Origin of the sequence: Pseudomonas sp. RC4D1 (genome assembly GCF_018390395.1) — a bacterium.
GTDB lineage: Bacteria > Pseudomonadota > Gammaproteobacteria > Pseudomonadales > Pseudomonadaceae > Aquipseudomonas > Aquipseudomonas danubii.
This window is the reverse complement of record NZ_JAHBAW010000001.1, coordinates 357,501-818,873: the sequence shown is the minus strand read 5'-3', so window position 1 is coordinate 818,873 and position 461,373 is coordinate 357,501. Positions and strand designations below refer to the sequence as shown.

The window sequence follows — 461,373 nt, the reverse complement described above, 5'->3', positions numbered from 1 at the left end:
CCGGCTGCAGTGGCGCCGACTGCCCACTGGTCAACCTTGACACCGTGCACTTTCCCGCCGAGCCGCAACTGGACGCCATCGTCGAAAAACGCTTGCTGCAAATGACCCGCACCAGCCCCGACGCACCACTGCCGGCCAGCCTCAGCGCCTACCGCGAACAGTTCCTGCGCAGCGCAGCAGACCGCCACGGCATGTACCTGCAATCCAAGGTACGCGAGCAGCATGACGGACTGGTGATCATCGAACTGGCCAGCTACCTGGACACCGGCGCCGCCAATGGCACCCCGGGACGGGGCTTCGTCAACTACTCGCGCCAGCAACACAAGGCCCTGAACCTGGCAGACATGCTCCTGCCCGGCCAGGAGGACATGTTCTGGAAGGCTGCGCGGGTTGCCCACAACAACTGGCTGATCAGCACCCACCTGGATCGCGAAGCCGAATTCGTCAAGACCTGGCCGTTCCAGAAAACCCCGAACGTGGCCCTGACCCAGAAAGCCGTGACCCTCAAGTACGACGTCACCACCATCGCGCCCTCGGTCCTGGGTCATATCGAATTGCAGATTCCCTACGACCGCCTCAAGGGCGTGCTCAAGCCCGAGCTGTTTCCCGGGAACTGAACGCCCGCACCAGCAGCCACTGCAACAGCCCTGCCAGTACCAGTGACGGCAGGGTTGCACCGACACCGGATACAGATTGGCCAGCAGGTGATAGGTGCTCACCCCACCCAACCGGGCCGGCAGCGCCGTCCAGCGCAGGGCTGAGTGCGGGATCTGCCCGCTGCGGCGACGCAGGATGAAGTGATCCACCTGCACCACGCCAAACAACCGCGCAAATGCCGAGCCGATCGACAGCAGGAAGTTCTGGTACTGGGCCAATGGCGCCAAACACGCGCTGGTCGGCCGGCACCGCGAGATCGGGAGAGTAGGTACTTGCCCTGCGCAAGGGATCTATCTCAGAAAGAACAGGAGCAAGCTGCAAGCCTCAAGCGTCAAGAAAAAGCACTTCGGCCTTTGCTTTCCGCTTGCAGCCTGCAGCCTGCAGCTTGCAGCTTGCAGCTCGTGGCTTAGACCTTCTTGTACAGCTGGCTGCCTTCCTGCTTGAAGCGCGCGGCCTGCTCGGCCAGTCCCTTGGCGACATCCACATCCACCGCTTCGATGCGCTGGTTGGCCGCGTATTCGCGCACTTCCTGGGTGATCTTCATCGAGCAGAACTTCGGCCCGCACATGGAACAGAAATGCGCCACCTTGGCCGAATCCTTAGGCAGGGTTTCGTCGTGGTAGGAGCGTGCGGTGTCCGGGTCCAGGCCCAGGTTGAACTGGTCTTCCCAGCGGAACTCGAAACGCGCCTTGGACAGGGCGTTGTCGCGGATCTGCGCGCCAGGGTGACCTTTGGCCAGGTCGGCAGCATGGGCCGCGATCTTGTAGGTGATGATCCCGGTCTTCACGTCATCCTTGTTCGGCAGGCCCAGGTGCTCCTTGGGCGTGACATAGCAAAGCATGGCGCAACCGAACCAGCCGATCATCGCCGCGCCGATACCGGAAGTGATGTGGTCGTAGCCCGGAGCGATGTCGGTGGTCAGCGGGCCCAGGGTGTAGAACGGCGCCTCGTCGCAGCACTCCAGCTGCTTGTCCATGTTCTCCTTGATCAACTGCATCGGCACGTGGCCCGGGCCTTCGATCATGCACTGCACATCGTGCTTCCAGGCGATCTTGGTCAGCTCGCCGAGGGTTTCCAGCTCACCGAACTGGGCTTCGTCGTTGGCGTCGGCAATCGACCCCGGACGCAGGCCATCTCCCAGGGAGAAGCTGACGTCGTAGGCCTTCATGATTTCGCAGATTTCGTCGAAATGGGTGTAGAGGAAGTTCTCTTTATGGTGCGCCAGGCACCACTTGGCCATGATCGAACCGCCCCGGGAGACGATGCCGGTGACGCGCTTGGCGGTCAGCGGTACATAGCGCAGCAACACGCCGGCGTGGATGGTGAAGTAGTCCACGCCCTGCTCGGCCTGTTCGATCAGGGTGTCGCGGAACAGCTCCCAGGTCAGGTCCTCGGCCACGCCGTTGACCTTTTCCAGGGCCTGGTAGATCGGCACGGTACCGATCGGCACCGGCGAGTTGCGGATGATCCACTCGCGGGTTTCATGGATGTGCTTGCCGGTGGACAGGTCCATCACCGTGTCCGAACCCCAGCGGATGCCCCAGGTCAGTTTCGCCACTTCTTCCTCGATGGAAGAACCCAGGGCGCTGTTGCCGATATTGCCGTTGATCTTCACCAGGAAGTTGCGGCCGATGATCATCGGCTCCAGCTCAACGTGGTTGATGTTGGCCGGGATGATGGCGCGGCCGCGGGCGATTTCCTCGCGGACGAACTCTGGGGTGATTTCTTTCGGGATGCTGGCGCCGAAGCTGTGACCGGCGTGTTGCTGCTTCAGCAGGCCGGCGGCGCGGGCCTCCTGCAGCTTCATGTTTTCGCGGATGGCGACGTATTCCATCTCGGCGGTGATGATGCCTTTGCGCGCGTAGTGCATCTGGCTGACGTTGGCCCCGGCCTTGGCTCGGCGCGGGTTGTTGACGTGGGCAAAACGCAGCTTGGTCAGTTCCGGGTCCGCCAGACGCTGCTGACCGAAGTTGGAGCTCAGGCCCGCCAGGCGCTCGGTGTCGCCACGGTCTTCGATCCACGCCGAACGTACATCGCCCAGGCCCTTGCGCACATCGATCACCACGTTCGGATCGGTGTAGGGACCGGAGGTGTCGTACACAGTGACCGGCGCGTTGATCTCGCCGCCGAAATCGGTGGGGGTCACGTCCAGGGTAATTTCGCGCATGGGCACGCGGATGTCCGGGCGGGAACCCTGGACATAGACTTTTTGCGAGCGGGTAAAGGGCTGCACCGATTGTTGGTCGACTTGGGCCGACTCACTGAGGTTGCTAGCGTTTTTTAGTTTTGTCGTCATCACGGGCTCTCCAGACAGCATCCAGGCAGTGGGATTTTGTCGGAGCGAACCTGTAACGGACGGACGCACCCTGTCTAAGCAACTAGTGAGTGCAGTGCTTGGTACTCGAGGGGTGTTCGATTGTCGAACAACATCCCGGACGAAGCACAAGAGGACTCGCCGGGTGACGAGAAATCTTGTTCCCTACGCAGGCGCTAACCTGATCAGGTTCAACGGGATCCGGATTATCCGATCTCAGCCTCATAGCAAGGCACCCCGACAAGAACCGGGCCAGTCTAGACAAAGCCGGGACAGAACGCCAACCCCCGTGCAATAAGCAGGATGAATGGCGTAATTAGCGGATTGTTGCGACCTGCCAGCGGCTCTACACTCCTTGCCCTGTGTCGAACCTTGACGCTCTATGGGTCGCGCCTTAGCCTTGGCGCCTGGATTATCTCCGTAATATCAACTCTAGGGATCGCCGAATGCTGCGCAAACTCTCACTGGCTGTTGCCGTGTCTTGTGCGTCCAATGGAATGGCCTGGGCAGCAGAAGCGCCTTTGACCACCAAGACCGACCTGGTCAGCGTCTATCAGGAAGCGGTGGACAACAATGCCGATCTGGCCGCTGCACGCGCCCAGTACGGCGCCCAGAAGGAAGTGGTGCCCCAGGCTCGCGCCGGGCTTCTGCCCAACCTCTCGGCCGGCGCGGACATGAGCAATACCCGCACCAGGTTCGATGAGCCTTCCATGACCTCGACCCGCAGCGGCAACGTCTACCAGGCCACCCTGGCCCAGCCGCTGTTCCGTGCCGATCGCTGGTTCCAGTTGCAAGCCGCCAAGGACATCAACGAGCAAGCCTCCCTGCAGCTCTCGGCCACCGAGCAGAACCTGATCCTGCAAAGCGCGGAGAACTACTTCGCGGTGCTGCGCGCCCAGGACAACCTGGCCTCGACCAAGGCCGAGGAAGCCGCGTTCAAACGCCAGCTGGATCAGTCCAACGAGCGCTTCGATGTGGGCCTGTCGGACAAGACCGACGTACTACAGTCCCAGGCCAGTTACGACACCGCCCGGGCCAACCGCATCCTTGCCCAGCGCCAGGTGGACGACGCCTTCGAGGCCCTGATCACCCTGACCAACCGCGAGTACAACGCGATCCAGGGCATCGTCCATACCCTGCCGGTGCTGGCGCCGACCCCCAACGATGCCAAGGCCTGGGTCGACACCGCCGCCAAGCAGAACCTCAACCTGCTGGCCAGCAACTACGCGGTCAGCGCCGCCGAGGAAACCCTCAAGCAGCGCAAGGCCGGGCACGCCCCGACCCTGGACGCCGTGGCGCAGTACAAGAAAGGCGACAACGACGCCCTGGGCTTCAGCAACCCCAATCCGTTGACGCGCTACGGCAGCGATGTCGAACAGCGCTCCATCGGCCTGCAGTTGAACATCCCGATCTACAGCGGCGGGCTGACCAGCTCCCAGGTTCGCGAGTCCTATTCGCGCCTGAGCCAGACCGAACAGCAGCGTGAATCCCTGCGCCGCCAGGTGGTGGAGAACACCCGCAACCTGCACCGCGCAGTGAACACCGATGTCGAGCAGGTCCAGGCCCGACGCCAGTCGATCATCTCCAACCAGAGTGCGGTGGAAGCCACGGAAATCGGCTATCAGGTGGGGACGCGCAATATCGTCGACGTGCTCGATGCCCAGCGCCAGCTGTACACCTCGGTGCGCAACTACAACAACAGCCGCTACGACTACATCCTCGACAACCTGCGCCTGAAGCAGGCCGCCGGCACCCTCAACCCCGGTGATCTGCAAGACCTGTCGCGCTACCTCAAGGCCGACTACAACCCGGACCGCGACTTCCTGCCGCCGGACCTGGCCAAGGCCGCACAAGAGCAACTCAAGGCTCGCCCCTGAAGGCCGCAGCCATAAAAAAGGCCACCCCTGCGGGTGGCCTTTTTGCATGCCGGCAAAGCGCTTTCGGAGCTACGACTCAGCGCTCCTTGAGCAAACGGTCGAGCCCATCGAGCAAACGCTGCAAAGCGCCCTGATTGGCCTTGAGCACCTTGAGCCCGGCCTCGGCCATCTTCTGTGCATCCCGGGGCAACTCGAACAGGCGCTGCACCGCCACCGCCAGTCCCTCAGCGTCATCCACCTCCTGCAAGGCACCGGCCTCGCGCAGCATCGCGGCGATTTCCAGGAAGTTGAACAGGTGCGGCCCGCTGATCACCGGCTTGGCCAGGGCCGCCGGCTCCAGCAGGTTGTGCCCGCCATTGGCGACTAGACTGCCGCCGACAAAAGCGCTGTCGGCCAGGGCGTAGAGGAACAGCAACTCGCCCATGGTGTCCCCCAGCAACACCGAGGTGGTGGCGCCCACCGGTTCCCCGGCGGAGCGGCGAACCGTCGCGAATCCCTGTTGCTGGCACAGCTCGAACACCGAGTTGAAGCGCTCCGGGTGCCGTGGCACCAGGATCAGCAAGGCATTCGGGTAACTGGCCAGCAGTTGCCGATGGGCGTCGAGCACCACGGCGTCTTCACCTTCGTGGGTACTGGCGGCGATCCATACAGGACGCTCCATGGCCTGCCATTGCTGGCGCAGATCCCGGGCACGCTCCAGCAGTTGCGGGTCAATGCTCAGGTCGAACTTGATCGAGCCTGTAACTTCCACCGTCTCGGGACGTGCACCCAGTTGACGGAAACGCTCGGCTTCGGCTTCGGTCTGCACCGCGAACAGGCTCATTTGCCCCAGCATGGGCGCGGTCAGGCGGGCAAAACGTCCATAGCCCTTGGCCGAACGCTCGGACAGCCGGGCATTGGCCAGGGCCACCGGAATCCCGCGCCGGGCGCACTGGTCAATGTGGTTGGGCCACAGCTCGGTCTCCATGATCACCGCCAGCTTGGGCTGCACCCGATCCAGAAACCGCGCCGCGGCGCAGGGCAGATCGTAAGGCAGGTAGCAATGCTGGATTCGCGGCTCATTGGCGAACAGCGCCTGGATACGCTCGGAGCCGGTGGGCGTCATGCAGGTCACGGTGATCGGCAACTGGGGATAACGGGCCAACAGGGCACGAATCATTGGCGCGGCGGCGATGCTCTCGCCCACAGACACCGCATGCACCCAAATGCCGCCAGTCTGCATGGCCGGCAAGCCAAGGGAGAAACGCTCGCCAATGCGCTTGGCATAAGCCGGAGCCTTGCGCGAACGCAGCCACAGGCGAATCGCTACCAATGGCAGCCCCAGGTAAAACAGTGCGGTATAGAGAGTTCTATTCATGGCGGCGGAGTTTATCGGTTTTTTAGCCGATCGCCTTCAGGTGCACGGCAAAACGTTCCGCCAGCCAACGCGCCGCCGGCCCCAGAGGTTCGTCGCGGCGCCAGGCCAACTCCACCACCAGCGCCGGCGGGGTCCATTCGCTGACCAATTCGACCATCTGGTGCTGGTAAGCCGGGTACTGCACCACATGCCGCGGCAGCCAGGCCCAGCCCAGGCCGCGCATCAGCCATTCAGCCATGACATAGAAGCTGTCAGCCCGCCAGACCTGGGGGCTGACCTGCTCGCCACCGGGATAACCGCTGAGTTGAGGAGCGATCAACAACTGCCGGTGCCGGGCCAGCAGTTGGCGATTGACCCGTTTCTCATGGGCCAGCGGATGCCCCACGGCGCAGACGGTGACCATCTCGACGCTGCCCAGGGCTTGGCGCTCCAGGGTTTCCGGCATCTGCTCATGGTGAAACAGCAGCCCCAAGTCGGCACGACGCTCCACCAGTTTGCGCGCCACGTCCCCCTGAGCACCGCTGGCCAGTTGCACTTCCAGACTGGGAAAGCGCTCGGCCAGTGCCTCCAGGCTGTCGAGCACCGGCTGATAGGGCATCGCCTCATCCTGGGCCAGGCGCAACCGCGCCTCCTGGCCCCGCATCAAGGCCAGCGCCCGGCCATTGAGGCGATCACACTGGCGGAGGATTTCCCGGGCCTCCTGCAACAAGGCACTGCCGGCTTCGGTGAGCTTTGGCTGACGGCCGCTGCTGCGCTCGAACAGGCTCACTCCCAGGTCCTCTTCCAGCAGGGCAATGGCACTGCTGATGGCGGACTGAGCCTTGCGTTGCTGGCGGGCTACTGCAGAAAACGAGCGCAGCTCGGCAACACTGACAAACAGCCGCAACTGCTCCAGGTTCCATTGCATGTTCATAGGACAACCTATCTTCATAACAGATAGGTAATGACTTTACCCCATCTGAACAGTCTCTAGAATGCCGACCTCAGAAAAGCAGTCCCAGACACGAGGAACCCTCCCATGAACGCTTACTACTACCTGGCCATCGCCATCTGCGCGGAAGTAATTGCCACTGTTTCAATGAAAGCGGTCAAGGGCTTGAGCACACCGCTGCCCCTGGCGCTGATCATCGTCGGCTACGGCGTGGCGTTCTGGATGCTGACCCTGGTAGTGCGCACCGTCCCGGTAGGCGTGGCCTATGCAGTGTGGGCAGGCATGGGCATCGTCATGGTCAGCATCGCCGCCCTGTTTCTCTACGGCCAGAAGTTGGATATCCCGGCCATGCTGGGCATGGCGCTGATCGTCCTCGGCGTGGTGGTGATCCAGCTGTTCTCTAAAACCGCCGGGCACTGACCCTCTGCTCATGCAGGAGCCGGCTTGCCGGCGAGCAGCCCACCGCGTGACAACCTGTCACGGGGTTCGCCTGGGCGCTCCTACAGATTCACGAGCCTGTATACTGCGCCTCTCGTTTTGAACACTGAGGTCGCTGCATGCCATCCGCTATTTCTACCGATGTGCTGATTGTCGGCGCAGGCGTCGCCGGTCTCTGGCTGAACGCCCGCCTGCGGCGCCAGGGCTTTTCCACTGTACTGGTGGAAAGCGCCAGCCTCGGTGGCGGACAGAGCGTGAAATCCCAGGGGATCATCCACGGCGGCGCCAAATACGCCCTGCACGGCGCCCTCACCGGTGCCTCGGAAGCCATCGCCGACATGCCGCGGCGCTGGCGCGAAGCCTTGGCCGGCACCGGCGAGCTGGACCTGTCCGGCGTGCGCCTGCTGTCCGACGCCCATTACCTCTGGTCTCCCGGCACCCTGGCCGGCAACCTCACCAGCTTCTTTGCCAGTAAGGCCGTGCGCGGCCGGGTCGATCAGGTCAAGGGCGAACAATTGCCCCCGGCCCTGCAAGACAAACGCTTCAAAGGCAAGGTCTATCGCCTGGCCGAGCTGGTGGTGGATGTGCCTAGCGTCATCCAGCGTCTGGCAGACCTCGGCGGCGATAGCCTGCTGGCCGGACAGAAGATCGAGCCCCTACTGGAGAATGATCATCTGGTGGGCCTGCGGATCGATGAACGCGAGATCCGCGCGCAACGCATCGTCCTCAGCGCCGGTGCCGGCAATGCCGACCTGCTCAAGGCTATCGGCCTGAGTCAGCCGGCCATGCAGCAACGTCCGCTGCACATGGTGCTGGTCAAGGGGCCAACCCTTAAACCCCTGTACGCCCATTGCCTGGGCGGCGGCCCCAAACCCCGGATCACCGTCACCACTCACCCGGCTGCCGACGGCCAATGGGTCTGGTACCTGGGAGGCGATCTCGCCGAAGCCGAAGGCGTGGCCCGGGAACCGGCGGCGCAGATCGCTGCTGCCCAAAAGGAACTGGGACAGTTGCTGCCTTGGGTCGACCTGAGCCAGGCGCAGTGGGCCACCTTGCGAGTGGATCGGGCCGAGCCGGCGCAATCGGGCCTGACCCGGCCGGATAACGCCTTCCTCGCCGAGCAGGATCGCCTGCTGGTGGGTTGGCCGACCAAACTGGCCCTGGCGCCGGACTTCGCCGACCGCGTTCTCGCGGCTCTGGAGCGCGACGGCATTCGTCCAGGCCACAGTGATCCACTTCCCGCCCTGCCCAAGCCGCCCCTGGCACAACCGGCCTGGGAGCAACTGCTGCCATGAGCCAGCCGACCCTGCATAACCTGCATCGCCCCATCGGCAGCACCGGCCTGATGGTTTCGCCTCTGGGCCTGGGCACGGTCAAGCTGGGCCGTGATCAAGGGGTGAAGTACCCCAGCGGCTTCCAGATCCCGGATGACCAGGAAGCCCGCATGCTGCTCAAGCTGACCCGCGATCTGGGCATCAACCTGATCGACACCGCCCCCGCCTACGGCCGCAGCGAAGATCGCTTGGGCCCCCTGCTACGCGGCCAGCGCCAGGAATGGGTGATCGTCAGCAAGGTCGGTGAAGAGTTTGCCGACGGCGTGTCCCGCCACGACTTCAGTGCCGCTCACACGCGACTGTCCGTGGAGCGCAGCCTGCAACGCCTGGAAACCGACTTCATCGACCTGGTGCTGGTGCATTCCGACGGCAACGACCTGGCCATTCTCGACCAGAGCGAGGTCTACCAGACCCTGGCGCAGCTCAAGCAGGAGGGCAAGATCCGTGGCTTCGGCTTCTCCGGCAAGACCGTCGACGGCGGTCTGAAGGCTCTGGAACAAGGCGATTGCGCCATGGTTACCTACAATCTGAACGAACAGGCCGAGCGGGCGGTCATTGACTATGCCGCCGACCACCACAAGGGCATCCTGGTGAAAAAGGCCCTGGCCAGCGGCCATGTCTGCCTGAGTCCGGGCATCGACCCGGTGCGGGCCAGCTTCGAACTGCTGTTTGAGCGGCCCGGCGTTGCCAGTGCTATCGTCGGGACCATCAACCCGTTGCACCTGGCCCATAACGTGGCGACCGTGGCACAGGTTTTAGGCAAAAACTGATGCCGCCGACGCGGCCGACCCCGACGCAAGAAGGAGCCGAGATGTCGCGACCGCTCATTAGAAAGAATCCCAGCAACTTCAAGACCCTGCCGCTGTTCGTCGAAGCGACTCCCGAAGGCCTCTGCTACCAGAGCGTCGGGAGGCCGCTGAACTTCGCTCAGACCCTGCAGCGCCGGCGCGCGGTGACGGTGGCAGACCACGAAAGGTTTGCATTGGAACTGGCCAACCTCGGGGTTTCTGTACGCCTGACCCTGCACTGGCAGAACCGTGACTACTGGGTGCTGGTGCGCCAGCGACGCCAGGACCGCGGCGACGTGGTGCTCAAGCTGATCTCCGGCTACGTACCCGCCCATGAACTGAACCTGCCGCTGCACACGGCCATCCAGGAAATCGCCGAGGAATGCCTGCTGGAAACCCCGGAAGGCTGGCTCGGCGGACGCTTCAACGACACTTGGCTACCTGCCCCTTACGCCGGGGCCCTGCATTATCGCGAGGCCCTGCCCTTTCGCCTGACTCCACTGTCCGGAGCCGCGCGACCGGTACGCTGCGCCAACCTGCAATTGCTGGAGCGACCCCGGGCCTACGTGCACCTGCCCACCGCCTCGTTGCAACTGATCTACGACCTGCGCCTGGACGTCCCCAAGGAAGCCAAGTCGCTGAGCCTGTTCCACGTCGACGAGCGCCTGGAAGGTGACCAGTTGGTGGCGCGCCTGGACCGCAAGCGGCCGGATCTGTACCTGATGCCCCTGGACAATGGCCAGCCCTGTGCCGAGCTTTACACCTTGAAGAAGGATCAACTGCACCCGGCCAGCACCCGCGGCCTGTACCTGGCGGAAAGCTTCGCCCAGCAGGAAGGCTGGGTGGTGCGTGAGGAGCGGATTCGCTGGAAGGACTGGCTCAGGCAACGAGGCCTGAGCGAACCGGAAAAGGACTCGAAGCTTTCGCGCCTGACCGGCAAGGCCCGGCAGATCCTGCGCAAGATGGTTCCCGCCAAGGCCAGGCGCCAAGGCTGAGGCAAAAAAAACGGCGCCTGAAGCAGGCGCCGTTTTTTCAGACTGCAACCGTTACTGGGCCTTGTCGGTCTTGCGGATCTTCTCGACGATGGCGGTGGTCGAGCTGTTCTCCACCAATCCCAGCACCTTCACCGTGCCGCCATACGCCGTAACGATATCGGCGCCTACCACCTGATCGATGCCGTAGTCGCCACCCTTGACCAGCACGTCCGGGCGGACCTGGGACAGCAGGTTTTCCGGAGTGCCTTCAGAAAAGCTGATCACCCAGTCCACAGCCCCCAGCCCCGCCAGCACCGCCATGCGCCGGTCGACACTGTTGATCGGACGTCCAGGCCCCTTGAGGCGGCTGACCGAAGCATCGTCGTTGATCGCCACGATCAATCGGTCCCCTTGAGCCCGGGCCTGTTCAAGGTAGGTCACATGCCCAGCGTGAAGGATGTCGAAGCAGCCATTGGTGAACACGATCTTCTCGTTGTGCGCCCGGGCATCATCGATGGCCAGCAACAGCTGATCGAGACTCAGAACACCGCGCTCGGAACCTTCCTCGCGCTGGATCGCCCGACGCAGCTCCGGTGCACTGATGGCCGCCGTCCCCAGCTTGCCGACCACAATGCCCGCGGCCAGATTGGCCAGGCCCACCGCGTGGGGCAGCTCTTCACCGGCGGCAATCGCTGCCGCCAAGGTCGAAATCACGGTATCACCGGCCCCAGTGACGTCGAACACTTCACGGGCACGGGCCGGCAGATGCAGGGCCGGATGATCCGGACGCAACAGGGTCATGCCGTGCTCACCACGGGTCACCAGCAGCGCCCCCAGCTCCAGATCGTGCATGAGCTTGGCGCCCTTGCTCACCAGTTCGTGCTCGTCGGCGCAGCCGCCGACGATGGTTTCGAACTCGCTGAGGTTCGGCGTGATCAGGCTGGCACCACGGTAGATGGAGAAATCCTTGCCCTTGGGGTCCGCCAGCACCGGAATGCCACGGGCCCGCGCGGCCGCGATCAGCACCTGATGGTTACGCAGAGCGCCTTTGCCATAGTCGGACAGCACCAGCACCTTGATGCCGTCGAGCAAAGCGTCGACCTCGGCGGCCAGGGCCAGGGCGTCGGTGGCAAAGGGTTCTTCAAAGTCGATGCGCAGCAGCTGTTGGTGACGGCTCATGACCCGCAGCTTGACGATGGTCGGCTGGTGGGCAATGCGCTGGAACAGTGCACGTACGCCCGCACCTTGCAGGCTGTTGGCCAGGCTGTCGGCAGCCTCATCGTCACCGGTCACCCCGACCAGGGAGGCGGGCGCACCGAGGGCGGCGATGTTCAGGGCAACGTTGGCGGCACCACCCGGGCGGTCCTCGATCTGCTCGACCTTGACCACCGGCACCGGCGCCTCAGGGGAAATCCGTGAGGTACCACCATGCCAGTAACGGTCGAGCATGACATCGCCGACCACCAAGACAGGGGCTTGATCGAATCGCGGCATGGACAACTTCATGGAGCATCCCACATACAAAATGAACAGGGGCGCGATATTAACACAGGGTTGGCGCCGCCTAGTTCTATGCCTTGAGTGAGGCCAGCGAAGATTTTCTACGATTCATTTACACGGCAGCAGTTGCAGCAGCTGGCGGATCGCCTCCGGCAACTCCACGCAGGACGTATCGATCTCGCAATCGGCTTGCAGCGGCGCTTCGTAAGGACTGTCGAGCCCGGTGAAATCCTTGATACGGCCCTCCAGGGCCGCCTGATACAGGCCCTTGGGGTCACGCCGGGCACAGGCCTGGAACGGCGTGCTGATGTACACCTCGATAAACTGTCCAGCCCCGAACAGCGCCCGGGCAGCATCACGATCGGCGCGAAACGGTGAAATCGCCGACACGATCACCAACAGCCCAGCCTCCACCATCAGCCGCGCCACCTCGGCCATGCGGCGGACATTTTCCTTGCGTGCCTCGGCCCCCATTCCCAGGTCACGGCACAGCCCACTGCGCACATTGTCACCATCGAGGACGAAGGTATGCATGCCCAACTCGTTGAGGCGCAGTTCCAGCAGGTTGGCCAGGGTCGACTTGCCGGCCCCCGACAGGCCCGTCAGCCATAGACAACAGGGCTTCTGCTGCTTGAGGGCGGCCCGGGCCTCGATGGACAGCGACAGGCTGTAGGGGCGGATCTGCAGTTGCTCCAAAGGCGCACAAGCGAGCTTATTCATAACCCAGCATCTCGTAGTCGCGTTGATAGACACGGCGCACCAGGCGACGGGTGCGTACCGAGCAGAATTCCCTGACAGGGGTAGTGCGGCGTTGAGCAGTGCCGTTGACATGGGGCAGTTGGGCATCGACCCCCAACTGCTGGCACAACAGCTGGAAGTCACGTTGCAGGTATTCCTGATAGCCGATGAAGTCCAGGGCCAGGCGCCCCAGGGAGTCGGTGAGGAAGTCGCTCTGGGGCGCGAAATGCATCTGCCTGTGGATATTCTCCGAGTGCAGCCAGCGGCCGACGAAGTCGTCGAAGTCCCGGTAGTGCGTCACCAGGCTCTGGGCCGCCTGATCCCGTCGCCCCAGGCGGTTGCCCCGCAGAAAGGCATAGGCCGAATAGGCGCGTTCCAGGGGATCGCGGACGAAGGCGAACTTGAAGCTGCTGGAAAACGCCCGGGGGAACTGTTGCTCATACCAGTACAACGGCAGATGCCCCGGCATCCACCCGTCGAACAGGGCCGAACAGACGCTGCTGCCGGCACACTTGGGAACATGGATAAACAGACAGGAATGACGGGCAAAAGCATCGGGGAACCGCACATTGGCGGACATGGACTTGTTCACCACCTGACGATCCACCACCGACAGGCGACCCAACAGGAAATGACGCTGGGTCTTGGGTAATAACTTCCACACAAAACGTTGCAGCATTGCGGTACCCACGCGAGAAGGATGGCCCTCTCGATCCATTCGAAGATTCAGGCGGGAACCATAACAAGCGTGAAACGCAGAATTATTTAGCCTTGGTCAAGACTGTAAGACGGGCCATACAAATGATGCCAAGGTGCCTTGCACACCCTGGAGGCTCCGGGGAACGAGCGGGCTCGCTCCCCGGAAAGACTCAGGCGATCCCGGTGGGTGCGGGCTCTTCCAGACCCATGGCGTGCAACCGCGAGTAGTAGCCATTCTGGGCCAGCAACTGGGCGTGAGTGCCGCGCTCGACAATCCGTCCCTGATCCATGACCAGGATCATGTCCGCCTTCTCGATAGTGGACAGACGGTGCGCAATCACCAGGGTGGTACGTCCCTTCATGACCTTGTCCAGGGCAGCCTGGATATGCCGCTCGGACTCGGTGTCCAGGGCTGAGGTGGCCTCGTCGAGAATCAGCAGCGGAGCGTTCTTCAGCAAGGCCCTGGCAATCGCCAGGCGCTGACGCTGGCCACCCGAAAGCAGCACGCCGTTCTCCCCCACCTGAGTGTCGAGGCCTTCTGGCAACTGAGCGATGAAGTCCATGGCGTAGGCGTCGGCCGCGGCCTTTTCGATGTCCGCCCGCGGTGCCCCGGCCAGGTCGCCATAGGCAATGTTGTTGGCCACGGTGTCGCTGAACAGGGTGACGTGCTGGGTAACCTGGGCGATATGCCGACGCAGGTTCAGCAGGCGGTAATCCTCGACCTCGGTGCCGTCCAGAAGGATCTGGCCCTTGTCATGGTGATAGAAGCGCGGGATCAGGTTGGCCAGGGTCGACTTGCCGCTGCCGGAACGCCCCACCAGGGCGACCATTTTTCCGGGCTCGACGCTGAAGCTGATGTCGTCCAGCACCTGACGCTCGGTACCTGGATAGGTGAAGCTCAGGTTACGCACTTCCAGGTGTCCGCTGATGCTGGCGTGTTCCACCGTGCCACGATCGACCTCGGGCTCGACGTCCAACTGTTCGAAAATGCTTTCCGCGCCGGCCACGCCTTTCTGGATGGTGGAGCTGACTTCCGACAGCTGACGAATGGGCTTGGGCAGCAACCCGGCCATGGTGATGTAGGCCACCATTTCCCCCGCCGACGCATCGCCACGCAGATACAGGACCAGGAACATCAGCACCGCCATGGCGCTGTAGATCACCAGTTGCAGCAGCGGCGTGTAGATCGCGCCGGTGCGGGTCATGCGCAGTTGCTTGTCGGTGTTGCCCTGGCTGGCCGCCAGAAAGCGCTGCTGCTCATAGGTCTCGCCGCCAAAGCTGCGTACCACGCGATAGCCCTGGATGGTTTCCGAGGCAACGTGAGTCACGTCGCCCATGGCCACCTGGATCTTCTTGCTTTGCTTGCGGAATTTCTTGCTGGCGGTACGCACCATGATCGCAATCAGCGGCAGGATGGCAATCATCACCAGGGTCAGGCGCCAGTTCATCCACAACAGCGAGGCAAACAGGAAGATCACCGTCATGCCTTCGCGGATCACCACCTTGATCGCATCGGTCGCGGCCCCCGTAACCATGGTCACGTTGAACGTGATGCGCGAGATCAGGTGTCCCGAGTTGTGCTTGTCGAAGTAGCGGTTGGGCAGGGTCAACAGGTTGTTGAACAACTGCACCCGCAGGTCATGCACCAAGCCCAGGGAAACCTTGGCCAGGAAGTAGTTGCCCAAGTAGGAACCCAGGCCCTGCCAGGCAGCGATCAGCACGATCAACAGTGGCACCGCCTGCAGCAGCCGCATGTCTCGCAGGTAGGGCACAGTGGGAAACAGCGCAGCCTCGGGATTGGACAGGCCATCGACGAAATACTTGAGGATGTAGCCGAGCATGGGCTGGGTCGAAGCGAAGATCAGGAACCCGACGATGCTGATGAGAAACAGACCAATATAGGGCCGCACATAGCCAAGCAGACGGAAGTAGATTTTCAAGCTCGAAGGGCTTGCGCTGGGACTGGAGTCGGTCATATCACGGGAATGTCGTCAAAAAGGAGGCTGACTTTAGCACAGCTTGTTCGAGGTACCGGCACTCCCAAGGGACCGAGATTGTTCAGCTGACCAACGACACCACCTGGTATTAATCGCTATGATTGCCGGCTTAACTTCCGGGATGAACGTCTAAGCATGCAACCCAACGCTCTTCGCAACACGTCGAATCGAGTATTCGATTTCATTTGCCTGTGGATTCTGCCGCTAGGGTATCTATTGCTGCTCTGCGCGCTGTTTTTCCTCCCCGGCCGCAGTCAGTTGCACAAGCTGTACTACGGCCTGTTCAGCATCCCGACGCTGATTGCCCTGTGTACACGCCCCAGCGAACTGAAAGGACTGCTGCGCGAGCCTATCTTCATCGCCATGCTGCTGTTCTGTACCTGGGCCATCGTCAGCCTGGCCTGGAGCCCGCCGGTCGACAGCGTGCTAGGAGAGATCAAGACCCCTTTGCATACGCTGATGCTGTTCGCCGGCTGTACCCTGCTGGTGCGCTATCGCAATGACATAGTGCAGCCACTGATCTTCTGCGCGGCGATCGTTGCCCTGCTCGCCTCGATCTTCAACCTGTACGTCTTCGTTCGCTACCACACCCCCGATCTGCGCATGGTGGGTGCCGGAGCCTTTGACAATCCGCTGCTGAGCTCCCACGTCTTCGGGTTCTTCTGCGTCTACTGGCTGAGCCTGAGCATGACCTGTCGCCGCTACCAGATGCTCTGGCTGAGCATTCCGGCAATGGCCATCATGTTTGCCGCACTGATTGCCACCGGCTCCAGGACGCCCTTGGTGGCGCTGACCCTGGCCGCTCTCTGGCTGAGCTTCATCAGCTGGAACCGCCGCTCGTTGATGCTGCTTGCGGGCATGGCAGTAGGCGGCGCGGCGGTCCTGCTCCTGTTCTCGCAGATGCTTCTGGAGCGTGGCAGCTCTTCGCGCTTCGACCTCTGGCGCCTGGCGCTGGAGCAGATCGTCAATCATCCCTGGATCGGTCATGGCTATAACGCCAGCCTGTCCCTGGACCCGGGTATCGGCTTCCTCCTGGAAGAGCCACACAACTTCGCCCTGGGGGTTCTCTACTATGTGGGCATCTTCGGCCTGCTGCCGTGGCTGTTCATGCAGGCCTGGGCCCTGCTCAAGAGCTGGCAGCTTCGCGCCACACCCTTGCTGATCCTGGCTTCCAGCTGGTTGGTCTTTGGCATTGGCGCCGGCCTGACAGAAGGCGGCGGGATTCTTTCGCGTCCAAAGGAGCACTGGTTCCTGCTGTGGATCCCCCTGGCCATGATCGCCGCCCTGTGCATTCACCAGCGCGCCAAACGTTCGCCGCCTATGCAGGTAGCCTCGCTGAGCCCGGCCGCAGCCGAACAACTGCTCGCCAATGCCCAGGTCATCGAAGCCGATGGCCTGGGGCCCAAGGTCCTGCGTCTGGAGGATGGCAGTTTCTTCAAGCTGTTCCGCCCTCGTCGCTGGTACACCTCGGGAGGGTTCAACCCCTACTCCGAGCGCTTTGCCGCAAACAGCGAGCAACTGCGTGATCTGGGCATTACCACCCCGGTCATCCTGGGCCTGTACCGACTTGCCGACGGCAGCAACGCCGTGCGCTACCAGCCACTGCCTGGGCAAACCCTACGCCAGCGCCTGCAATTGGCAGGCTCGGCAGAAGAGCGCGCGCAGTTGATCAAGGACTTCGGTACGTTCATGGCTCGCCTGCATGAACAAGGGGTGTACTTTCGCTCGCTTCACCTGGCCAATGTGCTGGTCCTGGAGAACGGCGAATTCGGCCTGATCGATCTTGCCGATCTACGGGTTTACCCCTCCTCGCTGAGAACTTCACTGCGCCAGCGCAATCTGCGGCACATGCAGCGCTATAGCGAAGACAGTAACTGGCTGTTCCAGGAGCACCTGAATGCACTACAGGCGGGGTATGCGCTGCCTACCTCGATGTCCCGTGCAACCGGCCTGCTGAAGCAACTGCCTGCGAGCGACGAGCGCCAAGGCGCTCACTGAAACCCTGCACCCACATCTGCACCCTGACAGTCGCACAAGGCTGTCAGGGAATCAGGTCACAGGGGATTGAGCCGCTGAACGTCAGGCCTGACGCTGCCGGGCATAGGCCAGGAAGCCTTCGATATCATCACTGCACAGCTTGTCGGCAAGCCCGTGCAACTCGGCTTCCGGCCAGTCCCACCAGGCACTCTGCAACAACTGCTGGCGCTGTTCTTCGGGGAAGCGCCACCGCAGGAAGCGCGCCGGATTGCCACCGACCACCGCATAGGGCTCCACATCCTTGGTGACCAGAGCCCCCGCTGCGACAATCGCGCCATGGCCAATGGTCACACCGGACAACAGTGTGCTGTTGGAGCACAGCCATACATCACTGCCCACCCGCACATCGCCATTGGTGCCGGCGTAACCGCTGATATGCGCGGCCTGGGGCAGCATTGCGGGAAAGGGGTAGGTGCTGACCCAATCCGCACGGTGGTGACCACCAAGAAAAATCTGCACGCCTTCGGCGATCGAGCAGTAAGCACCGATGCTCAGGGTCGAACCTTCCTGCCAGTCATGCACCTCAGGCAAGCCATAACTGCCGCGGCCAATGCTGTAACCCGGATAACGCTGCTGGAAGCGCACCACGCCGCGTTCGATTTTCGGCAGTTTGCGGATCGCACGCTTGGCGCGCTTTTCAAGAAAGCGTTGAATCCAGCCCATGCTCCGGCGCCCCTTCAGTCTTTTTCCAGCGGCGAAAAATACAAGCGGCCCAGCCCACGCCAGGTTTTCTTGTTCCAGGCCTTGAACGGAATCTGCGCCAACAATTCGCGAGCCAGTTTCCGATCGCGATTGGACACCTTGAGGAACATCGAACTGAGGAACTTGTAGCGAACCTCCTCGTACAGCGGATGCTCACTGAACAGAGCGTAGGTGCGCAGGATGTTGTCGATCATGAAGCGGTGGTTCTTGTAGGAATTGGTGGCGTGCTTGCGATAACGCGCCATCACTACGTTCAAGCCGTCGATAAAGTAGCCCGCATGGGTGATCTTCAGCTCGATCAGCAAGTCCTCAAGGCGGATATTCGGGTCGAACCCACCGACCTTCTCCAGTGCCTCACGGCGAATCATCAACGTCGGCGCAGGCGGGTAAGGCTTGCGCTCAAGGAACATGTCATCGAAATCCAGACGCCGGAACGGTACATCACGGCGCTGGCGCTTTTCGGGAAACAGGTTGCCATCGCTGTCGATCAACTCGATATTGCCGGCGCAGATCCCGACCTCCGGCTTGCCGTCCAGGTATGCCACCTGAGTCGCGATACGCTCGGGCAGCATAATGTCGTCGGAGCCGAAGGGCACGATCAGGCTGCCCTTGGCCCGAGCGATGGCGCCATTGAGGGTATTGGTCAGTCCCTGATTCTGCTGAACGCGGAAGTCGAAACCATGCAACGCCTGCAGCCGCCGGATACGCTCGACGCTGTCATCGCTGGAACCGTCATCCACCACCAGCAGTTCGATGTTCGAATAGGTCTGGTTGAGCACGCTGAGAATGCTCTGCTCGATATAGGGTGCGTGGTTGTAGGAGGCGATGATTACCGTCACCACAGGTTGCTGGTCTGTCATTGCTGCCTCTTGCCCGCCTGACTCAATCCCGAGTCGATCAATTGCCGGTATTCCTCGCGGAACACCTCGATATCATGTTCTTTCTGCAGATAGCGGTACGCTTGCTGGCCCTTATCGGCCAACGCCTCATCGGAGAGCCCCAGGTAATTGTCCAATGCCGCCGTCAGCGCCGGCACATTGGCCGGCTCAACCGCCAGGCCACCGGCCCCTTCAATCAGCGGCAGCATGGCCGGTACATTGGAAGCGATCACCGGTAACTGCCCGCTCATGCCTTCCAGCAACGCCAGGCCCAAGCCTTCGGCCAATGACGGCATGGTCCAGATATCGAAGGCACGCACATACTGCAGTGCGTTCTCCTTGAAGCCCAGCAGGTGGGCCCGACCCTGCAGGCCCAGACGCTCGATCTCGGCGCGCAGATTGGCCTCTTCGCGCCCGGCGCCAATGATCGCCAACTGAGTCTGCGGGTACTTGTCCTTGAGCTGAGCAAATGCCTGCAGCAGGTAAGTGTGGCCCTTGACCGGCACCAGGCGCCCCAGCGCACCGATCAGGCGCACGGAAGGGTCCAGCCCCAACAACTCACGAGAGCGCTCGCGGGAGTGCTGCAAGGCTTCGGCCTGTTCGATATCGATGGCGTTGGTGATCGCCCAGGTGTTCTGGTCGGTGAAACCGCACTGGCAATCCAGCAGGTACTGCTTGACCGCGGGCGATACACCGACAAAACGCCAGTGCCGGTCGATCAGGCGCTGGGTCTGGCGCCGCCGGTAAAGCCGGTCGTACTCACCGAAACCATGGGAGATGCCAATGCACAGTGGGACCTTCAACCAACGGTTGAGGGTCAGCATCATGTTCACCGGCTTGAAGCGATTGCAGATCACCACATCGAACTTTTCCTTGCGGCAGAACTGATACAACCGCCACATGGCCCGCAGACGCATGCCTTTGAGGGCCTTGTCGGAAAACTCGAAATACACCGAATGATCGGCCCGGCTGACCGGATCAGCCAGCCCGGGTCGCCCGCGCAGGAAGGCCGCCGTCATCTCGTACCGGTCAGTCGGCAAGGCCTTGACGATCTGCTCCGCCAGGTCGGCGAAATCGTGGGATTTGACGTTGTAGTCCGGCTGCAATTGCAGGACCTTGAAGCGCTGACTCATAACTCTCCCCGGTGGAAACCTGTGGCATCGATGACCCAGGAAGACTCGCCGGCCAGGGCCTGGACCACCTTGGCATCCTGCTCAGGCAAATCCGACCACTCATTGCGCTTCCAACACACAAAGTGGAAATACGGAAAACTGCGGTCGCCGTCGCGGTCATTGGTCAGATGCCCATCCTTCCAGTACCAGCGCGTTGGAAAATCACGACTGCCGTCATGCCAGTCGATCACTCCGCCCGGCGTGCTGAACGCCTCAGTGAACTCACTGCGACGACGCCATGGATTGAACTTGCCCACCAGCTTGAACAGCGGCTTCGGGAAGTTCTTGCGCCAGAGAAAAATCCGACTGAACGCCCCTTCATCCAGTGCATGATGCTGCTGGTCGGTAAAGCGCGTCTGCCAATCCTTGATCTGCCTGAACAATTCAAGCTGGCGGGCGCTGTTGCGTATCAGGCACAAGTGCCCAGCGACGCGACGCTCGTGGGTGGAGAACAGGTCATACTTCGCCAGACGATCTGCGGTGAAGTAGGCCCGCAGGTCACCGTAGACCAGATCGATATCGCCGAAAGCCCAAAAGTCGTAGCCCTGCAGCCGATCAATATGGATATAACCCATTGCAGGCCTGATATCACAGAGCTTGTAAGCCGCATTGGGCGCAAAATCGATGTTCAGGCGCTGGGACACCAAGGCGCAATAATCAGCAAAGCTGATGCTTTCAAACTGGACGTTCGGCGGCAGATTATCCGGAATCCCACAATCGCTGAAAAACAACCAGTCAATATCCGGATTGCGTCGGCAGCTTTCGAGAAAAAACGGCAGCCAGAATGGCCAACGCCCGAAATAGGGCATGAGAAACAGGATTCGCGGGCGTGGATTGATCACAAAAGACTCGCTGTCAGGTTAGGGGCACAACAGATTCCTGTGTTTATGCCGGTTTTATCGCTGCCGCAACAGCCAGAACAGTTCGTGCCGCCGCACTGCCTTGCGAAAGAACTCATTCTCTCCCAGGGCCGAAGGCACTCTACTAGCCAGAAGCAATTGTATCGACCTGCGCAGGCGCCGCTTGAACGGCATTCTCGGCTGCAGGTCATGCATCATGCCCAAGGCCATGGCCTTGTCATATTGCTCAACCTGGGACAGTGGCAAACACCAGGGACGCAACACTGTCGTCGAATCGAACACCGGCGGCAAAGCAATGCCCGCACCCGAATCACCCATTGGCCAGCGGTCGTTGTCATGCAGGTGATTGGCATAGCCAAGCACGGTGGTCGGCTGCCAATCCAACCCCTCCAGCGCCTGCATTACCGCTGCCTGGGCACAGATATGGTCAGGATGAGGGTCCAGTGACGGATGGGGCAGCACCAGCACTTCGGGCCGCGCCTTGAGCAGCAGCTCGCGCAGATCAGCCAACAGGTTGTCCCAGGTCGGCAGCCCATCCCGATCGGCTGGTAGCGGGAACGGATTGAACTGGCGGAACAGGCGGATATCGCTCAACTGCGCCTCACGCGAGGCCACCGGCTGTTGCGGCGCGGCCTGCATGGCAGGCAGTTGCAGACAGAAGTACCCCAGCTGTACGCAGTGCGCTTCAGGCACTCCAGCCCAACGCGGCACCGCGATACTGTCCCAGGCTCGCAAACGGCCCTTGATTCGCGCTGCCTCGGCAGCGTTCATACCCATGGCCTGATAATGCTCGGCCTCGATTTCACCCGCTGTCAGGGTCACGATCCAGGCTTCGTCGGCCTGGCTGTACAAGCCAAAGGCTGCCAGTTCAGCATCGTCGGCATGGGGAGCAATCACCATCACTCGCTGGCGTCGGTAGTCGGGGTCGCGCCAGGCCATCAACTGCGGCTGGACCTGAATCCGACAGAATCGCCCACGCAATTGCAGCTCGCCGCCGAGCAGCGGGCCAGCCAGGCCGCTAAGGTTGAGATAACGCAGGCCATCGACGCCTCGCTCGAACGCCTGGCGATCGAGCGTCGGGCCGCCCAGCACTTCAATGGCCGGATCGAGAAAACGTCCGATCCAGGAACTCTTGACCTGCACCCCAAGAATCAGTGTCTCGTCCGCCGCCAGTTCCTGTACCGAGTCCAGCAGCAGGCGCCCCGCCTCCAGGCGCACTGCGAGCTGCCGAGCATCGCTGCCAAAGTCATAGCAGTAATCGTCCTTGGGCGAGTAGAACAGGTGATCGGCAAACCAGGCCTCATGGGCCAGCCAGCCAAGAACGGCCAGCAGCAGCGGCAACCACCAGGCCACCAGCACGCCAATCAACAGCAACAGCACCAGGCCCACCAACAGGGCGATTCGTTTATTGCGCCGGTGGCGCTTGAGCAGTTGCTGTTTGCGACTCATGAACGGCCTCACACCTGAAAAACCGGCACCGGATTGCACCAACGGTCCTTGTACTCACGGTCGGCGCGGCCAAAGGAGAAACGCAGCGGTTTATCCAGGGCCCGAGCCTGTTCCCAGGCACTCTGGGTGTTGAGGAAGCTCAGCACGCTCCCTGGACTGAACTCACGCGTCTGTGGGTCAACACCACCGTTGACATACTCCACGCTGATCCACTGCGGCGCTTCGACCCGGTAGATCAACTGCACGGCAATCGGCGCATCGTTGAGGAAAATCACCGAGCCGATCAGCAACTCGCGCAAGCGTTCCAACACCTCGGCCATGCGCTCGGCGCCAGTGGCCGCAAAGCCCCAGCGGCGCTGGAACAGGTCACAGTAGATGGCCGCCAGCTCAGCACTGGTGAAATCACTGACCGCACGCACCACCCCGCCCGCTTCTTCCAACAGACGCAGTTCGCGGCGCTGGTTGTAGCGAAACTTCTTCGACAGCTCTTCGGGGGTACGGGCCATGGCCAATTGTTCGACCTGAGGCTTGAGGGTGCTGAAGCGCCCTTCGTTAAGCGCAGACAGGTAACGCCCACGATGACGCAGTGGCACCTGAGCATTGGCCGCTGCCGGAAGGATCAACTCGGCATTGCCGATGTCGAACAGGCCCTTCTTGCCGGCTCGCTTGAGCACGTCCTTGGACAGCGCCAGGTCCCGCCCCCAGGTGGCAATGGCCGCCTGCAGATGGCCGTCCTGTTCCCAGGCCAGATAACGCACGGGAATCTGCGCCAGGTCCGCCAGTTGCTCCACCACCAACGGATGGGTCGCCACGCTGCCACCAAAGCGCTGCCAGGCATCGGCATAGGTCGACGCGTCAATGACTGACCAGCCACGTTCGCGCCAGCCTTGAAATCGATTGAGCATCAGCCCCTCGCGGTCAGATCGGTGACTTGCGGCAAACGCCAGAATACGTCCCGTACAGCACGGTCGGAGAAACGCTCGCGCAGGCGATCAAGCATCAACTCGGCACAGACCCGGCGCTGATGGTCATCCATCGCGGCCAGGTGCTGCAGCCCTTGAGCCATGTGCTCGGCGTCTCCCAGGGGGAACAGAATGCCCACACCCTCTACCACTTCCTTTGCACCGCCGCAGGCGGTGGCCAGCAAGGGCACACCGGCCGCCATGGCTTCCAGCAGGACCATGCCAAAGGGTTCGTGATCGGAGCTCAAGGCAAATACGTCGAACGCACGGAAATAGCGCCGAGCGTCCGGCACCTGCCCGAGGAACAGCACACGATCAGCCACGCCCAGTTCACGGGCCAGGGATTTCAAATCTTTCTCCAGGCGTCCGGTCCCCAGGATGGCCAGCTGACTCTGCTGCGGCAATTGCGGCACGGCGGCGGCAAAGCCCCGCAGCAAAGTGGCCTGATCCTTGTCCGGGTGCAGGCGTCCGACGTTGCCGACAATCCAGGCATCCGCGGACAGGCCCAGCTCGCTGCGGGCCTGGGCTGCGTCCAGCTGGCTGGCCTGCAAGGCTTCCAGGTCGATGCGGTTGTACAGGGTCTGGATGCGCGCCCCAGGCCATTTGGGCAGGCAGGCACGCATGTCGTCACGCACCGCATCAGAGACCCCCAACAGGCTCAGGCGCTTGCGAAACAGTCCAGCGAAGATCTGCCGGCTACGGCGCTTGTAGTCGGAAAAGGCGTGATGGACCCCCACTACCGGCAAGCGGGTGCCCAACAAAGCGATGTAGATCGGCTTGAAGCGGTGAGCGATGCAAAAGCTGAAATTGCGCGAGGCGGCAATCTTGCGCAGGTCACGAATGGCACCCAGCTTGAGGCCACGAATGGCCTTGGAGCTGTATTCCATGAACAGCACTTCATCGGACGCACAGCCGGCAGCCACTTCGGCATCGGCGGCCCCGGTGAGAAACACCGTGGTCACCCGATAGCCGCTGCCCGCGAACAAGTTGGCGTATTGCCGGGCGCAGTCCAGGAACGGCCCGTCATAGCCGTGGCAAAACTGCAGCACATGGCGTTCAGCCGAGCGTGTCATAAGGGTCCACGCCGTCTTTGACCACCAGAATGTCTTCCATGATCAGGTACTGCAGATCGGAACCGTAGAACATGTTCAGGGCATCGGTCGGCGAGCAGATCATTGGTTCGCCACGGCGGTTCAACGAGGTGTTCAGCGACACGCCGTTACCGGTCAGGACTTCCAACGCCTTCATCATGTCGTAGTAGCGCGGGTTGTATTCGCGCTTGAGCACCTGGGCCCGGGACGTGCCGTCTTCGTGAACCACTTCCGGCACCCGGGTCTTCCACTCTTCAGCCACTTCGAAGGTGAAGGTCATGAATGGCGCCGGATGGTCGACCTTGATCATCTGCGGACCGACGGTGTCGAGCATCGACGGGCAGAAAGGCCTCCAGCGCTCGCGGAACTTGATCTGCTCGTTGATCCGGTCGGCAACGCCCACGGCGCTCGGGCAACCAATGATCGAACGACCGCCCAAGGCCCGTGGACCAAACTCCATGCGGCCCTGGAACCAGGCCACCGGGTTGCCATCGACCATGATCTTGGCGATGCGTTCCGGGGTGTTGTCGATCTGCCGCCAAGCCGGTTTGTTCGGGTGACGGGCACAGGCTGCGATCACGTCTTCGTTGCTGTAGGACGGGCCGAGATAGACGTGTTCCATCTTCTCTACCGGCACCCCACGGGCATGGGAAACGTACGCAGCAGCGCCCACGGCGGTGCCGGCGTCGCCGGAAGCCGGCTGCACGAACAGCTCTTTGACTTCAGGACGGGCAATGATCTTCTGGTTCAGCTTGACGTTCAGCGCGCAGCCGCCGGCGAAAGCCAGCTTGCCGGTTTCCTTGAGGACGTCGCCCAGGTAGTGGTCGATCATCTGCAGGGCCAGTTTTTCGAACAGCGCCTGCATGCTCGCGGCGTAGTGGATGTAAGGCTCGTCGGCGATGTCGCCTTCGCGCTTGGGACCCAGCCACTCGATGAGTTTTGGCGAGAAGTAGAAACCCTTGCCCTTCTCTTTGTAGCGACGCAGGCCAATGACGTTGGCGTAGTCGGTGTTGATCACCAGTTCGCCGTTTTCAAAGCTGGCCAGACGCGAGAAATCGTACTTGCTGGCGTCGCCATAAGGCGCCATGCCCATGACCTTGAACTCGCCGTCGAGCATTTCGAAGCCGAGAAACTCGGTGATCGCGCCATAGAGGCCGCCCAGGGAGTCCGGATCGAAGAACTCCTTGATCTTGTGGATCTTGCCGTTTTCGCCGTAGCCGAAGAAGGTAGTGGCGTATTCGCCCTTGCCGTCGATGCCGAGAATCGCGGTCTTCTCCTTGAAGCCCGAGCAGTGGTAGGCACTGGAGGCGTGGGCCAGGTGGTGCTCCACCGGCTCGATCTTGACCTTTTTCGGGTCAAAACCCAGTTGCTCCAGGCACCAGACGATCTTCTTGCGATAGCGCTTGTAGCGACGGTTGCCCATCAGGATCGCGTCCAGGGCGCGGTCCGGGGCGTACCAGTAGCGCTTGGCGTAATGCCAGCGAGCCTTGCCGAACAGGCTGATCGGGGCAAACGGAATCGCTACCACGTCAACGTCGGAAGGCTTGATCCCGGCCTGTTCCAGGCAGAACTTCGCCGACTCGTAGGGCATGCGGTTCTTTGCATGCTTGTCGCGCACGAAACGCTCTTCTTCAGCGGCGGCAATCAGTTTGCCGTCGATGTACAGGGCTGCTGAAGGATCATGGCTAAGGGCGCCGGACAGGCCAAGAATCGTCAATGCCACAGGGGTCTAGCCTCGTTTAGTCTGCATGCGGGCGCAGTGCGCCTTGAAAATAAAGTGTGCTCGCAAAGGGGCGAGAAACAACGAAAGGGCGGGATTATAACGTAAAAGCAGGGGCAAGCCTCTAGCGGCAAGCGCCAAGCCCGGGCGCCGCATACGCCACGGCCCGCAGCCGCTGCCTGCAGCAGCGGCTATAGGTCGCAGGTCAGGCCTCGGCGCTCTGGACGGTCTTGGGCAGCCGCCGATCAATCACTTGATACAAATTGCTGCTTTCGGGCCAGTTGCGCATGAAACGTGCGCGATCTCGGGCAAATGCCGGAGCAAAGCTGCTCAGACTGGAGTGCTGGCACATGGAATCCAGATCGATCAGGGCCCAGCGATCGTCCTGCCAGAACAGATTGTGGCCCTTTAAGTCACCGTGACTGATGCGCTCCCTGATCAACTGGGCAAACAGCCGATCCAGCGCCAGCAACTCCGATTCAGGCGCCTCGCCACTGTCCACGAACGGTGCAAAACGCTCAATGATGTCAGGCCCCGGCAAGTACTCGGTCACCAGGTAGGCCCGACGGCGCAACCAGAGAAAACGCTGCTCCAGTACCGCCAGGGGCCTGGGCGTGGCAATCCCCAGGAATTCCAGGCGATTGCCTTCACGCCAGGAGTGCCAGGCCCGGCTCGGGCGCCAGAAACGCTTGAGCCAATGAGCCAAGCCCTTGATGTTGTAGCGCTTGACCACCAGGGTCCGCCCAGCGGCCTCAACCCGGCCGACACTGGCGGCGCCACCGGTCTTGTACAGATGTCCCTGATCCAACAGGGCATCGGCCTGCGCCAACACTGGCAGCATCGCGGCCTCTTCCTCACGGCGAATCGCACGCAAGGCGAAAGGTCCACGCTGCACGCTGAACAGCGTGCACTCACGGCCAACCTTGTTGAGAAAGTCCCGCAGGCGCCAGCCACGCACCTTGTTCACCTGCTTCTCCAGGGCCTCCAGGGGCAAGGCGTGCTCGGCATTGCTCAGCAGGTAATGCACCAGCAACTCTTCAGTGAAGGGTTCCAGGCTCTTGGGTAGCTGGGCGAAGAACACGCCCAGGTTTTCCAGGACCTTTTGCCGGGACAGGGGCTTGCCAGCCTCTTCGACACAGATCCCCGCGCCATCGATCAGGTGCAGCTTGCCGTCATGGCGCAACAGGTTGTCCAGGTGCAGGTCTTCCTGCCACAGGCCCTTGGCGTGCAACTGGGCAATAGCCCCGAGGGCCTCAGCCAACACCGCGGTCTGCTCATCGGCCAGCACCGGCAGCTTTTCCACCTGCTTCCAGGCGTCGCCGAGGCTTTGCGCCCCTTCCAGGAACTCGAAGAGCAACCAGCCGCCCTCGCCTTCCTGCAAGCCGTCCGCCAGCAGCAACGGCGTGGTCAGCCCCTGCTCCGCCAGCAGGCGCACACCCTGCAATTCCCGCTGAAAATGCCGCGCGGCCTTGGCCCCCACCAGCAACTTGGCCAGCACCGGACGCCCACGCCAGACACCGGCACCGACATAGCGCTGCCCCGGCAGCACGCGCAACAGGGTCAGCAACTGCAACTGCGCCGGGCCGGCAGCGTCCGCCAACTCCAGGCTCAGGGGCAGGGTCGGGCTGCGCCCGCTGTTTTTCAGCTCGGACAAACGCATCAGCGAGATTCCTTATGACTGCTGCGAGCACTGAGACGAGCGGCCCAGGCACCCACCAGGGAACTGTCCAGAGGCTGCTCCAGATAGGCCGCCAACAGGCCGCGCACTTCGTCGGCATTCCACACCGAAGCACGGCGCAGTAAAGGTTCCAGATCTTTGACCCGGTCGCGCTGACCGAACAGCAAGGGCCGAGTTTTCTCCAGGTCGATCAACTGCGCCCGGTAACCCTCGCCATGGCCTTGGAGGAAAATATGCTTGGGATAAAAGCAGCCATGGACCTGACGCAAGCTGTGCAGTTGCCGGGCCAATTGCCCGCAGGCCTTGAGTACCGCCTGGCGCTGGAGTTCACTGAGTTCATCCCAACGCGACAGCAGCGCATCCAGATCGTCCCAACCATCCAGGGCCCGGGTCAGGAGTATGGCTCGAGACTCGCCATTGACCTTGCGCATGCCAAAGAACACCGCCTGCAGCGCGGGAATGCCCAACTGCTGATAACGCCGGATATTGCGAAACTCCCGGGCGAAACTCGGTTCGCCGAAAGGCCGATGCAGGGTCCGGGTCTGGTAGTTGGTCTGCCGCTTGAGATAGAACCCCTGCCCTTCCACATCCAGGCGAAAGACGCTGCTGCTGCCGCCGCGACTGGTATTGGGCTCATCCACCGCATCCAATTGCGTAGCCCACAACTGGTCAAAAGTGCCGAGACCGTTACGCTCCAGTAGCGCACGTTCCTCGGACGCCAGGAAATCAGTCATTCGCGCCCCTCGAAAAATCTCACCACGTGGCGAATACGCGCCTTGTCGGCGGCACTCAAGCGATCGCGCTGGCGATACTGCAGATAGAAACGCAGGCGCTGAGTGGCCGACAGATGATATTTGGCCACCTTGTCCAGGCAGGCCAGGTCCTTGGTGATCCGGTACTTGAGCCAGAAACCACGCCAGAAATCGCCGTTCGGACAGTCGATCAGGTACAACCGGTCCTGATCGTCGATCAGCAGGTTGCGCCACTTCAAATCATTGTGGGTAAAGCGATGGTCATGCATGACCCGGGTATAAGCGGCCAACTGACGACTCACCCCATCGACCCAGCGCCGATCCTTGAGCCGCGGATCGTTGCGCTCGGCCAGCACCGACAGGTCCTCGGTCCGCGGCAGCTCGCGAGTGATCATCGCGCCCCGGGAGTAGGCCAGGCAGCGACGTTCCAGGCCCCAGGCCACCACATCGGCAGTGGGAATGCCCCACTTGGCGAAGCGCTTGAGGTTCTGCCATTCGAACTTGACCCGGGGCTTGCCCAGGTAGCGCCGCAGGTTCTTGCCGGCGCCGGTATAGCGCTTGACGTAGTAATTGACGCCGCCGCGCTCGACCCGAATAACCTCCGACAGAGGGTCCCGGGTCAGATGCTCGCCCTGCAGGGCAAATACCGCGTCCAGACTGCCGAAATCTTGCGTCAACTCCTGATAAGCGGGGTCCAGGTTCCAACTCGCCATCAGAGTGCGTCTCCGTACCGCTGCTTACGTGCGTAGAGTTTTTCCGCCTTGCCTTCAAGCCAGGACAGCAGCGCCGCTTCTTCGGCCAGGATCTGCCGCAACGGCTGCTGGAAATAGCCCTTGAGGAAGCGCAACTTGTCGCGGCGCGTCAGGCCGATATCCAGGGCGGAGAAATACAGGGCGGCCAGGTCCTTGTTGCGCCAGCGCAGGGTGATCCTCGGCCGGGTCTGGGCACGATGCAGGTCGATCACCGAGAGTTTCAGCTCCGCAGGCGTGATGGGACGATCGGTGTGCAACAGGAAATGGCAGATGTAGCAGTCGCGGTGGTTGACCCCGGCGCGGTGCATCATGCCGGTCATGCGCGCCACTTCGGCGATCAGCGCGCGCTTGAGCGCAGGCGCAGGCGGCTGCTTGACCCAGTCGATGCTGAAGTCTTCAAGGCTGACGGTGGGCGCCAGCTCCTCGGTGACGATGAACGAGTGCTGGTCCGCCGGGTTGCTGCCGCGCTCGCCGTAGGCCACGGCAGTCATGGTCGGCACGCCTACCTGATGCAGACGCTCCAGCGCCCGCCATTCCTGACCGGCGCCAAGCACCGGCAGCTTGGCGGTGATCAGGTTCTTGACGATCTCGCCCCAGCCAATGCCGCGATGGATCTTCACGAAATAACCGCGACCGTCGACTTCCGTACGCAAGGTACGGCGCGCTTCCAGCTCACGGTAGACCTGGCCCTTCAGGCCCTCGACAGCGTCGAACGCATCGCGTCCGGCCCAGAGGCTCTTGAAGGGTTCGGCAAGCATCAACTTCATCGGTGTTGCTCCGCCAGAATCACATCCGCAGCGTGCTGCGGCATGCTGTAAAGGTCGGCCGTCTCGGCGAACGCCAGGCCATTACGGCTCCAGGTCGCGCGTGCAGCGTCGTCGGTCAACAGGGTGGTGAGGTATTGATTGAGCTGCGCCTGCTCGAACGGCTCATCCAGCACCAGGCCGCATTCGGCCTCGGCGATGTAATGGGCGTAGCCGCAGACCGCGCTCACCAGCACCGGCAGCCCAGCCACCAGGGCTTCGAGCAGCACGGTGCCGGTATTTTCGTTGTAGGCCGGATGAATCAGCAGGTCGGCTCCCAGCAGGAAACGCGGAATATCACTGCGCCCCTTCATGAACTGCACCTGGTCGCTGACCCCCAATGCGGCACTTTGTACCTGGAATACCTTGGGGTCGTCCTGGCCGATTACAAACAGTCGGGTGCGTTTTTTCAGCGCCGAAGGCAGGGCCGCCAGCGCCTTGAGGCTGCGGTCCACGCCCTTGGTCTTGAACCCGGAGCCAATCTGCACCAGCAGCAGCTCGTCGTCCTTCAAGGCGAACTCACGACGGAAATCGGCGCGGATCTCGGCCGCGTTGGACGGTGCGCGGCGATCCTGGGCAATGCCCGGCGGCAGCAGGTGAAAGCGCTCCAGCGGGGTGTCGTAATGCTTGATGAACAGCGGCTGCTGAACCTCGGAGATCATCAGGATCTCGGTCTTGGCATCCTTGGCGAACACCGCCCGCTCGTACTCGGCGAAATGCCGGTAGCGACCCCAGCGACGGTACAGGGAGTGCCGCAGATTCTGCGCCTTGTCCTCGAAGCAGCCGTCGGCAGCGTAGTACACGTCCAGCCCCGGCATCTTGTTGAAACCGATCAGCCGATCCACCGGACGCTTGGCCAGGTCGGCCGCCATCCAGGCGCTGAGCTTTTCGTTGCGACGATGATTGAACAGCGCCTTGACCGGCGCTACCAGCACTTCAAAGCCAGGAGGCACGTCACCTTCCCAGATCAGGGTGTAGACGCGGATCTGGTGCCCGCGGCGCTGACACTCCAGGGCAATGCGCATGAAGTCGCGCTGCAGGCCGCCAAAGGGAAAATACTTATAAAGGACAAAAGCCAATTGCATCAGCGCGGCTCCTCAGCCAGTAACAAGGTGCTCAGTCGGCTGGCGACACGCTCGGGGTTAAGGCGCGTGAAGCACAATGGCCACTCGCGCTTGATGTCATAGCGTTGCTGATCCACAGCAGTGGGCTGGTAGGTGCATTTTTTCTGCAGGCACGGCGCACAGGGGAAGTTGCTCCCCAGATGAATCTGCACCTTGCCATAGGCGCCGGTCAGACCCGGATTGGTCGGGCCAAACAAGGAGATGGTCGGCACATCCAGGGCCGCGGCTAGGTGGCCCAACCCGGTGTCCACGGCCACACAGGCCTGGGCATCGGCCAGCACCTTGGCGACCCCGGCCAGGTTCAGCTTGGGCAGAACCGTGGCGTTTTTCAGGCCACTGGCAATACGCTCCGCCCGGGCCTTCTCGACAGCATTGCCCCAGGGCAGCTTGACCTCGACCCCGAGCATGCCCATGCGCTCGGTCAGCTCGCGCCAATAGGCCTCAGGCCAGTGCTTGGTGTCCCAGGTGGTGCCGTGCAGGAACAGCACGAAGGGATTCTTGCGCGGCAGTTCCACCAGTTTTTCGACATTCAGGCCGTAGTCGCCCAGGCCCTGTGGCAGGTCGTAGCCCAGGGCCACGGCGAACAGCTGGCGCACCCGCTCCACGGCGTGCTGCCCGCGGGCCACCGCCAGGCGTCGCGAGTAGAAACGCGAAGCCAGGGGCTCACGGGCCGAGTGTTTGTCCAGCCCCGCCACCGGGGCGCGCACGTAACGGGTCAGCCAGGCGCTTTTCAGCAGGCCCTGGGCATCGATCACCAGGTCGTACTTGGTCGAACGCACGCTCTGCTTGAAGCGGCGCCACTCGCCGCTCTTGATGGTCTGCCAGATATTCTTGCGCCAGCGGCGGATCGCCACCGGAATCACCTTGCCTACCGCCGGATGCCAGGAAGGAATCTCGGCGAAGCCTTCTTCCACCACCCAGTCGAACGTGATCCCCGGGATCGCTCGCGCGGCATCGGTCAGCGCCGGCAATGCATGAATCACATCACCCAGGGATGAGGTCTTGATCAACAGTACCCGCAACTTATTGAACCTCGACCGGGGAGCCCTGCAAGCGCTGCAAGGCTTCATTCACCGGCTGCGGCAACAACTGGCGCAGGCAGTTGTAATGACCGAAGCGACAAGTGCGATCGAAACACGGACTGCACTCGATCCCCAGGCGCACTACTTCGACCTGATCCGCCAGGGGCGGGGTGAAGCCCGGGGAGGTGGAGCCGTACACCGCCACCAGCGGACGATTCAGCGCGGCCGCCACGTGCATCAGCCCGGAGTCGTTGGACACTACCGAATCGGCGCAGGACAGCAGGTCGATGGCCTCGGCCAGGGAGGTTTCGCCGCTGAGATTGGTCGATTCCTCGCGCAAGCCGGGAATCAGTCGCCCGCGAATCTCTTCACCCACAGCATGATCGTTCTTCGAACCGAACAGCCAGACCTGCCAGCCCTCGCGGATCTTCGCCTCAGCCACTTGTGCGTAATGCTCGGACGGCCAGCGCTTGGCCTCGCCGAACTCTGCTCCCGGGCACAGCGCCAGCACCGGGCGATCCAGGCTCAGGCCAAACTTGGCCAGGGCCGCCTCGCGGCTTTGCGGATCGATCTGCAGGCTCGGGCGCGGGTACGGCTGGGGCAATTCGGCGCCCGGCTCATAGGCCAGAGCCATGAAGCGCTCGATCATCAGCGGGTAACGCTCTTTGTCGAGCTTGCGCACGTCATTGAGCAAGCCGTAGCGGAACTCGCCGCGCCAGCCGGTGCGCTTGGGGATGCCTGCGAAGAACGGCACCAGGGCCGACTTCAGCGAATTGGGCAGCAGGATCGCCTGATCGTACTGGCCGGCCAGGGACTTGCCGATCCGCCGGCGGGTCGCCAGTTCCAGAACACCGTGGCCAAGAGGAAAGCTCAAGGCCCGACGCACCTGGGGCATGCGCTCCAGGATCGGCCGGCTCCACTCGGGGGCCAGCACGTCGATCTCGCATTGTGGATGACGCTGTTTCAGGCACTCCAAGAGTGTCTGCGCCATCACCATGTCACCGACCCAACTGGGCCCAACGATCAGAATATTCATGTGGTTTCCATAAACGAGCCGGGGAGGCATACGCCCCCCCGCCTCGAGAATCCAGCACCGCGGCCTTCACCGTCGGTTCAGTTGGGGCGAGCCTCGCAGCTCGCCGAATACAATTGCGGCTGCATTATGCCGACTAGCTTAGCCCCAGCTCGCGCCAAATTCGTAACACTTCCCGTCGTTCGGTCACGAATTGATCACCGTTAATGATTCCGGCCTCATTCTGCAACGCCTGCCGGTGAGCCGCGGAACGGTAGGCCTTGTAGACCTCGCGCAGCAGGCTGGCATCGCTCGCCGGCATCAGCCCAACCTGCTCCAGCCCTTCCAGAATGCGGATGTTATCGGTGTAGCGCAGCAATGACGGGTGCTCTTCGGACCACGCCAGGGCCGCGTATTGCACCATAAATTCGATATCGACGATACCTCCGGCGTCCTGCTTGAGGTCGAACGGCGCCGTGGCTTCAAAGGCGTTGGCCGCGGTTCCGGCGGCGGTCAGGCGGCTGCCCAGGTTGTCACGCATCTTGGCCCGCATTTCACTGACTTCCTGGCGCAACTTGGGCAGGTCGCGGGTTTTACCCAGCACGGCGGCCCGGACCTTTTCAAAGGCCTGGCCCACATCCTGGCTGCCCACCAGCACCCGGGCCCGGACCAGCGCCTGATGCTCCCAGGTCCAGGCTTCGTTTTCCTGATAGCGGGCAAAAGCCCCCAGGGAACTCACCAGCAGCCCCGAAGCACCGGACGGCCGTAGGCGCATATCCACTTCATACAACTGGCCGGAGTTGGTCTGAGTGGTCAGCAGATGGATGATGCGCTGCCCCAGCCGGGTGAAGAACTGTGCACCGTCTATGGGTTTGGGCCCATCGGTTTCCGCTTGCGGATCGCCATCATGGATAAAGACCAGATCCAGGTCGGAACCGTGGCCCAGCTCGATGCCGCCGACCTTGCCGTAGCCGACGATGATGAATCCCGGGTCACACAAGGTGCCGTCAGTGCGCTGTGGCGCCCCGTACTTGGCCACGGTCTGGCGCCAGGCCAGGGCCAGCACCTGCTCCAGAATCGCCTCGGCGAGCCAGGTCAGGTAATCGCTGACCTTCATTAAAGGCAGGCTGCCAGCGATCTCCGAGGCGGCCACCCGCAAACGGTGGGCCAGTTTGAAGTGGCGCAGGGCCTCCATCTGCTGTTCCAGGTCGTCCTCGGGAATCCGCGTCAGGCGCTCGCGCAGCTCCGCCGCCAGCTCCGGCGCCAGGGGCGGCTTGAACAGGCGTCCTTCGTTGAGCAATTCGTCCAGCAACAGAGGGAAGCGGGTGATTTGTTCGGCAATCCACGGACTGGCCGCGCACAGGGTCAGCAAGCGGCGCAAGGCGCCCGGGTTTTCGGTGAGCAACACCAGATAGGCCGAACGCCGCGCCACCGCCTCGACCAGCGGCAAGACCCGCTCCAGGACCAGATCCGGATTGGCGTGTTCGACGGCCTGAGCCAGCAGGCGTGGAATAAAGGCATCCAGACGCTCACGCCCCAGACGCTGCATGGCCCGCAATTGCGGACTACCGCGCAGGCTGGCGAGTGCCCGCAGGGCCTTGGGCGCATCGACGAAACCACCCTCCTGCAACTGCCGGCAGGCGGCCTCCTCGTCCTGGGCTTCCTCCCATAACGGCAGCCACTCGCCCCCCACCACCACTTCGCTTTCAGCGCCTTCGTCTTCATCAGGATCGGCAATCACCTGGCGGAAGTGCCACTCCACCCGCCCACGCCAGTACATCAGTTGCTCATGGAAGGCGCTCCAGTCGGCAAAGCCGAGCATGAAGGCGATCCGCGCCTGGTCCTGGGGATTGTCCGGCAACATCTGCGTCTGCCGGTCGGCAATGGCCTGGATCGCGTGCTCGGTGTAGCGCAGGAACTCGTAGCCCTCACGCAACTCGCTGATCACCGCGGCCGGCAAATAGCCCTGCCCCTCCAGAGTACCCAGCACCTTTAATAAAGGACGCTGCTGCAGGCTCAGGTCGCGACCACCGTGAATCAGCTGGAAGGCCTGGGCGATGAACTCCACCTCGCGAATGCCCCCCGAGCCCAGCTTGATATTGTCGGCCATGCCCTTGCGCCGGACTTCCTGCTGGATCAGTTGCTTCATGGTGCGCAGCGCCTCGATGGCGGAGAAGTCCAGGTACCGGCGGTAGACGAAGGGCCGCAGCATCTCCAGCAATTGCGCCCCGGCCACCTGATCCCCGGCCACCACCCGGGCCTTGATCATGGCGTAGCGTTCCCAGTCGCGCCCCTGGTCCTGGTAGTACTGTTCCAGAGCATTGAAACTCAGCACCAGGGCACCGGCTGAGCCGTACGGCCGCAGGCGCATGTCGACCCGGAATACGAAACCGTCGACGGTCATGGGGTCCAGGGCCTTGATCAGACGCTGCCCCAGACGGATGAAGAACTCCTGGTTATCCAGGGCACGCTTGACCCCCACCGTCTCGCCGCCTTCGGGATAGGCAAAGATCAGGTCGATGTCCGACGACAGGTTGAGTTCCACTGCTCCCAGCTTGCCCATGCCGAGGATGACCATCTGCTGCGGCTCGCCGCTGCGGCCGCCGGTGGGCACGCCAAATTGCTGGGTATGACGCAGATACAGCCATTGATAGGCCTGGTCGATGCAGGCGTCGGCCAGGTCGGAAAGGTCACGGCAGGTTTGCACCAGATTCGCCTGGCGGTTCAGGTCGCGCCAGATGATCCGCACCTGCTGGCGAGTGCGCTGGCGGCGCAGTACGCGGCCCAATTGATCATCGGTCTCGGCCGCTTGCACCGCCGCCGCAATCTGCGCGCACAACTCACCCGGTGCAAAAGCCCGGTCCAGCTCACCGGAGTGCACCAGCTCCAGCAACATCAAAGGGTCACGCAGACTCTGTTCAATGACGAAGTCACTGGCGGCACTGACCCGGGCAAACTCGGCCCAGCGCTCGGCGCTCCAATCCGCAACATCGGGACCGCCTTCAAGGGCCGCCACCGCAGCGCGGAACGACTGCTCTGCACGGCTGACCAATGGCAGGAGAATCGCGGGGACTGGGGCAAGCGCGGGCAGACTCATGGGCTATCCTTGATCGGCGTGGAAAAGGCAGGCGGAGAGGAATATCGAGGGCGAGCAGCCTGATGGACTGTCGAACAAAAGTTAGAAATAGCTGAAAATAGGTTTTTTTTAGCAGCCGGCATTAATTTATTACCTATTCCCGTTAGTCAGCGACCAACAGTAACGATTATTCTCACAACGCAGCAGGAGGCCATAAGCCGCTCTTCTGTAGTTTTACTACTCGTATATACATTCGAAAGGCTGAAATGGCCGACGATTTGTAGTAAAACTACACGCCGCCGGATCAACCTCCGGCAATCCAAGAATTTATAATCGTCTGCCCACAAGGCCAGTCGCAAACTCAGGCAACCGATTCTGGAAGCCTTTCCGCCCTGGAGCAAGCCATGCAAGACCTCGATCCCGTCGAAACCCAGGAATGGCTGGACGCCCTGGAATCGGTTCTCGACAAAGAAGGCGAAGACCGTGCTCACTATCTGATGACCCGTATGGGCGAACTCGCGACCCGCAGCGGCTCGCAACTGCCCTACGCCATCACCACGCCATACCGCAACACGATTCCCGTCACCCACGAAGCACGCATGCCTGGCGACCTGTTCATGGAACGCCGCATTCGCTCGCTGGTACGTTGGAACGCGTTGGCCATGGTCATGCGTACGAACCTGAAAGATTCTGACCTGGGCGGTCACATCTCCAGCTTCGCCTCCAGCGCCACCCTGTATGACATCGGCTTCAACTACTTCTTCCAGGCCCCGACCGACGAACACGGCGGCGACCTGATCTACTTCCAGGGTCACGCATCGCCAGGCGTCTACGCCCGTGCGTTCATGGAAGGCCGCATCACCGAAGACCAGATGAACAACTTCCGCCAGGAAGTGGATGGCAACGGTCTGTCGTCCTATCCACACCCTTGGCTGATGCCTGATTTCTGGCAGTTCCCCACCGTTTCCATGGGTCTGGGCCCGATCCAGGCGATCTACCAGGCACGCTTCATGAAGTACCTGGAAGCCCGCGGCTTCATCCCGGCCGGCAAGCAGAAAGTCTGGTGCTTCATGGGCGACGGCGAGTGCGACGAGCCGGAATCCCTGGGCGCGATCTCCCTGGCCGGCCGCGAGAAGCTGGACAACCTGATCTTCGTCATCAACTGCAACCTGCAGCGCCTCGACGGCCCGGTTCGCGGCAACGGCAAGATCATCCAGGAACTCGAAGGCGTGTTCCGTGGTGCCCAGTGGAACGTCAACAAGGTGGTCTGGGGCCGTTTCTGGGACCCACTGCTGGCCAAGGACGTCGACGGCATCCTGCAACGCCGCATGGACGAAGTCATCGACGGCGAGTACCAGAACTACAAGGCCAAGGACGGTGCGTTCGTCCGTGAGCACTTCTTCAATACCCCTGAACTCAAGGCGATGGTTGCCGATCTGTCCGACGACGAGATCTGGAAACTCAACCGTGGCGGCCACGACCCGTACAAGGTCTATGCGGCCTACCACGAGGCGGTCAACCACAAAGAGCAGCCGACCGTCATCCTGGCCAAGACCATCAAGGGTTATGGCACCGGCGCCGGCGAAGCGAAGAACACCGCGCACAACACCAAGAAAGTCGACGTCGAAAGCCTGAAGCTGTTCCGCGATCGTTTCGACATTCCGGTGAAAGACGACGACATCGAAAACCTGCCGTTCTTCAAGCCTGAAGAAGGCAGCGCCGAAGCCCGTTACCTGAGCGAGCGTCGTGCCGCACTGGGCGGTTTCGTGCCTCAGCGTCGCGCCAAGAGCTTCAGCATCCCGACTCCGCCACTGGATACCCTCAAGGCCATCCTCGACGGTTCCGGCGATCGCGAAATCTCCACCACCATGGCCTTCGTGCGGATCCTCGCGCAGTTGGTCAAGGACAAGGAAATCGGCCAGCGCATCGTGCCGATCATTCCGGACGAAGCCCGTACCTTCGGTATGGAAGGCATGTTCCGTCAGTTGGGCATCTACTCCTCCGTCGGCCAGCTCTACGAGCCAGTCGATAAAGACCAGGTGATGTTCTACCGCGAAGACAAGAAGGGCCAGATCCTCGAAGAAGGCATCAACGAAGCGGGCGCCATGAGCTCCTTCATCGCTGCCGGTACTTCGTACTCCAGCCACAACCAGCCGATGCTGCCGTTCTACATCTTCTACTCGATGTTCGGCTTCCAGCGTATCGGCGACCTGGCCTGGGCCGCTGGTGACAGCCGTACCCGCGGTTTCCTGATCGGCGGTACCGCCGGCCGTACCACCCTCAACGGTGAAGGCCTGCAGCACGAAGACGGCCACAGCCACATGCTGGCCGGGACCATCCCGAACTGCCGCACCTTTGATCCAACCTACGGCTACGAGCTGGCGGTGATCATCCAGGACGGCATGAAGAAGATGACCGAAGAGCAACAGGACGTCTTCTACTACATCACCGTGATGAACGAGTCCTACCAGCAGCCAGCCATGCCGGCCGGTGTCGAGGAAGGCATCATCAAGGGCATGTACCTGCTGGAAGAGGACACCCGCGAAGCCGCGCACCACGTGCAACTGATGGGCTCCGGCACCATCCTGCGCGAAGTCCGCGAAGCGGCGAAGATCCTGCGTGACGAGTTCAACGTCGCCGCTGACGTCTGGAGCGTGACCAGCTTCAACGAACTGCGTCGCGACGGCCTGGCCGTAGAGCGCAGCAACCGCCTGCACCCTGGCCAGAAGCCGAAGCTGAGCTACGTCGAAGAGTGCCTGAGCGGCCGTAAGGGTCCGGTCATCGCCTCTACCGACTACATGAAGCTGTTTGCCGAACAGATTCGCCAGTGGGTGCCGTCCAAGGAATTCAAAGTCCTGGGCACCGACGGTTTCGGCCGCAGCGACAGCCGCAAGAAACTGCGTCACTTCTTCGAAGTAGACCGTCACTTCGTGGTGTTGGCAGCCCTGGAAGCCTTGGCTGACCGTGGCGACATCGAACCCAAGGTCGTGGCTGAAGCCATCACCAAGTTCGGTATCGACCCGGAAAAACGCAACCCACTGGACTGCTGAGGAGACTTTCTGTGAGCGAACTCATTCGCGTACCTGACATCGGCAGCGGTGAAGGTGAAGTAATCGAACTGATGGTCAAGGTCGGCGATCGCATCGAAGCCGACCAGAGCATCCTGACCCTCGAGTCGGACAAGGCCAGCATGGAAATCCCTGCGCCGAAGTCCGGCGTGGTCAAAAGCCTGAAAGTGAAGCTGGGCGACCGCCTGAAAGAAGGCGACGAACTGCTGGAACTGGAAGTCGAGGGCGCCGCTGCTGCGGCCCCTGCGCCGGCAGCCGCTGCACCTGCACAGCCGGCCGCAGCGCCAGCTGCTGCCGCTCCAACTGCCGCTCCTGCCGCTGCCTCGGTACAGCAGGTGCACGTGCCGGATATCGGCTCGTCGGGCAAGGCCCAGATCATCGAGATCCAGGTCAAGGTCGGCGACACCGTCGAGGCTGATCAGTCGCTGATCACCCTCGAATCCGACAAGGCCAGCATGGAAATCCCGTCGCCGGCTGCCGGCGTGGTCGAGAGCATCAGCGTCAAGCTCAACGATGAAGTGGGCACTGGCGACCTGATCCTGGCCCTGAAAGTGGCCGGTGCTGCGGCTCCTGCCACTGCCGCACCAGCCCAGGCCGCCGCTCCGGCTGCCGCCGCGCCTGCGCCAGCCGCTGCTGCAGCTGCGCCAGTTGCCGACAGCGTCCAGGACATTCACGTTCCGGACATCGGCTCGGCCGGCAAGGCCAAGATCATCGAAGTGCTGGTCAAGGCCGGCGACAGCGTGGTTGCCGACCAGTCGCTGATCACCCTCGAATCCGACAAGGCCAGCATGGAAATCCCATCGCCAGCCGCCGGCATCGTGGAAAGCGTGTCGATCAAGCTGGACGACGAAGTCGGTACCGGCGACCTGATCCTCAAGCTCAAGGTCAAGGGCGCCGCCCCGGCAGCCGCTCCGGCACCTGCCGCGGCCCCTGCCCCGGCGAAAGCTGAAGCTGCTCCTGTCGCCGCCGCGCCTGCCGCTGCCGCTCCAGTTGCCGCACCGGCCAAACCAGGCGCGAAAGTTCACGCCGGCCCGGCTGTGCGCCAACTGGCCCGCGAATTCGGTGTCGAGCTGAACGCCGTGAGCGCCAGCGGCCCGCACGGCCGCATCCTCAAGGAAGACGTTCAGGTCTACGTCAAGGCGATGATGCAGAAGGCCAAGGAAGCACCGGCTGCCGGCGCAACCGGTGGCGCGGGCATCCCGCCGATCCCGGTCGTGGACTTCAGCCGCTTCGGTGAAATCGAAGAAGTGCCGATGACCCGTCTGATGCAGGCCGGCGCCGCCAACCTGCACCGCAGCTGGCTGAACGTGCCGCACGTGACGCAGTTCGACTCGGCCGATATCACCGAGCTGGAAGCATTCCGTGTTGCACAGAAAGCCGTGGCCGAGAAGGCCGGCGTCAAGCTGACCATCCTGCCGCTGCTGCTCAAGTCCTGTGCGCACCTGCTCAAGGAACTGCCGGACTTCAACAGTTCCCTGGCACCCAGCGGCAAGGCGATCATCCGCAAGAAGTACGTGAACATCGGCTTCGCCGTGGACACCCCGGATGGCCTGCTGGTACCGGTGATCAAGAACGTCGACCAGAAGAGCCTGCTGCAACTGGCGGCCGAGGCGGCTTCCCTGGCGGAAAAAGCCCGGACCAAGAAGCTCTCTGCGGACGAGATGCAAGGCGCCTGCTTCACCATCTCCAGCCTCGGGCACATTGGCGGCACCGGCTTCACGCCGATCGTCAACGCGCCGGAAGTGGCGATCCTCGGTGTTTCCAAGGCCACCATCCAGCCCGTCTGGGACGGCAAGGCCTTCCAGCCGAAGCTGATGCTGCCACTGTCCCTGTCCTACGATCACCGTGTGATCAACGGCGCGGCCGCCGCACGCTTCACCAAGCGTCTGAGCGACCTGCTGGCCGACATCCGCACCATCCTGCTGTAACTCGCGAACCGGCCTTCCCGTCATGGGTGGGCCGGTACCGCACGTTTTCCGAGCGCCACGCTCGTACCTCAACCCCGTCAATTTGGCGGGGCTTTTTTTTGCCGGAAAAACGTCGCCAATTGCCCGTCATTGCTCGAGCCCAAACAGCAAAAAAGTTACTTTGCAGAAATCCTTCTGCCTGCCGATACAGGTTTATAGCACTTAGCCTTCATCTTACTTGTCAGTCGGTGCCGCATGATGCAACCTTGCCGCAGGCAACAGTAAAGAGGGCGCGAGCCCGGCGCGATCAGCAATTTCGAAGCGAGTTTCCCCATGAAAAGCCAACCCGATGCCGCCAGCCGTATGGCGGCCGAGGTAGTGACGCAGTTGCCTGTGCCCTCGCGGCTCGGCATGTTGCGTTTCGAACGGCTGAATGAAGCGAGCTGGGCGCTGCTGTTTCTCGATCCCAACTGCGAACGTCAGTTCGGCCTGCCCGCCGTCGAACTCTGCGCTCTGGTCGGCTCCCCCTATGCCAGCCTGATGGAGCCTGAGGCGCGTTATCAGTTGCACGACGCCATCCAGCAGCAACTGAGTACCAGCCCCCATTACCTGATCCGCTACACCTTGCACACCGGCCAAGGCCCCTTGAGCATCCTGGAACTGGGGGAAGCCTACAAACAACACAACCGGCACTTGCTGCGCGGCTACCTGCTGGTGGTCGAAGGCCTGTTCAGCGATGCCTCGCCAATGCCCACCGTGGATCTGGAAACCCAGAACACCCGCCTGCAGATCGCCCTGGAACTCAACCAGCGGGCCCAGCAGGAACAGCTGCAGCATCTGGAACGGGTACGTGCGCAGCAGGACCTGATCCTGCTCCTGACCCGCCAGCGCTACAGCACCAGCAACTCCCTGAAGGAAGCTGCCGAGCTGATCACCCGCAGTGCCTGCGACATCTACCAGATCGACTGCGCCAGCATCTGGAACCTGGAAGACCAGCTACTGGTGCCGATTGCCGCCTACCACCGCGGCCCCCAGGAATACCGCATGCCGGAGTCCATCGACGCCAGCAGCTTTCCCGATTACCTGGAAGCCCTGCACAGCTGCCGCGCCATCGACGCCCAGAACGCCATGCGCGACCCGCGCACCCGAGAGATGGCCGAAAGCCTGCGGCCACGGGATGTGAATGCCATGCTCGACGCCAGTATCCGCATCGACGGCCAGGTAGTCGGCGTGCTGTGCCTGGAACAGACCGGCATGACCCGGGCCTGGCAGTCCGACGAGATTGCCTTTGCTGGCGAGCTGGCAGACCAGTTCGCCCAAGTCATCAACAATCACAACCGACGCGCCGCCACCAGCGCCCTGCACCTGTTCCAGCGCGCCGTGGAACAGAGCGCCAACGCTTTCCTGCTGGTCAACTGCGACGGCGTGGTGGAGTACGTCAACCCAAGCTTTACCGCGATCACCCAATACAGCACCGAAGAGGTGCACGGCCACCGCCTGTCCGAACTGCCAGCCCTGGAAAACCTCAGCGAACTGTTGTTCGACGCCCCTTCCAGCTTGGCCAAGAGCAACAGCTGGCAAGGCGAGTTCAAGAGCCGACGCAAGAACCTCGAGCCCTACTGGGGCCAGCTGTCGATCTCCAAGGTCTACGGCGACAATCGTGAGCTGACCCACTACATCGGCATCTACGAAGACATCACCCAGACCAAGCTCGCCCAGCAACGCATCGAGCGCCTGGCCTACACCGACAACCTGACCAACCTGGGCAACCGCCCCGCGTTCATCCGCAACCTGGATGAACGCTTCGCCCGAGACAGCGATACCCCGATCAGCCTGCTGCTGGTAGACATCGACAACTTCAAGCGGATCAACGACAGCCTCGGCCACCAGACCGGCGACAAGCTGCTGATCAGCCTGGCCCGACGCCTGCGCAACAGCCTGAGCCCCAGCGGCAGCCTGGCGCGCTTTGCCAGTAACGAATTCGCCGTACTGCTGGACAACACCGACCTGGAAACCGGGCAACAGATCGCCAGCCAACTGCTGATGACCCTGGACAAGCCGATGTTCGTCGACAACCAGCTGATCAGCGTCACCGGCTCCGTGGGGCTGGCCAGCGCGCCACTGCATGGCCGCGACCCGCAGACCCTGATGCGCAACGCCGGCCTGGCGCTGCACAAGGCCAAGGCCAACGGCAAGCACCAGGTGCAGGTCTTCACCGAAGCCCTCAACGCCGAAGCCAGCTACAAGCTGTTCGTCGAAAACAACCTGCGCCGGGCCCTGACCCAGAACGAGCTGGACGTGTTCTATCAGCCCAAGCTGTGCCTGCGCAGCGGCCGCCTGCTGGGCATGGAAGCGCTGCTGCGCTGGAACCACCCGGAAAAGGGCATGATCCGCCCGGACCAGTTCATCAGCGTGGCGGAAGAAACCGGCCTGATCATCCCCATCGGCAAGTGGATCGCCCGCCAGGCCTGCCGCATGAGCAAGCAACTGACCGCCGCCGGCCTGGGCAACCTGCATGTGGCCATCAACCTGTCGCCCAAGCAGTTCTCCGACCCGGACCTGGTTGCATCCATCGCCAGCATCCTCAAGGAAGAGCAACTGCCCTCCTCGCTGCTGGAGCTTGAATTAACAGAGGGCTTGCTGCTGGAAGCCACCGACGACACTCACCAACAGCTAGAACAGCTGAAAAAACTTGGCCTGACCCTGGCCATGGACGACTTCGGCACCGGCTATTCGTCCCTGAGCTACCTGAAGAAATTCCCCATCGATATCATCAAGATCGATCGCAGCTTCATCCACGAGATCCCCGACAACCAGGACGACATGGAAATCACCTCGGCCGTGATCGCCATGGCTCACAACCTGAAGATCAAGGTGGTCGCCGAAGGCATCGAGACCGCCGAGCAACTGGCATTCCTGCGCCGTCATCGCTGCGACGTCGGCCAGGGCTACCTGTTCGACCGGCCGATTCCCGGCACCGAGCTGATTGCCAAGCTCAAGCGCTATCCTCGCGGCCCAATTGCCTGACAGCGCTGTAACACTCGGGCAAACTGCGTGTCTATCGACTGAACGACTCCCCAACCTGACTGGAGGACCGACACATGGTCTTGCGCTCGGAAATACTGGTGAACAAAAACGTGCTTCCAACCAAAGAACAAGCTCTGCCCGGCCGCGAAACACCCATGACCGTGCCTGAAGAACACTACGTCAACGGCAACCCACTGCTGGGCCCGTTTCCGGGCAATGTGGATTTCGCCATCTTCGGCCTGGGCTGTTTCTGGGGCGCCGAGCGGCGCTTCTGGCAGCGCGAAGGCGTGTTCAGCACCTGCGTGGGTTATGCCGGCGGTTTCACCCCGAACCCGACCTACGAAGAAGTCTGCTCAGGCCTGACCGGCCATACCGAAGTGGTGCTGGTGGTGTATGAGCCCGAGAAAGTCAGCTACAAAGAGCTGCTGGCGATGTTCTGGGAACTGCACAACCCGACCCAGGGCATGCGCCAGGGCAATGACGTTGGCACCCAGTACCGCTCGGTGATCTACACCACCAACCCGACCCAGCTGGAGCAGGCGCTGCACAGCAGGGACGTGTTCCAGGCGGAACTGACCAAGGCCGGCCTGGGCGAAATCACCACTGAAATTGGAGAAGCCCCGACCGTCTATTTCGCCGAGGCGTACCACCAGCAGTACCTGGCGAAGAATCCCGAAGGCTATTGCGGGATCGGCGGCACTGGCGTGACCTGCCCGATCTGAACCCGCCGCAAGCGACAAGCCTCAAGCTCCAGACGCTGTGTTTTCAGCTTGAGGCTTGAGGCTTGAGGCTTGAAATGTAGCGCTGTTACTCGGCGATCAACCAGTCCATCTGCCAGCCGCCCTGGGTCTGGCCGAGTTTCTTCGACAGCCACGGCAGCAGCTCGCGCAACTCCTCCTCCAGCCCCCAAGGCGGATTGGCAATCGCCAGGCCCGAACCGTTGAGGCTGTTGGGCGTATCCAGCGGATGCACCAGCAACTCCACCCGCAGCAACTTCGGCGCGCCGGTACCGGCCAGGTCCTGGTAGAAGCGCCGCAGGGCCCGCTGATCCTTCACCGGGTACCAGATGGCCGCCACGGTCTGACGCATGCGGCCAATGGCCTCCTTCAACGACGCAGCACAGCGCTGCATCTCGTCGAGCTGCTCGAAAGGCGGGTCGATCAGCATCACCGCACGTTTTTCAGCCACCGGCAGCAACGCCCGAGCCACGTGCCAGCCTTCCCCCAGGTGCACCGCCACCCGACGATCACCCTTCATGTTGTCCTTGAGCAGCAGGCCGTCTTCCGGGTGTTTTTCGTTGAGCAGCACCCGGTCCTGGGAGCGGGTCAAGCGTCGCGCCAATTCCGGTGACCCCGGGTAGTAACGCAACTCGCCATCGGGGTTCATCTTGTGCAGCACCTGCATGTAGTCGGCGGTCAGCGCCGGAAGATCCTGTTCGCCCCACAAGCGGGCGATGCCTTCCAAATACTCGCCGGTACGGTTTGCCTGGTCGCCCTTGAGGTCATACAGACCGATGCCGGCGTGGCTGTCGAGGTAGGCGAACGGCTGCTCCTTGCGCGACATCAGGGCAATGAGGCGGGTCAAGGTCAGGTGTTTGAAGACGTCGGCGTGATTGCCGGCGTGGAAGGCGTGACGATAGTTCATGGTTGCTCCTGCGCAGGCGGGCAAGTTTACCTTGTGCGCAGGCTGTCGTCAGTTCGAACGGCGGCCGTACCCGGCGCAGGCGACGATGGGTACGGCCCGGGACTCAGGCAAATTCGTGGCAGACCTCGGACCACAGGCTGACCCGCCGCCCGGACGATTCGAAGACCTCGATCTCGCGCTTGATCCCGCCGCTGTCCCTCCAGCCTGGCAGGTCGAGCACGATCAACTCTTCCATCATCGCCATGTACAACGCATCCACCGGTGCCCAGAGCTTGCCGATGGCAGCGTTGTCCTTGCCGGCCAGGCACAGGTTGATCGGATGGGACATGCTCACCTGGCTGAACACTGCGTGCCCGGCCTCGAGTATCTGCGCCGCAACGCGATTGCACTGAAGAAAACGCTCATTGATGACCTCAGCGTCGGAGTGGCTGTAGGGGCAGGCCAGGAAAATCTTGCGCATCGTTACCTCGACTTCAGGGATAGGTGGAGCGGACCCTCAGGTCCGCGCAGGTTGCAGGGCAAAGGCCGCGGCCTGTTCCTGCTCTTGCAGCTCATAACGCTGGGCGGCCGGCACCGAGATACGGATGGCAATCGCCACCGCCAGCAAGCCGCCGAACAGTTTGCCGATGAGCACAGGCAGGATCAGGCTCGGCTGGAAGTTCGCGGTAAACGCCAGGTGATCGCCGATCAGCGCCTGGGCACAGACCCCCAGGGCCACGCACAGCACTTTGTCGCGAGCGGTCATGTGCTTGAACAAGTGGTAGGTGGCGATGATGTTGGCGAACACCATGACAAAGCCCGCAGCACCGGTGCTGGACAGGTTCAACTGGCGTCCCAGCAGCTCCATGGGCTTTTTGCAGTAGCGCTGGAACAGGTAGCAGATGGGGAAGGTGCCGGCGAGCATGATGCCGATGTAACCGGCGATCTCGATGGCCCGGAACAGCTCCTTTTCATCGGCGAACATCGGGTCGAAGCCCCAGCCGCCGAAGTTGATGCTGAAGAACTTGGTGAAGTGCTCGACGATGCTCAGGGCCAGGATCAGCTTGATCGCCGCGTCCATGATCTTGCCGAACACCAGGAAGCCGCCAACCATCATGCGCGGCCTGTAACGCAGTCCCGCCGCCAGCAGGAAGCAGAACACGAACAGCGGCGCCAGCAGCTTGAGCATGTCGACAAACCCCAGGGACAGGTAGTACAGCGCCTCGGAGTTGGTGGAGACGATATCGCGCACCGGCAACTGGGTAGCGGTGATGATCAGCAACGACATCAGCACGGCGAAGGGAATGCTGATCAGCCCGGCCATGGCGCCCAGGGCCAGGTACTTGTGGTCCTTGCGCTCAAGCATGGTCAGGCCCACCGGGATCAGGTAGACGATGGTCGCCCCCGAGGTGTAGCCCACCAGCATCGCGGTGATCCACAGGTCGCGATTGGCGGTCAGGGCATTGGCCAGCTGATAGCCGCCCATGTCCACGGCGATGATCGACAACGCCGCGATCGACACATCCGAACCCAGGGCATTGAAGAACGGCCCCAGCGCATGGGAGATGCCCTGGGACAGGTAGGGAATCGCCACCATGATCCCGGCCTGGGCCAGAAAGACCGGACCAATGGAGTGGATACCGTTGACGAACTCCTTACCCAGGCCACTGTCGGGCTTGATGATGGATGACAGGGCGCCAACCACGGCGCCGAGCATGATCAGGTAAATGACGTAGTTTCCAAATTCAGCCATGTGGGTTCATCTCTCTGCGCGTCATTTATAGGTTTCCCCCACCAGGGAGGTTCTTGTTGAGGCCAGCGCTGGTCATCTCTTCGCCAAGGCGGGCGATGACCCGGTATGCAAACACAGGGCATTTCCTATGCCATAATGTGTATTAGTTGTTGTTTTTACCTGCAAACACTCAATTATCGGTCACAATATCTGTCGCCAGAGTCTTCACAAGCTGATCTGGCCTAGCTAAGCGGGTGACCGGTCACGATTGTGAAACCTGCAGTTAAATGCTTAACTTCGCCATCGAACCTGACCGAATCTGCATGCAAATGTGCAAAATGTGTGCGTAAGTAACAAAAACTGCCCATTTGTGTGGCGAAGTACCACTAACGGAAAACCCCATGCGCCCCAACGAACGACGACAGCAGATTCTCGAACTCCTGCGCCAGCGGGAGCGAATTTCCGTGGAGGAACTGGCCCGCATTACCGCCACCTCCCAGGAAACCATTCGCCGCGACCTCAGCGAACTGGCGGAAAACGGCCTGGTTACCAAGTTCCATGGCGGCGCGGCCCTACCGCCTACCGGTGAACACGAAAACACCTTCCAGACCCGCATGAACGAACACGCCCAGGAGAAGCGCGCCATTGCCCGCTACGCCGCCGGCCTGTTCTGCGCCGGGGACAGCATCTTTATCGATACCGGGACCACCACCCTGTTCTTCGCCCGGGAACTGGCCCAGCTCACGCGCCTGACGGTCATCACCAACTCCCTGCCAATCGCCGGCTGCCTGGGCGAATCCGGTAACCGGGTGTTCATGATCGGCGGCGAATACCGCCCCGACTCGACGCAGAACGTCGGCACCCTGGCCCTGGAGCAGATCACCCGCTTCAACGCCGAACACGCGGTGATCACCATCGGTGCGCTGAATGAAGACGGCGCCATGGACTTCTCCATCGAAGAGGCCGAAGTCGCTCGCGCCATGATTGCCCAGGCCCGCCAGCTGACCGTAATCGCCGACTCCTCGAAGCTGGAGCGCCGTGGCCTGTTCAAGGTATTTCCACTGGAGCGCATCGACCGCCTGGTGATTGATCGCCAGCCCGGCCCGGCACTGCAGGCGGCGTTGGAAAAAGCCGGCGTGGAAGTGCATCTGGTGGCCCAGGCCTGAACCCGCCCCGGTGTGGCAGGCGGTCGCCCATCGCCTTAAATCCACAAATAACTGACCGATATATGACCGAATAAGAAATAAAAACAACAATCATGGCCCGCAATATGCTTTTATTCCTGCACAAGACCTTGGTGTTACCGCAGGAAACAGGCATTTATATGACCGAACTTTATCCGAACAGTGTGACTTTCGATGTGGCCATCGTCGGTGGCGGGGTCGTCGGTTGCGCCATGGCCAGGCGCTTTGCCCTGGAGGGTGCACGGGTGGTGCTGCTGGAAAAGGGCAGCGACATTCTTTCCGGCGCCAGCAAGGCCAACAGCGCCATCCTGCACACCGGCTTCGATGCCCCTAGCGGCAGCCTGGAGCTGCAGTGCATGCAGGCCGGGTACCAGGAATACCTGGAGATTCACTCGGCCATGAACTTGCCGCTGCTCAAGAGTGGCGCCCTGGTGGTGGCCTGGAACGCCGAGGACCAGGCCCGCCTGCCGGGGATTCTCGACCAGGCCCAGGCCAATGGGGTCAATAACGTGCGCCTGCTGGAACGCAGCGAGATCCTCGCCCTGGAACCCCATCTGGCCAATCACGCGGTGGGCGCGGTGCTGGTGCCCGACGAACACCTGATCGACCCCTGGTCAGCGCCCCTGGGCTACCTGCAGCAGGCCATGGCCCACGGCGCCCGGGTGCAGTTGCGGTGCGAGGTGCAGCAAGGCCAATTCGATGGTGATGCCTGGACCCTGCATACCAACCAGGGCACCTTGCGCAGCGCCCAGGTGATCAACTGCGCGGGGCTGTTCGGTGACACCCTGGAGCACAACCTGCTGGGCCACAGCGAATTTCGCATCATGCCGCGCAAGGGCCAGTTCGTGGTCTTCGATAAGGCCGCGGCCAAACTGCTGGAGCGCATCGTCCTGCCGGTGCCCAACGAACGCACCAAAGGCATCGTCCTGACCCGCACCGTCTACGGCAACCTGCTGGTGGGCCCCACCGCCGAAGAACAGGAGGACCGGGTGCATGCCGGGCTCGACGGCCCGACCCTGCAAAGCCTGATCGACGCTGCCGTGGAGCGGATTCCCGGCCTCGCCGGAATGCCGGTCACCGCTACCTACGCAGGGCTGCGCCCGGCCAGCGAAAAGAAGGAGTACCGGATCCAGGCCGATCACTCCCGGCACTGGATCACCGTCGGCGGCATCCGCTCCACCGGGCTCACTGCCGCCCTGGGCATTGCCCGGCACGTCTACAGCCTGTACAGCCAGCGTCGCCAGCATCACCCGGTGCGCGAGCCGGTCTGGCCGCAGATGCCCAACCTCGCGGAGCACTTGCCCCGGGACTGGCAACGCCCCGGCTATGGCGAAATCGTCTGCCATTGCGAACTGGTGACCCGTCGCGAAATCGAGACCGCCCTGCACAGCCCCCTGCCCCCAGGCGATCTGGGTGGGCTCAAGCGCCGCACCCGTGCCTGCATGGGGCGCTGCCAGGGTTTCTATTGCTCGGCCCAGGTCGCCGAACTCAGTGCCAGCCAACTAGCCGTCCCACTTGCCACAGGTCGTTGCCATGAACAGCACTGAACTCCTTCAGGCCGAAGCGGCCATTATCGGCAGCGGCCCGGCGGGCCTCGCGGCCGCCATTGAACTGCGGCGCCAGGGCATCGGCCCGGTGATTGTCATCGAGCGTGAAAGCGAAGCTGGCGGCATTCCCCGGCACTGCGCTCACCCGCCCTTCGGCATGCGCGAGTATCAGCGCATTCTCAGCGGCCCGGCCTATGCCCGGCGCAATGTCGAAGCCGCGCTGAAAGCCGGCGTGATCCTGCTGCTGCGCCACACGGTAGTCAGCCTGGAACCCGGCGGCCTGCTGCGCCTGGCGAGCACCGACGGGCCGCGGCAGATCCAGGCGAAAAAGGTCCTGATCGCCACCGGCGCCCGGGAAACCCCGCGCTCGGCACGCCTGCTGTCCGGCGACCGCCCGGTGGGCGTGATCAACACCGGAGCGTTGCAGAACTTCCTCTATATGCAGCACCTCAAGCCCTTTGAACGACCGCTGATCGTCGGCACCGAGCTGGTCAGCCTGTCCGCCGTACTCAGTTGCCGGCGCGCAGGAATCCGCCCGGTAGCGGTGCTCGAAGCCAACAACCGGGCAACCGCACGCTGGCCGCTGTCGCTGTTTCCACGCTTACTGGGCATTCCCATGCATTTCGGCGCGCAATTGCTGGCGATCAACGGCACCGGCCGGGTGGAATCGGCCCAGGTGCGCCTGGCCGACGGTCAGGTGCGCGAGATTGCCTGCGACGGCGTGCTGCTCACGGGCCAGTTCACCCCTGAGTCGAGCCTGGTGCGCCAGAGCCACCTGCAGCTGGACAGCGGTAGCGACGGGCCGAAGATCGATCAATACGGGCGCTGCTCGGACCCGGCCTACTTCGCCGCCGGCAACCTGCTGCGACCGATCGAGACCGCCGGCTGGTCCTACCGTGAAGGGCGGCGTATCGGCAGCCTGATGGCACTGGCCCTGTGCAACCAGCTACCCGCTCCCCATGACGCGCTGACCCTGAAATACGCAGCCCCGATCAAGCTCGGCGTACCGGGCCGGCTGGTGCGCGGCGAGCTGGCGGGCCTGCAGCACATCCAACTGCGGGTCAGCCGGGCGGTCAGCGGCACCTTGCGGGTTCGCGCCCAGGGCCTGGACCTCTGGAGCCGCCCGGTCTCGGCACTGCCGGAACGGCGCCTGCTGATTCCCCTCAAGGAACTGCAACTGCCGGAACACCTTGACCAACTGGACATCTGCATCGACTAGGCCCGTCCCACAACAAGAGAAAAGACCATGCGAATAGCCGCACTTGACCAGGGCACCACCAGCACCCGCGTACTGGTTGTGGACATGCAAGGCCGTGCCGACATCCAACTGGCGCTGCGCCACCAACAGCATCACCCTCGTCCGGGCTGGGTCGAGCACGACCCGCTGGAACTGCTGGCCAACCTGCAACGCTGCCTGGAAGCCACCGGCCGGGTCGACGCCATTGGGTTGGCCAATCAGGGCGAAAGCTGCCTGGCCTGGGACGCCATCAGTGGCGCACCGCTGTCTCCGGTGATCGTCTGGCAGGACAACCGCAGCGCCGCACGCATCGAGGAACTGCGAGCCAACGGAGCCGAAGCCCTGACCCTGGAGCGGGCCGGATTGCCTCTGGACGCCTATTTTTCCGCCAGCAAGCTGGCCTGGATCGTGGAGAACCTGCCGGCGGCACAAGCAGCCCTGAGTGCCGGCCGCCTGCGCCTGGGCACCACCGATGCCTACTTCCTCGACCGCCTGGCCGGGGTCTATGCCACCGACATCACCACCGCCTCGCGCACCTCGCTGATGAACCTCGCCACCGGCCAGTGGGACCCGCAGTTGTGTGCACTGTTCGGCGTCCCGCTAGAGGCCCTGCCACCGATCCGCGCCACGGTCGGCGACTTCGGGCGCATCGGCCAGACGCCCATCAGCGCCTCGGTGGTGGACCAGCAAGCCTCGCTCTACGGCCACGGCTGCCGGCAGCCGGGGGACGCCAAGATCACCTTCGGCACCGGCGCCTTCGCCCTGACCGTCACCGGCGATCAGATCATCCGCGCACCGGAGAAAGGCCTGCTGGCCACCATTGCCTGGCAAGTCGATGGCAAGCCGGTGTATGCCATGGACGGTGGCGTGTACGACGCCAGCGCCGCGGTGGAGTGGGCCGGGCGGCTGGGCCTGTTCAGCGACTTCTCGGAGCTGGCGGCCTTCGATCAGCCACCGGCCATTTCCCGCGAACTGGCCTTTGTCCCGGCGTTGTCGGGGCTGGCCTGCCCGCACTGGGACCGCAGCGCCGGGGCGGTGTGGATCGGCATGAACGCCGCCACCAGCCGCCAGGACCTGTGCCAGGCGGTGCTGGAAGGCGTGGCCCTGCGCAGCGCCGAAGTGATCACTGCGATGGACGATCACCTGCGTGTCACCGACCAGCTGTCGATCGACGGCGGGCTGGCCCGCAGCCCGTATTTCGCCCAGTTCCTTGCCGATATCCTGCAACGCACCATCGTCACCCAGCGTTTCGACGAACTCACTGCCCTGGGCTGCGCCGCCCTGGCTGCCCGTGGCCTGGGCCTGGAGCTGCCGGAGTTGGACAACACCCGCACCCACTATCAGCCCCGTGTCGACCGGACCACGGCCGACGTCTGGCGCCGCACCTTCAGCGCCGCCGTCAGCCGCTCCCAGGGCTGGTCCCAGCCGCGCTGAAACCGCCATTGGCCAAGGACGGCCGCCCCGTTCCCGGCAAGCCAGCGCCCCCTTGCCCATCCGCCGCGCCTATTGGACACTGACGCGCCCGCTCGCGGCCAAGCGGCGGGCACATCAAGCGGTTGCTGGCGACTCAGACACACGGGACCACTGACTGCTGCGCGGGCACACGACCTGCCTGGCTGTGCTCATAAAACGGATTGCTACTGAGTCGAGGATTTATGAAAGACGCAACGATTGCGCTGCACCATGGATTCAAGTCGGACCCGACCACCAAGGCCGTGGCCGTGCCCATCTACCAGAACGTCGCCTTCGAGTTCGACAACGCCCAGCACGGGGCGGACCTGTTCAACCTGGATGTGCCCGGCAACATCTACACCCGCATCATGAACCCCACCAACGATGTGCTGGAACAGCGCATGGCCGCCCTGGAAGGCGGGATCGCCGGGCTGGCGGTGGCGGCTGGCAGCGCGGCGATCCACTACGCGATCCAGACCCTGACCCAGGCCGGGGACAACATTGTCTCCACGCCCCAGCTGTACGGCGGTACCTACACCCTGTTCGCCCACCTGCTGCCCAGCTTCGGGGTCGAAGTGCGCTTCGCCCGGGACGATTCGCCAGAGGCCATCGCCGAGCTGATCGACGACAAGACCAAGCTGGTGTACTGCGAAAGCATCGGCAACCCGGCGGGCAACATCGTCGACATCGAGGGCCTGGCCCAGGCCGCCCACGCCCGCAACGTACCGCTGATGGTGGACAACACCGTGGCCACGCCGATCCTGTGCAAGCCGATCCAGTTCGGCGCCGACATCGTGGTGCACTCGGTGACCAAGTACGTCGGTGGCCACGGCAACTCCCTGGGCGGGGTGATCGTCGACAGCGGCAACTTCCCCTGGGCCGAGCATCCGCAGAAGTTCGCCAGCCTCAACACCCCGGAGCCGGCCTACCACGGCGTGGTCTACACCGAGAAGTTCGGCCCGGCTGCCTTTATCGCCCGGGCCCGCACCGTGCCACTGCGCAACACCGGCGCGGCGCTGGCACCGATGAACGCCTTCCTCCTGCTACAAGGCCTGGAAACCCTGGCCCTGCGCATGGAACGCCACACCGACAACGCCATCCGGGTCGCGCAGTTCCTCAAGGACCACCCGCTGGTGGCCTGGGTCAGCTACGCCGGCCTGGCCGATCACCCGCACCATGAACTGGCGCGCAAGTACATGCAGGGCAAGCCGTCGGCGATCCTGTCCTTCGGCCTAAAAGGCGGCTATGCCGCAGGCGTGCGTTTCTACGACGCCCTGCAGATCTTCAAGCGCCTGGTCAACATCGGCGACGCCAAGTCCCTGGCCTGCCACCCGGCGTCCACCACTCACCGGCAGATGAACGAACAAGAGCAGGCCAAGGCCGGCGTCAAGCCGGAGATGATCCGCCTTTCGGTCGGCATCGAGGCCATCGAGGACCTGCTCGAGGACCTTGACCAGGCGCTGAAACAAGCCTGATTCATCGGCCCTGGCAGCAGACGCCAGGGCCATCCCCCCAAATCCCCCCAGCGCGTTGGCACCGACGCATCCAACCCTAACCAGCCCCCAGGATCATTACTCACCCGCAAAGGAACCCAACATGATTGTGCGTTACGTAAAAATCACCATGACCCTGGCAGTGGCGGCGTTCGCCTTGCTGGTGGCTTACAACAACATCAGCGACTACGACTCCAACTTCGCCTTTGTCCAGCACGTACTGAGCATGGACAGCGTCTTCCCCGGCAACACCGCCACCGACCGCGCCCTGACCCTGCCCCTGCTGTGGAATGTCGGCTACTGGCTGATCATTACCGGCGAGGCCCTGACCGGGGTATTGCTGGTCGTTGGCGCCTTGCACCTGTGGCTGGCGCGACACGGTGTCGCCAGCTACTTCAACCGGCGCAAAGGCTGGGCCATTGCCGGCTTCTGCCTGGGCTTCTGCGTCTGGTTCTTCGGCTTCATGGTGGTGGGTGGCGAGTGGTTCATGATGTGGCAATCCCAGACCTGGAATGGCCAGGACGCGGCCTTCAAGTTCTACATGGCGATCCTTGGCGTGTTGATCTTCCTCAACCAGCCGGACGCTGAACTGCACTAAAAAAAACGGCCCGCTGCGGTGACGCAGCGGGCCGTTTTCATTGCCCCGAACGATCAGGGCAGGATTTGCGCACTCAGTGGTTGAGCTTGAAATCCTTCTCGGCCGCTTCAAAACGCTGAACCATGCCAGCGCTTGGTGCACCCATCTTGCTCACCAGCACGATTGCCAGGCTGGCGAAGATGAAGCCCGGGATGATTTCGTACAGACCCAGCAGAGCGAAGTGTTTCCACAGGATCACGGTGACGGCACCGACGATGATCCCGGCCAGCGCGCCGTCGCGGGTCATGCCCTTCCAGAGCACCGAGATCAGCACCACAGGACCGAACGCCGCACCGAAGCCGGCCCAGGCGTAGCTCACCAGGCCCAGCACGCGGTTTTCCGGGTTGGCGGCCATGGCGATGGCGATCAGCGCCACCACCAGCACCATGGCGCGACCGACCCATACCAGCTCAACTTGGGAGGCGTGCTTGCGCAGGAAGGCTTTATAGAAGTCTTCGGTCAGGGCACTGGAGCACACCAGCAACTGGCAGCTCAGGGTACTCATCACCGCCGCCAGAATGGCCGACAGCAACACACCGGCTACCCACGGGTTGAACAGCAGCTTGGCCAGTTCGATGAACACACGCTCAGGGTTCTCGGTCACGGGACCGGCCACTTCAGGATGCGCCGAGAAGTAGGCGATACCGAAGAAGCCCACGGCCACGGTGCCGCCCAGGCACAGGATCATCCAGGTCATGGAGATGCGACGGGCGTTGGCGATCGACTTCACCGAATCCGCCGCCATGAAACGCGCCAGGATGTGCGGCTGACCAAAGTAGCCCAGGCCCCAGCCCATCAGCGAGATCACGCCGATAAAGGTGGTGTTCTTGAGCATGTCGAAGCTGGTCGGGTCCTTGGCTTCGATCGCCAGGAAGGTGGTATCGACGCCACCGGTGGCCAACAGCACGATGATCGGGGTCAGGATCAACGCGAAGATCATCAGCGTAGCCTGCACGGTATCGGTCCAGCTCACCGCCAGGAAGCCACCGACAAAGGTGTAAGCAATGGTCGCCGCCGCGCCAGCCCACAGCGCCGTCTCGTAAGGCATGCCGAAGGTGCTTTCGAACAGACGGGCACCGGCCACGATGCCGGAGGCACAGTAGATGGTGAAGAACACCAGGATCACCACCGCGGAGATGATGCGCAGCAAGCCGCTTTTATCTTCGAAACGGCTGGAGAAGTAGTCCGGCAAGGTCAGAGCATCACCGTTGTGCTCGGTCTGCACCCGCAGACGACCGGCAACGAACAGCCAGTTCAGGTAGGCACCGACGATCAGTCCGATGGCGATCCAGCTCTCCGACAGACCCGACATGTAGATAGCGCCCGGAAGGCCCATCAGCAGCCAGCCACTCATGTCGGAAGCACCAGCGGAAAGCGCGGTCACCACGCTGCCCAGGCTGCGGCCGCCAAGAATGTAGTCGGAAAGGTTGTTGGTGGAGCGATAGGCCATGAAGCCGATCAGCACCATTGCTGCGATGTAGATCACGAACGTGATCAAGGTTGGATTGCTTGCACTCATTTGAGTTACGCCCTGGCTTTGTTTTTATGTAGCGGCGGTCAGCAGTACCGTCACCCAGCTTTTACAGTTTGGAAGACGATCGGCTATCGCGCACGTTTTATGACCAATGTTTCCCCAGGAAAGCCATTGGCCGATGAACCGAGTCGCAAAAGACAGGTTGCACCTTGGGCGCGAATCCTATTCAACAAATTAAACAAGGTGCAACCAGTTTCATCCAATTAAGTTGCACCTTGTCGCATTTACCGACGACGACAACTTTTTTGCTCCTTTTTGGAGCAAGAAATCCACCCGCCAGAATTAAATGCACCAAGGCAATACGGGAGCCAGGAGGCAATATTGATTTCCTGACGAGCTGCTATTTATTCCGGCGAAAAAAGGGTTGCACCCGGTTGCACCTATTTCGGCGCACGGATAATCTTGCCGCCAGCTGATGCCACACGTGCGTGGCAAACATGAGGATAAAAATATGGCTACCACCACCCTCGGGGTCAAACTCGACGACCCAACCCGCGAGCGCCTCAAGGCTGCTGCGACCTCGATCGATCGTACGCCGCACTGGCTGATCAAGCAGGCGATTTTCAATTACCTGGAAAAACTCGAGGGTGGTGCAACCCTGACCGAGCTGAGCAGTGTCACCACCAAGGACGGCGACGACGCCGGCGACGTGCTGACCGATCACGCTCACCAATGCTTCCTCGAATTTGCCGAGAGCATCCTCCCGCAATCGGTGCTGCGCGCCTCGATCACCGCTGCCTACCGCCGCCCGGAACCGGAAGTGGTGCCGATGCTGCTGGAGCAGGCGCGTCTGCCGGCCGCCACCGCCGAAGCCGCCAACAAGCTGGCCGCCTCGATCGCCGAGAAGCTGCGTAACCAGAAGAGCGCCGGCGGCCGTGCCGGTATCGTCCAGGGCCTGCTGCAGGAGTTCTCCCTGTCGTCCCAGGAAGGCGTGGCACTGATGTGCCTGGCCGAGGCCCTGCTGCGCATCCCCGACAAGGGCACCCGTGACGCACTGATCCGCGACAAGATCAGCACCGGCAACTGGCAGCCGCACCTGGGCAACAGCCCGTCGCTGTTCGTCAACGCCGCCACTTGGGGCCTGTTGCTCACCGGCAAGCTGGTGTCGACCCACAACGAGGCCGGCCTGACCTCCTCCCTGAGCCGCATCATCGGCAAGAGCGGCGAGCCGATGATCCGCAAGGGCGTGGACATGGCCATGCGTTTGATGGGCGAGCAGTTCGTCACCGGCGAAACCATCGCCGAAGCCCTGGCCAATGCCAGCAAGTTCGAAGCCAAGGGCTTCCGCTACTCCTACGACATGCTCGGCGAAGCGGCACTGACCGAGCACGACGCGCAGAAATACCTGGCGTCCTACGAGCAGGCCATCCACTCCATCGGCAAGGCCTCCCACGGTCGCGGCATCTATGAAGGCCCGGGCATCTCCATCAAGCTCTCGGCGCTGCACCCGCGTTACAGCCGCGCCCAGTACGAACGCGTGATGGAAGAGCTGTACCCGCGCCTGCTGTCGCTGACCCTGCTGGCCAAGCAATACGACATCGGCCTGAACATCGACGCCGAGGAAGCGGACCGCCTGGAGCTGTCCCTGGACCTGCTGGAGCGCCTGTGCTTCGAGCCGCAACTGACCGGTTGGAACGGCATCGGCTTCGTGATCCAGGCTTACCAGAAGCGCTGCCCGTACGTCATCGACTACGTCATCGATCTGGCCCGCCGCAGCCGTCACCGCCTGATGATCCGCCTGGTGAAAGGCGCCTACTGGGACAGCGAGATCAAGCGCGCCCAGGTCGAAGGCCTGGAAGGCTATCCGGTCTACACCCGCAAGGTGTACACCGACGTTTCCTACATCGCCTGCGCACGCAAGCTGCTGTCGGTGCCGGAAGTCATCTACCCGCAGTTCGCCACCCACAACGCCCACACCCTGTCGGCGATCTACCACATTGCCGGTCAGAACTATTACCCCGGCCAGTACGAGTTCCAGTGCCTGCACGGCATGGGTGAACCGCTGTACGAGCAAGTGGTGGGCAAGGTCGCCGATGGCAAGCTGAACCGTCCGTGCCGCGTGTACGCACCGGTCGGCACCCACGAAACCCTGCTGGCCTACCTGGTCCGCCGCCTGCTGGAAAACGGCGCCAACACCTCCTTCGTCAACCGCATTGCCGACCAGTCGATCTCGATTCAAGAGCTGGTGGCCGACCCGGTGGCGCAGATCGAGCAGATGGCCACCCTGGAAGGCGGTTTCGGCCTGCCGCACCCACGCATTCCGCTGCCGCGTGACCTGTATGGCAGCGAGCGCGCCAACTCCGCCGGCATCGACATGGCCAACGAACACCGCCTGGCGTCGTTGTCCTGCGCCCTGCTGGCCAGCGCCCACAACAACTGGAAAGCCGCGCCAATGCTCGGTTGCGCCGCCAGCAGCGAAACCCCGGCGCCGGTCCTCAACCCGTCGGATCATCGCGATGTGGTCGGTCACGTCCAGGAAGCCACGATCGAAGACGTCGACAACGCCATCCAGTGCGCGCTGAACGCCGCGCCGATCTGGCAGGCCACGCCGCCGGCCGAACGCGCCGCGATCCTGGAACGCGCCGCCGACCTGATGGAAGCCGAGATCCAGCCACTGATGGGCCTGTTGGCCCGCGAGGCCGGCAAGACCTTCGCCAACGCCATCGCCGAAGTGCGTGAAGCCGTGGACTTCCTGCGTTATTACGCGGTGCAGGCCCGCAATGACTTCAGCAACGACGCCCACCGTCCGCTGGGTCCTGTGGTGTGCATCAGCCCGTGGAACTTCCCGCTGGCGATCTTCAGCGGCCAGGTCGCCGCCGCCCTCGCCGCCGGCAACCCGGTACTGGCCAAGCCGGCCGAACAGACCCCGCTGGTGGCAGCCCAGGCCGTGCGCCTGCTGCTCGAAGCCGGGATTCCCGAAGGCGTGCTGCAACTGCTGCCGGGCCAGGGCGAAAGCGTCGGTGCCCGCCTGGTCGGTGACGAGCGCGTCAAGGGCGTGATGTTCACCGGTTCCACCGAAGTCGCGCGCCTGCTGCAACGCAACATCGCCGGGCGCCTGGACAACCAGGGTCGGCCGATCCCGCTGATCGCCGAAACCGGTGGCCAGAACGCCATGATCGTCGACTCCTCGGCCCTGACCGAACAAGTGGTCATCGATGTGGTGTCCTCGGCCTTCGACAGTGCCGGCCAGCGTTGCTCGGCCCTGCGCGTGCTGTGCCTGCAGGAAGATTCCGCCGACCGCGTGATCGAAATGCTCAAGGGCGCCATGGCTGAAAACCGCCTGGGCAACCCGGAGCGCCTGTCGGTGGACATCGGCCCGGTAATCGACGCCGAAGCCAAGGCCGGCATCGAGAAGCACATCCAGGCCATGCGCGACAAAGGTCGCAGCGTGTACCAGATGGCCATCGCCGACAGCGAAGAATGCAAGCGTGGCACCTTTGTCATGCCGACCCTGATCGAACTGGAAAGCTTCGATGAACTGCAGCGCGAGATCTTCGGTCCGGTGTTGCACGTGGTGCGCTACAAGCGCAAGGACATCGACCAACTGATCGCCCAGATCAATGCTTCCGGCTACGGCCTGACCCTGGGTGTGCACACCCGGATCGACGAAACCATTGCCAAGGTGGTGGACAACGTCAACGCCGGTAACGTCTACGTCAACCGCAACATCGTCGGTGCCGTGGTCGGCGTGCAGCCGTTCGGCGGCGAAGGCCTGTCGGGCACCGGCCCGAAAGCCGGCGGTCCGCTGTACCTGTACCGCCTGCTGTCGACCCGTCCGGTGGATGCCATCGAGCAATCCTTCGTTCGCGCCGATGCCGCCAACGCCCCGGACCTGCGCCTGCGCGAAGCCCTCGGCAAGCCGCTCAACGCCCTGCAAGCCTGGGCCGAGAGCAGCAAACTGGTGGAACTGGCGACCCTGTGCAAACAGTTCGCCAGCCAGTCGCAAAGCGGTATCACCCGCCAGCTGAACGGCCCGACCGGCGAGCGCAACAGCTACGCCATCCTGCCCCGCGAGCACGTCCTGTGCCTGGCGGAGGTCGAGGGCGACCTGCTGACCCAACTGGCGGCCGTACTGGCAGTCGGCGGTTCGGCAGTCTGGCCGGAAAGCGACCTCAGCAAGGCGCTGTTCGCCCGTCTGCCCAAGGACGTGCAAGCACGCATCCAGCGGGTGGCGGATTGGACCAAGGACGACGTGGTATTCGACGCGGTCCTGCATCACGGCGACTCTGACCAACTGCGCGGCGTTTGCCAGCAAGTGGCCCAGCGTGCCGGAGCCATCGTCGGCGTCCAGGGCCTGTCCCAGGGCGAGACCGCGATTGCCCTGGAGCGCCTGGTGATCGAGCGCGCCCTGAGCGTCAACACCGCAGCGGCCGGCGGCAACGCCAGCCTGATGACCATCGGCTGAAGCCGATAGTCAGCAGCATGGAAAAGAGCGCCCTCAGCGGCGCTCTTTTTTTGCCCGATGCAATGTCCTGCAGCCGCTGCCGCAGGCTGCGATCGGCCGCAACGGCCGTAGCAATTTCATTGCCGCCAAAGTCCCTGCGGGACTTATCGCAGCCTTCGGCAGCGGCGACAGGGGCTGTGCCTGTTTGGCATCTTTATCACCCAGATCAATCTTGCTATTCAGCCTTTATTCACGCGCCTAGACTCAGCCCATTCCCTAGCCAACAGGTATGCCGCCATGTCCGAGACGCTGCTCAGTTCCCGCAATCTGGCTTTCGAACTGTATGAGGTGCTCGACGCCGAGGGCCTGACCCAGCGCGAGCGGTTTGCCGAGCACAATCGCGAAACCTTCGATGCCGCCCTGGGCACCGCGCGCAACATCGCCGAGAAGTACTTCGCCCCGCACAACCGCAAGGGCGATGAACACGAGCCGCGCTACGAAGACGGCCAGGCGGTGCTGATCCCTGAAGTGAAACCGGCGGTGGACGCCTTCCTCGAAGCCGGCTTTCTCAATGCCGCACGCAGTTTCGACGCGGGCGGTATGCAGTTGCCGACCCTGTTGTCCCAGGCCTGCTTCGCCCACTTCCAGGCCGCCAACGCGGCCACGACTTCCTACCCGTTCCTGACCATGGGCGCGGCCAACCTGATCGAGAGCTTCGGCACCGACGAACAGAAACAGCGCTTCCTGCAGCCCATGATCGATGGCCGCTTCTTCGGCACCATGGCCCTGACCGAGCCCCATGCCGGCTCGTCGCTGTCGGATATCCGCACCCGCGCCGAACCGGCTGCCGACGGCAGCTACCGGCTCAAGGGCAACAAGATCTTCATCTCCGGCGGCGACCACCCGCTGTCGGAAAACATCGTGCACATGGTCCTGGCCAAGCTGCCGGACGCGCCGCCCGGGGTGAAGGGCATTTCCCTGTTTATCGTGCCCAAGTTCCTGGTCAACGATGACGGCAGCCTGGGGCCGCGCAACGATGTGCTGCTGGCCGGGCTGTTCCACAAGATGGGCTGGCGCGGCACCACTTCCACCGCGCTGAACTTCGGCGATAACGGTAATTGCGTGGGCTATCTGGTGGGCAAGCCCCATCACGGCCTGAGCTACATGTTCCAGATGATGAACGAAGCACGGATCGGCGTCGGCATGGGCGCGGTGATGCTGGGTTATGCCGGCTATCTGTATTCATTGGAATACGCTCGCGAGCGTCCGCAAGGTCGCCTGCCGGACAGCAAGGACCCGACCACCGCACCGGTTGCGATCATCCAGCACGCCGATGTGCGCCGCATGCTGCTGACCCAGAAGGCCTACGTTGAAGGCGCCTTCGACCTGGGGCTGTATGCGGCGCGGCTGTTCGATGACACCACCACCCTGGCCAGCGAGGCCGAGCGCCAGCAGGCCCATGAACTGCTGGACCTGCTGACGCCCATCGTAAAGTCCTGGCCTTCGGAGTTCTGCCTCAAGGCCAACGAGCTGGCGATCCAGATCCTCGGTGGCCACGGCTACACCCGGGAATACCCGGTGGAGCAGTACTACCGCGACAATCGCCTGAATCCGATCCATGAAGGCACCCACGGCATCCAGTCCCTGGACCTGCTGGGGCGCAAGCTGGCGCAGAACGGCGGCGCCGGGCTCAAGCGCCTGATCCGCCTGATCGCCGAGGCGGGCGAGCGGGCCCGCGCCCATGCGTCGCTGGATGCCCTGCGCCTGCCTCTGGAGCAACTGGTGACGCGCCTGCAGAGCGTGACCCTGGGTCTGCTGGGCGACTTGGCCAGCGGCAAGGTCACGGCGACCCTGGCCAACTCGGCGCTGTATCTGAAGGCCTTCGGCCACGCGGTGATCGGCTGGCGCTGGCTGGAACAGGCCATCAGGGCCGAGGAAGGACTGGCGCGAGGCCATGCCGGGGACCGGGATTTCTATCACGGCAAACTGCAGGCCGCGCGCTACTTCCTGACCTGGGAAGTGCCGGGCTGCCAGCATGAACTGACCCTGCTGGAAGCACGGGACGCCACCTGCCTGGAGATGCAGGACGCCTGGTTCTGAGGCCGAGGCGGCCTGTCACACCGCAGCGCTGTTCGCTGGCAAGCCAGCGCCTACCAGAAGGCTCACTCCACACCTGTGGGAGCCGGATTGCCGGCGAAAGCGTCAGGCCTGGCACTGCGCGGCCCGAGGTTCGCTGGCAAGCCAGCTCCTGCAGGCTGGTCAGTGCAGCTTGAAACCACCCACCTGGCGCGCCAGGTCTTCGGCCAGGCGCTGCAGGGTCTGGCAATCCTCACGACAGGTGTGCACTTCAGCCGCGGTGGCCCGGGCCAGTTCGGAAATGCCCTGAACATTGCGGTTGATCTCTTCGGTCACCGCCGACTGTTCTTCCGTGGCAGTGGCGACCTGCTGATTCATGTCGCTGATACGCTCCACCTGCCCGGTGATCGCCGTCAGTGAGGCCCCGGTCTGCTGGCTGGACTGAACCCCGGTGCCGGTGGCCGATTGCCCCGCATGCATCGAGGACACGGCGTTCTCCGCCCCCTGCTTGAGGCCCTGGATCATCTGCTGGATCTCATCGGTGGAGGTCTGGGTACGCTGGGCCAGGGTCCGGACTTCATCGGCCACCACCGCAAAGCCACGGCCCATTTCCCCGGCCCGAGCCGCCTCGATGGCAGCGTTGAGGGCCAGCAGGTTGGTCTGTTCGGAAACCCCGCGGATCACCGCCAGCACCTGATCGATAGAGGCCACCTGTTCCGCCAGTTCGCCCACGGCACCGGCGGCCAGAGCGATTTCACCGGACATGCTCTCGATATGCCGAATCGAACCGCCCACCACGTCCTGGGCCTGCTGGGCTTCATCCCGGGCCGCCTGGGAAGCGTCCGCCGCCTGCCCGGCATTGCGCGCAATGTCCTGCACGGTAAGCCCCATCTCATGTACCGCAGTGGCCACCATGTCGGTCATTTCCTGCTGCCGGCCGGAGCGCTCGGCGGTGTTCTCCACCACCGCCGCCACCTGGCTCACCGAGGAACGCAGGCGTTCGGTGGTGGCCAACACCTCACCGATCATGCCGCGCTGGCTGTCGAGAAAACGGTTGAAACCCCGGGCCAGATCCCCCAGCTCGTCGGCACGGCTGGCATCCAGGCGCAGGGTCAGGTCGCCACCGCCGCTGCCGATGGCCACCAGCCCTTCGGTCACCTGTCGCACCGGGCGTACCAGGCCACGGGCCAGCAGTACAACCAGCAATAGGCAGACGCCGGCGATGCCCAGGCCGATCAGACTGGTGAGCCAGATCGCCCGGTGCGCCTCGGCGTAAATCTGCGCCTGCGGCACCTCGGCCACCAGGCTCCAGCCAAAGCCGCGCAGTGGCAGGCTCAGGGCCAGGTAGTCTTCGCCGTCACGCTCGAAATGACTGCTGGTCAGTCCCTCGTGCCCCATCAGCGCCTCGGCGGCGGTCGCGCCGATCTGCTCGGACAACTGTCGCTTGCCACTGAATTCAGCGTCTGGATGCACCTGGATCAAACCATCGTTGCGCACCAGAAACACCCGGCCACGCTCACCAAAGCTGTAGTCGTGAATCAGCTGCGACAGCTCGGTCATGCGCAAGCCCAGGCCGGTGACCCCCACCAGCTCACCGTCTTTCTCGACCCGGTAGTTGATGAACAGCGCCAGCTCGCCACTGGCAACATCGACATCGATGTTCAGCACCCGCGGCTTGCCGCTGTCGATAAAGCGATAGAACCAGACATCCTTCGGATTATCCCGACTCAGGGTCCGGTCCAGGCCTTTCTGGTTGTAATAGTGATGGCTGAGCGGGCTGGCCATCATGGTGGTGAAGGCCTGGTTCTCGGCGCGGATGTCTTCCAGATAGCTGATGAAGCTCTGCGCCCGGGCCGGGTCTTCGCCTGCCGCCAGCCAGTCGCGCAGCATGCCGTTGCCGGCCAGGTCACGGGCGGCGGTCAGAGGCTGGGTCAGAATGCGTTCGATATCGTTGCGCATGGCTTCGATGCTCGAAGGCAGCGCCCTGTCCACCAGGTAGCTCTGGGTCAGGTGATTGATCAGCACCGTGTAGATCGCTACGACCACCAGCAGACTGACCAGCAGGGCCGAACCCATGCTGAGGATCAGTTGCCATTGAATACTGCGTCGCCAGAATTGCATGGAACACCTCTTTCTTATGGTTATAAGAGGCTGAGATACCGCGCCAGCCGCGGGAAGTTGTATACAAACAATGCTTCTGCTTGTCCAACTCATTACCCGCCAGCTGTGTGCACTTCCATCAATTCTGTTGAATGGTCTTGGCGATCACCTCGACGGTGGCGCTCACCTGCTCCTGATAACGCTCAAGCGCCTGGGCGTGCTGCTTTTTCATTTCTATCTGCTGCGAACACAGGTTCATCGCTGCCAGCACCAGCAGGCGCTCGCCAATCAGCGTCGGGTATTTTTTCTTGGTGTCGGCCAGGGCCGCCTTGAGCATCAGCGCGGCGTCCATGAGGGTCTGTTCCTCACCGGCCGGCGCCTTGATCGAGTAATCCTCGCCCAGGATCGAGACCACCTTCACCCCATCGATGTGATGTCTCATGGGTTGGCCGGGCTCGCACTGACGCGCTCAACCAGAGCCTGGATGCGGGCGGCGGTAGCGCCTTGTTTTTCTTCCTGCTCCATGAGGCTCAACTGCAGGCTTTCGTTTTCATCCTTGGCCTGGGCCAGTTGCTCCTTGAGGGTTTCGTTCGTGCCGAGCAGCTCCTGGTTCTGTACCACCAGGTCACTGACCAACTGTTCCAATTGGCTGAGGGATGCTTCCAACATTTTGATCTTCCGGGCTGTTTGCAAAGGGCGCGTACGATAAAGAAAAGTCACCTTGGATACCAGGGATATCCAGGCGCAAGGCCTTGATTTTACTGGCGATGACCCTCACGCGAGAGCTGTTAGAGACTGTCATTCGCGCCTCGGGTTCCTGACGTTCGGTCGGATGCTTCGGAGTTTTACGAATTATCCCAACAGGTGGTCAGACTTTTCTGAAAGCGCTCCTGGCGATTCAAGAAGCGTTTTTTCAACGCGATAGCACAGGTACTTCCCTGACCCAAACGCGCAAGCCGCGCACATCCGAGGTAGGTTCAATGTCCCTGCGCACCCTGAATATCGCTCCGAGAGCATTCCTCGGCTTTGCCGTGATCGGTTGTTTGATGCTGTTTCTCGGGATCTTCGCTCTGAGTCAAATGAGCAAGATCCGCGCAGCGACCGAACGCATCACCCAGGACACCATTCCCAGCATCAAGAGCGTCGACGACTTCACCCAACTGAGCCTGCGCCTGCGGGTCCAGGCCTACCGGCTACTGCTCAACCGCGACCCCGAGGAACAGCAAAAGACCCTGGACTCCATCAGCCAGCGCAACCAGAAAATCGATGAAACCCGGGCCCGCTACCAGGAGCTCATCAGCAGCCCGGAAGAGCACGCCGCTTACGATCAGTACATGGAACTGCTGACCCACCACCGCCAACTGGAAGGCCAGTTGATCGAGCTGTCGCACAACAACCAGCTCGAAAGCATGCAGCAGCTGCTGAACACCGAGCTGATGGCCAGCGCCGAAAAGATCAACGCCCTTCTCAATCAACTGGTGGACATCAACACCCAGTACTCCAGCGCCGCCGATCAAGACGCGGCCGAGCAATACGCCACCGCCTTCAACCTGGTGGTGACGCTGCTGGTCATGGCCACCGCCCTGACCCTGGTATTTGCCTGGCGGCTGATTCGCAGCATTACCCTGCCGATCGACAACGCCCTGCATGCGGCCGAAGCGATCGCCGAAGGCAACCTGACCCAGCCGATCACCGTGGATGGCCGCGACGAAGCCGGCCGCCTGCTGCAGGCCATGTTGACCATGCAGGAAAAACTGCGGGACACCCTGCAGCGCATTTCCGGTTCCGCCGGCCAACTGGCCTCGGCCGCCGAGGAGCTCAACAGCGTCACCGACGAAAGTGCTCGTGGCCTGACTCGACAGGACAATGAAATCGAGCAGGCGGCTACCGCGGTCAATGAAATGACCAGCGCCGTGGAAGAAGTCGCGCGCAATGCAGTGAGCACTTCCGAAGCTTCGCAAAACGCCACCCAATCCGCCGGGGACGGACGGGACAAGGTGCAAGAAACCGTCTCGGCCATCGAACGCATGACCGGTGACGTGCAAGACACTGCCAGCCTGATCGGCGAGCTGGCCAACGAGTCCCGGGACATCGGCAAGGTACTGGACGTGATTCGCGGCCTGGCCGACCAGACCAACCTGCTGGCCCTCAACGCCGCCATCGAAGCCGCCCGTGCCGGCGAGGCCGGCCGCGGCTTTGCCGTGGTTGCCGACGAAGTCCGCGCCCTGGCGCACCGCACCCAACAGTCCACCAGTGAAATCGAACGCATGATCGGCAGCATCCAGAGCGGCACCGAGCAGGCGGTGGAGTCGATGCGCAACAGCACCGAACGCGCCGACTCGACCCTGAACATCGCCCGCAGCGCCGGCCAGTCCCTGGACACCATCAACAGCGCCATCAACGAAATCAACGAGCGCAACCTGGTCATTGCCAGCGCCGCCGAAGAACAGGCCCAGGTGGCTCGGGAAGTGGATCGCAATCTGGTGAACATCCGCGACCTGTCGGTGCAGTCCACCACCGGTGCCAACCAGACCCGCTCCGCCAGCAGTGAACTGTCGATCCTGGCCGCTGACCTGAACAATCTGGTGACCCGCTTCCAGCTGTAAACCCCCTTCTCCCGGCTCCAGGGCTCTATTACGGGCCTGGGGCCGATGCAGTCGGCCGTTGACACTCCCGGCCCGGTGCGTAGCCAAAAGGCTAAATCCACGGCGCGACTCAAGACTTTAGTCGTACGACCGATAAGTCACGGTAGATCAGTCTCAAGCCCCCGCACGGATGCGCCCTTTTTGGTACTCACCATGTCCCTACGCAATATGAATATCGCTCCGCGGGCCTTCCTCGGCTTTGCCATGATCGGCGGCTTGATGCTGATCCTGGGGGTGTTCGCCCTGAACCAGATGAGCAAGATCCGCGGCGCCGCCGAGGACATCACCCTGAGCAGCGTGCCGAGCATCAAGAGCCTCGACGAGTTCACCCAGCTGACCCTGCGTCTGCGGGTGCTGTCCTATCGTTTACTGGTCAACCGTGAACCCGATGTCCAGCAAAAGACCATCGAACTGCTGGACATGCGCAACCAGCAGATCCGCGCCGCCCAGGTCACCTACGAGAAGTTCATCAGCAGCCCCGAGGAAAAGACCGCCTACGAGCAGTACGTCCAGTTGCTGACACAGTACCGGCAGATCGAAGAGCGGATGAGGTCCCTGTCCCGCGGCAATCAGGTGGAAGAGCTGCGCAACCTGCTCAACACCGACCTGCTGAACAACTCGGAAGCCATGAACACCGTGCTCAACCGCCTGATGGAGATCAACACCCAGCAGACCCTCGACACCAACCAGCAGGCCGCCGAACAGTACTCCTCGGCCTTCAACCTGGTGGTGGCCCTGCTGGTGCTGGCCACCGGCCTGACCCTGCTGTTTGCCTGGCTGCTGACCCGCAGCATCACCGTACCGATCGCCAACGCCCTGAGCGCCGCCGAAGAAATCGCCGAAGGCAACCTGACCCGGCCGATCCAGGTCGACGGCAATGACGAAGCCGGACGCCTGCTGCGCGCCATGGCCAAGATGCAGGAAAAACTGCGAGACACCCTGCAGCGCATTTCCGGCTCCGCCACCCAACTGGCGTCGGCAGCCGAAGAGCTCAATTGCGTCACCGAGGAAAGTGCCCGTGGCCTGACCCAGCAGAACAACGAAATCGAGCAAGCCGCCACCGCAGTCAATGAAATGACCAGCGCCGTGGAAGAAGTGGCACGCAACGCCGTGAGCACCTCGGAAGCCTCGAAGAACGCCACCGCCTCCGCCGGCGACGGTCGCGATCTGGTGCAGGAAACCGTGTCCGCCATCGAGCGCATGAGTTCCGACGTGCAAGGCACCGCCAGCCTGATCGGCGACCTGGCCAACGAGTCGCGGGACATCGGCAAGGTACTGGACGTGATTCGCGGCCTGGCCGACCAGACCAACCTGCTGGCCCTCAACGCCGCCATCGAAGCCGCCCGTGCCGGCGAGGCCGGTCGTGGCTTTGCCGTGGTCGCCGACGAAGTGCGGGCCCTGGCGCACCGTACCCAGCAGTCCACCAGCGAAATCGAACGCATGATCGGCAGCATCCAGAGCGGCACCGAGCACGCGGTGGACTCCATGCGCAACAGCACCGAGCGCGCCGAGTCGACCCTGAACATCGCCCGCGGCGCCGGCCTGTCGCTGGACACCATCAACAGCGCGATCATCGAGATCAACGAACGCAACCTGGTGATCGCCAGCGCCGCCGAAGAACAGGCCCAAGTGGCCCGGGAAGTGGACCGCAACCTGGTGAACATCCGCGACTTGTCGGTGCAGTCGGCCACCGGCGCCAACCAGACCAGTGCAGCCAGCAACGAGCTGTCGCGACTGGCCGTGGACCTCAACAGCATGGTCGCGCGCTTCAGCCTCTGAAGCCGCTCGCCAGCCCCGCAACATGCCGGTAAATCGGCGCCGGAATTCACGCCAAAAAAATCCGCCACTGTCATCAAAAGCTTTTTGACAGTGGCGCATTTCAACAGGTTAGAATCGCTGGCACGCAGACTGCATGGTCAGTTTGCGCCCGCCTTTTTCGCTCTGGAGTACTGCCTTTGAATGCGACGACCATCAACAGCCTGTTCTTGATCGGCGCGTTGCTGGTAGGTGCGAGCATTCTGGTGAGCTCACTTTCATCCCGTCTCGGCATCCCGATCCTGGTGATCATCCTCGCCGTGGGCATGAGCGCCGGAGTCGACGGCGGCGGCATCATCTTCAACAACTACCCGACCGCCTACCTGGTGGGCAACCTGGCCCTGGCCGTGATCCTGCTGGACGGCGGCCTGCGCACCCGGGTCGCGAGTTTCCGCGTGGCCCTGTGGCCGGCGCTGTCCCTGGCCACGGTGGGGGTGTTGATCACCACTGGGCTGACCGGCATGGCTGCCGCCTGGCTGTTCGACCTGAACCTGATCCAGGGGCTGCTGATCGGTGCCATCGTCGGCTCCACCGACGCCGCGGCGGTGTTCTCCCTGCTGGGGGGCAAGGGCCTCAACGAGCGGGTCACCGCCACCCTGGAGATTGAGTCCGGCAGTAACGACCCGATGGCGGTGTTTCTCACCGTGACCCTGATCGACATGCTCGCCAAGGGCCACACCGGCTTGCACTGGAGCCTGCTGGGGGACCTGATCCGCGAATTCGGTATCGGCGCGTTAATCGGCCTGGGGGGCGGCTGGCTGATGCTGCAACTGGTCAATCGCATTCATCTGGCCAACGGCCTGTACCCGATCCTGGTGGTGGCCGGCGGTCTGGTGGTGTTCGCCCTGACCAACGCCCTGCACGGTAGCGGTTTCCTCGCCGTGTACCTGTGCGGCCTGGTGATCGGCAACCGCCCGGTGCGCAGCCGCCACGGCATCCTGCACATGCTCGACGGCATGGCCTGGCTGGCACAGATCGGCATGTTCCTGGTGCTGGGGCTGCTGGTCACGCCCCACGACCTGCTGCCCATCGCCCTGCCGGCCCTGGGCCTGGCGCTGTGGATGATCCTGTTCGCCCGGCCGCTGTCGGTGCTGGTGGGCCTGGCGCCGTTCAAGGCCTTCCACGGCCGGGAAAAGGCCTTTATCTCCTGGGTCGGCCTGCGCGGCGCGGTGCCGATCATTCTCGCGGTGTTCCCGTTGATGGCCGGGCTGCCCAACGCCCAGCTGTACTTCAACCTGGCGTTCTTTATCGTGCTGATCTCGCTGCTGGTCCAGGGCACCAGCCTGCCGTGGGTGGCCAAGTGGCTCAAGGTCACGGTGCCGCCGGAGCCGGCACCGATTTCCCGGGCGGCCCTGGAGGTTCACGTCACCAGCGAGTGGGAACTGTTCGTCTACCGCCTGGGGGCGGAAAAATGGTGCATCGGCGCCGCCCTGCGGGAGCTGAAAATGCCCGAAGGCACACGGATCGCGGCCCTGTTTCGCGGCCAGCAACTGCTCCATCCGTCGGGTAGTACCGTGCTTGAGGCCGATGACCTGCTGTGCGTGATCGGCCATGAACACAACCTTCCAGCCCTGGGCAAACTCTTCAGCCAGGCTCCGGAGCGCGGGCTGGACCTGCGCTTCTTCGGCGACTTCGTTCTTGAAGGCGACGCCCAGCTGGGCGCGGTGTCGGCGCTCTACGGGCTCAAGCTCGACGGCCAGGACGCGGACATGCCCCTGGGCGCGTTCATCGCCCAGAAGGTCGGCGGTGCACCGGTGGTCGGCGACCAGGTGGAGTGGAACAACACCATCTGGACCGTGGCGGTGATGGACGGGAACAAGATCGGCAAAGTGGGCGTCAGATTCCCCGAAGGAAGTCGCCCCGGCCCCGGCCTCTTCCTCTAAACTGCGGAGCGCGTCAGACCTGGTCGCGACGCGTCTCCCCCCATTCCTATTTGCTTGACCGACTTCTATGCCTAACTTGCGTAAATTTTTCGCTGTTGCCCTGCTGGGTCTGAGTCTCTCTGTCGGCGCCGCACAGGGCGGCGATCCGCCCAGTGCCGAGTCGGTCCAGCAAAGCCTGGACAAGATCGCCGAACGCAAATTGCCGGAAGCCGATCAGAAGGCCCTGCAGACCCTGCTGCAAAACACCCTGAATCACCTGAACAACAAGCAGGACTACGAGCGACGCCTCAACGACCTGCGCCAGCAATTGAGCAACGCGCCGCGCCAGACCACGGAAAACCAGCGCGAGCTGGCACGCCTGAAGGCCAGTAAAGTCGCACCGGTGGCCCAGCGCTATGGCTCGCTGGCGGTGTCGCAACTGGAGCAACTGCTGAGCGAACGCACCACCTTGCAAGGCGAGCTGCAAAAGGCCCTGGCCGACGCCAACACCCTGACCATCACCGCCCAGACCCGTCCCGAACGGGCCCAGGCGGAAATCAGCAACAGCCAGACCCGCATCCTGCAGATCAACGCCGCACTCAAGTCCGGCAAGGACGGCGGCAAGCTGCTCGGCGCCGATCAACGCAATCTGCTGAATGCCGAACTGGCGGCGATCAACGCCCTGATTCCCCTGCGCCGCCAGGAACTGGCGGGCAACAGCCAGTTGCAGGACCTGGGCAGCAGCCAGCATGACCTGCTGATGGAAAAGACCGCGCGCCTGGAGCAGGAAATCCAGGACCTGCAAACCCTGATCAACCAGAAGCGCCTGGCCCAGTCCCAGGAAACCGTGACCCAGCAGTCCATCGAGGCGCAGAAGGCCGGCAGCAGCAGCCTGCTGACCACCGAAAGCGCCACCAACCTCAAGCTCTCCGACTACCTGCTCAAGAGCACCGACCGCCTCAACGAACTGACCCAGCAGAACCTGCAGACCCGACAGCAACTGGACAGCGTGACCCAAAGCGACGCGGCCCTGGACGAGCAGATCAACGTGCTCAAGGGCAGCCTGCTGCTGTCGAAGATTCTCTACAAGCAGAAACAGGCCTTGCCACGCCTGAAGCTGGATCGCGACCTGGCGGACGAAATCGCCGATATCCGCCTTTATCAATTCGAGGTCAACCAGCAGCGCGAATTGCTGGGTAGCCCCAGCACCTACGTCGACAACCTGCTCAAGAGCCAGCCGCCGGAGCAGGTCACGCCGCAACTGCGCCGGACCCTGATCGAGCTGGCCATGACCCGCGTCGATCTGCTGGAGCGCCTGAACCGCGAGCTCAGCGCCCTGCTCAATGAATCCATCACCCTGCAACTGAACCAGAAACAACTGTTGAGCACGTCCCAGAGCCTGCGGGCGACCCTCGACGAGCAGATGTTCTGGATTCCCAGCAACAAGCCTCTGGACGCCGAGTGGCTACAGGACGTCCCTCAGCGCCTGGAGAAACAGATCACCACCCTGCCCTGGGCCTCCAGCCTCAGTGAGCTGACCGACGGTCTGGCGCAGCGGCCGCTGCTGTTCCTGCCCCTGGCGCTGCTGATCGGCGCCCTGCTGTGGCGGCGCAAGAACCTCTATGCGCGCCTGAACAAGGTGCACAAGGATATCGGCCACTTCAAACGCGACAGCCAGTGGCACACGCCCCTGGCGATCCTGGTGAACATTCTTCTGGCGATGCCGGTCACCCTGGCCCTGGCGCTGTGCGGCTATGCCCTGCAGATCGATGCCCGGGGGCAGAACGCCAACCTCGGTGCGGCGCTGCTGCAGATCGCCCAAGCCTGGCTGGTGTTCTACACCGCCTATCGGATACTCGCCCCCGGCGGCGTGGCCGAACTGCATTTCCGCTGGGAAAAACCCCAGGTGGAATTCCTCCAGGGCTGGGTCCGGCGCCTGGGGCTGGTGGTCCTGGCGCTGGTGGCCGTGGTGGCGGTGGCCGAGCACCAGCCCGCGGCCCTGGCCGATGACGTGCTCGGCATCGCCGTGGTACTGACCTGCTACGGGCTGATGGCCTGGCTGCTGAGCCGCCTGTTGCTGAGCAGCCCGGCCCACGAGAATGCCTCGCTGTTCCGCAAGGCGTTGGGCCTGCTATTCACCCTGCTGCCAATCGCCTTGTTCATCGCCGTGTGCTTCGGCTACTACTACACCGCGCTGAAGCTCAGCGACCGCCTGATCAACACCCTGTACCTGCTGATGTTCTGGCTGGTGATCGAGGCTACCTTCGTCCGCGGACTCGGTGTTGCAGCACGGCGCCTGGCCTACCAGCGGGCCCTGAGCAAACGCCAGGCAGCCAAGGAAGCCGGGGAAAGCGGCGACGCGGTGGTCGAAGAGCCGACCATGGACATCGAGAAGGTCAACGAACAGTCCCTGCGCCTGATCCGCCTGGCCCTGCTGGGCGGCTTCATCGCCGCGCTGTACTGGGTCTGGTCGGACCTGATCACGGTGTTCTCCTACCTGGACAACATCACCCTCTACGAATACACCAGCGGCACCGGCGCCAACATGAGCATGGTGCCCATCAGCATCGGCGACGTGATCGGTGCGCTGATCATTGTCGGCATCACCTTAGCCCTGGCGCGCAACCTGCCAGGCCTCTTGGAAGTGCTGGTGCTGTCCAAGCTGAATCTGGCCCAGGGCAGCGCCTACGCCACCACCACCCTGCTGTCCTACGCCATTGCCGGAATAGGTTTCGTCTCGACCCTGGCCACCCTCGGCGTCAGTTGGGACAAGCTGCAGTGGCTGGTGGCGGCCTTGTCGGTGGGTTTGGGTTTCGGCATGCAGGCGATCTTCGCCAACTTCATCTCCGGCATCATCATCCTGTTCGAGCGGCCGGTGCGCATCGGCGACACCATCACCATCGGCAACCTGTCGGGCACGGTGAGCAAGATCCGCATCCGTGCCACCACCATCACCGACTTCGACCGCAAGGACATCATCGTCCCCAACCAGACCTTCATCACCGGGCAACTGATCAACTGGTCGCTGACCGACACCGTGACCCGGGTGACCCTCAAGCTCGGCGTCGACTACGGCTCGGACCTGGACCTGGTCAAGGAGCTGCTGCTCAAGGCCGCCCGGGACAACCCGCGGGTGCTCAAGGAACCGGAGCCTCAGGTGTACTTCCTCAACTTCGGTGAAAGCACCCTGGACCACGAACTGCGCATGCACGTGCGCGAGCTGGGGGACCGCAACCCGGTGGTGGACGAGGTCAACCGCTTCATCAACCGCGAGTTCAAGAAGCAGCACATCAACATCTCGTTCCGGCAGATGGAGGTCTACCTGAAAAACCTCCACGGCCAGGAATACAAGATGGTGCCCATCGAGCCGGAGGCCAAGACCATCGTCCCGATGCCCGGGGGCAAGCCGCTGCAGGAACCACCGCCGAGCAAACTCGACTAAGGCCCCTATCCCTAGCAGAATGCTCGGACATTCTGCTGGGAGATGGCCGTTGAAAGCCCTCGACGAACTGACCTTCGACAACCGCTTCGCCCGCCTGGGCGACGCCTTCTCGACCCACGTACTGCCCGAACCCCTCGACAACCCCAGGCTGGTGGCCGCCAGCCCGGCGGCCATGGCGCTGCTGGACCTGGACCCGGCCGTGGCCGAAAGCCCGGTGTTCGCCGAACTGTTCGGCGGGCACAAGCTGTGGGCCGAGGCCGAACCCCGGGCAATGGTCTATTCCGGGCATCAGTTCGGTTCCTACAACCCGCAACTGGGGGACGGTCGCGGGCTGTTGCTGGGCGAGGTCTACAACCAGGCGGGAGAACACTGGGACCTGCACCTGAAGGGCGCCGGGCAGACGCCGTATTCGCGCATGGGCGATGGTCGTGCCGTATTGCGCTCGTCGATCCGTGAATTCCTCGCCTCCGAGGCCCTGCATGCCCTGGGCATCCCCAGCAGCCGCGCCCTGTGCGTGATCGGCTCGGACACCCCGGTATGGCGCGAGAAACAGGAACGCGGGGCGATGGTCCTGCGCCTGGCGCAGAGCCATATCCGCTTCGGGCATTTCGAATATTTCTACTACACGAAGAAACCCGAGCTGCATAAACAGCTGGGGGAGCATGTGCTGGCCCTGCATTTCCCCGAGTGCCTGGAGCAGCCTGAACCCTATCTGGCGATGTTCCGCGAGATCGTCGAACGCAACGCCGAACTGATCGCCAAATGGCAGGCCTACGGTTTCTGCCACGGGGTGATGAACACCGACAACATGTCGATCCTGGGCATCACCTTCGACTTCGGCCCGTTCGCCTTTCTCGATGATTTCGACGCCCACTTCATCTGCAACCACTCCGATGACCAGGGCCGCTACTCCTTCAGCAACCAGGTGCCCGTCGGCCAGTGGAACCTCAGCGCCCTGGCCCAGGCCCTGACGCCATTCATCAGCGTCGAGGCGCTGCGTGAAGCCCTGGGCCTGTTCCTGCCGTTGTACCAGGCCCATTACCTGGACCTGATGCGTCGGCGCCTGGGCTTCACCCAGGCCGAGGACGACGACCAGAAGCTGGTGGAACGCCTGCTGCAACTGATGCAGAACAGCGGCGTCGACTACAGCCTGTTCTTCCGCCGCCTGGGGGAGCAAGCGCCGGACCAGGCGCTGGCCCGGCTGCGGGACGATTTCGTCGACCGCAACGGCTTCGATGCCTGGGCCGAGCAATATCGGCAACGGGTCGCCCGCGATCCGCTCCAGGGCCAGGACCTGCGCCGGGAGCGCATGCACGCGGTCAACCCGCTGTACATCCTGCGCAACTATCTGGCGCAGAAGGCCATCGACGCCGCCGAGTCAGGCGATTACTCAGAAGTGCGTCGCCTGCATCAGGTGCTGAGCCGGCCTTTTGAGGAGCAAGAGGGCATGCAAGGCTATGCCGAACGTCCGCCAGAGTGGGGCAAGCACCTGGAAATCAGCTGCTCGTCCTGACTCAGGCGAAGGTCTCCATCGACACCTTGAAGCGCTCGGCCAGCCAGCGGATCTGCCGCAGGTTGAGCTGGCGCTTGCCGCTGAGCACTTCCGACACCACCGACTGCGCGCCCACCCCGGGCAGGTCGCTTTGAGTCAGGCCATGTTCACGCATCAACGAACGTAGAACCTCCACTGCGCTGACCGCCGGCATCGGATGGTGCTCTTCGTCGTAGGCCTCGATCCAGTCACCAATGATGTCCACCAGCGAAGCCAGTGGGTGCGATTCGTCTTCGCCCATGATGTCCAACAGCTCATCGAGTGCCAGGGCCAGCGCGTCGTAATCGGCCTCGCTCTTGGGCTTGCGCAATATGGGCGCAACGAACTGCCAGTGCTCCGCCGCTTGCTTAACCTGAAGACTCATTGTGATTCCTCCTTCCACAGCCCCTTGTCGTATTCGCCGTGATCCAGCACATGCCTGATATAGAGGCGCTGCCCCCCATAGCGCACGATTGCGATCAGCCTCAGTTTGTTGCCGCCAATGTCGAAAACATGAAAGCGCCCGACCTTGTCTAGCGCCGGGAACAAGGCCTTCATGTCGGCGAAATCAGCCGGCCTGGCGCCTTTGGCCTTGCGGTACCAGGTATCCAGCGCCCGCGCGACTTGCGGCCATTGCTCCTTGGCCTGCCGGATACGTTTTGCGGTGATGATGTGCATGCAATGTCCCTATCGCATAATGCTATTAACGTTAGATGCGAGCATTAGATATCTCAAGATGCTATATCCGCGGCCAGACCAGCGGTGCTCGCGTGCTTCAAGCCTAGACAGCCAACGAACGGGCTTGCCGAGCAGTGTGTGAGCGATTGCGACGGACTCATGAGCTTCGATCAACGCCTCAGCCGTCGTGCACAAAAGCGCCAAACACAAGATTGCGCATGGACCCGTCGACAGCGGATACGGATAATGCGCAACCCTGATTTTCAGTACCTGCAAGGATGCGCATGAACCTGTTCCTCACCCTGGTCGCCGGAGTCTTCACCGTCATTGGCCTGGTGTCGGCGATCATCTACCTGAGCCGCCGCGCCAAGTACCGCATGAACCTGCAGGACCTGCGCCTGCACGGCAAACCGCACCGCACCATCACCCAGGTAGAACTGGACGAACTGGCCAAGCAGACCGCCAGCCTGCAGCGAATCCAGGGCCGCGGCGGCATGTCTTACCAGCCGGTCAGCGACAACGTCTACCTGATTGGCGGCGGCGCCGGGAGCGACAGCATCGAGCTGCAGTCCCAGACGCTGAAGCACATGTCGATCGGAGGCATCCCCGTGGAATTCCCCTACCCGATGGAAAATTTCCTGACCACCAAGAACCAGGCCGAAGTGGTGATCGCCAAGAAGTTCGCCGTGGTCATCGCCCTCAACGGGCATCGCCTGGCCCAGTGACACACTGAAAGCCTGGCTGCCACTTTCACCGCTCGCCCATGCCACTACCCCCGTCGATGCCCTGCAAGAGTCCACCATGAAAACTCGCTACCTGCTGCTGTTACCCCTGCTGCTCTGGCTGACCGGGTGCAAGGAAGACTTCGCCACCCTGCACTTCCAGGACTCGGTGCGTTCCGATCCCAAGGCCGGCCCGCAATTCTCCGACCAGTTGGTGCACGAGGCGTACAAGCAGAGTATTTACACGGCGCTCAGCGCCCAGGGCCTGGACCCGGATGCCATCGCCCTGGAGCGCGACAAGGAGGATGACAAAGTGATCCACCTGCGCCTGGTGGACTACTCCCTGAGCCCGGAACAACGGGGCCGCCTCAAGGCCGTCTTCGAGCAGGTTACCGACGCGCGCAAGGCCAGTTCGATGAACCTGCACCTGGAACTGGACAACGCTCGGGCCAGCGTCAATCCGTCCGGCCCCAGCGGCCTGCCAGACAGCATCGACGCCACCCTCAAGTTCGACCCGGCGTTCGAGATGCTGCTGGACCGCAGCTACGACGACAGCCTGCGTGCCATCGTCAACCGCAGCGAAATCGAAGGCCCGGTCAGTTGCAAGATCACCGCACACCTGACAATGCCCACGCGCTTGAAACTGATCGGCTACGAAGCCCTTGAACAGGACAACAGCGAGCGCGGCCTGATCTCCTTGCTGACCCGCAGCGGCAGCATTGCCAAGGTACCGCTCAAGGTGCATTTCGATGACCCGGACCTGAACCGGCACATGCAGCAGAAAACCATCCAGGCCTGGCCTTCCAGCTCGAAAAGCACTCAGCCCGCGCCGGTGCCCCTTGACGAATTCGCCATCGTCATCGGCTCCATCGGTGTCCAGACCCTGACCTCAGCCCTGCCCTTCGACACCCGAAAGGACGAGCTGCAAGCGCTGTGCGAGCAAAAGATGCAGACCCTGGGTCGGCCATTCACCTTTCAAATAGGCCGGACCCTGGATCGCTTGACCCGCGTCGACTACCGCTAAGCGCCATGGCGCAACAAGGACCTCCATTGAACCGACGCCTCTACACGGCAGCCCTGCTGCTGATGCTGCTGACCGGCTGCAAGCAGACCTACCTCACCCTGCACTTCCAGGACACCGTGGGTAACCCCAAGCAGGCCCAGATCGTGCCGTACTTCGCCGAGACCATCACTCAGATGGCCGCCGGGATCGGCATCGAGCCTGACCACATCGGCCTGGAGATGGACCGCAAGGACGACAAGACCCTGCATATCAGCCTGGACAGCGCCGTGCCCGAAACCCAGCGCCAACGCCTGCGGGAGCTGTTCAGCGAGATTGTCGAGGCGCGCGCAGCCGGCACCTTCGAAGCCGTTCTGGAGATCGCCCCGGAAACCGGGAAATACACCAACCCCGAGTACCGCAAAAGAGCCATGGCCTTGCCGCGGCGCTTCTCGCTGGCGCTGGAGCCGGTGAAATACGCCGATGTGCTGTTTCATTACTCGATGGAGGAATTGATCAGCGGCAAGCTGTCGGCCACCGGCACGCCCAACGAGGCGTTTTGCCAATACCAGGCCACTCTCCAGGCACCGGGCATGCCGTTCAGCCAGATGGGCAGCAAGGCCGGGAGCGGACCAGGGGATTACAACGTGTATCTGGAGTGGAAAGACAACAAGCGCGAACCGGCGCAGTTCTTGTTCGGCAACATCAGGTTCGCCAACCCCACGCTCAACCAGATGCTGTTCGACAACCGCATCCAACTGTCCGCGATCAAGACCTCCTGGGGCACGCGCGAGGATCGCCGCGCCGACCGCGTCGGCTTCAGTGTCGGTTCCCTGGGCTTGCAGTACCACGAGGATGGAGAGATTTCTCCGTTGCAACACATAGGCTTCATGGGCAAGTGCGAGGGCATGGCCATGGACCTGGGCAGGCCCTTTACCTTTTACATCGGCCGCTCCATGGACCGTCTGGTCAGCGTCGAACTCGCCCCGCCCAGCACGTGAGGCCATGGCGGCGCCAACTTGATATTCACCCCGGGCGCCGCCATTTAAGGCGCTCTACCCTGTTTGCGGAGCCCAACCATGTCCGAGCCACTGCTGATCCCCTGCCCTCACTGCAACGGCCTCAACCGCATTCCCGCCGATCGCCTGGGCGATCAGCCCAAGTGCGGGCGCTGCAAGGCCGAGGTGTTGCTGAGCAAACCCTTTGACTTGCAACAGGGCGACTACGCCAGCCAGATCAAGGGCGACCTGCCGTTGCTGGTGGATGTGTGGGCAGACTGGTGCGGGCCGTGCAAATCCTTTGCGCCGATCTTCCAGCAGGCCGCCGCGCAGCTCAGTGGCAAGTGCCGGCTGGCCAAGCTGGACAGTGAAGCCAACCCGCAGCTCTCGGGGCAATTGGGCATTCGCTCGATTCCCAGCCTGATCCTGTTCAAGAACGGCCGGGAAGTGGCCCGCCAGAGCGGCGCCCTGCCCTTGCCGCAACTCTTGGGCTGGTTGCGCAGCCAGGGCATCTGAACACGCCCTGACAGGAGACTTGCACTCCTGCCACCGCGGCGCCGAGTTCAGGCGTTTTCCAGCAGGTTGTGCAGGTCAACGAATTGCTGGGTCAGCTTGTGTCGCGGATCGAGATAGATCAGCGGCAGGCTGGCCTGGTGGGATTCACGCATGCGCACCGAGCTGGCCAGGTACACCGGCAGCACCGGCAACCCCTCGCTGATCAGTTCGTCGAGCATCTGTTGCGGCAGGCTGGCCCGAGCCTGGAACTGATTGACCACGATCCCCTCGACTTGCAGGTCCTCGTTGTGGTCTTCCTTCAACTCTTCGATCTCCGCCAGCAGGCCGTACAGCGCCTGACGGGAGAAGCTGTCGCAGTCGAAAGGAATTAATACCCGATCAGCGGCGATCAACGCCGAAACCGCATAGAAATTCAGGGCCGGCGGGGTGTCGAGATAGATCCGGTCATAGTCCTCGGCCAATTCGTCCAGCAACTTACGCAGCTTGTTGATCTTGTGCTTGGCCTCAAGCTTGGGCTGCAGATCCGCCAACTCGGCGGTGGCGGTCACCACATGCAGGTTGTCGAACGGCGTCTCGTAGATATCCACCTGGTTCTTTTTCGAGAAGGGCCCGGAAGACAGGGTCTGCTTGAAGAAATCGGCAATGCCCATGGGAATGTCATCGCCGGTCAGGCCGGTGAGGTACTGGGTCGAGTTGGCCTGGGCATCCAGATCCACCAGCAAGGTGCGATACCCCTCGCTGGCGCTGACCGCCGCCAGATTGCAGGCAATACTGGACTTGCCCACGCCACCTTTCTGATTGAACACCACTCGCCGCATGTCTAAACCTCCGTGTATCAAAGATCACCGAGTGTAGTAGTCCTCCGCGCCCGTTAGCTACCTCGGCAACACAAGAGTTTCCCAACCTCCGCCCCCCCTGGAACAGGCGATGCAAAGCCTCGGCGGCGAGGGATCGGGGCGCAAAGGAAACTCGATAGTGGCAAATAGACACCCATGATCGTGGCAGATTCGACGCTTTTGCGACCAACAGCCCAAGCAGCATTTGCTACAAGCCAGTCGCACCGGGATAATGCGCGCCACTGACGCCTTCGCGTCATCCAGGTCAATCGCCAATCGAAGCGATACACCGCGTCAAGGAAGCCCGCAGGGGCGGGATGAAATCAAGTGATCAAGTTCAACATCGCTCAATGGCGTGCATGGGCCCCTGGGCTCGAAAGCGTGGACGCCTGGCAGGCCTGGAGCCGTCAGCCGAGCCTGCCTGAGAGCAGCGATGCCGCTCCCGATGTGTCTTTTCTGCCTGCCATGCAGCGCCGCCGTCTCAGTCGCCTGGCGCGCATGGCTTTCAGCGTTGGCTGGCCCCTGGCCGAAGGCCTGGAGCAATTGCCGCTGGTGTTCATTTCCCGGCACGGCGAAACCCCGCGAACCTTCGAGATCCTCAGCGACCTGGCCGCCGAGCAGCCGCTATCGCCCACCCAGTTCAGCCTCTCGGTGCACAACGCGGTGATCGGCCTGTGGTCGATCATGCGCGGCGAAACCAGTGAAATGACCGCCCTGGCCGCCGCCGGCGACGGCCTGGAACACGGCCTGCTGGAAGCCACCACCCTGCTGGCGGACGGCGCTCCCCATGTACTGCTGGTGATCACCGAGGAACAGCCGCCCGAGGCCTACGCCAGCTGGATCGACGACGTGCCATTTCCCTATGCCCTGGGTCTGTTGCTGACCCCAGGCGACGACTGGCAACTGTCCCTGGACAGCCACGACGGTCAAATCCCCAAGACCCAGTGGCCCCATGCCCTGAACCTGCTGCGAACCCTGCTCGGCTCGCAGACCTTTTGCCAACATGCCTGGATGAATCGTGTATGGACCTGGCAACGCAACCACTGAGCGCCAAGGGCCGCAATGCCTACTACTGGCGCCTGCTGGCCACCGGTCTGAGCTTTGCACTGTTCGGAATAGGTGGTTTGTGCCTGCGCCTGGTGATTTTCCCGCTCCTGGCCTGCCTGCCCGGCGACGCCGCGAGCCATAGCCGGCGCGCACGCCGGACCGTCAGTCGGCTGTTCTGGCTGTTCATCCGCTTCATGGCCAAGAGCGGCGTGCTCACCTACGAAGTCCAGGGCGCCCACCTGCTCGGCCGTCCGGGGCAGATGATCATCGCCAATCACCCGTCGCTGATCGACGTGGTGTTCCTGATCGGTCTGGTGCGCGATGCCAACTGCGTGGTGAAGCAAAGCCTCTGGGACAACCCCTTCACCCGCAGCCCGGTGCGCGCCACCCAGTACATCAGCAACGACGGCAGCATGGACATGCTCGACAGCGCCTCCGGGGCGTTGCAAGCAGGCCAGACCCTGATCGTCTTTCCCGAAGGCACCCGTACCCAGCCGGGCGCCGCTCCCGCCTTTCATCGGGGGGCCGCGGCGATTGCCCTGCGGGGTGCGAAAATCATTACCCCGGTGGTGATCAAGGTCAGCCCCACCACCCTGACCAAGGCCGAGCCCTGGTATCGCATTCCGCAACGCCGTGTGCACTTCAGTTTTCACGTCGGTGCCGATATAGACCCACAGACCTTTGCCGCCCAAGGCCCCGCGCCTCAGGCGTCGCGCAAGCTCAATGAGCACTTGCACCACTATTTCATCAAGGAGCTCGCCAGAGATGAGCGATACACACCCGGATCTGATGCTTGAAATCAAACTGCTGATCATCGACGCCCTGGGCCTCGAAGACATCAGTGCCCAGGACATCGGCAACGATCAGACCCTGTTCGGCGAAGGCCTCGGCCTGGACTCGGTGGACGCCCTGGAACTGGGGCTGGCGATCCAGAAAAAGTACGGCATCAAGATCGATGCCGACGCCAAGGACACCCGCAACCACTTCAGTAACGTGGCGAGCCTTGCGGCGTTCGTCACTGCAAAACAGGCAGCTTGAGAACCGACCATGCAAACCCGTGACGACATCTTCAACACCCTGCGCGATGCCCTGGTCGAACTCTTCGAGCTTGAGCCCGACAGCATCAGCCTGGATTCCAACCTGTACCAGGACTTGGAAATCGACAGCATCGACGCCGTCGACCTGATCGACCACATCAAGCGTCAGACCGGCAAGAAAATCGCCGCCGAGGAATTCAAGTCGGTGCGTACCGTCAATGACGTGGTCGAGGCGGTCTACCGTCTGGTCCAGCCGGCCGCATGAGCCGGCTGATCGGCCTGGGCTTGTTGCTGGCCGGCCTGCTTTACCCCTTTGCGGTGTATTTCGGTATGGAGCACTTCGCTCCATGGCAATTCGGCCTGCTGCTGGGCGGCCTGTGGCTGGCCCGGGCGCTGACCGGCGAACGTCGTCCCGGCAGCCTGTGGATGGCAGGCGCGGCGATCGTCTTCTGCCTGCTGCTGGCGTGGTTCGACCACCCGGCGCTGCTGCGCTGGTACCCAGTGCTGATCAGCAGCTTCATGCTCGGCCTGTTCGGCCTGAGCCTGAAGTACGGCCCGCCGGTGGCGGAGCGCCTGGCGCGCCTTGGCGAGCCGGACCTGCCGGAAAAAGCCATACGTTATACCCGCCAGGTGACCATCGCCTGGAGTGTGTTTTTCCTTTGTAACGGAGTAATCGCCGCGGCCCTGACCCTCTGGGCGCCGCTGAGCTGGTGGACGTTGTACAACGGCCTGATCGCCTATGGGCTGATGGGTTTGCTGTTTGCCATTGAGTGGCTTTTACGACAACGGGTACGAGGCCGTAGATGAACTGGATTGCCCTTGAGCGGCTATTGCTCAGGACCCAAGCACCGCGGGTGGTCAGCGCCCACCCCGATATCGACCTGGAAGGCTTGCAGACCCGGGCCCTGGGCCTGGCCGCGGCCTTGCAAGCGCGCGGCGTGCGACGCCTAGCGCTGCATCTGGAAGATGCCGTCGACCTGGCCGTAGCCCTGCTGGGTGCCTGGCGCGCCGGGGTCAGTGTGTTGCTGCCCGCCGACCTGCAGGCCCAGACCCGCCAGCGCTGGGCGGCGGACGTCGACCTGTGGCTGACCGACCAGGACCCGCCCTTGCAGCCACTGCAGGCTGCGCCGCTGGAACCGGCGGAGCTGGACCTGGACGCCTGCCAACTGAGCCTGTGCACCTCAGGCTCCAGCGGCGAACCCAAGCGCATCGAGAAAAACCTGCGCCAGCTGGCCAACGAGGTCCAGGCCCTGGAGCACCTGTGGGGCGCCGACCTGGGCCCGGCCTGGATCATCGGCAGCGTCGCCACCCAGCACATCTATGGCCTGCTGTTCCGCGTGCTCTGGCCGCTGTGCGCCGGGCGTCCCTTCGTGCGCCGTCAATTGCCGTTCCCCGAAGACCTGCAACGGGCCAGCCGCGAATGCCCGGCATTCGCCTGGGTGGCCAGCCCGGCGCTGCTCAAGCGCATGGGCGACAACCTCGACTGGCCGGCCCTGAGCCCGGTGCGCCGGGTGTTCTCCTCCGGCGGCGCCTTGCCTGCCGAGGCCGCCAGCGGGCTGCAACAGCGCCTGCAGCAATGGCCGACGGAGATCCTCGGCAGTTCGGAAACCGGTGGTATCGCCTGGCGCCAAGGGCCAGAGCTGTGGCAGCCCTTTGCCGAGGTGCACCTGAGCCAGGACAGCGACGGCGCACTGCTGATTGCCTCGCCCTACCTGCCGCCCGGGCATGTCGAACACACGGCCGATGCCGCGCGCATCGCCGCCGACGGCCGTTTCGAGCTGCTGGGCCGCCTGGACCGCATCGTCAAGCTGGAAGAAAAACGCATCTCCCTGCCCATGCTCGAACAGGCCCTGGAGCAGCACGACTGGGTCGCGGAAGCGCGCCTGGGGGTGATCGAAGACAACCGCGCCTACCTTGGCGCCCTGCTGGTACTCAGTGAGTCCGGCCTGCATGCCCTGCGCAACCAGGGTCGACGCCACCTGACCCAAGCCCTGCGCCAGCACCTGGCCGGGCATTGCGAAGCCCTGGCCCTGCCCCGGCGCTGGCGCCTGCTGCGGCAAATGCCCCTGAACAACCAGGGCAAGCTGCCCCAGGCCGAGGTCCAGGCCCTGCTGTTGGCGCCGCGTCCGCAAGCGCCGGAGGTACTGGAGCAGGTGCAGCACGCCGACGAATGGCAACTGCAACTGGCAATTCCGCCAGACCTGGCCTATTTCAGCGGGCACTTCCCCCAGACTCCGGTGCTACCGGGGGTGGTGCAAGTGGACTGGGCCCTGGCTCTGGGTCAGCAGTTGCTCGATCTGCCGGGCCGCTTCGCCGGCATGGAAGTGCTGAAGTTCCAGCAACTGGTGCGCCCCGGCGACCGCATCCAGCTCAACCTGCGCTTCGACGTCCAGCGCCAGAAACTGTATTTCGCCTTCCTGAATGACGGCGCCCCCTGCTCCAGCGGGCGGATCATCCTGGAGGTCAGCTGTGGATAACTCCTCCCACTTCGCGGTTGCAGGCGCTGGCTTGCCAGCCAAGGGTCCAGCGCCGACCCACAAGCCCTGCGCCGTCATTCCGGTCTACAACCATGAAACCGCCGTGCCCGCCGTGGTCGACGCGCTCCTGGCCCGGGGCCTGCCCTGCGTATTGGTGGACGACGCCAGCAGCCCGGCCTGTGCGGCGGTGCTGGAACAACTGGCCGAGCGCGAGCAGGTGTTCCTGATTCGCCTGGCCATCAACCAGGGCAAGGGCGGCGCAGTCATGGCCGGCCTGCGCGAAGCCGCTCAGTTGGGCTTCAGCCACGCCTTGCAGGTGGACGCCGACGGCCAGCACGACCTGGCGGATGTGGATCACTTCATCCAACGCTCACAGGCCCATCCCGAGGCGCTGATCTGCGGTTATCCACAGTACGACGCCAGCGTGCCCAAGGGGCGCCTGTACGCCCGCTACCTGACTCACGTCTGGGTCTGGATCAACAGCCTGTCGCTGCAGATCCCGGACTCCATGTGTGGCTTTCGGGTCTATCCCCTGCCCGCCACGTTGGCCCTGCTGGACTCGGTGCAACTGGGGCGGCGCATGGACTTCGACCCGGAGATCCTGGTGCGCCTGTCCTGGCGCAACCAGCCCATGCACTGGCTGCCGACCCGGGTGCACTACCCCCAGGACGGCCTCTCGCACTTTCGCCTGTTCCACGACAACGCGCTGATTTCCAAGATGCACGCCAAGCTGTTCTTCGGCATGTTGCTGCGCCTGCCGCTGATCCTCTGGCGCCGGTGGCGTTCATGAGCCTGGAGCAACCCAAGGAGCCCGGCAGCGAACACTGGGCCGGCCATCAGGAGCGCGGCAGTTTCTGGCTGATGAAGCTCACCGCCTTCGGTGTACGGGTGCTGGGGCGCCGGGTGCTGAGCCCGGTGCTGTACGCCATAGTCTTCTACTTCTTCCTGTTCGGCCGCCGCGCCCGCCGCAGCATCTGGCAGTACCAGCAGCGCCTGGCCCAATGGAGCGGGCGCGACGAATTGCGCCCCAGCCACTGGCGGGTGTTCGGCCAGTTCATGGCCTTTGCCGATGCCCTGCTGGACAAGCTCGATGTGTGGAACGGCAAGTTGCGCATCGAACAGATCGAAATCGTCGACCCGGCGCAGCTGCGCCATCAGCTGCGCGGGGAACGCGGACAGCTGCTGGTGGGCGCGCACCTGGGCAACCTGGAAGTCTGCCGGGCCCTGGCCGAGCTGGGCGAGCAAGTGACCATGAACGTGCTGGTGCACACCAAGCACGCCGAACGCTTCAACCGCCTGCTGGGCGAGGCCGGGGCCAGCAACCTGCGACTGATCCAGGTCAGCGAGCTGGACCCGGCGATCATGCTGCAACTGAGCCAGCGCCTGGATCGCGGCGAGTGGCTGGCGATTGCCGGCGACCGCGTACCGCTGCACGGCGGGCGCAATGTGCGGGTGGATTTCCTCGGCCATCAGGCCGCTTTTCCCCAGGGCCCCTGGCTGCTGGCCGGGTTGCTCAAATGCCCGGTCAACCTGCTGCTGTGCCTGAAACAGCAGGGCCGCTACCAAGTGATCCTCGAACCCTTCGCCGAGGCCGTGCAGTGGAAGCGCAATGACCGCCAGCAGGTGATCGCCCAGTGGACCGCCCGCTACGCCGAGCGCCTGGGCCAGTACTGCCTGCAGGCACCGCAACAATGGTTCAACTTTTACCCATTCTGGAAGACCGATGACGACCTCGACCCATGAGCCGGTAACCTTCGGCGAACACCCCCTGCGCGTCGAAGACGTGCTGGCCCTGGCCAACCGCCAGGTGCCGACGCGCCTGCAAAGCGACGCCGCCTGGCGCCAGCGGATTGCCAAGGGTGCACAGTTCCTCGACTCCCTGCTGGACAAGGAAGGGGTGATCTACGGCGTGACCACCGGCTACGGCGACTCCTGCGTGGTGGCGGTGCCGCTGCAGCATGTCGAGGCCCTGCCCCGTCATCTGTACACCTTCCACGGCTGCGGCCTGGGCAAGCTGCTGGACGCCCAAGCCACCCGCGCTGTATTGGCCGCACGCCTGCAGTCGCTGTGCCACGGGGTTTCCGGGGTCCGGGTGGAACTGCTGGAGCGCCTGCAGGCCTTCCTCGATCAGGACATCCTGCCGCTGATCCCGGAAGAGGGCTCGGTGGGCGCCAGCGGCGACCTGACGCCGCTGTCCTACGTGGCGGCCACCCTGTCCGGCGAACGCGAGGTGCTGTTCCGCGGCGAGCGTCGTGAGTCCGCCGACGTGCACCGCGAGCTGGGCTGGGAGCCCCTGGTGCTGCGGCCCAAGGAAGCCCTGGCGCTGATGAACGGCACCGCAGTGATGACCGGGCTGGCCTGCCTGGCCTTTGCCCGGGCCGATTACCTGCTGCACCTGGCCACACGCATCACTGCCCTCAACGTGGTGGCCCTGCAAGGCAACCCGGAGCACTTCGACGAACGCCTGTTCGCCGCCAAGCCGCACCCGGGGCAGATGCAAGTGGCCGCGTGGCTGCGCCAGGACCTGGCCATCGACGCGCCGACCGCGCCCCTGCACCGCCTGCAGGACCGTTACTCGCTGCGCTGCGCGCCCCATGTTCTCGGCGTGCTGGCCGACAGCCTGAACTGGCTGCGGGGCTTTATCGAAACTGAACTCAACAGCGCCAACGACAACCCGATCATCGACGCCGAGGCCGAACGCGTGCTGCACGGTGGGCACTTTTATGGCGGGCATATCGCCTTCGCCATGGACAGTCTGAAGAACCTGGTGGCCAACGTCGCCGACCTGCTGGACCGGCAGTTGGCGCTGCTGGTGGACGTGCGCTACAACCACGGCCTGCCGAGCAACCTGTCCGGCGCCAGTGCCGAACGCGCCATGCTCAATCACGGCTTCAAGGCGGTGCAGATCGGCGCCAGCGCCTGGACTGCCGAAGCCCTGAAAAACACCATGCCGGCCAGCGTGTTCTCCCGTTCCACCGAGTGCCACAACCAGGACAAGGTGAGCATGGGCACCATTGCCGCCCGCGACGCGATCCGCGTACTGGAGCTCACCGAGCAAGTGGCCGCGGCCACCTTGCTCGCAGCCAACCAGGGCGTCTGGCTGCGCCGCCAGGAAGCCGATGCCCGGCCGTTGCCGCCGGCCCTGGAGGCCATGCACCAGCAACTGGCCGCAGACTTCCCACCGGTGATCGAGGACCGCGCCCTGGAGCGCGAGCTGCGCCTGTGCCTGCAACGTATCGCCGAACAACACTGGAGGCTGCATGCGCAGTAAGGGAGTGATCCACGCCGACACCCAGGTCCAGGTGCCGTTCTTCGACGTCGACACCATGCATGTCGTCTGGCACGGGCATTACGTCAAGTACCTGGAAGTCGCCCGCTGCGCCCTGCTGGACAAGCTCGGCCACAACTACAACCAGATGCTCGAATCCGGCTACGCCTGGCCGGTGATCGACCTGCAACTGCGCTACGTGCGCGGCGCGGTGTTCGGCCAGACCCTGAACGTGCGCGCCAGCCTGGTGGAGTGGGAGAACCGCCTGAAGATCAACTACCTGATCACCGACCTGGCCAGTGGCGAGCGCCTGACCCGCGCCAGCTCGGTGCAGGTGGCCGTGGAGATCGCCAGCCGGGAGATGCAGCTGGCCTCGCCCAAGGTGTTCACCGACGCCGTTGCCAGGGCCCTGCCATGAGGGTAGGAGCGAGCTTGCTCGCGAAGATCGTTGGTCTGTCGGCCAATTGCATGATGCCAGGCACCCTGGTGCGACGGCTCGCGAGCAAGCTCGCTCCTGCGCTACTGGTATTGCTGGTGATGCCGGGGTTGGCCCAGGCCTTCGATCTGCAACAGCTGAGCGACCAGCTGTCGCGGCCGGAGGTGATCCACGGTCGCTTCATCCAGGAAAAACACCTGCGCGCCCTGCCCCAGCCATTGACCAGCAAGGGCCACTTCGTCCTGGCGAAAAACCATGGCCTGCTGTGGCTGCTGCAGACCCCGTTGCAGCAGGACTACCGCATCACCGCCGCCGGCATTGCCCGGCGCGATGCCGGCGGCTGGCAGATGCTTCCGGGCAAGAGTGCCGGTGCCGAACAGAACCGCCTGTTCCTCGCCGTGCTGCAAGGCGACAGCAGTGGCCTGCAGCGGGACTTCGAACTCAAGCTGCAAGGCAGCGCCGATGACTGGCAATTGCAATTGATCCCCCGCTCCCTGCTGCTGAAACAGATCTTCAACCAGATCAACATCGACGGCGGCGCACTGGTGCAACGCATCGAACTGCTGGAAGCCCAGGGCGACCGTACCTTGCTGATCATGCAGGACAGCAGCAGTGCCCAACCCTTGAGTGAAGCGGAGCAACATGACTTTGCCGAGTGAACGCTGGCTGCCGCGATCCTTCCTGATCCTGCTGGCCCTGGTGCTGGCCTTGGGCGCCTGGCAATGGCGCCACGGCGCGCCCCTGTCCGCCAACCTGATGGAACTGGTGCCCGGCACCGCACCGGACGCCCTGGAGCTGCAGGCCGAACAACGCATGCAGGAACCGCTGAACCGGGAAATCCTGGTGCTGGTGGGGCATGCCGAGCGCGAAAAAGCCGTGGCCATGGCCCGGCAACTGGCCGAGCAATGGCAGGCCAGCGGGCTGTTCGAGAAGGTCCAGTGGAACCTGCAGGCCGACCTGCCGGCCTTGCGCAAGCAACTGCTGCAAGGCCGCCTGGCCATGCTCTCAGCCCATGATCGCGAGCAGTTGATCAGCCAGCCCCAGGCGTTCATCGAGCAGCGCGTGCAAAGCCTCTTCGACCCCTTTGCCGGCTTCTCCCTGGTGCCGAGCCAGGATGACTGGCTGGGCCTGACCGGACGTATTCAGAACAGCCAGCCGCAACACGGCGCGGTGCAATTGGACATCGGCAGCGGCGCCCTGGTGGCCGACGCCGATGGCAAACAATGGGTACTCCTGCGGGCCCGCACCAACGGCAATGCCTTCGACATGCAATTGCCCTTGCAGGTGGCCGAACTGCTGGACCACAGCCGCGAACAGGCCGGCCACAGCGATGTACAACTGCTGGCGGCCAGCGGCTTGCTGTACGCCGCCAACGGCCAGCAACAGGCCAGCCGGGAAATCACCTGGGTTGGCGGAGGCGCCACCCTGGGCATCCTCTTGCTGCTGCTCCTGGCCTTCCGCCGCTGGCGCGCCTTGCTGGCCTTCGTCCCGGTGCTGGTGGGCATGCTGTTCGGCACCGTGGCCTGCGTCGCGCTGTTCGGGCGCATGCACGTCATGACCCTGGTGCTGGGCTCAAGCCTGATCGGCGTGGCCGTCGACTACCCCCTGCATTACCTGTCCAAGAGCTGGAGCCTGAAACCCTGGCGCAGCTGGCCGGCCCTGCGCCTGACCCTGCCCGGGCTGAGCCTGAGCCTGATCACCAGTTGCATCGGCTACCTGGCCCTGGCCTGGACCCCATTCCCGGCGCTGACCCAGATCGCCGTGTTCTCCGCCGCCGGCCTGCTGGGGGCCTACCTGTCGGCGGTGTGCCTGCTGCCGGCCCTGCTCAAGGGCGTCGAACTGCGTCCGGCGCAATGGCCGCTGCGGGTCGCCGAGGCCTTGCTCGGGGTGCGTGCCGCGCTGCTCAAGCGTGTGCCGAGCCCGGCGTTGCTGGCCCTGTTGGCGCTGTTCTGCGCCGCTGGTTTGTGGCAGCTCGAGAGCAAGAACGACATTCGCCAATGGGTCGGTGCACCGCCGCAACTGATGCAAGAGGCCCAGGCCATTGCCCGGATCACCGGTTATCAACCCACCAGCCAGTTCTTCCTGGTGCGCGCGACCGATCAGCAGCAATTGCTGGAACGCCTGCGCGCCCTGGACCTGCGCCTGCAACAACTGGTGAGCCTGGGCAAGCTCAAGGGCTACCTGTCCCTGGACCAACTGGTGAGCCAACCCGCCGAGCAGCAGCAAGTACGCGAGGCCCTCAAGCAACTGCCGGGCGTCTGGCAGCCGCTGCTGGCGCTGGGGGTGCCCCTGCCGGCCCTGCAAGCGGAGTTGAAACAACTGCAGGACCTGCCCGTGGCCGACATCGATACCGCGCTCATCGGTCCCCTGGCCGAGCCTTATCGCCCGCTGTGGCTGGGCAGCAACGCCAGCGGCGTAGCGGCCATGGTCAGCCTGCAAGGCCTGAACGACGCTGCCCTGCTGCGGGTCCAGGCCGATGACCTGCCAGGGGTGCAACTGGTGGATCGCCTGGGCGAGCTGAACCGAGTGTTCGCCGCAACCCAGGTCAGCGCCGCCGAACTCAAGCTGGCGTCCTGCGTGCTGATCGTGCTGCTGCTGATCCTGCCCTTCGGTTTCGGTGGCGCCTTGCGCCTGGTGGCCCTGCCGCTGCTGGCAGCCTTGTGCAGCCTGGCCAGCCTCGGCTGGCTGGGCCAGCCGCTGACCCTGTTCAGCCTGTTCGGCCTGCTGCTGGTGACCGCCATCAGCGTCGACTACGCGATCCTCATGCGCGAGCAGATCGGTGGCGCCGCCGTGAGCCTGCTGGGCACCTTGCTGGCGGCCCTGACCACCTGGCTGTCGTTCGGTCTGCTGGCGGTGTCCAGCACCCCGGCGGTGAGCAACTTCGGTCTGGCGGTGAGCCTGGGGCTGACCTTCAGCTTTATCCTCGCGCCCTGGGCCGGCCACACGCCGCATCCGACGCCGGCCGCGGAGAACCCGCCATGCTGATCCTGCTGTTCTGGATGCTGGCCCTGGCCCTGTTCGCCCTGGCCACCTACATCGGGCGCCACCTGGGCCTGATTCCGATTGTCAGCCAACTGCTGCTGGCGACCTTCGGCCTGCCGTTGCTGATGCTGCTGTGGATCGAACCCCACTGGCAGCTCAGCGGCGCGCAGCTGGTCTCCCCGCAATGGCTCAAGTTCCTCTACGGCCTGAGCTTCGCCCTGCTGCTGGGGCACATCCTCAGTGATGTGATCGACCTGCGCCTGGACCGTCAGAGCCTGAAGATCGCCGTGCCGAGCTTCTGCATACCCTTTGCCTGTGGCCTGGCCACGGCCTTCTGGCTGCTGCCGGCGCAACCCTGGATCAGCTCCCTGGCGGTGGGCCTGCTGTTCGCCATTACCGCAATCCCGGTGCTCTACCTGTACCTGCAACACATCCAGTACCCGCCCGCCGCCACCCGGCGCCTGGTGCAGACCGCGATCCTCATCGACCTGACCTGCTGGACCCTGTTCGCCCTGGCCCAGGGCAGCCTGCAGATAAGCAGCCTGCTGCTGCCCCTGGCGGGCGCCTGCCTGCCACTGGTGCTGCGGGTCCTCGGCCTGCGCCAGCCCCTGCTGCACAGCCTGGGGTTCTTCGGCCTGCTGGTGCTGGCCGAGCACTACAAGCTCAATGCGCTGATCTTCGGCATCGGCTACCTGTTGTGCATGGCCGCCCTCAAGCTGCCGCTGGTGCTGCCGTTAAAGGCTGCCTGGATGAACCGCTTGCAGACCTTGGTCGCCATCCCGCTGATCCTGACGTTCGGCATCGTGCAGATCAACGTGCACAGCGCCATGGACAGCCTCGGCTGGGTGCAACTGGCGGCGCTGCTGTTGCTGCCGATTGCCAGCAAGCTGCTGGGCAACTGGCTGGGCCTGAGCTGGGCCGGCGCCTCCTTCGAGGGCGCCAGCCGCTGGCGGGAAAGCCTGCTGCTGAACATTCGCGGCTTGAGTGAGATCGTCTTTCTCAACCTGCTGCTGCAACAACAGTTGATCAGCCCGGCGCTGTACTTCGCGCTGATGCTCATGGGCCTGATCGCCACCCTGCTGCCGGCCCTGGCCGGGATGCACCGAACGCCTGCGGCCGCGGTAAACGCGGCCCCCTTGAACCTGAACATCGCCGAACCGGCAAGGAGCCCCAGTGCCAACAGTTGAAATGCAACGTCGCCAGGTCGTGGTGATTGGTGCCGGCCCCTCGGGGGCCATCGCGGCCGCGCTGCTCAAGCGCCAGGGCCACGACGTGCTGATCGTCGAGCGGCAACATTTCCCGCGTTTCTCCATCGGTGAAAGCCTGCTGTCCCACTGCCTGGATTTCGTCGAGGAAGCCGGCATGCTGGAGGCGGTGCAAGCCGCCGGTTTCCAGCTCAAGAACGGCGCAGCCTTCGCCTGGGGCGAGCACTACAGCGCCTTCGATTTTGGTGACACCTTCAGTAACGGCAAGCCCACCACCTTCCAGGTGCAGCGCGCCGATTTCGACAAGCTGCTGGCCGACCAGGCCGCCCTGCAAGGGGTCGAGATCCGCTACGGCGAAGAGATTGTCGCCGTAGACGTGGAACGGCCGTTGCCGCAGCTCGACTGCCGCCGTGAAGACGGCAGCCAGTACCGCATCGAAGCCGATTTCATCCTCGACGCCAGCGGCTACGGCCGGGTCCTGCCACGCCTGCTGGAACTGGAAGCACCGTCGAACTTTCCGGTACGCCGGGCGGTGTTCACCCATGTCGAGGATCGCATCGACTGCGAGCATTTCGACCGCAACAAGATCCTTATCACCACCCACCCGGAACACCGCGACATCTGGTTCTGGAGCATCCCCTTCAGCAACGGCCGCTGCTCGGTGGGCGTGGTGGCCGCCGACGAACACTTCGCCGGGCGCGATGGCGACCTGGACGCCTGCTTGCGCGGCTTCATCAACGAAACCCCGAGCCTGGCCCGGGTCCTGAAAAACGCCGAGTGGGACACCCCGGCGCGGACCATCGGCGGCTACTCGGCCAACGTCACCACCCTGCACGGCCCGGGCTTCGCCCTGCTGGGCAATGCCGCGGAATTCCTCGATCCGGTGTTCTCCTCCGGGGTGACCATCGCCATGCGTTCATCGAGCATGGCCGCCGCGGTGCTGCACCGTCAGCTACAAGGCCAGAGCGTCGATTGGCAGAGCGAGTTCGCCGAACCGCTCAAGCGCGGCGTCGACACCTTCCGCTGCTACGTCGAAGGCTGGTACGCCGGCACCTTCCAGGACGTGATCTATCACCCGGGCAGTTCGCCGGAAATCCGCCGCATGATCAGCTCGATCCTCGCCGGCTACGCCTGGGATGAGCGCAACCCCTTCGTCAGCGAGCCCAAGCGCCGGCTCAAGGCCCTGTCGCAAGTCTGTGCGAGGGACGTGGCATGAGCGAACCATCCAGCCAGTACCTGAGCGCCAGCTACGTCGAGGAAACCCGCTTCGGCTTCTGGTTCCTGCGCAGCCACACCTGGCAGCACCATGTGCTGCGGGTGGCGATCAATGACCTGCGTTCGCTGTTCGATGGCGAGCTGCCGGCCCACCCGGTGCTGCTGGATGCTGGCTGCGGCCAGGGCAAGTCGTTCCAGTACCTGCGCCAGGTGTTCGCTCCGCAGCGCCTGATCGGCCTCGACGCCGACCCCCACAGCCTCAAGCTCAGCGCCGAGGAAGCCCGGCGCCAGCAACTGCAGGTGGAACTGATCGGCAGCGACTGCGCGACCCTGGAGCTGGCGGACGCCAGCGTCGACCTGTTGTTCTGCCACCAGACCTTCCATCACCTGGTGGAGCAGGAAAAGGCCCTGGCCGAGTTCTATCGCGTGCTCAAGCCGGGAGGCTACCTGCTGTTCGCCGAATCCACCGAGGCCTACATCGATACCTGGGTGATCCGCTGGCTGTTCCGCCATCCGATGCATGTACAGAAAAGCGCCGCCGAGTATCTAGAGATGATTCGTCGGCAGGGCTTTGAGTTCGGCCCGCAGAACGTGTCTTATCCTTACCTGTGGTGGAGCCGCGCCAAAGACTTCGGCCTGTTGGAGCGCTTCGGCCTGCGCCAGCCGCCGCCGGTGGGCCAGCGCGAGGAAACCCTGGTCAATGTGGTGGCCCGCAAGCCCCTGAATCCCCCGGTCGCCGAGGAAGGTCTGCCCGCATGATCCGCGCTCTGCTGCTTGGTTGTGTCCTGTTGCTGAGCGCTTGCGTCAGTCAGGCTCCGCTGCCCGAGCGCATGCCTACCCTGGTGTTGCCGTTGCAGTTGCATGTGCAGCGCCAAGCGGATGGCCAACGCCAGGACTGGCTGCTGGTGATCCAGGCTGAAGGCGCGGACCTGCGCTGGTCACTGATGGACCCATTGGGCATTCCCCAGGCCCGTCAGCGCCTGGTGGCAGGCCGGTGGCAGGCCGATGGCCTGCTGCCCCCCAACCCGGAGGCCCGGGAGCTGTTCGCAGCGCTGCTGTTCGCCCTCACACCCGAGGCGGAACTGGCCGCCAACTACCCGGGCGCCCGTCAGCAAGGCACCCAACGTACCCTCGGCCCACGCTGGCGGATTGACTATCAACAACTTCTGGATTTCGAGTTGAACCTGCCTCAAGGCCCGCACTACCACATCACTGCACTGAGTACCGAGGCCACCCCATGACGGCCTACCTCAATGCCCTCGGGGTGATTTGCGCCCTGGGCCGCAATCGCCAGGAAGTCGCCCGCAGCCTGTTTGCCGGCGACTGTTCAGGCATGCGCGACGAAAGCCACTGGGTGCCCGAGCGCACCTTGCCGGTGGCGGCGGTACGCGGTCCACTGGCCCCCATGCCCAGTGGCTTCCAGGCGCAAAACAGCCGCAACAACCAATTGCTGCTGGAGGCCACGCTGCAGATCGAGGACGACATCCGCCAGGCGATCCAACGCTATGGCCGTGGCCGCATCGGTATCGTCCTGGGCACCAGCACCTCGGGCATCGACGAAGCCAGTCGCGGCATTGCCCGTTATCTGCAGGACCGGCAATTCCCGGCGGATTACGACTACCGCCAGCAGGAACTCAGCGCGCCGGCAAACTTCCTCGCCGACTGGCTGCAACTGTGCGGCCCGGCCTATGTGATTTCCACCGCCTGCACCTCCAGCGCCCGGGCCCTGATCAGCGCCCGGCGCCTGCTGGACCTGGGCCTGTGCGACGCGGTGCTGTGCGGCGGGGTCGACAGCCTGTGCCAGCTCACCCTGAACGGCTTCACCGCCCTGGAGGCGGTGTCCGCCCAGCGCTGCAATCCGTTTTCCCGCCACCGCGACGGCATCAACATCGGTGAAGCGGCGGTGCTGTTCCTGATGAGCAAGGAACCGGGACGTGACTCGCCCATTGCCCTGCTAGGCGGCGGTGCCAGTTCCGATGCCTACCATATTTCCGCCCCGGCCCCGGACGGTCGAGGAGCCTTGCAGGCCATGAAACTGGCCCTGCACAGTGCCGGCTTGCAGCCACAACAGATCGGCTACCTGAACCTGCACGGCACCGCCACCCAGCACAACGACGCCATGGAGAGCCTGGCGGTGGCGCAGCTGTTCCCCGAAGGCGTGCCCTGCTCATCGACCAAGCCCATGAGCGGCCATACCCTGGGGGCCGCTGGTGCCCTGGAGGCCGCGTTCTGCTGGCTCAGCCTGAGCGCCGAGAACGCCGCCCAGGCACTGCCGCCGCACCTCTGGGACGCCCAGGCCGACCCGGCCCTGCCGGCACTGCGCTGGGTCACCCCGGCCGACCGCCTGGACCCGCACGCCCCGCGCCGCCTGATGAGCAATTCCTTCGCCTTCGGCGGCAACAACGTCAGCCTGATTATCGGAGACGCCCCATGATTGACTGGCCGCTCGCCGAGTTGCTGCCCCATGCCGGGGACATGATCCTCATCGATCAGGTCCTGGCCTTTGATGAAGAACAGATCCGCACTCGCCTCCAAGTTCGCCCCGGCGGCCTGTTCAACCGCGCCGATGGCAGCCTGCCGGCCTGGGTCGGCATCGAACTGATGGCCCAGAGCGTCGCCGCCTACGCCGGTTGCCGCGCCCGCCAGCAGGGCTTGCCGGTGGAGCTGGGTTTTCTTCTGGGCACCCGTAAATTCGAGTGCAACGTTGAACATTTCCCCGTCGGCAGCACCCTGGAAATCCACGCCCTGCGCTCCCTCGAAGACGACAACGGCATGGGCGTGTTCGAGTGCCACCTCAGCGGCCCCGGCATTGCCGCCAGCGCGCGCCTGAATGTGTTCCGTCCGCCCCAGGCCGCCGACTATCTGCATGAAACACCTGCCTCTTCTACAGGAACCCCGTCATGACTGACTCCGTACTGGTCACCGGCTCCAGCCGTGGCATCGGCCGTGCCATCGCCCTGCGTCTGGCCCAGGCTGGCTATGACCTGGTGCTGCATTGCCGCAGCGGCCGCAGCGAAGCCGAAGCCGTCAAGGGCGAAGTCGAGGCCCTGGGCCGCAGCGCCCGCATCCTGCAATTCGACGTGTCGGACCGAGCGGCCTGCAAGGCCGCGCTGGAAGCCGACGTTGAGACTCATGGCGCCTATTACGGCGTGGTGCTCAATGCCGGACTGACCCGCGACGGCGCCTTCCCGGCCCTCAGCGAAGAAGACTGGGATCAGGTGCTGCGCACCAACCTCGACGGTTTCTACAACGTCCTGCACCCGGTGATGATGCCGATGATCCGCCGCCGCGCCGCCGGGCGCATTGTCTGCATCACCTCGGTGTCGGGGCTGATCGGCAACCGTGGCCAGGTCAACTACAGCGCTTCCAAGGCCGGGTTGATCGGCGCCGCCAAAGCCCTGGCCATCGAGCTGGGCAAGCGCAAGATCACCGTCAACTGCGTGGCCCCGGGCCTGATCGACACCGCCATGCTCGACGAGAACGTGCCGGTGGACGAACTGATGAAGATGATTCCCGCCCAGCGCATGGGCACCCCGGAAGAAGTCGCCGGCGCGGTGAACTTCCTGATGTCCGCCGAGGCCGCCTACATCACCCGCCAGGTGCTGGCGGTGAACGGGGGCCTGTGCTGATGAAACGCGTGGTCGTCACCGGCATGGCCGGCATCACCTCCCTGGGCAGCGACTGGGCCCGCATCGCCGAGCGCTTCGCCGCCAACCGCAGCGGCATCCGGCGCATGGACGAGTGGGACAGGTTCAGCGAGCTCAATACCCGCCTGGCCGGCCCCATCGATGACTTCCAGGTGCCCGGCCACTGGACCCGCAAGCAACTGCGCAGCATGGGCCGGGTTTCGCGCCTGGCCGTGGGCGCCGCCGAGCAGGCCCTGGCCGACGCCGGGCTGCTGGGCGACCCGTCGATCAAGGACGGGCGCATGGGCGTGGCCTGCGGTTCTTCCACCGGCAGCACCGACGAGATCAAGGCCTTCGGCAACATGCTGCTGAACTCGGTGGCCGAAGGGCTCAACGCCAACTCCTACGTGCGCATGATGCCCCACACCACCGCGGCCAATATCAGCATCTTCTTCGGCCTCACCGGGCGCCTGATTCCCACCTCCAGCGCCTGCACCAGTGGCAGCCAGGGCATCGGCTACGCCTATGAAGCGATCAAGTTCGGCCGTCTGCCGCTGATGCTTGCTGGCGGCGCCGAAGAGCTGTGCCCCACCGAGGCCATGGTGTTCGACGCGCTGTATGCCACCAGCCTGAAAAACGATGCGCCACACACCAGCCCGCGGCCCTACGACACCGACCGCGACGGTCTGGTGATTGGTGAGGGCGGCGGCATGCTGGTGCTCGAAGAACTGGAACACGCCCTGGCCCGCGGCGCCCGCATTCACGCGGAAATCGTCGGCTTCGGCAGCAACGCCGACGGCCAGCACACCACCCGTCCCGAGCAGAGCACCATGCGCCGGGCCATGGAGCTGGCGCTGGAGGATGCGGCCCTGTTCCCGGCGGCCATCGGCTACGTCAACGGCCATGGCACGGCCACCGAACAGGGCGATATCGCCGAGACCCAGGCCACCAGCAGCCTGTTCGGCAGTCGCATGCCCATCAGCTCGCAGAAGAGCTTTCTCGGCCACACCCTGGGCGCCTGCGGCGCGCTGGAATCCTGGTTCAGCATCGAGATGCTCAACCGCGACCTGTACGTGCACACCTGCAACCTGGACCAGGTCGACCCGCGCTGCGGCGAGCTGGACTACCTGCAGGGCGGTTTCCGGGCCATGAGCCACGAATACGTGATGAACAACAACTTTGCCTTTGGCGGCGTCAACACCTCGTTGATCTTCCGCCGCTGGCGCTAATGCCTCACCTCACTGGAGAAATGGAATGTCCTCCCTGTTTCGCGCCACCCTCATCGTCCTCGCCCTGCTGAGCGTCACCGCCTGTACCAGCAAGCGCATGTACACCCCCAACCGAGTGATCCCGGCCACCATCCAGGCCGACCAGGAGCAGGTCAAACAGGCGATCCTGAAGAACCTGGTGGCCCGCAAGTGGACCGTGCAGCGCATCAGCCCGGAGCTGATCCAGGCCGAGATCACCGTGCGTGAGCAGTTCCACGCCGAGATCGATATCCAGTACTCCGCCAGCTACTACAAGATCGTCTACCGCGACAGCCGCGACCTGGATTACAAGGACGGCAAGATCCACAAGAACTACATCCGCTGGGTACGCCTGCTGGACAAGGGCATCCTGCGCGAGCTGCGGGACAACCAGAACGAGCGGACCGCGCAACAGCTGTCCGACGCCGCGGCCAAGAGCTTCCCGGCCGCGCAATGAGCCCTTCCCTGTGACCCCGGTCACAGGGCTGCTTCACCCCCTTTAATGTCATGGAGAATGCGATGCGTTTGAAGACACTGGCGGCCACCGCCACCCTGCTGCTGTGCACCCTGCCCGGCATCAGCCAGGCCCGCGATACCACCCTGTTCCTGCCCTTCGACAAGGTGGTGGCCGAGGCCATCAGCACCGGCAAGATCGATGGCAGCGTGAAGTTCTACCTGGCGGGCAACAAGCCGGCCGGCAAGGTCAGTGTGCTGAGCCCGGGCGCCGTGACCAACAAGAAGACCAATGCCTTCGGCAAGGCCGACCAGGTGGCCTGCGAGTGGGCCTTGCAGTCGGCGCTGATCACCCTGCATGAAGCGGCGAAGAAAGTCGGCGCCAATGCCGTGACCGACATCGCCAGCTTCTACAAGAGCCGTGAGCGCAAGGACGCCACCACCTATGAGTGCCATGCTGGCGCCATCATGGCTGGTGTCGCGCTGCGCGGGGATCTGTCCAAGGTCCAGTGAGCTGCGGCTGACAATGAAAAGGGCGCCCCACACAGCCTGGTGGGGCGCCCTTTTTGTTTCCGGGATTTTTTCGGGAGCCCGGCCAGCGCCGTCTACACTCGCAACAGCAGGCCGGGCCACCGTCGCCTGCGGGAGCCAAGCGCTGCGACTGGACCTGGGCCGGCGCGACGCTGGCTCTTCTTTCACGTCCGTCAAGGAGCTGACCATGCAAGTGAAAGCGCTGATTGCCCTGGCCCTGCTAGCCGTCCTGAGCCCCACCAGCCAGGCCACCAACCTGATGTACATGCCCTTCGAAAAAGTCGTGGCCGACGCCGAGCGCGCCGGGCGCCTGGATGGCAGCGTGAGCTTCCACCTGGCCGGCAACCCGCTGCCACCGGTGCTCCAGGTGCGGCTCACTGAAGTGACCACCCACAAGAAGACCAATGCCTCCAACAAGAGCGATATCGCTGCCTGCGAGTGGGCGTTGCAGTCGGCGCTGATCACCCTGCAAGCCGCAGCCAAGCGGGTCGGCGCCAACGCGGTGACCAACATCGTCAGCTACTACAAGCGCCGCGTACGCAAGGACCTCAACACCTACGAATGCCGCGCCGGGGTGCTGATGGCGGGCGTCGCCCTGCGCGGCGACCTGGTCATCCTGCAGCCCCCGGTGCGCCCCAACAGCCCCTCAGGACGCGGCCCCGGTCTTGCGCGTCAGTAGCTCGACAAAGGCCTTGGCCATGGGCGAGGCCTGGTCCTTGCGCTGTACCAGCCACACCGCCGACATGGCCTCCGGGTCCAGCAGCCGCCGATAGACCACGCCGTCGATGCGCATGCGCTGGTAGGACGCCGGCAGTACCGAGACGCCCAGCCCCGCTGCGACCAGGCCGATGATGGTCATGGCTTCACCCGCCTCCTGGGCGAAATGCGGGGTAAACCCGGCCTCCCGGGATAGGCTCAGCAACTGGGCATACAGGCCGCTGCCATAGCTGCGGGGGAAGAACACAAAAGGCTCCTGGGCCAGCGCCGCCAGGTATAGGCCCTCTTCACTGCCGCTGGCCAGCGGATGCTTGGCGCTGAGCACCGCCACCAGCGGCTCGCGCAGCAGCTCCACCACCGACAAGGAGTCCGGCAAGGGCAAGGGCCGCATGATGCCCACCTGGATCGTCTGGTCCACCAAGGCTTCGGCCACCTGGGTGCTGCTCATTTCCTTGAGCTTGAGGTGCACCGCGGGAAAGCGCTGGCGAAAGGCAAAGATCGCCTGGGGAATGGTCGAGTTGAAGGGGGCTGACGAGGTGAAGCCGATCTTCAGCTCGCCCAGTTCGCCCAACTGCGCGCGCCGGGCCACGTCTGCCGCCTTGTCCACCTGAGCCAGCACCAGGCGCGCCTCTTCGAGGAACAGGCGCCCGGCCTCGCTAAGCTCGACCCGACGATTGGTACGCTCGAACAGCCGGGCGCCCACCTCCTGCTCCAGGGCCTGGATCTGTTGGCTCAGCGGTGGCTGGGAAATACCCAGCACCTGGGCCGCGCGGCCGAAGTGCAGCTCTTCGGCGACGGCAATGAAGTAGCGCAAGTGACGCAATTCCATGGGCAATTCCATTGAGTCGTTAAAACTATCAAACAGGTCGAACAATATATTGGAAATGATCATTAGCCAGCTATATGCTTTTTTCCATTGCCTGACCGGCTGCGTCTCCCCGAGGTCCCTGTGAAAACCGCTGTTGCCCCCCTTGCCCACACCCTCGCCGCTACGCCCCTGGACGAGGTGGTCGCCCAACTCAACGAGGTCTACATCGAGAAAAGCACACCGCTGTTCATGCGCACGGTGCTGGCGCTTTTCTCCGGGGGCTTTGCCACCTTCGCCCTGCTGTACTGCGTGCAACCGATGATGCCGCTGCTGTCCCGGGAGTTTTCCATCAATGCGGCCCAGAGCAGCCTGATTCTCTCGGTGTCGACGGGCATGCTGGCCATCGGTCTGCTGATCACCGGGCCCATTTCCGACCGCATCGGCCGCAAGCCGGTGATGGTGGCGGCCTTGCTCGCCGCCGCCCTGTGCACCATCGCCAGCGCACTGATGCCCAGCTGGCACGGAGTGCTGGTGATGCGGGCGCTGGTGGGGCTGTCCCTGAGCGGGCTGGCGGCGGTGGCCATGACCTACCTCAGCGAAGAGATTCACCCCCAGCACATCGGCCTGGCCATGGGCCTGTACATCGGCGGCAATGCCATTGGCGGCATGAGCGGGCGACTGATCACCGGGGTGCTGATCGACTTCGTCAGCTGGCACACAGCGATGCTGGTGATCGGCGGCCTGGCATTGATCGCCGCCGCGGTGTTCTGGCGCATCCTTCCCGAGTCGCGCAACTTCCGCCCCCGCTCGCTGCACCCACGCAGCCTGCTGGACGGCTTTACCATGCACTTTCGCGACGCCGGCCTGCCCTGGCTGTTTCTTGAAGGATTCCTGCTGATGGGGGCCTTCGTCACCCTGTTCAACTACATCGGCTACCGCCTGCTGGCCGATCCCTATCAGCTGAGCCAGGCCTGGGTCGGGATGCTGTCGGTGGTCTACCTCTCGGGGATCTACAGCTCGGCGAAGATCGGCGCCCTGGCGGACCAACTGGGCCGACGCCGAGTGCTCTGGGCCACCATCGTGCTGATGCTGGCGGGGATCGCCCTGACCCTGCTGACGCCGCTGTCCCTGGTGCTGATCGGCATGCTGCTGTTCACCTTCGGCTTCTTCGGTGCCCACTCGGTGGCCAGCAGCTGGATCGGCCGCCGTGCCACCAAGGCCAAGGGCCAGGCCTCCTCGCTGTACCTGTTCAGCTACTACGCCGGTTCGAGCATTGCCGGCACCGCTGGCGGGGTGTTCTGGCACCTGGCGGGGTGGAACGGCATCGGCCTGTTCATCAGTGCGCTGTTGCTAGGCGCGTTACTGGTCGCCATGAAGCTCGCAAAACTTCCCCCTCTGACCCGCAGCGAAGCGGCCTGAGCGCGCGCCAAACCTTCAGCAACGAAAACGCCCGGCATTGGCCGGGCGTTTTTGATGGGGTGGTGCTTATACGTGGTATTGCGCCGACAACTCGTGCACCGCTTCCAGGAAAGCACCGGCATGCTCCGGCTTCACTTCCGGGGTGATGCCGTGACCCAGGTTGAACACGTGGCCGCTGCCGGTGCCGTAGCTGGCGAGGATGCGCGCGACTTCGCTGCGGATCGCCTGCGGATTGGCGTAGAGCACGGTAGGGTCCATGTTGCCTTGCAGGGAAACCTTGCTGCCGACACGCCGACGGGCTTCGCCAATGTCGCAGGTCCAGTCCAGGCCCAGGGCATCGGCGCCAGCATCGGCAATGCTCTCCAGCCACAGGCCGCCGCCCTTGGTGAACAGGATCACCGGCACCTTGCGCCCCTCGTGCTCGCGGATCAGGCCGCTGACGATCTTGCGCATGTAGGCCAGGGAGAATTCCTGATAGGCCGCCGACGAAAGGCTGCCGCCCCAGCTATCGAAAATCTGCACCGCCTGGGCACCGGCCAGGATCTGCCCGTTGAGGTAGGAAGTGACCGACTGCGCCAGCTTGTCCAGCAGCAGGTGCATGGCTTGCGGGTTGTCGTAGAGCATGGCCTTGGACTTGCGGAAGTCTTTCGACGAACCGCCTTCGACCATGTAGGTGGCCAGGGTCCAGGGGCTGCCGGCAAAACCGATCAGCGGCACACGGCCATTGAGTTCGCGACGAATGGTGCTGACCGCGTCCATCACGTAGCCCAAGTCCTTTTGCGGATCGGGGATCGGCAGGGCTTCGATGTCGGCCAGGGTACTGACCACTTTCTTGAAGCGCGGGCCTTCACCGGTCTCGAAGTACAGGCCTTGGCCCATGGCGTCGGGGATGGTGAGAATGTCGGAGAAGAGGATCGCCGCATCCAGCTGTGGATAGCGGTCCAGAGGCTGCAGAGTGACTTCGCAGGCGAACGCCGGGTTCATGCACAGGCTCATGAAGTCACCGGCATTGGCACGGCTGGCGCGGTATTCAGGCAGGTAGCGCCCGGCTTGCCGCATCATCCACACCGGGGTGACGTCTACGGGTTGCTTGAGCAGGGCACGAAGGAAACGGTCGTTCTTCAGGGCAGTCATGTCGGCATCCGGAAAAAAAGTGGGGGCATTTTCTCAGAGCGCGACACAAAAGGCACGGCAAGAGCCGTTTCTTTATGTCTATGGGGTCAATTTGTCACGGGGACGGGCACAGATCCCGTAGGAGCCCGCTTGCTGGCGAAACGATCGACGCGGTGCATCAACAGCACCGCGTTATCGTTGTTCGCCGGCAAGCCGGCTCCTACAGGAGCGATCAGACGCCCAGGTAGTCGAGGATGCCTTCGGCAGCGTTACGCCCTTCGAAGATCGCCGTCACCACGAGATCAGAACCGCGCACCATGTCGCCACCGGCAAAGATCTTCGGGTTGCTGGTCTGGTGCTTGTACTGGCCTTGCTCCGGTGCCACGACGCGGCCCTGGCTGTCGGTCTGGATGCTGAACTGCTCGAACCACGGCGCCGGGCTCGGGCGGAAGCCGAAGGCGATGACCACGGCGTCGGCCGGGATGATCTCTTCGGAACCGGGGATCGGCTCGGGGCTGCGGCGGCCACGGGCGTCCGGCGCACCGAGACGGGTCTCGACCACCTTCACGCCTTCGACCTTGTCTTCACCGACGATGGCGATCGGCTGGCGGTTGTAGAGGAACTTCACGCCTTCTTCCTTGGCGTTCTTCACCTCTTTGCGCGAGCCGGGCATGTTGGCTTCGTCACGACGATAGGCGCAGGTCACCGACTTGGCGCCCTGGCGGATCGAGGTACGGTTGCAGTCCATCGCGGTGTCGCCACCGCCCAGTACCACGACCTTCTTGCCCTTCATGTCGACGAAGTCTTCCGGCGACTTTTCAAAGCCCAGGTTGCGGTTGACGTTGGCGATCAGGAAATCCAGGGCGTCGTACACGCCCGGCAGGTCCTCACCGGCAAAGCCGCCCTTCATGTAGGTGTAGGTGCCCATGCCCATGAACACGGCATCGTATTCGGCGAGCAGTTGCTCCATGGTCACGTCCTTGCCCACCTCGGTGTTGAGGCGGAACTCGATGCCCATGCCGCTGAAGACTTCGCGACGATTGCTCAGCACGGTCTTTTCCAGCTTGAACTCGGGGATGCCGAAGGTCAGCAGACCGCCGATCTCCGGGTTCTTGTCGAACACCACCGGGGTCACGCCGCCACGCACCAGCACGTCGGCACAGCCCAGGCCCGCCGGGCCCGCACCGATGATCGCCACGCGCTTGCCAGTGGGCTTGACCTTGGACATGTCCGGCCGCCAGCCCATGGCGAAGGCGGTGTCGGTGATGTACTTCTCCACCGAGCCGATGGTCACCGCGCCAAAGCCGTCGTTGAGGGTGCAGGCACCCTCGCACAGCCGGTCCTGGGGGCAGACCCGGCCGCAGACTTCCGGCAGGGTGTTGGTCTGGTGCGACAGCTCGGCGGCAGCGAGGATGTTGCCCTCGGCCACCAGCTTGAGCCAGTTGGGAATGAAGTTGTGCACCGGGCACTTCCATTCGCAGTACGGGTTGCCGCAACCCAGGCAGCGGTGGGCCTGGTCGGCCGACTGCTGGGGTTTGAAGGGTTCGTAGATCTCCACGAACTCTTTCTTGCGTTGACGCAACAGTTTCTTCTTCGGGTCTTTGCGCCCGACCTCGATGAACTGGAAGTCGTTATTGAGACGTTCGGCCATGTTCAGGAACCTCTTTACGACAGCCTCAAGCGACGAGCTTCAAGCTGCAAGACAATCACATTAAGTCGGCACACCGCGCACGAGCTTCAAGCTTGCCGCTTGAGGCTCGTAGTCTGCAGCTGCGTTACTGCGGATTCGCACGAGTACTGGAGAGCAGGGACTTCAAGCTCGCCGCCTTGGGCTTGACCAGCCAGAAGCGACGCAAGTAGTCGTCGAGGTTCTCAGCGAGGTTACGACCCCATTCGCTGTCGGTTTCCTCGACATACTCGTTCAGCACACGCTGCAGGTGGCTGCGATAGGCTTCCATCGCTTCGCCGCTGATCCGCTGGATTTCCACCAGTTCGTGGTTGACCCGGTCAACGAAGGTGTTGTCCTGGTCGAGCACGTAGGCGAAACCGCCGGTCATGCCTGAGCCGAAGTTGTAACCGGTCTTGCCCAGGACGCAGACAAAACCACCGGTCATGTACTCGCAGCAGTGATCGCCAGTGCCTTCCACCACCGTGTGGGCACCGGAGTTACGCACGGCAAAACGCTCGCCCGCGGTGCCGGCGGCGAACAGCTTGCCGCCAGTGGCGCCGTACAGGCAGGTGTTGCCGATAATGGCGCTGTCCTGAGTCTTGTAGACGCTGCCCTTGGGCGGAACGATGACCAGCTTGCCGCCGGTCATGCCCTTGCCCACGTAGTCGTTGGCATCGCCTTCCAGGTAGAGGTTCAGGCCACCGGCGTTCCACACGCCGAAGCTCTGCCCCGCAGTGCCCTTGAAGCGGAACGTGATCGGTGCCTGGGCCATGCCCTGGTTGCCGTGCAGCTTGGCGATTTCACCGGAGATCCGCGCACCGATGGAACGGTCGCAGTTGCAGATATCCAGGGCGAAGTCGGCACCGCTCTTGTCGTTGATCGCCGAACGCGCCATCTCGACCATTTTCTCGGCCAGCAGACCCTTGTCGAAGGGTGGGTTGCGGTCCACCTGGCAGAACTGCGGTTTGTCCGCCGGGATATGGTCGCTGCCCAGCAACGGGGTCAGGTCCAGGTGGTGCTGCTTGGCGGTCTGGCCTTCGAGGATTTCCAACAGATCGGTACGACCGATCAGTTCTTCCAGGGAGCGCACGCCGAGCTTGGCCAGCCACTCGCGGGTTTCCTCGGCGACGTAGGTGAAGAAGTTCACCACCATGTCGACGGTGCCGATGTAGTGATCCTTGCGCAGCTTCTCGTTCTGAGTGGCGACGCCAGTGGCGCAGTTGTTCAGGTGGCAGATGCGCAGGTACTTGCAGCCCAGGGCGATCATCGGCGCGGTGCCGAAGCCGAAGCTTTCGGCGCCGAGGATAGCCGCCTTGATCACGTCGAGACCGGTTTTCAGGCCGCCGTCGGTCTGCACCCGGACCTTGCCGCGCAGGTCGTTGCCGCGCAGGGTCTGGTGGGTTTCCGCCAGGCCCAGTTCCCACGGTGCACCGGCGTACTTGATCGAGGTCAGCGGCGAAGCGCCGGTGCCACCGTCGTAGCCGGAGATGGTGATCAGGTCGGCATAGGCCTTGGCCACGCCGGCGGCGATGGTGCCGACGCCGGCTTCCGCCACCAGCTTGACCGAGACCAGGGCCTGAGGATTGACCTGCTTGAGGTCAAAGATCAGCTGCGACAAGTCTTCGATGGAGTAGATGTCGTGGTGCGGCGGTGGCGAGATCAGGGTCACGCCAGGCACGGCGTAACGCAGCTTGGCGATCAGGCCGTTGACCTTGCCGCCAGGCAGCTGGCCGCCTTCGCCGGGCTTGGCGCCTTGAGCCACCTTGATCTGCAGCACTTCGGCGTTGACCAGGTATTCCGGGGTCACACCGAAACGGCCAGTGGCCACTTGCTTGATCTTCGAGCTCTTGATGGTGCCGTAGCGCGCCGGGTCTTCGCCGCCTTCACCGGAGTTGGAACGCGCACCGAGGCGGTTCATGGCTTCGGCCAGGGCTTCGTGGGCCTCGGGCGACAGGGCGCCCAGGGAGATGCCGGCGGAGTCGAAGCGCTTGAGGATCGATTCCAGGGGCTCGACTTCGCTGATGTCCATCGGCGTGTCCAGGGTCTTCACCTGGAACAGGTCACGGATCATCGACACCGGGCGGTTATCCACCAGCGCGGTGTATTCCTTGAACTTGGCGTAGTCGCCCTGCTGCACGGCGGCTTGCAGGGTGTTGACCACGTCCGGGTTGTAGGCGTGGTATTCGCCACCGTGGACGAACTTCAGCAGGCCGCCTTGCTGGATCGGCTTACGCGGGCTCCAGGCTTCGGTCGCCAGGGCTTTCTGTTCGGCTTCGATGTCGACGAAACGTGCGCCCTTGATCCGGCTCGGCACGCCACGGAAGCTCAGGTTGCAAACTTCCTCGGACAGGCCGATGGCTTCGAACAGCTGCGCGCCACGGTAGGAGGCGATGGTGGAGATGCCCATCTTCGACAGGATCTTCAACAGGCCCTTGGTGATGCCCTTGCGGTAGTTCTTGAACACCTCGTAGAGGTCGCCCAGCACTTCACCGGTACGGATCAGGTCACCCAGCACTTCATAGGCCAGGAACGGATAGACCGCCGAAGCACCAAAACCGATCAGCACCGCAAAGTGATGCGGATCGCGGGCAGTGGCGGTTTCCACCAGGATGTTGGAGTCGCAACGCAGGCCTTTTTCGGTCAGGCGATGGTGCACCGCGCCCGTGGCCAGGGAGGCGTGGATCGGCAACTTGCCCGGCGCGATATGTCGGTCGCTGAGGACAATCTGGGTGCGGCCGGCGCGCGCGGCTTCTTCCGCCTGGTCGGCGACGTTACGGATCGCCGCTTCCAGACCGACGCTCTCGTCGTAGTTGAGGTCGATGACCTGGCGCTCGAAGCCCGGGCGATCGAGGTTCATCAGCGAACGCCACTTGGCCGGGGAGATCACTGGCGAGCTGAGGATCACCCGCGAAGCATGCTCAGGCGACTCCTGGAAGATGTTGCGCTCGGCACCGAGGCAGATCTCCAGGGACATGACGATGGCTTCGCGCAGCGGGTCGATCGGCGGGTTGGTGACCTGGGCGAACTGCTGGCGGAAGTAGTCGTAAGGGGTACGCACGCGCTGGGACAACACCGCCATCGGCGTGTCATCGCCCATGGAGCCCACCGCCTCGTAGCCCTGTTCGCCCAGCGGACGCAGCACCTGGTCACGCTCTTCGAAGGTGACCTGGTACATCTTCATGTACTGCTTGAGCTGGTCGACATCGTAGAAGGCCGAACCGTGGTCGTTGTCTTCCATGGTGGCCTGGATGCGCAGAGCGTTCTTGCGCAGCCATTGCTTGTATGGATGACGGGATTTCAAGCGGTTGTCGATGGCGTCAGTGTCGAGGATCTGCCCGGTTTCGGTGTCCACGGCAAAGATCTGCCCTGGCCCCACACGGCCCTTGGCGATCACGTCCTCGGGCTGGTAGTTCCACACGCCGATTTCCGAAGCCAGGGTGATGAAGCCGTTCTTGGTGGTGACCCAACGCGCCGGGCGCAGGCCATTGCGGTCCAGCAGGCAGACGGCGTAGCGACCGTCGGTCATGACCACGCCGGCCGGGCCGTCCCACGGCTCCATGTGCATGGAGTTGTATTCGTAGAACGCGCGCAGGTCGGCGTCCATGGTCTCGACGTTCTGCCACGCTGGCGGAATGATCATGCGCACGCCGCGGAACAGGTCGATGCCACCGGTGACCATCAGCTCCAGCATGTTGTCCATGCTCGAGGAGTCGGAACCCACACGGTTGACCAGCGGGCCGAGCTCTTCCAGGTCAGGGATCAGGTCGTTGGCGAACTTGGTGCGCCGGGCCACGGCCCAGTTGCGGTTGCCGGTGATGGTGTTGATCTCGCCGTTGTGGGCGAGGAAGCGGAATGGCTGGGCCAGCGGCCATTTCGGCAGGGTGTTGGTGGAGAAACGCTGGTGGAACACGCAGATCGCGGTTTGCAGGCGCGGATCGCCCAGGTCCGGATAGAAGGCGGCGAGGTCCGCCGGCATCATCAGGCCTTTATAGATGATGGTCTTGTGGGAAAAGCTGCAGATGTAGTGATCGGTGTCGGCGGCGTTGGCCACCGAGGAGCGACGACGGGAACTGAACAGCTTGATGGCGAAGTCCTGGTCGCTCAGACCCTGGCCGCCGATGAACACTTGTTCGATCTGTGGCAGGCGCTCCAGGGCCAGACACCCGAGCACACTGGTATCGATCGGTACTTTGCGCCAGCCCACCAGCTGCAGGCCGGCGGCCAGGATCTCGCGGTTCATGTTTTCGCGAGCGGCTTCGGCTTTCACCGGGTCCTGGTTGAAGAACACCATGCCCACTGCATATTGCTTGGGCAGTTCGACGCCGAAATGCTCCGTGGCGACGGCGCGCAGGAACAGGTCGGGCTTTTGCATCAGCAGACCGCAACCGTCGCCGGTCTTGCCGTCCGCGTTGATCCCACCGCGGTGGGTCATGCAGGTCAGGGCCTCAATGGCCGTTTTCAACAGGGTATGACTGGGTTCGCCCTGCATATGGGCTATCAGGCCGAAACCACAGTTATCCTTAAACTCATCTGGTTGGTACAGACCTGCTTTCATAGACACTTTCTCACCAGGCTGCCTCTTATCGAGACAAATTTCTTTTCAATTCAACCACTTACCGTCCACGCCGAACGTACGCCAGCTTTGCGGGGGCAAAAGGGAGGTCATTGTACACACCGACACAAAGCCCCACAAATTTGACGACGATCTGTCGCAAATTCATGTCGCATTTATGAACGTTTTAAAGCGATATGCTGTGCTAGTCAAAAAGTTTTGTTTTTGACTGCCGCGACTCAAAAACTACTGTGACGCAGACACCACAAGGCACGCGGCCTGTAAGGCAGCATGCCGATGCGGAAATTTGAGGTTGCCGGGAGAGGCGGCCTGGGTAAGGCCGCCGAATCTTCAGCGAGTTGTTGCCAGTTCTTGTTGAACGCTAGCGACAGTGCGAGGCCAAGGTTTACCAGCCTGAACCTTCGCTGGCAAGGATTTGATGGCGCTGACCGCTGCATCGCGGCTTGCGAAGTTGCCGTAGGTGATCACATACAGCGGCTTGCCGTTGAGGACTTTCTTGAAGTAGCGGTATTCGCCGCCCTGTTCCTTAACAAAATTCTGCGCGGCGGCTTCCGAGCTGGTGCCGAGAATCTGCACCACATAGTTGCCTGGCGCTTGTCCGGCGTACCAACTGCCACCGGCAGCCTTGGCTACAGTGACCGGCTTTTCCGCCGGCTTGGCGGCCGGAGCCGGCTTGGCAGCAACCGGTTTCTCTACCGGCTTGGGCGCAGGGGTCGGCTTGGCGGTGGCGACCTGGGTCGGGGCCGGAGTCGGAATCGGTGCAGGGCTGGCCACTGCACCAGCAGGTGGCGCGGTGGTGGTCACGGTTGGCGGAACGGCGCTGGAGCCTTCCACAGGAACCCCATCGTCGCCCTCGGTGATACCGCCTGCGGCTTCAGCCAGAGGACCGCGCATGACCGGTTGCGACTGGCCGACCAACGGCAGCGGCATCGGCTGAGACGAGCCGGCAAATTCCACCGATGGACTGCCATTGGCATTCGGTGTCGGTGTCTGCCCGAGGGGCAGTTGCGCTTGCTCGCTGGCCGGAGCCCCGGTGGTTGGCGCCTTACTGCGACCCGGCATCAACCAGGCTGCAGCCAGGGCCACAACCACTACAGCGGAAATGGCCAATACGTGTTTCTTCGGCATGTTGAACCCCATACTTGGACGCTTGACCGCGGAGCGGCTGGCGATCATGGCTTCGATCATTGCATCCCTGGCGACCTGGTTGATGTTGCCCGGCCAGCCATCGGAGCTTTCGTGAATATCACTGATCTGATCTGCGGAGAAAAGTTCGATGCCCTGACCCGCGCCTTCGAGGCGCTGAGCCAGATATTCACGGGTTTCCTCTTCGGTGTATGGCTGCAATTCGATGACGTGGAAGCGCTCTTCCTCGGCGCTCAACTGATCCAGGGACGCGATCAGCGACGACTCGCCGAACAGGAATACATGAGGGCGACCTTCCGGAGCGCCCGCCGCCAGGGCCAGCAGGGCCTCAAGTGCAGACTCGTCAAGCTGCTCGGCATCATCCACCAGCAGGTAGACTTCCTGACCGGTCAGGGCCAGTTGCACCACTTGGGCGAGGATTGCGCCGATCTCGGCCTGGGCCACGTTCAAGGCCTGGGCTACCTGGTGCAACACTCCGGCAGCATCGCTGGCGCCGCGGGCGGAAACCACCACGCTTTGCACCGATTGCTTGTTGGTACTGGCGACCAGAGCCTGACGCAACAGCGTCTTGCCACTGCCCTGAGGGCCGGTAACCACCAGCAGCAGCTGACTGTAACGTGCCAGGTGATGCAACTGCCCCAGCACAGGCTTGCGTTGGGCAGGAAAGAATTTGAAGCCAGGGACCCGGGGAGCGAAAGGATCATGGCTCAACTGGTAATGGCCGAGGAAAGCCTCGTCGGCGTGCAAACTAGTCATCGGGATCTTATTAACCTTTAAGCTGAGCCAGGGCGCGGTAATCCGCTCCCAGCGTGGCCTGTAAAATCTCTTTCGGATAATCGTCGGTCACTACGGCTTCGCCCATGCGGCGCAACAGCACCAGACGCAAACGACCGTCGATCACTTTCTTGTCAATTGCCATATGTTCGAGGAAGTCCGCTTCGGTCATCTCTTCAGGCGGGATGACCGGCAAGCCCGCGCGCTGGAACAGACGAATACCGCGGTCACGCTCCTGGCTGGTGATCCAGCCCAGGCGCGCGGACATTTCCAAGGCCATTACGGTGCCAGCAGCCACCGCCTCACCATGCAGCCAGACACCGTAGCCCATATGAGTCTCGATCGCATGGCCGAAGGTATGGCCCAGGTTGAGGGTGGCACGCACCCCCGATTCACGCTCGTCGGCACCGACCACCGCAGCCTTGGCCGCGCAAGAGCGTTCGATGGCGTAGGTCAGCGCCTGCTGGTCCAGGGACCGCAGGCGATCGACATTCTCTTCCAGCCAGGTCAGGAACGGCTCGTCGCAGATCAGGCCGTACTTGATCACTTCCGCCAGGCCCGCCGACAGTTCACGGTTCGGCAGGGTATTGAGGCTGGTGGTATCGATCAGCACCACGTTCGGCTGATAGAAAGCGCCAACCATGTTCTTGCCCAGGGGGTGGTTGATGCCCGTCTTGCCCCCCACCGAGGAATCCACCTGGGACAACAGGGTGGTAGGAATCTGGATAAAGTCCACGCCGCGCTGATAGCAGGCGGCGGCGAAGCCGGCCATGTCGCCGATCACTCCGCCGCCGAGGGCAATGATGGTGGTCCGACGGTCGTGGCGCGCAGTGAGCAGGCCGTCGAAGATCAGTTGCAGGGTTTCCCAGTTCTTGTAGGCCTCGCCATCGGGCAGGACCACCGAAATCACCGAAAACTGCGCCAGACTGCGGGTCAAACGCTCAAGGTACAGCGGCGCAACGGTCGCATTGGAAATGATCGCCACTTGCCGCCCGGCGATATGGGGCACCAGCAGCTCGGGCCGGTCCAACAGTCCTTCACCAATGTGAATCGGGTAGCTGCGCTCGCCTAGATCGACCTTAAGTGTCTGCATGTGTCCCCACAGTGAAGATGGAAGCAGGCGTTGTGCCTTGTATTGACGATGGGCCTCGTCTGGTCTTCTGACGCTGCCCGATAGCTCTGCGCCACACCTTGGCGGTCATGGCGCGACGCCGAGAATAGCGCATTTCGCTCGACGCATTAACGGGGTGGCAGCTGCTGCAGGCGCTCGAGTATGTCCAGCACCACCATTCGTGGCGGCCGCTCATCGGTTTCCACCACCAGGTCGGCGATTTCCCGATAAAGCGGATCACGGATTTCCAACAGGTCGCGCAGGGTCTTGGCCGGATCGGCGGTGCGCAGCAAGGGACGATTGCGGTCCCGGGCGGTGCGCCCTACCTGCTGTTCCACCGAAGCGTGCAGATAGACCACGCGTCCACCGGCATGCAGCGCCCGACGATTGGCTTCGCGCATCACCGCACCACCGCCGGTAGCCAGGACCACGCCGTCGGTGCCACAGAGCTCGGCGATCATTGCCTGCTCACGATCGCGAAAGCCCGGCTCGCCTTCTTTATCGAAGATCCACGGAATATTCGCGCCTGTACGCAGTTCAATTTCCTTATCGGAATCTTTGAATGGCAGGCGCAGCTCTTTGGCCAGTAAGCGGCCTATGGTGCTTTTTCCAGCCCCCATCGGCCCAACAAGAATCAAATTTCGCACAGAATCAACGACTCACAGCAATCGCCTGGTTGTTCATGATACGCGGAGTGAGAAATACCAGCAGCTCGGATTTTTTCTCCGACACCACGTCACGCCGGAAAAGGCGGCCAAGATACGGCACATCGCCAAGAAATGGCACTTTATCTACAACCTTGCTTTGGGTATTGGAGAAAACCCCACCGATGACGATGGTCTCGCCATCAGTGACCAGGACCTTGGCATTGACCTCGTTCTTCTTGATCGGCGGCACATCCTGAACCTTGTTCAGGTAGTCCGGCTCATCCTTGGTGACCTTGACGTCCATGATGATGCGATTGTCCGGGGTGATCTGCGGCGTCACCTCAAGAGACAGCGAGGCTTCCTTGAACGACACCGAAGTGGCGCCACTGGAACTGGCTTCCTGGTAGGGAATTTCGGTGCCCTTGAGAATCCTCGCGGTTTCCTTGTCGGAGGTGACCACCTTGGGCTGGGACACGATTTCACCGTTGCCGGTCTTCTCCATGGCGGTCAGCTCCAGGTCCAGCAGCACGCTGTCAGTGATGTAGGCAATGCCGATGCCCGAGGTGTTGGCCGTGACACCCAGATCGACGAAGGGCGAATTGCTGCCACTGCTGCCCGGGGTGCCGATGGTCGAAGAGCCTTTGGCGCCGCTCTGCACCCCGGAAGCATTCCAGTTGCCCCTGTTTTGCACCGAGCCACCCCAGCGCACGCCCAGGCTCTTGTCGTAGTCGATGTTGGCCTCGACGATTCGCGCCTCGATCATCACCTGACGCACCGGGACGTCCAGCTGAATGACCATGCGCCGCAGCTCATCGAGGCGCTCCTGGGTCTGATAGGCAATGATGTTATTGGTGCGTTCATCCACGGTGATGGAGCCACGTTCGCCAGCCTTCTCCTCGGTGCCGGTCACGGACTGGAACAGCCTGGCGATATCCGCAGCCCTGGCGTAATTGACCTGCAGCAGATCCCGGCGCAAGGGCGCCAGGTTTTCCAACTGCTTCTGCAACTCCAGCTCCTGGCGCTCGCGGGCCGCGATCTCATCCGCCGGAGCCACCAGCAAAACGTTACCGACCTTGCGCTTATCCAGCCCCTTGGTCTTGAGTACCAGATCCAGAGCCTGGTCCCAAGGCACGCTCTGCAAGCGCAAGGTGATATTGCCTTGCACGGTGTCACTGGCCACCAGATTGAGCCCGGTGAAATCGGCGATCAGTTGCAGCACCGCGCGCACCTCGATGTCCTGGAAATTCAGCGAAAGCTTTTCACCGGGCAGACGCGTTGCGCCCTCACCTGAAACGCCAATGTTTTCCGGCTCAAGCGGGGGGCTGCTGGCAAATCGATTGTGCTCTGCAGAGGCGAAGGCCCTGAGCGCGGTGGCGCCAACCAGCGATGCCAGCAGCACTATCCATAGCGCCACACCGAAGGCTGAAACAGTCCTGTTCATTTTGCAGATTCCACTTAAGAGTGTTTTTTCAGAGACAGTGTTCGCGGCCGCTCCTGCCAGGCTCCCGCTCCATCGGCGACAATTTCCACCACGTCCACCCGGGACTCGCTGATGGCCACGATCCGGCCCTCGTTTCGCCCCAGGTAATCACCGACCTGCAAGAGAAAGACACCGCCTGCGCTGCGCAACAGCGCAAAGCGGCCGGAGGCACGGGACAGAGTCCCGACCATTTGCAACTGCTCGATATCGAAGCCCTCAAGATGTTGCCGGACCCGCCGCGAATTGGGCCGGACAGCACTAGCGCCCTGTCGAGCAGTGATCTGCTCGACTCTTTGGGGTGGCTGAAATGGGCTGCGCAGCGCGCTGGCGCCATAGGTGACCGAGGGGTAGGAGCGCATGACCGGAGGCGGATCAATCGCCCCCGGTGATTGCAGGTGCACCTCACTCATGTAGGCATCCAGGTCGGCAAAGTCAGCGCCACCTTCACATCCCAGCAGTGCCACACAGAAACAACCGAATACCCAGCAACGCGAACCGATCATGAGTGAGGCTCCCGACTGTCATACCTGTAGGTCCGCGCCTCGATGCTCATGCGCAGTTGTGTGGAATTGCCCCTGTCCACGGGCTTGATCTGAAAATCATGCAAGGTGACGACTCTCGGCAGACCGGCGACGCCACTGACGAAAGTCGCCAGGTCGTGATAGGCACCAGTGACCGCGATCTGAATTGGCAGCTCGACATAAAACTCCCGGACCACCTCCGGTTGCAGCTTGATCTCCTCGAACGCCAGGCTGCTGTCCTGCCCCATGCGACTGATGTCTTCCAGCAGTCCTGGGACCTCGGTCTCGCTGGGCAACTGGCGCACCACCAGAGAGAAGCTGTCCTGCAGGGCCCCAAGCTGCTCACGGTAGCGTTCAAGATTGGCGACCTTTCCAGCTTTGTCAGCGAACTGCAGCTTGAATCGATGCTCCTCCCGGCGCAGTTGCCCCAGCGTCTCCAGATGCGGATTCAGGTAAAAGCTATAGCCCGCCACCTGGGGCAGTAGCAGAAGCAAGACCGCCAGCAGCGCCTTGATCGGCCCGGGCCAGCAACCGAGGTTGCTCAGTTCCAGCTCACGTAGATCGGTACTACGCAACTGCGCCAACCAATGTCCCAGGCTCATCGCGGGGCCTCCTGCGGCAGCAAGGGCATCCACCCAACGTTGAGCCGAAACAGATTGCCCAACCCCTGATCCGCCGCCACAACATGCTTTACCTCGGTCAGACTGGGTGCGGCAAACCCCTCGGCGGACTGCAGATTGCGCATCAACTCGGACACCCGCTGATTGGACTCCGCGGCCCCACTAATGCTCAGGCTCTGCCCTAGCAGACCCACCTCGGTAAAGTACAAGCCAGCGGGCAGGCTGCGGGCCAATTGCTGGAAAATCCGCACACTGGCCGAGCGACTGCCTTGCAGGTCCTCAATGATCCCCATGCGCTCCACCAGTTGCTGACGCTGGACCTTGAGTTGGTGAATGGTGGCAATTTGGTTATCCAGGCCAGTCGTCGCCTGCCTCAGATACTGGTTGCGAGCCTGTTGCCGACCGATCAGCCGGTCGATGCAGGCATCGGCCAGGAGCACAAGCCCTACGCCCAGCACCAGCATTGCCGCCAATGCCTGGAGGAAACGTCGGCGGCGCAACGCTCGTGCGGCCTCGCGCCAGGGAAGAAGGTTGATGCCGGCCATCAATCAAACCCTCGCAGGGCCAGACCGCAGGCACGCAGCAGGTACGGCGCCTGTTCAGCAAGCGCTCGGGCATCCACATGGGGAGCAATGGACATGCTGACGAACGGATCGGCGATGACTGTGACGATTCCCACTTGTTCTGCTAGCCGACCATCAAGACCGGTCAAGCGGCTGCCGTCACCGGCCAGCAGCAACCGCTCAACAGGCAGTTGTTGCGGCGATTCGGCAAACAGTTGCAAGGAACGATGCGCCTGCTGCAACAACGCTTGCTCGAACGGCCGCAGCGTGTCCTCGGCACAACCTTGGGGCAAACAGCCCTGGCGCTCGGCCAGCAACGCCTGATCCAGGGTCAGCGCGTAGCGGTGCTCCAACGCCTGGGTCAGCTGTCGACTGCCAAACAACTGCTCCCGGCTATAGATGATTCGCTGGCCGTGCATCACGCAGAACGTGGTCATATCCGCACCTATGTCCAGTAGCGCCACGGCCAAGGGCGATGCAGACGGCAACGACTCTGTCAGCATTGCCAGACAACGCTGCAGGGCCAGGGGCGCGGTATCCACCACCCTTGGCGTCAGGCCTGCCAGGGTCATTGGCGCTTCCAGGGCTTCGACATCCTCGTTGCGACAGGCCACCAGCAGCACCTGAACCCGCTGGGGATCACCGGGCACGGCGCCCTGGACCTCGAAATCAATGGCCACGTCCTCCAGGGGATACGGAATGTACTGGGCCGCCTCCAGCTGGAGCTGATGTTCCAGCTCATCGTCGCCGAGCCCGGCCGGCATCTCGATCAGCTTGCTGATCACTGCCTCGCCCGACACCGCCACAGCCACATCCCGGCGACGGCTGCCGCTCTTGAGCCAGGCCCGGGACAACACCCTGGCCAGCGCCTCGGGATCGGCCCCGAACGGGTCCGAAGCCAGGTCTTCCCTGGCATAGGCCTCGACTCGATAGCTGCGCCCCTGGTGACTTAGAGCCAGAAGCGTGACCGATGTCGCACTGATGTCGATCCCCAGCAGGGAACCCGACTTTTTGCTGAAGAGTCCAAGCACGATCATTTCCCTATGACTATCCGTAACTTACGAACTTCCTGAGCTCAATTGCACTCGTTCGCCACGTCTTGACAGACGGGCAAATGACGCTCTCGGCGGAAAATGCTTATAATGCGCAGCGTTTTTTTCCGCTTTCCTGCTGCGTAGGTCGGTCCCTGAATACCTTGAATGCCCTGACGCCTAATTCATTCCTTTCTCTGGAAATCCAAAAGCCTTGATTCGTCTGCTGAAGTTTTTCGGGTGGTCCATCGTCGCTGTGTTCTGCGGGCTGCTTCTCGCCCTCTCCGGTGCGTTTCTCTATCTTAGTCCCGGCCTTCCCTCGGTTGAGGCCTTGAGAAGTATCCAGTTGCAGATTCCTCTGCGGGTGTACAGCAGCGACGGCAAGTTGATCGCAGAATTTGGCGAAATGCGCCGTACCCCTATACGTTTCGCCGAAATTCCCCCCAACTTCATCAATGCGTTACTAAGTGCTGAAGACGACAACTTCGCTAACCATTACGGAGTTGACCCCAGCAGCCTGATGCGCGCTGCGACCCAATTGGTCAAGAGCGGACACATCCAGTCCGGCGGCAGCACCATCACCATGCAGGTGGCAAAAAACTTCTTCCTCAGCAGCGAGCGCAGCTTCTCGCGCAAGACCACCGAAATCCTCCTGGCCCTGCAGATCGAGCGGCAGTTGACCAAGGACGAGATCCTCGAGCTGTACGTCAACAAGATCTATCTGGGCAACCGCGCCTATGGCATCGAGGCTGCGGCCCAGGTGTATTACGGCAAGTCCATTCGCGACGTGAGCCTGGCGCAGATGGCGATGATCGCCGGCCTGCCCAAGGCCCCATCGCGCTTCAACCCCCTGGCCAACCCGGCGCGCAGCAAGGAGCGTCGTGACTGGATCCTGGGGCGCATGTACAAGCTCGGCAAGATCACCGAAGCGGCCTACACCGAAGCCATCAACGAGCCGCTGAACGCCAGCTATCACGTGCCGACACCGGAAGTGAGCGCGCCGTACATCGCCGAGATGGCCCGTGCCGAAATGGTTGGCCGCTATGGCAGCGACGCTTATACCGAGGGTTTCCGAGTCACCACCACGGTGCCCAGCGATCTGCAGGAAATGGCCAACACCGCGGTCCATGAAGGCTTGATGACCTACGACCAGCGCCACGGCTATCGTGGGCCTGAGTCCCGCCTGCCAGGCAAGACTCAGGCGGCCTGGGCCACCGAACTGACCAAGCAGCGGACCATCAGCGGCCTGGAACCGGCGATCGTCACCCAGATCGAGAAGAACGGCGTACAAGTGCTGACTCGCAACGGCGAGGAGCACGTGGCCTGGGACACCATGAAATGGGCCCGGCCGTTCCTCAACACCAACAGCATGGGCGCCGTCCCTCGCCAGCCGGCGGACGTGGCTCAGGTCGGCGACCTGATTCGCGTACAGCGTCAGGCGGACAATTCGCTGAAGTTCAGCCAGATTCCGGTCGCCCAAGGCGCCTTGGTGACCCTGGACCCGAAAAACGGCGCGATCCGTGCGCTGGTGGGGGGCTTTGCCTTCGAGCAGAGCAACTACAACCGTGCAATGCAGGCCAAGCGCCAACCCGGCTCGAGCTTCAAGCCGTTCGTCTATAGCGCAGCCCTGGACAATGGCTACACCGCGGCCAGCCTGGTCAATGACGCCCCGATCGTGTTTGTCGATGAGTACCTGGACAAGGTCTGGCGTCCGAAGAACGACACCAACACCTTCCTCGGCCCGATCCGCATGCGTGAAGCGTTGTACAAGTCGCGCAACCTGGTATCGATCCGCCTGCTACAGAGCATGGGTGTGGACCACACCATCGACTACATCAGCAAGTTCGGCTTCAACAAGCAGGACCTGCCGCGCAACCTGTCCCTGGCACTGGGCACCGCGACCCTGACGCCCATGGAGATCGCCACTGGCTGGAGCACCTTTGCCAACGGCGGCTACAAGATCACCCCATACATCATCGACAAGATCGAAAGCCGCAACGGCGAGATGCTGTTCAGCGCCAACCCGCCCAGCGTCCCCACCGGGGATACCACCAGCAGCGGCATTGCGGCGCCGGAACACAGCTTCACGGTCAATACCGTGGCGGGCGAAAATCCGATCCAGGCCCCCGTGCAGACCCCCGCGGTCGCCGAGCGGATCATCGACGGGCGCACCACCTACATCCTCAACAGCATGCTCCAGGACGTGATCAAGCTGGGCACCGGACGCCGGGCCCTGTCCCTGGGCCGTACGGACCTGGCCGGCAAGACCGGTACTACCAACGAATCCAAGGACGCTTGGTTCTCCGGCTACAACGCTGACTACGTGACCACCGTGTGGACCGGCTTTGACCAGCCGGAAAGCCTGGGACGCCGTGAGTACGGCGGCACTGTGGCTCTGCCGATCTGGATTAACTTCATGGGCGCCGCCCTCAAGGACAAGCCGGCGCACACCCAGGCGGAGCCGGAAGGCATCCTCAGCCTGCGGGTCGACCCGGTCAGCGGCCGCGCGGCCACCCCAGGCACGCCGAATGCCTATTTCGAGCTGTTCAAGAGCGAAGACACTCCGCCCTCAGTCAACGAGCTGGGCAATGGGGTCGCTCCGGGCAGCCCGTTGCCGGCGGACGAGGCGGCACCGATCGATCTGTTCTAGGCCTGCAGGAGCCAGCTGGCCAGCGCAGGTCGATGGGTGTCTTACCTGGTTTATCGGCCTCTTCGCGGGCGAGCCCGCCCCTACGGCAAGGCCATGACAGGGCGCAAAGCGCCCACAAAAAAGCCCCGGCTCGCGAGAGCCGGGGCTTTTTGCATGACGCTACAACAGCTTAGCCGTTGAACACATCATCCACACTTTTGAGCGGGTAGTTCTTCGGATACGGCAGGGTCGCAACGCCGGTCTCGATGGCAGCCTTGGCCACGGCATCGGAGATCACGGTGATCAGGCGGGCATCCATTGGCTTCGGAATGATGTACTCACGACCGAATTCCAGCTTGATGCCGCCGTAGGCGTCGCACACTTCCTGAGGCACTGGCAGCTTGGCCAGTTCACGCAGGGCGTTGGCTGCAGCGATCTTCATTTCTTCGTTGATGCGCTTGGCGCGAACGTCCAGGGCGCCACGGAAGATGAACGGGAAGCCCAGAACGTTGTTCACCTGGTTCGGGTAGTCCGAACGGCCAGTGGCCATGATCACGTCATCACGGGTGGCGTGAGCCAGCTCTGGAGCGATTTCCGGATCAGGGTTCGAGCAGGCGAACACGATCGGGTTCGGCGCCATGGACTTCAGGCCTTCAGCGCTCAGCAGGTTCGGACCGGACAGACCCACGAACACGTCGGCGCCTTGCAGGGCATCGGCCAGGGTGCGCTTGTCGGTAGCGTGGGCAAACACGGCCTTGTACTGATTCAGGTCGTCACGGCCCGAGTGGATCACACCGGTACGGTCAACCATGAAGATGTTCTCGATCTGCGCACCCATGCTCACCAGCAGTTTCATGCAGGAGATGGCGGCAGCACCGGCACCCAGGCAGACGATCTTGGCGTCGGACAGGGTTTTGCCAGCGATTTCCAGGGCGTTGATCATGCCGGCTGCGGTCACGATCGCGGTGCCGTGCTGGTCATCGTGGAAGACCGGAATGTCGCACTGCTCGATCAGAGCGCGCTCGATCTCAAAGCACTCTGGGGCCTTGATGTCTTCCAGGTTGATGCCACCGAAGGTGATGGAGATGCGCTTGACGGTGTCGATGAAGGCTTGCGGGCTTTCGGAGTCGACTTCGATGTCGAATACATCGATGCCGGCGAAACGCTTGAACAGTACGCCCTTGCCTTCCATCACAGGCTTGGAGGCCAGTGGGCCGAGGTTACCCAGGCCGAGAATCGCGGTGCCATCGGAAATGACGGCAACCAGGTTGCCTTTGCCGGTGTACTTGTAGGCCAGTTCCGGATCGCGAGCGATTTCGCGTACCGGTTCGGCTACGCCGGGGCTGTAGGCCAGCGCCAGATCACGAGCGGTAGCAGTGGCCTTGGTGAGCTCGACACTCAGCTTTCCTGGACGAGGATTGGCATGATATTCGAGAGCGGCAGTTTTCAAATCAGACATGTGGGCATTCCGCTTTTTACTGTTGGACAGACGGACCGCCGAGGATACGCGTGTCGCATAGTCCCTACAAGACTGCCCAGTCACCCCTGTCAAGGCCTGTAGCGTACGACTTTGGGCCAAGAGCCACGGTGCACAAGGCTTTCAACTGTTCACAATCCAATTAAAAAATGTCTACAATTTTTCTTTATCAGAGACGTCTGACCATAGAAGTGTCGGTCACTGACAACATCCAGCGCGCCCCACCCGATGTGGAACCCTCTCGACGCGAGCGCTCCACCACCCAGCCGCGAGCCTCGATTCGCTGCCCCGAAAGCCCCTTGAGCCAGCGACGATCAAAACGCTCCAGGACATTGGGTGCAATGCGCAATACAACCGCGCCCCGCAATGTGATCCAAACACCCCCGCGATTGCGCTGCACCTTGCTCACACGCCCTTCAAGCACAACAAAACCCGAACCGCGAATCTGCTCCGCTTTCAGTACAGGTGAACGCCGCCAGAGCCCCAGCCCGGCTCGGCGCGCATGTTTTTCAGCGGCTTGCTGACAAGCCACCAGGGCGACGTTCGGCGCCAGTGCAATCTGGTAGGCCAGCCCTTCAGCGATCAAGCGCGCCTCAAAGTTGATGCCATTGGCACCATAGACATGAGCCAGCGTCCGGCCATAGCGATCACGCCGCTCACGCCCGGGCAACAAACCGACTCGACCACCACTCTGCGTCACCAATTGCTGCAAGCGTTGCCGCGCCGCCACCGCGAAAGGCTCGGCCGACCGCCCTTTAGCGGCCAGCTCCGGCGCATTGAGGCCGATCATGCGTACGCTGCGGCCATCCTTGAGGCGCAGCGTGTCGCCATCCACCACCCGCTGCACGGTTGCAGGAATCAGTCCCTTCGGTACCGGGCAAAACGCCTCGGCGGTGGTCAGCCAAATCGCAGACACAAAAAAGGCGCCCACTAGGGACGCCTTTTTCATCAGCGAGGAAAGTCGGTAACGGCTTTCCAGAACGATCAGCCTCAGGCCTTTTTCGTTGCGCCGAAAGCACCGAAGCGCGACTTGAACTTGTCGACACGACCGCCAACGTCCAGAGTCTTTTGCTTACCGGTGTAGAACGGGTGGCACTCGTTGCACACGTCCAGGCTCAGAGGCTTGGCCAGGGTGGAGCGAGTTTCGATGACGTTACCGCAGCTGCAAGTGGCGGTAATGGCTTCGTATACTGGATGGATATCGGCTTTCATGGTGTATTCCTCAGGCTAGCGTGCCGCCACCCAACACTATTGTTGAATACCGCACGAATTAGGGCGCGAATTCTACCAGACCCCGTCAATCGCGCAAGAGATCCTGACTGCACTCCATCAGAAAAACCCCGAGCAGCCTTGACAGCACCCGGTTTGCCGTTCCGTAAGCGACGACGGCCGTCCCGGCACAGCTCAAAGGTCGCAGGAACCGGAGCCGTACACGCTTGTGCAGGACACTCCAGAGCGCCTCTGTTAGGCTCCGGGGCTTATTTACTGTCCGCTCAACGAGATTTTCCCGCGTGCCCGACGCCATTCTGCGCCTCGCCCTGCCTTCGCCCCTGCGCCGCTTGTTCGACTACCGTGCACCCGCCGGCGTGCTGCGCGCCCAGCTGCATCCGGGCATGCGCCTGCGGGTGCCGTTCGGCCGTCGGGAAATGATCGGCATTCTGGTGGAAGTGGCGGATCACAGCGAAGTCCCGGCCGAGAAACTCAAGCCGGCGCTGGCCTTGCTGGACCCCACCCCGCCACTGCCACCCGCCCTGTTCAAGCTGTGCCTGTGGACCGCCCAGTATTATCAGCACAGCCTGGGCGACACCCTGAGCTGGGCGCTGCCGGTGCTACTGCGCCAGGGAGAGCTGGCCGAGGCCCGCCAGGAGCGTTTCTGGTCGATTGCCCCTGGCGCCCGCCTTGATGACCCACGCATCGCCCGTGCCCCGCGCCAGCGTGAAGCCCTGGCAACCCTGGCCCAGCATCCCCATGGCGTGCCCCATGCATTGCTGAGCAAGCTGATGCTGAGCAAGGACAGCCTGGATCTGCTTCTGGCCAAGGACCTGGTGCAGGTGGAAGTACGCAAGCACGCTCCGGGCGTGCGCCACGAACACTGGCTGGCCCAGCCCGAGTTGCCGCTCAACAGCGAGCAGCGAGCCGCCTACGAGGCTATCCGCGCCGGGTTCGACAGTTATCACGCCTTTCTCCTGGCTGGCGTCACCGGCAGCGGCAAGACCGAGGTCTACCTGCAACTGATCCGCGAGACCCTGGAAGCCGGCAAGCAGGCGCTGGTGCTGATCCCGGAGATCAACCTGGGGCCGCAAACCCTGGCGCGCTTCGAGCAACGTTTTAACGCACGCATCGCCCTGCTGCACTCGGCGGTCAATGATCGGGAACGCTTGGACGCCTGGCTCGCGGCCCGGGATGGCGAAGCCGATATCATCATCGGCACCCGCTCGGCCCTGTTCACCCCGATGAAGAATCCCGGGTTGATCATCATCGACGAGGAGCACGATGGCTCCTATAAACAGCAGGAAGGCCTGCGCTACCACGCCCGGGACCTGGCGCTGGTGCGGGCACGCCAGGAAAACATCCCGATTGTCCTGGGCTCGGCCACCCCATCCCTGGAAAGCCTGCACAACGCCTACACCGGTCGCTATGGCCTGCTGCGCCTGAACGAGCGGGCCGGTGGCGCCAAACAGCCACGCTTCCTGCGCCTGGATGTGAAGAGTCGCCCCTTGGACAGCGGTATTTCAGGCCCCATGCAACAAGCCATCGGTCAGACCCTGGCCGCCGGGCAGCAAGTGCTGGTGTTTCTCAACCGCCGGGGCTTCGCTCCGACCCTGCTCTGCCATGACTGCGGCTGGATGTCTGAATGTCAGCGCTGCGATGCCCGGATGACCGTGCACCAGCGCTCAGGCGAGTTGCGCTGCCACCATTGTGGCCACGTCGAGCGCGTGCCCCGGCACTGTCCGCAATGCGGCAAGGTCGACCTGCGCCCCGTGGGTGCCGGGACCGAGCGGGCGGAAGAACGCCTGGGAATACTCTTCCCCGACTACCCGGTACTACGGGTGGACCGCGACAGCACCTCACGCAAGGATGCGATGAACCAACTGTTCGCCACCATCCAGAAAGGTCATCCGTGCATCCTGGTGGGCACCCAGATGCTGGCCAAGGGGCACCACTTCCCCCGGGTCACCCTGGTATCGATCCTCGATGCCGACGGCGGCCTGTTCTCCGGCGACTTCCGTGCCAGCGAGCGCATGGCGCAACTGATCGTCCAGGTGGCCGGGCGCGCGGGACGCGCCGAAGAACCGGGCAAGGTGATCATCCAGACTCACCTCGCCGACCACCCGCTACTGGTGCAACTGACCGAACAGGGCTACTTCGCCTTTGCCGAGCAGGCCCTGAGCGAGCGCCGCGCCGCCGGCCTGCCACCCTTCGCCCATCTGGCGCTGCTGCGGGCCGAAGCCCACAAGCCAGGCCAGGCCGAAGGTTTTCTGGACGAAGCCTGCGGCGAAGCCGAGCGCTTGCTGACGGAACAGAACCTGGGCGGCATCGAACTGTTGGGCCCGGTGCCGGCGCCGATGGAGCGGCGCGCCGGACGTTACCGTGCACAATTGCTGCTGCAGGCCAACGCCCGGGCACCGCTGCACCGGCTACTCAGCAGCTGGCTGCTGGTGCTGGAGCAAATGCCCAGCGGGCGCCAGGTGCGCTGGTCGCTGGATGTGGACCCGGTGGATTTGTATTGATCAACATCGCGCCTTTGCGAGCAGGCCGGCTCCCACGATAGATGGCAGCCAACCCACAAGAGCAGGCTCGCCCGCGGACGGGACCCAGTAGCCACCACCGATCCCTCAGCAGCCCTCTATAGTTGGCAAGCCCGCTTCAGCAACGGATAATGCCCAGTTTTTCCACCCGCGCACCGAAGCGCCGCCGCGCCAGCGGTCGAACGAGAAGACCATGAAAGACACCATTCGCCAGCTCATCCAGCAAGCCATCACCCAACTCGTCACCGAAGGTGTGTTGCCAGAAGGCCTGACGCCGGCGATCCAGGTCGAAAACACTCGCGACAAGACCCACGGTGACTTCGCCAGCAATATCGCCATGATGCTGGCTAAGCCCGCCGGCATGAAGCCTCGCGACCTGGCGGAAAAAATCATTGCCGCATTGCCGGCCCATGAAGACCTGAGCAAGGCAGAAATCGCCGGCCCGGGCTTCATCAACTTCTTCCAGAACACCCAAGCCCTGGCTGCGCGCCTGGACGCCGCCCTCGGCGACGAACACCTGGGCGTGCGCAAGACCGGCCCGGCACAACGCACCGTGGTCGACATGTCGGCGCCAAACCTGGCCAAAGAGATGCACGTCGGCCATCTGCGCTCCACCATCATCGGCGACGGCGTGGCACGGGTCCTGGAGTTCCTCGGCGACACAGTGATCCGCCAGAACCACGTCGGCGACTGGGGCACCCAGTTCGGCATGCTGATGGCCTACCTGGAAGAGAACCCGATCACCAGCGACGAGCTGTCCGACCTGGAGAACTTCTACCGCGCCGCCAAGCAACGCTTTGACGAATCCGAAGCCTTTGCCGATCGTGCCCGCAGCCTGGTGGTCAAGCTGCAAGCCGGCGATCCGGACTGCCTTGAGCTGTGGACCAAGTTCAAGGACATCTCCCTGTCCCACTGCCAGAAGATCTATGAGCTGCTGAACGTCAAGCTGACCATGGCCGACGTCATGGGCGAAAGCGCCTATAACGACGACCTGATCAATGTGGTCAACGACCTCAAGGCCAAGGGCATGCTGGTGGAGAGCAACGGCGCCCAGTGCGTGTTCCTCGACGAGTTCAAGAACGCCGAAGGCGAACCGCTGCCAGTGATCATCGTCAAGGCCGACGGCGGCTACCTGTACGCCACCACCGACCTGGCCGCCGTGCGCTACCGCAGCGGCAAGCTCAAGGCCGATCGCGCCCTGTACTTCGTCGACCAGCGCCAGGCCCTGCACTTCCAGCAAGTGTTCGCCGTCGCCCGCAAGGCCGGCTTCGTGACCCATCCGATGGAGATGGAACACATGGGCTTCGGCACCATGAACGGCGCTGACGGCCGTCCGTTCAAGACCCGCGACGGCGGCACCGTAAAACTCATCGACCTGCTGACCGAAGCCGAAGAACGCGCCTACGCCCTGGTCAAAGAGAAAAACCCGCAACTGCCGGAAGCCGACCTGCGCAGCATCGCCAAGGTAGTGGGCATCGACTCGGTGAAATACGCCGACCTGTCCAAGCACCGCACCAGCGACTACAGCTTCAACTTCGACCTGATGCTCAACTTCGAAGGCAACACCGCCCCTTACCTGTTGTACGCCTACACCCGCGCCGCCGGTGTGTTCCGCAAGCTGGGCAAGGACTTCAGCGAAGTCGGTGGCCAGATCGAACTGCACGCGGCCCAGGAACTGGAGCTGGCGGCCAAGCTGGCGCAGTTCGGCGAGATCCTCAACAACGTCGCCGACAAGGGCACGCCGCACATCCTCTGCACCTACCTGTACGACGTGGCCGGGCTGTTCTCCAGCTTCTACGAGAACTGCCCGATCCTGGCGGCCGAGACGCCGACGCAGATGCACAGCCGCCTGCGCCTCACCGAACTGACCCGTCGCACCCTCAAGCAAGGTCTGGAACTGCTGGGCCTCAAAGTCCTGGAGCAAATGTAAGTTGGCTGCCAAGAAAAAACCTGCACCCAAGCGTGGCGCCAGCCGTTACCAGGCCCCGGCCAAGAAGCCGATTCCGGGCTGGTTGTGGCTGGCCATCGGCCTGACCATTGGCGCCTTCATCGTATTCCTGATGAAGCTCGAACCAGGCAAGGGCGGCGACAGCGTCAAGCGCGAGAAGATCGAACAGCAGAAAGCCAGCAAGATCGCCGAGGCCAACAAGACCCCGCCGAGCCCGCAGCAACCGGTGAAGCCCAAGTACGACTTCTATACCCTGCTGCCGGAATCGGAAGTGATAGTGCCGCCCGAGGCCGTGCCGGAGAAAACCCTGCCGACGCCGCAAGTGCCACCGGTGCCCACCACCCCGGTGACCCCGGCGGAAGCGGCGAAGATCGACACCGCCCGGGCCCAGGCGGCCCTGGCCGGCATCACCCCACCGCCAGCGCCACCGGTGGCCAAGGCGGCGCCGGTGACCAAGTTCTTCCTCCAGGCCGGCTCGTTCCGCAAGCAGGCCGATGCCGACAAGGTACGGGCGCAGATCATCCTGCTGGGCCAATCGGTGGCGGTGGAATCCGGCACGGTGAAGGACGAAACCTGGTACCGGGTATTGGTGGGGCCGTTCAGCAACCGTGAACAACTGACCGTGGCCCAGAAACAACTGGCCGGTGCCGGCTTCAGCAACCTGTTGTTACAACAGCGCCAGAGCCGCTAAGCCGACGGCTACACGATTGATCGCGAACAAGCCCACTCCTGCACAACGCGCCGTAGGAGCGGGCTTGCCCGCGAAGCGCTTGCAGCTTGCAACAAAGACCGCCGGTCCCCCGCTACAGCCTCCAGTTGAAAAACGCTCAGCCACCCCCATATGAGTTTCCATCAGGGCACTTTCGCCCCGCTGTGTGGAGACTTCCCCTTGACCACCATCGTTTCAGTCCGCCGCCACGGCAAAGTCGTCATGGGCGGCGACGGCCAGGTATCTCTCGGCAACACCGTGATGAAAGGCAACGCGAAAAAAGTCCGTCGCCTGTACCACGGCCAGGTGATCGCCGGTTTTGCCGGGGCCACCGCTGACGCCTTCACCCTGTTCGAACGTTTCGAAGGCCAGCTGGAGAAACATCAGGGTCACTTGGTGCGAGCCGCTGTTGAACTGGCCAAGGAATGGCGCACCGATCGCTCCCTGAGCCGCCTGGAAGCCATGCTGGCTGTCGCCAACAAGGACGCTTCCTTGATCATCACCGGCAACGGCGACGTGGTTGAGCCCGAAGACGGCCTGATCGCCATGGGTTCCGGCGGCGCCTACGCCCAGGCCGCAGCCAGCGCCTTGCTGAAGAAGACCGACCTGTCGGCCCGTGAAATCGTCGAGACCGCCCTGGGTATCGCCGGCGACATCTGTGTATTCACCAACCACACTCAAACCATCGAGGAGCAGGATCTCGCGGAATAAGCCTGTTACGGCGCTCGCGCCACGGCATTCATTCTTGCTTGAGGACCGCCAATTACTATGTCCATGACACCCCGCGAAATCGTCCACGAACTCAACCGCCATATCATCGGCCAGGACGATGCCAAGCGCGCCGTCGCTATCGCTCTGCGTAACCGCTGGCGCCGCATGCAGCTACCGGCCGAGCTGCGCGTTGAAGTAACCCCCAAGAACATCCTGATGATCGGCCCGACCGGTGTCGGCAAGACCGAAATCGCCCGGCGCCTGGCCAAACTGGCCAATGCCCCCTTTATCAAGGTCGAAGCCACTAAATTCACCGAGGTCGGCTATGTCGGCCGCGACGTTGAATCGATCATTCGTGACCTGGCCGACGCGGCGATCAAGATGTTCCGCGAACAGGAGATGATCCGGGTTCGCCACCGCGCCGAAGACGCCGCCGAAGAACGCATCCTCGATGCCCTGCTGCCACCGGCACGCACGGGTTTTGGCGGCGATGAAGCGCCAGCCCAGGACTCCAACACCCGCCAGCTGTTCCGCAAGCGCCTGCGCGAAGGCCAACTGGACGACAAGGAAATCGAGATCGAAGTAGCGGAAATCAGTGGTGTCGACATCTCTGCGCCACCAGGCATGGAAGAAATGACCAACCAGCTGCAAAGCCTGTTCGCCAACATGGGCAAGGGCAAGCGCAAGAGCCGCAAGCTCAAGGTCAAGGAAGCGCTGAAGCTGGTGCGCGACGAAGAAGCCAGCCGCCTGGTCAACGATGAGGAACTCAAAGCCAAGGCCCTGGAGGCCGTCGAGCAACATGGCATCGTGTTCATCGACGAGATCGACAAGGTGGCCAAGCGCGGCAATTCCGGCGGCGTCGACGTGTCCCGCGAAGGCGTACAGCGCGACCTGCTGCCGCTGATCGAGGGCTGCACCGTCAACACCAAGCTGGGCATGGTCAAGACCGACCACATCCTGTTCATTGCCTCCGGCGCCTTCCACCTGAGCAAGCCCAGCGATCTGGTGCCAGAGCTGCAAGGCCGCCTGCCGATCCGTGTGGAGCTCAAGGCACTGTCGCCGGAAGACTTCGAGCGCATCCTCAGCGAGCCCCATGCTTCGCTGACCGAGCAGTACCGGGAGCTGTTGAAGACCGAGGGCCTGAATATCGAGTTCCTGCCCGACGGCATCAAGCGTCTGGCGGAGATTGCCTGGCAGGTCAACGAGAAGACCGAGAACATCGGTGCCCGTCGCCTGCACACCCTGCTCGAGCGCCTGCTGGAAGAGGTATCGTTCAGCGCCGGTGACCTGGCCAGCGCCCATAACGAAGAGCCGATCCGTATCGATGCTGCCTACGTCAACAGCCACCTGGGCGAATTGGCGCAGAACGAAGACCTGTCCCGTTATATCCTGTAAGCCTTCACTACCCACGTAGGAGCCGGCCTGTCGGCGATAGGGCCAAACCCGATCGCCGACAGGCCGGCTCCTACCGGAAGGACTACAGGTCATGAGCAAACTCCCCACCGGCATCAACCTGCATAAAGCCTCGAAAACCCTGACCCTGACCTATGGGCCAGACGAGGTCTATCAGCTGCCTGCAGAATTCCTGCGGGTGCACTCCCCCTCCGCCGAGGTCCAGGGCCACGGCAAACCCATCCTCCAGTTCGGCAAGCTAGGCGTGGGCCTGAGCAAGGTTGAACCGGCTGGCCAGTACGCACTGAAATTGGCCTTCGATGATGGCCATGACAGCGGATTGTTCACCTGGGAATACCTGTATCAGTTGGCGCTGCGCCAGGACGATCTGTGGAACGATTATCTGGCGGAGCTCAAAGCCGCCGGAAAAACCCGCGATCCGAATCAGTCCGTCATCAAGCTGATGCTCTAACTCAAGCCTCCGACTGTTTAGAGGGCATTTTCTAATTCCATCTGTTTGAATGCTGGGCTGTATGGCCAATGAATGGCCTGCTTGCGAAAAAAATTAAACTCGGGTAACCAATGGAGCTGGCAAGTTCCCTGCAGAGTTTTGCGAGCCTGTAAGGCAGCGGTGCGCAATTAACGGTCACCCGAGCAGTAGTACCTGGCATCGTGCTGTGTGACTGCACAGCAGGTCCGGTACTCGTCTCAGGACAATGGAGCGTCGTAGATGAGTAACAAGAATAACGATGACCTGAAACGCCAAGCCTCGGAAAACACCCTGGGGCTCAATCCGGTCATCGGCTTGCGTAGAAAGGATCTGCTTACCTCTGCTCGAATGGTGCTTGCCCAGGCCATCAAACAACCCATCCACAGCGTCAAGCACGTTGCGCATTTCGGCCTCGAACTGAAGAACGTGATGTTCGGCAAGTCGACGCTGCAACCGGAGAGCGACGACCGTCGCTTCAACGATCCGGCCTGGAGCCAGAACCCGCTGTACAAACGCTACCTGCAAACCTATCTGGCATGGCGCAAAGAGCTCCATGACTGGATCGGCGACAGCAGCCTGTCGGAACAGGACATCAGCCGCGGCCACTTCGTGATCAACCTGATGACCGAGGCCATGGCCCCGACCAACAGCGCGGCCAACCCTGCCGCAGTCAAACGCTTCTTCGAAACCGGCGGCAAGAGCCTGCTCGACGGCCTGTCCCACCTGGCCAAGGACCTGGTGCACAACGGCGGCATGCCCAGCCAGGTGAATATGGACGCCTTCGAAGTCGGCAAGAACCTGGGCACCAGCGAAGGGGCTGTGGTGTTTCGCAACGATGTCCTGGAACTGATCCAGTACCGGCCGATCACCGAGCAGGTGCATGAACGCCCACTGCTGGTGGTGCCGCCGCAGATCAACAAGTTCTATGTCTTCGACCTCAGCCCGGACAAGAGCCTGGCGCGGTTCTGCCTGCGCAACAATGTGCAGACCTTCATCGTCAGCTGGCGCAACCCCACCAAGGCACAGCGGGAATGGGGCCTGTCCACCTATATCGAGGCCCTGAAAGAGGCCGTCGACGTGGTGACCGCGATCACCGGCAGCAAAGACGTGAACATGCTCGGTGCCTGCTCCGGCGGCATCACCTGCACGGCCTTGCTGGGCCACTATGCAGCGCTGGGGGAGAAGAAGGTCAATGCCCTGACCCTGCTGGTCAGCGTGCTCGATACCACCCTGGATACCCAGGTAGCCCTGTTCGTCGACGAGCAGACTCTGGAAGCGGCCAAGCGCCACTCCTATCAGGCCGGCGTCCTCGAAGGCCGGGACATGGCCAAAGTGTTCGCCTGGATGCGCCCCAACGATCTGATCTGGAACTACTGGGTCAACAACTACCTGCTGGGCAATGAGCCGCCGGTGTTCGACATCCTGTTCTGGAACAACGACACCACCCGCCTGCCTGCCGCGTTCCACGGCGACCTGATCGAGATGTTCAAGAACAATCCGCTGATCCGCCCCAATGCACTGGAAGTGTGCGGGACGCCGATCGACCTGAAGCAGGTCACGGCCGACATTTTCTCCCTGGCCGGCACCAACGATCACATCACCCCGTGGAAGTCCTGCTACAAGTCGGCGCAACTGTTCGGCGGCAATGTGGAGTTCGTGCTGTCCAGCAGCGGTCATATCCAGAGCATCCTCAATCCGCCAGGCAACCCGAAAGCGCGTTACATGACCAGCAGCGATATCCCTGCCTGTCCCGATCAGTGGCAGGAAAACTCGGTCAAGCACACCGACTCCTGGTGGTTGCACTGGCAAGCCTGGCAAGCCGAGCGCTCGGGCGAACTGAAAGCGGCACCCAGTGTTCTGGGCAACAAGAAATACCCAGCCGCCGAGGCTGCACCGGGGACCTACGTCCACGAACGTTGAGCCCAGGTAGTAAACGACGCGGCGCCAGGAGGTGCCGCCAAGCCCTATTCTTGGTACGAGGCCTGGCCTCAGGAAATCCGGAGGACGCCCGGGAAGGCTCCTCCAATGGTTCAATTCACAGGGCTACGGCATGCCACACTCTTTCATCTTCCGTACCGTTGATCTGGACGGCCAGACCATCCGCACTGCGGTACGCCCCGGCAAGCCTCACTTGACGCCGCTGCTGATCTTCAACGGTATCGGCGCCAACCTGGAGCTGGTGTTCCCCTTCGTCCAAGCCCTGGACCCGGACCTGGAGGTCATTGCCTTCGACGTCCCGGGGGTTGGCGGCTCCTCGACCCCAAGCCGGCCTTATCGTTTCCCGGGCCTGGCCAAGCTGACCGCACGCATGCTCGATTACCTGGACTATGGCCAGGTCAACGCGGTGGGCGTTTCATGGGGCGGGGCCCTGGCCCAGCAATTCGCCTACGACTACCCGGAGCGCTGCAAGAAGCTGGTGCTGGCAGCCACCGCCGCCGGCGCTTTCATGGTCCCCGGCAAGCCCAAAGTGCTGTGGATGATGGCCAGCCCGCGGCGCTACGTGCAGCCCTCCCACGTAATGCGCATCGCCCCGCTGATCTACGGCGGCTCCTTCCGCCGCGACCCGAACCTGGCCGCTGAACACGCGGCCAAGGTGCGCTCGGCCGGCAAGCTGGGCTATTACTGGCAGCTGTTCGCCGGCCTGGGCTGGACCAGCATTCACTGGCTGCACAAGATCCGCCAGCCGACCCTGGTGCTGGCCGGTGATGACGATCCGCTGATCCCCTTGGTCAACATGCGTATGCTGGCCTGGCGAATTCCCAACGCCCAGCTGCACATCATCGATGACGGCCACCTGTTCCTGATCACCCGGGCCGAGGCCGTTGCCCCCATCATCATGAAGTTCCTCCAGGAGGAACGACAAAGGGCAGTGATGCATCCGCATCCCCAACCTTTGCGTCCCGTGAAGTAAAAGATACCTGTCGACAGGATCGTCGCGCGCAAGAAGGGCCAGGACCGACTATGTTGTCTGTCTTGGATTGGTCTGCTTGTTAGTGGTTTGACGAAGGAGTGTTGACTCATGCAAGACAAACCTGCGCAGGGCTCGCTGCCCTCCCCCGCAGCCTATATCAACGCACAGAGTGCGATCACCGGTCTGCGCGGCCGGGATCTGCTTTCCACGTTGCGCAGCCTCGCGGCCCACAGTCTACGTAATCCGTTGCACAGCGCCCGTCATACCTTAGCGCTGGGCGGCCAGCTGGGACGCGTGCTGCTGGGGGAAACCCTGCACAAACCCAACCCCAAGGACAACCGTTTCGCCGACCCGGCCTGGACCCTCAACCCTTTTTACAAACGGGGTCTGCAGGCTTACCTGAGCTGGCAGAAGCAAGTCCGGAACTGGATCGACGAGAGCACAATGAGCGAGGACGACCGGGCCCGGGCACACTTTGCCTTTTCCCTGCTCAATGATGCCGTGGCGCCCTCCAACACCCTGCTCAACCCGTTGGCCCTCAAGGAGATTTTCAACACCGGTGGCAACAGCGTAGTGCGCGGCATCAGCAACCTGGTGGATGACCTGCTGCACAACAACGGATTGCCCAGCCAGGTGACCAAACACGCCTTCGAAGTCGGCCGGAACCTGGCCGTAACCCCGGGTTCGGTGGTGTTTCGCAATGAATTGCTGGAACTGATCCAGTACAGCCCCATGAGCGAAAAACAGTACGCCAAGCCAGTGCTGATCGTGCCGCCACAGATCAACAAGTACTACATTTTCGACCTCAGCCCGGCCAACAGCTTCGTTCAGTACGCGCTGAAGAACGGCCTGCAGGTGTTCATGATCAGCTGGCGCAACCCGGACGTGCGCCATCGCGAATGGGGCCTGTCGAGCTATGTGGAAGCGGCCGAAGAGGCACTGAATGTCGCTCGCGCCATTACCGGCAGTCGGGAAGTCAATCTGGTGGGCGCCTGCGCCGGCGGCCTGACCATCGCCGCCCTGCAAGGCCACCTGCAGGCCAAGCGGCAACTGCGCCGGGTCGCCAGCGCCACCTACCTGGTGAGTCTGCTGGACAGCCAGCTGGACAGCCCGGCCACCTTGTTTGCCGATGAGAAAACCCTGGAGGCAGCCAAGCGTCGCTCCTACCAGCAAGGGGTGCTGGACGGCCGCGACATGGCCAAGGTGTTTGCCTGGATGCGCCCCAACGACCTGATCTGGAACTACTGGGTCAACAACTACCTGCTGGGCAAGGAGCCGCCGGTCTTCGACATCCTGTACTGGAACAACGACAGCACCCGCTTGCCCGCCGCCTTGCACGGCGATCTGCTGGACTTCTTCAAGCACAACCCGCTGAGCCACGAGGGTGGACTGGAAGTCTGCGGCACACCGATCGACTTGCAGAAGGTCACGGTGGACAGCTTCAGCGTGGCCGGGATCAACGACCACATCACGCCCTGGGACGCGGTGTACCGCTCGACCCTGCTGCTGGGAGGCGAGAAACGCTTTGTACTGTCCAACAGCGGGCACGTGCAGAGCATCCTCAACCCACCAAGCAACCCCAAGGCCAACTACGTGGAGAACCACAAGCTCAGCAGCGACCCTCGAGCCTGGTACTACGACGCCAAACACGTCGACGGTAGTTGGTGGAGCCAATGGTTGACCTGGGTTCAGGAACACTCCGGAGCGCAGCGGGAAACCCTGACCACCCTGGGCAACCAGAACTACCCACCGATGGAGGCTGCTCCAGGCACCTACGTGCGCGTGCGCTGAAGACACTTTGCACCACGACTCCGCCGCTGGAGTCGTACCCCTCAATGGACCGACAAGAAGTCAGGATGAAGACCCGCGACCGGATACTCGAATGTGCCCTGCAACTGTTCAACCAGAAGGGCGAGCCCAATGTCTCCACCATGGAGGTGGCCAATGAAATGGGGATCAGTCCCGGCAACCTCTACTACCACTTCCATGGCAAGGAACCTCTGGTGCTCGGCTTGTTCGAGCGTTTCCAGAACGAGCTGACACCGCTGCTGGACCCTCCGTCCGATGCCCAACTGGCGCCGGAAGACTATTGGTTGTTCCTACACTTGATTGTCGAGCGCCTGGCCCACTATCGCTTTCTGTTCCAGGACCTCTCCAACCTTGCGGGACGCCTGCCGAAACTGGCCAAAGGCATTCGCAATCTGCTCAACGCCCTCAAGCGCACCCTGGCTTCCCTGCTGGCTCGGCTCAAGGCCCTAGGCCAACTGGTCAGCGGCACCCAAGCCCTGGGCCAGCTGGTGGAACAGATCACCATGACCTTGCTGTTCTCACTGGATTACCAACGGATTCTCGATCGCGAAGGCGAAGTACGCCTGGTGGTCTACCAGATCATGATGCTGGTGGCGCCGCACCTGCTGCCACCGGCAAAACTGGCCACGGAACAGATGGCCCTGCGTTACCTGGATGAACAGGGGTAGCCGATGGCTCCCCAATAAAAAACGCCCGACCTTCGCAGGCCGGGCGTTTTTTGTGTGCCTGATGTAATCAGGACTGGCTGCTTGGCGTCACTGGAGTTGGCGCTGCAGTCGGAGTTACAGCCGGGGCAGGTGCTGCGGCGGAATTCGCCGAGTTGGCCGAGGCCACTGGTGCCGCAGTTGCAGGCTTGGCTGCTGCAGCGGGCTTGGCTGCTACAGGCTTCTTGGCTACAGGCTTTTTCGCCACGGCCGGCTTCGCAGCGGGTTTGGCGGCGGCTTTCACCGCTGGCTTGGCAGCGGGTTTGGCCGCTGGCTTGGCGGCAACGGGCTTGGCGGCGGGTTTGGTTGCCGGTTTGGCGGCCGCTGTTTTCGCTGCTGGCTTGGCGGCAGGTTTTGCGGCGGCCTTGACTGCCGGTTTGGCGGCAGGCTTGGCCAGTGGTTTGGCAGCAGGTTTTGCCGCCGGTTTGGCGGCAGCGGTTTTGGCCGCAACCGGCGCGACCTTGGCACCTGTGAGTTTCTCGATCTGCTTGGTCAGGGTATCGACCTTGTCGTGCAGCGCCTTGACCTCATTGCGGCTCGGTACGCCCAGACGCGAGATGGCACTGTTCAAACGCTTGTCGAAAGCGCCTTCCAGTTCATCCCACTTGCCCAGGGCGCGGTCCTTGACGTCGCTGATGCGCGACTTGGCGGAACTTGCGGAGTCTTTGGCAGCATCCACTTTCTTGCCAACTACGCTCTTGGTCAGTTTCTCGGCTTTCTCACCGTCCTTGACCAGTGTCTCGAAAAGCTTGCTGCCGTCAGAGTCGATTTTCGAGTACACGCCTAAACCAGCAAGCCAAATTTTACGGGAGTACTCTTCGACTTTCCCGATCCACGAGCTGCCTTCTTTTTCAGTATTCTTTTTACCAGCCATCCCGTTCTCCTTAATGTTTACGCGCGACACGTTCGAGCAACGCCGTCAGCTCATCGAGCTTAGCAGAGAGTGTCTCAACGTCATGTTTAGACGGAATGCCGATACGATTCAAGGCACTGGCGACGCGCGTGTCAAAAGCCTTCTCGACTTTATCCAGTTGCACTTCGACTTTGCCTTTAAGAGTGCTGACATCCCCTTTAACGCTATCAATCTGACTGTTGGCAGCTTCAAGTTGTTCAGTGACAACTTTTTTGCCTTTCTTTTCAACGGATTGACCAGCCTTGATCAACTCCTGGAAGTAGTCGCTGCCCTCCTGGCCAACTTTGGCGTAGGCACCCAGGCCTGCCAGCCAGATCTTGCGGGCATAGGTTTTGACTTCGCTCAGAGCTGTTGATTGAACATCAACTTTTTTCTTCAGAATTACTTTGGCCATGGTGCACCTCACGCGCAGAAGGTTTGAGGAACTGCCCTCGGAAAGAGGACCTGAGGCACAACCTAAAGAGAAAAATTAGAATCGGCACCCTAACGAATGTCATCAAATCATGTAGGAGCCTGCTGGCCGGCGATGCGCTTTGCCTGGCACCGTTGCAGTGCCTGCGATGCGCCGACAAGCCGGCTCCTGCGGGTGGACTCAGGTCAGGGCCTTGTCCAGGGCCTTTTCGATTTCCGACTTGATGGTGCCGCTCATGGCGGACATCAACAGCCCCAGTTCCACATCGATACGGATCGATTCTTCGCCCACATGCACCGCGCCTTTGACGCCTGAGCGCTTGAGATTCAGGGTATCCCCTGCCCATTGCGGCTCCAGGCCATACTGATCGGCGAGTTTCTGCGCCAGTTTGTCGGCCTTTTCACGGGCCACCTGCTTACCCAGGCCATGGGCACGTTCAACACTAATACGGGCCATTGAAGGACTCCTGCTGTTTCGGGACTTGCCTGAAGCATCTTGACCCTGAGTGCGTCAAAACGTCCCGGCGGATCGCTATCTTACATTCAGCCTTGCCAAGACAAAGACCGCCACCGGCATTAGAATGTCGCGCATTCTCTTTTGGTGACAGCGATATGACTGATCAGCGCAAAGGCAGCGATGCCGAACCCACCACGCACTTCGGCTTCAAGAACGTTCCTGAAAGCCAGAAGGCGGAAAAAGTCGCAGAAGTGTTCCACTCGGTAGCGGCCAAGTACGACCTGATGAATGACGTACTGTCCGGCGGCATGCACCGTTTGTGGAAACGCTTCACCATCGAGCTGTCGGGCGTACGCGCCGGCAATCGCGTACTGGACATCGCTGGCGGCACTGGCGACCTGACCAAGCGCTTCTCCCACCTGGTAGGCCCTACTGGCCAAGTGGTATTGGCCGACATCAACGAGTCCATGCTCAAGGTCGGTCGCGACCGCCTGCTGGACCTGGGTGTGGCCGGCAACGTCGAATTCGTCCAGGCCGATGCGGAAAAACTGCCCTTCCCGGACAATCATTTCGACTGCGTGACCATCGCCTTCGGCCTGCGCAACGTCACCCATAAAGAAGACGCCCTGCGCTCCATGCTGCGAGTGCTCAAGCCCGGCGGCCGACTGTTGGTTCTGGAGTTCTCCAAGCCGACCAACGCGCTGATGTCCAAAGTCTACGACGCCTATTCGTTCGCCTTCATGCCCCTGGCCGGCAAGCTGATCACCAACGACTCGGAGAGCTATCGCTACCTGGCCGAATCGATCCGCATGCACCCCAACCAAGAAACCCTGAAGTCGATGATGGTCGAGGCCGGTTTCGACCGCGTGACCTATCACAACATGACCGCAGGCATCGTCGCCCTGCACCGCGGCATCAAGCCCTGATGTTGCTCAGCGGCCTGCTCGCCAGCGTCGAGACCGGCATCAATCGGGTGTTGCGTCTGGACAGTACGGCCCTGCCGCGCCTGCAGCACCTCAATGGCAAGGTGATCGCAGTGGATTGCCGCAACCCGGCATTGCAGCTGTTCATCCTGCCTAGCGACGAAGGCCTGATGCTGGCCTCCCAGTGGGCTGCGGACCCTGACTGCACCCTCCGCGCACCGGCTTCAAGCCTGATGCGCCTGGCACTGAGCAAGGACAAGACCGCGATCCTGCACAGCCCCGAAGTAGAGCTGGAAGGCGACAGCGGCGTGCTGCTGGACCTGGCGGCCATCCTCCAGGACCTGGAGCTGGACTGGGAATACGAACTGTCCCGGTGGCTGGGCCCCGTGGCCACCCAACTGTTCAGTGGCCATGTGCGCAGCCGCGCCCGCTGGTATCAGCAAGGATTTGCCAGCCTGAATCAGAACCTCGCCGAATTCCTCGCCGAAGAATCGCGCACCCTGGTGGGTCAGCGCGAAGCCGAAGCACGCTTTCGTGAGCTGGATCAGGCCAAACTCGACCTGGAACGTCTTGAGGCGCGCTTCGAGCGCCTTTCCCGCTCCCTTGACCCAAGCGATAACGCATGAAGCTGCTTGCCGTCCGCCGTCTGTTGCGCATCCAGCGCGTCGTGATCCGTTACCGCCTCGATGACCTGCTGTTTGCCCTGCCCCTGCCCTGGTTTCTCCTGGCCCTGCGCTTCGCCCTGCCCTGGCGCTGGTTCCCGCGCAAGCCGCTGGAACTGAGCCGCGGTGCCCGGCTGCGCCTGGCGCTGCAGGACCTGGGGCCGATCTTCATCAAGTTCGGGCAGATCCTCTCCACCCGCCGCGACCTGCTGCCGGAAGACATCGCCGACGAACTGATGCTGCTGCAGGACCGGGTGCCTCCGTTCGATTCGCAGAAATCCGTGGCCCTGATCGAAGAGCAACTGGGCAAGAAGATCAGCGACGTGTTCAGCCGCTTCGATATCGAGCCGCTGGCCTCGGCCTCGGTGGCCCAGGTCCACGCCGCCAAGCTCAAGACCGGTGAAGAAGTGGTGGTCAAGGTGATCCGCCCCGGGCTCAAGCCAATCATCGCCCAAGACCTGGCGTGGCTATTCATTCTCGCCCGCGCCGCGGAAAAGCTTTCGGCCGACGCGCGCCTGCTGCACCCGGTGGACGTGGTCAGCGACTACGAGAAAACCATCTACGACGAGCTCGACCTGCTGCGCGAGGCGGCCAACGCCAGCCAGCTCAAGCGCAACTTCGAAGGCTCGCCGCTGCTGTATGTGCCCCAGGTCTACTGGGACTGGTGCCGGCCGAAAGTGCTGGTGATGGAGCGCATCTACGGCATTCAGGTGACCGATCTGGCAACCCTGGCCGACCAGCGCACCGACATGAAAATGCTCGCCGAGCGTGGTGTGGAGATCTTCTTCACCCAGGTGTTCCGCGACAGTTTCTTCCACGCCGACATGCACCCGGGCAACATCTTCGTCAGCACCGTGCAGCCCTGGAGCCCGCAGTACATCGCCATCGACTGCGGCATCGTTGGCAGCCTGACCCCGGAAGACCAGGACTACCTGGCGCGCAACCTGTTCGCCTTCTTCAAGCGCGACTACCGCCGCGTGGCCCAGTTGCATATTGATTCCGGCTGGGTCCCGGCGGAAACCAAGCTCAACGAATTCGAGGCGGCGATTCGCACCGTGTGCGAGCCGATCTTCGAAAAGCCGTTGAAGGACATTTCCTTTGGCCAGGTACTGATGCGCCTGTTCCAGACCGCCCGGCGCTTCAACATGGAAGTGCAGCCGCAGCTGGTGCTGCTGCAGAAGACCCTGCTCAACATTGAAGGCCTGGGCCGCCAGCTGTACCCGGACCTGGACCTGTGGAACACCGCGCAACCTTTCCTCGAACGCTGGATGCGCGAACGGGTCAGCCCGAAAGCCGTGTTCGGCAATATCCACAACCAGATCGAACAGCTCCCCCACCTGGCCAACATGACCCGCGACCTGCTGGAACGCATGTCGCAGCCCCACGCCGCCAACCCTCCGGCGCCCTGGCACAAGCGCAAGGACGACTGGTTCCTGCGCCTGCTGGGCACCGCCCATCTGGGTGGCGGCGCCGTTCTGGCCGCCGGCGGTCCGCTGCAGGAGCTGGGCCACTGGCCTGCCGGCATCATGATTGCGGTGGGTTTGTATCTGATCGTTCGCCGATAGCCAGTGGCGCGACCTGCTGGCAAACTGTCGAAATCGCCGAGGCGTCACCAGCGGGTTGAGCCCGGTTGTCGGAGTCGAAAATGAAAGATTGGCTGGACCAGATCAAGTGGGATGCGGACGGCCTGGTGCCGGCCATCGCCCAGGATCACAAGACCGGGCGCGTGCTGATGATGGCCTGGATGAACCGCGAGGCCCTGAGCCTGACCGCTGCCGAGAACCGCGCCATCTATTGGTCACGTTCCCGTGGCAAGCTATGGCGCAAGGGCGAAGAGTCCGGGCACGTGCAGAAGCTGCATGAAATGCGCCTGGACTGCGACGCTGACGTGATCATCCTGATGGTCGAGCAGATCGGCGACATTGCCTGTCACACCGGCCGCCACAGCTGTTTCTACCGCGTCTACGAAGACGGCGAGTGGAAAACCGTCGAACCGGTCCTCAAGGACCCGCACGCGATTTATTCTGCAGGACACTGACATGAGCGATACCCTCACCCGTCTGGCCCAAGTGCTGGAAGAGCGTAAAGACGCCGCAGCCGACAGCTCCTATGTGGCCAGCCTGTATCACAAGGGGCTGAACAAGATTCTGGAAAAAGTCGGTGAAGAATCGGTGGAAACCATCATCGCCGCCAAGGACGCCGCCATCAGCGGTGACTGCAGCGATGTGATCTATGAAACCGCGGACCTGTGGTTCCACACACTGGTCATGCTGGCGCAGCTGGGGCAGCATCCCCAGGCCGTGCTCGATGAGCTGGACCGCCGCTTCGGTCTGTCCGGACACGCCGAGAAAGCCTCGCGCCCGTCCGCCTGAACAACTTTCTAAGAGGAAACGCAGCATGGGCATTTTTGACTGGAAACACTGGATCGTCATCCTGGTGGTCGTGGTACTGGTATTCGGTACCAAGAAGCTCAAGAACCTGGGCACCGACGTCGGCGAATCGATCAAGGGCTTCCGCAAGGCCATGAACGACGACGAAAAGCCCGCCGAGCCCGTAGTACCGCCAGCGGCACAGCCCGTGCCACCGGTTCAGCCACAGCAAAGCGCGCCGCTGAACCAGCCACACACCATCGACGTGCAGGCCCAGAAAGTCGAAGAGCCGACCCGCAAAGACTCGTGAGCACTGACTAATGTTTGGTATCAGCTTCTCTGAACTGCTGCTGGTGGGCCTGGTGGCCCTGCTGGTGCTCGGCCCCGAGCGCCTGCCTGGCGCGGCGCGTACCGCCGGCCTGTGGGTCGGGCGCCTGAAGCGCAGCTTCAACGCGATAAAACAGGAAGTTGAACGTGAAATCGGGGCCGACGAAATCCGCCGGCAACTGCACAACGAGCATATTCTGTCCCTAGAGCAGGAAGCGCGGAAGATCCTCGCCCCGACCCAGCAGCAACCGACTCCGGTCGAACCGATTGCCGAGCAGACGATTCACTCGCCAAGCTCCACGCCGGTAGCTGAAACGGCCCCTGTGACCGAAGCGCCGCTGCCAACGACTCCGATTGCCGAGCCTGCGGCCCCGGTGGCGACACCCGCCACCACGGCCCCCCACGACCCCACTTTGCCGCCGCGAGCCCCATGAGCGATATCCCAGAGAACGACCAACACATGCCGCTGGTGTCGCACCTCACCGAGCTGCGTACCCGCCTGCTGCGCTGCGTAGCGGCGATCTTCATCATCTTCGCCGGGTTGTTCGCCTTCACCCAGCAGATCTACACCATCGTCTCCACGCCACTGCGCCAGTACCTGCCGGTGGGTGCGACGATGATCGCCACCGATGTCGCCTCGCCGTTTCTCACCCCGCTGAAACTGACCATGATGGTCTCGCTGTTCCTGGCGATCCCGGTGATCCTGCATCAGATCTGGGGCTTTATCGCACCCGGGCTGTACAAGCATGAGAAGCGCATCGCCGTACCGCTGTTGGTGTCGAGCATCCTGCTGTTCTACATCGGCATGGCCTTCGCCTACTTCCTGGTGTTTCCGCTGATCTTCAAGTTCTTCGCTGCTGCCACTCCGGCCGGCGTGGAGATGATGACCGACATCACCAGCTACCTCGATTTCGTCATGACCCTGTTCTTCGCCTTCGGCGTGGCTTTCGAAATCCCGGTAGCGGTGGTGCTGCTGGTGTGGATCGGCGTGGTCAACGTGGCCTACCTGAGGAAGATCCGGCCTTACGTGATCATTGGCTGCTTTGTGGTGGGCATGATTCTCACCCCGCCGGATATCTTCTCCCAGACCCTGCTGGCCGTGCCCATGTGGCTGCTGTTCGAAGTTGGCGTGCTGTTTGGCGGGCTGATCAGCAAGCGCGGCGACCACCCGGACGATGCCCCGGCTGACGATCACAACGACCAGCCGCCAGCGACCCAAGCGTGAACCTGCTGCTTCTGGAAGAGGCCGACTTCATCGCGGCCGACCTGGTGGTGCTGCGCGACCGGCGCCTGACCCATATGCAGGAAGTGCATCGGGTAACGGTGGGCGACAGCCTGCGGGTCGGGCGTATCGGCGGGCTGATGGGTTCAGCCCAGGTGCTGCGCCTGGAAGCCACCGAAGCCGAGCTGCAAATCACCCTGGACCAGCCCCCCCCGGCCAAGCTGCCGCTGACCATGGTGCTGGCCCTGCCACGCCCGAAGATGCTTCGTCGAGTGCTGCAGACCGTCGCCGCCATGGGCGTGCCACGGCTGGTGCTGGTCAACAGCTACCGGGTGGAAAAGAGCTTCTGGCAAACCCCATTCCTGGAACCCGGTGCCATTCGTGAACAGCTGATTCTCGGCCTGGAGCAGGCTCGCGACAGCGTGCTACCTGAAGTGGTCATCGAAAAACGCTTCAAGCCTTTCGTTGAGGATCGCCTGCCGGCCCTCAGCGCAGGCACCCTGGGCCTGGTGGGACACCCCGGCCAGTACCCGCCCTGCCCCCGCGGCCTGGATGAACCGGTCACCCTGGCCATCGGCCCCGAAGGTGGCTGGATCCCCTACGAGATCGATCTGTTGGCCAAGGCCGGCCTGCAACCGGTGCAACTGGGTGAACGCATCCTGCGGGTCGAAACCGCCGTCACAGCACTCCTCTCACGCCTGTTTTGAGCAAAGGCTCCGTGCCAGCCGGAGCTTTCACCCGCAATATCAATTAGCCATCTACCTACAGAATCCACCGCTCCCGCCGATAGCCTATGGTTAAGCCCATCTTGCTAAAAGGGAGTTCGCAGCATGTACCGTTGGCTAGCCAGGAACCTGGGAAATGTAAGCGTCAGCCGCAAACTCGGTATCGGCTTCGGCCTGGTACTGCTTCTGACCCTGTTGATCACCGCCACTGGCTGGACCGGCCTGGGCCGAGTGATCGACCGTGGCGACAAACTGGGCAACATCTCCACGCTCTATGGCATGACCAAAGACCTGCGCATCGCCCGTCTCAACTACGAGATGCACCATGGCGACCAAGGCCCGGCCGCCGTCAACGACATACTCAAACAACTCGACGAAGGTCTGCGGGCTGCCCGTGAGCAACTGCAGCAACCTGAAAGCATTGCCATGCTGGACCAGCAACTGAGCGCCGTGGCCGAGTACCAGAAAGCCTTTGCCGACATGACCCGCGCCACTACCAGCCGCGAGGCCGCCCGGGCCCAGCTCGGCGCCAGTGCCGACAATGCCGTGGCCCGTGTGACCGAGGTCGAGAAGTCGCTGCTGCAAGGCGACAGCGTGGCTCAGTTCAACAGCGTCATCGACCTCTCCAAACTGATCCAGCAGGCACGCTTCCAGGTGCGTGGCTACACCTATAGCGCCAAGCCGGCAGCCAAACAGCCGGCTCTGGATGCCATCGATAACGCGCTGAACAACCTCACCAGCCTGCCGACCCGCCTGCCGGAGCAGCACATTGCCAACCTGCAGCAGGCCAGTGACTCGCTTAAAGCCTACCGAGCGGCCGTCAGCAACTTCAGCGACGCCGAAGAGGCCAGTGCCGCGGCCCTCCTGCGCATGGCTGCCCAGGGCGACCGGCTGATGACACTGAGCAACCAACTGACCAGCGTACAGACCGCCAAGCGTGACAGCGATGCCAGCCAGGCCAAGAGCACCCTGCTGATTGCCACGGTACTGGCGTTGGTGTTTGGCCTGATTGCCTCGTGGGCCATCACTCGACAGATCATCCAGCCGCTGCAACAGACCCTCAAGGCCGCCGAACGTGTGGCGGCCGGCGATCTCAGCCAGAACCTGGCAGTGGATCGCCACGATGAACTTGGCCAACTGCAGAAAGCCATGCAACGCATGACCCTCGGCTTGCGGGAACTGATCGGAGGCATCAGCGACGGCGTGACCCAGATCGCCAGCGCCGCCGAACAGTTATCGGCCGTCACCGAGCAGACCAGCGCCGGGGTCAACAGCCAGAAGGTGGAAACCGATCAGGTGGCCACGGCCATGAACGAAATGGCCGCCACGGTGCAGGAAGTCGCGCGCAATGCCGAAGAAGCCTCAGAGGCCGCTGTAGCCGCCGATCAGCAGGCCCGCGAGGGTGATCGCGTGGTGAACGAGGCCATAGCCCAGATCGAGCGCCTGGCCAGCGAGGTAGGCCACTCCACCGAAGCCATGGGCCACCTCAAGCAGGAAAGTGACAAGATCGGCAGCGTACTGGATGTCATCAAGTCGGTGGCCCAGCAGACCAACCTGCTGGCCCTCAACGCCGCCATCGAAGCGGCCCGGGCCGGTGAAGCCGGACGTGGTTTCGCCGTGGTTGCCGACGAAGTACGCAGTCTTGCCCAGCGCACCCAGCAATCCACCGAAGAGATTGCCGAGCTGATCGTCGGCCTGCAAAGCGGCACCCAGCAAGTGGCCAGCACCCTGGACACCAGCCGCAGTCTCACCGACAGCAGCGTTGAACTGACCCGCCGGGCCGGGGGGTCGCTGGAGAACATCACCCGCACCGTGTCGGCCATCCAGGCGATGAACCAGCAGATCGCCGCGGCAGCCGAGCAGCAGAGCGCGGTAGCGGAAGAGATCAACCGCAGCGTGTTGAATGTGCGTGATGTGTCTGAACAGACTTCATCGGCCAGCGAAGAAACCGCGGCCTCCAGCGCCGAGCTGGCGCGGTTGGGAATTCACCTGCAAAGCCTGGTGGGGCGCTTCCGGGTCTGACCCGCTTCGCCGGCAAAGTGGCTCCTACATCCCCCGTAGGAACCACCTTGCCAGCGAAAGCCTCACAGCACCTGACGCAGGAAAGCCTGGGCCCGAGGGTCTTTCGGCGCAGCGAAGAACACCTCCGGCGCCGCATCTTCCAGCAGCTTGCCGTGATCGAAAAACAGCACCCGATCCGCCACTTCCCGGGCAAAACCCATCTCGTGAGTGACGCAAACCATGGTCATGCCTTCCAGGGCCAGGGTTTTCATCACATCCAACACCTCGCCGACCATTTCCGGGTCCAGGGCCGAGGTCGGCTCATCGAACAGCATGACCTTGGGCTCCATCGCCAGGGCCCGGGCAATCGCCACCCGCTGCTGCTGGCCGCCGGAAAGCCGCGAAGGAAACTCGTGGGCCTTCTGTGCGATACCGACTTTCTCCAGCAACGCCAGGGCCTTGGCCTCGCGCTCCTGCTTGCCCCGCTTGCGCACCACCTTCTGCGCCAGGCAGAGGTTTTCCAGCACGGTCATGTGGGGGAACAGGTTGAAATGCTGGAACACCATGCCGACTTCCCGGCGATAGGCGTTCACATCGGTCTTGGGATCGGCCAGTTGCAGGCCGTCGATGCTCACCGAACCCGAGTCGAACTCTTCCAGGCCATTGAGGCAACGCAGGAAGGTCGACTTGCCGGAACCGGACGGACCGATCACCACCAGCACTTCGCCCTTGGCCACCTGGGTGGTGACGTTATCCACCGCACGCACCACCTGGCCGCGGGTGTCGAAGACTTTTACCAGATCGCGGACTTCAATCACTTTGCGCGAGCCTCCGCTCAAGCCGACTGGCCATCTTCGACAGCGGCAGGTTGATCAACAAATACAGGCCCGCCACACAGAACAGGATCTCGAACGGCGAGAACGAGGTGGTAATGACTTCCCGGCCGCTCTTGAGCAGCTCGGTAATGGCGATCACCGACACCAGCGAAGTGTCCTTGACCAGGCTGATGAACTGCCCGGCCAGGGGCGGCAGCACTCGCTTGAACGCCTGAGGCAGTACCACGTGACGCATCGACTGGCCGGCGCTGAGCCCCAGGGAGCGGGCCGCTTCGTTCTGCCCGCGGGTGATGGACTGCACCCCGGCACGGACGATTTCCGCCACATAAGCCCCGGTAAACAGCGACAGCGCGGCGATCCCGGCGAACTCTCGGGACAGGTTGAGCACCGTGCCGATGAAGAAATAGAAAATGAAGATCTGCACCAGCAGCGGCGTCCCCCGCACCAGCTCGACATAAATCGTCGACAGGTCGCGCAGGGTCGGGTTGCTGGACAGCCGGCACAGGCCGGTGCCAAGGCCGATGAGCAGGCCCAATACGCCAGACACCACCGACAGCCACAAGGTGGTCCACAAGCCCCACAACAGGGGGCCCGCCGCCCAATGCCGGGTCACGCCAATCACGTCGCCTTCGGCCACGTCATCGCCGCTAGCCACCTGCAGGCTGCCTTCGTCGACACTCAGATGCTGCTCGGCACCCGAGTCACCGCGCAGGGTGACTTGAGCCTTGCCGCCCTGGCGCACAACCTCAGCGACGGTGGAGATCTCCGCCGCCCGCTGGGATTCTTCGGCCTGGTAAACGAAGTATTGGGGGACACGATTCCAGCGCCATTCGTAGGACATCAGCGAGGTGGCGTAGTAGAGGGCGCCGGCCAGGCCGATCAGCACCAGCACGGTCAATACGTGCCAGGGCCATTGGGCTTTTTTCTGTTTCATTGCTGTGCAGGTTCCGGAGTGGGTATTGCGAAATCAGACGCTTTCGCCGGCCAGCCGGCGCCTACACATGCCCCCGTAGGAGCCGGCTGGCCGGCGAAGGAGAACGGTGCGCGGTCACTGAAACGACCCGCACCGCCCAAGCAGCGTTACTCCATGTCCTTGAGCCACTCGGTGCTCTTGAACCACTTGTCATGGATGCGATCGTAGGTGCCGTCTTCGCGGATCTGGTGCAGGAAGTTGTTGATAAAGTTGATGCTGTCGTAGTCACCCTTCTTCAGGCCAAAGGCCAGAGGCTCGTAGGTGAACGGCTTGTCGAGGAACGTCAGCTTGCCGTTGCCCACCTTGTTCACCGCCACCACGTTGTACGGGGCGTCGTAGATAAAGGCGTCGGCCTTGCCGTTGACCACGTCCAGCACCGCTTCCTGCTCGTTGTCGTAGCCGTGGTACTTGGCCTTGGCGATCAGCTTCTTGGCGACCATTTCCCCAGTGGTGCCCAGCTTGGAGGTGATGCGGTAGTCGGCGCTGTTCAGATCCTTGTAGGACTTGATGGTGCCTTCCAGGTCTTTGCGAATCAGCAGGGTCTGACCGACCACGATGAAGGGCTCGCTGAAGTTCAGGCGCAGGTTGCGTTCCTGGGTCAGGGTCATGCCGCTGCCGATCATGTCGAACTTGTCGGTGAGCAGGGCCGGGATAATGCCGTCGTAGCCAGTGGAAACCAACTCCAGCTTGACTCCCATGGACTTGGCCATGGCCTTGAGCAGGTCGACTTCGAAGCCGATGATTTCGCCACGCTTGTTGGTCATCTCGAACGGCATGTAGGTCGGGTCCATGCCGACCTTCAGCGTACCGCTCTTGACCGCGTCATCGATGGCGCCGGCCTGGGCGGTAGTGACCGCCAGCATGGCGGCGGCGCCTGCCAGCAGCAGCGAAAGATACTTCTTCATCTCAAGTCCCCTGAAGCCATTTTATTGTGGTGTCTGCACGCGGCGGGCCTGGAATGAAAATCTTCGGATATCAAGCCATTGTCGATCACGCACAGAAATTTGCGGGAGCGATGCTAACGCACTCGGCCGTTTGCACAAGGATTTTTGTTGTTACAAAGGGGGGATACGGGGCTATTGGCCGCGCAAAGCAAAACGCCCTTGAGTGGAGGCTCAAGGGCGTTGGCTTCAGGCCGGTTGCGGCGCCGCCATCAGCGGCTGCAACGGCAGCAGCGGCGCATGGGGATCAGCATCAACCGACTGGCGCCAGGCATCCAGCCAATCGCTGTGGTCCTCGCTCCAGACTTGCTGGTGCAAGCGTCCCAGGGCCACCGGATCGCTCAACAGCGCCAGGCGCTCGCTGTTGTTCAAGGCCGCCGGGCCGACTTTCAGGGCATGGCGCACCCGCTCCTGGCGCAGCCACTCGATCGGCTCGGCCTGGGTGTGACGGGAGGTGGCCAGAGCACAGGCCAGAGCGTTCTGCTGCGGGTCGACAACGGCGCGGATAAAGCCGTCGTTGAGCGCATGCCAGCGGTTCTCGTGGGTGTACTGGTCAGTGGCCAGCAGCGCCTGGGGCGGAGCGTATTCCTCGGGAATCAGGAACAGGCTCTCGTCACGGGACTTCAGGCCCAGACCGACACGACTGGAGATCACCGACACCGGGATCGACAGCATCAGCGAACCGACAATCGGCACCAGCCACCAGAGGAAGCTGGGGTTCAGCCAGATCACCAGCAAGGCCCAGCAGAAGCCCAGCAGGGTCTGCGGACCGTGGCGGCGCACGGCTTCGCTCCATGGCGTGGAGTCGTCGTCACGTTGTGGCGAGTTCCAGGTCGCGGCCCAACCGAGGAACGCGGCCAGGACGAAACGGGTGTGGAAAATCATCCGCACCGGCGCCAGCAGCATGGAGAACAGCATCTCCAGAAGCATCGACAGGGTCACCTTGAACTTGCCGCCGAACTCTTTCGCACCCTTGGCCCAGATCAGGATGATGCTCAACAGCTTGGGCAAGAACAGCAGCACGATAGTCGTGGAGAACAGCGCGATGGCTTTGTCCGGGTGCCACTGCGGCCACAGCGGATACAGCTGCCGCGGTTCAAGGAAGTACTGCGGCTCCATCAGGGTATTGACCGCCAGCAGAGCCGTGGACAGCACCAGGAAGAAGAACCACAACGGCGCCGACAGGTAGGACATCACCCCGGTGAGGAACACCGCGCGGTGCACCGGGTGCATGCCCTTGACCAGGAACAGGCGGAAGTTCATCAGGTTGCCGTGGCACCAGCGCCGGTCACGCTTGAGTTCGTCCAGCAGGTTAGGCGGCAGCTCTTCGTAACTGCCAGGCAGATCGTAGGCAATCCACACGCCCCAGCCGGCACGGCGCATCAGCGCGGCTTCAACGAAGTCGTGGGACAGGATCGCACCGGCGAAGGCACCTTTACCGGGCAATGGCGCCAGGGCGCAGTGCTCGATGAACGGCTTCATGCGGATGATCGCGTTGTGGCCCCAGTAGTGCGACTCGCCCAACTGCCAGAAGTGCAGGCCGGCAGTGAACAGCGGACCATAGACCCGGGTGGCGAACTGCTGCATGCGCGCATACAGCGTGTCCATGCCCGAGGCCCGTGGCGCGGTCTGGATGATCCCCGCGTCCGGCGTGGCTTCCATCAGGCGCACCAGGCTGGTCAGGCATTCGCCGCTCATCACGCTGTCGGCGTCGAGCACCACCATGTACTTGTAGTCGCCGCCCCAGCGACGGCAGAAGTCGTCGAGGTTGCCGCTCTTGCGCTTCACGCGACGACGGCGGCGGCGATAGAAGATCTTGCCGAAGCCCTTGGCTTCCCGGCAGACATCCAGCCAGGCCTGCTGCTCGGCGACGCAGATATCACTGTCGTTGCTGTCGCTCAAGACGAAGAAGTCGAAGCGATCCAGATCGCCAGTAGCCGCCACCGACTCGAAGGTGGCGCGCAGGCCGGCAAACACCCGCGGCACGTCTTCGTTGCAGATCGGCATCACCAGTGCGGTACGCGCGTCCTTGGGAATCGGCTCGTTGCCGGCGCTGGCCCCGGAAATGCGGTACTTGTCGTGACCGGTCAACAGCTCCAGGAAGCCCATCAACGCAGTCCAGAAACCCGCCGACACCCAGCAGAACAGGATGCCGAAGAGGATCAGGATGCTGGTCTGCAGAGCATAGGGCAGCACTTGCTGCGCGGTCTGCATCAGCGGCTGGTGCATCACCTCTTCCAGGTCGACGAAGGACCAGCCCTGATACGGCATGATGCCTTTCATGTACCAGCCGGCGACGATGGTCTGGCCGAGCATCAGCACCAGCAGGATGTAGCGGCGGATCGAACCCACGGTGCGCCAGCGGGCAGCCGGCAGCACACGCTCATCCTTCTTCGGCGCCGGCGGGTTGGTGCGCCCGGTCAGGCGCCGCCAGCCGCGCACCAGAATATTGGTGCGCCACGGCTCCGGTACCACCTTGGTGCGGCGGATCGGCGGCGTGGCCTTGAGGCAGACCCGACCTTCGGCGTCGACCGCAAGCATCTCCGCTTCTTCGAGTTCCGCGGCGGTGCTCAGGGACAGACGCTGGCCCACCGATACCTGGGCGGCATCGGTTGGAGCGTCGAAGGTCGTTGACGACAGACGTTGGTGCAGTTCGCTGAAGGACTGGCAGCCCGCGAGCTCCGCGCGCTGCGCATCCGACATCGGCAAGTGCGCCAGGTACTCGGCAAGAGTCTCTGGCTGTAGTTGAGAGTTACTCATCGGCAGGCAACTGATAGCTCCAGGTCTCGGTCAGGACTTGTTCAGTTTTAACCGGTTCCGGTGTGGCTGGGGCCGCCTCGGCAGCAGGCTGCTTGGCGTCTTTGTGGTCCTTGGCGTTCTTGGCGTCTTTGGCCGGCTTGGCGTCAGCCTGCTTGGCCGCTGCCGCAGCGGCTTCCTTCTCCTTCTTCTCCTGTTGCTTGGCGGCGATCTTGTCGGCCTTGGCAACGGAGGAGTTGGAGTTTGGCGTCGAGGCCTTGGCCGGCTCGGCTACCGGGATGTTGCGCACCAGCGCGGCCCGCATCTCGGTGGCCTTGCTCGCATCCTTGATCTTCATCCGCAGAGTCAGGCGCCAGCCTTTGGTTTCCGGGTTGTAGCGAACGCTGTTTTCCACCAGCTCGGCGTTGTCGCCAACACTGACCTGGCTGCGCACTTCGGCGTTTTCCGGCAATGCCGCCAGGGATGGGCCCTGGAAGTCCACCAGGTAGGCAACGCTGCCATCGGGTTGACGAATCAGGTTGGATTGCTTGACGTCACCGGTGGAGCGCAGGGTCTGCTGCACCCAGGCGCTGTCAGGCGAATGCAGGGCGGCTTCGTCGATGGTCCAGTGCATACGGTAGGCGAAGTCCAGCGGCTGGCCCGGTTCAGGCTGCTTTTCCGGGCTCCAGAAGGCCACGATGTTGTCGTTGGTTTCGTCCGCAGTCGGGATCTCTACCAGGTCGACGGTGCCTTTGCCCCAGTCGCCCTTGGGCTCGATCCAGGCGCTTGGGCGCTTGTCGTAGCGGTCGTCGAGGTCTTCATAGTGGCTGAAGTCGCGGCCACGCTGCAGCAGGCCGAAACCACGCGGGTTCTCTACCGAGAAGTTGCTCACGGCCAAGTGTTTCGGGTTGTTCAGAGGACGCCAGATCCACTCGCCGTTGCCGGCATGGATCGACAGGCCGCTGGAATCGTGCAGCTCGCGGCGGTAGTTGAGGACTTTCGACGGCTGGTTGGCGCCGAACAGGTACATGCTGGTCAGCGGGGCCAGGCCCAGCTTGCCCACCTTGTCACGCAGGAACACCCGAGCCTTGACGTCGACGACGGTGTCGGCGCCCGGACGCAGGGTCAGGCGGTAGGCGCCAGTGGCCCGTGGCGAGTCCAGCAGGGCGTAGATCACCAGGTGCTTGTCGGTTGGCTTGGGCTGCTGGATCCAGAACTCGCTGAAACGCGGAAACTCTTCGCCGGACGGCAGGGCGGTGTCGATCGCCAGACCACGAGCGGACAGGCCATAAGTGTGGCCTTTGCCAATGACGCGGAAGTAGCTCGCGCCCAGCATGGTCATGATTTCGTCTTGCTTGTCAGCCTTGTTGATCGGGTACAGCACACGGAAACCGGCATAGCCGAGCTTTTCGGTGGCCTTGGGATCAAACTTGACGTCGCCGAAATCGAAGCGACTCGGGTCGTACTTGATCTCGGAAACAGTGTTGGCGCTGATCTCGTTGATCTTCACCGGCGTGTCGAAGTGCATGCCCTGGTGATAGAACGACAGCTTGAACGGGGTCTTCTGATTGGCCCATTCGGCTTTTTCGCTGAGGAAGCGGATTTTCTGGTAGTCCGCGAACTTCATCTCACGGAACTCGTTCGGCAGGTTACTGCGCGGGGCCTCATACTTCTGCCCGGCCAAGTCTTTGGCCTTGGCCGACACATCATCCAGGTTGAATGCCATGAGTTGACCGGCGCCGAACAGGCAGACCAGCGCAGAGCCCGTCACCAGTGCGTTTCGTAACCGTTTGGCAAACAAGTTTGGTGCATTACAGGGACTAACAATCACGAGCAACCCTCGCCGAAAACAGATCAAAGAACCAACGGCCAGCTATCTATATGCCAGGTTGGCGAGCATTGTTCCGACTCCGATGGGGCTAAATGATTCCCCAAACGGCCGTGGACAAGTCTCTACTAAAGTCAAAATGGACCAACGAACGCTGATCCCCGTAGCGCGCGATTATCTAGTAGCCCGCGTTACAACGCATCAGGGGTAACAAAGTATTTATCGTGAAAAACAGCAGTTTCCGGCTCAAATCGGCGGAAAAAGCTGTTTCAGGCGTTTTCAGGTCTGTAACAGGAAGGTTACCGGGCCATCGTTGACCAGATGCACCTGCATGTCCGCGCCAAAACACCCTGATGCCACTTTGCCATGCAACTGTTGCGCCTTCGCTATCAGGTAATCAAAAAGCTCTTCGCCAAGGGCCGGTGGTGCAGCCGTGGAAAAGCTTGGGCGCAACCCGCTCTTGGTGTCTGCCGCCAAGGTGAACTGCGACACCAGCAGCAGCCCGCCCTGCACATCCGCCAGGGACAGGTTCATCTTGCCCTCAGCATCGCTGAACACCCGATAGTTAAGCAGCTTGTGCAGGAGTTTGTCGGCGCTGGCCCGAGTGTCCTCGGGCTCTACCGCCACCAGCACCAGCAAGCCCTGGTCCACCGCACCGACTATTTCCCCGGCCACTTCCACCCGCGCGCCGCGCACGCGCTGCAACAGGCCCTTCATGCTTCTTCGGGCGGCAGGTCAAGCAGGCGGCGCGCCATCTGATCAGTGGCGCGTACCAGAGCGTCGGTAATGCCCGGTTCCGAGGCGGCGTGACCGGCGTCGCGTATCACCTGCAGCTCGCTGTTGGGCCAGGCCTGATGCAGCTCCCAGGCGTTGTCCAGGGGGCAGATCACGTCGTAGCGACCGTGGATGATGACCCCGGGCAGATGGGCAATCTTGCCCATGTCGCGGATCAACTGGTCCGGTTCGAGGAACGCGTTGTTGATGAAGTAATGGCATTCGATCCGGGCAATCGACAGCGCCCGCTGTGGCTCGGAGAAGCGATCCACCACCAGCGGGTTCGGACGCAGGGTCGCGGTGCGCCCTTCCCAACCCGACCAGGCCTTGGCGGCATGCATCTGGGCGATCTGGTCATTGCCGGTCAGGCGCTTGTGGAAGGCGCTGACCAGGTCATGACGCTCCTCCAGGGGAATCGGTGCCACGTAGTCCTGCCAGTAATCTGGAAACAGGCGGCTGGCGCCACACTGGTAGTACCACTGGATTTCCTGGGGACGGGCCAGGAAGACGCCCCGCACGATCAGGCCCAGCACCCGATCCGGGTGGGCCTGGGCATAGGCCAGGGCCAGGGTCGACCCCCAGGAGCCACCGAACAGCACCCATTTGTCGATGCCCAGGTGCTGGCGAATCCGCTCCAGGTCCGCCACCAGGTCCCAGGTGGTGTTGTTCTCCAGGCTCGCGTGGGGGGTGGAACGCCCGCAACCGCGCTGGTCGAAGGTGACGATGCGGTACAGGTTCGGGTCGAAATAGCAGCGACTCGCCCCATCACAGCCCGCCCCCGGGCCACCGTGAATGAACACCACCGGCAAACCTTCCGGTGAACCACTTTCGTCGACATACAGCACATGGGGCTTGTCGACGGCCAGATCGTGCCGGGCATAGGGTTTGATCTGCGGGTACAAAGTCTGCATTACGCGCTCCGTGGAGGTCGGGTTCATCCCTGCTGGGGACTTCATTTATGCTGCCGTTTGGCATCATAAACCCGAATTACGCAATCAGCATGTCCTTGAAGAAAACAGGGTTGTTCAAGGGATTGCAACGAGTTGCGCAGCGCGCTTGGCGAGCAAGCTCGCCCCTACATAAAGGCGTGCATCCGCGATAGGAGCCAGCTTGCAGGCGCAAGCAATGTCAGCGGTAACGCTCCTGCCCCCAGGCCAGCAGCCCCTGCAGCAATGCCTTGAGCACCACCTGGGTCGGGGCCGCCAGGTCCTCGCGATAGCGGAATGGCTCGAACTCCTCCATATAGGCGCTCTGCGCCAGTTCCAGTTGCACCGCATGAATGTGCTCGGCCGGGTTGCCGTAATGCCGGGTGATATGACCGCCCTTGAAACGACCATTGAGCACATGAGTGTAATCGCCGTGGGCGGCGCAGATGCTCTCCAGACGGCCGGCCAGTTGCGGATCGCAGCTGGCGCCGTTGAAGGTGCCGAGGTTGAAGTCCGGCAGCTTGCCCTCGAACAGATGAGGGATCAGCGAACGAATGGAGTGGGCATCGAACAGCAAGGCATAGCCGAACTCGGCCTTGAGCCGCGCCAGCTCCTCCTGCAGGGTGCGGTGATAGGGCCCCCAGACCTGCTCCAGGTACTGTTGCCGCTCTTCTTTGGACGGCGCCTGCCCTTCAACGAACAACGGCTCGCCATCGAACAGCGTCGCCGGGTACAAGCCGGTGGTAGCACCGACGTACAGCGGCTTGTCGTCAGACGGCCGGTTCAGGTCGATGACGAAACGCGAGTATTCGGCCGCCAGGGTGCTGGCTCCCAGCTCCTCGGCGAACTGATACAGCCGCGGAATATGCCAGTCGGTGTCCGGCAGGCTTTGCGCCTGTGGAACCAGCCCGGCCATCACTGCCGGGGTCAAGCGCGTACCGGCGTGGGGCATGCTGATCAGCAGGGGCACCCGGCCTTGTTTGAATGTCAGAACCTTATCCACAACCTGTCTCCTAAACAGTCACTTCAACGCCGTGTCGCACGACGCGTTTTTCCAGGTCGCCGCCCAGCCAGTAGGCCAGGTCGGCGGGACGATCGATCTGCCAGGCGACAAAGTCCGCCACCTTACCCACCTCCAGTGAACCATGGGTCTGCTCCATGCCCAGGGCCTGGGCCGCGTGCAGGGTGACCCCGGCCAACGCCTCTTCCGGCGTCAACCGCAAACAGGTGCAGGCCATGTTCAGCATCAGGCGCAGCGACAACGCCGGCGAAGTCCCGGGATTGAGGTCGCTGGCCACGGCAATCTTCACCCCGTGCTTGCGCAGGGCTTCCATCGGCGGCAACTGGGTTTCCCGGAGGAAATAGAAAGCCCCCGGCAACAGCACCGCCACGGTTCCCGAAGCCGCCATGGCCATGGCATCGTCCTCGGTCATGAACTCCAGGTGATCGGCAGACAGCGCCCGGTAGCGCGCTGCCAGGCTCGAGCCATGCAGGGACGACAATTGTTCGGCATGCAGTTTCACCGGTAGGCCGAGCTTCTGCGCGGCAATGAATACCCGCTCCACCTGCGCCGGGGAGAACGCCAGGTACTCACAGAAGGCATCCACCGCATCCACCAGCCCTTCGGCCGCCAGGGCCGGGAGCATCTCGCTGCAGATATGCTCGATGTAGTCGTCGCTGCGCTCGGCATATTCCGGCGGCAGAGCGTGAGCCGCCAGGCAGGTGCTGCGCACACTGACCGGCAACTCCTCGCCAAGACGGCGGATCACCCGCAGCATCTTGCGCTCGCTGGCCAGGTCCAGGCCGTAGCCGGACTTGATTTCGACGCTGGTGACACCGTCGCGCAACAGGCTCAGCAGACGCTTGCGGGCGCTGACGAACAGCTCCTCTTCAGTGGCCGCGCGGGTCGCCCGCACGGTGCTGGCGATACCGCCACCGGCTGCGGCGATCTCGGCATAGCTCACGCCCTGCAGGCGCTGCTCGAACTCGCCACTGCGGTTGCCGCCGAACACCGTATGGGTGTGGCAATCGATCAGGCCCGGAGTCACCCAGGCGCCCGCCAAGTCCTGGACCTGGTGGTCATCGGCGACCGGCGCCTGCTGGCGCCGGCCGATCCACTCGATGTGCGCCCCTGACGTCACGATGGCCGCGTCCTCGATGATCGAGTAGGTGCCTTGGGCCATGCTGGCGACGTTGCAGTGTTGCCAAAGAGTTTTCATCCAGGGCCTCCGTTAATGATCAGTAGGTAAAGAAGAGTCGACGCGGATCTGCTGAGCCTGCCCCGCCGCCGGCTTGACCCACAGCATATAGGCCACCACCAGCAGAATGATCCACACCACGCCCACCATCAGCGCCGCTTGAGTTTTCGGGAAATAGCCCAACACGCCGAAGATGAACAGCATGAAGGCAATCGCCGCTGCCGGCGCCCAAGGCCAGAACGGCACCTTGAACTGCAACCGGGCCACTTGCTCGGCGGTCATGGAGCGGCGCATGGCCACATGGGTCAACAGAATCATCAGCCACACCCAAACCGTGGCGAAGGTGGCCAGGGAAGCGATCAGCAGGAAGATGTTTTCCGGGATCAGGTAGTTCAGCACCACCCCACCCAACAGCGTCACGGCCATCACCACCACGGTCATCCACGGCACGCCGGCCTTGGAAATCTGGGCAAAGCCCTTGGGCGCCTGCCCTTGCTGGGCCAGGCCGTACATCATGCGCCCAGCACCAAAGATATCGCTGTTGATCGCCGACACCGCCGCCGAAATCACCACGATATTAAGGATGGTGGCCGCCGAGCTGATGCCCAGGCTGTCGAAGATCTGCACGAAGGGGCTGCCCTGGGTGCCAATCTGCGGCCAGGGGAAAATCGACATCAGCACGAACAGGGTCAGCACATAGAACAGCAGGATGCGCAGCGGCACCGCGTTGATCGCCTTGGGGATGACCCGCTGCGGGTCCTTGGCCTCGCCGGCGGTGACACCGATGATCTCGATGCCGCCAAAGGCGAACATCACCACCGCAAAGGAAGCGATCACCCCGCTGATGCCATTGGGCATGAAACCGCCATGGGCCCAGAGGTTGCTGGCGCCAGTGGCCTGCTCGGTGGCCGCGCTGCCGATACCGAACAGCATGATGCCGAAACCACCGAGGATCATGGCGATAATCGCCCCGACCTTGAGCAGCGACAGCCAGAACTCCATCTCGCCGAAAACCTTGACGCTGCACAGGTTCAACCCGCCGATGAGCAGGACGATGCCCAGCACCCAGATCCAGCGCGCCACCTCGGGAAACCAGAAGCCCATATAGATGCCAAAGGCGGTGACGTCCGCCAGACAGACAATCAGCATCTCGAACGCGTAGGTCCAGCCCAGGATAAAGCCCGGCAAGGGCCCCAGGTACTGGCTGGCGTACTGCCCGAAGGAGCCGGACACCGGGTTGTGTACGGCCATCTCCCCCAGGGCGCGCATCACCATGAACACCGCTGCACCACCAATCAAGTAGGCCAGCAGCACCGCCGGGCCGGCCATCTGGATGGCGGAGGCCGAGCCATAGAACAATCCGGTGCCAATGGCCGACCCCAGGGCCATGAAGCGAATGTGGCGGGCCGTCAGCCCCCGACGTAATCCTGTTTCTTGCGATTGCATGTCATCGTCCCTTTTATTGTTATCGGACAAGTGCGCCCCGCGCCGGAGCGCGGGGCGGCAGAAGCGGACGCTCCGCGCCCGTCTTGCAGGTGAAGCGAACCCAATCGGGCCACCGCTCTCGGCCGAGCGCGGAGTGATCTGGCGGCCCGGCGTGCATTACAGGCTCGGCAACAACTGGGCTGGCAGCAGCCCATTCAGGCACCGCGAAGCCAACAACTCGCTGGCCGCGTTGATATCCGGTGCAAAGAAACGGTCCTTCTCGTAGTACGCCACCTTCTCGCGCAGGGTGGCGCGGGCTTTTTCCAGGGTCGGCGAGGTTTTCAGGCCTTCGCGCAAGTCCAGGCCCTGACAGGCCGCCAGCCATTCCACGGCCAGCACACCGCGGGTGTTCTCGGCCATTTCCCACAGGCGCTTGCCGGCGGCCGGCGCCATGGAAACGTGGTCTTCCTGGTTGGCGGAAGTGGGAATGCTGTCCACCGAGTGCGGGTGGGCCAGGGCCTTGTTCTCGCTGGCCAGGGCCGCAGCGGTCACCTGGGCGATCATGAAGCCGGAGTTGACCCCACCATTGGCCACCAGGAACGGCGGCAGCTGGGACATGTGCTTGTCCATCATCAGCGAGATACGGCGCTCGCTCAGGGACGCGATCTCGGCGATGGCCAGGGCCATGTTGTCGGCCGCCATGGCCACGGGTTCGGCGTGGAAGTTGCCACCGGAAATCACATCGCCTTCGGCAGCGAACACCAGTGGGTTATCGGACACCGCGTTGGCTTCGACCACCAGCACTTCGGCCGCCTGGCGGAACTGAGTCAAGCAGGCGCCCATCACTTGCGGCTGGCAACGCAGGGAGTACGGGTCCTGGACCTTGTCGCAGTTCTGGTGCGAGGCGGACACCTCGGTGCTGTCCCCCAGCAAGGCGCGATAAGCGGCAGCGGTGTCAATCTGCCCGCGCTGACCGCGAGCGGCGTGAATCCGTGGGTCGAACGGCGAGCGCGAACCCAGCACCGCTTCCACCGTCAGGCCGCCGCACACCAGAGCACCGGCAAACAGGTCTTCACCTTCGAACAGCCCGCGCAAGGCGAACGCGGTGGACACCTGGGTGCCGTTGAGCAGCGCCAGGCCTTCCTTCGCGGCCAGGGTCAGCGGCTTGAGGCCGGCAACTTCCAGGGCCGCGGTCGCTTCCAGCCACTGGCCCTTGTAGCGCGCCTTGCCCTCACCCAACAGCACCAGGGACATGTGGGCCAAAGGCGCCAGGTCGCCGGAAGCGCCCACCGAGCCCTTGAGCGGGATATGCGGATAGACCTCGGCGTTGATCAGGGCGATCAGGGCATCGATCACCTGACGGCGGATGCCGGAGAAACCGCGGCTCAGGCTGTTGACCTTGAGCACCATGATCAGGCGCACCAGATCGTCGCTGATGGGCTCGCCCACGCCAGCGGCATGGGACAGCACCAGGGAGCGCTGGAGGTTTTCCAGGTCGGCGCTGGCGATGCGGGTCGAAGCCAGCAGGCCAAAACCGGTGTTGATCCCGTAGGCGGTGCGGTTCTCGGCGAGAATCTGCTCGACACAAGCGACGCTGGCGTCGATCTGCGCCGAGGCGCTGTCGTCCAGGGTCAGGGTCAGCGGCTGCTGATAGATGGCCCGCAGTTGGGCCAGGGTCAGTTGGCCGGGAATCAGGTTTAGCGCAGTCACATTCATGCTCCTTTTGAGAGTTTTGTAATAACTACCAGTCGCTCCGGAAGCTTCCGTTATCCGTCGTCATTCGCGGTTTTGCGCGAGTGACGCCTTGGCACGCTGGTGATGGAAAAAACGGTTCATTGCACCTTGGAAAAGCGTTTGTGCAGCAGCTCCGGGTCCTTGAGCAGGGCCGCAGCGCTGGCAATGTCCGGCGCCAGCCAGCGGTCCTGGTCATAGGCCGGGACCCGCTCGCGCAGCAGGCACCAGGCGATACCGGTGCCGGTGCCGAAACGCTGCTCCTTGAGAAACTCGAAGGCCTGGGCCGCCAGCAGGTATTCGATGGCCAGGATCTGGGTGCAGTTCTCCAGCACCTGATGCAGCTTCAGGGCGGCATTGGTGCCCAGGCTCAGGTGGTCCTCCTGCAGGCCCGAAGTCACGTAGTTGTCCAGCACCGCCGGCTGGGCCAATTGACGGTTCTGCGCACACAGCGAAGCCGCTACGTATTGCACGATCATCATTCCGGAGTTGACCCCGGGCTCGCTCACCAGGAACGCCGGCAAGCCGCTGACATGGGGGTTGATCAAGCGGTCCAGGCGACGTTCGGCAATGGAGCCGATCTCGGCCATGGCGATGGCCAGCAGATCCGCCGCCAGGGCCACCGACTGGCCATGGGGATTGGCCTGGGACACCACCCGGTAGTGGTCCGGGGTGCCCAGCAGCAACGGATTGTCGGTCGCGCCATTGAGCTCGGTTTCCACCTGTTTGACCGCATGGGCCAGTTGATCCCGGGCTGCACCATGTACCTGGGGAATGGAGCGGATACTCAAGGCGTCCTGGGTGCGGATGCCGCGGCTAGCGGCGATGACTTCACTGCCATCGAGCAAGGCCCGCAGGTTGCTGCCCACCACCTGCATGCCGGGGTGCGCCTTGAGGGCAATGATCTGGGCATCGAAGGCGTCGATCTGGCCCCGCTGGGCTTCGAAGCTCATGGCGCCGATCACGTCGGCCCACTGCAACAGGCGACTGGCATCGGCCAGGGCCAGGCAACTCAGGCCCGTCATGCACGGCGTGCCGTTGACCAGGCACAGGCCATCCTTGGCCCCCAGTTGCACCGGCTGCAGCCCCTCTTCGGCCAGGGCCTGTTCGGCGCTGACAACACGACCGCGATAGCTGACCTGACCGACGCCAAGCAAGGCGATGCCAATGTGGGCCATATGGGTCAGATAACCCACCGACCCCTGGGACGGCACCTGTGGAGTGATGCCGCGATTGAGCAGGGTCAGCAGCGCCTCGACCACTTGCCGGTGGATGCCGGATTTACCATGGCTGTAGTTGATGATGGCGGCACAAAGGATCGCCCGGGTCTGCTCATCGGCCAGCGCCGGCCCGACACCGCAGGCATGGCTGAGCAAGGTGTTGCGCGACAGCTGGCTGAGTTGCTCACCGGCCAGCACCACGTTGCACAAGGCGCCAAGGCCCGTGCTGATGCCATAGGCCCGTTCGCCACTGTCCACCACCTGGCGGACGATGGCCTGGGCATTGTCGATACGCGCCCAGGCCTGGGCCGAAAGCGCCAGCTGCGCGCCATGACGGGCGACAGCGACAACATCCTGCCAAGCCATAGGGGCGTCGGCGATAACGATTTTTTCAGCCTGGGACATCGGGGACCTCTTCTTGCAAACCTTGGGTTGTCTGCCGCTTTGCCGGACCTTTGGCCGGCAAGCCGGCTCCTACACGGTGGCGGCACGGCGCTGGACGAAACGATCGACGTACTCATCCGCCGGCGAATGCAGGATCTCCTTCGGCGTACCCACCTGGATCAGGCGGCCGTCCTTGAGGATCGCGATGCGGTTGCCGATGCGTACCGCCTCGTCCAGGTCGTGGGTGATAAAGACGATGGTCTTGTGCAGGGTCTTCTGCAGCTCCAGCAGCTGGTCCTGCATCTCGGCGCGGATCAACGGGTCCAGGGCGCTGAAGGCTTCATCCATGAGGATGATGTCGGTGTCCGCGGCCAGGGCCCGGGCCAGGCCGACCCGTTGGCGCATGCCGCCGGACAGCTGGTGCGGGTACTTCTTCTCGTAACCCTTGAGGCCCACGGTGTTGATCCAGTGCAGGGCCCGCTCGGCGCACAGCGACTTGCTCTCGCCACGCACCTTGAGGCCGTAGGCGACGTTGTCCTGAACATTGCGGTGGGGCAGCAGGCCGAAGCTCTGGAACACCATGCTGATCTTGTGCCGGCGAAATTGGCGCAGGGCTTCCATGTCGTATTGCAGGATGTCTTCGCCATCCACCAGGATCGCCCCGCTGGTGGGATCGATCAGACGGTTGAAGTGGCGCACCAGGGTCGACTTGCCGGAACCGGACAGGCCCATGATGACGAAGATCTCACCGGTGCCGATGCTCAGGGACAGATCATTGACCCCCACCACGCAGCCGGTCTGGGCCAGTACCTGATCCTTGCTCTGGCCCTGGCGGATCATCGCCAGGGCATCAGAGGGGCGGTTGCCGAATATCTTGAAGACGTTCCTGACTTCGATCTTGCTCACGGCAGCACTGCTCATTTGCTCACCTCATGACGTGGACGACCGTAGGCCTGGGTAATGCGGTCGATCACCACCGCCAGAATCACGATCGCCAACCCCGCTTCCAGGCCGCGCCCGACGTTGAGGGTCTGGATTCCCACCAGCACATCCTCGCCCAGGCCGCGGGCCCCGATCATCGAGGCGATCACCACCATCGACAGGGCCATCATGGTGGTCTGGTTGATCCCCGCCATGATGCTTGGCAGGGCCAGAGGCAGTTGCACGCCGAACAGCTGTTGCCAGCGGTTGGCGCCGAAGGCGTTGATCGCCTCCATCACTTCACCGTCCACCTGGCGGATGCCCAGGTCGGTGAGACGAATCAGCGGCGGTGCGGCATAGATCACCGTGGCGAAAATCGCCGGCACCTTGCCCAGGCCGAACAGCATCAGCACCGGGATCAGGTACACGAAGCTGGGCATGGTCTGCATGATGTCCAGCAGCGGCATCAATACCGAACGCAAGCGGTTGCTGCGAGCCGAGAGAATCCCCAGGGGAATGCCGATCAGCACCGAGATCACGGTCGCCACCAGCATCAGCGCCAGGGTCTGCATCAGCTTGTCCCACAGGCCGACGGCGCCCACCAGGAACAGCAGGCCGACAATCACCGCCGTGGTCAGCAGCTTGCGGGTGGAGTGCCAGGCAATGCCGCCGACAATCGCCAGCATCAGCCACCAGGGCGCCATGCGCAGCAGGCCTTCAAGGTTGACGATGGCCCACAACAAGGTGTCGGAAATGTGCCGGAACACATCACCGTAATTGGTCACCAGGGAGTCGACCCAGCCGTTGACCCAGTCGGCGATGGAAAAGGTGAAACTTTCTGGAAACATAAGAAACTCTCGATCAAAGGAGGTTGTGGTCCAGCCTCCGACGGCTCTTGTGAACCCTCGGAAAAGCCCGACCTACAAGGCCGCGTCGATTTTCCTGGCAGCGTCGTCGCTGACCCATGGGTGCCAGACTTCAGGATGTTCCTTGAGGAAGAGTTTCGCCAGTTTCGGCGACTCGATGCGTTCGCGAGTCATGCGCGCCAGATTCTGGTTAAGCAGATCGATGGGCAGGTTGGCCTTGGCCAGTACCGCCACCAGTTCAGGAGCTTCGTCATGGAAGGTCTTGGACAGGCCGACCTTGATGCTCACGCTCTTGTCGACGCCGGGTTTCTCCTCCAGCTTGACCAGATCCACCTGGCCCATGAGCGGGGTCGGCGACCAGTAGTAGAAGAGAATCGGTTCGCCACGCTTGTAGCTCGACAACACCGCCGCATCCAGGGCCGGGCCGGTACCCGGGCGGAAGTTGGTGTAGCTGCTTTCCAGGCCGTAGCTCTTGAGCATCTCGCTGTTGTCCAGCTCACAGGTCCAACCGGCCGGGCAGTTGTAGAAGCGGCCCTTGCTCGGTTCTTCCGGGTCTTTGAACACGCTGGCGTACTGGCCCAGGTCGGCGATGTTTTTCAGGTTTGGCGCCTTGGCTTCGAGCTTGCGCTTGGCGTCGCCCTCGATCACATAGCGCGGCACGTACCAACCTTCGACGGCTCCCACCACCGGCGCGCCGACGCCCACCACCTTGCCGGCCTTCTCGGCCTTGTTCCACACCTCGCTGCGGCCCACCCACTCTTCGGCGAAGACCTGGATGTCATTGCTGCCCAGGGCGTTCTCCATGGTGATGGAGTTGCCCGGCAGGCTATCGGTCTTGCAGTCATAGCCCTTCTCCAGGACGAACTGCAGGACGTCAGTCAGCAACATGCCGCTTTCCCAATTCAGGCCGGCGAACTTCACCGGTTTGCCCGACTCGCACCAGCCGGCCGCCTGGGCGCCGGAAGCGGCCAGCAAGCCCATGGACAGCAACGTGGTCAGCAGGGTCTTATGCATTTTCATTGTGTGACGCTCCTAATCATGAGTTGGCTTACGGCAGTTAAGAGGCATCCAGCCCTGTCCACGTCCCGTCAAGACTCACACCGCAGCAGCGCGACGGGCCTGACTCAGCTTTTGTTCGTTGGGCGCGTCCTGCTCTACCGGCAGGATCAGGTGCTCGGGCACCGCGCCATGCCACTTCTTCGCGCAGACGTAGTACAACGCCGCGGGCACCACCAGGCCGATGATCCAGGAGATATCGGTATCGCCCAGACTCGCCACCAGGGGGCCGGTATAGAAGTGGGTGGAAATGAACGGCATCTGGATCAGCACGCCGAACACATAAATAGTGATGCCCATGGCATTCCAGCGCCCGTAGCGGCCGTCCGGGTTGGACAGCGCCGGGATGTCATAGCGCTCTTTGGTGATGCAGTAGAAATCCACCAGGTTGATCGCGCTCCAGGGCGTGAAGAACGCCAGCAGGAACAGGATGAAAGACTTGAATGCGCCGAGGAACGAGTGCTGGCCCAGCAGCGCGATCAGGGTCGCGGCACCGACGATCAGCAACACGAAGATCAACCGCTGCAAGCGCGTCACTTTCAGCTCGCCGCGAAAGCCGCTGATGATGGTGGCGATGCACATGAAGCTGCCGTAGGAGTTCAGCGTCGAGATGGTCACCTTGCCGAAGGCAATGCTGAAATAGAGCAACGCCGCTATGGCGCCAGTGCCGCCCAAGCCGACAATGTAGGCCACCTCACGACCGGCGAACTGGCCCTTGGACAGGGCCGCGGCGAACACCCCGAGCACCATCGCCACCTGGGCACCGATCACCGAACCGGCACCGGCGGCGAGGAAGGTTTTCAATGGCGACGTCTTGCTCGGCAGGTAGCGCGAATAGTCGGCGACATAAGGCCCGAAAGCGATCTGCCAGGATGCGGCCAACGACACCGCCAGGAGGAAGCTGCTCCAGCTGAAGTGCCGAATCGCCAGCAAGGCGCTGACGTCGGTCTGGCTCAGCAGCCGGCTGAACAGGTAGAAAAAGGCGATCACGCCGATCACGCTGGCAACCCGGCCGATGTAGTGAATCACCCGATAGCCAAGCACCGTGACCAGCACAATGACGCTGGCGAAAATCAGGATGCCGATGCTGTCACTGACACCGAACATCTGGCCCAGCGCCTGCCCGGAAAGCACCGTGCCGGTTGCGGTGAAACCCAGGTACATCAGGCACACCAGCACCATCGGGATGGCCGCGCCATAGACCCCGAACTGCACCCGGCTGGAAATCATCTGCGGCAGGCCGAGCTTCGGTCCTTGCGCCGCATGCAGCGCCATCACTGCGCCGCCCAGCAGTTGCCCGATCAACAGCCCGATCAACGACCAGAACACATCACCGCCCAACACCACCGCCAGAGCGCCGGTGACGATGGCCGTGATCTGCAGGTTGGCACCCAGCCACAGAGTGAACTGGCTCAAGAGACGACCGTGTCTTTCCGCTTCCGGGATGTAGTCGATCGAACGCCTTTCGATCAACGGCTTGCTGCTTGCACGATCATTCGCTAAGGCCATGGACGTCAAACCTCTATGGGCACTGCAGACGATTTCCACTGTAGGAGCGAGCTTGCTCGCGAGGCGGTGCAGCTGATGCACCGTGGTGCTTGCTTCGCCAGCAAGCTGGCTCCTACAGGGAGAGTGGGGTGAGCCGATGCTGCGGTTACTTACCGGTGATCATCGGCAGGTTCAGGCCCTGTTCCTTGGCGCAGTCGATGGCGATCTGGTAGCCGGCGTCGGCGTGACGCATGACCCCGGTGGCCGGATCGTTGTGCAGCACCCGGGCAATCCGCTCGGCCGCTTCATCGGTGCCGTCGCAGACGATGACCATCCCCGAATGCTGGGAGAAGCCCATGCCGACACCGCCACCGTGGTGCAGGGAAACCCAGGTCGCACCACTGGCAGTGTTCAACAGGGCGTTGAGCAGCGGCCAGTCGGACACGGCGTCGGAGCCGTCCTGCATGGATTCGGTTTCACGGTTCGGGCTGGCCACCGAGCCGGAATCCAGGTGGTCGCGACCGATGACGATCGGCGCCGACAGCTCGCCGCTGCGCACCATCTCGTTGAACGCCAGGCCGAGCTTGGCACGCTGGCCCAGGCCGACCCAGCAGATCCGCGCCGGCAGGCCCTGGAAGCTGATGCGCTCGCGCGCCATGTCCAGCCAGTTGTGCAGGTGGGCATCGTCAGGGATCAGTTCCTTGACCTTGGCGTCGGTCTTGTAGATGTCCTGCGGATCACCGGACAGCGCCGCCCAACGGAATGGACCGACACCACGGCAGAACAGCGGACGGATGTAGGCCGGGACGAAACCTGGGAAGTCGAACGCATTTTCCACGCCCTCTTCCTGGGCCATCTGGCGGATGTTGTTGCCGTAGTCGAAGGTCGGGACACCCATCTTCTGGAAGGCCAGCATGGCTTTGACGTGCTCGGCCATGGACTGCTTGGCGGCCTTGATCACGGCAGCCGGCTCGGTCTTGGCGCGGTCGCGGTACTGCTCCCAGGTCCAGCCTTTAGGCAGGTAGCCGTTGAGCGGGTCGTGGGCGCTGGTCTGGTCGGTGACCATGTCCGGACGCACGCCACGGCGCACCAGCTCCGGCAGGATTTCTGCAGCGTTGCCACACAGGGCGATGGAGATCGCGCGGCCTTCGGCGGTGTACTTCTTGATGCGTGCCAGGGCGTCGTCCAGGTCGGTGGCCTGCTCGTCGACGTAGCGGGTCTTGAGGCGGAAGTCGATGCTGGTCTGCTGGCACTCGATGTTCAGCGAGCACGCCCCGGCCAGGGTCGCGGCCAGCGGTTGCGCGCCGCCCATGCCACCCAGACCGGCGGTCAGGACCCAGCGACCCTTGAGGTTGGAGTCGTAATGCTGGCGACCGGCTTCAACGAAGGTTTCATAAGTGCCCTGGACGATGCCCTGGCTACCGATGTAGATCCAGCTGCCGGCGGTCATCTGGCCGTACATGGCCAGGCCCTTGGCGTCCAGTTCATTGAAGTGCTCCCAACTGGCCCAGTGCGGCACCAGGTTGGAGTTGGCGATCAGCACCCGCGGCGCGTTGCTGTGGGTCTTGAACACGCCCACCGGTTTGCCGGACTGCACCAGCAAGGTCTCGTCGTCATTCAGCTGGGTCAGGGCTTCGACGATCTTGTCGTAACACTCCCAGTTGCGCGCGGCGCGGCCAATGCCACCGTAGACCACCAGTTCCTTGGGATTCTCTGCAACTTCCGGGTCGAGGTTGTTCATCAGCATGCGCAGCGGCGCTTCGGTCAGCCAGCTCTTGGCGGTCAGCTTGTTGCCACGTGCAGCGCGGATTTCGACGTTGCGGAATTGGGTGGGTTTGCTGTCAGTCACGGAAAAACTCCTCGGCGATGAGTCCAAGGTGCGAAGAGGATTCCATCGACTCTTACGCACACATATTTACTTGTACATACAAGCATATGCAATCAAGCGGCCAACTCGCTTGAGACGTACCTGAAAAACCTTGAGAGCAAACCGCAAGCCTTGCTGGACAAGGCTTTCAACAGGGCGAGAATTTTCCAGAAGAGTTTTTTGGCCGCAGCGAAGCTGTTACCAAAACCCGGTTTTGCGCTGTGCTGGGGCGTTCGGTAACAAACTGGTGCGCGAGAGAAACAGCAATTGCAGGGAGATGTGTGCCCGTTCTGCACGGCAGGTGCGGGCTGGGGTTCCGGCGCAGCGAGGGAACGAATAGAAGCCGGTAGCAGGCCGTATCCCGGCCTGCACCCAGCCACAATGATCAGATGGCGGTGAGTTCGATGACGCAGCAGCGTCCATCGGTGGCGATTTCCATAACCCCGGCATTGTCATCCAGGCGCAGGCAGTCATAACGCCCCAATGCCTGCACCGGGATGCTGCCCGTGTCCACCCAGGTCTGCTCGGCGACACTGAACACCAGCACGGTGTGCGCCTGGGTGAAGAAGCGTTGCTGACCATCGAACCACTGCAAGCGGGCGACGTAACGCTCAGGGCAATAGATCAGGTTGAAATCGCGGATCGCGCCCTCCAGCAGGGTGCAATTCACCTGGCTGGCACCGCTGAAGGCAAAGGGGTCCAGGGGCAGCAAGGGCCGTACCTCTTCGCCATCGACCGTCAGTTGCATGCCCGCACCCTGCAGCACGGTGATGATTCGCTGATAACCGGCAAAGCTGGAAAAGCCGCCGGATTCGCCGATATCGGCAATCGACAGGCGCCAGCCAAAACCTTCCAGGCCAGTGCCGGCGTCACGAGTGATTTCTTCGGTGCTGCCGCCGCCGTTTTTCCATGGCATGCGCGGGTAGTCGGCGGCACGTAACAGAGTGGACTGGATCATTTATGAAAGCGCCCTTCCAGACGATGACGGGAACCGGGGTGGATCAACCGGGCGGCGGTCACCGGCTGGCGCCCGGACCAGGTGCGACGCCGAATCAACAGGCACGGCTCGCCACGCTCGATCTGCAGCAGCTCGCACTCTTCGGGCTCGGCGAGAATCGCCTCCACCACATGCTCGCCCTCGGTCAGGGGGGCGACCTGGGACAGATAGGCGTAAGGGGTTTGCAGGGTGAAGTCCTGCTTGAGGTACTCCGGCGCCACCAGGGCGTTGACGAAGCGATCCTCGATCTGCACCGGGATGTCGTTCTCAAAATGCACGATCAGCGAGTGGAAGACTCGCTGCCCTTCGCGCATGTCCAGGGCCAGGGCGCGCTCGGAACCGGCAGCCTCTTCGCCCAGGGTGACGACCCTGCAGGTGTGGCGATGACCGCGGGAGGCGATCTCGTCGGCAATGTTGTGCACTTCGAACAAGGCCGATTGGCTCTTGGGTTCGGCGACGAAGGTCCCCACGCCCTGCATGCGCACCAGCATGCCCTCAGCGGTCATTTCCCGCAGTGCGCGGTTGATGGTCATGCGGCTGAAGCCCAGCTGATTGACCAGCTCGCTTTCCGAGGGAACGCGGTAATGCGGCGGCCAGTTTCCGCTCTCGATCTGCTGGGTGATCATCTGTTTGACGCGGGCATACAAGGGCGCCGGACTATCGCCCAGATGGGCAGCCAGCGGCGATTTGGCAGGCGGAGTCGGCACGGGAAATCCTTGTTGAGCAAAAAAGGTGACTAGCTTGCCGGAGTTTACCGAGCAGGCAAACGTCTGTATATGTATATACAAATAACACACGATGGGGTGCTTGAACCATGTCCGCCTTCTTCGCCGAACGCGCGCTGCTGCATGATGGATGGGCCAACCATGTACGTCTTGAAGTCAGTGCCGACGGCCTGCTGACTCACATCCAGGCCAACGCCAGTGCAGAAGGTGCAGAACAGCTCAAGGGCCCGCTGCTACCCGGCATGCCCAACCTGCATTCCCACGCGTTCCAGCGAGCCATGGCCGGGCTGGCGGAAGTGGCCGGCAACCCCAACGACAGCTTCTGGACCTGGCGCGACCTGATGTACCGCCTGGTGGGCAAGATCAGTCCTGAACAGTTGGAGATCATCGCCCGCCAGCTGTACATCGAGATGCTCAAGGCCGGCTACACCTCAGTGGCGGAATTCCACTATGTGCATCACGACACCGACGGCCAGCCCTACGCCGACCCTGCCGAGCTGTCCCGACGCATCAGCCAGGCGGCCGCCAGCAGCGGCATCGGCCTGACCTTGCTGCCCGTGCTGTACAGCCATTCGGGATTCGGCGGCCAGGCCCCCAATGACGGCCAACGCCGCTTTATCAACAGCACGGAAAACTACCTCCAACTGCAACAGCACTTGCAGCCCCTGCTGGCGCAACAGGCCAACCAGCAGTTGGGCCTGTGCTTTCACTCGTTGCGCGCGGTCACGCCACAGCAGATCAGCGAAGTCCTGGCCGCCAGCGACCGCCAATGTCCCGTACACATCCACATCGCCGAACAGCAGAAGGAAGTCGACGACTGCCTGGCCTGGAGCGGACGCCGCCCACTGCAATGGTTGTATGAAAACGTCGCGGTGGATCAACGCTGGTGCCTGGTCCACGCCACTCACGCCAATCCGGAAGAAGTCAGCCTCATGGCCGAAAGCCGGGCCATTGCCGGCCTGTGCCTGACCACCGAGGCCAACCTGGGCGACGGTATCTTCCCGGCGGTGGACTTCCTCGCCCAGGGCGGACGCCTGGGCATCGGCTCCGACAGCCACGTGTCTTTGAGCGTGGTAGAAGAACTGCGCTGGCTGGAGTACGGCCAACGCCTGCGGGACCAGCGTCGCAACCGCCTGTACCGCGCGGACCAGCCCATGGTCGGCCGCACTTTGTACGATGCCGCGCTCGCTGGCGGCGCTCAGGCGCTGGGGCAACCCATAGGTGCATTGGCCGTGGGCAAGCGCGCCGACTGGCTGGTGCTGGATGGCAACGATCCTTACCTGGCCACCGCGGATGGCGACGGGATTCTCAACCGTTGGCTGTTTGCCGGCGGCGACCGCCAGGTCCGGGATGTGATGGTGGGTGGTCAGTGGGTGGTGCGTAACGGACGTCACGCCGCCGAAGAAGACAGTAGCCGGGCCTTCACCCAAGTCCTGCGCGAGCTGCTCAACTGACCCCAAGTTCGTAGGAGCCGACGTGCTGGCGAAAGCATTCTCACGAACGCCTTCGCCGGCCAGCCGGCTGCTACAGGGGATGAATCTATTTCGAGGTCTTGGCCATGGCCGAGTCTGACACCCGCCAGATCAACCGCGTGGTGTCGTAGCCCTGCTGACGCGCCTTGCTCAGCAACTCTTCACGCACCGTCTCATTGACCTCCTTGGTCCGCGACAGCAACCACAGGTAACGGCGGTTGGGATTGCCGACAATCGCGGTCTTGTAGTCATCGCTGACATACAGCACCCAGTAGTCGCCCTTGGTCGCCCCCGGCAGCAGCCGCGAGAACCAGTTATCGAACTCGACCCACAGCTTGTCGGTCTTGCCCGGCACCTGAGGCGTTGCCGTGCCACGAGCCTCCTCCCACTTCCACTCCGGGGTCAGGCAGCGGTTGAGCACCGCCACGTTACCCTCCGGCAACAGGGTGTAGCGGGCCTCGGATTGCGCACAGTTACGCTGGAAATACATCGGCAACCGCGCCAGCTCGTACCAGGTCCCCTGGTAACGCTTGAGATCGACGTGGTTGACGGTCTTGGGCGCCAGCGAATCGTCCCGGGACGTGGCGCAGCCGGCCAAGAGCAGGCCGACCAGAAGAGTGAAAACAAAACGCATCATTATTTTTCTCCCGTGGGCCCGAAGCCCCGGTTTTTTACTTCAGGCCTTGCCCGGAAAACATCAGAACCTTGTCACCGGCATACTGCACGCTGATAAAGCTGTTCTTGTCGCCCCAGGTGCAGCTGGACATGCCCAGCGCGCCCGAACAGTCAGTCGGCTTGCCCAGGAGTTGTTCAACCTCGGCCTTGGGCATGCCCGCCGAGAGCTTGGAATAGTTTTCCTGATTGACCTTGCTGCACGCAGCCAGCAGCACGCAGAACGACAACAGAGCGAGAGAACGCAGGGACATGGTGAACTCCTGGACGAAAGGGGGAAGGCCTGTCAGCCAACCAGAAGCTTAGAAGAGAAAACCCCCTTCTGGTTCCCCGCTCGGCCGGGTATTTCTTGCCCGGTGCTCCGGGCATTTTCCCGGTAAATCAAACACCTTTTCGCCTTGCCCTGCTGTTCGTCGGTTTTTCTCCACGAGGCCTCATCTTCAGTAATAGCCAGTCGACATAACTGCAGCGCAAAGCCCTCCACTGTGGCAAATTGACGCCCCTCGTTGACCAGCCCATCGCGGTAGTTCACTTAATGACCAGCAATATGAAATTCAGCCACAAGATCCTGCTTGCCGCCGCCCTTGTGGTGGCCGTCGCGTTCGCCTGTTTTATTCTGTTCAATGACTACCGACAGCGTGAGGCCCTGCGCAGCAGCACCGAGTCCACCATGCAGGAACTGGGCAGCCTGACCACCAGCAATATCCAGACCTGGCTGGAAAGCCGCATCCAGCTCCTGCAGTCTCTGGCCCAGCAGATCGCCGTGGATGGCAACGGCGCCGAGAGCCTGAAACGCAGCGTCGGCCTGCCCGCCTATACCAGCAACTTCCAGCTCAGCTACTTCGGCGGCCAGGACGGCGTGATGTTTTCGGTGCCGGCCGGCAATCGCGCCGCCGACTACGACCCCCGCGCCCGCGGCTGGTACAAGGCGGCCACCGGCGCGCAACGGACCATCGTCACCGAACCCTACATCGCCGCTTCATCCGGCAAACTGGTGATCACCGTGGCCACCCCGGTGCAGCATCAGAACCAGATGATCGGCGTGGCCGGCGCCGATATTGACCTGTCGAGCATCAGCGCCATCATCAACTCGCTGAACTTCGGCGGTCATGGCCAGGCCTTCATCGTCAGCGCCGACGGCAAGATCCTCATCCACCCCGACAGCAAACTGGTGCTCAAGAGCCTCGCCGAAGCCTATCCCGCGGGTGCCCCGAGCATCAGCCCCGGCCTGAAAGAAGTGCAGCTGAACGGCAAGACCCAGTTCATCTCCTTCACCCACGTCAACGGCGTGCCCTCGGCCGACTGGTACGTGGCCCTGGTCCTGGACAAGGACACCGCCTTTGCCGTGCTCAGTGAATTTCGCACCTCGGCGATCATCGCCATGCTGATCGCGGTGGTGATCATCATCAGCCTGCTGGGCATGCTGATCCGCATCCTGATGCAACCGCTGCACGTGATGGGCCGGGCCATGCACGACATCGCCGAAGGCGAAGGCGACCTGACCAAACGCCTGGTGATCCATGGCCACGACGAATTCGGCACCCTGGGGGTGTCGTTCAACCGTTTCGTCGAACGCATCCACAGTTCGATCCGCGAAGTGTCCTCGGCCACCGGCCAGGTCAACGAAGTGGCCCTGCGCGTAGTCGCCGCCTCCAACTCGTCGATGTTCAACTCCGACCAACAGGCTTCGCGCACCAGCAGCGTGGCCGCGGCCATCAACCAACTGGGCGCCGCCGCCCAGGAAATCGCCCAGAACGCCGCCCTCGCCTCGCAGCACTCCAGCGAGGCCCGCAGCCTGGCGCAAGACGGCCAGCAAGTGGTGGATCAGACCATCGCCGCCATGCATCAGCTGTCGGCAAAGATCAGCAGCTCCTGCGACAACATCGAGACCCTCAACAGCAACACGGTGAACATCGGGCAGATCCTCGAAGTCATCACCAGCATTTCTCAGCAGACCAACCTGCTGGCCCTCAACGCCGCCATCGAAGCGGCTCGCGCCGGTGAGGCCGGACGCGGTTTCGCGGTGGTAGCGGACGAGGTGCGTAACCTCGCCCACCGCACCCAGGATTCGGCGCAGCAAGTGCAGAAAATGATCGAGGAGCTGCAAGTGGGCGCCCGTGAAGCGGTGGGCACCATGACCGAGAGTCAGCGTGAGAGCGAAAGCAGCGTCGGCATCGCCAACCAGGCCGGCGAACGCCTGGGCAGCGTGACCCAGCGCATCGGCGAAATCGACGGCATGAACCAGTCGGTGGCCACCGCCACCGAGGAGCAGACCGCGGTGGTGGAATCGATCAACGTCGACATCACCGAAATCAACACCCTGAATCAGGAAGGGGTGGAAAACCTGCAAGCCACCCTGCGCGCCTGCGCCGACCTGGAACAACAGGCCAAGCGCCTGCAGCACCTGGTGGGCAGCTTCCGTATCTGAGGAGCAGCTTCGCCGGCAAGCCGCCTCCTACCAGTATTCGTAGGAACCGGCTTGCCGGTGAAATCATTCGATTGCGGACATTCGGCAATACAGTCGCTGGTCTGCACGCCCCCAACAGAACTGGATTAAGACTAAACTCAGGCCTGCCTTTACAGTCGAGCCCGCCCCATGAAGCTTTCATCCCAGATCAAGCCCATCAGTTACCTGAAAAGCCACACCGCCGAGATCGTCAAGCAACTGACGGAAAGCCGCGAGCCTCTGGTTATTACCCAGAATGGCGAAGCCAAGCTGGTGGTTATGGATGTACAGAGCTTTGAGGAACAGGAAGCGACCCTGGCCATGTTGAAACTTCTGGCCTTGGGCAACCGGGAGATTGAAGCCGGTCAGTTCCGTGATGCAGAGCAGGTGTTTGCCGACCTGGAGCGGGACGACCTGCAATGAGATTCAAGGTGGTCATTCTGCATTCGGCAGAACGCGACCTGAAAGAGCTCAGACAATACCTGATCAGTCGATTCTCTCCCCAAGCCTGGCACAGCACCTTCCAGCACTTGAAATCCACCGTGGCTCAACTGGCGACCTCGCCCTACGCTGGCGTGGTACCTGACGAAATTCAGCAGCTCAATCTGCGCCACTATCGTCAGGTACTTTGCGGTATGAACCGGGTGATCTACGAAGTGCGGGAGAACACCGTCTTTATCCACATCATTGCCGATACACGCAAAGACCTGCCGTCATTGCTGATGAAGCGCCTATTGCGAGCGGGCAAGTAATGCTTGCCGGCCGTCAGAAACGCGAACCAGGCTCGCGCAGGAAAGCCAGCTCCTCGGCAGTGGACTCACGACCGAGGATGGCGTTGCGATGGGGAAAGCGCCCGAAGCGGGCAATGATTTTCTGGTGCCGTTCGGCGTAGTCCAGCTGATCAGCAAACACCGGGCGATCTTCCTCCGGTTGTTCGTCGTGCAGGGCAGCAAAGCGGGAAACCCCTTCGTTCTGCACCGCCAGGTGCTCGCAATGCTCGAACACCAGGTAGATGAAGCTGCGTTGCATGGCCGGCAAGCGCCGGTCGAGGTCCGCGGCAATGCCTTGCGCCACCAGTGCCTGGGCACGGGTATCGCCGGAGAACGCCTTGGGCGTATCGCGATAGATCATCCGCGGCAACTGATCGAGCAACAGCACCAGGGCCAGCCAACCTTGGGGACTTTGCGTCCACTCGGTCAATCCGCCAGCCAGAGCCTGCTCCACCAGACCACCAAAGCGCTGGCACGCTTCGAGGTCCTGGCTGTCGCGTTTGCCAAACCACAGCCTGCCCTTGGCAGCGACCACCTCTGCCGGCTTTTCGGCTGAACCGAACCACCAATCAAGCAGAGGCTGCCAGGACTGGGCCATGTCTTATTCCTTGTGGTAGCCCGTCACACGAGCCACTTCTTCCTTGGAACCAAGGAATACGGCAACACGCTGGTGCAGGCCTTCAGGCTGAATGTCGAGGATGCGCTGGCGACCGTCGGTAGAAGAACCGCCAGCCTGTTCGATGAGGAAGGACATCGGATTGGCTTCGTACATCAGCCGCAGTTTGCCCGGCTTCTCCGGCTCGCGGCTGTCGCGTGGGTACATGAACAAGCCGCCACGGGTCAGGATACGGTGCACGTCGGCGACCATGGCCGCGACCCAGCGCATGTTGTAGTTCTTTTTCAGTGGCCCGGTGTCGCCGGCCAGCAGCTCACTCACGTAGCGCTTGACCGGGGCTTCCCAATGACGCTCGTTGGACATGTTGATGGCGAATTCCTGGGTGGATTCCGGGATCTTGATGTCTTCGTGGGTCAGCACGAAGCTGCCCATTTCACGGTCCAGGGTGAAGCCCTTGACGCCATGACCCAGGGTCAGGATCAGCATGGTCTGCGGGCCGTAGATGGCGTAACCGGCAGCAACCTGCTGGGTGCCCGGCTGCAGGAAGGCCTTTTCGTTCAAGGCTTCGTTCTGGCTCAGGTACTCATTCGGGCAACGCAGCACCGAGAAGATGGTGCCAACAGGCGCGTTGATATCGATGTTCGACGAACCGTCCAGCGGGTCGAATACCAGCAGGTAGGCGCCTTTCGGGTATTTGCCCGGGATCTGGTAGGCATTGTCCATTTCCTCGGACGCCATGCCGGCCAGGTGACCGCCCCATTCGTTGGCTTCCAGGAGGATCTCGTTGGAGATCACGTCGAGCTTCTTCTGCACTTCGCCCTGCACGTTTTCCGTGCCCATGCTGCCCAGAACACCACCCAGGGCGCCTTTGGACACAGCGTGGCTGATCTCCTTGCAAGCACGCGCCACCACTTCGATCAGGAAGCGCAGATCGGCAGGAGTGTTGTTGCTGCGGGTCTGCTCAATCAAATAGCGACTCAGGGTAACGCGGGACATGGAAGGCTCCGGAGGAATGGGGGGACTAAAAACCCGCGCAGTTTAACGCGAGTCGGGGCGCATTTCCTCCTCTCAGACAGGGAACCGGCAGATAGAGTTCAGGCACCGGTTTCAGCGTAGCCACAAAACCCCAGGCATGACTGGCCACAGCGCCCTCTGCCATCCCCGCAACCGCTCAGGATTTGACCGCCGGCTTGCGCAGCAGACTGAAGGCCATGCCGGCCAATGCCAGTACCCCCAGGAGCAGCACCGCCCACAGGCCGATTTTTTTCCAGTCAGGCCCGCTGGCCACGGCGACGTCCGGCGACGTCGCAGTGGACGTCGTCAGTTGCGCCGCGCCCTCGACCTTGGCCTGGCCCAGTTCCTTGAGACGCTGCGGACTGTAGTCAGGAATCAGGGTGGCCAACGGCAGGTTGGCCGCTGTTGCGGTCGGGTTGCCCAGTGCCAGGGTATAGGGCCCGGCGCCACGAGCCAGGAACACCAGTTGCGTGCCGCGCACGGCAAATTGCAGGGTCGGCGCCTCGGCGCCCAGGCCGCCGCCACGCTCATCCACTGTCAATTTGAGCTGCTGCACGGTCTGCCCCGGCAATTGCAGTTCGTTCTGCTGCACGTCCTGGCCGTTCTGGGTCAGGCGGTACAGCAGGCCATTGCTCAGGGGCTGCCAGGGCAGGCTGCTCTCACGGCGTCCGTACAATGTTGCGGGCGCCAGGCTATTGGCCTGTTTGAGCTCGACCCGCACGCGCTCGACATTCAGCCCCTTGGGCAACTGCCAACTGTACTCACCGGCCTTGGCGGCCGTGCCGCCCAGCGGTTGCGACCACAGCAGCGGCGACGGCAGGCTGCTGGTGGTGCTGCTCTGCAACTGCGCGGAAGTGAGCACCGGCGCCGCCTGCGGGGTGTTCCACAGCAAGCGCAGGTAACGTGCCGACTGCCCGGGCAAAGCCACCTCATGCTGCTCGACCCGCTCGTCGGCAAACGACAGCCGTGCCACCTGGCCTTCTCCCCAGGATTGCCAGTGCTGCAGATCGTCACTGGCCTCGATGCTGAAACGCTGGAAACCGTCGCGCTCACTGGTCCAGTCCAGCACCAGTTGTTGCAGCGGCGCCTTGATGGCGCTGGCATCCAGCAACCAGCCTCGCAGGACTTCTTCACCCGCCTCCAACTCAGTGGCCGGCTGCACTTCCACCAGCGTGCCATTGGCGTTGGACTGCACCCGCACACTGGGGATGCTGTCGCCAGCTTGCGCCGAGTTGTACAGCGGGAACCACTTCACATCAGCAAGGCTGCGCTGCTCGCGAGTCTGCGCCTGCTGACGGGCCACGGCATAGGCCTGGGGCTCGCCGGCAGCGTTGAACACGCGCATATCCCGCAGATCGGTCTGGCTGGCCTGGAGCTGCACGGCGAGCGGCAGCTCCAGGCGGTACCAGGGGCCTTCGCCGCTCAGGGTCAAGGGCACCTGGGACTTGAAGTCCCCGGGCTTGTCCTGGGCCACGGCGGACAGTGCCACACACAGGCCCGCAGCCCCCCACCAGCCCAGGTTCAACTTCTGACTCAAGACGACACTCCTTCATTCAAGGGCTTGCCGGCTTCAGGCTCGGCCTCGACCCGCTTGGGCGGCAAGGGGGCGAAATACCCCACCACCAGCAACAACACACCAACCCCGATGAAAGAGACGATCCGCGCCAGCCCGCCACGGTTGCTCAACTCCACCAGGAACAGCTTGGCCACCACCACCGCGATCAACGCCGCGCCGATCAGCCAGACTTCGCGGCGATGGCGCACATGCCCGCCAATCATCAAGCCCAGGGCAATCAGGGTCCAGACGATGGACAGCCCGGCCTGGACCATCATCGACTCAAGCAACGCATCCGCCTGGAACGGCACACCGCTCCAATGATGAGCCGCGCGCATGACCAGCACGGTGAAGAAGGCGAACAGGGAAACCCCCGCCACCAACTGGGCGCCGCGCTCGGCGTAATCGCTCCGAAGCGCCAGCACCTGCACCGCACTGTGGGACCACACATAGACCCCGAACAGGGCAAACAGCAGCCCCAGCTCCAGGGGATTGAGCAGCGGCAAGTAAGGCAACGGCTCGGCACGGCCGTCGCTGAAGGTATTGGCCAGCCAGAACCAGCCCAGCATCAACACCGCCAGGGGCAGCGCGGCATACAGGCGGTACTCCCTGGAATGCGCGGCAACCGGCCACGGCCAATGGCGCGGCGTGGCCATGGCCACCAGGTACAGGCTCGGCAGGATCGCCCAGCCCAGCCAGCGCCAGGCGTTGTACTGCTCGGACAACAGCAGCAAGGCGTAGCGCAGTTCCAGCGCCAACACCCCCAGCAGCAGCCAGCAACCCAGCACATGGGCGATGCTCAGGACCCGCGTCGGCAGCCATGCCGCCAGGCGCCGCAGACTGAAGAAGTGCACGGCGAACAGCAGGGTCCAGGCCAGCCAGCCCAGATCCGCCGCCGGGTGATAACGCGGTGCCCAAGCCGCCAGCAGCACCAGGGCGCCCGCCGGTATCAGCAGGCTGCACACCAGCCCCAGGGACTTCCACTGCAGGCGCACCGTCAGCAGCGCACAGAGCAGCACGCTGGCGGCGGTGATCAGCAGCAACAGGCTCGCCTGCCAATGGGCCGGGGCGAAGCGCAGTACCTCCTTGAGCCAGGTAAAGGCCCACCAGCAAGCCCCCCAGGCCAACAACAGGTCGGACAGGCGCCCCAGGCTCAAGGCATCGAACGCCGAGCCATGATGGCCCCGCTGCAAGCGCCAGGCCCCTACCAGCGCCGCCAGGGCCAGGACCATCGGCGTCCAGAAGTCGCCATTGGCCAGGGGCCGCGCAGCGTCCGCCACCGCCACGAAATACCAGTCCGAACCGGCCAGCAGGAAGGTGCTGCCGCCAATCACCTGGAGCACCAGGCCAAAGACAAAACTGGCCCGCTGCTGCAAGTACAGGCTGAGCCAGATGATCAACAGCCCGCTGGCGGCCCAGACCCCACTGGCGGTACGCCAAGGCAGCACAAACAGCACCGCCAGGTTGATCATCATCAAGCCCGCCAGCAGCACCACCGACAGCCCCCGCAACAAGCGCGGGTCGTTGCGCACCATGTCATTGCGGGCGGCCAGGAGCATGCCGCCAATCAGCGCCAGCCCAATCAGCGAGGCGCTCATCAGGCCGCTCCAGCCGGCGCTGAAGACCGCGCTGGCGTCGCCGTCCGCCCCTTGCAGGCGCATCAGGAACAAGGCCCCGCCGAGCAACTGGACGCCAAATGCCGTGAACAGGAAGGCCCGCGATTGCAGGCGCAGGCCGACCCACAAGGTCACCAGCCCGGCCAGGGCCCAACTGATGGCCGTGCCCTGGGTGAAGAAGAACAAGGGCGCCAGCAGATACAGGAAACCCAGCCCAAGCACCCCCAAGAGCGGCGCAATGCCCTGCTCCCAGGTCGAAGGCAAGGACTTATCGGCCCGTCGCAGTTGGTCGAAGCTGAACAGCAACGCGCCACCGAGCAGCAATGCCCCCAAAGGCGCACCGGCCAGCAGGCTGGTGTTCCCGGGACTCAATTCGCTGAGGAAAGCCAGGGCCGAGCCCACCTGCAACAGCAAGGCGAAGGCCCGGGCCAATGGCCGCTGCTGACGCAGGCCGAGCCAGAAGATCCCCGCGCCCTCCACGGCCCAGGCCGCGGACGTCCAGCGCGCATCCAGACCCAACGGAATGGCCAGGCTGGCGAAAATCCCCCCCAGAGCCAGGCAGGTTTCCCCCAGCAACAGGGCGCGACCGCCCATCAGCACCCGCGCCAGGACCATGTAGATCAAGCCCAGGGCCAGGGCACTGAAAGACGCCGCGAACTCCAGATGCCGGACCAGCGCCAGTTGCAAGCCGAAAGCCACCAACGGCGGGCCGAAGAGCAGGCTGCCATCGACGTAGTCACCCTTGCGTGCGGACCAGTGCAGCAGCGCCTGACGATCGGCGTCCGCCGGAGCATCGGTCATTTCCAGCAGCTTGCGCCGGGTAAACAGCAGGCCAATGGCCAGGTACATGAGGAAGAACAGGATCAGGAACGGCTCGGTACTCCACAGCAGCTCCGGGGCATAGGAACGCAGGCCCCAGGCGAAACCGATGCCGAACGTGCCGACAAAGCCGATCAGGTTCAGCAGGCGCCAGGCCTTGAACCAGGCAATGCCGAGGATGCCGGCATTGAGCAGGGCGAAGTAGCTGAACAGCGCCACATGGCTGCCGGCGCCGGTGGACGTCAGGATGGGCGCGGCAAAACCGCCCAGGGCGGCGGCCGCCGCCAGACCCAGGGCATCCTGGGTAATGGCCAGGATCGCCGAAAACACGGTCACGGCCACCAGCAGGCCCAAAGCCGCAGAAGGGTCGAGCAACGGATGCAGACGCATGGCCGCGAACACCGTCAGGTAGAGCACGGCGATGCCGGTGCCCTGGAGCATCAGCGCGTAGTTGCTGTTGCGTCGCCGCAGCCACCAACCCAGCCCCAAGAGGCCCAGGGAGCTGGCCGCCACTCCGGCATAACGCAATTCGATGGGCACCACCATGCCTTCGGTGGCATAGCGCAGGAGGAAGGCCAGGCCGAGGAACAACAGCACCACGCCGACCCGCAGCACGGTGTTGCCGCCAAACAGCCAGTTGCGTGCACCGCTGATGGCGCGTTCGATCAGGTTCGGTTGCAGGTCGACAGGGGCGGCAGCTGGCTGTGGCTCCCGGGACGACACCTGGGGCCCGGGTTGCCAGACCGACTCCGGCAGCGGCTGGCTGGCTTGGATTGCCGCGGCAGGACGCACCGCAGCGGGCAGTTCCCAGACCAGCTCGGGGGCAGCCGGCTCCACAGGCTGGACTTCATCAAGAATGAATTCAGGCAGGTCTTCGCGTTCCGCCGCGGCGCTCGTGCCTGCGCGAGCCTCGGCAAGCGGGGCATTGACCAGGGGGTCGGCCGCAGGTTCGGCGGCGGGGCTAGCGTTGCTTTCCAACAGCGCAAGACGCTGGCCCAGGGTGGCCAGGGCCTTTTTCGCCTGTTCCAGCTCGCGGTGCTGGTCGACAACCTGGCGATGCAGGGCGCCGAAGCGAATGGCCAGGCCGACAGCCAGGCCCAGCAGGGCACCGATCAGGGCATCACTGATGGACTCATCAACGATCCACCCCAGCACCAACCCCAACAGCATGAACATCCATTGCATGTGTCGATATCCCTAAGCGGTCCACTAAAGGACAGGTACAGCTGTGTTGACGCGTTCACCGGCAAGCCGGCCCCTACGGAGATTGTAGGCGCCGGCTTGCCGGCGAAGGTCTGTCCCCGATTGGAAGCCGAGCGTGGCCCGAAAGACACCATCCGGGAGATAAAATCGGCGCTCAGTATATCGACCCGACCCAACAAACGTTGGGCCTTATGCACAGTTTGAGAATTCTCCCAAACGCCTCACTCCAGCGCCTTCCAGATCTGCGTGGCGTATTCACGGATGGTCCGGTCCGAGGAAAACCAGCCCATGCGCGCCGTGTTGAGCACCGCCGAACGCCACCATTCCTTGGCGTCGTGCCAACGCTCCTCGACCCGAGCCTGGGCACTCCAGTAGGCATCGAAATCGGCGCAGACCAGGAACCGGTCGTAGTCGATCAGCGAATCGATCAGCCCGGTGTAACGCGACGGATCATCCGGGGAGAACACCCCGCCACGAATCGCCTGCAGCACATCGCTGAGCCGATGGGAGGCGGCGATATCCGGCACCGCGCTGAATTCGCCATTGCGCTTGCGCGCCTCCACCTGCTGGGCGCTGAGACCGAAGATGAACATGTGTTCGGCGCCCACCTGCTCGCACATTTCGACGTTGGCACCATCCAGGGTGCCGATGGTCAGGGCGCCGTTGAGGCCGAACTTCATGTTGCTGGTGCCCGAAGCCTCGAAGCCGGCGGTGGAGATCTGCTCCGACAGGTCGGCGGCGGGAATGATGCTTTCCGCCAGGCTGACGTTGTAGTTGGGCAGGAACACCACTTTGAGCAAGCCACGTACAGTCGGGTCGCTGTTCACCGTACGGGCGATGTCGTTGGTCAGTTTGATGATCAGCTTGGCCTGGTGATAACTGGCGGCCGCCTTGCCGGCAAAGATCTTCACCCGGGGCACCCAATCGGTTTCCGGCTCGGCGCGGATCGCCTGGTACAGCGCCACGGTATGCAGCAGGTTGAGCAACTGGCGCTTGTACTCGTGAATACGCTTGACCTGCACATCAAACAGCGCCGCCGGGTTGACCGCGATGCCCAGGCGCTCATGGATGATCGCCGCCAAAGCACGCTTGCTGTGCAGCCGCTGTTCGGCGAACTGCTTGCGAAAGGCGGCTTTCTCGGCGAAGGGTTCCAGCCCCAGTAGCAGCGCCTCGGGATTGTCCAGCAGCTCGGGGCCCAGGACGTCCACCAGCATTTCGGTCAGTTGCGGGTTGGCCTGATACAGCCAGCGGCGGAAGGTGATGCCGTTGGTCTTGTTGTTGATCCGCTCCGGGTACAGCTTGTGCAGCTCGGAGAACACCGTGCTGCGCATCAGCTGGGTATGCAGGCCGGACACACCATTGACGCTGTGGGAGCCGAGGAACGCCAGGTTGCCCATGCGCACCCGGCGACCGTTGTCTTCCTCGATCAGCGACACCGCCCGCAGCACGTCGAAATCGTGCATGCCCTTGGCCCGCAACGAGTCGATGTGCTGGGCGTTGATCAAATAGATGATCTGCATGTGCCGCGGCAGCATGCGCTCCATCAGGCCCACCGGCCATGTTTCCAGGGCCTCGGGCAACAGGGTGTGGTTGGTGTAGGACAGGGTTTGCACGGTGACCTGCCACGCCGCATCCCAGGCGATGCCGTGCAGGTCCACCAATTGGCGCATCAGCTCGGCCACGGCGATCGACGGGTGGGTGTCATTGAGCTGGATGGCCGCGTGCTCGCCGAGGCTGAGCACCGAGTCGTGCATGTTCTTGTGGCGCCGCAGCAAATCCTGCAACGACGCCGAGACGAAAAAGTACTCCTGGCGCAGACGCAGTTCCTGGCCCGCCTCGGTGCTGTCGGCCGGGTACAGCACCCGGGAGATGCTCTCGGCCCGGGCCACTTCCGCCACCGCCCCCAGGTGGTCACCGGCGTTGAAACGCTCCAGGTGCAAATCCTCCATGGCCCTGGCCCGCCACAGACGCAAGGTGTTGACGCTGGCCCCACGCCAGCCCACCACTGGGGTGTCATAGGCCACCGCCCTGACGGTTTCCACCGGCCGCCAGACCTGGCGAATGTTGCCCGCTTCGTCGGTCACGCTGTCGACGCTGCCGCCAAAGCCGATGGAGTAGATCACCTCGGGGCGCTCGAACTCCCAGGGGTTGCCGAAATCCAGCCAGTGTTCGGTCTGCTCCTGCTGCCAGCCGTCGACAATCGCCTGGCGGAACAGGCCGTGCTCGTAACGGATACCGTAGCCGTGACCGGCCAGGCCCAGGGTCGACATGCTCTCCATGAAACACGCCGCCAGGCGCCCCAAGCCACCATTGCCCAGTGCCGCATCGGGCTCCAGCAGGCGGATGCGTTCCAGGTCCACCCCCAGATCGGTGAGGGCCTCGCGGGCCACGTCCAGCAGACCAAGATTGCTCAGGCTGTCAAACAGCAAGCGACCGATCAGGAACTCCAGGGACAGGTAATACACCCGCTTCTGACCCTTGCGGTACATCTGTCGCGTGTGATCCATCCAGTGATCGACCATATGGTCCCGCGCCGCCAGGGCAATGGCCTCGAACCAGTCGTGGTCGAAGGCGTGATCCGGGTCTTTGCCAACCGCGTAGGTGAGTTTGGTCAAGACGGCTTCGCGAAAGGCGGCCACCTCAGCGTCACGAACAAGGGATTCCTGAGTCATCGATACGACCTCTGACGAGATACACAGTGAGCATGGAATGGTCTGAGCCTAGTCGGTCTGACACGGAGCGAAGGCTCTGGTTCGGCGCTGTCTCAAATGGCTCGACTCACGAGAGAGCCTTGCGCGCCTGCGGGGAAAAAGATGCAGATGCCGTGCCGCCAGGGACTAATCGCAAGGAACACAAGAAAAATCCGACCTAAAGTCGTTCAAAAATCCACCAGTCCCGGTATGATCGCGCGCCCTGGAACATGCCGGAAGCACCACCTTGATGAAGTCCAATCTGATCGCCGCCGCGGAAATCGACCGTCTCGATACCTGGGCCAAATACACCGCGCCCATGTGCGGTTCCTGCATGTCCAGCTGCTGCACCCTGCCGGTGGAAGTGAAGATCAAGGACCTGATCCGCATTGGTATCGTCGACGAATTCGAGCGCGGCGAACCGGCGAAGAACATTGCCAAGCGCCTGCAGAAAGAAGGCATCGTCGAGCGCTACAACCAGAAGTCGGAAATCTTCACCTTGCAGCGCATGAGCAACAACGACTGCCTGTATCTGGATCGTAAAAGCCGCCTGTGCACCATTTATGACAAGCGCCCGGACACCTGCCGCAACCACCCGAAGATCGGCCCGCGCCCGGGCTACTGCGCCTACAAGCCCAAGCCCCAGGAGCGCCCGACCAATACCAGCAGTCGAACCCTGGAACGTTTCTGATCCCCTGCCCTTCAGGTTGCTAGGCTGCCCACCTCCCACCGCAGCTAACGCTGCTGTAGCCGCTGCCGAGCAGCGCGAGGCTGCGTACGGCTGCAAGGCAGCCGCAAGACGGCCAGCGCGGTAGCTCAGGCACCACGCGCCGCCTGGGTTGACGGCCGCTGCGCGCCCGGTCGCAGCCTCGCAGGCTCGGCAGCGGCTACAGGTTTTCTCCAGGCATAAAAAAACGCCCCCGGTCTCGCGACCGGGGGCGTTTTCATTCAGCCGGAACTAAAGACTCAGTTCTTGGCTTTCTTGGCAGCGCGGGTACGCTCGCCTTCGTCCAGGATCTTCTTGCGAAGACGGATGGACTTAGGAGTCACTTCACACAGCTCGTCGTCCTGGATGAATTCCAGAGCCTGTTCCAGGGTGAAGCGAACAGGTGGAACCAGGGCGATGGTTTCGTCTTTACCCGAAGCACGCATGTTGTCGAGCTTCTTGCCCTTGGTTGGGTTCACACCCAGGTCGTTGTCACGGCTGTTCAGACCAACGATCTGACCGTTGTAGATTTCCTGGCCGTGCTCGACGAACAGCTTGCCGCGCGCCTGCAGGGTTTCCAGGGAGTAGGTCAGGGCCTTGCCGGTTTCTACCGATACCAGTACGCCGTTCTGACGGCCGGACATGTGGCCGGACTTCATCGGAGCGTAGCGATCGAAGATCGAGGTCAGGATGCCTGCACCGTTGGTCAGGGTCAGGAACTGGTTACGGAAACCGATCAGACCACGGGCTGGAATGTTGTATTCCAGGCGTACACGGCCCTTGCCATCCGGAACCATGTTGCTCAGGTCGCCCTTACGCAGGCCCATCTCTTCCATGACCTTGCCCTGGGATTCTTCAGGGATGTCGATGGTGACGTTTTCGAACGGTTCCTGCTTCACGCCATCCACTTCACGGATGATCACTTCAGGACGGCCAACGCCCATCTCGAAGCCTTCGCGACGCATGGTTTCGATCAGTACCGACAGGTGCAGCTCACCACGGCCGGAGACCTTGAACTTGTCAGCCGAGTCGCCTTCTTCAACGCGCAGAGCAACGTTGTACAGCAGCTCTTTGTCCAGACGTTCCTTGATGTTACGGCTGGTCACGAACTTGCCTTCTTTACCGCAGAATGGCGAGTCGTTGACCTGGAAGGTCATGGAAACGGTTGGCTCGTCGACGCTCAGTGGCTTCATCGCTTCGACAACAGTCGGATCGCACAGGGTGTCAGAGATGAACAGCTCGTCGAAACCGCTGATGCAGACGATGTCGCCAGCAGCGGCTTCTTCAACGTCTACACGGTGCAGGCCGTGGTGACCCATCAGCTTGAGGATACGACCGTTACGGCGCTTGCCGTTGACGTCGATGGCCACAACCGGGGTGTTGGGCTTGACGCGACCGCGAGCGATACGGCCAACGCCGATCACACCCAGGAAGCTGTTGTAGTCCAGAGCGGAAACCTGCATCTGGAACGGACCGTCACGGTCAACGCTTGGCGCTGGCACGTTGTCGACGATCGACTGGTACAGCGGGGTCATGTCTTCAGCCATTTCGGTGTGGTCCAGACCGGCAATGCCGTTCAGGGCCGAGGCGTAGACGACTTTGAAGTCCAGCTGTTCTTCGGTGGCACCCAGGTTGTCGAACAGATCGAAGATCTGGTCCAGAACCCAGTCAGGACGCGCGCCCGGACGGTCAACCTTGTTGATTACCACGATTGGACGCAGGCCGGCTTCGAACGCCTTCTTGGTCACGAAACGGGTTTGCGGCATCGGGCCGTCTTGAGCGTCGACCAGCAGCAGCACGGAGTCGACCATGGACATTACGCGCTCAACTTCGCCGCCGAAGTCGGCGTGGCCCGGGGTGTCCACGATGTTGATGTGGTAGCCGTTCCAGTTGATGGCGGTGTTTTTCGCCAGGATGGTAATACCGCGTTCTTTTTCCTGGTCGTTGGAGTCCATCACGCGCTCGTCGTTGAGCTCGTTGCGCTCCAGGGTGCCGGATTGACGCAGGAGTTTGTCTACCAGGGTGGTCTTACCATGGTCAACGTGGGCAATGATGGCGATGTTGCGTAGATTTTCGATCACTTGTGTATCTCGATCAGAGGATTCGGTGTGCTGACAAATGCTGGCAGCGATTAACAATAGAGTCAGGCCTGGCCGTTACAGCTGGACGGCGGCGTCGGGGGGCCGGTGACGCAAGCCACAGGCGAACATCCCCGGGCACTTAGCTCGGTCTATAAACGCGCACATTGGCATGTCCCTCACTGAGCAGATGGTGAGCATGCAGGCGACTCATGACGCCTTTGTCGCAATACAGCAGGTACTGGCGCGTAGGGTCCAGTTCCTTGAAGCGGGCGTTCAATGCATAGAACGGCAGCGCTTGTACTTCGATGCCAGCAAGCTCCAGCGGGTCGTCTTCCTGGGCATCCGGGTGACGGATGTCGATGACGATCTGACCGGCCAGCGCCTCACTGACTTCTTCAATCTGCAAATCCTGGCCCAACTCGTCGATCACCCGATCGATCGGCACCAGCTTGGCCCGCTCGATCGCACGCTCGAGCACCGCCATATCGAATTCTTTCTCTTCATGCTCGACGCGATGGCGCTTGGCATGGGTCTTGGGGTTCACCGAGATGACCCCGCAGTACTCCGGCATGTGCTTGGCGAAGTCGGCGGTGCCGATCTCTTCGGCCAGGTCGATGATGTCCTGCTTGTGGCTGGCGATCAGCGGGCGCAGCACCAGCTTCTCGGTCACGCAGTCGATCACCGACAGGTTGGGCAACGTCTGGCTGGACACCTGGGAAATCGCCTCGCCAGTCACCAGTGCATCGATGTGCAGACGGTCGGCGATGCTTGAGGCGGCACGCAACATCATACGCTTCAAAATGACGCCCATATGACTGTTGTCGACTTTGCCGAGAATTTCCCCGAGCACTTCCTCGAACGGCACGCTGACGAACAGCACCCGCTGGGAGCTGCCGTACTTCTTCCATATATAGTGCGCGACTTCCATCACGCCCAGTTCGTGGGCACGGCCGCCCAGATTGAAGAAGCAGAAGTGGCTCATCAGGCCACGGCGCATGACCTGATAAGCGGCGACCGTGGAGTCGAAGCCGCCGGACATCAGCACCAGGGTCTGTTCCAGGGCGCCCAGCGGGTAGCCACCGATACTGTTGTGCTGGCTGTGGATCACGAACAACCGTTGGTCGCGAATTTCCATCCGCACTTCGATTTCCGGCTCTTTGAGGGAAATGCCGGCGGCACCGCACTGCCGACGCAGCTGGCTGCCAACGTACTTTTCCACGTCCATGGAGCTGAATTCATGCTTGCCGGCACGCTTGCAGCGCACCGAGAAAATCTTCCCGGGCAAGGCCTCGCCGAAGTGCTGCTTGCACTTGGCAACGATGTCGTCGAAGTCGCCCAGCGGGTACTCGTCAACCTGCAGGAAATGCGCGATGCCGGGCATGCAACTCAGGCGCTCGGTCAGCTCCTTCAGGGCCTTGGGCTCGCTGAGGGCGGTTTCCAGCTCGAGGTTGTCCCACACACCATTGACCACCACGGCCGGGTCCAGATCGCGGAGCACGGCACGGATGTTCTTGGCCAACTGACGGATGAAACGCATCCGTACCGGGCGGCTCTTGATGGTGATTTCCGGGAAAACTTTAACGATTAGTTTCATGAAAACTGCGCGCGCTGGGCCAGCCGAAAAAGGGGGGCGCGGATTATAGCGGAAATTGCTCAAGGTTTAACCAATTAATGTGCAGAAGGTTTTAGGTGCACCAAAACGGGTCATTTATCAAAGAAGACGCTACATTGCAGTGCGCCAAATGCCGGCATTAGGCCAAATCCGCCGCAGAAAGCGTGATTTTGGGGCAGAAAACCCATCTCGGGGCACTGGCATGCAATTTGCTCCCTTGTGAGGCAGGTTGCCATGGCAGAGTATTCGCGCCGGCATCACCCACATTCTAAGGGCACTCCAACACCAAGCCCGAAGCCACCCGGAGGACACTATGTCGAAGTCGGTTCAACTCATCAAAGATCATGACGTCAAATGGATTGATCTGCGCTTCACTGACACCAAGGGCACTCAACATCACGTGACCATGCCGGCCCGTGATGCGCTGGATGAAGACTTCTTCGAATCCGGCAAGATGTTCGACGGTTCCTCCATCGCTGGCTGGAAAGGCATCGAAGCCTCCGACATGATCCTGATGCCGGACGACGAAACCGCCGTGCTGGACCCGTTCACCGAAGAACCGACCCTGATCCTGGTCTGCGACATCATCGAACCTTCGAGCATGCAAGGTTACGACCGCGACCCACGCGCCATCGCCAAGCGCGCCGAAGAGCACCTGAAAGCCACCGGCATCGGCGACACCGTATTCGCCGGTCCAGAGCCAGAGTTCTTCATCTTCGACCAAGTGAAATTCAAGTCCGACATCTCCGGTTCCATGTTCAAGATCTACTCCGAACAAGGTTCCTGGATGTCCGACCAGGACATCGAAGGCGGCAACAAGGGACACCGTCCAGGCGTCAAAGGCGGCTACTTCCCGGTTCCACCGTTCGACCACGACCACGAAATCCGTACCTCCATGTGCAACGCACTGGAAGAAATGGGCCTGACCGTTGAAGTTCACCACCACGAAGTGGCGACTGCCGGCCAGAACGAAATCGGCGTCAAGTTCAACACCCTGGTGAAGAAGGCCGACGAAACCCAGACCCTGAAATACGTCGTGCACAACGTGGCCGACGCCTACGGTCGCACCGCCACCTTCATGCCTAAGCCACTGTACGGTGACAACGGCTCGGGCATGCACGTGCACATGTCGATCTGGAAAGACGGCAAGAACACCTTCGCTGGCGAAGGCTATGCCGGCCTGTCCGATACCGCCCTGTACTTCATCGGCGGCATCATCAAGCACGGTAAGGCCCTGAACGGCTTCACCAACCCGGCCACCAACTCCTACAAGCGTCTGGTTCCAGGCTTCGAAGCCCCGGTCATGCTGGCCTACTCGGCACGCAACCGTTCCGCTTCGATCCGTATTCCTTACGTGTCGAGCCCTAAAGCCCGCCGTATCGAAGCCCGTTTCCCGGACCCGGCTGCCAACCCATACCTGGCCTTCGCTGCTCTGCTGATGGCCGGCCTGGACGGTATCCAGAACAAGATCCACCCTGGCGACGCCGCTGACAAAAACCTGTACGACCTGCCGCCTGAAGAGGCCAAAGAGATCCCACAAGTTTGCGGCAGCCTGAAGGAAGCCCTGGAAGAGCTGGACAAAGGTCGTGCGTTCCTGACCAAAGGCGGCGTTTTCAGCGACGACTTCATCGACGCTTACATCGCCCTGAAAAGCGAAGAAGAGATCAAGGTCCGTACCTTCGTACACCCACTGGAATACGAGCTGTACTACAGCTGCTGATCCGGTAGCGTCGGCGCAAGCCGCGTGATCAAGAGGCCTCCTTCGGGAGGCCTTTTTTATGCCCGCACATTTGCCCTGCCCGGGGTGGTTGCGTGCATCATGGGCGCCGCCCTTCTCTTATCTGCCGAGCCCGCCCATGACTTCGCGCCTCAACTTGTGCCTCGCCCTGACCTGCAGCCTGCTCACCACAGCCGCCTGCGCCACCGAAGCCCCCGCCGCTCTCGCCCCGTTGCTCGGCAGCATCGGCGAACGCCTGGCCATTGCCGATCAGGTGGCCCTGAGCAAATGGGACAGCCACAAGGCGGTGGAGGACCGGCCTAGGGAACAGCAGGTAATTGCCGGCGCCACGGCCCAGGCCGCCACCTATCACCTGAGCGAGGAAAGGGTTGGGCAGTTCTTCGCCGCCCAGATCGAAGCCAACAAACTGGTGCAGTACGCCAAGCTGTCCAGCTGGCACCTGCAAGGTCGGGCGCCAGACACCCCGCGCCAGGACCTGGCCGGACAGATCCGTCCACAACTTGATCAGTTACAAAAACGCCTGTTGCAGCAACTGGCCGACTTCAGCCCCCATGCCGGCGATCGCCAATGCCCGCAATGGCTGGCCCAGGCCAATCAGGCCGCCAGTCGCGACCCGTTGCGCCAACTGGCAATGGTCCGCGCCACCGCTGAGTTATGTGTGTTCAAAGGTTAACCACGCCCGCGCCCAGCCTCGCGTCGCCCTATGCTGAGCCTTTCAACCGCGAACCTGTAAAGGGCTGGAATCACCGTGATGCGCGTCGCTGCTTTTTGCCTGCTGTGGATAACGGCGCTGCCCGCCAGTGCAGAACCTTACGCCCAACTGCAGTTGCAGGGCGTGCCAGCGCACGGCGCGCTGCGGGCCAATAACGGCAGCTTCACGGTGCAGGTGGCGCTGGTGCCGGACTTGCAGCCGCAGCATCGCCTGCGTCTGCTGCTGGACGATCAGGCGTATGGAACCCCGAGCCGGGGTCCTGAGTTGCCGCTGGTGAATATCGACCGTGGCCAACATCGCCTGGCAGTGCAGGTCCTCGACGGCGAGCGGGTCCTGCAGCAGAGCGCGCCGATCACCTTCACCCTACTGCGGGCCCATCGCCGCTGAGCTCACTTCAACCGCCCCGCTACAGCCCGCTCGCGGAGTGAACCTGCGCAGTGCCCATGCGGCGCTCGTGCTCCAGCAGCCAGCGCTTGCGCCACAGTCCGCCGCCGTAGCCGGTCAGCGCGCCATCGCTACCTATGACCCGGTGACAGGCGATGACGATGGCGATCTGATTGGCGCCGTTGGCCCGGGCCACGGCACGCACCGCTGACGGCGAGCCGATCCGGCTCGCCACTTCGGCATAACTGCAGGTACTGCCCAGAGGGATGGCGCGCAAGGCCTGCCATACCGTTCGGGTAAAGGGCGAGGCGTTCATCGCCAGGGGAGTGTGGAAACCGTCGGCTTCTCCGGCGAAATAACGCTGCAGCTCGGCCTCGATTTGATCGATAGGGGCGAAACGTCCAAACCCTATGCTGGAGCCGCTGCTCTTTTGCAGGTTTTGCAGCTCATTGGCCAGGGCCGGGCGATCGAAAAACTCCAGCAGATGCAGGACCTGGGCGTCGGCCACCGCCAGCATCACGCCGATAGGAGTCTGCAACCAGTCCACCTTGAGCAACTCGCGCCCCCGCAGGTTCGACGGCGGCTGGCCGGCCAGGCGGGCAAAGGCACGGCGAAAGCCACTGTCGGAATCAAAGCCGGCGCTGATCTGCGCCTCGATCACCGACTCTCCGCAGGACAGCTGCTGCATGCCTTGGCCCATGCGTCGCAGGCGGGCCATTTCCAGGAAGGTCACCCCAAAGTAGCGCTTGAACGCGCGACGCACGGTGGACGGGTCCAACCCCTGGCGGCTCAGGTCGTCTTCGTACCAGCGGCGTTCGGGATCGCTTTGCAACTGATCCAGCAGGGTCTGCACCCAGGGCTCCTGCACTCCGGCCCGCTCCAGGGGGCGACAACGCAGACAGGCGCGGAATCCCGCTTCGACGCAGCCCTTGATGGAGCTGAAGAACACCGTGTTCTCACGCTTGGGCTTGCGCGCGGCACAGGTCAAGCGACAGAACACACCGGTACTTTTCACCCCGACAAAGGCAAAGCCTTCATAGGCCGGGTCGCGATCCAGAAGGGCCTGGTACAGGGTGTCGTCATCGGGGAGCTGGAACAGCAGAGGGGCGTTTTCCATGGCCGCATCCTAAACCTTGAAGCATTAGGTTCGAGCACTTTAAACCCGCGCCCTGACAGCGGCCGCTGAAAAACGGGCGTTGATTCCCACACCGTCGAGCACCGCGCAAGCACCATGCAGATTCATGCACTATATTGGTGCAACAAGTTGCACCCGGAGACCATTTACAGCCCATTTTGGTTCGAAAATACCCGCCGGGGCTGGCAAAGCGCCACGCAATCGAGCTTCAAACGGCTGTTTCAGGGCTTGGACGCTTCTTTTCGGAGCCTTGGTTTGGTTTTTGCATTTTCTCCACATCAGCGCCTTACCCGCGCGCGCAATTCGGGACCGGCCCCGGATTGTCTTGCTTCAAAAGAGGTCACCACTTACCCATGACCATCAGCGACCCACTGCACCGTCTGCTTCTGGACAACCTGACCACCGCCACCATCCTGCTCAACGCCGACCTGCGCCTTGAGTACATGAACCCGGCGGCGGAGATGCTCCTGGCCATCAGCGGCCAGCGCAGCCATGGGCAATTCATCAGCGAGCTGTTCACCGAATCCGCCGAGGCCCTGAGCTCCCTGCGCCAGGCGGTGGAACAGGCGCACCCCTTCACCAAGCGCGAAGCCATGCTCACCGCCCTGACCGGCCAGACCCTGACCGTCGACTACGCGGTAACGCCGATCCTCAGCAATGGCGATACCTTGCTGCTGCTGGAGGTCCACCCCCGCGACCGGTTGCTGCGCATCACCAAGGAAGAGGCCCAGCTGTCCAAGCAGGAAACCAGCAAGATGCTGGTGCGCGGCCTGGCCCACGAGATCAAGAACCCCTTGGGAGGGATTCGCGGCGCCGCACAATTGCTGGCCCGGGAGCTGCCCGAGGAAAGCCTCAAGGACTACACCAACGTCATCATCGAAGAGGCCGACCGCCTGCGAAACCTGGTGGACCGCATGCTGGGCTCGAACAAGCTGCCGTCCCTGGCTCTGACCAACATCCATGAAGTGCTGGAGCGGGTCAGCAGCCTGGTGGAAGCCGAAAGCCAGGGCTGCATCACCCTGGTACGCGATTACGACCCGAGCATTCCCGACGTTTTGATCGACCGCGAGCAGATGATCCAGGCGGTGCTCAACATCGTGCGCAACGCCATGCAAGCCATCAGCAGCCAGAACGAAATGCGCCTGGGGCGCATCACCCTGCGCAGCCGCACCATGCGCCAGTTCACCATCGGCCATGTGCGCCATCGCCTGGTGACCAAGATCGAGATCATCGACAACGGCCCGGGCATCCCTGCCGAGCTGCAGGACACCCTCTTCTTCCCCATGGTCAGCGGCCGCCCGGACGGTACCGGGCTGGGTCTAGCCATTACTCAGAACATCATCAGCCAGCACCAGGGCCTGATCGAATGTGACAGCCATCCCGGCCACACCACCTTCTCGATCTTTCTGCCTCTGGAACAAGGAGCCCATCGACATGAGCCGTAGTGAAACCGTGTGGATCGTCGATGACGACCGTTCTATCCGTTGGGTCCTGGAGAAAGCCTTGCAACAAGAAGGCATGACCACCCAGAGCTTCGACAGCGCCGACGGGGTGATGAGTCGCCTGGCACGCCAGCAGCCAGACGTGATCATCTCCGACATCCGTATGCCCGGTGCCAGCGGCCTCGACCTGCTAGCGCGGATTCGCGAGCTGCACCCGCGCCTGCCGGTGATCATCATGACCGCGCATTCGGACCTGGACAGCGCTGTCGCCTCCTACCAGGGCGGGGCCTTCGAGTACCTGCCCAAGCCATTCGATGTGGATGAGGCGGTGTCCCTGGTCAAGCGTGCCAACCAGCATGCTCAGGAGCAGCAGGGCCTGGAAGTGGCCCCGACCCTGGCCCGCACCCCGGAGATCATCGGCGAAGCGCCGGCGATGCAGGAGGTGTTCCGCGCCATCGGGCGCCTGAGTCACTCCAACATCACGGTGTTGATCAACGGCGAGTCCGGCACCGGCAAGGAACTGGTGGCCCACGCCCTGCATCGCCACAGCCCGCGGGCGGCTTCGCCGTTCATCGCCCTGAACATGGCGGCTATCCCTAAGGACCTGATGGAGTCCGAGCTGTTCGGCCATGAAAAAGGCGCCTTCACCGGCGCTGCCAACCTGCGCCGTGGACGTTTCGAGCAAGCCGATGGCGGCACCCTGTTCCTCGACGAAATCGGCGACATGCCGGCCGATACCCAGACTCGTCTGCTGCGGGTTCTGGCCGATGGCGAGTTCTACCGGGTCGGTGGACATACTCCAGTCAAGGTCGATGTACGGATCATCGCCGCCACCCACCAGAACCTGGAAACCCTGGTGCACGCCGGCAAGTTTCGTGAGGACCTGTTCCACCGCCTCAACGTGATCCGCATCCATATCCCGCGCCTGTCGGACCGTCGCGAAGACATCCCGACCCTGGCCAAGCACTTCCTCAGCCGTGCCGCCCAGGAGCTGGCGGTAGAACCCAAGCTGCTGAAGAACGAAACCGAGGAATACCTGAAGAACCTGCCCTGGCCGGGCAACGTGCGCCAGTTGGAGAACACCTGCCGCTGGATCACCGTCATGGCGTCGGGGCGCGAGGTGCACATCAGCGACCTGCCGCCGGAGCTGTTGAGCCTGCCCCAGGATTCGGCGCCGGTAACCAACTGGGAACAGGCCCTGCGCCAGTGGGCCGATCAGGCCCTGGCCCGCGGCCAGTCAAGCCTTTTGGACAGCGCGGTGCCGAGTTTCGAACGGATCATGATCGAGACCGCCCTCAAGCACACCGCCGGCCGCCGCCGCGACGCCGCAGTGCTGCTGGGCTGGGGCCGCAACACCCTGACCCGCAAGATCAAGGAGTTGGGGATGAAGGTGGACGGTGGCGACGAGGACGAAAGCGAAGAAGGCTGAAGCCCTCCCCCCAACAACGAGGATGTGCGTGCACCAGGATGGGGTGCATGCACTGCCCGAAGGCGCGATGAACCGCAATCGAGCACAGCATCGTCATTCAAGGCCTGGCCTTCAAATCTGAAAATTATCCCTTCGAAAACGCAAAAGCCCCGGATTCCGGGGCTTTCGGCTTTCTGTCCAGGCAATTCATGCAGCACTAGCCAGAGTTGGCACGCCCCCTGCAATAACCCCATCACTACCCAGTTTAGGGGACCTTGGTACAGGCAGGCCGGGGATTCCCCTCTTTAATACCCGGCCCATCACGCTCACAGCGACGGGCCACGTTTTTGGGAACCTCGGTACAGGCAGGCCGGGAATTCCCTCTTTAACACCAGGCTCATCACGCGCATCGCGACGAGCCCAAGGTTTCGGGAACCTCGGTACAGGCAGGCTGGGGCTTCCCTCTTTAACACCGGGCTCATCACGCTTTGAGCGACGCGCCCACAACCCTTTCGGGGACCCTGGTACAGGCAGGCCGGGAATCCCCTTCTTTACACCGGGACTCATCGCCCCCAAGGCGATCAGCCCCTCCCACTTTTGGGGGCCTTGGTACAGGCAGGCCGGGGTTTCCCTCTTTTATTCCTCCCGCAGGTGGATCGCCAGGCGCCAGCGCCCCTCCACCTCGCTACCCGCCCAATCGCCCCGCAGCGGCCGGGCGGCCACCAGGTTCAGCAGCAAGCCCCGGTCCGCCAGGCGCACCCGCCAGTTCACATTCTTCTGATTGACCTGTAGCTGACCGTTCTGCCCGCGCCCCTGGGCGTCGAACAGCAACGCCACGGCGCCGTCGATATGTTCGCCGTGAACCTTGGGCTCATGGTTGAACCACAGCACCAGGCCATCAGCGGCCACCTCGACCTGCTGCAACTCCACAGGATCGGGCTGGGTCAGGCGGCCAATCATCAGCCCCACCATCACCCCGACAATCGCCAGGGAGCCGAATACCTTCGGCATTAGCTTCGGTCGCGGGTCTTCTTCAGGCGTAGAATGCAGCCTGTCTTTCTCTTCGGAGCCGTGCATGTTTCACGTCATCCTCTTTCAACCAGAAATACCGCCGAATACCGGCAACGTTATCAGGCTATGCGCCAACAGCGGCTGCCACCTGCATTTGATCGAGCCGCTGGGTTTCGAAATGGACGACAAGCGCCTGCGCCGCGCCGGCCTCGACTATCACGAATACGCCACCTTGCAACGCCATGCCGACCTCGCCAGTTGCCTGGAAAGCCTCGGCCATCCGCGCCTGTTCGCCTTCACCACCAAGGGCTCGCGGCCCTTCCATGACGCCAGCTTCAAGGAGGGCGACGCCTTCCTGTTCGGCCCGGAAAGCCGTGGCCTGCCGGCGGACGTACTGGACGCCCTGCCCGGCGAACAACGCCTGCGCCTGCCCATGCGCGAAGGCTGCCGCAGCCTGAACCTGTCCAACACCGTAGCCGTGGCCGTCTATGAAGGCTGGCGGCAACTGGGCTTCAAGTAACCCTTCTCTGTAGCCGCTGCCGCAGGCTGCGACAAGGCCCGAAGGGCCTTCTTGCATACGCGATCACGGCGCCCACTTCGTGGTCGATCGCAGCCTGCGGCAGCGGCTACAGGGTTGGGACAGCTGACGCCCGAGCATGAAAAAAGCGCCATTACAGGCGCTTTTTTCGTACCGCAACCCGTACTTACTGAACGGTGTTTTCGCCGGCGGACTGCAGGCGTTGCAGTTCCTGGGCGTACAGCGCGTCGAAGTTCACCGGAGCCAGCATCAGCGCCGGGAACGAACCACGGGTTACCAGGCTGTCCAGCGCTTCGCGAGCGTAAGGGAACAGGATGTTCGGGCAGAAGGCACCCAGGGTGTGGCTCATGGAAGCCTCGTCCAGGTTCTTGATCAGGAAGATGCCGGCTTGTTGCACTTCAGCGATGAAGGCCACTTCGTCGCCGTTCTTCACGGTCACGGACAGGGTCAGCACCACTTCGTGGAAGTCGGCTTCCAGGGCTTTCTGGCGGGTGTTCAGGTCCAGGCCGACGCTTGGCTCCCACTGCTGACGGAAGATGGCCGGGCTTTTCGGCGCTTCGAAGGACAGGTCACGCACATAGATGCGCTGCAGGGAGAATTGCGGTGCGCTTTCGTCTTCGGCAGCAGCAGTGTTCTGTTGGTCAGTCATCTCAGATCCTTCTTGATCTTGGGGTCTATAGGGTTAGGAATTTCAGGCCGCCAGCAGCGCGTCGAGCTTGCCGGCGCGCTCCAGGGCAAACAAATCATCACAACCACCTACATGGGTGGCACCGATCCAGATCTGCGGTACGGACGTGCGTCCGGCCTTCTGAGCCATATCGGCGCGCACCTGCGGCTTGCCATCGACCTTGATCTCTTCGAAGGCTACGCCTTTGCTCCCGAGCAGATGCTTGGCCCGCGAGCAATAAGGGCAGTAATCACTGGAGTAGACGATGACCTTGGGCATTACTTCACCAATGGCAGGTTGTCGGCTTTCCAGCTGGACACACCGCCAGACAGTTTGGCCGCGGTGAAACCGGACTTCAGCAGCTCACGGGCGTGGGTGCCGGCGTGCTGGCCTTGGGCATCCACCAGGATGATGGTCTTGGCCTTGTGCTTCTCCAGCTCGCCGACGCGGGCGGCCAGCTTGTCCTGGGGAATGTTCAGCGCGCCGACGATGTGGCCGGCGGCGAAGTCCTTGGACGGACGGATATCGATCACTACGCCCTGCTCGCTGTTGACCAGCGCAGTCAGTTCACGGGTGCTGAGGCTGCGGCCACCGCGGCTCAATTCATGAGCGATCAACAGAGCCAGCAGGATGGCGAAGGCGCCGACGAGCAAGTAGTGTTCAGTGGCGAATTGAATCAGGTGAGCAACCATCTAAGGAGGTTCCAGGGCGTTAAAATGTCGGCCAGTATACACAGCCCTCAAGGTCGGCCAAACCCCGCCCGGCGGTGACGCCATTGGAACTTCGCTTTAAACTGCCACTCCGTTTTTCCACACCTCCTTTTTCAACACTTCCCTATCCAGCCACGAGTGGACGCCATGACTACCACGCCTAAACCTTTGGTCCTGATGATTCTGGATGGCTTCGGTCACAGCGAGAGCCACGAATCCAATGCCGTCTATGCGGCCAAGAAGCCAGTCCTGGACCGCTTGTGCGCCAGCATGCCCAACGGCCTGATCTCCGGTTCGGGCATGGACGTCGGCCTGCCGGACGGACAGATGGGCAACTCCGAAGTCGGCCACATGAACCTGGGCGCAGGTCGCGTGGTGTATCAGGACTTCACCCGGGTGACCAAGGCCATCCGTGACGGTGAGTTCTTCGAGAATCCGACCATTTGCGCGGCCGTGGACAAGGCCGTGGCCGCCGACAAGGCCGTGCACATCCTCGGCCTGCTGTCGGACGGCGGCGTGCACAGCCACCAGGACCACCTGATCGCCATGGCCGAACTGGCCTTCAAGCGCGGCGCCGAAAAGATCTACCTGCACGCCTTCCTCGATGGTCGCGACACGCCGCCAAAAAGCGCCCAGTCGTCCATCGAACTGCTGGACGAGACCTTCAAGACCCTGGGCAAGGGCCGCATCGCCAGCCTGATCGGCCGTTACTTCGCCATGGACCGCGACAATCGCTGGGACCGTGTGGCCCAGGCCTACAACCTGATCGTCGACGGCCAGGGCCAGTTCAACGCCGCCACCGCCCAGCAAGGCCTGCAAGCCGCCTATGCCCGTGAAGAGAGCGACGAATTCCTCAAGGCCACCACCATCGGCGAGCCGGTCAAGGTCGAAGACGGCGACGCCGTGGTGTTCATGAACTTCCGCGCCGACCGTGCCCGCGAGCTGACCCGAGTCTTCGTCGAGGACGACTTCAAGGACTTCGCACGCGCACGCCAGCCAAAACTGGCCGGCTTCGTCATGCTCACCCAGTATGCCGCCAGCATCCCCGCGCCGGCGGCCTTCGCTCCAGGCAGCCTGGAAAACGTGCTGGGCGACTATCTGGCGAAAAACGGCAAGACCCAGCTGCGCATCGCCGAAACCGAAAAGTACGCTCACGTGACCTTCTTCTTCTCCGGCGGCCGTGAAGAACCGTTCCCGGGTGAAGAACGCATCCTGATTCCGTCGCCGAAAGTCGCCACCTACGACCTGCAGCCAGAGATGAGCGCTCCTGAAGTCACCGACAAGATCGTCGATGCCATCGAGCACCAGCGCTACGACGTGATCATCGTCAACTACGCCAACGGCGACATGGTCGGCCACAGCGGTGTGTTCGCAGCTGCGGTGAAAGCCGTGGAATGCCTGGACCTATGTGTCGGGCGCATCGTCGACGCCCTGGAAAAGGTCGGCGGCGAAGCCCTGATCACCGCCGACCACGGCAACGTTGAGCAAATGTCCGACGAGTCCACCGGTCAGGCCCACACCGCTCACACCACCGAGCCGGTGCCTTTCATCTATGTGGGCAAGCGTGCGCTGAAAGTCCGTGAAGGCGGGGTCCTGGCGGACGTGGCGCCCACCATGCTCAAACTGCTGGGCCTGGCGCAGCCTGAAGAGATGACCGGCAAGTCGATACTGCTGGACGCCTGAAACTGAAGCTGGCTGTTTCCTGCACAAACGCCCGATACGCCGTATCGGGCGTTTGCGTATCAGCAGCAGCCTTTGCCTCGCAGCCTCTCCAGCTGATGAGCGCACCCAGGCAGCACCACCCGCAGCACTGCCGCACAAATAGTAATAATTATCAGTTACGATTGTGCAGCATCTGGAGAAACCGAATGAACAAGACCGCTGTATTTTTTTTAGCCTCCGTTCTCGCAGGTTGCGCCAGCCCCGCTCCTGTTGAACACAAACACACAGCTGAAGTGGCTGCGTTCGAAGATCAGCGCCCCTCGGTAGAAATGGACAGCTACACCGCCGAGAAACTGAACGCCCTGCTCAAGGTTCGCCAACAGGCCGGGGCGCAAAGCACGGGCCAACTGAGCGAGCAGATTTCACGGGCGTTCATGCACACGCCTTACGCAGCGAACATGTTGCAGGGCTCGGCGACCCTGGCAGAGAAGCTGGTCGTCGACTTCAGGGGCCTGGATTGCTTCACCTACCTGGATTACGTCGAGGCCCTGCGAAAATCCACCGACCAGGACAGCTTCATCAAGAACCTCATCCAGACCCGCTATACCGGCGACGGCGTGCACTATGCAGACCGCCGGCACTTCTTCACGGACTGGGCGCATGCCGGGCAACCGCTGACCGAAGACCTGACTGCGCAGTTGAGCGCAGATGCGGTGACCGTGACCAAACACCTCAACCAAAAGGCCAACGGGGACCTGTACCTGCCAGGCCTGCCCCTGGTCGACCGCGACATTACCTACATACCCAGCACGTCGATTGACGAGCAGGTGCTCAGCCGCCTGCAGACTGGCGACTACATCGGCATCTACACCCATCTTGCGGGCCTGGACGTCACCCATACCGGGCTCTTCATCAACACCGCCAACGGCCCCGTGCTGCGCAATGCATCGTCCAAGAAGATGCAACGCGAGGTCATGGATTCACCCTTCATGGAATACGTGCAGAACATCCCGGGCATCGTGGTGTTGCGAACCCGACAAGACGGCCAGGCTTTCACACCGCAATCGGCGCCGGAAATCGACGCGCAATCAGCACGGCAACCCAGCCAGGCGCTCACCCACGGCTGATTGCCAACGGCGATCAGCCGCCAGCCACGCCAGCGAACGGGCCTTGCTTGATCGAGGTTTGCGGCAATAACCACCTGCACCCTGATAGCAAATGGCCCAATAACCGCCCGGAAACGGCTTTTTATGACGAACGCCGCAAAGCAGTTGGCTTTGAGGCGTTTTTTTTGCAGCGATGGGCGGGCATACTAGACCGTCCCTTTCCCTGGTGTCGCCCGCCTCTATGCTTCGCGCCCTGATTGCCCTTGCTCTGATCTGCCTGCTCCAACCGGCTTTTGCCGATGAGCGCGCGCAAACCCAACAACAGTTGGACGCCACGCGTCAGGACATTGCCGAGCTGAAAAAGCTGCTGGGCAAGCTGCAGGAAGAAAAGTCCGGTGTGCAGAAAGAACTGCGCGGCACCGAGACCGAGATGGGCAAGCTGGAGAAGCAGGTCGAAGCCCTGCAGAAAGAGCTGAAGAAAAGCGAATCCGAGCTGCAGCGACTCGATGAGGAGAAAAAAAAACTCCAGAGCGCGCGCACTGAACAGCAACGACTGATCGCCATCCAGGCCCGCGCGGCCTACCAGAACGGGCGCCAGGAATACCTCAAGCTGCTGCTCAACCAGCAGAATCCGGAAAAATTCGCCCGCACCCTGACCTATTACGACTACCTGAGCCAGGCGCGCCTGGAGCAGCTGAAGAATTTCAACGAGACCCTGCGTCAGCTGGCCAATGTGGAAAAGGACATTTCCCTGCAACAGGCCCAGTTGCTGGTGCAGAAGAGCAGCCTCGACACTCAGCGTGAAGAACTCGACAAAGTGCGCAAGGAGCGCCAGCTGGCCCTGGCCAAGCTGAACAACGACGTGAAGGCCCGGGACGACAAGCTCAAGGCCCGCGAACAGGACCAGGCCGACCTGGCCAAAGTCCTGAAAACCATTGAAGAAACCCTGGCTCGCCAGGCTCGCGAGGCAGAAGAGGCGCGTCAGAAAGCGCTGATCGCCCAGCAGGAAGCCGAAAAAAAGCGTTTACGTGAGGCCCAGGCCGACGCCAGCGATGCCCCGCGCAAGCCCGTCAGATCAAGCCCGGGCGCCTTGGTTTCCAGCGCCGGCCCTTCCTTCGGCGGTGCATTTGCTGCAGCCCGGGGAAAACTTCCATGGCCAGTTGATGGTCGACTGCTGGCACGCTTTGGTGAAACCCGTGGCGACGACTCCCGTTCCAAGTGGGACGGGGTGATGATCAGCGCCGCCGCCGGCAGCCAGGTGCACGCCGTGCACGGTGGCCGGGTAGTGTTCGCCGACTGGCTGCGCGGCGCCGGGCTGCTGGTGATCCTCGATCATGGCAACGGTTACCTGAGTCTCTACGGACATAACCAGACACTGCTCAAAGAAGCCGGTGATGTGGTCAAGGCCGGAGAGTCCATCTCCACAGTGGGCAATAGTGGCGGACAGGACACTCCTGCGCTGTACTTTGCAATTCGTCAGCAGGGCCGCCCCAGCGACCCGGCACAGTGGTGCCACGCGCAAGGATAAGCGCTGCATCTAAATTAGGAGTTCGTTCGACATGCTGCATTTGTCCCGCCTTACCTCGCTGGCCCTGACGATCGCCCTGGTGATCGGAGCGCCTCTGGCGTTTGCCGCCGAAACCGCTCAATCAGCGACCGCCGCGACCACCAAGGCACCTTTGCCGCTGGAAGAACTGCGCACCTTTGCCGAGGTCATGGACCGGATCAAGGCGGCCTATGTCGAACCCGTGGATGACAAGACCCTGCTGGAGAATGCCATCAAGGGCATGCTCAGCAACCTCGACCCGCACTCGGCCTACCTGGGGCCGGAAGACTTCGCCGAACTGCAGGAAAGCACCAGCGGCGAGTTCGGCGGCCTGGGCATCGAAGTCGGCGCCGAAGACGGCTTTATCAAAGTGGTCTCGCCCATCGACGACACTCCAGCGTCCAAGGCCGGCATCCAGGCCGGCGACCTGATCGTCAAGATCAACGGCCAGCCGACCCGTGGCCAGACCATGACCGAAGCCGTGGACAAGATGCGCGGCAAGATCGGCCAGAAAATCACCCTGACCCTGGTGCGCGACGGCGGCACGCCGTTCGACGTGACCCTGGCCCGCGCCACCATCCAGGTGAAGAGCGTGAAGAGCCAGCTGCTGGAGTCGGGCTACGGCTACATCCGCATCACCCAGTTCCAGGTCAAGACCGGCGAGGAAGTCTCCAAGGCCCTGGCCAAGCTGCGCAAGGACAACGGCAAGAAGCTCAACGGCATCATCCTCGACCTGCGCAACAACCCGGGCGGCGTGCTGCAGGCCGCGGTGGAAGTGGTCGACCACTTCATCACCAAGGGCCTGATCGTCTACACCAAAGGCCGCATCGCCAACTCCGAGCTGCGCTTCTCCGCCACCGGCAAGGACGAAAGCGAAGCCGTGCCGATGGTGGTGCTGATCAACGGCGGCAGCGCCTCGGCATCGGAAATCGTCGCCGGCGCCTTGCAGGACCAGAAACGCGCGGTGCTGATGGGCACCACCAGCTTCGGTAAAGGCTCGGTGCAGACCGTGCTGCCGCTGAACAACGACCGCGCGCTGAAGATCACCACCGCCCTGTACTTCACCCCCAACGGCCGCTCGATCCAGGCCCAGGGCATCGTTCCGGACATCGAAGTACGCCGCGCCAAGATCACCAGCGAGGCCCAGGACGGCGAGTACTTCAAGGAAGCTGACCTGCAGGGCCACCTGGGCAACGGCAACGGTGGTGCCGACAAGCCGAGCGGCTCGTCGAGCAAGGCCAAGCCGATGCCGCAGGATGACGACTACCAGCTGGCCCAGGCCCTGAGCCTGCTCAAAGGGCTGAGCATCACTCGCGGCAAGTGATTGAACCCTTCGCCGGTAAACCGGCTCCTACAGGAGCCGGTTTGCGTAGGAGCTGGCTTGCCAGCGAAGCGCCTGCCAGGGCGCCCATTTCCCTATAAGGCCCGACCCCGACCCTCATGATTTCCCACCGCCACACGCTGTTCCGCTCGCTCTGGGCTCCGCTGTTCGCCCTGCTGTGCCTGGCCCCCCTTTCCCAGGCCCGCGCTACCGAACCCGCAGTACCAGCTGCGCCCAAGGCCTACCTGAGCCTGATCATCGACGACCTCGGCCAGAACCTGCCCCGTGACCGCCGCGTACTGGCCCTGCCCGGCCCGGTCACCACGGCGATCATGCCCGACACGCCCCACGCTGCCGAATTCGCCCGTGAGGCCCATCGCGCCGGCAAGATCGTCATCCTGCACATGCCCATGGACCCGGCCACCGGCCCCTTCGCCTGGCACCCCGAGCTGCCCATCGAAGAGCTGCAAAAACGCCTGGACGCCGCCTTCCAGGCCGTGCCCTACACCAGTGGCATCAACAACCATATGGGCAGCCGCATGACCGCCCAGCCCCAGGCCATGGCCTGGCTGATGGCCGACTTGCAGCGCCGCCACAAATTCTTCGTCGACAGCCGCACCAGCGCCCAGACAGTCGCCGCCGCACAAGCGCAGAAGATCGGTCTGGCCAGTGTTTCCCGGGATGTGTTCCTGGATGACGAGCGCACCGAGACGGCAATTGCCCAGCAATTGCAGACGGCGATCAAGCTGGCGCGCAAACAGGGTTCGGCGGTGATGATCGGCCACCCTTATCCCCAGACCCTGGCCGTGCTCGAACGCGAACTGCCCAAGCTCAAGGCCCAGGGCATCGAATGGATCGATATCAAGTCGATGATCAGCCTGCGCAGCAACGAAGCCATGGCCGGGCATGGCAAGAACGGCAAGTACAGATAGGGCAACGGCAAGCCTCAAGCTGCAAGCCAACGCGCCGCCGACCTGCTGTTATTTGTAGCTTGCCGCTTGCAACTTGCCGCTGATCTAGAGATAGCGCCCCATGATCTCCTCCACCATCCCCTCTTTGCGCATCTGCTCCAGAGCAGCCTGAAGCTTGTCCACTACCTCGTCAGGCACGTCCTTGTTCAGGGCCAGGTACAGCTCGGCGCTATTGAAGCGCAGCACGGTCTTAAGACCGGTGATGCCTGCCTGCTTGGCCAGGTAACGTCCGGCCGGGTCGCCGGTGGCCCAGAGGTCGATCTGCCCCGCCACCAGCTTCTTGGCATTGTCCTGGTCGCGCAGCACCACTTGGGGTGCCAGGCCCTGCTTGGTCAGCGTCTCGGCAATGGCATCGCCCTTGTAGGCGCCGATCTTGTATTTGCGCGCCTGCTCCAGGGATTCGAGGGTGATCTTGCTGCCGGCCTTGGCCAGCATGATCCAGTCATCCGGGCCGATGGGGCCGACCCACTTGAACAGCCGTTCGCGGTCCGGCAGGCGCGCCATGACGAACACGCCATAGCCGGGTTGCTCCAGAGCCATCTTGTAGATGCGTTCCCAAGGGAAGCGCAGGGTCAGGCTGTAGTTGACCCCGGCACGCTTAAACATTTCGCGGACGATATCCACGGCAATACCGTCGATATTCTCGCCTTGAGCGAAGTTCTTGCCGTTCTTGGCCATGTTGTAGGGGGGGAAGTTTTCCGTCAGCAGCACCAGGGAGGTGTCGGCGGTTTCAGCGGCGCGGGCCAAGCTGCCAAGGAGCAGAGAAGCGCTGGCGACAACCACAAGAAGACGTTTGAACATGACGGGATACCAGAATCCATGGCGTGCCCAAGAGTGCCGCGAGCACGCCATGCTGTCCAGTGGCTATCGCACAACAATCCCGCGCTGAGCCATGTAGGCCTTGGCCTCGGGAACCGTGTATTCGCCGAAGTGGAAGATGCTCGCCGCCAGCACCGCACTGGCGTGGCCTTCGATGATGCCGTCGGCCAGATGCTGGAGGTTGCCAACGCCGCCGGAAGCGATCACCGGAATCCCCAGCGCATCGCTGATGGCCCGGGTCACGCCCAGGTCGAAGCCGTTTTTCATGCCGTCCTGATCCATGCTGGTCAGGAGGATTTCGCCAGCACCCAGGCCTTCCATCTTCTTCGCCCACTCCACCGCATCCAGCCCGGTGGGCTTGCGTCCGCCATGGGTGAAGATTTCCCAGCGCGGGGTTTCGCCCGGACCGGAGACCTTCTTCGCATCGATGGCGACCACGATGCACTGGGAGCCGAAATGCTGCGCCGCTTCGCCGACGAACTCGGGGTTGAACACCGCCGCGGTGTTGATCGAGACCTTGTCCGCGCCGGCATTGAGCAGGTTGCGGATGTCCTGCACGGTGCGCACGCCACCGCCCACGGTCAGCGGGATGAACACCTGGCTGGCCATGCGCTCGACGGTATGCAGGGTGGTATCGCGCCCATCGACGCTGGCGGTGATGTCGAGGAAGGTGATCTCGTCGGCGCCCTGCTCGTCGTAGCGACGAGCGATTTCCACCGGATCACCAGCGTCACGGATGTTCTCGAACTTGACGCCCTTGACCACCCGGCCGTTATCCACGTCCAGGCAAGGGATGATGCGTTTGGCCAGTGCCATGGCGAGTCCTCAGCCTTGGTACGAATCGCAGAAAGCCTGGGCTTCTGCGACATCGAGGGTGCCTTCATAGATCGCGCGACCAGTAATGGCGCCGATGATTCCCGGAGCCTTGGCATCCAGCAGGGCCTTGATGTCGCCCAGGTTGTGGATACCGCCGGAAGCGATCACCGGGATCTTGGTGGCCGCCGCCAGGGCCGCGGTGAACGGCACGTTGCAGCCCTGCATCATGCCGTCTTTGGCGATGTCGGTATAAACGATGGCGGACACGCCGTCGGCTTCGAAGCGCTTGGCCAGGTCGATCACTTGCACGCTGCTGACTTCAGCCCAGCCGTCGGTGGCGACGAAACCGTCCTTGGCGTCCAGGCCAACGATGACCTTGCCCGGGAAAGCGCGGCAGGCTTCTGCCACGAACTCCGGCTCCTTGACCGCCTTGGTGCCGATGATCACGTAGCTCACGCCAGCCTTCACATAGTGTTCGATGGTTTCCAGGGAGCGGATGCCGCCACCGATCTGGATCGGCAGGTTCGGGTAACGCTTGGCGATCGCGGTAACCACCTCGCCGTTCACCGGCTGACCTTCGAAGGCACCGTTCAGGTCCACCAGATGCAGACGACGGCAACCGCCTTCAACCCACTTGGCAGCCATGCTCACCGGGTCGTCGGAGAACACCGTGGAATCTTCCATGCGGCCCTGGCGCAGACGTACACAGGCACCGTCTTTAAGATCGATAGCGGGAATAATCAGCATCTGGCAAACCTTCAAATTCGATTGTTCAGCTTCACTCGAAAATCAATTTTTCTCGAGCGCCCACAGATCGCTTTCGATGCTCTCGAACCTCTCCTTGAGGTGCGTCTGCACATCGAAAATCGCCCTGTTGTAATAGTGCGGAGCAATTTCGCGAGTAAAGAGTTCAAGAATCTCCGCCGCCTCGAACGAGCCCAGGTCGAGCTCGAAGCGCTCCTCCATGAAGCGCTTGATCTTGTGCGTCGCCTCACTTTCCTGTTCGGCAGTGAGGCGCAGTATCGGCGGCTTGGATTTCTTGATCGCCATTTACCAGCGACCGTCCCAGGCAGCGAAGTTCTGCAGCAACTGCAGGCCGTGGGTATGGCTCTTTTCCGGGTGGAACTGCACAGCGAAACGCGAGCCTTCGGCCAGCGCTGCTGCGAAGTCCACGCCATAGTGACCGCTGCCTACCACCTGCCGGGCATTGCCGGCATGGATGTAGTAGCTGTGCACGAAGTAGAAGCGCGCCCGGTCCGCAATGTTGTGCCACAGCGGATGGTCCACCGCCTGCTGCACTTCGTTCCAGCCCATGTGCGGCACCTTCAGGTGCTCGCCGTCCTCGATCAGGCCCTTGCCGAAGAACTTCACCTGGCCGGGAAACAGGCCGATGCAGTCAACGCCCTCGTTCTCTTCGCTGTGGTCGAGCAAGGCTTGCATGCCCACGCAGATTCCGAGGAAAGGACGATCCTGGCTGACTTCGCGCACCAGGGTGTCGAAGCCCAGGCGACGGATCTCGGCCATGCAATCGCGAATGGCGCCCACGCCGGGAAACACCACCCGGTCGGCTTCGCGAATCACGTTGGCATCGCTGGTGATCAGCACCTTGCCGGCGCCCACGTGCTCCAGGGCCTTGGCCACCGAGTGCAGGTTGCCCATGCCGTAGTCGATAACGGCGACGGTCTGCATTACAGCACGCCCTTGGTGGACGGCATCTGGCCGGCCATGCGCTCGTCCAGCTCCACCGCCATGCGCAGCGCGCGGCCGAAGGCCTTGAACACGGTCTCGATCTGGTGGTGTGTGTTGGTGCCGCGCAGCGTATCGATGTGCAGGGTCACGTTGGCATGGTTGACGAAGCCCTGGAAGAATTCCTGGAACAGGTCAACGTCGAAACCACCGACAGTGGCGCGGGTGAAGGGTACGTGCATCTGCAGGCCGGGACGGCCGGAGAAGTCGATCACCACGCGGGACAGGGCTTCATCCAGCGGCACATAGGCGTGACCGTAGCGACGGATGCCCTTCTTGTCGCCGATGGCCTTGCTGAACGCCTGGCCGAGGGTGATACCGACATCCTCCACGGTGTGGTGGTCGTCGATATGCAGGTCGCCCTTGCTTTCGATGTCCAGGTCGATCAGCCCGTGCCGGGCGATCTGGTCCAGCATGTGCTCAAGGAAGGGCACGCCGATATCGAATCGGGCCTTTCCGGTGCCATCCAGGTTGATCGAGGCTTTGATCTGGGTTTCCAGAGTGTCGCGCTCGACAGATGCCTTACGTTCGGCCATCACCAGCTCCGCAAAATCATTGGGCGAAAAAGGCGAATAGTATAGGCCCGACGGCGGCCAAACAGAAACACGCTGGACAATATCCTGACGGGCGCCAGCCAATGGCTACGGGGCTGTACCTGTCATGACAACTGTAGAAACTGACTTGCTGGTGAAGGTGCCAGGCCTACAAGACCGAGGCACCTTGTGCACCGGCAAGCCGGCTCCTGAGCAGGAGCGGGCTTGCCGGCGAAGCCATCAATGGAACAGCACCGCCGTCTTCTGCAAGGTCACCCACACCCCCCAGGCCAGGGGAATGCCCACCACCAGCCAGGCAGCGATCGCCAGCGGCAGACTGGCGGACGAAGCTTTCCACTCCAGCACGACACTGCTGTCAGCGCCCTTGTCATGGCCCAGGGCCTGCTCGGCCGCCAGTTGCTCGTCGGTCATGAAGTACTTGTCGGCCACCGGGCGCACCAGCAGGTTGCACAGGAAACCCAGCACCAGCAGACCGGCCAGGATGTACAGCGTGATGTCATACGCCGCGGCGCGTTCAACGCCGATGCTCAACTGATACTCACGCAGGTAGTTCACCAGCACTGGCCCCAGCACTCCGGCCGCCGCCCAGGCGGTCAGCAGGCGACCGTGGATCGCGCCTACCATCTGGGTGCCGAACAGGTCTGCCAGGTAGGCCGGCACTGTGGCGAAACCGCCGCCGTACATCGACAGGATGATGCAGAACGCCGCCACGAACAGAGCGATATTGCCCAGATGGCCGAGGTTCGGAATCAGCGCGTACAGGGCAAAGCCCAGGGCGAAGAACACGAAGTAGGTGTTCTTGCGACCCAGGTAGTCGGAGAACGACGCCCAGAAGAACCGCCCGCCGATGTTGAACAAGCTCAACAGACCGGTAAAGCCGGCGGCAATCGCGGCGATCTGCGCCAGTTGCCCGGCGTCCAGCTGGCTGAAGCTCAGATCGTTGCCCAGCAGCTTGCCGGCGAACACTTCCTGCAACAGCGGCGAGGCCATGCCGAGGATGCCGATACCGGCCGATACGTTGAGGCACAGCACCAGCCACACCAGGCGGAACTGCGGGGTCTTCCAGGCCACGTTCACGTGCACGTGACGGTGAGTGATCATCGCATTGGCGGCTTTTTTCGCCGGAGCGGTCCAGCCCTCAGGCTTCCAGCCGGTAGGCGGAACCCGGTAGGCCAGGGCGCCACCGATCATGAACACGAAGTAGATGGCGGCCATCACCAAAAAGCTCTGCCACACGCCGACGCTGGTGGGCGTGGCGAAATGGCTCATCAGGGCTGCGGCCAGAGGTGCGCCGACCATGGCGCCACCGCCAAAGCCCATGATCGCCATGCCGGTGGCCATGCCGCGCTTGTCCGGGAACCACTTGATCAGGGTCGACACCGGGGAGATGTAGCCCAGGCCCAGGCCGATACCGCCGATGACCCCGGAGCCGATCCACATCAGCCAGATCTGGTGGGTATAGACCCCCAGCGCCGAGATCAGCAGGCCGCCGCACCAGCACAGCGCCGATACCACACCGGCCTTGCGCGGCCCGGCATGTTCCAGCCAGCCACCCCAGATCGCTGCCGAGCAGCCCAGGAAGATGAAGAACAGGGTGTAGATCCAGCCGAGCATGGAAATCGGCCAGTCACACTGGGACGAAAAGACCTGCTCGATAAAGCCCATGCCCGGCGCGCACGCCACTGGCGCGCTGATGCCCAGCGCCTTGGACAGTGGCAGCCAGAACACCGAGAAGCCGTAGGCCATGCCGATGCACAGGTGAATAGCCAGAGCGGCCGGTGGGACCAGCCAGCGGTTGAAACCGGGCTTGGCAATGATGCGCTCTTTGGACAAGAACGCTGGCTGAGCGGCCGGGCTGGCCACCGCAGTGCTAGAGCTCATGGATGTTTCCCCCAATTATTAGAATTGTTCATCGGCCACTCCCCTGCGACGACCTTGGCACGCAGGCGCGGTCGTTTTATGAGTAAAGCTCCCTTTGGGCAGGCGCGACATTCAGTCGCAGAAGGACGGACGAACCGCGAGAGGTTACCATTTGCGACAAACTAAATACCCAAACTGGCATCACCTTTTTTCCCGCGACTGCTTCGCCCGCAGGCCAGGCCTCTGGCAAAAAAATGGCCGTTACAACGAAAAACCTCTAACAGCAATGGGTGACCAGTCGCCAGGTTCAGAGCGTTATACTCCCTGGCTAAATTTTGAATTCGACACACAAGGACTCGCCCATGAAAGCGTTCGGCAAAATCCTGGGTCTGGTAATTCTCGGGCTGTTGCTGATCATCGTGGCTCTGGGCTTCGCCCTGACCCACCTGTTTGATCCCAACGACTACAAAGAAGAGATTCGCCAGATTGCCCGCGACAAGGCCCACATCGAGCTGACGCTCAATGGCGACATCGGCTGGAGCCTGTTCCCCTGGCTCGGCCTGGAACTGCACGACGCCGGCGTAGCCACCCTGGCCAACCCGACCCAACCTTTCGCCGACCTGCAGATGCTTGGCCTGTCGGTCCGGGTACTGCCGCTGCTGCGCCGTGAAGTGCAGATGAGCGATGTGCGGGTCGAAGGCCTCAACCTGCGCCTGAACCGCGACAAGGATGGCCACGGTAACTGGCAGGACATCGGCAAGGCCGCCCCTACCGACAAGCAGGCCCAAACCCCGGCCACCAGCACCGGCGAAGCGGGCCAGCCCAACGTCGGCACAGACAAGCCTTCGCAGCCCATCCGCCTGGACATCGACAGCTTGACCGTGAACAACGCCCGGGTTGAGTACAACGATGAACAGACCGGCAAGCAGTTCACCGCCGAAAGCATCCAACTGAGCACCGGGCCAATTCACGAAGCCAGCAACACCCCGGTCAAGCTCACCGCATTCCTGGCCAGCAACCAGCCTGCCGTGCGGGTACGCACCGAGCTCAATGGCGAGCTGCGCTTCGATCGCGCCCTGCAGCGCTACCAGTTCGAAGACATGCGCCTGTCCGGCGAGGCCACCGGCGATCCGCTGCAAGGCAAGACCGTGACCTTCGCCGCCCAGGGCCAGCTGTTGCTGGACAAGGCCGCCAACGTCGGCCAGTGGACCGGTTTGAAAATATCCCTCAACCAGTTGCGCGCCCTGGGCGAACTCAAGGTCAATGATCTGGACAAGACCCCGCAGATCAGCGGCGGGCTCTCCATTGCCCAGTTCGACCTGGCGAAATTCGTCGACAGCATCGGCCAGACCCTGCCGGCCATGGCCGAAGGCAGTCTGAGCAAGGTCGAGCTGGTCAGCCGCCTGCAAGGCACGCCCAGCAGCCTGGCCCTGGAAGACCTGAACCTGAAGCTCGACGACAGCACCTTCAGCGGACGCCTGGCGATCGAGGATTTCGCCAAGCAATCCCTGCGCGCCCAACTCAAGGCCGACACCTTCAACGTCGACCGCTACCTGCCGCCCAAGTCGGCCGAAGCCAATAGTGCCGCCACGGCGCGCAAGGCCGAAGTGCAAAGCAGCGAAGCCGATGCCATGGCTGGCGCCGGCACCACGCCGCTGCCCAACTCGCCGACCAAGGGCGCCTGGAGCACCGACAAGCTGCTACCGGTGGAACGCCTGAACAAGCTCGACGTCGACGCCGACCTGAGCTTCGGCCAACTGATCCTGGACAAGCTGCCGATTCAGAATGCCGCGCTCAAGGCCAACGGCCAGGGCGGCCTGCTCAAACTGTCCAGCCTGCGCGGTGAGCTGTACAACGGCAGTTTCGAGGCCAGCGGCAATCTCGATGTGCGCCAGAGCACACCGCAGTTGAGCCTGCAGACCAAGATCAACCGCGTGCCGGTGGAACGCATCCTCGAAAGCCAGGGCCAGAATCCTCCGGTCAAAGGTCTGGTGACCCTGAACAGCAACCTCAGCGGCAGCGGCAACAGCCAGAAGGCGCTGATCGACAACCTCAACGGTACTGCCAGCTTCGTCATCAACAACGGCGTGCTGCTCAACGCCAACATCGAACAGCAGCTGTGCCAGGGCATCGCGGTGCTCAACCGCAAGAACCTCAGCAGTACGCCACGGGGCAAGGACACACCGTTCCAGGAGCTCAAGGGCAACCTGACGTTTCGCAACGGCGTGGCCAGCAACCCGGACCTGAAAGTGCGCATCCCCGGCATGACCGTCAACGGCAATGGTGATATCGACCTGCGGGTGCTGGGCATGGACTACCGGGTCGGCATCGTCGTCGAGGGTGACCTCAGCGATAACCCGGACCCGGCCTGCCAGGTCGGCCAACGCTTCGCCGGCGTTGAACTGCCCCTGCGCTGCCGCGGCCCACTGGAGCTGGGGGCCAAGGCCTGTCGTTTGGACAAGGACGGCCTGGGCCAGGTAGCCGCCAAGCTGGCCGGTGACCGCCTGCAACAGAAGATCGACGAAAAACTGGGTGACAAGGTCAGCCCGGAACTGAAAAACGCACTCAAGGGGCTGTTCAAGCGATGAGAGCCGAGGCCTTTGCACCGGCGGTGCTGGACTGGTACGACCGCCATGGTCGTCATGACCTGCCCTGGCAGCAGGACATCAACCCGTATCGGGTGTGGGTGTCGGAGATCATGCTGCAACAGACCCAGGTCAGCACCGTACTCAACTACTTCGACCGCTTCATGGCCTCGCTGCCCACGGTGCAGGCCCTGGCCGAAGCCCCGGAAGACGAAGTGCTGCACCTGTGGACCGGCCTGGGCTACTACACCCGGGCGCGCAACCTGCAAAAGACCGCGAAGATCGTCATGGCCGAGTACGGCGGCGAGTTTCCCCGGGATGTGGAAAAACTCACCGAGCTGCCGGGCATCGGCCTGTCCACCGCCGGCGCCATCGCCAGCATCAGCATGGGCCTGCGGGCGCCGATCCTCGACGGCAACGTCAAGCGAGTGCTGGCCCGCTTCACCGCCCAGGAGGGATACCCGGGCGAACCCAAGGTGGCGAAACAGCTGTGGGCCACTGCGGAACGCTTCACGCCCCACAGCCGGGTCAACCACTACACCCAGGCGATGATGGACCTGGGGGCGACCCTCTGCACCCGGAGCAAGCCCAGCTGCCTGCTGTGCCCCCTGGAGCGCGGCTGCGAAGCCCACATGCTCGGCCTGGAAACCCGCTACCCGACTCCCAAGCCGCGCAAGGAGGTGCCGCAGAAGCGCACCCTGATGCCATTACTGGCCAACCGCGAAGGCGCCATCCTGCTTTATCGGCGCCCCTCCAGCGGCCTCTGGGGCGGCTTGTGGAGCCTGCCGGAACTGGATGGCCTGGACGACATCCCGCACCTGGCATCGCAGCACTCCCTGGAGCTGGGCCAGCAACAGCAGATGCCCGGCCTGGTCCACACCTTCAGTCACTTCCAGCTGGCCATCGAGCCCTGGCTGATCCGGGTCGAAGAGTCGGCGCTGCACGTCGCCGAGGCCGACTGGCTCTGGTATAACCTCGCCACCCCGCCGCGCCTGGGCCTTGCCGCCCCGGTGAAAACACTGCTCAAGCGCGCGGCCGAAGTCTTGAATGCAGGAGAGTCGTCATGACCCGCACCGTAATGTGCCGCAAGTACCAGGAAGAATTGCCGGGCCTGGAACGCCCCCCGTACCCGGGCGCCAAAGGCCAGGATATTTTCGAACACGTCTCGGCCAAGGCCTGGGCTGACTGGCAGAAACACCAGACCCTGCTGATCAACGAAAAACGCCTGAACATGATGAATGCTGAAGACCGCAAATATCTGCAGGGCGAGATGGATAAATTTTTCTCCGGCGAGGAATACGCCAAGGCCGAAGGCTACGTGCCGCCGGCGGAGTAAACCCACGGAAAATCGGGGGCGGAACGTAAGCGGCGGTAATAATTAAACTTTTTTTCAAAACTTGCTTGACGCCCCCCTGAAAAACCCGTTTAATGCGCCCCGTTGCCCAGATAGCTCAGTCGGTAGAGCAGGGGATTGAAAATCCCCGTGTCGGCGGTTCGATTCCGTCTCTGGGCACCACCTTCAGCTTTCAGGTGGTGTTTACATCACGTGAAAGCAACCAAGAAACCCGCCTAGTGCGGGTTTTTTGTTGCCTGGAATTTGACCCTTCCCGCTCCCCGCGCGATCCCCCCGCTTTCTTTTCTGCACAACCAAGCCACTGCGCGACCATCACGCCGCCAATACAGCGCATCTCGCCTCAGCTTTTCTCAAACATCCACTTAAATGAAAAACCATCTTGAGATAATCATCTTTTGATATTCGACCAAAACCCCTATAGAACAAGGCTTACAGCAAAAAAATCATAGATAATTTTTTCGGCTTTCGAGATGTTTGCACAATGCCTGCATTCTTCCATCACGATCTTGAGCTGCTAAACCCGTCCTTCGACTCCAATCTGGTGGACGTGCTCAGCGAGCTTGAGCACCTTCGGCGCTTGCGATTGGAAGGCGATACGCCTCCTGCGATCTTCTATCAGCTGAAAACGATCTTCCACATCCTGGAAAGCCTGGGTTCGGCGCGCATCGAAGGCAACCACACAACACTTGCCGACTACATCGAGAGCAAGGTTGAAGGCACAGCCGAGGACACCGATCAGCTACGCGAAGTGGCGAAGATCGAAAAAGCCTTGGACTACATCGAGCAAACCATTGGCCCGGGAACACCGATTACCGAGCTCACCATCAGAGAGCTGCACGCGATGACCGTCCAGGACCTGGAGCGAGAGGGCGATAAGACGCCTGGAGCTTATCGCCAGGGCGCAGTGCAGATCGCTCAGGCCGCCCACCTACCTCCTGATGCCCTGATGGTGCCCAGCTACATGCAAGAGCTGGTGGAGTTCGTCAATCGGGAGGACCTGCCCAAATACGACTTGATGAAAGTGGCCTTGACCCATCACCGGTTTGGCTGGATTCACCCCTTTGGCAACGGCAATGGTCGCGTGGTGCGCCTCCTGACTTACGCACAGCTGATGAAATATGGCTTCAACGTCGATACGGGTGGCCGCGTACTCAACCCTACCGCTGTTTTCTTCAACGATCGGGAACGTTACTACGCCATGCTCGCCACCGCGGACCAAGGAACCAAGGCCGGGCTGGAGACCTGGTGTACCTATGCTCTAGAGGGCATTAGGGACGATCTGGAAAAGGTCAACCGCCTCACCGACTATCGCTACCTGACCCGGCACATCCTGGCTCCCGCCATTACCTTTGCTCGGGATCGACAATGGATCACTGCAGCGGAGGAAACGGTACTGACCACAGCGATCAAGTCAGGTGTTGTTAAATCGAGCGACATCGCTCAGGCGCTACCCAAGCTGACTGCCGGGCAAAGGACCTATCAAATAAAGAAACTGGTGGACCAGGGGATGCTGTTACCCATCAGCACCAACGCCCGGCAGTACACCATCGGTTTCTCCAACAGCTACCTCATCAGAGGAATGATCAAGGCGCTTCGAGAGCAAGGGTTCATACCGGCACCGCTTGAAGCGCCATGACGCCAGCGAGCAGATCAACATCAGCCAGAAGCAAAATAAATCTTGAACGAATAATTGCGGCTTGCTGCCAGGCTTCTATTGCGCACTGCACCCCGACAGAAATACCCCGATACCCCATGACCCAACTCAAGTCGTGACTTGCTGGCACTCTCCTCAGTTTGCCCATCCGTCAGGCTGCCCTCCGTGGAGGTTCATATGAGTCAGGCAATTACGGGGAACAATCCCGACATCCACCTTCTTCCGCTGATCGACAGCCTCGGCGAGCTGATCCGTCAATCGCGCCGACAGGCACTACGCGCTGTCGATACGTTACAGGTACAAACCTGCTGGCAGATTGGCCGGCATATCGTAGAGTTCGAGCAAGGGGGTGCCGAGCGGGCAGCCTATGGAAAGCGACTGCTGCCAGAGCTGGCAAAAGTACTGAGCGCAGAGTTTGGCAAAGGCTTCGACGCTACCAACTTGCGGCATATGCGGGGATTTTTCCTGAGCTTCGAAAAATGCGACGCACTGCGTCGCGAATTGAGCTGGACCCACTATCGCTTGCTGCTAAGGGTCGAAAGCCAGCACGCTCGCCAGTGGTACATGCATGAAGCCGCGACACAGGGCTGGTCAACCCGAGCCCTGGAACGCCAGATCGGCACGCTCTATTACGAACGCCTCCTGAGTAGCCAGGATCGCGCACCCGTCGAGCAAGAGGCGGCCATCAAGATTCAAGCCCTGGGCAAGACTCCCAGAGAGTTTGTCCGCGATCCGGTACTGCTGGAGTTTCTTGGGGTACCCAACGCCGCCAGCCTGCTGGAGAACGATCTGGAGCAGGCGCTGATCAATCAGTTGCAAGCCTTCCTGCTTGAACTGGGCAAGGGCTTCGCCTTTGTTGCTCGCCAACAGCGCATCAGCACCGAGAGCAAAGACTTCTACCTCGATCTGGTGTTCTACAACTACCTGCTCAAATGTTTCGTGGTCTTCGATCTCAAGCGTGGCGAACTCAGCCATCAGGATATTGGCCAGATGGATATGTACGTGCGCCTTTACGATGAACTCAAGCGCGGGGCGGACGACGGACCTACAGTGGGCATCATTCTGTGCACACAAAAGGACGAATCCGTGGTTCGTTATTCCGTGCTGCACGGGCATGAACAACTGTTTGCCAGCAAGTACAAGCTGATACTGCCCAGCGAAGAGCAACTGCGCGATGAACTGGACCGCGAGCGAGCCAGGATCGAAGAACGCCTACTGGCGCAAACTGACCAAACGCTTCCCAGAAGTTCATAAGCGCCTCAGATGCTCTCAGGCCAGTTTGAAGGCAGCCAGAACTCTATCGATCCTGGCCGCCTTTACGCATTACCTGCATCCGCCGATCAGAAGGCCTTATCCGCCCGCTCCATCGCCTGCCCCTGGGCCACATCGAGCAGGGCCACGCCATCACCGAGCAGCAGCGAGGCGATGTCGGCGATCTGGAACAAGTCGCTGGCGTCAGCCGTTTGCGCGGTCATGCAGGATAGGCTGTTCATCAGTTTGTGAAGGGCACGTATGCGCTGATCGGCGCAGGCCAGGAGATCGACCAGGGGCGCATGGGGATTGATCAGCAGGACGGGGTTGTCCGCTGGCGTGTGGTGAAGAGGGATATATCCGTTCATTGGTGAAACTCCTTGTGTATGAGGAGCTACCACCCAACTTCCTACCGGCCAGGTGGCAGCTGCACGCGGGGGTAGGAACCGGTCACAAGATCCGGCCACGCCGAAGCGTGCCCGCGTACAGCCGCCATAACGCATAGGCAGCAAACAGCACCCAGAGCGCTGGGTGCTGGTACGCATCTTATGATCGGGTTCCTACGCCCGGCCGCTGATTTGGCAGCGACCGGCGCAGAGTAAAGAGCAGGTCCGATCAGCGCAAGCCCTCACCTGGTGACTGAAAGTAACCGGCCCGCCCGCGCTCAAACCAACCCCAAAGAGGGCGCTGCAGCACTTCAGCCGCCCAACCACTTCACTGCGAACCGGCATCCATCAACACCTTGAGCGCCGCATCGGCCTCGACGCGTTGTGCCTGGGTGGGTTTGACGGCAAATTGACTGCGCTGCTTGTTGAGGGCCAGGTAGGCGTTGTCGCCATCGCCCCAAATGTAGGAGTAGATCAGCAGGAAACTGTCGGAGCCGGGCTGGCAGTAAGGGGCGACGCTGCGCAGCGGCGCCAGCAGTTGGATCATCTCGCCATAGTTGTCGGTGAACTCCAGCAGGGCGAACTGCCAGCGACCGGTCTGCGGATCGTATTGGGAGGAGCCGCCAGTGCCCGTCCACATTTGCACCACTTCCTGCAGGCTGCGCGCACCGGAATCCTGCAACCACTCGGCATCGACCCGGGCCGAGCCGTACATGTCCTTGCTGTCGAACCACCTCTGCCAATCGCTGTAGGAAATCGCCGGGCGTGGCGGCGCAGCCATGGCTTGGGCGTATTGCTCGGGCGTCATACTGCAACGCAGATACACCGAGGAAGGCTCGCTCGCCTGTGCCTGCACGGTCGCAGCCAAAAGCGCTGCCAGCGCCAGCCCTGTCCATGAGCGAAGTTGCATGGTTGTCGTTCCTGATCGTTCGAGAAAAGGCCGCCAGTCTACCGGCGGCGACGCCGATCAACGCAGAGGGCCTGCCCTCTGCCGCAGAGTCCGATCAACGCCGAACGTCGGCAAGCAACTTCAGGCAAGCGCCTGCGCCGCCTGCCAATGCTTCATCTCCTCGGCGATAAAATGCTGCACCAGATCGCTGTACAGCTTCTCGATGGCATCCGCGCTCAGGCCTTCGGCCTCGGCCCATTCGCGGCGGGTGGCGAGCATCGCCTTGAAGCGCTCTTCGGCCCGCACCGTGGCCGCCGAGGTCTTGAACTTCGACGCGGCCAGCACGTACTTGAAACGCGCACCCAGCAGCGCGATTACCGCCCGATCCAGGGTGTCGATTTCCCGGCGGATATCTTCCATGCCCTGGCATTGTTCCGGGGCCATTTGCTGCTTCACTTCCATGCTCAACGCTCCATCGGGGTCAGGTGCCCGGCCGTGGCCGGGGCTCGGATTATTCTCACGGGCCGGCACGGGAGTAAAGTCGCCGGCAACCAGGCATCCCCCAACTAGCGGACGCGCTGGCAGTTGCCGCACCCCGGATGGGCCGGGTATTAATGAACGCACAACAACTTCGTCGCTGAGCGAGATGGCTTGCCCACTCCACACCAGCCGCCCAGGAACAACCGCCCATGTCCCTGCTGTCCTCCCCCGAACTACCTGCCACCCGCCCCGCCGCTGCCGGTCCAGATTCAGGTGCAGATCCAGGCCCCAGCGCAACCTTCAGCGAACCGGCGGCGGATGGCGTTCTCCTTGGCGGCTTCACTTGGCGCCACCCATTAGCTGATCCGGCACGGCCGGTGGTAATCATCAACGCCGCGACCTCGGTGCGCTGCCGCTACTACTTTCGTTTCGCCGACTACCTGTTCGCCAACGGCTTCGACGTGATGACCTATGACTATCGCGGCATCGGCGAGTCGCGTCGGGGCTCGCTCAAGGGGTTCAAGGCATCCTGGTCGGATTGGGGCGCACTGGATTTCGAAGCCATGCTGCAACGGGCCCAGCGCGAGTTTCCCGGACAGCCGATCGATGTGGTGGGCCACAGCTTCGGCGGCTGCGCCGTGGGCCTGGCCGCCTCCGCCGGGGTGATCCGTCGCGTGGCCACCATGGGCGCGCAATTCGCCTACTGGCGTGACTACGAGCCCCGGCTGCGCTGGCGCATGCTGGGCAAATGGCATGTGTTGATGCCCCTGCTGACGGGCCTCTACGGCTACTTCCCCGGCAAGCGCCTGGGCTGGATGGAGGACACACCTTCTGGGGTGGTCCGCGACTGGGCCACCCCGCACCCACGCTACGAAGGCCGCCCCAGCGGCCGCAGGCTGGCCGCAAAGCGTAGTGGGCAGCCCTTCGCCCAGGTCAGCGCCCCGATCCTCGCCATCAGTGTCAGCGACGACCCCTTTGGCACCGTGACGGCCATCGAGCGGCTACTGGGCTACTTCAGCAACAGCCCACGTACACATCTGCGCCTTCACCCCGAGGACATCGGCGAGGCCGAGATCGGCCATTTCGCCTTCTTCCACAGCCGCTTCGAAAGCCGGCTCTGGCCGCTGCTGCTGCACTGGCTGCAGCACGCCAGCCTGGCCCCGAACAGCCCCGGGCAACAGCTGATGCTGGAGCGCTGATCAGGCAAAGGCGTTGATGAACCAGGTGATCAGCGGGATCGCCACGATGTCGATCAACACCGCACCGCACAGCGGCACGATGATGAAGGCCTTGAAGGAAAAGACCTTGTAGTGATCACAGATCGCGCCCATGTTGGCCACCGCATTGGGCGTAGCGCCCAGGCCGTGCCCCATGAAGCCGGCACACAGCACCGCGGCGTCGTAGTTGCCGCCGAACAGGCGAAACAGCAGGAACACACACAGCAGCACCATCACCAGCACCTGCACCACCAGGATCACCAGCAGCGGCAGGCCGAGCTGTTCCAGCTCCCAGAACTTCAGGCTCATCATGGCCATGGTCAGGAACACCCCCAGGCATACGTCGCCCAGGGTGTTCACTGCGCTGTCGGGGATGTCGATGATTCGCGCCCGGTCATTGAGGTTGCGCAGGATGATCGCCACGAACATCGCCCCCACGTAGCTCGGCAGCACAATGCCCAGGTGTTCGTTCAATGCGCTGCCGATCCAGAAGCCCAGCACCATGATCAGCAGGACGCAGGTCAGCAGGCGCAGCAAGGTCGGCGCATCCAGAGGCGCCACCGAGCCCTGGGCGGCGCTTTCCAGGTGCTGCAAAGTGCTGACCTGATCGGCCTGGATCTGCAGGCGGTTGCGCTCGATCAGCCAGCGCGCCAGCGGGCTGCCCAGCAGGCCACCGGCAACCATGCCGAAGGTGGCCGAAGCCAGGGCCGCCGTGGTGGCGCCCACCGCCCCGAGGTTTTCCGCGATGGGACCAAAGGCCGCCGCCGCGCCAAAGCCGCCCTCCAGGGACACCGCACCGGCCATGATGCCCAGCAGCGGATCGATGCCCAGCGCCTTGGCCGCACCGACACCCACCAGGTTCTGCAGCAGCGCCAGGGACCAGCAAGCCCCCAGGTAGACGAACAGGATCTTGCCGCCACGACGCAACAGGCCGAGGCTGCCCCCCAGACCCACGGTGGTGAAGAACGCCACCATCAGGGGCGTCTGGATCGCGGTGTCGAGCTTGATCGCCAGCAGTTGCTGGTCGCGCAGCAGCCAGACGATCAGGGCAAAGCCGAAACCGCCGATCACCGGCGCCGGGACACAGAGCTGGGTCAGCCAGCGGCTGCGTTTCTTCAGCTGGGCTCCCACCCCCAGCAGGATCAGGGCCAGCGCCAGGGTGGTCAGCGCGTCCAATTCAAAAGTCGGCATGGCAAACATCTCTTCTTGTCATTGTGGTGTTGCGCGGCGAGGGGCGTGCCCCTCAGTGAATCAGGCTGGCCAATAGGCGCGCGGCCACGCGGGCGGTGCGCTGGTCCTGGTCGAGCCCGGGATTGAGTTCGGCAATGTCGGCTACGCGCAATTTGCCGCTGGCCCGAGCGCGGCGTACCAGGTGCTCGACCACTTGCACGTCCACTCCGTGGGCCGAGGGTGCACTGACGCCGGGAGCCTGGCTGGCTGGCAGCACATCCAGGCAAATGGTCATGTACAGCACGTCGATACCATCGAGAAAAGCGTCGAGGCAGGCCTCGATTGCCGGCAGGTTCCAGCCCTGCATCTGCCGGTCCAGCAGGTAGCGCACATTGAGCTCCCGGGCTTGTTCGAACAGCGCCTGGGTATTGCTCAACTCGCTGACCCCCAGGCAGCAATACTCGAAGGGCATGCCGGCCTGTCGGCAATACTCGGCGATCTGCCGGAACGGCGTGCCGGAACTGCTTTGCGGTGCATGACGCAGGTCGAAGTGAGCATCGAAATTGAGGATGCCGATCCGCGGACAGGGCTGTTGGCGGCGCAGGTAATCGGCCAGGCCACTGAAGCTGGCAAAGGCGATTTCATGACCACCACCCAGGCCCAGGGCCAAGTGCCCCTGTTCGAGCAACTGGCCGAGGCGATTGGCGTAGAGCTGCTGGGCGCTTTCCAGATGGTGGCCGTTACAGGCCACGTCCCCGGCGTCATACAGCGGGCCTTGGCCGTGCCAGGCCAGATTGGCCAGGGCCGCGCGCAAGGCCGCCGGGCCCTGGCTGGCACCGGTACGCCCCTGGTTGCGCTTGACCCCTTCGTCACAGGCCAACCCGAGCAAGGCAACACCCGCCGACTGCTGTTCACTCCAGGGTTGTACCCACTGGTGCCAGCGCCGGGCGGCCAGGCCTTCGGCCAGGTCGATACGACCCTGCCAGAGGTGCATGGGGGCGGTAGTGATCATGGTCTTGCTCCAGTCAATTCAATCCAGTCGAGCACTCAGACGCTGAGCGGCTTCGCAGGTCCAGCGGATCAGCCGCTCACTGCGCTGTTCGGCGCGGAACGCCGGAGCCATGAGGCTGATGGCGCCTTGCAGGCGGTCACGGCTATCGAGCAAGGGCGCGCTGACACCCCAGATGCCGTGGTCGATCTCGCTCAGGCTCACGGCATGCCCGGCTGCGCGAATCGTCGCGTAGCTTTCCAGGTACGTGGCCACATCCGCTTCCTCGACGCCCCGCTGGCGCAGGATCGACAAGCACAGCTCAGGCTCCATGTAGGCCAGCAACACCTTGGCCGAGGCGCCCAGCAGCAGCGGCTGCGCCAGGCCCTTCTGGTAGCAGCAGCGCAGGGGCTGCGGGCTGTCCACCAGTTCAATACAGATCGCCTGCCCGTTGCTGGGCACCATCAGCGCGACGCTTTCCTGGCTGAGCTCGGCCAGGCGGTTGAGCTCCGGTTTGGCCAGGGTCACCAGCAGGCCTTCGCGGTCGAACTTCTTCGCCAGTTGCAGGCAAGCAGGCCCGGGCAGGTAGCGGCCCTGGCCATTGTCCTGGGCCAGCCCCCAACGCAACAGGGTCTTGAGATGGCGATAGGTACTGCTCAAGGGCTGCTGCAAGCTCAGCGACAGCTCCTTGGCGGACATGGCCTCCGGGGATTGCCCCAGGGCCACGAGTATTTGCAGCAGACGGTCAGTGGGCGTGTGGTAGTGCATAGCGGCCTCTTGCAGCCATGGTGCATGGACTTTCCCGGCAAATGAAATCAGATTCCCAAGCAGTGGGAAAAGACTGCAAAAAACCTTCGGCAAAGGCGCACCGCTGCAATAGCCCGCGGCTCATACAGGATCGGCGGTGCCCGCCAAGAGACCATGGCGGGTGCCAGCGCGGTGATTTGCTGGCATCCTCTCCCGCCTGACTGGCCGCTCGCCTGATATCCGCGAGCGCCGCCCCCTTTGTGCAACAAGGTAAGACGCCCATGGCATCGATCGACAAACAACACAAACGTGCCGCCCGGGCAAAGGCCAAGGCCAAGCAAAACCGCGCCAAGCGCACAGCCCCCACCTCGGAGCTGGAACTGGACCCCAACGACAGCCGCATCGACTTCGAATCGGTAGACCTGACCGAGCTGTTCGTGAAAATGCGTGACGCTGAGAAAACCAGCCAGCAAGCGCTGTGCACGGTGTTCCTCTCGGACCCGCTGCTGGAGCTGGTCTACGAGCAGGAGGGCGAACAGGGCGCCACGGATTTCATCTTGGCGGCCCTGATCGAATACCGTAACTGGTCCACCGAGGCCGACGAGGCCACGGCCCTGGCCTGGATCGAGTCCGAGGCCTTCCAGGCCGACTACATGGCCGCATCCCAGGCACTGTTCAGCACCGAAGGCTGAGTTTCATTCGGGCATGAAAAAGGGCGCATTCAGCAATGAATGCGCCCTTTTCCGTTTCAGCTAAACCGCCTGGCGTGATGCTCAGGCCGCTTCCAGCCGAGGGATTTCCATGCCGATGCGCGAGCTGGCGAAGTTCAGGTCGCCGCTGGCGATGGACTGGGCCTTGAAGCCCGAGCCGATCAGGTCGCGTACATACAGCTTGTTGTACATGAACATGAACACCAGGTTGCTCAGGCCGAAAGTGAACATGGCCAGCAGGAACATGATGGCGGCCCATTTCCAGTCGGCGCGGAACAGTGCCGGGATGAAGCCGAAGAAGAACACGGTCCAGGAGAAACCAACTGGCGCTTCCTTGATGGCTCCGGTGTTCGGGTTTTTGAAGATGATTTTAGTGAACGCCATGCGCGTCTCCTTGCCGCCCTTTCTTTAAGAGAGCAATGGCCGGGCGATCACCATTGAACCCTGAATGCTCGTTCTTCGAGCCGGGACCGTCAGCCATGCCAGGGGCAAGTGCGGACAATCAGGAGCATGGGCCGACGCAAATGGATCAGGGGAGAGAGACGAAAGGCGGATTCAGAGCCCCGACAAGCATTCAATCCCTTGCAATACAGCGCTATTCCCTAGCTCCTCTCACGCTGGCACGCAAGAGCTCTTATCGAAGAGCGCGCAGGCTACTATTTCGCCAGCGGGCTGTCCATGAAACGCCATGTAACAAGTCACAGATCCGATAAAAAATCCGCCGTCAATGCTGACAGCAGCCTTTTTACCGTTCAAACAGCCAAATGTTCAGGGTCCTCGGCCAGGTCCTTCGTCGTTGCCTGGCAATACTGCTCAGCGCTGATTTCGCTGAGCGTCGCGTAGCCGTCGTACTGGTAAAAACGCTGTTTGTCCCGTGCATAGCGGTCCGCGAGAAACTCCAGGCTGGCCAGGTCGATGCGCTTGGCACTCACTGGGCGCCGGCCACAGAACAGCTTGCGCGTGCCCAACTGCAAGAAATCCGGATGAGGAACCCTCACTTCTTCCGGGCTGAACTCCACCTCCAGCGCCTTGCCGGCAGAAAACATCTGCGTCGCGCTGAAGGCGTAGCTGCCCATGAAGCGCGTGTGGGCCGGGTCGAGGTTCCTTTTTCTTTCGCTGTAGTAGTACACCGCGCCCTTATCCCTGGCCCAGCCATGCCCACAAGACTCGAAGCTGGCCAGATCCGCCTTACCCAGCGGCTCAGGCGCCTGATAAAAGACCCTGTGGCAAAAAACCGTCTGGCCATCGGTCAGGTAGGGCCCACCCAGGGCACGGTACTGGTCGACGGAGGCTGAAGAAAATCGCTCCGGCACCTGGGTCTCGGCACGATGAAAGGGGATCAGGTACAAGCCGTTGGCATCACCGCACAGGTGTGTGTCCAGCAGCTTGAAACTGCCGGCATCCAGACCATTGATAGCGCGACCATGAAAGTGCACCTGGTGCCCCAGCTCAAACCCCAAGCCGATGGAGCGCAGGACGGGCATTGTCGCCGCTGGCTCACAGGGCTTTTGCAAACGGTGCCACCAGTAGCCCTGCAACTGCGGGTGAGCCTCGAAGAACGCGGCCCACTCCTGCAGCATCCCGTCATCAATCACCCCAGCCGAACCGAGAGGGCCGTGCTTGTCGCCCACCAGTACCGGTGAATGGTTGTACTCACCGCGCTCCAGCCGGGCCACCACAAAACTCTGCACATCCACGTCCAGCGGCTTGTTGAACAGATAGGCGCGCTGCTCGTCGGCGTAGTAATGAAACCCCAGGTGGCGAAAACTCGGAGCATGGGCCCCGCGCAAGCGGGTGCCATTGCAGTAGACAAACTGGTCGTCCACGGCCACGTACGGGTCCGGCGTTTCACTGCGACTCAAGACTCGCCCCGCAGCATCGAACACCGACTCAACGCGGTTCAGCAAGCGAAAGTCGCCGACATAACGCAGGGTTTTCCCGGTCAGGAAGTAGGCCCGTTGGGCGTCCTTGGCGTAGCGCTCATTGAGCACACAAAACGTCGCCAGATCGGCCTTGTCGATGCGGTAGAAATACTCGTAGGCAATGCTGGAGCCCTGCTGCGCCTGAACGATCACCGAATGCCCGTCGGTGCCCCAGCGCCGGGCCAGCATGTGAAAACCGTCCGGATTGGCAATCGGCAACGGCGAGCCGTCCTTCTGGTGCAGCGGCACGCCGCCCCGGCAGACCTGATCATTGATCACCTGATAAGCCGGATGGTTGGTGCCACGCACCCGGTCCTCGGCGCTGGCGATCGCCCGTGCGCCCAGGAAGACCTTGGCGCCGTCACTGAACAGCACCGCAGATGAAGGCCAGTCCTCCGGCACCGGGTGCAGCAGCGCCAGACGCTCGGGGTGTGCGTCCTCGATCAGCGCCAGCCCATAGTCGTGACAGAAGTAGGCCCGCTGGTGATCGCTCCAATGGTCATGGCCCAGGCTTCGCAACCCGCGACACACACGCATCGGCAACGCCTGCAACGGGTGGTAGCCGTAACGTTCGAAGTAACGGGGCAAGGCATAGTAATCGGCCCGGGCATCACGCAGCAGGTGCCGATGAACACGATGGCGCCAGAGCGGTTCGCCCTCTACCAGGGGGGAAACCGGGTATTGCTCGGCCGCGGCCTGAGAAGCCTGCTCAGCCGGCGCCCGCCCTTCACGCTGCAGCATGAGGTACACGTCCCGGGCCCGCTCCTCCACCAGCAGCGCCCCCTCCATAAAGGCAAACCCCTGATGCCATTCAAGGTCGAGCTTTTCCCACTCGGCAAAATCCATGTCCAAGCCCTTCATCGCTGCATCCCAAGCTGACCGAGCGGTGGATTATCAGCAGGCGACCTGCGAGCGTAAAGCGCCCCGACGCCAGACCGCGACTGAGCATCAGCCCGCCACAAGCAGACGTGCCACCTTGCATCCGGACATGAAAAAGGCCGCGGTCATCTCTGAGCGCAGCCTTTTTCCACAAGCAGTGAATCAAACCGTCAGTTCAGCGCCAGAGCCCCACTGCGCTCGGCCTTGCGCCGACGGGCCACCAACAGGCCCGCAGCGATGACGATGACACTGAGCAGGCCAGTGGCGAGGATCTCCACCCGATGCTCTTCCTGGAACAGCATGATGCCCAGGATCGCGACGATGAACACGATCACCGCGTAGGTCAGGCCGGGGAACAGCCACATGCGAAAGGCGATCTTCTCGCCGGCGGCCATGCGTTTCTGGCGCATGCGCAGTTGCGATACAGCAATCACCAGGTACACCAGCAAGGCGATGGCGCCGGAACTGGCCAGGAGGAACTCGAACACCGCAGCCGGCGCTACATAGTTGGCGAACACCGCAAGGAAGGCCGCAGCGGTGGACAGGATCACCGCCCAATATGGCGTGCCACTGGCATTGGTGCGCTTGGCGACGGCTGGAGCATCGCCCCGCTTGCCCAGGGAGAAGAGCATGCGCGAGGCGGTGTAGAGCGCCGAGTTCAGGCAACTGGTCACCGCCACCAGCACCACCAGATCGACGATCAGCTTGGCGTTGGGAATGCCCATGCGATCGAGCACGGTCTGGTAGGAACCAACCTGGGCCAGGCTTGGGTCGTTCCACGGCACCAGGGCCACGACGATGAAGATCGACACCAGATAGAACAGACCAATCCGCCAGATCACCGAATTGGTGGCCTTGGAAATCTGTTTGCCCGGGTTGTGGGATTCCGCCGCAGCGATGGTGACGATCTCGGTACCCATGAAGGAGAACATGGTGGTCAGCATGGCGGCCAACACCGCGCCCATGCCATTGGGCATGAAGCCCTGGGTGTCCACCAGGTGCGAGACGCCGCTGACCTGGCTGTTGGGCAGCAAGCCACAGATGGCGGCGAGGCCGAGGATCACGAAACCGATGATGGCCACCACCTTGATCAGGGCGAACCAGAACTCGAATTCACCGTAGTTCTTCACGCTGAACAGGTTGGTGGCGGTCAGCAGCAGGGTGATCACCAGGGTAAAGACCCAGATCGCCACGTTGGGGAACCAGGCATGCAGGATGGTTGCAGCGGCGTTGGCTTCCAGCGGGATCACCAGCACCCAGAACCACCAGTACAGCCAACCGATGGTGAAACCGGCCCAGTGGCCAATGGCGCGATCGGCGTAGGTCGAGAACGACCCGGTGTCCGGCGAGGCGACGGCCATTTCCGCCAGCATGCGCATCACCAGCACCACCAGGGTGCCGGCGGCGGCGTAAGCCAGCAGCACGGCCGGACCGGCCTCGGCAATGGCGTGGCCGGAGCCGACGAAGAGGCCCGCGCCGATAACGCCGGCGATCGACAGCATGGTCACATGCCGTGGTTTGAGCCCCTGTTCGAGGTCATTGGAGAGTTGCGTACCGCTCATGAAAAGCACCTTTGCAACGAAAAAAGAGTCACTCCACCCGGTCTGCATTCGTTCTCGTAAAAAGAATTCAACAGGGCGTTCTTTATTTCGTACGCAAGAATTGCGCCAAAATGTTACAGAGTCCCGGACAACAGGGGTTGGCGAGCCGACCGATGGAAATCCCAAGTCATTGAGAACAATGGTATTTCGCCACTTCGTTACCGGGCGACTCACTTTGTAGGACGAAACAGCGCACCAGAAACACACCCCCAAAGTGCGTGATGCACAATTAGGAAGCAGATCCATGACCTTTGGCCCGTTAACCCTTCCAACACCCGGCCAAAGCTGGCACCATCGCGCCTTTTTTTACGCGACACCTACCGGATTTCAGGCGAATTCAGGGTTCAAACGGGCGTTCGGTTGTTGATGGGGCGACAGTCTTCTGTGCTGATGCGACAACCTGCCACATACCCTCTGTTTACCTCCGGTAGCGCTGTTGGCTGCGCTTGGAACCCTATGCTAGCTTGGCGCCTCGCCAGGAAGGCCGCCAACAGCAGGAGCACAATGAACTCTATGAGGACCGCACATGGCTGAGGCCACGCCCGCGCTTGAAATCCGCAACTTGCACAAACGCTACGGCACTCAGGAGGTACTCAAAGGTATCTCGCTGACCGCACGCGACGGTGACGTGATATCGATCCTGGGTTCCTCCGGCTCCGGCAAGTCCACTTTCCTGCGTTGCATCAACCTGCTGGAAAACCCGCACCAGGGCCAGATCCTGGTGGCCGGCGAAGAGCTCAAGCTCAAGGCCGCGAAAAACGGCGAGCTGGTGGCCGCCGACGGCAAGCAGATCAACCGCCTGCGCAGCGAAATCGGGTTCGTCTTCCAGAATTTCAATCTCTGGCCGCACATGAGCGTGCTCGACAACATCATCGAGGCACCGCGCCGGGTGCTGGGCCAGAGCAAGGCCGAGGCCATCGAAGTGGCCGAAGCGCTGCTGGCCAAGGTCGGTATCGCCGACAAACGCCACGCCTACCCGGCCCAGCTGTCTGGCGGCCAGCAGCAACGCGCCGCCATCGCCCGCACCCTGGCGATGCAACCCAAAGTCATCCTGTTCGACGAGCCGACCTCGGCCCTGGACCCGGAAATGGTCCAGGAAGTCCTCAACGTGATCCGCGCCCTGGCCGACGAAGGCCGTACCATGCTGCTGGTCACCCATGAAATGAGCTTTGCCCGCCAGGTCTCCAGTGAAGTGGTATTCCTTCACCAGGGCCTGATCGAAGAGCAGGGATCGCCACAGCAGGTCTTCGAGAACCCGCTTTCGGCACGCTGCAAACAATTCATGTCCAGCAACCGCTAACGGAGCTACACGCATGCAGAGCTATAAGAAGATCCTCCTGGCCGCTGCCGTCACTCTGGCTTTCAGCGCCAGCGCTGCCGCCGAGACCCTGAAAATGGGCATCGAGGCCGCCTACCCACCGTTCAACAACAAGGATGCCAGCGGCCAAGTGGTCGGCTTCGACAAGGACATCGGCGACGCCCTGTGCGCCAAGATGAAAGTCGAATGCACCGTGGTCACTTCCGACTGGGACGGCATCATTCCGGCCCTGAACGCGAAGAAGTTCGACTTCCTGATCTCCTCGCTGTCGATCACCGACGAGCGCAAGCAGGCGGTGGACTTCACCGACCCGTACTACTCCAACAAGCTGCAGTTCATCGCGCCCAAGGCCAAGACCGACTTCAAGACCGACAAGGCCTCGCTCAAGGGCAAGATCATCGGCGCGCAACGGGCGACCCTGGCCGGCACCTGGCTGGAAGACAACCTGGGTGACGACATCACCATCAAGCTCTACGACACCCAGGAAAACGCCTACCTGGACCTGACCTCCGGCCGCCTGGACGCGATCCTGGCCGACAAGTACGTCAACTACGAGTGGCTGAAAAGCGAAGCCGGCAAGCCTTACGAGTTCAAGGGCGACCCGGTTGAAGAAAGCGACAAGATCGGGATTGCCGTGCGCAAGAAAGATCCACTGCGCGAGAAGCTGAACGCCGCCCTGAAAGAAATCGTGGCCGACGGCACTTACAAGAAGATCAACGACAAGTACTTCCCGTTCAGCATCTATTGATACTGACTTGCCTGACCGGCGCCTGCCCCCTGGGCGCCGGTCCTTAGCAAAGCCATCCAGACCCCATGAATATCGATCTCTACGGATTCGGCCCGGCGCTCGCCGCCGGTGCGCTGATGACCGTCAAGCTGGCCCTCTCGGCGTTATGCCTGGGACTGGTGCTCGGTCTGCTCGGCGCCTTGGCCAAGACTTCTCCGTACAAGCCGTTGCAATGGCTTGGCGGCGCTTATTCGACCCTGGTGCGCGGCGTTCCCGAGCTGCTCTGGGTCCTGCTCATCTACTTCGGTACGGTCAACCTGATGCGTGCCCTGGGCGAGTTCTTCGGCAACCCCGACCTTGAACTCAATGCCTTCGCCGCCGGGGTGATCGCCCTTGGCCTGTGCTTCGGCGCCTACGCCACTGAAGTGTTCCGCGGCGCGATCCTGGCCATTCCCAAGGGCCACCGCGAGGCCGGCATGGCCCTGGGCCTGTCGAAATGGCGGATCTTCACCCGGCTGATCATGCCGCAGATGTGGCGCATCGCCCTGCCGGGCCTGGGCAACCTGTTCATGATCCTGATGAAGGACACCGCCCTGGTGTCGGTGATCGGCCTGGAAGAAATCATGCGTCACTCGCAGATTGCCGTGACCGTTTCCAAGCAGCCGTTCACCTTCTATATGGTCGCCGCCTTCATGTACCTGGGCCTGACCGTGCTGGCCATGACCGGCATGCACTTCCTGGAAAAACGCGCCGCTCGCGGCTTCGCAAGGAGCGCCCAATGAACTGGGAAGTGATCATCAAATGGCTGCCAAAGCTGGCTCAGGGTGCAACCCTGACCCTGGAGCTGGTGGCCATCGCGGTCATCGCCGGCCTGCTGCTGGCGATCCCCCTGGGCATCGCCCGCTCATCACGGCTGTGGTACGTGCGCGCCCTGCCCTACGCCTACATTTTCTTCTTCCGCGGCACACCGCTGCTGGTGCAGCTGTTCCTGGTGTACTACGGGCTGGCGCAGTTCGATGCGGTACGTGAAAGCGCACTGTGGCCTTATCTGCGCGATCCGTTCTGGTGCGCCACTGTGACCATGACCCTGCACACTGCGGCCTACATCGCCGAGATCCTGCGCGGTGCGATCCAGGCCATCCCGCCGGGTGAAATCGAGGCCGCGCGGGCCCTGGGCATGTCCCGACCCAAGACGCTGTTCTACATCATCCTGCCGCGCGCTGCGCGCATCGGCCTGCCGGCCTACAGCAACGAAGTGATCCTGATGCTCAAGGCCAGTGCCCTGGCCAGCACCGTAACCCTGCTGGAACTGACCGGCATGGCACGCACCATCATTGCCCGCACCTACCTGCCGGTGGAGATCTTCTTCGCCGCCGGGCTGTTCTACCTGGTGATGGCCTACGTCCTGGTACGCGGCTTCAAGCTGCTGGAACGCTGGCTGCGAGTCGACGCCTGCCAGGGACGCTGACCTTCCCCCGCTCCCACCAGGGAGCGGGCCTGCCCGGACCCACCGCCCATGCCCTCGATCCTCCAAGGCCCCGCGCTGCTCGATCGCTTCCAGGCCCTGGACGGCTTCCTGCTTGAACACCAGGCGCTCTGGCGCCCGCGCCCGTTCCACCATCTGCAACTGCCGTGGGAAACCGCTCATCCCGAACTCGCCCAGTGGCTACGCCAACGCTCCCTGGAAGACGCCGAAGCCGCCCACAACCAGCCGCAGCAACTCCAGGCACCGGCGCCCTTTGCCCCACTGGCGGAGCAGGCCCGAGCACTCGGCGCGCTGGGCGAACTCCCCATAAAGGCACTGCCCGCGCCTCACCCGCGCCTCAATGTCGACGTGCCCGGGCGCAAATGGCAGCAGATCGAAGCCTTCGCCGCCTGCCTGCAATTCGACCGCGCTCCGACTCACTGGCTCGACTGGTGCTCCGGCAAGGGCCACCTCGGCAGGCGCCTGCTGCAACCCGGGCAGCAACTGACCTGCCTGGAATACGACCCGGCGCTGATCGACAGTGGCGAGCAACTGAGCCGGCACCACGGTTTGCCCGCCCGCCATGTGCAACAGGACGTGCTGGCCGATGACACAGCCCAGCACCTCTGCGCCGAGCACAGTCCGGTGGCCCTGCATGCGTGCGGCGATCTGCATGTGCGCTTGATCCAGCTGGCCAGCCAGCAGGGTTGTCCACAGCTGGCCATTGCCCCGTGCTGCTACAACCGCACCCGCGCCAGCCACTACCGGGGCTTATCCACAGCGGCCCAGGCCTCGCGCCTGGAACTGTCCCTGGAGGACCTGGCCCTGCCCATGAGCGAAACCGTCACCGCCGGCGCCCGGGTCCGGCGTCAGCGCGACACCTCCATGGCCCGGCGCCTGGCCTTCGACCTGCTGCAACGGCAAGTGCGGGGCCTCGACGAATACCTGCCGACACCCTCGCTGCCCAGCCACTGGCTGGACAAACCCTTCGCCGACTACTGCCGCGACCTGGCCGCCCTCAAGGACTTATCCACAGTCGATTGCCAGGATTGGGCCGCGCTCGAAGCCGCCGGCTGGCAGCGCCTGGCCCAGGTGCGCAATCTGGAACTGCTGCGCGGCCTGTTCCGCCGCCCGCTGGAATTGTGGCTGGCCCTGGATCGCGGACTGTTCCTGCAAGAACAGGGCTATGCCGTGCGCCTCGGCACCTTCTGCGAGGCCCCCTTGACCCCCCGCAATCTGCTCCTGCTGGCAGAACGCCCATAACCTGCCGCTGCACCGGCTCTAGCCGATGCTCGTCGTGCAGCCCCCCTGCGGCCAGTGGCCTTGAAAAACGGACATCGGACACCCCATGGGAAACCCACAACCCATTGAAAGTCGCCGATCAAGCCGGGGGATGTCCGCAACTTCACAAAAGAAAAAAACCAAGCTCATGACGCCTACTAGTCTCTAAGGCGTGCAGGGCATATGCCGCACTCAAGCCACAGCTCTGGCGCAACTCAAGCGGTCATGTTTCGACAGGAAGTCACCAAGTTCACCATCACTGACAGGGAGTTAACCATGAACATCATCGACCCTCAGGCACACACCTACGAAACCCTGCAAAAGGGTTTCAACTTGCGTTGGCCACCCAGTATCGAACAGGGCGCGAACCGAATTTATGTGTGTACAACACCTGATGAAGTTCTGACGGCAGCCAATACAGCACTGCATGATGGCTATCGCATTACGGTGCGCAGTGGCGGCCACTGCTACGAGGGCTTTGTTTCCAACAAGTTGAGCGGCGAGACACAAAACCTGGCGATTATCGACATCGGTGAAATGAAAGGCCTGAAGTACGACGAGAGCCAAACCATCACTTCTCCCTGGGATAGCCAGAACAAGAAGTATCGTTTCATGGCATTGACCGGCAATCAGAACTGGGACGGCTACCTGTCGCTGTACAAGCAGGCCGGGCGCACCCTTCCTGGCGGCTCATGTTATTCGGTCGGTTTGGGCGGGCACATCAGCGGCGGCGGTTACGGTTTGTTATCGCGCCTTCAGGGCTTGACCGTGGACTGGGTCACCGGCGTCGACATGCTTGTGCCTGTGGAAAACTCAAGGCAACTGGAGTTCCGGCATGTTCGCGCGGACAGTCCCTCGAACAACGACAAGGCATTGTTCACCGCCTGTTGCGGGGCCGGCGGTGGCAACTTCGGCATCATCATCGGCTACTACTTCGACCAACTCCCCCAAGCCCCGCAACAAGCCTACTGGATTCCCCTGGCCTACCCGTGGAAAGAGCTGATTCCCAACTTCTCGAACTTCCTGCGGGCCTATTGGCAATGGTTCTCGGATAACGACGCCAACGCGACCAGCCTGGTGGAAGGCGTAGGCAACGGCGGCTTGTTCACCCTGCTGAAACTCAACCATGTGGATACCTCCGACCATGTGGTGCTGGCGATCCAGTACACCGGCCCTAATGGCCGGGTCGGCGGCGCCAACGATATCCCGCTCAACGACTTCATCAGCAAGATGAATGCCGCGGCGGGCATCACGCCAACCCTGCATGACGGCTTCATCGCCCCCAACATTGCCCCGCTCAGGCACCCGCTCGCCGGCAGGAAATTCAAAGGGGCGGTGGCTGAACACACGGCAATGGATTGGCTGTACGTCACTCAAATGATCAACGGCTCGGGCAACAATCAGCGGGGCAAATACAAGTCTGACTATCAGGTCGAACAATTCTCCGATCAGGCCTGCAAGGCTTTGCTGACGCACTTGACCGAAGCTACGCCAGACAAACGCTTCAGCCAGTCGCTGGTGCAGATCGATTCCTACGGCGGGGCCATCAACAAAAAGGGCATGGGCACCACCGCGGTTCCGCAAAGAAGCTCACTGCTCAAAGCCCAGTACCAGACGTACTGGACCCACGCTGCCGACGACGCGGTGCAAATCGCCTGGATTCGCAACATCTTCACCGCCGTGCACGGCGGCAAGCCAAAGCGCCCTGCCTACGATGGCTGCTACATCAACTACCCCGATGTGGACATGAAGTACACCGCCACCGGCGCGGTAGACCCCGACTGGTTGAACTTGTACTACGGCTGGAATAGCGAACTCATCAACAGACTGTCCAACTTGAAAGCCGCCATCGACCCCAACAACCTGTTTCGTCATGAACTGTCCATCCCGGCCACAAAGGCCGAGTAGGTCGCAGCCTGGCCACCCACCGGCAGCATGACCACAGCCTGCTCGGCTGAGCCTGCGTCGCAGGTTCGATGAGCAGGCTGTGGAGCCGTGCGACAGGCTGTCGCGACCTGTGGATAAGTCTGTTGATGGAATTCTGGCAAAGCCTTGGATTGCATGGCGCTGGAGGACTTTCGCAGACTGGTCATTTTTTGTTCATAAAATAAAAGCCCGAAAAAACAGCCAGTTGCATAAAGATGAGAACGGCTCCACAAATTCGACAGTTCCCGGCCCTGGCAACCCATCCGTTGTGCATAAACACCTGAGCGAACGGGCATAACGCCCCTCGCCCAAGTGCCTTGGAGCGACCTCAGGCAAGGGCCTGATAGCGGCTGCCCCTACTCGTCGGCCCGCGCTGGAATCCACCACTCTTCGCCCCGGGCGGTGCTGATGTACTCCGGCCAACGGAAATCATGGGGCACCTTGAAGTCCTCGGGCAGCAGCGGCGCCTGCCAGCGGCTGCCGCCGATGCCGCCGCCGGTACGCTCGACAAACTCGGCCTTGGCCGCGCTCAACAGGGCCTCGTCGGTCAGCAGGTCCACCAGGGTCGCGGCGATGGTCTTGGCGGCGACCTCGATCATCGGGTCGATGGTCTGGCGAATGCCGCCCAAAGCGTTGGACACCCAGTCCGGATAGACCGTGCCCGGCGGCGCGCTGAGCATCGGCCGGGCCACCAGCAGGCGCACGGTCGGGCAGTGCCAGGTGTATTCCGGGTAGTCGTCGGAGGTCAGGTAGTTCTGCCAGGCCGGCATTTGCAGGCGCATCTGGCGTTCGCATTCCTGGGGCTCGATCAAGGCTTCGGTGGCCGGCAGGAAGGGCTTGTCCATGGCTTCAAGGCCGAGGTTGCGCTGGATCTCGCGAGCGATTTCCCGCGCTTCTTCGTCCCACTGCGGGGCCCCTACTGCCGCCAGGTTGTCGTAGGTGGCCTGGGCCATGACGTGGTTGGGCAGGCCGCCCCGGGACTTGCAGACCCAGGTCTTTTTCCAGCGACAGCCGGTGGCCATGGCCGCCGCCGCAGCGTTGTTGTCCATGACCTGGGAGATGGTTTCGGCCTGCTCGATGGAGTCGCAACGCAGCAGGTACTGGATCTGCGACAGGTGCGGCGGCAGGTTGTCGGCGGTGGCCTGGCCGGCGGTGAGAATCGCCTCGTTGTAGCTCCACAGGCCGGTGAACGGCAGGGTCGAGCGACGCAGACTTTCGTTGAGGGTGTAGAAATGCACCAGGGCGTCGTTGGCCCCCGGCGCTCGGGCCGCCAGATGATTCTGCGGAATCGGGCTGTAACGATCGGCGGCGATCCAGTTCTGCGGGTCCTCGCAGGTGAAGCTGTAGATGTAGGCGTAGGCAATGCCGCAGTGCGTGTCCCAGGTGGTGGTGTTGTTCAGCGGCAGCATGTAGGTGGGGTGGAAGCTAATGGCCGCGTCGAGGTCGTCGTAGTAGCCCTTGGCGGCGTGGACCGGCTTGGAGGCGCGGAGTTTTTCCGCCGGCTCGCCGAAGAACCTGATGCTGCCCTGCAGGCCGAATTCCACCATGGTCGCCTTGGCCGCCAGGGCCCCGCCGAGGGCGCTGATGCCCAGGGCCGAATGCGGGTCGGTGTGCCCCGGCGCAAAGCGCGACAGGCCATCGCGCGGCTGCTTGCGGGTGGTGGCCGCCTGGCAGTTGCCGGGCACCGCATCGTATTCGCCGTAGGTGGCCAGCAGCGGGCCCTGGCCCTGGGTGAAGGTGGCGCAGAAGGCCGTGGGCATGCCGCCGCTGCCGCGCTCGACGGTGAAGCCCTCGGCTTCCAGCAGCTGCACATACCAGGCACAGGACTTGTATTCACGGAACGCCGGCTCGGCGTAATGCCAGATGATCTGGTGCCAGTCCGACAGTTGCTGGCGGTGGCGCTCAACCCAATCGAGAGCGAATGCTTTGTAGCGGGACATGCGCGGCACTCCTGGTTATCCAGGTTCCGGCCGGCCGCTGCCCGGACGCCTCGGCACCCGTGCAAGACCTGCAGGACCTCTTGTTGTTATAGGGATGGTCCGGTCGGTTGCGGCCCGGATCGAGGTCCAGTATTGGTGAAGCGGCTGCGACATCAATCGAATTTTTTCGCCAGCAATGTCAAAGAAAATTGACCAGTTCGGCGCCGGCGCGGCCCATACTGCGACGCGGCCGGCCCCTCCTCGGGGTCCTGCCTGGGCAGCACCCAGGTACCGGCCGGGCCCCTTCGAAGACAGGTTTCCTTGACCCGGAGTTTGCATGCGCTATCCCTCGATCACTGCCCTGCGCGCCCTCGACGCCGTGGCCCGGCTCGGTAGCGTGACCGCCGCCGCCCAGCAACTGAGCCTGACCCGCAGCGCCATCAGCCACCAGATCATCAGCCTGGAACAGAGCCTGGGTTTTGCCCTCACCGAACGGGTCGGGCGCGGCATCGGCCTGACCTACCAGGGCGAGTGCTACGCCCGGGAAGTGCGGCGCATCCTCGCGGACATCCAGGACGCCGGAAGGCGCTTCGACGGCCAGGCGGTGTCGGGCAAATTGCGCATCAGCTGCAACCCGGGCTTTGCCAGTTTCTGGCTGTGCAACCACATCAACGGCTTCCTGCGCCAATACCCCCAGGTGCAGCTGCAAGTGGTCAGCCCTCGTGCCCAGGACGACACCAGCGACGCCGAGGCCGACCTGTTCATCGCCTATGGCATCGGCGACTGGCCGGGGCTGCTGGTGGAGCAGATCGTCACCCTGCGCTTTTCACCGGTGTGCAGTCCGCGCCTGATCAACGCCATCGGCGGTTTGAAGAGCCCGCAGGACCTCAAGGACTTTCCGTTGATCCACATGAGCGACAGCAGCGACTGGCGGGTCTGGCTGGCGGCCGCCGGTGCCAGTCAGGTCAACCCCGACCGTGGCATTACCTTCTCCGACGCCCATTGCGCGCAGTCCGCCTGCATCGCCGCCCAGGGCGTGGCCATCGGCGACAACCTGCTCAGCGGCGACGCCCTGGCCCGGGGGCTGCTGGTGCGCCCGTTCGACATCAGCATCAGCGCCCTGCGCGGTTATTTCCTGGTGATCGATCCGGCCAAGGCCGAACGGCCGGCGGTCCAGGCGTTCAGCGACTGGCTGAAAAACCAACTGCTGGTCAGTGCCCAAAGCATCAGCGACAACCCGCTGAGCGAGCCGTGAAGGCCGGGTCGAATGGGAAATTTCACTCACCAATGAGGCAAAAATTATTCCATTGATGTGGCGTTGCTTTTCACAATAATGAGTTCACCACCTGCTGCACACACAATAAAAACTCAATCGTGCAGGTGGGTTTCCGGGAGATCTCTGTAGTGTCCAGCAGCCCCTCGACTCAACTCAGCGCCCAAGGAATCAGCCAGTATTACGGCAACTTCACTGCCCTGGACGGCATCGATCTGGACGTTCGCCAAGGCGAATTCCTCACCCTGCTGGGCCCCTCCGGCTCAGGCAAGACCACCCTGTTGATGATCCTCGCGGGCTTCCTCAGCCCCAGCGCCGGCAAGCTGCTGGAGCGTGGCGTCGACATCAGCCGGCGCCCGGCGGAAAAACGCAACTACGGCATGGTGTTCCAGGGCTACGCCCTGTTCCCGCACATGAGCGTGGCCGACAACGTCGCCTACCCGCTGCGCATTCGTGGGGTGAAGGCCGAGGAGCGCCAGCGCCGGGTCAAGCACATCCTCGAGGTGGTGGGCCTGGGGGCTCACCTGCACAAGAAGCCTTCCGAGCTTTCCGGTGGTCAGCAACAGCGCGTGGCCATTGCCCGGGCCCTGGTGTTCGAACCGGACATGTTGCTGCTGGACGAGCCGCTGTCGGCCCTGGACAAGAACCTGCGCGAGCAACTGCAGACCGAGCTGCAGCGCATTCACCGCCAGGTCGGCACCAGCTTCGTCTTCGTCACCCACGACCAGGGTGAAGCCCTGGCCCTGTCGACCCGAATCGCCATCTTCAACCAGGGACGACTGGCGCAGATCGACACCCCGGAAACCATCTACGACCGGCCGAAAAACCGCTTCGTCGCCGAGTTCCTCGGCAAGATGAACCTGTTCCCGCTACAGGGCCTTTCCCGCAACGGCGGCCAGGCCAGCGGGCGCTTTGGCGACAGCCCGCTGCACGCCACCACGACCGGGGACATCAGCAACCAGCCGCAGTTGCTGGCGGTGCGTCCGGAACACATGACCCTGCATACCGAGCGCCCGCAAGCCGGCGAACACAACGTGCTGCCCGCCTGCCTTGGCGAGCGGGTCTACCAGGGCTCCAGCACCCACCTGGCGCTGAACATCAGCCCGGAACTGGCACCGGTCAACCTCTCGGTGCCCGGCGATCACCCCGGCGCCCGATTGCCCAGTGGCACCCCGGTGTGGCTGAGCTGGCCGGTGCGCCACAGCTTCCTGCTGGAAGCCTGAGCCGACCACGCTCGCTGTCGAGCGTTTGCGTAGAAAGCCAATAACACTATCGGCCGGCGCCTGGCGCATCGGCCTCGCGAGGACTTGCCCCATGAGCCAGCACCATCAACGCGACTGCATCGAAATCCTCATCGAAAAAGCCCGTGGCGGGCAGGTCAGCCGCCGCACCTTCCTCCAGGCCATGGGCCTGCTGGCCGCGGTGCCCCTGGCGCTGCGCAGTGGCATCAGTTGGGCGGCGGACAAACCGCTGGTGGTGGTCAACTGGGGCGGCGACGCGCTCAACGCCTTCCGCAGCGCCTGGACTGATAGCTTCACCCAGAGCACCGGCATCCCGGTGCGCATCGACGGCGCCGGCCCCACCGAAGGGGCGATCCGCTCACAGCTGGCCAGCGGCCGGCCGAGCTGGGACGTGGTGGATGTGGACAGCTACAGCGCCATGACCCTGGGCCGCGACAAGGTCCTCCAGCCCCTGGACTACAGCGTGGTGCAACGGGATCTGGTGGCCCCGGAGCTGTCCCACGAACACGGCGTCGCCGGCTACCTGTTCAGCTACGTGATCGCCTGGGACAGCCAGAAATACGGCAACAACGGCCCCAAGAACTGGGCCGATTTCTGGAACGTGGAGCAATTCCCCGGCAAGCGCACCCTCTACAAGTGGATGAACGGCATGCTCGAAGCCGCGCTGCTGGCCGACGGCGTGGCCGCTGACCAGCTGTACCCGCTGGACGTGCCTCGGGCCTTGCGCAAGATCGATGAGCTCAAGCCCCACGTCCTGTCGTTCTGGGGCTCGGGCGCCGAAAGCCAGCAGCTGATGATCGAAGGCGAAGCCTCCATGGGCGCCATCTGGCACACCCGCGCCACCCTGCTCCACGAGGACAGCGAGGGCCGCATCCAGTGGGGCTTCGACCATGCTTTCCTCAACGCCAGCAGTTGGGGCGTGCTCAAGGACAACCCGGCAGGCGCCACACCGGCCATGCAATTCATCCAGCACGCCTTGCAGCCCACCGGCCAGTTGAAGCTGTTCGAAGCCCTGGGCAACGGCCCGTCCAACGCCGCCACCCAGCAGTTGATGAGCGCCGAACAGCGGGAGATCAACTGCGCCTCCGAAGCCAACATGAAGAAGCAGATCTTCCTCAACACCCAGTGGTACGCCGACCACTACTCCAGCACCCTGGAGCAGTACCTGACCCACCTGTCCAAGTGAGCCGTCGACCATGAGTGCAACCCGAACCGCACGCCTGGAACGCAGCCTGCTGCTGTTTCCCCTGCCGTTGCTGCTGGTGGTGTTCTACCTGCTGCCGTTCTTCGGCGTGGTGAGCTGGAGCTTCACCCTGCCCGAGCCCGGGATCGAGCAATACCAGCGCATTGCCACGGACCCGGCGATCCACGACATGCTCCTGCGCACCTTGCGCCTGTGCCTGACCGTGAGCCTTCTGGCCCTGGTGATCGGCTACCTGCTGGCCTATTGCTGGGTGTTCAGCCCGCCGTTCTGGCAGCGCATGGTGGAGATCTGCGTGTTCATCCCGTTCTGGATCTCGGTGCTGGTGCGGGCCTTCGGCTGGCTGATCGCCCTGCGCAGCAATGGCGTGGTCAACGACAGCCTGCTGTCCCTGGGCTGGATCGATCATCCGTTGCAGCTGACCCGCAACGAGCTGGGGGTGGTGATCGGCATGCTGCACTTCATGATCCCCTATGCGCTGTTCCCGCTGCTGTCGAGCATGCGCCAGCTGGATCAACGGGTGCTGCTGGCCTCCCGTGGACTGGGGGCCGGCGCGCTGCGGACCTTCTGGCAAGTGCTGCTGCCCCAGACTCTGCCAGGGCTGCTGGGGGCCTTCATCATGGTCTTCGTGTTCTGCCTGGGCTTCTTCATCACCCCGGTGCTGCTGGGCGGCGGGCAGACGGTGATGATCGCCGAGTACGTGTTCCTGCAGATGTTCCAGACCAGCAACTGGGGCCTGGGCGCGGCCCTGAGCCTGGTGTTGCTGACCCTGGTCAGCGCGCTGATCTGGCTGCTGCTGCGCATCACCCGTGTCAATCGACTGGTGGGTTGAGGTCACTATGAATACACATCGCACTGCCCTGAGTACCCGCTTGATCGCCGTGATCGCCATGGCCTTCATGCTGTTCCCGCTGCTGACGGTGATCCCGGTGTCGTTCACCGCCAAGCGCTACCTGTCGATGCCGGACGGCAATTGGTCGCTGCGCCACTACGAGGCGCTGCTGAGCAACCCCGACTGGTTGTCGAGCATCGGCCAGAGCCTGGCCATTGCCAGCGCCACCAGCCTGATCGCCACCGTGCTGGCGGTGAGCTTCAGCCTCGGCATCTGGTACCTGCGCTCGCGCCTGGCGACCTTGCTGATCGGTCTGGTGCTGCTGCCCATGGCCATTCCGCCGGTGATCTCGGCGCTGGTGCTGTATTTCATGGAAACCAACCTGGGGCGCATCGCCCCGGGCTGGGGCTACGACACCCTGCCCGGGGTGGTGATCGCCCACGTGGTGATGGTGGTGCCCTACGGCGTGGTGACCATGCTGGTGGCCCTGAGCCAGGTGGACCGGCGCATCGAGCTGGCCTCGCGCAACCTGGGAGCGAGCCTGATGCAGACCACCTTCCTGGTGATGCTGCCCAACCTCAAGCTGGGGATCTTCTCCACCGCGCTGCTGAGCTTTGCCCTGTCCTGGGAGGAGGTGGCGGTGACCCTGTTCATCACCAGCGTCGACGTCAACACCCTGCCGCGGCGGATCTGGAGCGGCCTGCGGGACAACGTCGACCCCAGCGTGGCGGCGATCTCGGTGCTGCTGATCGGCCTGACCCTGCTGGTGCTCATGGGCCGCCTGGCCTTGCAGTACGCCGCCCAGCGCCGCGCCCGCACCTGACAGGCCCCTGTGGCGAGGGAGCTCGCTCGCCCCCCCTTCTTTCGCGCTCGTGACTAATCGCCTTCTAGCTGACCGACGTCATGCCTCGCCCCCCGCGTTTTATCCGATAGTGCGCAGCTCGCTCCAACGGCTTGCCCGGGCTCTTCTAGACTCGATGGGTGGTCGTATTCGGAACCGAACGGGTCGCTTTCGTGCGGTTCAATCAGAGGCAGCGTGTCAAGCTGCCCTTTATGCCCTGAACAGGTGCGGCAACGACCGCACCGGGTACAACAAGATACCCATTCAGGGTGCATGGCCAACGGCCTGAAACGCCGCGCTACCGTGACGTGGCAACCAGCGCCGCAGCCGACACTTTCGGACAGCCGACAACCACCAGGTTCGTCCGTGACCGTGAGGAATTGCTGTATGCCTGATGAAACACTGCATCTGCCGTTGATCCACACCCTGCTGGAGCGTCACAAAGGCTCCCCGGGTGCGCTGTTGCCGATTCTCCATCAGATTCAGGAAGAGCTCGGCTACATCCCCGATCTGGCCGTCCCCGACATCGCCCATGCGCTCAATCAGAGCCAGGCGGAAGTGCGCGGGGTGATCAGCTTCTACCATGATTTTCGTACCGCGCCACCGGCGCGGCACATCCTGCGCCTGTGCCGTGCCGAGTCCTGCCAGAGCCGCGGCGCCGAGCAACTGGCGGCGCAACTGCGCGCACGCCTGCAACTGGATGACCACGGCAGCAGCGCCGACGGTTCCATCAGCCTGCGGCCGGTGTACTGCCTGGGAGCCTGTGCCTGCTCGCCGGCCCTGGAGCTGGATGGACAGTTGCATGCCCGAGTCAGCGCCGAACACCTGGACACGCTGCTGGACAGTTGCCGGGAGGACGCGTGATGCCGAGCCTCTATCTGCCCTGTGATTCCCTGGCCCGGGCCGTGGGCGCCGACGCGGTGGCCGACGCCATCGCCGCCCAGGCCGAGCAGCACCAACTGCCGCTGCAACTGCAACGCACCAGCTCCCGAGGCCTGTACTGGCTGGAACCATTGCTGGAAGTCGATACCCCGGACGGACGCCTGGGCTTCGGCCCGGTGAGCGTCGCCGACGTGCCCTCACTGCTGAAAGCCCTGCAAGACGCCCCCACCAGCCATCCCCTGGCCCTGGGCCGAGTCGAAGACCTGCCCTACCTGAAGAGCCAGCAACGCCTGCTGTTCGCCCGCGCCGGTATCACCCGGCCGCTGTCCCTGGCGGACTATCGGGCCCACGGCGGCTTCGAGGGCCTGAGCCGCGCCATCGCCCTGGGCGGTGAGCAGACCGTGGCCGCGGTGCTCGACTCCGGCCTGCGCGGCCGCGGCGGCGCGGCTTTCCCCGCCGGGATCAAATGGCGCACCGTGCGCGACACGCCGCAGCAGCAAAAGTACGTGGTGTGCAACGCCGACGAAGGCGACTCCGGCACCTTCGCCGACCGCATGCTGATGGAAGGCGACCCATTCCTGCTGATCGAAGGCATGGCCATTGCCGGTATCGCGGTCGGCGCCAGCTACGGCTACATCTACGTGCGCTCGGAATATCCCCAGGCGGTGGCGACCCTGCGCGAGGCCCTGGACATCGCCCGGGATGCCGGGTACCTCGGGGCCAATGCCGGCGGTAGCGGCCAGGCGTTCGACATGGAGGTACGGGTCGGCGCCGGGGCCTATATCTGCGGCGAGGAAACCGCCCTGCTGGACTCCCTGGAAGGCAAGCGCGGCATCGTTCGCGCCAAGCCACCGATCCCGGCGCTGCAAGGCCTGTTCGGCCAGCCGACCCTGGTGCACAACGTGCTGACCCTGGCCTCGGTGCCGCTGATCCTGGAAAAGGGCGCGGCGTTCTATCGCGACTACGGCATGGGCCGCTCCCTGGGCACCATGCCCTTCCAACTGGCGGGCAATGTGCGTCACGGCGGCCTGGTGGAACGGGCCTTCGGCCTGACCCTGCGCGAACTGGTGGAAGGCTACGGCGGCGGCACCGCCAGCGGCCAGCCGCTGAAGGCTGCGCAAGTCGGCGGCCCGCTGGGCGCCTGGGTGCCACCGGCGCAGTTCGATACACCGCTGGATTACGAAGCCTTCGCCGCCATGGGCGCGATGCTCGGCCACGGCGGCGTGGTGGTGGCCGATGACAGCCTGGACATGGCCCACATGGCGCGCTTCGCCCTGCAATTCTGCGCTGAGGAATCCTGCGGCAAATGCACCCCGTGCCGCATCGGCTCGACCCGCGGCGTGGAGGTCATCGACCGCCTGCTGGCAGCCCCCGATCAAGGCCGCCGCGACGAGCAGGCGCTGATCCTCAAAGACCTGTGCGACACCCTGCAATACGGTTCGCTGTGCGCCCTGGGCGGGATGACCTCCTACCCGGTGGCCAGCGCCCTGAAGCACTTTCCCGCCGACTTCGGTCTGCAGCCCTCGGAGGCCGACCAATGATCAGTATTTTCGACCCTGCCACAGACATCGACCTCAACGCCGTGGACTTCGGCACCCCGGCCCGCGACAGCCAGGTGCAAGTCAGCCTGAACATCGACGGCCGCAGCATCAGCGTGCCCCAGGGCACCTCGGTGATGCGCGCCGCGGCGCTGATGGGCACCACCATTCCCAAACTCTGCGCCACCGACAGCCTGGAAGCCTTCGGCTCGTGCCGCATGTGCCTGGTGGAGATCGACGGCATGCGCGGCTACCCGGCCTCCTGCACCACCCCGGTCAGCGAAGGCATGGTGGTGCATACGCAAACGCCGAAACTGGCGACTCTGCGGCGCAACGTGATGGAGCTGTACATCTCCGACCACCCGCTGGACTGCCTGACCTGCTCGGCCAATGGCAACTGCGAACTGCAGACCGTGGCCGGCCAGGTGGGCCTGCGGGAAGTGCGCTACGGCTATGACGGCGCCAACCACCTGGACGACCAGAAAGACAGCTCCAACCCCTACTTCGACTACGACCCCAGCAAGTGCATCGTCTGCAACCGCTGCGTGCGCGCCTGCGAGGAAACCCAGGGCACCTTCGCCCTGACCATCAGCGGCCGCGGTTTCGAATCCCGGGTCGCGGCGGCCGGTGGCGACAACTTCCTGGACTCCGAATGCGTGTCCTGCGGCGCCTGCGTGCAGGCCTGCCCGACGGCGACCCTGATGGAAAAAAGCGTGGTGGAAATGGGCCAGCCGGAGCGGGCAGTGATCACCACCTGCGCCTATTGCGGGGTCGGCTGCTCGTTCCGCGCCGAGATGAAGGGCGAGCAGCTGGTGCGCATGGTTCCGGACAAGAACGGCCAGGCCAACCACGGCCATTCCTGCGTCAAGGGCCGCTTCGCCTGGGGCTACGCCACCCACCCGGATCGCATCACCAAGCCGATGATCCGCAAGCACATCAACGACCCGTGGCAGGAAGTCAGCTGGGACGAAGCGGTGACCTACGCCGCCAGCGAGCTGCGGCGCATCCAGTTCAAGTACGGCCGCGACTCCATCGGCGGCATCACCTCCAGCCGCTGCACCAACGAAGAAACCTACCTGGTACAGAAGCTGGTGCGGGCGGCCTTTGGCAACAACAACGTCGACACCTGCGCCCGGGTCTGCCACTCGCCCACCGGCTACGGCCTCAAGCAGACCCTGGGGGAATCCGCCGGGACCCAGAGCTTCGACTCGGTGATGCAGGCCGACGTGATCCTGGTGATGGGTGCCAACCCCAGCGACGCCCACCCGGTGTTCGGTTCCCAACTCAAACGGCGCCTGCGTGAAGGGGCCAAGCTGATCGTCATCGACCCACGGCGCATCGACCTGGTGGACGCGGTGCACGCCCGCGCCGAACTGCACCTGGCCCTGCGCCCGGGCACCAACGTGGCCATGCTCAATGCCCTGGCCCATGTCATCGTCACCGAGGGCCTGGTCAATCAGGCGTTCGTCGACAGCCGCTGCGAGCCGCAAGCCTTCGCCCAATGGAGCGCCTTCGTCAGCCGCGCCGACAACTCGCCGGAAGTGCTCAGCGCGATCTGTGGCGTGCCCGCCGCCGACATTCGCGCCGCCGCGCGTCTGTACGCCACCGGTGGCAACGCGGCGATCTACTACGGCCTAGGCGTCACCGAACACAGCCAGGGCAGCACCGCGGTGATGGGCATCGCCAACCTGGCCATGGCCACCGGCAACATCGGCCGCGAAGGGGTCGGGGTGAACCCGCTGCGGGGGCAGAACAACGTCCAGGGTTCATGCGACATGGGCTCCTTCCCCCACGAGCTACCGGGCTACCGGCACATCTCCAACCAGGCGGTGCGCCAGGAGTTCGAGCAGGCCTGGAACGTCACCCTGCAAGCCGACCCCGGGCTGCGCATTCCCAACATGTTCGAAGCGGCCCTGGGCGGCAGCTTCAAGGGCCTGTACTGCCAGGGCGAGGACATCGCCCAGAGCGACCCCAACACCCAGCACGTGACCGCGGCCCTGTCGGCCATGGAATGCGTGGTGGTGCAGGACATCTTCCTCAACGAAACCGCCAAGTTCGCCCACGTGTTCCTGCCGGGCTCCTCGTTCCTGGAAAAGGACGGCACCTTCACCAACGCCGAACGGCGCATCTCCCGGGTGCGCAAGGTCATGGAGCCCCTGGGCGGCAAGGCCGACTGGGAAGGCACCCTGGCCCTGGCCGCGGCCCTGGGTTACCCGATGCACTACAACCATCCCTCGGAAATCATGGATGAGATCGCCCGCCTGACCCCGACCTTCACCGGTGTCAGCTACGCCAGCCTGGACCGCCACGGCAGTCTGCAATGGCCGTGCAACGACGCCGCGCCGGACGGTACGCCAACCATGCACATCGACGAGTTCGTGCGCGGCAAGGGCCGTTTCATGCTCACCGGCTACGTGCCCACCGACGAAAAGGTCAACGGCCGCTACCCGCTGCTGCTGACCACCGGCCGCATCCTCAGCCAGTACAACGTCGGCGCCCAGACCCGGCGCACCGACAACGTCGCCTGGCACGCCGAGGACCGCCTGGAAATCCACCCCACCGACGCCGAGAGCCGGGGCATCAATGAAGGCGACTGGGTGGGCATCGGCAGCCGCGCCGGGCAGACCGTGCTGCGGGCCCGGGTTACCGAGCGGGTAGCGCCGGGGGTGGTCTACACCACCTTCCACTTCCCCGAATCGGGGGCCAACGTGATCACTACCGACAACTCCGACTGGGCCACCAACTGTCCGGAGTACAAGGTCACGGCGGTGGAAGTCAGCCGCGTCTACCACCCTTCCGAATGGCAGAAGCGCTACCAGGCCTTCAGTGAAGAACAGCAGAGTCTGCTGGACAAGCGCGGCCGGTCGCGGGGCGGCAAGGCGGAGGTGCGTCGATGAGTACCGCCAACCTGATCAAGATGGCCAACCAGATCGCCGCGTATTTTGCCAACGAGCCGGATCAGGCGCAGGCGGTGCTCAGCGTGCGCAATCACATGCAGATGTTCTGGACCCCGGCCATGCGCAAGGAACTGCTGGCCTGGCAGACCGAGCAGCAAGGCGCCGAACTGCATCCGTTGGTCCAGCAAGCAGTACGTGACGCGGGCTGGGAGGCCTAGGCAAAAGCTCCCTGGCCGGCTAACCCCCGGCCAGGGACACTCACTGACCGGGGCAACGCCGATCCGCTGGAGGCCTGGACGGGACCGCCAGCGGCAGGGTTGCCCCCACGTAGGACGGCAGCTTCGGCGCGAAACGCGGCAGCATGTCGATCTGCCTTGGCGGCAGTGGACACTGCGGATAGTTGATGTTCGCCTGTTGATCGCTGCCGAAGCGCCCGGCCTTGGCCAAGCGCTTGCTGTCACCCTGGCAACCGGCATAGGCCTCACCGCGCACCTCGCCATTGGTGATCACCCGCAACTGCGCCGTCGGCACACCCAGGGGCGGCTCCGAATAAGGCTCCACCGGCTTGACGCTACAGGCGCCGAGCAACGACAGCAGCGCCAGCAAGGGAATATTTCCAGGTTTTATGACTGATCTTTCCTTTGTCTGAAGCGGTATGAGCGGCTGAGCAGGCTATCGGCCGAGTGGGGGCCGTCTGCACTGAATCATCGGCTATCCGCCGATGATTCAAAGCCTCCTCGCGCTCGAGCCCCAGAGTGCCTGGGAACGCTAGGTATAGAGCCCGCATAGGCCCACGCAAAAATAGTCAGATTTCAGGGGTTTACAGAACCCCGCCAATCGCTATAATCGTCGCCCTAACACGCCGGTATAGCTCAGTTGGTAGAGCAACTGACTTGTAATCAGTAGGTCCCGGGTTCGACTCCTGGTGCCGGCACCATACAAAACAAAGCCCCTGCAGAAATGCAGGGGCTTTGTTGTTTTCGTGCTTCCGAAAAGCCTCACGTCATGTCGTGAGAGCGTCCACAAATTGTCCACACCTACGCTTTCGCTTCCTGGCCTGCACATTTTTCTTGAGCGTCTCGTCATGCACTCAAAAGCCTGCTTTCTTGTGAACGTTGTCTGCTCATTCACCAGAAACGCAGATTTTGCCGACACATAAAGCCACTGCCCTCCTGCGCCTTCGATCACTCATAAAATTTCGCCTCGCATCGCTAAGGCAGAGCCGTGGCTGACCAACAGCACGTATCGAAATCGAGCTGAAGCACTGTTACCGAAACCAATGAATTGGATCACCGCAACATCCCCAAATCACCGCACTTCATGCTCCAATACCCGCCGATCCCCGTTGTACACAGGCCGCCCATGAAGCCCATTTCCCTATCGATCCTGACCCTGTTGCTCCACTCCCTGCTGTTCAGCGCTCCGGCCCTGGCCGGCGATGCCGAAGCCGGTGGCAAGCTGTTCAAGCGCTTGTGCAGCGGCTGCCACAATATCGGGCCTTCGGTGCGCAGTTCGTTCGGGCCGCAGCTCAACGGCATCATCGACCGGCCGGCAGGCAGTGCCACGGACTATCAATATTCAACGGCCATGAAGTCGTCGGGCATCGTCTGGACCCGGGACAAGCTCATCCAGTACCTGGAAGACCCAAAAGCCGTGGTGCCCGGTACGCGGATGATTTTCTGGGGGCTGAGCGATGAAGAAAAAATCGATAATCTGCTGGCCTATCTGCAGACCTTCCCTTCCCCCTGATGCAAGCTCGTTTGCCTACAAGGATGTTTTGATGAAGTTTCCTCTGCTGTCGCTTGCCGCCACGGGCCTGGCCCTGGCTGTATTCATGCCCCAGTTGCAGGCCGCCGGTTTCGACTGCGCCAAGGCCTCTACCCGGGTGGAGAAAACCGTCTGCGATACGCCTACCCTGTCCGCCAAGGACGATGAGTTGAACCGCCGCTATAAGGAGCTCAAGCACCTGCAGGTGTTTCGCTTGTTGCAAACCCAGTGGCTGCGGGAAGTGCGCGACACCTGCATCGACAGCGACTGCCTGGAGTCGGCCTATCGGGCCCAGGTGAAAATGCTCACGCTGTTGCCGATCCCTCCGGCTCCCGGCAAAGGCGAGCTGCTGCCAATGGACCCCACCCGTCAGTACCGCCTGCAGGACCCTGATGACTGGCAGCGTTTCACCCTGGCCAAGTTCACCGCCGCTCCTGCCCAGGGCGATCAGCAGATCGTCGACGCCCAGGTGCTGGATGGCGTGCTGCATGTGGTGCTGTTCGTCGGTCAGTACCAGAGGGGGCGGGAAGGCTATGTCGGCACCCTCTACGAATATGCCGATGACCAGCCCGGCCTGCATCCCATTGCCCGGGATATCGGCTTTGTCGGCTGGGCCTCTCCGGGGTCCAACGATCAGGGCCAGCGCTTCGCCGGCATCGTCGACGGGGAGTTTTACTACCGCCAGCGCAGCGGCGGCGAACTGCAGCAAGGCATGAGCTATCGCCTGGGCTCGCGCAGTGCTCCCGAAGCCAGCCAGCAGGTGTTCCAGTCGCTCTCCAACACCTTGCGCCATGCCCGGGCGCGGGTCGGCCAGGATCTGAATCAGGAGAACTACAGCCTGTCCCTGGACTACGACCGGCAGAGCAACAACACCTACTCCGAGAACGTCACCGAGCACAACGACGTCGAGGCCGGCTGGAGCATCGTCAATCCCACCTGGAGCGAAACCCGCCCGGTGATGTACTTCGATAACGAAGGTCCGCGGGCCTGTATCTGGCGGGTCGACGTGCAGCACAAGGTGCTGTCCAAGATCGTCCCGGAGCATGAGGCGATTTCAGCCCGTCCTGTGGATATCCATGGCCGCGAGGCGGTGGTGTACCTGGAAGGCGATCAGCTGAAGTTCGCGATCAATCCGGATGACTGACGGGCAAGGTTGCTGAACAAAAAGGCTCGCCATACGGCGAGCCTTTTTCATTGCGCCGGCAAGGCTTTGCTCAAGGCAGGCTGATCTTGTATTCGGCCAGCTTGGCCTGGTGCTGCGGTTCGACGTACTTCTGGTCCACCCGCTTGGCGAACTGGGTAAAGTCGGCGCGGGCATCGTCTGTCAGGCCCAGTTTTTCGTAGGCCAAACCACGATGGTAGAAGGCCCAGGCGTAGTCCGGCTGCTTTTGCAGGCCGGCGCTGTAGGCTTCAGCCGCCTCACGGTATTGGCCCAGGTCGTAGAGGGTCTGGCCCAGGTGGTAGTAGGTCGGCATGTTGAAGCCGGTGCCCTTGCCCGCCTCGCCCAGGTTGGCGTCGAGGTTGGACTGCACCAGTTCCAGGGCCTTTTGCGGGTTGCCCGATTCACGATAAAGACGGCTCAGGTCCAGCACCGCACGGGCATCGGGTTTGGGCCCCAGCTCGATGGATTTTTCCTTGGCGCTGATGGCTTCCGGGTAACGCTTGAAGCTGGCGTAGGCGTCGGACTGCAACCAGTACACCAGGCTCTGCATCGGCTTGGACAGTTGGTTTTTCGACAGGCACAGGTCGGCCTCTTGCAGCACCACATCGAACTTCTCGGCCTTGGAGGCCTGGCCCACCAGGCGGCAATGGGCGTAGTTGATCTGGTCCTGGCTCTGCAGGCTGGCACAGCCAGTGACGGCAAGGGCACACACAAGCAGGATCGACCCGCGTACAGACAATGAAGGCATGTTTTTCAATCCAGCAGGTGAGCGTTGAGGTCAGGGCGATAGACCTGCAGCAGTGGCGCGGTAACCGTGCCCTGCAGGCTGCAGAAGATCGTGGTGCGACCTGAGATCGGCGCGCTGGCGATGCCTTTGTCGATGCTCAATACCCGCTCGACGAAACCGAACGGCGTGGCCACGCCGCCGCCGACCAGACCTTCGGTGCGCCAGCTGTCGATAGGGTCGCCCACCCGACGGATCTCCACCCGGACCATGGCGCTGCGGTCTGCCTTCAGGCGGTGGTTGTCCACCAGCAGAGGTTTGAGCGCTGCGGCCACTTCACGGGGCTCACCCTCGGCAATAAACCCCCAGAACAGCAGGTTACCCACCGACTTCAGCGACTGGGCTTCGTTGTAGTAGCCCACCAAGCGCACGCCGTTGACCAGCAGCGGCTGTTCGAACGCCTGGTAGCGTCCGCCTTCCTGCAAGGGGTTCAGGACCTTGGGCGCACTCACCGCGCCGTACTTGGCCACGGTCAAGGTCGCGGCCGGCAGTTGGGCGGTGTTCAGGCTCTGGAAAAACTGCGCATCGCAGCGTGAGAACTGGCTGAGCAACTGCTCGGATGCAGTCGCTGGCTGGCCGTGGGCGATGCTGGCGACGCTCAGCAGGCACAGGCCGGATAACAGGGTACGGAACATCGAAATCATCCGTGACAGGAAGGAGCCGCGGACTGTAGCAAGATTGATATCGACCAACCACTCGCCGAAAATCCCGGTGCCCCGTGACCAGGCCATTCATGGCCAGACCTCCCTGCCCCCAAGGACCACCCGCAGATGGAACTGTCAGAAAGACTACTGAAAATCCTCAAGAACAACCCCAGCTGGATCGGGCGGGTGTATGAGTCATTCATCATTTCGGCGATCAAGGACTTCGAGCGCAACAATCCGCCGGCCCATAGCCCTGACTTTAAGCCAGAGACCAACCGTAGGCCTTACGGTTACCTGCACAACAAGCTGTTCGACCCGGTCAGCGAAGACAATGGCGAAAGCGATGTGGCGGATATTTACTTTGGCTATCCGCAACCGCTCCTGGATTCGTGCAAGGTCACCACTGATCCCCTGAACGAAGACAAAGACTGGTTCTGCCGAACCACCTGGAACGGCTGGGCGGTGGAGGTCAAAACCAAGCTCGTCGACAAGACAGAGCGACCTCTTCGTCACATGGCCTATGCCAACAAACTGAAAACCGCGCTGCCGGTGTCTCCCAAGGCAGCCTGGATGCAGACCCGCAATGGCAAGGAATTAAGCAGTAATCAGCTCAAACGACGCTGGGCAGACCTCTACGTTTATATCCTCTACCAACTCGACGACGGTATTCCGGACTTCACGGGCGCTACCGGCACCTACATCATGGTGATCCCGACCTTCATCTTGAATGAAGCCTTGAAAGACACTGGCGAAAACGCGGAAACCATACAGCTCAACAAGCTCATGAAGGTTCTGGCCCCTCACCACCTGCGCTACTTCACCTACCTGACGGAACACATTCCAGGGAAAATGCTCCAGCTCGCCAGTGAACATTGGCAAGAAATGTTTGCCTACAAGCGCGAAGGCGACGCCTTGAAAAGACAGTGGTACGAAAACATCCACCTGCCCTCTCTGGCAAAACCCCGCAAGCGATAACCGAACATGAAAAAGCCCCGAACCAGTCGGGGCTTTTTTGCACGACAACCACCCAGAGTCAGGTGGTGATCAAACGCTCATCAGAACACGTTGATCGGGTAGTCGACGAACACACGCAGTTCGTTGCCACCTTTGTTGTACTCATACGACTTCTGCGACACACGCAGAACCGAGCTGCGCACTTTGACGCTCAGGTCCTTGGCCGGGCCGCTCTGCACCACGTACTTGAGCTGGTTGAAGATTTCTCGCTCGCTGCCACCCGTGCTGTTGACGGTGGTGATGTTGTCGCCACGTACGTAGGCCACGTTGTAGGTCAGGCCCGGTACGCCGAAAGCGCCGAAGTCCAGACCGTAGCCCAGTTGCCAGCTGCGTTCGTCTTCCGCGTTGAAGTCGGACCAGTAGGAGTTGGCCAGGTAGATGGTGTTGCCGCCATCACCCACATAGCCGGACTTCTGATAACCGCCATAGGCGTAGCCCAGGTGGCTGTCGCCGGTGCTGCGCTGATGGGCGACGGTGAACGAGTGCGGGCCAGTGGCGAAGGTCGCCGCCAGGCTCCAGATCTTGTTGTCCTGGCCGCCGGCGTTGAGGTCCTTGGCGAAGGATTTGTCCAGCTTGGTGCGGTAACCGTTGAAGTCCAGGGTCAGGGACTGATCGGTGGCCAGTGGGAACACGTAGTTCAGGTTCACGTATTGTTTCTTCAGCACGTCTTCGACGTCAGAAGCGTACAGCGCGCCCTTGAACTGTTCGGTGAACTGGTAGCTACCGCCCAGTACGTTGATCGACTTCAGACCACCGCTATCACGGCCTTCGGCGCTCTTGCGCGATTCGGCGGTGAAGTGACCGGCGTTCAGCTCCAGGCCCTTGATCTCCTTGGAGGTGATCAGGGTGCCGGTGTAGCTTTCCGGCAGCAGACGCGAGCTGTCGTAGTTGAGTACCGGCAGGGCCGGCATCTGGTCACCGTAGGTCAGCACAGTGTTGGACAGACGGAACTTGACCGCCGCACCGAACTTGCTCAGGTCATCGGCGGCGTTGCCGCTGTCGCCTTGCTTGAAGAAGTCGATACCGCTAGCGCCGCTGCGGCCCTTGCCGCCGTCCAGGCGCAGTGCGTACAGGCCGAAGGCGTCAACGCCCACGCCCACGGTGCCCTGGGTGAAACCCGAGGAGAAGGTGCCGATGGCAGCCTGGCCCCACTCGGCCTTGTCCTTGTTACGGTCTTTGTAGTCACGGTTGATGTAGGCGTTGCGCAGCAGCACTTTCAGGCTGCTGTCTTCGACGAAGCCCTTGGCATCGGCCTGGCCGTCGGCCATGGCCTGTGTAGCGCTCAAAATCCCCAGTGCAATCAAGCAGATCCGCTGTTTCGACATTTTATTTTCCTTATTACGGTTTGATGACGCGCTGTGAGCTCTTTCGGCTATGGCGTTTGAACGCTCTTCTACCGTCGAAACAAAAAAGCCCGACCGCGGGTGATCGCGGCGGGCCTTTTATTATTCTTAAATATGGCTCTTGGCCACAGGCGTTGGGGGCGAATCCTATCTGCGCCCTGAACAACGTGTCAATTTCGTGAATCGTCTTTGAATAGCTGAAAATATTCTAAGAACTGCGGGCTAGAGCATTGCCAGCTGCACGCTATGGCTGTCGACGAATTGTTCGAAGTGGGTGACTTTGCCGTTTTTGAGGGTCCACAAATGGGCCACTCGCACATCGATCGGCTTGCCCGAGGCCTTGTAGATGCCTTGGTAGTTGCCATAGGCGAACACCTTGTCGCCCTGGGCCACATAGTTTTCCACCTTGAAGGTGAAGTCCTGCCATTCCGAGCCCAGGCGCTTGAAAACATGCTCCAGCACCGCCTCGAAACCGACGTAGGTGCCGGCATAGGGAAAGCCCGCCGCTTCGGTCCAACGCGCATCCGGGGCCAGGGCCGCAGCGGTGTTGCGCGCATTTTCCTGGGAGTTGGCACCTTCATAGGTGCTTTTGATCAACGCTAGGTTATCCATGGGTGACTCCACGCAGGTCAGGTGAGATCAAAGCGCACAACCGTCCAGGCCACAGGCCTGGACCGCGCCATGTTGAGGGTTATTACTGGCCCCCTGGGAAGCCTTCAACCACTGCACAAAGGCCTCGGGCTTGCCCAGCCAGGGGCTGATGTCGAGCAACTGATAGCGACCGTCCCGCTCCAGCGCCAGGGTTGGGAAACCCTGGCCACCAACTTTGGCCAGCAGCGCCCGGCTGCTCTTTATATGCTCGTCCAGCTCAAGGGCCACCGCCTGATCGTAGGCGACGGCGAACGGTTGTGGAGCAAACCCCAGGGTCTGCGCCAGTTCCAGCAGGACGTCGCGATCGGCAATCCGCCGGCCCTCCAGGTAATGAGCCGTCTGCAGGCGCCCCAGCAATTCCAGTCCACGACCGCCCAGGGCCTCGGCGGCCAATACAGCGGCGATCGGCGGTGCCGAGTCGAACACTGCCGTGTGGTCACGCAATAGACCCTCGAAATAGGCCTCGCCAAAAGGTTGCCCTGTGTACTCGGCAATGCGTCGGTCATGGGGCATGACGTAATCACGCAACTGCGGCGACACCGGCTGGCGGTTGCGACCGGTCATCATGCCACCGGCATGGGCCACCACCGGCACCACTGCCTGGGCAGCCTGGACCAGTGGCTTGGCGCCATAGCACCAACCGCACAGCGGGTCATAAATGTAGTGAAGGGTGGCCGAGGACATAAGGGACTCCAACAGGATCTTGAGCATTCGATGGCCCGCAGACTATGCCTCGCACGCCAGGGGAAAAACCTCGAAATGGCTTTTAGTCTGTTGCTGTATCCGGTCGAATCAGTCTGTTTAGCCTGTGTATGCGGGCAGATACGGCGCCGACATAATTAGAAACAATAGTGCAAAGGAACTTTTAGCGAATAATTAACATAAGTAAATAGCACGCATTATCATTCGCACCCCTTGACTCACCTTCCTTTCGGATGCGCTTCAGATGCCTGCCCATTTCCGCCTTACGCCCCTGTCACTGGGACTCTGCACCCTGCTGACCGCCGGTTTTGCCTGTGCTGCCAGCACCACCCTGCCAACGACCTCCATCAGCGCCGAAGCCGAGGCCGACCCCGACGATCCCCGGGTCAAGGAAGTCAGCACCGCGACCCGCACCGCCACCGCCGCGCGCTATGTGCCCCAGGCCATCGACACGATCAAGACCGCCAACGTCCTGGACTACGGCCACAACGATCTGGGCAGCGCCCTGAGCGGCATTCCCAACGTCAGCAGCGGCTCCGACACCCGCTTCGACAGCCTGCGGATTCGGGGTTTCGATGCCAGCAACGACTTCTACCTGGACGGCATCCGCGACGACAGCCAGTACGTGCGCGACCTGCACAACATCGAGCGCATCGAAGTGCTCAAGGGCCCGGCGGCCGTGCTCTACGGCCGTGGCAGCCAGGGTGGCATCGTCAACCGGGTGAGCAAACTGCCGGAGTTCGGCCGCCGCTCCAGCGTCGAAGTCCAGGGCGGTAGCCAGGACCTGCGCAGCCTGTACGCCGACCTCAGTGCCGATCCGACGGAGAACCTCAGCCTGCGCCTGAACCTGGGCAATCAGGACCAGAACAGTTTCCGCGACGGCGTCAGTGGCAATCGCCAGCTGTTCGCACCGTCCATGAGCTGGCAACTGACCCCGGAGCTGAATTGGCTGGTGCAGTACGAATACAGCCGCTACAACCGCACCCCGGACCGCGGCATCACCAGCCTCAACGGACGCCCGGCGAACGTCGGTCGGGAAACCACCTACGGCGACCACCGCGACTACATCGACGACAAATCCCAGTCCTTGCGCTCCAAGCTGACCTACGAGCTCAACGACAGCTGGCAACTGCGCCACACCCTGGCCGTGTTCAAGCTCGACAGCGACTTCGACAACACCTACCAGACCGGCTACAACGCCAACACCGGCAAAGTGCAGCGCCAGCGCTGGCAGCAGGATCTGAAGACGCGCAACATCTACAACAACACCGAACTCGAAGGCCGCTTCGACACCTTTGGCCTGGAACACCGCCTGCTCACCGGCATCGAGATCGGCAGCCAGCGCCGCGACCCGATCCTCTACAACCCTGCCACCACAGGCCCCGGCAGCCAGGACGTGCCCGCCGTCGACCTGTACAACCCCAACCCATACCAGAGCCATACCGGACGCATGCAAGTCTGGAGCAACAACCACACCGAGGTCGAAAGCCGGGCGCTCTACGTGCAGGACCAACTGCGCCTGAACGATCAATGGCAATTGCTCGCCGGCCTGCGCTACGACAACTTCGATGTCGAGACCACCAATCGCAAGAACGGCGTCTCCGACAGCCGTGACAGCCACAGCGTCAGCCCGCGCCTGGGGGTAGTCTGGACGCCGCTGGAGCACCACTCGTTCTATGCCTCGTGGAGCAAGTCGTTCTCGCCGGTGGGCGGCGGCCTGATCGGTATCACCCCGAATGCCACCGGCAACGGCAACGACCTGAGTCCGGAGCTGACGCGGCAGAAGGAAGTCGGGGTCAAGAGCGACTGGCTGGGCGAGCGCCTGAGCACCACCCTGGCGGTGTATGAGCTGGAGCTCTACAACCGTCGCACCCGCGATCTGCGGGACCCCAGTATCACCTTGCTCACCGGCCTGCAACGCTCCCGGGGTATCGAGTTGACTGCCAACGGCAAGCTCGTCGGCAACTGGTACCTGCGCGGCGGCATCGGCCTGCAGGACGCGGTGGTGGTCAAGGACAACAACGGTTTCGAAGACAAGCGCGTGAACAACGTGGCCAAGCGCAACGGCAGCCTGTTCATCACCTGGAAACCGGAACTGGGCTGGTACGCCGAGACCGGCCTGACCCTGGTGGGCGACCGCTACGCCGATGGCGCCAACACCGTGGTGCTGCCGGGCTACGGCCGTTGGGACGCCCTGGCCGGCTACCGGCACAAGGACTGGGACGTGCGCGCGGCGCTGAACAACATCGCTGACCGCGAGTACTACAGCTCCGCCACCAGTGCCTTCCAGATCCAGCCGGGGGAGCCCCGTAGCCTAGTGGTCACTGGCAACTACCGCTTCTAAACGACCGGCCAAAAAAAAGCGCTGCCATCCCGGCAGCGCTTTTTACAATCCGTCGTTTTCTATCCTTTCACCACATCCCACAGTGCCTGCAGTTCCGCCTCGCTGAGCAATCCAGCGGGGTAACGCTCAACGATGATCCGGCGCGGATCAGGTTCCCTGATCTGACGCGTTCCATTGGACTTCAACCATTGCGCCAGAACCTGCAGCGACTCGTTATTCATTGCCAAGGGATGGGGTGCCCGCTCGCTGACCATATTCATTCCAGCGCTCTCTCCTGGTATCTGAGCGGCCTAACTTATCCAAGGTTTATGACAGAACAACAAAAGTTCCACCTGTCTCAGAATCACCACGAAGCAGATACAAGAGCTATGCCAAAGTGCCAGGTGGCTCGACGTACGGCCATGAAAAAGCCCGCAACCCATCTGGGCTGCGGGCTTGCTGAAAAGCACCAGGTGCGGAATCGGTCCGACGCCGTCAAACAGGCAACACCATCTGTTACAACGGCACTCAAATTCGCTGCGGCGCGGGCTGCTGTTGGGTAAGGCAATGGATATTGCCGCCACCCAGTAACAGTTCGCGCCCCGGCACCATCACCACTTCATGCTCGGGAAACAATTCCTGGAGGATGGCCTTGGCCGGGGCATCCATCGGGTCGTCAAAACTCGGCGCAATGATCCCGCCGTTGACGATCAGGAAGTTCACGTAGGAACCCGCCAGGCGCACGGAGGGATTACGCTCCTGGCTGCCTTGCACGGCATCGACACCGGCGCATTCCTCTTCGGTGGCATACAAGGGACCGGGAATCGGCATCTTGTGCACCTTGAAAGTGCGGCCCTTGGCGTCGCGGGTGTTTTCCAGCACCTGCATGGCCGCTCGGCAGCGGGGGTAGTTCGGGTCCTGGGGATCGTCGGTCCAGGCCAGCAGCACTTCGCCCGGGCGCACGTAGCAGCAGAAGTTATCCACATGGCCGTCGGTTTCGTCGTTGTACAGGCCATCCGGCAGCCAGACGATCTGCTCCACCGCCAGGTGCTCGCGCAATACCGCCTCGATCTGCTCACGGGACAGATGCGGGTTGCGGTTGTGATTGAGCAAGCATTCCTCGGTGGTGATCAGCGTGCCTTCGCCGTCGACGTGAATCGAACCGCCCTCGAGCACGAAGCCTTCGGTGCGGTACTCCTGGCAACGCTCGATCTCCAGCACCTTGCTGGCCACCTGCTCGTCACGGTTCCACGGCGCATAGAGGCCGCCTTCGAAGCCGCCCCAGGCGTTGAAGCCCCAGTGCACACCACGCACTTCGCCGCTGTGGTTGATGACGAAAGTCGGACCGGTGTCGCGGACCCAGGCGTCATCGCTGGACATCTCCACGACGCGGATGTTGGGTACGTCCAGCCGCGCCCGGGCGTTTTCATACTGGCCCGCGGAGACGGCCACGGTCACCGGTTCGAAGCGGGCAATGGCCTTGGCCACCGCCGCGTGGGCGGCCTGGGCCGGCTTGCCGCCCAGGCGCCAGTTGTCCGGACGCTCGGGCCAGATCATCCAGGTTTGGGTCTGGGTCGCCCATTCGGCCGGCATGTAGAAACCGTCGGCGCGCGGCGTGCTGTGCAAAGTGCTCATAGTGTTCAGGACTCCAGGGAACCGTCGAGGGTTTTCAGCGCGCCATAGAGGTTCGGACGACGGTCACGGAAACTGCCCCAGGCGCTGCGGATGTGCTCGAGCTCGTCGAGGTCGAAGCTGTGCACAAGGATACCTTCTTCGGTTTGGTTGAGCTCCTGAACCTTCTCGCCGAACTGATTGGCGATAAAGGACGAACCGTAGAAGGTGATGTCGTAACCGTCCTGCTCTTCGTTGCCGATGCGGTTGCTGGCGATCAACGGCATCAGGTTGGCCCCGGCATGCCCCTGTTGCACTCGCTGCCAGTGGTCGCGGGAGGAAATGCTCTGGTCATGGGGCTCGCTGCCGATGGCGGTCGGGTAGAAGAGGATTTCCGCGCCTTGCAACGCCATGCTGCGGGCGCACTCGGGGAACCACTGGTCCCAGCAGATGCCCACGCCGATCTTCGCGTAGCGGGTGTTCCACACCTTGAAGCCGGTATCGCCCGGGTTGAAGTAGTACTTCTCGTGGTAGCCGGGACCGTCCGGGATATGGCTTTTCCGATAAATCCCCAGGTTGCTGCCATCGGCATCGATGATCGCGATGCTGTTGAATCGCGCACGCCCCGCCAGCTCGTAGAAGCTGATGGGCAGCACCACTTGCAACTCCCTGGCAACTTTCTGGAAGTGCGCGATGGCGACGTTGCTATCGACCGTGGTGGCCAGTTGCAGGTAGTCCGGGTTGGGCTTCTGGCAAAAATACGGGGCCTCGAACAATTCCTGGATCAGGATGATCTGCGCACCTTTGGCGGCGGCTTCACGGACCAGTTTTTCGGCGGTTTCCAGATTGGCCTCAAGGTCCCAGGAACAAGCCATCTGGGTAGCGGCGACGGTAACGATTCGGCTCATGGAACAACTCCCGGGCAATGGACGCGGTCGATGACAACGGATAGGAAAAGGACGGGGCACGACAAGGTCGCGCCTGACGACGGCCACTTTATATCCGATAAATATCGACTTTAGAAGCCGAAGAATTCTTAACCGCGAAAAAAATCCGACAAAATACCGATAACAATCGAATAATCATAAACACATTCGCCGGCAAGCCGGCCCCCACAGAAAGGTGTAGGAGCCGGCTTGCCGGCGAATGGAGATGAACGCAAGCGAACGACGAGCCCTTACAGATCTTCGCCCAGCACCTTGTCCAGCATGTCGACGAAGAAATCCACGCTCTGCCGGCTGGTGACCATCGGCGGCTTGATCTTGAGGATGTTCAAGTGATCGCCGGTGGGCTGCATGAAGATCCCCAGTTCCCGCAGGCGATCACACAGCAGGGTGGTCTCCTCGGTGGCCGGTTCCAGGGTCTGGTGATTGCGGATCAGCTCCAGCCCCAGGTAGAAACCGGAGCCATGCACCGCACCCACCAGGGGATGCAGATCCTTGAGCGCCTCCAGGCGTTGCCTGAAATGTTCACCCACCACCCGGGCGTTCTCCCAGAGGCCCTCCTCCTGCATCACATCCAGCACGGCGATGCCGATGCGGCAACTGACCGGGCTGCCACCGGATGAAGAGAAGAAGTAGCCCTCGGCCTCCAGCGCCTCGGCAATCTCGCGACGGGTGATCACCGCCCCAAGGGGCTGACCGTTGCCCATGCCCTTGGCCATGGTGATGATGTCCGGCACCACGCCCTGCTCTTCAAAGCCCCAGAAGAACTTGCCCATGCGGCCATAGCCCACCTGGACCTCATCGGCGATGCACACGCCACCCCGGGCCCGAACCCGTTCGTAGACTTCCTGCAGATAACCCGGCGGCAGCGAGATGCCCCCGGCATTGCCGTACACGGGCTCACAGATAAACCCGGCCAACTGGCGATTCTGCTCATCCAGCTTGTGCAACTGCTGGTCGACGCTGCGCAGGTACTGCGGTGTGCTGTCCTGGCCACGGAACTCGCCGCGATAGGTGTTGGGCGCCGTCACCGGGTGCACCCAGTCGGGACGGCTGGTGAGGGCCTGGGGATTATCGGCGATGGAGGTCGACACCGCGTCGGCCGCCACCGACCAGCCGTGATAGGCCTCCAGCACGCTGAGCATGTCGCGCCCGCCGCTGTAGGCCCAGGCCAGGCGAATCGCCAGATCGTTGGCTTCGGTGCCGCTGTTGACCAGAAACACCCGATCCATGGAGTCCGGCGCCAGGGCCAGCAGGCGCTCGGAGAACTCGGCGATCGCAGCATAGTGAAAACGCGAGTTGGTATTGAGCAGCGACCATTGGCGCGCCGCCTCGGCGGCCATGCGTGGGTGACCGTGGCCGAGCACCGCGACGTTGTTGAGCATGTCCAGATAGGACCGCCCTTGCATGTCGATCAGGTGATTGCGCCAGCCGCGCTCGATCCGCGGCGGGTCGACGTAGTAGTGCTTTTGCGAGCGGGCAAAGCTGGCATCGCGACGCTCCAGCAGGGTCTGCGGGTCCAGCTCCGGCTCGGCATCACAGGCCAGCCCCAGCAGCGCGGCCGGAGAAGGGCACAGAGCCTGCCAGGCAGGCGCCCGGGAAGGGGTACAGAACAGCGGCGGATCCAGCTCGGCCGCTCGACACAGCTGTACCTTGAGCCGACCGTCGGCTACCACGGCCCCCAGCACCTGCCCCTTGACCAGGGCCGCCCCCGGGTGCAACGACGGCTCGACGCCCCACAAGCGCACGCTCAACGCCGGGCCATCCAGGCGCAGCAGGCCGTTCTCGGCACGGTGCAGCACACCGGCGAACGGTGCTTCTACCGGCGTGCCTGCCGGCACTTGCAACTGCACATGCAACGGGCAGGTTTGCGGCTCCAGGGCGCTGTCGGGGCAGGTCCGCGACAAGCGGTACTGGCCATAGCGACTGGCGGCCAGGCCATGGGCAACAGCGGCTTCGGCCAACAGGCGATCATCGATCCCCGGCTGCTCCCAATTGCCGGCTTCGAAGTGCGGGCTGAGCACGCCCAGGTCGATCAGGGCGAACTCGCGCCCTACCAGGCTCGGCAGCAGCGGGACGAAGCCGTCACTGCCAATGGCCGGCAGCGACTCCCCGACAGCGCTGAGAATGGCCGCTTCCATGAACTCGAAAGACACGGAGCTGGCGACCCGGAAAATCTCCCACTCGTGGTGCAAATTGGCGCGGCTGTAGGCGTTGCCCGGATCGATGCTGACCTGCTGCTCGCCACTGAGCACCAGCACCGCGGCGCGGGCCACGATCAATGGCCAGAGCGCCAGCAGCTCGGCCCGTTGCAGCGGGTTGACCTGGTGATAGGCCTGGATCGCCGGCAGGATGCGCAGCGGATCGCCCTCGGCGTGATGCAGCAGTGCGGCGCACGTCACCGACAGATCGGTGATGCGCCAGGTACGGATCAGGTCGCCGAAATCGATCACCCCCTGCAACTGCCAACGGCGCGCGGCATCCCGCTGCCAGACCACGTTGTCGTCGGTGATGTCCATGTGGATCGCCTGCACCGGCAATTGCTCCTGCAAGAGCTGCAGCCGACGTTCGGCGCGCTGCGCGGTGTCAGCGATCAAGGCCCGTTGCTGCGGGTCCTGGATGACTGGCAACAAATGCCCGATCAGCGCCTGGGCATGCCGGGCATCCCATTGCAGGGTGCGTTCGAGCCCCGGATGCTGGAAACCTTCCAAAGCCAGGTCCATCTGCCCGCAGAGCCGGCCCAGGCCCGCCACCAGCTCGTTCCCCAGGTGCGGCAGGTGGGTCAGGGAGCGACCCTCTATATAGTCGAGCAACCGCACGTGCAGCGCTTGCCCGGCAATCTCCAGGGACAGCAGGTCCGCACCGTTTTTGGCCGGAATCACCCTGGGCACTCGCAGATCGGGGTATTGCTGCAGGTGCTTGAGGCCCGCGTGCTGCGCTTGCAACTCCAGGGCCGAGTAGTCGCCGCGGCAGATCTTCAGGACAAAGCGGCCCCGGGGACTGTCGAGGCGATAGTTGAGGTCCTGCTGGCTGCCCAGAGACTGCAAGGTGCCTTGCAGACCGTAATGGGTTTCCAGCAGCTCCAGCGCTTGCTGTGCAGTGACCTGTGGGCTGGGCAGACTGGCGCGGTGGATCAAGGTGGCGAGCAACATACAACGATCCCTGGAATTGTTATAAGCCGCTTATATCGCCATTGCCCAAGGCGTTACGCAAGCCCAAAGAACGGGAAACAGACAAGCACCGTCCCCGCCTCAACCCTGCACTTTGCGAAATTTCCGACCGTTCGCGGTGAAATCGACTGATGGCGCCTATTGCACCTCAGGCGTCATAGCGACAAGCTATGCTGCATTTTTTGCAGTAAATGATCGTTTTCAAGGACACAGGCCCTCCAACATGCGCATTCTCGTCACCGGCGGAGCCGGATTCATCGGCTCGGCTCTGGTCCGCCATCTGATCCAGCACACAGAACACGAAGTGCTGAACCTCGACAAACTGACCTACGCAGGCAACCTGGAATCGCTGCACAGCATCGCCAGCGACAGCCGCTATGAGTTCGTCAAGGCCGATATCGTCGACCAGGCCACCGTCAGTGCGGTGCTCGCACGCTTCCAGCCGCACGCGATCATGCACCTGGCGGCCGAGTCCCATGTCGACCGCTCCATCGACGGGCCGTCCGACTTCATCCAGACCAATATCGTCGGCACCTACAGCCTGCTGGAGGCAACCCGCGCTTACTGGCAGAAACTGCCCGAAGCGGAAAAGGCCGCTTTGCGCTTCCACCATATTTCCACCGACGAGGTCTATGGCGACCTGCATGGCGTCGACGACCTGTTCACTGAAACCACGCCCTACGCCCCCAGTTCGCCCTACTCCGCCAGCAAGGCCGCGTCCGACCATCTGGTCCGCGCCTGGCAGCGTACCTACGGCTTGCCGGTGCTGATCACCAACTGCTCCAACAACTATGGCCCGTTCCACTTTCCCGAGAAGTTGATCCCTCTGGTGATTCTCAACGCCCTCGCAGGCAAGCCGCTGCCGGTCTATGGCAATGGCCAGCAAGTCCGCGACTGGCTGTACGTCGAGGATCACGCTCGCGCGCTGTACAAGGTGGTGACCGAGGGTGTGGTCGGCGAGACTTACAACATCGGCGGCCATAACGAGCAGAAGAACATCGACGTGGTACGCGGCATCTGCAGCCTGCTGGAAGAGCTGGCCCCGCAAAAACCCCAGGGCGTTGCCCACTACGCCGACCTGATCACCTTCGTCCAGGACCGCCCGGGCCACGACCTGCGCTACGCCATCGATGCCGGCAAGATCGAGCGGGAACTGGGCTGGGTGCCAGAAGAAACCTTCACCAGCGGACTGCGCAAGACTGTGCAGTGGTACCTGGAAAACCTCGAGTGGTGCCGTCGAGTACAGGACGGCAGCTACCAGGGCGAACGCCTGGGTTCCACCGACATCAAGGATCTGATTGCATGATTAAAGGCATTGTTCTGGCGGGCGGCTCCGGCACCCGTCTGCACCCCATCACCCTCGGTGTCTCCAAGCAACTGCTGCCGATCTACGACAAGCCGATGATCTATTACCCGATCTCGGTACTGATGCTGGCCGGCATCCAGGACATCCTGATCATCTCCACCCCCCAGGACTTGCCGCAGTACCGCAACCTGCTGGGTGACGGCAGCCAGTTCGGCGTACGCTTCAGCTATGCCGAACAACCTTCACCGGATGGCCTGGCCCAGGCGTTCCTGATCGGCGAAGAGTTCATCGGCAATGACCCGGTGTGCCTGATCCTGGGCGACAACATCTTCCACGGACAGTACTTCGGCGAACAACTGTGCGCTGCCTCCAAGCGCAATTCCGGCGCTACGGTGTTCGGTTACTGGGTCAAGGACCCGGAGCGCTTCGGGGTCATCGACTTCGACAGCGAAGGCCGCGCCCTGTCCATCGAAGAGAAACCCAAGAATCCAAAATCCAGCTACGCCGTCACGGGTCTGTATTTCTATGACAACGACGTGGTGCAGATCGCCAAGGCAGTCAAGCCGTCGCCCCGTGGCGAACTGGAGATCACCGACGTCAACAACGCCTACCTCAAGCGTGGTGATCTGCATGTGGAGCGCTTTGGCCGGGGCTTTGCCTGGCTCGACACCGGCACCCACGATAGCCTGCTGGAGGCCTCGCAGTACGTGCAGACCATCGAGCACCGTCAGGGTTTGAAGGTCGCCTGTCTGGAGGAAATCGCCTACCAGAACCAATGGATCAGCCGTGAGCATCTGCTGGAGCGCGCCGCCTACTTTGGCAAGACCGGTTATGGCCAGTACCTCTTCACCCTGGCCGGGGAGACGCAATGAAGATCATCCCCACCGACCTGCCCGGCGTGCTGATCATCGAGCCCAAGGTGTTCGGCGACGAGCGTGGGTTTTTCTACGAGAGTTTCAATGCCAAGGCCTTCGCCGACGCCACCGGCCTGAACCAGCCGTTTGTCCAGGACAACCATTCACGCTCGGCCAGGAACGTCCTGCGCGGTTTGCACTACCAGATCGAACATAGCCAAGGGAAACTCGTGCGGGTCATTGCCGGTGAGGTGCTGGATGTGGCCGTGGACATTCGCCGTGGTTCGCCCAACTTTGGCCGCTGGGCTAGCGTGCGCCTGTCCGCCGAAAACAATCGTCAACTGTGGATACCCGAAGGTTTTGCCCATGGTTTTGTAGTGCTCAGCGACTTCGCCGAGTTCCTCTATAAAACCACCGATTACTACACGCCATCCGCTGAGCGCTGCATTCGCTGGGACGACCCGACCCTGGCAATCGATTGGCAGTTGCAGGAGCCGCCAACACTCTCCGCCAAGGACCAGAATGGCAAAAGTCTGAAAGAAGCCGATCTGTTCCCATGAGCACTCCCCTGAAAATCCTCATCAGCGGCCAGCACGGCCAGGTTTCCCGCGAGCTGCAGCAGCGGCTCGGCGACCTGGGCGAACTGGTGGTCCTTGGTCGAGACCAACTGGACCTGAGCCACCCGAAACAGATTCGCCAGCAGGTCCGCGCCATTGCTCCGCATCTGATCATCAACGCCGCCGCCCACACCGCCGTCGATCAGGCCGAAAGCGAGCCGGAGCTGGCCTTTGCGATCAACGCCACGGCCCCCGGGATCTTCGCCGAGGAAGCCCGGGCACTGGGTGTGCCACTGATTCACTACTCCACCGACTACGTGTTCGATGGCCGCAAGGACACGCCCTACTTAGAGGAGGACGAGCCCAATCCGTTGGGGGTCTACGGCCAGAGCAAGCTGGCGGGCGAACAGGCCATCAATCAGGTACAGGGCCAGCACCTGATCCTGCGCACCAGCTGGGTCTATTCCAGCCATGGCAAGAACTTCCTGCTGACCATGCAGCGCCTGCTGCAGGAACGACCCGAGCTGCGGGTAGTGGCCGACCAGATCGGCGCGCCCACCTGGGCCGGCACCATCGCCAACAGCACGCGCGCCCTGATCGAGCGCTGGCAGTCCGGGAATCACGGCGCCTGGGGCACCTATCACCTCACCGCCCACGGCGAGACCTCCTGGTTCGGTTTCGCCCAGGCCATCGGCGAGCAGTTGCTGGCCCTGGACAAGCCTTGTGCGGTGCTCGAAGCCATCCCCTCCAGTGCTTACCCGACCCCGGCTCCCCGGCCGCTGAACTCACGCCTGGACTGCAGCCGCCTGGCTCGGGAATGGGGCGTGACCCAGCCGGACTGGCGCAGCGCACTGCGCGAGTGTCTTGCCGAGCAGGGCTAGGCATAATGCGCCTGTATCCACAGGCGCCCTTTCCATGACCGCACCTCTTCCCCGTCGTCCCCGCTGGCGCAGCCTGGCCCTGCTGGCCCTGTGCCTGGCGCCGTTGCTGTGGCCGCTGGAGCACTTGGCCGAGCGCTACTATCGCAACGAGCTGACCAGCCAGAATCGCCAGACCCTCGACCTCTACGTGGCCAACCTGCTGGGCACCCTGCACCGCTACGAAGTGCTGCCGCAGATCCTCGGCGACCTGCCGGCGCTGCGGGCGGTGCTGGGGGCCCCGGACGACGGCGTGACCCAGGGCAACGCCAACCGCCTGCTGAAAAACATCAGCGCCCAGACCGGCGCCGAAGTCATGTACCTGATGGACACCAACGGTAAGACCCTGGCGGCCTCCAACTGGGACAAGCACGACAGTTTCGTCGGGCGCAATTTCGCCTTCCGCCCCTATTTCAGCGAAGCCATGGCCGGACGCCTGGGACGGTTCTTCGGCCTGGGCACCACCTCGGCCAAGCGTGGCTACTTCTTCGCCGCTGCAGTGCGCGACGGCGAACGGATGCTGGGCGTGCTGGTGGTCAAGGTGGACTTGGACCATACCGAAAGCCTGTGGGGCAAAACCCCGGAACAATTGCTGCTGACCGACCACAATGGTGTGGTGATCCTCACCTCGCGTCCTGAATGGCGCTTTCGTGCGACCCGGCCACTGAGCGACGAGGAACGCCAGGCCATCGTCGCCATCCAGCCCTACCCAACCCGGGACCCGCGTCCACTGAACCTCAATCCCGATGCCTGGCTGACCCAGACCCAGCAGATCGAGGAAACCCGCTGGAGCGTCAGCATCCTCGCCCCGCGCACCCTGATCGATCGCCCGGTGCGCACCGTGGTGGCGGTCGGCGCCGCTGCGCTGCTGGTGCTGATGCTGCTGCTCGGTCTGATGATGCAGCGCCGCCGCCACTACCTGGAGCGGATCGCCTTCGAAGCCAAGGCCCGGCGTGAGCTGGAAAGGCGCGTAGCCGAGCGCACCAGCGATCTGGAGAGCCTCAACCGGCGCTTGAAACAGGAAGTGCTGGAACGCGAAACCGCCCAACAGGAACTGGTGCGCGCCCAGGACAATCTGGTCCAGGCCGGCAAGCTCTCGGCCCTGGGCACCATGTCGGCGAGCATCAGCCATGAACTCAACCAGCCCCTGGCGGCCATCCGCAGCTACGCGGAAAACGCCGAAGTGCTGCTGGACCACCAACGCACCGATGACGCCCGGGGCAACCTCAAGCTGATCAGCGAACTGACCGGGCGCATGGCCTCGATCATCGCCCACCTGCGAGCCTTCGCCCGGCGCGATCACCACGCCCCGGAAAGTGTCGCCCTGCAACCGGCCCTGGACGATGCCCTGGCCCTGCTGGCCAAGCGTCGCCGGGCCATGGAAGTGGAGCTGATCCGCGACCTGCCAGCCGCTACCCTGTGGGTCGAGGCCGGGGAAACCCGCCTGCGCCAGGTCCTCGGCAACCTGCTGGCCAACGCCCTCGACGCCCTGACCGAAAAGGGCCCGCCGCGCAAACTCTGGCTGAGTGCCGAGTCCACCGCCACAGGCGTCAATCTGTACATCCGCGACAACGGCCCGGGCTTCTGCATGGAGGCGCTAGGCCGCGCCGGCGAGCCGTTCTACACCACCAAGACACGGACCCAGGGACTGGGCCTGGGCCTAGCGATCTGCGACACCCTGATGCGCGCCTTTGGCGGTGAACTGTCGTTCGCCAACCACCGTGAAGGCGGCGCCCTGATCACCCTGCGCCTGCGCGCCGGGGCCCCCGGCGTCAGCCTGCAGCCCTCCGAGGATCGCGGGGTATGAAGCGCAGCGACAACTCGTTAGCCACCACGCCCGGCCCAGCGATGCTGGCCACGACACGACCTGGAAAGTGACCGATGACCCGTCCCGACAGCCTCGACCCTCAGCTGCAAGTGGTGTTGATCGACGACGATCCGCACCTGCGTCAAGCCCTGAGCCAGACCCTGGACCTGGCCGGGCTCAAGGTGCTGTCCCTGGCCGAGGCCCAGGGCCTGGCCCCGCGCCTGGAGCGGGACTGGCCGGGGGTGGTGGTCAGCGACATCCGCATGCCCGGCATGGATGGCCTGGAACTGCTCAACCAATTGCATACCCAGGACCCCGAGCTGCCGGTGCTGCTGATCACCGGTCACGGCGATGTGCCCCTGGCCGTGCAGGCGATGCGCGCCGGTGCCTATGACTTTCTGGAAAAGCCCTTCGCCAGCGATGCCCTGCTCGATAGTGTGCGCCGCGCCCTGGACTGGCGGCGCCTGGTGCTGGACAACCGCAGCCTGCGCCTGGCCCTCAGCGACCGCCAGGAACTGAGCGCGCGGCTGGTGGGTCAGTCAGCGCCGATGCTGCGTCTGCGCCAGCAGATCGGCGCCCTGGCAGCGACACGCGCCGATGTGCTGATCCTAGGTGAAACCGGCGCCGGCAAAGAAGTGGTAGCCCGCGCCCTGCACGACCTCTCGGGGCGGCGCAACGGGCCATTTGTGGCCATCAATGCGGGCGCTCTGGCCGAGTCGGTGGTGGAAAGCGAACTGTTCGGCCACGAACCGGGAGCCTTCACCGGCGCGCAGAAACGCCGCATCGGCAAGTTCGAATTCGCCAACGGCGGCACCCTGTTCCTCGACGAAATCGAAAGCATGAGCCTGGATGTCCAGGTCAAGCTGCTGCGCCTGCTGCAGGAGCGGGTGGTGGAACGCCTGGGGGGCAACCAGCTGATCCCCCTGGACATCCGCATCATCGCCGCGACCAAGGAAGACCTGCGCCAGGCCGCGGACCAGGGCCGCTTCCGCGCCGACCTTTACTACCGCCTGAACGTGGCCCCGTTGCGCATTCCACCCCTGCGCGAGCGAGGCGAGGACATACTGATGCTGTTCCAGCACTTTGCCGACGAGGCCAGTACCCGCCACGGCCTGCCACCCCAGGAACTGCAACCCGGGCATCGTGCCCTGCTGTTGCGCCATAGCTGGCCGGGCAACGTGCGGGAACTGCAGAACGCTGCTGAGCGCTTCGCCCTGGGTCTGGAACTGGCCCTGGACAACAACGAGCCGGAGCAGGCTGCCATCGCCTCCCCGACGTTGATTGCCGGCGGTCTGAGCGAGCAGGTGGAACACTTCGAAAAGAGCCTGATCGCCGCCGAACTGACGCAACCCCACAGTTCGATGCGCAGCCTTGCCCAAGCCCTGGGCATTCCACGCAAGACCCTGCACGACAAGCTGCGCAAACACGGCTTGAGCTTCGCCGACGGCGGCGCCAGCCACTCCAGCGATGAATCCGAATGAGCCGCACCGTCAACCCTTCGTCCCTTGAGGCCCGTGCATGAACCGCGACAGTCGCTACCTGGAATCCATCCTTCACCACGACATTCCCCTGACCCGGGACATGGGCCTGAAGGTGCTCGACTGGCAGGCGCAGCAACTGCGCCTGCAACTGCCGCTGGACGCCAACGTCAACCACAAGAGCACCATGTTCGGCGGCAGCCTGTACTGCGGTGCGGTGCTGGCCGGTTGGGGCTGGCTGCATTTGCGGCTCAAGGAAGAAGGGATAGATGACGGGCATATCGTCATCCAGGAAGGGCAGATCAGTTACCCGCTACCGGTCACCGGCGATGCCGTGGCGATCTGCACCGCGCCTGATGACAAGCTCTGGAAGAAGTTCCTTGCGATGTACCAGCGCCACGGTCGTGCCCGCCTGACCTTGCACAGCCGTGTGGTCAACGTCGGCAGCGAAGACGACGCCGTACGCTTTGCCGGTCAGTACGTCCTGCACCGCTGACCCGTTTCGCAACCTGCTCAAATCTGTAGGAGCTGGCTTGCCAGCGAAGAGGCCGGAAATGCTTGCACAGGGCTCAAGGGCCCCTTCGCCGGCAAGCCGGCTCCTACACAAAAGGTGGCAGAGGCAAGTCGCCGTGGGGCGATCAGGCGCAGGCCAGCTCCAGCAGTTTGCCGCGCCACGGAGCCTTGGCCGGCAGCGCCAGGAAGAAGCCGTTGAGCAATGACTCCCGCGGTGGATAGCAGAACGGCGCACCGGCAAGATCCAGCACTTCGCCACCCGCCCCTTCGAGTACACCCTGGGCCGCCGCGGTGTCCCATTGGGAAGTCGGCGCCAGGCGCGGATAGCAGTCCGCCGCGCCTTCGGCCAGCAGGCAGAACTTCAGCGAACTGCCGATATTGGCCAATTGCAATTCACCCAGGGCAGCACTCAAGCCACCCAACAAGCGCTCCTGCTCCGGGCTCGAATGGCGCCGACTGGCCACCACGGTAAAGGCCTCGCCAACACCTGGCTGTTCACGCACCTGGATCGCTTGCGGCGCCTGCCCCTGATCCACACGCCAGGCGCCAAGGCCAGCACCACCGAGATAACAACGGCCATTGGTGGGCATCGACACCACGCCAAACACCACACGCCCCTGTTCGATCAGGGCGATGTTGACGGTGAACTCTTCACTGCCGGAAATGAACTCCTTGGTGCCATCCAGCGGGTCCACCAGCCACCAGCGCTGCCAACCGGCCCGAGTGGCCTGGGGAATGTCGGCATCTTCTTCGGACAGCACCGGGATGCTCGGGTCCAACGCCGTCAGGCCAGCCACGATCAAGTGATGGGCCGCAAGGTCGGCGGCGGTCACCGGCGACTCGTCAGCCTTGTGGTTGACCGCCACGTCGGCGCGCCAGAACGGCAGGATCGCCTCGCCAGCGCGCAAGGCCAGCTCGGCCACCGGCGCCAATAAAGGATGGGGAAAATTCATCGTGTTCATGCTCATGCTGGAAAGGCTCCGCGCAGGCTCAGCAGGTCGCGGGTCAGGTACAGCGCGGCCAGGGCCCGGCCTTCGCTGAATTGAGGATTCTGCGCCAGGCTGGCCAGCTCGCGCAGGTTGACCTTGTCGACCCGCATCGGCTCCGGCTCATCGCCCTCCAGGCGCTCTTCATACAAATCGGTGGCCAATACCACCTGGATCTTCTGGCTCATGTAGCCCGGGGACAGCGACAGCTCGGTCAGATGCTCCAGTTGCCGCGCGCCAAACCCGGCTTCCTCCTTGAGTTCACGCTCGGCCGCCGCCAGCACATCTTCACCCGGCTCGATCAGGCCCTTGGGCAGTGACAGCTCGTAGGCGTCGGTGCCGCCGCAATACTCCTCCACCAGCACCGCATGCTCGGCATCGAGCATGGCCACGATCATCACCGCGCCATAACCCGCCCCTTTGCCCACCAGGCGCTCATAGGTGCGCTCGACGCCATTGGAAAACCGCAACTGCACCTCTTCGACACAGAACAGACGACTGGTGGCGACGATCTCGCGGGCGAGTACAGTGGGTTTCTGGCGCATAGCGGGCTCCTTGGCGATAGCGGGTTACTATACAGACTGTTTTCTTACCGCTGGAGAAGTGTTCAATGGCCCTGCTGCCCTGGTGCGATATCGATACCGTCCTGCTGGATATGGACGGCACCCTGCTGGACCTGCACTACGACAACCACTTCTGGATGGAACACTTGCCCCAGCGTTACGCCGAATTGCACGGGGTCAGCCGGACCATGGCCGAGCTGGAACTGCAACCGCTGTTCGAACGCAACGCCGGCCAGTTGCAGTGGTATTGCCTGGATTTCTGGAGTACCGAGCTCAAACTCTCGGTGCGTGAACTGAAACTGGAGACGGCTCACCTGATCGCCCTGCGACCGGATGCCGACACCTTTCTCGCGGCGATAAAAAAGGCCGGCAAGCGGGTGATCCTGATCACCAACGCTCATCGTGATTCCTTGTCATTGAAGCTGGAACGGATCGAGCTGGCGCCTTACTTCGAGCGCCTGATCAGTTCCCACGACTACGGGTTCCCCAAGGAGAATCCACAGTTCTGGGATGCACTGCAGGCCGATATTCAGTTCGATCCGGCCCGCAGCCTGTTTATCGACGACACCCTGCCGATTCTGCGCAGCGCGCGGGATTTCGGCGTAGCGCAGTTGCTCGCGGTGAGCCAGCCAGACAGCCGCAAAGGGCCGAAGGATACGGCGGAGTTCGCGGCGGTGGGAGATTACCGGGAACTGATCGAAGGGCTGTGAAAGCCTTCGCGGGCGATCCCGCTCCGGCACTGGGAGCGGCATCGCCGGCGAAGAGGGTCGATCATTCAGGGATGCGCAACACCTGGCCCGGGTAGATCTTGTCCGGGTGGGACAGCAGCGGCTTGTTGGCCTCGAAGATCTTGTTGTACTTGTTGGCGTCACCGTATTGCACCTTGGCGATGGCGCTCAGGGTATCGCCCTTCTTCACGGTGACGAACACCGCAGAAACCACCACGGGACCGGTCACCGTAATCTGGTCCTCGACACTGCTGACACCGGCGATGTTGCCCAGGGCCAGAAGGATTTTTTCCTTCTCTTCCTGGCTCGCCACTTCACCGCTGACGATCACCTTGTCGCCTTCCACCGTGGCATGGACATTGGGATTGCCCAGGCCGACCTTTTCGATGTGCTCCTTGAGCTGCTCGCTGGCATTGGCATTGCCCGGGGTCAGCAGGTCGATCAGTTTTTCACCGGCTTCTTTCACAAAGCTGAAAATGCTCATGTCGCACACTCCTTGGTTGATAGATCCAGACGCGAAAGACTAGACCAGCCTGGAACAATGAGGTTCCCGGGCGACCAATGACCCAAGGCCCAGCCACCACGGTAGAATCCCGGCCTTTTGCCGCTCCGGAGCGAAGATGGACCTCAAGCAGCTGAAATTCCTCATCGCCCTCGACGAAACCCGCCACTTCGGCCAGGCCGCCGCGCGCTGCCATATCACCCAGCCAACCCTGTCCATGCGCCTGCGCAGCCTCGAGGAAGAACTCGACCTGCCCCTGGTCAACCGTGGCCAGCGCTTCGAAGGCTTTACCGCTCCTGGCGAACGGGTGCTGGCCTGGGCCCGGAGCGTCATGACCGCCTATGACGGCTTGCTGGCAGAGGCCGCCGCGTGCCGGGGCAATCTGGTGGGCACCCTGCGCCTGGGGGTGGTGCCGCTGTCGAGCTTCGACCCTCTGCCGTTGATGCAGCGCCTGCATGCCGAACACCCGAACCTGCGCTTCGAACTCTCGTCACTGAGCTCGGAGCAGATCCTCGAACAGTTGGCGAGCAATCGTCTGGACCTGGGCGTGTCCTACCTGGATCGCCTGGACAGCGAGCACTTCGACTTCCTGACCCTGGACCCGACCCACATGGGCCTGCTCTATGACCAGCGGTATTTCAGCTTCGGCGAACAGCCCCTGAGCTGGGAGGCGCTGATCGAGTTGCCCCTGGGCCTGCTCACCAGCGGCATGCACTTTCGCCAGTCCATCGACCACCACTTCCACATTCGCGGGCTGCAGCCGCAACCGGTACTGCAGACCGACGCCGTCCATCAATTACTGCGCATGGTCCACGGCGGCCTGTGCTGCGCAGTGATGCCCCTGGACAGCGGCCTGGAGATCGTCACCGAACACTTGCGCCTGCATCCCATCGCCGACGCCCAGACCCTGGCCCGCCTGGGCCTGATCATGCGCCGCAGCGCGCCGCGCTCAGCCCTGGCGCAAGCCTGCTTTACCCTCTACCAGGAATCCTTCAGCCCTTCTTGATCGACGCCATCTATCAATAGATCAGTACTAGCAATTAGACGCGACACAATGCCGCGCTTAGTCTTGGGACCCGATGGCCGCTGGTCCCTCATTCAATGCCAGCCCCGGCAACTCCCGCCCTCGCGCTCGGCGCCAGCCAGACCCACAGACGCCTTGAGCGCCCGCCAGCGCAGACACCCGCCAGGCCGGGCAATGGCCGCGTCATCACCGCCTCAACCTTGTCCACCTGCCGCAGAACCGTGCGCCGCGGGTCCACAGCCCCGCGATGGAGAACCCCTGTGAGTACACACAACCAAGCCGATCAGACACCCGTTACCCGCTACAAGCCTTACAAGGGCCCGGCCGGTGGCTGGGGTGCCCTGATCAGCGTGGCCCAGGCCTGGCTGACCAGCGACAACGCCCTGAAGAACATCCGCATGATGCTCAAGACCAACCAGAACGGCGGCTTCGACTGCCCGGGCTGCGCCTGGGGCGATTCGCCGGAAAGCGGCATGGTCAAATTCTGCGAGAACGGCGCCAAGGCGGTGAACTGGGAAGCCACCAAGCGCCGGGTAGACGCGGCCTTCTTCGCCAAGCACAGCGTCACCTCCCTGCTGGAACAAAGTGATTACTGGCTGGAGTACCAGGGCCGGCTGACCGAGCCGATGCGCTACAACGCCGAGACCGACCGCTACCAACCCATCAGCTGGGAAAACGCCTTCAGCCTGATCGCCAAGCACCTGCGCAACTTGCCCAGCCCGGACATGGCCGAGTTCTACACCTCGGGCCGGGCCAGCAACGAAGCGGCGTACCTGTATCAACTGTTCGTACGCGCCTACGGCACCAACAACTTCCCCGACTGTTCGAACATGTGCCACGAGGCCAGCGGCGTAGCCCTGGCGCAAAGCGTCGGGGTCGGCAAAGGCACCGTGACCTTCGACGATTTCGAACACGCGGACGCGATTTTCGTCTGGGGCCAGAACCCCGGCACCAACCACCCGCGGATGCTCGAACCGCTGCGCGAAGCGGTGAAACGCGGCGCCCAAGTGGTGTGCATCAACCCGCTGAAAGAGCGTGGCTTGGAACGCTTCCAGCATCCGCAGAACCCGCTCGAAATGCTCACCAACGGCAATCGCCCGACCAACACCGCCTACTTCCGCCCGGCCCTGGGCGGCGACATGGCGCTGCTGCGCGGCATGGCCAAGTTCCTCCTGCAATGGGAACGCGATGCGCAGAAAGCCGGCGCAGAATCGGTGTTCGACCACGACTTCCTCAATGCCCACACCGCCAACGTCCTCGATTACCTGGGCACCCTCGACGACACCCCTTGGGAGCAGATCGTCGAGCAGTCCGGCCTGACCCTGGTGGAAATCGAGCAGGCAGCGCGCATGTACGCCAAGGGCAAGAACGTGATCATGTGCTGGGCCATGGGCATCACCCAGCACCGCCACTCGGTGCCGACCATCCAGGAAATCGCCAACCTGATGCTGCTGCGGGGCAACGTCGGCAAGCCCGGCGCCGGGCTATGCCCGGTGCGTGGCCACAGCAACGTGCAGGGCGACCGCACCATGGGCATCAACGAGCGCCCGCCGGTGGCCTTCCTCGATGCACTGGAGCGGCGCTTCCAGTTCAAAGTGCCGCGCGACAACGGCCACAACGTGGTCGAGGCGATCCACGCCATGCTCGAAGGCCGCTCCAAGGTGTTCATCGGCCTGGGCGGCAACTTTGCCCAGGCCACCCCGGACAGCCCGCGGACCTTCCAGGCCCTGAGCAATTGCGACCTCACCGTGCAGATCAGCACCAAGCTCAACCGCAGCCACCTGGCCCACGGCAAGGACGCGCTGATCCTGCCGTGCCTGGGTCGCACCGACATCGACCTGCAGGCCGGCGGCCCGCAAGCGGTGACCGTGGAAGACTCCTTCAGCATGGTCCACGCCTCCAACGGCCAATTGCAGCCACTGTCGTCGCAGATGCGCTCCGAGCCGTGGATCGTTGCGGGCATGGCTGCCGCGACCCTGGGCAGCCAGCCGGTGGACTGGAACTGGCTGGCGGCGGATTACGGGCGTATCCGCGACCTGATCGCCGATACCATTCCCGGCTTCAAGGACTTCAATGAACGACTCAAGCACCCGGGCGGTTTCTACCTGGGCAACAGCGCCGGTTCGCGCCAGTGGAACACCCCTTCGGGCCGGGCCAATTTCCGCGCCAACCTGCTGCCCAAGGACCTGATCCACGAACGCACCCGGGCCACCGGCCAACTGCCGGACCTGATCCTGCAGTCCATGCGTTCCCACGATCAGTACAACACCACCATCTACGGCCTCGATGACCGCTACCGCGGGGTCAAGGGCCAGCGCGACGTGCTGTTCGCCAACGAAGCGGACATCATCCGCCTGGGCTTCAAGCCGGGGCAGAAAGCCGACATCGTTTCCCTGTGGGATGACGGCCGCGAGCGTCGGGTCAAGGGCTTCACCTTGCTGGCCTTCGACATCCCGGCCGGCCAGGCTGCAGCCTACTACCCGGAAGTGAACCCGCTGGTGCCCCTGGAAAGCACCGGCGACGGCAGCCACACCCCGACGTCCAAGTTCATCGCCATCCGCCTTGAGGCGGCCAGCGACAACGGCCTGATCATGGCTCGCTCGGCCTGATTCATGAGTTGAGGGCCTCTGCGCTGGCAAGCCAGCTCCTACAGTTAGCGCGTGAATCGTAGGAGCCGGCTTGCCGGCGAAAGCCGCTGCGCAGCCTCGAACCGCAGGCACAAAAAAGGCCGCTTTGTTAACAAAGCGGCCATTCCGAAGTAGCTAAAGACCGGCGAAATTCACTTAAGTTCCACAATAAAAACAGTAAGTTACGAGATTGTGTACAACTCGTGCTATTCGTCGGATTTCGTTTGTAAGCGGCGTGGCCCGGCCTCAGGATCGCGCCGTCATCCCTTTGAGGCTCCTGTATGAAGTTCTCCTCGATTCTCTTGTTGTCCCTTGGCCTGGTCAGCGGCGTTGCCTCTGCCGGTGGCACCGTTGAAGCCGGTGTGGGCGGCGCATTGGGTGGGGTTCTAGGCTCGGTGGTCGGTCAGCAGATCGGCGGCAACACCGGTTCGGCCATTGGTGCGGCCCTGGGCGGTGCCGGCGGTAGCGCGGTGGGTGCGGACAAACGCAGCCGTGGCCAGGCAGCCATTGGTGGCGCCCTGGGCGCAGCCGGCGGCAACGTGGTAGGCCGCAGCATGGGCGGCAATACCGGCAGCCTGATCGGCGCCGCGGCAGGCGGTGGCGCCGGCGGTGCACTGGGCAATTACATGGGCAACGAAAGCGCCCGGGAAGATCGCGACTACCGTGGTCGCGATGACCGCCGCTACTACCGCGACGGCCACCGTGGCCGTGGCCATGCCTACGGGCATCGCAAGCACCGTCACTATCGCGACTGACCCCCCGCCCTGTAGCCGCTGCCGCAGGCTGCGCACGTGGCCGCAGGCCTCGCCAAGCCAGGCGCTGCGGCGGGTCAGTTGCCCCGTGGATTCAGGTTTGGCGTCTCCTGCGGAGCCGATCGCAGCCTTCGGCAGCGGCTACAAGTGCCAGTGCCGGGGTTGAGATCGAGTATCGAAGTTCACGCCAGCAGCAGGCGCTCCAGAGCCGCTCGCAATGCGGGCGGAATCGGCACCGGCTGGTTCGACCGCCGATCGACGAATACATGGACGAAACGGCCAGCCGCACAGGCATCCGCCTCTCCCGCCTTGAACACCGCCAGCTCGTACTGCACCGAACTGTTGCCCAGCTTGCCGACCCGCAGGCCGATCTCGATACGTTCGGGAAAGGCGATGGACGCAAAGTAGTCGCAGGCCGAGCTGACCACGAATCCCACCACCTCGCCATCATGGATATCCAGGCCGCCCTGTTCGATCAGGTAGGTGTTCACCGCCGTGTCGAAGAAGCTGTAGTAGGTGACGTTATTCACATGGCCGTAGACGTCGTTGTCGTGCCAGCGGGTGATGATCGGCTGGAAGTGGCGATAGTCGCCACGTTGCGGCATAGGCTCGGACATCGGGGCTCTCTCCCTTGGATTGAAGGCCGGGCGATCGGTTGATCGCCCGGCATTTCACCGCAGACAGCCAAGCCTGGGCAAACCCTTTTGCGTCCATTGCGCCGGTGACTTGTCAGGCGACCAGATGAGCCTCGCACCACTCACGCACGGCAGCGTATGGATAGTCCTCCAGTGCCGCGAACCCGGGAATGCTGCGGGCCTTGAGCTTGGTGAACAAAGGCACGCTGATGCCGCAGAGAAAGCGCGTCAGCCGCTCTGCGCCCGGCACATCGCCGGTGTGCTGCTGATGCCTGTGGATAAAATCGCCGCACAACCCGTTGAAGTTTTTATCCACAAGTGCGGGCAACGCGGGTGGCTCCGGCAGTCGTGCCACCTGGCCGTGACAGACCGAGCAATGCCCACAACGCTGAGGCGCCTGATCGTCACCAAAATACTGCGCCAGGCGTTGCCCAAGGCACTGCTCGGTGGCGAACAGGTCGAGCATGGCGTGAATCCGCGCTATTTCGCTGCCCTCGTGCCGGGTGAAATAAGCATGCAGATCCGTGCTCAAGGCAGCGGCATCGAAGTCGGTTTGCAGCAGGCTGTAGACCTCGGTCATCTGCTTGCTTTCCAGCTCCACCCAACCCTTCTCCTGGAAATAATCCAGGGCCTTGACCACCCGGTTGCGCGGCGCCTGGTACTGCTCGTAGAGCGCGTCGAAATTCACCGTGGCCCAGGTCCTGGCCCGGCTGGAGGTGTTGATGATGGCCTGGACAAAGTCCCGGCGCTCGCCTTCGAAACGCGCCAGCAAGGCCTCGGGTTCCAGCAGCAACTTGAAGCGGTACTCGGCGAAGTAGGCATAGCGTGGGGCGATCAGGCCCCGCAGTTCCAACTGCACCAACAGGGTCTTGAGCGGCAACTGGCGGATGTTGCTCTGGTCCGCCAGGGGCCCGAGCAGGAACTCCCACTGCCCTTCCGGCGCCGACGCCTGCAACTCATCCAGCACGCAACGGATGCCGCTCAGCTCCGGGGTGTCGCCGTAAACGAAATTCTCCAGCACGTTGAGGCTGTCGCGGTTGGCCAGCACCAGGCAGTCCGAAGGCTGGCCGTCGCGCCCGGCGCGGCCGATCTCCTGGCTGTAGTTCTCGATGGACTTGGGCAGATCGAAGTGCACCACGTTGCGGATGTCGCTCTTGTCGATGCCCATGCCGAAGGCGATGGTGGCGACGATGCAGTTACTGCGCCCTTCCATGAACCGGCGCTGGATCGACTCGCGCTGCTCGTGGGGCAGACCGGCGTGGTAGGCCTCGGCGGCGATACCCTGGCGGCTCAAGTGCTCGGCGATCTGTTCGGCGGTCTTTTGCAGGGTCACGTAGACAATGCTTGGCTGCCCGGCCCGTTCACCCATCCACTGCACCAGGCGCCGGCGCTTGTCCGCGCCGCGCACCGGCTCCACCAGCAGGTTGAGGTTGGGCCGGTAGAAGCCGGTGGTCACCACGTCGGCAGCATCAATGGCGAACTTGGCCTGCATGTCGGCGATCACCTTGGGCGTCGCCGTGGCCGTCAGCAGCAGGGCCTGGGGAATGTTGAACTGGCGCTGGTAGTCCGGCAGTTTCAGGTAGTCGGGACGGAAGTTGTGGCCCCATTCGGAGATGCAGTGAGCCTCGTCCACCACCAGCAGGGAGATGGGCACCTGCTGCAAGAAATTGCGGAAGCGCTCGTTCTTCAAACGCTCCACCGAGATCATCAGGATCTTCAGTTCACCGGAGCGGGCCCGGGCCATGACGTCATTGGCTGCATCGCGGCTCTGGGCCGAATCAATGCTGGCGGCGGCAATGCCATGACGCTGGAGAAAGGCCAACTGATCCTGCATCAACGCCAGCAGCGGCGAGACCACCAGAGTCAGGTGCGGCAGCAGCAAGGCCGGCAATTGGTAGCACAGGGACTTGCCGGAGCCGGTGGGAAAGATCGCCGCCGCCGAGCGCCCAGCCAGCACCGCACTGACAGCGGCCTCCTGACCCGGACGAAACTGTGGATAACCGAAGACCTGTTCGAGGGTGCTGTGCATAAGGGTCACTCCTTTGACCGCTGACCTGTCCTTGAAGACTAGTGGCACAGGTCGGCGGTTCGAGAAAAGGTCGCGGGAAAACAGATACCGGATGATACCGGGCGGGAGCACTTTCACCGGTAAGCCGGCTCCTACCCAGGAGTCGGCTTACCGACGATAGGGAGCCTGGGCCTAGCGCAAGGTTCGGCAGTCCAGCCATCGCACACCATTGTGCCGATTGGCCTCAAGCAGTGCCGGCACCGCCTGGGCGGCCTTGGCGTGGGTGTCATGGAACAGGATGATGCCGCGCCGCCAGAGCAGCATCAGGGTCTGCACCCGCTGGGCTGCGGCTGCGGCGCTGACCTTTTTGCTCCAGTCCTGGGAGTCGATGTTCCACAGCATCAGTTGCAGCCCCTGGGCCTTGAAGAAGTCGGCACTGTCAGCGCGTCGCTGCCCATAGGGCGGACGAAACAGCGGCTGGTATTCATCCGCCAGAGTGCGGTTGGCCAGGTTTGCGCTGTGGATCACCGAATGCTGCCACTCGCTCCACGAGGCGTGGGATTTGTGTTCCCAACCGTGTACGCCCACACACTGGCCATCGTACAACTGGCGCATCTGCCCTGCCGAAGATTGACTCAGGCGCGCCTGAAACGAGTCCCCCAGAACAAAGAACAGGCTATGCAGATCCTTGGATCGCAGCACATCGATCAGTTGATCGGTATGCCCACCCCGCAGGCTCGGCCCGTCATCGAAGGTCAGCAGAAACTCCCGGTCCGCCAGCTCGTCCCCCAGGCGTTCCGTCGGCCCCATGCGCTGGATCTCGCTGCTGACGATGGGGAACAGCGCCGCCAGGCGCAGTTGCTCGTTCAGGTACAGCTGATGAAACCGGGTGCTGGCCTCGGCCCACGCCCCATAAGTGGATTTACTCTCCCCGGTAAAACTGGCCACCAGTTGCCGCAGCTCACCGAGATTGCGTACAGGGAGGCAGAACGGCGTACCTTCACAGTCCCGGCTGGCCAAGCGGTAGTTGTTCAACAGCAACTCCCAGAAGCGCTGGCGCACCTGATTCACTGACTTCAGATCCAGTTGCCTGACTCCTAGCCGCTGCTTCAAGGCTTGTTCGTCCAAGGCTTCGCTGGCCAGCAGCGCTTTGCCGAACATCAGAATCTCGCCCCGTGAGGCAGTGTCGAATTCCGCCGTGCTGGTCAGGGCATTCGGCCAGCCACTGCGGTCGATGGTGGCGAACACCTGCGGCCCGGCCGCCCGGGCCACGCCGCTGGACAGACACAGCGCCAGCAGCCAGGGGAGAACACCAATTCGCATACCAACCTCCATAAATGCACAACGCGCCACTGTCGGCGCGTTGTGGAGATAACTTCTGCCTGTGTGATCAGCGGTTTTGCAGCCGCTCAATGGCCTTGTCATACACCGGGTTGGCCTTTTGTTCCCGGGCTTTGTGGTAGTGCTCAAGCGCCATGGCCAACTGCCCGGCGTCTTCATAGATGCGCGCCATGTCGTAGTAGGCACTGGCGCGAATGGTCGATGCGGCCGGGCCACTGGCCAGGGCGATGGCCTTGCGGTCCGCGGCTATGGCGTCGTCGGGGCGGCTGTTCTTGCGATTGGCCAGGGCCAGGTTGCTGTAGGCCTGGGCAAAGCCCGGGTCGAGCTCGATGGCTTCGCTGTAGAGGATCCGCGCCCCGCCGAAATCACCCTTGCGGTAGGACTCCTCGCCCTTAAGGTTGAGGCTCTTGGCATCCACCGGCCCGAAGTCCGCGCCCACCACTTCATCGATGGACTTGGCATTTTCCAGCAGCGGGTCGAGCGCGCTCATGACCGATTCCGGCTCCTCGCTGCCTAGCAGCAGCCGATCGATATCCTGCAGGCGGCCATCGGCGGTCAGGCGAAACACCACCCACAGATTGCCCTTGCGGTTCTGCGGCACGCGGTAGCTGCGGATCAGCGCAGGGCCTTTATAGACAAAGACCCGCGCCTGGCTGCGGCCCAGGCGCAACGCTTCGTAGCTGGTGCTGTTGGTGAAGTCGTGCACGGCAAAGACGTAGGCGTCGCCCGGCACACGCTCGTCGATGGTGATGGTTTCCGGGCGGCTGCTGTCGCTGCTGTCCGATTCCAGGCGAGCTCCGGGCCCCTTGCCGGTGGCGAAGTACAACAGCTTGTGGGGATAACTCAGATGGGCATCGAGGTCCTCCCCCGGCGCGCTCCAGCTCAGCACTATTCGCAGGCTTTCCGGGTTGTCCAGCAGCGGACTCAGGGCGTAATTCAACCCCTGGCACGGGCACTTGACCCGCAGGTCGGCGTAGCCGGCTTTACGGATCAGCAGCTCACTGGCCGGCGAATCGGCCACCTGGGCCGTCAGGGTGACCCGGCCCTGGGCATCGGTGCTGCCTGCAACCTGAGTCGCGCCCTGTTGCACCTGCACCTGGGCATCGGCCAGCGGCGCGCCCTTGGCCAGCGCATCCAGCACCTGGATCGACAGCGCCTGAGCCTGTACCGAGCTCGCCAGCATCCCTAGCCACAACAGCGCCGCGAGGCGAAAAAAAGCCATAACAAAATCCCTGTAAATAAGGGTGACCGGGCCTCTGCCCCGGCCCACCAGCCAGCGGCGAACCATACACAGTTTTGCCCGCCAATGCTCGGTCCAACCAGGGAAATACCGGGCAAAAAAACAGTGCCAATCTCTCGAAATGGCCCGCTGGCGCAACCACTTGGTGACTTGCAACTCAGCCGGAGAATCACCGTACACTCCACCTTCTCAAACGCCGCAAGTGAACTCCGATCATGCACCTGGCCCCCGGCTTTCCCGACGACGCCACCATGCGCCAACTGCTGCAGTTGCTGCATGAAGAAATCGGCCTGCCAGAGCGCAAGACCCTGCGCCTGAGCACCGCCATCAACCTCGACCTGGGCTGCGACGGCGCCGATGCCCGGCATTTGCTGCAGGCCCTGGAAGAGCAGTTCGTGATCGATTTTGTCGACTTCGACAGCTATCGCTACTTCCAGCCAGAAGGCCTCGACCCATTTCAGAAACGCCGGGCCAAGGGCCGGGGCGACAAGGTGCCGCTGACCATCGGCATGCTGTACCAGGCGATCAGGCAACAGCGCTGGGATACCCAGGTACTGGAAGCGCTCTAACCCCGGCAGGGTCAAATCCAACCTCGAACAACATCCGCGGCAGCGCCCTGACCCGCCCGGGAACGAACTGGCGCACCCGCAATTAAGTGCTAATATTCTGGCAGTTTTAGTTAGAAAACCCCGGAATAATGGCACATGGCTAAGAAGACCGCCCCACTCCTGCCCGCCACAAGCAAGCTGCTGGATGCCTTTGGCGAACGCCTGAAACTGGCTCGGCTGCGGCGCAAGCTGACCGCCAAGCAAGTGGCCGAACGCGCGGGCATGTCACTGACCACACTGCGCTCCCTGGAATCGGGCGGGTCCGGCGTGACCATGGGGGCCTACCTGTCGGTGATGCAGGTGCTGGGGCTGGAAAGAGATCTGGAGCAACTGGCAGCCCGCGATGAACTGGGCCGCCAGTTGCAAGATGCCCGGCTCTTGCCGGGAGACAACAACGCGCCAGGCAAAGCGCGCCGGCCCCCCAGCCTGCGTTCGGCCAAGGCGCCTGCTGCCGGCCTGACCCTGCATGAAGCCGCGGCCGAACCGATCCTCCCTGCGCCGCCCTCGGCGGACTTCCCGATCAATACCCAGTCGCTGAGCAGCCTGCTGCAGCCCGCGAAAAAGCCCGCGCCAAGGATGGATGAGCCATGACCCTGATCGCCGTCTATGCCGATTGGGAGTCTTTGGGCGGGCCAAGGCGACTGGGCTGGCTGCATGTCGGGACCGTCCGCGCTGCCAGCGTCTTCGAGTTCGAATATGACCCTGCCGCGCTGCTCGATCCCGAGCTGACCCGCATTGCCCTGGACCCGCGCATCGGGCGATTCGCCGGCCGGCAATTCAGCGGCCAGCAGCAAAACCGCTTTGGCGTGTTTGCCGACTCAAGCCCCGATCGCTGGGGCCATCTGCTGATGCAACGCCGGCTGGAACGGGACATCCGCGAAGGCCTGGCGCCTGCCGGCACCCGCCTGCAGGACGCCGACCTGCTGCTGGGCGTGCACGATCTGTATCGCGTCGGCGCCCTACGCTACCGCCTCGATGACCAAGGCCCGTTCCTGGATGATCGCAACGGCCTCGCGGCGCCACCCTTCGTCGAACTGCGGGCCCTGGAACAGGCCAGCCGCGCCCTGGAAAATGATCCGCACAACAGCGCCGCCGACGGCGGCCAATGGTTACGCATGCTGATAGCACCGGGGGGATCACTGGGCGGTGCCCGCCCCAAAGCCAGCGTCGCCGACGACAAGGGCCACCTGTGGATCGCCAAGTTTCCCAGCGTCCGCGACGAACATGACGTCGGCGCCTGGGAGATGCTGCTCAACGCCCTGGCCAGCCACTGCGGCTTGCGGGTTCCCGAGGCCATGGCGCAACGCTTCGCCAGCGACCAGCACTGTTTCATGGTCAAGCGCTTCGACCGCACCGAAGCGGGCGGCCGGCTGCACTTTGCCTCGGCCATGACCCTCACCGATCGCAGCGACGGCGACGACGCCTCCACCGGCGCCAGCTACCTGGAACTGGCCGAAGTACTGATCGCCCACGGCGCGCAAACCCGTACCGACCTGCGTGAACTGTGGTCGCGCATGGTCTTCAACCTGCTGGTGTCCAACAGCGACGACCACCTGCGCAACCATGGCTTCATGCTCGAACCCGGACGCGGCTGGCGCCTGTCCCCGGCCTACGACATGAACCCCTGCGCCCACGCCAACGGGCTGAAACTCAACATCAGCGAAGCCGACAATGCGCTGGACCTTGATCTGGCAAGGGAAGTAGCGGCATATTTCCGCCTCGGTCGTGCAGAGGCAGAAGGCATCATCGAACACTGCCAGAGCGTGGTTCGCCAATGGCCCACCCTGGCCCAGGCCCTGGGGCTGTCCCGGCGTGAACAAGAACGCATGGCCCCGGCGTTTCGACTCGCACAGCAGTAAACAGCACGGCCGTTGGACTCCGCCAAGCCGTCAATCGACAAGGACAGTCAGTGGACGTATTGATGGGCTTGCTCGCCGCCCTGCTCTGGGGCGGCACCGATTTTCTCGTGGGGCTCAACGTCCGCGCCGTGGGCGTGAAACGGGCAGTGTTCTTCAGCCAGAGCCTGGGGTTCATCCTGATGAGCCTGCTGCTGGTGATCTTTCCCGCCATCCTCTACAAGGCCCTGGCCGCGCCCGCGCAAGTCTGGCTGATGGGCGTGGTCGCCGCAGCCTTTACCGTCTCCGGCGCCCTGGCCCTGGGCAAGGCGTTCGCCCTGGGCAAAGCCTCCATCGTCGCCCCACTGGTGACCTCCTACGGCGTGGTCACCACCCTGCTGTCCTGGGCCAGCGGCGAACAGATCAGCCTGCTGCAACTCATGTGCATCCTGTTGTGCGTGATCGGCGTCATCCTCTCCAGCCTGCACTCGGACAGCAAACTGCCCCACAGCACCGCCGCCGGCCGCTCGATCTTCTTCGCCCTGCTCTCGGCCGTTCTGTACGGCACCAGCTTCTGGCTACAGGGCCGCTACACCCTGCCGCAACTGGGGCCGATCAGCATGCTCTGGCTGGGCTACGCGGTGGGCAGCGGCGTGATGCTGCTGATGGTGCTCAAAGTCGTGGACGGGCTGAAGATCCCGCCGCTGAAGAACTGCGGCCTGCTGGCCTCCACCAGCCTGATGAACCTGGGCGCCTTCTTCGCCTTTTCCTGGGGCGCCATGAGCGGCTCGGTGTCGGTGGTGACGGTGATCAGCACCCTGTCCGGCGGCATCGCTGCGGTGCTGGGCTATGTGTTCTTCAAGGAACGGCTGACGGCGGTGCAAGTGACCGGCGTGGTGCTGGTGTTGCTCGGGGCGTTGGTGTTGCACCTGAAGACGTGAAGCGAACGGCTATTCGCAGCCCATAAAAGACCTGCCCTACAGAGTGCGTCGAATTGGGCTGATGGAGCCCCCTGAGCGATCGAGCCTATAGTTCGGACATCGCTGAAAATTTCAGCGAGCGGGTTTGGTCACCCGAGAACAGCAAAACGCACCACTCCTCACGGGTGCATCTGTTTACGACCTAAAGCGACCCATACCATGAACGCAATGAACCTTGATCGAACCCGCTATCAACCGCTCAAGAGCAATTTCACCAACACTGCGGCCCTAGTAATCGATACTCAGGCCGATGCCCTGGACCTGCATAGCTGCGCAAGACAGCGCCTACGGGCGGCCTCCGACTTACTGGAAACCCTCACCTGCCTGAGCTTTGATCAGGCGGACAGCAAAGACACCACCCACGTCGTCAACGCGCTTTATCTGTTGGTGCAGGACGGCTGTGATCTGTTGGAACACGCCCACTTGCGCATGCCCTGAGCCGCTCCGATCTCAAATAGCAGGTACAAAAAAGCCGCCCCGAAGGGCGGCTTTTTCATGGCAGGTCGAAGCTTACAGCTTAGGACCGGCAGCCTTGATCGCGTCGCTCACGTCGAACTTCTTGAAGTTCTCGATGAACAGGCCGGCCAGAGCCTTGGCGGCTTCGTCGTAGGCCGCTTTGTCAGCCCAGGTGTTGCGTGGGTTGAGCAGGCCGGTTTCGACGCCCGGTACGGCTTTTGGCACGTCCAGGTTGATGATGTCCAGGTGTTCGGTCTCGGCACCGATCAGCGCGCCGCTCTGGATCGCTGCAATCACGCCACGGGTGGTGGGGATGTTGAAGCGTTTGCCCACGCCGTAGCCACCGCCGGTCCAGCCGGTGTTGACCAGGTAGACCTTGGAGCCGAAGCCGCGGATGCGCTTGATCAGCAGCTCGGCGTATTCGCCCGCCGGACGCGGGAAGAACGGGGCGCCGAAGCAGGTGGAGAAGGTCGACTTGATGCCCGAGCCCGAACCCATTTCAGTCGAGCCCACCAGCGCGGTGTAGCCAGACAGGAAGTGGTAGGCGGCTTGTTCTTCGCTGAGGATCGACACCGGTGGCAGTACGCCGGTCAGGTCGCAGGTCAGGAAGATCACGGCGTTAGGCTCGCCACCGAGGTTCTTCGGTGCGCGTTTTTCGATCAGCTCGCGCGGGTAAGCAGCGCGGCTGTTCTGAGTCAGGCTGTCGTCGGCGTAGTCGGCTTTCTTGGTGACCGGGTCGATCACCACGTTTTCCAGTACGGCGCCGTGCTGGATGGCTTTCCAGATCACCGGCTCGTTCTTTTCCGACAGGTCGATGCACTTGGCATAGCAACCGCCTTCGATGTTGAACACCACGCCCACGCCCCAGCCGTGTTCGTCGTCACCGATCAGGTAACGGCTTTCGTCGGCCGACAGGGTGGTCTTGCCGGTGCCCGACAGACCGAAGAACAGGGTCACGTCGCCGTCTTCGCCCATGTTGGCGGCGCAGTGCATCGGCAGTACGTCGGCAGCTGGCAGCAGGAAGTTCTGCACGGAGAACAGGGCTTTCTTCATTTCACCGGCGTAGCGCATGCCGGCGATCAGCACTTTCTTGGCCGCGAAGTTGAGGATCACGGTGCCGTCGGAGTTGGTGCCGTCGCGCTCAGGCTCGCAAACGAAGTTTGGCGCGTTGAGGATCTGCCACTCGTCCTTGCCACCGGCGTTGTACTGCTCGGGGTTGATGAACAGGCAACGGCCGAACAGGTTGTGCCAGGCAGTCTCGGTGGTCATTTTCACTGGCAGGTAGTGCGCCGGATCGGAACCTACATGCACGTGGGAAACAAAACGCTCGCGCTCGCCCAGGTAGGCTTCAACGCGGTCCCACAGGGCGTCGAACTTGGCCGCCGGGAACTTGCGGTTGATCGGGCCCCAGGCGATAGCGTCCTGGGTGGTGGGCTCTTCAACGATGAAACGGTCCACTGGCGAACGGCCGGTACGATGACCGGTGCGAACCACCAGAGCGCCGGTATCGGCCAGTTCGCCCTCACCGCGGTTCAGGGCTTCTTTGACCAGATCATCCACACTCAGATCGGTGTACACGGCGTTATTGGCTTGCGTCATGAGGTTCCCCGTCGGCCAGTGGCCGAGTGCTCCAAACGTTTTGTAGTAGAAACTCGCGCACTACTACCGCGAAAAAAGTGCGCCGGATTATGCCAGAAAAGCCCAAAAATAGTAGGGTCCTCCCGTCAGTACGGCGTAATTCCGGCGTTTGCCAGGTGATTTACCTGCGCTGAACCGTTTTAGTGACGAGTATCTGACGGCGTGTCGACGCCCGCACCGGCAAACAATTGCGTGATATCGGCGGCATCGAACAGATAACGCTCGTTGCAGAACTGGCAATCGATCTCGATGCTGCCGCCATGTTCCACCACCAGTTCCTGAGCATCTTCGAGCCCCAGGCTGACCAGCGCGTTGCCCGAACGCTCGCGGGAGCAGCTGCAGCGGAAGCGCAGCGGTTGCACGTCGAACAGGCGCACGGCTTCTTCGTGGTACAGGCGGTGCAGCACGGTTTCGTTGTCCAGACTCAGCAGTTCATCGGCGGTCAAAGTGCTGGCCAGGGCGGTGAGGTGCTGCCAATTGGCTTCGCGTTCTTCCGGATCGCGCAGGCGGTCGGCAGGCAGTTGTTGCAGGAGCAGGCCGCGGGCATTGCGGCCGTCGGCGTAGAGCCAGAAACGGGTGCCGGTCTGCTGCGACATGACGAAGTAGTTGGTGAAGCATTCGGCCAGGGTGGCGCCGTCCAGGTCGACGATGCCCTGGTAACGCTGGCCCTGGGTCGGGTCCACGGTCAGGGCGAGGACGCCGTTGGGCATCATGTCGGCAAGGGTCGCGTCAGGAGCGATCTGCGACGCGTCGTAGCGGGCCAGGCCGCGGATCTCGCGGTTGCTGGAGCACTCGATCATCAGCAACGGCACCGGGCCTTCGGAGCGGGCCTGGAGAATCAGCAAGCCATCGAACTTCAAGGTGCCAACCAGCAACGATGCCGCCGCCATCAGCTCGCCGAGCAGTTGTGCCACCGGCTCGGGATAGGAATGTTTGGCGAGGACTTCAGCGTAACTGCGCTCCAGCGCCACCAGCTCGCCGCGGGCGTCGCTCTCATCAAAGATGAAGCGTTGAGTGAAGTCGGTATCCGGCAAATCAGTCATAGGTCTGGGTATCTGAATGATGACAAAAAGGTTACAAGCACCGAAAATTGCGGTTTTGCACCATGAAGGTGCAGTTTTTGCGGTGATTGGAGATATTTTATGAACAATCCGGGTTTGTTCCAAGCAAGGTGGAACCTCGGCAAGCTGGTTCTGTGCAATTTACTCCCTTTGGCCCTGCTGGGATTCTGGTTGTGGCCAACCGGGCAGATGTACTGCCTGATGTTCGACGAGTGGCTGTTCCGTCACCTCAACACTCCCCTTGCAACAAACCCCACCTGGCTGCACATCTGGGCCGTGGCCAGCCTGCGCCCCTTCGATATCGTGGTGGGCCTGATCATGCTCGGCCTGCTGATTCGCGGTGATTGGGTGTTCAAGGCGGTGGACGTGCGCCGGGCGTTTTTCGGCTTCCTGTCGATCCTGATTCTTATGGTGGTGATTCGCGCACTGTTTTCCAAGCTAGTGGCGCTGATGAACTGGCAACACAACAGCCCGTCCATGGTGCTCGAAGGCGCCGTGCACATGAGCGACTACTTCCCCGGCAGGGAAAAGACCTGGGAACTCAAGGACCGATCCAGCCAGAGCTTCCCCGGCGACCACGCTTCGGTGCTACTGATCTGGGGCCTGTTCATGGGCATGTTCAGCCGCAGCGTCGGCCAGTTCCTGATCGTCTGGGGCCTGACCCTGCTGTTCATGATGCCGCGCCTGGTGGCGGGCGCACACTGGGGCCAGGACGACTACATCGGCGGCGTGCTGCTGGCAGTGCTGGCCCTGGGCTGGGGCTACTACACGCCGTATGCGGCGCGGATGTCGAACTTCCTGCTGCGCCTGACACACCCGCTATTCAAGCTGATGACCCGGATGCCGGTGCTCTCGCGCATGAGTGTGGTCCGCTCCAGCAGCCTGCTGCGCTGATCAGACCTGTAGGAGCCGGCTTGCCGGCGAATGGACCCTTGAGGACGCCTTCGCCGGCAAGCCGGCTCCTACGCTTTCACTCGTGGCTGCTGCCGTGGAACTTGAACAGATCACGGCGCTGCTTCTTGCTCGGTTTGCCGTCGGTGCTGACCCCCAGGGCGCCAGCCTTGCGCTGGGCCGCTGCGGTTTCACGCTTGGCGATGCTGGCTTCGGTTTCCGTGTAGAGCGTCTGCGCTTCGGGCGCGCCACGACGGACGATGGAAAGCGCCTGGACCACCACGGTGCGCTCGTCGAAGCCGGCGCGAATCTGATACTCGTCGCCTACCCGCGGCTCCTTGCCCGGCTTGCAGCGCTCGCCACGGTGATGCACCTTGCCGCTTTCAATAGCCGCCTTGGCCAGGGCGCGGGTCTTGTAGAAGCGCGCCGCCCACAGCCATTTATCCAGACGAACCTTGTCCTCTTCTTCCTGCTTGTGCGCCACTGGAATTCCTCTTGCTGAAAAATGTCGCAACTGTACGGCCCGCCTACGGGCTCTCATAAATCCTGCCACTCACCTAAAATAACCCAGGTTGCGTCCTGACACGCGAGGAGTCCCCGTGACTGATTTCCCCACTTCCCTGACCTCGCCGGACAACCGCTGCGAAGGCTGCCAAAAAAGCCCGCCACTGGGCTTCGATTTTTCCTTCGCCTATCAACCCATAGTCGATCTGCGCGACCGCTCGATCTTTGCCCATGAAGCCCTGGTGCGCGGGGTCAATGGCGAAGGCGCCCACACCGTGCTGGACCAGGTCGACGACAGCAACCGCTATCGCTTCGACCAGCGCTGCCGGACCCTGGCCATCACCACGGCCGCGCAGATGGGGATGCAAAGCCACCTGTCGATCAACTTCATGCCCAACGCCGTGTACCGCCCGGAACTGTGCATCCGCACGACCCTGGAAGCCGCCCGCGCCCAGCACTTTCCCCTGGACCGGCTGATTTTCGAAACCCTGGAAAGCCAGCACGTAGATAACAGTCGCCATTTGACCCATATTCTGCGTGAATACCGCGAATTCGGCTTCAAGACCGCCATCGATGACTTCGGCGCGGGGTACTCGGGGCTGAACTTGCTGGCGAATTTCCAACCCGACCTGATCAAGCTCGACATGGCGCTGATTCGCGATGTCGACCAGGATCGCGTACGCCAGGCGATCGTTCGCGGGATTGTCACAATCTGTGCGGAGTTGGGCGTTACAGTCATTGCCGAAGGCATTGAAAGCGCTGGTGAACGGGACTTTCTCAGCGACTGTGGAATTTATCTGATGCAGGGTTACTGGTTCGCCAAACCTGCATTCAAAGCCCTGGCCGAGGTTCCGGTCGCGGCCTGGAAAAGCTAATTGCGGATTTCCCCTATTTGAAGACTTTTGACCATTTGACCGTTGTCGGTCTGCGCGAGTGGGTGGCGCTTCCTGATCTGGGAGTGGCCGGCCTGCGCGCCAAGATCGATACCGGAGCCAGTACCTCCAGCCTGCATGCCACCGAGATCGAGCCCTTCGAGCGCGACGGTGAACAGTGGGTGCGTTTCAATGCCCACTTGGGCAGTGTGGTGCAATTGCGTCACCGGCGTTGCGAAGCGCCGCTGGTGGCGATGAAAACCATTAAAAGCTCCAACGGCCAGGCTCAGGTGCGCTATGTGATCAGCACCACCCTGGCCCTGGGCGATCGCGTGTGGCGGGTGGAATTCACCCTCGCCTGCCGCAAGGCCATGCGCTATCGCCTGCTGCTGGGTTCCAAGGCGCTGATCGACGGCCAGTTGGTGGTCAATCCGGGCATCAAATACGTACAAGACAAACCGGTGTTCCCGGTATCCACTACCTCTGCCACAGGTGTTGCATGAAGATCGCTGTGCTGTCGCGTAACCCGCGTCTGTATTCCACTCGTCGTCTGGTCGAAGCCGGCACCGAGCGTGGCCATGAAATGGTAGTGGTCGACACCCTGCGCGCCTACATGAACATCGCCAGTCACAAACCGCAGATCCACTACCGCGGCAAGCCCCTGGAAGGCTTCGATGCAGTGATCCCGCGGATCGGTGCCTCGGTGACCTTCTATGGCTGCGCGGTGCTGCGCCAGTTCGAAATGATGGGAGTCTTCCCGCTCAACGAGTCGGTGGCCATCGCCCGCTCCCGGGACAAGCTGCGCTCGCTGCAGTTGCTGTCGCGGCGTGGCATCGGCCTGCCGGTGACCGGCTTTGCCCACTCGCCGGACGACATTCCCGACCTGATCGAAATGGTCAACGGCGCGCCCCTGGTGATCAAGGTACTGGAAGGCACCCAGGGCATCGGCGTGGTGCTCTGTGAAACCGCCACCGCAGCGGAATCGGTGATCGAGGCCTTCATGGGCCTGAAGCAGAACATCATGGTTCAGGAATACATCAAGGAAGCCGGCGGCGCCGACATTCGCTGCTTCGTGGTGGGGGACAAGGTGATCGCGGCGATGAAGCGCCAGGCCAAGCCGGGGGAGTTCCGCTCCAACCTGCATCGCGGCGGCAGCGCCAGCCTGATCAAGATCACCCCGGAAGAACGCATGACCGCACTACGGGCGGCCAAGGTCATGGGCCTGAGCGTGGCGGGGGTGGATATCCTGCGCTCCAATCACGGGCCGCTGGTGATGGAAGTCAATTCCTCGCCAGGCCTGGAAGGCATCGAGACCACCACCGGCAAGAATGTGGCAGGGATCATCATCGAACACATCGAGAAAAATGGCGGGCCGAACATGACCCGGACCAAGGGTAAAGGCTAAGGGGTACGCTCGATCGGCGGCCCCTGTAGCCACTGCCGCAGGCTGTGACCGGCTGCGCAGCAGTCGCGCTTGCGGGCCGCGCAAGGGCCTTCGGCCCTTATCGCAGCCTGCGGCAGCGGCTACAGGTGTTCAATCCGCATCGCGTGGCAGCAACAAGCCCAAAGGCAAGCGCACTCGCGCTTCGAGGCCGCCATCGGGACGGTTGCGCAGTTCGACGTTGCCGCCGTGCATGGCGGCAATCCGCTTGACGATGGCCAGGCCCAGGCCGGTGCCCTTGCCACCCCGGGCACGGTCGCCACGGGTGAAGGGGTTGAAGATCGCCTCCAGTTCGGACGGATCGATCCCCGCGCCGCGGTCCATCACACTCAGCACCACATACGGCGCATTGGTGTCACCGGACACATAGGCCGCCACTTCGACATCCGTTCCCGCGTGATTCAAGGCGTTGCCAATCAGGTTGTTGAGCAGACGCTTCATCGATACCCGACGCAGCGGGAATGGCTGGATCGGCTCCAGGCGCAGGTGCACCCGCTCCTGGTTCTGGTTGTAGGGCGCGGCCACCTCACGCACCAGATCGCTCAAGTCCACCTCTTCCACCGACTCGTCGCGGCCGTCGCGGATGAAGGCCAGGAACTGATCGAGAATGGCGTCCATGTCCTCGATATCCCGCACCATGTCGTCGGTCAGGTCGGTGTGCGCACCCATCAACTCCAGCGACAGGCGCAAGCGGGTCAGCGGCGTGCGCAGGTCGTGGGACACCCCCGCCAACATCAGCTCCCGTTCACGCCCCGCCTGCTCCACATCCTCGGCCATCTGGTTGAAGGCGCGGTACACCTCGGTCATCTCGCTCGGCGTATCGCTGATCGGCAGGCGCACGCTGCGCCCCTGACCCAGTTGCCGAGCGGCGTAGACGAGGCGCTTGAGCGGTTGGTTGAGCTGGCTGACGAAGATCCACGCCGAGGCGGTGGATAACAGGCCGATGGCCAGGAACCAGCCCAGCACGCTCCAGATCTTCTGCCCCCGCAGCGGATGCGGATACAGCGGCACCTTGAGCCAGCCATCCCCCAGGCTCGGGGCCCTGACCCAAAGCGCCGGAGGTGCATGCATGCGCAGGCGCACTTCGGTGTCGGCACCCAACTCGGCCTGCATCTGGCGCTGATAAATCTCACTGTAGGGCCAATGCTGCTCGCCGGCCGGCACGCCGCTGCCCACCACCTTGATCAGCCCTGCGGCCTCGGCGATCTGATCGCGGTTGGATTCGTCGGCGGCCCAGTAGGCGCGCAGGGTCAGGGCCACGCCGTGGCTGTACTGCCGGTCCACCAGCACGTCCTCGTTCATCAACAGATAAACCAGGGTCAATGCCTTGGAAAACAGCACCACGATCAGCACCAGCCACAGGGTGCGGGAGAAGAAACTCTGGGGGAACCACAGCGGGGTTTTCATAACAGCCAATACACACTTTGCAGGAGCGGCTCGCGCTCGCGGAGTGGCAGAATGCGAACGCCCGGGTCGTTACCGGCCCGGGCGTTCGCTCCTACAAATCACCTATCACTTGGTCGCGGTGCCATCCGGCACGAAGACATAACCCACGCCCCAGACGGTCTGGATATAGCGCGGTTTGGAAGGATCGGGCTCGATCATCCGCCGCAGGCGGGAGATCTGCACGTCGATGGAACGCTCCAGGGCATCCCACTCGCGGCCACGGGCCAGGTTCATCAGCTTGTCGCGGGTCAGCGGCTGGCGGGCGTTCATCACCAGGGCCTTGAGTACCGCGAACTCACCGGTGGTGAGCATGTGCACTTCATCGCCACGCTTGAGTTCGCGAGTGGCCAGGGACAGTTCGTAGTCACCGAAGGTCACGCTTTCGTCTTCGCTGCCCGGCGCGCCCGGCACCGGAGCCGACTGACGACGCAGCACGGCCTTGACCCGGGCCATCAGTTCGTCAGGGTTGAACGGCTTGGCCAGGTAATCGTCGGCACCCAGCTCCAGGCCCTTGATGCGGCTCAGCTCATCGCCCTTGGCGGTGAGCATGATGATCGGAATCTGGTTGTTGGCACTGCGCAGTCGGCGGCAGGCGGTTAGGCCGTCTTCGCCGGGCAGCATCAGGTCGAGGACCACCAGGTTGAACACTTCGCGACCCAACAGACGGTCCATTTGCTCGGTGTTCGGTACCGCGCGGGCACGGTAGCCCTTGCTGACGAAAAAACGCTCCAGCAGGCTGCTCAGCCCCGGATCGTCGTCAACAATAAGAATTTTTTCGCCTTCAGCAGTTTGTGCAGTGCTGCTCATTGGATGCTCCTCTAATCTCGGTGCGCATTATGGCGTAGCTGCCGTTATACGCACCGTGTGCATTGTTAGCAGATTTTTCCTCTATCGCCAGCAAACCCGCTGTCGGCCTGAGGCTGGCCATCACCCCGAAGACCGTAACGCTGGGTATAATGCGCCGCCTTTTGTGTTGGGCAATATCTGATCAGTACGCCTGCGGCCAGTTTTTTTATTTGCCTGGGCCGGCAGTATTTTTTCGATTTCACGGGTCAACAGCCAGCCTTTTGATCCAGGTGGCGGCGCGGGCCAGGCCGCTCAACCAGACTCGCCGGGCCTTATTTTCGTGCCCGCGGGCCTGCTTTCACACATTTGTCAGGTGGTTTTATGGACAGCATCAACAGCCGCATTGCCGAGGAACTCGGCGTACGCCCACAACAGGTCGAAGCGGCCGTCGCTCTATTGGATGAAGGCTCCACCGTGCCCTTCATCGCCCGTTACCGGAAAGAGGTCACCGGCAGCCTCGATGACACTCAACTGCGTCATCTGGAAGAGCGCCTGCGCTACCTGCGAGAACTCGACGAACGGCGGATCAGCATCCTCGCCAGCATCGAAGAGCAGGGCAAGCTGACCCCGGAGCTGGCTCGCGACATCAAGCTGGCCGACACCAAGACCCGCCTCGAAGACCTGTACCTGCCTTATAAGCAGAAGCGCCGCACCAAGGGCCAGATCGCCCTGGAAGCCGGCCTCGGCGAACTGGCGGATGGCCTGTTCAACGACCCAAGCCTGACTCCGGAAGCCGAAGCCGCTCGCTTCGTCGACGCCGACAAAGGCGTGGCCGACGTCAAGGCCGCCCTGGAAGGCGCCAAGTACATCCTCATGGAGCGCTTCGCCGAAGACGCGGGTTTGCTGGACAAGCTGCGCAACTTCCTCAAGCAGGAAGCCACCCTCAGCGCCCGCGTGGTCGCCGGCAAGGAAGAGGAAGGCGCCAAGTTCCGCGACTACTTCGAACACGACGAACCGCTGAAAAGCATGCCGTCGCACCGCGCCCTGGCGATTTTCCGTGGCCGCAACGAAGGCATTCTCAGCTCCGCGCTGAAAGTCGGTGACGAGCTGCCGGGCACCATGCACCCCTGCGAAGGCATGATCGGCCAGCACGTGGGCATCCAGAACCAGAACCGTCCCGCCGACAAATGGCTGGGTGAAGTGGTGCGCTGGACCTGGAAGGTCAAGCTCTACACCCACCTGGAAACCGACCTGCTGGGCGAGTTGCGCGACAACGCGGAAACCGAGGCGATCAACGTCTTCGCCCACAACCTGCACGACCTGCTGCTGGCCGCTCCGGCCGGCCCGCGCGCCACCCTGGGCCTGGACCCGGGCCTGCGCACCGGCTGCAAAGTGGCGGTGGTGGATGCCACCGGCAAGCTGCTGGATCACGCCACCGTCTACCCGCACGTGCCGCACAACAAGTGGGACCAGACCCTGGGCATCCTGGCCGCGCTGTGCGCCAAGCACTCGGTGGACCTGATCGCCATCGGCAACGGCACCGCCAGCCGCGAGACCGACAAGCTGGCCGCCGAACTGATCAAAAAATACCCGGCCATGAAGATGACCAAGGTCATGGTGTCCGAAGCCGGTGCATCGGTGTACTCGGCCTCGGAGCTGGCGGCCAAGGAGTTCCCGGACCTGGACGTGTCGATCCGTGGCGCCGTATCCATCGCCCGCCGCCTGCAGGACCCACTGGCGGAACTGGTGAAGATCGATCCGAAATCCATCGGTGTCGGCCAGTACCAGCACGACGTGTCGCAGCTGAAACTGGCCCGCGGCCTGGACGCCGTGGTCGAGGACTGCGTGAACGCCGTCGGCGTCGACGTCAACACCGCTTCCGTGGCCCTGCTAGCGCGGATCTCCGGCCTGAATGCGACCCTGGCGCAGAACATCGTCAGCCACCGCGACGAACACGGTGCCTTCAAGACTCGAGCCGCGCTGAAAAAGGTCGCGCGCCTGGGTGAGAAAACCTTCGAGCAGGCCGCCGGCTTCCTGCGCGTCATGAACGGCGACAACCCGCTGGACGCCTCGGCGGTGCACCCGGAGGCCTACCCGCTGGTGCAGCGCATCGCCGCCGACACCGGCCGCGACATTCGTTCGCTGATCGGCGATAGCGGCTTCCTCAAGCGCCTGGACCCGAAGAAATTCACCGACGAAACCTTCGGCCTGCCCACCGTCACCGACATCCTCCAGGAACTGGACAAGCCCGGCCGCGACCCGCGCCCGGAGTTCAAGACCGCCGAGTTCCAGGATGGCGTGGAAGACCTCAAGGACCTGCAACTGGGGATGATCCTCGAAGGCGTAGTGACCAACGTCACCAACTTCGGTGCCTTCGTCGACATCGGCGTGCACCAGGACGGCCTGGTGCACATCTCGGCGCTGTCGGAGAAGTTCATCAAGGACCCGCGTGAGGCGGTGAAGGCCGGCGACGTGGTGAAAGTGAAAGTCATGGAAGTCGACATTCCGCGTAAACGCGTGGGCCTGTCGATGCGCATGAGCGACACCCCGGGCGAGAAGATCGACGGCGCTCGCGGTTCCCGTCCAGGCTCGGCGCCGCGCTCCTCCCAGGGCAACGCACCACGCAAGGAAACCACCGCGGCCGCTCCGAGCAACAACGCCATGGCCTCGCTGTTCGCCAACGCCAAGCAGTTGAAGAAACGCTGATGCAGATCCCTGCCGGCCTGACCGAAAGCGCCTTCAGCCAATTGCTCGGCTGCCGTCTGCAACGCCTGGAAACCGGCGAGGCGGACGTCGCCCTGGAGCTGACCCCGCAGCTGCGCAATCGCGGGCAAAAGCTGCACGGCGGGGCGATCTTCAGCCTGGTGGACATTGCCATGGGGCTGGCCTGTTCCAGCACCCACGGCTTTGACCAGCAGAGCGCCACCATCGAGTGCAAGATCAACTACATCCGCGCCGTGGCCGAGGGTGAAGTGCTGTGCCGGGCCAAGGTGATCCACCCCGGCCGCCGCACCCTGGTGGTGGAAGCGGACGTGATCCAGGGCGACAAACTGGTCGCAAAAGCACAAGGCACCTTCGCCGTCCTATAGCTCCCTGTCATGAATTTGGGTTAATTTCGGCGCTGCGAAAGCGGCGTCGGAGTTTTTTGCCTGCGCTAAAGCCAGATTCAGGGATGAAGGATTGGCGTTTTCAAGCGAGTCGGCTTGACTCAAAAACCAGGCGAAAACGCCAGTTTTAACTTCACCCTTGTAGACCGTCCTGCCCACCCCCATATTGGGGCGACTGACGCGTGAAGGAATCCAACTTGAGCGAACTTCTCAACCGCCGCCTGGCTCTGCTCGGCGAGCGCGCTAACCTCTCCCTGCTCGAGCAGTGCCTGCACGGTATCGAACGTGAATGCCTGCGTGTTACCGGCGAAGGCCGCCTGGCACAGACCCCGCACCCGGAAGAACTGGGTTCCGCGCTGACCAACGAACAGATCACCACCGACTATTCCGAGTCGCTGCTGGAGTTCATCACCCCGGCCCTCACGGACCCGGCGGACACCCTGGCCAGCCTCGACAAGATTCATCGTTTCGCCTACAGCAAGCTCGGCAACGAGTACCTGTGGAGTCCATCGATGCCGTGCCCGTTGCCGGCCGAGGAAGACATCCCGATCGCCTACTACGGCACCTCCAACATCGGCCAGCTCAAGTACGTGTACCGCAAGGGACTGGCCCTGCGCTACGGCAAGACCATGCAGTGCATTGCCGGGATCCACTACAACTTTTCCCTGCCGGAACAGCTGTGGCCGCTGCTCAAGCAAGCCGAAGGCTTCGTCGGCAGCGACCGGGACTACCAGTCTTCGGCCTATATCGCGCTGATCCGCAATTTCCGTCGCTACAGCTGGCTGTTGATGTACCTGTTCGGAGCTTCGCCGGCCCTGGACGCGGGCTTCCTGCGCGGCCGCTCGCACCAGCTGGAACAGCTGGACGCCGAGACCCTGTACCTGCCCTATGCCACCAGCCTGCGCATGAGCGACCTGGGCTACCAGAGCCAGGCCCAGGCCGGCCTGACCCCTTGCTACAACGATCTGAACAGCTACACCGACAGCCTGCGCAAGGCCGTGGCCACGCCCTACGCGCCTTACGTGGCGGTCGGCACCCACAAGGATGGCGAGTGGGTGCAACTGAACACCAACATCCTGCAGATCGAAAACGAGTACTACTCCAACATCCGCCCCAAACGCGTGACCTACACCGGTGAGCGGCCGATCCAGGCGCTGATGGCCCGGGGCATCCAGTACGTCGAAGTGCGTTGCCTGGACATCAACCCGTTCCTGCCCCTGGGCATCGACCTGCAGGAAGCGCGCTTCCTCGACGCCTTCCTGCTGTACTGCGCGCTCAACGACAGCCCGCTGTTCGAGAACAACGAGTGCGGCAACGCCACCTCCAACTTCCTCGCCGTGGTCAAGGAAGGCCGGCGTCCGGGCCTGCAACTGCAACGCCAGGGCCAGCCGGTGGAGATGAAGGAATGGGCCGCCGAACTGCTGGAGCAGATCGCGCCACTGGCTGCCCTGCTCGACCAGAGCCACGGCAGCAACGTGCACAGCAAGGCCCTGGACGCCCAGCTGGCCAAGGTCAAGGATTCGTCCCTGACCCCATCGGCCCAGGTGCTGGCGGCCATGAGCGAGCACAAGGAGAGCTTCAGCCAGTTCTCCCTGCGCCAGAGCCAGGTGCATGCCGAGCACTTCCGCAGCCAGGCCCTGAGCAAGGAAGAGCAAGCCGCCTTCGAAGACGCGGCGCGCAAATCCCTGGAGCAGCAGACCGAGCTTGAGCAAAACGAAGTGGGTGATTTCGACGTGTTCGTCGGCGCCTACCAGGCCAGCATCCTGGCCATCAGCAACTAGGGCCATGGCGAGGGCGCCTGCTCCCGCTAGGTCGGCCGGCCGTCCGCGGCGCAGCCCCTGCCAAACCTGGCGACCGGGTATTCCTGCATAAGCGCGTGGCCTGAGCTGGGGGCCGCGTTGCAGCCCGGCGAGAGCCGGCGCCCTCGCCGTAACACTTGTCTGGCTACGGCCACGAATTTCACCTCATAAGCTAATGCAAATAAGTTATTTATTTCTGCATTCTTAGATCATTTAGTCTCCTCCCACGCCGATCACCGGCCGCCTATGAGGAGCACCCCATGAAACTGCATTTCCCCCTTCGCCTCCTGGCGGCCGCGTCCCTGGCCGCTGCGAGTTTCTTTGCCCAGGCGGCCGACGTCACCGTCGCCTACCAGACCACTGTCGACCCGGCCAAGGTCGCGCAAGCCGACGGCAGCTATGAAAAAGCCACCCAGGCCAAGATCAACTGGCGCAAATTCGACAACGGCGCCGACGTCATCGCCGCCATCGCTTCCGGCGATGTGCAGATCGGCTACCTGGGCTCCAGCCCGCTGACCGCCGCCATCACCCGCAAGGTGCCGGTGCAAACCTTCCTCATCGCCACCCAGATCGGCGCCGCTGAAGCCCTGGTGGCCCGCGACGGTTCCGCGATCAACAGCCCTCAGGACCTGATCGGTAAAAAAGTCGCCGTGCCCTTCGTTTCCACCGGCCACTACAGCCTGCTGGCGGCGCTGAAGCACTGGAACATCGACCCCTCGAAAGTGCAGATCCTCAACCTCGCGCCACCGGCAATCATCGCCGCCTGGAAGCGCGGCGATATCGACGCCACCTACGTCTGGGACCCGGCCCTGGGCGTGGCCAAGGAAAACGGCAAGGTGCTGATCACCTCCGGTGAGCTGGCCAAGTTCGGCGCGCCGACTTTCGACGCCTGGATCGTGCGCAAGGATTTTGCCGAGAAGCACCCACAAATCGTCACGGCCTTCGCCAAGGTGACCCTGGAGGCCTACGCCCAGTACCGCAAGGACCCACAAGCCTGGCTGGCCAACCAGGGCAACGTCGACAAGCTGGTCAAGCTCTCCGGGGCCAAGGCCAGCGATATCCCGCTGCTGCTGCAAGGCAACGTCTACCCACTGGCCGCCGACCAGGTGCTCAGCCTCGGCGCCCCGACCACCAAGGCCATCACCGACACCGCGGTGTTCCTCAAGGAGCAAGGCAAGGTCGAGGCGGTACTGCCGGACTACGCCCCCTACGTCAGCGCCAAGTTCATCCCTGAATAACCCGCGACCGGACAGGAGATAGCCGTCATGGCCTTGCTACAACTGGAGCGCATCAGCGCACAGTACCCCGGCGCCGCCGAACCGGTGCTGGCGGATATTTCCCTGACCCTGGGGCCACAGCAACTGCTGGTCGCCCTGGGGCCTTCCGGCAGCGGCAAGACCTCGCTGCTGAACCTGATTGCCGGCTTCGTCGATCCCAGCGCCGGGCGCATCAGCCTCGACGGTGTGCCGGTCAAGGGCCCCAGCGCCGAGCGTGGCGTGGTGTTCCAGGACGACGCCCTGCTGCCCTGGCAGGACGTGCTGGGCAACGTCGCCTTCGGCCTGGAACTGGCCGGCATCGCCCGGGATCAACGCGAAGCCCGGGCGCGGGAGATGCTCGCCCTGGTGGACCTGGCCGGCTTCGACAAGCGCCGCATCTGGCAACTCTCCGGTGGACAGAAACAGCGCGTGGGCCTGGCCCGCGCCCTGGCCGCCGACCCGCGCGTGCTGCTGATGGATGAACCCTTCGGCGCCCTGGATGCCTTCACCCGCGAGCAGATGCAGGCGCTGTTGCTGCAAGTCTGGCGGCGCACCGCCAAGCCGGTGTTCCTGATCACCCACGACATCGAGGAAGCGGTGTTCCTGGCCACCGACCTGATCCTCCTGGCACCCAACCCGGGGCAGATCGTCGAGCGCCTGAACCTGGACTTCGGCCAGCGCTACGCCGCCGGCGAGTCGGCGCGGGCGATCAAGTCCGACCCGTTGTTCATCGAAACCCGCGAGCACGTGCTGTCCCGGGTGTTCTCCCAACGCAGCGCCACCCAGCAGCAGGAGCGCCCATGAGCAGCTACGAGATTCCCGCCACCACGACCCGTGATGCCAACCCGAAAGCGCCCCTGCCGGTGCGTCGTAGCCTGAGCACCCGCTGGATCAGCGTGCTGACTCTGATCGCCCTGCTGGCCCTGTGGTGGGTGGTCACTGCCAGCGGCCTGATCGAACCGCTGTTCCTGCCGCCCCCTGCCGCCGTATTGCAAAAGGGCTGGTTGCTGGCCACCAGCGGCTACATGGATTCCACCCTCTGGCAGCACCTGGCAGCCAGCCTGCAGCGCATCGGCCTGGCCCTGGGCTTTGCCGTGCTGACGGCGATTCCGGTGGGCATCGCCATTGGCGCCAACCGCATCGCCCGGGGCGTGCTCGACCCTTTGATCGAGTTCTACCGGCCGATTCCGCCACTGGCCTATCTGCCGCTGATCGTCATCTGGTGCGGCATTGGCGAGCTGTCCAAGGTGCTGCTGATTTATCTGGCGATCTTCGCCCCGATTGCCATCGCCACCGCCACCGGCGTGCGCACCGTCGACCCGGCCAAGCTGCGCGCCGCCCAGTCCCTGGGCGCGACCCGGGCGCAACTGATTCGCCACGTGATCCTGCCCAGCGCCCTGCCGGACATTCTCACCGGCGTGCGCATCGGCCTGGGCGTGGGCTGGTCGACCCTGGTGGCGGCGGAGCTGATTGCCGCCACCAGCGGCCTGGGCTTCATGGTGCAATCCGCGGCGCAGTTCCTGGTCACCGATGTGGTGCTGCTGGGGATACTGGTGATTGCCCTGATCGCCTTCGCCATGGAAATGGGCCTGCGCGCCCTGCAACGCAAGCTGGTGCCCTGGCACGGCCAATCCCACTGACCTGCGTGCGCCGCCTGCCCCGCACGCGGTTCACCTGTAGCCGCTGCCGAGCCCTCGCGAGGCTGCGACCGAGCGCGTAGCGCTCGCAGCAATCGATGAGGAAGGCCTCGTTGCATGGGTTTGCATCTACTGCGCCGCCGTTCGCAGCCTCGCCAAGGCTCGACAGCGGCTACAGGGTCACGACACCGCCAGCGCAACCGTTTTTTAGTTTGATGCAGATAAACCGAATCCGACCACGCCAACAAATGGGCGCCGAACAAGAGAACGACCATGAGCCTGACCATCACCCCTTTAAGCTCCGCCCTCGGCGCCCAGATCAGTGGCGTCGATATCAGCCAACCGCTCAGCGTCGAACAGCGCGACGCCATCGAGCAGGCGCTGCTCAGGCATCAAGTGCTGTTCTTCCGCGACCAGCCGATCACCCCGCAGCAGCAAGCGCGCTTCGCCGCCCACTTCGGTGACCTGCACATTCACCCGATCTACCCCAATGTGCCGGAACAGCCGGAAATACTGATCCTCGACACCGCTGAAACCGACGTGCGCGACAACGCCATCTGGCACACCGACGTGACCTTCCTGCCAACCCCGGCCCTGGGCGCGGTGCTCAGCGCCAAGCTGCTGCCGCCGTTCGGCGGCGACACGTTGTGGGCCAGCGGCATCGCCGCCTACGAAGCCTTGTCCGAGCCGCTGAAGAACCTGCTGCAGGGCCTGACCGCCACCCACGAGTTCATCAAGTCCTTCCCTCTGGAACGCTTCGGCAACACCCCCGAAGACCTGGCGCGCTGGGAGGAAGCACGGCGCAAGAACCCGCCGCTGTCGCACCCGGTGATCCGTACCCATCCGGTGAGCGGGCGCCAGTCGCTGTTCGTCAACGACGGCTTCACCACCAAGATCAACGAACTCTCCGAGAGCGAAAGCGCGGCCATCCTCAAGCTGCTGTTTGCCCACGCCACCCGCCCGGAGTTCACCATCCGCTGGCGCTGGCAGGAAAACGACGTGGCGTTCTGGGACAACCGCGTGACCCAGCACTATGCCGTGGACGACTACCGTCCACAGCGCCGGGTGATGCAGCGCGCGACCATTCTGGGGGATGTGCCGTTCTTTCGCTGAAACGCGGGGAGATGCAGCAGGCCCCGGCCCCGCTGAATGAGCGAAGCCGGGGACAGCGGGCTATTTGACGCTGGAGGGAGCTTTCTTCTTGCGATTGCCGATATGAATCGCCTGGCCATTCACCGACAAGGCGGCTTCATGCAGGGCTTCGGACAGGGTCGGGTGGGAGAACACCATCATCCCCAGGTCTTCAGCGCTGGTGCCGAACTCCATGCCGATCGCGCCTTCCTGGACCAGTTCCGCAGCGCCCGGGCCGATCACATGCACCCCAAGTACCCGGTCGGTGCCGGCATCGGCAATGACCTTGACCAACCCGGCGGTGTCGTTGGCCGCCATGGCCCGGCTGCTGGCGGAGAATGGGAAGGTGCCGATGTTCAGTTCGATGCCCTGGGCCTTGAGGGCCTGTTCGGTCTGGCCAACCCAGGCGATTTCCGGGTGGGTGTAGATCACTGACGGGATCAGCTCGTAATTGAGCGGATGGTGATGCCCGGCAAGGCTCTCGGCCACCATCACCCCCTCCTCCGACGCCTTATGCGCCAGCATCGGGCCGCGCACCACGTCGCCAATGGCGAACACCCCAGGCACGCTGGTCAGGCACTGGCCATCGACATGAATAAAGCCGCGCTCGTCCAACTGCACACCGCTGTCGGCGGCCAGCAGATCGGTGGTCAGGGGCCGACGACCCACGGCGACGATCAGGCGGTCGAAGGTCTGCTGCTTGTCCTCGCCGCCCTCGCTGAGGCTGACCTTGACGCTGTCGCCTTGCACTTCGGATGCCGTCACCCGGGCCCCCAGGCGGATATCCAGGCCTTGCTTGCCAAAGATCTTCTGCGCCTCCTTGGCGATCTGCACGTCCACTGCCGGCAGGAAGCTGTCGAGGGCTTCGAGTACCGTCACTTCGGCGCCCAGGCGGGCCCAGACCGAGCCCAGTTCCAGGCCGATGACGCCGGCGCCGATCACCCCGAGGCGCTTGGGCACGCGGGTGAATTCCAGGGCTCCGGTGGAGTCGACGATCACCTTGTCGGTCAGCGGTGCGGCGGCGATGTCGATGGGGCGGGAGCCGGGGGCGAGGATGATGCTGGGGGCACTGATGCGCTGGGTGCTGCCGTCGGCCGCGGTGACTTCCACTTCCTTGTTGGCCAGCAACTTGCCGTGACCTTCCAGCAGGGCCACGCCATTGGCCTTGAACAGCGAGGCGATGCCGCCGTTGAAATTGCGCACCACGTTGTCCTTGCGCGCCAGCATGGCCGGCACATCCATCTGCGGATTGCGGATGCCAATGCCGTGCACTTCAAAACCGTTGCGCGCCTCGTAATAGTGATGAGAGCTGTCCAGCAATGCCTTGGAAGGAATGCAGCCCACATTGAGGCAGGTGCCGCCCAGAGCGGTCTTGCCGTCCTTGCCCTTGTAGCGCTCGATACAGACCGTCTTCAGTCCCAACTGCGCCGCCCGGATCGCCGCGACATAGCCACCAGGACCCGCGCCGATCACGATCACATCGTATTGTTCACTCATAGATTGCCGTCCTTTGCACAGACAAACTCGACCACAGCTCCCATGGTCGCCCTGTCCTTGAGAATTTTCAGGTGGCCAAGCCCGCGGGTTTGCAGGACTTGCCGGTGACGCAAGCCTTCAGCGAAGGATTGCAGGTCATCTGCCGGGACTTCCTGATCCTGCTGGTCATGCACCAGCAGCACCGGGATATCCACCTGGTGGCCATAACGACTGACCGCCAGGCTGCGCATGTCCTTCTGATAGCGTTGCTCAACCAGAAGTTGCATGCGTTGTCTGACGTCATCGTTGATCCACAGAAATGCCGCAAAACGCCGAACGACGTTTTCGATGTCGGCCGGCGCAGCCACCAGCACCGCCCGCTCGAAGCCCTTGCCGACCGGGGTGCTCAAGGCATACCCGGCGGCAGCCCCGCCCAGGGAGTGCCCGATCACCGTGTCGAACGGCCCCAGCTGTTGTTGCACCTGATCCAGCATGCTGACGAAGGTCGGCAGCGAGGCTTGCCGACCGCCGCTGCCGCCATGGCCGATGCAGTCGAAGGACAGCACTTCACAGCCCTCCTCCAGCAACAGCGGAATCAGGTACTGCCACTGGGTACTGGCGCCACTCCAGCCATGCACCAGCACCACCCGGCGCCGGACCTGCTGCGGGGTCCAGCGGAAACAACGCAGCCGCCCTTCCTCGGTTTCCAGGTCCTGCACCGTGGCGCTGGGCAGCGTCAGCGGAAAATGCTGGCGCAGCCGTTGTGGCGTGGTGAACAGCTTCAGCGCACGCGTTGCAGCACGCCGAGGAAGCAGCCGCGACTCCATCCAGAAGCTGCAACGCAGCAGCCCCAGAACCCCGTTGTAAATGCCCTTGAAGAGCATTTTCTTGAAGCTGCTACGCCGGCCCTTGGCGGGTGCCGACGCTTGCTCTTGGGTCGCCATCTTGCTTCCTCATCGACTACAGGGTTCAGCGCTGGATTACAGCTTCACCATGTTGAAATCCAACTTGCTCACGCCGCATTCCGGACAGGTCCAGTCTTCGGCAATGTCATCCCAGGCAGTGCCCGGAGGCACCCCCGAATCGGGATCGCCCAGCCGTTGATCGTAGATCCAGCCGCAGATCAGGCACATCCACAGGCCGGACTCGGTCACGGCGCTTTCAGCATAGGTCGTCATGGGTGGTTAACCATCGTCAAAAGGTTGTGCGTTGTGCTCATGCGCTGGCCTGAGCCACTTCGGCCACCTTGATGTTCTGTACAAGGAACTGCGCCACCTGCTCCAGCACCGCGGCATCGGAGAGAATGCGCACATGGCCGAGCCCGGACACTGGCTCCAGCTTCGCCCAAGGCATCAGCGTGGTGATCTGCTGCGCTTCGCAGAACGGCACGATCGGGTCGTTGAGGTCGTGCAGCACCAGGGTCGGCAACTGCAGGCCGTTGCCCAGGGCCGGGATGTCCCAGTGCTGGACCGGCACGCCGTTACGCTTCCACAGTTCACGGTGCATGGCCTGGACCACCGCCGGCTTGAGCTTGAGGTAACCGTTGGCCCAGCGCTGGATCACCACCGGCAGGTTGGCCGGCGAGCCCAGCAGGCACAGGGCCTTGATCCGGTGGGTCTCGGCCAGCTCCGCCAGGGCCCCGGTGGCGGCGATACCGCCCAGGGAGTGGGCGACGATTCCCACCACGTCACCTAGGGCGACGATGGCCGCTTTCACCGCGTCCTTGAACTCGGTCATGGTGCTCAAGGAGCCCGGCGAGATGCCGTGGGCCGGTGCATCGAAGGTCGCGACCTTGAAGCCTTGGCGCTGCAGGACGCGAGTGAAGGAGTACAGGCTGCGACTGTCTGCGCCCCAGCCATGGACCAGGAGGATGGTCTGGTCGCCCGTGCCCCATTGATAGCCGTGAGGAACGCCGGCGATGCCCTTGATATGGAAACGCTGGGCGCCCAGGGGGCTCATTTCCTTGTCGGGTTGCTTGATGTACTCCCGGGTGTAGCCGAACAGATCCGTGGCCTTGGCACCGGCGCTGTCCACCGAGAGCGACCCCAGAATGCCCATGTAGCTGCGCAGCAGCTGCTGCTTCAGGGTCAGAGGACTGTTGGCCGCCTTGGCGCCTGGCGTGCTCTGCCCCTCGGCGGCCTGGGCCGGCCGGTCAAAGGACTCATAGAAGCCATTGACCGGGTCGTACAGGTGACAGTTGCGCGCCACGTGCCAGACATCCTGCACGGTCATGGGTTTTTCCCTGACCATCCCTGGGAAGGCGCTCTTCAACGCTGCCTGGGCTTCGGGCAGGTTGTAGTGGGGAATGATCGGCGCCACGTGGTGCGCGGTGTGCACCGAAATGTAGTGGGTCAGGAACAGCAGCCACTTGGGGTACATGTAGTCAGTGGTCAGCAGCAGTCGGCTGCTGTTGAAGCTCCAGTGCTCCTTGGTCAGGAACGGAGTCTCATCGCTGATGTGGTGCATCATGGTGGTCAGGCTGAACCAGGCATGGGTCGCCAGCCACGGGGCAACGAAGTACAGGAACAGCCCGGTGAAGCCGGTGAAGTACACCAGGGTCGGCAGGTAGATCAGCGCAGCCACCACCATGAACAGGATCGAACGACGCACTTCGTTGCGCGCTTCGAGCTTGTGGAACATGGACGGACGGAAGCCCGAGTGGCGCTGGTAGTTGACCGTGCCCAGCCAGAACAGCCAGGTGCGGGTGCTGCTGTAGACCAGCTTGTCCCACCAGGGCATGGCGTCGTACTGCACGCGCAGTACCGGGCGCCAGTCGACGTCCATTTCCAGGTTGTTGGTGTTGGCGTGGTGCATGTTGTGCATATGGCGCCAGCCGTGGAACGGGTAGAGCAACGGCAGCAAGGCGATATGCCCGAGAATGTGGTTGAAGCTGCGATTGCGCGAGAACGAGTTGTGCCCGCAATCGTGGGCCACACAGAACAGGCCCCAGCCGCCCAAGCCGGCCACCAGCCACAGCGGCAGGTAGAACATCCAGTGCACGTGGGCGACCGCCACTATCGCGCCGATGTAGAGCATGTAGCTGACGACGAAGCTGAGCATCCCGCGCCAGACCCGTGGCTGATACAGGTGCTTGGGGATTGCGTCCGTCAGGCGCAGGCCTTCGATCTCCTGTGAGCGTCGAAGCAGGTCATTGAATTTATCGTTTTTTTGCGAAGGCATCTGTGCAATGGCCATGGCCAAGCTCCTGCGAAGTCAAACTTCGGATGTGGTCAGTTCGTTGGCCAGGTATTTGGACAAGTCATCGATGCTGGAGTATTCGAACAGCAAGGCCGGGGACAGGCGCTGCTCCATGAACTTCTCCAGGTCGCCCGCCACCTTCACCGCCACCAGCGAGTCGAGGCCGTAGGACTCGAAGCTGCGGGCGGTATCGACCTGGGACGGATCGATCTTCAGCAGCGTGCCCATCTTCTGCACCAGCCAATGCTTGATGCTCTCTTCGTTGAGTTCGACCGCCGCCTGTTTTTTCTCCGAGAAGCTCAGAGTGCTCAGCAAATTGGAAATGAAGTTGGACATAGGATCTTCCTTGATGAGTAGGGTGGTTTACAGATCAGACGATCCCGTTGTTCAGGATGCGGCCTGACGCTTACGGACTTTGTCGATCATTGCCTGGGACGGTGAACGCAGGTCTGAGACCAGTCTCAGCTTGCCCATTAACGCCAGTGTCCAGCCCGACAAGTCGGGCTCCCACCAATGCACGCCATGCCGGTACCAGGCAGGGAATGCGTGGTGATTGTTTTGCAGCCCCTCGCCAAAGGTGAGGAACGCGACAATCCAGTTGTTGGTGCTCTGGTCGTGGGTCACGAACGGCCGGGCGCCATAGCGGTGGCAGATGGAACCCACGCACCAGGCCGCCTGGTTGGCCACGAAGATCCGCGCCAGGCCGCCGAAGATCAGGCCGCTCCAGGCACCGGACCAGCTCTGGGTGACCAGGCCGCCGATGATCCCCGGCAACACCACGCCCAGGGCGACCCAGAACAGGTAGGTCTGGTTGTAGAAGAACAGCCGACGGTCACGCAGGATGTCGGGGGCAAAGAAGTTCCAGCTCGACATGTCCGGCGCCAGCATCCACGGCATGTGCGCATGCCACAGGCCCTTGGCGCGCTCCAGGCGGCTCTGGCCCATGAGGTTGGGCGAATGCGGATCACCGTGCTGGTCGCTGTAGGTGTGATGCCGGCGATGGGTGGTGACCCAGAACAGGATCGGCCCCTGGGCCGCCATGGAGCCGGCGATCAGCATCAGGCTGCTCATCAGACGCGAGGTCTTGAACGCGCGATGGGCCAGGTAGCGGTGATAGCCCATGGAGACGCCGAACATCTGGATCGCGTAGAACACCCCGAAGAGGATGAAGTCCAGGGCGTGCACCTGACCGGTGACCCACAAGCGGATCGCCTCGAAGGCACCGAACAGGGGCACCAGCATCACCGCCAGCGCAATGCGGGCCTTGGTTCTGGCGGCTGCCGGACTCAGCTGCGCGACACCGCTGATCTCTGGAGTCGCCGTGGTTGTGAGGATCTCGTCCATGAATAGCTTCCTGTGAGGTAAGGACCGGCAATCAGCTTTCTGTAGGTTCTGCAGCAACCGGCGCACCAGGACGCTTCACGTCCCAAGCCAGGCCGCACAAGGCCAGCAACTCGATGAACCAGCCACCGATATCCAGCTGCCAGGGCTTGAGCCCGGCGTGGGCCAGCGCCGGAAAGGCGTGGTGGTTGTTGTGCCAGCCGCCACCGACCGTTGGAATCGCCAGCCAGAACACGTTGCGGCTGGTGTCCCGGGTCGGGTGGTCACGGCCACCGACCCGATGGGCGAAGGAGTTGATGCACCAGGTGGCGTGGTCCACCAGGAAGATCCGCACAAAGCCGCCCCACAGCAGGCCACTCAGGGCGCCTTCCCAACTGCGGGTAATCAACCCGCACACCAGGGTCGGAAGCAGCAGGCCGAGGATGATCCACAGGTAGTAGCGCTGGTTGATCTGCATGATCAGCCGGTCGCGAATCAGGTCGGGAACGAACTGGCTCCAGTTCTGCTTTCTCAGGCTGAACAGCCAGCCCAGGTGGGCGTGCCACCAACCTTGGATATTGCCGACAAAGCCTTCCTTGAGCGGACGCGGCGAGTGCGGGTCGCCTTCCTTGTCGGTGAAGGCGTGATGCTGGCGGTGGGTGGCCGCCCAGAACAGGATCGGGCCCTGGGCTGCCATCGAACCGGCGATACCGAAAAACGCAGTGACCACCGGGCCGGCCTTGAACGCATGGTGGGAAAAGAAGCGGTGCATCCCCACTTCCACCCCCAGGGCGGTCAGCAGGTACATGCTGGCCAGTGCACCAAACTCCAGCCAGCCAATGCCCTGCTGCCAGGCCAGGACCAGTGCAACCACGGTGCCCACCGCCGGCACACCGACGGTCAGCCAGGCCAGTTGACGCTCGCGATGACCGGTACGGTCGATATGAGGATTCATGGCCGTCATGACAGAGCATCCGTAGGGGTTTTAAGAGGTTGTGCCGAGGCCGCAGCGGCCGAACGTCCGGCGCCGTAGCGTGCCAGGCTGTCGTTGAGCAGGGCCTGCCGGGTGGCCTGGCGCTGGACCTTGCCGCTGGTGGTCAGCGGGATGCCGCCCATGGGCGCCAGATGAATACGCGCCGGGGACACGCCAAACTGGCTGACCAGGGTGCTGGTGATCAGCTGGCGCAGTTGTTCCTGCTGGGCTTCGTCGAGTTTTTCGCTGCGCTTGATCTCGACCACGATCGCCAACTGCTCCTGCTGGCCGTTATCCACGCCCACCGCCACGCAACCATTGCTGCGGATGCGCGGGTCCGCGCTCTCGACCGCCAGTTCCAGGTCCTGGGGATACAGGTTGCGACCGGCAATGATGATCAGATCCTTGAGGCGGCCGGTGACGAACAGCTCATCCCGATACAAAGCCCCCAGGTCGCCAGTGCGCATGAAATGTCCGTCGACGCCCGGCAACTGGGCGCGGAACACTTGCTCGCTCAGCGCCTCCTTGCCCCAGTAACCAGCACCCACGTTATCGCCCTGGACCCAGATCTCGCCGATCTGGCCGTCGGCGACCGGCTGCAGGCTGACGGGATCGACAATCGCCAGGCGCAAGCCCGGGGCCACCCGCCCGCTGCTGACCAATGGCAAGGCGAATCCATCTTCGGCGTCGACAATGGCCAAGGTTCCGATGGCGAGCTGGTCCCGATCCACCTGGGTGTTGAATGCCGGTTGGTCATGGGGTTTGCCCGAGACCAGCACCGTCGCCTCGGCCAGGCCATAGCAGGGGCCCAGGGCCGCAGGGTTGAAGCCGGCGGCAGCGAAGCGCTCGGAGAAGCGCGCCAGGGTGTTTTGCCGGACCGGTTCGGCCCCACAGTAGATGGCCTTGAGCTTGCTCAGGTCGAGGGCTGCCAGCTCGTCATCGGTGATGTTTTCAACACACAGATCAAAGGCGAAGTTCGGCGCGATGGTGACGTCGGCGCCATACCTGGACACCGCATCCAGCCAGCGCAATGGCCGCTGGACAAAATGCCCGGGGCTGATGAGCACGGTCGGAAAGGCGTCGTAGATCGGCTGCAATATGCCGCCCATCAGGCCCATGTCGTGATAGGGCGGCAGCCAGCTGCAACCCACGCGATCCTGGGCCTTGCCCATCCACTGGCTGGCGCTGCGGCAATTGCTGTAGAGGTTGGCGTGGGTCAGCATCACGCCCTTGGGCGCGGAGGTAGAACCCGAGGTGTATTGCAGCAGGGCCAATTGACCGGGGGTCACAGCCTGCGCCTGCCAGGGTGCATTCTCCGTGGCCAGCTCTTGCGGATCGACCCATTGCGGCGCGGGTACATCATCCTGCAACAAGGCGTTGACCCGTTCCTGGGAGCGCATGAAACGCGAGCTGGTCAGCACGATTTGCGGATGGGCGTCGGCGCAGATCAACGCCAGGCGCTCCAGGCCTCGGGTCCCCACTGGCGGGAAAGCGGGAATCGCCACCGCACCGGCCAGGAACAGACCGAACAGAGAAACGATGTAGTCGATACCGGTCTCGAACAGCATCAGCACCCGTTTTCCCCGGGGCTCGAAAATCTGCAGCGCCGCGGCCAATCGTTGACTACGCTGCCACAGTTCGGCGTAGCTGATGGCCGCCTCCTCTTGCTCGCCATCGAGCAAGTGGATAAAGGCGGTTGCATCAGGTTGAAGCCAGGCGCGATAAGCCAGTACTTCGGTAACCGAACTTAAACATTCGATTCCCAGGGTGCCGGCCAGCGACAAATCATCAACTGCTAAGTGCGCTGAGAAGGTCTGATTAACATCATTTAGATAATCACGAGGCACGGCGTAGTTCATTCAAAATCCTTTTTAAATGGAGAGCCATATATTGACCTAATGGTCGTTTATTATTTTCAGCACTAAGGAACCGAACAAACACCCCTAACGAGGGGAGCTCTTACTAGGCAGTAGACAAGATGTCATTTTATTGACAGGGCGAAGCATTCACTTAATGAATGCCTATTTTCTTATATGTCCCACTGGGAATAGCGTGGGCAGAGAAAGTTAGATTTGGACGCGTTGAGAAGTCTGCCACCAGCTTGTATATTTTGCTAATGCACAAATGGACACTTACAGGGAGAAAATGGACATGGATGTGCTCACGTTGATCGCGCTGGAAGGAGCCATGGGGTCAAGTGTGGCGATCACCTTGGATGTGCTGCGTACTGCCAACCAGATCGCCGAAGTCATGGGACGCCCCACCATTACCTGGAAGATCATCGGCAGCAGTGAATCCGTACGAATGCGCAATGGCATGCGCCTGGATGCACTGCCACTGGACAGCGCCCAGACCATTGAAGGCAGCATGCTGGTCATCCCGGGGCTGGGGCTGGAAAACACCCAGGAGCTCGATTTCTTTGGCTGTCGCCGGGAAAAGCGGCAGCCGGGCCTCAGTCAGTCCACCGAGCTCATTGCCCGGCTCGGGCACAACGACATCCGCAAGCTGAGCAAGCTGGTGCAAGAACACCACCTGCGCGGGCGACAGACTGCGGCGTCCTGCTCGGCGGTTTTCGTCCTGGGGGAGGCAGGGATTCTCGAGGGCCGCACCGTCACCACCCACTGGCAACTGTACGAGACCTTCAAGCAGCGTTATCCCGAGGCGATACTCGACACAAAGCGCATGCTTATTCATGACGGAAATATGATTACTGCTGGCGCAGGCATGTCGCAAATGGATCTGATGCTTTATGTACTGCGCAATAAGATGGGTAATCAAATTGCCGAGCTGACCATGCGCTATCTGCTGATAGATGGTCGGCCTGCGCAATATCACTACATGGCCCTATCCAACTTACAAACAGAAAATCGCGAAGTGCTGATGCTGGAAAAGTTCATCGAGGACTGCCTGCCCAACGTTCCTCCATTGAGCACCATTGCCGAGCACTTGCGCATCACCGAGAAGACCTTATCGCGCAGAATCCGTAGCGCCACGGGTAAGCCGCCCATGGCCTTCATTCAGAAAGTTCGCCTGCAACATGTTCAAAGCTTATTGGAAACTACCAACATGAGCATTGAAGAAGTTGCCTTCAAAGTAGGCTATTCCGACGCGACGGCACTACGTCGATTGATGTGGAAAAACATGGGCTGCACGCCGAGCCAGTTGCGCAAGGCCAGGTCCGGCCCGCCGATCATCTGATCAGCGCGCACTGGAGCCATCACTTGTCATCCTCGGCCGTGCCTGGCGCAGCCGGGGGAACCTTGCACAGTGGCACCAGCAGCAGCGCCACCACGAACATCATCGCCATCAGGCGGAATACATCGCCAAACGCCAGGGTCAAGGCTTCACGCCCCACCAATCTGCCGAGAATGCCCTGGGCCATGAGGAATGCGTGGCTGAAGTCAGGCGTATCGGCGGCGATCTTCAGGGCCAACTGCCCCATCAGTTCCTGGGCCGCAACCGCCTTGGCACCCAAGGATTCCGACAGACGCAGCCCCTGGGTTCGGGCGTCGTCCTGCAGCCAGGTGTTGACCGTTGCAATGCCAATGGCGCCCCCCAGGTTGCGCATCAGGTTGAACAGGCCGGAGGCCTGACGCAATTCCACGCCCTGGAATGAACTCAAGGCCATGTTCACACTGGGAACGATGCAGAGCATCAGGAACAGGCCGCGGGCAACTTGAGGAACCAGCAGCTCATCGAATCCCCAGTTGGACGTGACCCGGGAGGTCAGCCACAAGCTCAGCGCCAGGCCCAGAAAGCCCACCGAAATGATCAAGCGTCGATCAACCTTCTCCGAAGCCCGGGCGGCAATGATCGTACTCACCAGTTGCCCGATTCCCACGACGAAAACGGTGGTGCCGATTTCCAGGCTGTCGAAACCCCGCACTCGTCCGAGAAACACCGGGACCAGATAAGTCGAGGAATACAGGCCAAAGCCAATCACCAGGTTCAGCAGGCAGGCGATGGAAAAGGTCCGATCGCGAAAGGGCACCAACGACACAATCGGGTTATTCGAATACAGCGAACGCTCGATAAACAAACCAAAGGAGACAATGGAAACCCAGGCGGCAATGACAATCCCGCTATCGCTGAACCAGTCCTTGCGCGGCCCCTCTTCCAGCACGTACTCGAAGCAGCCCAGTGCCAGGGCCATGGCCACGAAGTGCAGCCAGTCGATCCGCCGCAACATCGACAGATCGGGGCGATCCACATCGATCAGCAGCGCCGCACCAACGCAGATCAGCAGCCCCGGCAGCACGTTGATAAAGAAGATCCAGCGCCAGTCCAGGTAGAAGGTCACCAGCCCGCCCACCGTAGGGCCCAGCGTCGGCGCCAGCACCGCTGTCATGCCGAGGATGGCCGGGACCATCGCCCGCTGCTTGCCCTCGAATAGCACGAAACCCACGGCAAACACCGTAGGCACCATGGCCCCGCCGGCGAAGCCTTGCAGGGCCCGCAATACAATCATCGACTCGATGTTCCAGGCCATCCCGCAGCCAATGCTGAACAAGGTAAAAAATGCCGCACTGACAGAGAACAGCCAGCGGGTGGAAATCGCCTGGGCGAGGAATGCCGAGAAGGGAATCATGATCAGTTCGGCGATCAGATAGGCGGTCTGCACCCAACTCACTTCATCAGGGCCGGCACTGAGTCCGGCCTGCACATCGTTCAGGGATGCCGCCACGATCTGGATATCGATCAACGCCATGAACATGCCAAAGGCCATGATGGTGAAGACCAGAAACTTGCGTCGAGTGGACTGTTGACCAGGCTGGGCGCCCGCGTCAGGGAGGTCGGATACGCTTGTCGTCACGGTAGGTACTTCCCTGTAGTATTGCGACCGCCATATGAATATTATGATCGTAATTCAAAACAGCATGGAGCTTCAACATGGAGCAGAGCACCCAGACTCAGAACGCCATCCTGCAAGCCACGCAAGAGACGGAAAAGCCGCGCAAGCGCTCCAAACGGCCTCTGATCGCGGGTGCCATTGCCATGACCTTGGTGGCGGTCGGAGTGGCCTGGGTGCTGATGGCGCCTTCAACTGAAGCCACCGACGACGCCTACATCGCCGCCGATGCCACCTCCGTCGCACCACGGGTTCATGGCCTGGTGACCGAAGTCCTGGTCAAGGACCACCAGACCGTCACTGCCGGACAACCCCTGGTGCGCATCAACAGCGAAGAGTTCGATAGCCGAGTCGCCCTGGCCGAAGGCGATCTCGCCGACAATCAAGCCCAGGTCGCCCTGGCTGAAGCAGCCCTGACGATCCAGGATGCCGAACAGCGCCTGGCCAACGCTCGGGTGCTGGCGGCGCGCACCTCAATCCGCACCAACCAGGCCGAGTCCAAGCGCGCAGGGGCGGAACGTAACCGTTTCGACACCCTGGTCACTACCGGTGCTGTGGCGCGCAACGAAGTCGAGAAATACAGCACTCAGGCGATCTCGGCAGAGCAAGGTCTCGCCTATGCCCAAGCCATGCTGCAAGTGGCGGAAAACGACCTTGCTGTCACTTCAGCCCAACGCGAACGCTTGCAGGCGCAGCTGCAAATGGCCAAGGCCAAGGTGGTGACGGCGAAAGCCCGACTGGAGCTGGCGCAACAGGACCTGCGACACACCACTGTCTATGCGCCGATGGATGGCACCGTGGGCAATCGGCAGATTCAAGTGGGGGACTATGTGCAACCGGGCTCACGCCTGCTGACCCTGGTGCCGCTGCATGACCTTTATGTATTGGCCAACTTCAAGGAAACCCAGACTCAGCACATGTACCCAGGCCAATCCACCCGTATCAAGGTCGATGCCTTGCCGGGCGTGAGTATCGTCGGCACCGTGGAAAGCCTGGCGCCGGGTTCAGGTTCGACCTTCGCCCTGCTGCCCTTTGAACCGGGAACCGGCAACTTCACCAAGATCGTGCAGCGGGTGCCGGTGCGCATTCGCTTCAACGCCGACCAACCGGGCCTCGAGCGCCTGCGGCCGGGTCTGTCGGTGACCGCCAAAGTCGATCTGGGAGACTCCCAGGAACGCGCAGTGGCCAGCACCCAGACCTCGCTGAAAGTCAGCACCAACACAGCCGCCCCGGCGCACTGACAGGGCCGGCAACAGCTTCGCCCAGCGCCCCGCTCCAGGCGCCCAGACAGCCCCCGACAGATAACTCTGCTGGGGGCTGTTTGCTCAGTGCAGAGCCTGAAGGACCTACTCTGCCGTCGATGGCCTTTCCCACAGATTGATCCGCCCCTCTTTGGCGAAATGATCGATTTCCGCCAGCTCCTCTACGGTAAAACTCAAGTTCTGCAACGCCCCGACATTCTCGATGATCTGCTCCGGTCGGCTCGCGCCAATCAGCGCCGACGTCACCCGCGGGTCGCGCAGGGTCCACGCCAGGGCCAACTGCGCCAGGCTCTGGCCGCGATTCCTGGCGATCTCGTTGAGGGCCCGCACATGGGCGATATTGGCCTCGGACAAATGAGCGGCCTGCAACGAACCACCGCCCGGACGATTGACTCGCGCATCCTCGGGAATGCCATTGAGGTATTTGTCGGTAAGCAGCCCCTGGGCCAGCGGCGTAAAGGCGATGACCCCGACCCCAAGCTCGTCGGTGGTATCCAGCAAGTCCTTCTCCACCCAGCGGTTGAGCATGTTGTAGGCCGGCTGATGGATCAGCAACGGCACCTTCCACTCCTTGAGCAGCGCGGCGATTTCCCGGGTTTTCACCCCGGAGTAGGAAGAAATGCCGATGTACAGCGCCTTGCCCTGCTGCACCGCGCTGGCCAGGGCGCTGGCGGTTTCCTCCAGCGGGGTATCCGGGTCGAAACGATGGGAATAAAAGATATCCACATAGTCCAGGCCCAGGCGCTGCAGGCTCTGGTCCAGGCTGGCCAGCACATATTTGCGCGAGCCTCCGCCCTGGCCGTAAGGCCCTGGCCACATGTCCCAACCGGCCTTGCTGGAGATGATCAACTCATCGCGATAGGCCTTGAAGTCTTCCCGCAGCAGCCGGCCGAAATTGATCTCGGCACTGCCATAGGGCGGGCCATAGTTGTTGGCCAGGTCGAAGTGATTGATGCCCAGGTCGAAAGCCGTGCGCAGCAAGGCGCGTTGGGTATCGATGGGCGTGCTGTCGCCAAAGTTGTGCCAAAGCCCCAGGGACAGCGCCGGCAGCACCAGGCCACTGCGTCCGACACGGCGATAGGGAATGGAGTCGTAGCGATTTTCGGCAGCTAGATAAGTCATCGAATCCTCTTTGGGTTGGGGTCAATCTGGAAGGGTTAACCTCGGCACACACATTGCCGGCCTTACTCACCGGCACACCACCGTGGCTACGGCCCTTCATACTCTGCTCTGAACAATCCGCGCCACTGCAGTTCCGGAATCTCCTGCGCCGCAAAATCCTGCAACCCTGCCGGACGATGCGATACCCACTGCCGGAAGGACTCAAATTTTTCCCGGGCACGACGCTGCGGTCAGCCATGAAAACGAATGTGCCAGGCATGATTTTCATGGATTACATACTAAATTCGTACTACCCGAGACACCCTTTCAGGTCGACGCAAAAGTCCTGGGCGCAGGCCAGGGAGGACCGCACAGTGAACACCACCTCAGCGGTTTGCACCGCCAGATCGCGCCCGCTCTCGAAGACCCGAGCTGGACAATCAGGGGATAACCCTGGGATGGCCGCGTCACATTCAACGGCCCTTTGATTGGGAAGATTGCCGCGAAACTGCCCAGTAAATGCGGTAACTGCGGGTTATCGTACTGACCACTCATCTTATCCCGGACACAGGCATCGCCCTGCCAATTGCCGCAAAGCCCGGTCACTGACTGATAGAACTTCCGTGCCCGACGATAAGGTGCGACATGTTGCTCACGACCGAAATTCGCGCTACGACGGCATTGTCGGAGTTCACCCGATCAACCCCTTCCGCCCCCTGAAAGAAGAACCTTCAGGCCACTATACGTACTACATAGCACGGTACGTTATAGTTCTTAGCACTAGTGGCAATACGCCCCGTTCGCTCGATCACGGCCGCCGAGGCCCAGCGCACAACCAAGGGTTCGAAGAAGGTGGAGCGGGCCATGCGCTCGGCAATGGAGTCTGTGGCGCTTGCCAGGCTGTCGGCGACAAACAGCGCATCGAAGCGACATGGCTCCGGCGATCTGCGCCAGTTCTTTATAGACCGCAAAATCCAGTCTTGCCTGGGCCGGCATATACGCATGACGCCAGGCAGCAAGGTGCTGACCGACAGCCATAAGACAGGTCCCGAACTTGTTATGGCGGGGGGAAATGAGCACGGATGACTCCATGCTCATGCTGCAAAAGGGACAACCCCAAAGCCCGCCGTAGGAGCCGGTCGAAGCGCTCCGAGCTCGTCCAGGCTGCGCGGCTCACCGTGATGCGCCAAATAGCTCGGGCTGGCGCAGGTCACCTGTTGCAGATTCGCCACCCGTCGGGGGCAATCAGCGAGGGCGGCCGCATCGCCAACTTTTCCAGCAGCACCGCGGGCCTCAACCTGCCGGGCTATGCGCCGTAAATCGCCAGCAAGGCCGCGGTGGAATCCCTGGCCCAGGTGTTCGCCAAGGAACTGCGCGGACGCCAGATCACGGTCAATGCCGTAGCGCCAGGGCCGGTGGCTAGCGAGCTGTTCGTAAAGGGCTAGAGCGAGGAACAAATAGCGAGTTTCGCCAAGATGCCGCCCCTGGAGCGCCTCGGCCAGCCGGAGGATATCGCCAACATCATCAGCTTCCTGGCAAGCCCGGCGGCGGCCTGGGTCAACGGACAGATTCTGCAGGCCAATGGCGGGCGGGTTTGACGCCTATGCTCGAAACACAAGCCCGTAAATCCATTCACCGGCAAGCGGTACGCCGCCTGGCCGCTCCTGCAAGGAGATGCCCATCATGCACACCACCATCATCATCACCTTCGGCCTGATCCTGCTGGCGCTGGTGCTGTTTATCGGCGAACGACTGGGCTTTGCCCGACAGACCTTGGGCTATGGATTTACTGGGTTGTGGCTGGCGTTGACGGTGATCAACGGCGCGGTGGGGATGGTCACCGCCCATCAGCCCCTGAGATCGGAACTGATGGTCGGCAGCCTGGTGTTTGCCGTGCCAGTGCTGGCCCTGGTGCTCTACTTGCTGTTCACCAGGGCCTGAGCGTCTGGCTCAGCGCACCAGATGCAGGAACTGCATGTGGCGTTCGTACTGGTCGAGGATGTCGTTGATGATCTGCTCCTTGGTGTAACCCATCAGATCGTAATCCTGACTGCCCTCGGCCAGATGCACCTCGGCCCGGTAGTAACGGCGGTTGCGCAGCTCTTTGGGGCCCATGCCACCACGGGCGAAGGACGGGGTGAAGTACCCACGCATCTGCACCTGATAGATGAACGGATGCTGGTCGCCATGGCCGATTTCCAGGCTCACGCTGTCGTTGGCCGGGTCGGGCTGGGTCACCACGTTCAGGCCTTTCTCGACGAATACCGCGGTCACCTCTTCAATGGCCGGGCGCACCGTCTGGTCAAGGAAGCGATACACCTCGTCCCGTGACGGGAAGTGCACCGCCTGGCTCAGGCGCTGGCGCCAGCCGCCCTTGCCGCGCCGCGAAGGCGCCACCGGGGCCAGGGAATGCAGCTGGGCGATGCGCCGCTGCGATTCCAGGTAGAACGCCTTGTGCAGCCCCCACATCATCAACAGCAGAATCAGCGAAAACGGCAGTGAGGTCAGCACCACCGCCGACTTCAGCGAGTCGATGCTGCCAGCGAACAGCAACGCGCTGGTGACCAGCGCGGTCATCGCGCCCCAGAACACCCGCAGCCATTTCGGCCCGTCTTCATCGGCGTTGCCGCCCTTGGCCGACAGGGTCGAGAGCACCACGGTGCCGGAGTCCGCCGAGGTGACGAAGAACACGAAGCTGATGAACACCGTGACCGCGATCACGGTCTTGCTCCAGGGGTAGGTTTCCAGCAGCAGGTAGAGGGTCATCGACGGGTTGTCGATGGCCGACAGGCCCAGGGCGCTCATGCCGTGGTTGAGCACCTGGTCGATGGCGCTGTTACCGAAGATCGACATCCACGCCAGGGTGAAGCCCAGGGGAATCAGCAGCACGCCAAAGACGAACTCACGAATGGTCCGGCCCCGGGAAATCCGTGCGATGAACAGCCCCACGAAGGGCGACCAGGCAATCCACCAGGCCCAGTAGAACACCGTCCAACCGCCCAGCCAGTCGCTGGGCTTGTTGTAGGCGTAAACGTCGAAACTCTTGGTCGGCAAGGCGCCCAGGTAGTCCCCCAGGTTCTGGATCAGGGTGTTGAGCAGGTGCTGGGTTGGGCCGGCGAACAGCACGAACAGCAGCAGCGCCACCGCCAGCAGCATGTTGATGTCGGACATCACCCGCACGCCCTTGTCGACTCCCGACACCGCAACAATGATCGCCGCGCCCATCATCAAGGTGATCAGGCCGACCTGAATCCACTGGGTGTGAGCGATGCCGAACAGGTAGTCGAGGCCGGAGTTCAGGTGCAGCACACCAAAGCCCATGTCGGCACCCAGGCCGAACACCGTAGCGATGATGCCGAAGCCGTCCACCGCATAGCCGATGGGGCCGTTGATGCGCTTGCCGATCAGCGGATACAGCGCCGAACGCAGGGCCAGCGGCAGGTTATGCCGGTAGGCAAAGTAGGCCAGGGCCATGCCGACGAAGGCGAACACCCCCCAGCCGTGCAGGCCCCAGTGCAGGAACAGCAACTGCATGCCCTGACGCGCCGCCTCGGCAGTGCCGGCCTCACCCTGGGGCGGTTGCAGCATGTGGGTCAGGGGCTCGGAGACGCAGAAGAAGAACAGGGTGATGCTGATCCCGGCGGCGAACAGCATGCCGGCCCAGGACAGGTAACTGAACTCGGGTTCGTCGTGGTCGGCACCGAGCTTGATCTTGCCGTAGCCGGACAAGGCGGTGACCACCACGAAGACCAGGTACAGGGTCATCGCCAGCATGTAGTACCAGCCGACCGTGTTGGCCGCCCAGTTTTGCGCCGCCAGGAGCCAGGCGCCGGCCTGCTCGGGCATGGAAATCACCACCACGCCGAAGATCAGGATAAAGCTCGCGGCGAAGTAGAACACCGGAGGGTTCATGCGAATCAGAGTATTCGCGGAGCTGGATGGCGCACTCATGAAGGGTGCACCTCGAAGGGATGAAACACGGCTGAAATGTACGGACTCAGCAAAGGCAAGCCTCCTGTTGTGAGCGGGCAGCGAACCACCGGTTTAACTTGAACGAGCGTTCAAGTTAAACATGGATAGGCGGTCGAGGACTAATCGCAGGGCTCAGCGGTACTGTTCAGTACGCTAGCTCAGGGAAGGGTATGACGTATGTCGGACGCAATCGTTCAGCAGAAAAACGCTGCCCGCACGCGGTGCCGCTGCCGCAGGCTGCGCAGGGTTTGGGCGGCACACCGGCGCGGCGAGATTGAAGCCGCTGAAATTCGGCGGCTCATCGACAAGCAAGGTCCTGCGGACCTTTTCCCAGCCTCGCAGGCTCGGCAGCGGCTACAAGAAGCTGGTGCAGCGGGAGGCATGGACGCCTCTGTAGCCGCTGCCGCAGGCTGCGCTAGGCACCGCAGGGGCCTCGGCGGTGGTGGAATCGCCGGCGAGCCTGCGGCTCGTTCACAGCCTTCGGCAGCGGCTACAGAAGGCCTGTCCTACTTTTGCGAGCCGTCATCGTGCTGCAGGTTGGCCTGGGTCAGGTTGCAACCGGCCGGCACGCTGCGGGTCAGCCAGACGTTGCCGCCAATGGTCGAGCCCTTGCCGATGGTGATGCGCCCCAGGATGGTCGCGCCGGCATAGATCACCACGTCGTCCTCAACGATCGGGTGACGCGGGTGGCCCTTCTGCAACTGGCCGTCTTCGTCTGCCGGGAAGCGCTTGGCCCCCAGGGTCACCGCCTGGTAGATGCGCACCCGCTCGCCGATGATCGCGGTCTCGCCGATCACTACACCCGTGCCGTGATCGATGAAGAAGCTGCGGCCGATCTGCGCCCCGGGGTGAATGTCGATGCCGGTGGCCGAGTGGGCAATTTCCGAACTGATCCGCGCCAGCAGCGGCAAACCTGCTCGGTACAGATGGTGCGCCAGGCGGTGGTGGATCACCGCCAGGATGCCGGGGTAGCACAGCAGCACTTCATCCACGCTACGGGCCGCCGGATCACCGTGGTAGGCGGCCAGCACGTCGGTGTCCAGTAACACCCGCAGGCCGGGCAGGGCCAGGGCGAAGTCCTGGATCAGGCGAATCGCCTTGGCGTTGACCTCGGCGTCCGCCTCACCGTTCTGCCGGGCCACATAACGCAGTTCAAGACGCGCCTGGGCCAGCAAGGCATTGAGCGCCGCGTCCAGGGTGTGGCCGACGTAAAAGTCTTCACTCTCTTCGCGCAAATCCACCGGCCCCAGGCGCATGGGGAACAGCGCACCGCACAGGGCTTCAAGGATCTCTGCCATGGCCGCTCGCGACGGCAGTTCGCGCCCGCCCTGTTCACCACTGACCCGACCGTTGCGGCTACGCCACTGATCACGGGCATCACGCAGTTGGCCAACGATGGTCTGCAATTGCCAATGGCTGGAACGCTCGCTCACGATAAGACTCCTTACTCGGGCGGCCGGACAATCGGGCCGCGCAAACGGCGATCACTTTACGCCCCACCAGGGCGAGGTTTAAGAACTAATTGTTCGGCTCACAGCACTTTTTCGCATAAGCGATTGACGGTTGCCCGGGCAAATATCGCTGCCTATAGTCCCTGCACCTTCCCTGTTCCGTGCGGACTCATGATCAAACAACAGCTTGCCCGCTTTAATCGTCTGGACCTGCTCGGGTCTACCACCGCCCTGGAAAAACTCGAACGCCTGTCGGCCTGGATCGGGCGCGATATCTACGTCAAACGCGACGACACCACGCCTCTGGCCATGGGCGGCAACAAGCTGCGCAAGCTCGAATACCTGGCCGCCGACGCCCTGGCCCAGGGCGCCGACACCCTGATCACCGCCGGGGCCATCCAGTCCAACCACGTGCGCCAGACCGCGGCCCTGGCCGCCAAGCTGGGGCTGGGTTGCGTGGCCCTGCTGGAAAACCCCATCGGCACCGAAGACCCCAACTACCTGGGCAACGGCAACCGCCTGCTGCTGGATCTATTCGACGCCAAGGTCGAGTTGGTGGAGAACCTCGACCAAGCCGATGAACAGTTGCACGCCCTGGCCGCGCGCCTGCGCAGCAACGGCAAGACCCCCTACCTGGTGCCCATCGGCGGCTCCAATGCCCTGGGTGCCCTGGGTTACGTGCGGGCCGGCCTGGAGCTGGCGCAGCAGATCGAAGACAGCGGCCTGGAATTCGCCGCGGTGGTGCTGGCCTCCGGCAGCGCCGGCACCCACAGCGGCCTGGCCCTGGCCTTGAGCGAAGTGCTGCCACAGTTGCCGGTGATCGGCGTGACCGTCTCGCGCAGCGACGAGGATCAGCGGCCCAAGGTCCAGGGCCTGGCCGAACGCACCGCCGAACTGCTGGGGGTGAACCTGCCGGAGGCGTTCAACGTGCAACTGTGGGACGAATACTTCGCCCCTCGCTACGGCGAACCCAATGCCGGCACCCTGGCCGCGGTCAAGTTGCTGGCCAGCCAGGAAGGCCTGTTGCTCGACCCGGTGTACACCGGCAAGGCCATGGCCGGCCTGCTGGACGGCGTCGGTCGCCAGCGTTTCAACGATGGCCCGATCATCTTCCTGCACACCGGTGGCGCCCCGGCCCTGTTCGCCTACCCCGGCGCCTTCGCGTAGGAAGTGAAGTTTTGTGTAGGAGCCGGCTTGCCGGCGAAGAGGCCCGTAAGCCTTGCGCCGTCCTCGACGGCGCCTTCGCTGGCAAGCCAGTTCCTACGAGGGAGGAGATTGCTCGTGGACAACCAAACAAAAAAGAATAACAAAGTGAATTTATATTATTTTTAAAACTATAAACGCCGCTTTATAGTCGCGCCGCAGGCTGATTTGCCCAAAGACGCATACGCTGCATTAAGGCAGGATAAAGCGTCACGCTCGGCTCACCGATTGGCCTGCATCTCCCACCCGCATCGTGCATAAGAAAACTCACAGGGGCTTGTCATGAATTTTTCCGTACTGCGTCGCAATCTGCTGATCGGCACACTGGGCCTGGCCCTCGGTGCCGGACTGATGGGACAAGCGGTTGCCGGCGAGCAACTGCAGAAAATCAAGGATGCGGGAGTGATCAACGTTGGCCTGGAAGGCACGTATCCACCTTTCAGCTTCGTCGACGAAAACGGCAAGCTGGCCGGCTTCGAAGTGGAGTTCTCCGAAGCCCTGGCGAACAAGCTCGGGGTCAAGGTCAAGCTGCAACCAACCAAGTGGGACGGCATCCTCGCGGCCCTGGAATCCAAGCGCCTGGACGCGGTGATCAACCAGGTGACCATCTCTGAAGAGCGCAAGAAAAAATACGATTTCTCCACCCCCTACACCGTCTCCGGGATCCAGGCCCTGACCCAGAAAAAGGATGACGGCAAGTTCAAGACCGCTGCCGACCTGGGTGGCCACAAGGTCGGCGTGGGCCTGGGCACCAACTACGAGCAATGGCTCAAGGACAACGTCCCGACCGCCATCATCAAGACCTACGACGATGACCCGACCAAGTACCAGGACCTGCGCGTAGGCCGTATCGACGCCATCCTGGTGGACCGTCTGGCCGCCTTCGAGCTGATCAAGAAAACCAAGGACACCCTGGTGGTCTCCGGCGAACCCTTCTCCCGCCAGGAAGCCGGTGTGGCCCTGCGCAAAGGCGAACCCGAGCTGCTGGCCGCGGTGAACAAGGCCATCGAGGAACTGAGGGCCGATGGCACGCTGAAAAAACTCTCGGAGAAATACTTCAACGCTGACGTCACCCAATAATGGAAGCAGGTCTGCAACTGGCGCTGGATTCAGCGCCATTTCTCCTCAAGGGCGCGTATTACACGGTCATCCTCAGCCTCGGCGGCATGTTCTTCGGACTGCTGCTGGGCTTTGGCCTGGCCTTGATGCGGCTGTCGCGCTTCAAGCTGGTGAGCTGGATTGCCCGGGTCTACGTGTCGTTCTTTCGCGGCACGCCGCTGCTGGTGCAACTGTTCGTGATCTATTACGGCCTGCCGCAACTGGGGCTGGAACTGGACCCGTTGCCCGCCGCGCTGATCGGCTTTTCCCTGAACATGGCGGCCTACGCCTGTGAAATCCTCAGGGCCGCCATCGGCTCCATCGAACGCGGTCAATGGGAAGCCGCCGCCAGCATCGGCATGACCCGGGCCCAGACCCTGCGCCGGGCGATCCTGCCGCAAGCCATGCGCACCGCCCTGCCGCCGCTGGGCAACAGCTTCATCTCCCTGGTCAAGGACACGGCCCTGGCCGCCACCATCCAGGTGCCGGAACTGTTCCGCCAGGCGCAGCTGATCACCGCCCGCACCTTCGAAATTTTCACCATGTATCTTGCCGCCGCGCTGATCTACTGGATTCTCGCCAGCGTGCTCGCGCACCTGCAGAACCGTCTGGAACAGCGGGTCAATCGGCACGACCAGGAGTCTTGAAACCATGATCGTGGTGGAAAAACTGACCAAGCAGTTCAAAGGCCAGACCGTACTCAATGGCATCGACCTGCAGGTCAAGGAAGGCGAAGTGATTGCCATCATCGGCCCCAGCGGTTCGGGCAAGACCACCTTCCTGCGCTGCCTGAACTTTCTTGAAGAACCGACCAGCGGCCGCATCCGCATCGGCGACATCGCCATCGACAGCGGCATCCCGCTGAGCCAGCAACAAAGCCGGATACGCCAGCTGCGCCAGCAAGTGGGTTTCGTGTTCCAGAACTTCAACCTGTTCCCCCACCGCACCGCCCTGGAGAACGTCATCGAAGGCCCGCTGGTGGTGAAGAAGACCCCACGGGAGCAAGCCGTCGCCCTGGGTCGCGCGCTGCTGGCCAAGGTCGGCCTGGCGGGCAAGGAAGACAGCTACCCCAGGCGCCTGTCCGGTGGCCAGCAGCAACGCGTGGCGATTGCCCGGGCCCTGGCCATGGAACCCCGGGTGATCCTGTTCGACGAACCGACCTCGGCCCTGGACCCGGAACTGGTGGGCGAAGTCCTCGCTACCATCCGCAGCCTGGCCGAAGAGAAGCGCACCATGGTCATCGTCACCCACGAAATGGGCTTCGCCCGGGACGTGGCCAACCGGGTGATCTTCTTCGACAAGGGCGTGATCGTCGAACAAGGCGAAGCCAAGGCGCTGTTCGCCAACCCTCAGCAAGAACGCACCCGACAGTTTCTCAGCAAGTTTCTCGGCACCTCGACCTGAGGCACCCAAACTGCCCGCCCAAAACCTCCCCCTGTAGCCGCTGCCGAGCTTGCGAGGCTGCGACAAGGCCGCCAGGCCTTCAGCGGTCTTCAGAACCTGCGCCCGCGCTGCGGTCGTTCGCAGCCTCGCAGGCTCGGCAGCGGCTACAGAAGCGCACCGCTGCCAGGATTCAACCCTTCTATCCATATTCCTAAAAGTTAGTTTATTTAATTTTTATACGCGCTTAGGGTATATGCACCGGACCACCGGACATTCTTGATTCTGATTTCGCCGCATGACGCGGCCTATCCAAAAGATGTGAGGTAGGTATGGTTCGGAACACAATCACCCCAGTGCAGATCGCCAGGGCATTGCGTGCAGCCAAGGAGTGGCGCTGATGTCCAGTCTGGTTGAAGCACAGGTCCAGAGCGATCTGGATATTGCCCCCCTTTTGTTGCCCGCACGGGTTCTGCGCAACGACGCCGAAGCCCTGCAAGCCGCCCATGAACTGGCCGACGCGGCCCGCCAGCAGGCCGCTCAACGCGACCGCCAGCGCAAGCTGCCCTGGGCGCAGATCGAACAATTCACCCGCAGCGGCCTGGGCAGTATTTCCATCCCCCGCGCCTACGGCGGGCCACAGGTGTCCTTCGTCACCCTGGCCGAAGTCTTCGCGATCATTTCTGCGGCCGACCCGGCCCTGGGGCAGATCCCGCAGAACCAGTTCGGCATCCTCGGCCTGATTCTCGGCTGCGGCAGCGAGCGGCAGAAGAAACAGCTGCTGCAGAGCGTCCTGGAAGGCTGGCGCATCGGCAATGCCGGCCCGGAACGCGGCACCAAGAACACCCTGGAACTCAAGGCGCGGATCACCAAAGACGCCGACGGCCATGTCATCAACGGCCAGAAGTTCTACTCCACCGGCGCCCTGTTCGCCCACTGGGTAGCGGTCAAGGCACTCAACGAGGAAGGCCGCCAGGTGCTGGCCTTCGTCCGCCGCGGCACCCCAGGCTTGCGCATCGTCGACGACTGGTCCGGCTTCGGCCAACGCACCACCGCCAGCGGCACCATCCTGCTCAACGATGTGCGGGTCGAGTCCGAGCTGGTGCTGGACAACTGGCGGATCAACGAATCGCCGAATATCCAGGGCGCGGTGTCGCAACTGATCCAGGCCGCCATCGACGCCGGCATCGCCCGGGAAGCCTTGGCCGACGCCATCGCCTTTGTCCGTGAACGGGCCCGCCCGTGGATCGACGCCAACGTCGAGCGGGCCAGCGACGACCTGTATGTGATCGCCGAGATCGGCAAGCTGCAGATCGAACTGCACGCCGCCGAGGCTCTGCTGCGCAAGGCCGGCCAGGTGCTGGATCAGGTCAGCGCGGCGCCGATCACCGCCGAGTCCGCCGCCCGCGCCTCCATCGCCGTGGCCGAAGCCAAGGTGCTGACCACCGAGATCTCGCTGCTGGCCAGCGAAAAGCTCTTCGAGCTGGCCGGCAGCCGCGCCACCCTCGCCGAATTCAACCTCGATCGTCACTGGCGCAATGCCCGGGTGCACACCCTGCACGACCCGGTGCGCTGGAAGTACCACGCCGTCGGCGCCTACCACCTGAACGGCACGCTGCCGGCCCGGCATTCCTGGATTTAACCGCCCAGAACGCTTTTGACCAGATCTCTGGAGAAACACATGTCTCTTGCTCAACACGTCGCGGTCATCACCAGCGACGAACAAGCCCTGATTGTCGCCAGCGACCTGGCGGAAGATTTCAAACGCGACAGCGCCCTGCGCGACCGTGAACGGCGCCTGCCCCATCCCGAGCTGGAAGCCTTCACCCGCTCCGGCCTGTGGGGCATCAGCGTGCCCAAGGAATACGGCGGCGCTGGGGTGTCCAACGTCACCCTGGCCAAGGTCATCGCCCTGATCGCCGAGGCCGACGCCTCCCTGGGGCAGATCCCGCAGAACCATTTCTACGCCCTGGAAGTGCTGCGGGTGAACGGCAGCGAGCCGCAGAAGCAGCGGTTGTACGCCGAAGTCCTGGCCGGCCGCCGTTTCGGTAATGCCCTGGCCGAGCTGGGCACCAAGACCGCCCACGACCGCACCACCCGCCTGAGCCGCGACAGCAGCGGCCAGGGCTACCGCATCGACGGGCGCAAGTTCTACGCCACGGGCGCCATCTACGCCCAGCGCATTCCCACCTCGGTGGTGGATGAACATGGCGTGCAGCAACTGGCCTTCGTCCCCGCCGAGGCCCAGGGCCTGAGCGTGATCGACGACTGGAGCGGCTTCGGCCAGCGCACCACCGGCAGCGGCTCAGTGCTTTTTGAAAACGTCGCGGTGGACGAAGCCGATGTGGTGCCGTTCCAGAGCGCCTTCGAACGCCCGACCCCGGTCGGTCCCCTGGCGCAGATCCTCCACGCCGCCATCGACACCGGCATCGCCCGCGCCGCCTATGAAGACGCCCTGCGCTTCGTGCGGACCAAGACCCGGCCGTGGATCGACTCCGGCAACGATAAAGCCACGCAAGACCCGCTGACCCTCAAGAGCTTCGGCCACCTGAGCATCCGCCTGCACGCCACCGAGGCGCTGCTGGAGCGCGCAGGGGAATTCCTCGACCGGGCCCAGGCCGAGACCAATGCCGACACCGTGGCCGCCGCCTCCATCGCCGTGGCCGAGGTCCGCGCCCTGAGCACGGAAATCTCCCTGGCCGCCGGCAGCACCCTGTTCGAACTGGCGGGCAGCCAGGCGACCCTGGCCGAGCACGGCCTGGACCGCCACTGGCGCAACGCACGGGTGCACACCCTGCACGACCCGGTGCGCTGGAAGTACCACGCGGTGGGCAACTACTACCTCAACCAGCAGAACCCGCCACTGCGGGGGACCATTTGATGGCCGCGCCTGAAACCGCCAAGAAAAAGATCCTGCTCAACGCCTTCAACATGAACTGCGTGGGACACATCAACCACGGCCTGTGGACCCATCCACGGGACCATTCGACCCAGTACAAGACCCTCGAATACTGGACCGAATTGGCTCAATTGCTGGAGCGCGGACTGTTCGACGGGCTGTTCATCGCCGACATCGTCGGGGTCTACGACGTCTACCAGAACTCGGTGGACGTGCCCCTCAAGGAGTCGATCCAGCTGCCGGTCAACGACCCGCTGCTGCTGGTTTCGGCCATGGCGGCAGTGACCAAGAACCTGGGCTTCGGCCTCACCGCCAACCTCACCTACGAGGCGCCCTACCTGTTCGCCCGGCGCCTTTCCACCCTTGACCACCTGAGCCGTGGCCGGGTCGGCTGGAACATCGTCACCGGCTACCTGGACAGCGCCGCCCAGGCCATGGGCCTGAAGGAGCAGATCGAGCACGACCGTCGCTACGACCAGGCCGACGAGTACCTGGAGGTGCTGTACAAACTCTGGGAAGGCAGTTGGGAAGACGACGCGGTCCTCAACGACCGCGAGCAGCGCATCTATGCCCAGCCGGACAAAGTGCACAAGGTCGAGCACCAGGGCGAGTTCTATCAGGTCAGCGGTTATCACCTGTGCGAGCCATCACCGCAGCGCACCCCGGTGCTGTTCCAGGCCGGCAGCTCGGATCGCGGCCTGCTGTTCGCCGGGCGCCACGCCGAGTGCGTGTTCATCAGTGGGCAGAACAAGGCCGCGACCAAGGCCCAGGTGGACAAGGTCCGCGCCAGCGCCGTGGCCGCCGGGCGCAATCCCGAGGACATCAAGGTGTTCATGGGCCTCAATGTGATCGTCGGCGAGACCGAGGAACTGGCCTGGAACAAACATGCCGAGTACCGCCGTTACGCCAGCGCCGAAGCCGGAGTGGCGCATTTTTCCGCGTCCACTGGGATCGATTTTTCCCAGTACGAGATCGACGAGCCCATCCAGTACGTGAAGAGCAACGCCATCCAGTCGGCCACCAAGCACCTGCAAAACAACGACTGGACCCGGCGCAAGCTGCTGGAGCAGCACGCCCTGGGCGGCCGCTACTTCACCGTGGTCGGCTCACCGCAGCAGGTGGCCGACGAGCTGGAATCCTGGATCGCCGAAACCGGCCTGGACGGCTTCAACCTGACCCGCATCGTCACCCCGGAAAGCTACGTCGACTTCATCGATCTGGTGATCCCCGAGCTGCAACGCCGTGGCTCCTACAAGACCGCCTACGACGACGGCACCCTGCGGGAAAAACTGTTCCACGAAGGCCGCAAACTGCCGCAACGACACACCGGCGCGGCCTACCGCCGCTGAGACGAGGTGGCTCTGCCGAGCCGCCGTGGCTGGAACTCTTGTGGCGAGGGCGCTTGCTCCCTCGCCACAGACAGCGGTCTTCGCCACACCCAAACGCAATTGTTCAACCTCCTCATTCGGATTGACTGGAAGTAACCATCATGAAAACCACGCTCCTGCGCCACCCGGTCAAAGCCCTGGCCCTCGCCCTCGGCCTGTTCAGCAGCGCCGTCTTCGCCGCCGACGCACCGCTCAAGGTCGGCACCACCGCCGCCTTTGCCATTCCCCTGGAGGCGGCCGTTGCCGAAGCCGGCAAGCAGGGCCTGAAAGTCGAGCTGGTGGAGTTCACCGACTGGATCGCGCCCAACGTTAGTCTCGCCGCCGGCGATATCGACGTGAACTACTTCCAGCACATTCCGTTCCTGGAAAACGCCAAGGCCGCCGCCGGTTTCGATCTGGTGCCCTTCGCACCGGGGATCATCAACAACGTCGGCCTGTACTCGAAAAAATACACAAGCTTCGACGAACTGCCACAAGGCGCCAGCGTGGCCATCGCCAACGACCCGATCAACAGCGGCCGTGGCCTGCAACTGCTGGCCAAGGCCGGGCTGATCACCCTCAAGCCGGGCGTGGGCTACAAGGCCACCGAAGAAGACATCGTCAGCAATCCAAAGAAGATCAAGATCCTCCAGGTCGAAGCCGTGCAACTGGTGCGCGCCTATGACGACGCCGATCTGGTCCAGGGCTATCCGGCCTACATCCGTCTGGCCAAGACCTTCGATGCCGGTTCGGCGCTGCTGTTCGACGGCCTGGACCACAAGGAGTACGTGATTCAGTTCGTGATCCAGCCCAAGAGCAAGAACGACCCGCGGCTGATCAAGTTCGTCGATATCTACCAGCACTCGCCAGCCGTTCGGGCTGCCCTGGATAAAGCCCATGGCAAGCTCTACCAAGCCGGCTGGGAAGGTTGAAATGAGTGTCGCGACGCTACAGCGCAAGCTGCCGGAACCGGCGCCCCAGCGTGCCGAGCAGACCGAGCTGCACCCCGAACTGAACCGCGCCCAGGTGCGCTTTATCGGCCTGGGCAAGACCTACCAGGGCCAGCAGGGCCCGGTGCAGGCCCTGCACGGCATCGACCTTTCGATCCAGCGCGGTGAGGTGTTCGGCATCATCGGCCGCAGCGGCGCCGGCAAGTCATCACTGATCCGCACCATCAACCGCCTGGAGCAACCCAGCAGCGGCCGGGTGCTGATCGATCAGGTGGACATCGGCGACTTCGACGAAGACCGCCTGGTGGCCCTGCGCCGACGCATCGGCATGATCTTCCAGCACTTCAACCTGATGTCGGCCAAGACCGTATGGCACAACGTCGAGCTGCCGCTGAAGGTGGCCGGGGTGCCCAAGGCCGAACGCGAGCGCAAGGTCCGCGAGCTGCTGGAGCTGGTGGGCCTCAAGGACAAGCACCAGGCCTACCCGGCGCAGCTGTCCGGCGGCCAGAAACAACGGGTGGGGATCGCCCGGGCCCTGGTCCACGATCCCGAGATCCTGCTGTGCGACGAAGCCACTTCGGCCCTGGACCCGGAAACCACCCAGTCGATCCTCGGCCTGCTGAAAGAGATCAATCAGCGCCTGGGCCTGACCATCATCCTCATCACCCACGAGATGGCGGTGATTCGCGAGATCTGCGACCGGGTGGTGGTGCTGGAACATGGACGCATCGTCGAACAGGGACCGGTCTGGGAAGTCTTCGGCCATCCGCAACACGAGGTCAGCAAGACCCTGCTGGCGCCCTTGCAGCACGGCCTGCCGCCAGAGCTGCAAAGCCGTCTGCACAGCCAGCCGACGGCGGCCGACGCGGCGCTGGTACTGAGCCTGCGTTTCACCGGCGTCAAGCATGAAGAGCCGGACCTGGCGGCGCTGTTCGGTGCCCTGGGCGGTCGCGTGCGCCTGCTGCAAGGCGGCGTGGAACGCATCCAGGGCCACGCCCTGGGGCAACTGCTGCTGGCGGTCCAGGGCTCGTCCCTGAGCGCCGAGGAACTGCGCCAGCGCGCGGGGCACTGGGCACAACAAGTTGAGGTACTGGGCTATGTGGTTTGATCGCTTGTTGCAGGGCATTCTCGACACTCTGCTGATGGTCGGCGTGTCCTCGCTGATCGCCCTGCTGGCGGGGATTCCCCTGGCGGTGATCCTGGTCACCAGCGGCAAGGGCGGGATCTATGAAGCGCCGAACCTGAACCGGGCCCTGGGGGCCTTTGTGAACCTGTTTCGCTCGATTCCGTTCCTGATCCTGATGGTGGCGCTGATCCCCTTTACCCGGCTGATCGTCGGCACCACCTACGGCGTGTGGGCGGCGGTGGTGCCGCTGACCATCGCCGCCACGCCGTTCTTTGCGCGCATTGCCGAAGTGAGCCTGCGGGAGGTCGATCACGGCCTGATCGAAGCCGCCCAGGCCATGGGTTGCCGACGCTGGCACATTGTCTGGCACGTGCTGCTGCCTGAAGCGCTGCCGGGCATCGTCGGCGGTTTCACCATCACCCTGGTGACCATGATCAACTCCTCGGCCATGGCCGGGGCGATTGGCGCGGGCGGGCTGGGGGACATTGCCTACCGCTACGGTTACCAGCGTTTCGACAGCCAGATCATGCTCACGGTGATCGTGCTGCTGGTGATCCTGGTGGCGGCGATCCAGCTGGGCGGCGACCGTTTGGCGCGGGTGCTGAACAAGCGCTAGTGGCACCCCGTGTAGCCGCTGCCGCAGGCTGCGACAAGGTCCGCAGGACCTTCCAAGGCCCTCAAGAGCGGCGTCTCCTGCGGAGCCGTTCGCAGCCTTCGGCAGCGGCTACAGGGTGCATGGGGTATATTCGGGCCATTCCTCTTCACGCCATGCAGCCCGCCATGAAACTTGCTCCAGACGACCTAGACAGCATCACCGCCACCACCCTCGGCCACTACCAGCAGGTGGCCGAAGACTTTCGTGAAGGCACCCGCGACCACGACGTCAGCCAGAACATCGACGCGCTGCTGCGGCACATCCAGGGCCCGGCGCCCTTCAGCGTGCTGGATTTTGGCTGCGGTCCGGGGCGCGACTTGCAAACCTTTACCCGCCTCGGCCATATCGCCATCGGCCTCGACGGCTGCGAGCGCTTTGCCCAGATGGCCCGCGACGACAGCGGCTGCGAAGTCTGGCAGCAAGACTTTCTCAAGCTTGATCTGCCGGAGGCCCGCTTCGACGGCATCTTCGCCAACGCAGTGCTGTTCCACATTCCCCGCCAGGAACTGCCACGGGTGCTCAAGCAACTGCATGCGAGCCTCAAGGACGGCGGCGTGCTGTTCAGCTCCAACCCACGCGGCGACAACCAGGAGGGCTGGAACGGCCCGCGCTATGGCGCCTACCACGACCTCGCAAGCTGGCAGGCGTTGCTGACTGAGGCAGGCTTTGTCGAGCTGGAGCATTACTACCGCCCCGCCGGCCTGCCCCGGGAACAGCAACCCTGGCTGGCCAGCGTCTGGCGCAAGGCCTGAGCCCCCCGCCACACTCCCCCGTAGGCGCCGGCTTGCCGGCGAAGGCGTTTCCGGATCAAGCGCTCGCCTCCCGGGCCCCCTCGCTGGCAAGCCAGCTCCTAAGAGGCCGTGGGGCGAGTGCGGTCAGTGTCTTGGCTGGGCTCCTTGATTTTGTACCAGGCCACGTACAGCGCCGGGAGGAACAGCAAGGTCAGCAAGGTGGCAACGATGATGCCGCCAATCATGGCGTAGGCCATCGGCCCCCAGAACACTTCCCGGGCAATCGGGATCATCCCCAGGCTGGCCGCTGCGGCGGTCAGCAGGATAGGTCGACGCCGATGGTGGGTGGCTTCCAGCACCGCGTCCCAGGGGTGATAACCCTCGCGCTCGTATTCGTCGATCTGGGTCACCAGGATCACCGAGTTGCGAATGATGATGCCGATCAGCGCGAGAATCCCGAGGATCGCCACAAAGCCCATGGGCGTGCCGGTGGGCACCAGGGCCAGGACCACGCCAATCAGCCCCAGGGGCGCGACGCTGGCCACCAGGAACAGCTTCTGCACGCTGTGCAACTGGATCATCAGGAAGGTCGCCATGAGGAACAGCATCAGCGGCACCACCTTGGCAATCGGACCCTGGGCCTTGCTGCTTTCCTCCACGGTGCCGCCGGTGGCCACCGAGTAGCCGGCAGGCAACTGCGCGGCAAACTGGTCGATGTCCGGCTGCAATTGCTTGACCAGGTCGGTGGGCTGGATCGCGTCGCGCACCGCCGCCTTGATGGTGATGGTGGGTTTGCGGTCGCGGCGCCACACCAGCGGCTGCTCCAGTTCGTAGCCCACCGTGGCGAAGGCCAGCAGCGGAATCGAGGTGCCATTGGGGGTGACGATCTGCAGGTTCTGCAGGGTTTCCGGTGAGTCGCGCTCACTGTCGTCGGCACGGCCGACCACGTTGATCAGGTAGATGTCGTCATGCACCTGGGTCACGGTGGAACCGCTGACGATGCTGTTCATCAGTCGCGCCACATCTTCCGAGGACAGCCCCAGTTGCCGCGCCTTGTCCTGGGCGATGTCGATGCGCAGCACTTTGCCGGGCTCGTTCCAGTCGTAGATGATCTCGCCGATGTGCGGGTTCTTGTCCAGTTCGGTGGCCAGGTCGATGGCGTGCTTGCGCACCTGGTCGATGTCCTTGCCGCTGACCCGGTACTGGATCGGCCGCCCTACCGGCGGACCCATTTCCAGGGCCTGCACATAGCTGCCGATGCCGACGAAGTCTTCGCGCAGGCGCTTGCGCAAACGCTCGGTCAGGGCCGTGCGCTGCTCCAGGCCCTTGCTGACGATCACCAGCTGGGCGTAGTACGGATTCTGCAGTTGCTGGTCCAGGGGCAGGTAGAAACGGATCGCGCCTTCGCCGATGTAAGTGCTCCAGCGCTCGATGTCCGGGTCGTCCTTGAGGGTCGCTTCCAACCGATCCACGGCCATGCGGGTCTCGTCGATCGAGGCGTTCTGCGGCAGGTTGAGGTCCACCAGGATCTCCGGCCGGTCGGAAGACGGAAAGAACTGGTTCTGCACAAAACGCATGCCGAACACCGACGCGGCAAACAGCAGCACGGTGATGCCAATCGCCCACCAGCGGTTGCGCATGGCCCACAGCAGGCCGCCATTGAAGGCGCGACCGACGCGCCCCGGCTCCTCGGAGTGGGGTTTGACGTTGGTGCTGAGGATGTGGATGCCGATCACCGGGGCAAACAGCACCGCGACGATCCACGACACCAGCATGGCCACGGCGATCACCGCGAACAGGGTGAAGGTGTACTCACCAGCGGAGCTGGCGTTGAGGCCGATAGGCACGAAGCCGGCCACGGTCACCAGGGTCCCGGTGAGCATCGGGAAGGCGGTGGAGGTGTAGGCAAAGGTCGCCGCCTGCTCCTTGCTCTCGCCCTTCTCCAGGCGCGTGACCATCATTTCCACGGTGATCATGGCGTCGTCCACCAGCAGCCCCAGGGCGATGATCAAGGCCCCCAGGGAGATCCGCTGCATGGTGATGCCGCTGTACTCCATGAACACGAAGACCATGGCCAGCACCAGCGGAATCGAGCAGGCCACCACCAGCCCGGCGCGCATCCCAAGGCTGATGAAGCTCACCACCAGGACGATGATCACCGCCTCGAACAAGGCGCTGGTGAAACCGCCCACCGCCTCCTGCACCACCTCGGCCTGATCCGAGACCTTGTGCACGCCGATACCGATTGGCAGATCGGCGGTCAGCTCATTCATGCGCGCATGCAGGGCCTTGCCGAAGTCCTGGATGTTGCCGCCCTTCTTCATGGCAATGGCCAAGCCGATGGCCGGCTGGCCATTGAAACGGAACAGCGGTGTGGCAGGGTCGACGTAGCCGCGACTGATGTCGGCGATGTCGGCCAGGCGATAGAAGCGGTCGTTGAGGCGCAGGTTGACCGTGGCCAGGTCCTTCTCCGAGGCGAACTGCCCCGAGGTGCGCACCGAGATCCGCTCCGGCCCGGCCTCGATCACCCCGGCCGGGGTCACCGCGTTCTGCGCTTGCAGACTTTGCAGGACCTGGCGCTGGTCGATGCCCAGGGCCGCCAGCTTGCGCGTGGAGAAGTTCAGGTAGATGACTTCGTCCTGCTCACCGACCATCTCCACCTTCCCCAGGTTCGGCACTTCGCGGATCTCGGCGCGCACCTGCTCCACGTAGTCACGCAGTTGGCGCATGCTCAGGCCGTCGGCGGTGAAGGCGTAGATCGAACCGAACACATCGCCGAACTCATCGTTGAAACCCGGGCCCTGCAAGCCCTGGGGGAAATCGCCGCGGATGTCGTTGATCTTCTTGCGCACCTGATACCAGATCTCGGGAATGTCCTTGGCACTGGTGGTGTCGCGCAGGTTGACGAACACCGTCGATTCGCCGGGGCGGGTGTAGCTTTTCACGTAGTCGAGCGAGTCCAGCTCTTCGAGTTTTTTCTCGATGCGGTCGGTGACCTGCTTCAGGGTTTCTTCCTGGGTCGCGCCGGGCCAGCGAGTCTGGATGACCATGGTCTTGATGGTGAAGGACGGGTCTTCCTCGCGCCCCAGGTTCAGGTAGGAAAACACCCCCATCAGCAGCGCAACAAACATCAGGTACCAGACGAAGGACTGATGCTTGATCGCCCACTCGGACAGGTTGAAGCTCCCTTTGCTGTCAGGCGTCATTGTGCGCGGCCCTCATCGACTTTGACTTTCTGCCCCGGCTTGAGGCTGTTGACCCCGGCGCTGACGATGCGCTCGCCGGGCTTGACCCCCTGGCTGATCAGCGCCGAATCGCTGTCGCGGCTGAGCACTTTGATCTCCCGGGGGGCGACGGTCTGGCTCTGCGGGTCGATGACCCAGATCCGGGTCTGGCCATCCACCTCTTGCAGGGCCGTCAGGGGCAACTCGGTGCGCGGCTCGATGGCCGAGCTCAGGGTCACGCTGATGGCGGTGCCCAGGCGAAAGGCCTCGGGAGTGTCCTTGAGGGTCAGGCGGGCGCGACGGGTACGGGTCGCGCTCTGGGCCTGGGGCTCGATCTCGCGCACGGTGGCCGTGGTGCTGATGCTCGGGTCGAGCTGGGCCGCGACCTTGAACTCCACGTCCGCCGGCAGTTGATCCACCAGGGTTGCCGGCAGGTCGATCACCGCTTCCTTGATCTGCGGCCGGGCCAGGGTCACCACCTGCTGGCCGGCGGTCACCACCTGCCCGGCTTCGGCATTCCAGGCGGTGACCACGCCGCCGTGATCGCTGCGCAGTTGGCTGTAGTTGAGCTGGTCCTGGGCCTGGCGCACGGCCGCCTTGGCCTGAGCCAGGGAAGCGCCGGTGGTCTTCAAGTCGGTCTGGGCAATGTCCAATTGCGCCTGGGCGCCGACGCCACGGTCGAACAGCTCCTGCTGGCGCCGGGCGTTGGCCTGGGCGTTGATCCACTGCGCCTCGACCTTGGCCAGGTCACCCTGGGCGGCCCGCAGCTGGTTCTGTTGGTCGGTGGGATCGAGGGTCGCCAGCAAGTCCCCGGGCCCCACTTCGGCACCGACATCCACATTGCGGCTGGCAATCCGCCCCGGCACCCGGAAGCCCAGGTTGGTTTCAAAACGGGCCTGGATGTTGCCGGCAAAGCGCCCGAGGCTTTCCTCCGATTGCGGCGCCACCTGGATCGACAGCACCGGACGCACCGGCTCCGGCGCCGGCTCTTCCTTGGAGCAGCCCAGCAGCAAGAGGCTGGCCCATAACAACGGCAGCAGGCGCTTCATGGTTGTGCTCCCTGTTCCTTGGTCGGCCCGGCAATCTCGACCAACATCCCCGGGTGCAACAACTGCCCCCCGGCCACCACCACGTTCTCGCCGCCCTTGAGGCCGTCGCTGATGATCACCTGGCCGGTCAGGTAACGCCCGACCTTGACGCTGTGCAGCACGGTCTTGCCGTCCTCGCCCACCAGCCACACCGCCGGTTCGCTGAGGTTCTTGGTCAAGGCCGACCAAGGCAGCACCACCGTGGCCTTGCCGTGGGCCCGGGCGGTGGCACTGACCACCGAGCCCAGGTCCATGCCCGCCGGCAGCGAATCGAGCACCACCTTGACCTGCACCGTACCGCTCTGGGCCGAGACCACCGGGGTCACCTCGCGGACTTTGCCGGTGGTGGTCACCTTGGGGTTGTCCAGCAGGCTGACGTGGATGGTTTCCTGGCCCGGCGGCTGCATCAGCAGCGATTCGTAGACGTTGAACACCGCGTCGCGCTCGCCGTCCCGGGCCAGGCTGAAGATCGGCATGGTGGCCTGTACCACCTGGCCCACTTCGGCCTGACGCGCGGTGATCACCCCCGGCGCCTCAGCCACCAGTTCGGTGTAGCTCAACTGCTCGCGGGCATTGGCCAACTGCGCCTGGGCCGCGCTCAAGGCGCTCTGGCTGCTGCGCAGGGCGGCCTGGGCCGAATCGTATTCGCTCTGGCTGGTGTAGCCCTTGGGCAAGAGTTTCTGCTGGCGAACGAAGGCTGCGCTGGCCTGCTTGACCCGCGCCTGTTCGGCAAACACTGCGGCAGCGGCGGAATCGACGTTGGTCTGCAAGTCCTTGGGATCGAGCCGGGCCAGTACTTGCTGGGCGGAAACCCGGTCGCCGACATCCACCAGACGCTGGATGATCTTGCCGCCGACGCGGAACGACAACTCGGTCTGCACCCGGGCCTGGACGTCACCGGTGAGGGTCACCGACGGGGCAAAATCGCTGCTCTGCACTTGCTGGATACGCACCCGCGGGCGTTCCTTCCCGGTCGGCTTTTCCGCTCCGCAGCCGCCGAGCAGCGCCAGCAGACTCAGCCCCACTATCCACCTCGATTTGAGACCAGCCATGCAGGCTCCTTGTGCTTGATCGTCGCGCCAGTGACGTTACGACTGTGAGCTTAGAACAGGGTTCAACCCTTGCACGCAGGTCTCATAAACAGGGCTTTCGTAGCGAAGGCGCCAGCTCCCGCTCGGCCGACCGACGCCCCTGGGCGCCGTAGTCGCCAGCCTTGCAGCGCACCCTGTCCGGGCAAACACAGCAGCGGTTTCAGGAGCGGCGGCGAGCAAGCTCCCGCTCTACAAATCAGGCACACTGCGCACCACGCAACAGGAGACCCGGCATGCTCAAGACCCTGGCGGTGGCCAATTACCGCTCCATCAACAAACTGGTGATGCCCCTCGGCCGACTGAACCTGATCACCGGCGCCAATGGCAGCGGCAAGTCCAATCTGTACCGGGCCCTGCGCCTGCTGGCAGAGACCGCCCAGGGCGGCGTGGTCAATGCCCTGGCCAAGGAAGGCGGGTTGGAATCGACCTTCTGGGCCGGGCCGGAACAGATCAGCCGGCGCATGAGCCAGGGTGAGGTCGCGATCCAGGGTGGACCGCGCAAGGCCGCCAGACGCCTGCAACTGGGCTTTGCCGGTGAGGACTTCGGTTATGCGATCAGCCTTGGGCTGCCGGACTCCAGCGGTCATTTCATGTTGCCCGGGCACAGCTTGCCGATTGCCTCGCGCTTCACTCTCGACCCGTGGATCAAGCGCGAGAGCATCTGGGGCGGGCCCCTGTATCGCTCGGCAAGCGCGCTGGTAGACCGCCAGGGACCGATGGTACGAGCCCGCGCGGGGCGTCAATGGGAGGTGCTGGCGCAGCATACGAGCAGCGGCGACAGCCTGTTCGACCGGGTGGGCAACCTGAGCTCATCGCCCGAGGTCCTGCATCTGCGCGAGCAGATTCGTGGCTGGCGTTTTTATGACCACTTGCGTACCGACAGCCAGGCACCCGCGCGCCGACCGCAGCTGGGCACCCGCACCCCGGTGCTGCACCACGATGGCCGGGACCTGGCCGCGGCGTTGCAGACCATCATCGAGGTGGGCGATCAGCAGGCACTATACGAGAGCATCGCCGATGCCTTCCCGGATTCGCGGCTGGAAATCGATGCCGTTCCCGGGGGGTTGTTCGGCGTGCAGCTCCACCAGGAAGGCTTGTTGCGACCGCTATCGGCGGCGGAACTGTCGGACGGCACCTTGCGCTACCTGTTGCTGGTAGCGGCCTTACTGACCCCGCGGCCGCCAAGCCTGATGGTGCTCAACGAACCGGAGACCAGCCTGCACCCGGACCTGTTGCCGGCCCTGGCGCGCTTGATCATCAGGGCTTCAGAGCAGTGCCAGGTGTGGGTGGTGTCCCACGCCCGGCGCCTGATCGCGGCCTTGCAGGAAGACCCCGAATGCAACTGCATCGTGCTGGAGAAAGAGCTGGGCCAGACCGGCATCGTCGGCCAGCGCATGCTCGACGAACCGGCCTGGTACTGGCCCGACTGAAAATCGCGCCTCCCACACCCTGTAGCCGCTGCCGAAGGCTGCGATAAGGTCCGCAGGACCTTCCGAGGCCCTCAAGCGCGGCGTCTCCTTCGGAGCCGTTCGCAGCCTTCGGCAGCGGCTACACAGTGGATTCAGCAGCCGACAGTACGCCTCAGCCCTGCCATTTGCCGCCTTCGACAATCACGCTCTCAGGCGGGGTGTCATCGCTCAGCTCCTTGCGCACGTACTGGTCATACAGCTTGAGCAGGTATTTTTCTTCGCCCAGCTTGGCCAGTTCGGCATTCACCCAGTCCCGCAGTTCGATGTTGCCCTTCTTCACCGCCGGGGCAATCGGTGCCTGCTCGCCCAGGGTCTGGGGCAATACGCGGTAGCCCGGGTTCTGCTTGGACCAGCTGAACAGGATCAGGTTGTCCTGGGCGTAGGCGTCACCACGGCCATTGGCCAGGGCTTGCAGGGACTCGGTGTTTTTCTCGAACTTGAGCAGTTTCCAGTCCGGGTGGTTCTGGGTCAGCCAGATGTCTGCGGTGGTGCCGGTGGTGACGATGGTGGTGCGGCTTGCCAGGTCATCCAGGCTCTTCACCGGGCTGCCTTCGGGTACCAGGGCCTGCACCGCCACCTTGAGGTTGGGGTTGGTGAATTCCACCGCTTGCTTGCGCTCCGGGGTCACGGTCATGTTGGCCAGGATCAGGTCGACCTTGTCGCTCTGCAGGAAGGGAATGCGGCTGGCCGGTTCCACGGCGACGAACTCCACCTTGTTCTCGTCCCCCAACAGGTCCTTGGCGAACTGGCGGCCGATGTCGGTATCGAAGCCCACATAGCGCCCGGTCTCATCGACGAAACCGAACGGCGGCTTGTCGGTGAACACCCCGACGATCAGCTTGTCCCGGGCCTTGATCTTGTCCAGGTAACCGGCCGCCGGCGCGGCGCTGGCAGCGGTGGCCGCAGGCTTGGGTGCATCATTGGATTTGTCGCAGCCGGCCAGCAGGGCCAGACCGAACAGCGGCAGTAACAACAGCGAAGACTTGGCAGTTTTCATAAGAGCTCCAGTTCCTTTTTAGGGGCTTTCTTGGGCAGTGCTTCAACGAACGAGAACTTCTCCAGGAACTGCTGCGCGCGTGCGCTCTGCGGGTTGGTGAAGAAAGCCTCGGGGGTGTTCTGTTCCACGATGCGCCCGCCATCCATGAACACGATGCGGTCGGCCACGGCCCGGGCGAAGGCCATTTCATGGGTGACGATCAACAGGGTCATGCCGTCCCGGGCCAGGCCCTGGATCACCTGCAGCACTTCCTTGACCATCTCCGGATCAAGGGCCGCGGTGACCTCATCGAACAGCATCACCTGGGGGTTCATGCACAACGAGCGGACGATGGCGATGCGTTGCTGCTGGCCGCCGGACAGCTGCCGGGGAAAGGCCTCGCGCTTGTCCAGCAGGCCCACCCGCTCCAGCAGCGCTTCGGCCTGGGCCCGGGCTTCGCGGGGCTCGCGCTTTTGCACCTTGAGCGGCCCGAGGAGGAGGTTGTCCAGCACGTTCATGTGCGGGAACAGGTGATAGCTCTGGAACACCATGCCGATCTGCTGGCGCACCTGACGCCAGTCGGTGTCGGGGCTGAGCAGCTCGCGCCCGGCGAAACGCAGATGGCCGCTGTGGGCGCTTTCCAGGCCGTTGAGGCAGCGCAGCAAGGTGCTCTTGCCGCAGCCGCTGGGGCCGAGGATGACGATCACCTCCCCTGCCGCCACGCTGAGGTCGACCTCCTTGAGCACCTGCTGCGGGCCAAAGAACTTGTTGAAACCCTGGAACTCGATCAATGCGCTCATGCTTGCGTCCAGCGCCGCTCCAGCACGCGGGAAGCGGCCGACAGCGGGTAGCAGATAAAGAAGAAAAACAGGAACAACACGCCGTAGATCAACACCGACTCGTAGGTGCGCTCGATGATCTGCTGGCCGACCTTGATCACGTCCACCACGCCGATCAGCACCGCCAGGGAGCTGGTCTTGATGATCCGCGTGTAGACGTTGATGGTCGGCGGGGTCATGCGCTTCAGCGCCTGGGGCAGCAAGACGTAGCCGTACAACTGAGTAGCGGAAAGACCGATGGACAGGCCCGCTTCACGCTGGCCCCGGGGCAGGGATTGCAGGGCCCCGCGCACCACCTCGCCGACTTCGCTGGCGCCCCACAGCGACAGCACCAGCACCGCGCAGGTGAAACTGGGAATGCTGAGGCCGAAGAAGATCGGAAAGCCGAAGAACAGCAGGTACAACCAGACCAGCACCGGGATCGCCCGGAACAGCTCCAGGTAGATTCGCAACGGTACATCCAGCACCTTGCGTTGCAGGCTGCGCAGCACGCCGTAGAGCACCCCGCCCAGGGTGCTGAAGGCAATGCTCAAAAGCGAAATCGACAAAGTCTGCGCAGCGCCCCGGGCCAGTTGCGGCAAGGACACCAGCAACAACTCAAGACCCGAACTGGCCATGTTGCAACCTCCTTTCCAGACGGCTGAGCAACAGCGACAGCGGCAAGAACAACAGCACGCAGATCAGCGTCAGCACCGCGAGCATTTCGTAGGTCTTGTAGTACAGGGCGATGTAGCTCTTGGTGGTGTAGAGAATCTCCGGCACCGCCACCGCCGAAACCACGGTGGTTTCCTTGAGCAGGAAAATGAAATTGGCGAACAGCGACGGCAGGCTGAGGATCCCGGCCTGGGGCAGGATCACGTAGCGCAGCAACTGCCACTGCGACAGGCCAATGGAGCGCCCCGATTCCAGCTGCGCCTGGGGCACGGCTTCCACCCCGGCGCGCAGCACTTCGGTGAGGTAGGCGCCACCGAGAAAGGTCATGGTGATGATCGCCGCGGCAAAACCCGAGACCTTGATCCCCAGGGCCGGCAAGGCGAAGTAGACGAAGAACAGCTGGATCAACAGCGGTGTGTTGCGCGCCAGTTCCACGTACAGGCCGATCAGGCGGTGCAGGTAAGGGGTGCGAAACACCAGGACAGTGGCGTTGATCAGGGCTACCAGCAGCGAGGTGCCGATGGCGATCAGGCCGACCTGCAGGGTCACTCCCACGGCTTTGAGAAAGGCCGGCAGGGTGCTGAGGATAAAAGCGTAATCGAGGGTCATGAATCATCCTGAACGCCGCTGGGGTACAGCGACGGTGGTGCAGTCCGTGGGGCAGTGGGTAACCGCCCGGCTGCCGCGACTTTATAGCTATAAAAAGCAGAATTTAAATACCGTTAGAGCATATTGATATCACCCAAAAACCTAACCCGCGGATTTGCCGGGCTGGCGCCGGGCTACTACCTTTTCAACCGGGTCGAACGGAGCTTTCGCGCCCGCACCTCCACTGGACGCTACACCCCTCAAGGACGACCACCATGGCCGATACAAAGCCCCCGCAACCCCTGCCCCCCCATGAACTGATGAAGTGGCTGACGGCGTTGCGCCGCGCCACCCAAGCCACCGCCAAAAGCGCTCCACTTGTGTAAGCGCTGGCTTGTGTAGGAGCTGGCTTGCCAGCGAAGGCGCCCTTCAGGTTTGTACCCGGCCTGAGGACCTCTTCGCCGGCAAGCGGAACACCGCCCGGCCGGCTCCTGCGGCTTTTGCCGACGCAATAAAAAACGCCGACGCTGTGATAGCCGTCGGCGTTCAAACCTTGAAGGGGTTTGTCGCTTCAGTAGCCTAGTTCATCAGAACGCCGGCAGGACCGCGCCGCTGTATTTCTTCTCGATGAAGGCTTTGACCTCTGGGCTGGTCAGGGCCTTGGCCAGCTTCTGGATCGCCGCGCTGTCCTTGTTGTCCGGACGCGCCACCAGGTAGTTCACGTAAGGCGAATCGGCGCCTTCGATGACCAGCGCATCCTTGGCCGGGTTCAGGCCCGCTTCCAGGGCGTAGTTGGTGTTGATCATGTCCAGGTCAACCTGATCCAGAACCCGTGGCAGCATGGCCGACTCAAGCTCCTTGAACTTGAAGTTGTGCGGGTTCTTGGCGATGTCCTTCGGCGTGGACACAGCGTTCTTCGGGTCCTTGAGCTCGATCAGACCGGCCTTGTGCAGCAGGATCAGGGCACGGCCGCTGTTGCTGCCTTCGTTGGGGATGGCAATGGTGGCGCCATCTTTCAGCTCGGCCAGGGACTTGACCTTCTTCGAGTAGCCGCCGAAGGGTTCGACGTGCACACCGATCACGGTTTCCAGGTGAGTGCCCTTGCCTTCGTTGAAGTTCTTCAGGTACGGCAGGGTCTGGAAGTAGTTGGCGTCCAGACGCTTCTGATCGACCTGTACGTTGGGTTGCACGTAGTCGGTGAAAACCTTGATTTCCAGGTCCACGCCTTCCTTGGCCAGGGTGGGCTTGATCAGCTCGAGAATCTCGGCGTGGGGCACCGGGGTCGCGGCAACCACCAGCTTCTCGCCGGCCTGGGCAATACCGGCGCTCAGGGCTGCCGCCAGTGCGGTGAACAACAGAACTTTTTTCATGCAAGGTCCTTAGGTGTCGGGATCGACGACGGCTTCAAATGAGGTGCTTATCTGGGTGCCAGTGATGTGCCACTGCTGGCGTGAAGCGGACAATACCGAGATTTTTTATTCCCGAACAATATCTTTTATTCACGTTCATATTCCATTTTGTTCATACATCCCGCCCCACCACCGCGCCCTGTAGCCGCCAGCAGGCGCTTGAGGGCCTGGCGATCCGCGTCTGAATCGCTCTCGGCGATCTGCCGCAGCAGCAGCTCGATCTGCTCCAGCGGCGAGCGCGTCGGCGGCAGGTTGAGGTGCTCGGGAAGAATTTCCTCGCCACTGCTAACCAGCAGGGCAAAGTGAATGACGTTCTCCAGCTCCCGGGTATTGCCCGGCCAGCTGTGGCGCTCCAGGGCCTGTTGCGCGGCTTCGCTGATCAGCGGCACCGGCAGGTCCAGGCGCTGGCTGTAGATCCCCAGGAAATACTCGGCCAGGGACTCGATATCCCCGACCCGCTCGCGCAGCGCCGGCAGCTCCAACTGGCCCTCGCTGAGGTAGCGGTACAGGCGCTCATGAAACTTGCCCGCCGCCACCGCCTGGGCCAGGTCGATGCTGGTGGCCGCCACCAGGCGCACATCCACCGGGCTCGGTTGCTGGGCGCCGACCCGGGTCACTTCGTGGTTCTCCAGGGCTGCCAGCAGCTTGGTCTGAATCGGCAGCGGCAAGTCGCCGATCTCGTCCAGGTACAGGGTCCCGCCATTGGCCGAACCGAACCAGCCGGCCCGGCTGCTGGCGGAGCCGCTGAAGCTGCCGGCGGCGTAGCCGAATAGTTCGGCGTCGGCGTAGGTGGGGCTGATGGCGCCGCAGTTGACCGAGACGAACAGCCCGCCACGATCGCTGGCACGGTGGATGTGTCGGGCCAGCAGCTCCTTGCCGGTGCCGGTTTCACCACGGATCAGCACCGAGATCGCACGGGGCGCCAGTTGCTCCAGCTCTTCACGCAGTTGTCGCGAACGTGGATCGACGAACACCAGCGCCTTGGCGCGGATGCTCAAGGGGCTTTTTTCCGCATCGGGAAAGGTCAGCAGCGGCTGGCCGAAAGGGGTGTGAGGACTCATGGCAGACTCCCGCCCAAAACCGCCTGAGGACGGGGGCGTTTAAACAGGGAAAATACGGTCAGGCACGACGCAGGGCGTGTTGTTCCATGCGGTTCTGCAGGCGATAGAGATAGGCGAATCCCTGCTCCCAGCGCTGGTGGCCGGACTTGACGTTGATATGCCCGGCTCCCGCCAGAATCCCGGCTTCGGCGCCCCAGTCACGGGCCAGTTCCAGGGCACGCGGCGCGCTGACGGCGCTGTCGTTGTCCGAACTCACCACCTGGCTGGGGAACGGCAGCAGGTCCCGGGGAATCGGCGCGAAATTGCGCAGGGCCGGCGCACAGGCCGCACGCTCGACATCCGCCGGCGCCACCAGCAGCGCACCGCGCACCTGGCGCAGCGCTGCCGCGGGCGCGCGCGCCGCCCAGTGGGCCACGGTGATGCAACCCAGGCTGTGGGCAATCAGGATCACCGGGGTGTCGTCGATGGCGATGGCTTCGGCCAGGGCCGCCACCCAGTCTTCACGGCGCGGCGTCAGCCAATCGGCCTGCTCCACCCGCGCACTGTTGGGCAGGCTGTTCTGCCAATGGGTTTGCCAATGATCTTCTGGCGATCCTTGCCAGCCCGGCACAATCAAGTAGCGAATGGATTCGTTGCGCATGGGGAACTCTCCTGCTGCGTGTCTGTTCCCGGACGAGTATAGGGAGGGGATTTATATTCGTTAAGGAATAAGAAGCTATTTATTAATACCCCAAAAGAATATAAGGCCTGCCTCCTTCAATCCTTTTGCCTGCGCGCAAACAATTCGTCGGCATCGAACTATCGGCCAAAAATATACGACTTTTTCTTGATCAAACCGGCTGGCTAGGATGAGAACCATCCGCCCCTGGGTGCGTCATTCCAAGACTGTCATGGGGGATAAACCTCAACTCATTTGAGGCGTGGCCGCGATGAACATCGGTGAACCTTGGATGTGGGCTGCTTTCATCGTCTTCGTCATCGCCGTACTGGCGCTTGACCTGTTTGTCTTCGGTGGGCGCAAGGCCCATCGGGTTTCGGCCCGGGAGGCGCTGGCCTGGGTCATAGCCTGGGCCAGCCTGGCATTGGTCTTCGCCGGTCTGCTCTGGTGGTATCTGAACGATACGCTGGGTGCGCAAATCGCCCAGCGCAAAACCCTTGAGTTCCTCACCGGCTACCTGATCGAACAGTCACTGTCGATCGACAACATGTTCGTCTTCGTGATGATCTTCAGCTATTTCGCCGTACCGCCGCCATTGCAGCGGCGCGTGCTGCTGTACGGCGTACTCGGTGCCATCGTCATGCGTGCAGCAATGATTCTCGCCGGCGTCTGGCTGGTACAGGAGTTCGCCTGGCTGCTCTACGTCTTCGGAGTCCTGCTGGTCGTCACGGGCATCAAGATGCTGATCTTTGCCGAGCAACAACCCGACCTCGACAAAAACCCGATACTGCGCTGGATGCGCAAGCACTTGCGCGTCACCCAGGAGTTTCACGGCGAGCGTTTTTTTGTCATCCACAATGGCCTGCTCTGGGCAACGCCGATGTTCCTGGTGCTGGTGTTGATCGAGGCCAGCGACCTGATTTTTGCGGTCGATAGCATCCCGGCGATTTTCGCCGTGACCACCGATCCTTTCATCGTGTTCACCTCCAACATATTCGCCATCATGGGCCTGCGCGCCTTGTACTTCCTGCTCGCGGACATGGCTGAGCGGTTCCATCTGCTCAAGTACGGACTGGCCATAGTGCTGGTGTTTATCGGAAGCAAAATGCTGGCCGCGCCCTGGTTCCATATGCCGGTCCATTGGTCGCTGGCCATCGTCGGCGGCATCATCCTCAGTGCGGTGGTACTGAGCCTGACGCTGACCAGGGACAGAACACGCATCGCTGGCAAACCATGAGGTCTCAGGCACGCCCAGGAATACGCTAAAAGTGTCTGGCAAAAAAAAGGCCGCACCCTGCCAAGGAGACGGCCTGAAAAGTCGTGGCTTTGTTGCTCGGTGTCAGCGCGCGGTAATCACCGACAGCTTGGTGATGCCCGCACGCTCGATGGACGCCATGGCCCGGGCCACTTCCCCGTAGTTGACGCCATCGTCGGCCTGCAGCTGGACCCGCACTTGCGGGTCCTTGGCCTTGGCCGCTTGCAAGTTGGTTTCCAGCAGGTCCGGCTGGATCTCGTCCTTGTTGATAAAGAGTTTGCCGGCGCCGTCGATGCTCACCACCAGCGGGTCTTTCTGTTCCACCGGGGCCACGGCCTCGGTCTTGGGCAGGTTGATCGGGATGGCGTTGGTCAGCAGCGGCGCGGTGACGATGAACACCACCAGCAGTACCAGCATCACGTCCACCAATGGCGTGACGTTGATCTCGCTCAGCACCTCATCGCTGTCTTGGGTAGAGAAGGCCATATCAGGACGCCTCCTGCACTTTTTGCAGGCTGCCCTGGGCCGCAGCCTTGTGCACGCTCGGGTGGATCAGCACGCGGAACGAGTTCTTCTGCGCCAGGCTGTAGAAGTCGTGGGCGAAGTCGTCCAGGTCCGCTGCGGTGAGCTTCAGGCGCCGCAGGAAGTAGTTGTAGACCAGCACCGCCGGCACTGCGACGGCGATCCCCACGCCGGTGGCCACCAGGGCGGCGCCGATGGGACCGGCCACGGTTTCCAGGCTCGCCGAGCCCGCCGCGCTGATGCCTTTCAAGGCTTCCATGATCCCCCACACGGTGCCGAACAGGCCGATAAAGGGCGAGGTGCTACCGATACTGGCGACCACCGCCAGGCCGCTTTCCAGGGAGCGGCGCTCACGCACGATCTGCTGGCGCAGGGCACGTTCAAGGCGGTCCTGGTGGTTGATTGCCTGGCTCAGGTCCGCTGCATGGGGCGCGTCGCCGACCTGGATCGCCGCATAGCCGGCCTGGGCCACCCGGGCCGCCGCGCCGGGCTGGGTTTCACTCAACGGGGCAGCGGAGTCGAGGCTGGACGCTGCCCAGAACTGATTGTGGAACTTGCGATCCTGGGACTTGAGGCGGGCGAACTGCACGCCCTTGACCAGGGCCAGGCCCCAGGTGGCGACGGAGAAGACCACCAACAGCCAGATCACCGCGCTTTCGATGGATTCCAGTGGAGATGCCAGTAACGTCATGATGTGTTCCCTCTGTGTAAGCGTTTAGCGCGTGTTGGTTGATTGGCCTTGCGGCTCAATGAATCTTGAAGTCGATGGGTACGCTGACCCAGCCGTCCTGGGCCACGTCGCCCTGTTTGGCCGGAACGAAACTCCAGCGCTTGACCGCGGCCAGGGCCGCATCGTCGAGTTGCTGGCGACCGCTGCTTTTCTGAATCTGGATCTCCCCCGGCTTGCCGCTGGCCAGCACATGCACCCGCAGCAGCACCGTGCCTTCCCAGCCCCGGCGCTGAGCCAGGGACGGGTATTCCGGCGCCGGGTTCTTCAGGTACGCGGCGCTGGCCGAAGCCGGCGTGACGGGGGCCGGGGCCGGCGGCGCGGGTGGCGCCGGAGCGGCTACCGGGGCGGCCGGCTGCGGCGGTGCCGGCGTCTGCTGCACCGGCTTGGGCGCAGGCTTCGGCTCGGGTTTGGGCACGGGCTTGGGCTTGGGTTTAGGCACCGGCTTGGGCGGTGGCGGCTTGACCGCCAGCTCGTCCTCCACCGGCGGTGGCGGCTCCACCACCGGTTGTACCGGCTGCGGTGGAGGCGGTTCCAACACGGGCGGCGCCTGGTGCGAGAATTCGATGGTCATGGGCGGAATTTCCGGCGGCACGATGGGCAGCACTGGGGTCGGTTTCTGGCTCAGCCAGTAGATCACTGCACCGTGCAATACCAGGGCCGCGACGCCCAGGAGAATCGCCTCACGACGACGCAATACCCCCTTGGGCGTCCGTTGCAGACGCAGTTGGCCCAGCGGCAAGCGGTGAGGCCGGCCGAGGTCGACCAACTCGCCGCTCGGTGCCTGGCGCCACAGCACCTCGTGTGCACTGGCGGCGGTCTGGACATTGCCCATGGATTCACTCCCTACGATCTTTTGAAAAACCCGGCACCGGCGTTTGAACACCCCCCACGCAACGGTGCCGCGGGGTCAATGATCAGTGCCCCACGCTTATCTCTTAAAGTAATCTTTCAAGTTATAGATAGATCGGAACGGAATATTGAATTCACCCGGAACAGCTCAGGCCACGTGATTCAAGGGCTGTAGCCAAGAGGGAAAAACGCCATGCCTTGCAGGCATTGAAAATATTCCTGCAAAGCATCGAAACAGGCCTGTTAGTGCAGAAAAACAATAGAACCCCATTGCACTCGAAACCAACTTCAGCGCCCATGTACTTAATTAACTTTACAAGCGGACACGACAAAGCCGCTGAACCGGCACGCCGCCTTATATAAGGCAGCGCGTATTCAGCGGCTGTTTATTATCGAACTTGTTATTGCTTGACGAACTCGCCGCTCAGGCCGACCACATCGCCGCTGAAGTTGCTGCGGGCACCGGAGGCACGCAACCGGGAATAGTTGTGATCGGGTGAAAACAACGCCCAGGCCTGGTAGCCGTAGCCATCGTTGTAGCCGGCTACATTGATGATGGTCGGCTGCCCGGTACTGTTCTGGAAGTGGTAATGCCCGGCGACGCTGTACTTGACCCCGGCCTGGGTCAACTCACCGCTGAACGAACCGTTGGAGTCGTTGCCGTCGGTCACGACCAGACGGGCGTCAGCATTGGAGTTTACATAGGTGCCATTGATGCTCGACATAATGCGGGTTTCCTTATGCAGTTGAATGTTTCGTCCAATGAAGCAAGTTCCTCCTGGAACTCACAAACCCAGCATGGTCGGCGTTTATAACTCTGTCCAAAACAAACTTGCGCAATAACTAATTAAATAGCTATAGCCTGCAATCGGCTCTCTATAAGTTATGACCGAAACAAAAGCACTTATAACTTCCCGGTGTTTTCAACTTGCGGCTTGACACTGGCCACTGCTCGCAACTGCTCTTGTAATGCCTTGCCGGCCCGACTTAGGCCACTGCCGGCATACAGCGCCAGGCGCACGCCCTGGATATCCGGCAAGCCGCTGGCGGCGTCGAGCATCCGATGGCCCTTGCCCAGCACCCGCACCGGCAACAGGCTGATGCCCAGGCCCGCCGCCACTGCCGAACAGACGCTGGCCAGGCTGGCGCTGGAATAGGCGATGCGCCAAGGCCAGCCGCCGACTTCCAGGTGGTGGAGCATTTCCTGGCGATACAAACCGCCCACCGGGAACGCCACCAGCGGCAGCGGATCGCGGCCAAAGGCGGGCTGGCGAACGCTATCGACCCAGCACAGCGGCTCGGGCCAGGATTCCACGCAGTCGTCGCTGTGGCCCATCTGCTTGACCAGCAGCAGGTCGAACTCGCCACGGCGGAACTGGCGCAGCAACTCTGGTCCCAGACCACTGGTGACCTCCAGACGCACCGCCGGATAGTCGCGGCCAAAGCGCGAGAGCATCGGCATCAGGCGCTCGGCGGCAAAGTCTTCCGGCACCCCCAGGCGCAGCACTTCCTCGCCGCGCTGGTTGATCAAGACGTCGCTGGCCTCCTCATGCAGAGCCAGGATGCGCCGGGCATAGGCCAGCAGGCGCTCGCCCTCCACCGTGGCCACCACCCGGCGCTGATCGCGGTCAAGCAACTGGCAGCCCAGGCTCTCCTCCAGGCGCCGCACCTGCTGGCTCACGGTGGACTGGGTCAAGTGCAGGCGCTCGGCCGCGCGGGTGAAGTTCTGGCAGTCGGCAACCGCCACGAAACTGCGCAGCAACACGGGATCGAACATTACTCATCACCATTCTGATAGCCACTGATTGGCATGATTATATTTAATTTCAGAATACCCAAGGGCTTCACCATACTCCCCTTTCACCAGCAGGAACGGGAGGTTCCCATGCCACTCAAGCGGTCCTTCAAACGCGGCCTGATGGCCATAAGTCTGTTAACGGCGGGGGTGGTCCTGGCCAGCGACAACTCGCTGCTGGATGCAGTACGCAAGGGTCGGTTACAGCAGGTACAGCAGCTGATCCAGCAAGGCGTAGCCCTCGATGATCGTGGCCTGGACGGCAGCAGCCCACTGCTGCTGGCCACCCGCGACAACCGCATCGACATCGCCCGCGCGCTGATCGAAGCCGGGGCCGACGTCAACCGCAAGAACCTGATCCAGGACAGCCCCTACCTGCTGGCCGGCGCCAGCGGCCACAACGAAATCCTCAAGCTGACCCTGGCCCACGGCGCCGACCTCAAGAGCACCAACCGCTACGGCGGCACCGCCCTGATCCCAGCCTGCGAGCGCGGCCATGTGGAAACCGTGCGTCTGCTGATCGAAGCCGGCGTCGACCTGAACCACGTCAACCACCTGGGCTGGACCTGCCTGATGGAAGCCATCGTGCTGTCCGACGGCGGCCCGGCGCACCAGCAGATCGTCGCCCAGCTGATTGCCGCCGGCGCCGACCTGAACCTGCCGGATCGTGCCGGTATCAGCCCGCTGCAACAGGCCGAGCGCCGTGGCCAGAGCGCCATTGCCAAGCTGCTGCGCGATGCCGGCGCGGCGTAACCCCAGCCCCCTTTGAAGGAGCCCTCCATGCACGACGATCAGCACTACCTGCAACAGGCCGTGGCACTGGCCCGGCGCAATGTCGAACAGGGCGGCCGTCCGTTCGGCGCGCTGCTGGTGCGCAACGGCCGGGTACTGGCCGAGGCGGTGAATGAAATCCACCTCAGCCAGGACCCCACCGCCCACGCCGAAATGCTCGCCATCCGCGCCGCCAGCCAGCAACTGGGCCCGCGCCTGGACGACTGCGTGATCTACGCCAGCGGCCAGCCCTGCCCCATGTGCCTGGCCGCCATGTACCTGTGCGGCGTATCCCGCGCGGTGTTCGCCGCCAGCAATGAACAGGCGCAGCCATTCGGCCTGTCCACCGCGGCCATCTACCAAGAGCTGAGCCAGCCCCTGGAAGCACAGCGCTTGCCGCTGCTGCACCTGCCCCAGGCGGCCATGACCGCCCTATACCAGGATTGGCAGGCGCGCCATGCCGCAAACTGAATCGGCCTTCAAGACCTTCGCCGGCTGGGCCCTGCTGGTGTGCCTGGGCCTGAACTTGCGACCGATCCTCAGCTCGGTCAGCCCGTTGCTCAACGAGATTCGCGGCGCCACCGGCATGAGCTTCCAGAGCAGCGCCTGGCTCACCAGCCTGCCGGTGATCTGCATGGGCCTGGTGGCCTTGCTCGGGGTACGGATCGAAGCCCGTCTCGGCGAACGCCGCGGCGTGTCCCTGGGTTTGCTGCTGGTGCTGCTGGCCTGCCTGGTGCGGCTGTTCTTCGGCCAGGCCGCGGCCTTGCTCGCCACCGCCCTGCTCGGCGGCGCCGGAGTGGCCTTGATCCAGGCCCTGGTGCCGGCGCTGATCAAGCGCCAGTTTCAACAGCGCGTGGCCCTGGCCATGGGCGTCTACTCGGCCTCGCTGATGGGCGGTGGTGGCATCGCCGCCCTGCTCAGCCCGCAGGTGGCCAGCCACTTCGCCCACTGGCAAATGGGGTTGGGCATCTGGGTGCTGCCAGCCATGGCCGCCCTGCTGCTGTGGCTGTGCCTGCCCCTGGGCGCCGGCCGCCGCAACGGCCTCCCGGTGCCCAGGGCCGGGCTCTGGAGCAACCGCCGCGCCTGGCTGCTGGCGTTGTATTTCGGCTTGGTGAACTGCGGCTACATGAGCATGGTGGCGTGGCTGCCGGCCTACTACCTGCAGCTGGGTTGGAGCGCCACCCAGAGCGGCTCGCTGCTGGCCTTCATGACGATTTTCCAAGTCACCGCCGCCCTGCTGATGCCCGCCCTGGCCCAGCGCAGCAGCGACCGCCGCCCACTGCTGGGCATCAGCCTCACGGCCCAGGCCGCAGGGTTTCTCGGGCTGGTGTTGTGGCCCTTGCAGAGCCCGCACCTGTGGGTAGCGCTGATCGGCTTCGGCCTCGGAGCGTGCTTTGCCCTGAGCCTGATCCTGACCCTGGATCACCGCCGCGATCCCCGGGAAGCCGGGCAACTGGCGGCTTTTGTCCAGGGCTTGGGCTTTCTGATCAACGCCGTCTCGCCGTGGCTGAGCGGCTGGCTGCGGCAAGTCACCGGCAGCTTTGTCAGCGCATGGTGGGTGCTGATCGTCGGCGTCCTGGCGATGCTGCTGTTGACGCGAATCTTCAGCCCGGCCAGTTATCAGGCCAGGGTCGCTATAGGCACTGTCGCGCCAGCGACCTGACCGCGACCGTCAATCGATGCCGCCTGCGAGCGCTCGCAGGCGGACAGGCTTCAAGGAACGGATCAGCCCTCGATCCGCCACTGCAATGCATCCAGCACATCGCAGCCGTCCTGCAGCAGCAGGTGGGCGGCATTGGCCACATGGCTCAGGTCTTGATCGGCAACACCCTTGATGCTCAGGCAGTTGAGACTGTGCAGCAGATCGCGAGTGGCCTTGATCCGCTGCACAGCGCAGCCATAGAGATCGGCTGGAGGGGCGGCAGGGTTGAGGTAGAGCACCGGGGTGGGGGTGAGATTGCTTTGTAGCGGCGTGAACTCAGACATGGGTACATCTCCATTATTGTGTGGAGCCATCACCCGTTGCGGCTAAACAAGAGGGGTGGCAGCTGTACGCGGGTTAGCCGGCCGGGCCAATAATGGAATACCCGGCACACCCGAAGGTGTCCCGCGCACAGCCGCCATAACAAACGCCAAGCGACAAGGCGCGGGGCATTATAGAGGCAGGAAGTGCGTCCATTATTGTGTTTTTTCGACCGGCTAAGATCGGTCACCGATGCGTCGGTGACAGGCCGGACTATAGGCAGGAGGTCCTGGCGGAACAATCGCCGAAGTATTGCCATTCCCTTCCATCGGCCCCGGCGCCACGTAGAATCCCTTCGCGACAATCAGCACGTACTCAATCAAGGACACGAAGCACCCATGGACGCCGCAAAGATCCGCCGCCTGATACAAGGCATGGGCCTCACCTACGAAGAGCTGGTCGCCCAAGGCGAAAGCATCGAGCACCCGACGGGCAAGCTCTACGACGAATTCGAATGGCTGACCGTGGTCGTCGAGCCCGGCCTGATGCTGGATTTCTGGGAAGACAGCCTGGTCCTGGAAAAGGTACTGATCGAGCTCATGCCTCTTGAACAGGGGCGCTCGTTCTACAGCGGCGAACTGCCCGCCCCGTTCTCACGCAGCATGACCCACGCCGATATTCGCGAGCTGCTGGGCACGCCCCTGCGCTCGGGGGAGCGCAGGCCATCAGCCGATGGGCAATGCATGCTCAATGCCTGGGAGAGCTACCGCCTGCCGGAGCCTCTGCATCCCAGTGCTCGGGTTGGATTCGTCTATAGCGCCGACATGCAGATCAGAGTCCTGTCGTTTGACTTGCTGGAGCCGCAGCGCGACTGATTCGCGCGACACCGCGTGGCTCTTGGAGACTTGCGGCGATCCGGTAGGCATTAGAGGCTCGGCGTGAGATCGCCAAGCAAGGCCCTGCGGTCCTTTTCGCAGCCTCGCAGGCTCGGCAGCGGCTACAGGGAACGTGGAGGACGATAGAGATGGCCGGCCGGTAGGCCGCCGTCAGATTTTGATCTTGCTCTGGATTTTGATCTGCCTGCCCCCTTAGACACGATGGCCGAACGCAGGCATTGAGCCGTGGGTAACCCGGCAGGACGCCGGGTTAGCCGCACTGGGCCAGGGATGGCCCATTGCGGCGGCCCACGGATCAATGCCGGAGTTCGGGCATGCCGAGCCTAGGCGAGGCACCGAGTGTAGGGGCAGGAGCCTTTGGTTACTTTGGGCTCTTCAAAGTGACTCGCTGTAAGAGCGAAACCATAAGTGGCCGTGACCGCAGCAACGGATATGCACACCCATAAGACCGCAACCTCAGGTTTCACGGCAGCTACGCGCCCGAGCGGGAGCAAGCTCTCTCGCCACCGTCAAAGGCTCAAGAGAATCGCCGCCTGTGCCCGGGCATCATCGCGGTAGCGAAACAGATAATCGCCAGCGCCACGGTGGATTTTCCCGCTCTCACCGGCCGGGGTGGCTACCTGCAGCACCGTGGCCATCAGTCGAACACTCCCTGGATCTCGTCCAAGGTGGGCATCGCGGCAGGCACCAGAGTGAATTCACAGTCCAGGGCTCCCAGCACCCGCGCATAGGCCGCCATGCCCACCGACAAGTCGCCCCGCTCGATGGCGATGACCTTTTGCCGGGTCACACCGGCCAAGGCGGCCAGGCTGGCTTGGGTCAGGCCACGATGCAGGCGGCGCTGGCGAACCTGCTCGCCAAGGCGCGCGGTGATCAGAAAATAGTCCATGTTCTGTATACGCAACAAAATTAATTGAATGTAACGTATACCTAACATCCTAAAAAATCAAAGCCACGGGGTGCTGTTGCAGTGGGGTTGCGCGCACATCCGTTACTGCAGGGGTGAGGCTTCGATACGGCATAGGCACTCACTCCCGCGCAACCTCAGATTTTACGGCCGCTACGCGCCCGAGCGGGAGCCAGCTCCCTCTCCACATCATCATTCCTGGCTATGAACCCAAGGCATTAAAAGAGAAATAAATTATTGTAATCAGATAATTATTTATCAATAATTCGCCACCCCCAACGTTTTGCAAGGAATGACGCATGAACCCCCAAATAAATGGCTCAGCCCAATACCGCTTACGACGGGTCGGCCTGCTGGCCGCGATCCTGGCCTGGGTCATGGGTGTGGTCGAGGTCGGTGGCAATGCCGGAATGTGGATCTACAACAAGGACCAGGTCCTGGGTGCCCTGCTCAGCGTCTTCGCCGACCACTCGCCGCGTCTGCTGGAAGCCGATTTCAAACTCTCTTCGCTGAGCTTCACCCTGCTGGTGATCCTCGACTTCCTGCCCTTGCTGCTGTCGAGCTTCGCCCTGTACCTGACCGGGGTGTTCTTCCTGCGCCTGTCGCGCGGCGAAACCTGGAGCGATCGCAACATCCGCATCCTCTGGCGCGTGGGCATGCTGTGGATCGTCGCCCCGGCCACCTTCCCGATGATGGAAACCCTGCAAGGCCTGGCCCTGTCCATCGACCTGCCGCCCGGCCAGCGCATTCTGCAGATCTCCGCGGGCTTCTCGTCCTACGCGGCCTATGAGGTGGTCAAAGGAATCTTGCTCTGCTCGTTTTCCATTATCATGCGCGACGCCAAAGTCCTCAGTGATGAGCACAGTCACTACATATAGAACAATGAGATGACCATTATCGTTCGGCTTGACGTTGTCATGGCTAAAAACAAGATTCGCTCCAAAGAGCTGGCCGCCATCCTGGGCATTACCGAGGCGAATCTGTCGTTGCTGAAAAATGGCAAGGTCAAGGGGATGAAAATCGAGACCCTGGACAAACTCTGCGCTGCACTCGACTGCCAGCCCGGTGACCTTCTGGAATACCAGGCCACCGAGCCCGCGTAACCCCCCGCGTTTGTTTGACCCGAGTCCCGTTCGTTAAAGCCTTACCACTCCTCACGTTGCACATTGGCTTATTCATGACTCGCTACCTGCTCTGCCCGCTGCTTTTACTCGCCTGTCTTTTGACCGGCTGCGCCAACAAACTCGAAGTGGCCATCGCCGCTACCCCGGCTCCGGACTACTACTTCGATCCCCAGGCCCCGGTGCTGGTGACCGTCAACGGCGCCAACGATGCCCACGGCCTCAATGCCAGCTACTACCTGCGCGATATGGTCGCGGCCCTGCACGGCATGGGCTTCAAGCAGGTCTACACCGAGACATCGCTGCCCAAGAACCCCCCACCGTTTCGCATGAACTTCACCCTCGACGTGGGCAGCGAAAAGACCAGCTACCGCTACACCGCCACCGACTACGGCCAGGTGCCCAGCAGCACCAAGACGGTGTGCAAGCAGAGCACCAAGAAGGACAAGAACCTGGTCTGCAACAGCACCCCGACCACCACCTGGGGCCCGGTGGGTTCCTCGGAGCGCACCGGCTACACCACCCTCAGCACCTTCAACATCAAGGCCAAGGACGAGCAGAGCCGGCGCACCGTGTTCCTGCTGCGGGCCTCGTCCTATAACGAGGACTGCCAGGACGCCAAGGTCGAGGACTTCCTGGTGCAGGAAAGCCTGAACAACCTGGACTTCAAAAACCGGGTGCAGCGCAAATACACCGTCACCCTGCCCGAAGGTCACAGCTGCAACTAAGCGCCTACCGCGCACCGGGCGACACGCCTACAATCGCCCCTCGCCGCCCGCCCGATCCCCCTCGCGCGGGCGCAGCCCCCTCAACGACAAGGCGCAGGTCGAACATGCCCCTGGACTGGAATGCCTGGGAAATAGAACCCGGATCGGCGGTGGACGAACAGCTGATCGCCCAGGTGCAGCAACGCCTCGGCGTCGAGTTCCCGGCGCTGTACCTGGAGCTGGTGCAATACGCCGCGGCCGCCACGCCGGGGATCGGCACCTTCCCCTATGGCAACGACTACGCCTGCATCAGCGAGTTCTTCGAATTCGGCCTGGACAACCAACCCTGGAGCCTGCTCTGGTACGCCAGCCCCGGCCGCGTGCCAGGGCTCGCCGCCGGTTGCCTGCCGATTGCCCGGGATGCCGGTGGCCTGCTGATTTGCCTGGACTTCAACAGCCCGCGGGTGGCGGTGGAAGTCTTCGATCCCGAGAGCGCCAGGCGCTACCCGGTGGCGGCCGACTTCAAGGCCTTTGTCGAGCTGTGGCAACCATGAACACGCCAGGCAAATGGATAGTCGTGCCCACCAGCCAAGAGGCCCAGCAACGCCTGGACCTGGACCAGTGCCTGCCGGGCGACCTGGAGGAACTGGCCCTGTCCCCGGAGCAGTGGGCGGTGCTGTCGCGCAGCGACCTGCTACCGAGCCTGAACCGCGCCCTGGGCAGCCTGATCGACGACTACGAAGACGCCTCGATCCAGGGCCAGGCCGCCCTGGCCACGGCCCTGTCGATCCTGATGCAGGCCGCGACGCCCGAGGATGAACTTATCCACAGGCTGATCGCCCTGAATCGACTGGCCCTGGAACGGGATACCGGCCTGTACTTCTACTTCTGAGGCACAGGCCAAGGAGCTGACCTGCGCCACCGAGTCGGCCAGCGACACGCTGCCCACACTCATCAAGGCAACGGCGATCAATCGCCTTACCGCACTTTTCATACCATCTCCCTGTCGTTGCCCCTAAGCGGGCTTCGGGCTGTTCCCGGCGCCGCGTGACCTTGGCTTGACGTTGTCGATCCTTGGACATTTAGCCAGAAAGCAGGTCTGCCCCCTCAAGCACGGGCGTTATGCGCCAGTATCAGGCTGTGGGGCAGCAAGGCGAAAAAGGCATTGCGCTGCTGGCAGGCACACCCGGCCAGGTAGCCACCGACATAGAGCGCCGCTGACCCCAGCATCCCGGACAGGGCAAATAGCAAAATCCCCGCGCCCAGGGCGTCCTGGTGCCGCAGCAAGGGAAAGCGCCGGCGCAGTTCATCGCCCCGGGCCAGGACCACCTGGCGAATGTGCGCCGCTCGCTGTTGTGCGTTCATCCGCTCGGGGCTTGCAGAAATACCCTGCATGATTCCATCCTCTGGTCAGTGATGTGTGCATCCTGCCCCGAGCCCCGGCTCCGGGCCCTAGCCGTAAACGCCAACCTGTTGACCGGACGCGCCAATCGCATGACCGAAGCCACTTCCCTTGCCAGCTGGACCCGCGCCTTGCGCAAGCAACTGGACGCCCTCGACCTCGACAGCGACGCTCTGTGCCGCGCAGCCGGGCTCGATCCGCAATTGATGGATGACCCCAACGCCCGCTACCCACTGTCGGCCACCACCCGCCTGTGGCATCTCGCCGTGCAGGCCAGCGGCGACCCGGCCATTGGCCTGCGGGTGTCGCGCTTTGTCAGCCCCACCACCTTTCATGCCCTGGGCTACGCCCTGGTGGCCAGCGGCAGTCTGCGGGAAGTGTTCGAGCGCATCGTGCGTTATCACCAGGTGGTCAGCGATGCCCTGGAACTGGCCCTGACCCGCGAGCCGGACCGCTACCGGTTCTTCCTCAAGGTGCCCGAAGGCGCGCCGCAGCCGGCCATCGAGGCCATCGACGCGTTTGCCGCGATCTACGTGCGCACCTGCCGCAACCGCCTGGGCCGCGACTACGCGCCGCTGGCCGTGCATTTGCGGCGCCCGGCCCCGGCGGACCCGAGCCAGTGGCACAAGGTGTTCCGCTGCCCGGTGCACTTTGCTGCGGCCGATGACTGCCTGGAATTCGGCCTGCACGATTTCGACAGCCACCTGGACGATGCCAACCCGGAACTGGCCGAGCACAACGAAGCGGTGCTCAAGCGCACCCTGTTGCAACTGCGGCCGCTGACCTGGGAGCGCAAGGTGCGCGGCGTGATCGAAGCCCAATTGCCGGAAGGCGAACCCTCCGCGGAACGAGTCGCCCAGGCCCTGCACCTGAGCCTGCGCAGCCTGCAACGGCACCTGGCGGATGAAGGCACGCGCTTCGACACCCTACTCAACGAATGCCGGGAGAACCTCGCCCTGCTGCACCTGCGGGACCTGGAATGCTCCCTGAGCGAAATCAGCTACCTGCTGGGCTTTGCCGATGCCAGCAGCTTCAGCCGGGCGTTCAAACGCTGGACCGGGATGACCCCGGGGCAGTTTCGCGACGGTTTGCGTTGAGCCCCTGCGCCGGCCAGCCGGTTCCTACAGGTGCAGCGACGGGTGCAACCTCCACCAGTAAAAAATCCCGCGAAAAAGACCCTGCCGATCTACACTGCACAATGCATCAAATAGGATGCATTAAATAATTTTTCAGTAAAAATGCATTGCATACAATGCGGAATAAATCCCATGGAAAGCCTTGGACAACTGATCCGGACCCTGCGCAAAGAGCGCAAGCTCTCGCAGCAGGCACTGGCAGCACAATACGGCATGAGCCGCGCCACTATCTCGGGGATTGAAAACAACACCATTACCGAAATCGGCTTGCGCAAGGTCGAAGCCATTCTCAATGGTTTTGGCTACGAGCTCAGCGCCGTGCCCCGCCCCCGGCAACGCCCGACCCTGGACAGCCTGAAACAGGCGCATTTCCATGACTGAGCAACAGCAGCTGCACATCCGTGTGGCCGGCATGGCGGTGGGCACTCTCGGCCGTGGCCAGGCGCAGGCGGACTCGGTTTTCACCTACAGCGACAACACCTCGCCCCGCGACGCGGTCTCGCTGACCATGCCGCCACGCCTGGCGAGCTATGGCTGGGATCGAGGCCTGCTACCGGTGTTCGATATGCACCTGCCGGAAGGTTCGCTGCGTGATGAACTGCTGCGCCGTTTCAGCAAGGCGGTGCGCGGTTTCGACGACTTCGCTCTGCTATCGATCGTGGGGCCGCACCAACTGGGTCGGGTGGCCATCAGCACAACGCAATCACCCCAGGCGCCCCTGCCGGAAACCAGCCTGGAGGACCTGTTGGTGCATGACGGTGCCGAGGGACTGTTCGAGGATCTATTGGCGACCTATGGCCAGTATTCAGGGGTTTCCGGGGTACAGCCCAAAGTCCTGATCCGCGACAGCACCAACAGCGTCGAACGCCTGACCCATCGCGGCGCTACTCATTTGGTGAAGGCTTTTCGCGCCGATCAATACCCCCACCTGGCCGCCAACGAATTCTTCTGCATGCGTGCGGCGCTGCATGCCGGCCTGCCAGTGCCGGAGATCGAACTCAGCCAGAATGGCCAGTTCCTGGTGGTCAAACGTTTCGACCTGAGCGCCCAGGGCTACCTGGGTTTCGAGGATTTCTGCGTGCTCAACGCCTGGCCGGCAAAAGCCAAGTACGACGGTTCCTACGAAGGCGCGGCGAAACAGATCAAGGCCTTTGTCTCCCCACACCTTCTGAACCGGGCCCTGGAGTCATTCTTCAAGATCGTGGCGTTGTCGGCCGGACTGAGAAATGGCGATGCCCATCTGAAGAACTTCGGCGTGCTGTACCCCGACACGGATGTGGAAGCCCCCGTCAGCCTGGCACCGGCCTTTGATCTGGTGACCACGTCGGTCTACATCAAGGCGGACAGCCTGGCGCTATTGCTGGGAGGCTCCAAGGCCTGGCCCAAACGCCAGGCGCTGCTGCGCTTCGCCCGCACGGCCTGCAACCTCAGCGAAGGCCGCAGCCATGAACTGTTGCAACAGGTCGAGCACGGCATGGCACAGGCGATGGGCGAGATGCAGGTCTATAGCGCGACGCATCCCGCCTTCAAGGGCATGGCCGAGGCCATGAGCGAGGCCTGGAAAACCGGTGTGGCGCGCAGCCTGACCCGTTGATCCGGTCACCGTTAAAGAACCGCAAAACCCAGTTCGAACACCGTGGCCTGCCCCTCGCTCGCGACCCGCACCTGACCGCCATGCAGCAGCATGATCGAGCGCACGATGGCCAGGCCCAGGCCGCCGGAATCCCCCGGTTCGGCGCGGGAGGGGTCAACCCGGTAGAAGCGATCGAACAACCGGGGCAGATGCTCAGGGGCAATCGCCGGCCCCTGGTTGTGCACCTGCAGCCAGCACCAGCCGGCTTCGTCGCGGCGTCGCAGGCGGATCAGCGAACCCGCGTCGGCGTGGCGCACGGCGTTGGCCAGGAGGTTGCCCAGGGCCCGTTGCAGCAGTTGCTGGTCGGCCAGCAGCTCGCCGTAAAAACCGTTCTCCAGACGAATTTGCCGGTCATCGGCCAGGGCTTCGAAGTAGTCGCACAACTGCGCGCCGACGCCCGAGAGTGACAGCAGCTGGCGGTCCAGCGCCGCATCGGCCTGCTCGGCCCGGGCCAGGAACAGCAGGTTCTCGGCCATGCGTCCCAGGCGCTCGAACTCCTCCATGTTGGAGGCCAGCACTTCCTGGTACTCCGCGGCGCTGCGGGGCTGGTTCAGGGCCAGGCCGTTGCTGCCCAACAGGTTGTGCAACGGCGTGCGGATTTCATGGGCCAGGTCGGCGGAGAACTGCGACAAGCGCTGAAAGCTCTCCTCCAGGCGCGCCAGCATGGCGTTCAAGGCTTGCACCGGCTCGTGGAATTCGGCCGGGATGCCGGTGGTGTGCAGGCGTCGGTCGAGGCTGCGCAGATCGATCTCGCGCACCGACTCGCTGAGCTGGCGCAGCGGCTGCAAGCCCCGACGCAATAACAGCAAGCCCAGGGCGAAGGCCAGCAAGGCCCCCAGGCCTACCGCCAGGTACAGGCGCAGGCGGTAGCTGGCGAGCATCTGCTCGCGCTCGCTGAGCACCTTCCCGGCAATCACCGTCAGGGCCTCGCCCTTGGGGCCGCTGGCCTGTCCCGCCAGCAGCGCCACCGGAACCTGGTCGCTGCCCGGCCAGAGGAGGATGTCGCGGCGTTGCGGGCGCTGCTCACGGGCAATCGGCAGCAACTCGGGCAAGCGCTGTTGCCGGGGGTTGATGCCGATCACCGTCGAGCCATCGGCCCGCAGCACCAGCAGCAGGCTTTCCTGGTTGCCCAGCATGTTCTGGTACAGCCGGGGCCGGGCTTGCAGGGCGTCCAGGCTGTCGCTGTCCTGCAGCAGGGCGCGCACCTGTTCCAGACGTCCCAACAGGGCGAGGTCATCGCGGTAGGCGATTTCCTCGGCCAGGGAGCGGTAGAGGAACACCCCGATCACGCTGAGCACCAGGGCGCAGACCGCGGCGAAGGCCAGGGCCAGCCGCCAGGCGATGGAACTAGAGCGCTTCATCCGGGGCTTCCAGCTGGTAGCCGACGCCACGCACGGTGTGGATCAGCTTGGGCATGTAGGGATCGTCGACCTTGGCCCGCAGCCGGCGCACCGCCACCTCCACCATGTTGGTGTCGCTGTCGAAATTCAGGTTCCACACTTGGGAGGCAATCAGGGTCCGCGACAACACTTCACCCTGGCGGCTGGCCAACAGGTGCAGCAGGGCGAACTCCTTGTTGGTCAGGGCAATGCGCTGGCCGCCACGGCTGACCCGACGGCGCAGCACGTCGATCTCCAGGTCGGCGATGCTGAAGGATTCGGCTTCACGCAGCGGCCCGCGACGCAGCAGGGTGCGGACCCGGGCCAGCAGTTCGGCGAAGGCAAAGGGCTTGAGCAGGTAGTCGTCGGCGCCCAGCTCCAGGCCACGGACCCGGTCTTCGATGGCGTCCTTGGCGGTGAGGAACAGCACCGGGGTGGCACCGCGCTGGCGGATCAACTGCAGCAACTGCCAGCCGTTGAGACCGGGGAGCATCACGTCGAGGATGATCAGGTCGTATTCCTGCTGCTCGATGAAATAGCGCCCGTCCAGGCCGTTCAGGGCCACGTCCACAGCGAATCCGGACTCTCCCAGCCCCTTGGCCAGGAAATTCGCGGTCTTGGCTTCGTCTTCAACTACCAGCAAACGCATGGTGCACCTCGGAAATGATCGGCACAGGCTAGGCGCCCCGCGCGCGATTGCCCATTACAAACTTGTAATCCAACTGACGAGGTTCTGACGAGCACCGCTGGGTAAGGTGGCGACCTGTCTTTCAGGAGCCTTCCCATGATCTGCAAAACCCTCGTTCTAAGCGTTGGTCTGGGCCTTGCCGGCACTGCCCTGGCGGCCCCGGAACTTCCGCGTCACGCAGAGCTGGACCTGGCCACCGCCCGTCAGTTGGCGGACGCCAGCCTGGCCCAGTGCACCGCTGTGGTGTCGGTGCTGGACCGTGGCGGCAACCTTTTGGTGACCCTGCGCGCTGATGGCGTCGGCCCGCACAACACCGTCGCCAGCCAGCGCAAGGCGTATACCGCGCTGTCCACCAAGACCCCTACCCGGCTGTTCGCCGAGCGGGCGCGCAACAACCCCGAGGCGGCCAACCTCAATACCTTGCCGGAGCTGCTGTTGCTCGGCGGCGGCATTCCCTTGTTTGCCGGCAACCAGCTGGTGGGCGCGATGGGCATTGCCGGTGCGGGCGGCGCGGCGCAGGACGAAGCGTGCGCGTTACAGGCGGCACAGCGGGTGGGGTTGGCGGCCGAGGCCGGACGTCAGTGAACTGGAGTGCCGCGCCCGCGTTGCGCTAATGCGCAGCCTCGCGGGCTCGGCAGCGGCTACAGAGTCTGTTGTTTGTTCAATCGAGAAAGGAGTGGGACATGAATATTTTGCGTAATAGCCTGGCGGCCATCGGCCTCTGCGGTCTGTCGAGCCTGGCCCTGGCGGCGGGCAATCCCTTGAGCGTGCACGTGCTGAACCTGGAGAACGGCCTGCCCTCGCCGGGGGTCAAGGTGACCCTGGAGCAGCATGTGGGCCAGGACTGGAAAGCCCTGTCCAGCGGCGTGACCAACGAGCAGGGGCGGATCAGCGAGCTGTTTCCCGCTGGTCAGGCGCTGACGGCGGGTGAATACCGGGTGGTGTTCAAGACCGGCGAATACTTCAAGCAGGCCAAGCGCGACACCTTCTTTCCGGAGATTCCGGTGATCTTCGAGGTCAAGCAGACCGAGCAGCACTACCACATTCCGTTGTTGCTCAGCCCTTATGGCTTCTCGACTTATCGCGGTTCGTAGGAGCTGGCTGCTGACGAGGGCGGTCTTGCGGGCCTCTTCGCTGGCAAGCCAGCTCCTACGGTCGGCAGAGAGGTCGCGCGGGATTTTGTAGGAGCCGGCTTGCCGGCGAAGGCGGTCTTGCGGGCTCCTTCGCTGGCAAGCCAGCGCCTACAGGCCTGCGAGGGCGCGCAGGCGCTCGGTGTCGAGGATTTCGATCTCGCCGTAGCTCAGGCGCAGGATGCCCTGGTGCTGCAGGTCCTTGAGGATCTGGTTGGTGGTCTGGCGCGACAGCGAGAGCATCAGCGCCAGTTGCTCCTGGGGCAGTTGCAGCAGGCTGCGACTTTGGCTGACTTCGCCGTAGCCGCCGGCCATCGCCAGTAGGCGACTGGCCACACGAGCCGGCGCCGGCATCAGGCTCAGTTGTTCCAGATTGATGAAGGCCAGGCGCAGTTTGTGGCTCATCAACAGCGCGAACTGGCGCCAGTACTGCGGCTGTTGCTCCAGCAGTTGCAGCAGATTCGCCTGCGGCACCTGAAGCAGGGTGCAGGCACCCTCGGCGTAGGCATCGTGGGTACGCGGCTGGCCGTCGAACAGGCAGATCTCGCCAAACCAGTGCGGCGCTTGCATCAGGCTGAGCAAGGCTTCCTTGCCCTGCTCGCTGACGGCTCCCACCCGCACCGTCCCTTCCAGCACCGCGTACAAGCCGCAGGGCGGATCGCCACGCAGGAACAGGCATTGCCCCGGCGCCAAGCGGCGCAGGCGGGCACCGCCGAGCAAACTATTCTGTAAGGAATCCGGCAGGTGGCTGAACCACTGGCCGGTCATCAGGCAGTCACGCCACTGCTGCATGTCCATGAACAGGTTTTTTCCTCAAGGCATCGGCGTGATTGTCGCCTAGCTGACAGTGCCGTGATCGGCGGCCGGGCATGATCGGGCCACCCTAACGGAGGAACAACAATGAAAAGCCTCGTTGATCATCTGAGTCAATACGCCGCCTACCACCGCGACCCGCGCAATATCGCCAGCCACTTTATCGGCATTCCCATGATCGTTCTGGCGGTGGCGGTGCTGCTGTCCCGTCCCGCCTGGCCGCTGGCGGGCATCGTGCTGTCGCCGGCCGTGCTGCTGGCCCTGGCCTCAGCGGTGTTCTACCTGCGCCTGGAGTTGCGCCTGGGCGTGTTGATGAGTGTGCTGATGGGGCTGTCGGTCTGGGCCGGGCAAGCGCTGGCAGCGCAAAGCACCGGGCTGTGGCTGAGCAGTGGCCTGGGCCTGTTCGTGATCGGTTGGGTGATCCAGTTCATCGGCCATTACTACGAAGGCCGCAAGCCGGCCTTTGTCGATGATCTGTCGGGCTTGATCGTCGGCCCGCTGTTCGTGGTGGCCGAACTGGCGTTCCTGCTGGGGCTGCGCCATGACTTGAAACAGGCCATCGAACAGCGTTCGGGGCCCGTGGCCCTGCGCCAGAAAAAAGCCATGATCTGAAGTCCCTGGCCGGGCGTGCCGCCTGCACGCCCGGCCAGGATGGGTCACAAGCCGCCAAACTCCACTCGCACCGTCAGTGCGCCCTGGTTGTCCTTCAGGCCGACACCGTAACGCCCGTCCAGGTCGTCATTGATGCACAGCTGCAACTCTCCTTGCTGGCCCGCCGGGATCTGCGCCAGATCGCCGATCAGAAAGGGCGTGCCAGCGCTCCCGACGCGGCCGATCAGCGCGCCCTCGCTGGCCCCCGGCAAGGTATAGCCGGACTTGGCGATGTAGACCGGATTGCCCCGGCCGTCCACCATGCCCCCCGCCGGACTGGCAGACCAGCGCCCGCTGACGTAGCGCACCAATTGCGCACTGATCCCATTGAGTTGCACCCCGGTGCCTTGCCAGGGCTGATTGGCCTGGACCGTCACGGTGCTGGCCTTGAGCTCATTGGCGAGCACATCGGCGGCCTGGAACGACAACGCGGCAATGGTCAGGCTCGGATTGGACGTGCCGCTGCTGGGAAACACCCCGTCTCCCACCAGGAACAGATTGCGGTGATCCCAACTGCGCTGATGCTTGTCCACCACCGAGTCCCTGGGGTTGTCCCCCATGCGGTAAGTCCCCATCAGGTGCCCGGCGCCCTGGAAGCTGTAGGGCTCGCCGTCGTAGACGAAGAACCCGGGGTTGGTCTTGGGGTCCGGCTTGAGGTCCGTGAGTTCGGTGGCCCCCAGCAGCTCGGTGATGATGTAGGTGGCGGCCTGCCGGGCCTGTTTGAAGCCCTCCTTGGTGTAGTCCGACAGGTTGTAGTGAATCTCCGGACGGGGGATGCCCAGGCGGTCCTTGTACTCGGTAGAGGGGACTATGTAGCAGTCGGCGTGATCCGGATCCTTCTCCACCTGTTCCACCAGGAAGGCAATTCGGAACTGGCGGATCAGGCGGTCGTTGAGGGCACGGATCAGGTCCGCTCCAAACAACGCCTGGGGATCATGCTTGTCTCCGGGCAACGGGTTGGTGTGGCTGTTGTTCTGGCCGTCGATCAGGTCGCACACCGTGGTGTAGGGATCGCCGATCGGCCAGTTCAGGCCCTCATTGCCGATCTCGATGCGCCAGGCCGCCCGGTGGCTGCGAAAGGCCCCATCGCGCAGGCTCTCGATGCCCGCCGTGGACACCGGCCCACGATAAGGGAACACCGTCTGCCCCGGCGGCATCAGCCCCCAGGCCAGGTAGATCGGGTGGTCCGACAGGCTGCGCCCGACCTGGAGACTGCTGTTGGCCACGCCATTGGGTGCCTCGGGACAGGCTGAGTTGAGCAACAGCTTGGGGGTCTCGATGGCGTGGGCGGCGATCACATAGTGCTGCCCCAGGGCCACGCCATTGGCGGTGGGCGGGCCGTCCCCCAACTGGTACTGGATGAACTCGATGCCGCTGATGCTGGACTTGCCATCGACCCGGACCTTGCTCGCCACGCTCTTGTACAGCACCCGGACATTGCCGGTCTCCAGCGCCTTGTTCAGAGTCACCGTGGCGTCGTACTTGGCCTGGATCGGGCAGATCGGCGTGCAGTTGGTATTGCCCGCACAGACCCGGCGCCCGGCATAAGGCTCGGAGTTGCGCCCGGCCGGCGTCGGACTCACGAACAGTGGCATGCCGGCAAACGAATGGCCCTTGAGCGCCTTGATGAAACGCTCGTCCACCAGGGACAGCGGAATGCTGTGCATGGGGAATTGATAATCCTCGGGAAAGGTCATGCCCAGGTAGTCCTGGTCACCCACATCCGCCGCCACGCCGATCTCCGCCTCGGCGCGGCAGTAGGCGCTTTGCAGATCCTGGTAGCCGATGGGCCAGTCGACCCCGACGCCGTACAGCGACTTGAGGTGAAAGTCATTGGGCAGCATGCGCAGGCAGGTGGCGACCCAGTGCCAGGTGGTGCCGCCGCCCACCCGCTCATAGGTGCTGGTGAAGGCCAGCGGGCCTTTCTGCACCAGGTAGCTGGTCTGCGGGTTCTGCCAGCCGTTGATCAGGTCGGCAATGGTTGGGCGCGGCGCGTTCTGCTGGTCCGGCTGCAGTTCCGGATAAAGCTGCGGCTGCAGGTTGCTGGCCGGAGGATAGGGCGACTCCGGAGTCTTCAGGGTGGCGTTGTAGAAGCGCTCCATGTATTGCGTGCGATTGGCCGGAATGCTCGGCCCGGACTCCAGCACCAGCACCTTGACCCCGGCCAGACCCAGTTGATAGGCGATGATGCTGCCTGCCAGGCCGGCGCCGACTATCACCACATCCGCTTGTTCTGTGCTCATGACGAAGCTCCTTGCTGCCCCTTGGCGGGCACACCGGTAAAGGCCTCCAGGCTCGGCGGCGTCTCGTTCCAGTAGCCGAAATGAAACTGGCTGTAGCCCATGGGATGAGCCTGGGCGGCCTTCCAGGCCCAGCTTTGCTGGTACGCCAGGTCGGACACGACCCACTGCTGCCCGGCCTTGAAGCTGCTGGCGTCATAAGGCTGGTACCAGACCCCCAGCAGCCACATTTTCATGATCGAACGACAGGCCTTGGCCGCAGGTGTGGCCGCCGGCTTGCCGTTGCTCATCAGCAGCGCCCGGGCGATCTGTTCCGGGCTCTGCTGGTCAGCCACCAGGCTGGCGTACTGGCTCAGCAGGTCATTGAGTTGGGCCTCGGTCAGCTTCGGGCGGATATAGGCCAGAAACTGGCTGGGCAGGTCGATGGGGTCGATCGACGGCGCCAGCAAGGCCTTGCCGATCCCCAGCAACGCCGAGGACAGGCCGACAAAGTTCTCACGCTCGGTGCTCATGGTTTGCTCCCTGCGGCGCCAGTGGATTGGGCACGCTCCAACAGATAGGTGAAGTCGGCGAAGGTGGTGCGGGGGTTCTGGGTGACCCGGGTGGTCGCGTTGTTGTGGCAATCCATGCAACTGGAGGACGCCTGGGGCACCGTGCCCTGGATATAGGTTTCCAGGGTGGCGTTGGCGAGGAAGGTCGGGGCCGGGCTGCCCAAGGGATTGGTCGGCGACGGCGTCTCGCAGTCAGGGGCCGGATCGGCGGGCCATTGGGTGTCGATCATCTGGTAGTTGGCCCAGACACTCTGCGGGTTAGCCGTGCGCAACAGCGCCTGGTAGGTGCTGTTCAGCGCCTTGGCGGCCTCGGTCAGCGGAACATCGCGGACGATCTGCGATGGCGTGGCCTTGACCGCCGGGTTCCAGGGCCGGGGCGGCGGCTCGTTGACCTTGGCCGGGCTGGCGGCGTTGTAGAACAGGTACGGGCCTTTGCGCTGCTCCGGCGGGGTGGTTTTTTCCGGCACATTGTCCACGTGTTCGAAGGTCGACCAGACCCACTGCGGGGCCAGCGCGGTCTTGTGCACGATGTGCAGGCCCACCAGGCCCACCGCCTCGGCCTTGCACGACTCCTCCACGATGGGCCCGCGGGTCGGATCGCTGTTGCCGGGGGTATAGACCAGGGCGTCCACCGTATGGAAGCGGCTGCGCTGGTCGTTGCCGTCCAGCACCTTCCACGAGGCCTTGACCATGATTGCGCCGTGCTTCTGGTGGGGATTGGAGCTGCAACTGAAGGCCACGCGGTTGTTCGGGCTGGCGGCGAAATACGCCTGCTGGCCCTGGACGCTGTACAAGCCCTTGTCGACGATATCGTTGAACATCGGCCGGTTGACCACGATTTCGTTGCGGGTGTAGGTGCCGCTCTGGTCCACCAGCGGGCCGCTCTGGAACGGCTGGATAAACTCGTCGAGGACACCCGCGACCTTGCCCATCTGTTGCAGCAGGCGCCCGGATTTGAGCCCCTCACAGGGTTTGGGAAGAATCGCCGGAGCCTCCCAGGCCAAAGGCTTCTCACCCTTGGCCCGGAAGATCTGATAGCTCTCTTTCCAGCCTTCCCAGACGGTGGGACCGTCCTCCTTGCCGATGGGCCCAACGCCGGGACTGCCGTCGGCCTGGGCTGGCCAGTTGAGGGCGATGAAGGTCTGCCAGGACAGCACGTCAAAATCGCGCTGCAGGCTTTCCAGGGTCGGTTCCGGGGGGGCGGTCACTGCAACGTCGTAGGGTATGCGCGAGGACAGGTCTGGGGGCGCGAGCGCCAGGGCCAGAGGGCTGAGCAGTGCACCGCAGAGTGCACAACCGAACCTCGGACCGGGCCGATGGACTTCCTTTTTCATGCTTGTCTCCTTGGCATCAGGCTGGCCAGGAGACAGAACGCTGGTCCTTCAAGGACTCTTCAATTGCGCCCTCCTGGCACAGTTTCCAGCGTAGATAAGGAAACTTGCGCCCAGGGCACGGGCCATAGATCGAATCGAGCTAGCAGCAATAGCGAACGCCATCACCCACCGTCGATACGCGACATCCTCTGCGTAGGAGCCGGCTTGCCGGCGAAGGGCCTTCGAGCCAGGTGCAAACCTGGAGGACGCTTTCGCTGGCAAGCCAGCTCCTACAGCGGGCGTGATGTCGGTGGGGTCAGAGGCTGGAGTGTTTCTGCCAGACCTTGGGCTTGAAGAACAGCGTCTCGCCACGGGCCAGGCCGATCAGGCTGTCGTGGTCTTTCACGACTTCGGCTTCGATCAGTTCGCTCTGGCCTTCGACCTTGAGGGTGACCCGGGTGGTGGCGCCCAGGGGACGGATGTCACGCACTTCGGCGGCGTGATGGTCTTCCAGTTCCGAACGCGACAGCGACACTTCGTGGGGACGGAACAGCACATGGTTGTCCTCCCCCAGGTGCAGGCGGTTGGAGTCACCCAGGAAGTGGTAGACGAAGTCGCTGGCCGGGTTCTCGTAGACGTCCCCCGGGGAGCCGATCTGTTCGATCACGCCCTTGTTCATCACCACGATGCGGTCCGCTACTTCCATGGCTTCTTCCTGGTCGTGGGTAACGAACACCGAAGTCAGGTTGATGTCTTCGTGCAGCCGCGCCAGCCAGCGTCGCAGCTCCTTGCGCACCTTGGCATCGAGGGCGCCGAAGGGTTCGTCCAGCAGCAGCACCTTGGGCTCCACCGCCAGGGCGCGGGCCAGGGCGATACGCTGGCGCTGGCCGCCGGACAGTTGCTCCGGGTAACGGTCGGCGAGCCAGTCCAGTTGCACCATGTTCAGCAGCTCATGGACCTTCTCGGCAATCTTGCTCTCGCTGGGGCGCTGGTTCTTGGGCTTCATGCGCAGGCCGAAGGCGACGTTGTCGAACACGCTCATGTGGCGGAACAGGGCGTAGTGCTGGAACACGAAACCGACGTTGCGATCGCGCACGTCGTGGCCGGAAACGTCCTCGCCGTGGAACACGATGCTGCCGTCATCCGGCGTTTCCAGGCCGGCGATGATGCGCAGCAGGGTGGTCTTGCCGCAGCCGGACGGGCCCAGCAGAGCCACCAGCTCGCCGCTGTGGATATCCAGGTTGATGCTGTTCAGGGCCTTGAAGGCGTTGAAGTTCTTGCTGACGTTACGGACTTCGATCGACATGACTTATTCCTCCGCGGCGCTGGCGCGCAGGCGGTTGATTCGGGATTCGCTCCACTGCTTGAGCAGCAGGATGAACAACGCAAGGATCAGCAGCAGGCTGGCGACGGCAAAGGCGGCCACGTGGTTGTACTCGTTGTAGAGGATTTCCACGTGCAGCGGCAGGGTGTTGGTGACCCCGCGAATGTGCCCGGACACCACCGACACCGCGCCGAATTCGCCCATGGCCCGGGCGGTACAGAGCACCACGCCGTAGATCAGGCCCCATTTGATATTGGGCACGGTGACGTGCCAGAACATCTGCCAGCCATTGGCCCCCAGCAACCTGGCGGCTTCCTCTTCCTGGGTGCCCTGCTCCTGCATCAGCGGGATCAGTTCCCGGGCGACGAAGGGCACGGTGACGAAGATGGTGGCCAGGACGATGCCGGGCAAGGCGAAGACGATCTGGATGTCGTGATCCGAAAGCCACGGGCCGAACAGGCCCTGGGCGCCGAACATCAGCACATAGACCAGGCCGGCGATCACCGGCGACACCGAGAACGGCAGGTCGATCAGGGTCACCAGGATGCTCTTGCCACGGAACGAGTACTTGCTCACGCACCAGGCGGCGCTGACCCCGAACACCAGGTTCAGGGGCACCGAGATCAGCACCGCGATCACCGTGAGTTTCAGCGCCGACAAGGCATCGGGCTCGAAGATCGCTTCAAAGAACGCACCGATGCCCAGCTTCAGGCCCTGGGACACCACGATGAACAACGGCAGCAGCAAAAACAGGGCAAAGATCAGCCAGCCGAGGCCAATCAGCACCCGCCGCGAGGTGGCGCTGCCACGGCGGGCGGCGTTGGCCGACGAGGCGGCGATAGACGATTGAGACATGAGTCGCGCCTCCTTATGGACGTTCGATGCGCCGCTGCAGCAGGTTGATCAGCAGCAACAGGATGAAGGAAACCACCAGCATCAGCACGCCGATGGAAGTGGCGCCGGTGTAATCGTACTGGTCGAGCTTGACCATGATCAGCAGGGGCAGGATTTCGGTCTTCATCGGCATGTTGCCGGCGATGAAGATCACCGAGCCGTACTCGCCAACGCCCCGGGCGAAGGCCAGGGCAAAGCCGGTGAGCCAGGCCGGCAGCAAGGCCGGCACCAGGATATGGCGGAACACCTGCCAGGGTTTGGCGCCCAGGCAGGCGGCGGCCTCTTCCACTTCACGGGGAATGTCCGCCAGCACCGGCTGCACCGTGCGCACCACAAATGGCAGGGTGACGAAGGTCAGCGCCAGGGTGATGCCCAGGGGCGTGTAGGCAATCTTGAAGCCCAGGTCGGTGGCGAACTGTCCCACCAGGCCGGTGGGTGCGTAGAGCGCGGTCAGGGCAATGCCGGCCACGGCAGTGGGCAGGGCAAACGGCAGGTCGATCATGGCATCGATGACCTTGCGCCCGGGGAAGCTGTAGCGCACCAGGACCCAGGCCAGCAGGGTGCCGATGACGCCGTTGATCATGGCCGCATACAGCGCGGTACCGAAGCTCAGCTTGAGCGCGGCGAGCACCCTTGGCGCCGAAATAATCGCCCAGAACTGTTCCCAGGTGAGTTGCGCGGCATGCACGAACATCGCCGCCAGGGGGATGAGCACAATCAGGCTGAGGTACACCAAGGTGTAGCCCAGCGTCAGCCCGAAGCCGGGTATGACGGGGGAGATACGACGCGACATAAAAGTCCTTGGTTAACGGAACGGATACGCAAAGCCCGCAACTGAATGCGGGCTCTACCTGGTAGGAGCCGGCTTGCCGGCGAAGGGGCCTGCAGCCTGGTGTGGCCCTTGAGGGCGCCTTCGCTGGCAAGCCAGCTCCTACAACAGGTTTACTGGGCCGTGTAGATCTGGTCGAACACACCACCGTCGTTGAAGAATTTCGGTTGGGCAGTCTTCCAGCCGCCGAAGTCCTTGTCGATAGTCACCAGGTCCAGTTTGGGGAACTGCTGGGCATATTTGGCGGCGACATCCTTGTCCCGCGGGCGGTAGAAGTTCTTCGCGGCAATTTCCTGGCCGGCCGGGCTGTACAGGTGCTTGAGGTAGGCCTCGGCGATCTCGGTGTTGCCTTTCTTCTCGGCGTTCTTGTCCACCACCGCCACGGGTGGCTCGGCGAGGATCGACAGCGAAGGCACGACGATGTCGAACTTGTCGGCGCCGCCGTCTTCCTTGAGGGCCAGGAAGGCTTCGTTTTCCCAGGCCAGCAACACGTCGCCCTGACCGTTGTTGACGAAGGTGATGGTCGAGCCGCGAGCGCCGGTGTCCAGCACAGGCACGTGCTTGAACAGCTCTTTGACGTATTCCTGAGCCTTGGCTTCGCTGCCCCCGGTTTTCAGGCCATAGGCCCAGGCGGCAAGGAAGTTCCAGCGCGCACCGCCGGAGGTTTTCGGGTTCGGGGTGATCACCGAGACGTCTTTCTTGATCAGGTCGCCCCAGTCCTTGATGCCTTTGGGGTTGCCCTTGCGCACCAGGAACACGATGGTCGAGGTGTAGGGGGTGCTGGCGTCGGGCAGGCGTTTCTGCCAGTCCGCCGGCAGGGTCTTGCCGAGCTTGGCGATTTCGTCGATGTCACCGGCCAGGGCCAGGGTCACCACGTCGGCGCGCAGGCCGTCGATCACCGCCCGGCCCTGTTTGCCGGAACCACCGTGGGATTGCTGGATCTTCACGTTGTCGCCGGGATGCGATTGCTTCCAGAAGTTTGTGAACTCGGCGTTGTAGTCCTGGTACAGCTCGCGGGTCGGGTCGTAGGACACGTTGAGCAGCTCGTAATCCTTGGCAACGGCGGAACCGGCAAAAACGGCGCTGGCGAGGGCGGCCAGGGCATAACGGCGAATCGACGACATGATGGAGCTCCCGAAATTTTTTAAAGTGCTGGCATTTTTCTTATGGCGAATCAGGCCCGCATTCGTGGGCGAATGCTGGGGTTCAGACTGGGGGTCATGGATGACGCCCTCCGGTTATCCAGTCGGGCCTCTCGATCACGAGAGGGTGATGCGGTCTTCGACTGCGCTGCAGTCAGCTGGGTTTGTTGCCGGGCTGTTGCAGGCGGAATTTTTCCTTGCGTTCGATCTGCACGACCTGGGCGTTGTGCACGGTGATTTCCACCGCGCCAAAGCGCAGGTCGCGCAGGGCGCTTTGAATTTCCCGCAAGATGGTTGCTTCGTCCTGACCGTCAACGCTACGTAGAGATGCGCTCATGGTGCTGCTCCTGAGTGAAAGGTGCCTGGCAGTGGCGGCACTGCTTGCGGCGTGGGAGCAATAGTAGATAGGCGCGGATATTCTTAAAAATACTGTTTAAGAATGTTTATATAACCAGAAAAACTATTCGACCTGACAGCAGCTTAGCCCCCTGTAGCCGCTGCCGAGCCCGCGAGGCTGCGACAAGGCCATCAGGCCTTCAGCGGTCTACAACATTTGCGCCCGCGTTGCGGTCGTTCGCAGCTTCGCAGGCTCAGCAGCGGCTACAAGGGTTGGTGGAAGGCCGTTTTGTCGGGGCGCCCGGCCGGGCAGAACCTGGGAATTCCCCTGGCCATGGCGCATTCGATCCTGTAGCCGCTGCCGAGCTTTCGCGAGGCTGCGACAAGGCCCGCAGGGCCTTGCCTGGCGATCTATAGACGAACCCTTGGCGTCCTGACATCGCCGCGACCGCTGCGTCGGAGTGCCGCCCAGCTCGTTCGCAGCCTGCGGCAGCGGCTACAGGAGTATCAGCGGATGGCGGGGGCATTGCTCCAGTCGAGCTGCTCCGCCGGCACCGGCCGGCCGAACCAGTAGCCCTGGCCCAGGTCACAGTCGTGTTCGAGCAGGAACCGCGCCTGCTCCGCTTGCTCGATACCCTCGGCGTGAACCTGCATGCCCATGCTCTGGGCCAGGGCGATGATCACCCGAGAGATCGCCGCATCGTCTTCATCGAACGGCAGGCCGGCGACAAAACCCTGGTCGATCTTGAGCTTCTGTACCGGCAGGCGCTTGAGGCGCAGCAAGGACGAGTAGCCGGTACCGAAGTCATCGATGGCCAGGCGAATGCCCAGTTCACGCAGACGGTGCATCTGCTCCAGCGCCACCTCGGGATCGTCCATGACCGCGCTTTCGGTGACTTCCAGTTCCAGGTAGGCCGGGTCCAGGCCGGTGTCGTGCAGCACCTGGGCCACCTGCTGATAGAGCTCGCTGCGCGCAAACAGACGGGTCGATACGTTCACCGCGACAAACGACAGCACCACACCTTCAGCCTGCCACTGGCACATCTGCCGGCAGGCCTGCTGCATGACCCAGGCGTCGATCTCGGCAATCATCCCGGTGCGTTCGGCAATCGGAATGAACTCCGCCGGGGACACCAGGCCGCGTTGCGGATGCTCCCAGCGCACCAGGGCCTCGACGCCGATCAGGCGACTGTTCTTGAGATCGTGCACCGGCTGGTAGTAGACCCGCAGCTCCTGCTGCTCCAGGGCCCGGCGCAGTTCGAAGGCAATCTCCACCCGTTGCTGGGCATGGGCGGTGAGTTCCTCGGTGTACAGGGCATAGCCGTTGCGCCCGGCGCTCTTGGCCTTGAACAGCGCCGCATCGGCGTTGCGCAGCAGCTGACTGGCGCTCAGGGCGTCACTGGGGAACAGACTGATGCCGATGCTGGCGTTGATCACCACCTGCTGCTCACCCAGCTGGAAGGGCTCCTTGAGGCCGTCGATGATGCGCTGCGCCAGGGCGGCGGCCTGCACCAGTTGCGGGCAGCTTTCGGCCAGCACTGCGAACTCGTCGCCTCCCAGACGCGCCAGGGTCATGCCCGGGCCGAACATGCCTCCCAGGCGCTCGCCCACGGCCTTGAGCAACTGGTCGCCGACGTTGTGACCGAGGCTGTCGTTGATCATCTTGAAATGATCCAGGTCGATCATCAGCATGGCGCAGCCGCGCTTGTGGATCTGCGCCGAGGCCAGGGCCTGTTCGGCACGATCGGTGAACAGCAGGCGGTTGGGCAGGTCGGTCAAGGGGTCGTGGTGGGCCAGGTGGGCCAGTTCGTGCTCGGAATCCTTGATTGCACTGATGTCGGAGAACACCGCGACATAGTGGGTGAGCTCGCCCTGCTCATCGCGGATCGCGCGGATGCTCTGCCATTGCGGGTAGATCTCGCCGCTCTTGCGTCGATTCCAGATTTCGCCGCTCCATTCGCCGGTTTTCTGCAGCGAGTCGAACATCGCCTTGTAGAAGTCCGGCGAGTGGTGGCCGGACTTGAACAGGCTCGGCTGGCGACCCAGCACCTCTTCACGCTGGTAGCCGGTGATCTCGATGAAGGCGCGATTGACGTGGACGATCTGGCCCTGGGTATCGCTGACCAGCACGCCCTCGCGGGTGCAGTCGAACACTGCCGCCGCCTGGCGCAGGCGCTCGCGATCCTTCTGCTGATGGCGCAACCAGCGGTCGGCGCCCATGACTCGCAACAGGCGGGCCCGGGCAAAGAAGATCAGCACCGCGCTGACCAGTGCCCAGGCGTAGCCACTGACCTCGTGCCAGTAGGCCTGATCGGCAAATTCATCGAAGAAACTGCTCAGTAAATAACCACTGAACTGCAACCAGATCAGGGACAGCAGCAGATAGAGCAGCGCGGCACGCAAGCCATTGCGATAAGAAACCGACATAAGTCCGTCTATTTCCACACGAAAAGTTCGGGATTATAGAGGAAGAAACATGCCGCCACTCTTATCTGAAAGGGCGACTGGTTTTCTCAGCGGGCTTAGTGATAATGCCTGGGCTGTTTTTTTCTTTATCGAGGGCCTTATCGCCTATGTGGTACGAAGGTTTACTTGGCTTGTCCGCCTGGCAACTGGTGGCAGTCACTCTGTTGATGACCCACGTGACCATCGTTGCGGTCACGATCTATCTGCATCGCTATTCCGCGCACCGTTCCCTGGAACTCAACGCCGGCCTGAAACACTTCTTCCGCTTCTGGCTGTGGCTGACCACGGCGCAGAACACCCGCGAGTGGACCGCCATCCACCGCAAGCACCACGCCAAGTGCGAGACCGTCGACGACCCTCACAGCCCGGTGATCAAGGGCCTGTCCACGGTGCTGCGCAAGGGCGCCGAGCTGTATCGCGAAGAGGCCAAGAACCCGGAAACCCTGCGCATCTACGGCAAGAACTGCCCGGAGGACTGGATCGAGCGCAACCTCTACAGCCGCTACAAGCTGGGCGGTATCGCGCTGATGGCGGTCATCGACCTGCTGCTGTTCGGCACCATCGGCATCACCATCTGGGCGATCCAGATGATGTGGATTCCATTCTGGGCCGCCGGCGTGATCAACGGCCTGGGCCACGCCGTCGGCTACCGCAACTTCGAATGCCGCGACGCCGCCACCAACCTGGTGCCCTGGGGCATCATCGTCGGCGGTGAAGAGCTGCACAACAACCACCACACCTACCCCAACTCGGCCAAGCTCTCGGTGAAGAAGTGGGAGTTCGACATGGGCTGGGCCTGGATCAAGGTCTTCAGCTTCCTGCGCCTGGCCAAGGTCCAGCGCGTAGCGCCCATCGCCCACCGGGTCGAAGGCAAGGGCCACCTGGACATGGACACTGCCATGGCCATCCTCAACAACCGGTTCCAGATCATGGCCCAGTACCGCAAGCTGGTGATCGGCCCGCTGGTGAAGCAGGAGCTGGCCAAGGTCGATCACTCGGTGCGCCACCAGTTCCACCGCGCCAAGCGCCTGCTGTCCCGGGAAACCAGCCTGCTGGAAGACCGCCACCACCTGCGCATCCAGACCATGCTGGAACACAGCCAGGCGTTGAAGGTGATCTACGAAAAGCGCCTGGCCCTGCAGCAGATCTGGGTCAAGACCAGCGCCAACGGCCACGACATGCTGGCGGCGATCAAGGACTGGGTGCACGAGGCCGAGGCCAGCGGTATCCAGTCCCTGCGGGACTTCGCCAATCAGCTGAAAACCTACTCCCTACGTCCTACCGCAGCCTGAGCCAAAGCCCCTCGCCACAAGCCGGCGAGGGGCGACTGCGACCGTCCGGCGGGCGCGCCAGGTATCGCCGCAATGGCTGGGAACTTAGCGTCCGATCCTCTATCTCACTGAACACTTCGCCACCCAGGCGGGCTTGGTTGTGGCTGCTGTCGAACTTGGCGCGGCACGCCCTTTGAGATCTGTGCCGATGGTCAATAAGAATTCACACACTCCATCTTCGCTTCCCCAGTGGCCCGAAGCCGCGCAAACCCTGATGGCCCTGATGCATGCACAGGGCGAAGTCGCCCGCCTGACCGAGCGCGAGCAGCTGTTCAGCGCCCTGCTGGTCAGCGTCAATGCAGTGCTCTGGGCCTTCGATTGGGACAACCGCCAGGTGCTGTACGTCAGCCCGGCCTATGAACGGATCTTCGGTCGCCCGGCAGGCCTGCTGCTGGCGGACTTCAACCAGTGGCGCGACAGCATCTACCCCGACGACCTGGAATACGCCGAGCGCAGCCTGGCCCAGGTCCTGGACAGGGGCGCGGTGGAAGATCGCGAGTACCGCATCATCGATGCCCAGGGGCAGGTGCGCTGGCTCAGCGACAAATGCTTCATCAACCGCAACACCGAACCCGGGCAGCGGCTGATCGTGGTGGGCATTGCCGAAGACATCACCGAAAAGAAGCAGCTGGAAGCCGAGCTGCAACGCCTGGCCACCACCGACGTGCTGACCCAAAGCAGCAACCGCCGACACTTCTTCGAATGTGCCCATCGCGAGTTCGAACAGGCACGCCGGCAAGGTTTACCCCTGGTCTTTCTGTTGCTGGACATCGATGACTTCAAGGTGATCAACGACACCTACGGCCATCCCGAAGGCGACATCGTTCTGCAGCGCATTGCCGAGAGCGGACGGGCTGCACTGCGTCGGGGAGACCTGTTCGGGCGCATCGGCGGTGAAGAGTTCGCGGCGGTGTTTCCCGGCTGCAGCGCGGACATGGCCCATCAGGTTGCCGAACGCCTGCAGCGCGAGATTCAGCGGCAGACCTTCAGTTGCCAGGGCCAGACCTTCAACATCACCATCAGCCAGGGCCTGAGCAGCCGACGCCGCGAAGATGAAAGCCTCGACAGCCTGTTCGCCCGGGCCGATGCGGCGATGTACCAAGCCAAGCGCCAGGGCAAGAACCGCATCGTCAGCGGATAACCACGCGCGCCCCATCCGTGGGAGCTGGCTTGCCAGCGAACAGGCCCTAAAGGCCCACAGCGCGGTGGCGAATGTCTTCGCCGGCGAGCCGGCGGCTAAAGAGGATCAGCCCTTGCGCAGGCGGGAAAGCTCCGGCAAGCCGACTTTCAGCAGGCGCGCCGTCTTGCTGCGGGCCACCTCCTCCACCCCTTCATGTTCGGTCAGCCGCGCCAGTTGCGCCGCCAGGTTCATCACCAGGGCTTCGCGGGAATAGACCCCTCCGCCCAACTGGTAGATCGAGGCGATCAGTTCACGCAGCTCCAGGGGCATGCGCCAGCGAGTGCGCAGCGCCGAACCATAGGCGGCACCGAAACGCTCCAGGGCATCACCGATTTCTTCCTGCTCATCCAGTTCGCCACCGGCCTGCTTCCACTCTTGCAGACAACGCAGCAATGCCAGGTCGCCCAACCGGTGCAGCAGGCCCGCGCAATAGCAACGCTCCTGATCCAGGTCCAGCAGGCGGGCCAGGGTCCGACCATATTCCGCCGTGTGCAACGACAGCTCCCAGTAGCGCTCGGCATAGTCAGCCAGGGCCGGATCGCTCAGGCGCGCGCTGCGCTTGAGGGCCAGGCCCAGAATCAGGTTCATGCTCTGCCCGGTACCCAGCCGGTGCAGGGCCTGGGACAGGGTCTGTACGCCTTCTCCGTTATGTTGCGCGGCACTGTTGGCGGCGCAGATCAGCACGGCAGTGATCTGGGGATCGGTGCGGATCTCCTCCTCCAGCAGCTTGAGGTCCAGCCCGTCGGGGTTGAGGCTGCGCTTGACCGCCAATTGCACATCGGTCAGCAGCGGTGCGCCATCGGCGATCTCGCGACGGCGTTCAAGAAAGGTCCACAGGGTCATGCCCGGGGCCAGGGTCGGCACCTCGCAGGCAACCTCCTGGCCAGCATCCAGCAGCAGCCCCTGCAGGCGCTGGGTCAGGCTTTCCATGTTCAAGGGTTTGGTCAGGTAGGCCGTGGGTGCCAGAGGCAAGGCCTCGCGCACGCTGGCACTGTCGCTGCGCACGCTGAGCAGAATGAAAGGCTGCAACGGGTTGCGCTTGCGCTGGCGCACGGAGCGCAGCAAGGCGAGACCGTCGATGCCCGGCAACTCCCAGTCGGCAATGATCAGGTCATAAGGTTTGGCGCTCAACAGTTCCAGGGCTTCCTGACCGTCGGCACACAGATCCAGACGCGCGTCACAGCGCACGTTGAGCAGCACTTGCTTGAGCAAATCACGAGACCAGGGATCGGCCTCGGCAATCAGCACACGAGGTACAGCGGGTAAATCAACAGCGGTCATGCAGCACGCTCCCTAGGCAATCCTTTGCACCTTAGTCAATGCACGGGCTTCCATACAGCGCAAATCCCCTATGGACCGCCTGGGGATGAAAAAAACCCGCCGAAGCGGGTTTTTTTGTCGATCAGGTCACAGCAGCAACCACTCAGAGTTCAGCGAAACACTCTTCGATGATGGCCAGGCCTTTATCCAGTTGCTCGTCCGGCGAGGTCAGCGGAACCAGAACCCGCAACACGTTGCCGTAGGTGCCGCAGGACAGCAGGATCAGCCCCTTGTCGCGAGCCTTGGCCACGACCTGAGCCACAGCAGCGGCGTTCGGCTTGTGGCTGTCGCCGTTCTCGAACAGTTCCACTGCGATCATCGCGCCCAGGGCGCGCACTTCGCCGATCACCGGGTACTTGGCCTGGATGGCCTTGAGGCCGGTCACCAGACGCTCGCCCACCGCCTTGCAGCGATCCAGCAGGTGCTCTTCTTCGAACACTTCCATCACCGCCAGAGCGGCGGCACAGGCGATCGGGCTACCGGCGTAGGTGCCGCCCAGGCCGCCTGGAGCGATGGCGTCCATGTATTCGGCCTTGCCGCAGACACCGGCCAGCGGGAAGCCGCCAGCGATGGATTTGGCGAAGGTGGTCAGGTCGGCGGCAACGCCCATCTGTTCCATGGCGAAGAAGGTGCCGGTACGGCCAGCGCCGGTCTGCACTTCGTCGGCGATCAGCAGGATGCCGTGCTGGTCGCACAGGGCGCGCAGGCGCTTCATGAACTCTTTAGGCGCAACGTAGAAACCGCCTTCGCCCTGCACCGGTTCGATGATGATGGCAGCGATATCACGTGGCTCAGCGTCGTTCTTGAAGATGCGCTCGATGCTGGCGATGGAGTCGTCGATGCTCACCCCGTGCAGTTCGTTGGGGTACAGCGCGCGGAAGATACCGCCTGGCATCAGGCCCATGCCGGCCGAGTAAGGCACGACTTTACCGGTCAGGCCCAGGGTCATCATGGTGCGGCCATGGTAGGCGCCAGTGAAGGCGATCACGCCGGCACGGCCAGTGGCGGCACGGGCGATCTTCACGGCGTTTTCCACGGCTTCGGAACCGGTGGTCACCAGCAGGGTTTTCTTGGCGAAGTCACCCGGAACCTTGGCGTTGATTTTCTCGCACAGTTCCACGTAAGGCTCGTAGGCCAGGACCTGGAAGCACGTGTGGGTCAGCTTGTTCAGTTGCTCGGTCACTGCGGCGATGATTTTCGGGTGCACGTGACCGGTGTTCAGTACCGCGATACCGCCGGCGAAGTCGATGAACTCGCGGCCTTCAACGTCGGTGACGGTGGCGTTCTTCGCGCTGTCGGCGAAGATCGGGTGAATCTGGCCAACACCGCGTGGTACAGCGGCTTCACGGCGTTTCATCAAGGATGCGTTGGTCTTGCTCATAGTGTCCTCATTCACCGCTGCTACAGCGGTGTGATTCAAGGGTTGCGGGGCGGGGAAGCGCCTGCGACAGCATGCGATGATCGACTGCCGGAGCGGTCCCGGGCCACCTTGAAAACGTGCGTTTTTAAAGCGGCGCCAGGGGTCAGCGCTCTCGTGCCCCCGGCGCTTGAAACCGGATCAGATACCCAGGCAGAGGTATTTGATTTCCAGGTAATCCTCGATTCCGTACTTGGAGCCTTCACGGCCCAGGCCCGAAGCCTTGATGCCGCCGAACGGCGCCACTTCGTTGGAGATCAGGCCGGTGTTGACCCCGACCATGCCGTATTCCAGGGCCTCGGCGACACGGAACACACGCCCCAGGTCGCGGGCATAGAAGTACGACGCCAGGCCGAACTCGGTGTCGTTGGACATGGCGATGACTTCGGCTTCGTCTTTGAAGCGGAACAGCGGCGCCAGCGGGCCGAAGGTTTCTTCCTTGGCCACGGCCGCGTCTTTCGGCACGTTGACCAGGATGGTCGGCTCGAAGAAGTTGCCTTCCATGGACTTGCCACCGGCCAGCAGGGTCGCGCCTTTTTTCAGGGCGTCGGCGATGTGTTCCTGGACCTTGGCCACGGCTTTTTCGTCGATCAGCGGGCCGGTGGTGGTGCCTTCTTCCAGACCGTTGCCGATCTTCAGCTTGGCCACCGCGACTTTCAGCTTCTCGGCGAAGGCGTCGTACACCGAATCCTGGATGTACAGGCGGTTGGCGCAGACGCAGGTCTGACCGTTGTTGCGGTATTTGGAGATGATCGCGCCTTCGACGGCCTTATCCAGGTCGGCGTCGTCGAACACGATGAACGGCGCGTTGCCGCCCAGTTCCAGGGACACTTTCTTGATGTCCTTGGCGCATTCGGCCATCAGCTGGCGACCGATTTCGGTGGAGCCGGTGAACGACAGCTTGCGCACGATCGGGTTGCTGGTCAGCTCGCCGCCGATGTCGCCGGCACTGCCGGTGACCACGCTCAGCACGCCTTTGGGAATGCCGGCGCGGTGCGCCAGTTCCACCAGGGCCAGGGCCGAGAACGGGGTTTGCGAAGCAGGCTTGATGACCATGGTGCAACCGGCGGCCAGGGCTGGGCCGGCTTTACGGGTGATCATCGCGGCCGGGAAGTTCCACGGGGTGATGGCGGCGGTCACGCCGATCGGCTGCTTGATCACGATCAGGCGCTTGTCCGGCTGGTGGCCAGGGATCACGTCACCGTAGATGCGCTTGGCTTCTTCGGCGAACCACTCGATGAAGGAGGCGGCGTAAGCGATTTCGCCCTTGGCTTCGGCCAGCGGCTTGCCCTGCTCCAGGGTCATCAGGCGACCCAGGTCGTCCTGGTTTTCGATCAGCAGTTCATACCAGCGGCGCAGCTTGGTGGCGCGCTCCTTGGCGGTCAGGGCACGCCAGGCTGGCAGCGCCTTGTCGGCGGCTTCGATGGCGCGGCGGGTTTCGGCGGCGCCCATCTTGGGTACGGTACCGAGGATTTCACCGGTAGCGGGGTTGTTGACCTTGATCGTCTGGCCGTTGTCCGCGTCGACCCAAGCTCCATCGATGAAGGCTTGTTGGCGGAACAACTGGGCGTCTTTGAGCTGCATGTCGGCTTCCTTAACAGCACCGCGCATACGCGGGGCGAATTGTGATTGTAAAAAAGGCGCCGTGTCAGGCATGGACCGCGCTGGCGCGTCTGCAAGCCCTGGACAAAGCTGCCGTCAGGAAAATCGTTCACTGGGTAAAAGCACGAAAATGTCGCACACAAGGATAGACGTGCGCTTGGGCACCCAGGCAAGAGCGTTTGAAATCTCAAACGAATCCTAGGGTCAACAGGGGTAAAGGACAATAGGCTGTTCGAAAAAAAGAACGTAAACGTCCTTCAGGTTAAAAATTTCAGATCAACGTCACTCGCCACCGCCGAAAAGACAACGCCCCCGGGGCCTGCAGACCGCGGGGGCGTTGGCGTGACGCCAGGGAAAGGATCAGCTACTGAACGACTTGAGCACCGTCAACAGGCTGGTGAGGTTGTCGGCCACGCCGCCCTGGGCGACTTTCTCGGTGGCTGCCGCTCCGGCGGTGGTGTCGACGCTGTAGATCTGCATCACGCCCTGGTTGGTGGCCGCCTGGGCCAGGGTGTTTTGCTGCTGCTGGGCCGACACCGAGTTCTGGAACAGGATGGCCACGGACTGGCCCATGGACTGGTAGACGGTGCCCATCGCCATGGCCGGTGCTTCGGCAACGACCTTGACGTTGGTCTGGGTCACGGCATCGGTGATTTGCGGACTGACTGTGCTCATAAAAACTCCATTTTTTCAGCAGGAAGGTTCAACGGGGGATCAGCCTTTCAGCCACTCAGCTCTGGAAGGACTTGAGTACTGTCAGCAGGCTGGTGAGGTTGTCGGAGACCCCGCCCTGGGCAACCTTCTCGGTGGCGGCGGCGCCGGCGGTGGTGTCGACGCTGTAGATCTGCATCACGCCCTGGTTGGTCGCGGCCTGGGCCAGGGTATTTTGCTGCTGCTGCGCCGAGACCGAGTTCTGGAACAGGATCGCAGTGGCCTGGGCCATGGATTGGTAGATGGTGCCCATCGCCATGGCCGGCGCTTCGGCGACGACTTTGACGTTGGTCTGGGTGACGGCATCGGTGATTTGTTCGTTTACAAGTGGCATGGCTCAACTTCCTTTGTTAGTACACGGAGCATTCCGTGTCTTTGAGTGAACGTGGCAGCCGTTTTGCTGTGAACCGCCAGGCCTGGGACCGTCGGCTTATTTCAGGGGGGGCTTATTGCCCGGCAGCGGCGAGCACCTGCTTGAGGGTGTCCTCGACCTTCTGCGACAACTCGGCCATGCGCGCCTCGACGGCGACTTTCACCTCCTGCTGCACCAGGGCGCTGATCATCGCCTTGAGGGCTGGATCGTCGGCAGGGGCCAGGGCGGGAGTGGGTGTTGCGGCCGCGGTCTTGTCCGAACTTGGTGCTGCTGCCGGTTCCGATACGGCAGTCGGCGCAGCAGTGGCGGCCGCGGCCTGACTCTCGGCCACCGCCTGCAGTTGACGCAGCACCAGTTCGCGCGCCTGGGGATCGGCCCTATCGACGCCGACACCCGACAACTGCTCGATGATCTTGCGCGTGCGCTGCTCATCGGCCTCTATCAGCTCGACGGCCCGCTGCCGCGCCTGATCAACGCTCTGTTGCGCGGACTTGGACATGTCCAGCGGCTTGTCCTGGACAAACGCCTCCAGTACCTGGCGCTCGACCTGGGTCAATGGACGATTCAGATACTTCTCGGCAAAGAGAAGTATCGTCGCCATCGGGGTTTGCTCTTCATTCGCCATTGCATGCTCCTTGTTGATGAATGGCGTTGAAGGGCTGGGCACCGGGTCCGTCGAACTTCAACGCCTGGGGGTGAACAGAGCGGCCGGCGAACGCCGGCGCCTCTTGCACGACGGCCCCGGGCGCCTTGCGCGCCCGAGGGTCGGACTCAGGAAGACGACGATCGATTGGCCAGAGTGGCGCTGTACTTGGCGATGCTGGCGTCGATCTTGTCGATGGCCATGCCTGCCGCCTCCGCTTCCATCGCACCCGCCGCAGCCGCCACGGCAGCGGCCGCGCCGACCATCAGGTCGGTGGCCAGCACGCCCAGGGCATCCTCGGCGGCGCCCTTGACGTTCTCTTTGACGATGTTCTCGGTCATCTGCTTGAGCAGCACCGCCTGGGCCGCCAGGGCCAGCTTGCTGACCCCGTCGAAATACCCCGCCGCCGACTGCGCCACCAAGCCGGCGGCCTGGCTGATCATCATGTCCGGCGCCGCGGCGATCTGCGCCGGGGCATAGCTGAAAGTCTGGGCATTGGTGAACTGCACCGCCTGGACGATCTGGCTGTTGAGCGCATCAGTGCTGTCGGTGCTGGGGCTGCCGGCCTGCTTGAGCAAATGGGCGTTCATCGTCTCCATCACCGAAGGCCGCGCGGCGGCGGACGGCGGTGATGGCGCAGACTCGGCCGCCGCATCGGTGCCGGTCGACGTGGGCTCGCTGGGCGCCGCCTGAGGCTCGGCCGTTTCCGCACCCGGACTGGGGCCGGCCGCCGCGCTCGCGGTGTCATCGGCCGCGGCCGCGGGTGGGGTTTTCTTCTTGAACCATGCCATGACGATTCTCCCGGGCGATCAGCCCTATTCACCGATCGCCATGATCAACGCCACGGCCTTGGACACCACCGCGTTGGAGATCTGGTTCAGCGCCTGCTGGCTGTTGACCGCGTTCTGCAACGACAGGCCCGCCGAGTGGCTGGCCACCTGATACAACGAGGCGATGGCCTGGGCCGGAGCTTCGGCCACCACCTTGACGTTGGTCTGGGTCACGGCATCGGTGATCTGCGAGTTGACCATTGGATCGGGCATACATCTCTCCTTAGATGGAATGGCCCACCGCAGAAGGCGGCGGCACCGGCTACAGCGTCGAAAACAGGCTCACTGAACAAGAACGTCCCGGCGCGCCCGCTGTGAATCCTGCCACGCCCTCAACGCAGGGCCTCGCGCAACAATTGCACATGCTTGCGCGCCAGGGGCTGGTTCATTCCCAGCTCGGCGGCGATGTTCGGATAGGGCAGATCGTCGACAAACTTCAGTTCAAACAAGCGGCGTTTTTTAAAGGGCAATTGCGCCACCCGCCGACTGAGCAGGGCCAGGGTTTCCAGCAGTTCCACCTGCTCCAGCACCGACATCTGCGGCGCCTCCAACTGCTGCAGCGGGTCGTCCTCGAAATCGGCGAAATCCACGAACAGACGCTGCTCCCGCGCCCGCCGCCGACAGCTGTCGACAAACACATGATCGAGCACCAGGAACAGAAAACCCTGGGGATCGCGAATCCGCTCCGGCGAACGGCGAAAGAACAGCAGCGCCTTGATCGCCGTGGCCGCCAGCCACTCCTGAGCGCCATCGGCGTTACCCCGCGCCAACTGCCGGGCGCGGCGCTGCAACCCGGGCAGCACCGCCTTCCAACTGGCCTCGAACAGATGATCCGCCAACGCTGTCGACAGGCCCTCTTGCATCAAACAGTTCATCTCCCGCACCTCCCTGTGCCCCGTGACTGCACGGATAGGGCTGCAGGTTGCGCTGGGCCGAACGGCCGATGCAGCGGGAAAAACTGCCACTACGGCCCGGGTTTCCGGGGATTGCGCCGGGCGGTGGAAAAGGGATGCAAGCCGGCGTGGACGCTTCGAGTCGACATAGGTATGATGTCGCCCGCACTGCATCCGTAGCTCAGCTGGATAGAGTACTGCCCTCCGAAGGCAGGGGTCGTGGGTTCGAATCCCGCCGGGTGCACCAGCTTCAACGAGAAAGCCCCAGGTCTGATGGCCTGGGGCTTTTTTGTTTCCGAAAGCCGGCGTTGCTGGCAGCAGCCTCATCCACTCCCTGATCCAGAACGACGGCTCGCGACTGGAGGCTGTCCCGGTGGAGCGCGACTTGCTACATTCCCAGCCCCCCCGGACAGGAGGTCCCGATGCTGCGCCATCCCCTGCTCAACCATCCCTTCGAGCCAGACCTACGTGATTGGGTCAGCTGTTTCATGGGCTATGACATGCCCCCAGCACTGGATGCCGAACTGAGCCGCTATAACCCCAACGATTCCCAGGACCGCGAATACCTGATCCGCCACTACGCTCTGAGGCGCGACTACCCCCAGCAGAACTTCCGTCATCGGCAACGGCTGGTAGAGGTTCTGCAAGCCGCACTGGACGATCCGGACTCTGACTTCGACAACATCTGGGAGCCTGCTGAAGATGACGACGAATACGCGCAATGGCCCAGCACTTGGCCGGCGGTGCTCGACGACAGCCGGGACTTCTTCCAGCGCCTGCTGGTCGCGGCCCGGGAGCTGTGGCACGAGGACCTGAGCCGCGCACGGTTGCCTTCTCTGCAGGAATGCAGGGCGATTGCGCAGCGGGATCGGGGCACCCGCGACTGGCTGTTCAACATCGACAACAGCGAAACCTGGAGAGCGGTCTTCAATGAGGCGGCTACGCCCTATGACTTCAATACCCCGGGCCCGGTGTTTCAAGGCGAGCAACTGAGCCTGCAGCTGTATGGCGATCTGGGACAGCTGTCCGTGCCTTCCACCTGGCCGGCGAGCCAGGCCCCAACCCATTGCAGCTTGATACTCAAGGTCCAGGGCATCAGCGAACTGGCGCTCAGCGGTACGCGCTTCGACGGGCGCATGCGTACCCAGCTCACCCGCCTCAACCCCGGTTATCACCTGCGCCTGGAAGTCGGTTTTGACTGCGTGATCGAATGCGTGGCGCTGTCCGTGAACATCACCGACGTCGAAGGAATACGCGATGAAAAGCAACTTTGAAATAGCCCTGGAGCGTCAGGAAATACCCCAGTTCTTTCGCGGCCAGGGCCAGTACCTGACCCGGGACGGCGATTGGGACGAGCACCTGTACTGCATCAACTGGCCGGGGATCTTCGCTTACCTGCGGGACCACGCCGATGGCGCACAGCAACTGAGCAGCGCCTTCGAGCTTTACGTCTACAGCGTTGGGGAAACCATCGAGGATTGCTTCGGCCTGCGGGAAAACCTGTTCGGCTATTACTCGACCCGGACCCGCTGGGCGCCCGAGAGCGTCGATCTGCTGGCACAGCTGCCGGAGCCCTGCCGGCGGCGCATCGTGCAGCGTTTGAGCTGGTATCGCTGGCAGGTGGAAAATCACGCCCGGCTGCTGCCGGAACGGGCCCGGCGCATGACCGCGGACGGTGCCTGCGCCGAGTTCATCGACCTGCCCGCCTTGCCTTACAGCTGAACCCGGCGGCCGCCGGAATTATTCATCCTCGGCGGCTTCAGCGTCCTGCTGCGCTTGTTCGGCTTCGTCCTGCGCCTCGGGATCGACGCCCTCTTCAGCCTCTTCCAGGCCAAAGTCCTTGCGACTCTCCTTGATGGCCTGACGGATATCCGCGCCCTTGATCGGGCAGTTCAACATTGCCGCTATACGGTCGATGCGGGGTGCCATGACCGGCCTCTCACTTTCTGGAAACTGCGCAGATAGTGCGCGCTTTCCCTGGCGACAGCCAACCCCCGCACCTTATTGACGACGCAAGGCTTGCAGGCGCGCGTCCAGATCCTCCTGTGGATACTGTTCATGCAACTGGAGCAGTAGCTCGGCCGCCGCACGGCTCTGGCCGTCTTCCCACAGGCGCAAGACCGCCTGAAGTTGCTCATCCAGCCGTTTGATCGTCCGGGGCTCGACCGGGGCCGACATGCGCTTGGCCAGCTTGCTCGACTCGGCCCTGGGCTTGGCCAGCGCAGGTGGCGCTGCATCAGCGGACGCTTCCATCTCCGGCGCCGCGGCAACACTGCCGACAGGGGCCGCCGGAGCGATGGGCGAAGGGGCTGCGGGCTCAGGGACGCTCAAGGCCCCGGCCAGCTCGGCGGAACGTGGCGCCGCCTGGCGTGCCATGGGCGCAGCTGGGGCTGGAGCGGGCGCAGGGACAAAGGCCTGTTCTTGTGGATAGTGCTCCGGGGAAGGCCGCAGCAAGCCAATGACCAGGGCCACACCAAACAGGCTGGCAAAGGCCAGTTGATAGCGCGGCCGCTGGCAGGCCTGCATCCAGCGCTGCCAAAGGCTCGGCTTGGGCGCCGGGGCTTCGCGGCGCGCAGTGGCCAGGATCAGGGCATCCAGATGGGCCGGTGGTTCCTGGGTGCTGTGTTGGCGGATGTGCGCCAGCATCTGCTCTTCAGGGGACGGGGTCTGTCGGGCGTCAGTCATGTGAGTACCTCCTCGGCCAGGAGCCGACGCAGTTTTTTCAGCGCATAACGGAAACGGCTTTTCACCGTTTCCAGCGGCGCCTGGGTCAGGCTGGCGATTTCTGGCAGTTCCAGGTCGCCGTGGGCCCGCAGCAGGAACACTTCGCGCTGGTCTTCGGGCAAGTCTTGCAAGGCGGCTTCGATACGCTGCTGGTCGCGGCACAGGCTCAGTTGCTGTTCGGGACCGGGAGCCTGGTCGGCTTCGCCATGCAGTTGTTCGTCATAGCTGTCGTGCAGCGGGTTGTGCTGACCGTGCTTGCGCCAGTGATCGATCAGCCGGTTGCGAGCAATCTGATACAGCCAAGTACGAAAGCTGGCCCGCCCCTGGGGCTGGCTAGCGCTACGGATCAGGCTGAGCCAGGTGTCCTGGTAGACCTCTTGCGCCAGCTCGGCCTTGCCGCACAGGCCCAGGACAAAGCGATACAGACCCTGGCGATGGCGCTGGTAGAGCAGCTCGAAGGCCGCAGGATCTCCGGCGCGATAACGCGCCAGCAGCGCTTCATCGCTGCTGGCATCGGTGGACACTTGGGGAGCAGACATAGGGCGGATGAACTCCTGTTCACTGCTCGTAATGGGTCTATTCAAGACGGCTCTGCACTTGGCTCACGTCCACGGGCTGAGCCTCGGCCTGGGCAGCATTTTCCGTCTGGGTTTTCGGCGCCTGAGTTTGCAGACTTTGCGCCAGCTCCACCAGTTGTACGAACTCGCCGCGCAGTCCGTAAGGATCTTCGCCCTTGGCGCCCCGGGCCAGCTTGGCGGTGTCGGTCAGGCTGAAGTTGCCGGTGTAGCGGCCGTCCTTGAGTTGCTGGGAGAACGCCGCCACCGCAGCGGCGAAGCGCAGGTCGGGGCTGGCCTCAGCCAGTTTAGCCGGCTGCTGCGCGCTGATCGGCCGTTCGATCAAGCGGCTACTGCCACCTTCCGGCGCCTTGTAGCGCACCCGCAGCATCGCCAGTTCACCATTCTTGCCACTCTGCTGCGGCGCCTTGGCCTGTGCATAACGCAGGGGCTCCAGCCAGCCCTTCTCGCCCGCCGGGACGATTTCATACAACGCGGTCACCGTATGCCCAGCGCCGATTTCCCCTGCGTCCACTTTGTCGTTGCTGAAATCTTCACGCTTGAGGGCACGGTTCTCATAACCCAGCAGACGGTATTCGCTGACTTGGGCCGGGTTGAATTCCACTTGCAGCTTCACGTCCTTGGCCACCACCGCCAGGGTGGAACTGAGCTGGTCCACCAGCACCTTGCGCGCTTCGCGCAGGTTATCGATGTAGGCGTAGTTGCCGTCACCGGCATCGGCCAGTTGCTCCATCAGGTGCTCGTTGTAGTTATCCACACCGAACCCCAGGGTGGTCAGGGAGACACCGCTCTTGCGCTTCTCGGCGGCCATGGCCTTGAGGCTGTCGAAGTCGCTGATGCCGACGTTGAAGTCACCGTCGGTGGCCAACAGGATGCGGTTGATGCCCTTGTGGATAAAACCATGCTGGGCCATCTGATAGGCCAGCTGGATGCCCGAGGCGCCCGCCGTGGAACCACCGGCGGTGAGCTGGTCGATGGCGCTGCGAATCTTCGCCTTGTCGCGTCCGGATGTAGGCTCCAGCACCACTCGCGATTCGCCGGCGTAGACCACCAGCGACACCCGATCCTGATCCCGCAGTTGATCCACCAGCAGCTTGAGGGTGCTTTTCACCAGGGGCAGGCCTTCGCGGCGGTCCATGGAGCCGGAGACGTCCACCAAAAACACCAGGTTGGCCGGGGCCAACTCTGCCACCGCACGATCCGATGCCTTGATGCCGATGCGCAGCAAACGAGTGTGGGAGTTCCACGGAGAGGGCGCCAGCTCGGTGGTCACGCCGAAGGGCGAGCCGTCGCTGGGCAGGGCGTAATCGTAGGGGAAATAGTTGACCAGCTCCTCCAGGCGCACCGCGCCTTCCGGCGGCAGGCTGCCCTGGTTGAGCAAGCGGCGGACATTGGCATAAGCACCGGTATCGACGTCGGCGCTGAAGGTAGAGACCGGTGCTTGGGCAACGCTGTGGATCGGGTTGTCCGGCAACTTCTGGTACTGCTCACGGGCCTCGTCGCGGTAACCGGCCATGATCGAATCACGGGCGGCGATGGGCGCCGGCATCGGTGCCGACAACCTCATGGGATGCGCCACGCGCTTGGTCATGGCGGCATCGGCGTGTTGCGCCTCGTACTGCGCTTCAGGCGCAGCCGGCAATGCTCCCTGGGTTGACGACCCGGCGGCGGATTCGGGCTTGGACGACACACCACAGCCGGCAACCGCCAGCAACAGACCGGCGGCGAAACCCTGGGCGACCGGACGAACGAAATGCACGGGAAGGGACATGGGGGCTGACCTCGGGAAGAAATGATCCATTCCCCCCTTCAGACGAAGCCCCTGAGCCATTCGGGTTAAGCCCTGGAAAAAAATTCACTCAGCGAGCGTAACGGCGCACCACACTGCTATTGCGCAACACGTGGCCGTTGATCTTCTCCAGCAACTGAGCCCGGGTCAGCCCGGCAGGGAGGGCATCCGGCGCCAGATCCAGGGCGTAGATCTGGATGATGTAGTGGTGCGCGCTGTCACCCACCGGCGGGCATGGGCCCATGTAGGAAGTACCGTTGCGGCTGTTGAGGCCGCCCACACCTTCCAGAGTCGGCTTGGTGCCAGCTCCGGCGGGAATCTGCCGAGTGCTGGACTTGATGCCGTAATGCACCCAGTGATCCACACCCTGGCCCTTGGCGCCGTCCGGGTCGTGCATGACGATGGCGTAGCTCAAGGTGCCGGTGGGGCCTGCGGTCCAGTTCAGGGCCGGGGAGTTGTTGTGCCCGCCACAGCCCTTGGCATCACTGGCATTGCCGGTGGTGAACAGCCGGTCATCCGAGACCCCAGGGATGTTCAGGGTAAAACGCTCCTGGGCCTGCACGGGAAACTGCAGGCACAGCAGCACGGCACCAGCGGCCAGCCAAGTATTGCGGGAGGCAAAGCGAGACATACGAAAGCACCTTTTGCAGATGAGATCAGGGGGCCAGAGGACTATAGCCTGCACAAAAGAGCGCGCTCCTTCGTGCAGGGCGCGGGGAGATTGAGCTTGAGGACAGGGGTAGTTGTAAATGAATATTTCAGAGTCCAACCGCGATCGCGAGCACAGTTCACGGCCGGCCAGACACTGCGCCCGACATGACGCGGCAGGCCCTCAGCCTCGATGGGCCTGCATGTACTGACGCAGCAATTGGTTGATCCGCGTCTGATAACCCGCGCCCTGGCCCTTGAACCACTCCAGCACATCGGCGTCCAGGCGAATGGTCACGGCCTTCTTGCCCGGCAGGTGCACCTCGGCGCGGCGAAAGAAATCGTCATCCAGCTCGGGAATATCTGAAGTATCGATGCTCTGGTCATCGGCTTTCGCCAGGCGCTCCCAATCCGTTTTCGATCCGTCAGTTTTCGATCCGTTGGACATAATATTTAGCCTCCCGTTTAGTGGCTTTTCGCGCCGAGATAATGCGCACCGCATGACCCCGCCGCTCGGTATGGACCACCACGCCCACCAGGGTCCTGATCCAACCGAGGCTGACCCAGCGTTCTTCGCCGTAGTCCAGGCGCTCATCGCGCAAGGACAGCACCGGACGCTGGAACATCAGCACGGCATCGTTGAAATCGATGCCGTGCTTGAGCAGGTTGGCGTGGTTCTTGGCCTCGTCCCATTCAAAGTACATGAGCAATTTCGTATTTACAAATGTACATACAGGCTAGCCGAGCGTTCGCCAAAAACGCCCTGGGTAAACACCTGGAAATACAGTCGTAAGCGGGATGGATGTGTACGGAAAAAGCCCTACAGCGTTCTCGGAAAAGACACCGCCACACTTGCCTTGCACCGCTGGAAGCCGGCGGCTTATAGTCCGGCCGTCGCCCAGATGGCGACTCGGGTTTGGCGACCCGACATATAGAGAATGCAAACAACCTGCTTGCAGGTTTTTTTGCGCCCGCATGATTGCTCTATGGCGGTTGTGCGTGGGAGACCTTCGGGTCTGTCGGTTTTCTCTATTGCCGGCTCGCCAACCTGCGCACAACTGCCACCTATTGTTTGGCGACGGTAAGTGGACAGCCGCTCAACTAACGGAATAGAGAGAACTGATCATGAACCGCTACATGCCGATAACCGGCCACGACTGTCTGATTCCTTCCCTGCTGATCGACACCCAGGCGCCCATCGACGTGCTGCACGACGCCGCAGCCTTTCGCATCCGCGCCGCGACCCAACTGCTGGAGAACTTCGCCGCCGAGAGCCTGCGCAGTGAACCGGTGGTTTTGCAGGAACTGACCCTGGTGTGCAGCATCCTGCTGCGCGATGGCTGTGATCTGCTGGATGTGACATCACGGCGCCTGCGGCCGCAGGCCGAACTCTAAACACCCCCGGGCGGCTTCCCGGCCGCCCGCTTTTCATAAGGAAATGCCATGCATAAACCCGCAACAGAACTCCCCCAGCGCCAGATCCGCGCGCTCTACGACGCCGACACCATTCGCGTCTACCAGGCCTACTCCGACAGCATTGCCGATGCCGCCCTGGCCCACGGCACCTTCGTCTCCCCGCCCTTCAAGATGGAGCGCATGACCTGGATAAAGCCGTCTTTCCTGTGGATGATGTACCGCGCCGGCTGGGGCTACAAAGACGCCGGACAGACCCGCATCCTGGCCATCGACATCAGCCGCGAAGGCTTTGAATGGGCCCTGGCCAACGGCTGCCTGAGCCATGCAGACGAGTCCATGAGCAAAGAAGAGTGGTTGAAGTTGAAAGACCAGTCACCGGTGCGCATTCAATGGGACCCGGAGCGTGACCTGTACCTGCGGCCCCAGGAACACCGCGCGATCCAGATCGGCCTAAGCAAGGAGGCCGTGCAGTTGTATGTGAACCAGTGGATAAAACGCATCACTGATGTCACCCCCCTGGCTCACGAGATTCATCGGCTTATTCAGCTAGGTAATTTGGACGGCGCCCACAGTCTGATTCCGCAAGAACAGGAATATCCCACTCCCCGCGAGTACAGATGAGTCGCCCTTGGCGCCAGCTCAACCATCAGCGACGCCTGCCCTACCTCCTCAGGACTGAGGCGCAAACACTGCATGACGACCACTCTCCGGACAGCAAAACGCCCGGGCTGTTGAACAGCGCCGGGCGTTGGGCTTCGCGGTCGGAGGGCGCCAGAGACGCCCCCACTTAGGGCTTACTGCAGGGTGCCAGCACCGCCCATTTTGCTCATGACAAAACCCACGAACTGCTCGACGGTCATCTTCTGGCCGTTGAAATTCACTTCGTTATTGGCGTAGTGCAGCGACGACACCACCGCATTGCCTTCCAGCTTGGCCAACTGAGTGGCCAGGGCCATGGCGCTGAGCATTTCCGCGGTGGCGGCGCTTTGCTCGGCGATCTGCTTGGCGTCGGTCTGGCCTTCGGCCTGGGCCTGCAAGGCGGCGACGTCAGCCAGCATCGGCTTGGACAGCGACAGCTTGGCGTCCAGCTGGCTGATCAGTTGCTTGCCCAGCTCAGCCGGCGGCAGTTCCAGGCTCTGCGGCTTGGCCAGGTCCAGGCTCAGGCTGAAGCGACTTTCACCACCAGCGGTCTTGAATGCCAGGCTTTCCAGGGCGATCTGTGGTTTGGCTTCCAGGACCTTGTTTACCGCGGCACGCACCTTGACCTGCTGGGCGTCGCTCATTTGCAGTTCCGGTGCCGGCTCACCCTCGGCAGTCGCCTCGTTGGCCGCCTGCTGATACGGCTGCAGCACGGTCTGGTAGATCTGGAGCAGATCGAGCATGCCCTGGCTGTCGAGGTTCTTCATGCTCCAGAGCATCTCGGCCGAACCCACGGTCTTGCCGTCGAAGGCGATTTCGCCCACTCGGTAATCCGCGCGGCCCGCTACTGTGCTGCCGGTTTCTTCGCTGGAGGTCTTCTGTTCGAAGTTCTTCAGGGTCAGCACCGACTGCTTGTCACCGAAGGTGGCCTTGGTGCTGGTGAGCTCCAGGGTGTTCTGCCCCAGGTAGTAGTCGAAGCTGCTCTTTTGCAGGTTGCTGGCCAGGGTCAGGCCGTTGATTTCCAGTTTGAGCGGTGCTTTTTCTGGCGAGCTGAGGAACAGGCTCAGGCTATCCATGTAGCCGTCGACCTTGGCTTTCTGGCGGTTTTCGCTGACGCTGAAGGTGGCGTTCAGGCCGGAGAACTTGAGGTTGTTCAGCTCATCCAGGGCCAGCTCCATCGGAGCGAAATCCACAGTGCCCTCGGCGGACAGGTCATAGCCAACATTGACCACGCCCTTGAACGGTGCAGCGCCCTTGGTGGCGGCAAACCACTTGTCGGTCTGGGCATTATTTTCCAGTTGGTAATGACTGGACGCCATGACGGGCAGCCACTTGAGACGGATCAGGCGCGAGAAAGGCAGCGGGCCGTGTTCGATGTGGTCGGCGATCATCAGTTCCAGCCCACCGTTGAACACCTCGCCCTCGGTCTTGAGGCGGTAGCGGGCGTCGCTGCTGAACACGCCACGCTCCAGGGACACCAGTTCCAGGGTAGCGGTGGCGTCGTAGCCGATCAGCGCCGCTTGCAGCTCCTTGTTGCTTTCAACCACCTGCTGCTGCAGAACCCCTTCCAGCTTGGTGCCGGTGTACCAGGCGCCGCCGGCACTGATGACACCTACCGCGACGACGATTCCTAACAGTACGCCTGCTGATTTATTCATGTCTGACCCGATCAATATCCGTTGTTTGAAGGTGTGCTCGTCTTCCCTGAACCCATGACGGGTTGCGGCTCGACTCCGCGCAAAACCGGCGCAGATTACCACTGGCGGCTAGCGCGAGCCCAATCTTTGAATGTGAAAAACCGTGGAACGCGGGGGAGCGGGCCCTGTAGCGGTTGCCGCAGGGCCGGGGGAAGGGATTTCAGGAATATTCGACTTCCAGGGCATCGAGTTGATGGTCGAAGCTCTTCAGGCGGGCGCTCCAGGTGTAGACCAGTACTTCGAAATCCCGATCGATCACCGGGCTGTTGCCACGGGATTCGCCACGGGGATCACAGAAATCCAGCTGGTATCGCTCCCGGGCCATGGCGGTGGCGACATCCGACAGTTCCCGGGCATTGCTCAGCCAGTGATGGCCGTCATCGGCCTGTTTGTCGAGCAGCATGCACTGCTTTTTCAGGGCTTCCAGGCTCTTTTCCAGAGGGGTGCCGGTGAGTTCGCCCATGACTTCGGCGAAGGTCCGCCCCGGCTGCCAGTAGCTGCCCCAGAAGTAACGGTCGAACACGGTCTCAACCCGGCGCAGAGCCACCTTGGTGTCCCAGATCATCACCAGGGTCTTGCTCTGTTCGAGCTGTCTTTTCTTGATTTTCTGACTTTGCCACGAGGCCCAGGCCACCACACCGATGGCCAACACCGCGATCAGCGCGCTGGCGCTGTCGAGGAACACCATGGCCTTGTCGATCTGGTGGGCCAGCATGATGCCGTAGAAGTAGGTGGCAGACAGCAGCACCAGTGCACAGAGCGCACACCAGAAGCCCGGAGCATAAGGGTTTTTCATTATTGGAATCCCCATGACCATCACATGCTTTGATCGGCTGGAAAGTCCATTGCACGCAGGACGTTTCCAACAGATCAAAGCATAGCAACGGCCTCAGGGTTTCGCGGGTTGCGAGCCTTGCGTTCGTCCGCTTTCCCAACCGCCGCCCAGGGCCAGGAACAGATCGATCTGGCTCATCGCCACCTGGGTATTGGCCGCCGCCAGCTGCGCGCGCATATCGGTGTAGGTACGGGTGGCTTGCAGGTCGGCGAGGAAGGAAGCGCGCCCGGCCTGGAAGAAACGGTGAGTCTGGTCCGCCGCCAGTTGCGCCGACTGCTCGGCATCCGCCAGGGCCTCGCGGCGTTGCAGCTGGGCGCTGTACTGGGCCAGGCCGGTCTGGGTTTCACGAATGGCGTTGAGCACGACTCCGTCGAAATGGGCCAGGGCGCCCTGGCTCGCCGCTTCGGCCTCATGAATGCGCTCACGGGCGCCGTTGGCCGGCACCGTCCAGCTGATCAGCGGACCAAAGCCCCAGCGGTTGGTGGAGGGCTTGCCGAGGTTGTCGAGGATGCCCACGGTGCCGACCGTCGCGCCAATGCTGATGTCCGGGTACAGGGCCCCGGTGGCCACGCCGATGCGCGCGGTGGCGGCGGCCAGTTGGCGCTCGGCCTGCCGTACATCGGGACGACGCTTGAGCAGCGCCGCGCCATCGCCCACCGGCAACAGTTGGGCGATGTGCGGTAACTCGGCGCACGTGCCGGTGCCGGCGGGCAGTTGATCCAGCGGTTTGGCCAGCAGCATCGACAGGCGAAACAGCCCCGACTGGCGCGCGGCTTCATAGCGCGGCAACTCGGCGCGCAGGGATTTGAACTGGGTCTGGGAGCGGGTGACCTGGGTTTCGTCGCCGCGCCCGGCATCGCGCAGGCGCTGGGTCAGTTCGGTGCTCTGGGCTTGCAGGCGCAGGGAGTGTTCGGCGATTTCCCGCTCTTCGTTGGCCGCGCAGACCTGGGTATAGGCGCGCACCACGTCCGCCACCAGGGTGATGCGCGCGGTATCGGCCGCCGCCTGGGTGGCATCGGCATTGGCCTGGGCCGCTTCGATGCCGCGTTGCAGGGTACCGAACAGGTCGAACTGGTAAGAGGTGCTGATGGACAGGTTGCCGACGTTGGCCACCGGCACTTTTTCCGGCAGCAGGAAGGCCTCGCCAGACTCCTGCAAACGCTCGACCCCGGCCTTGACCCCACCGCTCCAGCCACCGGCGGCCTGGGCCTCATCCACCTGAGCCCGGGCCCGGGCCAGGTTGGCGGCGGCCACGCGCAAGTCGGTGTTGGAGGCCAGGGCCTGCTGCACCAACTGGTCCAGACGCGGGTCCTGGTACAGGCGCCACCAGTCGGCGGGCACCGGCGCCGACACCACATTGGCGCCCTGGGCGGTCAATTGGCCCTGCAGGTCCTGGCGTTGCAGCGCCGCGTCCTTGGGCAGGCGGTAATCCGGCCCGACCATCTGACAGGCCGAGAGCAGCAGGCCGAGTCCGGCCAGGGCCAAACGTGCGCCGCTGTTCATTGGCCGGGCTCCCGCTTGGCCTGATCGTCGAGGATCGACACCGTGGCAGTGCGCCCGGCGATCATGCGGAAGTCCGCCGGCACCTCGTCAAAGGCGATGCGCACCGGAATCCGCTGGGCCAACCGCACCCAGCTGAAGGCCGGGTTGACGTTGGGCAGCAGGTTGGAACCGCTGCTGCGGTCACGGTCCTCGATCCCGGCGACGATGCTTTCCACATGCCCGCGCAGCCGCGCGCGGTCGCCGATCACACGGATGTCCACCGCCTGACCAACATGAATGCCGTCGAGCTTGGTCTCTTCGAAATAGCCATCGATATGAAAGGAATTGCTGTCCACCACCGACAGCACCGGGCGCCCGGCGGTAACGAATTCCTGAGTCCGCGGTGCGCGGTCGTTGACGTAGCCGTCCACCGGGCTGCGTACCACCGAACGGTCGAGGTTGAGCTGGGCGCTGTCCACCGCCACCTGGGCCTCGGCCAGGGCCGACTGGGCACGGGCCTCGCGGGACTGGCTCTCTTCCAGTTGCTCGCGCGGCACCAGATTGCCCAGGCCACGGTTGCGCTTGGCCTCGCGCTGGGCCTGGGCCAGGGTTTCCTGACGGTCGGCCAGGGCGGCCTTGGCCTGGCGCAGGGCCAGCTTGAAACGGTCCTGATCGATGCTGAACAACACCTGGCCGCGCTTGACCAGCTGGTTGTCGCGCACTTCCACCTGCTGGATCAGCCCGGACACGTCCGGGGCGATCTGCACGATGTCGGCACGAATATGCCCATCCCGGGTCCAGGGCGCGAACATGTAGTACATCACCATGCGCCAGACCACCACGACCGCGAAGGTCACCACCAGTAACGTCAGGACCACACGGCCAATGGTCAATAAAGGTTTTTTCATGTCATCAGGTATCGACTGAGAGAGTCCACCGCGCCCAGCAGCAGCGCGTAGAGACCCACGTTGAACAGCGCCCGGTGCCAGACCAGACGATAAAAGTGCAAGCGCGTCAGCACCCCGTGCACCAACAGGTACAAGCCATAGGTGATGCCCATCAGCACCAGCAGCGTGGGCAGAAACACCCCGCTGATATCCAGATCACCGATCACAAGGGCGCTCCATCAATGCCATGGGGAAGGGGTTGTTCAAGCTCGCCGGTGGCGACGAATTCCACCCCCGGCAGCAGCGCCAGGCGCAGGCCACTGAGGGCGTGCAGCAGGTGCAGGCGGGTTTCGTCGTCGCCTTGCAGGCCCTGGCTGTTGAGCGCTCGCCGAGTGCGATCCAGGGTCATCAGCAACGCACTGGGTGCGGGCAGGCGCTCACCGGCCTTGAGGCAGGCCTTGAAGTATTCGCCGACCTCGGCCACCACCCGGCGCAGCAGGGTCTGGGCCTGTCCTTGCACCCGTGGCGCGTAGGCCTGCAGGTCCAGGACATTGAGCGCCACGCGCAACTCCCGCAGGGCGGCACCGGTGTCCTGGCCGGTCATGGCCAGGCGCGGCAGGTGCTGCATCAGCCGGTCGAGCATCTGCGCGCCCATGTGCCGGTGCTCGGCCAGGGTTGCCGGCTCGGAGAGGCTGACGATGTCGCGCCAGCTGAAGCGGGTCAGGCGCTTGGCCGCCAGCTCCGAACCGAACGGCCGGGCGATCAGGGTCCAGACAAAGGCAAACAGCAGGCCCATGGGCCCGGCCAGGTTGGCGTTGGCAAAACTCAGGAAGTCCGCGTCGTAGGCGCCCTGGATGCTGATGAAGGACGAGGTGTTGACGATGGTCAGGAGCATGCCCAGGTAGAACCGCGGTTGTACCGTCAGGGTGCCGACGCAGATGAAGGGCACGGCAAAGGCCAGCACCAGCATGGGGAAGTCATGCAGGTTGGGCAGGATCAGGAACAGGTAGAGGCTGGCGAACAGCACCGACATCGCAGTCCAGAAAAAGAACCGGTAGATCTGCGGGGCCGGGTCGTCCATGGAGGCAAAGAAGCTGCAGGCCACCGCCGCGAGGATCACCGCGCTGCCGCCGTCGGTCCAGCCCAGGAGTATCCACAGCACCGAGGCGACGATGATTGCGAGCACCGTCGAGCCCGCCGAATACAGCATCAGCCCGCGGTCGAGAAAGGGCGTCAGCCGGCCCAGGCGCCAATGCCGGTAGACCGCGCGCCAAGTGTCCTGGCTTTCGCTCTGGATGGCGTGCTGCAGGCTGCGGCAGTCCTGCCACAAGTCGATCCACTCGCCGAGGCGGTACAGGGCGTTGGACAGCAGCAACTGGTGCCGGTCATCCAGGGCTTCGGCGCTCGGCTGCAGGGCTTCAAGCTCATCGCGCAGGGCTTGCCAGCGCTCCACCGAAGCGTCCCGGGCGGTGCCTTGCAGCCATTCATCGGCCTTGGCCAGCAAGGGGGCGAACTGCGCCACCAGCTCCGGGGTACGCCGCTCCAGGGCGTACAAGGCGTCATCCAGAGCATCCACCACCGGCAGCAGGTTGATCATCCGCCCGCGCAGTTCCTTGGTGTTGCGCACCGTCTGCGGCCGGGCGCCTTCGTGGGGCAACTGGCCGATCATCAACTCCAGGGTGTTGAAGGTGCCCACCATCGACGTGCGCAAAGCGCTGACTTCTTCAGGCTGGACGTTGCGGGCCAGGAAGCGCTGGCTGTAGCGCGCGGCATCGGCGAACCACTTGCTGGTGGAATCGACGAACACCGGGGCCAGCCGCCGGGGCCAGAACAGGCTGCCGATGACCGCAGCGCAAATGATGCCGAGGAAGATTTCCTCGGTTCGTGCCTCGGCCACATCCCACACCGCCAGGGGGTTGTCCACCACCGGCAGGGCAATCAGCGGCAAAGTGTAGCCGGCCAGCATCAGGGCGTAGTTGTTGGCAGTGCGCAAATGCATGGACAGGAACAGCAAGATCCCGGTCCACAGGGCGATGATCAGCACCAGCAGATAGGGGCTCTGCACGAACATCGGCACCAGCAGCACCGCAGCCGCCGCGCCAAGAAAGGTACCGACCGCCCGATACAGCGCCTTGGAACTGGTGGGGCCGACAAAGGGGCTGGAGACGATGTACACCGTGGCCATGGCCCAATAGGGACGCGGCATCTGCATCAGCATGGCGATGTACAGCGCGATCATTGAGGCGGCGAAGGTGCGTACACCGTAGAACCAGTCCCGCGCGGGGGGCATGCCGGTGAAAAAGCCTTTCAAGATGGCAGCACCGGTACATGGCTGGCGGACTCGAAGGCGCGAATCACCCGCAGTGCCGCTTCCAGGTCGCTGCTACTGATGCCTTCGAGGACTTCATGGCGCAGGCGCACCAACTCGCTCTCTACGGCGTGCACCAGCTCGCGGCCGCTGTCGGTCAGGCTCAGGCATTTGGCCCGGCGATCGTTGGGGTCTTCACTGCGGCACACGTAGCCGGCGCTGCACAGTTGATCCAGCAGGCGCACCAGCGACGGGCTTTCCATCCCCGCGGCCTGGGCCACCGTGACCTGACGCACGCCCTCGCCCAGGCGCCCGATCATCAACAGGGGCACCGCACAGGCTTCGGAGATGCCAAAGTTGACCAGGGTGGTCTGGCAGATACGCCGCCAATGCCGGGACGCGACCACCATGCCACTGCTGATGTTCATGTGGAGTGATTCAAGGGAGTTGGACACTAGATGGTTCGCACACTGTTAGTTTGCTAACTATCAATATGGCATCCACGGATAAATCCAGTCAAGTTTTGTAACAATTACCCAGCCCAAGCATCCTGCTGATCCGCTTCCAGCCAGAGCAGATACTGAAAAGGTATATACTTTTTCATGACTTTTTGCGGAGAACGCTCATGCCAAAGCACGCCGTCTTTACCATGAAACTCGAAACTGAACTGCGGGATCAGTTCATGGCGGAAGCACAAGCCTGCCACCGTCCGGCCTCGCAGATCATTCGCGAAATGATGCGCGATTTCGTCCAGAAGCAGCACGAATCCCGGGAGTACGAGGCATTTTTGCAGCAGAAAATTAAGCTCGCCCGAGCCTCGGTGGAAGCTCAACGCGGGCACAGCCATGAAGACATAGAAGCCGAGTTCGCTGCCAGACGCGCCAAGGCATCGAGGCTCGAATGAACATCGCCTGGGTTCCAGAAGCCGTGAAGGACCGCTCGGACATCTGGGATTACCTGTACGCCCTCAACCCAAGGGCGGCCGTTGAGATGGACAGGCGCTTTAGCGACTGCGTCGAACACCTGATCCTCAATCCACATATCGGATCTGTGGGGCTGGTGGTCGGAACCCGCGAGCTGATTCCCCACCCCAGCTATCGCTTGGTCTATCAGATCGACCAAGACAGGATCTGGATACTGACCCTGGTACACACTTCTCGCCAATGGCCACCGCTGAGCTAGCCCCCTCGCCCCCTGCGCAACAGCACATCCAACTGATCCACCACCTCCGCCCAGTCCGCATCGTCGAGCAGTTCCGTGCGCAGGAAATCCGCCTGGCTCTTGCTCCAGAAGAACGCATCCGCCAGGTGCAACTCCGGTTTCAGCGGGGAATGGGTAGCGATGAATCGATCGATGCTCACCGGGTCATCGGCCAGCCCCAGTTGCTTGAACAGCGCCGGCAGATTGTGGGTCGGTGATTCCATGGTCTGACTCCTGATCAGTGAGACACTTCGCAAACCTGGGCGTGGGGCACCATTTTCAGGTACTCAGCCATGCTCATGTGCACCAGGTTGTGGTGATTGCCGGCCTCCAGATAGATGTCTTTCTGCCGGGTCAGGCAGGGGTCGATGACGACATCCAGGCCGTAGGATTCGCCAAGAGCCGGCACCGCACCGCGCTCGCAGTCGTTGAACAGATGGGCCAGGGTGCTTTCCCGGGTGATCTGCCATTCACCGCTGCCGCGGACCTTGCTCAAATCCAGATGACGGCTGGCGGGCAATACCGCCATCAGGTAGTGACCGTGGTGATCGTCGAGAATCACCGACTTGGCCAGCCGCTGCGCGGGAACCCCCGCCACACGTGCGGTCTCCAGGCTGCTGGCCGAGTGAGGGTGAGTTATCAGGTCAAATTCGCAATGCGCCAGCTCCAGGCTGCGTTGCACGGTTCTTGCCATACGCATGATGCACCTCGGTGCCCCGAAACCGGTTCGAGGCGGCAGGTTGACGTTCCCTCAAATGAGTCTAGGTCGGGCCAGGGTTGCCGCACCGCGCAACTTCCGAACGGCATTCAACGCACTCAGCGCGAGCTGCATAGCGCTGCCACAGAGGCGCACATGACAAACAGTCGGGCCCGGGTGCTGCCTGCGGCGAACTCGGTGACTGTGTGCCAGCCGGCCGGCAAGGGCGCGAACTCCTCGGGTTGATCGTCGGTACCCACCAGCCAGACCCGACCGCTGCCCACCGGCAACGAGCCCAGTTGATCCAGGTAGACCTCATCCGGTTGGTCGATCAGGGTGCCGAAACCATAGGCGTTCGGCCTGCCGGAGGCGCCCCCTGACAACGGCGGCGTGTACAGCAACGGCTGAGCATCGGTGCGGTTGTAGTAGACGTAGCTCAAGTACCAGAGCATGTCGCTGATGACGATGCGGTCGCCCGGGGCGTAGTGGGTGTTGACGTAATCCACCATCACGCTGATCTGGTCGTTGACGTCGACATCGGTGTTGTTTCGCAGCCCCTGGGCTTCGATCCCCACGAAGACCAGCAACAGGGCCAGGGCCAGCAGTCGCGCGGTGCGCAGCCAGCGGTCGATGACCATTGCCACGATCAACGGCAGGCCCAGGGCATAGGCCGTCAGGTAGCGTTCGATGAACACCGGGGAAATGAACGACACCGCAAACACCAGCAACAGCGGCACCAGGGTAAAACTGACCAGCAGCCCACCCAGCCGGGGCCGCGAGCCGTCACGCCACGCGGGCACCAGGCAGACCAGCAGCATCAGCAGCGGCAACCCCACGAACAGCGGCCAGGGCAGGCTATCGCCTTCGTCCTGGAGCAACAGCTGCCAGACCATGGCCGGCAGGGACGACCAGGTCACCGCAGGTTCCCAGCCCACATCGCCACCGACCTTCAACTCGTCCAGGTGCCGCAGCAGCTCCAGCAGCTCGGGAACCCAGGGCAGGTACAACAGCACCACCAGGGCATTGGCCAGCCACCAGACCGGCCGACCAAGCAACCGCCGACCGTCCTCGCCCCGGGCGCCCGATAGCGCCAGGTACAGCCAATGGGCCAGAACACAGAGCACCGTGAAGTAATGGGTGTAGAACGCCAGCGCCAACAACAGGCTGTAGATCAGCAGGTAGCGCCGGCGCCGAGGCTGGCGTACCCAGTACGCCAGGGCCAGGCTTGCCCCCAGCAGCAACATGCCCAGCAGGGCATACATGCGCACTTCCTGGCTGTAGCGCACGGCGGTGGGCAGCAACGCCAGGAGCACCCCGGCGAGAATCGCCGCTCGTCGGCCTGCCAGCAGCGCCACCAGCCAGACACCCAACCCCACCGTGACAATCCCCGGCACGGCGCTGAACATTCGCACCGACAAAATGCCGTCGCCAAACAGTGCGATCCAGCCATGCAGCAGCATGAAATACAGCGGCGGGTGGACATCGCGAGCGGCATGCCGCCAGATCTCTATCAGGGAATACTGGCTGAGCAACAGACTGGAACCCTCGTCGCCCCAGATGGCAGCCGCCGTCAGGTCATAGAAGCGGATGCCGGCGGCCAGCAGCAAGATCGGCAGCAACCCGTATTCCAGCACCCGCCGGGCCAGCCGCTGCAGCCCAGCGCCCTGCTGCATCATCGTCTGCGGCGACAAACGCCCGACCAGATCCGGCGCTTTGCGAAATTCCATTCCCAGCTCCCCTCACCCGCAAGACGTGGCTGCAATGACCGGCACAGCATCTTCTTTTGCCTGGAAAACCGCAAAGCCCAGACAGGCCCGACAGCCGTTGCAAAACATCGGAATCTTCGCTGGCTGCATAGGTGTGCCTCCTGGCCTTCTGTATGATTCGCCCATCTTCAAGGTGCTCCCTCGCGGCTTTGCGAATTAAGGACAATTCATGCGTATCGGTCTTCTTCCATCATTGACCCTGGCCCTGGGCACCTTATTTGCCGCCCTGGCCCAGGCCAGCTCGGACGACATCTGCTCACCGACCTGGAAGCTCTATGCCAACCAGTTGGACAGTTGCAGCAACCTGCCCTTTCTCAGCCCGGGCAACGACAGCCGGGTCAACCTGCGGCTGCTGCTGGCCGACCAGGGCAGCCTGCCCCTGACGCCCCGGCCCCTGATTCAGGATGAACTAGGCATGGGCTACGGTCCCGTGCCCTTCATGCACTATCGCCTGCACCCGGCGCAGCCCGAGCTCGACCCCGCCACTGGCAACCCACCCAAACCCGGCCCCTCGCCCGCCACCGAGCAGCTCGACAGCCTGCTGCAGGCCGTGGGCCTGCGTCGCGCCAACCAGAAAACCGCCGGCGACGGCTTTCTCTCCGGAGAAGGCAGCCGCTGTCGCAGCAACTCGGACGCCAGTGCCCTGGCGTTTGTCGAGCAGCTCAACCAGGCGCAGCTGAGCCCGGAAGAACGCCAGGCCCTGGCCGAGGCCCGGGTGCAACTGCTGGCCAGCTGCGACTGGAACGCCAGCGAAATGAGCAAGCTGCTGCCGGGCAACCTGAACTCGGCGGCGGCCAAGGCGTTCGCCCGCTACCTGCAGGCCGCCGCCGACTTCTACAGCGGCCGCTTCAGCGAAGCCGGCAACGGTTTTGCCGCGCTCAAGGACAATCCCCAGCCCTGGCTGGCCGAAAGCGCGGCCTACATGAGCCCGCGCACCCTGCTCAACCTGGCCCAGCAGAACGCCTTCGATGAATGGAGCATGGTCAATCTGGAGCATGTGGACAAACCCGTCCTGCAACAGGCCGGCGCCGGTTTCGAGGACTACCTGAAGACTTATCCACAGGGCCGTTACGCCGTATCTGCCAAAGGCCTGATCCGCCGTGTGCACTGGCTGAAGGGCGACACCCAGGCCCTGGCCGATGACTACGCCGAGCAACTGACCCAGGCTCCCGGCACCCCGCGCAACATGCCTCTGGAAGACCTGGTGGAAGAAGTCGACTACAAACTGCTGAGCCTGCCCGAAGACAACTTCGAGGCTCCGCTGCTGCTGGCGGTCAAGGACCTGATGCGCATGCGCGACGCGCCATCGGCGCCTCTGACCCGGGACGCCCTGCAACAGCAGAAGGCCCTGTTCGCCAGCCAGCCGGCGCTGTTCGACTACCTCCAGGCCGCTTTCAGCCTGTATGTCGAACAGCAACCGGCGGCGGCGCTCAAACAATTGCCCAGCCAACTGCCATCGCAACTGGACTACCTGAGCTTCAGCCAGCAGACCCTGCGCGGCCTGGCCCTGCAGGCCCAACAGGACTGGAAAGGCGCCGAGGCGCTGTGGCTGCAACTGCTGCCCCTGGCCCAGCAACCGCTGCAACGCGAACAGCTGGAACTGGCCCTGGCCTACACCTACGAGCGCAGCGGGCAACTGGCCAAGGTGTTCGCCGCCGACTCGCCGATCAAGACCGCCCAGGTGCGCGCCATTCTCCTGCGCCAGGTGGCCTCGCCCAAACTGCTGCGCCAGCAGGCCCAACAGGCCGACTCACCAGCGGAGCGCAACGCCGCGCGCTTTATCCTGCTGTACAAGGACCTGACCCGCGGCCAGTACGCGGCCTTCGGCAAAGACTACGAGCAACTGCCGCCCAGCCTGCCCGACGATAGCCTTGGCGCCAGCCTGGGCTACATCTACCTCGATACGCCTCCACTGCGCAACTTCCACTGGAATGGTCCCCAGCCTGAAGAGCAACAGCCGGACTACCGTTGCCCGAGCCTGGTGGAGACTGCCGCGCTCCTTGAGCGTGACCCGAAAGCGCCGGCCGGGCTGCTCTGCCTCGGCGAGTTCATGCGCCTGAACAACTTCGATCAGATGCCCCTGGACACGCCACCGAACGCCCAGTCCCTGGGCGGCACCCAGGACACCTTCCCCGGCAAGCCGTTCTCGCGACTCGACGGCTATCAAGTGGTAATCAACAACCCCAAGGCCAGCCGTGACGAACGCGCCTACGCCCTGTACCGGGCCATCTACTGCTACGCATCCTCCGGCAACAACCGTTGTGGCGGCGCCGGCGTCGAGCCGGCCGTGCGCAAGGCCTGGTTCCGCCAGCTCAAGGGCAAGTTGGGGGACACCCAATGGGGCCAGTCGCTGCGTTACTACTGGTGAATCCAAAACGCCTGGCCGGCTGCCTGCTGTCACTGTGCCTGTACTGGGCAGCACCAGCAGGCGCCACCGTAGACGCGGCGCAATACGACGCCTTCTGGCTGTGGAGCGGAGTCAAGACCCAGCCAGTGCTGGCCCAGGCCAAGACCCTGTACATCCTCCAGGGGCAGATCAGTCGCTCGCGGCGCCATCCCGGACGCGGTGTCGAGCTCATCGCCCAGGGCCTGCCGGTGTCGCAGCTGCCCCAGGAACAGGTCTGGGTGGTCTACCGCGCCCACACCCTGGCCTGGCCGGAGTCGCTGTATCGCCAGTTGCTTGGCCAGGTGCAGCGCTGGCAAGCCACGGGCACGCCGGTGATGGGCATCCAGATCGATTTCGACAGCAGCACCCGCGACCTCGAACGCTATGCGAGCTTCCTGCGCGACCTGCGCCAGCGCCTGCCGGCGCACTACCGCCTGAGCATCACCGGCCTGATGGACTGGGGCAGCAACGCCGACCCGCAAGCCATCAGCCAGCTCAAGGGCGTGGTGGACGAAGTGGTGGTGCAGACCTACCAGGGCCGCCGCAGCATCCCCAACTACGCCAGCTACCTGCCGCGCCTGGACCGCATGGGCCTGCCCTACAAGGTTGGCCTGATCCAGGGCGGTGACTGGCAGGAGCCCCAGGCGCTGCGCGATAGCCCCTGGTTCAGGGGCTATGTGGTGTTTTTGCAGAATCCTTGAGAGCAAGGCGGTCTGGCGGACACCTTTGCTGGCAAGCCTGCGCCGGCAAAAGCCAAAAGCGCACAACGCTCCAGCTCATCAGCCTGATGGACCCTTACCAGTCATAGGTCAAACTCGACACCATGGTCCGCCCCTCACCGTAGTAGCAGTCCCAGATGCTGGTGCACTTGGCGACGTAGGTCTTGTCGGTGAGGTTCTTCACGTTCAGCGCCAGCTTCACGCCCTTCCATTGCAGCGGCGATTTTTCCAGGTCGTAGCTCAGGCTGGCGTCGTACACGGTGTAGGACGGGATCTGGAAGGCGCCGTCGTAATCGGTGCCATAGCTGCCCTTGACGTAGCGGGTGCCGACGCCTGCGCCCAGGCCCGCCAGCGGCGTGTCGCCAAGGATCGTGTAGTTGAGCCACAGCGAGGCGGTCAGCGGCGGCATGCCGGCCGGGTGACGCCCTTCGCGCCCGTCGTTGTCCTTGGTGTACTTGACGTCGTTGCGTGACGCCGAGGCAATCACGTCCAGCGATTCGCTGAGGCTGGCCTTGGCTTCCAGCTCGATGCCACGGGAACGCACCGCGCCACTCTGGATGCTGAACCCGGGGTTGGCCAGGTCGGAGGTCAGGATGTTCTCCTGATCCAGCTGGTAGGCCGACACCTGGACGAAACTCTCCTGGCCCGGCGGCTGGTATTTCATCCCCACTTCGTACTGCTTGCCGCTGGACGGCTCGAAAGCGCTGCCCCCGACGCTGGTGCCACTCAAGGGCAGGAAGGATTCCGAATAGCTGACAAAGGGCGCCAGGCCATTGTCGAACAGGTACACCAGCCCGCCGCGCCCGGTGAAGGACTGGCTCTTGGCGTTGGTATGACCACCGTTGAGCGGCGTCTTGTTATCGGTTTCCGCCCAGTCGTTGCGACCGCCCAGCACCAGCACCCACTTCTCGTACTTGATCTGGTCCTGCACATACAGGCCGGTCTGGATGATGGTGTTGTCCCACTGGTAAGGATTGCCGAAATTCAGCGACTGGCCGTAAGTGGGGGTGAACATGTCGAGGATCGGCGGGTTGTAGTCGTACTTGCCATGAAACTTGGAGTTGGAGTGGTAGTAGTCCAGTCCCATCACCAAGGTATGGCTGAAGGGCCCGGTGTCGAACTCGGCCTGGGCGATGCTATCCACGCCGTAAACCTTGTTGTGCTGCTTCCAGTCCACCCCGTAGCGGGTCATGTAGCGCTGGTCGTTGAGGCCGGTCTTGGGATTGCTGACGAACTTGTAGCCGTGCAGCGGCGCGCGGTAGCGGTCATCGACGTCGGCGTAGCGGGCGTTCTGCTTCAGGGTCCAGACATCGTTCAGGCGATGGGAGAACTCGTAGCCGAGGACGAACTGGTCGCGGTCGTAGGCATTGACCCCGGGCTCGCCGAGGAACAGGTCGCGGTCGATCTTGCCATTGGGGTTGGCGAACACCGTGCCCACGCTGGGCAGGCCCTGGGCCTCGGGTACGTCATTGTCCTTCTGATACTGGGCGAACAGCGTCAGCTGGGTGTCGTCATCGGGCCGCCAGGTCAGGCTCGGGGCGATGAACTGGCGCTGACGCTGGACGTAATCGACGGCGTCCTGGCTGTCGCTGGCCAGCCCGGTCAGGCGATAGAGGAACTGCCCCTGCTCATCCAGCGGGCCGCCCAGGTCCAGGGCGACGCTCTTGTGGTCATAGCTGCCGGCTTCCAGTACCAGCTGATGCAAGGGGGTTTCGGTGGGCCGCTTGCTGACCATGTTGACGATGCCGCCCGGCTGGTTCTGCCCGTAGAGCACCGAGGCCGGGCCCTTGAGCACTTCGATGCGCTCCAGGGCATAGGGCTCGATCTGCAGGGCACCGCCGGTACTGCCGCCGCCGTAGGGCAAATGCAGGCCATCGAGGTACATCGGCGTCGGGGAAAAACCGCGGGAGGTGGGTTCGTCGAAAATCTTCACCCGGTCGGAAAAGCCACCGCCGGTCATGCCCGGGGTATAGAGCAGCGCTTCGGTCACGCTTTGGGCGCCGCGGGCCTTGATTTCCTTGGCGCCGATCACGTTGATGGTCTGCGGAATCTCCACCAGCGCCGAGTCGGTCTTGCTCCCGGTGGCGCTGCGCTTGGCGACGATTCCCGGCACCGCGCCCCAGGCATCCTCGGTCATCTGCGTGGCGCCGATCCGGGTCGGCGCCAGCTGCAGCGCGCCGTTCTCGGCCAAAGGTTGCAGGCCCCAGCTGGCCCCGGTCTGCACCGCCTGCAAACCACTGCCAGCGAGCAACGTCTGCAGGCCCTGTGCGACCTCGTAACGCCCTTGTAGACCGGCACTGTGCTTGCCGGCCGTCATGCTCGCATCCACCGACAGGAGAATCCCCGCGGCACTGGCGAAACGATTCAGGACCTGGTCGAGATTGCCGGCGGCAATCTGGTAGTCCCGCGCCTGGCTCTGGCTGCCGCTGTCGGCCTGGGCCAGGCCCGGCAACACCGGGGCCATGGCCAGCAGCGCGACAAAGGCGCGGCGGCGGGCAGCGGTGCCCAGGGTCAAAATGGATGCTGTGGTCTGGTAAGGCATTCCTGAACTCCCCATGAGAATGCGTCTTGATCGGCTTTCATGGGGTATCCCGGACAGCTCGGCAGAATCGACAATCGCGCAGAAGAATTATTTGCAATCAGTCCCGCGGCTTGAGGGTCACCCAGTAGCGGGTCACCGCGTGCGCCCGCACCGGCAACGAACGTTCCAGGGCCGCGAGAACCGCATCGCTGTCCGCCAGGGGGAAGACTCCGGTGAGCAACAGGCCGGCCACCTGCTCGTCACAACGCAACAACCCCGGGCGATAGCGCGCCAGCTCGGTGACGAACTGCCCCAGGGGCTGGCGTTCGGCAATCAGCCGGCCCTGGCTCCAGCTGCTGGCATTGACCTCGGCCACTTGCCGCGCCGAAACCCGCCCGGCGCTGAACCACAGGCGCTCGCCGGCCTTGAGTTGCAGGGCCGGGGCATGCCGGGGACTGACCCGCAGCGCACCTTCGTAGAGATCGACCCGGGTGCCGCCGTCCAGCTCGCGCACGGCAAAGCGCGTGCCCAGGGCCTGGATATCTCCGGCGGCGGTTTCGACGATCAGCGGCCGCGAGGCATCATGCCCGCTGGTGAGCAGGAGCTCGCCCTGGATCAGACGGATGCGCCGCTCACTGGCACTGAACAGCAGGTCGACGGCGCTGGCGCTGTTGAGGTCCAGGCGACTGCCGTCGCTCAGGGTCAGGTGGCGAATTTCTCCGGTGGCCGTACGCTGCCCGGCAAAGGCCGCCCGCCAAGGCTGACTGTCCTGGACCAGGTAACCGCTGCCCCCGGCCACCAACAGCAAGCCCAACAGTTTCAGCGCCGCACGTCGTTGCGGGTCCGGGGCCTGCGCCAGCAGCACATGGGCACTGTGCTCCGGCACCCCGCCCAGGGTTTGTTGCAGTTGCTGCAAGCGCTGCCAGGCCCGCTGGTGTTCGGAGTCGGCCTGTTGCCAGGCCACGAACGCCTCGCGCTGCTGCGCATCGAGCTCACCACCCCAATGCAGCATCAGCCATTCACTGGCCTGCTCGACGATGGCGGGAGCAATGGGTGCCTGATGCGCCTTCATTCTTCGTAAAGCACCTGATAGCAAGCCTGGATCGCACGGATCATGTACTTCTGCACCGAGCTGACGGAAACCTCCAGGCGCTCGGCAATCTGGGCATAACCCAGCCCTTCGAACTGCGACATGACAAAGGCCTGGCGCACCTTGTCCGGCATGCGATCGAGCATGGCGTCGATCTGCATCAGGGTTTCGAGGATCAGTGCGCGGCTTTCCAGGGAAGGCGTCTGGGGTTCCGGCAGGTGGGCGATGCTTTCCAGGTAGGCGCGCTCGATGCGCAACCGGCGCCACTGGTCGATCACCAGATTGCGCGCGATCTGCGCCAGGTAACTGCGGCTTTCCTGGTGCCCGGGAAAGCGCCCCGACAGCAACAGGCGCAGGAAAGTGTCCTGCGCCACGTCCGCCGCATGCTCGCGATCGCCCAGGCGCTTGCGCAACCAGCTCTGCAGCCAACCGTGATGATCTCGATACAGACGATGGAGCTGGGCGTTACCGTCAGTGGTTGCTTCCATGAATGAAACTGCACACATGATTGAGAGCAATTATCATTACACTTTTTTCTCAATCCAGGCAAAAAGGCTTTCAGTGCCCCTGACTGGCGGCGTGCAGCGGATACACCGACTCCCAGCCTCCCCCCAGCGCCTTGTACAAACCGACCATGGACAGGGACACCCCCGCTGAGCTTTCCACCAGTTGCTCCTGGGTGGCCAGCAAGGCGCCCTGCACGGTCAGGACGTTGACGAAATCCACCACTCCTTCGACGTATTGCTGCTGCGCGGTACGCAAGGCGATCTGATTTTGCCGCACCGCTTCGGCCAGGCTGTCGCGGCGCAGCTGGCTGGCGTTGTAGCGGGTCAACTGGTCGTCGATTTCGTGCCAGGCCCGCAGCACGGTCTGCTGATAGGCCAGGGCCGCTTCCTGCTGCTGGGCCTCGCGCAACTGGAGCATGCCGCGCAAACGACCCCCGTCGAACAGCGGCAGGCTGAACTGCGGGCCGATGCCGAACTGGCGGGAGCTCCAGGAACCAAAATCTGCCAATTGCAGGGCCTGGGAACCGAAGTTGCCGGACAAGGTAATGCGCGGATAGAAATCCCCCTTGGCCACGCCGATGCTGGCCGTCGCGGCATGCAGCCGTGCCTCGGCCTGGCGGATATCGGGGCGGCGTTCGGCCAACTGCGACGGCAGGCCGATGGCCACTTGGCTCGGGGGTTGGGGCACCGGCGCGTCACTGGCCAACACCTGGTGCAGGGCCTGGGGCGGCTCGCCCAGCAGCAGGCTCAGGGCGTTGATCAACTGCGCCTGACGCTGCTGCAACTCCGGCAGCCGGGCCTCGATGGTCGCGACCTGGGCCGCCGCTTCGGCCACATCCAGGTCAGTGGCCACGCCATCGGCCAGCCGCAGTTGCGAGAGTTTCAGACTGCGCCGGGCAACCTCGAGGTTCTGCTCGGTAACGGCTCGGGTGCTCTGCACGCCACGCAGTTGGATGTAGTCCTGAGCGACCTCCGCCAGCACCGACAGCAGCACCCCGCGCCGGTCGTTCTCCGCCACTTCCAGGGTCGCGTCGGCGGCCTCGGTCTCGCGCCGGACCCGGCCCCACAAATCCAGCTCCCAGGCGGCGGAAAAACCCGCTTCCCAGAGATTGAAGGCTGACTTGCCGTTGTTCCCCGAGGGGTCGCTCAAGCCTTCGCCACTGTTGCGCTTGCGCCCGTAGCCGCCATTGGCCGCCGTGCTCGGGTAGCGCTCGGCGGTGATCACCTGGCGCGCCGCCCGGCTCTGCTGCAAGCGACTGCTGGCCAGTTGCAAGTCGAGGTTGTCGCTCAGGGCGCAGCGACTCAGGGCCGACAGTTGTGGATCGTTGAACACCTCCCACCAGCGCTCCTGCATGGCACTGTCCACCGCCTGGCTGGCGGCGGCCTGTACAGGGGCCGACCAGGCCTGGACCTGAGTCGCCTGGGGCCGCTGGAAATCCGGACCGACGCTGCAGGCCCCCAACGCCAGCAGGCTCAGCACCAGCAATGCAGGGCGCCACGAAAGGTGCCTTGGCAACGAACTCTCTTGGATCTGCCGCTCGATACTCATCGCTGGGTCACCTCGCGGGCACGGGTGGTGGAGCTGTGGGTGTCCACGCTGGCTTCCACCGACATGCCGACCCGCAGGCGCTCGGCCATGGGCTGGTTGGGGTCCAGGAGAATCTTCACCGGAATGCGCTGCACCACCTTGGTGAAGTTGCCGGTGGCGTTGTCCGGCTTGACTGCGGCGAAGGTCACGCCGGTGGCCGGGGCCAGACTCTCGACGCGGCCATGCAGGGTTTCGCCGCCCAGGCTGTCGACCCGGACTTCGACCGCCTGCCCGGCGTGCATGGCGGTGAGCTGGGTTTCCTGGAAGTTGGCCAGCACATAGGCCTGCTGCAAGGGCACCACGGCGAGGATCTTGCTGCCGGGAGTGACATAGGCGCCAACCCGTACCGCGCGCTCGCCGACCATGCCGTCCACCGGGGCGACGATGCGCGTGTAGGACAGCTCGTAGCTGGCCATTTCCAGGGCTGCCTGGGCCCGCTTCAGGCTGCCTTCGGCGGCGTCGCGCTGGGCGGTGAGGATTTCCACCTGCTTGCGTTCCGCCGCCAGGGCCGCGGTGGCGGTGGCCACGCGGGCACTGGCCTGGTCGATGCGGGTCCTGGCTTGCTGGGCGTTCTGCACCGTACCGGCGCCGACCCCGGCCAGGTGGTTGTAGCGGTTCAGCTCATGCTCGGCAAAGGCACGCTCGGCCTGGGCCGCGCTCAAGGCCGCCTGGGCCTGGGCAATCACCGAACTCTGCCGGTCCAGGGTGGCCCGGGCGTTCTGCAACTGGGCCTGGGCCACCAGGGTTTCGGCATCCGCCGCCTGGGCCGCGGCCCGCAGGTCACGGTCATCGATCAGCGCCAGCAGTTGCCCGGCCTTGACCTGCTGGTTGTCCTCCACCAGCACTTCCTTGATGAACCCGGCCACCCGCGGCGCCACCAGGGTGTAGTCGGCGGCGATGAAAGCATCGTTGGTGCTCTGCTCGCTGGAGCGGCCGAACAGGCCCGGCATCACCAGGTAGGCCAGTACGCCAAGGGCCGCTACCGTCGCCACGGCGACGGCGATTTTGTCTTTGCTCTGGATCGTCATAAAAACCTTCTCGTTCAAGTGGGCGCCCGCGGTGGATAGATCCGCGTCGGCAGCCAGAAAATCAGCAGGATCAGCGCAGCGGCCACCCCTGCCATGCAGAAATACAGATCGGCGGAGGTCAGCACCAAGGCTTGCTGGTGCAGGCGCTGGGCCAGCCCGGGCACCCGGTCGTCCACCAGGGGCGAATTGCCCAGGCTGTCCACCAGCATCGTCGAGTGGAAATGCAAACGGTGGGTGGTGAGCACATCCAGCACCCCGGTGGCGATCACCGCCGCCAGGCCTTTCACGGTGTTGAACCAGGCCGAAGCGAAGGGCCCCTCCACCGGCGTGATGCTGCCGGTGGACAGCATCAACAACGGCAGCACCGCCATCGGCTGGCCGAAGATCTGCAGCAGTTGCAGCCCATAGAAATCGTCACGAATCCAGGCCGAGGTCAGGTGCGTGCCCCCCAGGCAAGACAGCACCAGCATGCCCAGGCCGATCCCCAGCACCCAGCGGCAGTCGACCCAGCGCAGGTTGCACAGGGCCGCCACCAGGGGCAGAGCCAGCAGTTGCGGCAAGGCCATCACCAGCATCACCGGTGCGGTCTGCAACGGTCGATAGCCCTGGACCTGAGCCAGGTAGGCCGACGGGATGATGATCACTGCGGTCAATACCACCAGCACCCCGGCCAGGGTCAGCAGGGCGAAGGACAGGTTGCGGATGCCGAGCATCTGCAGCTTGAAGAAGGGAATCGGCTGCGACCATTCGTTGATCATGAACAGCACCAGCAACACCAGCCCGCCGACCAGCAGCACACTGATCAGCGGCGACTCGAACCAGTCCAGGCGATTGCCCTGAAGGATGCCGATCACCAGCATGCAGATCGCCGGGAAGCCCAACAGCAGCCCACGCCAGTTGAACTGCTTGCAACGCTCCAGACGCAACGGGTCCTGAGGCAGGCCGTAAGCCACCGCCGCCATGGCCAGCAGACAGGGCGCCACCACCTGCCAGAAGGCCCAGCGCCAGCCCACGTACTCGGTCCACAGTGCCGCCAGGGGCGTGCCCAGGCTGGGGCCGAAGGTGGCGGTCAGGGCATAGCCGGCCAAGCCGTAGAGCTTGACGTTGGCCGGCAGGAAGCGCAGGGCCACGGTCATCAGCATCGGCGGCAGCGCGCCTCCGGCCAGGCCTTGCAGAGTGCGCAGCAGCAACAGGCTCTGGTAGTTGGGGGCGAAGGGGCACAGCACCGCCAGCAGGGTGAACAGCGCAATGGCGCAGAGGGTGAAACGCCGCAGGGAAAAGGTCACCGAGCACCAGGGCGCGAAAGCCATGGCCGCCACCGAGGTGGCGGAGTAGCACGCCACCAGCCAGGTGCCTTCGTCGAATCCGATGAACAACGCGCCGCGGATATCCGCCAGGGCGATCTTGGTCACCATGTCGTTGAGACCGGAAACCAGCACCACCAGCAGCACACCCACCAGGCCGATGATGATTCGCGGTCCGAAGACCGGTGGGGCAATGGCTGCCGGCTTGCTGGCGGCTTCAACCGAAGCGGGCGCAGCGACAGCGAGAGAACTCATGGAAATACTGCTCCAGACAAGAAAACCAGAGCAGTTTATGAACAGCCAGCACTGACGAAAACTGACTTATCGACACTTTATAAGTGCACCAAACGCAACAATTAACCCTATTGACCGTAGGAACTGGCTTGCCAGCGAAGGGGCCATCAAGACCGCTTTCGCCGGCAAGCCGGCTCCTACGAAGAGGCCGGCTGGGCTTCTTGCCAGGTGGCCTGGCAGGAGCTGCGCAGGGTTTCGCGGAACCATTTGTGCGCCGGGTCCTTGTCGTAGCGCGGGTGCCAGGCCTGGGTCAGGACCAGGGTCGGCAGGGAAATCGGCAGGACAAAGGAGCGCAGACGCAGGCCCAGGCGCGAGACGCTGAGCAATGTTTCCTGGGGTACCGGCAGGATCAGGTCCGAATCCGGCAGCATGAACATGGCGGCGTGAAAGCCCGGGGCAATCAGCGGCACTCGACGCTCCAGGCCCAGCTCCGCCAGCGCCGTATCGATCGGCCCACGGGCAATGCCTCGACGCGACATGCTGATATGGGGAAACGCGGCAAAACGCTCGGCGGTGATGTCTTCGTCCAACAATGGATGGCCTTCACGCACCAGGCCGACAAAGGCCGTGGTGAACAGGTTCTGCACCTTCACTTCCGGGGTCAGGGGCCGGGTGTTGCTGATCCGCAGGTCGATGCGCCCCTCCCGCAGGGCCTCGTCATCGCCATCGCCTTCCGGCACGAAGCGCAGCTCGCACAAAGGCGCCTGACGCTCCAGGGTGTCGATGAGGCGACCGCCATAGACACCGACGAAAAAGTCGTTGGCGCGTACATTGAAGCGCCGCCGCAACGACAACAGGTCGACCTGGTCCGCCGAGCGAAACAGCAGCGCCGCCTGCTCCACCAGATCACGCACCTGGCTGCGCAGCTCCAGGGCCTTGGGGGTGGGCACCAGGCCACGCCCGGCACGCACCAGCACCGGGTCGCCCAGGGCTTCGCGAATCCGCGTCAGGGTCCGGCTCATCGCCGCTGGGCTGAGGTTCATGCGTCGTGCGGCGCCGACTACGCTGCCCTCGTCCAGCAGGGCATCGAGGGCGACCAGAAGGTTCATATCCGGGAGTTGCATGCTGAGCACTCATGACTGATCAGGGATGATCCAGACGCAATGCTAGCAGGCTTGGCGCCGAGGAAAATGAGAGAGATCAATCCTTACCCACGAACCCACTGCCCGCGTAGCAGCCGGCTTGCCGGCGAATGGGCCTTCAAACCTTGCATCGCCCTGAGGACGCCTTCGCTGGCAAGCCAGCTCCTACAGTCGAGGGGTCTGGCGGACGAGGTAGCTCAGCGTTGCATGCCCCAACGTTTCACCGTGATGCGCTCCAGGGTGTCGAAGATCAGGTTCTCCACCAACAGGCCGATGAGGATCACCACCGCCAGCCCGGCAAAGACCTTGTCGGTGTACAGCTCGTTGCGGTTCTGGAAGATGTACCAGCCCAGGCCGCCCTTGCCGCTGGTAGCGCCAAACACCAACTCAGCAGCGATCAGGGTGCGCCAGGCGAAGGCCCAGCCGATCTTCAGCCCGGCCAGGATCGACGGCAGCGCCGCCGGGATCAGGATGAACAGCACCAGGCGCAGGCCCTTGAGGCCGTAGTTGCGCCCGGCCATGCGCAGGGTTTCCGAGACGCCGAGAAACCCGGCGTAAGTGTTCAGGGCCAGGGCCCAGAGCACCGAATGCACCAGCACGAAAATCAGGCTGTTCTGTCCCAGGCCGAACCACAGCAGCGCCAGGGGCAGCAGGGCAATGGCCGGCAACGGGTTGAACATCGAGGTCAAGGTACTCAGCAGGTCACGGCCAAACTGGGTCGAGACCGCCAGGGTGGTCAGGGCGAACGCCAGGACGATACCGATCAGGTAGCCCTTGAGCAGCACCACCAGGGAAATGCCCACCTTGCCCAGCAATTCGCCGCTGAGCAGGCCCTGGTAAAGAGCGCTGGCGGTCTGCACAAAGCTGGGCAGCAGCAGGTCATTGTTCTGGTAGCGGGCCACGGCTTCCCACAGCAGCGCCAAAAGGATCAGGATCAGGCCCTTGCGCAGCCAGCCCTGTTGCCAGAGTCGCTGGCCCAGGGGCAGCTCTCGTTCCAGCGGGACTTGCAGCAAGGGTTGCAGGACAACTTCGTATTCTTCGCGCACGGGGGATGACTGGCTCATCGGGCGTTCCTCGTTCAACGGTGGCCTGACGGCTCAATAGGCGATACGGATATCGGCGAAATCCAGCTCGGTTTCGGTGTCAGGCCCCTGGCCTTCATCGAACAGCAAGCGATGAATACGCTGCGCCGTCTGCTGGAAAGCCACGCCGCCCAGGCTTTGCAGGTCGTACTGGTGGCTGTGGACTTCCGCCCGCACCCGCCCCGGATGCGGCGACAGCAAAAGGATGCGATTGCCCACCACCAGCGCCTCCTCGATGGAGTGAGTGACGAACAGCAAGGTGAAGCGCACTTCCTCCCAGAGCAGCAGCAACTCCTCCTGCATCTTGCGCCGGGTCAGTGCGTCGAGGGCCGCGAAGGGCTCGTCCATCAGCAGGATCTTCGGCTGCATGGCCAAGGCCCGGGCAATCGCCACCCGAGCCTTCATGCCACCGGACAAGGTGTGTGGATAGGCATCGGCGAAAGCCGCCAGGCCGACCTTGGCCAGATAGTGCAGGGCGCGCTCTTCGGCCTCGCGGCGGCCGAGGGCTTTCGACGCCAGCAGGGGAAACATCACGTTCTGCTTCACGGTTTTCCAGGGCGGCAGCTGGTCGAACTCCTGGAACACCACGATGCGATCCGGCCCAGGCTGACTGACTCGCCGCCCCTGCAGGCGAATCTCGCCCTCGCAAGGCTGGATGAACCCGGCCACCGCCTTGAGCAGGGTCGACTTGCCGCAGCCCGAAGGCCCCAGCAGGACAAAACGATCGGCTGGATCAACCTCGAAACTCACCCGGTGGGTGGCCCGCACCACGCGCTGCGGGGTGCGGTATTCCAGGCTGACTTGATCCACCGCCAACAGCGTCTCGGCGATGGCGGTGAGGTTGCTGGCCGTGTGGCCTGGCAAGGGGGCGTTCATGGCCATCAGCTCCCTTGCAGCGGTTTGGCGTCCTGGAAGAAGTAGTCCTTCCACGACTGCGGCTTGTTCTTGATGGCGCCGACCCGGTGCAGGAACTCCGCCAGCGGGTAGGTGTTTTTCGGCGTCACGCTGAATTCGAACTGCGGGTTGTCGATGATCTTCAGCAGCGCAGCGCGGTCGATCTTGGCCTTGGTCACACGGATGTAAGTGTCGGCGGCCGCGCCCTTGTCGTTCTGGGCGAACTCGGCAGCTTCAGCCAGGGCTTCGACGAAGGCCTTGTAGGTCTTGGGGTTGTCGTTGCGGAATTTTTCAGTGGCGAACAGCACCGTTGGCGAGTTCGGGCCCAGCAGGTCGTAGGTGTTGAGCACCACGTGGACATTGGGGTTCTCCAGGGCCTGATCCTGGAACGGCGGGTTGGAGAAGTGCCCGGTCAGCTCGGTGCCGCCGGCAATCAGCGCGGCGGTGGCGTCCGGGTGCGGCACGGCGATGGTGTACTTATCCAGGCGATTGAATTCCTGGTCGCCCCATTGCTTGGCCGCGGCGTATTGCAGGAAGCGCGACTGCACCGAGACGCCCACCGCCGGCACCGCGATGCGGTCCTTCTCGGTGAAGTCGGCGATGGTCTTGACCTGGGGATTGTTGCTCACCAGGTAGTAGGGGAAGTTGCCCAGGGACGCCACGGCCTTGACGTTCTGCCGGCCGTGGGTGCGGTCCCAGATGGTCAACAGCGGGCCGACGCCGGCTCCGGCAATGTCGATGGAGCCCGACAGCAACGCGTCGTTGACCGCTGCGCCGCCGGACAGCTGGGTCCAGTCGACCTTGATGTCGATGCCCTCTTGCTTGCCGTGCTTTTCGATCAGGTTCTGGTCACGCACTACGTTGAGCAGCAAATAGACGATGCCGAACTGTTCGGCGATGCGGATCTCGCCTTCGGCATGGGCCGCCGTAGGGGCGACCAGGCTGCCGGCCAGCAGACTGAAACCCAGGCCGATGGCCGTGGCCAGTTTGCCGAGGCGGGGAATGAAGGGAATGGATAAGGACATGATGATTCTCCTGCCGTGCCTGGCGATCAGTAAGGGGCGTCGCCCTGGATGGTGGTGCGATACAGCTTGCGGCGCAGATGGCTCGGGCAACCGGCGGCCAGGTGGATCAGCGAGCGGTTGTCCCAGAACACCAGATCGTGGGGCTGCCATTGATGGCGGTAGATGTTTTCCGGCAGCACGCTGTGGGCGTACAGCTCGGCCAGCAATTGGGCGCTTTCGTCTTCCGGCAGGCCGACGATGCGGGTGGTGAAACCTTCACTGACGAACAGCGCCTTGCGGCCGCTTTCCGGGTGGGTGCGGACGATGGGGTGCACCACCTCGGCGACCTGGGCCAGTTGCTCCGGGGTCAGGGTCGGGCGCCAGTTGCCCTCGAACTTGGTCTCGCTGTAGCGCGCCGTGTAGGAGTGGGCGGCGCTGCGGCCCTGCACCGCCTTGCGCAGGGCCTCGGGCAGGGTGTCCCAGGCTTTGTGCATGTCGGCGAACAGGGTGTCGCCACCTTCGGCCGGCAATTCCTGGGCGTGCAGCATCGAGCCCAGGCTCGGCAGTTCCTTGTAGGACAGGTCCGAGTGCCAGAACTTGCCGGCATCCCCCAGGCCAATGGACTGGCCGTTCTCGATGATGTTGGAAACGATGAGGATTTCCGGGTGCCCGGACAGCAGGAACTGCTTGAGCACATGGATCTGCAGCACGCCGAAGCGGCGGCTGAAGGCGATCTGTTGTTGGGGGCTGATGCGCTGGTCGCGAAACACCACCACGTGGTGATCCAGATGGACGCGGTGGATGCGGGCGAAGTCCTGGTCATTGACCGGCCGGGACAGGTCCAGGCCGATAATCTCGGCGCCCACGGCGCCGCTGAAGGGACGGATTTCGAAGGCTTGTGCAGCGATAGGCGCGGCACTGGCTGATGCAGACATGACTTAAAACTCCCGCGCAGGCGCGCCCAGGGCGCGCGCGTCGATCAGAAACTCACGGAGATCCCGTGTGGGTTCATTTCGTGCGGCGCGCCGATTGGTCGGCAGGTACGCAGGGAGTCGACTTTATAGATATAAGAAAGTGAATTTAAATACCGTTAGCGAATAACGATATATTGATTCGAGCGGCGCGATACCTGGGGCCTCTGCGCTGTCGACGGCTCGATGAGACGAACTGTAGGAGCCGGCTTGCCGGCGAAGGCGCTCTCACGGGCCCCTTGGCTGGCAGCCAGCCCCTACAAGGCTGGCAAGGTCGTTTTTTTCACGGATCAGCGCTCGTGCAGGGCTTCAGCGCGGGCGCGGATGATCGGCTTGAGCAGGTAGCTGAGGATGCTCTTCTTGCCGGTGATGATGTCCACCGAGGCGACCATCCCAGGGATGATCAGCAGCGGTTTTTCATCGGTGCCCAGGTGGCTGCGGTCGGTGCGCAGCTTGATCATGTAATAGGTGGTTTTCTTGTCTTCGTCGGTGATGGTGTCGGCACCGATCTGCTCCAGGCGGGCCTTGAGGCCGCCGTAGATGGTGTAGTCATAGGCGCTGAACTTGACGATCGCTTCCTGCCCCGGGTGCAGGAACGCGATGTCCTGGGGACGGATCTTGGCTTCCACCAACAGGGTGTCGTCCAGGGGCACGATCTCCACCATGTCGCTGCCCGGCTGGATCACGCCACCGATGGTGTTGACCATCAGTTGCTTGACGATACCGCGCACCGGCGAGGTGACCAGGGTCCGGCTGACCCGGTCCTCCAGGGCCTTGCCGGTGGCGCTGGCCTTGTTCAGTTCGGTGCGCGCCTCGTTGAGCTGGGTCAGGGCCTCGCTGCGGAACTTGCCGCGGGTTTCATCGATCTTGCGCTGCACTTCCTTGATCGCCGATTCGGCACGGGGAATCGCCAGGGTGGTGGCGTCCAGCTGGCCGCGGGTTTCCACTTCGGCACGCTTGAGCCGCAGCACTTCCACCGGTGATACCGCGCCTTGGGCCACCAAAGGCTCGGACATGGCAATTTCCTGGCGTTGCAAGCCCAGCTGCTGACGGTACTGAGCCTGCTTGGAGGTGAACTCGCGCAGCTCCTGTTGCTTCTGGATCAGCTGTTCCTGGAGGCCGCCGATTTCGTCATGCAGTTGCTGGCGACGACTTTCATAGAGGGACTTTTCGCTGGCGGCCTGGCCGGGGACTTCCTTGAGCACGTCCTCGGGGAAATTCAGCGCCCGGTCATCGACCTCGGCGCTCAGGCGCTCGACCCGCAGCAACATGGACAGGCGCACAGTCTCGGTCTCACCGACGTTGGACTGGAAGCGCGTGTCATCCAGGCGGATCAGCGGCGCTCCGGCCTCCACCACCTGGCCTTCCTTGACGTACAACTCGGAGACAATGCCGCCTTCCAGGTTCTGGATCTTCTGCACCTTGGACGACGGAATGGCCTTGCCCTCGCCCTTGGTCACTTCGTCGATGACCGCGAAGTTGGCCCACAGCACCAGGAACAGGAAGAACGCGATGATGCCCCAGATGGTCAGGCGAATGACCCGAGGCGCATCTTCGATCAGGGCCTTGTTGACCTCAGGCAGCGGCTGCCCCTGAAGAGAATCGGTGCCTTTGAAATAGCGGCGGATCGAGTCCTTGAATCCCGACTTAAGCAACACTGATCTGCCCCTTCTTCAACGCTTCCATCACCACCGCTTTCGGGCCATCGGCCAGGATCTGTCCACGGTCCACCACCAACAACCGATCCACCAGCGACAACAGCGACGCCCGGTGAGTAACCAGGACCACGGTCTTGTTCTGCACCACTGACTCCAGGCGCTGCTTCAGGCGTTCTTCACCGGTGTTGTCCATGGCGCTGGTGGGCTCGTCGAGCAACAGGATCTGCGGGTTGAGCAACAGGGCACGGGCCAGGGCGACGTTCTGACGCTGGCCACCGGACAGGTTCTGTCCACGCTCGCCCACCTGCAATTCATAGCCTTGCGGGTGCAGCCGGGCAAATTCGTGAACCCCCGCCAGTTCGGCGGCTTGCAGCACCAGCTCGTCTTCAACGTAGCGGGCACCGGAGGTCAGGTTGTCCCGCAGGGTGCCGGCCAGCAACTGGATGTCCTGAGGCACGTAGCCAATGTTATGGCGCAACTCGCTGACATCGATCTGGCGGATGTCCACGCCGTCCACCAGCAAGGCACCGGAATCGGGCTGGTAAAGCCCTACCAGCAGCTTGGCCAGGGAGCTTTTGCCCGAGCCGCTGCGGCCGATGATGCCGACCTTCTCGCCTGGCTTGATCACCAGATTGATGTTCTTCAGCGCCGGGTTCTGCTGCCCCGGGTAGGTGAAATTCAACAGCCGGCATTCGATGGCGCCCTGCAGCACGCTGCGGCTCAGGGGACGCTCGTCGAAATTGCGCTCCTGGGGCAGCTCCATCATCTGGTCCACCGAGGTCATGGTGACGCGGGCCTGCTGGTAGCGGGTCAGCAAGCCGGACAGCGAAGCCAGCGGGCTCAGGGCCCGGCCGCTGAGCATGTAGCAAGCGATCAGCCCGCCCATGCTGAGGTTGCCGTCGATGATCTGGTACACGCCGAAGATGATCATGATCACCCCGGCCAGTTGCTGGATCAGCAAGGTGATGTTCATCGCCAGGCTGGAGAGCATCTTCACCCGCAGTTCCAGGCGGCTGAGGGTGCCAATGGTCTGCTCCCATTGATACTGACGCTCGCTTTCGGCGTTGTTGACCTTGACCGCGTCCAGCCCGGCCAGGGTTTCGATCAGGCTCGACTGACGCTCGGCACCCAGGGCCATGGTTTTCTCCATGGTCGCCACCAGGGGCTTCTGCAAGGCGTAGCCGATACCCAGGGCGATGGGGAACGCCAGCACCGGAATCCACACCAGGTGCCCGCCCAAGATGGCGATCACCAGGAAAATCAGCAGGGTGAACGGCAGGTCAATGAGGCTGGTGAGGGTCAGGGACGCGAGAAAATCCCGCAGGCTCTGAAACTCATGGATGTTCTGGGCGAAGCTGCCGACCCGAGCCGGGCGGTACTTCATGGCCATGCCGACGATGCGCTCGAACAGCGTGGCGGAAATGATCAGGTCGGTCTTTTTCCCCGCCAGGTCCAGGCACAGGCTGCGCAGACTCTTGAGGATCAGGTCGAAAATGTAGGCGCCCATGATGCCAATGGACAGCACCCACAGGGTCGAGGTGGTCTGGTTGGGGACTACCCGGTCGTAGACATTCATCACGAACAGCGGCGCGGCCATGGCGATGATGTTGATCAGCAGGCTCGCGGCGATGGCGTCGGCATACAACCAGCGCGAACGCTTGAGGGTGTCGCGGAACCAGGAGCGGGCCCGGGGAATCAGCGATCCGTGATTGACGTCGAACTTGTGCTGGGGCTGGGCAAAGAACACCTGGCCGCTGTAGTCGTCGGCCAGTAGCTGGCGATTGACGCAGACTTCACCGCCGTCGCTTTCGCTGAGCAGCAGCCGTGCCTGGTCCTCACCCTGCCAGCCCAGAAGCACGGCGCTGCGGCCGTCCTTGAGCAATAGCAGGGCGGGCATCGCGATGGTCGGAATCTGCTCGAGCTTGCGACGCAAAACGCGCCCCTGCAGCCCGGCCCGGGCCGCCGCACGGGGCAGCAGCTCGGCGCTCAAGCGCTGTGACGGCAATGGCAGCCCCGTGGTCAGCATGGCCGCACTGGCGGGCTTCTGATGCAGGAAGCAAAGGGTCAGCAGCCCATCCAGCAAGGGGTCGTCATGCATGCCGCGCGGATCATGACTGAGTTGCACACGACTGACTTCTGGTTCCACGCTGGACACTCTTGGCTGGCAATAGGATGAAAGTAGCTCAATTCATCCCAGGCAGCTGGACCTTGGGCTTCGCATCGTTCTGCACGACCGAAGCCATAGGTGCGACCACTCCCTGGCTCTTGAGCAACTCGCCCATGGTCGCCTTGATTCGATACTGAGTAAATAACTGAATGTTCTGGATCTCGGCCAAACGCCGGGAGGCGGTGAACAGTTCGTTTTCGCTGTCGAGCAAGTCCAGCAGGGTACGTTCGCCCAGACTGAACTGCTTCTGGTAGGCGGTGCGCACCGCCATGCTGCGATCAACATATTGCTGGGCGATCGGCACCTGGGCATTGGCATTGTTCAAGGCGTTCCAGGCCAGGCCCAGTTCTTCGTTCAGTACCCGCAGGGCGTTGTTGCGGATATCCAGCGCCTGGTTGGACTGGTAGGCCTTGGACTCCAGATCGGCCTTGTTGCTGCCGCCGGCGAACAGGTTGAAGCGCATGCGCAGCATGGCCTGCCATTCATTGTTGTGGCCGTTCTGACCGTCGAGGTCGTTGTCGGCGGTGCGTCCCAGCTCAGCATCGAAACGTGGGTAGAACGCCGATTTGGCGGCGTCGTACTGCTTCTCGGCAGCGACAATGTCGGACTCGGCGGAGCGCAGGATCGGGCTGTTTTCCAGCATCTGACGGCGGGCCTCATCGAGGTTGGCCGGCAGCATCGCCATAAAACTGGCAGGGCGTTCCAGTTGATCCGGCATCTGCCCTACCGCACTCAGGTAGTTGGTCTGGGCGTCGGCCAGGTTGGTCTGCTCGGTGATCAGGTTGTTGCGGGCCTGGGCCATGCGCGCTTCGGCCTGGTCAAGGTCGGCGCCACTGCCCACGCCACGCTGGGTGCGCAGTTTGATCTGGTCGTAGATGCGTTCGTGATTACGCAGATTGTCTTCTGCCAGTTGCACGAATTGACGACGGGTCAACACATCCAGGTACACCTGGGCCACGGTCAGCGCGGTGCGCTCGGAAGTACCCAGCAGGGAATAAGCCCGAGAGTTGACGGTGGCTTGTTGACGCCCCACTTCGCTGGACGTGGCAAAACCGTCAAAAACCATCTGTTGGAGACGTAAACTTGACTCGCTACGGTTCAGGGTTTCCCAGTGATTGCTGCCAGTACCCGCACGAGTACTAGGGTTATCGGTCCCTTCGCGACCGTAGCCAGCGAGCATATCGACACGCGGCAAATAGCCACCCTTGGCGGCTTTAAGTTGATAGTCGGCGGCTAGACGGCTGTTTACCCCGGCTTGAATTTCCGGGTGCACATCCAGTGCTTTCTGCATGGCTTCGGGGAGTGTTTGTGCCTGCACGAAACTGGCAGCTAAGGCGAACGGCAGGGCCTTGAACAGGTGAAAACGCATGGTAAGAATTTCCCTCGGACAGCATGTCCAGAAACACGTCATAACGTGGTGCCACATCGAATGATTGCAACCACAACGACCGTCCGTCGGAAAGTTCAAACTAAGAACTGGTTCACATACTTCAAGTCAGGTTACTGCACGAATATCAATGTGACATTAATTCGGCGATTGTTTAGGATGGCACCCAGAAGGTCAATAGTTTGGCATAAAGTTAATCCCGAAAAAATCTAGCCAAAATATTGACGGCTATACTGTCAAATACCCGTTCCCAATTACACAGCAATGTACCTCCAGACTGAGTTGCGGCCCGCGCCCAAGCCGGTACATGGATGTCAACTGAGCGGTACACCGGAGAGTCCCCAATGAGCAGTGTTGTTGCCATCGTCAAAAGCATTGTCGGTCAGGTTTTCGTAGTTTCCCCGGAAGGAATCCGGCGCGTACTCATCGAAGGCGACCGCCTGTTCGTGGGTGACCAGGTGGATACCGGCCCGGCGGGTGCCGTTACCCTGGAGTTGACCGACGGGCGTACCCTCGACCTTGGCCGCGACACTCAATGGAGCGGTGCCGCACCGGACTCCAGCACCGACCTGGCCCAGGCCAGTGCGCAAGCCGCGCCATCGGTGGCTGAACTGCAGCAGGCCATTGCCGCGGGTGTCGACCCGACCACCGACCTGGAAGCCACCGCTGCCGGCCCGTCCGCAGCAGGTACGGGCGGTGCCGCCGGGGGCGGCCATAGCTTCGTCCAGCTTGAGGAAACCGCTGGCCGGGTGGACCCGACCATCGGCTTCCCGACGGCCGGCCTGGGGCTGGCCACTTCGGCCCAGGACAACACCATTGGCGGGCTGACCAACAATAATGGCCTGGCCAATGGCAACGGCAGTGGCAGTGATTCGCTGCGTCCGGCGACCCTGACCCTGGGCGCCACCCCGACCATCACCGAAGCCGGTGGTGTGCTGGTGTATACCGCCACTCTGACCCAGGCACCGCTGACCGACCTGACCGTCACCCTGTCCAATGGTGCGGTCATCGTGATCAGTGCGGGCCAAACCACTGGCAGCGTGCAGGTCCCTCTGGCGCCCCAAGACAACGTCTACATCGACCCCGGCCAGATCAGCGTGAGCGTGACCGGCACCGCTGGCGGCGGTGGCCTGCTGGTGACCGTCAATCCAACCCCGGCTGTGACCCAGATCACCGACACTATCGACACCACCACCGTCACCCTGACAGCCGATGCCAACGTCACCGAAGGCGGACAGATCACCTACACCGCCACCCTGACCAACCCGGCGCAAACGCCGGTGACCATTACCCTGTCCAACGGTTCGGTCATCACCATCGAAGCGGGCAAGTCCAGCGGTTCGATCGACGTCGCGGCCCCGGTCAACGATGTCTACAAAAACGGCAGCACCATCGAGGTCGGCATCACCAAGGCCGAGGGCGGCAACTTCGAGAGCCTGGTGCCCAGCACCGACAAGGCCGTGACCACAGTCACTGACACCATTGACGATACCGGCCTGAGCCTGTCGGCCACCGGCACCGTGGCCGAAGGCGGCTCCATCGTCTACACCGCGACACTGACCAATCCTGCTGGGACTCCGGTCACCGTGACCCTGAGCAACGGTGCAGTGATCACCATCGCCGCTGGCGCCACCACTGGCACCGCCACCGTGGCCGCACCGGCTGATGACGTCTATAAGGACGCGGGCAAGGTCGAAGTCACCATCACCAAGACCGATGGCGGCAACTTCGAAAACCTGGTCACCAATCCAGCGCCTGCCGTGACTGATGTCACTGACACTATCGACACTTCCACCGTCAGCCTGACCGCCACTCCGAGCGTCGCCGAAGGTGGAACTGTGGTGTACACCGCTTCGGTTACGGCTCCGGTTACCGGCTCGCCGGTTGTGGTGACTCTGTCCAACGGACAGACCATCACTATTCCGGTTGGCGAATCGTCCGGCACCGTGAACTTCACCGCGCCTAACGATGCACTGGCAGGCGGTAGCTCTCTGAGCACCACCATCACCAAAGCTGACGGTGGTAACTACGAGAAGCTGGAGATCAACGACAAGCCAGCTGAAACCTCGGTTACCGATACCCCGGACACCACTACTCTGAGCCTGAGTGCTACTGACTCGGTAGCAGAAGGCGGATCCATCGTTTACACCGCTACACTGACCAACGCTGCAGGGACTCCGGTCACCGTGACCCTGAGCAACGGTGCAGTGATCACCATCGCCGCTGGCGCCACCACTGGCACCGCCACCGTGGCCGCACCGGCTGATGACGTCTATAAGGACGCGGGCAAGGTCGAGGTCACCATCACCAAGACCGATGGCGGCAACTTCGAGAACCTGGAAACCAACCCGGCTCCGGCAGTGACTGATGTCACTGACACTATCGATACGTCGACTGTCAGCCTGACCGCCACCCCGAGCGTCGCCGAAGGCGGCACCGTGGTTTACACCGCATCGGTCACCGCGCCAGTAACGGGCTCGCCAGTTGTGGTGACTCTGTCTAACGGTCAGACCATCACTATTCCAGTGGGCGAATCCTCCGGCAGCGTGAATTTCACCGCGCCGAATGACGCCCTGGCTGGCGGTAGTTCTCTGAGCACCACCATCACCAAAGCGGACGGTGGTAACTACGAGAAGCTGGAGATCAATGACAAGCCAGCTGAAACCTCGGTCACTGATACACCAGACACCACGACTCTGAGCGTAACCGCTACCGATACCGTGGCTGAGGGTGGCTCGATTGTTTACACCGCCACGCTGACCAATGCTGCTGGCACACCAGTCACCGTGACCCTGTCCAACGGTGCAGTCATCACCATTGCCGCAGGCGCCACCACTGGCACCGCCACCGTCGCGGCCCCGGCCGATGACGTGTACAAAGACGCTGGCAAGGTTGAAGTCACCATCACCAAAGCCGACGGCGGCAACTTCGAGAATCTGGTTACCAACCCAGCGCCAGCGGTCACCGATGTAACTGACACTGTCGATACCAGCACCGTTTCGTTAACCGCTACACCAAGTGTCGCTGAAGGCGGCACCGTGGTTTACACCGCTTCGGTTACGGCTCCGGTTACCGGCTCGCCGGTTGTGGTGACTCTGTCCAACGGACAGACCATCACTATTCCGGTTGGCGAATCGTCCGGCACCGTGAACTTCACCGCGCCTAACGATGCACTGGCAGGCGGCAGTTCCCTGAGCACCACCATCACCAAAGCTGACGGTGGTAACTACGAGAAGCTGGAGATCAATGACAAGCCAGCTGAAACCTCGGTCACCGACACACCGGACACCACCACACTCAGCGTGACTGCCACCGATACCGTGGCAGAAGGCGGTTCGATTGTTTACACCGCGACCCTGACCAACGCTGCCGGCACTCCGGTCACCGTGACCCTGAGCAACGGCGCGGTGATCACCATTGCCGCAGGCGCCACAACTGGCACCGCCACCGTGGCGGCACCGGCCGATGACGTCTACAAGGATGCCGGTAAAGTCGAAGTCACCATCACCAAAGCGGATGGCGGCAACTTCGAAAACTTGGTCACCAATCCAGCTCCAGCCGTGACTGATGTCACTGACACTATCGATACCAGCACCGTTTCGTTAACCGCGACCCCAAGCGTCGCCGAAGGCGGCATCGTGGTGTACACAGCCTCGGTGTCCGCCCCAGTAACTGGCTCCCCGGTCGTAGTAACGCTGTCCAATGGCCAGACCATCACCATTCCGGTGGGCGAATCCTCTGGCACCGTGAACTTCACCGCGCCAAACGATGCACTGGCAGGCGGCAGCTCCCTTAGCACCACCATCACCAAAGCTGACGGTGGTAACTACGAAAAGCTGGAAATCAGCGATAAGCCCGCTGAGACCTCGGTTACCGATACCCCGGATACCACCACCCTTAGCGTGACCGCTACCGATACCGTGGCTGAGGGCGGCTCGATTGTTTACACCGCCACCTTGACCAATGCTGCTGGCACTCCCGTCACCGTGACCCTGAGCAACGGCGCGGTGATCACCATTGCCGCAGGCGCCACAACTGGCACCGCCACCGTGGCGGCACCGGCCGATGACGTCTACAAGGATGCCGGCAAAGTCGAAGTCACCATCACCAAAGCGGATGGCGGCAACTTCGAAAACCTGGTCACCAACCCAGCGCCAGCCGTGACTGATGTCACTGACACTATCGATACGTCGACTGTCAGCCTGACCGCGACCCCGAGCGTCGCCGAAGGTGGAACCGTGGTTTACACCGCGTCGGTTACCGCTCCGGTGACCGGTTCGCCGGTCGTGGTGACCCTGTCCAACGGTCAGACCATCACCATCCCGGTTGGCGAAAGCCAAGGTTCGGTGAACTTCACTGCACCGAACGATGCCCTGGCTGGCGGCAGCTCCTTGAGCACCACCATCACCAAGGCTGACGGCGGTAACTACGAAAAACTGGAAGTCAGCGACAAGCCGGCTGAGACCAGCATTACCGATACCCCGGATACAACGACGTTGAGCCTCACCGCCACCGGCTCCGTGGCCGAAGGCGGGTCCATCGTTTACACCGCGACCCTGACCAACGCGGCTGGCACGCCAGTCACTGTGACCCTGAGCAATGGCGCGGTGATCACCATCGCCGCAGGCGCCACCACTGGCACCGCCACCGTCGCAGCCCCAGCCGATGACGTCTACAAAGACGCTGGCAAGGTTGAAGCCACCATCACCAAAGCTGACGGTGGCAACTTCGAGAATCTGGTCACCAACCCAGCTCCGGCCGTCACCGACGTCACTGACACTATCGATACGTCGACTGTCAGCCTGACCGCGACCCCGAGCGTCGCCGAAGGTGGAACCGTGGTTTACACCGCGTCGGTTTCGGCTCCGGTTACAGGCTCACCAGTCGTCGTCACCCTGTCCAACGGTCAGACCATCACTATCCCAGTTGGCGAAAGCCAAGGCTCGGTGAACTTCACCGCACCCAACGACGCTCTGGCGGGCGGCAGCTCCTTGAGCACCACCATCACCAAAGCGGACGGTGGTAACTACGAGAAGCTGGAGGTCAGCGATAAGCCGGCTGAAACTTCAGTCACTGATACCCCGGACACCACGACGTTGAGCCTCACCGCCACCGGCTCCGTGGCCGAAGGCGGGTCCATCGTTTACACCGCGACCCTGACCAACGCCGCTGGCACACCAGTCACCGTGACCCTGAGCAACGGCGCGGTGATCACCATTGCCGCAGGCGCCACTTCAGGCACCGCCACAGTCGCCGCTCCGGCTGACGACGTGTACAAAGACGCCGGCAAAGTCGAAGCAACCATCACCAAAGCTGACGGTGGTAACTTCGAAAACCTGGTCACCAACCCAGCTCCAGCGGTGACTGATGTCACCGATACCATCGACACCAGTACCGTTTCACTGACTGCTACGCCAAGCGTCGCTGAAGGCGGCACCGTGGTGTATACCGCATCGGTCACCGCTCCGGTTACCGGCTCGCCGGTTGTGGTCACCCTATCCAACGGCCAGACCATTACCATTCCGGTTGGCGAATCTTCCGGCAGCGCGAACTTCACTGCACCGAATGACGCCCTGGCTGGCGGTAGCTCCCTGAGTACCACCATCACCAAAGCGGACGGTGGCAACTACGAAAAGCTGGACATCAACGACAAACCCGCTGAGACCAGTGTTACCGATACGCCGGACACCACCACCCTGAGCCTGTCGGCCACCGACTCCGTGGCCGAGGGCGGCTCCATTGTCTACACCGCTACCCTGACCAATGCTGCAGGCACTCCGGTCACCGTGACCCTGTCCAACGGTGCAGTCATCACCATTGCCGCTGGCGCTACCTCGGGTACAGCCACCGTCGCCGCACCGGCTGACGACGTGTACAAAGACGCCGGCAAGGTCGAAGTCACCATCACCAAAGCTGACGGCGGCAACTTCGAGAACCTGGAAACCAACCCAGCGCCAGCCGTCACCGATGTCACCGACACCATCGATACCTCGACGGTGAACCTGACGGCGACTTCAAGCGTGGCCGAAGGCGGTACCGTGGTGTACACCGCGTCTGTGTCGGCGCCGGTGACCGGCTCGCCAGTTGTAGTGACCCTGTCCAACGGACAGACCATTACCATCCCGGTGGGCGAATCGTCCGCCACCGTGAACTTCACCGCACCCAACGATGCCCTGGCTGGCGGCAGCTCCCTGAGCACCACCATCACCAAGGCTGACGGCGGCAACTTCGAGAAGCTGGAGATCAGCGACAAGCCCGCTGAAACCACAGTAACCGACACCCCGGACACCACCACCCTGAGCCTCTCGGCCACCGACTCCGTGGCCGAAGGCGGTTCCATCGTTTACACCGCAACACTGACCAATGCCGCTGGCACCCCGGTGACCGTAACCCTGAGCAACGGCGCGGTGATCACCATCGCCGCTGGCGCCACGACTGGCACCGCCACTGTCGCGGCGCCTGCCGACGACGTCTATAAGGACGCCGGCAAGGTTGAAGTCACCATCAGCAAGGCTGACGGCGGCAACTTCGAGAACCTGGAGACCAACCCGGCTCCAGCGGTGACCGATGTCACTGACACCATCGACACCTCGACCATCAGCCTGACCGCTACCCCAAGCGTCGCCGAAGGCGGCACCGTGGTGTACACCGCGTCGGTTTCGGCGCCGGTGACCGGCTCTCCGGTTGTAGTGACCCTGTCCAACGGCCAGACCATCACCATCCCGGTCGGCGAAAGCCAGGCCTCTGTTAATTTCACCGCCCCCAACGACGCTCTGGCCGGTGGCAGCTCCCTAAGCACCACCATCACCAAGGCCGATGGCGGCAACTACGAAAAACTGGAGATCAGCGATAAACCGGCTGAGACCAGCGTGACCGATACCCCGGATACAACGACTTTGAGCCTCACCGCCACCGACTCGGTGGCCGAAGGCGGCTCCATCGTCTACACCGCGACCCTGACCAATGCCGCTGGCACTCCGGTCACGGTCACACTCTCCAACGGTGCCGTCATCACCATCGCGGCAGGCGCCACTTCGGGGACTGCCACCGTTGCCGCTCCTGCAGACGATGTTTACAAGGATGCCGGCAAAGTCGAAGCCACCATCACCAAAGCTGACGGCGGCAACTTCGAGAACCTGGTCACCAACCCAGCTCCGGCTGTGACTGATGTCACCGACACCATCGACACTTCCACCGTCAGCCTGACTGCTACCCCAAGCGTCGCCGAAGGCGGCACAGTGGTGTACACCGCGTCGGTTACGGCTCCGGTGACCGGCTCGCCGGTTGTGGTGACTCTGTCCAACGGTCAGACCATCACTATTCCAGTGGGCGAGTCTTCCGCCACGGTGAACTTCACCGCGCCGAACGATGCCCTGGCTGGCGGTAGCTCTCTGAGCACCACCATCACCAAAGCGGACGGTGGTAACTACGAGAAGCTGGAGGTCAGCGATAAGCCAGCTGAAACTACAGTCACTGATACCCCGGACACCACGACGCTGAGCCTCTCGGCCACCGACTCCGTGGCTGAAGGCGGCTCCATTGTCTATACCGCGACACTGAGTAATGCGGCTGGTACGCCGGTCACCGTAACCTTGAGCAATGGCGCGGTGATCACCATTGCTGCCGGTGCCACTTCCGGCACCGCCACCGTCGCAGCACCAGCCGACGACGTTTACAAAGACGCCGGCAAAGTCGAAGCCACCATCACCAAAGCGGACGGTGGCAACTTCGAAAACCTGGTCACCAATCCAGCGCCTGCCGTGACTGATGTCACTGACACTATCGATACGTCGACTGTCAGCCTGACCGCTACACCAAGCGTCACCGAAGGCGGCACTGTGGTGTACACCGCTTCGGTTACGGCTCCGGTTACCGGCTCGCCGGTTGTGGTAACTCTGTCCAACGGACAGACCATCACTATTCCGGTTGGCGAATCGTCCGGCACCGTGAACTTCACCGCACCCAACGACGCACTGGCAGGCGGCAGCTCCCTGAGCACCACCATTACCAAGGCTGACGGCGGCAACTACGAGAAGCTGGAGATCAGCGATAAACCTGCTGAAACCTCGGTTACCGATACGCCAGATACCACTACCCTGAGCCTGACGGCCACCGATTCTGTGGCCGAAGGTGGCTCGATCGTTTACACCGCAACACTGACCAACGCCGCTGGCACTCCGGTCACTGTGACCCTGAGCAATGGCGCGGTGATCACCATTGCTGCCGGTGCCACTTCGGGGACTGCAACCGTTGCGGCCCCAGCCGATGACGTCTACAAAGATGCGGGCAAGGTTGAAGCCACCATCACTAAAGCGGACGGCGGTAACTTCGAGAACCTAGTCACCAACCCAGCTCCGGCTGTGACTGATGTCACCGATACCATCGACACCAGCACCGTTTCGCTGACTGCTACGCCAAGCGTCGCTGAAGGCGGCACTGTGGTGTACACCGCGTCGGTCACAGCGCCAGTGACTGGCTCGCCAGTAGTAGTGACCCTGTCCAACGGTCAGACCATCACCATCCCGGTCGGTGAAAGCCAAGGTTCGGTGAACTTCACTGCACCGAACGATGCCCTGGCTGGCGGCAGCTCCTTGAGCACCACCATCACCAAAGCTGACGGCGGCAACTACGAGAAGCTGGAGATCAGCGACAAACCTGCTGAAACCTCGGTTACCGATACGCCAGATACCACTACCCTGAGCCTGACGGCCACCGATTCTGTGGCCGAAGGTGGCTCGATCGTTTACACCGCAACACTGACCAACGCCGCTGGCACTCCGGTCACCGTCACACTCTCCAATGGTGCCGTCATCACCATCGCCGCTGGCGCTACTTCGGGGACTGCAACCGTTGCCGCTCCTGCGGATGATGTTTACAAGGATGCCGGTAAGGTCGAAGTCACTATCACCAAAGCAGACGGTGGCAACTTCGAAAACCTGGAGACCAACCCAGCGCCAGCCGTCACCGATGTCACCGACACCATCGACACCAGCACCGTTTCGCTGACCGCTACGCCAAGCGTCGCTGAAGGCGGCACTGTGGTGTACACCGCTTCGGTGACTGCTCCGGTGACTGGCTCGCCGGTTGTGGTGACCTTGTCCAACGGTCAGACCATCACTATTCCAGTCGGTGAATCCTCCGGCACCGTGAACTTCACCGCGCCGAACGATGCCCTGGCGGGCGGTAGCTCTCTGAGCACCACCATCACCAAAGCCGACGGTGGTAACTACGAGAAGCTGGAGATCAACGACAAGCCAGCTGAAACCTCGGTTACCGATACCCCGGACACCACTACTCTGAGCCTGAGTGCTACTGACTCGGTAGCAGAAGGCGGATCCATCGTTTACACCGCGACCCTGACCAACGCTGCAGGGACTCCGGTCACTGTGACCCTGAGCAACGGCGCGGTGATCACCATTGCTGCCGGTGCCACTTCCGGCACCACCACCGTCGCAGCGCCGGCCGATGACGTGTACAAAGACGCCGGCAAAGTCGAAGCCACCATCACCAAAGCGGACGGCGGTAACTTCGAGAACCTGGTCACCAATCCAGCGCCTGCGGTCACCGATGTAACTGACACTATCGATACCAGCACCGTTTCCCTGACGGCGACTCCGAGCGTCGCCGAGGGCGGCATCGTCGTTTACACCGCGTCTGTGTCTGCGCCAGTGACCGGTTCGCCAGTTGTGGTGACCTTGTCCAACGGTCAAACCATCACCATCCCAGTTGGCGAAAGCCAAGGTTCGGTGAACTTCACCGCGCCGAATGACGCCCTGGCTGGCGGTAGCTCTCTGAGCACCACCATCACCAAAGCGGACGGTGGTAACTACGAGAAGCTGGAGGTCAGCGACAAACCGGCTGAAACCTCGGTTACTGATACACCAGACACCACGACTCTGAGCCTGAGTGCCACCGACTCCGTGGCCGAAGGCGGGTCCATCGTTTACACCGCGACCCTGACCAACGCTGCTGGTACTCCGGTCACTGTGACCCTGAGCAATGGCGCGGTGATCACCATTGCCGCTGGCGCCACTTCCGGCACCGCCACTGTTGCGGCGCCTGCCGACGACGTCTACAAGGATGCCGGCAAAGTCGAAGCCACCATCACCAAAGCCGACGGCGGTAACTTCGAGAACCTGGTCACCAACCCAGCACCTGCCGTGACTGATGTCACCGATACCATCGACACCAGCACCGTTTCGCTGACTGCTACGCCAAGCGTCGCCGAAGGCGGCACTGTGGTGTACACCGCTTCGGTCACCGCGCCAGTGACTGGCTCACCAGTAGTAGTGACCCTGTCCAACGGTCAGACCATCACCATCCCAGTTGGCGAAAGCCAAGGTTCGGTGAACTTCACCGCGCCGAATGACGCCCTGGCTGGCGGTAGCTCTCTGAGCACCACCATCACCAAAGCGGACGGTGGCAACTACGAAAAACTGGAAGTCAGCGACAAGCCAGCTGAAACCTCGGTTACTGATACACCAGACACCACCACTCTGAGCCTGAGTGCTACTGACTCGGTAGCAGAAGGTGGCTCCATCGTTTACACCGCTACGCTGACCAACCCTGCTGGTACTCCGGTCACCGTGACCCTGAGCAACGGTGCGGTGATCACCATCGCCGCTGGTACCACAACTGGCACCGCGACTGTCGCGGCACCAGCCGACGACGTCTACAAGGATGCCGGTAAAGTCGAAGCCACCATCACCAAAGCGGATGGCGGTAACTTCGAGAACCTGGTCACCAACCCAGCACCTGCCGTGACTGATGTCACCGATACCATCGACACCAGCACCGTTTCGCTGACTGCTACGCCAAGCGTCGCCGAAGGCGGCACTGTGGTGTACACCGCTTCGGTCACCGCGCCAGTGACTGGCTCACCAGTAGTAGTGACCCTGTCCAACGGTCAGACCATCACCATCCCAGTTGGCGAAAGCCAAGGTTCGGTGAACTTCACCGCGCCGAATGACGCCCTGGCTGGCGGTAGCTCTCTGAGCACCACCATCACCAAAGCGGACGGTGGCAACTACGAAAAACTGGAAGTCAGCGACAAGCCAGCTGAAACCTCGGTTACTGATACACCAGACACCACCACTCTGAGCCTGAGTGCTACTGACTCGGTAGCAGAAGGTGGCTCCATCGTTTACACCGCTACGCTGACCAACCCTGCTGGTACTCCGGTCACCGTGACCCTGAGCAACGGTGCGGTGATCACCATCGCCGCTGGTACCACAACTGGCACCGCGACTGTCGCGGCCCCAGCCGATGACGTCTACAAAGACGCTGGTAAGGTTGAAGTCACCATCACCAAAGCGGATGGCGGCAACTTCGAGAACCTGGTCACCAACCCAGCGCCAGCTGTGACTGATGTCACTGACACTATCGATACGTCGACTGTCAGCCTGACCGCGACCCCGAGCGTCGCCGAAGGTGGAACCGTGGTTTACACCGCGTCGGTTACCGCTCCGGTGACCGGTTCGCCGGTCGTGGTGACCCTGTCCAACGGTCAGACCATCACCATTCCGGTCGGTGAATCCTCCGGCACCGTGAACTTCACCGCGCCTAACGATGCTCTGGCTGGCGGCAGCTCCCTGAGCACCACCATCACCAAGGCTGACGGCGGTAACTACGAGAAGTTGGAGATCAGCGACAAGCCAGCTGAAACCTCGGTTACTGATACACCAGACACCACCACACTGAGCCTGAGTGCTACTGACTCCGTGGCCGAAGGCGGGTCCATCGTTTACACCGCGACCCTGAGCAATGCTGCAGGCACTCCGGTTACCGTGACCTTGAGTAATGGTGCAGTAATCACCATCGCTGCCGGCGCCACCACTGGCACCGCCACCGTCGCGGCGCCAACCGATGACGTTTACAAGGACGCTGGCAAGGTTGAGGCCACTATCACCAAGGCCGAAGGTGGCAACTTCGAGAAGCTGGTGCCAAACACCACGCCAGCCGTAACCGATGTGACTGACACCATCGACAACTCCACCGTCACGCTCAAGGCCACGCCTTCGGCTGCCGAAGGCGGCAACGTCACTTATACCGCCACCGTTAGCGCTCCTGTGACCGGTTCGCCCGTCACCGTGAACCTGGCCAACGGCGAGAAGATCACCATCCCGGTCGGCGAGACCACCGGTTCGGTGAGCATCAGCGCGCCTAACGATGTACTGGTCGGCCACACTCCGCTGACCAACTCCATCACCAACGTCAGCGGCGGCAACTACGAAAATCTCGTGGCCGACAAGACCCCGGTCAGCACCACCGTGACCGACTCCGTCGACACCACCAGTGTCAGCCTCAGCGCCACTGGCACCGTGGCTGAAGGCGGTTCGATCATCTACACCGCGACCCTGACCAACGCAGCCGGTACTCCGGTGACCGTCACTCTGAGCAACGGCGCGGTGATCAACATCGCCGCCGGCAAAACCACCGGTACCGTCACCGTTGCGGCGCCGGCTGACGACGTCTATATCGACGCCGGCAAGGTCAATGCCTCGATCACCAGCGCCACCGGAGGCAACTTCGAGAAGCTGGTGCAGGACACCACACCAGCGGTGACCAACGTGACCGACACCGCGGATACCACTTCGGTGGGCATCACCGGCAGCACTTCGGTCACTGAAGGCCAGACCGCCAGCTACACCGTGAGCCTGACGCATCCGGCGCAGACCGAAGTCACCCTGAAGATCAGCTACAGCGGCACCGCCACTGACGGTTCGGACTTCAGCGGCGTGTACACCGTGAAGATTCCGGCCGGCGCCAGCAGCGCCAACTTCAACGTCGCCACCATTGACAACAAGATCACTGAAGGCACCGAGAACTTCACGGTCAAGATCGATTCGGCCAGCGGCGGTAACTTCGAGAACCTGGTGGTGGGCAGTAACAACAGCGTCACCACCTCGATCATCGACAACGATGCGCCACCAGTCATCGACCTGGACGCCAACAACTCCAGCGGCGCCACCGGTGCCGACTACAAGGTCACTTTCACCGAAGGCACCACGGGCCCTGGCGTGTCGATCGCCGACACCGACCTGAGCATCACCGACCCGGACAGCACGATGCTGACCGGCGCCACCATCGTGCTGACCAACCGTCAGCCGGGGGACTCGCTGAACCTGGGCAACAGCGTCAACGGCATCAACATCAATGCCAACAGCAAGGACGGCTCGATCACCCTGACCCTGTCGGGCAACGCGACGCTGGCCGACTACATGCAACAGATCAAGAACATCACCTTCACCAACAACAGTGAAGACCCGAGCACCACGCCACGGACCATCACCGTGACCGTGACCGACGGCGGCAACTACTCCAACGTCGCCACCACCACGGTCAATGTGGTGGCGGTAAACGACGCCCCAACCGCCACCGGCGGCGCCGTGACCGGCAGCGAAGACAGCCCGCTGGCCCTGACCTGGTCCAACTTCGGCGTCAGCGACGTCGACAGCCCGGCTGCCAACCTTGGAGTGAAAATCACCCAACTGCCGGGTGAAGGCAAACTGCAGTACCTGGACGGTTCGACCTGGAAGGACGTGGCCAACAACCAGACCTTCAGCAAGGCCGATATCGATGCCGGCAAACTGCGCTTCACCCCGGACGCCAATGAATCCGGCACCAATGGCTACGGCGGCAGCGGCGTAGGCAACCAACAGGCCGATTACGCCCAGATCAAGTTCCAGCCAACCGATGGCCAGGCCCTGGGCAGCACCGGTACGGTCACGGTCGACATCACCCCAGTGGCCGATGCCCCGACCCTGAGCGTGGCGGGCAACAACGTCAACTCGGTGGGCCTGCTCAAGGAAGTCTGGACCGGCCTCAGCGGCCTGGGCACCGACGGCAACGGCGCGTCCGCCAGCACCCTGAAATCGGTGATTGATGCTGCCGGTACGCCTAACAGCAGCAGCCTGGCGACCAACGTCCAGTCCGACGGCAACATCACCCCGGGCACCGCATCGAAGACCTCCGGCCTGATCTACCTGGAAGCCGGCAAGGCCTACACCTTCTCCGGCACCGGCGACGACAGCCTGCTGGTGACCATCGGCGGCAAGAACGTGGCCAGCACCACCTGGGGCGCGGGCGGTAACCTCAACGGTACCTTCACCCCGACCACCAGCGGCTACTACACCATCGATATCTACCACCACAACCAGAGTGGCCCGGGCAGCTACGACGTCAACCTGTCGGTCAACGGCGGAGCCCCGGTAGACCTGAGCAACGCCGGCGTGCCGCTGTACACCGGCGTCACCGACCTGACCAACGCCGGAGTTTCGGTGTCCGACCTGCACGGCACCAACGGCGAGGGTTACTACGACGGCTACAAGCTCAACGAAGGCGGCGAAGGCGGCAGCGTGCATCTGTCGAAGATCAGCACCGGCCTGACCGATACCGACGGTTCGGAAACCCTGAGCGTGAAGATCAGCGGCATTCCTGCAGGCTCCGTCCTCAGCGATGGCGCCGGGCATACCTTCACCGCCACCGCGACCTCCGGCGAAGCCAACGTCACCGGCTGGAACCTGGGCAACCTGACGGTCACCCCGCCGCCGTACTACAACGGCACCTTCAACCTCAACGTGACCTCGACCTCCACCGAGTCCCTGGGCGGTTCTGCCAGCACTTCGGCGCAGATCCCGGTCAAGGTCTACCCGGCAAACTACAACGCTGTGGTCGCCACCGCCGGCGACGACACCGTCACCGGTACCGATGGCAACGACATCGTGGTCGCCGACATCGGCGGCCTGACCGTGGTGCCGGGCACCAACTACAACATCGCCTTCATGGTGGACTCCTCGGGCAGTATGAGCAGCGCCTCGATCACCGCGGCCAAGAACTCACTGACCTCGGTGTTCAATACCCTGAAGAACAGCATCGGCAGCGCTGGCTCGGGCACCGTGAACATCTTCCTGGCCGACTTCGATTCCCAGGTCAACAAGTCGGTAGCGGTGAACCTCAACGATCCGAATGCCCTGGCCCAACTCAAGGCCGTGCTGGATTCGATGACCTCTGGCGGCGGCACCAACTATGAAGACGTGTTCAAGACCACGGCCAACTTCTTCCAGAGCAGCCAGGCCACCGGCAATACCAATGCCAAGAACCTGACGTACTTCATCACTGACGGCCAGCCGACCTACTATCAGAGCGGCGAGCAGACCAACCCGACGCTGTACGGCAACGTGCGCCTCGATGCCGTGGTGACCACCAGCAATTACAAGCTGGGGGATACCTTCAGCAAAACCATCGACAGCGATCACATTCTCAGTGTGAGCAGCGACGGTACGGTCAAGCTTCAGACCTACAGCACCAATTGGTGGGGCCAAGGCTCTTGGAATACTGCAACCTTGGGCACCCTGCGCGCCCAGGGCGACGGCACCTACGAGCTGTCGAACCTGGCCGGTACCGGCAGCAGCACCGATTACTACACCTCCACCAACTCCAGCAGCGGCTTTGCCTTGCTCAGCGGGCTGTCGAACGTCGAAGCCATCGGTATCAACAGCGGTGTCAGCCTCAACGACCTCAAGCCATACGACAGCGATGGCAAGCCGCAGACCAACATCGACCCGAACGACCTGGCCAATTCGATCATCGGTCACACCGAAGCCACCATGCCGGGGGCCGACAAGGTCAGCGGCGGCGACGGCAACGACATCCTGTTCGGCGACCTGGTGAGCTTCAACAGCATCGCCGGCGAGGGTTACCAGGCCATGCAGGCCTACGTGGCCCAGCAGAACGGGGTCGATGTGAGCAAGGTCACCACCAGCAACGTGCACCAGTACATCACCGAGCACTACAAAGAGTTCGATGTTTCTGGGAGCCATGACGGCAACGACACCCTGCTGGGCGGCGCCGGCAATGACATTCTCTTCGGCCAGGGCGGCAACGACACGCTGGACGGCGGCAAGGGTAATGACATCCTGCTGGGGGGCACCGGCAAAGACACCCTGATCGGCGGCCAGGGCAATGACATCCTGATCGGTGGTTCGGGGGCCGATACCTTCGTCTGGAAGGCCGGCGATACCGGCAACGATGTGATCAAGGATTTCAAGGCCAGTGAAGGTGACCGTATCGACCTGCGGGATCTGCTGCAGGGCGAGAGCGCCAGCACCATCGACAACTTCCTCAAGATCACTACCGTGGACGGGGTCTCGACTCTGCAGGTCAGTTCCGAAGGCAAGCTCAACGCCGCCGGGGGCCTGGCCAACGCCGACGTGACGATCAAGCTGGAAGGCAACAACTGGTCCAATGCCAATATCAACTCGTTGATCGCCGGTAGCGACCCGACCATCAAGATCGATCACAACAACAGCTGATCGGCTCCTGGCAGCCACCCCTGGCGGGTGGTTGCCGGGTCCTGGCCAACAGCCTGCGCCGTGACGATTGTCGCGGCGCACCGCATACTCGCGCTCTGAATGCTGCGCTGGCCTATGCTGCTGACAGCCGGATGCCTAAAAAAGCCTGAGGGATTTGCCATGTTCTACGTGCAACGCGATGCGCAAGGTCAGCTGATTCGCGTGGAAGCCGCCGCTTACGCCGAGGCTACCGAGACGCTGCCCGCCGATCACCACGAGATCCAGACCTGGTACGCCAACGAGGCGGTGGAAGTCAGTCTCAAGCAGCTCAAGCAGAGTGACCTGGAAATGATCCGGGTGCTGGACGACCTGATTCAGGTCCTGACCAGCAAGGGCGTGATTCGCGTCACCGACCTGCCGGCGGCGGCTCAGGCCAAGCTGATGGATCGCACCCAGGCCCGTGAGGCCCTGGGTGGACTCAGCCGGCTGATCAATGATGATGAAACCGGTTTGATCTGAAAGCCCCTCGCCTACAGGAGCCGGCTTGCCGGCGAATGCACGTTCAAGCCCAAGGTGCTGGCTCGCCGAACAGTTGCCCCTGCACGCCATACAGCCCCATCTCGCGAATCACCTGCAGCTCGCCCTGGGTCTCGACCCGCTCGGCAATCAGCGGCAGGTCGATGCTGTGGGCAGCCCGCTGGATAGCTTCGATAAACAGGCGTTTGTCGCTTTCCTGATCGATGTCGCGGATGTAGCTGCCGTCAATCTTCAGATAGGCCAGGCCCAAGCGCGCCAGGTTGCCGATCATGCTGAAGCGCCCGCCAAAGCGTTGCAGGCTGAGGGAGAAGCCCAGTTCCCGCAGGCGCCGGGTCAACTGTTCCAGCTGAATCTGCTCAGGCAGCTGTTCCTCACCGATTTCCAGGGTCAGGCGCGGTCCCAGGTCAGAGTGCTGGCGCAGAATCTCGAATACCCGGTTCAGGGCCTGAGGATCTTCCAGGGTGGCTGCAGACAGGTTCAACGCCAGGCAGTGGTCATGTCCGACCATCTGCTTCAACACCTGTTCCAACATCAGCAGATCCAGGCGTGACGTCCAGCCAAAGCGCTCCAACCAGGGCAGGAAGCGCCCGGCCGGGATGGTCTGGCCCTGCTCGTCCAGCAACCGCGACAACACCTTGTAGTGCAGCACCAGCGTGGTGTCCTGGGCCGCCACCACCGGCTGGAAATACAGCTTGAAGCGCTGCTCCGACAGCGCCCGGTCCAGCAGCCGGTGCCAGGCATGGTGATCATCCCCGACTTGAGCGCCGCCCCCCTGGTCCAGGCAGGCCCAGTTGGTCTCGCCCTGGGCTTCGGCCTGGGCCAGGGCCTGATCGCCGAGGCTGAGCACCGCTTGTGGCGAATCTCCGTGAGCAAAGGCCGCCAGACCGATGGTGGCTACTGCCGCAACGTCGGTGGCGCCGGTGGCATGCAGGTTGCCCAGAGCGCTGTCCAAGCTTTGGGCCAGCTGGATGGCTTCCTCACGCACCAGGCCGGGCGCCAGTACGGCGAATTCGCCACCGCGGACCCGGGTCACCAGGTTCTGGGTTTCGGGGTACTTGTTGCACTCGCGCAGCAATTGCTCTCCCACCGCTTGCAGCAGTTGGTCGGTGCGCTGGCCCCCCAGACGCTGGTTCAGGCCAGCCAGGTCCTTGACCCGCAACAGCAGCAGGTAACCGGAACTGGCCTGCTCCGGGTTGCTCACCCGGGCATGCAGCTGCATTTCGAAATAACGCCGGTTGGCCAGCCCGGTCAGGCTGTCCTGGTAAGACTCGATGCGCAGTTTTTCACTGCGCTCGGCCTGCTCCTGGAACAGCGCCTTGAGCTTCTCGACCATCTGGTTCATCGCCTGCACTACCCGGCGCAGTTCCGGGGTTCGGGGCAGTTGCGGCAGGCTGAGGAACTCGCGGCGGGCAATGGCATGGGACTGCTGGACCATGTAGTCAAGCGGCTTGAGCTGGCGCCGCAGCAACAGGGCACCGAGCACCGCGCTCACCGCACCACAGATCAACAGCCAGCCCAGGCTGCCCAGGGCGCTCTGCCAAAGCTTGGCCACGGCGAACATCGGATGGCTGAGCACCTCGACCCGCGCCGCCTGCTCCCAGCCGCGACTGACGATAGCATCGCCGCCGGCAGGCTCAAGGCCGATGAGCTTGACGAACCACTGGGGCACATTGCTGACTTCCGGGATGCCGTTGCGCTCGACGATGGTCTTGTCGGTGGCCAGGTCCACCACCCGGATGCTGGCGTAGTAGCCGCTGTCGAAGATCGAACTGACCATCAGTTCGACCATCGCCGGATCGTCGATATTCGGTGTCAGCGACAAGGCCAGGGCCGTGGCCGCGTCCTGGGCATGGGAGCGCAGCTGATTGACATACTGGGTGCGTGAACTTTCCAGGCTGACCATGAAGCTGCCGCTGAAGGCGACCACCAGGAACACACAGATTGCGATCAACAGTTGTTTGAACAAAGACATCTGAGCTCGTGCTCCTAGTTAGTCGTCTCGACCGGGAAACCTTCGGCCTGCATTTTTTTCAACACGTCCTGCCAACGGGACAGGCGCTTGGTATCACCGACCCGCTTGTTGCCTTTGGCGCCCGGCAGCCATAACCCTTCGGCATTGAAGGAATACACCGGCAGCAGGTCGGTTCGCTCGCTGGCCGGGCGGATCGAGTCCTCCAGGCTATCGAGCACCAGCGGCATGGCGTCCGCCGTGGAATAGTAGGTCAGGACCATGTGCGCGCGGTTCTGGCGCAAGGCCTTGACGTAGGTGATGCGCAGTTTGTCACTGGACACCCCGAGACGCCGCAGGCTGAAGTACTTGGCAATCGCATAGTCCTCGCAGTCACCGGCGCCCTTCCATAGCGCCTCGATCGGCGTCTCCCAGTAGTCCACCTGACGCCACAGATCGATATCTTCCATGTAGCGCATGTTCTTATTGAAGAACAGGTTGACCACTTTCAACTGCTCGCGCTCGGGCACCTGCTTCTGCGTGGCCAGCAGGTGCTGCCAGGCATCGATACGTTGCTGACCTTCGCCCAGGGGACCGTAGAGCGCCGTGGCACGGCGGCTGATCAGGGAAAAATCCCAGTCGGCGTGCAGACTGCCCAGCAGCGCGCCAGCCAGCAGCAGTGCCGAGCAGAACCAGCGCAAGGTCCGAAAAAGAGCTAAACGTGCCGCCAATGCAATGAGTCCATGGGAGCTGTCGTAAATCGGCTGATGGTGAAGGCTGGCCCGACAAAAAACAATGGCACCTTACAATCACCGGCCAACAGGGAAGGGCCTGCATTCAACACTCAGAGAATAGCTTCAAGTGGCCTTTGCGTTGCCGGCGACAGCCCATGAATTTCACCCGTCGCCACGTGCATTCAGCCGCGCCAGCCACTATGTTAGAAACCATTCGCGGACTGGGACGTCCCCCTCCAACGGCCTCTTGTCCGCAACGAGATCCCGCCCACGGGCCACCTTGCTTAAGGAAAAGCTGTGTACACCGACACCCGACAATGGACGCTGGTGATCAACTCAGGGCACGCCACCCGCATACGCCTGATCTGCTTTCCCCAGGCCGGGGCGGCAGCGGAGCAACTGCGGGTGTGGTCCAACAGCCTGGCCGATCACATCGAGCTGGTGGTGATCAACCTTCCGGGGCACGGCCCACGCCGCGACGAAGCGCCCTGTGACAACTGGCCGAGCCTGCTGGAAAACACGTTCGCCGCCCTCAATCCCTGGCTCGACAAGCCCCATGCGCTGTTCGGCCACGGCCTGGGGGCACTGTTGGCGTACGAAACCTGCAAGTACGCCCAGGAGCGGTTTCCACAGCAGACCCGCCACCTGTTCGTCTCTGGCTGCCGCAGCCCTGACAGCCTGCCCCGCCGGCCTTTGCTGCACTCATTGCCCATCGCGGCATTCCGCGAAGCGATCCTGACTCTCGGCGCCAGCCCCCTGGAGATGCCCCGGGGGCAAAACGACCTGCAATCCTACGAACGCTTGCTGCGCAACGGCCTGAAACTCTTCGAAACCTGGTACGACACCTCCAGCGGCTGCCTCGACATACCGCTGACGGCTTTCTATGGCAGTGAGGACCCGCTGGCGACAGCCAACCATATGCTCAACTGGCGAGAGTTCACTGGGCGCGAATTCGAACTGATTGAAGTGGCCGGCAACCATTTCTTCATCAAGTCTCAGCGCCAGCGCCTGTTGCAAGTGATCAACACGCACCTGGGGCTGCTGGGGGAACACCTGACCTGAACGCCGCCCATGAAAAAGCCCGCTCTGCTGTGATGCAGGAGCGGGCTTTAGGGGCGGTCCCTGACGGCCTCAGATCTTGAAGCTGTCCACCAGTTGCTTCAGGCGGCTGGCCTGCTGCGACAGTGCATCACAGTCCTTCAGGGTTTCGTTGAGGTTGGCAACGCCCTGCTGGTTCAGCAGGTTGATCTGGTTGATGTCGACGTTGAGAGTCTCCACCACCGCGGTCTGTTCCTCGGTTGCCGCAGCCACCGACTGGTTCATGCCATCGATCTCGCCGATCCGCTGAGTCACGCTGATCAACCGTGCACCGGCCTGGTTGGCCACTTCGACGCTCTCTTCGCTGGACGCCTGGCTGGCATTCATGGTCGAGACCGCCTCGCGGGACCCGACCTGCAGGGAGGTGATCATCTTGTGGATCTCTTCCGCCGACTCTTGGGTACGGTGGGCCAGGTTACGCACCTCATCGGCCACCACGGCGAAACCACGGCCGGCTTCACCGGCACGGGCCGCTTCGATGGCGGCGTTGAGGGCCAACAGATTGGTCTGCTGGGAGATGCCCTTGATCACATCAAGAATGTGCCCGATGTTGTCGGTGCTGGCATTCAGGGTCTCGATCTGGGTGCAGGACAGGCTGATCTTCTGCGACAGCTCGGTCATCGCCTGGATGGTCTGCTCCACCACTTGGCGACCGTCGTCGGCCTGCTCGCTGGCGCCACTGGCGTGTTGCGAGGCATCGGCGGCGTTGCGGGCGATTTCCTGGGTGGCAGCACCCAGTTCGTTGATCGCTGCGGCCACGCTGTTGGTGCGGGCGCTCTGCTCGTCGGAACCGATGATCGACGCGTTGGACGATGCCATTACCCGTTGCGACAAATCATGCACCTGGCGAGTAGCCGAGGACACTTCGGAAATCGAGGCGTGAATCCGTTCCACGAACTGGTTGAACGAACTGCCCAACTCGCCGAACTCGTCCTTGCTTTCCACGACCAGACGCCGGGTCAGGTCGCCTTCGCCCTGAGCAATGTCCTGCATCGCCCGGCCCATGGTGATCAGCGGGCGCATCAGCACCTGGATCAGCAGAGTCAGCAATACCGCAATCACCGCCACAGCGATAAACATGGCGATCAAGGCAGAAGTACGGAACTGGCTCAGTGGTGCGTAGGCCTTTTCCTTGTCGATGGACAGACCGATGTACCATTCGGCATTCGGCAGACCGGTCACCGGGGTGAAGGAAAGGATGCGTTCCTGTTTGTTCAGGACCACTTCCTGGTTGCCGCTGGCGATCCGTACATTGGCGCCTGGATAGATGTCCTTGAGGTTCTTCATCACCTGGTCTTTGTCCGGGCTGACGATCACCTGACCGTCGGCGCTGACCAGGAAGGCATGGCCCAGGCCGCCGAAGTCCACCGAGTTGATGATCTTCACCAGGGTTTCCAGGCTCAGGTCGCCACCGACCACACCGAGTAATTCTCCCTGCTTCTTCACCGGCATAGCGATGGTGACCACCAGACCGCCGACAGCCGCCATGTAGGGCGGGGTCAGCATGGTTTTATCGGCGGTTACGGCCTGTTTGTACCAGGGCCGCTGACGCGGATCGTAGCCGTCGGGCATCTTCGCATCAGGACGCTGGGTGAAGGTGCCATTGGCTTGGCCGACATAGGTGAACTGGAAATTCGAGGTGAAGGCTGGCTGATCCACCAGGCCCGGGAAGTCTGCGTTGTGACCTTGGTGGGCAACGTTCTGCGCCAGGTTCTCGAGCACCAGGATTCGCCCGCTCATCCAGTTCTGCACGCTGCTGGAGGTGAGCTCACCGGCCTGCTGGATGGAGGACTCGAGGTTCTGTCGGATAGTGTTTCGCTGCAAGTAGTCGTTGTACAAAGTGAACAACGCAAAAGCCAGAACCACTACGCCGGAGGCGGCCAAAAGGATTTTATGGCTGAACTTGAGATTCATTTCATGGGACTTCTTATGCCGAAAGTGGGGATGCGTCCGTATAGCAACATTCCATGTAACAGTGCAGGCGACATTCTCCGGCCGCTCTACTTTGGTGCACACATGTCTTATCAGTCTTTCGGCAAGAATCCCCGAACCCTTAGAGATTTATCTGAATTACTTGTCTGAACTTGCAGATTCCCGCCGAACGGCATTCCAGAGCGTCCGCCGCGCATTTTCAGATGACCGACAGCATCTAGATCCGGTCAGTGCTCAAGCGCTTTGAGGGGAGCCTGCGGCTTACAGAGAGAACCTGGTGCCGTTTCTGCTTGAGCTCCACTACAACCCTGGTCTTGCCCGGCAATTGTGGGCTGTGGCTGATGGCATTTATATCTGGTGGTGTAAGTTGATTGCCCGCAGGAGCGGCAAGCGGCGTAGAGCCCGGCGTTAAGGATAGAGTCGAACGCTGGTAATAGCCGTCTGTTCAAGGCAGCTACAGGTACTCCGCAGGGCCTTGTGACTTGATTACCCAGACTTTATCGAGCGCAAAAACAAAACCCCTGTCTGCATCAGCAAACAGGGGTTTTGGAATTTAATCTTGACGATGACCTACTCTCACATGGGGAAACCCCACACTACCATCGGCGATGCATCGTTTCACTTCTGAGTTCGGGATGGGATCAGGTGGTTCCAACGCTCTATGGTCGTCAAGAAATTCTGTGGCCGATCCGTTGGACTCTAGAGTCGAACGTGTCAGCAAAATCAGTAACTTCTACATAAAGACAAAACCCCAATTGCTTTCGCAATTGGGGTTTCGGAATTTAATCTTGACGATGACCTACTCTCACATGGGGAAACCCCACACTACCATCGGCGATGCATCGTTTCACTTCTGAGTTCGGGATGGGATCAGGTGGTTCCAACGCTCTATGGTCGTCAAGAAATTCGGTAGCCAGTCCGTTGCTGATGCAACGTGCCAGCGAATGGGTATGTAATAGATTTGTGTGTTGTGCAAACTTTCGGTTTGTTTCGTCTTCACACACCGCAATCTGGTCTCTTTCGAGTTCGCAAATTGCTTGGGTGTTATATGGTCAAGCCTCACGGGCAATTAGTATTGGTTAGCTCAACGCCTCACAGCGCTTACACACCCAACCTATCAACGTCGTAGTCTTCGACGGCCCTTTAGGGGATTCAAGATCCCAGTGAGATCTCATCTTGAGGCAAGTTTCCCGCTTAGATGCTTTCAGCGGTTATCTTTTCCGAACATAGCTACCCGGCAATGCCACTGGCGTGACAACCGGAACACCAGAGGTTCGTCCACTCCGGTCCTCTCGTACTAGGAGCAGCCCCTCTCAAATCTCAAACGTCCACGGCAGATAGGGACCGAACTGTCTCACGACGTTCTAAACCCAGCTCGCGTACCACTTTAAATGGCGAACAGCCATACCCTTGGGACCGGCTTCAGCCCCAGGATGTGATGAGCCGACATCGAGGTGCCAAACACCGCCGTCGATATGAACTCTTGGGCGGTATCAGCCTGTTATCCCCGGAGTACCTTTTATCCGTTGAGCGATGGCCCTTCCATACAGAACCACCGGATCACTAAGACCTACTTTCGTACCTGCTCGACGTGTCTGTCTCGCAGTCAAGCGCGCTTTTGCCTTTATACTCTACGACCGATTTCCGACCGGTCTGAGCGCACCTTCGTACTCCTCCGTTACTCTTTAGGAGGAGACCGCCCCAGTCAAACTACCCACCATACACTGTCCTCGATCCGGATAACGGACCTGAGTTAGAACCTCAAAGTTGCCAGGGTGGTATTTCAAGGATGGCTCCACGCAAACTGGCGTTCACGCTTCAAAGCCTCCCACCTATCCTACACAAGCAAATTCAAAGTCCAGTGCAAAGCTATAGTAAAGGTTCACGGGGTCTTTCCGTCTAGCCGCGGATACACTGCATCTTCACAGCGATTTCAATTTCACTGAGTCTCGGGTGGAGACAGCGCCGCCATCGTTACGCCATTCGTGCAGGTCGGAACTTACCCGACAAGGAATTTCGCTACCTTAGGACCGTTATAGTTACGGCCGCCGTTTACCGGGGCTTCGATCAAGAGCTTCGCGTTAGCTAACCCCATCAATTAACCTTCCGGCACCGGGCAGGCGTCACACCCTATACGTCCACTTTCGTGTTTGCAGAGTGCTGTGTTTTTAATAAACAGTCGCAGCGGCCTGGTATCTTCGACCGGCATGAGCTTACGGAGCAAGTCCTTCACCCTCACCGGCGCACCTTCTCCCGAAGTTACGGTGCCATTTTGCCTAGTTCCTTCACCCGAGTTCTCTCAAGCGCCTTGGTATTCTCTACCCAACCACCTGTGTCGGTTTGGGGTACGGTTCCTAGTTATCTGAAGCTTAGAAGCTTTTCTTGGAAGCATGGCATCAACCACTTCGTCACCTAAAAGGTAACTCGTCATCAGCTCTCGGCCTTAGAACCCCGGATTTACCTAAGATTCCAGCCTACCACCTTAAACTTGGACAACCAACGCCAAGCTGGCCTAGCCTTCTCCGTCCCTCCATCGCAATAACTAGAAGTACAGGAATATTAACCTGTTTTCCATCGACTACGCTTTTCAGCCTCGCCTTAGGGACCGACTAACCCTGCGTCGATTAACGTTGCGCAGGAAACCTTGGTCTTTCGGCGTGGGTGTTTTTCACACCCATTGTCGTTACTCATGTCAGCATTCGCACTTCTGATACCTCCAGCAAGCTTCTCAACTCACCTTCACAGGCTTACAGAACGCTCCTCTACCGCATCACTTACGTGATACCCGTAGCTTCGGTGTATGGTTTGAGCCCCGTTACATCTTCCGCGCAGGCCGACTCGACTAGTGAGCTATTACGCTTTCTTTAAAGGGTGGCTGCTTCTAAGCCAACCTCCTAGCTGTCTAAGCCTTCCCACATCGTTTCCCACTTAACCATAACTTTGGGACCTTAGCTGACGGTCTGGGTTGTTTCCCTTTTCACGACGGACGTTAGCACCCGCCGTGTGTCTCCCATGCTCGGCACTTGTAGGTATTCGGAGTTTGCATCGGTTTGGTAAGTCGGGATGACCCCCTAGCCGAAACAGTGCTCTACCCCCTACAGTGATACATGAGGCGCTACCTAAATAGCTTTCGAGGAGAACCAGCTATCTCCGAGCTTGATTAGCCTTTCACTCCGATCCACAGGTCATCCGCTAACTTTTCAACGGTAGTCGGTTCGGTCCTCCAGTCAGTGTTACCTAACCTTCAACCTGCCCATGGATAGATCGCCCGGTTTCGGGTCTATTCCCAGCGACTAGACGCCCTATTAAGACTCGCTTTCGCTACGCCTCCCCTATTCGGTTAAGCTCGCCACTGAAAATAAGTCGCTGACCCATTATACAAAAGGTACGCAGTCACAGAACAAAGTCTGCTCCCACTGCTTGTACGCATACGGTTTCAGGATCTATTTCACTCCCCTCTCCGGGGTTCTTTTCGCCTTTCCCTCACGGTACTAGTTCACTATCGGTCAGTCAGTAGTATTTAGCCTTGGAGGATGGTCCCCCCATATTCAGACAAGGTTTCTCGTGCCCCGTCCTACTCGATTTCATGATTAAGAGATTTTCGCGTACAGGGCTATCACCCACTATGGCCGCACTTTCCAGAGCGTTCCGCTAATCTCAAAGCCACTTAAGGGCTAGTCCCCGTTCGCTCGCCACTACTAAGGGAATCTCGGTTGATTTCTTTTCCTCAGGGTACTTAGATGTTTCAGTTCCCCTGGTTCGCCTCTTGCACCTATGTATTCAGTACAAGATAACCATCTTATGATGGCTGGGTTCCCCCATTCAGAGATCTCCGGATCAAAGTCTGTTTGCCGACTCCCCGAAGCTTATCGCAGGCTACCACGTCTTTCATCGCCTCTGACTGCCAAGGCATCCACCGTATGCGCTTCTTCACTTGACCATATAACCCCAAGCAATCTGGTTATACTATGAAGACGACATTCGCCGAAAATTTGCAATTTAACTCACAAATTTTACCTTAGCCTGATCCGTTACCAGTGAAAGTAACGTTCAGTCTATCTTTCTATCACATACCCAAATTTTTAAAGAACGATCTAATCAAAAGACTAGAAATCAACATTCAAGCAGAATGCTCATTTCTAAGCTTTCAGAAGCAGTTTATGGTGGAGCCAAGCGGGATCGAACCGCTGACCTCCTGCGTGCAAGGCAGGCGCTCTCCCAGCTGAGCTATGGCCCCATAACAAAATTGGTGGGTCTGGGCAGATTCGAACTGCCGACCTCACCCTTATCAGGGGTGCGCTCTAACCAACTGAGCTACAGACCCAATTTCGAGCTTGTAACTGTTAGCTTGGAGCTATCAGCTTGGAGCTTAAAGCTGCTTCTATCGTCTTCTTCAATGAATCAAGCAATTCGTGTGGGAGCTTATGAAGCAGCTGATGTCGTCGATTAAGGAGGTGATCCAGCCGCAGGTTCCCCTACGGCTACCTTGTTACGACTTCACCCCAGTCATGAATCACACCGTGGTAACCGTCCTCCCGAAGGTTAGACTAGCTACTTCTGGTGCAACCCACTCCCATGGTGTGACGGGCGGTGTGTACAAGGCCCGGGAACGTATTCACCGCGACATTCTGATTCGCGATTACTAGCGATTCCGACTTCACGCAGTCGAGTTGCAGACTGCGATCCGGACTACGATCGGTTTTATGGGATTAGCTCCACCTCGCGGCTTGGCAACCCTTTGTACCGACCATTGTAGCACGTGTGTAGCCCAGGCCGTAAGGGCCATGATGACTTGAC

The 461,373-nt window shown here is 62.8% G+C and carries 394 protein-coding genes, 5 tRNA genes, 4 rRNA genes, 11 pseudogenes and 1 riboswitch (2 of these 415 running past the window's edge); of the genes and pseudogenes, 195 read left to right on the top strand and 219 right to left on the bottom strand.

Features of this window, described 5'->3' with window-relative positions:
- Positions 1-617, top strand: the 3' portion of a protein-coding gene (locus tag KHO49_RS03730) for an RsiV family protein (protein WP_102882025.1). 127 nt of this gene lie to the left of the window's left edge; 617 of the gene's 744 nt are visible here — the last part of the coding sequence; its start codon lies off the left edge, out of view; it ends in the stop codon at positions 615-617.
- Here KHO49_RS03730 and KHO49_RS03725 read toward each other — a convergent pair.
- Positions 589-890: pseudogene (locus KHO49_RS03725) on the bottom strand (putative hydroxymethylpyrimidine transporter CytX); the annotation flags it as partial. The gene KHO49_RS03730 and the pseudogene KHO49_RS03725 sit on opposite strands and share 29 nt — an antisense overlap.
- A gap of 173 nt (positions 891-1,063) precedes the next feature.
- Positions 1,064-2,953 carry a phosphomethylpyrimidine synthase ThiC gene (thiC, locus tag KHO49_RS03720; RefSeq protein ID WP_102862886.1) on the bottom strand — a complete coding sequence of 630 codons (1,890 nt, stop codon included), beginning with the start codon at positions 2,951-2,953 and terminating at the stop codon, positions 1,064-1,066.
- Between the two features lie 163 nt (positions 2,954-3,116).
- Positions 3,117-3,221, bottom strand: a riboswitch (TPP riboswitch).
- 196 nt (positions 3,222-3,417) lie between these two features.
- Here thiC and KHO49_RS03715 point away from each other — a divergent pair.
- Positions 3,418-4,848, top strand: coding sequence for a TolC family outer membrane protein (locus KHO49_RS03715; RefSeq protein ID WP_102862885.1), 1,431 nt, complete (start codon positions 3,418-3,420; stop codon positions 4,846-4,848).
- Positions 4,849-4,924: 76 nt separating this feature from the next.
- On the opposite strand, the gene waaA is transcribed toward KHO49_RS03715, so the two are convergent.
- Together waaA and KHO49_RS03705 are read right to left on the bottom strand one after the other, a co-directional pair.
- The gene (waaA, locus tag KHO49_RS03710; protein WP_170001593.1) at positions 4,925-6,205 is read right to left on the bottom strand and encodes a lipid IV(A) 3-deoxy-D-manno-octulosonic acid transferase; all 1,281 of its coding nucleotides are present in this window, start codon (positions 6,203-6,205) and stop codon (positions 4,925-4,927) included.
- A 22-nt stretch (positions 6,206-6,227) separates the two neighbouring features.
- Positions 6,228-7,112 carry a LysR family transcriptional regulator gene (locus KHO49_RS03705; protein WP_162884166.1) on the bottom strand — a complete coding sequence of 295 codons (885 nt, stop codon included), beginning with the start codon at positions 7,110-7,112 and terminating at the stop codon, positions 6,228-6,230.
- A 111-nt stretch (positions 7,113-7,223) separates the two neighbouring features.
- Here KHO49_RS03705 and KHO49_RS03700 point away from each other — a divergent pair, with 111 nt between their 5' ends.
- The 4 genes from KHO49_RS03700 (at position 7,224) to KHO49_RS03685 (ending at position 10,691) form a co-directional block, all read left to right on the top strand.
- Complete coding sequence (locus KHO49_RS03700; protein WP_011058907.1) at positions 7,224-7,556, top strand: DMT family transporter; 333 nt, start codon at positions 7,224-7,226, stop codon at positions 7,554-7,556.
- 137 nt (positions 7,557-7,693) lie between these two features.
- The gene (locus KHO49_RS03695; protein WP_123391313.1) at positions 7,694-8,869 is read left to right on the top strand and encodes an NAD(P)/FAD-dependent oxidoreductase; all 1,176 of its coding nucleotides are present in this window, start codon (positions 7,694-7,696) and stop codon (positions 8,867-8,869) included.
- A complete protein-coding gene (locus KHO49_RS03690; protein ID WP_213664638.1) occupies positions 8,866-9,678 on the top strand; it encodes an aldo/keto reductase in 813 nt (270 codons plus the stop codon). The genes KHO49_RS03695 and KHO49_RS03690 overlap by 4 nt, the downstream gene beginning before the upstream one ends.
- A 41-nt stretch (positions 9,679-9,719) precedes the next feature.
- Positions 9,720-10,691 (top strand): metal ABC transporter ATPase, encoded by a 972-nt coding sequence (locus KHO49_RS03685; protein WP_102862880.1) that lies wholly within the window; start codon positions 9,720-9,722, stop codon positions 10,689-10,691.
- Positions 10,692-10,742: 51 nt separating this feature from the next.
- Here KHO49_RS03685 and hldE read toward each other — a convergent pair whose 3' ends face one another.
- The 4 genes from hldE to msbA all read right to left on the bottom strand — a co-directional run bounded on the left by hldE (position 10,743) and on the right by msbA (position 15,583).
- The gene (hldE, locus tag KHO49_RS03680) at positions 10,743-12,176 is read right to left on the bottom strand and encodes a bifunctional D-glycero-beta-D-manno-heptose-7-phosphate kinase/D-glycero-beta-D-manno-heptose 1-phosphate adenylyltransferase HldE (RefSeq protein WP_102863061.1); all 1,434 of its coding nucleotides are present in this window, start codon (positions 12,174-12,176) and stop codon (positions 10,743-10,745) included.
- A gap of 102 nt (positions 12,177-12,278) precedes the next feature.
- Positions 12,279-12,890, bottom strand: a complete 612-nt coding sequence (gene cysC, locus KHO49_RS03675) for an adenylyl-sulfate kinase (protein ID WP_213664637.1) — start codon at positions 12,888-12,890, stop codon at positions 12,279-12,281.
- Complete coding sequence (locus KHO49_RS03670) at positions 12,883-13,587, bottom strand: sulfotransferase family 2 domain-containing protein (protein ID WP_102862878.1); 705 nt, start codon at positions 13,585-13,587, stop codon at positions 12,883-12,885. The genes cysC and KHO49_RS03670 overlap by 8 nt, the downstream gene beginning before the upstream one ends.
- A 190-nt stretch (positions 13,588-13,777) precedes the next feature.
- The gene (msbA, locus tag KHO49_RS03665) at positions 13,778-15,583 is read right to left on the bottom strand and encodes a lipid A export permease/ATP-binding protein MsbA (RefSeq protein ID WP_102882032.1); all 1,806 of its coding nucleotides are present in this window, start codon (positions 15,581-15,583) and stop codon (positions 13,778-13,780) included.
- 156 nt (positions 15,584-15,739) lie between these two features.
- Between msbA and KHO49_RS03660 the strand changes: the two genes are divergently transcribed.
- On the top strand, positions 15,740-17,602 hold the full coding sequence (locus KHO49_RS03660) for an O-antigen ligase family protein (protein ID WP_213664636.1): 1,863 nt from the start codon (positions 15,740-15,742) through the stop codon (positions 17,600-17,602).
- Between the two features lie 81 nt (positions 17,603-17,683).
- On the opposite strand, the gene KHO49_RS03655 is transcribed toward KHO49_RS03660, so the two are convergent.
- From KHO49_RS03655 to glnE, 16 genes are all read right to left on the bottom strand, one after another.
- Positions 17,684-18,304, bottom strand: a complete 621-nt coding sequence (locus KHO49_RS03655; RefSeq protein ID WP_102862875.1) for a CatB-related O-acetyltransferase — start codon at positions 18,302-18,304, stop codon at positions 17,684-17,686.
- A gap of 14 nt (positions 18,305-18,318) precedes the next feature.
- Entirely contained in the window at positions 18,319-19,203 is an 885-nt protein-coding gene (locus tag KHO49_RS03650; protein ID WP_213664635.1) for a glycosyltransferase, read from the bottom strand.
- Complete coding sequence (locus KHO49_RS03645; protein ID WP_213664634.1) at positions 19,200-20,354, bottom strand: glycosyltransferase; 1,155 nt, start codon at positions 20,352-20,354, stop codon at positions 19,200-19,202. Before KHO49_RS03645 ends, KHO49_RS03650 begins: the two co-directional genes overlap by 4 nt.
- Positions 20,351-21,235, bottom strand: coding sequence for a DUF6625 family protein (locus KHO49_RS03640; protein WP_110650975.1), 885 nt, complete (start codon positions 21,233-21,235; stop codon positions 20,351-20,353). The genes KHO49_RS03645 and KHO49_RS03640 overlap by 4 nt, the downstream gene beginning before the upstream one ends.
- A gap of 54 nt (positions 21,236-21,289) precedes the next feature.
- Positions 21,290-22,702, bottom strand: a complete 1,413-nt coding sequence (locus KHO49_RS03635) for a PIG-L deacetylase family protein (RefSeq protein ID WP_213664633.1) — start codon at positions 22,700-22,702, stop codon at positions 21,290-21,292.
- Between the two features lie 8 nt (positions 22,703-22,710).
- On the bottom strand, positions 22,711-23,607 hold the full coding sequence (locus KHO49_RS03630) for an antimicrobial resistance protein Mig-14 (protein WP_213664632.1): 897 nt from the start codon (positions 23,605-23,607) through the stop codon (positions 22,711-22,713).
- Entirely contained in the window at positions 23,607-24,737 is a 1,131-nt protein-coding gene (locus KHO49_RS03625) for a glycosyltransferase (protein WP_213664631.1), read from the bottom strand. The genes KHO49_RS03630 and KHO49_RS03625 overlap by 1 nt, the downstream gene beginning before the upstream one ends.
- Entirely contained in the window at positions 24,721-26,478 is a 1,758-nt protein-coding gene (locus tag KHO49_RS03620) for a carbamoyltransferase family protein (RefSeq protein ID WP_102862868.1), read from the bottom strand. The genes KHO49_RS03625 and KHO49_RS03620 overlap by 17 nt, the downstream gene beginning before the upstream one ends.
- A gap of 202 nt (positions 26,479-26,680) precedes the next feature.
- Positions 26,681-28,135 carry a lipopolysaccharide kinase InaA family protein gene (locus KHO49_RS03615; protein WP_213664630.1) on the bottom strand — a complete coding sequence of 485 codons (1,455 nt, stop codon included), beginning with the start codon at positions 28,133-28,135 and terminating at the stop codon, positions 26,681-26,683.
- Positions 28,135-28,887 (bottom strand): lipopolysaccharide kinase InaA family protein, encoded by a 753-nt coding sequence (locus KHO49_RS03610; protein WP_213664629.1) that lies wholly within the window; start codon positions 28,885-28,887, stop codon positions 28,135-28,137. The genes KHO49_RS03615 and KHO49_RS03610 overlap by 1 nt, the downstream gene beginning before the upstream one ends.
- Positions 28,884-29,618 carry a lipopolysaccharide kinase InaA family protein gene (locus KHO49_RS03605; protein WP_102862865.1) on the bottom strand — a complete coding sequence of 245 codons (735 nt, stop codon included), beginning with the start codon at positions 29,616-29,618 and terminating at the stop codon, positions 28,884-28,886. The genes KHO49_RS03610 and KHO49_RS03605 overlap by 4 nt, the downstream gene beginning before the upstream one ends.
- Positions 29,618-30,424, bottom strand: coding sequence for a lipopolysaccharide core heptose(I) kinase RfaP (gene rfaP / locus KHO49_RS03600; RefSeq protein ID WP_110595420.1), 807 nt, complete (start codon positions 30,422-30,424; stop codon positions 29,618-29,620). Before rfaP ends, KHO49_RS03605 begins: the two co-directional genes overlap by 1 nt.
- Positions 30,421-31,545, bottom strand: a complete 1,125-nt coding sequence (locus KHO49_RS03595; RefSeq protein ID WP_213664628.1) for a glycosyltransferase family 4 protein — start codon at positions 31,543-31,545, stop codon at positions 30,421-30,423. The genes rfaP and KHO49_RS03595 overlap by 4 nt, the downstream gene beginning before the upstream one ends.
- The gene (gene waaC, locus KHO49_RS03590; protein ID WP_102862862.1) at positions 31,545-32,606 is read right to left on the bottom strand and encodes a lipopolysaccharide heptosyltransferase I; all 1,062 of its coding nucleotides are present in this window, start codon (positions 32,604-32,606) and stop codon (positions 31,545-31,547) included. The genes KHO49_RS03595 and waaC overlap by 1 nt, the downstream gene beginning before the upstream one ends.
- Position 32,607: 1 nt before the next feature.
- On the bottom strand, positions 32,608-33,642 hold the full coding sequence (gene waaF / locus KHO49_RS03585) for a lipopolysaccharide heptosyltransferase II (RefSeq protein WP_102882041.1): 1,035 nt from the start codon (positions 33,640-33,642) through the stop codon (positions 32,608-32,610).
- A 133-nt stretch (positions 33,643-33,775) separates the two neighbouring features.
- Positions 33,776-36,715 (bottom strand): bifunctional [glutamate--ammonia ligase]-adenylyl-L-tyrosine phosphorylase/[glutamate--ammonia-ligase] adenylyltransferase, encoded by a 2,940-nt coding sequence (gene glnE / locus KHO49_RS03580; protein ID WP_213664627.1) that lies wholly within the window; start codon positions 36,713-36,715, stop codon positions 33,776-33,778.
- A gap of 383 nt (positions 36,716-37,098) precedes the next feature.
- Between glnE and aceE the strand changes: the two genes are divergently transcribed.
- The 4 genes from aceE (at position 37,099) to msrA (ending at position 45,418) form a co-directional block, all read left to right on the top strand.
- Complete coding sequence (gene aceE / locus KHO49_RS03575; protein WP_213664626.1) at positions 37,099-39,744, top strand: pyruvate dehydrogenase (acetyl-transferring), homodimeric type; 2,646 nt, start codon at positions 37,099-37,101, stop codon at positions 39,742-39,744.
- Between the two features lie 11 nt (positions 39,745-39,755).
- Complete coding sequence (gene aceF / locus KHO49_RS03570; RefSeq protein ID WP_213664625.1) at positions 39,756-41,690, top strand: dihydrolipoyllysine-residue acetyltransferase; 1,935 nt, start codon at positions 39,756-39,758, stop codon at positions 41,688-41,690.
- Positions 41,691-42,002: 312 nt separating this feature from the next.
- Positions 42,003-44,696 (top strand): sensor domain-containing phosphodiesterase, encoded by a 2,694-nt coding sequence (locus tag KHO49_RS03565; protein ID WP_102882045.1) that lies wholly within the window; start codon positions 42,003-42,005, stop codon positions 44,694-44,696.
- Between the two features lie 74 nt (positions 44,697-44,770).
- Positions 44,771-45,418, top strand: a complete 648-nt coding sequence (gene msrA, locus KHO49_RS03560; RefSeq protein ID WP_102882046.1) for a peptide-methionine (S)-S-oxide reductase MsrA — start codon at positions 44,771-44,773, stop codon at positions 45,416-45,418.
- 85 nt (positions 45,419-45,503) lie between these two features.
- On the opposite strand, the gene KHO49_RS03555 is transcribed toward msrA, so the two are convergent.
- The 3 genes from KHO49_RS03555 to eutH all read right to left on the bottom strand — a co-directional run bounded on the left by KHO49_RS03555 (position 45,504) and on the right by eutH (position 48,072).
- Positions 45,504-46,340: a 23S rRNA (adenine(2030)-N(6))-methyltransferase RlmJ gene (locus KHO49_RS03555; RefSeq protein WP_102862856.1), complete on the bottom strand. Its 837-nt coding sequence runs from the start codon at positions 46,338-46,340 to the stop codon at positions 45,504-45,506.
- Between the two features lie 103 nt (positions 46,341-46,443).
- On the bottom strand, positions 46,444-46,800 hold the full coding sequence (locus tag KHO49_RS03550) for a DUF1937 family protein (protein ID WP_102882047.1): 357 nt from the start codon (positions 46,798-46,800) through the stop codon (positions 46,444-46,446).
- A gap of 36 nt (positions 46,801-46,836) precedes the next feature.
- Positions 46,837-48,072 carry an ethanolamine utilization protein EutH gene (gene eutH, locus KHO49_RS03545; RefSeq protein ID WP_102862854.1) on the bottom strand — a complete coding sequence of 412 codons (1,236 nt, stop codon included), beginning with the start codon at positions 48,070-48,072 and terminating at the stop codon, positions 46,837-46,839.
- Positions 48,073-48,452: 380 nt separating this feature from the next.
- Between eutH and KHO49_RS03540 the strand changes: the two genes are divergently transcribed.
- From KHO49_RS03540 to KHO49_RS03515, 6 genes are all read left to right on the top strand, one after another.
- Positions 48,453-49,217, top strand: coding sequence for a DeoR/GlpR family DNA-binding transcription regulator (locus KHO49_RS03540; RefSeq protein ID WP_102862853.1), 765 nt, complete (start codon positions 48,453-48,455; stop codon positions 49,215-49,217).
- Positions 49,218-49,375: 158 nt separating this feature from the next.
- Positions 49,376-50,782, top strand: a complete 1,407-nt coding sequence (locus KHO49_RS03535; protein WP_102882048.1) for an NAD(P)/FAD-dependent oxidoreductase — start codon at positions 49,376-49,378, stop codon at positions 50,780-50,782.
- Positions 50,769-52,001 carry an NAD(P)/FAD-dependent oxidoreductase gene (locus tag KHO49_RS03530; protein ID WP_213664624.1) on the top strand — a complete coding sequence of 411 codons (1,233 nt, stop codon included), beginning with the start codon at positions 50,769-50,771 and terminating at the stop codon, positions 51,999-52,001. The genes KHO49_RS03535 and KHO49_RS03530 overlap by 14 nt, the downstream gene beginning before the upstream one ends.
- A gap of 27 nt (positions 52,002-52,028) precedes the next feature.
- Entirely contained in the window at positions 52,029-53,453 is a 1,425-nt protein-coding gene (locus KHO49_RS03525) for a glycerol kinase (protein WP_170004071.1), read from the top strand.
- A gap of 221 nt (positions 53,454-53,674) precedes the next feature.
- The gene (locus tag KHO49_RS03520; RefSeq protein ID WP_102862849.1) at positions 53,675-54,946 is read left to right on the top strand and encodes an O-acetylhomoserine aminocarboxypropyltransferase/cysteine synthase family protein; all 1,272 of its coding nucleotides are present in this window, start codon (positions 53,675-53,677) and stop codon (positions 54,944-54,946) included.
- A gap of 121 nt (positions 54,947-55,067) precedes the next feature.
- Positions 55,068-55,562, top strand: coding sequence for a DUF2165 family protein (locus KHO49_RS03515; RefSeq protein ID WP_213664623.1), 495 nt, complete (start codon positions 55,068-55,070; stop codon positions 55,560-55,562).
- 73 nt (positions 55,563-55,635) lie between these two features.
- Here the strand turns inward: KHO49_RS03515 and putP are convergent, their stop codons facing one another.
- The gene (putP, locus tag KHO49_RS03510) at positions 55,636-57,120 is read right to left on the bottom strand and encodes a sodium/proline symporter PutP (RefSeq protein ID WP_213664622.1); all 1,485 of its coding nucleotides are present in this window, start codon (positions 57,118-57,120) and stop codon (positions 55,636-55,638) included.
- A 466-nt stretch (positions 57,121-57,586) separates the two neighbouring features.
- Between putP and putA the strand changes: the two genes are divergently transcribed.
- Entirely contained in the window at positions 57,587-61,540 is a 3,954-nt protein-coding gene (gene putA / locus KHO49_RS03505; RefSeq protein WP_123391373.1) for a trifunctional transcriptional regulator/proline dehydrogenase/L-glutamate gamma-semialdehyde dehydrogenase, read from the top strand.
- A 276-nt stretch (positions 61,541-61,816) separates the two neighbouring features.
- On the top strand, positions 61,817-63,619 hold the full coding sequence (locus KHO49_RS03500; protein ID WP_170004065.1) for an acyl-CoA dehydrogenase: 1,803 nt from the start codon (positions 61,817-61,819) through the stop codon (positions 63,617-63,619).
- A gap of 159 nt (positions 63,620-63,778) precedes the next feature.
- Here the strand turns inward: KHO49_RS03500 and KHO49_RS31450 are convergent, their stop codons facing one another.
- The 4 genes and pseudogenes from KHO49_RS31450 to KHO49_RS03485 all read right to left on the bottom strand — a co-directional run bounded on the left by KHO49_RS31450 (position 63,779) and on the right by KHO49_RS03485 (position 66,364).
- Positions 63,779-64,510 (bottom strand): methyl-accepting chemotaxis protein, encoded by a 732-nt coding sequence (locus KHO49_RS31450; RefSeq protein WP_371826196.1) that lies wholly within the window; start codon positions 64,508-64,510, stop codon positions 63,779-63,781.
- A gap of 135 nt (positions 64,511-64,645) precedes the next feature.
- Positions 64,646-65,554: pseudogene (locus KHO49_RS31445) on the bottom strand (HAMP domain-containing protein); the annotation flags it as partial.
- Positions 65,555-65,834: 280 nt separating this feature from the next.
- Positions 65,835-66,137 (bottom strand): cell division protein ZapA, encoded by a 303-nt coding sequence (locus KHO49_RS03490; RefSeq protein WP_102862843.1) that lies wholly within the window; start codon positions 66,135-66,137, stop codon positions 65,835-65,837.
- Positions 66,134-66,364, bottom strand: coding sequence for a hypothetical protein (locus KHO49_RS03485; RefSeq protein WP_102862842.1), 231 nt, complete (start codon positions 66,362-66,364; stop codon positions 66,134-66,136). Before KHO49_RS03485 ends, KHO49_RS03490 begins: the two co-directional genes overlap by 4 nt.
- A gap of 311 nt (positions 66,365-66,675) precedes the next feature.
- Here KHO49_RS03485 and KHO49_RS03480 point away from each other — a divergent pair, with 311 nt between their 5' ends.
- The 6 genes and pseudogenes from KHO49_RS03480 to selO all read left to right on the top strand — a co-directional run bounded on the left by KHO49_RS03480 (position 66,676) and on the right by selO (position 76,972).
- Positions 66,676-68,301: a methyl-accepting chemotaxis protein gene (locus KHO49_RS03480; protein WP_110595414.1), complete on the top strand. Its 1,626-nt coding sequence runs from the start codon at positions 66,676-66,678 to the stop codon at positions 68,299-68,301.
- 45 nt (positions 68,302-68,346) lie between these two features.
- Positions 68,347-69,216: pseudogene (locus KHO49_RS31440) on the top strand (MCP four helix bundle domain-containing protein); the annotation flags it as partial.
- 30 nt (positions 69,217-69,246) lie between these two features.
- Positions 69,247-70,119 carry a methyl-accepting chemotaxis protein gene (locus KHO49_RS31435; RefSeq protein WP_372342496.1) on the top strand — a complete coding sequence of 291 codons (873 nt, stop codon included), beginning with the start codon at positions 69,247-69,249 and terminating at the stop codon, positions 70,117-70,119.
- 176 nt (positions 70,120-70,295) lie between these two features.
- Positions 70,296-72,038 (top strand): potassium/proton antiporter, encoded by a 1,743-nt coding sequence (locus KHO49_RS03470; RefSeq protein WP_102862839.1) that lies wholly within the window; start codon positions 70,296-70,298, stop codon positions 72,036-72,038.
- A gap of 67 nt (positions 72,039-72,105) precedes the next feature.
- Positions 72,106-75,459 carry a mechanosensitive channel MscK gene (gene mscK, locus KHO49_RS03465; protein WP_102882056.1) on the top strand — a complete coding sequence of 1,118 codons (3,354 nt, stop codon included), beginning with the start codon at positions 72,106-72,108 and terminating at the stop codon, positions 75,457-75,459.
- A gap of 49 nt (positions 75,460-75,508) precedes the next feature.
- Positions 75,509-76,972 carry a protein adenylyltransferase SelO gene (gene selO, locus KHO49_RS03460; RefSeq protein WP_110650995.1) on the top strand — a complete coding sequence of 488 codons (1,464 nt, stop codon included), beginning with the start codon at positions 75,509-75,511 and terminating at the stop codon, positions 76,970-76,972.
- A 1-nt stretch (position 76,973) separates the two neighbouring features.
- Here the strand turns inward: selO and KHO49_RS03455 are convergent, their stop codons facing one another.
- A complete protein-coding gene (locus tag KHO49_RS03455; protein ID WP_102882058.1) occupies positions 76,974-77,375 on the bottom strand; it encodes a helix-turn-helix domain-containing protein in 402 nt (133 codons plus the stop codon).
- Positions 77,372-77,668 carry a type II toxin-antitoxin system HigB family toxin gene (locus tag KHO49_RS03450; RefSeq protein WP_213664620.1) on the bottom strand — a complete coding sequence of 99 codons (297 nt, stop codon included), beginning with the start codon at positions 77,666-77,668 and terminating at the stop codon, positions 77,372-77,374. Before KHO49_RS03450 ends, KHO49_RS03455 begins: the two co-directional genes overlap by 4 nt.
- Before the next feature lie 284 nt (positions 77,669-77,952).
- On the opposite strand from KHO49_RS03450, the gene KHO49_RS03445 reads away from it, so the two are divergent.
- The 4 genes from KHO49_RS03445 to trxC all read left to right on the top strand — a co-directional run bounded on the left by KHO49_RS03445 (position 77,953) and on the right by trxC (position 80,904).
- Positions 77,953-78,393, top strand: a complete 441-nt coding sequence (locus KHO49_RS03445) for an IgaA/UmoB family intracellular growth attenuator (RefSeq protein ID WP_110651000.1) — start codon at positions 77,953-77,955, stop codon at positions 78,391-78,393.
- 76 nt (positions 78,394-78,469) lie between these two features.
- Positions 78,470-79,414 (top strand): hypothetical protein, encoded by a 945-nt coding sequence (locus KHO49_RS03440; RefSeq protein WP_102882061.1) that lies wholly within the window; start codon positions 78,470-78,472, stop codon positions 79,412-79,414.
- Positions 79,415-79,440: 26 nt separating this feature from the next.
- On the top strand, positions 79,441-80,391 hold the full coding sequence (locus tag KHO49_RS03435) for a hypothetical protein (protein WP_249735467.1): 951 nt from the start codon (positions 79,441-79,443) through the stop codon (positions 80,389-80,391).
- A 78-nt stretch (positions 80,392-80,469) separates the two neighbouring features.
- Positions 80,470-80,904: a thioredoxin TrxC gene (gene trxC / locus KHO49_RS03430; protein ID WP_213664618.1), complete on the top strand. Its 435-nt coding sequence runs from the start codon at positions 80,470-80,472 to the stop codon at positions 80,902-80,904.
- A gap of 47 nt (positions 80,905-80,951) precedes the next feature.
- Here trxC and KHO49_RS03425 read toward each other — a convergent pair whose 3' ends face one another.
- Positions 80,952-81,722 (bottom strand): ParA family protein, encoded by a 771-nt coding sequence (locus KHO49_RS03425; RefSeq protein WP_102882064.1) that lies wholly within the window; start codon positions 81,720-81,722, stop codon positions 80,952-80,954.
- A 345-nt stretch (positions 81,723-82,067) separates the two neighbouring features.
- Here KHO49_RS03425 and KHO49_RS03420 point away from each other — a divergent pair, with 345 nt between their 5' ends.
- The 23 genes from KHO49_RS03420 to KHO49_RS03310 all read left to right on the top strand — a co-directional run bounded on the left by KHO49_RS03420 (position 82,068) and on the right by KHO49_RS03310 (position 101,943).
- Entirely contained in the window at positions 82,068-82,787 is a 720-nt protein-coding gene (locus tag KHO49_RS03420; RefSeq protein ID WP_213664617.1) for a beta-ketoacyl synthase chain length factor, read from the top strand.
- A complete protein-coding gene (locus KHO49_RS03415; protein WP_102862828.1) occupies positions 82,763-83,584 on the top strand; it encodes a lysophospholipid acyltransferase family protein in 822 nt (273 codons plus the stop codon). The genes KHO49_RS03420 and KHO49_RS03415 overlap by 25 nt, the downstream gene beginning before the upstream one ends.
- Positions 83,553-83,825: a phosphopantetheine-binding protein gene (locus tag KHO49_RS03410; RefSeq protein ID WP_011058851.1), complete on the top strand. Its 273-nt coding sequence runs from the start codon at positions 83,553-83,555 to the stop codon at positions 83,823-83,825. Before KHO49_RS03415 ends, KHO49_RS03410 begins: the two co-directional genes overlap by 32 nt.
- 9 nt (positions 83,826-83,834) lie before the next feature.
- On the top strand, positions 83,835-84,089 hold the full coding sequence (locus tag KHO49_RS03405; RefSeq protein ID WP_016962653.1) for an acyl carrier protein: 255 nt from the start codon (positions 83,835-83,837) through the stop codon (positions 84,087-84,089).
- Positions 84,086-84,631: a COG4648 family protein gene (locus KHO49_RS03400; protein WP_213664616.1), complete on the top strand. Its 546-nt coding sequence runs from the start codon at positions 84,086-84,088 to the stop codon at positions 84,629-84,631. Before KHO49_RS03405 ends, KHO49_RS03400 begins: the two co-directional genes overlap by 4 nt.
- Entirely contained in the window at positions 84,628-86,301 is a 1,674-nt protein-coding gene (locus KHO49_RS03395) for an ApeI family dehydratase (RefSeq protein ID WP_213664615.1), read from the top strand. Before KHO49_RS03400 ends, KHO49_RS03395 begins: the two co-directional genes overlap by 4 nt.
- Positions 86,302-86,332: 31 nt before the next feature.
- Positions 86,333-87,091: a glycosyltransferase family 2 protein gene (locus KHO49_RS03390; RefSeq protein WP_102882201.1), complete on the top strand. Its 759-nt coding sequence runs from the start codon at positions 86,333-86,335 to the stop codon at positions 87,089-87,091.
- A complete protein-coding gene (locus tag KHO49_RS03385) occupies positions 87,088-88,044 on the top strand; it encodes a lysophospholipid acyltransferase family protein (protein WP_102882067.1) in 957 nt (318 codons plus the stop codon). Before KHO49_RS03390 ends, KHO49_RS03385 begins: the two co-directional genes overlap by 4 nt.
- Positions 88,025-89,572 (top strand): HAL/PAL/TAL family ammonia-lyase, encoded by a 1,548-nt coding sequence (locus KHO49_RS03380; RefSeq protein ID WP_213664614.1) that lies wholly within the window; start codon positions 88,025-88,027, stop codon positions 89,570-89,572. Before KHO49_RS03385 ends, KHO49_RS03380 begins: the two co-directional genes overlap by 20 nt.
- Complete coding sequence (locus KHO49_RS03375) at positions 89,562-89,987, top strand: acyl-CoA thioesterase (protein ID WP_102862823.1); 426 nt, start codon at positions 89,562-89,564, stop codon at positions 89,985-89,987. The genes KHO49_RS03380 and KHO49_RS03375 overlap by 11 nt, the downstream gene beginning before the upstream one ends.
- A complete protein-coding gene (locus KHO49_RS03370; RefSeq protein WP_213664613.1) occupies positions 89,984-90,664 on the top strand; it encodes an outer membrane lipoprotein carrier protein LolA in 681 nt (226 codons plus the stop codon). The genes KHO49_RS03375 and KHO49_RS03370 overlap by 4 nt, the downstream gene beginning before the upstream one ends.
- Complete coding sequence (locus KHO49_RS03365) at positions 90,648-92,990, top strand: MMPL family transporter (RefSeq protein WP_213664612.1); 2,343 nt, start codon at positions 90,648-90,650, stop codon at positions 92,988-92,990. The genes KHO49_RS03370 and KHO49_RS03365 overlap by 17 nt, the downstream gene beginning before the upstream one ends.
- Complete coding sequence (locus tag KHO49_RS03360; protein WP_213664611.1) at positions 92,984-94,174, top strand: cation:proton antiporter; 1,191 nt, start codon at positions 92,984-92,986, stop codon at positions 94,172-94,174. The genes KHO49_RS03365 and KHO49_RS03360 overlap by 7 nt, the downstream gene beginning before the upstream one ends.
- Positions 94,161-95,408 carry an NAD(P)/FAD-dependent oxidoreductase gene (locus KHO49_RS03355; protein ID WP_213664610.1) on the top strand — a complete coding sequence of 416 codons (1,248 nt, stop codon included), beginning with the start codon at positions 94,161-94,163 and terminating at the stop codon, positions 95,406-95,408. The genes KHO49_RS03360 and KHO49_RS03355 overlap by 14 nt, the downstream gene beginning before the upstream one ends.
- On the top strand, positions 95,405-96,166 hold the full coding sequence (locus tag KHO49_RS03350) for a class I SAM-dependent methyltransferase (protein ID WP_110595402.1): 762 nt from the start codon (positions 95,405-95,407) through the stop codon (positions 96,164-96,166). The genes KHO49_RS03355 and KHO49_RS03350 overlap by 4 nt, the downstream gene beginning before the upstream one ends.
- Positions 96,163-96,648: a DUF3261 domain-containing protein gene (locus KHO49_RS03345; RefSeq protein ID WP_213664609.1), complete on the top strand. Its 486-nt coding sequence runs from the start codon at positions 96,163-96,165 to the stop codon at positions 96,646-96,648. The genes KHO49_RS03350 and KHO49_RS03345 overlap by 4 nt, the downstream gene beginning before the upstream one ends.
- Positions 96,645-97,841, top strand: a complete 1,197-nt coding sequence (locus KHO49_RS03340) for a beta-ketoacyl-[acyl-carrier-protein] synthase family protein (protein ID WP_110595400.1) — start codon at positions 96,645-96,647, stop codon at positions 97,839-97,841. Before KHO49_RS03345 ends, KHO49_RS03340 begins: the two co-directional genes overlap by 4 nt.
- Positions 97,838-98,311, top strand: a complete 474-nt coding sequence (locus KHO49_RS03335; protein ID WP_102862815.1) for a hotdog family protein — start codon at positions 97,838-97,840, stop codon at positions 98,309-98,311. The genes KHO49_RS03340 and KHO49_RS03335 overlap by 4 nt, the downstream gene beginning before the upstream one ends.
- On the top strand, positions 98,308-99,036 hold the full coding sequence (fabG, locus tag KHO49_RS03330) for a 3-oxoacyl-ACP reductase FabG (RefSeq protein ID WP_102862814.1): 729 nt from the start codon (positions 98,308-98,310) through the stop codon (positions 99,034-99,036). The genes KHO49_RS03335 and fabG overlap by 4 nt, the downstream gene beginning before the upstream one ends.
- Positions 99,036-100,262, top strand: coding sequence for a beta-ketoacyl-ACP synthase (locus tag KHO49_RS03325; RefSeq protein WP_102882075.1), 1,227 nt, complete (start codon positions 99,036-99,038; stop codon positions 100,260-100,262). Before fabG ends, KHO49_RS03325 begins: the two co-directional genes overlap by 1 nt.
- A 25-nt stretch (positions 100,263-100,287) precedes the next feature.
- A complete protein-coding gene (locus KHO49_RS03320; RefSeq protein WP_102882076.1) occupies positions 100,288-100,737 on the top strand; it encodes a hypothetical protein in 450 nt (149 codons plus the stop codon).
- A 62-nt stretch (positions 100,738-100,799) separates the two neighbouring features.
- Positions 100,800-101,246, top strand: a complete 447-nt coding sequence (locus KHO49_RS03315) for an excinuclease (protein WP_102862811.1) — start codon at positions 100,800-100,802, stop codon at positions 101,244-101,246.
- 205 nt (positions 101,247-101,451) lie between these two features.
- Positions 101,452-101,943 carry an excinuclease gene (locus KHO49_RS03310; RefSeq protein ID WP_102882077.1) on the top strand — a complete coding sequence of 164 codons (492 nt, stop codon included), beginning with the start codon at positions 101,452-101,454 and terminating at the stop codon, positions 101,941-101,943.
- Here the strand turns inward: KHO49_RS03310 and KHO49_RS03305 are convergent.
- Complete coding sequence (locus KHO49_RS03305; RefSeq protein ID WP_110595399.1) at positions 101,911-102,810, bottom strand: LysR family transcriptional regulator; 900 nt, start codon at positions 102,808-102,810, stop codon at positions 101,911-101,913. The two genes, KHO49_RS03310 and KHO49_RS03305, sit on opposite strands and share 33 nt — an antisense overlap.
- A gap of 168 nt (positions 102,811-102,978) precedes the next feature.
- Between KHO49_RS03305 and KHO49_RS03300 the strand changes: the two genes are divergently transcribed.
- Positions 102,979-104,208 carry an MFS transporter gene (locus KHO49_RS03300; RefSeq protein WP_502937877.1) on the top strand — a complete coding sequence of 410 codons (1,230 nt, stop codon included), beginning with the start codon at positions 102,979-102,981 and terminating at the stop codon, positions 104,206-104,208.
- A gap of 66 nt (positions 104,209-104,274) precedes the next feature.
- Here KHO49_RS03300 and hemE read toward each other — a convergent pair whose 3' ends face one another.
- From hemE to pilM, 11 genes and pseudogenes are all read right to left on the bottom strand, one after another.
- On the bottom strand, positions 104,275-105,342 hold the full coding sequence (gene hemE / locus KHO49_RS03295) for a uroporphyrinogen decarboxylase (protein ID WP_102862808.1): 1,068 nt from the start codon (positions 105,340-105,342) through the stop codon (positions 104,275-104,277).
- 211 nt (positions 105,343-105,553) lie between these two features.
- Positions 105,554-106,972: a glutamate synthase small subunit GltD family protein gene (locus KHO49_RS03290; protein ID WP_025130304.1), complete on the bottom strand. Its 1,419-nt coding sequence runs from the start codon at positions 106,970-106,972 to the stop codon at positions 105,554-105,556.
- A gap of 124 nt (positions 106,973-107,096) precedes the next feature.
- The gene (gltB, locus tag KHO49_RS03285) at positions 107,097-111,545 is read right to left on the bottom strand and encodes a glutamate synthase large subunit (protein WP_213664607.1); all 4,449 of its coding nucleotides are present in this window, start codon (positions 111,543-111,545) and stop codon (positions 107,097-107,099) included.
- 348 nt (positions 111,546-111,893) lie between these two features.
- Complete coding sequence (locus KHO49_RS03280) at positions 111,894-113,465, bottom strand: AAA family ATPase (protein ID WP_102882081.1); 1,572 nt, start codon at positions 113,463-113,465, stop codon at positions 111,894-111,896.
- 10 nt (positions 113,466-113,475) lie between these two features.
- A complete protein-coding gene (gene aroB / locus KHO49_RS03275) occupies positions 113,476-114,576 on the bottom strand; it encodes a 3-dehydroquinate synthase (RefSeq protein WP_102862804.1) in 1,101 nt (366 codons plus the stop codon).
- 146 nt (positions 114,577-114,722) lie between these two features.
- Complete coding sequence (aroK, locus tag KHO49_RS03270; RefSeq protein WP_011058824.1) at positions 114,723-115,241, bottom strand: shikimate kinase AroK; 519 nt, start codon at positions 115,239-115,241, stop codon at positions 114,723-114,725.
- Between the two features lie 4 nt (positions 115,242-115,245).
- Positions 115,246-116,505, bottom strand: a pseudogene (locus KHO49_RS03265) (type IV pilus secretin PilQ); the annotation flags it as partial.
- A 191-nt stretch (positions 116,506-116,696) separates the two neighbouring features.
- The gene (locus tag KHO49_RS03260) at positions 116,697-117,224 is read right to left on the bottom strand and encodes a pilus assembly protein PilP (RefSeq protein WP_213664605.1); all 528 of its coding nucleotides are present in this window, start codon (positions 117,222-117,224) and stop codon (positions 116,697-116,699) included.
- Positions 117,221-117,844 carry a type IV pilus inner membrane component PilO gene (locus KHO49_RS03255; RefSeq protein WP_110651022.1) on the bottom strand — a complete coding sequence of 208 codons (624 nt, stop codon included), beginning with the start codon at positions 117,842-117,844 and terminating at the stop codon, positions 117,221-117,223. Before KHO49_RS03255 ends, KHO49_RS03260 begins: the two co-directional genes overlap by 4 nt.
- Entirely contained in the window at positions 117,841-118,407 is a 567-nt protein-coding gene (locus tag KHO49_RS03250) for a PilN domain-containing protein (RefSeq protein WP_102882085.1), read from the bottom strand. The genes KHO49_RS03255 and KHO49_RS03250 overlap by 4 nt, the downstream gene beginning before the upstream one ends.
- Positions 118,407-119,456 (bottom strand): type IV pilus assembly protein PilM, encoded by a 1,050-nt coding sequence (gene pilM / locus KHO49_RS03245; protein WP_213664604.1) that lies wholly within the window; start codon positions 119,454-119,456, stop codon positions 118,407-118,409. Before pilM ends, KHO49_RS03250 begins: the two co-directional genes overlap by 1 nt.
- A gap of 217 nt (positions 119,457-119,673) precedes the next feature.
- Here pilM and KHO49_RS03240 point away from each other — a divergent pair, with 217 nt between their 5' ends.
- Positions 119,674-122,106: a penicillin-binding protein 1A gene (locus KHO49_RS03240; protein WP_180988481.1), complete on the top strand. Its 2,433-nt coding sequence runs from the start codon at positions 119,674-119,676 to the stop codon at positions 122,104-122,106.
- A 169-nt stretch (positions 122,107-122,275) separates the two neighbouring features.
- Here KHO49_RS03240 and KHO49_RS03235 read toward each other — a convergent pair whose 3' ends face one another.
- From KHO49_RS03235 to rpmE, 3 genes are all read right to left on the bottom strand, one after another.
- Positions 122,276-123,544, bottom strand: a complete 1,269-nt coding sequence (locus KHO49_RS03235; protein WP_102862798.1) for a malic enzyme-like NAD(P)-binding protein — start codon at positions 123,542-123,544, stop codon at positions 122,276-122,278.
- A gap of 187 nt (positions 123,545-123,731) precedes the next feature.
- The gene (locus KHO49_RS03230) at positions 123,732-124,511 is read right to left on the bottom strand and encodes a thermonuclease family protein (RefSeq protein WP_110595391.1); all 780 of its coding nucleotides are present in this window, start codon (positions 124,509-124,511) and stop codon (positions 123,732-123,734) included.
- A gap of 41 nt (positions 124,512-124,552) precedes the next feature.
- On the bottom strand, positions 124,553-124,774 hold the full coding sequence (rpmE, locus tag KHO49_RS03225; RefSeq protein WP_011058815.1) for a 50S ribosomal protein L31: 222 nt from the start codon (positions 124,772-124,774) through the stop codon (positions 124,553-124,555).
- 299 nt (positions 124,775-125,073) lie between these two features.
- On the opposite strand from rpmE, the gene KHO49_RS03220 reads away from it, so the two are divergent.
- The 10 genes from KHO49_RS03220 to KHO49_RS03175 all read left to right on the top strand — a co-directional run bounded on the left by KHO49_RS03220 (position 125,074) and on the right by KHO49_RS03175 (position 137,949).
- Entirely contained in the window at positions 125,074-127,293 is a 2,220-nt protein-coding gene (locus KHO49_RS03220; protein ID WP_213664603.1) for a primosomal protein N', read from the top strand.
- 211 nt (positions 127,294-127,504) lie between these two features.
- Entirely contained in the window at positions 127,505-129,241 is a 1,737-nt protein-coding gene (argS, locus tag KHO49_RS03215; RefSeq protein ID WP_213664602.1) for an arginine--tRNA ligase, read from the top strand.
- A 1-nt stretch (position 129,242) separates the two neighbouring features.
- Positions 129,243-129,950, top strand: a complete 708-nt coding sequence (locus tag KHO49_RS03210) for an SPOR domain-containing protein (RefSeq protein ID WP_016962745.1) — start codon at positions 129,243-129,245, stop codon at positions 129,948-129,950.
- Positions 129,951-130,148: 198 nt separating this feature from the next.
- Entirely contained in the window at positions 130,149-130,679 is a 531-nt protein-coding gene (gene hslV, locus KHO49_RS03205) for an ATP-dependent protease subunit HslV (protein WP_003186641.1), read from the top strand.
- Positions 130,680-130,736: 57 nt separating this feature from the next.
- Complete coding sequence (gene hslU / locus KHO49_RS03200; protein WP_110595389.1) at positions 130,737-132,074, top strand: ATP-dependent protease ATPase subunit HslU; 1,338 nt, start codon at positions 130,737-130,739, stop codon at positions 132,072-132,074.
- A 91-nt stretch (positions 132,075-132,165) separates the two neighbouring features.
- Entirely contained in the window at positions 132,166-132,543 is a 378-nt protein-coding gene (locus KHO49_RS03195) for a gamma-butyrobetaine hydroxylase family protein (RefSeq protein ID WP_213664601.1), read from the top strand.
- A 258-nt stretch (positions 132,544-132,801) separates the two neighbouring features.
- On the top strand, positions 132,802-134,481 hold the full coding sequence (gene phaC, locus KHO49_RS03190) for a class II poly(R)-hydroxyalkanoic acid synthase (RefSeq protein ID WP_102862792.1): 1,680 nt from the start codon (positions 132,802-132,804) through the stop codon (positions 134,479-134,481).
- Positions 134,482-134,611: 130 nt separating this feature from the next.
- Positions 134,612-135,472, top strand: coding sequence for a poly(3-hydroxyalkanoate) depolymerase (phaZ, locus tag KHO49_RS03185; RefSeq protein ID WP_102862791.1), 861 nt, complete (start codon positions 134,612-134,614; stop codon positions 135,470-135,472).
- A gap of 108 nt (positions 135,473-135,580) precedes the next feature.
- Positions 135,581-137,263 carry a class II poly(R)-hydroxyalkanoic acid synthase gene (gene phaC, locus KHO49_RS03180; protein WP_102882091.1) on the top strand — a complete coding sequence of 561 codons (1,683 nt, stop codon included), beginning with the start codon at positions 135,581-135,583 and terminating at the stop codon, positions 137,261-137,263.
- 65 nt (positions 137,264-137,328) lie between these two features.
- A complete protein-coding gene (locus KHO49_RS03175) occupies positions 137,329-137,949 on the top strand; it encodes a TetR/AcrR family transcriptional regulator (protein ID WP_102862789.1) in 621 nt (206 codons plus the stop codon).
- A 67-nt stretch (positions 137,950-138,016) separates the two neighbouring features.
- Here the strand turns inward: KHO49_RS03175 and KHO49_RS03170 are convergent, their stop codons facing one another.
- From KHO49_RS03170 to KHO49_RS03160, 3 genes are all read right to left on the bottom strand, one after another.
- Complete coding sequence (locus KHO49_RS03170) at positions 138,017-138,859, bottom strand: phasin family protein (RefSeq protein WP_110595387.1); 843 nt, start codon at positions 138,857-138,859, stop codon at positions 138,017-138,019.
- 10 nt (positions 138,860-138,869) lie between these two features.
- Positions 138,870-139,292, bottom strand: a complete 423-nt coding sequence (locus tag KHO49_RS03165) for a phasin family protein (RefSeq protein ID WP_110651030.1) — start codon at positions 139,290-139,292, stop codon at positions 138,870-138,872.
- 198 nt (positions 139,293-139,490) lie between these two features.
- The gene (locus KHO49_RS03160) at positions 139,491-139,766 is read right to left on the bottom strand and encodes a polyhydroxyalkanoic acid system family protein (protein WP_102862786.1); all 276 of its coding nucleotides are present in this window, start codon (positions 139,764-139,766) and stop codon (positions 139,491-139,493) included.
- Positions 139,767-139,921: 155 nt separating this feature from the next.
- On the opposite strand from KHO49_RS03160, the gene ubiE reads away from it, so the two are divergent.
- The 11 genes and pseudogenes from ubiE to KHO49_RS31425 all read left to right on the top strand — a co-directional run bounded on the left by ubiE (position 139,922) and on the right by KHO49_RS31425 (position 148,016).
- Positions 139,922-140,692, top strand: coding sequence for a bifunctional demethylmenaquinone methyltransferase/2-methoxy-6-polyprenyl-1,4-benzoquinol methylase UbiE (gene ubiE / locus KHO49_RS03155; RefSeq protein ID WP_011058802.1), 771 nt, complete (start codon positions 139,922-139,924; stop codon positions 140,690-140,692).
- Complete coding sequence (locus KHO49_RS03150; protein WP_102882093.1) at positions 140,692-141,315, top strand: ubiquinone biosynthesis accessory factor UbiJ; 624 nt, start codon at positions 140,692-140,694, stop codon at positions 141,313-141,315. The genes ubiE and KHO49_RS03150 overlap by 1 nt, the downstream gene beginning before the upstream one ends.
- A complete protein-coding gene (gene ubiB / locus KHO49_RS03145; RefSeq protein ID WP_102882094.1) occupies positions 141,312-142,916 on the top strand; it encodes a ubiquinone biosynthesis regulatory protein kinase UbiB in 1,605 nt (534 codons plus the stop codon). Before KHO49_RS03150 ends, ubiB begins: the two co-directional genes overlap by 4 nt.
- Before the next feature lie 80 nt (positions 142,917-142,996).
- Entirely contained in the window at positions 142,997-143,389 is a 393-nt protein-coding gene (hisI, locus tag KHO49_RS03140) for a phosphoribosyl-AMP cyclohydrolase (protein ID WP_011058799.1), read from the top strand.
- Between the two features lies 1 nt (position 143,390).
- Positions 143,391-143,723 (top strand): phosphoribosyl-ATP diphosphatase, encoded by a 333-nt coding sequence (locus tag KHO49_RS03135; RefSeq protein WP_011058798.1) that lies wholly within the window; start codon positions 143,391-143,393, stop codon positions 143,721-143,723.
- Between the two features lie 25 nt (positions 143,724-143,748).
- Complete coding sequence (locus KHO49_RS03130) at positions 143,749-144,030, top strand: twin-arginine translocase TatA/TatE family subunit (RefSeq protein ID WP_011058797.1); 282 nt, start codon at positions 143,749-143,751, stop codon at positions 144,028-144,030.
- Between the two features lie 10 nt (positions 144,031-144,040).
- Positions 144,041-144,481, top strand: a complete 441-nt coding sequence (tatB, locus tag KHO49_RS03125; RefSeq protein ID WP_213664600.1) for a Sec-independent protein translocase protein TatB — start codon at positions 144,041-144,043, stop codon at positions 144,479-144,481.
- On the top strand, positions 144,478-145,272 hold the full coding sequence (gene tatC / locus KHO49_RS03120) for a twin-arginine translocase subunit TatC (RefSeq protein ID WP_102862780.1): 795 nt from the start codon (positions 144,478-144,480) through the stop codon (positions 145,270-145,272). Before tatB ends, tatC begins: the two co-directional genes overlap by 4 nt.
- Entirely contained in the window at positions 145,269-145,976 is a 708-nt protein-coding gene (locus KHO49_RS03115) for a 16S rRNA (uracil(1498)-N(3))-methyltransferase (protein WP_213664599.1), read from the top strand. The genes tatC and KHO49_RS03115 overlap by 4 nt, the downstream gene beginning before the upstream one ends.
- 123 nt (positions 145,977-146,099) lie before the next feature.
- Positions 146,100-147,158: pseudogene (locus KHO49_RS31430) on the top strand (methyl-accepting chemotaxis protein); the annotation flags it as partial.
- Positions 147,144-148,016 carry a methyl-accepting chemotaxis protein gene (locus KHO49_RS31425; protein WP_371826193.1) on the top strand — a complete coding sequence of 291 codons (873 nt, stop codon included), beginning with the start codon at positions 147,144-147,146 and terminating at the stop codon, positions 148,014-148,016. The pseudogene KHO49_RS31430 and the gene KHO49_RS31425, both read left to right, overlap by 15 nt.
- 62 nt (positions 148,017-148,078) lie before the next feature.
- Here KHO49_RS31425 and KHO49_RS03105 read toward each other — a convergent pair whose 3' ends face one another.
- The 19 genes from KHO49_RS03105 to hutC form a co-directional block, all read right to left on the bottom strand.
- Positions 148,079-148,813 carry an amino acid ABC transporter ATP-binding protein gene (locus tag KHO49_RS03105; protein ID WP_102862777.1) on the bottom strand — a complete coding sequence of 245 codons (735 nt, stop codon included), beginning with the start codon at positions 148,811-148,813 and terminating at the stop codon, positions 148,079-148,081.
- Positions 148,806-149,765 carry an amino acid ABC transporter permease gene (locus tag KHO49_RS03100; RefSeq protein ID WP_102862776.1) on the bottom strand — a complete coding sequence of 320 codons (960 nt, stop codon included), beginning with the start codon at positions 149,763-149,765 and terminating at the stop codon, positions 148,806-148,808. The genes KHO49_RS03105 and KHO49_RS03100 overlap by 8 nt, the downstream gene beginning before the upstream one ends.
- Positions 149,766-149,911: 146 nt before the next feature.
- Entirely contained in the window at positions 149,912-150,709 is a 798-nt protein-coding gene (locus tag KHO49_RS03095; RefSeq protein WP_213664598.1) for a transporter substrate-binding domain-containing protein, read from the bottom strand.
- 225 nt (positions 150,710-150,934) lie between these two features.
- Complete coding sequence (gene mdoH, locus KHO49_RS03090; protein WP_213664597.1) at positions 150,935-153,505, bottom strand: glucans biosynthesis glucosyltransferase MdoH; 2,571 nt, start codon at positions 153,503-153,505, stop codon at positions 150,935-150,937.
- On the bottom strand, positions 153,498-155,312 hold the full coding sequence (locus KHO49_RS03085) for a glucan biosynthesis protein G (RefSeq protein ID WP_102882204.1): 1,815 nt from the start codon (positions 155,310-155,312) through the stop codon (positions 153,498-153,500). The genes mdoH and KHO49_RS03085 overlap by 8 nt, the downstream gene beginning before the upstream one ends.
- A 276-nt stretch (positions 155,313-155,588) precedes the next feature.
- A complete protein-coding gene (gene dtd / locus KHO49_RS03080) occupies positions 155,589-156,026 on the bottom strand; it encodes a D-aminoacyl-tRNA deacylase (protein ID WP_123391544.1) in 438 nt (145 codons plus the stop codon).
- Positions 156,023-156,994: a prolyl aminopeptidase gene (gene pip, locus KHO49_RS03075; protein ID WP_102862772.1), complete on the bottom strand. Its 972-nt coding sequence runs from the start codon at positions 156,992-156,994 to the stop codon at positions 156,023-156,025. The genes dtd and pip overlap by 4 nt, the downstream gene beginning before the upstream one ends.
- A 217-nt stretch (positions 156,995-157,211) precedes the next feature.
- Positions 157,212-158,012, bottom strand: a complete 801-nt coding sequence (hutG, locus tag KHO49_RS03070; RefSeq protein WP_102882101.1) for an N-formylglutamate deformylase — start codon at positions 158,010-158,012, stop codon at positions 157,212-157,214.
- A 10-nt stretch (positions 158,013-158,022) separates the two neighbouring features.
- Positions 158,023-159,228 (bottom strand): imidazolonepropionase, encoded by a 1,206-nt coding sequence (gene hutI, locus KHO49_RS03065; protein ID WP_213664596.1) that lies wholly within the window; start codon positions 159,226-159,228, stop codon positions 158,023-158,025.
- A 12-nt stretch (positions 159,229-159,240) separates the two neighbouring features.
- Entirely contained in the window at positions 159,241-160,653 is a 1,413-nt protein-coding gene (locus KHO49_RS03060; protein ID WP_102882103.1) for an L-histidine transporter HutT, read from the bottom strand.
- A 156-nt stretch (positions 160,654-160,809) separates the two neighbouring features.
- Positions 160,810-162,348: a histidine ammonia-lyase gene (hutH, locus tag KHO49_RS03055; RefSeq protein WP_102862768.1), complete on the bottom strand. Its 1,539-nt coding sequence runs from the start codon at positions 162,346-162,348 to the stop codon at positions 160,810-160,812.
- Between the two features lie 116 nt (positions 162,349-162,464).
- Complete coding sequence (locus KHO49_RS03050; RefSeq protein WP_213664595.1) at positions 162,465-163,988, bottom strand: HAL/PAL/TAL family ammonia-lyase; 1,524 nt, start codon at positions 163,986-163,988, stop codon at positions 162,465-162,467.
- Between the two features lie 69 nt (positions 163,989-164,057).
- Positions 164,058-164,888 (bottom strand): quaternary amine ABC transporter ATP-binding protein, encoded by an 831-nt coding sequence (locus KHO49_RS03045; protein ID WP_110595378.1) that lies wholly within the window; start codon positions 164,886-164,888, stop codon positions 164,058-164,060.
- Entirely contained in the window at positions 164,885-165,736 is an 852-nt protein-coding gene (locus KHO49_RS03040) for an ABC transporter permease (protein WP_102862765.1), read from the bottom strand. Before KHO49_RS03040 ends, KHO49_RS03045 begins: the two co-directional genes overlap by 4 nt.
- 72 nt (positions 165,737-165,808) lie before the next feature.
- On the bottom strand, positions 165,809-166,774 hold the full coding sequence (locus tag KHO49_RS03035; protein ID WP_102882106.1) for an ABC transporter substrate-binding protein: 966 nt from the start codon (positions 166,772-166,774) through the stop codon (positions 165,809-165,811).
- A gap of 75 nt (positions 166,775-166,849) precedes the next feature.
- Positions 166,850-168,319 carry a purine-cytosine permease family protein gene (locus tag KHO49_RS03030; protein WP_102882107.1) on the bottom strand — a complete coding sequence of 490 codons (1,470 nt, stop codon included), beginning with the start codon at positions 168,317-168,319 and terminating at the stop codon, positions 166,850-166,852.
- Between the two features lie 145 nt (positions 168,320-168,464).
- Positions 168,465-170,147 carry a urocanate hydratase gene (hutU, locus tag KHO49_RS03025; protein ID WP_102862762.1) on the bottom strand — a complete coding sequence of 561 codons (1,683 nt, stop codon included), beginning with the start codon at positions 170,145-170,147 and terminating at the stop codon, positions 168,465-168,467.
- Positions 170,148-170,550: 403 nt separating this feature from the next.
- Positions 170,551-171,123 (bottom strand): HutD/Ves family protein, encoded by a 573-nt coding sequence (locus tag KHO49_RS03020; protein WP_102862761.1) that lies wholly within the window; start codon positions 171,121-171,123, stop codon positions 170,551-170,553.
- On the bottom strand, positions 171,120-171,869 hold the full coding sequence (gene hutC / locus KHO49_RS03015) for a histidine utilization transcriptional repressor HutC (protein ID WP_102862760.1): 750 nt from the start codon (positions 171,867-171,869) through the stop codon (positions 171,120-171,122). The genes KHO49_RS03020 and hutC overlap by 4 nt, the downstream gene beginning before the upstream one ends.
- A gap of 107 nt (positions 171,870-171,976) precedes the next feature.
- On the opposite strand from hutC, the gene KHO49_RS03010 reads away from it, so the two are divergent.
- Positions 171,977-173,341: a formimidoylglutamate deiminase gene (locus KHO49_RS03010; RefSeq protein WP_213664594.1), complete on the top strand. Its 1,365-nt coding sequence runs from the start codon at positions 171,977-171,979 to the stop codon at positions 173,339-173,341.
- Positions 173,342-173,426: 85 nt separating this feature from the next.
- Here KHO49_RS03010 and KHO49_RS03005 read toward each other — a convergent pair whose 3' ends face one another.
- The 3 genes from KHO49_RS03005 to KHO49_RS02995 are packed head-to-tail and all read right to left on the bottom strand — an operon-like array spanning position 173,427 to position 174,563.
- Entirely contained in the window at positions 173,427-173,996 is a 570-nt protein-coding gene (locus KHO49_RS03005) for a lipocalin family protein (RefSeq protein ID WP_102862758.1), read from the bottom strand.
- 34 nt (positions 173,997-174,030) lie between these two features.
- On the bottom strand, positions 174,031-174,285 hold the full coding sequence (locus tag KHO49_RS03000; RefSeq protein ID WP_011058771.1) for a hypothetical protein: 255 nt from the start codon (positions 174,283-174,285) through the stop codon (positions 174,031-174,033).
- 32 nt (positions 174,286-174,317) lie between these two features.
- Positions 174,318-174,563: a hypothetical protein gene (locus tag KHO49_RS02995; RefSeq protein ID WP_102882110.1), complete on the bottom strand. Its 246-nt coding sequence runs from the start codon at positions 174,561-174,563 to the stop codon at positions 174,318-174,320.
- 3 nt (positions 174,564-174,566) lie between these two features.
- On the opposite strand from KHO49_RS02995, the pseudogene KHO49_RS31420 reads away from it, so the two are divergent.
- The 4 genes and pseudogenes from KHO49_RS31420 to KHO49_RS02980 form a co-directional block, all read left to right on the top strand.
- A pseudogene (locus tag KHO49_RS31420) lies at positions 174,567-175,601 on the top strand (HAMP domain-containing protein); the annotation flags it as partial.
- A 93-nt stretch (positions 175,602-175,694) separates the two neighbouring features.
- Positions 175,695-176,459: a methyl-accepting chemotaxis protein gene (locus tag KHO49_RS31415; RefSeq protein WP_371826192.1), complete on the top strand. Its 765-nt coding sequence runs from the start codon at positions 175,695-175,697 to the stop codon at positions 176,457-176,459.
- Between the two features lie 168 nt (positions 176,460-176,627).
- Complete coding sequence (locus KHO49_RS02985; protein WP_102882112.1) at positions 176,628-176,900, top strand: type II toxin-antitoxin system Phd/YefM family antitoxin; 273 nt, start codon at positions 176,628-176,630, stop codon at positions 176,898-176,900.
- Positions 176,897-177,229 (top strand): type II toxin-antitoxin system RelE/ParE family toxin, encoded by a 333-nt coding sequence (locus KHO49_RS02980; protein ID WP_102882113.1) that lies wholly within the window; start codon positions 176,897-176,899, stop codon positions 177,227-177,229. The genes KHO49_RS02985 and KHO49_RS02980 overlap by 4 nt, the downstream gene beginning before the upstream one ends.
- Positions 177,230-177,242: 13 nt before the next feature.
- On the opposite strand, the gene KHO49_RS02975 is transcribed toward KHO49_RS02980, so the two are convergent.
- From KHO49_RS02975 to KHO49_RS02955, 5 genes are all read right to left on the bottom strand, one after another.
- Positions 177,243-177,845 (bottom strand): DUF924 family protein, encoded by a 603-nt coding sequence (locus tag KHO49_RS02975; RefSeq protein WP_213664593.1) that lies wholly within the window; start codon positions 177,843-177,845, stop codon positions 177,243-177,245.
- Between the two features lie 3 nt (positions 177,846-177,848).
- The gene (locus tag KHO49_RS02970; protein WP_102862754.1) at positions 177,849-178,859 is read right to left on the bottom strand and encodes a class 1 fructose-bisphosphatase; all 1,011 of its coding nucleotides are present in this window, start codon (positions 178,857-178,859) and stop codon (positions 177,849-177,851) included.
- Between the two features lie 175 nt (positions 178,860-179,034).
- The gene (locus KHO49_RS02965; protein WP_213664592.1) at positions 179,035-180,414 is read right to left on the bottom strand and encodes a DUF3999 domain-containing protein; all 1,380 of its coding nucleotides are present in this window, start codon (positions 180,412-180,414) and stop codon (positions 179,035-179,037) included.
- Entirely contained in the window at positions 180,411-184,052 is a 3,642-nt protein-coding gene (locus KHO49_RS02960; RefSeq protein ID WP_213664591.1) for a DUF2339 domain-containing protein, read from the bottom strand. The genes KHO49_RS02965 and KHO49_RS02960 overlap by 4 nt, the downstream gene beginning before the upstream one ends.
- 239 nt (positions 184,053-184,291) lie before the next feature.
- A complete protein-coding gene (locus KHO49_RS02955; protein WP_102882117.1) occupies positions 184,292-186,742 on the bottom strand; it encodes a glycogen/starch/alpha-glucan phosphorylase in 2,451 nt (816 codons plus the stop codon).
- A gap of 265 nt (positions 186,743-187,007) precedes the next feature.
- Between KHO49_RS02955 and KHO49_RS02950 the strand changes: the two genes are divergently transcribed.
- Positions 187,008-187,451, top strand: a complete 444-nt coding sequence (locus KHO49_RS02950) for a YkgJ family cysteine cluster protein (protein ID WP_170002055.1) — start codon at positions 187,008-187,010, stop codon at positions 187,449-187,451.
- Positions 187,452-187,726: 275 nt separating this feature from the next.
- Here the strand turns inward: KHO49_RS02950 and typA are convergent, their stop codons facing one another.
- Positions 187,727-189,547: a translational GTPase TypA gene (gene typA, locus KHO49_RS02945; protein ID WP_025130242.1), complete on the bottom strand. Its 1,821-nt coding sequence runs from the start codon at positions 189,545-189,547 to the stop codon at positions 187,727-187,729.
- 139 nt (positions 189,548-189,686) lie between these two features.
- Complete coding sequence (gene thiI, locus KHO49_RS02940; protein ID WP_102862749.1) at positions 189,687-191,141, bottom strand: tRNA uracil 4-sulfurtransferase ThiI; 1,455 nt, start codon at positions 191,139-191,141, stop codon at positions 189,687-189,689.
- Between the two features lie 331 nt (positions 191,142-191,472).
- Here thiI and glnA point away from each other — a divergent pair, with 331 nt between their 5' ends.
- The 3 genes and pseudogenes from glnA to KHO49_RS02925 all read left to right on the top strand — a co-directional run.
- Entirely contained in the window at positions 191,473-192,879 is a 1,407-nt protein-coding gene (gene glnA / locus KHO49_RS02935) for a glutamate--ammonia ligase (RefSeq protein WP_016965623.1), read from the top strand.
- Positions 192,880-193,015: 136 nt separating this feature from the next.
- Positions 193,016-193,570 (top strand): chorismate mutase, encoded by a 555-nt coding sequence (locus KHO49_RS02930; protein WP_170002053.1) that lies wholly within the window; start codon positions 193,016-193,018, stop codon positions 193,568-193,570.
- Positions 193,571-193,690: 120 nt separating this feature from the next.
- A pseudogene (locus KHO49_RS02925) lies at positions 193,691-193,996 on the top strand (DUF4124 domain-containing protein); the annotation flags it as partial.
- A gap of 19 nt (positions 193,997-194,015) precedes the next feature.
- Here KHO49_RS02925 and KHO49_RS02920 read toward each other — a convergent pair.
- On the bottom strand, positions 194,016-195,110 hold the full coding sequence (locus KHO49_RS02920) for a bifunctional transcriptional activator/DNA repair enzyme AdaA (RefSeq protein WP_110595369.1): 1,095 nt from the start codon (positions 195,108-195,110) through the stop codon (positions 194,016-194,018).
- Positions 195,111-195,481: 371 nt separating this feature from the next.
- Between KHO49_RS02920 and glnL the strand changes: the two genes are divergently transcribed.
- Together glnL and ntrC are read left to right on the top strand one after the other, a co-directional pair.
- Positions 195,482-196,573, top strand: coding sequence for a nitrogen regulation protein NR(II) (gene glnL / locus KHO49_RS02915; protein WP_102862743.1), 1,092 nt, complete (start codon positions 195,482-195,484; stop codon positions 196,571-196,573).
- Positions 196,563-197,999, top strand: a complete 1,437-nt coding sequence (ntrC, locus tag KHO49_RS02910; protein ID WP_016963311.1) for a nitrogen regulation protein NR(I) — start codon at positions 196,563-196,565, stop codon at positions 197,997-197,999. The genes glnL and ntrC overlap by 11 nt, the downstream gene beginning before the upstream one ends.
- A 615-nt stretch (positions 198,000-198,614) precedes the next feature.
- On the opposite strand, the gene KHO49_RS02905 is transcribed toward ntrC, so the two are convergent.
- The gene (locus tag KHO49_RS02905; RefSeq protein ID WP_102862742.1) at positions 198,615-199,055 is read right to left on the bottom strand and encodes a hypothetical protein; all 441 of its coding nucleotides are present in this window, start codon (positions 199,053-199,055) and stop codon (positions 198,615-198,617) included.
- Between KHO49_RS02905 and trmL the strand changes: the two genes are divergently transcribed.
- Complete coding sequence (gene trmL / locus KHO49_RS02900) at positions 199,054-199,509, top strand: tRNA (uridine(34)/cytosine(34)/5-carboxymethylaminomethyluridine(34)-2'-O)-methyltransferase TrmL (protein ID WP_016963309.1); 456 nt, start codon at positions 199,054-199,056, stop codon at positions 199,507-199,509. The two genes, KHO49_RS02905 and trmL, sit on opposite strands and share 2 nt — an antisense overlap.
- A 184-nt stretch (positions 199,510-199,693) precedes the next feature.
- On the opposite strand, the gene secB is transcribed toward trmL, so the two are convergent.
- The 3 genes from secB to KHO49_RS02885 are packed head-to-tail and all read right to left on the bottom strand — an operon-like array spanning position 199,694 to position 200,886.
- Entirely contained in the window at positions 199,694-200,176 is a 483-nt protein-coding gene (gene secB, locus KHO49_RS02895; protein ID WP_016963308.1) for a protein-export chaperone SecB, read from the bottom strand.
- A gap of 42 nt (positions 200,177-200,218) precedes the next feature.
- On the bottom strand, positions 200,219-200,473 hold the full coding sequence (gene grxC, locus KHO49_RS02890) for a glutaredoxin 3 (RefSeq protein WP_102882126.1): 255 nt from the start codon (positions 200,471-200,473) through the stop codon (positions 200,219-200,221).
- The gene (locus tag KHO49_RS02885) at positions 200,473-200,886 is read right to left on the bottom strand and encodes a rhodanese-like domain-containing protein (RefSeq protein WP_102862740.1); all 414 of its coding nucleotides are present in this window, start codon (positions 200,884-200,886) and stop codon (positions 200,473-200,475) included. Before KHO49_RS02885 ends, grxC begins: the two co-directional genes overlap by 1 nt.
- Before the next feature lie 165 nt (positions 200,887-201,051).
- Here KHO49_RS02885 and gpmI point away from each other — a divergent pair, with 165 nt between their 5' ends.
- From gpmI to KHO49_RS02860, 5 genes are all read left to right on the top strand, one after another.
- Positions 201,052-202,587, top strand: coding sequence for a 2,3-bisphosphoglycerate-independent phosphoglycerate mutase (gene gpmI / locus KHO49_RS02880; RefSeq protein ID WP_213664590.1), 1,536 nt, complete (start codon positions 201,052-201,054; stop codon positions 202,585-202,587).
- A 185-nt stretch (positions 202,588-202,772) separates the two neighbouring features.
- Positions 202,773-203,693, top strand: coding sequence for a DUF1460 domain-containing protein (locus KHO49_RS02875; protein ID WP_213664589.1), 921 nt, complete (start codon positions 202,773-202,775; stop codon positions 203,691-203,693).
- A gap of 220 nt (positions 203,694-203,913) precedes the next feature.
- Entirely contained in the window at positions 203,914-205,200 is a 1,287-nt protein-coding gene (locus tag KHO49_RS02870) for a murein hydrolase activator EnvC family protein (protein ID WP_213664588.1), read from the top strand.
- Between the two features lie 31 nt (positions 205,201-205,231).
- Positions 205,232-206,542: a S41 family peptidase gene (locus KHO49_RS02865; protein WP_110595366.1), complete on the top strand. Its 1,311-nt coding sequence runs from the start codon at positions 205,232-205,234 to the stop codon at positions 206,540-206,542.
- A gap of 116 nt (positions 206,543-206,658) precedes the next feature.
- On the top strand, positions 206,659-207,471 hold the full coding sequence (locus KHO49_RS02860; protein WP_110595365.1) for a divergent polysaccharide deacetylase family protein: 813 nt from the start codon (positions 206,659-206,661) through the stop codon (positions 207,469-207,471).
- An 84-nt stretch (positions 207,472-207,555) separates the two neighbouring features.
- Here KHO49_RS02860 and KHO49_RS02855 read toward each other — a convergent pair whose 3' ends face one another.
- The 7 genes from KHO49_RS02855 to KHO49_RS02825 all read right to left on the bottom strand — a co-directional run bounded on the left by KHO49_RS02855 (position 207,556) and on the right by KHO49_RS02825 (position 213,326).
- The gene (locus tag KHO49_RS02855; protein WP_102882132.1) at positions 207,556-208,311 is read right to left on the bottom strand and encodes a substrate-binding periplasmic protein; all 756 of its coding nucleotides are present in this window, start codon (positions 208,309-208,311) and stop codon (positions 207,556-207,558) included.
- Positions 208,312-208,374: 63 nt separating this feature from the next.
- On the bottom strand, positions 208,375-209,145 hold the full coding sequence (hisF, locus tag KHO49_RS02850) for an imidazole glycerol phosphate synthase subunit HisF (RefSeq protein WP_015633827.1): 771 nt from the start codon (positions 209,143-209,145) through the stop codon (positions 208,375-208,377).
- A 9-nt stretch (positions 209,146-209,154) separates the two neighbouring features.
- Positions 209,155-209,892, bottom strand: coding sequence for a 1-(5-phosphoribosyl)-5-[(5-phosphoribosylamino)methylideneamino]imidazole-4-carboxamide isomerase (gene hisA, locus KHO49_RS02845; RefSeq protein WP_007921811.1), 738 nt, complete (start codon positions 209,890-209,892; stop codon positions 209,155-209,157).
- 42 nt (positions 209,893-209,934) lie between these two features.
- Positions 209,935-210,195, bottom strand: a complete 261-nt coding sequence (locus KHO49_RS02840; protein ID WP_102862732.1) for a DUF2164 domain-containing protein — start codon at positions 210,193-210,195, stop codon at positions 209,935-209,937.
- Positions 210,196-210,834, bottom strand: coding sequence for an imidazole glycerol phosphate synthase subunit HisH (hisH, locus tag KHO49_RS02835; protein WP_110595364.1), 639 nt, complete (start codon positions 210,832-210,834; stop codon positions 210,196-210,198).
- Positions 210,834-211,427 (bottom strand): imidazoleglycerol-phosphate dehydratase HisB, encoded by a 594-nt coding sequence (gene hisB, locus KHO49_RS02830; RefSeq protein WP_011058736.1) that lies wholly within the window; start codon positions 211,425-211,427, stop codon positions 210,834-210,836. Before hisB ends, hisH begins: the two co-directional genes overlap by 1 nt.
- A 237-nt stretch (positions 211,428-211,664) precedes the next feature.
- Entirely contained in the window at positions 211,665-213,326 is a 1,662-nt protein-coding gene (locus KHO49_RS02825; protein ID WP_213664587.1) for an OFA family MFS transporter, read from the bottom strand.
- 341 nt (positions 213,327-213,667) lie between these two features.
- On the opposite strand from KHO49_RS02825, the gene KHO49_RS02820 reads away from it, so the two are divergent.
- The 6 genes from KHO49_RS02820 to KHO49_RS02795 all read left to right on the top strand — a co-directional run bounded on the left by KHO49_RS02820 (position 213,668) and on the right by KHO49_RS02795 (position 220,152).
- Entirely contained in the window at positions 213,668-215,893 is a 2,226-nt protein-coding gene (locus KHO49_RS02820; RefSeq protein ID WP_213664586.1) for an AsmA family protein, read from the top strand.
- Positions 215,890-216,957: an A/G-specific adenine glycosylase gene (mutY, locus tag KHO49_RS02815; protein ID WP_213664585.1), complete on the top strand. Its 1,068-nt coding sequence runs from the start codon at positions 215,890-215,892 to the stop codon at positions 216,955-216,957. The genes KHO49_RS02820 and mutY overlap by 4 nt, the downstream gene beginning before the upstream one ends.
- A complete protein-coding gene (locus KHO49_RS02810; protein WP_047301095.1) occupies positions 216,954-217,226 on the top strand; it encodes an oxidative damage protection protein in 273 nt (90 codons plus the stop codon). Before mutY ends, KHO49_RS02810 begins: the two co-directional genes overlap by 4 nt.
- Before the next feature lie 104 nt (positions 217,227-217,330).
- A tRNA-Phe gene (locus KHO49_RS02805) sits at positions 217,331-217,406 on the top strand.
- 319 nt (positions 217,407-217,725) lie between these two features.
- Positions 217,726-218,880: a Fic family protein gene (locus KHO49_RS02800; protein ID WP_213664584.1), complete on the top strand. Its 1,155-nt coding sequence runs from the start codon at positions 217,726-217,728 to the stop codon at positions 218,878-218,880.
- 195 nt (positions 218,881-219,075) lie between these two features.
- The gene (locus KHO49_RS02795; RefSeq protein WP_110651079.1) at positions 219,076-220,152 is read left to right on the top strand and encodes a PDDEXK nuclease domain-containing protein; all 1,077 of its coding nucleotides are present in this window, start codon (positions 219,076-219,078) and stop codon (positions 220,150-220,152) included.
- Positions 220,153-220,238: 86 nt separating this feature from the next.
- On the opposite strand, the gene KHO49_RS02790 is transcribed toward KHO49_RS02795, so the two are convergent.
- The 3 genes from KHO49_RS02790 to KHO49_RS02780 all read right to left on the bottom strand — a co-directional run bounded on the left by KHO49_RS02790 (position 220,239) and on the right by KHO49_RS02780 (position 221,886).
- Positions 220,239-220,517, bottom strand: a complete 279-nt coding sequence (locus KHO49_RS02790; RefSeq protein ID WP_102882205.1) for a hypothetical protein — start codon at positions 220,515-220,517, stop codon at positions 220,239-220,241.
- A gap of 346 nt (positions 220,518-220,863) precedes the next feature.
- Positions 220,864-221,445 (bottom strand): hypothetical protein, encoded by a 582-nt coding sequence (locus KHO49_RS02785; RefSeq protein WP_213664583.1) that lies wholly within the window; start codon positions 221,443-221,445, stop codon positions 220,864-220,866.
- 120 nt (positions 221,446-221,565) lie between these two features.
- Complete coding sequence (locus KHO49_RS02780) at positions 221,566-221,886, bottom strand: isochorismate lyase (protein WP_123391653.1); 321 nt, start codon at positions 221,884-221,886, stop codon at positions 221,566-221,568.
- A 227-nt stretch (positions 221,887-222,113) separates the two neighbouring features.
- Between KHO49_RS02780 and KHO49_RS02775 the strand changes: the two genes are divergently transcribed.
- Positions 222,114-223,103, top strand: coding sequence for an alpha/beta hydrolase family protein (locus tag KHO49_RS02775; RefSeq protein ID WP_213664582.1), 990 nt, complete (start codon positions 222,114-222,116; stop codon positions 223,101-223,103).
- Here the strand turns inward: KHO49_RS02775 and gltS are convergent, their stop codons facing one another.
- From gltS to KHO49_RS02760, 3 genes are read right to left on the bottom strand one after another with little or no spacing between them, the layout of a single operon-like run.
- Entirely contained in the window at positions 223,104-224,312 is a 1,209-nt protein-coding gene (gene gltS / locus KHO49_RS02770) for a sodium/glutamate symporter (RefSeq protein ID WP_110595515.1), read from the bottom strand.
- Between the two features lie 52 nt (positions 224,313-224,364).
- Positions 224,365-225,303: a formimidoylglutamase gene (hutG, locus tag KHO49_RS02765; RefSeq protein ID WP_110651085.1), complete on the bottom strand. Its 939-nt coding sequence runs from the start codon at positions 225,301-225,303 to the stop codon at positions 224,365-224,367.
- A gap of 18 nt (positions 225,304-225,321) precedes the next feature.
- On the bottom strand, positions 225,322-226,047 hold the full coding sequence (locus KHO49_RS02760; protein ID WP_213664581.1) for an IclR family transcriptional regulator: 726 nt from the start codon (positions 226,045-226,047) through the stop codon (positions 225,322-225,324).
- A gap of 260 nt (positions 226,048-226,307) precedes the next feature.
- Here KHO49_RS02760 and KHO49_RS02755 point away from each other — a divergent pair, with 260 nt between their 5' ends.
- Positions 226,308-226,718: a hypothetical protein gene (locus tag KHO49_RS02755; protein WP_213664580.1), complete on the top strand. Its 411-nt coding sequence runs from the start codon at positions 226,308-226,310 to the stop codon at positions 226,716-226,718.
- Between the two features lie 81 nt (positions 226,719-226,799).
- On the opposite strand, the gene KHO49_RS02750 is transcribed toward KHO49_RS02755, so the two are convergent.
- The 3 genes from KHO49_RS02750 to gabP all read right to left on the bottom strand — a co-directional run bounded on the left by KHO49_RS02750 (position 226,800) and on the right by gabP (position 231,099).
- The gene (locus KHO49_RS02750) at positions 226,800-227,120 is read right to left on the bottom strand and encodes a hypothetical protein (RefSeq protein ID WP_102862719.1); all 321 of its coding nucleotides are present in this window, start codon (positions 227,118-227,120) and stop codon (positions 226,800-226,802) included.
- A gap of 368 nt (positions 227,121-227,488) precedes the next feature.
- The gene (locus KHO49_RS02745; protein ID WP_213664579.1) at positions 227,489-229,519 is read right to left on the bottom strand and encodes a DKNYY domain-containing protein; all 2,031 of its coding nucleotides are present in this window, start codon (positions 229,517-229,519) and stop codon (positions 227,489-227,491) included.
- Between the two features lie 188 nt (positions 229,520-229,707).
- Positions 229,708-231,099 carry a GABA permease gene (gene gabP / locus KHO49_RS02740; protein WP_102882143.1) on the bottom strand — a complete coding sequence of 464 codons (1,392 nt, stop codon included), beginning with the start codon at positions 231,097-231,099 and terminating at the stop codon, positions 229,708-229,710.
- 565 nt (positions 231,100-231,664) lie between these two features.
- Between gabP and KHO49_RS02735 the strand changes: the two genes are divergently transcribed.
- The 6 genes from KHO49_RS02735 (at position 231,665) to KHO49_RS02710 (ending at position 237,837) form a co-directional block, all read left to right on the top strand.
- Positions 231,665-232,438 carry an ABC transporter ATP-binding protein gene (locus tag KHO49_RS02735; RefSeq protein WP_102862716.1) on the top strand — a complete coding sequence of 258 codons (774 nt, stop codon included), beginning with the start codon at positions 231,665-231,667 and terminating at the stop codon, positions 232,436-232,438.
- Between the two features lie 13 nt (positions 232,439-232,451).
- Complete coding sequence (locus tag KHO49_RS02730) at positions 232,452-233,204, top strand: ABC transporter substrate-binding protein (protein ID WP_102882144.1); 753 nt, start codon at positions 232,452-232,454, stop codon at positions 233,202-233,204.
- Positions 233,205-233,269: 65 nt separating this feature from the next.
- Complete coding sequence (locus KHO49_RS02725; RefSeq protein WP_016963587.1) at positions 233,270-233,965, top strand: ABC transporter permease; 696 nt, start codon at positions 233,270-233,272, stop codon at positions 233,963-233,965.
- Positions 233,962-234,651: an ABC transporter permease gene (locus tag KHO49_RS02720; protein ID WP_016963588.1), complete on the top strand. Its 690-nt coding sequence runs from the start codon at positions 233,962-233,964 to the stop codon at positions 234,649-234,651. The genes KHO49_RS02725 and KHO49_RS02720 overlap by 4 nt, the downstream gene beginning before the upstream one ends.
- 48 nt (positions 234,652-234,699) lie before the next feature.
- Positions 234,700-235,911, top strand: a complete 1,212-nt coding sequence (locus KHO49_RS02715; RefSeq protein ID WP_213664578.1) for a methyltransferase — start codon at positions 234,700-234,702, stop codon at positions 235,909-235,911.
- 294 nt (positions 235,912-236,205) lie between these two features.
- Positions 236,206-237,837 carry a BBE domain-containing protein gene (locus KHO49_RS02710; protein WP_213664577.1) on the top strand — a complete coding sequence of 544 codons (1,632 nt, stop codon included), beginning with the start codon at positions 236,206-236,208 and terminating at the stop codon, positions 237,835-237,837.
- A 374-nt stretch (positions 237,838-238,211) separates the two neighbouring features.
- Here KHO49_RS02710 and KHO49_RS02705 read toward each other — a convergent pair whose 3' ends face one another.
- A complete protein-coding gene (locus KHO49_RS02705) occupies positions 238,212-239,795 on the bottom strand; it encodes a zinc-binding metallopeptidase family protein (protein ID WP_110595348.1) in 1,584 nt (527 codons plus the stop codon).
- Positions 239,796-240,111: 316 nt separating this feature from the next.
- On the opposite strand from KHO49_RS02705, the gene KHO49_RS02700 reads away from it, so the two are divergent.
- The 9 genes from KHO49_RS02700 (at position 240,112) to KHO49_RS02660 (ending at position 250,697) form a co-directional block, all read left to right on the top strand.
- Positions 240,112-241,029, top strand: a complete 918-nt coding sequence (locus KHO49_RS02700; protein ID WP_123391697.1) for a LysR substrate-binding domain-containing protein — start codon at positions 240,112-240,114, stop codon at positions 241,027-241,029.
- 149 nt (positions 241,030-241,178) lie between these two features.
- On the top strand, positions 241,179-242,270 hold the full coding sequence (locus tag KHO49_RS02695) for an ABC transporter ATP-binding protein (RefSeq protein WP_213664576.1): 1,092 nt from the start codon (positions 241,179-241,181) through the stop codon (positions 242,268-242,270).
- Between the two features lie 91 nt (positions 242,271-242,361).
- Positions 242,362-243,474, top strand: a complete 1,113-nt coding sequence (locus KHO49_RS02690; protein WP_213664575.1) for an ABC transporter substrate-binding protein — start codon at positions 242,362-242,364, stop codon at positions 243,472-243,474.
- Between the two features lie 10 nt (positions 243,475-243,484).
- A complete protein-coding gene (locus KHO49_RS02685) occupies positions 243,485-244,321 on the top strand; it encodes an ABC transporter permease (protein WP_102882151.1) in 837 nt (278 codons plus the stop codon).
- Between the two features lie 7 nt (positions 244,322-244,328).
- Positions 244,329-245,144 carry an ABC transporter permease gene (locus tag KHO49_RS02680; RefSeq protein WP_102882152.1) on the top strand — a complete coding sequence of 272 codons (816 nt, stop codon included), beginning with the start codon at positions 244,329-244,331 and terminating at the stop codon, positions 245,142-245,144.
- Between the two features lie 405 nt (positions 245,145-245,549).
- Positions 245,550-246,026 carry a formate dehydrogenase subunit gamma gene (locus KHO49_RS02675; protein ID WP_213664574.1) on the top strand — a complete coding sequence of 159 codons (477 nt, stop codon included), beginning with the start codon at positions 245,550-245,552 and terminating at the stop codon, positions 246,024-246,026.
- On the top strand, positions 246,026-247,585 hold the full coding sequence (locus KHO49_RS02670) for an NADH-ubiquinone oxidoreductase-F iron-sulfur binding region domain-containing protein (protein WP_213664573.1): 1,560 nt from the start codon (positions 246,026-246,028) through the stop codon (positions 247,583-247,585). The genes KHO49_RS02675 and KHO49_RS02670 overlap by 1 nt, the downstream gene beginning before the upstream one ends.
- Positions 247,582-250,479, top strand: coding sequence for a formate dehydrogenase subunit alpha (gene fdhF / locus KHO49_RS02665; RefSeq protein ID WP_110595343.1), 2,898 nt, complete (start codon positions 247,582-247,584; stop codon positions 250,477-250,479). The genes KHO49_RS02670 and fdhF overlap by 4 nt, the downstream gene beginning before the upstream one ends.
- Positions 250,476-250,697: a formate dehydrogenase subunit delta gene (locus KHO49_RS02660; RefSeq protein WP_102862704.1), complete on the top strand. Its 222-nt coding sequence runs from the start codon at positions 250,476-250,478 to the stop codon at positions 250,695-250,697. Before fdhF ends, KHO49_RS02660 begins: the two co-directional genes overlap by 4 nt.
- 40 nt (positions 250,698-250,737) lie before the next feature.
- Here KHO49_RS02660 and KHO49_RS02655 read toward each other — a convergent pair whose 3' ends face one another.
- On the bottom strand, positions 250,738-251,085 hold the full coding sequence (locus KHO49_RS02655) for a hypothetical protein (RefSeq protein WP_249735461.1): 348 nt from the start codon (positions 251,083-251,085) through the stop codon (positions 250,738-250,740).
- 255 nt (positions 251,086-251,340) lie between these two features.
- Here KHO49_RS02655 and KHO49_RS02650 point away from each other — a divergent pair.
- The 3 genes from KHO49_RS02650 to KHO49_RS02640 all read left to right on the top strand — a co-directional run bounded on the left by KHO49_RS02650 (position 251,341) and on the right by KHO49_RS02640 (position 253,390).
- Positions 251,341-251,416 (top strand) — tRNA-Thr (locus KHO49_RS02650).
- Positions 251,417-251,841: 425 nt separating this feature from the next.
- Positions 251,842-252,228, top strand: a complete 387-nt coding sequence (locus KHO49_RS02645) for a c-type cytochrome (RefSeq protein ID WP_110595342.1) — start codon at positions 251,842-251,844, stop codon at positions 252,226-252,228.
- 31 nt (positions 252,229-252,259) lie between these two features.
- Positions 252,260-253,390: a lysozyme inhibitor LprI family protein gene (locus KHO49_RS02640; RefSeq protein ID WP_213664572.1), complete on the top strand. Its 1,131-nt coding sequence runs from the start codon at positions 252,260-252,262 to the stop codon at positions 253,388-253,390.
- 70 nt (positions 253,391-253,460) lie between these two features.
- Here the strand turns inward: KHO49_RS02640 and KHO49_RS02635 are convergent, their stop codons facing one another.
- Together KHO49_RS02635 and KHO49_RS02630 are read right to left on the bottom strand one after the other, a co-directional pair.
- Positions 253,461-254,156, bottom strand: coding sequence for a tetratricopeptide repeat protein (locus KHO49_RS02635; RefSeq protein WP_102882158.1), 696 nt, complete (start codon positions 254,154-254,156; stop codon positions 253,461-253,463).
- A 5-nt stretch (positions 254,157-254,161) separates the two neighbouring features.
- Entirely contained in the window at positions 254,162-254,923 is a 762-nt protein-coding gene (locus KHO49_RS02630; protein WP_249735460.1) for a hypothetical protein, read from the bottom strand.
- 39 nt (positions 254,924-254,962) lie between these two features.
- Between KHO49_RS02630 and KHO49_RS02625 the strand changes: the two genes are divergently transcribed.
- Positions 254,963-255,811, top strand: coding sequence for a hypothetical protein (locus tag KHO49_RS02625; RefSeq protein ID WP_213664571.1), 849 nt, complete (start codon positions 254,963-254,965; stop codon positions 255,809-255,811).
- Between the two features lie 80 nt (positions 255,812-255,891).
- On the opposite strand, the gene KHO49_RS02620 is transcribed toward KHO49_RS02625, so the two are convergent.
- The 3 genes from KHO49_RS02620 to KHO49_RS02610 form a co-directional block, all read right to left on the bottom strand.
- On the bottom strand, positions 255,892-257,175 hold the full coding sequence (locus tag KHO49_RS02620) for an OprD family porin (RefSeq protein WP_213664570.1): 1,284 nt from the start codon (positions 257,173-257,175) through the stop codon (positions 255,892-255,894).
- 240 nt (positions 257,176-257,415) lie between these two features.
- Positions 257,416-257,805 carry a nuclear transport factor 2 family protein gene (locus KHO49_RS02615; protein WP_060842195.1) on the bottom strand — a complete coding sequence of 130 codons (390 nt, stop codon included), beginning with the start codon at positions 257,803-257,805 and terminating at the stop codon, positions 257,416-257,418.
- A gap of 27 nt (positions 257,806-257,832) precedes the next feature.
- Positions 257,833-258,528 carry a DsbA family protein gene (locus KHO49_RS02610; protein WP_213664569.1) on the bottom strand — a complete coding sequence of 232 codons (696 nt, stop codon included), beginning with the start codon at positions 258,526-258,528 and terminating at the stop codon, positions 257,833-257,835.
- Between the two features lie 262 nt (positions 258,529-258,790).
- On the opposite strand from KHO49_RS02610, the gene KHO49_RS02605 reads away from it, so the two are divergent.
- Complete coding sequence (locus KHO49_RS02605) at positions 258,791-260,890, top strand: TonB-dependent receptor (RefSeq protein WP_213664568.1); 2,100 nt, start codon at positions 258,791-258,793, stop codon at positions 260,888-260,890.
- A 59-nt stretch (positions 260,891-260,949) separates the two neighbouring features.
- On the opposite strand, the gene KHO49_RS02600 is transcribed toward KHO49_RS02605, so the two are convergent.
- From KHO49_RS02600 to KHO49_RS02585, 4 genes are all read right to left on the bottom strand, one after another.
- Entirely contained in the window at positions 260,950-261,150 is a 201-nt protein-coding gene (locus KHO49_RS02600; protein ID WP_102862685.1) for a hypothetical protein, read from the bottom strand.
- Positions 261,151-261,397: 247 nt separating this feature from the next.
- A complete protein-coding gene (aguA, locus tag KHO49_RS02595; protein WP_102862684.1) occupies positions 261,398-262,504 on the bottom strand; it encodes an agmatine deiminase in 1,107 nt (368 codons plus the stop codon).
- Between the two features lie 5 nt (positions 262,505-262,509).
- Positions 262,510-263,388 (bottom strand): N-carbamoylputrescine amidase, encoded by an 879-nt coding sequence (gene aguB, locus KHO49_RS02590; protein WP_102862683.1) that lies wholly within the window; start codon positions 263,386-263,388, stop codon positions 262,510-262,512.
- A 269-nt stretch (positions 263,389-263,657) separates the two neighbouring features.
- A complete protein-coding gene (locus tag KHO49_RS02585; protein WP_213664567.1) occupies positions 263,658-266,576 on the bottom strand; it encodes an aminotransferase in 2,919 nt (972 codons plus the stop codon).
- A gap of 241 nt (positions 266,577-266,817) precedes the next feature.
- Between KHO49_RS02585 and rfbB the strand changes: the two genes are divergently transcribed.
- The 7 genes from rfbB (at position 266,818) to KHO49_RS02550 (ending at position 274,009) form a co-directional block, all read left to right on the top strand.
- Positions 266,818-267,900, top strand: coding sequence for a dTDP-glucose 4,6-dehydratase (gene rfbB / locus KHO49_RS02580; RefSeq protein WP_102882164.1), 1,083 nt, complete (start codon positions 266,818-266,820; stop codon positions 267,898-267,900).
- The gene (gene rfbA, locus KHO49_RS02575) at positions 267,897-268,772 is read left to right on the top strand and encodes a glucose-1-phosphate thymidylyltransferase RfbA (RefSeq protein WP_213664566.1); all 876 of its coding nucleotides are present in this window, start codon (positions 267,897-267,899) and stop codon (positions 268,770-268,772) included. Before rfbB ends, rfbA begins: the two co-directional genes overlap by 4 nt.
- Positions 268,769-269,314: a dTDP-4-dehydrorhamnose 3,5-epimerase gene (gene rfbC / locus KHO49_RS02570; protein WP_213664565.1), complete on the top strand. Its 546-nt coding sequence runs from the start codon at positions 268,769-268,771 to the stop codon at positions 269,312-269,314. Before rfbA ends, rfbC begins: the two co-directional genes overlap by 4 nt.
- Positions 269,311-270,192 (top strand): dTDP-4-dehydrorhamnose reductase, encoded by an 882-nt coding sequence (rfbD, locus tag KHO49_RS02565; protein ID WP_213664564.1) that lies wholly within the window; start codon positions 269,311-269,313, stop codon positions 270,190-270,192. Before rfbC ends, rfbD begins: the two co-directional genes overlap by 4 nt.
- Positions 270,193-270,226: 34 nt before the next feature.
- Complete coding sequence (locus KHO49_RS02560) at positions 270,227-272,035, top strand: sensor histidine kinase (protein WP_102862677.1); 1,809 nt, start codon at positions 270,227-270,229, stop codon at positions 272,033-272,035.
- Positions 272,036-272,109: 74 nt separating this feature from the next.
- Positions 272,110-273,516, top strand: coding sequence for a sigma-54-dependent transcriptional regulator (locus KHO49_RS02555; protein ID WP_213664563.1), 1,407 nt, complete (start codon positions 272,110-272,112; stop codon positions 273,514-273,516).
- A 37-nt stretch (positions 273,517-273,553) separates the two neighbouring features.
- On the top strand, positions 273,554-274,009 hold the full coding sequence (locus KHO49_RS02550) for a thioesterase domain-containing protein (protein ID WP_110651137.1): 456 nt from the start codon (positions 273,554-273,556) through the stop codon (positions 274,007-274,009).
- A gap of 142 nt (positions 274,010-274,151) precedes the next feature.
- Here KHO49_RS02550 and cysQ read toward each other — a convergent pair whose 3' ends face one another.
- On the bottom strand, positions 274,152-274,979 hold the full coding sequence (cysQ, locus tag KHO49_RS02545) for a 3'(2'),5'-bisphosphate nucleotidase CysQ (RefSeq protein WP_213665247.1): 828 nt from the start codon (positions 274,977-274,979) through the stop codon (positions 274,152-274,154).
- An 11-nt stretch (positions 274,980-274,990) separates the two neighbouring features.
- The gene (gene nudE / locus KHO49_RS02540; RefSeq protein ID WP_213664562.1) at positions 274,991-275,557 is read right to left on the bottom strand and encodes an ADP compounds hydrolase NudE; all 567 of its coding nucleotides are present in this window, start codon (positions 275,555-275,557) and stop codon (positions 274,991-274,993) included.
- Between the two features lie 65 nt (positions 275,558-275,622).
- Here nudE and yrfG point away from each other — a divergent pair, with 65 nt between their 5' ends.
- Positions 275,623-276,285: a GMP/IMP nucleotidase gene (yrfG, locus tag KHO49_RS02535; protein WP_102862673.1), complete on the top strand. Its 663-nt coding sequence runs from the start codon at positions 275,623-275,625 to the stop codon at positions 276,283-276,285.
- Positions 276,286-276,346: 61 nt separating this feature from the next.
- On the opposite strand, the gene lysM is transcribed toward yrfG, so the two are convergent.
- Positions 276,347-276,787 carry a peptidoglycan-binding protein LysM gene (gene lysM / locus KHO49_RS02530; RefSeq protein ID WP_102862672.1) on the bottom strand — a complete coding sequence of 147 codons (441 nt, stop codon included), beginning with the start codon at positions 276,785-276,787 and terminating at the stop codon, positions 276,347-276,349.
- A gap of 136 nt (positions 276,788-276,923) precedes the next feature.
- On the opposite strand from lysM, the gene KHO49_RS02525 reads away from it, so the two are divergent.
- From KHO49_RS02525 to KHO49_RS02515, 4 genes and pseudogenes are all read left to right on the top strand, one after another.
- Entirely contained in the window at positions 276,924-277,811 is an 888-nt protein-coding gene (locus KHO49_RS02525) for a LysR family transcriptional regulator (protein WP_102862671.1), read from the top strand.
- Positions 277,812-277,992: 181 nt separating this feature from the next.
- Positions 277,993-278,085 (top strand): annotated as a pseudogene (locus KHO49_RS30995) (formate dehydrogenase accessory sulfurtransferase FdhD); the annotation flags it as partial.
- Between the two features lie 4 nt (positions 278,086-278,089).
- Entirely contained in the window at positions 278,090-280,438 is a 2,349-nt protein-coding gene (locus KHO49_RS02520; RefSeq protein WP_213664561.1) for an FdhF/YdeP family oxidoreductase, read from the top strand.
- Between the two features lie 299 nt (positions 280,439-280,737).
- Positions 280,738-281,211, top strand: coding sequence for a glycine zipper domain-containing protein (locus KHO49_RS02515; RefSeq protein WP_102862669.1), 474 nt, complete (start codon positions 280,738-280,740; stop codon positions 281,209-281,211).
- 179 nt (positions 281,212-281,390) lie between these two features.
- Here the strand turns inward: KHO49_RS02515 and KHO49_RS02510 are convergent, their stop codons facing one another.
- The 4 genes from KHO49_RS02510 to KHO49_RS02495 form a co-directional block, all read right to left on the bottom strand.
- On the bottom strand, positions 281,391-281,825 hold the full coding sequence (locus KHO49_RS02510) for an acyl-CoA thioesterase (protein ID WP_102862668.1): 435 nt from the start codon (positions 281,823-281,825) through the stop codon (positions 281,391-281,393).
- A 112-nt stretch (positions 281,826-281,937) separates the two neighbouring features.
- On the bottom strand, positions 281,938-283,872 hold the full coding sequence (locus tag KHO49_RS02505; protein WP_123391778.1) for a RecQ family ATP-dependent DNA helicase: 1,935 nt from the start codon (positions 283,870-283,872) through the stop codon (positions 281,938-281,940).
- 171 nt (positions 283,873-284,043) lie between these two features.
- Entirely contained in the window at positions 284,044-285,174 is a 1,131-nt protein-coding gene (locus KHO49_RS02500) for a polysaccharide deacetylase family protein (RefSeq protein ID WP_213664560.1), read from the bottom strand.
- Positions 285,175-285,241: 67 nt separating this feature from the next.
- On the bottom strand, positions 285,242-286,414 hold the full coding sequence (locus KHO49_RS02495) for a tetratricopeptide repeat protein (RefSeq protein WP_213664559.1): 1,173 nt from the start codon (positions 286,412-286,414) through the stop codon (positions 285,242-285,244).
- A gap of 233 nt (positions 286,415-286,647) precedes the next feature.
- On the opposite strand from KHO49_RS02495, the gene KHO49_RS02490 reads away from it, so the two are divergent.
- The 5 genes from KHO49_RS02490 (at position 286,648) to KHO49_RS02470 (ending at position 290,293) form a co-directional block, all read left to right on the top strand.
- Positions 286,648-287,001 (top strand): DUF1493 family protein, encoded by a 354-nt coding sequence (locus tag KHO49_RS02490; RefSeq protein WP_213664558.1) that lies wholly within the window; start codon positions 286,648-286,650, stop codon positions 286,999-287,001.
- Positions 287,002-287,136: 135 nt separating this feature from the next.
- Positions 287,137-287,631, top strand: coding sequence for a helix-turn-helix domain-containing protein (locus KHO49_RS02485; protein WP_110595325.1), 495 nt, complete (start codon positions 287,137-287,139; stop codon positions 287,629-287,631).
- On the top strand, positions 287,628-288,899 hold the full coding sequence (locus KHO49_RS02480; RefSeq protein ID WP_213664557.1) for a type II toxin-antitoxin system HipA family toxin: 1,272 nt from the start codon (positions 287,628-287,630) through the stop codon (positions 288,897-288,899). The genes KHO49_RS02485 and KHO49_RS02480 overlap by 4 nt, the downstream gene beginning before the upstream one ends.
- A 62-nt stretch (positions 288,900-288,961) precedes the next feature.
- Complete coding sequence (locus tag KHO49_RS02475; RefSeq protein ID WP_181433902.1) at positions 288,962-289,816, top strand: EamA family transporter; 855 nt, start codon at positions 288,962-288,964, stop codon at positions 289,814-289,816.
- Between the two features lie 198 nt (positions 289,817-290,014).
- Positions 290,015-290,293, top strand: a complete 279-nt coding sequence (locus tag KHO49_RS02470; protein WP_213664556.1) for a hypothetical protein — start codon at positions 290,015-290,017, stop codon at positions 290,291-290,293.
- A gap of 72 nt (positions 290,294-290,365) precedes the next feature.
- On the opposite strand, the gene KHO49_RS02465 is transcribed toward KHO49_RS02470, so the two are convergent.
- Both KHO49_RS02465 and hslO read right to left on the bottom strand, forming a co-directional pair.
- Positions 290,366-291,910, bottom strand: a complete 1,545-nt coding sequence (locus KHO49_RS02465; RefSeq protein WP_102882178.1) for a phosphoenolpyruvate carboxykinase — start codon at positions 291,908-291,910, stop codon at positions 290,366-290,368.
- Positions 291,911-292,089: 179 nt separating this feature from the next.
- Positions 292,090-292,992: an Hsp33 family molecular chaperone HslO gene (hslO, locus tag KHO49_RS02460; RefSeq protein ID WP_102882179.1), complete on the bottom strand. Its 903-nt coding sequence runs from the start codon at positions 292,990-292,992 to the stop codon at positions 292,090-292,092.
- A 99-nt stretch (positions 292,993-293,091) separates the two neighbouring features.
- Between hslO and KHO49_RS02455 the strand changes: the two genes are divergently transcribed.
- Positions 293,092-293,904, top strand: coding sequence for a phosphatase PAP2 family protein (locus tag KHO49_RS02455; protein ID WP_213664555.1), 813 nt, complete (start codon positions 293,092-293,094; stop codon positions 293,902-293,904).
- A gap of 76 nt (positions 293,905-293,980) precedes the next feature.
- Here KHO49_RS02455 and KHO49_RS02450 read toward each other — a convergent pair whose 3' ends face one another.
- Complete coding sequence (locus tag KHO49_RS02450) at positions 293,981-294,385, bottom strand: RNA-binding S4 domain-containing protein (protein WP_016966989.1); 405 nt, start codon at positions 294,383-294,385, stop codon at positions 293,981-293,983.
- 115 nt (positions 294,386-294,500) lie between these two features.
- Here KHO49_RS02450 and rimA point away from each other — a divergent pair, with 115 nt between their 5' ends.
- Genes rimA through rimK form a run of 3 tightly spaced genes read left to right on the top strand, consistent with a single transcriptional unit; the run spans position 294,501 to position 296,682 of the window.
- Positions 294,501-295,280 carry a S6 modification regulatory phosphodiesterase RimA gene (gene rimA, locus KHO49_RS02445; protein ID WP_102882181.1) on the top strand — a complete coding sequence of 260 codons (780 nt, stop codon included), beginning with the start codon at positions 294,501-294,503 and terminating at the stop codon, positions 295,278-295,280.
- A gap of 17 nt (positions 295,281-295,297) precedes the next feature.
- A complete protein-coding gene (gene rimB / locus KHO49_RS02440; protein ID WP_007931742.1) occupies positions 295,298-295,780 on the top strand; it encodes a retropepsin-like aspartic endopeptidase RimB in 483 nt (160 codons plus the stop codon).
- Complete coding sequence (gene rimK / locus KHO49_RS02435) at positions 295,777-296,682, top strand: 30S ribosomal protein S6--L-glutamate ligase (protein WP_007931744.1); 906 nt, start codon at positions 295,777-295,779, stop codon at positions 296,680-296,682. The genes rimB and rimK overlap by 4 nt, the downstream gene beginning before the upstream one ends.
- Before the next feature lie 129 nt (positions 296,683-296,811).
- Here rimK and KHO49_RS02430 read toward each other — a convergent pair whose 3' ends face one another.
- Together KHO49_RS02430 and ompR are read right to left on the bottom strand one after the other, a co-directional pair.
- Entirely contained in the window at positions 296,812-298,125 is a 1,314-nt protein-coding gene (locus KHO49_RS02430) for an ATP-binding protein (RefSeq protein WP_016966991.1), read from the bottom strand.
- Between the two features lie 105 nt (positions 298,126-298,230).
- Positions 298,231-298,971, bottom strand: coding sequence for an osmolarity response regulator transcription factor OmpR (ompR, locus tag KHO49_RS02425; protein WP_016966992.1), 741 nt, complete (start codon positions 298,969-298,971; stop codon positions 298,231-298,233).
- 360 nt (positions 298,972-299,331) lie between these two features.
- Here ompR and KHO49_RS02420 point away from each other — a divergent pair, with 360 nt between their 5' ends.
- The 7 genes from KHO49_RS02420 to tauD all read left to right on the top strand — a co-directional run bounded on the left by KHO49_RS02420 (position 299,332) and on the right by tauD (position 307,862).
- Positions 299,332-301,656 (top strand): Tex family protein, encoded by a 2,325-nt coding sequence (locus KHO49_RS02420; protein ID WP_110595316.1) that lies wholly within the window; start codon positions 299,332-299,334, stop codon positions 301,654-301,656.
- A complete protein-coding gene (locus tag KHO49_RS02415; RefSeq protein WP_011058654.1) occupies positions 301,656-302,039 on the top strand; it encodes a PaaI family thioesterase in 384 nt (127 codons plus the stop codon). Before KHO49_RS02420 ends, KHO49_RS02415 begins: the two co-directional genes overlap by 1 nt.
- A gap of 215 nt (positions 302,040-302,254) precedes the next feature.
- A complete protein-coding gene (gshA, locus tag KHO49_RS02410) occupies positions 302,255-303,838 on the top strand; it encodes a glutamate--cysteine ligase (RefSeq protein ID WP_102862654.1) in 1,584 nt (527 codons plus the stop codon).
- A gap of 278 nt (positions 303,839-304,116) precedes the next feature.
- Positions 304,117-305,094, top strand: a complete 978-nt coding sequence (gene tauA, locus KHO49_RS02405) for a taurine ABC transporter substrate-binding protein (RefSeq protein ID WP_213664554.1) — start codon at positions 304,117-304,119, stop codon at positions 305,092-305,094.
- A gap of 27 nt (positions 305,095-305,121) precedes the next feature.
- Positions 305,122-305,916 carry a taurine ABC transporter ATP-binding subunit gene (tauB, locus tag KHO49_RS02400; protein WP_213664553.1) on the top strand — a complete coding sequence of 265 codons (795 nt, stop codon included), beginning with the start codon at positions 305,122-305,124 and terminating at the stop codon, positions 305,914-305,916.
- Positions 305,913-306,752 (top strand): taurine ABC transporter permease TauC, encoded by an 840-nt coding sequence (gene tauC / locus KHO49_RS02395; RefSeq protein ID WP_213664552.1) that lies wholly within the window; start codon positions 305,913-305,915, stop codon positions 306,750-306,752. The genes tauB and tauC overlap by 4 nt, the downstream gene beginning before the upstream one ends.
- A 270-nt stretch (positions 306,753-307,022) precedes the next feature.
- On the top strand, positions 307,023-307,862 hold the full coding sequence (tauD, locus tag KHO49_RS02390; RefSeq protein ID WP_102882186.1) for a taurine dioxygenase: 840 nt from the start codon (positions 307,023-307,025) through the stop codon (positions 307,860-307,862).
- Positions 307,863-307,922: 60 nt separating this feature from the next.
- Here the strand turns inward: tauD and lpdA are convergent, their stop codons facing one another.
- The 8 genes from lpdA to KHO49_RS02350 are packed head-to-tail and all read right to left on the bottom strand — an operon-like array spanning position 307,923 to position 316,631.
- Positions 307,923-309,377 (bottom strand): dihydrolipoyl dehydrogenase, encoded by a 1,455-nt coding sequence (gene lpdA, locus KHO49_RS02385; protein ID WP_102882187.1) that lies wholly within the window; start codon positions 309,375-309,377, stop codon positions 307,923-307,925.
- Positions 309,374-310,300 carry an alpha/beta hydrolase gene (locus KHO49_RS02380; RefSeq protein ID WP_170001985.1) on the bottom strand — a complete coding sequence of 309 codons (927 nt, stop codon included), beginning with the start codon at positions 310,298-310,300 and terminating at the stop codon, positions 309,374-309,376. Before KHO49_RS02380 ends, lpdA begins: the two co-directional genes overlap by 4 nt.
- A gap of 36 nt (positions 310,301-310,336) precedes the next feature.
- Positions 310,337-310,534, bottom strand: coding sequence for a rubredoxin (locus KHO49_RS02375; protein WP_102862648.1), 198 nt, complete (start codon positions 310,532-310,534; stop codon positions 310,337-310,339).
- 37 nt (positions 310,535-310,571) lie between these two features.
- Positions 310,572-312,551 (bottom strand): alpha/beta fold hydrolase, encoded by a 1,980-nt coding sequence (locus KHO49_RS02370; protein ID WP_102862647.1) that lies wholly within the window; start codon positions 312,549-312,551, stop codon positions 310,572-310,574.
- Between the two features lie 18 nt (positions 312,552-312,569).
- On the bottom strand, positions 312,570-312,890 hold the full coding sequence (locus tag KHO49_RS02365) for an acyl carrier protein (RefSeq protein WP_102862646.1): 321 nt from the start codon (positions 312,888-312,890) through the stop codon (positions 312,570-312,572).
- A gap of 51 nt (positions 312,891-312,941) precedes the next feature.
- Positions 312,942-313,898: an acyl-CoA desaturase gene (locus KHO49_RS02360; RefSeq protein WP_102862645.1), complete on the bottom strand. Its 957-nt coding sequence runs from the start codon at positions 313,896-313,898 to the stop codon at positions 312,942-312,944.
- Between the two features lie 31 nt (positions 313,899-313,929).
- Positions 313,930-314,838, bottom strand: a complete 909-nt coding sequence (locus tag KHO49_RS02355; RefSeq protein WP_170001981.1) for an acyl-CoA desaturase — start codon at positions 314,836-314,838, stop codon at positions 313,930-313,932.
- Entirely contained in the window at positions 314,835-316,631 is a 1,797-nt protein-coding gene (locus KHO49_RS02350) for a fatty acyl-AMP ligase (protein ID WP_249735459.1), read from the bottom strand. The genes KHO49_RS02355 and KHO49_RS02350 overlap by 4 nt, the downstream gene beginning before the upstream one ends.
- A 367-nt stretch (positions 316,632-316,998) precedes the next feature.
- On the opposite strand from KHO49_RS02350, the gene KHO49_RS02345 reads away from it, so the two are divergent.
- Positions 316,999-318,045 carry a GlxA family transcriptional regulator gene (locus KHO49_RS02345; protein WP_249735458.1) on the top strand — a complete coding sequence of 349 codons (1,047 nt, stop codon included), beginning with the start codon at positions 316,999-317,001 and terminating at the stop codon, positions 318,043-318,045.
- 19 nt (positions 318,046-318,064) lie between these two features.
- Here KHO49_RS02345 and KHO49_RS02340 read toward each other — a convergent pair whose 3' ends face one another.
- On the bottom strand, positions 318,065-319,660 hold the full coding sequence (locus tag KHO49_RS02340) for a DHA2 family efflux MFS transporter permease subunit (protein ID WP_213664551.1): 1,596 nt from the start codon (positions 319,658-319,660) through the stop codon (positions 318,065-318,067).
- A gap of 77 nt (positions 319,661-319,737) precedes the next feature.
- Between KHO49_RS02340 and KHO49_RS02335 the strand changes: the two genes are divergently transcribed.
- Positions 319,738-320,937: an HlyD family secretion protein gene (locus KHO49_RS02335; RefSeq protein ID WP_102882192.1), complete on the top strand. Its 1,200-nt coding sequence runs from the start codon at positions 319,738-319,740 to the stop codon at positions 320,935-320,937.
- 105 nt (positions 320,938-321,042) lie between these two features.
- Here KHO49_RS02335 and mgrA read toward each other — a convergent pair whose 3' ends face one another.
- A complete protein-coding gene (gene mgrA / locus KHO49_RS02330; protein ID WP_102862639.1) occupies positions 321,043-322,080 on the bottom strand; it encodes an L-glyceraldehyde 3-phosphate reductase in 1,038 nt (345 codons plus the stop codon).
- A gap of 843 nt (positions 322,081-322,923) precedes the next feature.
- Here mgrA and KHO49_RS31410 point away from each other — a divergent pair.
- From KHO49_RS31410 to KHO49_RS02315, 3 genes and pseudogenes are all read left to right on the top strand, one after another.
- Entirely contained in the window at positions 322,924-323,145 is a 222-nt protein-coding gene (locus KHO49_RS31410; protein WP_213664550.1) for a hypothetical protein, read from the top strand.
- 164 nt (positions 323,146-323,309) lie between these two features.
- Positions 323,310-323,657: pseudogene (locus KHO49_RS02320) on the top strand (SDR family oxidoreductase); the annotation flags it as partial.
- Positions 323,658-323,742: 85 nt separating this feature from the next.
- The gene (locus tag KHO49_RS02315; RefSeq protein ID WP_110595310.1) at positions 323,743-324,000 is read left to right on the top strand and encodes a hypothetical protein; all 258 of its coding nucleotides are present in this window, start codon (positions 323,743-323,745) and stop codon (positions 323,998-324,000) included.
- Positions 324,001-324,009: 9 nt separating this feature from the next.
- On the opposite strand, the gene betT is transcribed toward KHO49_RS02315, so the two are convergent.
- Both betT and epsC read right to left on the bottom strand, forming a co-directional pair.
- Positions 324,010-325,971, bottom strand: a complete 1,962-nt coding sequence (betT, locus tag KHO49_RS02310; RefSeq protein ID WP_170002611.1) for a choline transporter BetT — start codon at positions 325,969-325,971, stop codon at positions 324,010-324,012.
- A gap of 566 nt (positions 325,972-326,537) precedes the next feature.
- A complete protein-coding gene (gene epsC, locus KHO49_RS02305) occupies positions 326,538-327,464 on the bottom strand; it encodes a serine O-acetyltransferase EpsC (RefSeq protein ID WP_102862636.1) in 927 nt (308 codons plus the stop codon).
- 189 nt (positions 327,465-327,653) lie between these two features.
- On the opposite strand from epsC, the gene KHO49_RS02300 reads away from it, so the two are divergent.
- The 11 genes from KHO49_RS02300 to KHO49_RS02250 all read left to right on the top strand — a co-directional run bounded on the left by KHO49_RS02300 (position 327,654) and on the right by KHO49_RS02250 (position 338,912).
- Complete coding sequence (locus KHO49_RS02300; protein ID WP_213664549.1) at positions 327,654-328,649, top strand: D-cysteine desulfhydrase; 996 nt, start codon at positions 327,654-327,656, stop codon at positions 328,647-328,649.
- Between the two features lie 318 nt (positions 328,650-328,967).
- Complete coding sequence (gene tcyJ, locus KHO49_RS02295; RefSeq protein WP_102882197.1) at positions 328,968-329,765, top strand: cystine ABC transporter substrate-binding protein; 798 nt, start codon at positions 328,968-328,970, stop codon at positions 329,763-329,765.
- A complete protein-coding gene (gene tcyL, locus KHO49_RS02290) occupies positions 329,765-330,430 on the top strand; it encodes a cystine ABC transporter permease (RefSeq protein WP_092318582.1) in 666 nt (221 codons plus the stop codon). The genes tcyJ and tcyL overlap by 1 nt, the downstream gene beginning before the upstream one ends.
- Before the next feature lie 4 nt (positions 330,431-330,434).
- Entirely contained in the window at positions 330,435-331,187 is a 753-nt protein-coding gene (tcyN, locus tag KHO49_RS02285; RefSeq protein ID WP_102882198.1) for an L-cystine ABC transporter ATP-binding protein TcyN, read from the top strand.
- A gap of 376 nt (positions 331,188-331,563) precedes the next feature.
- On the top strand, positions 331,564-332,805 hold the full coding sequence (locus tag KHO49_RS02280) for an SfnB family sulfur acquisition oxidoreductase (protein ID WP_213664548.1): 1,242 nt from the start codon (positions 331,564-331,566) through the stop codon (positions 332,803-332,805).
- A 39-nt stretch (positions 332,806-332,844) separates the two neighbouring features.
- Positions 332,845-334,044 (top strand): SfnB family sulfur acquisition oxidoreductase, encoded by a 1,200-nt coding sequence (locus KHO49_RS02275; RefSeq protein WP_102882731.1) that lies wholly within the window; start codon positions 332,845-332,847, stop codon positions 334,042-334,044.
- Complete coding sequence (locus KHO49_RS02270; protein ID WP_170002595.1) at positions 334,044-335,411, top strand: LLM class flavin-dependent oxidoreductase; 1,368 nt, start codon at positions 334,044-334,046, stop codon at positions 335,409-335,411. The genes KHO49_RS02275 and KHO49_RS02270 overlap by 1 nt, the downstream gene beginning before the upstream one ends.
- A 140-nt stretch (positions 335,412-335,551) precedes the next feature.
- Positions 335,552-336,361, top strand: a complete 810-nt coding sequence (locus KHO49_RS02265) for a MetQ/NlpA family ABC transporter substrate-binding protein (protein WP_213664547.1) — start codon at positions 335,552-335,554, stop codon at positions 336,359-336,361.
- 1 nt (position 336,362) lies between these two features.
- Entirely contained in the window at positions 336,363-337,487 is a 1,125-nt protein-coding gene (locus KHO49_RS02260) for a methionine ABC transporter ATP-binding protein (protein WP_213664546.1), read from the top strand.
- The gene (locus tag KHO49_RS02255) at positions 337,477-338,121 is read left to right on the top strand and encodes a methionine ABC transporter permease (RefSeq protein WP_011058620.1); all 645 of its coding nucleotides are present in this window, start codon (positions 337,477-337,479) and stop codon (positions 338,119-338,121) included. The genes KHO49_RS02260 and KHO49_RS02255 overlap by 11 nt, the downstream gene beginning before the upstream one ends.
- A gap of 164 nt (positions 338,122-338,285) precedes the next feature.
- Complete coding sequence (locus KHO49_RS02250) at positions 338,286-338,912, top strand: class I SAM-dependent methyltransferase (protein ID WP_213664545.1); 627 nt, start codon at positions 338,286-338,288, stop codon at positions 338,910-338,912.
- Positions 338,913-339,010: 98 nt separating this feature from the next.
- Here KHO49_RS02250 and KHO49_RS02245 read toward each other — a convergent pair whose 3' ends face one another.
- The 3 genes from KHO49_RS02245 to KHO49_RS02235 are packed head-to-tail and all read right to left on the bottom strand — an operon-like array spanning position 339,011 to position 344,255.
- Positions 339,011-342,097 (bottom strand): efflux RND transporter permease subunit, encoded by a 3,087-nt coding sequence (locus KHO49_RS02245; RefSeq protein ID WP_110595301.1) that lies wholly within the window; start codon positions 342,095-342,097, stop codon positions 339,011-339,013.
- Entirely contained in the window at positions 342,094-343,164 is a 1,071-nt protein-coding gene (locus KHO49_RS02240) for an efflux RND transporter periplasmic adaptor subunit (protein ID WP_102862624.1), read from the bottom strand. The genes KHO49_RS02245 and KHO49_RS02240 overlap by 4 nt, the downstream gene beginning before the upstream one ends.
- A complete protein-coding gene (locus tag KHO49_RS02235) occupies positions 343,161-344,255 on the bottom strand; it encodes an efflux RND transporter periplasmic adaptor subunit (RefSeq protein ID WP_213664544.1) in 1,095 nt (364 codons plus the stop codon). The genes KHO49_RS02240 and KHO49_RS02235 overlap by 4 nt, the downstream gene beginning before the upstream one ends.
- Before the next feature lie 272 nt (positions 344,256-344,527).
- Here KHO49_RS02235 and KHO49_RS02230 point away from each other — a divergent pair, with 272 nt between their 5' ends.
- A complete protein-coding gene (locus KHO49_RS02230; RefSeq protein ID WP_102882723.1) occupies positions 344,528-345,724 on the top strand; it encodes an AAA family ATPase in 1,197 nt (398 codons plus the stop codon).
- A gap of 151 nt (positions 345,725-345,875) precedes the next feature.
- Here the strand turns inward: KHO49_RS02230 and KHO49_RS02225 are convergent, their stop codons facing one another.
- The 7 genes from KHO49_RS02225 to KHO49_RS02195 all read right to left on the bottom strand — a co-directional run bounded on the left by KHO49_RS02225 (position 345,876) and on the right by KHO49_RS02195 (position 351,930).
- Positions 345,876-346,760 (bottom strand): transporter substrate-binding domain-containing protein, encoded by an 885-nt coding sequence (locus KHO49_RS02225; RefSeq protein ID WP_102882722.1) that lies wholly within the window; start codon positions 346,758-346,760, stop codon positions 345,876-345,878.
- On the bottom strand, positions 346,757-347,539 hold the full coding sequence (locus tag KHO49_RS02220; protein ID WP_102882721.1) for an amino acid ABC transporter ATP-binding protein: 783 nt from the start codon (positions 347,537-347,539) through the stop codon (positions 346,757-346,759). Before KHO49_RS02220 ends, KHO49_RS02225 begins: the two co-directional genes overlap by 4 nt.
- Positions 347,536-348,195, bottom strand: a complete 660-nt coding sequence (locus KHO49_RS02215) for an amino acid ABC transporter permease (RefSeq protein ID WP_213664543.1) — start codon at positions 348,193-348,195, stop codon at positions 347,536-347,538. The genes KHO49_RS02220 and KHO49_RS02215 overlap by 4 nt, the downstream gene beginning before the upstream one ends.
- Positions 348,176-348,841 (bottom strand): amino acid ABC transporter permease, encoded by a 666-nt coding sequence (locus tag KHO49_RS02210; RefSeq protein ID WP_102862620.1) that lies wholly within the window; start codon positions 348,839-348,841, stop codon positions 348,176-348,178. The genes KHO49_RS02215 and KHO49_RS02210 overlap by 20 nt, the downstream gene beginning before the upstream one ends.
- Positions 348,842-349,407: 566 nt before the next feature.
- Entirely contained in the window at positions 349,408-350,190 is a 783-nt protein-coding gene (locus tag KHO49_RS02205) for a MetQ/NlpA family ABC transporter substrate-binding protein (protein ID WP_102882719.1), read from the bottom strand.
- Between the two features lie 125 nt (positions 350,191-350,315).
- On the bottom strand, positions 350,316-351,290 hold the full coding sequence (locus tag KHO49_RS02200) for a sigma 54-interacting transcriptional regulator (RefSeq protein WP_102882718.1): 975 nt from the start codon (positions 351,288-351,290) through the stop codon (positions 350,316-350,318).
- Positions 351,291-351,348: 58 nt separating this feature from the next.
- Positions 351,349-351,930 carry an alpha/beta hydrolase gene (locus KHO49_RS02195; RefSeq protein ID WP_102862617.1) on the bottom strand — a complete coding sequence of 194 codons (582 nt, stop codon included), beginning with the start codon at positions 351,928-351,930 and terminating at the stop codon, positions 351,349-351,351.
- Positions 351,931-352,219: 289 nt separating this feature from the next.
- On the opposite strand from KHO49_RS02195, the gene KHO49_RS02190 reads away from it, so the two are divergent.
- Positions 352,220-353,185: a TerC family protein gene (locus KHO49_RS02190; RefSeq protein ID WP_180988503.1), complete on the top strand. Its 966-nt coding sequence runs from the start codon at positions 352,220-352,222 to the stop codon at positions 353,183-353,185.
- A 102-nt stretch (positions 353,186-353,287) separates the two neighbouring features.
- On the opposite strand, the gene KHO49_RS02185 is transcribed toward KHO49_RS02190, so the two are convergent.
- The 5 genes from KHO49_RS02185 to KHO49_RS02165 all read right to left on the bottom strand — a co-directional run bounded on the left by KHO49_RS02185 (position 353,288) and on the right by KHO49_RS02165 (position 357,081).
- Positions 353,288-353,689, bottom strand: coding sequence for an ExbD/TolR family protein (locus tag KHO49_RS02185; protein WP_011058607.1), 402 nt, complete (start codon positions 353,687-353,689; stop codon positions 353,288-353,290).
- A gap of 1 nt (position 353,690) precedes the next feature.
- Positions 353,691-354,416 carry a MotA/TolQ/ExbB proton channel family protein gene (locus KHO49_RS02180; protein ID WP_213664542.1) on the bottom strand — a complete coding sequence of 242 codons (726 nt, stop codon included), beginning with the start codon at positions 354,414-354,416 and terminating at the stop codon, positions 353,691-353,693.
- A gap of 55 nt (positions 354,417-354,471) precedes the next feature.
- On the bottom strand, positions 354,472-355,287 hold the full coding sequence (locus KHO49_RS02175; protein ID WP_213664541.1) for an energy transducer TonB: 816 nt from the start codon (positions 355,285-355,287) through the stop codon (positions 354,472-354,474).
- A gap of 418 nt (positions 355,288-355,705) precedes the next feature.
- The gene (locus KHO49_RS02170; RefSeq protein ID WP_213664540.1) at positions 355,706-356,029 is read right to left on the bottom strand and encodes a hypothetical protein; all 324 of its coding nucleotides are present in this window, start codon (positions 356,027-356,029) and stop codon (positions 355,706-355,708) included.
- A 179-nt stretch (positions 356,030-356,208) separates the two neighbouring features.
- Entirely contained in the window at positions 356,209-357,081 is an 873-nt protein-coding gene (locus KHO49_RS02165; RefSeq protein WP_110595296.1) for a LysR family transcriptional regulator, read from the bottom strand.
- Between the two features lie 108 nt (positions 357,082-357,189).
- On the opposite strand from KHO49_RS02165, the gene KHO49_RS02160 reads away from it, so the two are divergent.
- Genes KHO49_RS02160 through KHO49_RS02150 form a run of 3 tightly spaced genes read left to right on the top strand, consistent with a single transcriptional unit; the run spans position 357,190 to position 359,533 of the window.
- Positions 357,190-357,852 carry an ankyrin repeat domain-containing protein gene (locus tag KHO49_RS02160; RefSeq protein ID WP_213664539.1) on the top strand — a complete coding sequence of 221 codons (663 nt, stop codon included), beginning with the start codon at positions 357,190-357,192 and terminating at the stop codon, positions 357,850-357,852.
- Between the two features lie 27 nt (positions 357,853-357,879).
- Entirely contained in the window at positions 357,880-358,341 is a 462-nt protein-coding gene (locus tag KHO49_RS02155) for a nucleoside deaminase (protein WP_102862610.1), read from the top strand.
- Positions 358,328-359,533, top strand: coding sequence for a CynX/NimT family MFS transporter (locus KHO49_RS02150; RefSeq protein WP_213664538.1), 1,206 nt, complete (start codon positions 358,328-358,330; stop codon positions 359,531-359,533). The genes KHO49_RS02155 and KHO49_RS02150 overlap by 14 nt, the downstream gene beginning before the upstream one ends.
- A 62-nt stretch (positions 359,534-359,595) precedes the next feature.
- Here KHO49_RS02150 and KHO49_RS02145 read toward each other — a convergent pair whose 3' ends face one another.
- Positions 359,596-359,856 (bottom strand): hypothetical protein, encoded by a 261-nt coding sequence (locus KHO49_RS02145; protein ID WP_110595292.1) that lies wholly within the window; start codon positions 359,854-359,856, stop codon positions 359,596-359,598.
- A gap of 375 nt (positions 359,857-360,231) precedes the next feature.
- Here KHO49_RS02145 and KHO49_RS02140 point away from each other — a divergent pair, with 375 nt between their 5' ends.
- Positions 360,232-360,708: a DUF6392 family protein gene (locus KHO49_RS02140; RefSeq protein ID WP_110595291.1), complete on the top strand. Its 477-nt coding sequence runs from the start codon at positions 360,232-360,234 to the stop codon at positions 360,706-360,708.
- 530 nt (positions 360,709-361,238) lie between these two features.
- Here the strand turns inward: KHO49_RS02140 and KHO49_RS31250 are convergent.
- Together KHO49_RS31250 and KHO49_RS02135 are read right to left on the bottom strand one after the other, a co-directional pair.
- On the bottom strand, positions 361,239-361,367 hold the full coding sequence (locus tag KHO49_RS31250) for a hypothetical protein (RefSeq protein WP_283776941.1): 129 nt from the start codon (positions 361,365-361,367) through the stop codon (positions 361,239-361,241).
- Positions 361,367-361,618 carry a helix-turn-helix transcriptional regulator gene (locus KHO49_RS02135; protein WP_092318531.1) on the bottom strand — a complete coding sequence of 84 codons (252 nt, stop codon included), beginning with the start codon at positions 361,616-361,618 and terminating at the stop codon, positions 361,367-361,369. Before KHO49_RS02135 ends, KHO49_RS31250 begins: the two co-directional genes overlap by 1 nt.
- A gap of 317 nt (positions 361,619-361,935) precedes the next feature.
- On the opposite strand from KHO49_RS02135, the gene KHO49_RS02130 reads away from it, so the two are divergent.
- From KHO49_RS02130 to KHO49_RS30980, 5 genes are all read left to right on the top strand, one after another.
- On the top strand, positions 361,936-362,514 hold the full coding sequence (locus KHO49_RS02130; RefSeq protein WP_102882711.1) for a hypothetical protein: 579 nt from the start codon (positions 361,936-361,938) through the stop codon (positions 362,512-362,514).
- Between the two features lie 9 nt (positions 362,515-362,523).
- Positions 362,524-362,739, top strand: coding sequence for a helix-turn-helix domain-containing protein (locus tag KHO49_RS02125; RefSeq protein WP_011058598.1), 216 nt, complete (start codon positions 362,524-362,526; stop codon positions 362,737-362,739).
- Between the two features lie 74 nt (positions 362,740-362,813).
- A complete protein-coding gene (locus tag KHO49_RS02120; protein ID WP_102882710.1) occupies positions 362,814-363,485 on the top strand; it encodes a hypothetical protein in 672 nt (223 codons plus the stop codon).
- Between the two features lie 104 nt (positions 363,486-363,589).
- A complete protein-coding gene (locus KHO49_RS02115; RefSeq protein ID WP_213664537.1) occupies positions 363,590-364,018 on the top strand; it encodes an SMI1/KNR4 family protein in 429 nt (142 codons plus the stop codon).
- A gap of 23 nt (positions 364,019-364,041) precedes the next feature.
- Entirely contained in the window at positions 364,042-364,356 is a 315-nt protein-coding gene (locus KHO49_RS30980; RefSeq protein ID WP_102882709.1) for a hypothetical protein, read from the top strand.
- Between the two features lie 242 nt (positions 364,357-364,598).
- Here KHO49_RS30980 and KHO49_RS02105 read toward each other — a convergent pair.
- Positions 364,599-364,859: pseudogene (locus KHO49_RS02105) on the bottom strand (fatty acid desaturase); the annotation flags it as partial.
- 99 nt (positions 364,860-364,958) lie between these two features.
- Between KHO49_RS02105 and KHO49_RS02100 the strand changes: the two are divergent.
- The 3 genes from KHO49_RS02100 to KHO49_RS02090 all read left to right on the top strand — a co-directional run bounded on the left by KHO49_RS02100 (position 364,959) and on the right by KHO49_RS02090 (position 367,596).
- On the top strand, positions 364,959-365,963 hold the full coding sequence (locus tag KHO49_RS02100; RefSeq protein ID WP_102882708.1) for an AraC family transcriptional regulator: 1,005 nt from the start codon (positions 364,959-364,961) through the stop codon (positions 365,961-365,963).
- A 171-nt stretch (positions 365,964-366,134) separates the two neighbouring features.
- Positions 366,135-366,383, top strand: a complete 249-nt coding sequence (locus KHO49_RS02095) for a helix-turn-helix domain-containing protein (protein WP_102862594.1) — start codon at positions 366,135-366,137, stop codon at positions 366,381-366,383.
- Complete coding sequence (locus KHO49_RS02090; protein WP_213664536.1) at positions 366,376-367,596, top strand: type II toxin-antitoxin system HipA family toxin; 1,221 nt, start codon at positions 366,376-366,378, stop codon at positions 367,594-367,596. The genes KHO49_RS02095 and KHO49_RS02090 overlap by 8 nt, the downstream gene beginning before the upstream one ends.
- 11 nt (positions 367,597-367,607) lie before the next feature.
- On the opposite strand, the gene KHO49_RS02085 is transcribed toward KHO49_RS02090, so the two are convergent.
- Together KHO49_RS02085 and KHO49_RS02080 are read right to left on the bottom strand one after the other, a co-directional pair.
- Positions 367,608-368,996, bottom strand: coding sequence for a heavy metal sensor histidine kinase (locus KHO49_RS02085; protein WP_213664535.1), 1,389 nt, complete (start codon positions 368,994-368,996; stop codon positions 367,608-367,610).
- The gene (locus KHO49_RS02080; RefSeq protein ID WP_041115126.1) at positions 368,983-369,663 is read right to left on the bottom strand and encodes a heavy metal response regulator transcription factor; all 681 of its coding nucleotides are present in this window, start codon (positions 369,661-369,663) and stop codon (positions 368,983-368,985) included. The genes KHO49_RS02085 and KHO49_RS02080 overlap by 14 nt, the downstream gene beginning before the upstream one ends.
- A gap of 135 nt (positions 369,664-369,798) precedes the next feature.
- Between KHO49_RS02080 and KHO49_RS02075 the strand changes: the two genes are divergently transcribed.
- Together KHO49_RS02075 and uraH are read left to right on the top strand one after the other, a co-directional pair.
- On the top strand, positions 369,799-370,287 hold the full coding sequence (locus KHO49_RS02075) for a GlcG/HbpS family heme-binding protein (RefSeq protein ID WP_102882706.1): 489 nt from the start codon (positions 369,799-369,801) through the stop codon (positions 370,285-370,287).
- Between the two features lie 98 nt (positions 370,288-370,385).
- Positions 370,386-370,796 carry a hydroxyisourate hydrolase gene (uraH, locus tag KHO49_RS02070; protein WP_102862589.1) on the top strand — a complete coding sequence of 137 codons (411 nt, stop codon included), beginning with the start codon at positions 370,386-370,388 and terminating at the stop codon, positions 370,794-370,796.
- Between the two features lie 147 nt (positions 370,797-370,943).
- Here uraH and KHO49_RS02065 read toward each other — a convergent pair whose 3' ends face one another.
- On the bottom strand, positions 370,944-371,630 hold the full coding sequence (locus KHO49_RS02065; RefSeq protein ID WP_110651228.1) for a Crp/Fnr family transcriptional regulator: 687 nt from the start codon (positions 371,628-371,630) through the stop codon (positions 370,944-370,946).
- Between the two features lie 102 nt (positions 371,631-371,732).
- Between KHO49_RS02065 and KHO49_RS02060 the strand changes: the two genes are divergently transcribed.
- On the top strand, positions 371,733-372,257 hold the full coding sequence (locus KHO49_RS02060) for an Mpo1 family 2-hydroxy fatty acid dioxygenase (RefSeq protein WP_102882704.1): 525 nt from the start codon (positions 371,733-371,735) through the stop codon (positions 372,255-372,257).
- Positions 372,258-372,301: 44 nt separating this feature from the next.
- Here the strand turns inward: KHO49_RS02060 and KHO49_RS02055 are convergent, their stop codons facing one another.
- The 9 genes from KHO49_RS02055 to dibA form a co-directional block, all read right to left on the bottom strand.
- A complete protein-coding gene (locus KHO49_RS02055) occupies positions 372,302-374,539 on the bottom strand; it encodes a GMC family oxidoreductase (protein WP_213664534.1) in 2,238 nt (745 codons plus the stop codon).
- Positions 374,536-375,048 carry a sorbitol dehydrogenase gene (locus KHO49_RS02050; RefSeq protein ID WP_102882702.1) on the bottom strand — a complete coding sequence of 171 codons (513 nt, stop codon included), beginning with the start codon at positions 375,046-375,048 and terminating at the stop codon, positions 374,536-374,538. The genes KHO49_RS02055 and KHO49_RS02050 overlap by 4 nt, the downstream gene beginning before the upstream one ends.
- Complete coding sequence (locus KHO49_RS02045) at positions 375,045-376,421, bottom strand: cytochrome C (protein WP_249735457.1); 1,377 nt, start codon at positions 376,419-376,421, stop codon at positions 375,045-375,047. The genes KHO49_RS02050 and KHO49_RS02045 overlap by 4 nt, the downstream gene beginning before the upstream one ends.
- A 295-nt stretch (positions 376,422-376,716) precedes the next feature.
- A complete protein-coding gene (locus KHO49_RS02040; protein ID WP_102882700.1) occupies positions 376,717-377,706 on the bottom strand; it encodes a sulfate/molybdate ABC transporter ATP-binding protein in 990 nt (329 codons plus the stop codon).
- Positions 377,707-377,709: 3 nt separating this feature from the next.
- On the bottom strand, positions 377,710-378,579 hold the full coding sequence (cysW, locus tag KHO49_RS02035) for a sulfate ABC transporter permease subunit CysW (RefSeq protein WP_016968484.1): 870 nt from the start codon (positions 378,577-378,579) through the stop codon (positions 377,710-377,712).
- Between the two features lie 13 nt (positions 378,580-378,592).
- Positions 378,593-379,411 carry a sulfate ABC transporter permease subunit CysT gene (cysT, locus tag KHO49_RS02030; protein ID WP_102862585.1) on the bottom strand — a complete coding sequence of 273 codons (819 nt, stop codon included), beginning with the start codon at positions 379,409-379,411 and terminating at the stop codon, positions 378,593-378,595.
- A 149-nt stretch (positions 379,412-379,560) separates the two neighbouring features.
- Positions 379,561-380,571, bottom strand: coding sequence for a sulfate ABC transporter substrate-binding protein (locus KHO49_RS02025; RefSeq protein ID WP_102882699.1), 1,011 nt, complete (start codon positions 380,569-380,571; stop codon positions 379,561-379,563).
- 172 nt (positions 380,572-380,743) lie between these two features.
- On the bottom strand, positions 380,744-380,926 hold the full coding sequence (gene oscA, locus KHO49_RS02020) for a sulfur starvation response protein OscA (protein WP_022643503.1): 183 nt from the start codon (positions 380,924-380,926) through the stop codon (positions 380,744-380,746).
- 506 nt (positions 380,927-381,432) lie between these two features.
- Complete coding sequence (gene dibA, locus KHO49_RS02015; protein ID WP_102862583.1) at positions 381,433-383,352, bottom strand: phosphodiesterase DibA; 1,920 nt, start codon at positions 383,350-383,352, stop codon at positions 381,433-381,435.
- A 146-nt stretch (positions 383,353-383,498) separates the two neighbouring features.
- Here dibA and desA point away from each other — a divergent pair, with 146 nt between their 5' ends.
- Both desA and KHO49_RS02005 read left to right on the top strand, forming a co-directional pair.
- Positions 383,499-384,683: a delta-9 fatty acid desaturase DesA gene (desA, locus tag KHO49_RS02010; RefSeq protein ID WP_102862582.1), complete on the top strand. Its 1,185-nt coding sequence runs from the start codon at positions 383,499-383,501 to the stop codon at positions 384,681-384,683.
- A 187-nt stretch (positions 384,684-384,870) separates the two neighbouring features.
- Positions 384,871-385,863, top strand: coding sequence for a GGDEF domain-containing protein (locus KHO49_RS02005; RefSeq protein WP_102882698.1), 993 nt, complete (start codon positions 384,871-384,873; stop codon positions 385,861-385,863).
- Positions 385,864-385,968: 105 nt separating this feature from the next.
- Here KHO49_RS02005 and KHO49_RS02000 read toward each other — a convergent pair whose 3' ends face one another.
- The 9 genes from KHO49_RS02000 to KHO49_RS01960 form a co-directional block, all read right to left on the bottom strand.
- Positions 385,969-387,183 carry a response regulator gene (locus tag KHO49_RS02000; protein WP_110595271.1) on the bottom strand — a complete coding sequence of 405 codons (1,215 nt, stop codon included), beginning with the start codon at positions 387,181-387,183 and terminating at the stop codon, positions 385,969-385,971.
- Between the two features lie 142 nt (positions 387,184-387,325).
- On the bottom strand, positions 387,326-388,603 hold the full coding sequence (gene gabT, locus KHO49_RS01995; RefSeq protein ID WP_102862579.1) for a 4-aminobutyrate--2-oxoglutarate transaminase: 1,278 nt from the start codon (positions 388,601-388,603) through the stop codon (positions 387,326-387,328).
- Between the two features lie 177 nt (positions 388,604-388,780).
- Positions 388,781-390,223 (bottom strand): NADP-dependent succinate-semialdehyde dehydrogenase, encoded by a 1,443-nt coding sequence (gene gabD, locus KHO49_RS01990; protein ID WP_102882696.1) that lies wholly within the window; start codon positions 390,221-390,223, stop codon positions 388,781-388,783.
- Between the two features lie 378 nt (positions 390,224-390,601).
- Entirely contained in the window at positions 390,602-390,916 is a 315-nt protein-coding gene (locus tag KHO49_RS01985) for a RebB family R body protein (RefSeq protein WP_102862578.1), read from the bottom strand.
- 55 nt (positions 390,917-390,971) lie between these two features.
- Positions 390,972-391,286, bottom strand: a complete 315-nt coding sequence (locus tag KHO49_RS01980) for a RebB family R body protein (RefSeq protein ID WP_011058563.1) — start codon at positions 391,284-391,286, stop codon at positions 390,972-390,974.
- A gap of 112 nt (positions 391,287-391,398) precedes the next feature.
- Complete coding sequence (locus KHO49_RS01975; RefSeq protein ID WP_249735456.1) at positions 391,399-391,926, bottom strand: hypothetical protein; 528 nt, start codon at positions 391,924-391,926, stop codon at positions 391,399-391,401.
- Positions 391,927-392,096: 170 nt separating this feature from the next.
- A complete protein-coding gene (locus tag KHO49_RS01970; RefSeq protein WP_102882694.1) occupies positions 392,097-392,759 on the bottom strand; it encodes a hypothetical protein in 663 nt (220 codons plus the stop codon).
- Positions 392,760-392,783: 24 nt separating this feature from the next.
- On the bottom strand, positions 392,784-393,011 hold the full coding sequence (locus KHO49_RS01965; RefSeq protein ID WP_011058560.1) for a RebB family R body protein: 228 nt from the start codon (positions 393,009-393,011) through the stop codon (positions 392,784-392,786).
- Positions 393,012-393,130: 119 nt separating this feature from the next.
- The gene (locus KHO49_RS01960) at positions 393,131-393,673 is read right to left on the bottom strand and encodes an RNA polymerase sigma factor (RefSeq protein ID WP_181430787.1); all 543 of its coding nucleotides are present in this window, start codon (positions 393,671-393,673) and stop codon (positions 393,131-393,133) included.
- 188 nt (positions 393,674-393,861) lie between these two features.
- Between KHO49_RS01960 and KHO49_RS01955 the strand changes: the two genes are divergently transcribed.
- The 3 genes from KHO49_RS01955 (at position 393,862) to KHO49_RS01945 (ending at position 395,413) form a co-directional block, all read left to right on the top strand.
- A tRNA-Arg gene (locus KHO49_RS01955) sits at positions 393,862-393,938 on the top strand.
- A gap of 175 nt (positions 393,939-394,113) precedes the next feature.
- Positions 394,114-394,965, top strand: a complete 852-nt coding sequence (locus tag KHO49_RS01950) for a hypothetical protein (RefSeq protein WP_213664533.1) — start codon at positions 394,114-394,116, stop codon at positions 394,963-394,965.
- Positions 394,949-395,413, top strand: a complete 465-nt coding sequence (locus KHO49_RS01945; RefSeq protein ID WP_102882689.1) for a hypothetical protein — start codon at positions 394,949-394,951, stop codon at positions 395,411-395,413. The genes KHO49_RS01950 and KHO49_RS01945 overlap by 17 nt, the downstream gene beginning before the upstream one ends.
- A gap of 18 nt (positions 395,414-395,431) precedes the next feature.
- Here the strand turns inward: KHO49_RS01945 and KHO49_RS01940 are convergent, their stop codons facing one another.
- From KHO49_RS01940 to KHO49_RS01910, 7 genes are all read right to left on the bottom strand, one after another.
- The gene (locus KHO49_RS01940; RefSeq protein WP_110595265.1) at positions 395,432-395,620 is read right to left on the bottom strand and encodes a hypothetical protein; all 189 of its coding nucleotides are present in this window, start codon (positions 395,618-395,620) and stop codon (positions 395,432-395,434) included.
- Between the two features lie 72 nt (positions 395,621-395,692).
- Positions 395,693-396,376 carry a hypothetical protein gene (locus tag KHO49_RS01935; protein WP_213664532.1) on the bottom strand — a complete coding sequence of 228 codons (684 nt, stop codon included), beginning with the start codon at positions 396,374-396,376 and terminating at the stop codon, positions 395,693-395,695.
- The gene (locus KHO49_RS01930) at positions 396,373-396,954 is read right to left on the bottom strand and encodes an RNA polymerase sigma factor (protein ID WP_213664531.1); all 582 of its coding nucleotides are present in this window, start codon (positions 396,952-396,954) and stop codon (positions 396,373-396,375) included. Before KHO49_RS01930 ends, KHO49_RS01935 begins: the two co-directional genes overlap by 4 nt.
- A gap of 37 nt (positions 396,955-396,991) precedes the next feature.
- The gene (locus KHO49_RS01925) at positions 396,992-398,761 is read right to left on the bottom strand and encodes a vWA domain-containing protein (RefSeq protein ID WP_213664530.1); all 1,770 of its coding nucleotides are present in this window, start codon (positions 398,759-398,761) and stop codon (positions 396,992-396,994) included.
- An 88-nt stretch (positions 398,762-398,849) separates the two neighbouring features.
- A complete protein-coding gene (locus KHO49_RS01920) occupies positions 398,850-399,410 on the bottom strand; it encodes a YbhB/YbcL family Raf kinase inhibitor-like protein (protein WP_102882685.1) in 561 nt (186 codons plus the stop codon).
- A gap of 201 nt (positions 399,411-399,611) precedes the next feature.
- Entirely contained in the window at positions 399,612-399,875 is a 264-nt protein-coding gene (locus tag KHO49_RS01915) for a BrnA antitoxin family protein (RefSeq protein ID WP_110595261.1), read from the bottom strand.
- Entirely contained in the window at positions 399,853-400,131 is a 279-nt protein-coding gene (locus KHO49_RS01910; RefSeq protein ID WP_102882683.1) for a BrnT family toxin, read from the bottom strand. The genes KHO49_RS01915 and KHO49_RS01910 overlap by 23 nt, the downstream gene beginning before the upstream one ends.
- 421 nt (positions 400,132-400,552) lie before the next feature.
- On the opposite strand from KHO49_RS01910, the gene KHO49_RS01905 reads away from it, so the two are divergent.
- Both KHO49_RS01905 and KHO49_RS01900 read left to right on the top strand, forming a co-directional pair.
- A complete protein-coding gene (locus KHO49_RS01905) occupies positions 400,553-400,822 on the top strand; it encodes a hypothetical protein (protein WP_213664529.1) in 270 nt (89 codons plus the stop codon).
- A 48-nt stretch (positions 400,823-400,870) separates the two neighbouring features.
- On the top strand, positions 400,871-401,464 hold the full coding sequence (locus KHO49_RS01900) for a DUF4291 domain-containing protein (RefSeq protein WP_213664528.1): 594 nt from the start codon (positions 400,871-400,873) through the stop codon (positions 401,462-401,464).
- 173 nt (positions 401,465-401,637) lie between these two features.
- Here KHO49_RS01900 and KHO49_RS01895 read toward each other — a convergent pair whose 3' ends face one another.
- From KHO49_RS01895 to KHO49_RS01865, 7 genes are all read right to left on the bottom strand, one after another.
- Positions 401,638-403,140, bottom strand: a complete 1,503-nt coding sequence (locus KHO49_RS01895) for a YdgA family protein (protein ID WP_110651256.1) — start codon at positions 403,138-403,140, stop codon at positions 401,638-401,640.
- A gap of 199 nt (positions 403,141-403,339) precedes the next feature.
- Entirely contained in the window at positions 403,340-403,975 is a 636-nt protein-coding gene (locus KHO49_RS01890; protein WP_102882680.1) for an NADH:ubiquinone oxidoreductase subunit N, read from the bottom strand.
- A gap of 93 nt (positions 403,976-404,068) precedes the next feature.
- Positions 404,069-405,517, bottom strand: a complete 1,449-nt coding sequence (locus KHO49_RS01885; RefSeq protein WP_102882679.1) for an efflux transporter outer membrane subunit — start codon at positions 405,515-405,517, stop codon at positions 404,069-404,071.
- Complete coding sequence (locus KHO49_RS01880; RefSeq protein WP_213664527.1) at positions 405,514-406,404, bottom strand: efflux RND transporter periplasmic adaptor subunit; 891 nt, start codon at positions 406,402-406,404, stop codon at positions 405,514-405,516. Before KHO49_RS01880 ends, KHO49_RS01885 begins: the two co-directional genes overlap by 4 nt.
- A complete protein-coding gene (locus tag KHO49_RS01875; RefSeq protein ID WP_011058538.1) occupies positions 406,401-406,610 on the bottom strand; it encodes a DUF1656 domain-containing protein in 210 nt (69 codons plus the stop codon). Before KHO49_RS01875 ends, KHO49_RS01880 begins: the two co-directional genes overlap by 4 nt.
- Complete coding sequence (locus tag KHO49_RS01870) at positions 406,607-408,694, bottom strand: FUSC family protein (protein ID WP_213664526.1); 2,088 nt, start codon at positions 408,692-408,694, stop codon at positions 406,607-406,609. Before KHO49_RS01870 ends, KHO49_RS01875 begins: the two co-directional genes overlap by 4 nt.
- Positions 408,691-409,119, bottom strand: a complete 429-nt coding sequence (locus KHO49_RS01865; protein WP_110595253.1) for a MarR family winged helix-turn-helix transcriptional regulator — start codon at positions 409,117-409,119, stop codon at positions 408,691-408,693. Before KHO49_RS01865 ends, KHO49_RS01870 begins: the two co-directional genes overlap by 4 nt.
- A gap of 197 nt (positions 409,120-409,316) precedes the next feature.
- Between KHO49_RS01865 and KHO49_RS01860 the strand changes: the two genes are divergently transcribed.
- The gene (locus tag KHO49_RS01860; RefSeq protein WP_102882675.1) at positions 409,317-409,595 is read left to right on the top strand and encodes an antitoxin of toxin-antitoxin stability system; all 279 of its coding nucleotides are present in this window, start codon (positions 409,317-409,319) and stop codon (positions 409,593-409,595) included.
- Complete coding sequence (locus KHO49_RS01855) at positions 409,592-409,873, top strand: type II toxin-antitoxin system RelE/ParE family toxin (RefSeq protein ID WP_102882674.1); 282 nt, start codon at positions 409,592-409,594, stop codon at positions 409,871-409,873. The genes KHO49_RS01860 and KHO49_RS01855 overlap by 4 nt, the downstream gene beginning before the upstream one ends.
- Here the strand turns inward: KHO49_RS01855 and KHO49_RS01850 are convergent.
- The 3 genes from KHO49_RS01850 to KHO49_RS01840 form a co-directional block, all read right to left on the bottom strand.
- Positions 409,870-410,115: a DUF2789 domain-containing protein gene (locus KHO49_RS01850; protein ID WP_102882673.1), complete on the bottom strand. Its 246-nt coding sequence runs from the start codon at positions 410,113-410,115 to the stop codon at positions 409,870-409,872. The two genes, KHO49_RS01855 and KHO49_RS01850, sit on opposite strands and share 4 nt — an antisense overlap.
- A gap of 14 nt (positions 410,116-410,129) precedes the next feature.
- Positions 410,130-410,591: an aminoacyl-tRNA deacylase gene (locus KHO49_RS01845; protein ID WP_102882672.1), complete on the bottom strand. Its 462-nt coding sequence runs from the start codon at positions 410,589-410,591 to the stop codon at positions 410,130-410,132.
- 116 nt (positions 410,592-410,707) lie between these two features.
- Positions 410,708-412,315 (bottom strand): glycosyltransferase family 39 protein, encoded by a 1,608-nt coding sequence (locus KHO49_RS01840; RefSeq protein WP_213664525.1) that lies wholly within the window; start codon positions 412,313-412,315, stop codon positions 410,708-410,710.
- Between the two features lie 208 nt (positions 412,316-412,523).
- On the opposite strand from KHO49_RS01840, the gene KHO49_RS01835 reads away from it, so the two are divergent.
- Both KHO49_RS01835 and KHO49_RS01830 read left to right on the top strand, forming a co-directional pair.
- On the top strand, positions 412,524-414,722 hold the full coding sequence (locus tag KHO49_RS01835; RefSeq protein WP_213664524.1) for a PA5441 family protein: 2,199 nt from the start codon (positions 412,524-412,526) through the stop codon (positions 414,720-414,722).
- A complete protein-coding gene (locus KHO49_RS01830) occupies positions 414,692-415,441 on the top strand; it encodes a DUF3142 domain-containing protein (RefSeq protein WP_110597168.1) in 750 nt (249 codons plus the stop codon). The genes KHO49_RS01835 and KHO49_RS01830 overlap by 31 nt, the downstream gene beginning before the upstream one ends.
- Before the next feature lie 94 nt (positions 415,442-415,535).
- Here KHO49_RS01830 and KHO49_RS01825 read toward each other — a convergent pair whose 3' ends face one another.
- The 14 genes from KHO49_RS01825 to KHO49_RS01760 form a co-directional block, all read right to left on the bottom strand.
- A complete protein-coding gene (locus KHO49_RS01825) occupies positions 415,536-418,001 on the bottom strand; it encodes a TonB-dependent siderophore receptor (RefSeq protein WP_213664523.1) in 2,466 nt (821 codons plus the stop codon).
- 97 nt (positions 418,002-418,098) lie between these two features.
- Positions 418,099-419,052 carry a FecR domain-containing protein gene (locus KHO49_RS01820; protein WP_110597170.1) on the bottom strand — a complete coding sequence of 318 codons (954 nt, stop codon included), beginning with the start codon at positions 419,050-419,052 and terminating at the stop codon, positions 418,099-418,101.
- A complete protein-coding gene (locus KHO49_RS01815) occupies positions 419,049-419,558 on the bottom strand; it encodes a sigma-70 family RNA polymerase sigma factor (protein WP_102882666.1) in 510 nt (169 codons plus the stop codon). The genes KHO49_RS01820 and KHO49_RS01815 overlap by 4 nt, the downstream gene beginning before the upstream one ends.
- Before the next feature lie 70 nt (positions 419,559-419,628).
- Positions 419,629-421,125 carry an efflux transporter outer membrane subunit gene (locus KHO49_RS01810; protein ID WP_249735455.1) on the bottom strand — a complete coding sequence of 499 codons (1,497 nt, stop codon included), beginning with the start codon at positions 421,123-421,125 and terminating at the stop codon, positions 419,629-419,631.
- Positions 421,122-422,192 carry an HlyD family secretion protein gene (locus KHO49_RS01805; RefSeq protein ID WP_110651270.1) on the bottom strand — a complete coding sequence of 357 codons (1,071 nt, stop codon included), beginning with the start codon at positions 422,190-422,192 and terminating at the stop codon, positions 421,122-421,124. The genes KHO49_RS01810 and KHO49_RS01805 overlap by 4 nt, the downstream gene beginning before the upstream one ends.
- Positions 422,193-422,206: 14 nt before the next feature.
- Positions 422,207-423,751, bottom strand: coding sequence for an MFS transporter (locus tag KHO49_RS01800; protein WP_110651272.1), 1,545 nt, complete (start codon positions 423,749-423,751; stop codon positions 422,207-422,209).
- Between the two features lie 176 nt (positions 423,752-423,927).
- Entirely contained in the window at positions 423,928-424,854 is a 927-nt protein-coding gene (locus KHO49_RS01795) for a LysR family transcriptional regulator (protein WP_110651274.1), read from the bottom strand.
- Between the two features lie 215 nt (positions 424,855-425,069).
- A complete protein-coding gene (locus KHO49_RS01790) occupies positions 425,070-425,936 on the bottom strand; it encodes an ABC transporter permease (RefSeq protein WP_060836922.1) in 867 nt (288 codons plus the stop codon).
- Between the two features lie 33 nt (positions 425,937-425,969).
- Entirely contained in the window at positions 425,970-426,830 is an 861-nt protein-coding gene (locus tag KHO49_RS01785; RefSeq protein ID WP_213664522.1) for an ABC transporter ATP-binding protein, read from the bottom strand.
- Positions 426,831-426,835: 5 nt separating this feature from the next.
- A complete protein-coding gene (locus tag KHO49_RS01780; protein WP_249735453.1) occupies positions 426,836-427,873 on the bottom strand; it encodes an ABC transporter substrate-binding protein in 1,038 nt (345 codons plus the stop codon).
- Between the two features lie 26 nt (positions 427,874-427,899).
- A complete protein-coding gene (locus KHO49_RS01775) occupies positions 427,900-428,787 on the bottom strand; it encodes a TauD/TfdA dioxygenase family protein (RefSeq protein ID WP_213664521.1) in 888 nt (295 codons plus the stop codon).
- A 326-nt stretch (positions 428,788-429,113) separates the two neighbouring features.
- The gene (locus KHO49_RS01770) at positions 429,114-430,481 is read right to left on the bottom strand and encodes an HlyD family type I secretion periplasmic adaptor subunit (RefSeq protein ID WP_102862544.1); all 1,368 of its coding nucleotides are present in this window, start codon (positions 430,479-430,481) and stop codon (positions 429,114-429,116) included.
- Positions 430,471-432,627, bottom strand: a complete 2,157-nt coding sequence (locus tag KHO49_RS01765) for a type I secretion system permease/ATPase (RefSeq protein WP_102882663.1) — start codon at positions 432,625-432,627, stop codon at positions 430,471-430,473. Before KHO49_RS01765 ends, KHO49_RS01770 begins: the two co-directional genes overlap by 11 nt.
- Positions 432,628-432,664: 37 nt before the next feature.
- Entirely contained in the window at positions 432,665-434,017 is a 1,353-nt protein-coding gene (locus KHO49_RS01760) for a TolC family outer membrane protein (protein WP_102882662.1), read from the bottom strand.
- A gap of 362 nt (positions 434,018-434,379) precedes the next feature.
- On the opposite strand from KHO49_RS01760, the gene KHO49_RS01755 reads away from it, so the two are divergent.
- On the top strand, positions 434,380-450,348 hold the full coding sequence (locus KHO49_RS01755; protein ID WP_213664520.1) for a LapA family giant adhesin: 15,969 nt from the start codon (positions 434,380-434,382) through the stop codon (positions 450,346-450,348).
- A gap of 159 nt (positions 450,349-450,507) precedes the next feature.
- Positions 450,508-450,846 (top strand): tryptophan synthase subunit beta, encoded by a 339-nt coding sequence (locus KHO49_RS01750; protein ID WP_102861886.1) that lies wholly within the window; start codon positions 450,508-450,510, stop codon positions 450,844-450,846.
- 43 nt (positions 450,847-450,889) lie between these two features.
- On the opposite strand, the gene lapD is transcribed toward KHO49_RS01750, so the two are convergent.
- Positions 450,890-452,836, bottom strand: a complete 1,947-nt coding sequence (lapD, locus tag KHO49_RS01745) for a cyclic di-GMP receptor LapD (protein WP_102861885.1) — start codon at positions 452,834-452,836, stop codon at positions 450,890-450,892.
- A gap of 14 nt (positions 452,837-452,850) precedes the next feature.
- Complete coding sequence (gene lapG, locus KHO49_RS01740) at positions 452,851-453,543, bottom strand: cysteine protease LapG (protein WP_102882660.1); 693 nt, start codon at positions 453,541-453,543, stop codon at positions 452,851-452,853.
- A gap of 300 nt (positions 453,544-453,843) precedes the next feature.
- On the opposite strand from lapG, the gene KHO49_RS01735 reads away from it, so the two are divergent.
- Positions 453,844-454,608, top strand: coding sequence for a thioesterase II family protein (locus KHO49_RS01735; RefSeq protein WP_102882659.1), 765 nt, complete (start codon positions 453,844-453,846; stop codon positions 454,606-454,608).
- A 69-nt stretch (positions 454,609-454,677) separates the two neighbouring features.
- Here KHO49_RS01735 and KHO49_RS31405 read toward each other — a convergent pair whose 3' ends face one another.
- The 8 genes and pseudogenes from KHO49_RS31405 to KHO49_RS01700 form a co-directional block, all read right to left on the bottom strand.
- A complete protein-coding gene (locus KHO49_RS31405) occupies positions 454,678-455,463 on the bottom strand; it encodes a methyl-accepting chemotaxis protein (protein WP_371826218.1) in 786 nt (261 codons plus the stop codon).
- A gap of 69 nt (positions 455,464-455,532) precedes the next feature.
- Positions 455,533-456,558: pseudogene (locus tag KHO49_RS31400) on the bottom strand (HAMP domain-containing protein); the annotation flags it as partial.
- Positions 456,559-457,133: 575 nt separating this feature from the next.
- Positions 457,134-457,249 (bottom strand): 5S ribosomal RNA (gene rrf / locus KHO49_RS01725).
- A 113-nt stretch (positions 457,250-457,362) separates the two neighbouring features.
- Positions 457,363-457,478: ribosomal RNA gene (rrf, locus tag KHO49_RS01720) — 5S ribosomal RNA — on the bottom strand.
- A gap of 146 nt (positions 457,479-457,624) precedes the next feature.
- A 23S ribosomal RNA gene (locus KHO49_RS01715) occupies positions 457,625-460,516 on the bottom strand.
- A gap of 221 nt (positions 460,517-460,737) precedes the next feature.
- A tRNA-Ala gene (locus KHO49_RS01710) sits at positions 460,738-460,813 on the bottom strand.
- Positions 460,814-460,823: 10 nt separating this feature from the next.
- Positions 460,824-460,900 (bottom strand) — tRNA-Ile (locus KHO49_RS01705).
- A gap of 123 nt (positions 460,901-461,023) precedes the next feature.
- Positions 461,024-461,373: ribosomal RNA gene (locus KHO49_RS01700) — 16S ribosomal RNA — on the bottom strand; it runs 1,189 nt beyond the window's last position.
- The 16S, 23S and 5S rRNA genes sit together here with 2 tRNA genes alongside, the layout of an rRNA operon.

Bases quoted from the DNA above. Each gene is read 5' to 3' on its own strand.
- KHO49_RS01950 (WP_213664533.1), top strand. From the start codon at position 394,114: ATGCTGCGCCATCCCCTGCTCAACCATCCCTTCGAGCCAGACCTACGT.
- KHO49_RS01860 (WP_102882675.1), top strand. From the start codon at position 409,317: ATGCCAAAGCACGCCGTCTTTACCATGAAACTCGAAACTGAACTGCGG.
- KHO49_RS01885 (WP_102882679.1), bottom strand. From the start codon at position 405,517: ATGAACAGCGGCGCACGTTTGGCCCTGGCCGGACTCGGCCTGCTGCTC.
- KHO49_RS03290 (WP_025130304.1), bottom strand. From the start codon at position 106,972: ATGGCCGAACGTCTCAATAACGACTTCCAGTTCATCGAGGTCGGGCGC.
- KHO49_RS03340 (WP_110595400.1), top strand. From the start codon at position 96,645: ATGACGGCCTACCTCAATGCCCTCGGGGTGATTTGCGCCCTGGGCCGC.
- KHO49_RS02240 (WP_102862624.1), bottom strand. From the start codon at position 343,164: ATGAAGCGCCTGCTGCCGTTGTTATGGGCCAGCCTCTTGCTGCTGGGC.
- KHO49_RS03040 (WP_102862765.1), bottom strand. From the start codon at position 165,736: ATGTTTCCAGAAAGTTTCACCTTTTCCATCGCCGACTGGGTCAACGGC.
- KHO49_RS02465 (WP_102882178.1), bottom strand. From the start codon at position 291,910: ATGACGCAAGCCAATAACGCCGTGTACACCGATCTGAGTGTGGATGAT.
- KHO49_RS02170 (WP_213664540.1), bottom strand. From the start codon at position 356,029: ATGTCGAGCATCAATGGCACCTATGTAAACTCCAATGCTGACGCCCGT.
- KHO49_RS03370 (WP_213664613.1), top strand. From the start codon at position 89,984: ATGAGGGTAGGAGCGAGCTTGCTCGCGAAGATCGTTGGTCTGTCGGCC.
- KHO49_RS03345 (WP_213664609.1), top strand. From the start codon at position 96,163: ATGATCCGCGCTCTGCTGCTTGGTTGTGTCCTGTTGCTGAGCGCTTGC.
- putA (WP_123391373.1), top strand. From the start codon at position 57,587: ATGGCTACCACCACCCTCGGGGTCAAACTCGACGACCCAACCCGCGAG.
- KHO49_RS03450 (WP_213664620.1), bottom strand. From the start codon at position 77,668: ATGCACATCATCACCGCAAAACGTATCCGGCAGGCCAAGGAGCAATGG.
- ubiB (WP_102882094.1), top strand. From the start codon at position 141,312: ATGAAGCTGCTTGCCGTCCGCCGTCTGTTGCGCATCCAGCGCGTCGTG.
- KHO49_RS02710 (WP_213664577.1), top strand. From the start codon at position 236,206: ATGAACATCATCGACCCTCAGGCACACACCTACGAAACCCTGCAAAAG.
- KHO49_RS02210 (WP_102862620.1), bottom strand. From the start codon at position 348,841: ATGACCCTCGATTACGCTTTTATCCTCAGCACCCTGCCGGCCTTTCTC.
- KHO49_RS02680 (WP_102882152.1), top strand. From the start codon at position 244,329: ATGAATACACATCGCACTGCCCTGAGTACCCGCTTGATCGCCGTGATC.
- hldE (WP_102863061.1), bottom strand. From the start codon at position 12,176: ATGAAGTTGTCCATGCCGCGATTCGATCAAGCCCCTGTCTTGGTGGTC.
- KHO49_RS02175 (WP_213664541.1), bottom strand. From the start codon at position 355,287: ATGGGCAATGTCCAGACCGCCGCCAGTGCACACGAGGTGCTGTGGCGC.
- KHO49_RS03250 (WP_102882085.1), bottom strand. From the start codon at position 118,407: ATGGCCGGCATCAACCTTCTTCCCTGGCGCGAGGCCGCACGAGCGTTG.
- KHO49_RS02360 (WP_102862645.1), bottom strand. From the start codon at position 313,898: ATGGACGAGATCCTCACAACCACGGCGACTCCAGAGATCAGCGGTGTC.
- fdhF (WP_110595343.1), top strand. From the start codon at position 247,582: ATGATCAGTATTTTCGACCCTGCCACAGACATCGACCTCAACGCCGTG.
- gpmI (WP_213664590.1), top strand. From the start codon at position 201,052: ATGACTACCACGCCTAAACCTTTGGTCCTGATGATTCTGGATGGCTTC.
- KHO49_RS02755 (WP_213664580.1), top strand. From the start codon at position 226,308: ATGGCATCGATCGACAAACAACACAAACGTGCCGCCCGGGCAAAGGCC.
- KHO49_RS01760 (WP_102882662.1), bottom strand. From the start codon at position 434,017: ATGCGTTTTCACCTGTTCAAGGCCCTGCCGTTCGCCTTAGCTGCCAGT.
- KHO49_RS03415 (WP_102862828.1), top strand. From the start codon at position 82,763: ATGGACCTGGCAACGCAACCACTGAGCGCCAAGGGCCGCAATGCCTAC.
- KHO49_RS03395 (WP_213664615.1), top strand. From the start codon at position 84,628: ATGAACTGGATTGCCCTTGAGCGGCTATTGCTCAGGACCCAAGCACCG.
- KHO49_RS31435 (WP_372342496.1), top strand. From the start codon at position 69,247: ATGGCCAAGATGCAGGAAAAACTGCGAGACACCCTGCAGCGCATTTCC.
- cysC (WP_213664637.1), bottom strand. From the start codon at position 12,890: ATGAATAAGCTCGCTTGTGCGCCTTTGGAGCAACTGCAGATCCGCCCC.
- KHO49_RS02335 (WP_102882192.1), top strand. From the start codon at position 319,738: ATGGAGCAGAGCACCCAGACTCAGAACGCCATCCTGCAAGCCACGCAA.
- KHO49_RS31415 (WP_371826192.1), top strand. From the start codon at position 175,695: ATGTTCAACTCCGACCAACAGGCTTCGCGCACCAGCAGCGTGGCCGCG.
- KHO49_RS03005 (WP_102862758.1), bottom strand. From the start codon at position 173,996: ATGATGCGTTTTGTTTTCACTCTTCTGGTCGGCCTGCTCTTGGCCGGC.
- KHO49_RS03630 (WP_213664632.1), bottom strand. From the start codon at position 23,607: ATGCTCAATCGATTTCAAGGCTGGCGCGAACGTGGCTGGTCAGTCATT.
- KHO49_RS01810 (WP_249735455.1), bottom strand. From the start codon at position 421,125: ATGAGTATCGAGCGGCAGATCCAAGAGAGTTCGTTGCCAAGGCACCTT.
- lysM (WP_102862672.1), bottom strand. From the start codon at position 276,787: ATGAGCATTTTCAGCTTTGTGAAAGAAGCCGGTGAAAAACTGATCGAC.
- phaC (WP_102862792.1), top strand. From the start codon at position 132,802: ATGAGTAACAAGAATAACGATGACCTGAAACGCCAAGCCTCGGAAAAC.
- KHO49_RS03050 (WP_213664595.1), bottom strand. From the start codon at position 163,988: ATGTCCCAGGCTGAAAAAATCGTTATCGCCGACGCCCCTATGGCTTGG.
- yrfG (WP_102862673.1), top strand. From the start codon at position 275,623: ATGGCCCTGCTGCCCTGGTGCGATATCGATACCGTCCTGCTGGATATG.
- KHO49_RS01795 (WP_110651274.1), bottom strand. From the start codon at position 424,854: ATGCAACTCCCGGATATGAACCTTCTGGTCGCCCTCGATGCCCTGCTG.
- KHO49_RS01790 (WP_060836922.1), bottom strand. From the start codon at position 425,936: ATGAGCCAGTCATCCCCCGTGCGCGAAGAATACGAAGTTGTCCTGCAA.
- KHO49_RS03625 (WP_213664631.1), bottom strand. From the start codon at position 24,737: ATGACACGCTCGGCTGAACGCCATGTGCTGCAGTTTTGCCACGGCTAT.
- KHO49_RS02430 (WP_016966991.1), bottom strand. From the start codon at position 298,125: ATGAAAACCCCGCTGTGGTTCCCCCAGAGTTTCTTCTCCCGCACCCTG.
- KHO49_RS01840 (WP_213664525.1), bottom strand. From the start codon at position 412,315: ATGGAATTTCGCAAAGCGCCGGATCTGGTCGGGCGTTTGTCGCCGCAG.
- KHO49_RS01830 (WP_110597168.1), top strand. From the start codon at position 414,692: ATGGGGCCAGTCGCTGCGTTACTACTGGTGAATCCAAAACGCCTGGCC.
- KHO49_RS31405 (WP_371826218.1), bottom strand. From the start codon at position 455,463: ATGGCATCGTCCAACGCGTCGATCATCGGTTCCGACGAGCAGAGCGCC.
- KHO49_RS31450 (WP_371826196.1), bottom strand. From the start codon at position 64,510: ATGGTGGCCACTGCGGTACATGAGATGGGGCTTACCGTGCAGGACATT.
- KHO49_RS03365 (WP_213664612.1), top strand. From the start codon at position 90,648: ATGACTTTGCCGAGTGAACGCTGGCTGCCGCGATCCTTCCTGATCCTG.
- KHO49_RS02810 (WP_047301095.1), top strand. From the start codon at position 216,954: ATGACCCGCACCGTAATGTGCCGCAAGTACCAGGAAGAATTGCCGGGC.
- fabG (WP_102862814.1), top strand. From the start codon at position 98,308: ATGACTGACTCCGTACTGGTCACCGGCTCCAGCCGTGGCATCGGCCGT.
- KHO49_RS02885 (WP_102862740.1), bottom strand. From the start codon at position 200,886: ATGGTTGCTCACCTGATTCAATTCGCCACTGAACACTACTTGCTCGTC.
- KHO49_RS02230 (WP_102882723.1), top strand. From the start codon at position 344,528: ATGCTCAAGACCCTGGCGGTGGCCAATTACCGCTCCATCAACAAACTG.
- KHO49_RS02140 (WP_110595291.1), top strand. From the start codon at position 360,232: ATGGACGCCGCAAAGATCCGCCGCCTGATACAAGGCATGGGCCTCACC.
- KHO49_RS02825 (WP_213664587.1), bottom strand. From the start codon at position 213,326: ATGAGCTCTAGCACTGCGGTGGCCAGCCCGGCCGCTCAGCCAGCGTTC.
- KHO49_RS02180 (WP_213664542.1), bottom strand. From the start codon at position 354,416: ATGACGTTACTGGCATCTCCACTGGAATCCATCGAAAGCGCGGTGATC.
- cysT (WP_102862585.1), bottom strand. From the start codon at position 379,411: ATGTCGCGTCGTATCTCCCCCGTCATACCCGGCTTCGGGCTGACGCTG.
- KHO49_RS01890 (WP_102882680.1), bottom strand. From the start codon at position 403,975: ATGAAAAACCCTTATGCTCCGGGCTTCTGGTGTGCGCTCTGTGCACTG.
- cysQ (WP_213665247.1), bottom strand. From the start codon at position 274,979: ATGAATTTTCCCCATCCTTTATTGGCGCCGGTGGCCGAGCTGGCCTTG.
- KHO49_RS01920 (WP_102882685.1), bottom strand. From the start codon at position 399,410: ATGTCTCGCTTTGCCTCCCGCAATACTTGGCTGGCCGCTGGTGCCGTG.
- KHO49_RS02775 (WP_213664582.1), top strand. From the start codon at position 222,114: ATGTCCCTGCTGTCCTCCCCCGAACTACCTGCCACCCGCCCCGCCGCT.
- eutH (WP_102862854.1), bottom strand. From the start codon at position 48,072: ATGGCTGAATTTGGAAACTACGTCATTTACCTGATCATGCTCGGCGCC.
- KHO49_RS02345 (WP_249735458.1), top strand. From the start codon at position 316,999: ATGGATGTGCTCACGTTGATCGCGCTGGAAGGAGCCATGGGGTCAAGT.
- KHO49_RS01970 (WP_102882694.1), bottom strand. From the start codon at position 392,759: ATGGCATGGTTCAAGAAGAAAACCCCACCCGCGGCCGCGGCCGATGAC.
- KHO49_RS02365 (WP_102862646.1), bottom strand. From the start codon at position 312,890: ATGTCCAACTTCATTTCCAATTTGCTGAGCACTCTGAGCTTCTCGGAG.
- KHO49_RS01800 (WP_110651272.1), bottom strand. From the start codon at position 423,751: ATGAGTTCTCTCGCTGTCGCTGCGCCCGCTTCGGTTGAAGCCGCCAGC.
- KHO49_RS02675 (WP_213664574.1), top strand. From the start codon at position 245,550: ATGCCTGATGAAACACTGCATCTGCCGTTGATCCACACCCTGCTGGAG.
- KHO49_RS03705 (WP_162884166.1), bottom strand. From the start codon at position 7,112: ATGCAATGGAACCTGGAGCAGTTGCGGCTGTTTGTCAGTGTTGCCGAG.
- rfbB (WP_102882164.1), top strand. From the start codon at position 266,818: ATGCGCATTCTCGTCACCGGCGGAGCCGGATTCATCGGCTCGGCTCTG.
- KHO49_RS02660 (WP_102862704.1), top strand. From the start codon at position 250,476: ATGAGTACCGCCAACCTGATCAAGATGGCCAACCAGATCGCCGCGTAT.
- thiI (WP_102862749.1), bottom strand. From the start codon at position 191,141: ATGAAACTAATCGTTAAAGTTTTCCCGGAAATCACCATCAAGAGCCGC.
- glnL (WP_102862743.1), top strand. From the start codon at position 195,482: ATGACCATCAGCGACCCACTGCACCGTCTGCTTCTGGACAACCTGACC.
- ntrC (WP_016963311.1), top strand. From the start codon at position 196,563: ATGAGCCGTAGTGAAACCGTGTGGATCGTCGATGACGACCGTTCTATC.
- tcyL (WP_092318582.1), top strand. From the start codon at position 329,765: ATGGAAGCAGGTCTGCAACTGGCGCTGGATTCAGCGCCATTTCTCCTC.
- KHO49_RS01805 (WP_110651270.1), bottom strand. From the start codon at position 422,192: ATGACGATCCAGAGCAAAGACAAAATCGCCGTCGCCGTGGCGACGGTA.
- rfbD (WP_213664564.1), top strand. From the start codon at position 269,311: ATGAGCACTCCCCTGAAAATCCTCATCAGCGGCCAGCACGGCCAGGTT.
- secB (WP_016963308.1), bottom strand. From the start codon at position 200,176: ATGACTGACCAACAGAACACTGCTGCTGCCGAAGACGAAAGCGCACCG.
- KHO49_RS02470 (WP_213664556.1), top strand. From the start codon at position 290,015: ATGAACGCAATGAACCTTGATCGAACCCGCTATCAACCGCTCAAGAGC.
- KHO49_RS02160 (WP_213664539.1), top strand. From the start codon at position 357,190: ATGCCACTCAAGCGGTCCTTCAAACGCGGCCTGATGGCCATAAGTCTG.
- KHO49_RS03565 (WP_102882045.1), top strand. From the start codon at position 42,003: ATGAAAAGCCAACCCGATGCCGCCAGCCGTATGGCGGCCGAGGTAGTG.
- uraH (WP_102862589.1), top strand. From the start codon at position 370,386: ATGAATATTTTGCGTAATAGCCTGGCGGCCATCGGCCTCTGCGGTCTG.
- KHO49_RS02380 (WP_170001985.1), bottom strand. From the start codon at position 310,300: ATGGCGACCCAAGAGCAAGCGTCGGCACCCGCCAAGGGCCGGCGTAGC.
- KHO49_RS01850 (WP_102882673.1), bottom strand. From the start codon at position 410,115: ATGGAATCACCGACCCACAATCTGCCGGCGCTGTTCAAGCAACTGGGG.
- rimK (WP_007931744.1), top strand. From the start codon at position 295,777: ATGAAGATCGCTGTGCTGTCGCGTAACCCGCGTCTGTATTCCACTCGT.
- hemE (WP_102862808.1), bottom strand. From the start codon at position 105,342: ATGACTGCCCTGAAGAACGACCGTTTCCTTCGTGCCCTGCTCAAGCAA.
- KHO49_RS02235 (WP_213664544.1), bottom strand. From the start codon at position 344,255: ATGGCTGGTCTCAAATCGAGGTGGATAGTGGGGCTGAGTCTGCTGGCG.
- KHO49_RS02860 (WP_110595365.1), top strand. From the start codon at position 206,659: ATGATTTCCCACCGCCACACGCTGTTCCGCTCGCTCTGGGCTCCGCTG.
- KHO49_RS02635 (WP_102882158.1), bottom strand. From the start codon at position 254,156: ATGCCTTCATTGTCTGTACGCGGGTCGATCCTGCTTGTGTGTGCCCTT.
- KHO49_RS02905 (WP_102862742.1), bottom strand. From the start codon at position 199,055: ATGCACGGCTCCGAAGAGAAAGACAGGCTGCATTCTACGCCTGAAGAA.
- KHO49_RS02135 (WP_092318531.1), bottom strand. From the start codon at position 361,618: ATGGACTATTTTCTGATCACCGCGCGCCTTGGCGAGCAGGTTCGCCAG.
- KHO49_RS03010 (WP_213664594.1), top strand. From the start codon at position 171,977: ATGTCCGCCTTCTTCGCCGAACGCGCGCTGCTGCATGATGGATGGGCC.
- KHO49_RS02705 (WP_110595348.1), bottom strand. From the start codon at position 239,795: ATGTCCCGCTACAAAGCATTCGCTCTCGATTGGGTTGAGCGCCACCGC.
- hisB (WP_011058736.1), bottom strand. From the start codon at position 211,427: ATGGCCGAACGTAAGGCATCTGTCGAGCGCGACACTCTGGAAACCCAG.
- KHO49_RS02800 (WP_213664584.1), top strand. From the start codon at position 217,726: ATGCCTGCATTCTTCCATCACGATCTTGAGCTGCTAAACCCGTCCTTC.
- mdoH (WP_213664597.1), bottom strand. From the start codon at position 153,505: ATGAGTAACTCTCAACTACAGCCAGAGACTCTTGCCGAGTACCTGGCG.
- KHO49_RS02630 (WP_249735460.1), bottom strand. From the start codon at position 254,923: ATGGCCTGGTCACGGGGCACCGGGATTTTCGGCGAGTGGTTGGTCGAT.
- KHO49_RS03385 (WP_102882067.1), top strand. From the start codon at position 87,088: ATGAGCCTGGAGCAACCCAAGGAGCCCGGCAGCGAACACTGGGCCGGC.
- KHO49_RS31410 (WP_213664550.1), top strand. From the start codon at position 322,924: ATGCGCTCGGCAATGGAGTCTGTGGCGCTTGCCAGGCTGTCGGCGACA.
- KHO49_RS03650 (WP_213664635.1), bottom strand. From the start codon at position 19,203: ATGACAGACCAGCAACCTGTGGTGACGGTAATCATCGCCTCCTACAAC.
- KHO49_RS01825 (WP_213664523.1), bottom strand. From the start codon at position 418,001: ATGCCTTACCAGACCACAGCATCCATTTTGACCCTGGGCACCGCTGCC.
- KHO49_RS01780 (WP_249735453.1), bottom strand. From the start codon at position 427,873: ATGTCCTTATCCATTCCCTTCATTCCCCGCCTCGGCAAACTGGCCACG.
- tatB (WP_213664600.1), top strand. From the start codon at position 144,041: ATGTTTGGTATCAGCTTCTCTGAACTGCTGCTGGTGGGCCTGGTGGCC.
- KHO49_RS03135 (WP_011058798.1), top strand. From the start codon at position 143,391: ATGAGCGATACCCTCACCCGTCTGGCCCAAGTGCTGGAAGAGCGTAAA.
- msbA (WP_102882032.1), bottom strand. From the start codon at position 15,583: ATGACCGACTCCAGTCCCAGCGCAAGCCCTTCGAGCTTGAAAATCTAC.
- msrA (WP_102882046.1), top strand. From the start codon at position 44,771: ATGGTCTTGCGCTCGGAAATACTGGTGAACAAAAACGTGCTTCCAACC.
- KHO49_RS02855 (WP_102882132.1), bottom strand. From the start codon at position 208,311: ATGTTCAAACGTCTTCTTGTGGTTGTCGCCAGCGCTTCTCTGCTCCTT.
- KHO49_RS03160 (WP_102862786.1), bottom strand. From the start codon at position 139,766: ATGGCCCGTATTAGTGTTGAACGTGCCCATGGCCTGGGTAAGCAGGTG.
- KHO49_RS03535 (WP_102882048.1), top strand. From the start codon at position 49,376: ATGACCGAACTTTATCCGAACAGTGTGACTTTCGATGTGGCCATCGTC.
- KHO49_RS01925 (WP_213664530.1), bottom strand. From the start codon at position 398,761: ATGTCCCTTCCCGTGCATTTCGTTCGTCCGGTCGCCCAGGGTTTCGCC.
- KHO49_RS02075 (WP_102882706.1), top strand. From the start codon at position 369,799: ATGATCTGCAAAACCCTCGTTCTAAGCGTTGGTCTGGGCCTTGCCGGC.
- KHO49_RS01880 (WP_213664527.1), bottom strand. From the start codon at position 406,404: ATGAAAAAACCTTTATTGACCATTGGCCGTGTGGTCCTGACGTTACTG.
- KHO49_RS01930 (WP_213664531.1), bottom strand. From the start codon at position 396,954: ATGTCTGCTCCCCAAGTGTCCACCGATGCCAGCAGCGATGAAGCGCTG.
- KHO49_RS02245 (WP_110595301.1), bottom strand. From the start codon at position 342,097: ATGACGCCTGACAGCAAAGGGAGCTTCAACCTGTCCGAGTGGGCGATC.
- KHO49_RS02415 (WP_011058654.1), top strand. From the start codon at position 301,656: ATGCAGATCCCTGCCGGCCTGACCGAAAGCGCCTTCAGCCAATTGCTC.
- pip (WP_102862772.1), bottom strand. From the start codon at position 156,994: ATGCAGACTTTGTACCCGCAGATCAAACCCTATGCCCGGCACGATCTG.
- waaF (WP_102882041.1), bottom strand. From the start codon at position 33,642: ATGAATATTCTGATCGTTGGGCCCAGTTGGGTCGGTGACATGGTGATG.
- KHO49_RS02525 (WP_102862671.1), top strand. From the start codon at position 276,924: ATGGACCTCAAGCAGCTGAAATTCCTCATCGCCCTCGACGAAACCCGC.
- KHO49_RS03035 (WP_102882106.1), bottom strand. From the start codon at position 166,774: ATGAAAATGCATAAGACCCTGCTGACCACGTTGCTGTCCATGGGCTTG.
- KHO49_RS02195 (WP_102862617.1), bottom strand. From the start codon at position 351,930: ATGCGCAACGAATCCATTCGCTACTTGATTGTGCCGGGCTGGCAAGGA.
- KHO49_RS02970 (WP_102862754.1), bottom strand. From the start codon at position 178,859: ATGTCCCGCGTTACCCTGAGTCGCTATTTGATTGAGCAGACCCGCAGC.
- KHO49_RS03490 (WP_102862843.1), bottom strand. From the start codon at position 66,137: ATGAGACATCACATCGATGGGGTGAAGGTGGTCTCGATCCTGGGCGAG.
- waaA (WP_170001593.1), bottom strand. From the start codon at position 6,205: ATGAATAGAACTCTCTATACCGCACTGTTTTACCTGGGGCTGCCATTG.
- KHO49_RS02250 (WP_213664545.1), top strand. From the start codon at position 338,286: ATGAAACTTGCTCCAGACGACCTAGACAGCATCACCGCCACCACCCTC.
- KHO49_RS02085 (WP_213664535.1), bottom strand. From the start codon at position 368,996: ATGAAGCGCTCTAGTTCCATCGCCTGGCGGCTGGCCCTGGCCTTCGCC.
- oscA (WP_022643503.1), bottom strand. From the start codon at position 380,926: ATGAGCGCATCTCTACGTAGCGTTGACGGTCAGGACGAAGCAACCATC.
- hutI (WP_213664596.1), bottom strand. From the start codon at position 159,228: ATGAAAACTCTTTGGCAACACTGCAACGTCGCCAGCATGGCCCAAGGC.
- KHO49_RS03235 (WP_102862798.1), bottom strand. From the start codon at position 123,544: ATGTCTGATTTGAAAACTGCCGCTCTCGAATATCATGCCAATCCTCGT.
- KHO49_RS03060 (WP_102882103.1), bottom strand. From the start codon at position 160,653: ATGCAATCGCAAGAAACAGGATTACGTCGGGGGCTGACGGCCCGCCAC.
- KHO49_RS02495 (WP_213664559.1), bottom strand. From the start codon at position 286,414: ATGGCTTTTTTTCGCCTCGCGGCGCTGTTGTGGCTAGGGATGCTGGCG.
- KHO49_RS03320 (WP_102882076.1), top strand. From the start codon at position 100,288: ATGTCCTCCCTGTTTCGCGCCACCCTCATCGTCCTCGCCCTGCTGAGC.
- lpdA (WP_102882187.1), bottom strand. From the start codon at position 309,377: ATGAGTGAACAATACGATGTGATCGTGATCGGCGCGGGTCCTGGTGGC.
- KHO49_RS02720 (WP_016963588.1), top strand. From the start codon at position 233,962: ATGAACTGGGAAGTGATCATCAAATGGCTGCCAAAGCTGGCTCAGGGT.
- KHO49_RS02790 (WP_102882205.1), bottom strand. From the start codon at position 220,517: ATGAACGGATATATCCCTCTTCACCACACGCCAGCGGACAACCCCGTC.
- mscK (WP_102882056.1), top strand. From the start codon at position 72,106: ATGCCTAACTTGCGTAAATTTTTCGCTGTTGCCCTGCTGGGTCTGAGT.
- KHO49_RS02130 (WP_102882711.1), top strand. From the start codon at position 361,936: ATGAACCCCCAAATAAATGGCTCAGCCCAATACCGCTTACGACGGGTC.
- KHO49_RS02550 (WP_110651137.1), top strand. From the start codon at position 273,554: ATGAACCGCGACAGTCGCTACCTGGAATCCATCCTTCACCACGACATT.
- KHO49_RS02725 (WP_016963587.1), top strand. From the start codon at position 233,270: ATGAATATCGATCTCTACGGATTCGGCCCGGCGCTCGCCGCCGGTGCG.
- KHO49_RS02930 (WP_170002053.1), top strand. From the start codon at position 193,016: ATGACTTCGCGCCTCAACTTGTGCCTCGCCCTGACCTGCAGCCTGCTC.
- KHO49_RS03170 (WP_110595387.1), bottom strand. From the start codon at position 138,859: ATGGCTGGTAAAAAGAATACTGAAAAAGAAGGCAGCTCGTGGATCGGG.
- KHO49_RS02610 (WP_213664569.1), bottom strand. From the start codon at position 258,528: ATGTCCTCGGCCACCCTTCACTACATTTATGACCCGCTGTGCGGTTGG.
- KHO49_RS31250 (WP_283776941.1), bottom strand. From the start codon at position 361,367: ATGGCCACGGTGCTGCAGGTAGCCACCCCGGCCGGTGAGAGCGGGAAA.
- KHO49_RS02255 (WP_011058620.1), top strand. From the start codon at position 337,477: ATGTGGTTTGATCGCTTGTTGCAGGGCATTCTCGACACTCTGCTGATG.
- KHO49_RS02205 (WP_102882719.1), bottom strand. From the start codon at position 350,190: ATGAAAAAAGTTCTGTTGTTCACCGCACTGGCGGCAGCCCTGAGCGCC.
- KHO49_RS03550 (WP_102882047.1), bottom strand. From the start codon at position 46,800: ATGCGCAAGATTTTCCTGGCCTGCCCCTACAGCCACTCCGACGCTGAG.
- KHO49_RS03525 (WP_170004071.1), top strand. From the start codon at position 52,029: ATGCGAATAGCCGCACTTGACCAGGGCACCACCAGCACCCGCGTACTG.
- gltS (WP_110595515.1), bottom strand. From the start codon at position 224,312: ATGCCGACTTTTGAATTGGACGCGCTGACCACCCTGGCGCTGGCCCTG.
- KHO49_RS01905 (WP_213664529.1), top strand. From the start codon at position 400,553: ATGAACCGCTACATGCCGATAACCGGCCACGACTGTCTGATTCCTTCC.
- rfbA (WP_213664566.1), top strand. From the start codon at position 267,897: ATGATTAAAGGCATTGTTCTGGCGGGCGGCTCCGGCACCCGTCTGCAC.
- KHO49_RS01975 (WP_249735456.1), bottom strand. From the start codon at position 391,926: ATGGCGACGATACTTCTCTTTGCCGAGAAGTATCTGAATCGTCCATTG.
- KHO49_RS02055 (WP_213664534.1), bottom strand. From the start codon at position 374,539: ATGAGCACAGAACAAGCGGATGTGGTGATAGTCGGCGCCGGCCTGGCA.
- KHO49_RS03480 (WP_110595414.1), top strand. From the start codon at position 66,676: ATGTCCCTGCGCACCCTGAATATCGCTCCGAGAGCATTCCTCGGCTTT.
- KHO49_RS02375 (WP_102862648.1), bottom strand. From the start codon at position 310,534: ATGACGACCTATGCTGAAAGCGCCGTGACCGAGTCCGGCCTGTGGATG.
- KHO49_RS02640 (WP_213664572.1), top strand. From the start codon at position 252,260: ATGAAGTTTCCTCTGCTGTCGCTTGCCGCCACGGGCCTGGCCCTGGCT.
- argS (WP_213664602.1), top strand. From the start codon at position 127,505: ATGAAAGACACCATTCGCCAGCTCATCCAGCAAGCCATCACCCAACTC.
- dtd (WP_123391544.1), bottom strand. From the start codon at position 156,026: ATGAAGGGCCTGTTGCAGCGCGTGCGCGGCGCGCGGGTGGAAGTGGCC.
- KHO49_RS03400 (WP_213664616.1), top strand. From the start codon at position 84,086: ATGAGCCGGCTGATCGGCCTGGGCTTGTTGCTGGCCGGCCTGCTTTAC.
- tcyJ (WP_102882197.1), top strand. From the start codon at position 328,968: ATGAATTTTTCCGTACTGCGTCGCAATCTGCTGATCGGCACACTGGGC.
- KHO49_RS03615 (WP_213664630.1), bottom strand. From the start codon at position 28,135: ATGCGTTTGTCCGAGCTGAAAAACAGCGGGCGCAGCCCGACCCTGCCC.
- KHO49_RS03655 (WP_102862875.1), bottom strand. From the start codon at position 18,304: ATGGGCTGGATTCAACGCTTTCTTGAAAAGCGCGCCAAGCGTGCGATC.
- hutH (WP_102862768.1), bottom strand. From the start codon at position 162,348: ATGAATGTGACTGCGCTAAACCTGATTCCCGGCCAACTGACCCTGGCC.
- KHO49_RS01900 (WP_213664528.1), top strand. From the start codon at position 400,871: ATGCATAAACCCGCAACAGAACTCCCCCAGCGCCAGATCCGCGCGCTC.
- KHO49_RS02760 (WP_213664581.1), bottom strand. From the start codon at position 226,047: ATGCACTACCACACGCCCACTGACCGTCTGCTGCAAATACTCGTGGCC.
- ompR (WP_016966992.1), bottom strand. From the start codon at position 298,971: ATGAGCAGCACTGCACAAACTGCTGAAGGCGAAAAAATTCTTATTGTT.
- KHO49_RS01915 (WP_110595261.1), bottom strand. From the start codon at position 399,875: ATGTCCAACGGATCGAAAACTGACGGATCGAAAACGGATTGGGAGCGC.
- KHO49_RS03715 (WP_102862885.1), top strand. From the start codon at position 3,418: ATGCTGCGCAAACTCTCACTGGCTGTTGCCGTGTCTTGTGCGTCCAAT.
- KHO49_RS03195 (WP_213664601.1), top strand. From the start codon at position 132,166: ATGAGCAAACTCCCCACCGGCATCAACCTGCATAAAGCCTCGAAAACC.
- KHO49_RS02715 (WP_213664578.1), top strand. From the start codon at position 234,700: ATGCCCTCGATCCTCCAAGGCCCCGCGCTGCTCGATCGCTTCCAGGCC.
- KHO49_RS02275 (WP_102882731.1), top strand. From the start codon at position 332,845: ATGTCTCTTGCTCAACACGTCGCGGTCATCACCAGCGACGAACAAGCC.
- KHO49_RS02475 (WP_181433902.1), top strand. From the start codon at position 288,962: ATGGGCTTGCTCGCCGCCCTGCTCTGGGGCGGCACCGATTTTCTCGTG.
- KHO49_RS02420 (WP_110595316.1), top strand. From the start codon at position 299,332: ATGGACAGCATCAACAGCCGCATTGCCGAGGAACTCGGCGTACGCCCA.
- KHO49_RS02265 (WP_213664547.1), top strand. From the start codon at position 335,552: ATGAAAACCACGCTCCTGCGCCACCCGGTCAAAGCCCTGGCCCTCGCC.
- KHO49_RS02000 (WP_110595271.1), bottom strand. From the start codon at position 387,183: ATGACCGCTGTTGATTTACCCGCTGTACCTCGTGTGCTGATTGCCGAG.
- KHO49_RS01910 (WP_102882683.1), bottom strand. From the start codon at position 400,131: ATGTACTTTGAATGGGACGAGGCCAAGAACCACGCCAACCTGCTCAAG.
- KHO49_RS03175 (WP_102862789.1), top strand. From the start codon at position 137,329: ATGAAGACCCGCGACCGGATACTCGAATGTGCCCTGCAACTGTTCAAC.
- trmL (WP_016963309.1), top strand. From the start codon at position 199,054: ATGTTTCACGTCATCCTCTTTCAACCAGAAATACCGCCGAATACCGGC.
- KHO49_RS02115 (WP_213664537.1), top strand. From the start codon at position 363,590: ATGCCCCTGGACTGGAATGCCTGGGAAATAGAACCCGGATCGGCGGTG.
- KHO49_RS02025 (WP_102882699.1), bottom strand. From the start codon at position 380,571: ATGTCGTCGATTCGCCGTTATGCCCTGGCCGCCCTCGCCAGCGCCGTT.
- gabD (WP_102882696.1), bottom strand. From the start codon at position 390,223: ATGCAGCTCAAAGACGCCCAGTTGTTCCGCCAACAAGCCTTCATCGAT.
- KHO49_RS03500 (WP_170004065.1), top strand. From the start codon at position 61,817: ATGTCCGAGACGCTGCTCAGTTCCCGCAATCTGGCTTTCGAACTGTAT.
- KHO49_RS02730 (WP_102882144.1), top strand. From the start codon at position 232,452: ATGCAGAGCTATAAGAAGATCCTCCTGGCCGCTGCCGTCACTCTGGCT.
- KHO49_RS02145 (WP_110595292.1), bottom strand. From the start codon at position 359,856: ATGTCTGAGTTCACGCCGCTACAAAGCAATCTCACCCCCACCCCGGTG.
- desA (WP_102862582.1), top strand. From the start codon at position 383,499: ATGTGGTACGAAGGTTTACTTGGCTTGTCCGCCTGGCAACTGGTGGCA.
- KHO49_RS03325 (WP_102882075.1), top strand. From the start codon at position 99,036: ATGAAACGCGTGGTCGTCACCGGCATGGCCGGCATCACCTCCCTGGGC.
- KHO49_RS03335 (WP_102862815.1), top strand. From the start codon at position 97,838: ATGATTGACTGGCCGCTCGCCGAGTTGCTGCCCCATGCCGGGGACATG.
- KHO49_RS01845 (WP_102882672.1), bottom strand. From the start codon at position 410,591: ATGCGTATGGCAAGAACCGTGCAACGCAGCCTGGAGCTGGCGCATTGC.
- KHO49_RS03700 (WP_011058907.1), top strand. From the start codon at position 7,224: ATGAACGCTTACTACTACCTGGCCATCGCCATCTGCGCGGAAGTAATT.
- rfaP (WP_110595420.1), bottom strand. From the start codon at position 30,424: ATGAAGTTGATGCTTGCCGAACCCTTCAAGAGCCTCTGGGCCGGACGC.
- KHO49_RS01945 (WP_102882689.1), top strand. From the start codon at position 394,949: ATGAAAAGCAACTTTGAAATAGCCCTGGAGCGTCAGGAAATACCCCAG.
- KHO49_RS02260 (WP_213664546.1), top strand. From the start codon at position 336,363: ATGAGTGTCGCGACGCTACAGCGCAAGCTGCCGGAACCGGCGCCCCAG.
- KHO49_RS02870 (WP_213664588.1), top strand. From the start codon at position 203,914: ATGCTTCGCGCCCTGATTGCCCTTGCTCTGATCTGCCTGCTCCAACCG.
- KHO49_RS03020 (WP_102862761.1), bottom strand. From the start codon at position 171,123: ATGATCCAGTCCACTCTGTTACGTGCCGCCGACTACCCGCGCATGCCA.
- cysW (WP_016968484.1), bottom strand. From the start codon at position 378,579: ATGTCTCAATCGTCTATCGCCGCCTCGTCGGCCAACGCCGCCCGCCGT.
- KHO49_RS02795 (WP_110651079.1), top strand. From the start codon at position 219,076: ATGAGTCAGGCAATTACGGGGAACAATCCCGACATCCACCTTCTTCCG.
- KHO49_RS02785 (WP_213664583.1), bottom strand. From the start codon at position 221,445: ATGCAACTTCGCTCATGGACAGGGCTGGCGCTGGCAGCGCTTTTGGCT.
- hisI (WP_011058799.1), top strand. From the start codon at position 142,997: ATGAAAGATTGGCTGGACCAGATCAAGTGGGATGCGGACGGCCTGGTG.
- KHO49_RS03095 (WP_213664598.1), bottom strand. From the start codon at position 150,709: ATGAAGAAGTATCTTTCGCTGCTGCTGGCAGGCGCCGCCGCCATGCTG.
- gltB (WP_213664607.1), bottom strand. From the start codon at position 111,545: ATGAAAGCAGGTCTGTACCAACCAGATGAGTTTAAGGATAACTGTGGT.
- hslU (WP_110595389.1), top strand. From the start codon at position 130,737: ATGTCCATGACACCCCGCGAAATCGTCCACGAACTCAACCGCCATATC.
- KHO49_RS02065 (WP_110651228.1), bottom strand. From the start codon at position 371,630: ATGGACATGCAGCAGTGGCGTGACTGCCTGATGACCGGCCAGTGGTTC.
- KHO49_RS03485 (WP_102862842.1), bottom strand. From the start codon at position 66,364: ATGTTGGAAGCATCCCTCAGCCAATTGGAACAGTTGGTCAGTGACCTG.
- KHO49_RS02490 (WP_213664558.1), top strand. From the start codon at position 286,648: ATGCACCTGGCCCCCGGCTTTCCCGACGACGCCACCATGCGCCAACTG.
- rfbC (WP_213664565.1), top strand. From the start codon at position 268,769: ATGAAGATCATCCCCACCGACCTGCCCGGCGTGCTGATCATCGAGCCC.
- KHO49_RS02600 (WP_102862685.1), bottom strand. From the start codon at position 261,150: ATGAATATGGTCAGCGAGCGGGCACCCCATCCCTTGGCAATGAATAAC.
- KHO49_RS03610 (WP_213664629.1), bottom strand. From the start codon at position 28,887: ATGACTGATTTCCTGGCGTCCGAGGAACGTGCGCTACTGGAGCGTAAC.
- KHO49_RS01755 (WP_213664520.1), top strand. From the start codon at position 434,380: ATGAGCAGTGTTGTTGCCATCGTCAAAAGCATTGTCGGTCAGGTTTTC.
- hslO (WP_102882179.1), bottom strand. From the start codon at position 292,992: ATGACTGATTTGCCGGATACCGACTTCACTCAACGCTTCATCTTTGAT.
- betT (WP_170002611.1), bottom strand. From the start codon at position 325,971: ATGAACCCTCCGGTGTTCTACTTCGCCGCGAGCTTTATCCTGATCTTC.
- KHO49_RS02820 (WP_213664586.1), top strand. From the start codon at position 213,668: ATGAAAGCGTTCGGCAAAATCCTGGGTCTGGTAATTCTCGGGCTGTTG.
- KHO49_RS02780 (WP_123391653.1), bottom strand. From the start codon at position 221,886: ATGGAAGTGAAGCAGCAAATGGCCCCGGAACAATGCCAGGGCATGGAA.
- KHO49_RS03695 (WP_123391313.1), top strand. From the start codon at position 7,694: ATGCCATCCGCTATTTCTACCGATGTGCTGATTGTCGGCGCAGGCGTC.
- KHO49_RS02270 (WP_170002595.1), top strand. From the start codon at position 334,044: ATGGCCGCGCCTGAAACCGCCAAGAAAAAGATCCTGCTCAACGCCTTC.
- KHO49_RS03405 (WP_016962653.1), top strand. From the start codon at position 83,835: ATGCAAACCCGTGACGACATCTTCAACACCCTGCGCGATGCCCTGGTC.
- KHO49_RS02920 (WP_110595369.1), bottom strand. From the start codon at position 195,110: ATGGAAAACGCCCCTCTGCTGTTCCAGCTCCCCGATGACGACACCCTG.
- phaC (WP_102882091.1), top strand. From the start codon at position 135,581: ATGCAAGACAAACCTGCGCAGGGCTCGCTGCCCTCCCCCGCAGCCTAT.
- KHO49_RS01815 (WP_102882666.1), bottom strand. From the start codon at position 419,558: ATGGAAGCAACCACTGACGGTAACGCCCAGCTCCATCGTCTGTATCGA.
- KHO49_RS02485 (WP_110595325.1), top strand. From the start codon at position 287,137: ATGGCTAAGAAGACCGCCCCACTCCTGCCCGCCACAAGCAAGCTGCTG.
- KHO49_RS01750 (WP_102861886.1), top strand. From the start codon at position 450,508: ATGTTCTACGTGCAACGCGATGCGCAAGGTCAGCTGATTCGCGTGGAA.
- KHO49_RS02625 (WP_213664571.1), top strand. From the start codon at position 254,963: ATGGAACTGTCAGAAAGACTACTGAAAATCCTCAAGAACAACCCCAGC.
- KHO49_RS02515 (WP_102862669.1), top strand. From the start codon at position 280,738: ATGAAGTTCTCCTCGATTCTCTTGTTGTCCCTTGGCCTGGTCAGCGGC.
- mutY (WP_213664585.1), top strand. From the start codon at position 215,890: ATGAGAGCCGAGGCCTTTGCACCGGCGGTGCTGGACTGGTACGACCGC.
- KHO49_RS02605 (WP_213664568.1), top strand. From the start codon at position 258,791: ATGCCTGCCCATTTCCGCCTTACGCCCCTGTCACTGGGACTCTGCACC.
- KHO49_RS03595 (WP_213664628.1), bottom strand. From the start codon at position 31,545: ATGCAATTGGCTTTTGTCCTTTATAAGTATTTTCCCTTTGGCGGCCTG.
- KHO49_RS01775 (WP_213664521.1), bottom strand. From the start codon at position 428,787: ATGTCTGCATCAGCCAGTGCCGCGCCTATCGCTGCACAAGCCTTCGAA.
- KHO49_RS03530 (WP_213664624.1), top strand. From the start codon at position 50,769: ATGAACAGCACTGAACTCCTTCAGGCCGAAGCGGCCATTATCGGCAGC.
- KHO49_RS03230 (WP_110595391.1), bottom strand. From the start codon at position 124,511: ATGAAAAAGGCGTCCCTAGTGGGCGCCTTTTTTGTGTCTGCGATTTGG.
- KHO49_RS02875 (WP_213664589.1), top strand. From the start codon at position 202,773: ATGAACAAGACCGCTGTATTTTTTTTAGCCTCCGTTCTCGCAGGTTGC.
- hisH (WP_110595364.1), bottom strand. From the start codon at position 210,834: ATGCAGACCGTCGCCGTTATCGACTACGGCATGGGCAACCTGCACTCG.
- KHO49_RS03350 (WP_110595402.1), top strand. From the start codon at position 95,405: ATGAGCGAACCATCCAGCCAGTACCTGAGCGCCAGCTACGTCGAGGAA.
- KHO49_RS02645 (WP_110595342.1), top strand. From the start codon at position 251,842: ATGAAGCCCATTTCCCTATCGATCCTGACCCTGTTGCTCCACTCCCTG.
- KHO49_RS02220 (WP_102882721.1), bottom strand. From the start codon at position 347,539: ATGAGCGCATTGATCGAGTTCCAGGGTTTCAACAAGTTCTTTGGCCCG.
- lapD (WP_102861885.1), bottom strand. From the start codon at position 452,836: ATGTCTTTGTTCAAACAACTGTTGATCGCAATCTGTGTGTTCCTGGTG.
- KHO49_RS02960 (WP_213664591.1), bottom strand. From the start codon at position 184,052: ATGCAATGGATGTTCATGCTGTTGGGGTTGGTGCTGGGGTGGATCGTT.
- KHO49_RS03670 (WP_102862878.1), bottom strand. From the start codon at position 13,587: ATGCTGCAACGTTTTGTGTGGAAGTTATTACCCAAGACCCAGCGTCAT.
- KHO49_RS03000 (WP_011058771.1), bottom strand. From the start codon at position 174,285: ATGTCCCTGCGTTCTCTCGCTCTGTTGTCGTTCTGCGTGCTGCTGGCT.
- KHO49_RS03165 (WP_110651030.1), bottom strand. From the start codon at position 139,292: ATGGCCAAAGTAATTCTGAAGAAAAAAGTTGATGTTCAATCAACAGCT.
- rpmE (WP_011058815.1), bottom strand. From the start codon at position 124,774: ATGAAAGCCGATATCCATCCAGTATACGAAGCCATTACCGCCACTTGC.
- KHO49_RS02690 (WP_213664575.1), top strand. From the start codon at position 242,362: ATGAGCCAGCACCATCAACGCGACTGCATCGAAATCCTCATCGAAAAA.
- KHO49_RS03685 (WP_102862880.1), top strand. From the start codon at position 9,720: ATGTCGCGACCGCTCATTAGAAAGAATCCCAGCAACTTCAAGACCCTG.
- KHO49_RS03555 (WP_102862856.1), bottom strand. From the start codon at position 46,340: ATGAACTATCGTCACGCCTTCCACGCCGGCAATCACGCCGACGTCTTC.
- tauD (WP_102882186.1), top strand. From the start codon at position 307,023: ATGAGCCTGACCATCACCCCTTTAAGCTCCGCCCTCGGCGCCCAGATC.
- KHO49_RS02165 (WP_110595296.1), bottom strand. From the start codon at position 357,081: ATGTTCGATCCCGTGTTGCTGCGCAGTTTCGTGGCGGTTGCCGACTGC.
- KHO49_RS02050 (WP_102882702.1), bottom strand. From the start codon at position 375,048: ATGAGCACCGAGCGTGAGAACTTTGTCGGCCTGTCCTCGGCGTTGCTG.
- mgrA (WP_102862639.1), bottom strand. From the start codon at position 322,080: ATGACTTATCTAGCTGCCGAAAATCGCTACGACTCCATTCCCTATCGC.
- KHO49_RS03280 (WP_102882081.1), bottom strand. From the start codon at position 113,465: ATGACTAGTTTGCACGCCGACGAGGCTTTCCTCGGCCATTACCAGTTG.
- KHO49_RS03660 (WP_213664636.1), top strand. From the start codon at position 15,740: ATGCAACCCAACGCTCTTCGCAACACGTCGAATCGAGTATTCGATTTC.
- KHO49_RS02505 (WP_123391778.1), bottom strand. From the start codon at position 283,872: ATGCACAGCACCCTCGAACAGGTCTTCGGTTATCCACAGTTTCGTCCG.
- KHO49_RS02090 (WP_213664536.1), top strand. From the start codon at position 366,376: ATGACTGAGCAACAGCAGCTGCACATCCGTGTGGCCGGCATGGCGGTG.
- KHO49_RS02080 (WP_041115126.1), bottom strand. From the start codon at position 369,663: ATGCGTTTGCTGGTAGTTGAAGACGAAGCCAAGACCGCGAATTTCCTG.
- KHO49_RS03255 (WP_110651022.1), bottom strand. From the start codon at position 117,844: ATGAGCCTGGGACATTGGTTGGCGCAGTTGCGTAGTACCGATCTACGT.
- aroB (WP_102862804.1), bottom strand. From the start codon at position 114,576: ATGCAGACACTTAAGGTCGATCTAGGCGAGCGCAGCTACCCGATTCAC.
- KHO49_RS02455 (WP_213664555.1), top strand. From the start codon at position 293,092: ATGAACAATCCGGGTTTGTTCCAAGCAAGGTGGAACCTCGGCAAGCTG.
- KHO49_RS03520 (WP_102862849.1), top strand. From the start codon at position 53,675: ATGAAAGACGCAACGATTGCGCTGCACCATGGATTCAAGTCGGACCCG.
- KHO49_RS02185 (WP_011058607.1), bottom strand. From the start codon at position 353,689: ATGGCCTTCTCTACCCAAGACAGCGATGAGGTGCTGAGCGAGATCAAC.
- KHO49_RS01940 (WP_110595265.1), bottom strand. From the start codon at position 395,620: ATGGCACCCCGCATCGACCGTATAGCGGCAATGTTGAACTGCCCGATC.
- KHO49_RS02190 (WP_180988503.1), top strand. From the start codon at position 352,220: ATGAACATCGGTGAACCTTGGATGTGGGCTGCTTTCATCGTCTTCGTC.
- tcyN (WP_102882198.1), top strand. From the start codon at position 330,435: ATGATCGTGGTGGAAAAACTGACCAAGCAGTTCAAAGGCCAGACCGTA.
- KHO49_RS02100 (WP_102882708.1), top strand. From the start codon at position 364,959: ATGACCGAAGCCACTTCCCTTGCCAGCTGGACCCGCGCCTTGCGCAAG.
- KHO49_RS03100 (WP_102862776.1), bottom strand. From the start codon at position 149,765: ATGAAACAGAAAAAAGCCCAATGGCCCTGGCACGTATTGACCGTGCTG.
- KHO49_RS02955 (WP_102882117.1), bottom strand. From the start codon at position 186,742: ATGACTCAGGAATCCCTTGTTCGTGACGCTGAGGTGGCCGCCTTTCGC.
- KHO49_RS03425 (WP_102882064.1), bottom strand. From the start codon at position 81,722: ATGCGGCGAGTGGTGTTCAATCAGAAAGGTGGCGTGGGCAAGTCCAGT.
- KHO49_RS02045 (WP_249735457.1), bottom strand. From the start codon at position 376,421: ATGAAAAAGGAAGTCCATCGGCCCGGTCCGAGGTTCGGTTGTGCACTC.
- KHO49_RS03130 (WP_011058797.1), top strand. From the start codon at position 143,749: ATGGGCATTTTTGACTGGAAACACTGGATCGTCATCCTGGTGGTCGTG.
- KHO49_RS31425 (WP_371826193.1), top strand. From the start codon at position 147,144: ATGCAACGCATGACCCTCGGCTTGCGGGAACTGATCGGAGGCATCAGC.
- KHO49_RS03310 (WP_102882077.1), top strand. From the start codon at position 101,452: ATGCAAGTGAAAGCGCTGATTGCCCTGGCCCTGCTAGCCGTCCTGAGC.
- ubiE (WP_011058802.1), top strand. From the start codon at position 139,922: ATGACTGATCAGCGCAAAGGCAGCGATGCCGAACCCACCACGCACTTC.
- KHO49_RS02985 (WP_102882112.1), top strand. From the start codon at position 176,628: ATGAAGCTTTCATCCCAGATCAAGCCCATCAGTTACCTGAAAAGCCAC.
- tauA (WP_213664554.1), top strand. From the start codon at position 304,117: ATGAAACTGCATTTCCCCCTTCGCCTCCTGGCGGCCGCGTCCCTGGCC.
- KHO49_RS03445 (WP_110651000.1), top strand. From the start codon at position 77,953: ATGAACCTGTTCCTCACCCTGGTCGCCGGAGTCTTCACCGTCATTGGC.
- KHO49_RS03635 (WP_213664633.1), bottom strand. From the start codon at position 22,702: ATGAGTCGCAAACAGCAACTGCTCAAGCGCCACCGGCGCAATAAACGA.
- KHO49_RS03515 (WP_213664623.1), top strand. From the start codon at position 55,068: ATGATTGTGCGTTACGTAAAAATCACCATGACCCTGGCAGTGGCGGCG.
- KHO49_RS02500 (WP_213664560.1), bottom strand. From the start codon at position 285,174: ATGCGAATTGGTGTTCTCCCCTGGCTGCTGGCGCTGTGTCTGTCCAGC.
- KHO49_RS02480 (WP_213664557.1), top strand. From the start codon at position 287,628: ATGACCCTGATCGCCGTCTATGCCGATTGGGAGTCTTTGGGCGGGCCA.
- KHO49_RS02615 (WP_060842195.1), bottom strand. From the start codon at position 257,805: ATGGATAACCTAGCGTTGATCAAAAGCACCTATGAAGGTGCCAACTCC.
- KHO49_RS02355 (WP_170001981.1), bottom strand. From the start codon at position 314,838: ATGACGGCCATGAATCCTCATATCGACCGTACCGGTCATCGCGAGCGT.
- KHO49_RS02120 (WP_102882710.1), top strand. From the start codon at position 362,814: ATGACTCGCTACCTGCTCTGCCCGCTGCTTTTACTCGCCTGTCTTTTG.
- hisF (WP_015633827.1), bottom strand. From the start codon at position 209,145: ATGGCACTGGCCAAACGCATCATCCCTTGCCTGGACGTGGATAACGGC.
- dibA (WP_102862583.1), bottom strand. From the start codon at position 383,352: ATGTCGGTTTCTTATCGCAATGGCTTGCGTGCCGCGCTGCTCTATCTG.
- KHO49_RS01855 (WP_102882674.1), top strand. From the start codon at position 409,592: ATGAACATCGCCTGGGTTCCAGAAGCCGTGAAGGACCGCTCGGACATC.
- KHO49_RS02200 (WP_102882718.1), bottom strand. From the start codon at position 351,290: ATGAGTCCTCACACCCCTTTCGGCCAGCCGCTGCTGACCTTTCCCGAT.
- KHO49_RS03375 (WP_102862823.1), top strand. From the start codon at position 89,562: ATGCGCAGTAAGGGAGTGATCCACGCCGACACCCAGGTCCAGGTGCCG.
- KHO49_RS01785 (WP_213664522.1), bottom strand. From the start codon at position 426,830: ATGAACGCCCCCTTGCCAGGCCACACGGCCAGCAACCTCACCGCCATC.
- hutG (WP_110651085.1), bottom strand. From the start codon at position 225,303: ATGATCACTACCGCCCCCATGCACCTCTGGCAGGGTCGTATCGACCTG.
- KHO49_RS03030 (WP_102882107.1), bottom strand. From the start codon at position 168,319: ATGGCCTTAGCGAATGATCGTGCAAGCAGCAAGCCGTTGATCGAAAGG.
- gabT (WP_102862579.1), bottom strand. From the start codon at position 388,603: ATGAGCAAGACCAACGCATCCTTGATGAAACGCCGTGAAGCCGCTGTA.
- KHO49_RS03260 (WP_213664605.1), bottom strand. From the start codon at position 117,224: ATGATCGGTTCGCGTTGCTGGGTATTCGGTTGTTTCTGTGTGGCACTG.
- KHO49_RS02155 (WP_102862610.1), top strand. From the start codon at position 357,880: ATGCACGACGATCAGCACTACCTGCAACAGGCCGTGGCACTGGCCCGG.
- KHO49_RS02125 (WP_011058598.1), top strand. From the start codon at position 362,524: ATGACCATTATCGTTCGGCTTGACGTTGTCATGGCTAAAAACAAGATT.
- putP (WP_213664622.1), bottom strand. From the start codon at position 57,120: ATGAGTGCAAGCAATCCAACCTTGATCACGTTCGTGATCTACATCGCA.
- KHO49_RS02735 (WP_102862716.1), top strand. From the start codon at position 231,665: ATGGCTGAGGCCACGCCCGCGCTTGAAATCCGCAACTTGCACAAACGC.
- KHO49_RS01980 (WP_011058563.1), bottom strand. From the start codon at position 391,286: ATGCCACTTGTAAACGAACAAATCACCGATGCCGTCACCCAGACCAAC.
- KHO49_RS01935 (WP_213664532.1), bottom strand. From the start codon at position 396,376: ATGACTGACGCCCGACAGACCCCGTCCCCTGAAGAGCAGATGCTGGCG.
- glnE (WP_213664627.1), bottom strand. From the start codon at position 36,715: ATGAGTCTGCCCGCGCTTGCCCCAGTCCCCGCGATTCTCCTGCCATTG.
- trxC (WP_213664618.1), top strand. From the start codon at position 80,470: ATGTCCGAGCCACTGCTGATCCCCTGCCCTCACTGCAACGGCCTCAAC.
- KHO49_RS02225 (WP_102882722.1), bottom strand. From the start codon at position 346,760: ATGAAAACTGCCAAGTCTTCGCTGTTGTTACTGCCGCTGTTCGGTCTG.
- KHO49_RS03410 (WP_011058851.1), top strand. From the start codon at position 83,553: ATGAGCGATACACACCCGGATCTGATGCTTGAAATCAAACTGCTGATC.
- KHO49_RS03305 (WP_110595399.1), bottom strand. From the start codon at position 102,810: ATGGAATTGCGTCACTTGCGCTACTTCATTGCCGTCGCCGAAGAGCTG.
- KHO49_RS02750 (WP_102862719.1), bottom strand. From the start codon at position 227,120: ATGGCGTTCACTAAAATCATCTTCAAAAACCCGAACACCGGAGCCATC.
- KHO49_RS02685 (WP_102882151.1), top strand. From the start codon at position 243,485: ATGAGTGCAACCCGAACCGCACGCCTGGAACGCAGCCTGCTGCTGTTT.
- gabP (WP_102882143.1), bottom strand. From the start codon at position 231,099: ATGAGCGGTACGCAACTCTCCAATGACCTCGAACAGGGGCTCAAACCA.
- aceE (WP_213664626.1), top strand. From the start codon at position 37,099: ATGCAAGACCTCGATCCCGTCGAAACCCAGGAATGGCTGGACGCCCTG.
- KHO49_RS03150 (WP_102882093.1), top strand. From the start codon at position 140,692: ATGTTGCTCAGCGGCCTGCTCGCCAGCGTCGAGACCGGCATCAATCGG.
- KHO49_RS02840 (WP_102862732.1), bottom strand. From the start codon at position 210,195: ATGGCGATCAAGAAATCCAAGCCGCCGATACTGCGCCTCACTGCCGAA.
- KHO49_RS02510 (WP_102862668.1), bottom strand. From the start codon at position 281,825: ATGTCCGAGCCTATGCCGCAACGTGGCGACTATCGCCACTTCCAGCCG.
- KHO49_RS03605 (WP_102862865.1), bottom strand. From the start codon at position 29,618: ATGGCGAGTTGGAACCTGGACCCCGCTTATCAGGAGTTGACGCAAGAT.
- aguA (WP_102862684.1), bottom strand. From the start codon at position 262,504: ATGAGCACTTTGCACAGCACGCCGCGCGCCGACGGTTTCTACATGCCG.
- KHO49_RS03690 (WP_213664638.1), top strand. From the start codon at position 8,866: ATGAGCCAGCCGACCCTGCATAACCTGCATCGCCCCATCGGCAGCACC.
- KHO49_RS01820 (WP_110597170.1), bottom strand. From the start codon at position 419,052: ATGAAGGCGCATCAGGCACCCATTGCTCCCGCCATCGTCGAGCAGGCC.
- KHO49_RS02280 (WP_213664548.1), top strand. From the start codon at position 331,564: ATGTCCAGTCTGGTTGAAGCACAGGTCCAGAGCGATCTGGATATTGCC.
- KHO49_RS02745 (WP_213664579.1), bottom strand. From the start codon at position 229,519: ATGAAGGGCTTGGACATGGATTTTGCCGAGTGGGAAAAGCTCGACCTT.
- nudE (WP_213664562.1), bottom strand. From the start codon at position 275,557: ATGCGCCAGAAACCCACTGTACTCGCCCGCGAGATCGTCGCCACCAGT.
- KHO49_RS03440 (WP_102882061.1), top strand. From the start codon at position 78,470: ATGAAAACTCGCTACCTGCTGCTGTTACCCCTGCTGCTCTGGCTGACC.
- KHO49_RS02560 (WP_102862677.1), top strand. From the start codon at position 270,227: ATGACCGCACCTCTTCCCCGTCGTCCCCGCTGGCGCAGCCTGGCCCTG.
- grxC (WP_102882126.1), bottom strand. From the start codon at position 200,473: ATGCCCAAGGTCATCGTCTACTCCAGTGATTACTGCCCTTATTGCTCG.
- KHO49_RS02670 (WP_213664573.1), top strand. From the start codon at position 246,026: ATGCCGAGCCTCTATCTGCCCTGTGATTCCCTGGCCCGGGCCGTGGGC.
- KHO49_RS02315 (WP_110595310.1), top strand. From the start codon at position 323,743: ATGCACACCACCATCATCATCACCTTCGGCCTGATCCTGCTGGCGCTG.
- KHO49_RS03455 (WP_102882058.1), bottom strand. From the start codon at position 77,375: ATGAGTCTTCAGGTTAAGCAAGCGGCGGAGCACTGGCAGTTCGTTGCG.
- tatC (WP_102862780.1), top strand. From the start codon at position 144,478: ATGAGCGATATCCCAGAGAACGACCAACACATGCCGCTGGTGTCGCAC.
- KHO49_RS02585 (WP_213664567.1), bottom strand. From the start codon at position 266,576: ATGTTGCTCGCCACCTTGATCCACCGCGCCAGTCTGCCCAGCCCACAG.
- KHO49_RS02975 (WP_213664593.1), bottom strand. From the start codon at position 177,845: ATGGCCCAGTCCTGGCAGCCTCTGCTTGATTGGTGGTTCGGTTCAGCC.
- KHO49_RS02700 (WP_123391697.1), top strand. From the start codon at position 240,112: ATGCGCTATCCCTCGATCACTGCCCTGCGCGCCCTCGACGCCGTGGCC.
- KHO49_RS01865 (WP_110595253.1), bottom strand. From the start codon at position 409,119: ATGAACATCAGCAGTGGCATGGTGGTCGCGTCCCGGCATTGGCGGCGT.
- KHO49_RS02095 (WP_102862594.1), top strand. From the start codon at position 366,135: ATGGAAAGCCTTGGACAACTGATCCGGACCCTGCGCAAAGAGCGCAAG.
- KHO49_RS03540 (WP_102862853.1), top strand. From the start codon at position 48,453: ATGCGCCCCAACGAACGACGACAGCAGATTCTCGAACTCCTGCGCCAG.
- KHO49_RS02555 (WP_213664563.1), top strand. From the start codon at position 272,110: ATGACCCGTCCCGACAGCCTCGACCCTCAGCTGCAAGTGGTGTTGATC.
- KHO49_RS02370 (WP_102862647.1), bottom strand. From the start codon at position 312,551: ATGGCCATTGCACAGATGCCTTCGCAAAAAAACGATAAATTCAATGAC.
- KHO49_RS03380 (WP_213664614.1), top strand. From the start codon at position 88,025: ATGACGACCTCGACCCATGAGCCGGTAACCTTCGGCGAACACCCCCTG.
- KHO49_RS02215 (WP_213664543.1), bottom strand. From the start codon at position 348,195: ATGGCCAGTTCGGGTCTTGAGTTGTTGCTGGTGTCCTTGCCGCAACTG.
- phaZ (WP_102862791.1), top strand. From the start codon at position 134,612: ATGCCACACTCTTTCATCTTCCGTACCGTTGATCTGGACGGCCAGACC.
- KHO49_RS01965 (WP_011058560.1), bottom strand. From the start codon at position 393,011: ATGCCCGATCCAATGGTCAACTCGCAGATCACCGATGCCGTGACCCAG.
- KHO49_RS02620 (WP_213664570.1), bottom strand. From the start codon at position 257,175: ATGTCGAAACAGCGGATCTGCTTGATTGCACTGGGGATTTTGAGCGCT.
- aguB (WP_102862683.1), bottom strand. From the start codon at position 263,388: ATGAGCCGAATCGTTACCGTCGCCGCTACCCAGATGGCTTGTTCCTGG.
- KHO49_RS02040 (WP_102882700.1), bottom strand. From the start codon at position 377,706: ATGTCGATCGAAGTCCGTAACGTCAGCAAGAACTTCAACGCCTTCAAG.
- KHO49_RS02980 (WP_102882113.1), top strand. From the start codon at position 176,897: ATGAGATTCAAGGTGGTCATTCTGCATTCGGCAGAACGCGACCTGAAA.
- glnA (WP_016965623.1), top strand. From the start codon at position 191,473: ATGTCGAAGTCGGTTCAACTCATCAAAGATCATGACGTCAAATGGATT.
- KHO49_RS02150 (WP_213664538.1), top strand. From the start codon at position 358,328: ATGCCGCAAACTGAATCGGCCTTCAAGACCTTCGCCGGCTGGGCCCTG.
- KHO49_RS02865 (WP_110595366.1), top strand. From the start codon at position 205,232: ATGCTGCATTTGTCCCGCCTTACCTCGCTGGCCCTGACGATCGCCCTG.
- KHO49_RS01835 (WP_213664524.1), top strand. From the start codon at position 412,524: ATGCGTATCGGTCTTCTTCCATCATTGACCCTGGCCCTGGGCACCTTA.
- KHO49_RS03315 (WP_102862811.1), top strand. From the start codon at position 100,800: ATGCGTTTGAAGACACTGGCGGCCACCGCCACCCTGCTGCTGTGCACC.
- KHO49_RS03045 (WP_110595378.1), bottom strand. From the start codon at position 164,888: ATGAGCAGTGCTGCCGTGAGCAAGATCGAAGTCAGGAACGTCTTCAAG.
- KHO49_RS02300 (WP_213664549.1), top strand. From the start codon at position 327,654: ATGATCAAACAACAGCTTGCCCGCTTTAATCGTCTGGACCTGCTCGGG.
- KHO49_RS01895 (WP_110651256.1), bottom strand. From the start codon at position 403,140: ATGAATAAATCAGCAGGCGTACTGTTAGGAATCGTCGTCGCGGTAGGT.
- KHO49_RS03360 (WP_213664611.1), top strand. From the start codon at position 92,984: ATGCTGATCCTGCTGTTCTGGATGCTGGCCCTGGCCCTGTTCGCCCTG.
- KHO49_RS03645 (WP_213664634.1), bottom strand. From the start codon at position 20,354: ATGAGTCAGCGCTTCAAGGTCCTGCAATTGCAGCCGGACTACAACGTC.
- tauB (WP_213664553.1), top strand. From the start codon at position 305,122: ATGGCCTTGCTACAACTGGAGCGCATCAGCGCACAGTACCCCGGCGCC.
- KHO49_RS01985 (WP_102862578.1), bottom strand. From the start codon at position 390,916: ATGAGCACAGTCAGTCCGCAAATCACCGATGCCGTGACCCAGACCAAC.
- tauC (WP_213664552.1), top strand. From the start codon at position 305,913: ATGAGCAGCTACGAGATTCCCGCCACCACGACCCGTGATGCCAACCCG.
- KHO49_RS02005 (WP_102882698.1), top strand. From the start codon at position 384,871: ATGGTCAATAAGAATTCACACACTCCATCTTCGCTTCCCCAGTGGCCC.
- hisA (WP_007921811.1), bottom strand. From the start codon at position 209,892: ATGCTGATTATTCCCGCTATCGATCTTAAAGACGGTGCCTGTGTACGT.
- thiC (WP_102862886.1), bottom strand. From the start codon at position 2,953: ATGACGACAAAACTAAAAAACGCTAGCAACCTCAGTGAGTCGGCCCAA.
- KHO49_RS01960 (WP_181430787.1), bottom strand. From the start codon at position 393,673: ATGAACTGTTTGATGCAAGAGGGCCTGTCGACAGCGTTGGCGGATCAT.
- KHO49_RS02060 (WP_102882704.1), top strand. From the start codon at position 371,733: ATGAAAAGCCTCGTTGATCATCTGAGTCAATACGCCGCCTACCACCGC.